The organism is Arthrobacter sp. Y3221048 (genome assembly GCF_059092685.1).
Map to the genome: position 1 here is coordinate 460,093 of NZ_JBNHHX010000003.1, position 340,648 is coordinate 800,740.

Annotated in this window: 327 protein-coding genes, 2 tRNA genes, 1 rRNA gene, 2 pseudogenes and 6 riboswitches; of the genes and pseudogenes, 172 read left to right on the forward strand and 160 right to left on the reverse strand. The window is 66.7% G+C overall.

Translation table 11 applies throughout. The features are described from left to right. Positions 1-80 precede the first annotated feature (80 nt). From AC5RVS_RS10925 to AC5RVS_RS10950, 6 genes are read left to right on the forward strand one after another with little or no spacing between them, the layout of a single operon-like run. Positions 81-1,727 (forward strand): AAA family ATPase, encoded by a 1,647-nt coding sequence (locus AC5RVS_RS10925; protein WP_493987855.1) that lies wholly within the window; start codon positions 81-83, stop codon positions 1,725-1,727. A gap of 29 nt (positions 1,728-1,756) precedes the next feature. Further along, complete coding sequence (locus AC5RVS_RS10930) at positions 1,757-1,969, forward strand: DUF2997 domain-containing protein (protein WP_493987854.1); 213 nt, start codon at positions 1,757-1,759, stop codon at positions 1,967-1,969. Beyond that, positions 1,950-2,759, forward strand: coding sequence for a 4Fe-4S single cluster domain-containing protein (locus tag AC5RVS_RS10935; RefSeq protein ID WP_494108132.1), 810 nt, complete (start codon positions 1,950-1,952; stop codon positions 2,757-2,759). The genes AC5RVS_RS10930 and AC5RVS_RS10935 overlap by 20 nt, the downstream gene beginning before the upstream one ends. Further along, positions 2,756-3,238, forward strand: coding sequence for a hypothetical protein (locus AC5RVS_RS10940; RefSeq protein ID WP_494108133.1), 483 nt, complete (start codon positions 2,756-2,758; stop codon positions 3,236-3,238). The genes AC5RVS_RS10935 and AC5RVS_RS10940 overlap by 4 nt, the downstream gene beginning before the upstream one ends. Further along, positions 3,225-4,049 carry a ComEA family DNA-binding protein gene (locus AC5RVS_RS10945; RefSeq protein WP_494108134.1) on the forward strand — a complete coding sequence of 275 codons (825 nt, stop codon included), beginning with the start codon at positions 3,225-3,227 and terminating at the stop codon, positions 4,047-4,049. The genes AC5RVS_RS10940 and AC5RVS_RS10945 overlap by 14 nt, the downstream gene beginning before the upstream one ends. Next, entirely contained in the window at positions 4,049-4,882 is an 834-nt protein-coding gene (locus tag AC5RVS_RS10950; protein WP_494108135.1) for a ComEA family DNA-binding protein, read from the forward strand. The genes AC5RVS_RS10945 and AC5RVS_RS10950 overlap by 1 nt, the downstream gene beginning before the upstream one ends. A gap of 101 nt (positions 4,883-4,983) precedes the next feature. On the opposite strand, the gene AC5RVS_RS10955 is transcribed toward AC5RVS_RS10950, so the two are convergent. After that, entirely contained in the window at positions 4,984-5,361 is a 378-nt protein-coding gene (locus AC5RVS_RS10955) for a hypothetical protein (RefSeq protein ID WP_494108136.1), read from the reverse strand. 142 nt (positions 5,362-5,503) lie between these two features. Here AC5RVS_RS10955 and AC5RVS_RS10960 point away from each other — a divergent pair, with 142 nt between their 5' ends. Further along, positions 5,504-6,856 (forward strand): MFS transporter, encoded by a 1,353-nt coding sequence (locus AC5RVS_RS10960; protein ID WP_494108137.1) that lies wholly within the window; start codon positions 5,504-5,506, stop codon positions 6,854-6,856. 91 nt (positions 6,857-6,947) lie between these two features. Here AC5RVS_RS10960 and AC5RVS_RS10965 read toward each other — a convergent pair whose 3' ends face one another. From AC5RVS_RS10965 to purN, 5 genes and pseudogenes are all read right to left on the reverse strand, one after another. Next, positions 6,948-7,109: a hypothetical protein gene (locus AC5RVS_RS10965; RefSeq protein WP_494108402.1), complete on the reverse strand. Its 162-nt coding sequence runs from the start codon at positions 7,107-7,109 to the stop codon at positions 6,948-6,950. A 70-nt stretch (positions 7,110-7,179) separates the two neighbouring features. Further along, positions 7,180-7,530, reverse strand: a pseudogene (locus tag AC5RVS_RS10970) (DUF6318 family protein); the annotation flags it as partial. 163 nt (positions 7,531-7,693) lie between these two features. Next, positions 7,694-8,284 (reverse strand): hypothetical protein, encoded by a 591-nt coding sequence (locus tag AC5RVS_RS10975; RefSeq protein WP_494108138.1) that lies wholly within the window; start codon positions 8,282-8,284, stop codon positions 7,694-7,696. 299 nt (positions 8,285-8,583) lie between these two features. Beyond that, complete coding sequence (locus AC5RVS_RS10980) at positions 8,584-9,249, reverse strand: DUF6318 family protein (RefSeq protein ID WP_494108139.1); 666 nt, start codon at positions 9,247-9,249, stop codon at positions 8,584-8,586. 207 nt (positions 9,250-9,456) lie between these two features. Beyond that, a complete protein-coding gene (gene purN, locus AC5RVS_RS10985; protein WP_494108140.1) occupies positions 9,457-10,014 on the reverse strand; it encodes a phosphoribosylglycinamide formyltransferase in 558 nt (185 codons plus the stop codon). 41 nt (positions 10,015-10,055) lie between these two features. Between purN and AC5RVS_RS10990 the strand changes: the two genes are divergently transcribed. Continuing rightward, entirely contained in the window at positions 10,056-10,466 is a 411-nt protein-coding gene (locus tag AC5RVS_RS10990) for a hypothetical protein (protein WP_494108141.1), read from the forward strand. A gap of 1 nt (position 10,467) precedes the next feature. On the opposite strand, the gene AC5RVS_RS10995 is transcribed toward AC5RVS_RS10990, so the two are convergent. From AC5RVS_RS10995 to AC5RVS_RS11005, 3 genes are all read right to left on the reverse strand, one after another. Continuing rightward, positions 10,468-11,769 carry a cell division protein PerM gene (locus AC5RVS_RS10995; protein WP_494108142.1) on the reverse strand — a complete coding sequence of 434 codons (1,302 nt, stop codon included), beginning with the start codon at positions 11,767-11,769 and terminating at the stop codon, positions 10,468-10,470. Positions 11,770-12,217: 448 nt separating this feature from the next. After that, a complete protein-coding gene (locus AC5RVS_RS11000; RefSeq protein ID WP_493978854.1) occupies positions 12,218-12,346 on the reverse strand; it encodes a hypothetical protein in 129 nt (42 codons plus the stop codon). A 106-nt stretch (positions 12,347-12,452) separates the two neighbouring features. Next, positions 12,453-13,199 carry a sulfite exporter TauE/SafE family protein gene (locus AC5RVS_RS11005; RefSeq protein WP_494108392.1) on the reverse strand — a complete coding sequence of 249 codons (747 nt, stop codon included), beginning with the start codon at positions 13,197-13,199 and terminating at the stop codon, positions 12,453-12,455. 100 nt (positions 13,200-13,299) lie between these two features. Between AC5RVS_RS11005 and AC5RVS_RS11010 the strand changes: the two genes are divergently transcribed. The 4 genes from AC5RVS_RS11010 (at position 13,300) to AC5RVS_RS11025 (ending at position 19,179) form a co-directional block, all read left to right on the forward strand. Further along, entirely contained in the window at positions 13,300-14,469 is a 1,170-nt protein-coding gene (locus tag AC5RVS_RS11010; RefSeq protein WP_494108143.1) for a glycosyltransferase family 4 protein, read from the forward strand. A gap of 59 nt (positions 14,470-14,528) precedes the next feature. Beyond that, positions 14,529-14,924, forward strand: coding sequence for a hypothetical protein (locus AC5RVS_RS11015; RefSeq protein WP_494108144.1), 396 nt, complete (start codon positions 14,529-14,531; stop codon positions 14,922-14,924). A gap of 206 nt (positions 14,925-15,130) precedes the next feature. Continuing rightward, complete coding sequence (locus AC5RVS_RS11020) at positions 15,131-15,559, forward strand: DoxX family protein (RefSeq protein WP_494108145.1); 429 nt, start codon at positions 15,131-15,133, stop codon at positions 15,557-15,559. A gap of 131 nt (positions 15,560-15,690) precedes the next feature. Continuing rightward, positions 15,691-19,179 (forward strand): DEAD/DEAH box helicase, encoded by a 3,489-nt coding sequence (locus tag AC5RVS_RS11025; RefSeq protein WP_494108146.1) that lies wholly within the window; start codon positions 15,691-15,693, stop codon positions 19,177-19,179. A 50-nt stretch (positions 19,180-19,229) separates the two neighbouring features. Here the strand turns inward: AC5RVS_RS11025 and AC5RVS_RS11030 are convergent, their stop codons facing one another. The 3 genes from AC5RVS_RS11030 to AC5RVS_RS11040 all read right to left on the reverse strand — a co-directional run bounded on the left by AC5RVS_RS11030 (position 19,230) and on the right by AC5RVS_RS11040 (position 22,479). Beyond that, complete coding sequence (locus AC5RVS_RS11030; protein ID WP_493987837.1) at positions 19,230-19,370, reverse strand: hypothetical protein; 141 nt, start codon at positions 19,368-19,370, stop codon at positions 19,230-19,232. Positions 19,371-19,525: 155 nt separating this feature from the next. Continuing rightward, positions 19,526-21,316 carry an ABC transporter transmembrane domain-containing protein gene (locus AC5RVS_RS11035; protein ID WP_494108147.1) on the reverse strand — a complete coding sequence of 597 codons (1,791 nt, stop codon included), beginning with the start codon at positions 21,314-21,316 and terminating at the stop codon, positions 19,526-19,528. Between the two features lie 2 nt (positions 21,317-21,318). Beyond that, complete coding sequence (locus AC5RVS_RS11040) at positions 21,319-22,479, reverse strand: P-loop NTPase family protein (protein ID WP_494108148.1); 1,161 nt, start codon at positions 22,477-22,479, stop codon at positions 21,319-21,321. Between the two features lie 263 nt (positions 22,480-22,742). Between AC5RVS_RS11040 and AC5RVS_RS11045 the strand changes: the two genes are divergently transcribed. Beyond that, positions 22,743-23,300, forward strand: coding sequence for a histidine phosphatase family protein (locus AC5RVS_RS11045; protein ID WP_494108149.1), 558 nt, complete (start codon positions 22,743-22,745; stop codon positions 23,298-23,300). A 77-nt stretch (positions 23,301-23,377) separates the two neighbouring features. On the opposite strand, the gene AC5RVS_RS11050 is transcribed toward AC5RVS_RS11045, so the two are convergent. After that, positions 23,378-24,652, reverse strand: coding sequence for a hypothetical protein (locus tag AC5RVS_RS11050; RefSeq protein WP_494108150.1), 1,275 nt, complete (start codon positions 24,650-24,652; stop codon positions 23,378-23,380). A gap of 135 nt (positions 24,653-24,787) precedes the next feature. Here AC5RVS_RS11050 and AC5RVS_RS11055 point away from each other — a divergent pair, with 135 nt between their 5' ends. From AC5RVS_RS11055 to AC5RVS_RS11065, 3 genes are all read left to right on the forward strand, one after another. After that, a complete protein-coding gene (locus tag AC5RVS_RS11055; RefSeq protein WP_494108151.1) occupies positions 24,788-25,549 on the forward strand; it encodes a DUF1353 domain-containing protein in 762 nt (253 codons plus the stop codon). Positions 25,550-25,661: 112 nt separating this feature from the next. Beyond that, a complete protein-coding gene (locus AC5RVS_RS11060) occupies positions 25,662-26,183 on the forward strand; it encodes a MarR family winged helix-turn-helix transcriptional regulator (RefSeq protein ID WP_493987831.1) in 522 nt (173 codons plus the stop codon). A gap of 58 nt (positions 26,184-26,241) precedes the next feature. Then, a complete protein-coding gene (locus AC5RVS_RS11065) occupies positions 26,242-26,868 on the forward strand; it encodes a hypothetical protein (RefSeq protein ID WP_494108152.1) in 627 nt (208 codons plus the stop codon). A 98-nt stretch (positions 26,869-26,966) separates the two neighbouring features. On the opposite strand, the gene AC5RVS_RS11070 is transcribed toward AC5RVS_RS11065, so the two are convergent. The 4 genes from AC5RVS_RS11070 to AC5RVS_RS11085 form a co-directional block, all read right to left on the reverse strand. Continuing rightward, entirely contained in the window at positions 26,967-27,872 is a 906-nt protein-coding gene (locus AC5RVS_RS11070; protein ID WP_494108153.1) for a macrolide 2'-phosphotransferase, read from the reverse strand. 182 nt (positions 27,873-28,054) lie between these two features. Continuing rightward, the gene (locus tag AC5RVS_RS11075; RefSeq protein ID WP_494108154.1) at positions 28,055-29,602 is read right to left on the reverse strand and encodes an APC family permease; all 1,548 of its coding nucleotides are present in this window, start codon (positions 29,600-29,602) and stop codon (positions 28,055-28,057) included. After that, entirely contained in the window at positions 29,599-30,522 is a 924-nt protein-coding gene (locus AC5RVS_RS11080; protein ID WP_494108155.1) for a universal stress protein, read from the reverse strand. Before AC5RVS_RS11080 ends, AC5RVS_RS11075 begins: the two co-directional genes overlap by 4 nt. Before the next feature lie 2 nt (positions 30,523-30,524). Continuing rightward, the gene (locus AC5RVS_RS11085; RefSeq protein WP_494108156.1) at positions 30,525-31,922 is read right to left on the reverse strand and encodes a flavin monoamine oxidase family protein; all 1,398 of its coding nucleotides are present in this window, start codon (positions 31,920-31,922) and stop codon (positions 30,525-30,527) included. A 187-nt stretch (positions 31,923-32,109) separates the two neighbouring features. Here AC5RVS_RS11085 and AC5RVS_RS11090 point away from each other — a divergent pair, with 187 nt between their 5' ends. The 10 genes from AC5RVS_RS11090 (at position 32,110) to AC5RVS_RS11135 (ending at position 40,819) form a co-directional block, all read left to right on the forward strand. Further along, the gene (locus AC5RVS_RS11090; protein WP_494108157.1) at positions 32,110-32,808 is read left to right on the forward strand and encodes a TetR/AcrR family transcriptional regulator C-terminal domain-containing protein; all 699 of its coding nucleotides are present in this window, start codon (positions 32,110-32,112) and stop codon (positions 32,806-32,808) included. A gap of 363 nt (positions 32,809-33,171) precedes the next feature. Beyond that, positions 33,172-33,399: a Flp family type IVb pilin gene (locus AC5RVS_RS11095; protein ID WP_494108158.1), complete on the forward strand. Its 228-nt coding sequence runs from the start codon at positions 33,172-33,174 to the stop codon at positions 33,397-33,399. Positions 33,400-33,488: 89 nt separating this feature from the next. Beyond that, positions 33,489-33,893 (forward strand): TadE/TadG family type IV pilus assembly protein, encoded by a 405-nt coding sequence (locus AC5RVS_RS11100; RefSeq protein WP_494108159.1) that lies wholly within the window; start codon positions 33,489-33,491, stop codon positions 33,891-33,893. Then, complete coding sequence (locus AC5RVS_RS11105; RefSeq protein ID WP_494108160.1) at positions 33,881-34,906, forward strand: pilus assembly protein TadG-related protein; 1,026 nt, start codon at positions 33,881-33,883, stop codon at positions 34,904-34,906. Before AC5RVS_RS11100 ends, AC5RVS_RS11105 begins: the two co-directional genes overlap by 13 nt. 11 nt (positions 34,907-34,917) lie before the next feature. Further along, positions 34,918-35,640: a Flp pilus assembly protein CpaB gene (cpaB, locus tag AC5RVS_RS11110; RefSeq protein ID WP_494108161.1), complete on the forward strand. Its 723-nt coding sequence runs from the start codon at positions 34,918-34,920 to the stop codon at positions 35,638-35,640. After that, positions 35,637-36,830: a CpaE/TadZ family protein gene (locus AC5RVS_RS11115; RefSeq protein WP_494108162.1), complete on the forward strand. Its 1,194-nt coding sequence runs from the start codon at positions 35,637-35,639 to the stop codon at positions 36,828-36,830. The genes cpaB and AC5RVS_RS11115 overlap by 4 nt, the downstream gene beginning before the upstream one ends. A 2-nt stretch (positions 36,831-36,832) precedes the next feature. After that, positions 36,833-38,368, forward strand: coding sequence for a TadA family conjugal transfer-associated ATPase (locus AC5RVS_RS11120; RefSeq protein WP_494108163.1), 1,536 nt, complete (start codon positions 36,833-36,835; stop codon positions 38,366-38,368). After that, a complete protein-coding gene (locus AC5RVS_RS11125; protein ID WP_494108164.1) occupies positions 38,365-39,300 on the forward strand; it encodes a type II secretion system F family protein in 936 nt (311 codons plus the stop codon). Before AC5RVS_RS11120 ends, AC5RVS_RS11125 begins: the two co-directional genes overlap by 4 nt. Positions 39,301-39,330: 30 nt before the next feature. Further along, the gene (locus tag AC5RVS_RS11130) at positions 39,331-40,212 is read left to right on the forward strand and encodes a type II secretion system F family protein (protein WP_494108165.1); all 882 of its coding nucleotides are present in this window, start codon (positions 39,331-39,333) and stop codon (positions 40,210-40,212) included. 175 nt (positions 40,213-40,387) lie between these two features. Continuing rightward, the gene (locus tag AC5RVS_RS11135; RefSeq protein WP_493987816.1) at positions 40,388-40,819 is read left to right on the forward strand and encodes an Hpt domain-containing protein; all 432 of its coding nucleotides are present in this window, start codon (positions 40,388-40,390) and stop codon (positions 40,817-40,819) included. Here AC5RVS_RS11135 and AC5RVS_RS11140 read toward each other — a convergent pair. Continuing rightward, positions 40,770-41,540 (reverse strand): response regulator transcription factor, encoded by a 771-nt coding sequence (locus AC5RVS_RS11140; RefSeq protein ID WP_493987815.1) that lies wholly within the window; start codon positions 41,538-41,540, stop codon positions 40,770-40,772. The genes AC5RVS_RS11135 and AC5RVS_RS11140 overlap by 50 nt on opposite strands. A gap of 218 nt (positions 41,541-41,758) precedes the next feature. Between AC5RVS_RS11140 and AC5RVS_RS11145 the strand changes: the two genes are divergently transcribed. Continuing rightward, positions 41,759-42,388, forward strand: coding sequence for a prepilin peptidase (locus tag AC5RVS_RS11145; RefSeq protein WP_494108393.1), 630 nt, complete (start codon positions 41,759-41,761; stop codon positions 42,386-42,388). Between the two features lie 6 nt (positions 42,389-42,394). Here AC5RVS_RS11145 and AC5RVS_RS11150 read toward each other — a convergent pair whose 3' ends face one another. The 4 genes from AC5RVS_RS11150 to AC5RVS_RS11165 all read right to left on the reverse strand — a co-directional run bounded on the left by AC5RVS_RS11150 (position 42,395) and on the right by AC5RVS_RS11165 (position 46,967). Continuing rightward, a complete protein-coding gene (locus tag AC5RVS_RS11150; RefSeq protein ID WP_494108166.1) occupies positions 42,395-43,645 on the reverse strand; it encodes a galactokinase in 1,251 nt (416 codons plus the stop codon). Then, positions 43,642-44,820 carry a galactose-1-phosphate uridylyltransferase gene (gene galT / locus AC5RVS_RS11155; RefSeq protein ID WP_494108394.1) on the reverse strand — a complete coding sequence of 393 codons (1,179 nt, stop codon included), beginning with the start codon at positions 44,818-44,820 and terminating at the stop codon, positions 43,642-43,644. The genes AC5RVS_RS11150 and galT overlap by 4 nt, the downstream gene beginning before the upstream one ends. A gap of 76 nt (positions 44,821-44,896) precedes the next feature. After that, positions 44,897-45,274, reverse strand: a complete 378-nt coding sequence (locus tag AC5RVS_RS11160) for a TraR/DksA family transcriptional regulator (RefSeq protein WP_494108167.1) — start codon at positions 45,272-45,274, stop codon at positions 44,897-44,899. 175 nt (positions 45,275-45,449) lie between these two features. Continuing rightward, positions 45,450-46,967, reverse strand: a complete 1,518-nt coding sequence (locus AC5RVS_RS11165) for a SulP family inorganic anion transporter (RefSeq protein WP_493987811.1) — start codon at positions 46,965-46,967, stop codon at positions 45,450-45,452. A gap of 171 nt (positions 46,968-47,138) precedes the next feature. On the opposite strand from AC5RVS_RS11165, the gene AC5RVS_RS11170 reads away from it, so the two are divergent. The 3 genes from AC5RVS_RS11170 (at position 47,139) to AC5RVS_RS11180 (ending at position 49,583) form a co-directional block, all read left to right on the forward strand. Further along, complete coding sequence (locus tag AC5RVS_RS11170; protein WP_494108168.1) at positions 47,139-47,534, forward strand: MerR family transcriptional regulator; 396 nt, start codon at positions 47,139-47,141, stop codon at positions 47,532-47,534. Between the two features lie 84 nt (positions 47,535-47,618). After that, entirely contained in the window at positions 47,619-49,190 is a 1,572-nt protein-coding gene (locus tag AC5RVS_RS11175) for an FAD-dependent monooxygenase (RefSeq protein WP_494108169.1), read from the forward strand. Positions 49,191-49,244: 54 nt separating this feature from the next. Further along, entirely contained in the window at positions 49,245-49,583 is a 339-nt protein-coding gene (locus AC5RVS_RS11180) for a GYD domain-containing protein (RefSeq protein ID WP_493987808.1), read from the forward strand. On the opposite strand, the gene AC5RVS_RS11185 is transcribed toward AC5RVS_RS11180, so the two are convergent. The 3 genes from AC5RVS_RS11185 to AC5RVS_RS11195 all read right to left on the reverse strand — a co-directional run bounded on the left by AC5RVS_RS11185 (position 49,567) and on the right by AC5RVS_RS11195 (position 52,538). Further along, positions 49,567-50,571, reverse strand: coding sequence for a universal stress protein (locus tag AC5RVS_RS11185; protein ID WP_494108170.1), 1,005 nt, complete (start codon positions 50,569-50,571; stop codon positions 49,567-49,569). The genes AC5RVS_RS11180 and AC5RVS_RS11185 overlap by 17 nt on opposite strands. Positions 50,572-50,684: 113 nt before the next feature. Continuing rightward, a complete protein-coding gene (gene nhaA / locus AC5RVS_RS11190) occupies positions 50,685-52,028 on the reverse strand; it encodes a Na+/H+ antiporter NhaA (RefSeq protein ID WP_494108171.1) in 1,344 nt (447 codons plus the stop codon). A gap of 102 nt (positions 52,029-52,130) precedes the next feature. Continuing rightward, positions 52,131-52,538: a hypothetical protein gene (locus AC5RVS_RS11195; protein WP_493987805.1), complete on the reverse strand. Its 408-nt coding sequence runs from the start codon at positions 52,536-52,538 to the stop codon at positions 52,131-52,133. A 329-nt stretch (positions 52,539-52,867) separates the two neighbouring features. On the opposite strand from AC5RVS_RS11195, the gene AC5RVS_RS11200 reads away from it, so the two are divergent. Next, entirely contained in the window at positions 52,868-54,472 is a 1,605-nt protein-coding gene (locus tag AC5RVS_RS11200) for a stealth conserved region 3 domain-containing protein (RefSeq protein ID WP_493987804.1), read from the forward strand. 8 nt (positions 54,473-54,480) lie between these two features. On the opposite strand, the gene AC5RVS_RS11205 is transcribed toward AC5RVS_RS11200, so the two are convergent. Together AC5RVS_RS11205 and AC5RVS_RS11210 are read right to left on the reverse strand one after the other, a co-directional pair. Continuing rightward, the gene (locus AC5RVS_RS11205; RefSeq protein WP_493988235.1) at positions 54,481-55,395 is read right to left on the reverse strand and encodes a phosphodiesterase; all 915 of its coding nucleotides are present in this window, start codon (positions 55,393-55,395) and stop codon (positions 54,481-54,483) included. A gap of 113 nt (positions 55,396-55,508) precedes the next feature. Continuing rightward, the gene (locus AC5RVS_RS11210; RefSeq protein ID WP_494108172.1) at positions 55,509-56,168 is read right to left on the reverse strand and encodes a pentapeptide repeat-containing protein; all 660 of its coding nucleotides are present in this window, start codon (positions 56,166-56,168) and stop codon (positions 55,509-55,511) included. A 136-nt stretch (positions 56,169-56,304) separates the two neighbouring features. On the opposite strand from AC5RVS_RS11210, the gene AC5RVS_RS11215 reads away from it, so the two are divergent. Beyond that, a complete protein-coding gene (locus tag AC5RVS_RS11215; protein ID WP_494108173.1) occupies positions 56,305-57,312 on the forward strand; it encodes an NAD-dependent epimerase/dehydratase family protein in 1,008 nt (335 codons plus the stop codon). A 462-nt stretch (positions 57,313-57,774) separates the two neighbouring features. Then, the gene (locus tag AC5RVS_RS11220) at positions 57,775-58,536 is read left to right on the forward strand and encodes a FadR/GntR family transcriptional regulator (protein ID WP_494108174.1); all 762 of its coding nucleotides are present in this window, start codon (positions 57,775-57,777) and stop codon (positions 58,534-58,536) included. Here the strand turns inward: AC5RVS_RS11220 and AC5RVS_RS11225 are convergent. The 4 genes from AC5RVS_RS11225 to AC5RVS_RS11240 all read right to left on the reverse strand — a co-directional run bounded on the left by AC5RVS_RS11225 (position 58,520) and on the right by AC5RVS_RS11240 (position 62,544). Further along, positions 58,520-59,575, reverse strand: coding sequence for an L-idonate 5-dehydrogenase (locus AC5RVS_RS11225; protein ID WP_494108175.1), 1,056 nt, complete (start codon positions 59,573-59,575; stop codon positions 58,520-58,522). The genes AC5RVS_RS11220 and AC5RVS_RS11225 overlap by 17 nt on opposite strands. A 110-nt stretch (positions 59,576-59,685) precedes the next feature. Next, positions 59,686-60,459 (reverse strand): SDR family oxidoreductase, encoded by a 774-nt coding sequence (locus AC5RVS_RS11230; protein WP_494108176.1) that lies wholly within the window; start codon positions 60,457-60,459, stop codon positions 59,686-59,688. A 61-nt stretch (positions 60,460-60,520) separates the two neighbouring features. Further along, on the reverse strand, positions 60,521-61,927 hold the full coding sequence (locus tag AC5RVS_RS11235; protein WP_494108177.1) for a GntP family permease: 1,407 nt from the start codon (positions 61,925-61,927) through the stop codon (positions 60,521-60,523). A gap of 86 nt (positions 61,928-62,013) precedes the next feature. Then, complete coding sequence (locus AC5RVS_RS11240; RefSeq protein ID WP_494108178.1) at positions 62,014-62,544, reverse strand: gluconokinase; 531 nt, start codon at positions 62,542-62,544, stop codon at positions 62,014-62,016. 258 nt (positions 62,545-62,802) lie between these two features. On the opposite strand from AC5RVS_RS11240, the gene AC5RVS_RS11245 reads away from it, so the two are divergent. The 11 genes from AC5RVS_RS11245 to AC5RVS_RS11295 all read left to right on the forward strand — a co-directional run bounded on the left by AC5RVS_RS11245 (position 62,803) and on the right by AC5RVS_RS11295 (position 74,812). Further along, a complete protein-coding gene (locus tag AC5RVS_RS11245) occupies positions 62,803-63,081 on the forward strand; it encodes a DUF3040 domain-containing protein (RefSeq protein WP_493987796.1) in 279 nt (92 codons plus the stop codon). Positions 63,082-63,378: 297 nt separating this feature from the next. Beyond that, positions 63,379-65,049, forward strand: a complete 1,671-nt coding sequence (locus AC5RVS_RS11250) for a thiamine pyrophosphate-dependent enzyme (RefSeq protein WP_493988234.1) — start codon at positions 63,379-63,381, stop codon at positions 65,047-65,049. A gap of 188 nt (positions 65,050-65,237) precedes the next feature. Then, positions 65,238-65,810 (forward strand): hypothetical protein, encoded by a 573-nt coding sequence (locus tag AC5RVS_RS11255; protein ID WP_493987795.1) that lies wholly within the window; start codon positions 65,238-65,240, stop codon positions 65,808-65,810. Positions 65,811-65,884: 74 nt separating this feature from the next. Then, entirely contained in the window at positions 65,885-66,436 is a 552-nt protein-coding gene (locus AC5RVS_RS11260; protein WP_494108179.1) for an RNA polymerase sigma factor, read from the forward strand. After that, positions 66,433-67,215, forward strand: a complete 783-nt coding sequence (locus AC5RVS_RS11265; protein ID WP_494108180.1) for a hypothetical protein — start codon at positions 66,433-66,435, stop codon at positions 67,213-67,215. Before AC5RVS_RS11260 ends, AC5RVS_RS11265 begins: the two co-directional genes overlap by 4 nt. 145 nt (positions 67,216-67,360) lie before the next feature. Further along, positions 67,361-69,133 (forward strand): alkaline phosphatase D family protein, encoded by a 1,773-nt coding sequence (locus tag AC5RVS_RS11270; RefSeq protein WP_494108181.1) that lies wholly within the window; start codon positions 67,361-67,363, stop codon positions 69,131-69,133. A 77-nt stretch (positions 69,134-69,210) separates the two neighbouring features. After that, entirely contained in the window at positions 69,211-71,025 is a 1,815-nt protein-coding gene (gene glsA, locus AC5RVS_RS11275) for a glutaminase A (protein WP_494108182.1), read from the forward strand. A 161-nt stretch (positions 71,026-71,186) separates the two neighbouring features. Then, the gene (locus AC5RVS_RS11280; protein WP_493987790.1) at positions 71,187-71,831 is read left to right on the forward strand and encodes an ABC transporter permease; all 645 of its coding nucleotides are present in this window, start codon (positions 71,187-71,189) and stop codon (positions 71,829-71,831) included. Further along, positions 71,828-73,045, forward strand: a complete 1,218-nt coding sequence (locus tag AC5RVS_RS11285; protein ID WP_493987789.1) for an ABC transporter ATP-binding protein — start codon at positions 71,828-71,830, stop codon at positions 73,043-73,045. Before AC5RVS_RS11280 ends, AC5RVS_RS11285 begins: the two co-directional genes overlap by 4 nt. A gap of 1 nt (position 73,046) precedes the next feature. Next, positions 73,047-73,844, forward strand: a complete 798-nt coding sequence (locus tag AC5RVS_RS11290) for an ABC transporter permease (protein WP_494108183.1) — start codon at positions 73,047-73,049, stop codon at positions 73,842-73,844. A 26-nt stretch (positions 73,845-73,870) separates the two neighbouring features. Beyond that, a complete protein-coding gene (locus AC5RVS_RS11295) occupies positions 73,871-74,812 on the forward strand; it encodes a glycine betaine ABC transporter substrate-binding protein (protein ID WP_494108184.1) in 942 nt (313 codons plus the stop codon). 98 nt (positions 74,813-74,910) lie between these two features. Here the strand turns inward: AC5RVS_RS11295 and asnB are convergent, their stop codons facing one another. Then, positions 74,911-76,431, reverse strand: coding sequence for an asparagine synthase (glutamine-hydrolyzing) (gene asnB, locus AC5RVS_RS11300; RefSeq protein WP_494108185.1), 1,521 nt, complete (start codon positions 76,429-76,431; stop codon positions 74,911-74,913). 214 nt (positions 76,432-76,645) lie between these two features. On the opposite strand from asnB, the gene AC5RVS_RS11305 reads away from it, so the two are divergent. Then, positions 76,646-78,283, forward strand: a complete 1,638-nt coding sequence (locus AC5RVS_RS11305; RefSeq protein ID WP_494108186.1) for an ABC-F family ATP-binding cassette domain-containing protein — start codon at positions 76,646-76,648, stop codon at positions 78,281-78,283. 30 nt (positions 78,284-78,313) lie between these two features. On the opposite strand, the gene AC5RVS_RS11310 is transcribed toward AC5RVS_RS11305, so the two are convergent. The 3 genes from AC5RVS_RS11310 to AC5RVS_RS11320 form a co-directional block, all read right to left on the reverse strand. Next, the gene (locus AC5RVS_RS11310; protein WP_494108187.1) at positions 78,314-78,946 is read right to left on the reverse strand and encodes a hypothetical protein; all 633 of its coding nucleotides are present in this window, start codon (positions 78,944-78,946) and stop codon (positions 78,314-78,316) included. A 47-nt stretch (positions 78,947-78,993) separates the two neighbouring features. Beyond that, positions 78,994-79,485, reverse strand: coding sequence for a sortase domain-containing protein (locus tag AC5RVS_RS11315; protein WP_494108188.1), 492 nt, complete (start codon positions 79,483-79,485; stop codon positions 78,994-78,996). A 235-nt stretch (positions 79,486-79,720) separates the two neighbouring features. Continuing rightward, the gene (locus AC5RVS_RS11320; protein ID WP_494108189.1) at positions 79,721-80,494 is read right to left on the reverse strand and encodes a hypothetical protein; all 774 of its coding nucleotides are present in this window, start codon (positions 80,492-80,494) and stop codon (positions 79,721-79,723) included. 240 nt (positions 80,495-80,734) lie between these two features. Here AC5RVS_RS11320 and AC5RVS_RS11325 point away from each other — a divergent pair, with 240 nt between their 5' ends. The 5 genes from AC5RVS_RS11325 to AC5RVS_RS11345 all read left to right on the forward strand — a co-directional run bounded on the left by AC5RVS_RS11325 (position 80,735) and on the right by AC5RVS_RS11345 (position 85,371). Then, entirely contained in the window at positions 80,735-81,037 is a 303-nt protein-coding gene (locus tag AC5RVS_RS11325; RefSeq protein ID WP_494108395.1) for an ArsR/SmtB family transcription factor, read from the forward strand. Beyond that, the gene (locus AC5RVS_RS11330; protein ID WP_493987782.1) at positions 81,034-81,519 is read left to right on the forward strand and encodes an SRPBCC family protein; all 486 of its coding nucleotides are present in this window, start codon (positions 81,034-81,036) and stop codon (positions 81,517-81,519) included. The genes AC5RVS_RS11325 and AC5RVS_RS11330 overlap by 4 nt, the downstream gene beginning before the upstream one ends. 160 nt (positions 81,520-81,679) lie before the next feature. Beyond that, positions 81,680-82,168 (forward strand): pyridoxamine 5'-phosphate oxidase family protein, encoded by a 489-nt coding sequence (locus AC5RVS_RS11335; RefSeq protein WP_494108190.1) that lies wholly within the window; start codon positions 81,680-81,682, stop codon positions 82,166-82,168. A 50-nt stretch (positions 82,169-82,218) separates the two neighbouring features. Next, positions 82,219-82,758, forward strand: coding sequence for a hypothetical protein (locus tag AC5RVS_RS11340; RefSeq protein ID WP_494108191.1), 540 nt, complete (start codon positions 82,219-82,221; stop codon positions 82,756-82,758). Between the two features lie 246 nt (positions 82,759-83,004). Further along, positions 83,005-85,371 (forward strand): putative bifunctional diguanylate cyclase/phosphodiesterase, encoded by a 2,367-nt coding sequence (locus AC5RVS_RS11345; protein ID WP_494108192.1) that lies wholly within the window; start codon positions 83,005-83,007, stop codon positions 85,369-85,371. A 25-nt stretch (positions 85,372-85,396) separates the two neighbouring features. On the opposite strand, the gene idi is transcribed toward AC5RVS_RS11345, so the two are convergent. Further along, entirely contained in the window at positions 85,397-85,927 is a 531-nt protein-coding gene (gene idi, locus AC5RVS_RS11350; protein WP_493987778.1) for an isopentenyl-diphosphate Delta-isomerase, read from the reverse strand. A 255-nt stretch (positions 85,928-86,182) separates the two neighbouring features. Between idi and AC5RVS_RS11355 the strand changes: the two genes are divergently transcribed. Continuing rightward, the gene (locus tag AC5RVS_RS11355; RefSeq protein ID WP_494108193.1) at positions 86,183-87,370 is read left to right on the forward strand and encodes a CaiB/BaiF CoA transferase family protein; all 1,188 of its coding nucleotides are present in this window, start codon (positions 86,183-86,185) and stop codon (positions 87,368-87,370) included. 2 nt (positions 87,371-87,372) lie between these two features. Here the strand turns inward: AC5RVS_RS11355 and AC5RVS_RS11360 are convergent, their stop codons facing one another. After that, positions 87,373-88,959 (reverse strand): PucR family transcriptional regulator ligand-binding domain-containing protein, encoded by a 1,587-nt coding sequence (locus AC5RVS_RS11360; protein ID WP_494108194.1) that lies wholly within the window; start codon positions 88,957-88,959, stop codon positions 87,373-87,375. 186 nt (positions 88,960-89,145) lie between these two features. Between AC5RVS_RS11360 and AC5RVS_RS11365 the strand changes: the two genes are divergently transcribed. Next, complete coding sequence (locus AC5RVS_RS11365) at positions 89,146-90,306, forward strand: acyl-CoA dehydrogenase family protein (protein ID WP_493987775.1); 1,161 nt, start codon at positions 89,146-89,148, stop codon at positions 90,304-90,306. Between the two features lie 31 nt (positions 90,307-90,337). Here the strand turns inward: AC5RVS_RS11365 and AC5RVS_RS11370 are convergent, their stop codons facing one another. After that, the gene (locus tag AC5RVS_RS11370; RefSeq protein WP_494108195.1) at positions 90,338-91,252 is read right to left on the reverse strand and encodes a LysR family transcriptional regulator; all 915 of its coding nucleotides are present in this window, start codon (positions 91,250-91,252) and stop codon (positions 90,338-90,340) included. 109 nt (positions 91,253-91,361) lie between these two features. On the opposite strand from AC5RVS_RS11370, the gene AC5RVS_RS11375 reads away from it, so the two are divergent. Both AC5RVS_RS11375 and AC5RVS_RS11380 read left to right on the forward strand, forming a co-directional pair. Beyond that, positions 91,362-92,732, forward strand: coding sequence for a cytochrome P450 (locus AC5RVS_RS11375; protein WP_494108196.1), 1,371 nt, complete (start codon positions 91,362-91,364; stop codon positions 92,730-92,732). A gap of 12 nt (positions 92,733-92,744) precedes the next feature. Beyond that, the gene (locus AC5RVS_RS11380) at positions 92,745-93,071 is read left to right on the forward strand and encodes a 2Fe-2S iron-sulfur cluster-binding protein (RefSeq protein WP_494108197.1); all 327 of its coding nucleotides are present in this window, start codon (positions 92,745-92,747) and stop codon (positions 93,069-93,071) included. 116 nt (positions 93,072-93,187) lie between these two features. Here AC5RVS_RS11380 and AC5RVS_RS11385 read toward each other — a convergent pair whose 3' ends face one another. Further along, positions 93,188-93,955, reverse strand: coding sequence for a VOC family protein (locus AC5RVS_RS11385; protein WP_494108198.1), 768 nt, complete (start codon positions 93,953-93,955; stop codon positions 93,188-93,190). 31 nt (positions 93,956-93,986) lie between these two features. Beyond that, positions 93,987-94,922, reverse strand: a complete 936-nt coding sequence (locus AC5RVS_RS11390) for a VOC family protein (RefSeq protein WP_494108199.1) — start codon at positions 94,920-94,922, stop codon at positions 93,987-93,989. A 161-nt stretch (positions 94,923-95,083) separates the two neighbouring features. Between AC5RVS_RS11390 and AC5RVS_RS11395 the strand changes: the two genes are divergently transcribed. Together AC5RVS_RS11395 and purU (AC5RVS_RS11400) are read left to right on the forward strand one after the other, a co-directional pair. Further along, complete coding sequence (locus tag AC5RVS_RS11395; protein WP_494108200.1) at positions 95,084-96,406, forward strand: glutamine synthetase family protein; 1,323 nt, start codon at positions 95,084-95,086, stop codon at positions 96,404-96,406. 142 nt (positions 96,407-96,548) lie between these two features. Beyond that, the gene (gene purU / locus AC5RVS_RS11400) at positions 96,549-97,415 is read left to right on the forward strand and encodes a formyltetrahydrofolate deformylase (RefSeq protein WP_494108396.1); all 867 of its coding nucleotides are present in this window, start codon (positions 96,549-96,551) and stop codon (positions 97,413-97,415) included. A gap of 258 nt (positions 97,416-97,673) precedes the next feature. Here purU (AC5RVS_RS11400) and AC5RVS_RS11405 read toward each other — a convergent pair whose 3' ends face one another. Continuing rightward, a complete protein-coding gene (locus tag AC5RVS_RS11405) occupies positions 97,674-98,249 on the reverse strand; it encodes a helix-turn-helix domain-containing protein (RefSeq protein WP_494014514.1) in 576 nt (191 codons plus the stop codon). Positions 98,250-98,672: 423 nt separating this feature from the next. Between AC5RVS_RS11405 and AC5RVS_RS11410 the strand changes: the two genes are divergently transcribed. From AC5RVS_RS11410 to AC5RVS_RS11435, 6 genes are all read left to right on the forward strand, one after another. Then, the gene (locus tag AC5RVS_RS11410; RefSeq protein ID WP_494108201.1) at positions 98,673-99,506 is read left to right on the forward strand and encodes a fumarylacetoacetate hydrolase family protein; all 834 of its coding nucleotides are present in this window, start codon (positions 98,673-98,675) and stop codon (positions 99,504-99,506) included. Between the two features lie 4 nt (positions 99,507-99,510). Then, a complete protein-coding gene (locus AC5RVS_RS11415) occupies positions 99,511-99,897 on the forward strand; it encodes a cupin domain-containing protein (protein ID WP_494108202.1) in 387 nt (128 codons plus the stop codon). Then, a complete protein-coding gene (locus AC5RVS_RS11420) occupies positions 99,894-100,661 on the forward strand; it encodes a gamma-glutamyl-gamma-aminobutyrate hydrolase family protein (protein WP_494108203.1) in 768 nt (255 codons plus the stop codon). Before AC5RVS_RS11415 ends, AC5RVS_RS11420 begins: the two co-directional genes overlap by 4 nt. 67 nt (positions 100,662-100,728) lie before the next feature. Continuing rightward, on the forward strand, positions 100,729-102,123 hold the full coding sequence (locus tag AC5RVS_RS11425; RefSeq protein WP_494108204.1) for an NAD-dependent succinate-semialdehyde dehydrogenase: 1,395 nt from the start codon (positions 100,729-100,731) through the stop codon (positions 102,121-102,123). Positions 102,124-102,281: 158 nt separating this feature from the next. Further along, complete coding sequence (locus AC5RVS_RS11430; protein ID WP_494108205.1) at positions 102,282-102,836, forward strand: helix-turn-helix domain-containing protein; 555 nt, start codon at positions 102,282-102,284, stop codon at positions 102,834-102,836. 119 nt (positions 102,837-102,955) lie between these two features. Beyond that, positions 102,956-105,145 carry a cytochrome P450/oxidoreductase gene (locus tag AC5RVS_RS11435; protein ID WP_494108206.1) on the forward strand — a complete coding sequence of 730 codons (2,190 nt, stop codon included), beginning with the start codon at positions 102,956-102,958 and terminating at the stop codon, positions 105,143-105,145. Between the two features lie 254 nt (positions 105,146-105,399). Here the strand turns inward: AC5RVS_RS11435 and AC5RVS_RS11440 are convergent, their stop codons facing one another. Then, positions 105,400-105,915, reverse strand: coding sequence for a flavin reductase family protein (locus tag AC5RVS_RS11440; protein WP_494108207.1), 516 nt, complete (start codon positions 105,913-105,915; stop codon positions 105,400-105,402). 222 nt (positions 105,916-106,137) lie between these two features. Continuing rightward, a complete protein-coding gene (locus tag AC5RVS_RS11445; RefSeq protein ID WP_494108208.1) occupies positions 106,138-107,469 on the reverse strand; it encodes an acyl-CoA dehydrogenase family protein in 1,332 nt (443 codons plus the stop codon). Between the two features lie 639 nt (positions 107,470-108,108). Here AC5RVS_RS11445 and AC5RVS_RS11450 point away from each other — a divergent pair. Continuing rightward, the gene (locus AC5RVS_RS11450) at positions 108,109-108,822 is read left to right on the forward strand and encodes a PucR family transcriptional regulator (RefSeq protein ID WP_494108397.1); all 714 of its coding nucleotides are present in this window, start codon (positions 108,109-108,111) and stop codon (positions 108,820-108,822) included. A gap of 3 nt (positions 108,823-108,825) precedes the next feature. Here the strand turns inward: AC5RVS_RS11450 and AC5RVS_RS11455 are convergent, their stop codons facing one another. From AC5RVS_RS11455 to AC5RVS_RS11470, 4 genes are all read right to left on the reverse strand, one after another. Further along, positions 108,826-109,641 (reverse strand): VOC family protein, encoded by an 816-nt coding sequence (locus tag AC5RVS_RS11455; RefSeq protein WP_494108209.1) that lies wholly within the window; start codon positions 109,639-109,641, stop codon positions 108,826-108,828. A 177-nt stretch (positions 109,642-109,818) separates the two neighbouring features. Further along, on the reverse strand, positions 109,819-111,096 hold the full coding sequence (locus AC5RVS_RS11460) for a multidrug effflux MFS transporter (RefSeq protein ID WP_494108210.1): 1,278 nt from the start codon (positions 111,094-111,096) through the stop codon (positions 109,819-109,821). Positions 111,097-111,228: 132 nt separating this feature from the next. Further along, entirely contained in the window at positions 111,229-112,800 is a 1,572-nt protein-coding gene (locus AC5RVS_RS11465; protein ID WP_493978755.1) for a 4-hydroxyphenylacetate 3-hydroxylase N-terminal domain-containing protein, read from the reverse strand. Further along, positions 112,797-113,309 carry a flavin reductase family protein gene (locus AC5RVS_RS11470; protein WP_494108211.1) on the reverse strand — a complete coding sequence of 171 codons (513 nt, stop codon included), beginning with the start codon at positions 113,307-113,309 and terminating at the stop codon, positions 112,797-112,799. Before AC5RVS_RS11470 ends, AC5RVS_RS11465 begins: the two co-directional genes overlap by 4 nt. Before the next feature lie 204 nt (positions 113,310-113,513). On the opposite strand from AC5RVS_RS11470, the gene AC5RVS_RS11475 reads away from it, so the two are divergent. Next, on the forward strand, positions 113,514-114,074 hold the full coding sequence (locus tag AC5RVS_RS11475; protein ID WP_494108212.1) for a TetR/AcrR family transcriptional regulator: 561 nt from the start codon (positions 113,514-113,516) through the stop codon (positions 114,072-114,074). A gap of 72 nt (positions 114,075-114,146) precedes the next feature. Here the strand turns inward: AC5RVS_RS11475 and AC5RVS_RS11480 are convergent, their stop codons facing one another. Continuing rightward, on the reverse strand, positions 114,147-114,974 hold the full coding sequence (locus AC5RVS_RS11480; RefSeq protein ID WP_494108213.1) for a hypothetical protein: 828 nt from the start codon (positions 114,972-114,974) through the stop codon (positions 114,147-114,149). 551 nt (positions 114,975-115,525) lie between these two features. Between AC5RVS_RS11480 and AC5RVS_RS11485 the strand changes: the two genes are divergently transcribed. From AC5RVS_RS11485 to AC5RVS_RS11505, 5 genes are all read left to right on the forward strand, one after another. Beyond that, the gene (locus AC5RVS_RS11485) at positions 115,526-116,638 is read left to right on the forward strand and encodes an aminomethyl transferase family protein (RefSeq protein ID WP_494108214.1); all 1,113 of its coding nucleotides are present in this window, start codon (positions 115,526-115,528) and stop codon (positions 116,636-116,638) included. 74 nt (positions 116,639-116,712) lie between these two features. Continuing rightward, entirely contained in the window at positions 116,713-118,248 is a 1,536-nt protein-coding gene (locus AC5RVS_RS11490) for an APC family permease (protein WP_494108215.1), read from the forward strand. A 163-nt stretch (positions 118,249-118,411) separates the two neighbouring features. Then, a complete protein-coding gene (locus AC5RVS_RS11495; protein ID WP_494108216.1) occupies positions 118,412-118,819 on the forward strand; it encodes an ArsR/SmtB family transcription factor in 408 nt (135 codons plus the stop codon). Continuing rightward, positions 118,816-119,727, forward strand: a complete 912-nt coding sequence (locus AC5RVS_RS11500; protein ID WP_494108217.1) for a cation diffusion facilitator family transporter — start codon at positions 118,816-118,818, stop codon at positions 119,725-119,727. The genes AC5RVS_RS11495 and AC5RVS_RS11500 overlap by 4 nt, the downstream gene beginning before the upstream one ends. Positions 119,728-120,102: 375 nt before the next feature. Continuing rightward, positions 120,103-121,491, forward strand: coding sequence for a trimethylamine monooxygenase (locus AC5RVS_RS11505; RefSeq protein WP_494108398.1), 1,389 nt, complete (start codon positions 120,103-120,105; stop codon positions 121,489-121,491). 126 nt (positions 121,492-121,617) lie between these two features. On the opposite strand, the gene AC5RVS_RS11510 is transcribed toward AC5RVS_RS11505, so the two are convergent. From AC5RVS_RS11510 to AC5RVS_RS11520, 3 genes are all read right to left on the reverse strand, one after another. Beyond that, a complete protein-coding gene (locus AC5RVS_RS11510; protein WP_494108218.1) occupies positions 121,618-122,016 on the reverse strand; it encodes a hypothetical protein in 399 nt (132 codons plus the stop codon). 11 nt (positions 122,017-122,027) lie between these two features. Beyond that, a complete protein-coding gene (locus tag AC5RVS_RS11515) occupies positions 122,028-122,468 on the reverse strand; it encodes a J domain-containing protein (RefSeq protein WP_494108219.1) in 441 nt (146 codons plus the stop codon). Between the two features lie 97 nt (positions 122,469-122,565). Beyond that, positions 122,566-122,988, reverse strand: coding sequence for an Hsp20/alpha crystallin family protein (locus AC5RVS_RS11520; RefSeq protein ID WP_493987766.1), 423 nt, complete (start codon positions 122,986-122,988; stop codon positions 122,566-122,568). A 108-nt stretch (positions 122,989-123,096) separates the two neighbouring features. Between AC5RVS_RS11520 and AC5RVS_RS11525 the strand changes: the two genes are divergently transcribed. Beyond that, a complete protein-coding gene (locus tag AC5RVS_RS11525; RefSeq protein WP_494108220.1) occupies positions 123,097-123,447 on the forward strand; it encodes a MerR family transcriptional regulator in 351 nt (116 codons plus the stop codon). 78 nt (positions 123,448-123,525) lie between these two features. Then, entirely contained in the window at positions 123,526-124,149 is a 624-nt protein-coding gene (locus tag AC5RVS_RS11530; RefSeq protein ID WP_494108221.1) for a class I SAM-dependent methyltransferase, read from the forward strand. Positions 124,150-124,199: 50 nt separating this feature from the next. Here the strand turns inward: AC5RVS_RS11530 and AC5RVS_RS11535 are convergent, their stop codons facing one another. Then, on the reverse strand, positions 124,200-124,424 hold the full coding sequence (locus AC5RVS_RS11535) for a hypothetical protein (protein WP_494023528.1): 225 nt from the start codon (positions 124,422-124,424) through the stop codon (positions 124,200-124,202). A 151-nt stretch (positions 124,425-124,575) separates the two neighbouring features. Here AC5RVS_RS11535 and AC5RVS_RS11540 point away from each other — a divergent pair, with 151 nt between their 5' ends. Continuing rightward, positions 124,576-124,773 (forward strand): YegP family protein, encoded by a 198-nt coding sequence (locus tag AC5RVS_RS11540; protein ID WP_494108222.1) that lies wholly within the window; start codon positions 124,576-124,578, stop codon positions 124,771-124,773. A 192-nt stretch (positions 124,774-124,965) separates the two neighbouring features. Here the strand turns inward: AC5RVS_RS11540 and AC5RVS_RS11545 are convergent, their stop codons facing one another. Continuing rightward, a complete protein-coding gene (locus tag AC5RVS_RS11545; protein ID WP_494108223.1) occupies positions 124,966-125,481 on the reverse strand; it encodes a hypothetical protein in 516 nt (171 codons plus the stop codon). 161 nt (positions 125,482-125,642) lie between these two features. Next, the gene (locus tag AC5RVS_RS11550) at positions 125,643-128,807 is read right to left on the reverse strand and encodes a DEAD/DEAH box helicase (RefSeq protein WP_494108224.1); all 3,165 of its coding nucleotides are present in this window, start codon (positions 128,805-128,807) and stop codon (positions 125,643-125,645) included. A 277-nt stretch (positions 128,808-129,084) separates the two neighbouring features. On the opposite strand from AC5RVS_RS11550, the gene AC5RVS_RS11555 reads away from it, so the two are divergent. Beyond that, entirely contained in the window at positions 129,085-129,666 is a 582-nt protein-coding gene (locus tag AC5RVS_RS11555; RefSeq protein ID WP_494108225.1) for a sce7726 family protein, read from the forward strand. Here AC5RVS_RS11555 and AC5RVS_RS11560 read toward each other — a convergent pair. After that, entirely contained in the window at positions 129,635-130,717 is a 1,083-nt protein-coding gene (locus AC5RVS_RS11560) for a beta family protein (RefSeq protein ID WP_494108226.1), read from the reverse strand. The genes AC5RVS_RS11555 and AC5RVS_RS11560 overlap by 32 nt on opposite strands. A 329-nt stretch (positions 130,718-131,046) precedes the next feature. Beyond that, entirely contained in the window at positions 131,047-131,778 is a 732-nt protein-coding gene (locus tag AC5RVS_RS11565) for a DUF2306 domain-containing protein (RefSeq protein WP_494108227.1), read from the reverse strand. Positions 131,779-131,887: 109 nt separating this feature from the next. Between AC5RVS_RS11565 and AC5RVS_RS11570 the strand changes: the two genes are divergently transcribed. From AC5RVS_RS11570 to AC5RVS_RS11585, 4 genes are all read left to right on the forward strand, one after another. Beyond that, positions 131,888-132,583 (forward strand): TetR/AcrR family transcriptional regulator C-terminal domain-containing protein, encoded by a 696-nt coding sequence (locus AC5RVS_RS11570; protein ID WP_494108228.1) that lies wholly within the window; start codon positions 131,888-131,890, stop codon positions 132,581-132,583. Between the two features lie 131 nt (positions 132,584-132,714). Continuing rightward, positions 132,715-134,448: a serine hydrolase domain-containing protein gene (locus AC5RVS_RS11575; protein ID WP_494108229.1), complete on the forward strand. Its 1,734-nt coding sequence runs from the start codon at positions 132,715-132,717 to the stop codon at positions 134,446-134,448. 102 nt (positions 134,449-134,550) lie between these two features. Further along, on the forward strand, positions 134,551-135,492 hold the full coding sequence (locus tag AC5RVS_RS11580) for a DMT family transporter (RefSeq protein WP_494108230.1): 942 nt from the start codon (positions 134,551-134,553) through the stop codon (positions 135,490-135,492). Between the two features lie 132 nt (positions 135,493-135,624). Further along, positions 135,625-137,025, forward strand: a complete 1,401-nt coding sequence (locus AC5RVS_RS11585; RefSeq protein WP_494108231.1) for a dihydrolipoyl dehydrogenase family protein — start codon at positions 135,625-135,627, stop codon at positions 137,023-137,025. Here AC5RVS_RS11585 and AC5RVS_RS11590 read toward each other — a convergent pair. From AC5RVS_RS11590 to AC5RVS_RS11605, 4 genes are all read right to left on the reverse strand, one after another. Continuing rightward, on the reverse strand, positions 137,022-137,246 hold the full coding sequence (locus AC5RVS_RS11590; RefSeq protein ID WP_494108232.1) for a hypothetical protein: 225 nt from the start codon (positions 137,244-137,246) through the stop codon (positions 137,022-137,024). The genes AC5RVS_RS11585 and AC5RVS_RS11590 overlap by 4 nt on opposite strands. Continuing rightward, complete coding sequence (locus AC5RVS_RS11595; RefSeq protein WP_494108233.1) at positions 137,243-137,467, reverse strand: hypothetical protein; 225 nt, start codon at positions 137,465-137,467, stop codon at positions 137,243-137,245. The genes AC5RVS_RS11590 and AC5RVS_RS11595 overlap by 4 nt, the downstream gene beginning before the upstream one ends. 224 nt (positions 137,468-137,691) lie before the next feature. Continuing rightward, entirely contained in the window at positions 137,692-138,435 is a 744-nt protein-coding gene (locus tag AC5RVS_RS11600) for an ANTAR domain-containing protein (protein ID WP_494108234.1), read from the reverse strand. Positions 138,436-138,682: 247 nt separating this feature from the next. Further along, entirely contained in the window at positions 138,683-139,135 is a 453-nt protein-coding gene (locus AC5RVS_RS11605; RefSeq protein ID WP_494108235.1) for a YkvA family protein, read from the reverse strand. Positions 139,136-139,305: 170 nt separating this feature from the next. On the opposite strand from AC5RVS_RS11605, the gene AC5RVS_RS11610 reads away from it, so the two are divergent. Continuing rightward, entirely contained in the window at positions 139,306-139,698 is a 393-nt protein-coding gene (locus AC5RVS_RS11610; protein ID WP_494108236.1) for a VOC family protein, read from the forward strand. Here the strand turns inward: AC5RVS_RS11610 and AC5RVS_RS11615 are convergent. The 7 genes from AC5RVS_RS11615 to AC5RVS_RS11645 are packed head-to-tail and all read right to left on the reverse strand — an operon-like array spanning position 139,643 to position 145,819. Beyond that, on the reverse strand, positions 139,643-140,512 hold the full coding sequence (locus tag AC5RVS_RS11615) for a glycosyltransferase (RefSeq protein ID WP_494108237.1): 870 nt from the start codon (positions 140,510-140,512) through the stop codon (positions 139,643-139,645). The two genes, AC5RVS_RS11610 and AC5RVS_RS11615, sit on opposite strands and share 56 nt — an antisense overlap. Continuing rightward, a complete protein-coding gene (locus AC5RVS_RS11620; protein ID WP_494108238.1) occupies positions 140,509-141,366 on the reverse strand; it encodes a prenyltransferase in 858 nt (285 codons plus the stop codon). Before AC5RVS_RS11620 ends, AC5RVS_RS11615 begins: the two co-directional genes overlap by 4 nt. Continuing rightward, on the reverse strand, positions 141,363-141,782 hold the full coding sequence (locus AC5RVS_RS11625) for a lycopene cyclase domain-containing protein (RefSeq protein WP_494108239.1): 420 nt from the start codon (positions 141,780-141,782) through the stop codon (positions 141,363-141,365). Before AC5RVS_RS11625 ends, AC5RVS_RS11620 begins: the two co-directional genes overlap by 4 nt. Next, on the reverse strand, positions 141,779-142,159 hold the full coding sequence (locus tag AC5RVS_RS11630; protein ID WP_494108240.1) for a lycopene cyclase domain-containing protein: 381 nt from the start codon (positions 142,157-142,159) through the stop codon (positions 141,779-141,781). The genes AC5RVS_RS11625 and AC5RVS_RS11630 overlap by 4 nt, the downstream gene beginning before the upstream one ends. Next, complete coding sequence (gene crtI / locus AC5RVS_RS11635; protein WP_494108241.1) at positions 142,156-143,838, reverse strand: phytoene desaturase family protein; 1,683 nt, start codon at positions 143,836-143,838, stop codon at positions 142,156-142,158. The genes AC5RVS_RS11630 and crtI overlap by 4 nt, the downstream gene beginning before the upstream one ends. Further along, entirely contained in the window at positions 143,838-144,722 is an 885-nt protein-coding gene (locus AC5RVS_RS11640) for a phytoene/squalene synthase family protein (protein WP_494108242.1), read from the reverse strand. Before AC5RVS_RS11640 ends, crtI begins: the two co-directional genes overlap by 1 nt. A 5-nt stretch (positions 144,723-144,727) precedes the next feature. Further along, the gene (locus tag AC5RVS_RS11645; RefSeq protein WP_494108243.1) at positions 144,728-145,819 is read right to left on the reverse strand and encodes a polyprenyl synthetase family protein; all 1,092 of its coding nucleotides are present in this window, start codon (positions 145,817-145,819) and stop codon (positions 144,728-144,730) included. A gap of 299 nt (positions 145,820-146,118) precedes the next feature. Here AC5RVS_RS11645 and AC5RVS_RS11650 point away from each other — a divergent pair, with 299 nt between their 5' ends. Together AC5RVS_RS11650 and AC5RVS_RS11655 are read left to right on the forward strand one after the other, a co-directional pair. Further along, the gene (locus tag AC5RVS_RS11650) at positions 146,119-146,394 is read left to right on the forward strand and encodes a hypothetical protein (protein ID WP_494108244.1); all 276 of its coding nucleotides are present in this window, start codon (positions 146,119-146,121) and stop codon (positions 146,392-146,394) included. A 77-nt stretch (positions 146,395-146,471) separates the two neighbouring features. Continuing rightward, on the forward strand, positions 146,472-147,290 hold the full coding sequence (locus AC5RVS_RS11655; protein ID WP_493987740.1) for a CPBP family intramembrane glutamic endopeptidase: 819 nt from the start codon (positions 146,472-146,474) through the stop codon (positions 147,288-147,290). Between the two features lie 111 nt (positions 147,291-147,401). Here AC5RVS_RS11655 and AC5RVS_RS11660 read toward each other — a convergent pair whose 3' ends face one another. From AC5RVS_RS11660 to AC5RVS_RS11685, 6 genes are all read right to left on the reverse strand, one after another. Continuing rightward, positions 147,402-147,962, reverse strand: a complete 561-nt coding sequence (locus AC5RVS_RS11660) for a Dps family protein (protein ID WP_493987739.1) — start codon at positions 147,960-147,962, stop codon at positions 147,402-147,404. Between the two features lie 125 nt (positions 147,963-148,087). Then, positions 148,088-148,891 carry a TspO-related membrane protein gene (locus tag AC5RVS_RS11665; protein ID WP_494108245.1) on the reverse strand — a complete coding sequence of 268 codons (804 nt, stop codon included), beginning with the start codon at positions 148,889-148,891 and terminating at the stop codon, positions 148,088-148,090. A gap of 67 nt (positions 148,892-148,958) precedes the next feature. Beyond that, on the reverse strand, positions 148,959-149,747 hold the full coding sequence (locus AC5RVS_RS11670; RefSeq protein ID WP_494108246.1) for an anti-sigma factor: 789 nt from the start codon (positions 149,745-149,747) through the stop codon (positions 148,959-148,961). Then, a complete protein-coding gene (locus AC5RVS_RS11675; protein WP_494108247.1) occupies positions 149,734-150,306 on the reverse strand; it encodes an RNA polymerase sigma factor in 573 nt (190 codons plus the stop codon). Before AC5RVS_RS11675 ends, AC5RVS_RS11670 begins: the two co-directional genes overlap by 14 nt. Before the next feature lie 64 nt (positions 150,307-150,370). After that, complete coding sequence (locus AC5RVS_RS11680) at positions 150,371-151,063, reverse strand: class F sortase (RefSeq protein ID WP_494108248.1); 693 nt, start codon at positions 151,061-151,063, stop codon at positions 150,371-150,373. A gap of 94 nt (positions 151,064-151,157) precedes the next feature. Then, a complete protein-coding gene (locus AC5RVS_RS11685) occupies positions 151,158-151,979 on the reverse strand; it encodes a DUF4397 domain-containing protein (protein WP_494108249.1) in 822 nt (273 codons plus the stop codon). A gap of 181 nt (positions 151,980-152,160) precedes the next feature. On the opposite strand from AC5RVS_RS11685, the gene AC5RVS_RS11690 reads away from it, so the two are divergent. The 3 genes from AC5RVS_RS11690 to AC5RVS_RS11700 all read left to right on the forward strand — a co-directional run bounded on the left by AC5RVS_RS11690 (position 152,161) and on the right by AC5RVS_RS11700 (position 154,781). Next, complete coding sequence (locus AC5RVS_RS11690; protein WP_493987733.1) at positions 152,161-152,676, forward strand: DUF6328 family protein; 516 nt, start codon at positions 152,161-152,163, stop codon at positions 152,674-152,676. A gap of 67 nt (positions 152,677-152,743) precedes the next feature. Further along, positions 152,744-154,306 carry an SDR family oxidoreductase gene (locus tag AC5RVS_RS11695; RefSeq protein ID WP_494108250.1) on the forward strand — a complete coding sequence of 521 codons (1,563 nt, stop codon included), beginning with the start codon at positions 152,744-152,746 and terminating at the stop codon, positions 154,304-154,306. 10 nt (positions 154,307-154,316) lie between these two features. After that, positions 154,317-154,781, forward strand: a complete 465-nt coding sequence (locus AC5RVS_RS11700; protein WP_494108251.1) for a hypothetical protein — start codon at positions 154,317-154,319, stop codon at positions 154,779-154,781. Between the two features lie 105 nt (positions 154,782-154,886). On the opposite strand, the gene AC5RVS_RS11705 is transcribed toward AC5RVS_RS11700, so the two are convergent. Beyond that, complete coding sequence (locus AC5RVS_RS11705; protein WP_494108252.1) at positions 154,887-155,696, reverse strand: PDC sensor domain-containing protein; 810 nt, start codon at positions 155,694-155,696, stop codon at positions 154,887-154,889. Continuing rightward, positions 155,693-156,478, reverse strand: a complete 786-nt coding sequence (locus tag AC5RVS_RS11710) for a winged helix-turn-helix domain-containing protein (protein ID WP_494108253.1) — start codon at positions 156,476-156,478, stop codon at positions 155,693-155,695. Before AC5RVS_RS11710 ends, AC5RVS_RS11705 begins: the two co-directional genes overlap by 4 nt. Positions 156,479-156,660: 182 nt before the next feature. On the opposite strand from AC5RVS_RS11710, the gene AC5RVS_RS11715 reads away from it, so the two are divergent. The 4 genes from AC5RVS_RS11715 (at position 156,661) to AC5RVS_RS11730 (ending at position 160,895) form a co-directional block, all read left to right on the forward strand. Next, positions 156,661-157,728 (forward strand): ABC transporter ATP-binding protein, encoded by a 1,068-nt coding sequence (locus tag AC5RVS_RS11715; RefSeq protein ID WP_494108254.1) that lies wholly within the window; start codon positions 156,661-156,663, stop codon positions 157,726-157,728. Positions 157,729-157,773: 45 nt separating this feature from the next. Beyond that, the gene (locus tag AC5RVS_RS11720) at positions 157,774-158,970 is read left to right on the forward strand and encodes an ABC transporter substrate-binding protein (RefSeq protein ID WP_493987727.1); all 1,197 of its coding nucleotides are present in this window, start codon (positions 157,774-157,776) and stop codon (positions 158,968-158,970) included. Between the two features lie 181 nt (positions 158,971-159,151). Then, on the forward strand, positions 159,152-160,081 hold the full coding sequence (locus AC5RVS_RS11725; protein WP_494108255.1) for an ABC transporter permease: 930 nt from the start codon (positions 159,152-159,154) through the stop codon (positions 160,079-160,081). Between the two features lie 10 nt (positions 160,082-160,091). After that, positions 160,092-160,895 carry an ABC transporter permease gene (locus AC5RVS_RS11730; RefSeq protein WP_494108256.1) on the forward strand — a complete coding sequence of 268 codons (804 nt, stop codon included), beginning with the start codon at positions 160,092-160,094 and terminating at the stop codon, positions 160,893-160,895. A 52-nt stretch (positions 160,896-160,947) separates the two neighbouring features. On the opposite strand, the gene AC5RVS_RS11735 is transcribed toward AC5RVS_RS11730, so the two are convergent. Then, positions 160,948-162,015, reverse strand: coding sequence for an enoyl-CoA hydratase/isomerase family protein (locus AC5RVS_RS11735; protein ID WP_494108257.1), 1,068 nt, complete (start codon positions 162,013-162,015; stop codon positions 160,948-160,950). A gap of 151 nt (positions 162,016-162,166) precedes the next feature. On the opposite strand from AC5RVS_RS11735, the gene AC5RVS_RS11740 reads away from it, so the two are divergent. Beyond that, positions 162,167-163,306 (forward strand): copper resistance D family protein, encoded by a 1,140-nt coding sequence (locus AC5RVS_RS11740; protein ID WP_494108258.1) that lies wholly within the window; start codon positions 162,167-162,169, stop codon positions 163,304-163,306. A 56-nt stretch (positions 163,307-163,362) separates the two neighbouring features. Here the strand turns inward: AC5RVS_RS11740 and AC5RVS_RS11745 are convergent, their stop codons facing one another. Both AC5RVS_RS11745 and AC5RVS_RS11750 read right to left on the reverse strand, forming a co-directional pair. Then, entirely contained in the window at positions 163,363-165,105 is a 1,743-nt protein-coding gene (locus tag AC5RVS_RS11745; RefSeq protein WP_494108259.1) for a DUF4389 domain-containing protein, read from the reverse strand. A gap of 389 nt (positions 165,106-165,494) precedes the next feature. Then, on the reverse strand, positions 165,495-165,938 hold the full coding sequence (locus tag AC5RVS_RS11750) for a glutaredoxin domain-containing protein (RefSeq protein ID WP_494108260.1): 444 nt from the start codon (positions 165,936-165,938) through the stop codon (positions 165,495-165,497). Positions 165,939-166,080: 142 nt separating this feature from the next. On the opposite strand from AC5RVS_RS11750, the gene AC5RVS_RS11755 reads away from it, so the two are divergent. Then, complete coding sequence (locus AC5RVS_RS11755; protein ID WP_494108261.1) at positions 166,081-166,848, forward strand: SurA N-terminal domain-containing protein; 768 nt, start codon at positions 166,081-166,083, stop codon at positions 166,846-166,848. Between the two features lie 87 nt (positions 166,849-166,935). Here AC5RVS_RS11755 and AC5RVS_RS11760 read toward each other — a convergent pair whose 3' ends face one another. From AC5RVS_RS11760 to AC5RVS_RS11770, 3 genes are all read right to left on the reverse strand, one after another. Then, entirely contained in the window at positions 166,936-167,370 is a 435-nt protein-coding gene (locus AC5RVS_RS11760) for an Hsp20/alpha crystallin family protein (RefSeq protein ID WP_493987719.1), read from the reverse strand. Positions 167,371-167,550: 180 nt separating this feature from the next. After that, a complete protein-coding gene (locus tag AC5RVS_RS11765) occupies positions 167,551-168,111 on the reverse strand; it encodes a GNAT family N-acetyltransferase (RefSeq protein WP_494108262.1) in 561 nt (186 codons plus the stop codon). Between the two features lie 80 nt (positions 168,112-168,191). Next, positions 168,192-168,752, reverse strand: a complete 561-nt coding sequence (locus AC5RVS_RS11770; RefSeq protein WP_493979604.1) for a type 1 glutamine amidotransferase domain-containing protein — start codon at positions 168,750-168,752, stop codon at positions 168,192-168,194. Between the two features lie 200 nt (positions 168,753-168,952). On the opposite strand from AC5RVS_RS11770, the gene AC5RVS_RS11775 reads away from it, so the two are divergent. Genes AC5RVS_RS11775 through AC5RVS_RS11790 form a run of 4 tightly spaced genes read left to right on the forward strand, consistent with a single transcriptional unit; the run spans position 168,953 to position 172,104 of the window. Further along, a complete protein-coding gene (locus AC5RVS_RS11775; protein WP_494108263.1) occupies positions 168,953-170,011 on the forward strand; it encodes an iron-containing redox enzyme family protein in 1,059 nt (352 codons plus the stop codon). After that, positions 170,008-171,042: a glycosyltransferase family 2 protein gene (locus AC5RVS_RS11780; protein ID WP_494108264.1), complete on the forward strand. Its 1,035-nt coding sequence runs from the start codon at positions 170,008-170,010 to the stop codon at positions 171,040-171,042. Before AC5RVS_RS11775 ends, AC5RVS_RS11780 begins: the two co-directional genes overlap by 4 nt. Next, positions 170,978-171,187 (forward strand): CDGSH iron-sulfur domain-containing protein, encoded by a 210-nt coding sequence (locus tag AC5RVS_RS11785; RefSeq protein WP_493987714.1) that lies wholly within the window; start codon positions 170,978-170,980, stop codon positions 171,185-171,187. The genes AC5RVS_RS11780 and AC5RVS_RS11785 overlap by 65 nt, the downstream gene beginning before the upstream one ends. A 56-nt stretch (positions 171,188-171,243) precedes the next feature. Continuing rightward, the gene (locus AC5RVS_RS11790) at positions 171,244-172,104 is read left to right on the forward strand and encodes a phosphatase PAP2 family protein (RefSeq protein WP_494108265.1); all 861 of its coding nucleotides are present in this window, start codon (positions 171,244-171,246) and stop codon (positions 172,102-172,104) included. A gap of 14 nt (positions 172,105-172,118) precedes the next feature. Here AC5RVS_RS11790 and AC5RVS_RS11795 read toward each other — a convergent pair whose 3' ends face one another. Further along, a complete protein-coding gene (locus tag AC5RVS_RS11795) occupies positions 172,119-172,484 on the reverse strand; it encodes an ArsR/SmtB family transcription factor (RefSeq protein ID WP_493987712.1) in 366 nt (121 codons plus the stop codon). Between the two features lie 122 nt (positions 172,485-172,606). On the opposite strand from AC5RVS_RS11795, the gene arsB reads away from it, so the two are divergent. The 4 genes from arsB to AC5RVS_RS11815 all read left to right on the forward strand — a co-directional run bounded on the left by arsB (position 172,607) and on the right by AC5RVS_RS11815 (position 176,092). Further along, entirely contained in the window at positions 172,607-173,710 is a 1,104-nt protein-coding gene (arsB, locus tag AC5RVS_RS11800) for an ACR3 family arsenite efflux transporter (RefSeq protein WP_494108266.1), read from the forward strand. 105 nt (positions 173,711-173,815) lie between these two features. Next, positions 173,816-174,247: an arsenate reductase ArsC gene (locus tag AC5RVS_RS11805; protein ID WP_494108267.1), complete on the forward strand. Its 432-nt coding sequence runs from the start codon at positions 173,816-173,818 to the stop codon at positions 174,245-174,247. 29 nt (positions 174,248-174,276) lie between these two features. Beyond that, positions 174,277-175,761: an FAD-dependent oxidoreductase gene (locus tag AC5RVS_RS11810; RefSeq protein ID WP_494108268.1), complete on the forward strand. Its 1,485-nt coding sequence runs from the start codon at positions 174,277-174,279 to the stop codon at positions 175,759-175,761. A 31-nt stretch (positions 175,762-175,792) separates the two neighbouring features. Beyond that, a complete protein-coding gene (locus tag AC5RVS_RS11815; protein WP_494108269.1) occupies positions 175,793-176,092 on the forward strand; it encodes a hypothetical protein in 300 nt (99 codons plus the stop codon). A 172-nt stretch (positions 176,093-176,264) separates the two neighbouring features. On the opposite strand, the gene AC5RVS_RS11820 is transcribed toward AC5RVS_RS11815, so the two are convergent. The 3 genes from AC5RVS_RS11820 to AC5RVS_RS11830 all read right to left on the reverse strand — a co-directional run bounded on the left by AC5RVS_RS11820 (position 176,265) and on the right by AC5RVS_RS11830 (position 178,170). After that, complete coding sequence (locus tag AC5RVS_RS11820; RefSeq protein ID WP_493987707.1) at positions 176,265-176,813, reverse strand: DUF488 domain-containing protein; 549 nt, start codon at positions 176,811-176,813, stop codon at positions 176,265-176,267. Positions 176,814-176,826: 13 nt separating this feature from the next. Continuing rightward, positions 176,827-177,258 (reverse strand): LapA family protein, encoded by a 432-nt coding sequence (locus AC5RVS_RS11825; protein WP_494108270.1) that lies wholly within the window; start codon positions 177,256-177,258, stop codon positions 176,827-176,829. Positions 177,259-177,375: 117 nt separating this feature from the next. After that, entirely contained in the window at positions 177,376-178,170 is a 795-nt protein-coding gene (locus AC5RVS_RS11830) for a hypothetical protein (protein WP_494108271.1), read from the reverse strand. 132 nt (positions 178,171-178,302) lie between these two features. Between AC5RVS_RS11830 and glsA (AC5RVS_RS11835) the strand changes: the two genes are divergently transcribed. Then, positions 178,303-180,117, forward strand: coding sequence for a glutaminase A (glsA, locus tag AC5RVS_RS11835; protein ID WP_494108272.1), 1,815 nt, complete (start codon positions 178,303-178,305; stop codon positions 180,115-180,117). 94 nt (positions 180,118-180,211) lie between these two features. On the opposite strand, the gene AC5RVS_RS11840 is transcribed toward glsA (AC5RVS_RS11835), so the two are convergent. Then, complete coding sequence (locus AC5RVS_RS11840) at positions 180,212-180,685, reverse strand: DUF3237 domain-containing protein (RefSeq protein WP_494108273.1); 474 nt, start codon at positions 180,683-180,685, stop codon at positions 180,212-180,214. Between the two features lie 233 nt (positions 180,686-180,918). Here AC5RVS_RS11840 and AC5RVS_RS11845 point away from each other — a divergent pair, with 233 nt between their 5' ends. The 3 genes from AC5RVS_RS11845 to AC5RVS_RS11855 are packed head-to-tail and all read left to right on the forward strand — an operon-like array spanning position 180,919 to position 183,947. After that, positions 180,919-181,890, forward strand: a complete 972-nt coding sequence (locus AC5RVS_RS11845; protein ID WP_494108274.1) for a tripartite tricarboxylate transporter substrate binding protein — start codon at positions 180,919-180,921, stop codon at positions 181,888-181,890. A gap of 1 nt (position 181,891) precedes the next feature. After that, a complete protein-coding gene (locus tag AC5RVS_RS11850) occupies positions 181,892-182,383 on the forward strand; it encodes a tripartite tricarboxylate transporter TctB family protein (protein WP_494108275.1) in 492 nt (163 codons plus the stop codon). A gap of 19 nt (positions 182,384-182,402) precedes the next feature. Next, positions 182,403-183,947, forward strand: coding sequence for a tripartite tricarboxylate transporter permease (locus tag AC5RVS_RS11855; protein WP_494108276.1), 1,545 nt, complete (start codon positions 182,403-182,405; stop codon positions 183,945-183,947). A 45-nt stretch (positions 183,948-183,992) separates the two neighbouring features. Here AC5RVS_RS11855 and AC5RVS_RS11860 read toward each other — a convergent pair whose 3' ends face one another. Then, on the reverse strand, positions 183,993-184,931 hold the full coding sequence (locus AC5RVS_RS11860) for a LysR family transcriptional regulator (protein ID WP_494108277.1): 939 nt from the start codon (positions 184,929-184,931) through the stop codon (positions 183,993-183,995). 83 nt (positions 184,932-185,014) lie between these two features. On the opposite strand from AC5RVS_RS11860, the gene AC5RVS_RS11865 reads away from it, so the two are divergent. After that, positions 185,015-186,025 carry an MBL fold metallo-hydrolase gene (locus tag AC5RVS_RS11865; RefSeq protein WP_494108278.1) on the forward strand — a complete coding sequence of 337 codons (1,011 nt, stop codon included), beginning with the start codon at positions 185,015-185,017 and terminating at the stop codon, positions 186,023-186,025. A gap of 109 nt (positions 186,026-186,134) precedes the next feature. Here the strand turns inward: AC5RVS_RS11865 and AC5RVS_RS11870 are convergent, their stop codons facing one another. Continuing rightward, positions 186,135-187,598 (reverse strand): aldehyde dehydrogenase family protein, encoded by a 1,464-nt coding sequence (locus AC5RVS_RS11870; RefSeq protein WP_494108279.1) that lies wholly within the window; start codon positions 187,596-187,598, stop codon positions 186,135-186,137. A 423-nt stretch (positions 187,599-188,021) separates the two neighbouring features. Then, positions 188,022-188,186, forward strand: a riboswitch (cyclic di-AMP (ydaO/yuaA leader). Between the two features lie 3 nt (positions 188,187-188,189). Here AC5RVS_RS11870 and AC5RVS_RS11875 point away from each other — a divergent pair. From AC5RVS_RS11875 to AC5RVS_RS11885, 3 genes are all read left to right on the forward strand, one after another. Then, positions 188,190-189,086, forward strand: coding sequence for a C40 family peptidase (locus tag AC5RVS_RS11875; protein ID WP_494108280.1), 897 nt, complete (start codon positions 188,190-188,192; stop codon positions 189,084-189,086). Positions 189,087-189,460: 374 nt separating this feature from the next. Beyond that, a complete protein-coding gene (locus tag AC5RVS_RS11880) occupies positions 189,461-190,993 on the forward strand; it encodes an MDR family MFS transporter (protein WP_494108281.1) in 1,533 nt (510 codons plus the stop codon). A gap of 563 nt (positions 190,994-191,556) precedes the next feature. Further along, complete coding sequence (locus tag AC5RVS_RS11885; protein ID WP_494108282.1) at positions 191,557-193,140, forward strand: HNH endonuclease signature motif containing protein; 1,584 nt, start codon at positions 191,557-191,559, stop codon at positions 193,138-193,140. Between the two features lie 96 nt (positions 193,141-193,236). Here the strand turns inward: AC5RVS_RS11885 and AC5RVS_RS11890 are convergent, their stop codons facing one another. Then, complete coding sequence (locus AC5RVS_RS11890; protein WP_494108283.1) at positions 193,237-193,620, reverse strand: hypothetical protein; 384 nt, start codon at positions 193,618-193,620, stop codon at positions 193,237-193,239. 356 nt (positions 193,621-193,976) lie between these two features. Between AC5RVS_RS11890 and AC5RVS_RS11895 the strand changes: the two genes are divergently transcribed. From AC5RVS_RS11895 to AC5RVS_RS11905, 3 genes are all read left to right on the forward strand, one after another. Beyond that, positions 193,977-194,444, forward strand: coding sequence for a ferritin family protein (locus AC5RVS_RS11895; protein WP_493987699.1), 468 nt, complete (start codon positions 193,977-193,979; stop codon positions 194,442-194,444). Continuing rightward, a complete protein-coding gene (locus AC5RVS_RS11900; protein ID WP_494108284.1) occupies positions 194,441-195,262 on the forward strand; it encodes a family 1 encapsulin nanocompartment shell protein in 822 nt (273 codons plus the stop codon). Before AC5RVS_RS11895 ends, AC5RVS_RS11900 begins: the two co-directional genes overlap by 4 nt. A gap of 259 nt (positions 195,263-195,521) precedes the next feature. Then, positions 195,522-196,172, forward strand: coding sequence for an SDR family oxidoreductase (locus tag AC5RVS_RS11905; RefSeq protein ID WP_493987697.1), 651 nt, complete (start codon positions 195,522-195,524; stop codon positions 196,170-196,172). Between the two features lie 54 nt (positions 196,173-196,226). Here the strand turns inward: AC5RVS_RS11905 and AC5RVS_RS11910 are convergent, their stop codons facing one another. Next, positions 196,227-196,529 (reverse strand): DUF4193 domain-containing protein, encoded by a 303-nt coding sequence (locus AC5RVS_RS11910; RefSeq protein WP_493979582.1) that lies wholly within the window; start codon positions 196,527-196,529, stop codon positions 196,227-196,229. A 343-nt stretch (positions 196,530-196,872) separates the two neighbouring features. Then, complete coding sequence (locus AC5RVS_RS11915) at positions 196,873-197,622, reverse strand: M50 family metallopeptidase (RefSeq protein WP_494108285.1); 750 nt, start codon at positions 197,620-197,622, stop codon at positions 196,873-196,875. A gap of 69 nt (positions 197,623-197,691) precedes the next feature. On the opposite strand from AC5RVS_RS11915, the gene AC5RVS_RS11920 reads away from it, so the two are divergent. Further along, a complete protein-coding gene (locus AC5RVS_RS11920) occupies positions 197,692-198,306 on the forward strand; it encodes a GyrI-like domain-containing protein (protein ID WP_494108286.1) in 615 nt (204 codons plus the stop codon). Positions 198,307-198,546: 240 nt separating this feature from the next. After that, entirely contained in the window at positions 198,547-198,975 is a 429-nt protein-coding gene (locus AC5RVS_RS11925) for a DoxX family protein (protein ID WP_494108287.1), read from the forward strand. A 262-nt stretch (positions 198,976-199,237) separates the two neighbouring features. On the opposite strand, the gene AC5RVS_RS11930 is transcribed toward AC5RVS_RS11925, so the two are convergent. Continuing rightward, entirely contained in the window at positions 199,238-199,837 is a 600-nt protein-coding gene (locus tag AC5RVS_RS11930; protein ID WP_493987693.1) for a helix-turn-helix domain-containing protein, read from the reverse strand. 358 nt (positions 199,838-200,195) lie between these two features. Here AC5RVS_RS11930 and AC5RVS_RS11935 point away from each other — a divergent pair, with 358 nt between their 5' ends. After that, positions 200,196-200,615, forward strand: coding sequence for a MarR family winged helix-turn-helix transcriptional regulator (locus AC5RVS_RS11935; RefSeq protein WP_494108288.1), 420 nt, complete (start codon positions 200,196-200,198; stop codon positions 200,613-200,615). A 217-nt stretch (positions 200,616-200,832) separates the two neighbouring features. On the opposite strand, the gene AC5RVS_RS11940 is transcribed toward AC5RVS_RS11935, so the two are convergent. After that, positions 200,833-201,309 carry an acyl-CoA thioesterase gene (locus AC5RVS_RS11940; protein ID WP_494108289.1) on the reverse strand — a complete coding sequence of 159 codons (477 nt, stop codon included), beginning with the start codon at positions 201,307-201,309 and terminating at the stop codon, positions 200,833-200,835. A 110-nt stretch (positions 201,310-201,419) separates the two neighbouring features. Between AC5RVS_RS11940 and AC5RVS_RS11945 the strand changes: the two genes are divergently transcribed. The 3 genes from AC5RVS_RS11945 (at position 201,420) to AC5RVS_RS11955 (ending at position 202,604) form a co-directional block, all read left to right on the forward strand. After that, entirely contained in the window at positions 201,420-201,737 is a 318-nt protein-coding gene (locus AC5RVS_RS11945; RefSeq protein WP_494108290.1) for a hypothetical protein, read from the forward strand. Positions 201,738-201,867: 130 nt separating this feature from the next. Then, on the forward strand, positions 201,868-202,266 hold the full coding sequence (locus AC5RVS_RS11950) for a YidH family protein (RefSeq protein ID WP_493987689.1): 399 nt from the start codon (positions 201,868-201,870) through the stop codon (positions 202,264-202,266). Then, on the forward strand, positions 202,266-202,604 hold the full coding sequence (locus AC5RVS_RS11955) for a DUF202 domain-containing protein (RefSeq protein ID WP_493987688.1): 339 nt from the start codon (positions 202,266-202,268) through the stop codon (positions 202,602-202,604). The genes AC5RVS_RS11950 and AC5RVS_RS11955 overlap by 1 nt, the downstream gene beginning before the upstream one ends. A 100-nt stretch (positions 202,605-202,704) precedes the next feature. On the opposite strand, the gene AC5RVS_RS11960 is transcribed toward AC5RVS_RS11955, so the two are convergent. Together AC5RVS_RS11960 and AC5RVS_RS11965 are read right to left on the reverse strand one after the other, a co-directional pair. Beyond that, on the reverse strand, positions 202,705-203,127 hold the full coding sequence (locus AC5RVS_RS11960) for a YchJ family protein (RefSeq protein ID WP_494108291.1): 423 nt from the start codon (positions 203,125-203,127) through the stop codon (positions 202,705-202,707). Between the two features lie 2 nt (positions 203,128-203,129). Further along, on the reverse strand, positions 203,130-203,879 hold the full coding sequence (locus tag AC5RVS_RS11965) for a TetR family transcriptional regulator (protein ID WP_494108292.1): 750 nt from the start codon (positions 203,877-203,879) through the stop codon (positions 203,130-203,132). Positions 203,880-203,881: 2 nt separating this feature from the next. On the opposite strand from AC5RVS_RS11965, the gene AC5RVS_RS11970 reads away from it, so the two are divergent. Next, positions 203,882-204,379, forward strand: a complete 498-nt coding sequence (locus AC5RVS_RS11970; RefSeq protein ID WP_493987686.1) for a CarD family transcriptional regulator — start codon at positions 203,882-203,884, stop codon at positions 204,377-204,379. Between the two features lie 89 nt (positions 204,380-204,468). On the opposite strand, the gene AC5RVS_RS11975 is transcribed toward AC5RVS_RS11970, so the two are convergent. After that, positions 204,469-205,527, reverse strand: a complete 1,059-nt coding sequence (locus tag AC5RVS_RS11975; protein ID WP_494108293.1) for an App1 family protein phosphatidate phosphatase — start codon at positions 205,525-205,527, stop codon at positions 204,469-204,471. Positions 205,528-205,775: 248 nt separating this feature from the next. Here AC5RVS_RS11975 and AC5RVS_RS11980 point away from each other — a divergent pair, with 248 nt between their 5' ends. The 3 genes from AC5RVS_RS11980 (at position 205,776) to AC5RVS_RS11990 (ending at position 208,069) form a co-directional block, all read left to right on the forward strand. Continuing rightward, entirely contained in the window at positions 205,776-206,171 is a 396-nt protein-coding gene (locus tag AC5RVS_RS11980) for an SRPBCC family protein (protein ID WP_493987684.1), read from the forward strand. Between the two features lie 266 nt (positions 206,172-206,437). Continuing rightward, entirely contained in the window at positions 206,438-206,842 is a 405-nt protein-coding gene (locus AC5RVS_RS11985; protein WP_493987683.1) for a DUF4383 domain-containing protein, read from the forward strand. A 102-nt stretch (positions 206,843-206,944) separates the two neighbouring features. Continuing rightward, a complete protein-coding gene (locus AC5RVS_RS11990) occupies positions 206,945-208,069 on the forward strand; it encodes a hypothetical protein (RefSeq protein ID WP_494108294.1) in 1,125 nt (374 codons plus the stop codon). A 188-nt stretch (positions 208,070-208,257) separates the two neighbouring features. Here AC5RVS_RS11990 and AC5RVS_RS11995 read toward each other — a convergent pair whose 3' ends face one another. Then, positions 208,258-208,974, reverse strand: coding sequence for an NADPH-dependent FMN reductase (locus AC5RVS_RS11995; RefSeq protein ID WP_494108295.1), 717 nt, complete (start codon positions 208,972-208,974; stop codon positions 208,258-208,260). Positions 208,975-209,118: 144 nt separating this feature from the next. Beyond that, a complete protein-coding gene (locus AC5RVS_RS12000) occupies positions 209,119-209,628 on the reverse strand; it encodes an Lrp/AsnC family transcriptional regulator (protein WP_494108296.1) in 510 nt (169 codons plus the stop codon). Between the two features lie 133 nt (positions 209,629-209,761). Here AC5RVS_RS12000 and AC5RVS_RS12005 point away from each other — a divergent pair, with 133 nt between their 5' ends. Beyond that, positions 209,762-211,009 carry an NAD(P)/FAD-dependent oxidoreductase gene (locus AC5RVS_RS12005; RefSeq protein ID WP_494108297.1) on the forward strand — a complete coding sequence of 416 codons (1,248 nt, stop codon included), beginning with the start codon at positions 209,762-209,764 and terminating at the stop codon, positions 211,007-211,009. Positions 211,010-211,090: 81 nt separating this feature from the next. Continuing rightward, a complete protein-coding gene (locus AC5RVS_RS12010; RefSeq protein WP_494108298.1) occupies positions 211,091-211,303 on the forward strand; it encodes a FitA-like ribbon-helix-helix domain-containing protein in 213 nt (70 codons plus the stop codon). 183 nt (positions 211,304-211,486) lie between these two features. On the opposite strand, the gene AC5RVS_RS12015 is transcribed toward AC5RVS_RS12010, so the two are convergent. The 3 genes from AC5RVS_RS12015 to AC5RVS_RS12025 form a co-directional block, all read right to left on the reverse strand. Continuing rightward, positions 211,487-212,797, reverse strand: coding sequence for an Nramp family divalent metal transporter (locus tag AC5RVS_RS12015; RefSeq protein WP_493987677.1), 1,311 nt, complete (start codon positions 212,795-212,797; stop codon positions 211,487-211,489). Positions 212,798-213,160: 363 nt separating this feature from the next. Next, positions 213,161-213,787, reverse strand: coding sequence for a PIN domain-containing protein (locus AC5RVS_RS12020; protein WP_494108299.1), 627 nt, complete (start codon positions 213,785-213,787; stop codon positions 213,161-213,163). Then, positions 213,784-213,933 (reverse strand): hypothetical protein, encoded by a 150-nt coding sequence (locus tag AC5RVS_RS12025; protein WP_493987675.1) that lies wholly within the window; start codon positions 213,931-213,933, stop codon positions 213,784-213,786. The genes AC5RVS_RS12020 and AC5RVS_RS12025 overlap by 4 nt, the downstream gene beginning before the upstream one ends. Before the next feature lie 29 nt (positions 213,934-213,962). Continuing rightward, positions 213,963-214,085, reverse strand: a riboswitch (SAM riboswitch). Between the two features lie 220 nt (positions 214,086-214,305). Here AC5RVS_RS12025 and AC5RVS_RS12030 point away from each other — a divergent pair. Both AC5RVS_RS12030 and AC5RVS_RS12035 read left to right on the forward strand, forming a co-directional pair. Beyond that, on the forward strand, positions 214,306-217,908 hold the full coding sequence (locus AC5RVS_RS12030) for a TM0106 family RecB-like putative nuclease (RefSeq protein ID WP_494108300.1): 3,603 nt from the start codon (positions 214,306-214,308) through the stop codon (positions 217,906-217,908). Positions 217,909-218,044: 136 nt separating this feature from the next. Continuing rightward, positions 218,045-218,674, forward strand: a complete 630-nt coding sequence (locus tag AC5RVS_RS12035; RefSeq protein WP_493979557.1) for a superoxide dismutase — start codon at positions 218,045-218,047, stop codon at positions 218,672-218,674. Between the two features lie 254 nt (positions 218,675-218,928). Here the strand turns inward: AC5RVS_RS12035 and AC5RVS_RS12040 are convergent, their stop codons facing one another. Next, entirely contained in the window at positions 218,929-219,552 is a 624-nt protein-coding gene (locus AC5RVS_RS12040; RefSeq protein ID WP_494108301.1) for an FMN reductase, read from the reverse strand. Between the two features lie 63 nt (positions 219,553-219,615). Next, positions 219,616-219,765, reverse strand: a complete 150-nt coding sequence (locus tag AC5RVS_RS12045; protein WP_494108302.1) for a hypothetical protein — start codon at positions 219,763-219,765, stop codon at positions 219,616-219,618. A gap of 209 nt (positions 219,766-219,974) precedes the next feature. Here AC5RVS_RS12045 and AC5RVS_RS12050 point away from each other — a divergent pair. The 3 genes and pseudogenes from AC5RVS_RS12050 to AC5RVS_RS12060 form a co-directional block, all read left to right on the forward strand. Next, positions 219,975-220,277: pseudogene (locus tag AC5RVS_RS12050) on the forward strand (formaldehyde dehydrogenase, glutathione-independent); the annotation flags it as partial. A 34-nt stretch (positions 220,278-220,311) separates the two neighbouring features. Beyond that, positions 220,312-220,713 (forward strand): GlcG/HbpS family heme-binding protein, encoded by a 402-nt coding sequence (locus AC5RVS_RS12055; RefSeq protein ID WP_493987671.1) that lies wholly within the window; start codon positions 220,312-220,314, stop codon positions 220,711-220,713. Positions 220,714-221,321: 608 nt separating this feature from the next. After that, positions 221,322-221,493, forward strand: a riboswitch (cyclic di-AMP (ydaO/yuaA leader). A gap of 2 nt (positions 221,494-221,495) precedes the next feature. Next, complete coding sequence (locus AC5RVS_RS12060) at positions 221,496-222,446, forward strand: M23 family metallopeptidase (RefSeq protein WP_494108303.1); 951 nt, start codon at positions 221,496-221,498, stop codon at positions 222,444-222,446. A 79-nt stretch (positions 222,447-222,525) separates the two neighbouring features. Here the strand turns inward: AC5RVS_RS12060 and AC5RVS_RS12065 are convergent, their stop codons facing one another. Next, the gene (locus AC5RVS_RS12065; RefSeq protein WP_494108304.1) at positions 222,526-223,470 is read right to left on the reverse strand and encodes an aldo/keto reductase; all 945 of its coding nucleotides are present in this window, start codon (positions 223,468-223,470) and stop codon (positions 222,526-222,528) included. Between the two features lie 149 nt (positions 223,471-223,619). On the opposite strand from AC5RVS_RS12065, the gene AC5RVS_RS12070 reads away from it, so the two are divergent. Continuing rightward, positions 223,620-224,048 (forward strand): very short patch repair endonuclease, encoded by a 429-nt coding sequence (locus tag AC5RVS_RS12070; RefSeq protein WP_493987668.1) that lies wholly within the window; start codon positions 223,620-223,622, stop codon positions 224,046-224,048. Between the two features lie 239 nt (positions 224,049-224,287). Here AC5RVS_RS12070 and AC5RVS_RS12075 read toward each other — a convergent pair whose 3' ends face one another. From AC5RVS_RS12075 to AC5RVS_RS12085, 3 genes are all read right to left on the reverse strand, one after another. Beyond that, positions 224,288-225,412 carry a purine-cytosine permease family protein gene (locus AC5RVS_RS12075; protein WP_494108399.1) on the reverse strand — a complete coding sequence of 375 codons (1,125 nt, stop codon included), beginning with the start codon at positions 225,410-225,412 and terminating at the stop codon, positions 224,288-224,290. Continuing rightward, positions 225,370-225,744 (reverse strand): cytosine permease, encoded by a 375-nt coding sequence (locus AC5RVS_RS12080; protein ID WP_494108305.1) that lies wholly within the window; start codon positions 225,742-225,744, stop codon positions 225,370-225,372. The genes AC5RVS_RS12075 and AC5RVS_RS12080 overlap by 43 nt, the downstream gene beginning before the upstream one ends. Positions 225,745-225,818: 74 nt before the next feature. Continuing rightward, entirely contained in the window at positions 225,819-227,372 is a 1,554-nt protein-coding gene (locus tag AC5RVS_RS12085) for an aldehyde dehydrogenase family protein (protein WP_494108306.1), read from the reverse strand. A 323-nt stretch (positions 227,373-227,695) separates the two neighbouring features. Between AC5RVS_RS12085 and AC5RVS_RS12090 the strand changes: the two genes are divergently transcribed. Next, positions 227,696-229,111, forward strand: a complete 1,416-nt coding sequence (locus AC5RVS_RS12090) for a PucR family transcriptional regulator (protein WP_494108307.1) — start codon at positions 227,696-227,698, stop codon at positions 229,109-229,111. Between the two features lie 233 nt (positions 229,112-229,344). Then, on the forward strand, positions 229,345-230,751 hold the full coding sequence (locus tag AC5RVS_RS12095) for an NAD(P)/FAD-dependent oxidoreductase (RefSeq protein ID WP_494108308.1): 1,407 nt from the start codon (positions 229,345-229,347) through the stop codon (positions 230,749-230,751). A gap of 144 nt (positions 230,752-230,895) precedes the next feature. Here AC5RVS_RS12095 and AC5RVS_RS12100 read toward each other — a convergent pair whose 3' ends face one another. The 3 genes from AC5RVS_RS12100 to AC5RVS_RS12110 all read right to left on the reverse strand — a co-directional run bounded on the left by AC5RVS_RS12100 (position 230,896) and on the right by AC5RVS_RS12110 (position 234,391). Further along, entirely contained in the window at positions 230,896-232,596 is a 1,701-nt protein-coding gene (locus AC5RVS_RS12100; RefSeq protein WP_494108309.1) for a thiamine pyrophosphate-binding protein, read from the reverse strand. Continuing rightward, positions 232,593-233,657 carry an agmatinase gene (gene speB / locus AC5RVS_RS12105; protein ID WP_493987666.1) on the reverse strand — a complete coding sequence of 355 codons (1,065 nt, stop codon included), beginning with the start codon at positions 233,655-233,657 and terminating at the stop codon, positions 232,593-232,595. Before speB ends, AC5RVS_RS12100 begins: the two co-directional genes overlap by 4 nt. 158 nt (positions 233,658-233,815) lie before the next feature. Next, the gene (locus AC5RVS_RS12110; protein ID WP_494108310.1) at positions 233,816-234,391 is read right to left on the reverse strand and encodes a helix-turn-helix domain-containing protein; all 576 of its coding nucleotides are present in this window, start codon (positions 234,389-234,391) and stop codon (positions 233,816-233,818) included. Positions 234,392-234,574: 183 nt separating this feature from the next. Here AC5RVS_RS12110 and AC5RVS_RS12115 point away from each other — a divergent pair, with 183 nt between their 5' ends. The 3 genes from AC5RVS_RS12115 to AC5RVS_RS12125 all read left to right on the forward strand — a co-directional run bounded on the left by AC5RVS_RS12115 (position 234,575) and on the right by AC5RVS_RS12125 (position 238,750). Beyond that, positions 234,575-236,095 carry a sodium:solute symporter family protein gene (locus AC5RVS_RS12115; RefSeq protein ID WP_494108311.1) on the forward strand — a complete coding sequence of 507 codons (1,521 nt, stop codon included), beginning with the start codon at positions 234,575-234,577 and terminating at the stop codon, positions 236,093-236,095. Between the two features lie 331 nt (positions 236,096-236,426). After that, complete coding sequence (locus AC5RVS_RS12120) at positions 236,427-237,530, forward strand: VIT1/CCC1 transporter family protein (protein WP_494108400.1); 1,104 nt, start codon at positions 236,427-236,429, stop codon at positions 237,528-237,530. Positions 237,531-237,658: 128 nt separating this feature from the next. Further along, a complete protein-coding gene (locus tag AC5RVS_RS12125; protein ID WP_494108312.1) occupies positions 237,659-238,750 on the forward strand; it encodes a matrixin family metalloprotease in 1,092 nt (363 codons plus the stop codon). On the opposite strand, the gene AC5RVS_RS12130 is transcribed toward AC5RVS_RS12125, so the two are convergent. The 10 genes from AC5RVS_RS12130 to glyA all read right to left on the reverse strand — a co-directional run bounded on the left by AC5RVS_RS12130 (position 238,745) and on the right by glyA (position 251,374). Then, on the reverse strand, positions 238,745-239,953 hold the full coding sequence (locus AC5RVS_RS12130) for an LOG family protein (RefSeq protein WP_494108313.1): 1,209 nt from the start codon (positions 239,951-239,953) through the stop codon (positions 238,745-238,747). The genes AC5RVS_RS12125 and AC5RVS_RS12130 overlap by 6 nt on opposite strands. Positions 239,954-240,073: 120 nt before the next feature. Next, positions 240,074-241,741, reverse strand: coding sequence for an MDR family MFS transporter (locus AC5RVS_RS12135; RefSeq protein ID WP_494108314.1), 1,668 nt, complete (start codon positions 241,739-241,741; stop codon positions 240,074-240,076). Then, positions 241,738-242,382 (reverse strand): TetR family transcriptional regulator, encoded by a 645-nt coding sequence (locus AC5RVS_RS12140; RefSeq protein WP_494108315.1) that lies wholly within the window; start codon positions 242,380-242,382, stop codon positions 241,738-241,740. Before AC5RVS_RS12140 ends, AC5RVS_RS12135 begins: the two co-directional genes overlap by 4 nt. Positions 242,383-242,530: 148 nt before the next feature. Continuing rightward, positions 242,531-243,394: a formyltetrahydrofolate deformylase gene (gene purU / locus AC5RVS_RS12145; RefSeq protein WP_493987659.1), complete on the reverse strand. Its 864-nt coding sequence runs from the start codon at positions 243,392-243,394 to the stop codon at positions 242,531-242,533. Between the two features lie 97 nt (positions 243,395-243,491). Beyond that, positions 243,492-244,967 carry an L-serine ammonia-lyase gene (locus AC5RVS_RS12150; RefSeq protein WP_494108316.1) on the reverse strand — a complete coding sequence of 492 codons (1,476 nt, stop codon included), beginning with the start codon at positions 244,965-244,967 and terminating at the stop codon, positions 243,492-243,494. 1 nt (position 244,968) lies between these two features. Next, positions 244,969-245,598, reverse strand: a complete 630-nt coding sequence (locus AC5RVS_RS12155) for a sarcosine oxidase subunit gamma (RefSeq protein ID WP_494108317.1) — start codon at positions 245,596-245,598, stop codon at positions 244,969-244,971. Next, positions 245,591-248,524 carry a sarcosine oxidase subunit alpha family protein gene (locus AC5RVS_RS12160; RefSeq protein ID WP_494108318.1) on the reverse strand — a complete coding sequence of 978 codons (2,934 nt, stop codon included), beginning with the start codon at positions 248,522-248,524 and terminating at the stop codon, positions 245,591-245,593. The genes AC5RVS_RS12155 and AC5RVS_RS12160 overlap by 8 nt, the downstream gene beginning before the upstream one ends. Then, on the reverse strand, positions 248,521-248,847 hold the full coding sequence (locus tag AC5RVS_RS12165; protein WP_494108319.1) for a sarcosine oxidase subunit delta: 327 nt from the start codon (positions 248,845-248,847) through the stop codon (positions 248,521-248,523). Before AC5RVS_RS12165 ends, AC5RVS_RS12160 begins: the two co-directional genes overlap by 4 nt. A gap of 14 nt (positions 248,848-248,861) precedes the next feature. Continuing rightward, the gene (locus AC5RVS_RS12170; protein WP_493987654.1) at positions 248,862-250,079 is read right to left on the reverse strand and encodes a sarcosine oxidase subunit beta family protein; all 1,218 of its coding nucleotides are present in this window, start codon (positions 250,077-250,079) and stop codon (positions 248,862-248,864) included. Then, positions 250,079-251,374 (reverse strand): serine hydroxymethyltransferase, encoded by a 1,296-nt coding sequence (gene glyA, locus AC5RVS_RS12175; protein WP_493987653.1) that lies wholly within the window; start codon positions 251,372-251,374, stop codon positions 250,079-250,081. The genes AC5RVS_RS12170 and glyA overlap by 1 nt, the downstream gene beginning before the upstream one ends. Before the next feature lie 167 nt (positions 251,375-251,541). Between glyA and AC5RVS_RS12180 the strand changes: the two genes are divergently transcribed. From AC5RVS_RS12180 to AC5RVS_RS12220, 9 genes are all read left to right on the forward strand, one after another. Beyond that, entirely contained in the window at positions 251,542-252,210 is a 669-nt protein-coding gene (locus AC5RVS_RS12180) for a GntR family transcriptional regulator (protein WP_494108320.1), read from the forward strand. Between the two features lie 254 nt (positions 252,211-252,464). Further along, positions 252,465-253,772: an MFS transporter gene (locus AC5RVS_RS12185; RefSeq protein ID WP_494108321.1), complete on the forward strand. Its 1,308-nt coding sequence runs from the start codon at positions 252,465-252,467 to the stop codon at positions 253,770-253,772. 461 nt (positions 253,773-254,233) lie between these two features. Next, complete coding sequence (locus AC5RVS_RS12190; RefSeq protein ID WP_494108322.1) at positions 254,234-255,865, forward strand: BCCT family transporter; 1,632 nt, start codon at positions 254,234-254,236, stop codon at positions 255,863-255,865. A 109-nt stretch (positions 255,866-255,974) separates the two neighbouring features. Next, positions 255,975-256,742 (forward strand): creatininase, encoded by a 768-nt coding sequence (locus AC5RVS_RS12195; protein ID WP_494108323.1) that lies wholly within the window; start codon positions 255,975-255,977, stop codon positions 256,740-256,742. A 181-nt stretch (positions 256,743-256,923) separates the two neighbouring features. After that, complete coding sequence (locus AC5RVS_RS12200) at positions 256,924-258,177, forward strand: M24 family metallopeptidase (RefSeq protein WP_493987648.1); 1,254 nt, start codon at positions 256,924-256,926, stop codon at positions 258,175-258,177. 87 nt (positions 258,178-258,264) lie between these two features. Further along, positions 258,265-259,104, forward strand: a complete 840-nt coding sequence (locus AC5RVS_RS12205; RefSeq protein WP_494108324.1) for an IclR family transcriptional regulator — start codon at positions 258,265-258,267, stop codon at positions 259,102-259,104. Position 259,105: 1 nt separating this feature from the next. Next, a complete protein-coding gene (locus AC5RVS_RS12210; protein WP_494108325.1) occupies positions 259,106-259,297 on the forward strand; it encodes a hypothetical protein in 192 nt (63 codons plus the stop codon). 6 nt (positions 259,298-259,303) lie between these two features. Further along, entirely contained in the window at positions 259,304-259,528 is a 225-nt protein-coding gene (locus tag AC5RVS_RS12215) for a cupin domain-containing protein (protein ID WP_494108401.1), read from the forward strand. A 65-nt stretch (positions 259,529-259,593) separates the two neighbouring features. Next, positions 259,594-260,403 (forward strand): IclR family transcriptional regulator, encoded by an 810-nt coding sequence (locus tag AC5RVS_RS12220; protein WP_494108326.1) that lies wholly within the window; start codon positions 259,594-259,596, stop codon positions 260,401-260,403. Between the two features lie 24 nt (positions 260,404-260,427). Here AC5RVS_RS12220 and AC5RVS_RS12225 read toward each other — a convergent pair whose 3' ends face one another. Next, positions 260,428-261,576 carry an aromatic ring-hydroxylating oxygenase subunit alpha gene (locus AC5RVS_RS12225; protein ID WP_494108327.1) on the reverse strand — a complete coding sequence of 383 codons (1,149 nt, stop codon included), beginning with the start codon at positions 261,574-261,576 and terminating at the stop codon, positions 260,428-260,430. 48 nt (positions 261,577-261,624) lie between these two features. Then, positions 261,625-262,830 (reverse strand): NAD(P)/FAD-dependent oxidoreductase, encoded by a 1,206-nt coding sequence (locus AC5RVS_RS12230; RefSeq protein ID WP_494108328.1) that lies wholly within the window; start codon positions 262,828-262,830, stop codon positions 261,625-261,627. A 250-nt stretch (positions 262,831-263,080) separates the two neighbouring features. Here AC5RVS_RS12230 and AC5RVS_RS12235 point away from each other — a divergent pair, with 250 nt between their 5' ends. From AC5RVS_RS12235 to AC5RVS_RS12245, 3 genes are all read left to right on the forward strand, one after another. Further along, a complete protein-coding gene (locus AC5RVS_RS12235; RefSeq protein WP_494108329.1) occupies positions 263,081-263,431 on the forward strand; it encodes a bifunctional 3-phenylpropionate/cinnamic acid dioxygenase ferredoxin subunit in 351 nt (116 codons plus the stop codon). Between the two features lie 32 nt (positions 263,432-263,463). Then, the gene (locus tag AC5RVS_RS12240; RefSeq protein WP_494108330.1) at positions 263,464-265,374 is read left to right on the forward strand and encodes a BCCT family transporter; all 1,911 of its coding nucleotides are present in this window, start codon (positions 263,464-263,466) and stop codon (positions 265,372-265,374) included. 108 nt (positions 265,375-265,482) lie between these two features. Further along, positions 265,483-267,966 carry a GcvT family protein gene (locus AC5RVS_RS12245; RefSeq protein ID WP_494108331.1) on the forward strand — a complete coding sequence of 828 codons (2,484 nt, stop codon included), beginning with the start codon at positions 265,483-265,485 and terminating at the stop codon, positions 267,964-267,966. A 31-nt stretch (positions 267,967-267,997) separates the two neighbouring features. Here the strand turns inward: AC5RVS_RS12245 and AC5RVS_RS12250 are convergent, their stop codons facing one another. The 5 genes from AC5RVS_RS12250 to pcrA all read right to left on the reverse strand — a co-directional run bounded on the left by AC5RVS_RS12250 (position 267,998) and on the right by pcrA (position 275,092). Continuing rightward, positions 267,998-269,053 carry a zinc-dependent alcohol dehydrogenase family protein gene (locus tag AC5RVS_RS12250; RefSeq protein WP_494108332.1) on the reverse strand — a complete coding sequence of 352 codons (1,056 nt, stop codon included), beginning with the start codon at positions 269,051-269,053 and terminating at the stop codon, positions 267,998-268,000. A 196-nt stretch (positions 269,054-269,249) separates the two neighbouring features. Next, a complete protein-coding gene (gene sucD / locus AC5RVS_RS12255; protein WP_494108333.1) occupies positions 269,250-270,170 on the reverse strand; it encodes a succinate--CoA ligase subunit alpha in 921 nt (306 codons plus the stop codon). An 18-nt stretch (positions 270,171-270,188) separates the two neighbouring features. Beyond that, a complete protein-coding gene (gene sucC / locus AC5RVS_RS12260; protein ID WP_494108334.1) occupies positions 270,189-271,352 on the reverse strand; it encodes an ADP-forming succinate--CoA ligase subunit beta in 1,164 nt (387 codons plus the stop codon). Positions 271,353-271,572: 220 nt separating this feature from the next. Then, positions 271,573-272,619: a mechanosensitive ion channel family protein gene (locus tag AC5RVS_RS12265; RefSeq protein ID WP_494108335.1), complete on the reverse strand. Its 1,047-nt coding sequence runs from the start codon at positions 272,617-272,619 to the stop codon at positions 271,573-271,575. A gap of 76 nt (positions 272,620-272,695) precedes the next feature. After that, positions 272,696-275,092: a DNA helicase PcrA gene (gene pcrA / locus AC5RVS_RS12270; RefSeq protein WP_494108336.1), complete on the reverse strand. Its 2,397-nt coding sequence runs from the start codon at positions 275,090-275,092 to the stop codon at positions 272,696-272,698. Between the two features lie 97 nt (positions 275,093-275,189). Between pcrA and AC5RVS_RS12275 the strand changes: the two genes are divergently transcribed. Beyond that, entirely contained in the window at positions 275,190-275,843 is a 654-nt protein-coding gene (locus AC5RVS_RS12275) for a hypothetical protein (protein ID WP_494108337.1), read from the forward strand. A gap of 17 nt (positions 275,844-275,860) precedes the next feature. Continuing rightward, a tRNA-Arg gene (locus tag AC5RVS_RS12280) sits at positions 275,861-275,933 on the forward strand. Positions 275,934-276,371: 438 nt separating this feature from the next. Here the strand turns inward: AC5RVS_RS12280 and AC5RVS_RS12285 are convergent. The 12 genes from AC5RVS_RS12285 to AC5RVS_RS12340 all read right to left on the reverse strand — a co-directional run bounded on the left by AC5RVS_RS12285 (position 276,372) and on the right by AC5RVS_RS12340 (position 290,349). After that, positions 276,372-277,601 (reverse strand): ROK family transcriptional regulator, encoded by a 1,230-nt coding sequence (locus AC5RVS_RS12285; protein ID WP_494108338.1) that lies wholly within the window; start codon positions 277,599-277,601, stop codon positions 276,372-276,374. A 114-nt stretch (positions 277,602-277,715) separates the two neighbouring features. Beyond that, a complete protein-coding gene (locus AC5RVS_RS12290; protein WP_494108339.1) occupies positions 277,716-279,596 on the reverse strand; it encodes an ABC transporter ATP-binding protein in 1,881 nt (626 codons plus the stop codon). A gap of 439 nt (positions 279,597-280,035) precedes the next feature. Beyond that, positions 280,036-282,345 (reverse strand): FdhF/YdeP family oxidoreductase, encoded by a 2,310-nt coding sequence (locus tag AC5RVS_RS12295; protein ID WP_494108340.1) that lies wholly within the window; start codon positions 282,343-282,345, stop codon positions 280,036-280,038. Between the two features lie 51 nt (positions 282,346-282,396). Further along, entirely contained in the window at positions 282,397-283,281 is an 885-nt protein-coding gene (fdhD, locus tag AC5RVS_RS12300; RefSeq protein WP_494108341.1) for a formate dehydrogenase accessory sulfurtransferase FdhD, read from the reverse strand. A gap of 42 nt (positions 283,282-283,323) precedes the next feature. After that, on the reverse strand, positions 283,324-284,493 hold the full coding sequence (locus AC5RVS_RS12305) for a molybdopterin molybdotransferase MoeA (protein WP_494108342.1): 1,170 nt from the start codon (positions 284,491-284,493) through the stop codon (positions 283,324-283,326). Further along, positions 284,490-284,768 (reverse strand): DUF6457 domain-containing protein, encoded by a 279-nt coding sequence (locus AC5RVS_RS12310; protein ID WP_493987628.1) that lies wholly within the window; start codon positions 284,766-284,768, stop codon positions 284,490-284,492. The genes AC5RVS_RS12305 and AC5RVS_RS12310 overlap by 4 nt, the downstream gene beginning before the upstream one ends. A gap of 51 nt (positions 284,769-284,819) precedes the next feature. Beyond that, the gene (gene mobA, locus AC5RVS_RS12315; RefSeq protein ID WP_494108343.1) at positions 284,820-285,521 is read right to left on the reverse strand and encodes a molybdenum cofactor guanylyltransferase; all 702 of its coding nucleotides are present in this window, start codon (positions 285,519-285,521) and stop codon (positions 284,820-284,822) included. Then, the gene (locus AC5RVS_RS12320) at positions 285,518-286,018 is read right to left on the reverse strand and encodes an HNH endonuclease (RefSeq protein ID WP_493987626.1); all 501 of its coding nucleotides are present in this window, start codon (positions 286,016-286,018) and stop codon (positions 285,518-285,520) included. The genes mobA and AC5RVS_RS12320 overlap by 4 nt, the downstream gene beginning before the upstream one ends. 210 nt (positions 286,019-286,228) lie before the next feature. Further along, positions 286,229-287,023 (reverse strand): NlpC/P60 family protein, encoded by a 795-nt coding sequence (locus AC5RVS_RS12325; protein ID WP_493987625.1) that lies wholly within the window; start codon positions 287,021-287,023, stop codon positions 286,229-286,231. A gap of 4 nt (positions 287,024-287,027) precedes the next feature. Continuing rightward, a riboswitch (cyclic di-AMP (ydaO/yuaA leader) is annotated at positions 287,028-287,202 on the reverse strand. A gap of 346 nt (positions 287,203-287,548) precedes the next feature. Next, on the reverse strand, positions 287,549-288,172 hold the full coding sequence (locus tag AC5RVS_RS12330; RefSeq protein WP_494108344.1) for an NlpC/P60 family protein: 624 nt from the start codon (positions 288,170-288,172) through the stop codon (positions 287,549-287,551). A 103-nt stretch (positions 288,173-288,275) separates the two neighbouring features. Beyond that, a riboswitch (cyclic di-AMP (ydaO/yuaA leader) is annotated at positions 288,276-288,449 on the reverse strand. 117 nt (positions 288,450-288,566) lie between these two features. Further along, positions 288,567-289,337, reverse strand: a complete 771-nt coding sequence (locus AC5RVS_RS12335) for a M23 family metallopeptidase (protein WP_494108345.1) — start codon at positions 289,335-289,337, stop codon at positions 288,567-288,569. Between the two features lie 5 nt (positions 289,338-289,342). Next, positions 289,343-289,555, reverse strand: a riboswitch (cyclic di-AMP (ydaO/yuaA leader). 98 nt (positions 289,556-289,653) lie between these two features. Then, positions 289,654-290,349, reverse strand: coding sequence for an iron-dependent transcriptional repressor DtxR (locus AC5RVS_RS12340; RefSeq protein WP_494108346.1), 696 nt, complete (start codon positions 290,347-290,349; stop codon positions 289,654-289,656). 247 nt (positions 290,350-290,596) lie between these two features. On the opposite strand from AC5RVS_RS12340, the gene serC reads away from it, so the two are divergent. Continuing rightward, entirely contained in the window at positions 290,597-291,730 is a 1,134-nt protein-coding gene (gene serC / locus AC5RVS_RS12345) for a phosphoserine transaminase (RefSeq protein WP_494108347.1), read from the forward strand. A 299-nt stretch (positions 291,731-292,029) separates the two neighbouring features. After that, positions 292,030-294,090: an HNH endonuclease signature motif containing protein gene (locus AC5RVS_RS12350; protein WP_494108348.1), complete on the forward strand. Its 2,061-nt coding sequence runs from the start codon at positions 292,030-292,032 to the stop codon at positions 294,088-294,090. A gap of 78 nt (positions 294,091-294,168) precedes the next feature. Here the strand turns inward: AC5RVS_RS12350 and AC5RVS_RS12355 are convergent, their stop codons facing one another. Genes AC5RVS_RS12355 through AC5RVS_RS12365 form a run of 3 tightly spaced genes read right to left on the reverse strand, consistent with a single transcriptional unit; the run spans position 294,169 to position 296,682 of the window. Then, positions 294,169-295,434, reverse strand: coding sequence for an MFS transporter (locus tag AC5RVS_RS12355; protein WP_494108349.1), 1,266 nt, complete (start codon positions 295,432-295,434; stop codon positions 294,169-294,171). Positions 295,435-295,482: 48 nt separating this feature from the next. Then, positions 295,483-296,289 carry a DUF3027 domain-containing protein gene (locus tag AC5RVS_RS12360; protein WP_494108350.1) on the reverse strand — a complete coding sequence of 269 codons (807 nt, stop codon included), beginning with the start codon at positions 296,287-296,289 and terminating at the stop codon, positions 295,483-295,485. A gap of 9 nt (positions 296,290-296,298) precedes the next feature. Continuing rightward, entirely contained in the window at positions 296,299-296,682 is a 384-nt protein-coding gene (locus tag AC5RVS_RS12365) for a cold-shock protein (RefSeq protein WP_493988228.1), read from the reverse strand. 229 nt (positions 296,683-296,911) lie between these two features. On the opposite strand from AC5RVS_RS12365, the gene AC5RVS_RS12370 reads away from it, so the two are divergent. From AC5RVS_RS12370 to AC5RVS_RS12380, 3 genes are all read left to right on the forward strand, one after another. Continuing rightward, the gene (locus tag AC5RVS_RS12370; RefSeq protein WP_494108351.1) at positions 296,912-297,166 is read left to right on the forward strand and encodes a hypothetical protein; all 255 of its coding nucleotides are present in this window, start codon (positions 296,912-296,914) and stop codon (positions 297,164-297,166) included. A 74-nt stretch (positions 297,167-297,240) separates the two neighbouring features. Next, a complete protein-coding gene (locus tag AC5RVS_RS12375) occupies positions 297,241-299,823 on the forward strand; it encodes a helicase-associated domain-containing protein (RefSeq protein WP_494108352.1) in 2,583 nt (860 codons plus the stop codon). Further along, positions 299,824-301,479, forward strand: coding sequence for a DNA repair helicase XPB (locus AC5RVS_RS12380; protein ID WP_494108353.1), 1,656 nt, complete (start codon positions 299,824-299,826; stop codon positions 301,477-301,479). Between the two features lie 160 nt (positions 301,480-301,639). On the opposite strand, the gene AC5RVS_RS12385 is transcribed toward AC5RVS_RS12380, so the two are convergent. Continuing rightward, positions 301,640-301,903 (reverse strand): hypothetical protein, encoded by a 264-nt coding sequence (locus AC5RVS_RS12385; protein ID WP_494108354.1) that lies wholly within the window; start codon positions 301,901-301,903, stop codon positions 301,640-301,642. Between the two features lie 177 nt (positions 301,904-302,080). Here AC5RVS_RS12385 and AC5RVS_RS12390 point away from each other — a divergent pair, with 177 nt between their 5' ends. The 3 genes from AC5RVS_RS12390 to AC5RVS_RS12400 all read left to right on the forward strand — a co-directional run bounded on the left by AC5RVS_RS12390 (position 302,081) and on the right by AC5RVS_RS12400 (position 304,663). Then, positions 302,081-302,791, forward strand: a complete 711-nt coding sequence (locus AC5RVS_RS12390) for a response regulator transcription factor (RefSeq protein WP_494108355.1) — start codon at positions 302,081-302,083, stop codon at positions 302,789-302,791. A 3-nt stretch (positions 302,792-302,794) separates the two neighbouring features. Further along, on the forward strand, positions 302,795-304,252 hold the full coding sequence (locus AC5RVS_RS12395; RefSeq protein ID WP_494108356.1) for a sensor histidine kinase: 1,458 nt from the start codon (positions 302,795-302,797) through the stop codon (positions 304,250-304,252). Positions 304,253-304,372: 120 nt separating this feature from the next. Beyond that, positions 304,373-304,663, forward strand: coding sequence for a WXG100 family type VII secretion target (locus AC5RVS_RS12400; RefSeq protein ID WP_494108357.1), 291 nt, complete (start codon positions 304,373-304,375; stop codon positions 304,661-304,663). A gap of 111 nt (positions 304,664-304,774) precedes the next feature. Here the strand turns inward: AC5RVS_RS12400 and AC5RVS_RS12405 are convergent, their stop codons facing one another. Continuing rightward, positions 304,775-305,782, reverse strand: a complete 1,008-nt coding sequence (locus AC5RVS_RS12405) for an RNase H family protein (protein WP_494108358.1) — start codon at positions 305,780-305,782, stop codon at positions 304,775-304,777. Positions 305,783-305,865: 83 nt separating this feature from the next. On the opposite strand from AC5RVS_RS12405, the gene AC5RVS_RS12410 reads away from it, so the two are divergent. After that, positions 305,866-306,789: a DUF4031 domain-containing protein gene (locus tag AC5RVS_RS12410; protein ID WP_494108359.1), complete on the forward strand. Its 924-nt coding sequence runs from the start codon at positions 305,866-305,868 to the stop codon at positions 306,787-306,789. A 97-nt stretch (positions 306,790-306,886) separates the two neighbouring features. Here the strand turns inward: AC5RVS_RS12410 and groL are convergent, their stop codons facing one another. After that, positions 306,887-308,515, reverse strand: coding sequence for a chaperonin GroEL (gene groL, locus AC5RVS_RS12415; protein ID WP_493987608.1), 1,629 nt, complete (start codon positions 308,513-308,515; stop codon positions 306,887-306,889). 396 nt (positions 308,516-308,911) lie between these two features. On the opposite strand from groL, the gene AC5RVS_RS12420 reads away from it, so the two are divergent. Then, positions 308,912-309,421: a TM2 domain-containing protein gene (locus AC5RVS_RS12420; protein WP_494108360.1), complete on the forward strand. Its 510-nt coding sequence runs from the start codon at positions 308,912-308,914 to the stop codon at positions 309,419-309,421. A 68-nt stretch (positions 309,422-309,489) separates the two neighbouring features. Here AC5RVS_RS12420 and AC5RVS_RS12425 read toward each other — a convergent pair whose 3' ends face one another. The 3 genes from AC5RVS_RS12425 to AC5RVS_RS12435 form a co-directional block, all read right to left on the reverse strand. Beyond that, the gene (locus tag AC5RVS_RS12425) at positions 309,490-309,696 is read right to left on the reverse strand and encodes a cold-shock protein (protein WP_127515201.1); all 207 of its coding nucleotides are present in this window, start codon (positions 309,694-309,696) and stop codon (positions 309,490-309,492) included. Positions 309,697-309,904: 208 nt separating this feature from the next. Continuing rightward, positions 309,905-310,555 carry a LytR C-terminal domain-containing protein gene (locus AC5RVS_RS12430; protein WP_494108361.1) on the reverse strand — a complete coding sequence of 217 codons (651 nt, stop codon included), beginning with the start codon at positions 310,553-310,555 and terminating at the stop codon, positions 309,905-309,907. Between the two features lie 61 nt (positions 310,556-310,616). Beyond that, a complete protein-coding gene (locus AC5RVS_RS12435; protein ID WP_127515197.1) occupies positions 310,617-310,925 on the reverse strand; it encodes a DUF3263 domain-containing protein in 309 nt (102 codons plus the stop codon). Positions 310,926-311,223: 298 nt separating this feature from the next. On the opposite strand from AC5RVS_RS12435, the gene AC5RVS_RS12440 reads away from it, so the two are divergent. Continuing rightward, a complete protein-coding gene (locus AC5RVS_RS12440; RefSeq protein ID WP_493987605.1) occupies positions 311,224-311,979 on the forward strand; it encodes a uracil-DNA glycosylase in 756 nt (251 codons plus the stop codon). A 295-nt stretch (positions 311,980-312,274) separates the two neighbouring features. Then, entirely contained in the window at positions 312,275-313,162 is an 888-nt protein-coding gene (locus AC5RVS_RS12445) for a siderophore-interacting protein (RefSeq protein ID WP_493987604.1), read from the forward strand. Positions 313,163-313,220: 58 nt separating this feature from the next. Here the strand turns inward: AC5RVS_RS12445 and AC5RVS_RS12450 are convergent, their stop codons facing one another. Together AC5RVS_RS12450 and AC5RVS_RS12455 are read right to left on the reverse strand one after the other, a co-directional pair. Beyond that, positions 313,221-314,849, reverse strand: a complete 1,629-nt coding sequence (locus tag AC5RVS_RS12450; RefSeq protein ID WP_494108362.1) for a threonine/serine exporter family protein — start codon at positions 314,847-314,849, stop codon at positions 313,221-313,223. Positions 314,850-314,988: 139 nt separating this feature from the next. Beyond that, positions 314,989-316,518, reverse strand: coding sequence for a sialidase family protein (locus tag AC5RVS_RS12455; protein WP_493987602.1), 1,530 nt, complete (start codon positions 316,516-316,518; stop codon positions 314,989-314,991). A gap of 155 nt (positions 316,519-316,673) precedes the next feature. Between AC5RVS_RS12455 and AC5RVS_RS12460 the strand changes: the two genes are divergently transcribed. The 5 genes from AC5RVS_RS12460 to AC5RVS_RS12480 all read left to right on the forward strand — a co-directional run bounded on the left by AC5RVS_RS12460 (position 316,674) and on the right by AC5RVS_RS12480 (position 322,406). Then, complete coding sequence (locus AC5RVS_RS12460; protein ID WP_494108363.1) at positions 316,674-318,074, forward strand: OFA family MFS transporter; 1,401 nt, start codon at positions 316,674-316,676, stop codon at positions 318,072-318,074. A gap of 1 nt (position 318,075) precedes the next feature. Continuing rightward, positions 318,076-318,177 (forward strand): MFS transporter small subunit, encoded by a 102-nt coding sequence (locus AC5RVS_RS12465; protein ID WP_493968694.1) that lies wholly within the window; start codon positions 318,076-318,078, stop codon positions 318,175-318,177. Between the two features lie 117 nt (positions 318,178-318,294). Further along, positions 318,295-319,713: a lipase maturation factor family protein gene (locus tag AC5RVS_RS12470; RefSeq protein ID WP_494108364.1), complete on the forward strand. Its 1,419-nt coding sequence runs from the start codon at positions 318,295-318,297 to the stop codon at positions 319,711-319,713. A 78-nt stretch (positions 319,714-319,791) separates the two neighbouring features. Beyond that, a complete protein-coding gene (locus AC5RVS_RS12475; protein ID WP_494108365.1) occupies positions 319,792-320,829 on the forward strand; it encodes an LLM class flavin-dependent oxidoreductase in 1,038 nt (345 codons plus the stop codon). 299 nt (positions 320,830-321,128) lie between these two features. Beyond that, positions 321,129-322,406, forward strand: coding sequence for a CAP domain-containing protein (locus AC5RVS_RS12480; RefSeq protein WP_494108366.1), 1,278 nt, complete (start codon positions 321,129-321,131; stop codon positions 322,404-322,406). 79 nt (positions 322,407-322,485) lie between these two features. Here the strand turns inward: AC5RVS_RS12480 and AC5RVS_RS12485 are convergent, their stop codons facing one another. Then, complete coding sequence (locus AC5RVS_RS12485) at positions 322,486-322,650, reverse strand: hypothetical protein (protein ID WP_493987597.1); 165 nt, start codon at positions 322,648-322,650, stop codon at positions 322,486-322,488. Between the two features lie 40 nt (positions 322,651-322,690). Further along, positions 322,691-323,209, reverse strand: coding sequence for a hemerythrin domain-containing protein (locus tag AC5RVS_RS12490; RefSeq protein WP_494108367.1), 519 nt, complete (start codon positions 323,207-323,209; stop codon positions 322,691-322,693). 316 nt (positions 323,210-323,525) lie between these two features. On the opposite strand from AC5RVS_RS12490, the gene AC5RVS_RS12495 reads away from it, so the two are divergent. Both AC5RVS_RS12495 and AC5RVS_RS12500 read left to right on the forward strand, forming a co-directional pair. Continuing rightward, the gene (locus tag AC5RVS_RS12495; RefSeq protein WP_494108368.1) at positions 323,526-324,128 is read left to right on the forward strand and encodes an NADPH-dependent FMN reductase; all 603 of its coding nucleotides are present in this window, start codon (positions 323,526-323,528) and stop codon (positions 324,126-324,128) included. Positions 324,129-324,310: 182 nt separating this feature from the next. Beyond that, positions 324,311-325,915 (forward strand): phospholipase D family protein, encoded by a 1,605-nt coding sequence (locus AC5RVS_RS12500; RefSeq protein ID WP_494108369.1) that lies wholly within the window; start codon positions 324,311-324,313, stop codon positions 325,913-325,915. 9 nt (positions 325,916-325,924) lie between these two features. Here AC5RVS_RS12500 and AC5RVS_RS12505 read toward each other — a convergent pair whose 3' ends face one another. Continuing rightward, entirely contained in the window at positions 325,925-326,950 is a 1,026-nt protein-coding gene (locus AC5RVS_RS12505; protein WP_494108370.1) for a GmrSD restriction endonuclease domain-containing protein, read from the reverse strand. A gap of 849 nt (positions 326,951-327,799) precedes the next feature. Between AC5RVS_RS12505 and AC5RVS_RS12510 the strand changes: the two genes are divergently transcribed. Then, positions 327,800-327,988 carry a hypothetical protein gene (locus AC5RVS_RS12510; RefSeq protein WP_493987592.1) on the forward strand — a complete coding sequence of 63 codons (189 nt, stop codon included), beginning with the start codon at positions 327,800-327,802 and terminating at the stop codon, positions 327,986-327,988. Between the two features lie 102 nt (positions 327,989-328,090). Here the strand turns inward: AC5RVS_RS12510 and AC5RVS_RS12515 are convergent, their stop codons facing one another. Beyond that, complete coding sequence (locus tag AC5RVS_RS12515) at positions 328,091-328,396, reverse strand: hypothetical protein (protein ID WP_494108371.1); 306 nt, start codon at positions 328,394-328,396, stop codon at positions 328,091-328,093. Positions 328,397-329,091: 695 nt separating this feature from the next. On the opposite strand from AC5RVS_RS12515, the gene AC5RVS_RS12520 reads away from it, so the two are divergent. From AC5RVS_RS12520 to AC5RVS_RS12530, 3 genes are all read left to right on the forward strand, one after another. Beyond that, a complete protein-coding gene (locus AC5RVS_RS12520) occupies positions 329,092-329,727 on the forward strand; it encodes a nucleoside/nucleotide kinase family protein (RefSeq protein ID WP_494108372.1) in 636 nt (211 codons plus the stop codon). Positions 329,728-329,906: 179 nt separating this feature from the next. Further along, positions 329,907-330,143 carry a hypothetical protein gene (locus AC5RVS_RS12525; RefSeq protein WP_494108373.1) on the forward strand — a complete coding sequence of 79 codons (237 nt, stop codon included), beginning with the start codon at positions 329,907-329,909 and terminating at the stop codon, positions 330,141-330,143. Positions 330,144-330,462: 319 nt separating this feature from the next. Beyond that, positions 330,463-331,002, forward strand: coding sequence for a hypothetical protein (locus tag AC5RVS_RS12530; RefSeq protein ID WP_494108374.1), 540 nt, complete (start codon positions 330,463-330,465; stop codon positions 331,000-331,002). Between the two features lie 284 nt (positions 331,003-331,286). Here the strand turns inward: AC5RVS_RS12530 and AC5RVS_RS12535 are convergent. Further along, positions 331,287-331,360 (reverse strand) — tRNA-Thr (locus AC5RVS_RS12535). Between the two features lie 105 nt (positions 331,361-331,465). Next, on the reverse strand, positions 331,466-332,338 hold the full coding sequence (locus AC5RVS_RS12540) for a DsbA family protein (RefSeq protein ID WP_494108375.1): 873 nt from the start codon (positions 332,336-332,338) through the stop codon (positions 331,466-331,468). A gap of 210 nt (positions 332,339-332,548) precedes the next feature. Between AC5RVS_RS12540 and otsA the strand changes: the two genes are divergently transcribed. The 4 genes from otsA (at position 332,549) to AC5RVS_RS12560 (ending at position 337,545) form a co-directional block, all read left to right on the forward strand. Then, the gene (gene otsA / locus AC5RVS_RS12545) at positions 332,549-333,991 is read left to right on the forward strand and encodes an alpha,alpha-trehalose-phosphate synthase (UDP-forming) (RefSeq protein WP_493988227.1); all 1,443 of its coding nucleotides are present in this window, start codon (positions 332,549-332,551) and stop codon (positions 333,989-333,991) included. Further along, a complete protein-coding gene (otsB, locus tag AC5RVS_RS12550; RefSeq protein ID WP_494108376.1) occupies positions 333,984-334,874 on the forward strand; it encodes a trehalose-phosphatase in 891 nt (296 codons plus the stop codon). The genes otsA and otsB overlap by 8 nt, the downstream gene beginning before the upstream one ends. Before the next feature lie 155 nt (positions 334,875-335,029). Then, the gene (locus tag AC5RVS_RS12555; RefSeq protein WP_494108377.1) at positions 335,030-336,184 is read left to right on the forward strand and encodes an ABC transporter ATP-binding protein; all 1,155 of its coding nucleotides are present in this window, start codon (positions 335,030-335,032) and stop codon (positions 336,182-336,184) included. 26 nt (positions 336,185-336,210) lie between these two features. Further along, positions 336,211-337,545, forward strand: a complete 1,335-nt coding sequence (locus tag AC5RVS_RS12560; protein WP_494108378.1) for a DUF4032 domain-containing protein — start codon at positions 336,211-336,213, stop codon at positions 337,543-337,545. A gap of 6 nt (positions 337,546-337,551) precedes the next feature. On the opposite strand, the gene AC5RVS_RS12565 is transcribed toward AC5RVS_RS12560, so the two are convergent. The 4 genes from AC5RVS_RS12565 to rrf form a co-directional block, all read right to left on the reverse strand. Then, positions 337,552-338,184, reverse strand: a complete 633-nt coding sequence (locus AC5RVS_RS12565) for a class I SAM-dependent methyltransferase (protein WP_494108379.1) — start codon at positions 338,182-338,184, stop codon at positions 337,552-337,554. Positions 338,185-338,244: 60 nt separating this feature from the next. Further along, the gene (locus AC5RVS_RS12570; protein WP_494108380.1) at positions 338,245-339,681 is read right to left on the reverse strand and encodes an FAD-binding oxidoreductase; all 1,437 of its coding nucleotides are present in this window, start codon (positions 339,679-339,681) and stop codon (positions 338,245-338,247) included. Continuing rightward, positions 339,678-340,163: an SRPBCC domain-containing protein gene (locus AC5RVS_RS12575; RefSeq protein ID WP_494108381.1), complete on the reverse strand. Its 486-nt coding sequence runs from the start codon at positions 340,161-340,163 to the stop codon at positions 339,678-339,680. The genes AC5RVS_RS12570 and AC5RVS_RS12575 overlap by 4 nt, the downstream gene beginning before the upstream one ends. Before the next feature lie 94 nt (positions 340,164-340,257). Then, positions 340,258-340,374, reverse strand: a 5S ribosomal RNA gene (gene rrf / locus AC5RVS_RS12580). Positions 340,375-340,648 lie beyond the last annotated feature (274 nt).

Here is a 340,648-nt window from a genome sequence, read left to right on the forward strand (position 1 = left end):
GCGGCCAAAGCGCTCAGGTGCCTCCTACTATGCCTAAAGTAGAGCCAGATCCCGATTCTGTTCCTTAGGGGGCGAGACCCATGTCTTTTGCTGAAACGCTTGACCAAGCGTTCAAGGCCCGCATCCCCGTGCTGTACGTCGAAAGCCATGAAGAAGCACGCGTGCACGCCGAGGTGCTCAAGTGCGCCGCCGCGCTGCGCACGCCGCGCCCCGTCTGGACGTGGAACGCCAGCAGCGGGCTCCTCTCCCCCAGCGACGGCCAGCAGTCCAACACCACGGCCCCGGCACGCGCCCTGGACCGGGTGCTCGGCGCGCACGATCCCGGCGTCTTCATCTTCTTCGACCTGCACGCCTACTTCGGCACCGACCAGCGCCCGGCCGACCCCGAGGTGGTCCGGAAAGTCCGCGAGGTCTCTGCCGCCTTCCGGCAAGGCAGCACCGGACGGGTGCTGATCATCGTCGCCCCGGTGCTGCGTATTCCGCCCGAGCTGGACAAGGCCGTCACGCTGGTCGACTTTCCGCTGCCCAGCCATGACGAGATCAAGGCCATGCTGGCGCACATGATCAGCCAGAATTCCGACGGCGGACGGATCAAGGTCACGCTGAGCGAAGCCGACCAGGAGAACATGGTCCAGGCGGCACTTGGCCTGACCATGGCCGAAGCCGAGAACGCCTTCGCGCGCGCCATGGTCGACGACGGCGAACTGACCGCGCACGACGTCCACGTGGTGCTGGACGAGAAGCGCCAGACCATCCGCAAGTCCGGACTGCTGGACTATGTGGACGTGAACATCAGCCTGGACGAGGTCGGCGGGCTGAACAACCTTAAGCGGTGGCTGGCCAAGCGCCAGGGGTCGTGGCTGGATGCCGCTGCCGACTTTGGCCTCCCCGCGCCCAAGGGCGTGCTGATCACCGGCGTGCCCGGCTGCGGCAAGTCCCTGACGGCCAAGGCGATGGCGTCGGCCTGGGGGCTGCCGTTGCTGCGGATGGATATCGGCCGGGTCTTCTCCGGCCTGGTCGGATCCAGCGAACAGAACATGCGCAACGCCATCGCCACCGCCGAAGCCATCTCGCCGGCGATCCTGTGGATCGACGAAATCGAAAAGGGTTTCTCCGGCACCAGCGGCGAGGGTGATTCGGGAACCTCCGCACGCGTCTTCGCCTCGTTCCTGACCTGGATGCAGGAGAAGCGCCATCCGGTCTTTGTGGTCGCCACCGCCAACAACATCGACCGGCTGCCCCCGGAGTTCATGCGCAAGGGCCGTTTCGACGAAATCTTTTTCGTCGATCTGCCCAGCGACGCCGAACGCCGGGTGATTTGGCAGATCCAGATGGCCGGTAAGAGCACCGCCGCCAACCAGCTGGGCGCCGTCGCCAACGATCCGGCCGCCGTCGAGCTCCTCACCGCTGCCTCGGAAAACTATTCCGGCGCAGAGATCGAACAGGCTGTCGTCGCCGCACTCTTCGACGCCTACGCCGAAGACCGCCCAATCCGCCTGGACGACCTGCAGCGGGCCGTCTCCAACATGATTCCGTTGGCCATCACGCAGGCAGAGGAAGTCGGTGCCATCCGTCAGTGGGCTGCCTTGCGGGCCGTCGGTGCCACCGGCAGCGAGGATCTGGACGCCGGCTCCGGACAGCCGGTCGGTCCGGCGCAAACCGCCGGGGCCGTGCCCGCCGCGGCCTCCGGGCACCCGGCACGCGGCGGCCGCACCGTGGACTTCTAGACAACACCCGACTCCTCGAAGGAAAAGCTATGGACCAGCAACAACTGATTGTCACGGTCAGGCCCGATGGCGCGGTATCGGCCGAGACGCGCAACATCTTCGGCGCCGAGTGCCTGGACTACATCACGGTTTTGGAGGATCTCCTGGAGGCCGAGAGCGTCTCCAGTTCCTACACCGAGGACTTTAACCGCACCGCCGCCACCACCAGCGACTACGTCCACAATGAGTCAGCCGAGCGGTAGCCCCGGAGCGCCCGGGCAGCCGGGCGGCCCGGTCCTGGAGCCCCGCCTTAACAACGGCTCCGCTCCGGCGCCGGCCGATGCCGGACTCATCCGTCACGCGCGGTTCCTCCCGGCCACCGAGGCCGAGGGACCGGGCCGGCGCGCCGCGCTCTGGCTGCAAGGCTGTTCCATCCGGTGCCCCGGGTGCTTCAATCCCCACCTCTGGGCCGCCCGCGGCGCCGAGCTCGTCCCGACCCGGCAATTCGCCGCCGACCTCGTCGAGCAGGCGGTGGCCGCGGGCGCCGAAGGCCTGACCCTGCTGGGAGGCGAACCCTTCGAACAGGCGGCGGCCAGCGCCGTCGTCGCGCGCGCCTTCCAAGCGGCCGGCCTGTCCGTGATGACGTTCACGGGCTACCTGCACCGTGACCTGCGGAGGTGGGCCACGGACCGCGAAGACATCGCCGGCCTGCTGGCTGCCACCGACCTGCTCGCCGACGGACCGTACCTGCGGGACCGGCCGGAACTGCACCGGCCCTGGATCGGTTCCACCAACCAGGGCCTGACCGCGCTGACCGAACGCTACCGCGACCTGCTGGAGGACATCGCGGCCCAACCGGACCGGATCGAGATCCGGGTCGCGGCCGACGGCACCGTCGGACTGAACGGCTGGGCCACCGACGACCAACTGGACGCCCTGCTGGCGGACCTCGGCGCCCGGGCCGACCGCCCGGGTGCCGACCGCCGCCCGCTCGCCCCCGCCACCATGCCCCGTCCGGTTCCGGCCGGCGCTCAACTAGGAGAAACCCCATGAGTGTTTCCGTTCTGCTCATCCCCGCGGCCATCGCCGCCGTCGCCACGGTCAATGCCGCCTTCGAGGGCAGGGCCAAGAGCCGCGCCTCGGACACAATGCCGGAGGTCGAAGCCGTGCCCCAGGTCCAGGTGGGCACCCGGATGCGGGACCTAAACCTGCTGCAGGCCGCCCTGGAAGATACGCAGGCCAAGGTCGCGCGTGTCACCGAGGTTTCCATCGACGCCGCCTGGGCAGACGTGGCGGCGGTCTTCGAACGCGACGCCGACGGCATCTGGCAGGTCCACTTCAGCGGCGAGGACATCGACCGGCGCCGCGCGGCCGAGATTGTCCAGGCCATCGACGCGGCCTACGCCCGGCGGGTCCAGCAGGCGGTCGTGGAGAAGCTGCGGGAGCGCGCGCACACCGCCGGTTTGCAACTCGCATCGGAGACGGTCGAGGAAGACCAGAGCGTCACCATGGTCCTGAATGTCCGCCGCTGAGCATCCCGCCGCGCTCACGGGCCGGACCGGAACGCCACCGGTCCTCTGGCTGGGCGTCGCCAGCCTGTGGCTGCTGCTGCCGCTGTTCGGCGTCGGGGTCATGGGTTGGGCCGGGTTCTTGATCATGGGCCTGCTGGCGCGCCGCGCTGCCTGGATGTCCGCCGGCGGCCTCTACCTGGTCGCGCTGCTGGTTTCGCTGTTCATGAACGAAGAAGCCGGCCCCACGGCCCGCCTCCTGCTCTGGGCCATCAGCTCGCTGCATGCGCTGGGCATCAATCCGGCCTGGCTGCGCAACCGCTGGGCCCAGGCGTCCCGCTCCTCCGGCAGCGCGTGGACTGCCCTCGTCCGCCGGACCCCAGCGGACAGCGCCATGGACAGCACGACGGCGATGCCCACCGTCCGGGCACTGTTCCGCCGTCGACCCCGCACCGCCGCGCCGCTCCCTGCAGGAACAACCCCCGCCCCTGTGGGTGCCGCCGCCGAACTCCTCAACGATCCCCGGCTCGACGCCGCCAGTTATTACGCGGGCACGACCAATTTGGGAGCCGGTACGTTTTCCGCGCCGCCGGCCGAGCCCGTGGACGTGAACACTGCGCCGGCGGCAGCCCTGCAGAAGCTGCCCGGGATCAGCAGGCACAAGGCGCGCAAGGCCGTGCGGTTGCGCCAGGAGCGCGGCCCCTTTCGAACCGTGGCGGACTTCGCCGCCGCGCTGGACGTGCCCAGACCAGAGCAGGCAAGGCTGAACCGGCTGGTGGTCTGCAAACTTCCGCCGGCCAAACCAGTTCCTTTCGGAAGGTCGGTGGATTACTGATGTCATCGGCCCAACCGAGCCTGAAGTGGAATCTGCGCCAGAGCCTCTGGCTGCTGGTCCCCTTGGGAACCTTCGGGTTCCTGGGCGGGGCTGCCCTGCTGGTGGTCGGTTCACGGGCGGGGCGGCCGCTGTGGTGGATCCTCGGCCTGGTCCACCTCACCCTCACCGGCGTGGCCATGGCCCTGGTCGACGGCACCGGAGTGCAGGAAGAAATCGCAACGTGGCTGCTCCTGACATGCTGGCTGGCCGGCAGCAGCTTCGCCGTGGCCATCAATCCCGAGTATCTGCGGTTCAAGTGGGACCGCGACCGCGGCGCGGCCCGTCCTTCGCGCACCACGGGGGCAACTACACGGTCGCGCTCCGGTAGCCAACTTAACTCCCGCGGACGGTCGCGCAACCGGTCCGGCCCGAGCAGCCCCAGGTCGGCGCCCCGTAGCCGTGCCGGTACCCGCAACGGCGCCTCGGCCCCCAGAGCGGGTACTTCCGGGGAGTCCCGTGCGGCTGGCCGGGGCCAGACAGCCCCTGCCGGAGCACCAGCCCCGCAGGCTGCGGCTCCGGCGGTTGCATCACAGCCGAAGGCCGATGCCACGATCGAACCGGTTGATGTGAATGCGGCCACCCCCCGCGAGCTCGAAACGCTGCCCGGATTCTCGCGTGCGCTCGCGAAGAAGGCCGTCCAGGTCAGGGAGGAGCGCGGCGGGTTCACCTCCGAACAGGACTTCGCCGCCGCCCTTGACCTGCCACCGCACGTGTTCCAGCCGCTCCGCAGCCGCATCTCCTGCGGCCGCCTGCCGCAGGCACCGCCGTCATTCGGGCGGGTGGTGGACTACTGAGGCCGGCCAGCCACCTCACGGCCCTGGTACGTGCGGCTTGCTGCGCCAGGACCCGGCGCTTGGGAAACCTCGGGGACCCGACGCGCTTTTGGTTCTCCCAGTCAGTCAGCACTCTGAGCGCTCGGGGCCGAAGCTGCGGACTGCGCCGACACGGGTGAGGGAGCGCTCTGGGCCGAGACCGGGCTGGCGGGTGACTGGGCGGATACCGGTGACGGCGCGCTCTGGGCGGACACCGGGCTGGCCGGGCTCTGGGCAGTAACGGCGGACGTCGCGGTCTTCACATCCTGCTGGTCCAGATTCACCGCCGCCGGGGACACGCTGGTGTTCACGACGGGGGCAACAGCCGGTGCTTGCGCGGTCTGGACGATGCCCGGTCCCAGATCCTGGCTCCCGAAGCCGGAGTCCGCGACGGCGGCGCCGGCACCGATTGCCATGACGCCCAGAGTTCCGGTTGCGATCCACAGAGTGCGCTTGTTCATGTTGCTGCCTTCCATCGTGCGGTGGGGTGCTGATGACTCAACAATGCACGTCCAACGTGAGAGGTTCAGGAGAACTCAATGAGAACGTTCTCATCTGCCGCGCGACTAAAGTATCCATAGCAACTCCCCAGGAAGGCCACGAATGACGCAGACCGCTCACCTGCCCACCGGCGACCAGATCGTGCAGGAACTCCCCTGGCGCTGGCGGGTGCAGGGCAAGATCTTTCTGCTTGGCGGCCTCGGCTTCATGTTCGACGCGTGGGACGTCACGCTTAACGGCGTCCTGATCCCGCTGCTGTCCGACCATTGGGACCTCGTTCCGGCGCAGGCCGCCTGGATCGGCACCGCCAACCTGATCGGCATGGCTCTGGGCGCCTTCATCTGGGGATCGATTGCGGACATCATCGGCCGTAAAACGGCGTTTGCTGCCACGTTGCTGGTCTTCTCAATCTTCACGGTCCTCGGAGCCTTCGCCCCGGACATTGTCTGGTTCTGCGTTTTCCGGTTCATTGCGGGGTTCGGACTTGGGGGTTGCGTTCCCGTGGACTATGCGCTGGTCGGCGAATTCACACCGCGGCGCCTTCGCGGGCGCGTCCTCACAGCCATGGACGGCTGGTGGCCGGTCGGGGCTGCACTCTGCGGTGTCGTCTCGGCCCTCATCATGGCCACCGTGGCCGATTGGCGCTTCACCATGCTGATCATGGTTTTGCCTGCGCTGCTGGTCTTCTGGGTCCGCCGGTCGGTGCCTGAATCCCCGCTCTATCTGGTAAGCCGGGGCCGAACGGCGGAGGCCGAGCAGGTCATCAACAGCATGATCCAGCGAACCGGCGCGACCGTTCGTGAATGGCGGCTGCCTGAACCGAGCGAAGCGCCGCGGTTGTCTGCCGTCAACGTCTTGGCGCAGTTCCGCGCAGTCTGGAAATTCAACTGGAAAATTACGACGGCGGCGTGGGCCTTGTTTTTCAGCATCCTGCTCGTCTACTACCTTGCCCTGACCTGGATGCCGGTCATCCTGATCGACGCCGGATTCGCAGCGGCGCGGGCGTTCCTAACTACAGCCGGCATGGCCGCGGTCGGTCTGGTGGGCGTCGTCATCGCCGCCTACTTCGTCGAGAAGACCGGGCGGAAGTGGATCCTCGCCATCACCGGGCCGTTGTCCGCACTGACGCTGGTCGTCGTCGCACTCATGATCGATGTCCCCCCGGCGGTCGTTACGCTGCTGCTGGCCTACGGCATGATCGTGCAGATTGCTATCCCGGTGCTGTATACCTACGTCTCCGAGCTCTACCCCACCGAGCTGCGCGGGTCAGGCTTCGGCTGGGCGTCGACGTTCTCCCGCGTTGGCGCGGGCTTCGGCCCGCTCATCTTCGCCTCGGTCATGTGGCCCTATCTGGGGCTGGCTTGGTCGTTCGCCATCGCCGGAGTCCTGGTGCTGCTCGCCGTGTTGTGGATGGCGCGCTTCTCCCCCGAGACCAAGGGCGCCGAGCTTCTTTAGTGCCGACGTTTGCCGACCCAGTGCCGCAGACGCAAAGCGCCCTCCCGTCAGCAGGCGGAAGGGCGCACGCGCATTGGACGTGTCCGGGTGTTTACTCGGGGATCTCGGCGTCCGGCGTCTCTTCGACCGACACCATCGACCACGCGCCGTCGGCGTAGTTGGCAGTCACCGTCAGAGTGGTTCCGTCCGAGTCCCATTTCTTGGTCTCGACGGTCTGGCCGTCCTTGTCCAAGGTGGTGCGGGCATCTTCCATTAAACGGAACCACGGCGCTCAGGTTGCCCGCCTCGTCCTTGGCCTCATCCAACGCCACGACGTTCAGCGCCTTCGGCTGCCCGCCGGCAATCCAGCCACCGCCCGCGTAAACGGCCTCGAGGGCGTCAGCCTCGGCCATGCAGCTTGCGCAATCCGCGGCAACTTCACGCATCAGGTCTGCTTCACCGGTCTGGACCGCGTAATTCTTGGCGTCAAAGTAGTAGTACGTGAAGGACGCCAGGCCTTCGGCGGTGTCCTCGGCCATCCGATCGTTCTTTTCCGGAGTCCGCACGTTCTGCGCCGGCGCTTCGGTGGTAGCCGCCACCGGTTTGTTGCTATCGGCTGGCTTGTCGGAACCGGCTTCGCTGCCGCAGCCGACAAGTGCAATTGCTGCCGCGGCCAACACAGCACCCGACATCATCAAACTTCTTCATGGTCTCCCCCTGGGATTACGGTGTGATGGTGCCGACTGCTGCGCGTCTCGGCGGCGACAGCACCGTCACATACCCTATCGCCGGGCCGACCCGAAAATCTGAAAAAAGTGCTTCAGGTGTTGCAGCTCACAGCGCAAAAATGATTCTCAACTAACAGCCCGCGCCCTCGGTATTCTCGAGGCAGTTATCCGCATAGTTATTGACCACAGAGCGCCAGACGCTGATCGCCACAGGAGCGGAACCGAAATCAGCAGTGTTGGGAATCGGAATCTCTTGGCCCCCATTCACAGAGTAGTAGCCCCTGAAAGTGGTAGTCAGGAGGATCTGAAAGTCTCCCGTGTGTTGGTAGACGTGACTCGTGGCCGTCTGCTCACCCCAGCGTTCGGGTGGCACCGGCCCGCCTGGGTCTGAGACGGGGCCAAAACCACTACCGTCCCCATAAGTCCAGGCATAACCCACGGGCTCAACCCGAATCACGACTTCTTGGCCGAGCATATTGAGTTCGAAGACCTGCTCATTAGCCACGGCGTAAATGTTTGTGTGAGCTCCCCTGAGTGTGTGTTCATTCGGCTGAAGTAAGACCTCTCCCGCCACCACCGGACGTTGCTCAAACTGATGCTGAATACGCGAGGCGATTTCTTCAAGAACATCGACAGGATCCTCTGAATAGATACATGCAGGGTTACCGAGAGGCATCCAACTGGACCGGTCAGTTCCTATAAGGCCGGTGTACCACTGCACCAGTCGCGGCCTTTCCCCCTCAGTGCATCGGTCTCGTTGCTCCAAGCAAGGGGCGCTTTGGTGGCTCTTGTCCTCCAAACAAAGCGGCTCGAACCGATATTCATTCGGGTCCGTTGGCAGGGCACTGAAGGATCGGTGCCACATGCCGGATGCTGGGTCCCGCAGCCACGATTCTGCAGTAGCGTAGTCGTCCAGGTAAATGCCGTCGATACGATCAGCCATGGATGGCGCTGAGATCAGTGTCAGGGACATGCACAACACAGCCGTACTCAGAAGCTGCGTGACGCGCCCGATCATCCTCAACCAATTTTCTCGACGTTTTTTGCCACCCAATGCCCATCTTCGTATATTGCAATCATTATCAGCACTGACGAATCAACCGGTTCGCCGTTGAGCATGCTACTACCGTCAGAACTGTAAACGTCGATTGCCTCTTGCGCATGCTGGAATAGGATCTGGTATTCGCCATCTGACGTAGGCTTGAAGTTCGTTTGTGCTGTTGCGGGAGTTAGCGCACCGCCAACAACCCATCCGCCCCCCGCGTAAATATCGGGAATGCCACTCGCTGCATTTTGGCAGGCGGTGCAATTGTCGCCGCTGATGGCCTTCATTGGCCCCAAATCGCCTGTTGCATACGCGTAGGTCATCGTTTCTAGCCAGTAAGCCGAGAACGCTGTTAATCCCTGTTCAGTCTTTTCTGTGGCGGCCTCTGGGAGTTCTGGCACTGGCACATTTTCCGCGGGGCCTTCCTCGGTTGCCGGTTTGTAGGTCGGCGCGGCTGACGCCGTTGGAGCCGGCGTCGGAGTCTCGCTGGATGCCGTAGAAGTAGCGGGTTGAGGCGCACCGGAGGGCTCGGCTCCGGCAGGGCCGGTGCAGCCTGATAGGGCGAGGGCCGCCGCTGCGATGAGCGGGGCGATGATTCTGGCGGCGCGCGTTGTTACTGAGAGTGGTAGCTGCTGGCTCACTCAGACCCCCGTGCTGGTCGGGCTAGACGCTAGGTGCGTGCCAGTCTAACCAGACGCCTCAGCGGATGCGGGGTTTTCCACAGGTTTGGTCTGCAGCAGGTCAAAACCTCCGGCTTCCCTTGACAGCGGCAGGCCATGCGGCGGTGTGCAAGGGAAAAGCGAGCCAGCGCGTCGTGGCGAGGCACCGGCGTCGTTGTTCAGCTGAGGCTAGGCCAGCTTGGCGAGGGTCTGCACCAGAAGTTGGCGTTCCTCCACCTTGATCCGCTCGTGGAGGGATTCTTCGGTGTCGTCGTCGAGCACCGGCACTGCCGCCTGGGCGAGGATGGGTCCGGTGTCGACACCGGAATCGACCAAATGCACCGTCACGCCGGTGATCTTGACGCCGTGGGCCAGGGCATCGCGCACGCCGTGGGCGCCGGGGAACGAGGGCAACAGCGCCGGGTGGGTATTGACCAGCCGGCCCTCAAAGCGGGCGACAAATCCGGCGTCGAGGATCCGCATGAACCCTGCCAGCAGCACCACATCCGGCTGGAAGGCCGCGGCGGCCTCTTCCAAGGCCCGGTTCCATTCCGGCCGGGTGGCGAAGTCCCCGGGAGCCACGGTGAACGTCTCAATGCCCGCCGCGGCGGCACGTTCCAGGCCGCGGCAGCCGGGCACGTCGCTGCCCACTGCAACGATCTCGGCATCCAGGCGGCCGTCGCCGATAGCGTCGATAACGGCCTGAAGATTGGTGCCGGAACCGGAAACGAGGACCACGATGCGCATGGAAGCAACTTTATGCGTCTCTCTCGCCTAGGCTTAAACCCATGTTGCAGAACACGCGCCCGGCGCCGACCGAGGAACAGACCAAGTCGGCGGGGCTTTTCATCCGTGTTTTGCTGCTGTTACTGGCTTCCACCTTCCTGGCAACGGCGCTCCCGCTCCCCTGGAAGGCCGTGGCTCCCGTGCTGGCCGTGGCAAGCGTCGTGGTGGCCGTGGTCGGATTGGTCAAAGCGGTGCGCGCCGGTCTGCCGGGCTCGCTCCGGCTTACCTATGTACTGGGCATCGGCGCGAGCGGATTCTTCCTGCTGACCACGCTGGCGCAGGTGCTCTTCTGGCCGCTGACGGCCGATTTCGAGGCTTGCAACCAGATGGCTGTCACGCAGTCCGCACGCGAAGAATGCCTGGCCGCCTATGAGGACAAGCTGCTGAACCTGAACGATCTGCTGAACCCGTAGGTTATTTCCGGCTGCGGGACTTGGCCGGTTCGCGTTCCAGCCAGGGGGCCACCGCGTAGCCGAGCATCGTTCCCACGGCGACCTCGCCCGCTACCCAGAGGGCGGTCCAGACCGGATCCGGTCCGATCTCCGTCAACCGCCCGATGCCCAGCGAACCGTTGGACAGCCACACCAACCCGGCGGCCGCGGCCCCGGCAACAGACCCAACGAACAGCCCCAGGACCACCGTGGATCCGGATGCGGTGAACCAGCGGGCTTGGATCTTGATGGAGAGCCACTCGTCGAAATGGTTCTCGCCCTCGCGCAGGAACCACCATCCGGCCAACACCCCGGCAAGCACGGGCAAGGCCAGAGCCGCGAGTCCGTAGGTCAGCTCGCCGGTAGGCAGCGCGCCCAGCACCGGAAACGCCGGCATCGGGCCCACCGTGGTGGCCAGCGGCCCGATGGAACTGCCGGATCCGATAGCGAAGCCGGCCCCCGAGGACCATGCCAGCGTCCACACCACGAAATTCGGGACCAGCCCAAGCTGCGCCACCGTCAGCACGGCACCGCCGATAATGCCCGCGCCGAGCTGTTCGTAAATCTCCACGATTTCAGCCCAGTGCAGGCCGAGATCCACGGCGAGCAGCAGTGCCGAGAGTGACACCGCGGCCGTCACCGCCAGCAGTCCCGCGCGGACGGCTGCCCAGACGTAAGACCCGGCCCAGCGTGAGTGCTGGCTGGTACGTGCCACCCATGCTGCCGCATCCACGCCGATCAACCGCCCCCACGATCCCGCCTCCCGGTACGCGCCGACGATCAGCCCGGCACCGGCGGGCAAAAGCGGGATGAGCGCGCCGGCCAGAGTGGAGATATTCACTTCGTCGGTGCGCACCATATAGGCGGTTGCGCCTCCCGCCGCAGCGTAGGTTCCCAGCGCGCCGATCAGCGCCTGCCAGAGCTGGTCGGTGTAGGACGCCCGTGCAAGGCGCCGTCCGGCGCGCCAAGACAGAAAGAACGGGACGAGCATGAGTCCCAGCGGCACCAGCGATATCGTGCCGCGCAGCGTTTCCGCCGAACTTGAGCCGGTCTGGATGGCCAACTCCAGTGGGACGCCGTGGATCAGCAGCCACGCCTGGCCACCGAGCCGGGCGAGCGAATCGAAACTGCGGTCGTCGAAACCGTCCGCGAACCACACACCCACCAGCGGCAGCAACACCAGGATGGCCGAGAGCAGGGCGCACTGAAAGAACTCGAAGACACCCTGCAGCCACAGGGGCATCGGCAGTCCGGCCTGACCGTCCGGTCGCGACGTGAGTTTCATTGCTTCTATGGTGCCAGTCCGGCCGCCCTTGCCCGTTCAGCGACTCGGTGCCGTGGCCATCGGCACACCGCCAGCGGCCGCCGACGTTGCCGACGCAACGGGCGCCGGCCCTATTGGCGGCGGGCGTTGCTTGGCAGGGGGCGCCGACGTCGCTAGAGCCAGCGAGGCCTCGATTGCAACGCGATACCCGGGCTGCTTTTCGTACAATGCTGGAAAAATAGAATGGGCGGCCGGATGACATTTGACATCAATCCGGCCGCCCCGCAGGCGGATATTCGCTCAACGGAAATTCAACGCAGGAAAACAAATTCCGCGGACTCTTTCCGTGGCTCCGCCAGTCTGCAAGAACCGTGTTCCCGCGGTTCTTCCGGACCCGCTGGTCCGCGCCCCTCGAACTGCAGCCCCGCATCGCGCTGCCGTTTGCGCGGACCCCGGCGGTTCCGGCGTGCTAGCGCTTGCGGCGCTTGGGAACGGTTTCGTTCTCCAAGACCGCCTTTTCGCGCTTTTCGGCACGCTTTTCTTTAATGCTTCTGCCCTGTTTTTTGGCACTCTCGCGTGACGGCGTTTTACCTGACATTCGTGCTCCTCTTTCTCAAGCGGGATGTCTTGCTAAAGACCATACCCGCTTTGGGAAATAAAGCCAGCCCCGATTTCCGGCCGCATAAAATATCGGAAAAGTGCCTTCAGGCCAGCAGGTCCGCCAGTCCCTTGGCCAGCGCACCGGCCGCACCCAGAAAGGCGAGCACGACAACTGCGGTCCTGGCGTGCTCGTCCCGCAGCCGCCGGCCGAGCCGTTCGCCGGCAACGATGCCCATGATGATCGAGAGCACAATCACCGCCCACATCCACCACTGCAAGTGCGGCACGCTGCCCGGATCCACCGCCAGCTTGGCGCCGACGGTGATGAGGCACAGCTGAAGGAAGAATGGCTGCAGCGTCGCCGCGAACCGGCGCGGCGGCCAGTGGGACAAAATGGCGTACGCGCTGACGGTCGGGCCGCCCACGCCCGCGAGCGCGTTGGTCAACCCGGAGCCAAAACCAGCGAGCACCTTAGGCAGCTGCCCGGAAACGGTGACTTGGGCGCGGCCCAAAGCCACAGCGACGGCCAGCCCGGCCATCACCACGCCGCCCACGACGGCGGACAGCACTGCGGGCGGGACCTGCACCGCGAACCAGGAACCCAGAACCGTGCCGGCGGCGGCAGGGACGGACAGCCAGAGCAGCAGGGTCCAGTCGATCTCCTGCCAGACCCGGGGCACAATCAGTCCGCAGGAGACGACGGCGCAGATGTTGATCATCATGATGCCCTCGTGCGGCCCGAGCAGGATCGCCAGGATCGGTGCCACCAGCAGCGCGAACCCGATGCCCGCGATGCGCTGGGCCACCGAACCGAAGAAGATTGCGCCGGTGATCAGCGCCAGGAGTCCCATGGTCACCCGACCACCCTCCCAGAGTGGAGTTAGGCCGCCGTTCACCGACACGATCACACCTGCTTGCCTGCCGGTCGCCGGCCGCGGGCAGGCTGGAGGCGTGAGGATAGCTATCGTTGCCGAATCGTTCCTTCCGCACATGAACGGGGTCACCCAGTCGCTGTTGCAGGTGATCGCCCACTTGCGGCGCCGCGGCGACGACGTCCTGGTGATCGCACCGGCGTCGTCTTGGCTGGAAGACACCGCCCCGGCCACGGTGGACGGCTACCCTGTGCACCGTCTGCCGTCCATCCCGCTGCGCGGCTATCCCAACGTGCGGGTGGCGGCCGGAACCGTAACCCGCATCCGCCGGGTGCTGGCTGACTTCCGTCCGGACGTGGTCCACGTGGCGTCGCCCTTCATCCTGGGCTGGCGTGCGGTGCAGGCCGCCCAGCAGCTCGGCCTGCCGACGGTCTCCATCTACCAGACCGAGGTGCCCGCCTACGCAGCCCGCTACGGTGCGCCGTGGTTGCAGGAGCTGCTGTGGCAGCGAGTGGAGAACATCCACAAGGCCTCCACCCTGACGCTGGCGCCGTCGTCGTTCGCCATGGAGCAGTTGCGCAGCCGCGGCATCCGCGTCCACCTGTGGCGCCGCGGCGTGGACACCAGCCGTTTCCATCCGGATAAGCACGACGCCGGCTGGCGGGCATCCGTGGCGCCGCACGGTGAGCGGATCATCGGTTACGTGGGCCGCCTGGCGGCGGAGAAGCAGGTGGAGGACCTGGCCGTGCTGGCCGACCTCCCCGGCACCCGGCTGGTGGTGGTCGGCTCCGGTCCGCTGAAGGAGGAGCTGCAGGAGATATTGCCCGGCGCACACTTTGCCGGTTTCCAGAGCGGCGAAGACTTGGCCCGGCATGTGGCTTCCTTCGACCTCTTTGTACACCCGGGCGAATCGGAAACGTTCTGCCAGACCATCCAGGAGGCCATGGCCAGCGGCGTGCCCGTGGTGGCGGTGGGCCGCGGCGGTCCGGTGGACCTGGTGGACCCCTCGCGGACCGGCTGGATCTACGAGCCCGGGAAGTTGGACCAGCTGCGCGGGTACGTCCAGGATTTGGTGGGCGATGACACCAAGCGCCGGGCGCTGGGCAGGGCAGCTTTCGACTCGGTGCAAGGGCGCACCTGGCCGGTGCTCTGCGAGCAGCTGGTGGACTATTACCGGCTGGCCATCAGAGTCAAGCGCCGCGCCCTTAATCTCGAAGCCCGCGGCGTGCTTGGCTTTCTGGCCGGGTGAAAGCTTCAGCCCGAGCCAGGACCGGTGGACGCCCTCCCTGCTTCCACTAGGATGTGGCCATGCCCACAGAAACTGGTTCCTTCCCGTCCGACAATGGATCCTCCCTGGCGCAGGGGCAGCGCGCGCCGGCCGGGCAGTCCGTACCGGAGCGGCTGGCTGAGCAGCTCAAGTCCCTGGGCGTTGCCCGGACCTACGGAGAACCGCTGCAGGTGGGCGGCGACACCGTGGTGCCCGTGGCCATGGTCTACTACGGATTCGGCGGCGGCGGCGACTCCGAGGGCGCAGCCGGCGGTGGCGGCGGCGGTGGCGCTGTTCCGCTCGGCGCCTACATCGGCCACGGCAGCGGACCCGCCACGTTCCGGCCGAATACCGTCGCGTTGTACGCCGTGCTGATCCCCTTGGTCTGGATGGCAGGGCGGGCGGTGGCACGCGTGATCCGGGCCGCCAAGAAGTAGTAGGGAAGCGCCGGTTGCGGAGCGGGCCAGTGGCACGCGTGGTCCGGGCCGCCAAGAGCTAGGGGCAGCGACGGTTTAGGGAGCCAGCGTGCCATAAATACCGGGCCCGGCGATCTTCCCCCAGCGTGCGTGCTCCCGCCCTAGCGGACACTGCGGCAGGACCGTAGGCTCGAACATGACAGCCACCTACCGGAGAAGGACATCCGATGAAACTGAGCCATATCCCCCTGCGCCTGTCCACCGGCGCGTTCATCTTCAACTCCGGCCTGGGCAAGCGGAAGCTGGACAGGGACAGTGCCGCGGCCATGCAGGAGATGGGCAGCCGCGCGATCCCCCAGTTGAAGGAAATGGACCCCGAGAAGTTCGGCAAACTGCTCGCGTACGGCGAGATCGCCCTCGGCGCGGCCCTGCTGCTGCCGTTCGTGCCCAGCCGGCTGGCCGGCCTGGGCCTGGCCGCCTTCTCCGGTTCAATGCTGGCCATGTACTTTAACACCCCCCACATGACCACCGAAGGCGGCGTCCGCCCCAGCTCCGAGGGCACTCCCTTGGCCAAGGACCTCTGGCTGCTCGGCATCGCGCTGGCGCTGATCCTCGACACCAAGGACAAGAAGCCGAAGGTCCTCAGGACGCTGTAGCTTTCACGGCAGGACGGCGGCGGAGCCTGCCCTCCGCCGCCGTCCTCCCCCGTCCACAGCGCCAGCGGCCCGTGCCGGACGACGGTTCCAGCGTGACCGGCCGCCGGTTCCAGCGTGAGATGATGGAAGCCATGGCCGCTCTCACTTTTCCGCTGGTTGACGTCAGCGAAATCATCCGGTTGGTGGGCGGCGCCGCCTTTGCCCGCGGCAAGATTTACGCCTCCGACGGCTCTGTCGCAGAACCCGCCTGGGATCCCTCAGTCCGGCTGCTGACTGCCAAAGTCATCGGCACCGCCGCCTTGCCGTACCGCTGCCGGATCTATTTGGAAACCGGCAAGGGCGGGCAGTGGCGCCCGGCATCGTCCTCCTGCAGTTGCCCGGTGGGCGACGACTGCAAACACGTGGCCGCCGTGCTCTTGGCCAGCAACAGCCGGCACGTCATCTCCAGCCAGGCCTTTGCGCGCGAGCCGGAACCGGAACCGGCCGGCTGGCAGGATTCGTTGGAGGGACTGATTGGCGGCAAGCCGGACTCCACCCGGCAGGACACCGGCAAGCCGTCAAAGGCCAAGGCGAAAAGCACGTCCCCGCTCGGGCTGCAGTTCGAGCTCATGGAGCCGGGTCGCCGGGAGGACCGCCAGTACCGTCCCTCGGGTCTCTCCCTGCCGCAAGCCTCCGCGGCGGGTCAGAGCTGGACCCGCAAGGCCGGCAACCGGCTCCGCGTCGGGGTCCGTCCCGTGCTGCAGAACGAGACCGGCCGATGGATCCGCAGCAAGCTGCGCTGGAACACCATCAGCTACAAGACGTACGGCCTGCCGCTGGACCCCGAACAGCACCGCTGGTTCAGCCAGTTCGCGCCGTTGCACCGGGCCACCGGCCTCACCTACTTCGGCGAAGACAACGACTGGCTCTTCCTGGACGAGTTCAGCAGCCCGCTGTTGTGGGAACTCTTCACCGAGGCCAAGCGGCTGGGCATTGCCCTGATCGGCGCCAAGGCGGACACCGTCGTCGAGGTCCGGGAACAGGCCGTCATCGGTTTGGACGCCCACCGCGACGGCGTGGCGGCAGCCTCGGTGGCCGAAGCCGCCGAACCTCCAGCTGACGCCGCCGCGGAAGCCCCCGAACCTCCAGCTGAAAGCGCCGCGGAGCCTCCAGCCGAAGCCCCCGCCCCGGAATCCGCCGGAGAAACCCGGCCGGTGACCGACGACTTGGTCCTTACGCCGTCGCTGCGGATCGACGGGCGGGAACTGCCCACCGAGACGGCGGGCATCGTCGGAACGCATGGCGTCTACCACTACGCCGTCGATGGACAGACCGTCATCACGCTGGCTCCGACCGGGCATCCGGTGACCGAGCAGGAAGCGAACCTGCTGCTCTCCGGCACGCCGCTGACCGTGCCGGCCGCCGACGTCGAGCAGTTCATGGAGCGCTACTACCCCGTGCTCAGCCAGCGCATCGCTGTGGTCAGCAGCGACGACTCGGTGAGCTTCCCGGAGATCGTACCCCCGGCGCTGGTGCTGACCGCGTCCTACCGCAAGGGCAACGTGCTGCAGCTCGGCTGGCACCTCGAGTACCGCCACGGGGACAAACCGCTGCGCCTGCCGGTCGATGAGGAACCCGACGGCAGCCACTACCGCGATCTGCCGGCCGAGCAGGACCTGCTGGAGGCGGCCGCAGCCGTGCCGGGCGTGGGCACGACGGCGGCGCGCACCCTGCGGGACATGGCCACCGTGGATTTCACCCGCTACGCGCTGCCGGCGCTCGAACAGCTCGACGGCGTGCGCGTGGATATTGTCGGCGACAAGCCCGAGTACGAGGAGCTCACCGAGGCACCCGAGCTGACCATCAGCACGGTGGAGACGGATGAGAGCGACTGGTTCGACCTGGGCGTCATGGTCCGCGTGGCCGGCCGCACCGTCCCGTTCGGGAACATCTTCAAGGCCCTGGCCCGCGGGCAGACCAGGCTGTTGTTGGTGGACAAGTCCTACCTGTCGCTGGAGCAGCCGGTCTTTGACCGGCTCCGCCAACTCGTGGACGAAGCCCGCCACATGCAGGACCGGGAATCCGGCGAACTGCTGCAGATCAGCCGCTACCAGGCGTCCCTCTGGGAGGACCTGGAGGAAGTCGCCACCGAAACGGTGCAGGCGCGCACCTGGCGCGAATCGGTGCAGGGCCTGCTGGAACTGGAAGCGGTGGAACAGACCCCGCTGCCGGCCGGGCTGGACGCCGACCTCCGCCCCTACCAGGCCGAAGGCTTCAACTGGCTCGCCTTCCTCTGGAAGCACCGGCTGGGCGGCGTGCTGGCCGACGACATGGGACTGGGCAAGACGCTGCAGACCCTGGCCCTGCTGCTGCACGCCAAACAGCAGGGCGAACCGGCCAGCGCCAGGCCGTTCCTGGTCGTGGCACCCACCTCGGTGGTGTCCAACTGGGTCCACGAGAGCCGGCGCTTCGCCCCCGACCTCCGGATCGAGAGCATCACCGACACCCAAAGCCGCGGCCGGCCGCTGTCCGAGATCGCCGCGGACACCGACGTCATCGTCACTTCCTACACGCTGTTCCGGCTGGATTTCGACACCTACAAGGAGATGAACTGGGCCGGGCTGATCCTGGATGAGGCCCAGTTCGTCAAGAACCGCGCCACCAAGGTCCACCAGTGCGCCCGCGATCTGCACGCGCCCTTCAAGATGGCGATCACCGGCACGCCCATGGAGAACAACCTCATGGAACTCTGGTCCATCTTCTCCATCGTCGCGCCCGGGCTCTTCCCGTCCGCGGTCCGGTTTGTGGACCAGTACCAGCGGCCGATCGAACGCAGCCAGGACAAGGAGCTGCTGCAGAAACTGCGCCGCCGGATCAAACCGCTGATGATGCGCCGCAGCAAGGAGGCCGTCGCCGACGACCTGCCGGCGAAGCAGGAGCAAATCCTCGAGGTGGAGCTGACGCCCAAGCACCGGCGGATCTACGACACGCACCTGCAGCGAGAGCGGCAGAAGGTGCTGCGGCTGGTCGAGGACATGGACAAGAACCGGTTCACGATCTTCCAGTCGCTGACCCTGTTGCGGCTCTTGAGCCTGGACCCCTCGCTGGTGGATCCGAAATACTCGTCGGTCCCCTCCAGCAAGCTTGGCGTCCTGTTCGAGCAACTGGAAGACGTCCTCGGCGAGGGGCATCGGGCGCTGATCTTCAGCCAGTTCACCAGCTACCTGAAGAAGACCGCCCAGCAGTTGGACGCGGCCGGCATCGAGTACTGCTATCTGGACGGCTCCACCCGCCGCCGCGCCGAGGTCATTGAGAAGTTCAAGAGCGGCAACGCGCCGGTGTTCCTGATTAGCCTCAAGGCCGGCGGGTTCGGCCTGAACCTCACCGAAGCCGACTACTGCTTCCTGCTGGACCCCTGGTGGAACCCGGCGACCGAGGCGCAGGCCGTGGACCGCACGCACCGGATCGGCCAGACCAAGAACGTGATGGTCTACCGGATGGTGGCCCGCGGGACGATCGAAGAGAAGGTCATGGCCCTGAAGGAACGCAAGGCCAAACTGATCGCCTCGGTGCTCGAAGACGATGCGATGTTCTCCTCCAAGCTCACCGCCACCGACATCCGCGGGCTGTTCGGCGAGTAGCCGGCATCGGCAGTTCCTCAGCGCACCCGGCGCCCGGCCGCCGCCGGCGCCTACTGCGTCATGATCTGCAGCAGCCGCCAGCCTTCGGGCACCTGCGCTTCGATCGCGGCCTTGGCGTCGGCATAGGTATCGCCCTCGGCCGACAACTCCTTGGTTTCCACCGGCTGAATGATTCCCACAACTTTGACCACGGACTAAAGATATCCCCGCCCGGCCAGGCTCCCCGGGATGCGGCGTCGTGCTTCCGCTCACGCCCGCGGCCGGCAGGGCGTAGTCCCGGCTCCGCCGGCCGGGGGCGCGGGTCCCTCCGGCGCATCGCTTCCATCATGTGTTCCTTCACCGGCAGTTATGTGCCTTCCGCGTGCCGGCGCCAGACCAGGTCCAGGCCGGCGTGGGCGCAGTCAATGTTCCATTCCGTGTAGTCCACGCCGAGCGAGTCCGGATGCTCGGAGGCGAACAACACCACTCCCGGGTAGTCCCGGATGAATTCCGCCAACATGGCGGTGCCCTGCCGGTCCAAATCGGCGTCGAGCCGGTTCAAGACCAGCAGCGGCGGATCACCCAGCGACGCCCTCGCCAGCATCAGCCGGGCCAGCTCGGAGGTGGTCAACGGTTCGCCGCCGCGCTTGAGCTGCGTCTCCTCGCCCCGCTCCAGTTGCCCGATCCGGCCGGCGAGGCCGACGCGTTCCAGGGCCGCCGATCCGTCGTTCGGCGAGAGGTCGGGCCGACGGTACCGCACGCTGCGGGCGATGGAGCCGCGCTCCACGTACATGCCGGCGGCGGCGTACCCCACCAGCTTCCGGCGGGTGCGGCCGCCGCTTTCCAGCAGATGCCGGCCGCCCACCATGACCACCGCGTGCGGGTCGCTGCGGATGCCGACCAGTGTCTCAAGTGCCCGGGTCTCGGCCGCCGGGTCGGCGGAGTGGATCCGGACCCGCGCGCCTGGGCCGGCGGACAAGGGCGGCACCGGGCAGTTGCGGCACGCGGCCAGGCCGTCCACCAGCACGGCCCCGTCGGGGTGGGAATCCGCCGGGGTGGAAGCCTCCGCCGGTGTGCCGGACTCCCCCGCTGTCCCGGTCGCCGTCGCCGGACGGGTCCCGGACCGGGCGGCCGATCGACGCCGTCGATCATCCCGCGCCGCAGCGGCTACCGCGAGGGCCGGACCGAGAATGCGCCGCGCGGCCCGGAAGTTTTGCCGGTATTCCACCACCCGGCCCATGTCCGTGACGGGCGCGGAGATCATCCCCACGATGGTCAGCGCGGCGGCGATGCTGGCGGTGGGCACCGCCTGCCAGGTTCCGACGGCGGCCACGGCGGCGCTGCCGAGCGAGGCGGCCGCTGCCGCCGCCCCACGGATGTGACCGGCGGCCGCGGCGCGGTGCACGGCCGCATCCACCACCTTCCGCCCGGCCTTGTCGATCTGCTTGACCTCCCGGTCCTCGCCGCCGGCGGCACGGATGGTGCCGGCGGCAATCACCGTGTCCGCGAGCCGGGCGGCCAGCCGTCCCCGTTGGCGGCGCAATTCGCGGGCGCGGTGGAATGCCGGCCGGGACAGCAGCGCCAGCCCGGCGGCCAGCAGCACAAGCGGCACGACGACGGCGAACGCCAGCACCGGGGACAGGAACCACAGTGCCGCAGCGGTTCCCACAATCAGCGGGATGCCGACGGCCAGCGGCGCGATGCCCAGCGCGATCCAGTTCCGGACGCTGGAGAGGTCGTTGGTGCTGCGCGCGATCGTCACGCCCGGCGACGGTCCGCGGTCGGTGGCCAGGGCGGAGGCCACCAGGCCCTTGCGGATCTCGTGGATGTAGTCCTGTCCGAGCTTCTCCGCCAGGACGCGCTCGACAGCCCGCAGGCCGCCCAGCCCCAGCGCCGCGGCGGCCAGGCCGAGGGCGGGAGGCAGGATCCCGGCCGCATCCGGCGCGGTGCCGCCCAGCAGCCGGGCCATCAGCAGCGCGCTCGCCCCGGCGGCCGCGGCCATCAACAGGCCGGTCCCCAGCAGGGCCGCCATCAACCAGCGGCGCCGGCCGCGCAGCAGCTTGGGCAGCGGCCCGTCGGGCGGCCGCGGAACTTTCCCCGGTGAGTCCGCCCGATCCCATGCCGCCGGCGCGGCCTTCGCCGCCTGGCCTGCCGTCACTGTTACTTCCGCTCCGGCAGCAGCGGCAGGGCCGTGGCCGGGTCGCACAGGTCGTAGGTGTTGATCACCGGGGCATCAATGACGCCGGCGGCTTCCCGGGCGGCCAGCGGCGAGGCGGTCAGCAGGCCGGAGACGGCGGGCACGCTGACGCCGGCGTCGCGCAGGACCGCGATGCCGGCGGTAGCGCCCAGCGCGTCCGCCGCGGAGAACACCACGTGGTCCACGGCGGCATGGAACACCGGGTCCGCCAGCAGCCGGGCGGTTTCGCCCTGGTAGACGCCGTCGGCGATTTCCACCACCACCACGTCGGTCTCGGAAGTGGTCAGCGCGTCGATCAGGCTGGTGAGCAGGCCGCGCACGCGCTCGTAGTCCAGCAGGTAGGTGGTGGGGAAGCCGAAGTCGGTGAAGTCGAGCACCTTCGCCGCTCCGGCATCGGCGAACAGCAGCGGATCGTTGCCGGCGCCCGTGCCGGTGGCCTTGCCCGCGGACACGGTCAGGCCGGCCGAGGTCAGGCCCTTGACCAGGCAGCCAAGCGTGGTGGACTTGCCGGAGTTCATCGACGTGCCGAGCACCGCAATCACCGGCGGCCGTCCCGGCAGCACGGTGTTGGCGCTGATCGTGTGCGGCGCCAGATCGGCCAGGTTGACCACCCGCCCGTCCCGCGCCAGCAGGCCGATGGGTTGGATGCGGGTGGCCATGTCGATGTCGGCGTGCTGCTCCAGCACCCGCGCCGCCAGGCCGCCGCCGGCCACCAGCGAGCACTCGGACAGGTCGCCGGGTACCACCGCCAGGAACTGGTCCGGCGCGTACCGGTTGCCGTAAGCCACCAGTATCTCGTCGCCGACGAACATGGCCTGGCGGCGCGAGGCCGGGCTCTCCAAGCGGGTGTGCTTGCCGATTTCCACCACCCGGGCCAGCACCACGTCGCCTGCGGCCGGCGCGGCATCGAGCAATTCGTAGCCGGCGGCGTCGAGGCAGAGGCGTTCGGCCAGGAACCTGGTGGTGTACGCCTTCTTGGCCCGGCGCAGCCGCTGCGGGTCTGCCGGAGCGGCTGCCGTGGGGAAGACCTCCAGCGTCCCCCCTGCCGCCGATGCGGCAGGGGTTCCGAGTGCTTCGAGTCCTGTCGTTCCGGCGGTGCCTACTGGGAAATCCGTGATGGTCATGGCCTGCTCCTTCGTTGGTGGGTGCGTCAGGATTGAGTCAACACACCCGCGATGAAACGAACATGACAGCCGCATGAGGACTTTCTCATGAAACGTTTACCTTTTGGTCGCCGGGATCCCCACGCCGTTCAGGCCGGTGCGCACGGGAGGTCCTCCGTCTTCAGAAGCCGCATCCGGGCCGCCCTGCACCGCCGCCGGGCTAAGGTTGATGAGGGGACAAATCGCTGTGGAAACCATCCCGTTCACCGGGCAAAAGGGGAAAAGTGCTGGCACTGGTACGTCACGGACAGACCGACTGGAATGCCGAAGGCCGGCTGCAGGGGCGTACGGATGTGCCGCTCAACAACGTGGGCCGACGGCAGGCGCTGGACGCCGGAGCCTCGCTCTCCGTGAGTGATTGGGACGTCCTCGTGTCCTCGCCTTTGCGGCGCGCGATGGAGACCGCCCGGATTATCGGCAGCCAGGTAGGCCTGGAGCTGGCGGAGACCGTTCCTGGTCTTTCGGAACGTGATTACCGCGGAATCGAAGGCACCGTGCTGCGCGGCCTGGAACGGCAGGAGATCGACCAGCTCATGCGGCAGGCCGAGCCGGAGCCGGAGGTTGCAGCCCGCGGCATCGCCGGCCTGCAGGAAGTGCTCCGCGCCTACCGGGGCCGCAACATCGTCGTGGTGGCCCACGGCACTATCCTGCGGCTCACGTTGAGCCTTCTCCATGGATCGCCCCGGGGCTACATCGCCAACGGTGAGACGGTGGAAGTGGATGCCGACCTGGTGCTCGGCTACCGGACGGACCCGGACCCGCTGGCCGCCGCGCGCTCCTGACCGCACCCGCTCCGGTTCATGCCCCCGCAAGAGTTACGGGGGCAGGGGCCTTCGGCGGCCGTGGAGCGGCCCGGTTCCTAGCCCCCGTCCAGGTGGCGGTGCAGGAAGGCCACCGCATGCGCGGACAGTTCCTCCCGCGGTGCGCACCAGTCCACCCACCGGTGCAGGAAGGCGGTCACCTCGCTCAAATCCACCGGCTCCAGCCCGCCCTCGGCCAGCACGGTTTCGCTGATCAGGTCCAGCTTGACCGGGCTCACCCGGGTGAGGCGTCCGCCGTCGTAATCCCAGCCGTAGCCAAGGACCAGGTTCACCATGCCGAGTTCGGCGGACGAATCGCGCCCGGTCTCCCGCGCGTAACGGGCTGCCATCTCATCGATTTCCTCCTGCCGGATCGCCTGGATTTCTTCTTCCCGGGCGGCGGGCCCTGATTCAGGGTCACCGGGCGGCAGCGTGCCGGTGGCTGGCGCGGCCTCGGTCCCCGGCTCCGCCACGGCCCCGGTCGCCGCCCCTGCCTCGGCATCGTCGAGCTCGGCGTAGTCCTCGTCGGAGAGCCAGTCTTCGCTCTCGTCCTCCGTGTCGTCCGCGAGCTCGATGATGGTGCGCAGCCACGCCTGGGCCACCCAGCGGCGGGCACCGAAGTCTTCGTCCACCATGTGCTCCGGCAGGTCCATCGAGGCGTCCAGGCCTTCCCAGGCGTCCAGCGCCGTGCCGGTCAGGTCTGCGTCGGCGTCGAGCACCAGCCCTGCATCCTGGGCGTCCGCGTTCAGGTCCTTGAGCGCCGCGGCGGGATTGTCCACGAGTCCGGTTTCCATCACCGTACCGCCGAAGGTGTTGCCGTCCAGCAGCACCAGCAGCCCCACCTTCTCGGTGCCGGTGGTGAACTCGAAGAGCATGTTGGCTTCGTCGCCGTAGGCATCGGCATAACGGTGCAGGGCCGTCACGGCCACCGGATGCTTGGCCCATTCCGGTTCGGTGAACCCGTCGGCCACCAACCGGTCGGCCAGGGTTTCGGCGTCGCGGCGCATGTCCGGACGATCGATCAGGAAGGCCAGCGCGCGCAGCATCGGCACGGCGCCGGGGCCGGTCCGGTCCTCGGCCAGGTCCAGCCAGGCGTAGAACAGCTCGTGACGGCGCTGCTGGCCCGACGCGTCGGCCGTGTCCCACAGGTCCAGCAGGTAACCGCCCAGGGAATGGGCTTCGATCGGGCTGGGCGAGTCCAGAGTGTCCGCAAATGGCCCTTCCAACTCGCGGTACAGGTCCAGCAGCGGGTCGCTGGCGGGCCCGCCCTGCCGGCCACCAAACCGGCTGGTCTTCAGCTTCTTCGGCTTGCGCTTGCGACTCACGGGGCTCATGGCACGAGTGTGCCACGCCCATCGCTGCGAAGGTAACCACCGGGCGGGACCCGCGGCGCGGCAGGAGCGGCCTACCTGCCGCAGATTCCGCGGTGGGCCCGTGCGAACGTCGGCGCCGGATGTAAGACTGGCGGCATGCCGTTTTACCAGGACGCCTCCGCCACCGAACCGCTGACGGCCATTCACCTGGTCCAGCGCACCAAGAGATGCTTCCAACTGGCGGCGCCGATTTATTACCAGGCGGAAACAACCTCCGCCATCGTCCGGATCGAAGCGCACCACCTCTCCGCCGGGCTAAAGCACAACTCCACGGATCTGGCCTCGGTGCCGACCTGGATGTGGGGACTTATTGCCAGCTACGGCCGGCAGACGGCTCCGGCCCTGTTGCACGACCACCGCACGACGATGTGCGCCCGCTTGCCAAGCGACCAGGCGCTGGAGTTGCGCCGCATCTACGACGAGGAATTCCGCCGCGCACTGCTGGACACCGGTGTGGCCGCGTTGCGTGCCCGGCTGATGTGGGCGGTGGTGACGGTCCAGGCTTACCTCGAGCATGCCGGCGCCCGCGGCCGGCTGCTGACCGCGTCCGTGAGCGCCGGAGCCATCGGGCTGCTGGCCGGCGTCGTGCTCGCCGCAACCGGCGCCGGCCTGGTGCCCCTGGCCGCAGCTGTCTTCCTGACCGGCGCGCTCAGCCTAACCTGGAACCGTGACTGGGCGGTGGTTGCCGTCCTGGCTCCGGCCTTCGCCCTGTTCTCCCCCGTGCTGGCGGCAGCGGCGGTGGGAGCCCTGCTGCTCTGGCTCTGCGAAACCGCCTGGTGGGCCGCCACCAAACCCTTCGCAAAGCGCCCCGATCCACCACCCGTCGTCGGACCCTTGGCCAGGACCACGCAACCGTGAGTCCCGGCGGTATTTCCAGGATCCCGGCGTTGGGACCCGGTGCCGGAAAACGCCCGAAAGCGCCTGATTGGTTTGATTGGCAAAACCAAACGGAAACGGGTAAACTTGGAGCATGCCCCCCAGCTCCCGCAGACAGCCCGATCCGGGCGTCATGATCCGTGACGCCGTGGCTCAAGTGGTGCGCTGGGCGTCCCATGCGGAGACCCGAAAACAGCTGTTCGATCCGCGCGAGGTGGGCCTGACGCCCACCGACGTGGCCTTGCTCGAGTACATCGATGACAACGGCCCCGTGCGGGTCTCGGAACTGGCCACGCAGCAGGGCGTGGACAAGTCCACCATGACGCCCCAGGTCCGCCGCTTGGAGGACAAAGGGCTGGTGGACAAGCAGGCCGATCCGGACGACGGCCGGGCCACCCTGCTGACGGCTTCCACGGCCGGACGGCGGATGCACCGCAACATCGGCAAGGCCGGCGCCGCCGTCGTCGATGAAATCCTGGCGGATTGGTCCGCCGAAGACCGCGAAACTTTCGCCCAACTCTTTACCCGCTTCGCCGAGCAACTGCTGCGCGGCGAAGCATCCCCCCGAAGCGACTCAGAAAGGAACACGACCGGCGATGTCATCGAAGGCTCTTGAGCAAGGTGGCAAACACGATCTGCACACGCTTTCTACACGGTTGACCGCCACTCGGCAGATGCTGACACAGAAAGTACGTACCGCCGGTTTGCTGTTCCCGCTGCTGACCCTGGCCGGCACTGCGGTGTTCTGGTCCATCGTCTGGCTGCTGGACACCGCACCCGTCCACGCCCTCTCTCCGGTCAACGCGCTGCTGCGGATCTACGGCACTGGCATCGCGGTCATCGCCACGATGGTCATCGTTGGCGCCTCCGTCTGGTTGATCGCCAAGCGGCTGGGTTACGCCGACAGGTTCACCGAGGTTCTGTTCGAGTATCCCGAAGACATCGGGCCGGTTCCGGCCGTGCCCGGCAGCCCGGCACGGAACGCGACTCCCCCTGCGGTCGGCAGCGGGCTTGCGCCGGCGGCCGGCAGCGGCCTTGCTGCGCTGCCCGCAGCGACTCCCCGGCTGCAGCTTGAAGCCGCAAACAACGACGGCGGGGCGCGGCCGATGTCCGCACTCGCTGCGCCGGCGCCAGGCAACGCCCCCGCCATGCACAGCGCCCGAACTGCGACGGCACCGCGCGGTGAAAAGCCCAACGTCGCCGAATTCCGGGCGGCAGGCGCCGCAGCGACCACGACCTGCACCGCCCCGCCGCTGGCCAAGGGCAACCCGCTCAAGAAGGGCAAAGGCCGCAAGAAGTAGCGGCCCACACATCCAATGGCCGGCGTCAGCGAACGGGCGCCGGCCATTATTCTTGCCCGACGGGCAGCTCTGCCCGGGCGCAGCTCTGCCGTTGCCGCTCAGCCCCCGGACGGATCCAACTGGGCGGCAGCTGCTGCCTGGTGGTCCGGGTCGCCGGTGGCAATCGCATACAACCCGTAGTTGATCGGACCGGCCGACACCAGTTCGGCACAGTGCTCGGCCAGCCGCGGCGGTACCCGGCCGCCCTCGTCCCGGAAAGCCCGCACGGTCAGTTCGAACGCCTCGGGCGTGGACATCATGCAGTGCAGGCTGAAGTCCAGCGCCGGGTCCCCCACCTTGGCCGTCGTCCAGTCCAGCACCGACCGGATCTCCGCGTTCTCGTCCAGCAGCAGGTGGGCCGGGTACAGCTCACCGTGGCTGAAAGCGGTGAAGTCCGGCCAATAGCTGTCGTCGTCCAGCCAGGCATCCCATCGCCGCATCAGGTCCGCCGCCACCCGGAACTCCGAGCTCACTTTGTCCAGGTTGGTTCGCATCTCCTGCCGCACCTCGGCGGCGGTGAACGCCGGGATACCGGCCTGGCGCGCCTCGTCCGGGCTGATGCGCTGCAGGTGGGCGATCAACCGCCCCAACGACGCGCAGTAGGCCGGCGACTCGCGGTCGAAGTGCCAGACGGGCTCTCCGTCCTCAAGCGTCAGTCCCGGCTCGCCCGGCAGTTCCGGATAGGCAATCAGGCTGCGGTTCCGAATCCGCCAGTCCGGCACGGCGGCGGAAATCCTGTTCTTGACCAGGTTCAGGATCTTGGCCTCGTCAGCCATCTTCGATGAGACGTCGGACCGCCGGGGGATCCTGAGCACCCATCTCTTGCCGTCGTCGGCGGTTGCATAGGCCACCAGGTAGTCCAGCCCTGCCTCGTTGAACCTGACGGACTTTGGATCGATGGTCAGCCCGTTTTGTGAGGCGAGGTCGGCGACGGAGTCCGGTGTGTAGTCGTTCGCTGCGCTCATGGGTACCTCCAGTCGACTTTGTGCCACTGTAGCCACAAGCCCGTGCCGAGGCCACGACAGCCGCAGCGCCTGCCGCGCCCTCGCTTCCGCAAGCGCTGCGGAAAGCACGACGGCGGTGCCCCGCCCCGCCGTGGGGGAGGCACCGCCGTCGACGGTTCCTACAGGATGGCTGTGCTCTTCGCTTAGCCGCGGTCCGCCAGGTCGTCGGCTGCCACTCCCCTGCGCAGGGTCGCGCCGCGGAAGAACTCCGGGTTGCGCCGATACATGAGCACCATCAGCACCGCCCCGAGCAGGATCACGCCGCAGCCGAGCACGAACACCAGACCCAGGCCGCCGATCGACGAACCGGAACCGTAGGCAGGGTCCATCGAGTCCACGGCCGTCTGCACGAACATCACCAGCAGGATGACGCCTCCCAGCAGCGGCGCCAGGAACTTGAGCCCGAATCCGCGCAGCGAGGTAAAGGCATCGGCCCGGAAGTACCAGACGCACGCCAAAGCGGTGACGCCGTAGTAGAAGCAGATCATCATGCCCAGCGCGGTGATGGTGTCCCACAACGCGTTCTCGGACATCACCCGGGTGACCGTGTAGAAGCCGCCGGCCGCCACGGCTGCGGCGACGGTGGCGTAGCTGGGCGACTTGTACTTCGGGCTGATCGTGCCGTATCCGGCCGGCAGCGCCCGGTAGTGGCCCATGGCGAGCATGGTCCGGGCGGGCGAGACGAAGGTGGACTGCAGCGACGCCGCCGAACTGCTCAGCACGGCCAGGGACATCAGGATGGCGAACGGTCCCATCACCGGGCCGGCGAGCGTGGCGAAGATGCTCTCCTGATTCTCCGGATTGCCGGCGCCCAGGCCTTCGGTACCCACGCCCGCGTAGGCCAGCACGGCCAGTGCCACGGTCATGTAGATCACGACGATGACCATGATGGTTGCCGCGGCGGCACGGCCCGGAGTCTTCTCCGGGTCCTTCGTCTCCTCGTTCATGGTGAGGGTGACGTCCCAGCCCCAGAAGATGAAGATGGACAGCGAGATGCCGGCGGCGAAGGCCGAGAAGGACTCGACGCCGAACGGGTTGAACCAGTCGGCGGAGATCTCCAGCGCGTCGAACGCCGTGCCGCCCGCCACGTGGCCGAAGGCTGCCACGGCGAACCAAACGAGCACCACCACCTGGAACGCCACCAGCACATACTGGAAGGTCTTGGTGGTTTCCATGCCGCGGTACGAGATCCAGCAGGCCAGCCCGATGAAGATCCAGGTCGTGGCGATGTTCAGCGGCAGGTTGTTGGTCAGGTCGGCGAGCGCTGCGTTGCCGGTGAGCTGGGCGAGCATCAGGTAGAAAAAGTCGACCGCCACCGCCGCCAGGTTGGAGAGCACGATCACCGTTGCGGCGATCAGCCCCCAGCCGCCCATCCAGCCTACCCAGGGACCGAAGGCACGGGTGGCCCAGGTGAAGGACGTGCCGGAATCAGGCATGGCGTTGTTCAGCTCGCGGTAGCCGAGGGCCACCAGCAGCATCGGAATGAAGCCCACCAGGAAAATCGCGGGCAGGTGCACGCCGACCTCGGCGATGGTGGGGCCGAGCGCCCCGGTCAGCGTATACGCCGGGGCAATGCAGGAGACGCCGATGACCACGGCGCCGAGCAGGCCGACCGAACCCGATTTCAGGCCCTTCCGGCTCAGGCCGCCCGCGGTGCTCCCGGCCTTGGTGATGGTACTGGTCATGGTCATGCCTCCTTGCGGCCGGCGCCGTCGGAATGTTCAGGGCCCTTGGGCTGACCCGGATCTTCGGTAAGTTGTGCGGCGCCCGCGTAGCCGCGCGGGACCACCAGCATGGGAACCGGCAGCGCCCGCAGCACCTTGCTGGCCGTCGCCCCGAGGAACATACGGTTGTGCGGCGCCAGCCGGCTGGAGCCGATCAGCATCACTTCGCCTTCGTCCCACTCCAGCGCGTCGATGGCGTCTTCGATCGAACGGCCTTCAGCGACGCCGGCGGTCACCCGACCGGGCAGCACAGCTTCTGCCTGTGCCAGCCGTTCCTTCACGTGCGCTTCGGCACGGACTATCGCGTCCGCGTCGGAGGAATCCAGCGGCACCAGCGAGAGCAGCCGCAGGTCCAGGCCCCGCCGATGGCCGGCGTTCACGGCAACCTGCATGACCTCGTCCGCCCCCGCCCGGTTGCCGATGCCCACCGTCATCCGCGAGACGGGTTCGGTGCGCCGGTAGCCGCGCGGCGCCAACGCCACGGGGACCGTGGACGCGTGGAGCAGTCCGCTGGCGACGGTGCCGACGCTGAAGCGGCGGAAAACACTGTTGCGCCCGGCACCGATCACGATCAGCGCCGCGCCGAATTCCTCGGCGGCGGCAATCAGGCCCTCGGCGTTGGAATCGGCGGGGCGAACATGGGCGCGGGCCGGAACGTCGTCGGGCACCATCTCGAGCCCCTTGGCCAGCCACTGCTGGATCTGTTCGGAGAGGATCCCGCCGAAGCCGGATTCCGGCCGCGGATAGGCGCCCGAGTAAGGCGAGGATTCGGGCAGCACCATGACCAGGTCGAGGCTGCCGCCCTGCCGGCGGGCCAGCGCCGTCGCGAGGTTGACCGCTTCGCGTCCGCTGTCCGTGGCGGTGTAGGCAACAACATAGCGTCGCATGCCTAGCCCTCCCGGCCGGCGGCAGGGAGGAGTTCACCGGCGTCGGCCGCGTGTGCTTCGAGGATGCGGGCCGCAGTCGCGCGGCCCATCCGCACTGCGCCGTCCACGTGCTGGTAGCCGGCGCCGGCCAGGTCGGAACAGGACCAATAAATCGGTCCCACCGGAGTCGACTGGTCCTTGCCGTAGCGGGACAGGCCGCCCAGATCGTAGCTGGAGGCGTAGGCGCCGCGGGTCCATTCCTCGGATCCCCAGTCCGACTCGTAGTACACCACCGGATCCAGCGCAGCCGGGCCCAGGTAGTCGGCGATGGAGGAGAGGATCGCGGCCTTCCGCTCCCCCGCGCTGAGTTCGAACATCGCATCGGCCTTCTCATCGCTCACGAAGCCGACCAGGGTTCCGCGGGAGTCGCCATGGTTGGTGTTGTCGTACACCTCCTGGACCACAGAGTTGGCGCCGAAGCACGTTCCCGAGAGGCCGTCGGCCCGCCAGAACGGCGTCTCATAGACGGCGTGGACCTTGATCACCAGGCCCAGCGACTGGTGCTGGTGCATCTGGTGCTGCCGGCGCGGCAGCGGCGGTTCGTAGGAGACGCGCGAATACAGGTTCGGCGGCACGGCCATCACGGCGTAGCGGGCCTCGACGGTGACGCCGTCCGCGGTGGCGGTCACGCCGTCGTCGTTCCAGCGCAGCCCGCGGACGGGTGCGTTGAGCACAACGTCGTCGCCCAGCTCTGCCGCCAGGCGCACGGAGACCTCCTGCATGCCGCCCACCACGCGTTTGTCCAGGATGAACTCGTCGTCGACGAGGTTGCTGAACGAGCCGGCGGACGCGGCCATCAGCACCGCCTGCAGCACCGAGAACGAGTGCGCCGGCTTGGTCAGCATGCCGCCGGCCACGAACAGGCCGATGTTGTTGCAGGCTTCCTCGTCCGCGGACTGCTGGCGCAGCCACTGGTCGAAGGAGATGGTGTCCAACTCGCGGGCCTTCGGGTGGGCCCACGGTTCCTCGGCGCCGACCTCCGCGGCCAAGGCGTCCAGCAGCCCGATCAGCCGGTTCATCTCGGACTCCGTGGAGGCGCTGACCGGGAACATGGCGCCGGTGTAGCGCTTGGCTTCGCCCGTCGCGTCCAGGTAGATGCTCTCCCCGTCGCGGTAGCGGCTGTAAGTCTCCAGCCCCAGCTCCTCGAGCAGCTCCAGCAGGGCCGTCTGGTCGGGCGAGACCCACTGCCCGCCGATCTCGAGCATGGCTCCGTCCACCACATCGGTCCAGGTGCGGCCGCCCACGCGGTCACGCGCCTCCAACACGGCCACGGACATTCCGGCCCGCTTCAAGTCCCGCGCCGCGGTCAGCCCGGAGGGCCCGGCGCCGATGACTACTACGTCCCGCTTCAACTTGCTCACTGTGTTCAACTCCCATTCGTGCCGTGGCGGGCCAGCCGCATGAGTGCCTGGCCGCCGCCGCTAAATGAATGTCATTCATTTAGCCACAACACTGTAACCCGTGCCACAGCCTTTTGAAAACCGTTGCGTAGGATGGCTCTACAGGCCGCACCGCCGCGGCCCGCACGGCCGAGGGAAGAAGGAGCCCGTGGTAACAGCACGCCCAGCGGGCGAGGACGCCTCCGTCCGCAACGGGAACCGCCCCGCCGGCCGCCCCGTGCAGAAACTGCTGTCCAAGGAACTGATGACGACGGCGGCGCTCGGACTGATCGAATCGCGCGGCTATGAAGGGCTCACCATGTCGGCCCTGGCGCGCAGCCTCGGCGTGGCACCCTCCGCGCTTTACAACCACGTGGCGTCGAAGCACGACGTCCTGCTGCTCCTTCAGGACCACGTGATGGCCGGCGTGGACGTGAGCGTGTTTTCAGACCGGGCGTGGCCGGACGCGGTGCGCCGCTGGGCCTGGTCCTACCGCGACGCTTTCACCCACCACGCCCCGCTGATTCCCGTGATCGCGGTGCTGCCGGTCACCGGTGCCCCGCACACGCTGGCCATGTACGAGGCCGTCACTGCCGGCTTCCTGAAGGCCGGCTGGCCGGAGCCGCAGGTGGTGCCGGCGATCGTGGCCCTGGAGTCCTTCATTTTCGGTTCGGCCTTCGACGTGACCGCGCCGGCGGACATCTTCGAATCGGGCGAGCTCGCCGCGGCCAACCCGGCCTTCACGTCCGCCGTGCGGTCGCAGGATGCCGGCCCCGCAGGGTCGGCGGCCGACGCGGCCTTCCGGCTGGGCCTCGAGGCCCTGATAGCCGGCCTGGAGATGCAGCTCGAGGCCGCCCGGTCCGCCTGACCCCTGATTCGATCCCCCGCTGCTGTTGGAAGGCGCCTGGGCCTGTTCGCCGGCCCTGGGCTCTTCGCCGGCCGGCGTGGGCCTTTCGACGGGCGAAAGCGGGTCTTCCGCGCAGGCGGAGCGGGTCTTCCGCGCAGGCGGAGCGGGTTTTTTGGTACCCGCCTTTTCCGCAGGAAAAACCATTAAACCGCAGCTAAAGTGCATCGTTTACCCACGCAGGGAAGCATTGCCCTGCAGGTGTCGCAGGATTGGCAAAAGCCGGCCGTTTCCGGGCTTTCGGCTTGCTAATTTTCTTGAAGAGCTGGCGAGGTGCCAGCCGGCCGCTGGCCAGGATGCCAGCGATTCAATCGCACAGGAGTTCTCATGCTTTCCATCATCGCCACCCTTCAGACCCTCGGTTTCTCCGTGAAGAACCGCCTCCAGCGCGAGGAGACCGGCGCCACCGCCGTCGAATACGCCCTCATGGTCGGCCTCATCGCCGTCGTCCTCATCGGTGGCCTGACCATCTTCGGCCCGCAGCTCAGCGGATTCTTCGGCGGCCTCGCCGGCCAGCTGAACATCACCGGCGGCACCGCTCCGGTCACAAAGTAATCCCGGTCGACGGAATCCACCCTGTTGGTGGCTGGGACGGCGGCACTGGTTGCTCCCGTCTCAGCCACCGAACTGTGAAAGAGCAACACATGAAGCGCATGACATCGGAACGCGGAGCGGCAGCCGTCGAATTCGCCCTGGTCTTGCCGGTTCTGTTGTTGCTGCTGCTGGGGATCGTCGAGTTCGGACGTGTCTACAACGCCCAAATGCAGCTCACCGCAGCGGCACGGGACGGGGCGCGCGTGATGACCATCAACAGCACGGCGTCCAGCACAGCGGAATCCCGGGCGGCAGTGATCGCCTCGGCCCCTGCGCTGGCGCCGGCCATCACGGCCGACCAGATCACTATCGCGGTCAGCCCCGGCAACACCGGCGCCTGCGCGCCGGGATCGGTCGCCACCGTCACCGTGGCCTACCCCATGAATTTTCTGTCCGGCCTCTTCGGGGCCAGCATTACCTTGACCGGCAAAGGAGTCATGCAGTGCAGCGTCTGAGCGACGAACGCGGCGCGACCGCCGTCACCACCGCCCTTTTCATGGTGGTCCTGCTCGGCATGGCTGCCGTCGTCCTAGACATCGGGGCCCTGTACTTCGAGCGCGCCCAGTTGAAGAACGGCGCCGACGCCGGCGCGCTGGCCGTCGCCCAGAACTGCGCGGCAGGCCACTGCGATGCGGACTTCACGGCCCTCGCCACGTCGCTCGCCAGCCAGAACGCGAACGACGGCCTGGCCAACGCCAGCGTCCAATTGGACCCTGCCGCTGCCACCGCCACCGTCACCACCACCACGCGGTCTTCCGACGGTCACTTCCTGGCCCAACACTTCGCGCCCATCCTCGGCCTGGACGACTCCGCCTCCATCACCACCGAATCCCGGGCCCGCTGGGGAGCCCCCGTCGCGGGCAAATCCGTCCTCCCCATCGCCATTTCCTACTGCCAATTCGTGGGCATGCTCGATGGCGGCCTGCAGCGGGTGGAATTCAACCCGAACGGGCAAACACCAGCTGGATGTTCCAGCTCAACGGTGCCGGGCAGCACCGGGGCGGCCTACACTATTCCGGGCGGCTTCGGCTGGCTGAAGCAAGATCCGGCCCGTCCGTGCCAAGCCAAGATTAACCTCGGCGCGACCGGCCTTCCAGGCTTCCCCATCGATCCTGAAGTAGCCAGCGATTCGGGTAACGATGTGCCGTCCTCCTGCAAGCAGACCAACATGCTGCAGCAGATTGCCGGCACCACCGTCCTGCTGCCGCTGTATGACAAGGTCGGCGGCCAGGGGACGAATGGCTGGTACCACATCATCGGGTTCGCGGCCTTCAAGGTCACCGGCTGGAACTTCAGCAGCACGTCCCACAACAACCTCAGCCCGGCCTCGGTGCAGTGCACCGGCAACTGCCGGGCACTCATCGGCGAGTTCGAAACTTTCGTGACGCTCGACGCCGGCGAACAAGACTTCATCTTCGGCGGCGCCAACAACACCTTCGGCGCCTCCCTCGTCACGCTTGTCCATTAGGAGCACCGTCGGTGAAAAAGAGAATCATAGGCGCACTGGCGGCGCTGCTGATGGCCGTCGTCGGAACCATGATGGTCCTTGCCTACATTGGCAGCGCCGATCAGCGCGCCCTGGCCGGCACCGAGACGGTGGAGGTCCTGGTGGTCGCCGAGAACGTACCGGCCGGCACACCCGGCGAAGAGCTCGGCGCGTACGTTGCGGCCGAGCTGGTTCCGGCCAAGGTCGCCGCGGACGGGGTGGTAACGGACGTGGAGAAGCTGGCCGGAAAGGTCGCCACTGTCGACCTGCTCGCTGGCGAACAGCTGCTGGCCGCCCGCTTTGCCCCGCCCGCGGACCTGCAGGAAGCGGGAACAGTCGCCGTCCCGAAGGGCATGCAAGAGCTCTCCATCTCCCTTGAGCCGGCTCGCGTGGTTGGCGGGCAGTTGAAGGCCGGCGACACCGTCGGCGTCTTCATCTCGATGGTAGGCCCGGGCGACACCAAAAGCGTCACCCACCTGGAGCTGCACAAAGTCCTGGTCACCCGCGTCCAGGGGGTGGCCGTTGCCCCGGAGGCATCGGAGGGTTCGGCCATGGTCCCCGCCAACAACGTGCTGGTCACCCTGGCGGTCATGGCACCGGACGCCGAAAAGATCGTGTATGCCCAGGAGTACGCAAGCACCTGGCTCTCGAAGGAACCGGCCGATGCCAGCGAAAAGGGAACGCGCCTGGTGGACAGGGATGAGGTCTACAAATGAGCCGCTACGTACTGGTGGGCACCGACCCCGACTTCGAACAACGCTTCGCGGCCGCCGCGGTAGGCTCCCTGGCCGGCCAAACCCAGCTGTGGAACGGGGCGGGCCTCCCCACCGAACCCAATGATGTCTTCGCCGTGCTGTCCAATCCGCAGCTCCTGGATGCCGTGGTGCTTGGCCCCTCGATGGCCCCCGGGCAGGCGCTTGCCTTGGCAGCGGAGTTCGAATCCCAGCGGCCCGAGGTTTCGGTGCTGCTGGTCGCGGGGCCGAGCCCCGACGTCGTGCTGGCCGCCATGCGCGCCGGCATCCGCGACGTCGTGGATCCCAGCGCCGATGTCCGAGACATCGCCGCGCTGCTGCACCGCGCGGTACGCAGCGCCAACCACCGCCGGCACAGCGTTCCCTCCTCCGGCGGCCAGGGCGCGAACGGCCGAATGATCGCCGTCGTCTCGCCCAAGGGCGGCGCCGGAAAGACCACGGTGGCGACCAACCTCGCCGTCGGGCTGGCTGCCGCCTCGGAGCAGCAGACCGTCATCGTCGACCTCGACCTGCAGTTCGGCGACGTGGCCAGCGCGCTCTGCCTGGAGCCGGAGCATTCGCTGGTCGACGCCGTGCAGCCGAACGCGCAGAAAGACAGCATTGTGCTCAAGTCCTTCCTGGCCCGCCACCCCAGCGGGCTGTATGCGCTGTGCGCGCCGCCGTCGCCGGCCGATGCCGATCAGGTCACCGGCGAGCAGGTATCGCTGCTGCTGGACCAACTGGCCGCGCAGTACGCACACGTCATCATCGACACGTCCCCGGGGCTGTCGGAGCACACGCTGGCGGCGCTGGATCGTGCCACGGACTACATCTTCGTGGGCGGCATGGACGTTCCCAGCATCCGCGGACTCCGAAAGGAGCTCGAAATCCTGCGCGAGCTGGGCATGGAACCGCTCACGCGCCACATCGTGTTGAACGGGGCGGATCCGCGCGACGGGCTCACCCGCCGCGATGCGGAGACCACCCTCGGCTGCAAAGTCGACGACGTCATCCCGGACACCCGCGCGGTCCGGATTTCCACCAACCAAGGCGTGCCGGTGCTCGAAAGCGCCCCGCGCGATCCTGCGGCCCGCGCCTTGCACAAGGTGGTGGACCGCTTTGCCCCCGCCCCGGCCGGCCTGCTCAAGCGCCGCGGCCGCCACCGAAGAGGATAGCCATGAACCTTGCCCAACGGCTTCAGGCAGTGCACGGCACCGCCCCAACAGCTCCCCCCGCCCGTAGCCATGCCGCCGCGCCGGCTGCGCCCGCCATCACCGCGCCGGCACCGGCTGCTTCCGCTTCCGCTGCTACAGCGACGGCGACAACTGCGGCGACGGCCTCCTCCACCGCAGCCGCGGCGCAGCCAGCCGCTGCCGGCCGCACGGCTCCCCCGGCCGTCCTTCCCCCGGCGCAGGATGCCCTGTCCAAGATGAAGGAACGTGCCAGCACGGTCCTCTTCGAACGCATGGGATCGCGGCTGCTGGATTCCTCCCTGAATGAAGACAAGCTGCATCTCGTGGTGCAGCAGGAGTTGGCCAAGGTGGTCGAGGAAGAAGAGAACCCGCTCAGCCACCAGGAACGCCAGCGCCTGATCCGTGAAGTCAGCGACGACGTGCTCGGCTACGGTCCGCTGCAGCCGCTGCTGGAGGATCCGGACGTCTCCGAAATCATGGTGAACGGACCCGACATGATTTACGTGGAGCATAAGGGCAAGCTGTCGCGCAGTTCGGCCCGGTTCCTGTCCGAGGAACAGCTGCGCCGCGTCATTGAACGCATCGTGTCCCGGGTCGGCCGCCGGATCGACGAATCGTCGCCACTCGTTGACGCACGTTTGGCTGACGGCTCCCGCGTGAATGCCGTCATCCCGCCGCTTGCAGTCAACGGGTCCTCGCTGACCATCCGGAAGTTCGCCGCCGACCCGTTCCAGGTCCAGGACCTCATTGGTTTCGGCACCCTCTCACCGGAGATGGCCGCGTTGTTGGACGCCTGCGTCCGGTCACGGCTGAACATCATCGTCTCCGGCGGCACCGGCACCGGAAAGACGACCCTGCTCAATGTGCTCTCCTCCTTCATTCCGGCCGGCGAGCGCATTGTCACCATCGAAGACGCCGTGGAACTCCAGCTGCAGCAGGACCACGTGGTGCGGCTGGAAAGCCGCCCGACCAACATCGAAGGCAAGGGCGCGATCACCATCCGCGACCTCGTCCGCAACTCGCTGCGCATGCGCCCGGACCGGATCGTCGTGGGCGAGGTCCGCGGCGGAGAAACCCTGGACATGCTCCAAGCCATGAACACCGGCCACGACGGATCGCTGTCCACCGTGCATTCGAACTCCCCCAGGGACGCCATCGCGCGCCTGGAAACCTTGGTGCTGATGGCCGGGATGGATCTGCCCCTGCGGGCGATCCGGGAACAGATCGCCTCCGCGGTGGACGTCATCGTTCAATTGACCCGCCTGCGCGACGGTACTCGCCGAGTGACGCATGTGACCGAGGTACAGGGCATGGAAGGCGAAATCGTGACGCTGCAGGACGCGTTCGTCTTCGACTACAGCGCCGGTGTGGATGCCAGCGGAAGGTTCCTGGGCAAACCCGTTCCAACCGGAGTTCGTCCCCGGTTTACCGACCGGTTCCGGGAACTGGGCATCGACCTGCCGGCCGACATCTTCGAGCCGGCCGCCGGCCCGTTGCGGCCCCAGGCGGCGACGCGATGACCCCGGCGGTCCTGGTTGTAGGGATGCTGTTCTGCTACGGCTCGCTGGCCCTGCTGGTGTCAGCCGGCTTCGGCACGCGGTCCCTGAAGCTTTCGGCGTCCCGCCGTGGTGCCCCGGAACATGGCTCCCGGCTCAGTGACGTGGCCGCCCGCTCCACCGCTGCCATCGAACGGCTCCTGGCCCGCCGCCGACAAGCCCCGGCGATGGCCGGCGCCCTCGAAGCCGCCGGGCTGAGGCTCAGCCCCGCGGAACTGGTGGTGCTGGTTCTGTCCGGTGCCGCGGTCGGCGCGGCCCTCGGGCTCATGCTCGCCGGACCCGCCGCCGGCCTGCTCCTGGCTCTTGCGGCCCCGGCCGCCGCCAAAGCGTTCCTGGCTTTCCGGGCCGGCCGGCGCCGGACGGCCTTCGCCGACCAGCTCGACGACACGCTCCAATTGCTGGCCAGCGGCCTGCGTGCCGGCCACAGCCTGCTGCGCGCCGTAGACGCGGTCTCGGCCGAATCGGCGGCACCGACGTCCGAAGAGCTCCGGCGGGTGGTCAACGAAACGCGGCTGGGCCGGGACCTCGGCGGATCGCTGCACGATACCGCCGACAGGATGGGCAGCGAAGACTTTCACTGGGTCGCCCAGGCCATAGACATCCACCGCGAGGTAGGTGGCAACCTGGCAGAGGTCCTGGACCAGGTGGGCCAGACGATCAGGGAGCGCTCCCAGATCCGGGGCCAGGTCAAGGCGCTCAGCGCCGAAGGACGGATCTCCGCCTTGGTCCTGATGGTCCTGCCCTTTGGCCTCAGCGGGTTCCTGTTCGTGTCCAGCCCCGGCTACCTGGACAGTTTCACCCAGAGCCCGCTCGGTTTCTCCCTGCTGTTCGTGGCCGGCGCCTTGCTCGTCGCGGGCGGGCTGTGGATGCGCAAAGTCGTCAGCTTCAAGTTCTAAGTTCAGCACCGTAAGTAAAGGAGTCCGCCGATGCCGCTGAGTATCATGGTGGCTGCCGCAGCCCTGGTGCTGTCGCTCCCGCTGTTTGTCTGGTCCCTGCTGGGCGGCAAGCATCCCCAGCACGAGGCCATCCGGGCCAATTTGTCCCGTGGCCTGGCCGGACCGCGCGCGGTCAAACGCAAACGCCGGCGCCGGTTCGAGGCGCTGGCCAGCCGGTTCACGCCGGCGACCTTTGCCCAGCGCTTGGAACGTCAACTGGCGCTGGCCGGACGTCCGGAGGCCTGGCCGCTGAAGCGGCTCATGGCGGCGAAGATCGTACTTGCCGTGGCAGGCATCGTACTCGGGCTCCTGTACGTGGCCGCCACATCCGCAGGGTCCAGCGTCCTGCTGGCCATCGTCGTCGCCGTCGTCGCCTACTGCCTCCCCGATCTTCTGCTGCACAGCGCGGGGCAGAAACGCCAGGCAAAGATCAGCGAGGAACTGCCGGACACGCTGGACCAAATGACCATCGCCGTGGAGGCCGGCCTGGGCTTCGACGCGGCGGTCGCCCGGGTAGGAGCGAACGGTTCCGGCCCGCTGGCCGCCGAACTGATTCGCGTCCTGCAGGACATGCAGGTGGGCCGCTCCCGCCGCGAGGCCTACGACTCCCTGGCCGGCAGGACCACGTCGAAGGACCTGCAGCAGTTCGTTCGCGCAGTCATCCAGGCGGACGCCTATGGCGTGTCCGTCTCCGGCGTGCTCCGCACGCAGGCGGCCGAGATGCGCGTCAAGCGGCGCCAGCGCGCCGAGGAAAAGGCCATGCAGATCCCGGTCAAGGTAGTCTTCCCGCTGATGTTCTGCATTCTTCCGGTGCTTTTTATCGCGTTGCTCGGCCCTGCGGCATTGAACATCATCGCTACCCTGAGCGGCTGACCGAGGACCGGCACGCCGGCAACCACAGCAATACCGCAACATTAGCCAAAGAAACCGGAAAACCGGCAGACCCACCCGCCATCGGAAAGTAGTCTCGAACCATGCCCACCCCATCCACCCACTGTGCACTGGCCGGTCTGGCCCCGGCCGGGACCCGTCCCCCGCGGCGCGTGCCATGATGACCGCTGACCAGCACCAGGTCCTGCCGCTGGTTGACCCCGCGGTCGTGGAAGATCTTGGCGACGGTTTAGCCGACCACGGCATCGCCCGCGGTTTGGTCCAGGACTTTTCCGAAGCATGGCCGGAACGGTTCAGCTGCTTGGAGACCGCGTTGGAAAGCCAGGACCGGACCGATTCCCTGGACGCGGTCCTCAGCCTGAAGACCGCCTCGATCATGGTGGGTGCCAGTCGACTGGCGTGGCTGTCCGGCAAGGTCGAGGCTCATGTTCGGGCGGCGGATTTTGCGGAGGCAACCGCCCTGCTTGCTCTCATCCATCAATGCGGTACGGCCACAGTCAGCGAAATGCAGGGAATGAAGGCCGAAGGAGGAGCACCCGCTACACCGGGCGCTCCGGCGCCAGCCGATAACCGATTCCCCGCACCGTAACGAACCAGCGGGGGCGGTGCGGATCTTCCTTCAGTTTGCGCCGCAAATTGCCCACGTGGACTTCGATCGCCCGCTCATCGGCTTCACTGATATAGGCGTCCTCGGGGTAATAGTCCCCGCGCACTACCTTGACCAGCTCGGCCTTCGAGCGGACCGCCCCCGAACTGCGCAGCATCTCCTGGAGCACGTTAAACTCGCTCCTGGTCAGACGCAGATCCTCACCCTCGCGCGACGCCGTACGCCGGTCCGCATCAAGGACGAGCCCATTGTGCTCGAGGATTCTGCTGTCGGCGGGCGGGGCCGCCGGCAGCGGCGGTGCGTTTGCCGGGGTGGTTTCCAGCGGATGGGGAGTGCGGGGCCGGCGCATCATCGCCTGGATCCTGGCCCGCAGCTCGCGGGGACGGAATGGTTTGGTCATGTAGTCGTCCGCGCCAAGCTGCAACGCCGTAAGCGTGTCGAGTTCTTCGTTCCTGCTGGTGAGCATCACGATGTAGCAGTTGCTGAATTGACGGATCCGCCGGAGCACTTCGAAGCCGTCGATGTCCGGCAGCGAGATGTCCAGGGTGACAACGGTGGTGATCCGTTGCCGCACGGCATGGATACCTTCCCGCCCGCTCGCGGCTGCCTGCACGTCGAAGCCTGATTGCAGGAGGACGGCGCTCACAAGATTGCGGATGTCCACGTCGTCTTCTATCACTACGGCCGCACCCGGGTCACTCATCTTGCATCTCCTCCCTGCACGGTCCGCGTCGGGCTCATGCGCGAAGGCCCGTCCGGCCTCTGCAGAAGCCCGGATCTCTGATACTCCTAGAGGTTAATCGATTCGTTCTACTGTGAGCCTATGTTGGGCAGCAATGTGATGAAAGGGTGACCAACGATCCGAAGAGCCGAGGGACATGAAGGAACAAGGGCTGTGACCTGTGGGCGGAACCGGTGACCATGCTGCTGGCACTCGTGCTGACCGTTGCCGGAGCCTTCGCCGGATGGTGCGTCTTCGCGCTCGCCCACCGGAAGGATCGCACATCCCTGCCCGCCGGGTGGCGCGGGCCGATGGCCGCTGCCACCGGCGTCCTGTGCGGCCTCCTAGCCGCGGCCCGGGAAGCCGCTGAGTTGCCGGCCTTCGGCCTTCTGGCTGTCCTCGGCGTGCTGCTAGCCGCCATTGATCTGCGACACAAGTTGCTGCCGAATCGCGTGGTCCTCCCGTTCCTGGGAGCGGCATTGGCCCTGCTGCTCCTGCCCGCCTTCACCGACTCCGCGTGGCAGCCGGTTTTGGCCGGGGTGCTCGGCTCGTTGGCGATGTTTGCCGCCTATCTGCTGGCAGCTCTGATCAAGCCCGGCGGCATCGGCATGGGAGACGTGAAGCTTGCTGCCGTGGTGGGCCTGTTTGCCGGGTATGACGGCGTAACGGCGTGGGTGGCCGTCCTGCTGGGGGCGTTCCTGCTGAACGCCGCGGTCATCGTCCTGCTGATGCTGGCCCGCGTACTCAAGCGGGATTCGGACGTCCCTTTCGGTCCGTCCATGATTGCCGCCACGCTCGTGGTCTCGCTGGCCGGGCCGCTGGCCGGATAGTCCGGCCTACAGCAGGCGGCGTGCTCCGTCGGCCGGCAACACGGTGAACAGCTCGGGCCGGCGGAACCCCTGCGCGGCGAAGGCGTGCAGCACAGCCTCCTGCACCCGGGCTGCTTCGCCGGAGGGAACCAGGGCGATGGCTGAACCGCCGAAACCGCCGCCGGTCATGCGGGCGCCCAGGGCGCCGTTCGCCCGCGCAGTGTCCACGGCCAGGTCAAGCTCCGGGCAGGAGATTTCGAAGTCGTCGCGCATGGAGACGTGGCTGGCGTCCAGCAGCCGGCCGATGGTCGCGGGGCCGGCGGAGCGCAGCGCCTCCACGGTGGCCAGGACACGGTCGTTCTCGGTCACGATGTGCCGCGCGCGGCGAAAGGTCTCGTCGTCGAGCAACTGCTGTGCCTCCCCCAGCCGACTGGCTGGAAGGTCGCGGAGCAGCGGCACATCAAGCGTTTTCGCTGCGCGCACGCAGGAGTCGCGTCGGCTGGCGTAGCCCCCGGTAGCGTGTGCGTGGGAGACCTTGGTATCCATCACCAGGCACACCAGGCCCGCAGCCTCGAGGTCCAGCGGCACCAGTTCCACGGCTTCGCTGCGGCAGTCCAGAAACACCGCGGACCCGGCCGCCCCGAACAGGGAGGCGTACTGGTCCATGATGCCGGTGGGCGCACCGACCACCTCGTTCTCCGCGCGGCGGCCGGCCGCCGCCAGCCCGGCCCGATCCAGCCCGGTCCGATTCAGCCCGGCCCGATCCGGCCCGGCCCGGTCCAGCCCGGTCCGATCCAACCCGGCCGGATCCAGCCCCGAATCCGGCCACCGGTCTCCGGAAAGTTCGGCCAGGCCGAGGGCCACCGCGCATTCCAGCGCGGCAGATGAGGACAATCCGGCGCCCACCGGGACGTCCGAGTCCACCAGCAGGTCGAAACCGGGCAGGCGTACTCCCGCCTGCTCCAGCGCCCAGGCCACGCCCAGCGGGTACGCCGGCCAGCCGGAAACCGCGCCGGGGCCGACATCGTCCAGCCCGACCTCCACCGCCTCGGCGCCCGGCAGGGCGGAGGCCACCCGAATGGTGCGGTCGCCGCGGACGGCGAGCGCCGCCGTCGTGATCTTGTTGATGGCGAAGGGCAGCACGAAGCCGCCGTTGTAATCGGTGTGTTCGCCGATCAGATTGGCCCGGCCGGGCCCCGCCCACACCCCGTCCTGGCCGCGGCCGAACCGTGCGGCGAAGGCATCGGCGGTGCGTGCGGCCAATGCGTCGGCGGTCATGGGGTGTCCCCGCTGGCTGCCACGGCGTCCTCGGTGGCTTCACCCGCGGCGCGCGTCCCGTCCAACCCGTCACTGCCTGCTTCTGGGGTCCGGCCCGGATCCGCCTCCCGCAGCGCGGCGGCCACCTGCTCCGGCAGCGTGTCGTTGATGAAGGCGCCCATCGCGGCCTCGGAGCCCGCCAGGTACTTCAGCTTGTCGGCGGCCCGCCGCGGCGAGGTCAGCTGCAGGTGCAGGTAGCCCGCTTCCCGCAGCGCCCGGGCGACCGGCGCCTGGTGCCAGGCGGCGATGTACGGGGTGGGACTGTCGTAGAGCGCGTCGAACCGGCCCAGCAGCTGCGGGTACAGCTCCGCCAGTTCGTCCCGCTCCGCACCCGTGAGCCCGGCGAGGTCCGCGACCTGCCGGTGCGGCACCAGGTGCACCTCCAGCGGCCAGCGCGCCGCGAACGGCACGTAGGCGCTGAAATGCTCGCCTTCCAGCACCATCCGGGAGCCGGCCGAGCGCTCGCCGGCCAGCAGCGCCCCGGTGAGGGTCTGCCGCCCGCCGGTGGCCTCGAAGTGTTTCTGCGCGGCCGCCGCCATGACTGCCCCGCGCGGCGGCAGGTAGGAGTAGGCGTAGATCTGCCCGTGCGGATGGTGCAGCGTCACACCGATCTGCGCGCCGCGGTTCTCGAAGCAGAAGACCTGCGCAATCCCGTCCAACGCGCTGAGCGCCGCGGTCCGGTGCGCCCACGCGTCGATCACGGTGCGCACGCGGCGGGTGTCCAGCCTGGCGAAGGAACCGGTATGCGCCGAGGTGAAGGAGACCACCTCGCAGCGCCCGCCGGCGGTGTAGGCGCTGCCCCAGTCCGGGTCCTCGGGCGTTGCCAGCAGGTCCGGCCCGAGCGACGGAAACCGGTTCTCGAACACGGCCACGTCATAGTCGGCCGCCGGGATTTCGGAGGCGTAGTCCGGCGTGCTCGGGCACAGCGGGCAGGCGTCCGCCGGCGGCAGGTACGTCCGGGTCTGCCGGTGCGCGGCCAGCGCCACCCACTCCCCCGTCAGCACGTCGTAGCGCAGCTCCCCCACCGGCGGCCGCTCCGGCAGGTCCCGGGTGTCCCGCGAAGCCCGCGGGACCGGCCGCGCGCCGTCGTCGAAATACAGCAGTTCCCGGCCGTCCGCCAACCGGGTGCCGGTCACCGCGGTGACGGGGTCTCCGTCCGGAACAACGACGGCGGCGCCCGCCCCGTGCGTGGCACGATCCACTTTGGTTCGCTCAGGCACGGCGCTGCTTCGCGGCGCAGGTCACGCAATATTGTGCTTCCGGCCGGATCTCCAGGCGTTCGCGCGGGATGGGGTTGCCGCACGAGGCGCAGGTGCCATAGGTGCCGGCCGCGAGCCGGGCCCGGGCGGCGGCGATGTCTGCCAGCGCCTTTTCCGTGCTGGCCAGCAGCGCCACTTCGCGCGCCCGTTCCAGCGTGGCCGTCGACCCCTCGGGGTCGTGTTCGTCGTCGGCCGGGACGTCACGGGTCGCGGCGGTGACTTCGGCAATGTCGACCGTGAGGCGCTCCACCTGGGCGCGGTCCGACGCCTCGCGGGCGTCCAGCAGCGCGGCGAAGTGCTCCACATCCTCGTGGGTCAAGCTCTCGCTCATGTGTGCCTCCCGTCGGCTGGTCGGTCCGGCAGGTGCGGACCGGAGTGCCCCTAGACTACGCCGTTGCCGCGGTACATGGGGTGGACCGCCCACCACGGGAGACTGGCGACCACGGGAGGCTGCCGGCTGCGGCGGCGGGCGGGCCAGCCGGTGCGTCCGCGGCCGGGCGAACGGGTCAGCCGTTGAGCTTGCCCGCCATCCGCTCCCGCATGGCCACACTGGCCGAGTTCAGCCCGATGATCCGCACGTCCTTGCCGTGGCTGCGGTACTTCTCGGTAATCGCATCCAGTGCCGCCACGGTCGAGGCATCCCACAGGTGCGAGGCGTGCATGTCGATGATGACCTTGTCCGGGTCGTGTGCGTACTGGAACTGCGTGTAAAGGTCGTTCGAGGACGCGAAGAACAGCTCGCCGTCGACCACGTAGGTGGCCGTTTCCTCGCCGTTCAGTTCCAACACCGTCCGCTCCACGGTCACCAAATGCGACACCCGGTTGGCGAACAGCACCATGGCGGTCAGCACGCCGAGGCCAACGCCGATGGCCAGGTTGTTCGTGGCGACCGTGGCGACGACGGTGACCAGCATGACGGCGGTCTCGCTCTTCGGCATCATCTTCAGGGTTGAGGGCTTGATGCTGTGCCAGTCGAACGTCGCCCAGGACACGAAGATCATCACGGCCACCAGGGCCGCCATCGGGATCAGCGCCACAATATCCCCGAGGGCCACCACGAGGATGAGCAGGAACAGTCCCGCAAGGAAGGTGGAAATGCGGGTCCGGGCCCCGGAGGCTTTGACGTTGATCATGGTCTGGCCGATCATCGCGCAGCCGCCCATGCCGCCGAAGAAGCCGGTGATGATGTTCGCCGCGCCCTGGCCCCACGACTCGCGGGTCTTGTTGGAGCGGGTGTCCGTGACGTCGTCGACCAGCTTGGCCGTCATCAGCGATTCGAGCAACCCGACGAAGGCCATCGCCAGGGCATACGGGAAGATGATCTGGAAAGTCTCCAGATTGAGCGGGACATTGGGGAAGAAGAGCGCGGGCAGGGACTCCGGCAGCTCGCCCTTGTCGCCGACCGTGGGAACCGTGATCGAGGCAAGCACGGTGATCAGGGTCAGCACCACGATGGCCACCAGCGGCGCCGGCACGACGTTCGTGATCCTCGGCAAACCGAAGACGATGGCCAGGCCCAGGAGGGTCAGCGGATACACGAGCCAGGGGACGCCCAGCAGTTCCGGCACCTGGGACATGAAGATCAGGATGGCCAGCGCGTTCACAAAGCCCACCATGACCTGGCGGGGAATGAAGCGCATCAGCTTGGCCACTCCGAGGAGGGCGAGGACGATTTGGAAGATCCCGGCGAGGATCACTGCGGCGATAAAGTACTCCACGCCGTGGCTTGCCACCAGCGGCGCGATGACCAGGGCGATCGCGCCGGTCGCGGCCGAGATCATGGCCGGGCGTCCGCCGAGGAAGGCAATGGACACGGCCATCGTGAACGAGGCGAAGAGGCCGAGCCGCGGGTCGACGCCGGCGATGATGGAGAAGGCGATCGCCTCGGGGATCAGCGCGAGCGCGACGACGAGGCCGGCGAGCACTTCCGTCTTCAGCAGCCGCGGCGACTTGAGGGTGCGCAGCACGGACTGGCGCTCCTCGGGAGTCAGTTCCGGCCGGGCATCGGCGGTTGACGTTGGCATGGTGGTCTCCATTCACATCTGAAGGCAGGCACGCCTTCACTACAGCAAAAGTTTGGGGGCGCGACGCCGCGCGGGGAAGAACTCGACGAACAAGAATCGCCTCGATAATGGTTACAACCCTAACCTGACGTGAGGGTAGAGTTGTAATCGGGCGATCAGGGAGGTTGGACCATGGACAAGCACGAAGGTACCGCGTCCGGCACCCGTACGATGCACATCGGCGAACTAGCCGATGCCACGGGACTGTCGCTGCGGACCATCCGCCACTACGACGACATCGGGCTGCTGCCGGCCACCACGCGCACCGAGGGCGGCTTCCGGGTCTACACCCAGTCGGATCTGGACCGCTTATTGATCATCCGCTCCATGAAACCGCTGGGCTTCACCTTGGACGAGATGGCCGAGCTTTTGGAAATCATCGATGTCTTATCATCCGACGGTGCCGCTCATCCCGCCGAGCGCGGACTCTTGCAGGACTACATCCGGCGTGCGGACGAAAAGCGCACCAAGCTCGCCCTGAACCTGGCCCGGGCCGACGAGTTCATCAGCGACCTGCGCGGGCGGTAACTGCCGGCGGTCCCGTCCGTTCCGGCCGGCCTCCCCTGCCGCCGGAACTTCGCCAGCGGTAACCTCGGAGGAGGAGGTACCGCCATGGCAGCCGAACTCCAAACCGATGTGCTGATTGTCGGGGCAGGTCCCACCGGCCTGATGCTCGCCAACTGGCTGGCCAAGCTGGGCGTCGACCACATCATCGCGGACGGCAAGTCCGGCCCCACGAGGGAATCCCGGGCCCTCGGAGTGCAGGCCCGCAGCATGGAAATCTACGACCAGCTGGGCGTCGCCGGCACCGTCATGGCCGAAGGTGTCCTCGCCGAAGCGGTGGTCATCGGCTTCGGCACGAAGCCGCGCGGCAGGGTCCCGCTGGGCCGGATGGGCCGCGGGATCACACCGTTCCCGGGCATCATGTTCTACGAACAAAGCAAGAACGAGGAGTTGTTGCTGAAGAACCTGCACGCACTCGGCGGCGAGGTGCTGTGGGAGTGCCGGCTGGGCGCCCTGGACATCGCGGACGGCAGCCACCTTGACCACCCCGTCAGGGCGCAGCTGACGAGCCCTGGAGGCGAGGCATCGGTCCGCGCCCGCTACTGCGTGGGCACCGACGGTGCCTCGTCAACCGTGCGGACCAGCCGGGGTATCGGGTTTAAAGGCTCCACCAGTCCGCACACCTTCTTTGTTAATGACGCCACCGAGGTCCGCGGCCTGTTCGGCGATGCGGTCAATATCCGCGCGGGCGTGGACGAGTTCCTGCTGGCGTTTCCCATGAGCGGTCCCGGCCACCTCCGGCTGATCGGCGTGGTCCGCGACCCGGAGGGCGGCACGCCGGGGCTGGCCAACGACGGCGGTGCGGACGTCTCCGAGGAGCCTCTCCGGGAGCGCTTGGCCCAGAAGTTCGACGTCGGCTACGGCGCCTCGAACTGGTTCTCCACCTACCGCGTGCATCACCGGATCGCCGCCCAGTTCCGCAACGGCCCGGTCTTCCTCGCCGGGGACGCGGCACATGTCCATTCCCCCGTGGGTGCCCAAGGCATGAACACCGGCCTGCAGGACGCCCACAACCTGGCCTTCAAGTTCGCCGATGTCCTCGCCGGCCGGGCCGCGGACTCCTACCTCGACCGTTACGAGGCCGAACGGCGGCCGGTCGCGGTGCGGCTGCTGCAAAGCACGGACCGTGTATTCGCCTTCATCACATCGACGGCGCCCTGGGCACTGGCCGCCCGGAGGTCGGTGCTGCCGTTCCTCATTCCCGTAGTGGCGCGGGTGGTGCCCCGGTCCTCCGGTGCCTCTCGGTTGTTCGGCTATATATCGCAGACCCGGATCCATTACTGGATGGCCCCGGGTGCCAAGGAAGCGGCGCGGGGCCGGCGGGGCCGTGTCGTGGGACGGCGGCTGCCGTACACCGGCGGTAACTTCGACGTCCTGCGCAGCCTCCACTGGCAGGTGCATTCGTACGGAGATCCGGGCGCCGTCGTCGTCAATCATGTGGAGGCGGCGCTGGGGCTTTCGATGCACGTGCTGCCGCGGAACGAAAACAAGAAGCTCGATCCTGAGCAGCTGTACCTGGTGCGGCCTGACGGCTTCGTGGCAGCGCAGTCCCTGCCCAGCCACGCCGTTGCCACGTTCGCCCAGGCACTGAGGCGCGGACGCCGTTCTGCCAAGGTGTGAGCCAACGCCTGCTCCGCACCCATCCAGGGCCGGACACGTTCGAAAGGAAAGCCAATGGTGCTGTATCTATCGAAGTTCAGCTACACCCCGGAGACCTGGGCCAGAATGATCAACAACCCGGAGGACCGGGGGAAAGCGGCCAAGGCCTACATCGAATCCGTCGGCGGGAAACTGCACGGCTTCTGGTACGCCTTCGGCGCGCACGACGGCTACAGCGTGTGGGAGGCCCCGAACAACGTCTCCATGGCCGCCGTCGCGCTGGCCATCAGCGGGGGCGGTGCGCTGAGCTCCTTCGAAACAACCGTGCTGCTGACCATCGATGAAACCATCGACGCCCTGCGAATGGCCGGAGAGGTCCGCTACCGGGCTCCCGGCGTCACGGGGTCCGGCTGAACTCCACACCCTTGGGCACCACCATCATGGGGCAGAGGCCATGATGCAGTACCGCCTGGCTGACCGATCCCAGCAGCAGGCCCGGGAATCCGCCGTGGCCGCGCGTCCCCAGCACCATCAGTTGGGCCGTGCGGGTGGCGTGGACCAGGACTTCCGCGGGCTTGGCCAGATAGAAGTTCCAGCTCGCATCCAGGTCCGGGTAGCGGCCGCGGACCTCCCGCAGCAGGCCGTCCAGCTCGGCGGCGACTTCCTCGCGGAACCGGTGGGCCCCTTCGGCGTGGTCCAGCCAGACCGAATCGCGGTAGAAGGGCGCCCGGGACGAAAGCATTCGCAGCGGGACGGCACGCCGGCTGGCTATTTCGGCCGCCGCCCACAGGGCGGGGTTCGAGCTGCCCGACTGGTCGACGCCGACCACCACCTGCCCGGCGTAGCTGAACTGTTCGGAGGCATCCGGCGGATGCAGCCCCCGGTCCGCTCCCTCCCGCGGCGACGGCAGCAGCCAGGGCACCGGTCCGTCGGGCAGTTCGGCGGCGGCATCCCGGGAGACCTCTGCCGCCGTCGCGCCCGGTTTCCAGCGCTGCGGCACCACCACCGTGGGGCAGGCGCCGTGGGCCGCCAGTCCCGAGGAGACACTGCCCAGCAGCCGGCCCGCGAAGCCGCCGCGGCCGCGCTTGCCCACCACGGCCAGTCCGGCGGAAGCGGATTCGTCCACCAATACTTCGCTCGGGTCCCCGGCCATCACGTGCCCTTCGGCCTGGAGTCCCAGCGCTCCGGCGCGGTCAAGCGCTGCCTGCAGCACCCCTTCCCCGCCGCGCCGGGCGGAGGCCAGATACTGGTGGTCCACCTGCGGATCGTCCACGCCCGCGGTTGAAACGACGGTGACCAGCCGCACCGGCCAGCCGCGGGACTGGGCCTCGAACAACCCCCAGTCCAGTGCCCGGGCGCTGGATTCCGAGCCGTCGAACCCCACCAGGACGACCTCTTCCATGCCTCCACCCTAGGGGACGGCGGCGCGGGTGAGTAGGGGCAGCGCGGGCCGGTGGCCGTGCCGGCGCGGCAGCAGATGGGAAGCCGCGCCGGCGGTGCCGAAGCCCGGTGTGGCTATGCCGTGCCCTCTTGGTAGACGTCCGGAATGCCGTCGTGGTCCGCGTCGACCTGTTCTTCGGCATGGATGCGTCGGTAATGCCGGTTGCGGGCGCGCAATACCACCGCTGCCACCAACGCGGCCAGCAGGGACGCTGCGAGAATCGCCACCTTGGCGTGGTCGTTGGCCGGCGTGCCGAGTCCAAAGCTGAGCTCGGCCACCAGCAGGGAGACGGTAAAGCCGATGCCGGCCAGCATGGAGATGCCCAACAGGTCGACCCACTTCATCGCCTTGTCCAGCTCCGCACGGGTCACCTTGGTCATCAGCCACGTGGTGCCGACGATGCCGATCGGCTTGCCGAGCACCAGGCCGGCGATGACGCCAATCGCCACCGGATCGCCGAGGGCCGAGACAAACCCATCAACCCCACCCACGGCGACGCCGGCGGAGAAGAACGCGAAGACCGGGACCGCGAAGCCGGCGGAAACGGGCCGGACCCGGTGTTCGAAGATCTCGGCGAGCCCCGGTCCCGCTTCCGGTCCGCCGCTGGCCTTGCTGCGCAATACCGGGACGGTGAAGCCGAGCACCACGCCCGCGATGGTGGCGTGGATGCCGGAGGCATGGACCAGGGCCCAGGCCACGATGCCGATGGGCAACAGGACCGCCCACAAAGCCGCCTGATGCTTCCCGAAGAACCTGCGGAACTTCTGGGCCAGGAAGGCGTAGAGCGCGATGGGGATCAGGGCCAGCAGCAATGCCGGCACCTCGATCTCACTGGTGTAGACGAACGCAATGATGGCGATGGCGATGAGATCGTCCACGACGGCCAGCGTCAGCAGGAAAATCCGCAGCGCGCTGGGCAGGTGCGACCCGATGACGGCCAGGACCGCCACCGCAAAGGCGATGTCCGTCGCCGTCGGGATGGCCCAGCCGCGGATGGTCTCCGGACTGCCCCAGTTGATGGCTGCGTAGATGACAGCGGGAACAACCACACCGCCAATGGCGGCCGCTACCGGCACCATGGCCTTCCGCGGGCTGCTGAGGTCCCCCGCGACGAACTCGCGTTTGAGCTCCAGCCCCACCAGGAAGAAGAACACCGCCAGGAGCCCGTCGGCGGCCCACGCACCGAGGCTCAGCTCCAGGTGCCAGGGCTCGTAGCCGATGGTGAAGTCGCGCAGGGCGAAGTAGCTGTCTGCGGCGGGCGAGTTGGCCCAGATCAGGGCGATGACGGCGGCGGCCACCAAGAAGGCACCGCCCACGGTTTCCTTCCGCAGGATCTCGCCGATTCGCAGCGCTTCGGCATAACTTCCGCGCCCCAACACCTTGGGTTTGGCGGACGATTCAGGGGTCTTGGCTGCCACAGCGGCTCCTCACGGGTCGACAATAGAACTTGCCGACCAGACTTCCCGGCGCACCGGGTTTCACCCTACCCGCGCATGCAGCGAGAGCAAAAGCCGGCCCGGCTAGCCCCCGGCCAGGACCATGGCCAACAGCCCGACAACGGCGGACAGCACACCGACGGCGGTGAGGATCTTGCCCAGCAGCAAGACCGTCCGGCCCGGCCGCTCCGGTTCGGATACCTGCCAGCGGTCGGGCCGCCGTGCGTCGTAGAAGACCAGCACGTCCGACCCGGCGGCCACCTCGGCGCCCGTTCCGGTCGGAAAGACGCCCTCCAGGAAACCGTGCCGGGTGTCGAACCAGCGCACCCCGCGGCGCCGGCCGTCGTCGAACGCGACGCCTTCGGCGCTGTGCCAGCGGGTCCCGGCCAGGCGCAGCACAGCGGCCACGAACAGCAACAACAGGCCGGGGACCAGGGCAGCCCACGTCAGCACTTCGGACACCAGTCCGATCGACGCGGCAAGATCTGGCATGCACAGATCGTATGCCACCTTGGGCATGCAGCGGGGAAAATGCTGCTGAACTTTGCACGGCCGGGAGCGCCAAGACAACGACGGCGGAGCCGGCAGGCTCTGCCAGGGTGCCGTACCGGAACGTTTTTTGCCGACCGGTCGCGTCTTTGCGCCGCGGGCAGGCGCAACTGCATGTACCGTCAAAGGGTGGCCTGCCGCGGACGATCCGCGGCAGCCCTCATTTCGTTGCGGCAGCGCCTGTAACGCCCGACACCCACGTCCTACCATTGGTGACATCAGCCCTTTAACCGGCTGTCGCCACCATTCTCCGGAGGTTTTTTGTGACCAGCATGCCTGCTGTGCAGGACGCGTTCTACGCCGAGCCCGAACCCGACCTCGCACCCGAGTCGACGGTCGAGATAGCCTCGCCCGCCGCCGTCGTACGCCTCACGCAGCGCCCCGACGTGGTCATGGTCAAGGGCGGTTACGCACTGGTCAACACCACCCTGACGCCGCACCAGGCCATGGTGGAGGACCTGCTGTTTGTCCGCAGGGTGCTGGACGAGGCGCAGATTCCCTACCTGCTGGTGCGCGGCAACGATGCCCGCCCGGTGGTGGCGGTGAACTGGGAGAAGCGCGACGAACTGCGCGCGGCGCTGGTGGCCGCCTGCGCCGATGAGCCGTTCTATTCGCTGACCGTGGACGCGAAGAAAAAAACGGCGAGGCTGGTGGCCGACGGGGAGCTCGCCGATGGCGACCAGGCGCGCGCCTTCCGGCTGTACCGGCCCCGGATCGAGCCGACCGGCGGGCTGCGGTACGGCCAGGGCACGGGTGTGCAGGTGGAGCTGTGGCGGTGGGAGAACGATTTGATCCACTTGCCGATCGAAAACTCGCTGACGCGCCGCACCCTGCCGGCCGGGGAGGCAGTGCGCGGCGAAGTGGAGCGCTACGGGCACCGCTGGCCCACCATCGAGAACATGTTCGCCGACCACGCCACGGACATCGACTTCGAAATCGACATCGTCTTCTCCTGGGTGGACGGAAACAACGCGGAGTACCGGCGCTACCGGAACAGTTTCATGGAGCACGCCGTGGTTGGTGAGGGCGACGACGCCGATGCCCGGTTCCGCCAGATCGACGAATTGCGGTACGCGCTGCGCTCGGTCTACATGTTCGCGCCCTGGATCCGGCGCATCTTCATCTGCACGGACTCGCCGCTGCCGGCGTGGCTGGACGCGGAGCACCCGGACATCCAGGTGGTGCGCAGCGAGCAGCATTTCCGCGACCCGTCGGTGCTGCCGGTGTTCAACTCGCAGGCGATCGAGGCGCAGCTGCAGCACATCGAGGGACTGGGCGAGCACTTCCTGTACTCGAATGACGACATGTTCTTCGGCCGGCCGGTGGGTCCGGACATGTTCTTCTCTCCCGGCGGCATCACCAAGTTCGTGGAGGCAGACACCCGGATCGGGCTCGGCGACAACCACCTGGACCGTTCCGGTTTCGAGAACGCCGCCCGGGTAAACCGCATGCTGCTGCACGACCGCTTCGGCAGGATCACCACCCGGCACCTGGAACACTGCGCCGCGCCGCTGCGCAAATCCGTGTTGCTGGAGATGGAGGAAGAATTCGCCGAGGAGTTCAAGACGACGGCGGCCAGCCGCTTCCGGGCCAAGGACAACATCTCGGTGACCAACTCGCTCTACCACTACTATGCGCTGCTGACCGGCCGCGCGGTGACCAACCCCGGCGCCAAGGTCACGTACGTGGACACCACCATGTACTCGGGCCTGAAGCAGCTGGAGAAACTGCTGCAGAAACGGAACAGGGACTTCTTCTGCCTTAACGACGGCAGCTTCCCGGAGGTCCCGGCCGAGGAACGCCAGCGGGTGGTCACGGACTTCCTGGCCCGCTACTTCCCGCTCCGTGCGCCGTGGGAGAAACCCCCGGCGTCGTAATTTCCCGGTTAGTGGTGCGCCGGCACCCGGCCCGGCCGCACGGCATCGGGAATGCTGACGGCGGCGGCCTCGAGCAGCTGCCTGGTCTGCTCCGCGGTGACCTGGCGGCCCACCGGCAGGCCTCCGCGCGCCGGAACCACGGAATGGACCACGGTCTCCTCGTAGACGTGGACCATGTTGTAGGCCTGCGCGGCGTCGCGGCCGCGGGTGCTGCCCGCGTCGGCGGCTAGGTCCTGGGTGTAGCACGTGGCGGAGGCAACGGACACCGGGATGCCGGCAACCGTGGCCGTGGTGGAATAGTGCAGGTGGCCGGCGATGATCGACTTCACGTCGCTGCCCCGCAGCACCTCGGCCAGTTGGGCCTGGCCGCGCAGTTCCACCAGCACGGACAGGTCCTGCACGCTCGGCACCGGCGGGTGGTGCATGGCCAGGATGGTCCCGTGCGGCGCAGGTTCGGCCAACTCGTCGGCCAGCCACTGGAGCTGCTCGTCCTCCAGCCGGCCGTAGTGCGCCCCGGGCACGGTTGAGTCCAGGGTCATCACGCGCAGGCCGTTGACGTCGTAGACCCGGTCGAGCGGCTCGGAGCCGCCGGGCTCGTCCAAAAGCATGGTTTTCAGCCCGGCACGGTCGTCGTGGTTGCCCATGGCCCAGATCACCTGGGCTCCCAGCCGGACGGCTGCCGGCTCGACGATCCGGCGGAGCCTTCCGTAGGCTTCCGGTTCGCCCTTGTCGGCCAGATCGCCGGTAAATACCAGGGCTTCGGGCCGGGAGCCGGAGTCTTCCAGATCCTCGAAGATCTGCTCCAGCTTCGCTTCGCTGTCCACCGCCCCGTACAGCCGGCCGTCGCCGCCCACTAAATGGGTGTCGCTGATGTGAAGTAAGAAATGGTTTGGCCGTGGATGCTCGGCCTGACGGAAGTCCATCATCTACCTTCTGTTGTTCGCCGGACGCGTGCTGTCCAGTCCACTACAGACCATCCAAACAGAAAAAAGCTGAACTGTGGATTAATTCGGTGCGGCAATTCCGTATATTGCGGCTAAGTTTTTTCCACGATCCCAAAATGGGCGGCGAACAGCGGGGCGAGTTCACTGATCTGGGTGGGGGTCATTGCCGCCCCGCGCAGGCCTTCCAGCCCCGCCAGTTCCCGAATCTCCAGGCCGCGCAGGTCGACGTGCTTCAGCTTCGCCCCGGTCAGGTCGAGCCGGCCGACGCGGCTGTCTTCGAAGGCCACCCGGCGACCGGTCGCGCCGCCCAGATCCAGTTCGTCCAGGATGCAGCCGGCAAACACGACATCTTGAAGTTCGGCTCCGCGCAGGTTCACATACCCAAGTTTGCAGTTGCGGAATTCCACCGACTCCCACCCGGATTCGTAGACTTCGGCCGAGCCGAGCCGTGAACCGTCGATCACCACCCGACGGAAGCGCGAGCGCGGCGCACTGAACTCCGGGACATTCAACCGCTCGAATGTTACGTCCACGAAACCGGCAGAACGCAGATCCACCCTGTCCGCGGAAACATCCAGGAATTCGCACTCCGTGCAGGAGGCACCGGCCAGCCGGAGGCCGTCCGCTTCCGCCCCCGCAAACCGCTTCCCGGCCACGCGCACCTCGGGAACCAAGGCTGATGTCTGCCCGGGAGACAGATCCCCCAGGTCCGGTGCGTCGAGGCGCGGCGTGAAGTCGTCGGGTTTAGCCATCTACGGAGCATAGACACAGTTCCGGACACAGGGCGCCCCGGCCTATAGGGGGTTTGAGCACGAATCCGTGCGGTTCTCCCTGCTTTAGGCGAACAACCGGTGCGCGGAGTCCCTCGGACGGTGTTCCATGGGCAGCATGCATCTACTCGTCCTGGGCGGCACAGCCTGGTTGGGACACGAAACCGCCGCCGCGGCGCTGCGCCGCGGCCACCGGGTCACCTGCCTGGCCCGCGGAACATCGGGGTCCGCTCCGGCCGGGGCTCGACTGGTCGGCGCGGACCGGGATGCCCCGGACAGCTTGGACACGGTCGCGGGCCAGCACTGGGATGCCGTGCTCGACGTCTCCCGGCAGCCGGGCCAGGTTCGCCGCGCTGCGGCCGCGCTGGCCGGCACGGCGGAGCACTTTGTCTTCGTGTCCTCCTGCAGCGTCTACGCCGACCACGGCACCCCGGGCGCCGACGAAACCGCCGGGTTGCTGCCGCCTTTGGCCTCGGACGTGATGACGTCTCCGGACGTCTACGGCGAGGCGAAGGCCGCCTGCGAGCAGGCGGTGCGGCGGGCCTTCGGCCCCGACCGCAGCCTGATCGTCCGACCGGGCCTCATCGCCGGTCCGGGTGATATCACCGACCGCACCGGCTACTGGCCCCTGCGTTTCGCCCGGCCCGTGGCCGAGGACGGCGCCGTGCTGGTTCCCGACGCGCCGGAGTTGGGCGCCCAGGTCATCGACGTCCGGGACCTCGCCGCCTGGCTCATTGCCGCAGCCGAACAGCAACTGGCCGGCGAGTTCAACGCGGTGGGCGACGTGCTTCCGTTGGCCGAGCACCTTGAAACCGCGCGCCGGGTCGCGGGCCATACCGGGCCGGTCCTGTCCCTAAACCAAGAGGAACTGGCAGCGGCCGGCGTCAACCCCTGGGCCGGCGAGTGCTCCTTGCCGCTCTGGCTGCCGCTGCCCGAGTTCGCCGGCTTCGCCTCCCGCAGCAACGCCGCCGCCAAGGCAGCCGGCCTGGCTTTGCGCCCGCTGAAGGACACACTGGCCGACACCTTGGCGTGGGAGCTGGCGGCCGGCGCCGACCGTCCGCGTAAGTCCGGCCTGGCGCCGGACGACGAGCGCCGGCTGCTGGCCATCGCGCACCCCCGCTCCTGAGGGTCCGGGCCATGGACAGCGGGAACGATCCTTGAGACGCCCGGGACACAGTTGTAGCGTGGCAGGCAGCAGGCCTATCGCACCGCTGCCCAAGGAGGCACGCCGTGACAATTCCACCGCCGCCGGAGCCGGCACACGACCCGAACGAGCCGGGGCCCAGGCATCCGTTCCCGCCGGAGCCGAACCCGGATCCCTTCGCGCCGCCCACGCCCGAACGGCCGGAGCCGAGTCCGGATCCCTACGCGCCGCCAACGCCCGAACGGCCGGAGCCGCCGCCGGACCCGGGGCCACAGCCCCTTCCGCCGCAACCGCAGCCCGGCCCCTTCCCCGACCCGGGGCCGATCCTTCCTCCGCGAAGGCCCTAGCATCCTGCCTGTTGGCCTCGGCAACGTCCGCAACACAGCCGGGTTCGCTCGCCCGGCCACCATAGAATGAACGCGTGACCGCTACCCTTCTGCGCGCATGAGTTCGCGCCTGCACAGCCTCGTCATCGAGACGCTCGGCAAGCGCATCGTCTCCGGTGAACTGGCGGCGGGTGCCACCGCGCATGCCGAGCAGTTCGAGGTCGAGCTCGGCGTTTCCCGTTCCGTGATGCGCGAGGCCGTGCGCGTGCTGCAGTCCCTGGGGCTCGTTGAGTCGGTCAAGCGCATCGGCATCCGCGTCCTGCCGCCGGAGCATTGGAACAAGTTCGACCCCTCGGTGATCCGGTGGCGCCTGGCCGGGGACGGCAAGGGCGTCCAGCTCCGCTCGCTGACCGAGCTGCGCTCCGCCGTCGAACCGGCTGCCGCCGAGCTGGCCGCGCAGCATTCGCCGCAGGAAATATCGGCAGAGCTCATGGCCGTCGCGGCGAGGATGCGGGCGGTGGGACGCGCCGGCGACCTGCAGCAGTTCCTGGAACTGGACATCCACTACCACACCCTGGTGCTGGCAGCCTCCGGCAACGAGATGTTCGCGCAGATGCACTCGATGATCGCCGAGGTGCTGCGTGGCCGCACCCATTACGGGCTGATGCCCGCGCACCCGCACGAAGAAGCGCTGCAATTGCACGTCGACGTCGCGGACGCCATCCAGTCCGGCCGCCCGGAAGCGGCCCGGGCGGCCATGGACCAGATCATGCGGCGGACGGTCGAGGAAGTGCGCAGCGTCTGGGAGTCCGAGCCGCGACTGTTCGAAGCCGCCGGCGCCACCGTGGCCGCCGCCCCGGCGCCTACTCCGCGTCGCTGAACCGCAGCAGCACCTTGCCGCTCTGTGACGAGTCCCGCGCCATGCCGAACGCCTCCAGGGCCTCGGCCGCGGCGTATTCGTGCGTCATCACGGGGTCCGCGTAGAGGGAACCGTCGGCCAGCGCCGCGATCACTTCGTCGATCTCGTCGTTGAAGCGGAAGGAACCCACCAGCTCGAGCTCGCGGGTGATCGCCAGCGAGATCAGCGCAGGCTGCTCACCCGAGGGCAGCAGTCCCACCATCACCACGCGGCCGCCCCGGGCCGCACCGCGCACGGCCGACGCCAGCCCGTAATGGTTGCCCGACGACTCCAGGCAGATGTCTGCTTCGACCCCGGCGATCGCCTCGGCATCGGTCGCCAGCAGCGTGCGGCTGGCACCGACTTCACGGGCGATGTCCAGCGGCTTCTCGTGCATGTCGACGGCGACGATCTCGGCCGCGCCGGCCCGCTTCAGCACCGCGATAATCAGGGCGCCGATCGGGCCGCAGCCGATGACCAGCGCGCGCTTGCCGGCCACGTCTCCGGCGCGCGCGACGGCATGCCAGGCCACGCTGGCCGGCTCCACCAGGGCGGCCCGCCGCAGCGGCAGTTTGGCGGGCAGCTCCCGCAGCATCCGCGTGGGCAGGTTGACGTAGCGGGCGAACGCGCCTTCGGTGTGCGGGAAACGTGCGGCGCTGCCCAGGTACGTGCAGCCCGGCGAGAGGTTCGGGCGGTCCTCCGGATACCTGGATCCGTCACCCGGTCCGGGCGTCGCCGGATGCACGGCGACGGCGGTGCCCGCCGCCGGTCCGCTGCCATCGGCGGCCGCCGCCGCCACGGTACCCACCACTTCGTGGCCCAGCAGCATCGGTGCTTGCAAAATGGATTCGCCGGCAGCGCCGTGCTGCCAGTAGTGCAGATCGGACCCGCAGATGCCGCCGTAGGCAATCTCGACCACGGCTTCGTCGGGCCCGGCCGGCGCGAGCGCGACCGGTTCGACCCGCAGATCACCGGCCGCGTGGGCCACAACGCCGAGGGACTGTGCTGGGAGGGAAGTCATGGAAAATGCCTTTCAGTGGTGCTGCAAAACTACGACGGCGATGGTCCGCCTTGGGTGCCTGCGCCGGCCGGCCTGGGGACCGAGGCCAGCGGCGCAGACGGTCAGACGGGTCAGACGACGGTGGTCATGCCGCCGTCGATAAACACCACCTGGCCGTTCACGAAGTTGGAGGCGTCGGAGGCCAGCCAGATGGCCGGTCCCACGATGTCCTCCACGGTGCCCCAGCGGTGCGCCGGGGTGCGGCCCAGGATCCACGTGTTGAACGCCTCGTCGTCCACCAGCTTCTGGGTCATCTCGGTGTGGATGTAGCCCGGGGCGATCGCATTGATCTGCAGTCCCTGGCTGGCCCACTCGGCGGTCATCGCCCGGGTCAGGTTGCGGATGCCGCCCTTGGACGCCGTGTACGGGGCGATGGTCGGACGGGCCAGGTCGGCCTGGACGGACGCGATGTTGATGATCTTCCCGGCACCGCGTTCGATCATGTGCCGCGCGGCCTCGCGGCCCACCAGGAACGCGCTGGTCAGGTTGGTGCGCAGCACGCGCTCCCAGTCGTCCACGTCCAGGTCCAGCATCGGCACCCGGTGCTGGACGCCGGCATTGTTGACCAGCACCCACAGGGGGCCCACTTCGCGCTCGACCCAGGCCACGCCGTCGGCCGCCGCCTGGGCGTCGGTGACGTCGAAGGCCCCGGCAAAAATACGGTCCCCGCCGAACTCGGCGGCCAGTTCCGCGCGGGTGCCTTCCAGCCGTTCCTCGTCCAGCCCGTTGAGCACCACGACGGCGCCCGCGGCGGCGAGCCCGCGGGCGATCGCCTTGCCGATCCCGCGGCTGGAGCCGGTCACCAGCGCCACACGGGAGGAAATGTCGAACAGGTTCATAGTCATTTACTCTCCAAATGCGGACGGGACGGCCGCAGCCGCCCCGTCCATGTTGTCCAAGGTTGTACTAGAAGTTCGTGGCGACCAGGTAGATGGCCAGCGCCAAGACAAAGCCGACGATGCCCACCAGCGCCTGGCCCACGGTCCAGGTCTTCAGCGTGGTCTTGGTGTCCATCTGGAAGAACCGGCTGACCAGCCAGAAGCCCGAGTCGTTCACGTGGCCGGCGAACACCGAGCCAGCGGCCAGCGCCAGCACAATCGCAGCCAGTTCCACCGGGTTGAACTCGGGGTTGCCCATCACGACCGGCTGGACCAGCGCGGCCGCGGTGGTCAGCGCCACCGTTGCGGAGCCCTGCGCCACGCGGACGACGGCGGCGATTACGAAGCCGGCCACGATGATCGGCAGGCCGATGGCGTCCAGCGACTCCGCGATCGCGTTGCCGATGCCGCTCGAGCGCAGCACGCCGCCGAACATACCGCCGGCGCCGGTGATCAGGATGATCGAGCAGACCGGGCCCAGTGCGCTGTCCACCACGGTCTCGACGAGGCTGTGCTTCTTGCCCTGGCGGTGGCCCAGCAGCCACATGGCCAGGAGCACGGTGATCAGCAGCGCGACCGGGGTCTCACCCAGCGTGCGCAGGATCTGCACCCAGGTGTCCTCAAGCGAGACAACCTCGGCGGTAGCGAGCATGTTCAGGCCGGTGTTGAGGAAGATCAGCAGCAGCGGCAGCAGCAGCAGGAAGAAGATGGTGCCCAGCTTCGGGGAGGAGCGGAATTCGTTTTCCACCGAACCCTTCGGGGCATCGAGGATGTCCGGCACGGCGATGTTGAACCGGCGGCCCAGGAAGTGGCCGAACAGGTAGCCCACCAGGTACCAGGTGGGAATAGCCACCACGAGGCCGAGGATCAGGACCAGTCCGACGTCGGCGCCCAGCAGGCCGGTGGCGGCCACGGGACCCGGGTGCGGCGGCACGAAGATGTGCATGACGGAGAAGGCGGTGGCGGCGGGGAACGCATAGGTCAGCAGCGATCCGCCCAGGCGTCGTGCCACGGTGAAAATTATCGGCAGCATGACGACCAGGCCGGCGTCGAAGAAGATCGGGAAACCGAACAGCAGCGACGCCACGGAGAGCGCCAGCGGAGCACGCTTCTCGCCGAACTTGTTGATCAACGCCTGCGTCATGACGTCCGCGCCGCCGGAGACCTCCAGCATGCGGCCGAGCATGGCGCCCAGGCCGACCAGCAGGGCCACGCTGGCCAAGGTTCCGCCGAAGCCGCCCAAGAGGGTCGGCATAATGTCTGCGGCCGGAACGCCGGTCGCCACCGCGGTGAGCAGGCTGACAATAATCAGCGACAGGAAAGCGTGCACGCGGAACCGCATGATCAGCACCAGCAGCAGCGCGATGGCTGCTACGGCGACAAGCAGGAGGCCCGCCGTGCCCAACGTCCAGTTGAGCTCGAGTTCGGTCATCATTGTCCTTCGTTGTATCGGACGGTCGTCCGATGGGTTATCGGTTTAACCGTTTCAGTTGTGTTTCAGTTGCTTCCCGCCAGCCGGCGCTAACTGCCCGCCGAGCCCGCCGGGTCCCGCAGGTAGTTCTCCACCAGCACGGCGATCTCCTCGGGCGAATCGGTGACGGAGACCACAAGCCCCGCCTCGTCCTCGCCGAGCGGTTCCAGCGTCTGGAACTGCGAATCCAGCAGCGTCGGGGGCATGTATTCGTGGTCGCGCCCGCTGATCCGCTCGGCAATCAGTTCCTGGCTGCCGGTGAGGTGGATGAACCGGGCCTGCGGCGCGAAGGAGCGGATGAGGTCGCGGTAGCTGCGCTTCAGCGCCGAGCATGCGACAACGGCGGTGGTTCCGTCCGCCAGTTTGCCTGCCATGACGCGGCCGATGGCGCTCAGCCAGGGCTCGCGGTCGGCGTCGGTCAGCGGGTGGCCCGAGGCCATCTTTTCCTTGTTCGCCTCGCTGTGCAGGTCGTCGCCGTCGACGAACTCCACGCCCAGGTGCTTGGCGACCGCGCTGCCCACCGTAGACTTTCCGCATCCTTGGACGCCCATGACCACCAGCGGGGGATATTGCAGAGACATGGTCAGAACTCCTCAGACGCTCCATTACATCTGATTTGGTGACCAATCTCTCGTCAATAAATCAGATTTATCCGGATCAAGGTACCACTGGCCGAGAGGCTCCAGCAAAACCGCCCCGAACCGCCGCCCTGCCGGTAACAAATCGGCCTTCGCTTGGCCCCAGCCCATACCCCCGGCGGGCATCCCGAGGCTACATTTGTCTTATACGGTGTCCGGCGCGGCACCAGCTGCGGCGCCGCGGAGCCCGAGGAGGTCGGAATGTCCTTATCGGATGAAGAACGGCAGCGCCTGGACAGGCTGGGGCAGCAACTGGAGAATGACGACCCCCGCCTGGCCCGTTCCCTGTCTGCCCGTGGCGTGATGGTCTTCGGCCACATTGTCGGTGCGGCGACCCTGCTGGCCCTGGCCGGCGCACTCCTGCTGTTCATCGGCATAGCGGGAAATGCGCTGGTTCTGGCCATGCTGGGACTGATCTGCCTGGCGGCGGGCGCCATCCGCGGCTGCGCCGATTTCGTGTCCCGCCACCGCCACGTGTGAGAACGGTCGCGGCAGACACCCCTGGCCTGAAACAGGAACCCCCGCGCGGGTCCGCACAGCCGTGCCGGTGCTCCGGAGGGCGCTGCCGGAGGTCCGCTTAGATTGCACGCCCCGACCCGCAGATGCGAACCACGTCACTTTCGTTACCTCGCCATGTCACAGGGACGCTGCCATAACACACCTCATCATGTACTTTTGCTCAAGCGCGTTCATCGGGAACCGTGCACCCGCACGAGAAGAATGCCGCGGACGAGTTCGATTCAAAGGTGAAAGAGGTCTCCTGTGACACAGGATCAAATGGAAGCGGTCGCAGTCGCAGCGCAGCAGCAGCAGCCGGTCCGCAAATCGGCGGGGCATATCATTGTCGATTCATTGATGGCGCACGGGGTCGAACGAACGTACGTGGTTCCCGGCGAGAGCTACCTGGAAGTGCTGGACGGACTCCACAATTCCAGCATCGACACCATCGTCTGCCGCCATGAAGGCGGCGCGGCCTACATGGCCGAGACGGACGGAAAGATGAACCAGCGGCCCGGCATCGCCATGGTCACCCGCGGACCCGGCGCGGCCAACGCGCATGTTGGCCTCCACACCGCCTGGCAGGACGCCACGCCCATGGTGCTGTTCGTGGGCCTGATCCCCTTCGAGCACCGTGACCGCGAAGCATTCCAGGAATTCGACATCAAATCCTGGTTCGATACCGGCGCCAAGCGGGTCATGGTGCTGGACCACCCCGAGCGGGCATCCGAGATCGTGGCCGAGGCCATGTTTGCTGCCATGAGCGGCCGACCGGGACCCGTCGTCGTCGGTCTCCCCGAGGATGTCATCCGCGAAGAAGTAGACGCCGCGCTGCACCCGGTCATCCCCGTCGCGCAGGGCGGCATGACGGTCACGGACTGGAAGGCGCTGAAGTCCGCGCTCAAGGAAGCCGAGAAGCCGCTGTTCGTGGTCGGCGGCAATGACTGGACCCAGGAAGGGTCCAGCGCACTCACGACCTGGCTCGAAGAGCACCACATTGCGGCGGCCGTCGAATGGCGTTGCGAGGGCACCATCCCCTTCGATTCCCCCTCCTATGTGGGCCCGATCGGCTACGGCCGGCCGAAGCCCACCTACGACCTGCTCGAGGAAACCGACCTGCTGGTCTTCGTCGGCACGGTCCCGGGCGATGTCATCACCGACGGCTTCCTGGTCCGGCAGGATTGGTCCAAGAAGAACTTCCTGGTCACCATCGACCCGTCACTGCGGGGCCGCTCCGGCCCCGTCTCCTACCAGATCGTGGCCAAGCCCGACGTCTTCGTCCGCGACCTGGTCATGATGGACTTGCCGCTGAAGGACGAGTGGAAAGACTTCACCCAGCGCATGCGCGGCGAGCAGGTCAAGTTCGCCGCGCTGCCGCCGGCCGAGCCCACCGACGGGCCGGCGCGGATGGACACCATGATGGCCAACCTGGTCGCGGGCCTGCCGCGCGACGCCATGGTCACCCTCGGCGCCGGCGAGCACACTAACTGGGCGCACCGCTACTTCCCCACCCACGACTATGCCTCCATGCTGTCGGCACGCAACGGTTCCATGGGCTACTCCGTTCCCTCGGCCATCGCCGCCTCGCTGGCCCACCCGGGACGTCGCGTGGTGACCATCGCCGGCGACGGCGAGTTCCTCATGAACGGCCAGGAACTGGCGACCGCCGCCCAGTACGGTGCCACCCCGCTGGTCATCGTCATGGACAACCAGGAATACGGCACCATCCGCACCCACCAGGAACGCTGGTACCCCGAGCGCATCTCCGGCACCCAGCTGAAGAACCCCGACTTCGCCTTGATGGCCCAGGCCTTCGGCGGCTTCGGGGTGAAGGTGGAGCAGGACGCCGATGTACCTGCCGCGCTCGCGGCCGCGCTGAAGGCCATCGACGAGGACAAGACCTTTGCGCTGATCCATCTGGTGGTTGAACAGCGGGTCAAGGCCTACTGATTCCGATATCCGGTCGAAGCCGGTGGCCGGGGCGTGATGCCCCGGCCACCGGAATTTCCCGTGACAAAGTTTCTCCCGAAATATCACGAAAGCGTAACCTTTCACCCTCGTCCGTCGATTAGGCAGGTGTAAGGGCGCGCCGCGGTGGCAGCACCGCAGCCGTGCCGAGCAACCTTTTGAGGAGATCCATGTCGAACCGTTTCCGCACCCTGAGCCTGCCCGCCAAGGGAGCCGCCTTGGCCGCCGTCATCGCCGTCGGAGGCGCCGGAGCAGCCGTGGCAGCACCCGCCTTGACCGCCGTCGGCGGTTCGGAGACCGCCGTCACCACTGACGCAGTCCCGGCCACCCCGGCCGTCCCCGCCAACGAGGGTGAGATCGCAGTCCCGGCCATCCCTGCCACCCCCGCTGTGCCGGAAGTCCGGTCCGCAGCCGCAGGCGACGCCGAGGCCGACGTCACCGCCGGCGTAGACGGAGCAGAGGCTGACGCAGCGCTGGGTGCAGAGGCCGAGGCCGGCACCGAGGAGAACGGTGCAGCCGCCGAGCTGCGTTCGGGTGCCGCCGTGGCTCCGGCTGTCCCGGCGACCCCGGCCCTCCCGGGTGCCGACGGCGTGCCTGCTACACCGGCCGTCCCTGCCGTCCCGGAACTGCCCGTCACCGCCAACGCGGAGGCCCAGGCCGCCATCGACGCCCGCACGGAAGCCGCGGAAACCCGCGCCGAGCTCCGTGGTGCGGCTTCAGTCAAGGTAGAAGCCGGACAGTAATTCCCGCAGTACCGGGTGCGGCGCCTACACTGGTGGCGCCGCACCCGTCGCCCGCTGTCTGAAAGAACGTCGACTTGCCCCAATCACTCTCCGACGACATCGTGCTCGCGGCGCAGTCCGGAAATGCAGATGCGTTCAGCGAGATCTACGCCGCCTTGGCTCCCGGGCTGGATGGTTACCTGAAGGTTCGCGGCTTGGAAGACCACGAAGGCGCCGTGCAGGAGGTATTCCTCGCCCTCTTCTCCCGGATCCAGTCGGTGAAGGGCGGATTCCAGGGGCTGCGGACGCTGGCTTTCTCCATCGCCCATGCCCGCTACGTAGACGATGTCCGGCGCCGGGCCCGCCAGCCAGTGCTCTCGCCTTACGACCCGGATGCCGATGCCCGCGCGGTGGCCTCCGCCGAAACAACTGTCCTGGCTACGCTCGCCGAGAGCGATGTCGGACGCCAGCTCAAAGAGCTGAAACCGGAACAGCAGGAAGTGCTGTTGCTGCGCGTGGTTGCCGACCTGTCGATCGAACAGGTTGCCGAGATCATGGGCCGGACCACCGGCTCCATCAAACAATTGCAGCGGCGTGCCCTGCTCAAACTCAAATCCGTTCTGGAAAGGAAGGAGGCCCTGGTATGAACATCGCAGAGATGTCCGACGACGACGCCGTCCGCCAGCTGCTGGACGAATCCGGGCTGGCTCCTTCTGCCCCGCTGGAGTCCTCGTTGCTGGCCCTCCGGGCCGCCGGGGAAGCCCCCGTCCCGGCTCCATCGCCCGAGGTGTTGGCCTACTTGACGCCGGCTGCCGGCGTGCAGGCCGCGGGCGCGCAGGTCGTGCCGCTGCGGCGTCGCCGCACGGTACGCGGCGCCCTGGTCCTCACGGCCGCGGTGGCCGCTACCGGGCTGGGAATGTCCGGCGTCGCGGCCGCCAATCCTGACTTCCGGGCAGCCGCGGACCAGGCCGTCCGGCACGTCGTCGGCTTCCTCGCCCCGTCCGACACCGGCCGGCAAGGTCCCTTGGACCACGGCGTGCCCGGAGTCCCCGCCGATGTCCCCGCTGTTGGCGAGGTTTCGGTTGAACAAGGCGGCTCCGGCTCGGCCGACACCGGAACAGGCTCCCCTGCCGGTCCCGCCGTCCCGGCAAGTCCTGCCGCCCCCGGGCCGCAGCCTGGGCCCCGGGCGGAGAAAACCCAGGGCTCCGATGATGCCGGCAGGGAGGGTGAGAAACGACCGCCGGGCAAGCCGTCCCGTGACGGGGTCCCCGCGGTGCCGCCGCTGGAGGGCGGGCTGCCCGAGCCGTCCCTGGGCCAACGCGACGGCAAGCCCGGCAAGGGCACCCCGCGGGAAGGCCAGGACCTGCCCGTCCCCGGTACCGGCCACCTTCCGGCGCTGCCGGCCGTCCCGTCACCGGAGCGCTAACCGGCCGCCGCCCGGCCCGGGAATAACGACGGCGATGCTCGCGGCGGTAACGAATCCCCCCGACACAGCCTCTTTCCGCAATCGGGCGATAGTGGCAGAGTTGCGCCAAGGGGACACCGTTCTGTCGGGACGGGCAGGAGGACTCATGACCGCATCGCCGCTGGTACTTGGACCGATGCTGCGCTACGTGGACCAGACGTCGGCCAGCATCTGGGTGGAGACCCGCGAAGCCGCCACCGTCGCCGTCGTGGTTCAAGGACGCAGCTGGCAGGCGGGCACGTTCTCCGTGCGCGGCCACCACTACGCGCTGGTCGAGGCGGAGGGGCTGGAGCCCGGGAGCATTACGCCCTATCGGGTCGAGGTTGACGGCGTGCCGGCCTGGCCGGAGCCGGAGTCGCCGTACCCGGACCCCGTCATCCGCACCCTCACGCCCGGACGCCCGCTCCGGCTGGCCTTTGGTTCCTGCCGCACCAGCGTAGAGCATGACGCGACCGGCAACAGGCAGCACGGCGTGGACGCGCTGCGGGCGTACGCGCTGCACCGCGCCGACGGCACGGCCCGGCCCGGGGACAGGGCCGGGACCGGAGGCGGGGATGGGACCCGCGCTGGAGCCTCGGACGGGGCAGGACCCGGTGCCCGCGACGGGACCGGGACGGAACCCGGCTGGCCGGACCTGCTGCTCTTTCTGGGCGACCAGGTCTATGCGGACGCGACGTCCGAGGCGATGCAGGAGTTCATCGGCGCCCGCCGCAACATCAAGGAACCCCCGGGCGAAGAGCTGAAGGACTACGCCGAGTACGCCCACCTGTACATGCTCGCGTGGTCGGACGGCGCCAACCGATGGCTGCTGTCCACGCTGCCCAGTGCGATGATCTTCGACGACCATGACATCCGCGACGACTGGAACGCCTCGCTGACCTGGCGGCGGCAGATGGAGAAGAAGCCCTGGTGGCATGGCCGGATCGTCGCAGGCCTCGCGTCCTACTGGGTCTACCAGCATTTGGGCAACCTGTCCCCGGAGCAGCGCGCCGAGGACGAACTGTGGCAGCAGGTGGTGAACCACCCGGGCGGCGGAGAACCGGACCTCACCGACGCGCTGGAGGCTTTCGCGGAACGGGCGGACCGGCAGCCGGACACCTACCGGTGGAGCTTCACCCGCGACATCAGCGGTTCACGGCTGGTCGTGCTCGACTCCCGCGCGGCCCGTGACCTGCAGCCGGAACGGCGGACCCTGCTGGACGAGGAAGAAATGGCCTGGCTGGACAGCCAACTCCAGGGCGGCTTCAAGCACCTGCTGATCGGGACCTCGCTGCCGTTCCTGCTCCCCAAGGGCCTGCACCACATCGAGTCCTGGAACGAGGCGCTCAGCGAAGGCGCCTGGGGCAAGCTGCCGGCGGCCGCCGGCGAACTGCTGCGGCGTGCCGTGGACCTGGAGCACTGGGCAGCCTTCCAGCGCACCTTCCGCGAGGTGGCAGCCTTGGTGCAGGAGGTGGCCGACGGCAAGCGCGGACCGGCGCCGGAGACCGTCACGTTCCTCTCGGGTGACGTCCACTTCTCGTACGTGACGGAGGTGGTGCGCGACTCGGGCAGCCGGATCGTCCAGGTCGTCTGCTCCCCCGTCCGCAACCCGCTGCCCCGCTTCCTGCGCTATTTCACCGCAGCCTTGTCCTATGGCATCGCCGCTCCGGTCGGCGCGCTCGTGGCCCGCGGCGCGAAGGTACCCAATCCGCCGTTCACGTGGAAGGGCCTCAAGCGGCCATGGTTCGACAACAACCTGGCCAGCCTGGAGGACTCCCCCGACGGCCTGAGGATCTGGTGGGAAAAGGGCGTGGTGAACGACGGCGACGATCTGCACCCGGGTCTGGAAGAGGTTGCCTCGGTGACCATCGCGCCGCAAAAGAGTCCGATTGCGCGATAGTCCGATGGCGCGATGAGCGGTGCGGCCAGGCCCGGCGGCTGTCCGGGGCGCGCCGTCCGCCCAATTACGCTGGTCATATGGAATCGCCGATCGACAGCTACCTGCACGCCTTGCACGCCGAGATCTCAGAGTTCCGCGACGGCACGCCGTACCTGGTTGGTCCTGCCTCCGCGGTGGTCAACCCGGACGACTTCGGGATCTGCCTCGCTACGGTGGACGGCTACGTCTACGAAGTGGGCACCACGCGCAAGGAATTCACGCTGCAGTCAATCTCCAAGCCGTTCAGCTACGCGCTCGCGCTGGCCGAGCTCGGGTTCGACGCGGTGGACGAAAAAGTGGATGTGGAGCCCTCCGGGGATCCGTTCAACGAGATCTCCCTCGCCGCCGGCACCGGACGGCCCGCCAACGCGATGATCAATGCGGGTGCGCTGGCTGTCACCGGGATGATCAAGGGCTCCGGCGGCAGGTCCGCGATCAAGCGGATCCTGAACACGTATTCGGAGTTCGCCGGCCGGAAACTGAAGAGCAGTCCGCGCGTGTTCGAAGCCGAGCTGCGCAACAGCGACCGCAACCACGCACTGGCCTACCTGCTGAGCTCGTTTGGCGTCATCGAGGACAACCCCACCACCGCGTTGGAGAACTACCTGCGGCAGTGCTCGGTGCAGGTGACCTGCAGGGACCTGTCCATCATGGCCGCGACCTTGGCCAACGGCGGCACCAACCCGGTCACCGGCAACCACGTCATGGACATCGGGCCGGTGGAACGGGTGTTGTCGGTCATGATGACCTCGGGCATGTACGACGACGCCGGAGACTGGGTCACCAACGTGGGGATGCCGGCCAAGTCCGGGGTGGGAGGCGGCACCTTGGCGGTGCTTCCCGGCCAGGTAGGGCTGGCGGTGTTCTCCCCGCCACTGGACGACCACGGCGGGTCGGTCCGCGGGATCGCCGTGAGCCGGCGGCTCTCCGAGGACATGGAGATGCATTTTGTCCGCTCGGCGCGGGCGGGGCGTTCCGCGATCCGCGCAAGCTACGACATCACCGTCGTCCCCTCCGGTATCCGCCGCACGGATGAGTCGGCCGAGGTGCTGCGGGAGAACGGCCATCGCGCGCAGCTCATCGAGCTCAACGGCGACCTGCTGTTTGCCGGCACGGAATCAATGGTCCGCGAGATCAGCTCGCTCCCGGACGATGTTGAGCTGGTGGTCCTGGACCTGCGCCGCGTAGATGAAATGGGCGGCGTGGCCCTGCGCATGTTCGCCCGCCTGGAGGAGCACCTGGCCGCGGACAACCGTGAACTTTTGCTGATCGATCCGGAGGACACGCTCGCCGGCGTCTTCGTCGACACCGGGCGGCCCGTGCCGGTCTTCGATACCCGCACCGGTGCCGTCGAGTTCTCCGAGAACCGCCTCATTGCCCGCTACGGAGATCCGCTGGGCGTGCCCGCCTCGGTGCCGGTGGAGCAGTCGCTGGCCCTGGGCACCCTGCACCCGGATGAAATTGTGGCCCTGGTGGAACGCATGGAGCCCGCGAAGTACGAAGACGGCGAGATCGTTCGGCGGGTTGGCCAGCGGTTTGGCGGGGTGTACTTCATTGTCTCCGGCCGGATCAGCACCATCGCCGCCGACTCGGAGGGACGGCGGGTCAAGCTGAGCACGCTCAGCGCCGGCATGACGTTCGGCGAACTCGCGCTCGGCAGCGAAGACCGGCAGGAAACCACCGAGAAAGCGGACGGCCCGGTGGAACTCATGGTGCTTTCGTCGGAGGCGATCGAGGAACTGGAGGAGCAGGACCCCAAGCTGGCGATGCGCCTGTGGAAGGCGCTCACCCGCGATGCCTACACACGGGTGGATCAGTTCCTGCGCGAAACAGCCGTCCGGATCCGCGACTGACCGTCCGCGGCGGCCCGCTCCCGGCGGCCGGATGGGCATCCGCGCGCGGGCATCAACTATAGTTACGGGCAGTCGTAGCATCTGCCACATCGGCACCAGAAACCACACCAGCCGCGGTCTCTCTGTGTCTTGTTCCCGGCAGAGGCTGCAGAAAGGAACGTGTGAACTTTTTCGAGTTTCTCGCGAAACGGGCCGACGACATGCTGGAAATGGGCATCGAGCATGCCGTCCTCGTGGGCGTCTCGGTCATGCTCGCCACCGTGATCGGGGTCGGCCTGGGCATCGCGACCTATCGGCATGAACGACCGCGCGAAACAGTCCTCGCGGTCACCGGTGCTTTCCTGACCGTTCCCTCCTTCGCGTTGTTCATCCTCCTCATCGGCCCGCTGGGCCTTGGCGCCCTGCCCGTGGTCGTCGCCCTCACGATGTATGGCCTGCTGCCCATTGTCCGCAATACCATCACCGGCCTGCGCGAAGTGGATCCTGCCATCGTGGAATCGGCCAAGGGCATGGGCATGAGCCGTACCCAGCGGCTGCTGAAGATCGAACTGCCCCTGGCGTGGCCGGTGATCATCACCGGCATCCGCGTCACCACCCTGATCCTGCTTGGCATCGCTGCCATCGGCGCGATCGTACTGGGCCCAGGCTACGGAGAGCTGATCTTTACCGGCCTGGCCCGCGTGGGCACGCCGGTGGCCGTGAACATGGTCCTGGCCGGCACCCTCGGAGTGGTTGTCCTCGCCATCCTGTTCGATCTGCTCTTCCACACCGTCCGCAAGCTGACTACCTCCAAAGGAATCCGATGACCGTATCCGACCATCAGACCCCCCAGCCCAGGCCGGTCAAGATCCGCCTACAGAACCTGTCCAAGAGGTTTCCCGGGCAGAAGGACAACGCGGTCGACGACCTGACACTGGACATCTACGAGGGCGAGATCGTGGTGCTGGTCGGCCCGTCGGGATGCGGCAAGACCACCACCATGAAGATGATCAACCGGATCATCGAGCCCACCTCCGGCCGGATCATCCTGGACGGTGAGGACGTCACCACCACCGACCCGGACCAGCTTCGCCGCCGCATCGGCTACGTCATTCAGCAAGTCGGCCTGTTCCCGCACATGACCATCGGCGAAAACGTGGCCACCGTGCCCAAGCTGTTGGGCTGGGACAACAAACGGATTTCCGCCCGGGTCGACGAGTTGCTGGACATGGTCAACATGCCGCCGTCGACCTACCGCAACCGCTACCCCAAGGAACTCTCCGGCGGACAGCGGCAACGGGTAGGCGTGGCACGTGCTTTGGGCGCAGACCCGGAAGTGATGCTGATGGACGAACCGTTCGGGGCCATAGACCCGATCACCCGAGACCGGCTGCAGAACGAATTCCTGCGCCTGCAGTCGGAGGTGCGCAAAACCATCGTGTTCGTCACCCATGACATCGATGAAGCAATCAAGATGGGCGACCGGATCGCCATCCTGCAGGACCGCTCCACGATTGCCCAATACGACACCCCGGAGCAGATCCTGACCGCCCCCGCCAATGATTTCGTCTCCGACTTCATCGGCAACGGCGCCTCCTTGAAGCGGCTGAACCTCAGCCGCGTGGCCGATATCGAGCTGACCCAGTGGCCGACCGTCCGGCTGGACACCCCGGCCGAGGATGCGCTGGAGCAGTTGCGGCGCACCGATCGCTCGGCGCTCCTGGTTCTCGACTACGCCGGGCGGCCCCGCCGCTGGGTAGGTGCGGACGACCTGCACCGCGCAGGCAGCCGCGCGCTGGACGAGGTGGGACTGCCGCCGGAAGCAATCCTGGAACCAAGGGCTACGCTGTCCGATGCGCTGAACGAACTCATCACCGCCCGCTACAGCGTGACGATCGTGGTGGACTCGCACGGTGTCTACCAGGGCGTGGTGGATATCGAACAGATCAACGAGGCCATCCGGGCCATGCGGGACACGGCTGTCGCTCGAGCCCGGGCCGGGCTGGGCGAGGTGGCCGAAGCCGTACAGGCGGGTGGCTGACGTGGCCGCTGCCGCACCACAGCACACGGTGCACGACCAAGACGTTGCCGTCCAACCAGCGGCCAGGACGCGACGCCGGACCCTGACCGGTTACCTGCTGGTGCCGGCGATCCTGGCGCTGGCCTGCCTCTCGCTGTACCTGTATGTCGGCTCGCAGGAACTGGACAGCATCGAGGCGCGCGTCCTGGCCCCGGCCAATCTGGCCGCCGCCCTGGGGCGGCATCTGCAGTTGACCGTGGTCTCGACGCTGCTGACACTTGTCATCGCCGTGCCGTTGGGCATCCTGTTCACCCGTCCGGCCATGCGCCGGGTCCGCCCCTACCTGATCACCCTGCTGACCTTGGGACAGGCGGTTCCGACCATCGCCGTGCTGGTCCTGTTGGCCGTGGCTTTTCTGTTCCTGGGTTTCCAGGCCGCCATCGTGGGCTTGGTGCTTTACGCCATCATCCCGGTGCTGCTCAACACCATGGTGGGCCTGGAGCAGGTCGACGAATCCGTGCTGGAAGCCGGGCGAGGCATGGGCATCTCCAGGTTCGGTGTCCTGCGCCGGCTCGAACTGCCCCTCGCGGTGCCCATCATCCTGGCCGGCGTCCGCACCGCGCTGGTGATCAACGTGGGTACGGCCACCCTGGTGACCTACATCAACGCGGGCGGACTCGGGGACATCATCGTGGCCGGGCTCTCCACCAACCGCGTGCTGGTCCAGGTTGTCGGCGCCGCTCTCACAGCGGTGCTGGCATTGCTGATCGACTATCTGGCGAGCATCGCCGAAGACTTCCTGCGCCCGAAAGGGCTCTAGGCCATCCCCTGCATGACGAAAGAGGAATGATGAAAGCGAATAGTTTACGGAAGACGGCGTTCGCCGCGTTTGGCGCCGGAGTGGCCTTGCTGCTGACGGCCTGCGGCAGCGGCGACGCCGCCGAGGCGACAGGCGACGGCGAGCTCGCGGGCGCGCACTTCGCGGCGGGCTCCAAGGAATTCACTGAATCCATTTTGCTGGCCCAGATCGCGGCCGTCGCGCTCGAGGATGCCGGTGCCACCGTCGAGGACAAGACAGGCATCTCCGGCAGCGCCACCGTGCGCGAAGCCCTGCAGTCGAGCCAAGTGGACTTCTATTGGGACTACACCGGAACCGGCTGGGTCAATGTCCTCGGCCACACCACCGAGGACGTGCCGGAAGACCTCCACGCCGCCGTCGCGAAGGAAGACGCCGAGAACGGCGTCGCCTGGCTGGAGCCGGCGCCGTTCGAGAACACCTACCGCATCGCCGCAAAGAAGGAGTTTGCGGAGGCCGAAGGCATCACTAACATGACCGAAGCCGCCGCGTTCATCCAGAAGAACCCGGACCAGGGTGCCGTCTGTGCTGCCAGCGAGTTCATCAACCGCGACGACGGGCTCCCCGGCTTGGAGAAAGCGTACGGTTTTGACTTCAGCAAGGTGGTGGAGCTGGACCTGAACCTCATCTACACCCAGGTCGGCGGATCCTGCCAGTTCGGTGAAGTTTTCTCCACCGATGCCCGGGTCATCTCCAACGACCTGACCGTGTTGGAGGACGACAAGGATTTCTTCGTCCCGTACCAGGGCGCCATGACCCTGCGCCAGGAAACCCTGGACGAGTACCCGGCCATTGCGGAGATCATGGCACCGATCAGCGCCGCACTGACCAATGAAGTCATCACCGGGCTCAATGGCCGGGTGGATAACGACGGCGAGGATCCCCGCGATGTCGCCGAAGAGTGGCTGACGGAGCAGGGCTTGGTGGGTTAGCCACCGGACCTCCGCACCGCTCAACGGCCAGCGGCCGCCGGTCACCACGACCGGCGGCCGCTGGCCGTTTCATTCCTCCGTGAAGCGGTCCGGCCCTCTCAGGCCTCCGCGAATCGTCCCACCGTCTTCTGCGCATCGATCCCCGGCAGGGCGGCGGCGAAGATGCGGTAGTAAGCCAGTTCCTCGCGGGTGCGCACCGGCGGATCCAGGACACCGGCCTCGTGTTCCAGCTCCGCTTCGCTGACCGAAGCTTCAAAGTGTTCGCGGAGCACATCGTTCATGCCGGTGCCTTCGCCGAATTGCTCCTTCGGCCGCCAGAGCACCTCGTGGGGAACCATCCCGTCGAAGGCCCTGCGCAGCAGCCATTTGGCCGGCCGCTCCGGTCCCGTCAGTTTCCACGCCGGCGGCAACGCCAGGGCAAGTTCCACCACGTCCAGGTCCAAGAAGGGCAGCCGCGGTTCCAGCCCGTGGGCACCGGCCACCCGGTCCACGCGCTGCAGTCCGCCGATGGGCATGCCTTCGAGTGTCTCCAACAGATCCTCGTGCAGCGCCTCGCCGGTGTCATGGCGGCCGTAATGCGAATAGCCGGCGAACAGCTCGTCGGCGCCCTCGCCCACCAGCACGATCTTGACGTGTTCAGCAGCCAGCCGGGACACCAGGAAATTCGGCACCGCACTGTGCACCAGCGTCGGGTCAAAGGATTCAAGCTCCGCGATGACCTGCGGTACGAGCGCGATCGCGTCCTCGGCCGTGTAGACGAGCTCATGGTGATCGGTGCCGGCGGCGGACGCCATTACCCGGGCGGCCAGCAGGTCGGCGCTGCCTTCCAGCCCGACGGCGAACGTCTTCAAAACCTTCCCGCGCTCTGCGGCCTTGCGGGCCGCCACGGCCGTGACGATGCTGGAGTCCACCCCGCCGGACAACAGGACGCCCACCGGCACATCGGCGGTCATGCTGCGCTCCACCGCCCGGACCAAGGTGTCGCGCAGGGCATCAAAGACCCACTGCGGAGGATCCTCCTCCGGCCGCCGGCTCTTGAGCAGCACCGGGGCGCCCGCCGGGAAAACGGGTCCGGCGATCAAGCCATCCTCCGGTGTCCAGGCATGGCCCGGCGGGAAAGGCTGCACGAAAGGCCGCCACTCGTCGTCGAACGCCTTCATTTCAGAGGCAAACAGCACGGTTCCGTCGCGGCGTGCCCAGTACAACGGGGACAATCCGAGCATGTCCCTGGCCGCGACGAACCGCCCGTCATCGCCTGCCACCACCAAGGCAAACGGGCCCCAGAGCTTCTCGAAGGCGGCGACGCCGAGCTCCTCGTACAGCTGCAGCGCGGCCTCCAGATCGGAGCGGGTCCTGAACCCCTCGTGCCCGAGCCGGTCGCGGATCCGGCGGTAGTTGTAGATCTCCCCGTCGCCCACTAGCCAGGCGTCGCCGTCGCGGCCGGCCAGGGGTTGCTGCCCGTTCTCCGGATCGACGATGGCCAACTGCCGGCTGCCGAGCCAGGATTTGCCCACTCGGCGGGACCCCGACCCGTCCGGTCCACGGTGTGCCAACCGGTCCAGCATCCGTTCGCCTGCTGTCGCATCGAACTCCCCGTGGGCAGCCACTATCCCTGACATCTGCATCCCGCCTTCGCGCTTGTCCAACAAAATCCGGCGCCGCACGCGGCCGGGCTCCGTCCGTCCCAGGCGCTGCGACGCGACTTCTCCAGCATAGCCAGCCGACGCCCACGCCCTCGCCGCCGGCCGTGGGCCAGTCCGCCAGGCTCCGCGGTTCCTGGCCGGGTCCCGGCGCGGTCCAGACCACCCGCCGCCGCTCCTTAGACTTGTAGGCATGACTGCAACGCTGGTGGCCAAGGACCTCTCGGGCGGCCACGGCCACCGCACTCTGTTCTCCAACCTGAACCTGACCGTCGCGCCGGGCGACGTCGTCGGGGTGGTCGGCGCCAACGGTGCCGGCAAGACCACGCTGTTGCGGATCCTGGCCGGCGCGGACGCACCGCTGGCGGGGTCGGTGAGCACGGCGCCCTCGGACGCCTTTGTGGGCTGGCTGCCGCAGGAGCACGAACGGATTCCCGGTGAGACCATCGCCGCCTACATTGACCGCCGCACCGGTGCCGCGGCCGCCACCGCCGCCATGGAAGCCGCGGCCGAGGCGCTGGGCTCCGGCTCCAAGCAGGCCGGCGACGCCTACGCCGCCGCTCTGGACCACTGGATGGCCAGCGGGGCCGCGGACTTGGAGGACAGGATCCCGCCCATGCTGGCCGAACTCGGTTTGGACGTTGGTCCGGACGCCCCGATGACCGGGCTTTCCGGCGGCCAGGCCGCACGCGCTGCCTTGGCGGCCCTGCTGCTGAGCCGCTTCGACGTGGTCCTGCTGGACGAGCCCACCAACGATCTGGACCTGGCCGGACTGGCCCGGCTGGAGTCGTTCGTGCAGGGCCTGCGCGGCGGCGTGGTGCTGGTCTCCCACGACCGCGAATTCCTGGCCCGCTGCGTGACCACCGTGGTGGAGTTGGACCTGGCCCAGAACAAGGTGGCGGTGTACGACGGCGGCTACGATGCATTCCTGGAGGAGCGGGCCGTGGCGCGCCGCCACGCCCGCGATGCCTACGACGAGTTCGCCGAGAAGAAGGCGGACCTCGTGTCCCGGGCGCGGACCCAGCGCGAGTGGAGCTCCCAAGGCGTCCGCAACGCCATGAAAAAGAACCCGGACAACGACAAGATCCGCCGCAAGGCCAGCACGGAGTCCTCCGAAAAGCAGGCGCAGAAGGTGCGGCAAATGGAGTCCCGCATCGCCCGGCTGGACGAGGTGGAGGAGCCGCGCAAGGAGTGGCAGCTGCAGTTCAGCATCGGCGCCGCACCGCGCTCCAGCGCAGTGGTCGCCACCTTGAACCAGGCCACCGTCCGCCGCGACGGATTCACGCTCGGCCCGGTCTCGCTGCAGGTCAACGCCGGCGAGCGCATCGGCATCACCGGCCCCAACGGCGCGGGCAAGTCCACCCTGCTGCGCCTCCTGCTGGGACACCAGCAGCCCGACGACGGCGCCGCCGGGCTGGGCGCCAGCGTCGCCGTCGGCGAGATCGACCAGGCGCGCGGCCAGCTCCCGGAAGACCAGCCGCTCGGTACCGCCTTCGAGGAGCTGGTACCGGACTACAGCCAGGCCGAGGTCCGCACGCTGCTGGCAAAGTTCGGCCTCAAGGCCGACCAAGTGTCCAGCGCCGTCGGCGCCCTCTCCCCCGGCGAGCGCACCCGGGCTGCCCTCGCCCTGCTGCAGGCCCGCGGCGTGAACCTGCTGGTCCTCGATGAGCCCACCAACCACTTGGACCTGCCCGCCATCGAACAGCTGGAGCAGGCGCTGGACAGCTACGACGGCACGCTGCTGTTGGTCTCGCATGACCGTCGGCTGCTGGAAAACGTCCGGCTGGACACCCGGTGGGACGTCGACGCCGGCCAAGTCACCGTGACGTAACGCCGCACGGACGCCTGCCTTAGACACCTGTCAGGGGTGTTCGATCCAGCAGGCCAGGATGGTGGTGGAGAGCTGGTAGGCCAAAGCGTTCCTGGTGATGCTGTCCGGCCCCAGGGTTGCCGGCAGGCCGGAGGCTTTTACGTGGAGGACGAAGCTGTCTTTCTGGAACACGGCTGATCCGTCGGGCGTTTCATAGGCCGGGAAACCGAGGTTGGCGAGGCCCTCGATGGGGTGTGCATCCTTCGCACGAGCCTGCATCGCGTCGAAATATTGCAGTGCGGATGCTTTGTCCTCAGCTTCCCGAACGGAGATCTTCAAAGCCCCTTCGGCCAGGTGGTAGGTGCAGGTGAAGGTAGGGTCGGCCCAGTCGCTGATGGTGTGCGGGTCCTCGTCCAGGTCCAGGATGGCGGTGAGCCTGTCCACCGGCTGGTCCCCGCACACCATCAGGGCAGCGTCGCTGGGCCCGTCCGCCGTCGCTGCCGGCGCTTCCGGATCCTGACTGTGCTGCCCACCGCCGTGGCTGCCGGCATGCCCGGGCTCGGCCACCGTGGGCGGGTCCGAGGGAGAGCTTAACGGCGGTGACACGGTTGCGGCCGCGGTACAGCCGGAAAGCAGCAGAGCGGACAGGGCCACGGAGGCCAGTAAGGGCTGGGGGTGTTTCACAGCTTTTCCGTCCTGGCAGCCGTACTTCATCGGGTCGGCGGCCGTTCTCAGGCTTTGAGTTTTGCGTAGATGACGTAGTTGTCGTCGAAGAGCCCGGTGGACGGGTCATAGCCGTCGCAGGTGATCAGCCGCAGCTCAGCTCCGGGAGTGTTGCCGTAGACCTCGAGGGTGGGGAACTCGTTTTTGCTGTAGAGGGCGCCGCGGTCAACGGTGAACACGGCGATGCTGCCATCGGTGCGGGAGACGTTGATTTCGGTGCCGGGTGTGAGTTTCCGCAGGTCGGCGAAGACTCCCGTGTTGCCGCCGAGTGCGTTGACGTGGCCCAGCATGACCGAAGGACCGCGTTCCCCGGGCGTGGGAGAGCCGCTGTACCAGCCGGCGGGGGCGCCGCTGCCGGTGTCTTCGGGAACCTCCAGGGAGCCGTTTTCCCGCAAGCCCAGATGGAGGAGGTTTGTCCGGACCCCGATCGAGGCAATGCTCAGGGTGACCGGAGCGGCAGCACCCATCACCCGCGGAAGCTGTTCTGCCGGAGGGGTCACCGCCGGTGCGGAGGCTGACGGTGCGGCTGTAGCCGGCGATGGAGCCGCAGCCGTGCCGGGCACCGCCGGAGACGAGGGGGCGGCGGCCGGCGGGGAGTCGGGGGTTCCATTTCCTGCTGTGCCGCAGCCGGCCAGGGTCAGCAGGAGCAGAACCCCGGCCGCCGTGGAGGCCCCAAGACCCCCACGGCGGCCGGAATTGCTGATTCTCACAGTATTGGTCCGTTCAGCTATGGCTTTAGGCTGCCGCGCCGGCGGTGCGGCGGACCACGTAGGCTCCGCCGGCCAAGGCCAGGAGGACCAGGCCACCGCCGAGGACGAGGGCTTCGGTGTCGGTGCCGGTTTCCTGAACATTGCCGGTGTCTGCGCCGCCTGCGGGCATCTTCATCTGCCCGGCCGTTAGTGTTCCGCACAGGGCGGGAGAGGTGGCGGCCAGCGGCAGGTTGGGGGCAAGGTCGCTCTTCGCGGCTTGGCCTGCCGCGCTGAGGGTGGCGGGGTCAAGGCCGTGGACCACAACCACTGCGGTGCCTGCTTCCAGGGCGGCCTTGGTCTCGGCGTTCAGGTCGAACGTGCGGTCAATGGTGTAGGCGGCTCCCTGGCCCGCGACTTGGAGATCAAGGCCTGCTGCGGGGCTGGTGTCTCCGCCGGTGGACAGGGTGGTGAGGATTTCGCCGTAGGACGGCGCTCCTTCGGTGGTGGAGATGACCTGGTCGCCGTCCGCGTCGGCCGAAGGATCCGGGCAGACGCCTTGAGCGCCGCCGTGGATGTGCTGCACGTGCGGGTAGGGGGCGTCCATGAAGGTGGCAGCCAGGCCGGAGACGTTCAGGACTGCGTGGGCCTGGTTGCCGGTGACATCAACGGTGATGGTGCCGGAAGCGGAGCTGCCGTTGATCTGGCCCAAGGTTGACTGGTAGTGGTCGGCGCCGTCATTGGCCATGGCAGGGGAACTTTGCAGGGCAAGAGCGCCCAGGGCCAGTGTGGGGACAGCCAGAAGGCGAAGTGGCTTATTCATTGGAAAAATCTCCTCATACACGTCGGTGTGATGTTCGCGCCCCGAAAGAGGGGACACCAGTACTTCGGAACGGCACCGAAAACGGATTGGAGGAATTGTGGCCCGGGCCACAATTGCCAACTACCTCTTGACCTGCCCCTGCCGCAGGAGTAAGTTCTTATTCAACCGAAAGGTTGATCAAAGGAAGAGTTGAATAACGTGACTGGTAGCAGCGACGAGGCCCTCCTGGACAGGGCGTTCATGGCCCTGGCAGATCCGGCCCGCCGCCGCATCATCGCCCGGCTCAGCCGCGGACCGGCAACGGTCAACGAACTGGCCGAGCCCTTCGAAATCTCCAAGCAGGCGGTTTCGAAGCACATCCAGGTCCTCGAGCAGGCACATTTGGTCACCCGCACCAGGGATGCCCAGCGCCGGCCCGTTCACCTAAACGCTGCACGGCTCGAAGCGCTCACTGCGTGGATCGACCAGTACCGACTGGTGCGGGAGGCGCAGTACCGCGGACTGGACGCCGTGCTCGGCCAACTATCCAAGGACAATCCATGAGCAACTCACTTCAAGTCACCCTCCCGCAGGGCCTTCCGTTCATCGATACCGAACGCGAGTTCGACTATCCCGTCGCCGACGTTTTCGGCGCCCACAAGGACCCCGACCTCCTCAAGCAGTGGCTGGGCCCGCGCGGCATGAAGATGGACATTGATCATTACGACTTCCGCACCGGCGGCAGCTACCGCTACCTCCACACCGGCCCCGACGGCCAACAGTACGCCTTCACCGGCATTTTCCACACGGTCCGCGAGAACGAGTTCGCCATCCAGACGTTTGAGTTCGGCGGCTACCCGGACGTTGTCAGCATCGAGTTCATGACCTTCGAGGACCTCGGCAACGGACGCTGCAAACTGATCGGCCATTCCGTCTACCCCACACTGGAGGCACGCGACGGCATGGCCCAGTCCGGCATGGAAAGCGGCATGAGCGAAGGCTATGAGCGGCTTGACGAGCTGCTCGCCGGCGCCCGCACCACGTGAAGAGGGGGCCCTGCCGCGGCCTGGGGTCGGAGCCTGCCGGGCCCCGATCCCGGCCGCGCACTTCCCTGCCCAAAGGTCTCCCGCCCGCAACCACCATTGGCCTCCTCGGAATTAGAAAGTATGCTGAGGAATCCCTGAACCCTAGACGGAAGGTGGTTTCATGGCGAACGATGATGAAGGACGCAAGGAAGTAGCCAAGATCCTGAAGGACGCTGACATAGGCGTCCTCACCACGGTCAATGCCAGCGGCCAGCTGTTCAGTCGGCCGCTGGCGCTACAGGAAGCAGAGTTCGACGGCGACCTGTGGTTCGTGACGCACGATCCCTCGCCCAAGGCCAGCGAAATCCGCGCCAATCCGCACGTCAACGTGGCGGTCAGCGGTTCGGACGGCTACCTGTCCATCTCGGGCACCGCCACAATCGTCCGCGACCAGGCGAAGATCGACGAACTGTGGAGCCCCATGATGGAACCGTGGTTTGAAAACGGCAAGGACGACCCGACGGTGGCTTTGCTCCGGGTCGAGGCCCACACCGCCGAATACTGGAAGCCGGATTCCCCCAAGGTGGCCACGCTGTTCAAGCTGGCCAAGGGAATGGTCACCGGGAAGCAAGCAGACGACGTCGGCAAGAACGACGTCGTCAACCTCTAGCCGGAGGCATCTGCCGATCGGCAACACAGCACGCACTTAAGGAGTCAGCAATGTCCGGAAATCTTTTGGCCCGTTCTGTGCACGACCTCACTGCCGCCGCCTGGTTTGGCGGTTCCCTGATGGGCGCCATCGGCCTTAACGGTGCGGCCGCCGCCGCCCAGGATCCGCGCGAGCGGACTCGTTTGTCCAGCGTCGGCTGGATGAAATGGGCGCCGGTCCAGGCCGTGGCTTTCGTATCGCACCTTGCCTCCGGCTTGCCGCTGCTGGCGGGCAACAAGGGCAGGATGGCCAAGCAGGAAGGGGTTACGCGGAATACCGTCATCAAGACCGTCGTCACCCTGGCCGGCGCGGCCGTCACCCTCTACGCCGGCATGCTGGGCAAGAAGGTGGAGAAGATGGCTGAACAGGGGGCAGAGGGCGCCACCGAGCCGTCACCGATGGCTTCACCGGAGCTTAAGTCCGCGCAGAAGCAACTCAAGCTGCTGCAGTGGACCATCCCGGCCTTCGCCGGCACTGTCATCGTGCTCGGTGCCAAGCACGGCGAAATGCAGCGGCCCGCCACCTTCTTGGAGGGGCTGCTCAAGCACTGAAGGTGATGTCCACCCGGTGCGGCTCCGGTCAGCCGCGTCGTCGGGGCTGTCCGCTGAGGACGCCCCGACGCGCGTCGGCCCGGATTAACAGAATGACGCGGCCCGTCGCGGAGATTCTGCAACCCACCCCGTGTCGGCCGGGCCGGTCCACCACCGGCTGCACCGGCTGAGCGCGCTGCACGGTTACGATTGTTGAAACGTTAACATCAGACGGCAGAAGTGGGGAACGGGCATGCCGGCAGCATCATGACGGCGACCAAAGCGTCGGCCGCCTTGGCGTGGGCTGCCATCGCCGGCATTTCGGCCGCCGGGCTGCTGGTGTTGGGCCAGGTCATCGCGGCTTCAATCGTCGCTCCGCCACGGTTCGACCTGGTGGCCGTCCTCTCCGTGCTGATGCTGGTGCTGGCCTGGCACCTGCGCGTGGATACGCCGCTCATGCGGCGCCAGACCACCGCCGCGATGACCGCCGCCGTGATCGTCTGCAACGATCTCACCGCACCGCTGCACGAAACGGTGGCGGTGGTGGGAGTCGGACTGCTGGCCACCCGCGTAATTTTCCGGCGCTTCCGCTGGGGAGAGGTGTACTGGTTTATCAGCCGGCTGCTCGCCTCCGCCGTACTGGTAGCCGTGTTCCAAGTCCTCCACGCTGCCGGTACCGCGTGGCCGGTCGCCCTGCTGGCTGGCTGGCTGGCCTTCTTCCTGACGGCGATTGCCGTCGAGCGTGCCTTCGCCACCACGGCCACGCGGAGCAGCACCTTCCGCAACGGCATCGGGTGGCCGCCGGCACTGTGCACGCTGGCCATCAGCCTGCTCCTGTGCCTGGCCGCCCAGTATGCCGCCCTGCGGTTTAGTCACGACGGCGTCCAGTCGTTGCTCCTGGTCTTCGCGTCCGTGCTGGCGCTGGCAGTCACCGGCTGGCTGCGCAACCGCGAACTGCGCCGCCGCCTCACCGGCCTGGTCGACGCCTCGCTCGAGCTGCCGTGGAGCCCGGACGGGCTTGACAGGACCCTCCTCGCCGCCGCCAGCGCCTCGGTGCGCGCGGACCGCGTGTCCCTGCGTCCGGAAGCGCCGAAAGAAAGGGAAATCGGCGTCCGGATGCGTCGCTGGGACCACGGCGACAACTACCTGGTGGCTTCGCGAAACGGCGGCGCACAGTTCACCGAAGAAGACGAGCAGGTGCTGGACGCGCTGGCACACGTCGGCAGCATCATGGTCCGGCACGATGAGCTGGGGCACGAACTGCGGCTGCAGGCGGACACCGATGCCCTGACCGGGCTGGGCAACCGCCGCACCCTCTGGCATCGGCTGGCCGAGATCAATGCCGGCCGCCGCCCCGGCGAGGCCATCGCCGTCGTCTATCTTGACCTGGACGAATTCAAGGCCGTCAATGACAGGCACGGCCACGACGTCGGCGACCTGCTGCTGACCGCCACCGCGCAGCGGATACGCTCGGAAATCCGCGAGGACGACGTGGCCGCTCGCATCGGCGGCGACGAATTCGTCGTCGTCCTCCGCGATGTCACCAGCGAAGCCGACGCCCGCGCCGCCGCCGACCGCATAGCCGCCGCGATCGCGCGCCCGCTCAGCGCCCGCGGCAACACGCTGCGGGTGCGGGCCAGCACTGGCGTGGCGTACTCCGACCACCCGGCACCCAACATCGAGGAGCTGCTGCGCAACGCCGATTCCGGCATGTACGGCTCCAAGCGGCTGCAGCAGCGCCTGCGCGACGCACAGCGCGACGGCTCCGAGGCCGAAGCCTGCCTGGCTGTTGCGGTTGAACGCGGCATCCGCCGGCACCTACTGCGTGTGGCGCTGCAGCCCATCGTTTCCCTGGACCTGGATGCGATCGTCGGGTTCGAGGCCCTGGCCCGCTACGAGGACGACGAACTCGGTAACATCCCGGCGGACCGGCTGGTCACCGAAGCGAACCGGCTGGGCCTGCTCACCGAGCTGACCATCCAGGTGATCGACGGAGCGGCGGCGGCGATGGCCCGAATCAGCGAAGTCACCAGTGTCCGCTCCATCTCCGTCAACGTGGAGCTGGGCCAGCTCGCCGCCGGATCTCCCGTCGTGGACCGGCTGCGGCGGATGCGCGCCGAAGGGCCGGAGCTGAACATCATCGTGGAGCTGACCGAAAACTCGTTGGACAAGATGTCCGAGCAGTCCCGGGCAGCCCTCGTGCAGTTGCGCAGCGAGGGCTTCAGGATCGCCATCGACGACTTCGGCTCCGGCTACTCATCCATGAACTCGCTGACCGAGTTCCCCTTCGACATCGTCAAGGTGGACCGCTCGCTGGTCAGCGGCAACGACGGAAGCGCCCGGAACGACGACGAAAACGCCCGGAACATCGTGGTCAGCCATTTGATCGCCATGTTCACCGCGCTGAAGGCGGACGTGGTGATCGAGGGCATCGAGACCGCCGAGACCGTGGAGTGGCTGGCCGGCTGCCCGGATCTGAACGCCCAGGGCTTCTACTTCGGCCGGCCCATGTGGCCTGAGGAACTCATCGCCCGGCTGGTCACCTCCGGCACGGCGGCGCTGCCGGCTCCCGCCCACCGCGATTCCCGCCGACCCATGACCCAGCGGACGCCCGAACATTCGTCTGCCACCTGAGGCGCCGGATCTATCTCTGCGGCGGCTAGGCCAGGCGGTCCAAGGCTTGGAGCTGCAGCACGATCCACGGGCTGAAGGCCCACGGCGCGGCGGTCGCCGCGGTCCGCAGGTCGGAGGGGCGCACCCAACGGTACTCGGCCACCTCGTCATCGCGCGGCGACAGTTCGCCGGCAGCCAGCGCCGTGTAGACGGGGCAGAACTCGTTCTCCACAATGCCGGAGGCGTCCACCGCGCGGTAACGGAAGTCCGGCAGCACCAGCTTCAGGTCTTCCAGCCCAAGCCCCAGCTCGTAGCGCACCCGTCGCCGCACCGCGTCGGCCATCTCCTCCCCCGGGGCCGGATGGCCGCACGCGGAGTTGGTCCAGACACCCGGCCAGGTCAGCTTGTTCAGTGCGCGCCTGGTCACCAGCACGCGGCCCTCGGCGTCGGAAATATGGCAGGAAAACGCCAGGTGCAGCGGCGTCTCGCCCGTGTGGATGTCGGCCTTGTCGGCAACGCCGGCGGGCTTCAGGTTCTCGTCCAGCAGCACTACCTGCTCGGGTGACTCTGCCGTCATGTCGGCCCGGACCCGGGCAGCTGCCGTTGCCGGGAGCGCGCCCAGCGGTCAGTCGTGTTCATACCAGCCATTGTATGGGCGGGTGGGAGAGGACCGTTTTGTCTGCTGGCGAGGCTGCACGCCTCGGCACAAGGGAAGGCCAACGGGGTCTCCCCTTGGACGAAACGACCACCCCATGGCCAAGACATCCGATCCCGTGCCGGCCGCCCTGCCGTAGACTCGACGCCACTTCATGCTTGTTCGGAAGGACGGATCGTGCCTGACTCTCCCACCGCCGCTGCCCCGGCTCCAGCAACAAGACCCTTGGAAGGCCTGCTGGTGGCCGACTTCTCCAGGGTGCTCGCCGGCCCGCTGGCCACCATGACGCTGGCCGATCTGGGTGCACGGGTCATCAAGGTGGAGCGCCCGGGCACGGGGGACGACACCCGCAGCTGGGGTCCGCCGTATTCCGCTACCGGAGCCACCTACTTCGAGAGCGTGAACCGCAACAAGGAATCGATCTGCCTGGACCTGGCGGATCCCGGCGACCGGCGGTTGGCCCGGACGCTGGCGCTGACTGCCGATGTCGTCGTGGAGAATTTCAAACCCGGCGGGATGGACAGGCTCGGGCTCGGGTATGCGGAGCTCTCGGCCGGGAATCCGGGCCTGGTCTACGCCTCGATTTCCGGTTTCGGTTCAGCCGAAGGTGCGTCCCTGCCCGGCTACGACTTCATCGTGCAGGCGGTCGGCGGCCTGATGAGCATCACCGGCGAGGCGGACGGTTCCCCCTACAAGGCGGGTGTCGCCCTGGTGGACGTGCTGACCGCGAAGGACGCGACCATTGGGATCCTCGCCGCGCTCAACGCGCGCGCCGCCACCGGCCGGGGCAGCCGGCTCGAGGTCAACCTGCTGTCCAGCCTGCAGGGCGCCCTGGCCAACCAGGCCCAGGCCTATCTGGGAGCAGGCAAGGTCCCCCAACGGATGGGCAACGAGCACCCGTCCATCGTTCCCTATCAGCTGCTGGAATGCTCCGATGGACCGCTGGCCGTCGCCTGCGGCAACGACGGGCAGTTCCGACAGCTGGCCACCGTCCTGGGAGAGCCGCAGCTCGCGGACGACGAACGTTTCGCCACCAACAGCGCCCGGGTGCAGCACCGCCACGAGCTCATCCCGCTGCTGGAGGAGGCCCTGTCCGCCGCCTCCGCCTCGGTGTGGCAGGGCAAGCTCACCGGCGTCGGCGTTCCCGCCGGCCCCGTGGCGGGCATCGACGAGGGCATCAGGTATGCCGAATCACTGGGGCTGGCCCCGACCATCGAGGTCCGCGATGCCGTCGGGGAGCCCGCCGGCCGCCAGGTTCGCCACCCGATCTCCTGGAGCCCGGCGTTCGAACCCCGCACCGCTGCCCCGCCCGCGCTCGGCGAACACACCACATCGGTGCTGGAGTGGCTGCGCACCCTGGACTGACGTCAGAGGCCGCGTCGGCGGAAGGCCAGCCACAGATGCGCGGCGACGTCCGGATCGTCGACGCTGACCCCGAGCAGCCGCTCGGCCACCGCCATTCGATGTCGCAGCGAATTCCGGTGGACGTTGAGTTGGCGGGCCGTGTCCTCCCAGTGGCCCCGGTGGCGCAGGTAGGCGGCCACGGTCTCCAGCAGCTCGGCGCGGCGATACCCCGCCAGCGCCTCGACCCACGCATCGGCGCGGGCTGCATCGTCGGCCGCCAGTTCCACGAGCTTGCCCGCAGGCGCCGCGACCGCGGCACGGTGCACAGCTGCCATCGCCCCCGCCACCTCCGCCAACGAGAGGGATTCCGTCCAGGCAGCACCTGTCTCCGCGGCGCCGGAGGCAGCTGCTGGCGTTGACGTTGACGCAACCTTGACTGCCTCGGTGCCCGCGTCGACTCCCGTCCAGGCCAGAAGTTCCGCGTCAGCTTCCCCGTCTGCCGGCCGGTCTGCCGCTGCCTGTTCCGCGAGCCCGGCATCCAGCAGGAAGTAGGCCACCCCGTCGTCGGCAAAGCGCAGCGCACAACTGGCCAGCGCCGTCGCCGGCGAGCCGTCGCCCTCGGCCGGTCGGAGCCGGGACACCGCGCCGGCGAGCGCCGCGAGGGAATCCGCCGTCCCCATCTTGGCGGCCAGCACGCGGACCCGTTCCGGCAGCTGTCCCAGGTTTCCGTCGGCGGCTACCAATCCGGCGGCCTCCACCTGGCCGCGGGCTATCAGCTTGGCGACGACGGAGCCCAGCACCGTCGTCGTCCCCAGCAGCTCCTCGCGCTGCTGGGCCTTCAGAGCGAGGAGGACGCAGACCGTCGTGATGATCTGCCGATCGGCCTTGGTCAGGGTCCGGCCCGGGCCGATGGCCAGGAAGCCGTCGATCCGCCGTCCGACGAGGATCGGATACTCGACGACTGGAGCGCCGTGCAGCCAGAAGGTAGCGGCGGAATGGGTGCCGGCATCGTTGAGTCGTGTGGTTTCCAGTCTGAGGTGCGGCAGCAACGGCAGCGCACTGGCCGGCCACACGGTGGCCTTCGTCCCGTCGTCCGCGGGCAGGTAGGCCGCCCAGCCACCCAGCGCTTGGGCCAGCCCCTGCACGACCGATGGCAGGGCATCCGGACGCATCGTCGCCCGGGCCAAAGCTGTCTGCGTTCCAAGGTTCGCTATCAGGTCTGCCTGATCACTCCGCGAGGCCAATTCCCAGAACATCCGCGAGACGTCCAGGAACGGGACGCCGTCGGGGACCACCAGCAGCTCCACGCCCTCGGCGGAGCAGGCCCGGACCAGCTCCGGCGGCACGCTGTCCAGCCCTTCCCCCAGCCCCAGGCCAAGGGCAGCGACCCCTTTGGCCGCCAGCCGCCGCACGTACCCGTCCACGGCAGCGGCACTTCCGCTCAGCGGGATGCCGGTGGTCAGCAGCAGCTCGCCGCCCTCCAGGTAGGCACCCGGGTCTGCCAGCTCGGAAACATGGACACCGGAGAGCTGGATCCCCGGCACCGGTCCGGGAACCGCCGGCCTGAGCGAATCTCCGAGTTCATGGCTGAGCTGGGCGAGGGAAACCATGGACTGATTATCCAACACGGCCGGAGCTTTTAGGCAGAACATCCGATGACCTCGTGCCCATCGCGCGGATAGCGTTGCCCTATGACCGATGTGCCCACCTCCGCGACCGGCGCGGCGGGCACGAGCCGCATCCCCACAGCCATCCCAACTTCAACACCCTCCCCGTAGCTCAGCAGAAGGAAAGCCATGTCTTTGGACCACGACCTGATTTCGTTCGAATCCCTGCTCACCGAGGAGGAACGGCAACTGCAGAAGAACGTCCGCTCCTTTGTGGACAGCGCAATCAAGCCGAACATCGCCGGCTGGTACGAAAATGCAGCGTTCCCGCTGGAGATCGTGCCCGAGCTGGCCAAGCTCGGCCTGCTCGGCATGCACCTTGACGGGTACGGCTGCGCCGGCCGCTCCGCCGTCGAATATGGGCTCGCCGGCGCCGAGCTGGAAGCCGGCGATTCCGGCCTGCGCACCTTCGTCTCCGTGCAGGGCTCGCTGGCCATGAGCGCGATCCACAAGCACGGCTCCGAGGAACAGAAACAAGAGTGGCTGCCGCAGATGGCGGCCGGCGAAGCCATCGGTTGCTTCGGCCTGACCGAACCCAGCGCCGGTTCCGACCCGGCCAGCATGAAGACCTTCGCCCGCCGCGTCGGAGATGACTGGGTGCTCAACGGTTCCAAGCGCTGGATCGGTCTAGCCTCGGTCGCGAAGGTCGCCGTGATCTGGGCCCAGACCGACGACGGCGTCCGCGGGTTCGTGGTGCCGACCGACACCGCCGGTTTCAAGGCCACCCCGATCGAAGCCAAGCTCTCCATGCGCGCCTCCATCCAGTGCGACATCGAACTCACCGACGTCCGCCTGCCTGCCGCGGCACTGCTGCCGAAGGCCAAGGGACTGCGCGGCCCGTTCGAATGCTTGAACGAAGCTCGCTACGGCATCATCTGGGGTGCCATGGGAGCCGCCCGCGATGCCTGGCAGGCCGCGGTCGACTATTCCAAGGAGCGGATGCAGTTCGACAAGCCGCTGGCCGGTTACCAGCTCACCCAGGAAAAGCTGGTCAACATGGCACTGGAGATCAACAAGGGCTTCCTGCTCGCCCTGCACCTGGGCCGCCTCAAGGACGCCGGGCAGTTGCAGCCCCACCAAATCTCCGTCGGCAAGCTCAACAACTGCCGCGAAGCCATCGAGATCGCCCGCGAATGCCGCACCATCCTCGGCGGCAACGGCATCACCCTGGACTACTCGCCGCTGCGCCACGCCAACAACCTCGAATCCGTGCGCACCTACGAGGGCACCGACGAGGTCCACACCCTGATCCTCGGCCAGAAGATCACCGGCGTTCCCGCCTTTCGCTGACCGACAAAAGGTGCGCAAGGAGGCGTCCCGCTCAGACGGTTTCGACCCCGTGCAGCACCTCGGAGGCGTAATCCATCACGGCGCGTGCCCGTGCGCTCAGGGCCACGCCCTCGGGCCAAACGGCCACCACCGAGGTCCCGCCGGCCCGGGGCACCAGGGGCCTCGAGACGATCGGCAAACCTTCGGTGGTGACGGGAATCTGGTTGGGTCGCGACATCAGCAGGCTGTAGCCGAGGCCGCGTCCCACCAACGCCCTGACCAGATCGATTTGCGGCACCTGGGCCGCCAGCGTCGGCGTGAGGCCTCGTTCGCTGAACATCAGCTGCGTATACCCACTGCTGGGAACCGATTCGAGCATGATCAGCGGCTCCGGAGCGAGTTCGGCGAGATCCAGTTCGGCCTTGCCAGCCAGCGGGTGGGACTGAGCTAAAACGGCCATGACCTCGGTGCGATAAATGACCTTCCGTTGCAGTCCCGCGGGCAGGCCGATGTCATAGACGATTGCGGCGTCCAAGGCGCCGGTCGTCAGCGACGGCAACAGGTCGCCGTGATCGCCCACCGTAATGCCGATCTCCACTCCCGGATGCTGCTTGCCGAAGCCCTCCAGCACCGAGGGCAGTACGTTGCTGGCCAGTCCGATGTAGCAGCCGAGCGCGACCGGTCCCCGCAGCTGTCCGTCGACGCCGGCCAGTTCGCTGACCAGCCCATCGGTTTCCTTCAGGATGCTCCGGGCCCGGCCTGCGAGGTATTGCCCCGCAGGCGTGAGCCACATGCCCTTGGCCTTCCGGCGCACGCACAGCTGCTCGCCCACCGCTGCCTCCAGTTCGCTCAATGCGTGCGAGAGCGCCGACTCCGAAATATGCAGGGCGGCCGCCGCGGAGCTGAGCGTCGGGTGATCGGGCAGGGCCGCAAAGAGTTCCAGCTGGCGCAGGGTGAACTTGGGCAAGAAACCGTATTCCTAAACGATCGAAGAAGTTGTGCTGATATCCGCAGTTTACTAGCAGATACCCGAGAGGTGACACTGGACACATCCACTGAGTTCAAAGGAGCAAGCCATGACTACCGGCGTCGGACAGTGCCCGTTCGGGTTTGGCACCAGCACATCGGAAGGGGTCCAGCCCTCTCCCGTTGCCGTTGCGGCAACACCGAGTGCTCCCGCCCCACCTTCCGTTCCCGCCGCAGCACCCTTTGCCGCGACACCGGCCGCCCCCGGAGCCGTCCGCGCAGGGACGTCGGCTCCTGAAAACCGGGGGTACACCTCGGCGGACTGGGTGCGGCCGGCGGACCTGATGGCGGATCCCTACCCCACGTACCGCCGCCTCCGGGAAGAGGCACCAGTTGCGTGGGTGCCGTCGCTCAACCGGTTCCTGGTGACGAGCTACGCCGGATGCCATGCGGTGGAGATGGACCAGGAGATTTTCAGCGCCAACGTCAGCGGCGCCACCATGAACCGCGCCCTCGGCGGCCAGCCGATGCTGCGCAAAGACGATCCGGAACATGCCGCCGACAGGGCCGCGATCAATCCGGTGCTGCGCCCCAAGAACATCAAGGATGCGTGGGCGCCGGTCTTCGAACGCAACGCCCGCCTGTTCCTGGACCAGGTAGAGGAAGCCGGCCCCGACCGTGCCGACCTCAACCGGGACTACGCGGCGCCGGTCGCCTCGAAAAACCTCATCGACCTGCTCGGCCTCAAGGATGTGGCGGTTGACCAGATGCGCCGCTGGTCGCACGATTTCATCGCGGGAGCCGGGAACGTCCTCGACGACCAGAGCATCTGGGACCGGTGCGAGGCTTCGCGAGCCGAACTGGACAAAATCCTCGACGAGCACATCCCGTTTTACCAGCGGCATCCCGACGCCTCGATGACGTCCGCGCTGGCCAACAGCGGACTGCCGTTCGAGAACGTCGCCGCCAACGTCAAGCTCACGATCTCCGGCGGGATGAACGAGCCGCAGCACATGGTGACCAACATGGTGTGGGCGCTGAGCCGGCATCCCGAGCAGCGGCAGGCCGTACTGCAGGATTCATCGCTGTGGCCCGCCGTCTTCGACGAAGCCGTCCGGTGGCTCTCCCCCATCGGCATGTACCCGCGCCAAACCACCCGGGACACGAGCCTGTGCGGTGTCGAGCTGCCCGCCGGCGCCGGCATCGGCGTCGTCGTGGCCTCCGCCAACCGCGACACGGCGCATTTCGGTCCCAGCGCCGGAGACTTCGACATTTTCCGGCCGAAGACCTCCCACCTGGCTTTCGGCAGCGGGGTTCACCTGTGTGCCGGACACTGGGCCGCGAAGTCCGCCATCGGACAACTCGCCGTGCCCCTGGCCTATGAGCGCTTCCCCGGTCTCCGCACCGACGAAAGCCGCGCCGAGACCTGGGACGGCTGGGTGTTCCGCGGCCTGACCAGCCTTCCCGTCACTTGGAACTAGGAAAGAAGGACCATGGCAAAGATCAGCTTCCACCACTCCGACGGCAACGTTGACGTGCTCGACGTCGACCCCGGCACCTCGCTGATGCGCGCCGCCGTCACCAACGGCGTCGACGGCATCGTCGGCGAATGCGGCGGCCAGGCCATGTGCGCCACCTGCCACGTCTACGTCCGCCCCGAATACCTCGACGGTCTGCCCGAAATCGGCGACGACGAGGACGAAATGCTCGACTGCACCGCTGGCCCCCGCGACGAAACCCGCAGCCGGCTCGGCTGCCAGATCACCGTCGGCGCAGGGCTCGAACAGATCGAGGTCGACGTCCCCGACGACCAGATCTAAACCTTCCGGCAGCGGCGCTGCAGGGCTACCCGGCTCGCGCGCGAAAGGGCCCGCTCCATCCCCGATGTACGGGATGAAGCGGGCCCTTCGGCGCTCCGGCGGCCGGTAGGCGTCCGTCAGATATCGCGATCCAGCTGCAACGCCTTGAACGCGGCACCCGATGGGTCCGTCACCACGGCCCACCGGCCGAAAGCGATCGGCTGGTCCTGCACGTTGACGCCGCCACCGGCCGCCGTGGCGGCAGCCGCTGCCGCAGCTTGGTCAGCCACCACGAACCAAGCCAGCCAGTGCGGGGGCAGGAAGTCTTTCGCTTCCGCAGGGATGGCGTTGATCGCGCGCAGCGCGCGCCCCTCGGCGTCGCGGTAGACGCTCAGTTCGTCCTCAACATGTTCCAGCACGTTCTCCGGGAAGAGCGCAGTCTGGAAAGACTCGGCCGCTGCGAGATCATGGCTCATCACATCGACCAGTGCCAATCGGCCGAGCTCGGAGGACGGCCCGGATACTGCTCCGCCGTCCATGGCGGCGATGCCGAACAAAGGCCCTTCCGGATCACGGAGCACGACGCCGTTGCTTCCCCCTGCCAACAGGTTCACCTCTTCCTCAACAACCGAGGCGCCGGCTGCAACTGCCCGGTCGACAGCTGCGGCTACGTCATCGCTTCCGAGGAAGACTTTCCAGCCGAGTTCTACCGGACCGGCCGCAGAATCTACGCGCAGCCCGGCGATCGGCACGCCGTGAAGGGTGAAGAGGCCTGCATCGCCTTCCAGGTCGAGTTCCCAGCCCAGCACGTCGCGATAGAAATCAGCCAATCCTGCGGCGCTCCCCGCAGTCAGCTCCTGCCAGACACTGGCGCCCGGCGAGTAGGTAGTGGTGGTGATAGTCACGAACAGCTCCTTAGAACTTAGAGGGTTGGTCCTATTCGCCCAGCAGCGCCGGCTCTTTTTCCCAGATGGACTGCAGGGACTCGCGCTCGGCTTCGATCGACTCCTTATCGAAGCGGAAGTAGGAGCGCGGCGGCAGCATGCCCCACACATTGGAGGAGTGGCGGTCGTCCGGATACTCACGCGGAACATGGGTTTCGTCCAGCTGCTCGATGTCGCAGTACAACTCGATGAAGCAGTCAGCCTCCGGAAGCCGGACGTAGCCGGCCAGGTTGCCGCCAATACCGTGGCGAACGGGACCCCACGGCATGACCCGGCCGTACTGGGCGAGGTGGTCGAAGGACTGGCGGATCTGCCCCCAGTCGAGCATGTCGAATGCGATGTGGTGGAAGTGTGCCTGGCCGGTGTTCACGAAGGCCATCACATGGTGGTCGGCGCCGATATGCAGGAAGGCACCGGCATCCGGCCCCAGCTTGTCGGCCAGCTTCATGCCCACCACGTTGAGGTAGAAATCCACCTGCTCGCCGATGTTCGCGGTCAGGTAGTTCACGTGACCGAGCTTGCGCGGGGCGCCGATGCGGTGATTGCGGGTGGTCTGCCGCCACTCGCGCGGGTAGCGGTCCTGCCCCTGCTTCGGCCGGTATTCGACGAACTGGATGCCGTTACCTTCCAGGTCGGCAAAGGAGGCTCCCTCGTCCGAGCGCGTGTATTCGACCCGGTGCTCCTTCAAGTGCTTCTCGGCGTCGTCCAATGTCAGTTCCGGCGCCAACTGGTAGGCGGCGTGAACGATGCCGGCCTCGGGGGCCTTCTGCAGGATCAGCGACGGCTTCTCGTAGTTGCACGCGAGGAAAGTCTGCTTGCCCTCGCGGCCAACCTCGGTCAGGCCGAACTCGTCCTGCCATTGCTGCGTGGAAGCATCGAGGTCCTCGACGCCCATGACCACATGGTCGATGTCATGCAGCTTGATCATTGTCGCTCCTTATTAACGGTTCCGGTGATGGCCGGCAGCCCGCCGGGCCCTTTTCAGACCGGAGTGTTTCTTTTGCTGAACACGTACATTACTATAATAACCACGACGCCGAACGGCAAGACTTTGATCTGCAGAGCAGTACCAACCTGAGGAAGGCAACCATGACAAGCCCCATGCTGGACCGAGAACCGGTCCTTCCGGCCTTTGACCCGGATTATCTGGACCAGTTGCTGGCCCGCGGCATACAAGTCATTCGGGTCATCCATTCCGATTTGTTCGGGCGCCAGCGAGGTAAGCAATATCCCGTGGCTTCCCTCCTCAACCTGGCCTCGGGGGTTGCGTATTCAAAGATGGCCAACGCCGAAGACCTGCTAGGTGTACCGGTCGACGACAAGGAATTCCCCGCCCTGGCCAATCATCCCGACCAGCACGCGTTCCTGGACCTGTCGACGGCGTTCGTTCCCCCGTGGGAACCGGATTCCCTGTGGGTCCTCACGCGTCTGAGCGAGCACGGCCAGCCGTCAGCGCTGTGCCCGCGCAGCCAACTGGCTGTAGCCGCCGAACGGTTGCAGGAAGAGCTTGGCCTCTCCGCCATTGCAGCCGGCGAGCCCGAGTTCTATCTCTTCCGGAACGACAATGACGGCCGGACTCCTTATGCGCTGAACGGCGTCTCCTACACCATGGACCGGATTACCGACCCCGACGGAGCCGTGGGCCGCATGCATCGGCAGCTGATCGGCATGAATATCGGCGTGACAGTCGTGAACCGTGAGTTCTCCCCCGGTCAGTTCGAAGTAAACCTCCAGCACGACGATGTACTCGTCGCAGCCGACGCCGCCTTCCTGCTGAAGACCGGGGTCAAGGAACTGGCCATCACAGAGGGCCTGGAAGCCAACTTCATGGCCAAGCCGGTCAGCGGCGAGGAAGGCAGCAGCCTGCACGTGCATCTTTCCCTCTGGCGGGATGCAGACAACGTGTTTGCCGCCCCCGAGGGCACCCTCAGCCCGACGGCGCTGGCCGCCATAGCCGGCATCCAACTCCACGCCCCCGCGATCATGGCGTTCGCGGCCCCCACCGTGAACTCCTACAAGCGGTTGACCGGCGAAGGCCTGAGCCCGCGCACCAGCAACTGGGGCGAAGACAACCGCTTCACCTTCGTTCGCGTTCCGGCCGAACGGGCGGGCGCCACGCGCCTGGAACTGCGCGCCGGCGACGCCAGCGCTTCCCCGCATCTGCTGATGGCGGCCATGCTCCATGCTGCCTCCGACGGCATTCGGCGCGAGCTGACCCCGGATCCCATCGGCCAGCCGCTGCCACGCAGCCTGGCCGAGTCCATCGATGCCCTGGATAAGAACGAGGTCATGCGCGCGGGATTCGGCGACGAGTTCACGTCCATCTACGCCGCCCTCAAGCGCCGCGAAGTACAGGCGTTTGAGTCCCACGTGACCGACTGGGAATGGAATCTCTACCGCCACCACGTCTAACCCGTACTCACACGCGCCGGAGCCTCTTGACCCGGCGCGAGCATACTCTCCCGGGAGCCTCACGAGCTCCTGGCCCGCCTTGCCCATGAACCGAGAGGTGATCGCTTTGCCAACGCCTGCTTCCACCCTGCCCGCCAGACTGATGTCCCCGACCGATACCGCGGACGTCGGGCGGCTCACTATCAAGTGCCCGGACAAACCAGGGATCGTCGCCAATGTCGCCGATCTGCTCAGGAGGCACGGGGCCAACATCGTGTCTCTGGACCAATTCACGACGGGCGTCGAGGACGGCACCCTGTATCAGCGAACGGTTTTTCACCTGCCGGGCTTCGAAGCCAAACGGGATCGGCTTGGCGCGGAAATCGAGGCTGAACTGGCCGTTCCGTGGGGAATGGAATGGCAGTTGACCGCTGCCGGAATACGCAAGCGGGTGGCCATCTTTGCGTCCAAGACCGATCATTGCCTGCTGGACCTGTTGTGGCGTCACCGCCGGGGCGAAATCCCCATGGATATCGTCATGGTCGTCTCAAACCACGCCGATCTCGCCCACCAAGTCCGCCCCTTCGACATACCGTACTTCCACGTTCCCATTGCGGGTGACAAGAAGGATGCCGAGCAACGGCACCTGGAGTTGCTGCGGGGGAACGTGGACTTGATGGTACTCGCCCGCTACATGCAGATCATCTCCGCCGAATTTCTCGACGAGGTCGGCGTTCCCGTCATCAACATTCACCATTCATTCCTCCCTGCCTTCATCGGCGCCGGCCCCTATCAAAAGGCCAAGGACCGGGGCGTGAAGCTGATTGGGGCGACGGCGCACTACGTGACCAAGGACCTGGACGAGGGCCCCATCATTGAACAGGACGTCATCCGGGTTTCCCACCGGGACAGCACCGCGCAGCTCATGCGCTTTGGGGCCGATGTCGAACGGAGCGTGCTCTCGCGCGCGGTCACGTGGCACTGCGAAGACCGCGTGATGCGCGACGGCAACACCACGGTCGTCTTTTGATGAGCAAGGGCCCGCATTAGAGGGCATTTGCTGCAGGGGATGGCGGCCCCCAATCCATGAGAAGAGTAGAGCGGCCCCGGCTGATCCAGCCAGGGCCGCTCTGCCCTTGTGGCTACGGCTTCCCCAGATCAGGGCACGGTCAACGGAACCCGCTCAACGGTGCGGAACATGTCCGTGTGGTTGGTTTCGACGTCGCCGTCGGGACCGACACGGTCGAAGGACGTGAGCACTGCGGTCAAGACTGCGTCGGCCTGGCACCTATTGGCGTTCGTTAAAAGCTGCCGCCCGGGGGAAGGTATGGACGATCCACACAGAAGCATCGCCGCCCTCCGCTTGCCATCGGTGCGTTCTGTCCGCAGCGTAGGTCGCGTAGTCCCCCTCGCCCAGGAGGACCTCATGGCCGACTGGCCCCAACCGGATCTTGCCGGAGCGCACGAAGACATGCTCGCGGGCACCGGCGCCGTGCGAAGGGGACACCTCATCGGCACCCTGCTTGAAGGATTGGGCGTGGATTTCCAACGTGCCGGCTCCGATAACTTGGCTTCGCAGAATGTGCCCCAACGAAGCCGAGTCCGAAATATCTTCGCCCTCGCCATCGTGAACCACCTCGACCGGAGCGCGCTCGGGCAGCGCGATCAGGTCGGGCAGCGGCACGTCAAAGGTGCGGGCAATAGCCAGCATGGTTTCCAGCGTCGGATTGGTCTGCCCCCGCTCGACCTTGAACAGGGTTGCCTTTGCCACTCCGGAGCGTTCGCCTAGCTCGGTCAGCGAAAGACCATGGGTTTCCCGCAGGCGCCGCACGTTGGCCGAAAGCGCCTCTATATGGTCGTTCATCTGTCCATCCTCGATCCCGCTGGGTTTCGTTGCCGCACTATCAAGCTCGTATGAGAGTAACTTTATCCTCCTAAAGTGGCCGGTATTTCGGACTTTTGAGCAGAAACGAGTAGTGCTTCCCCCGAGCTTGACTCGGCGAGGGGCCATGAGCACGCTCACGGCCGACGTCATGGAAATAACACGCCATGCTTCGCCTGGTGGCGGATTGCAAGAAGGCACCTGAGCTACCCCGTCCCGTGGGCCGGAGCAGCGTTGCCCGGGACCTGCTCTGAATCAGCCCTGAGACGTGTACGCGAGTAAACCCATGCCGTTGCCCATGCATTCCTACGGCCTGCCACTCGGGAGCCCGCCCCCTTGTCTTTTTTAGAAGGCTTTATATACTCTTAAAGTAACCACCCGCTCCACATCTACCGGAGGTCTCCCATGACTCAGGCAATCCGTTTTGCAACAAGCGCCGGCGAAGTCCGGCTTGGACGCCTGGACGGCGAAACCATTGTTGACGCAGGCGCCGCACTGGCCGTCGGCTTCGACGGCTCGGCTGAAGCTTGGAACACCATCAACAATGCGTCCGGGGCGAAGTACTCGCTGACGGATGTCAAGGTTCTCGCGCCGACCAACCCCGGCAAGCTGATCGCCATTGGCTTGAACTACCAGTCGCACGTCGAGGAAACCAACCTCAAGCACCCGGATGCACCCGTGGTCTTCGCCAAGTTCCCTTCTTCCATCACCGGACCCAACGACACCATCGTGATTCCTCGCGAGGAAACCCGCCCCGACTTTGAAGGCGAAGTCGGCATCGTCATTTCCAAGCGCGGCTACCGCGTGGCGAAGGAGGACGCCTGGGACTACGTCGGCGGCTTCACCGCCCTGAACGATGTGTCCGGCCGCCGTGCCCAGCTCGAGACCCCCATGAAGCAGTTCACCTTGGGCAAGAGCTTTGACACGTTCACTCCCCTCGGCCCGGTTGTGGCGAGCGTGGACTCTGTGGACAAGGACGCCCTGGACGTGCAGACCGTCATCAACGGCGAGACCATGCAAAAGGGCAACTCCCGGGACCTGATCTTCGACATCCCGACCCTGATCGAGTACCTGTCCCGCGGGATGACCCTGGAGCCGGGCGACGTCATCGCTACCGGCACCCCCGGCGGAGTCGGCGACGAGCGCAAGCCTCCGCGTTACCTGCGCGACGGCGACGTCGTCGAGGTGACCGTTGCCGGCGTCGGCACGATCAGCAACCTTGTACGCGCCGAGGCATAACGCCATGAAACTCATCGCCTCAGGAAACAAGGACTACGTCTATGGCGGGAAGTTCACCGGGCCGGTGCAGCTGGAGATGATCCTCGAAGCCGCCCAAGACGGTGATCCCGACATTGCCCGCGTGCATTTCAACGACGGTGCGGTGACAAACTGGCATTCCCACCCCGGCGGGCAGCTGCTCTATCTGGTCAGCGGCACCGGCAGGGTGGGAAACAACGACGGCGAACACACCGGCATCGCCCCGGGAACCCTGGTTGAAACCCCGGTCGATGAGAACCACTGGCACGGGGCGGACGAAGGCGCCGACGCCGTCTGGCTGGCAACCACCTGGGGAGTCACCTGCTGGCACGACCTTTCCCCGCTGGAGCATGCCACGCTGGGGGCATCGTGAACGGCACACCTCCGGTGATCCTGGTCGTGGCGGACCGCAAGTCCGTCACGTCGGGGGCCTGGTCGGACATCCCGAACGATGCCCTGCCGCACACGTATATCCATGCTGTGGAGCAGTCGGGCGGCATGCCGCTGCTGCTGCCGCCCACCGAGGTGCTGCGGGACAACGCCGAACGGCTGCTGGATTTGGCCGACGGCGTCTTCCTCGCCGGCGGCCGGGATCTCGACGCCGGCCTGTACGGTCGCTCGAACCACCCGCTCAACGACAAGCCGCTGCGGGTCCGTGACGAACTCGAAATCGCGTTGGTCCGCGGAGCACGCCGGCGAGGCATACCGGTGCTTGGCGCCTGCCGCGGCATGCAGGTGTTGAATGTCGCCTGCGGCGGCACGCTGGAACAGCATCTGGCAGACCGGCTGGACATGACCCCGCACCGCAACGTCGTAGGCGAATTCACTTCCCACTCGGTGTCCGTGGTCCCCGGCACCCTGCTGGAGAATGTCCTGGATTCGGCTACCTTCGACATTGCCTCGCACCACCACCAGGCGGTGGAAACTCTCGGAGACGGACTCGTCGCCTCGGCACATTTCGGCGACGGCGTCATCGAGGCCATCGAGGCTCCCGGCGATGCCTTCACACTGGGGGTGCAATGGCACCCCGAGGAACGTCTCGACCCGGAAGGCCTCAAGCTGCTCACGGCTCTTGTCCGAGCGGCCAACCGCTTCCGGCAACACCGCCAGGAACCAGCTACCGTACTTCAACGCTGACAGATCCGCGGCCGGTGCGTCCGGCGATGCCCATCCGCCAAACGGCTCTCGAATCGAAAAGGATCCCATGACCCACACAGCTACCGCTGCCACGAAGAACGGTTTCGCAGTAACCAACCCGGCCACGGGAGAGGTATTGCAGAGCGTGCCTACCGCATCGGACGCGGAAGTGGTGGCGGCAATTGCGGCGGCTCATGAGGCATACCTGCAGTGGCGGCACGTGCCGGTTGCCGAAAGGGCACGCAGGGTGAAGCGCGCGGGCGAACTCTTTGCCGAGCGCACCGACGAACTGGCAGCCATCATCACCCAAGAGATGGGCAAGCGCCTGGCAGAGGCGAAGGGCGAGTTGTCCATTGTCGCCAGCATCTTCGACTACTACGGAACTGAAGGCCCGGCGCTGCTGGCTGACCAAGAGTTCGTACCCCGCAGCGGGGGCCGGGCGCTGATTAAGAAGCGGCCGGTAGGTGCCTTGCTGGGCATCATGCCGTGGAACTACCCCCTGTACCAGGTGGCGCGCTTCGCGGCGCCGAACCTGGTGCTCGGCAACACCCTGCTGGTCAAACACGCGTCCAACTGCCCCGCCTCCGCGCGGGCGATTGAAGAAGTCCTGCTGGATGCGGGGCTTCCCGTCGGCGTGTACGGCAATATCTACGCCGCCACGACCCAAACCGAACTGATCGTCGCCGACGACAGGATCCAGGGCGTCTCGTTGACCGGCAGCGAACGCGCCGGCGCCGCCGTCGCCGAAATCGCCGGACGCCACCTGAAGAAAGTGGTGCTGGAACTCGGCGGATCAGATCCACTGATTGTGCTGGACAGCGACGACGTGGCGGCCACCGCCCGCAAAGCGTTCCGCGCCAGACTCAGCAACGCCGGCCAGGCCTGTAACTCCCCCAAACGAATGATCGTCGCGGAGGGCATCTTCGACGATTTCGTGCGCGAGATCTCGGCCCTGGCCGGTGGTCTCGTACCCGGGGACCCCTCCGATCCCGCGACGACGATCGCGCCGATGTCCTCGTCGGCAGCGGCAGACGAGCTGGCCGAACAGGTTGCCGATGCGGTGGCGCAAGGAGCCACCCTGCACACCGGCGGACGGCGACTGGAGGGTCCGGGGGCCTTCCTGGCGCCCGCCGTGCTGACCGGCGTCGTCGAAGGCATGCGTGCTTTCCGTGAGGAACTCTTCGGCCCGGCCATCGTGGTCTATTCGGTGCGGGACGAAGACGAAGCCGTCGCCCTCGCCAACGACTCCCCCTACGGGTTAGGGGCCTCCATCTTCACCACGGATGAACAGCGGGCGCTGGACCTCGCGGAGCGGTTGGAGTGCGGCATGGTGTTCATCAACCAAGCCCCGGACTCCGAACCGGACCTGCCCTTCGGCGGGGTGAAGAAGTCCGGTTTCGGCCGTGAGCTGGGTCCGTGGGGCATGGACGAATTTGCCAACCTGAAACTGGTTCGTCTCTGACATTTCCCCAGGCCAGCGGGAAAACACGCACCATGACCCTGGGGCTCCGGCAGCACCATTGATCGCGCCGACTGCTATTCGATAAGAATGGCAGCCGGCGCCGTCGTTGGTGCAATACTTCATTCCGACACATCTTCTGCCTGGGACAACAAGGAGCCATGAAACCCGACCTGAGCGCCAACCTCGCCCGCAACGTCCGCCAATTGCGCGAGCGGCGCACTCTGACACTGAATCAGCTGTCGGAGCGTTCGGGCGTCGGGAAGGCCACGCTGTCGCAGATAGAGTCAGGCTCCGGCAACCCGACCCTGAGTACGCTCCGGGATCTGGCCGCGGCTTTGTCCACCGATGTGGACAGGCTGCTTGCTGGCGGGGAACTCGACGGCGTGGTGGTAGTTCGCAGAGGTGCAGGCGTAGACGTTGGGGACGACGCCGTCGGTGCCCTTCTGGTCCACACGGCTGGCACGGACGCGGCGAAACTGGAGGTCCATGCACTGACCGTTAGTGGGGGACGCCGTGAAGTGTCGGCCAGCCACGGGGTCAATTCCCGCGAGCTGGTAGTGGTTGCTCAGGGCAGCGTCCGAGCGGGTCCGGTGGGGGAAGAACAACTGTTGCACGAGGGAGACTTCGCCAGTTATCGCGCAGACGGCCCTCACGTATGGGAAGCGCCGGACGAAGACGCCGTCGTCTGGATCACACTGATCCAGCCCATGTAGACAGCGAACTGCTACACCTTCGCCCGGCGCCACTATATGTCCTGCTTCACACCCTCGCCTCTGTTCGTTATAGTGCTTATAACACCTATTACATCGAACACCCGGCTGTGGAGGCCCTCATGGCAGACATCGATTCGTACCTGAGCTCCATCACCATCGACCAGCTCGAGGATGACCCGTACCCGGTCTGGCAGCGGCTCCGCAACGAGTCGCCCGTGGCGTACATCCCCGCGGCGGAATCCTGGGTCATCACCCTTTTCGACGACGTCGCGACTGTACTTCGCGGAGACCACGGTTTCGGCGGCGCCACCAAGCATCTGACCATGAACCAGGTTTTCGGGCAGCCGAATATCCTGACAAGTACGGGTAAGGAGCACGACGAGATCCGCGACGGGGTCGACCGTTCGCTGCAGCCTGATCCTGTGCTGAGCATGATCGACGAAATTGTCCGTCCGGTGGCGCGCCATTACCTGGACCGCCTCAGCGGACGTGGCGACGCGGAGCTGGTCACCGAGTTCTTCGAACCCATCAGCGTCGAGGCGCTGCGTCGAGTGATGGGTTTGGACGCCGTTGCAGATACGGAAACCATCCGCCGCTGGTTTACGCAGCTCAACCTTGGCGTTTCCAATTTCGGACAGGAACCGGATCTGTACGCCGTATCCGAACAAGCCTCCAGCGAGTTCGAGGCCGCAGTTGCACCACTGCTGGAGCTCCTTTCGCACCACCCGGATCATTCGATGATTTCGCACATGCTGTGGGCAGGCCGCGAAGGCACCACTCCCCGGCCGGCCAGCCAGATCCTGCCCTCACTGAAAGTCATCCTCCTCGGCGGCATGCAGGAGCCCGGCCACGCCGCCGCCAGCAGCCTGCACGGCCTCTTTTCCCGCCCGGACCAGTGGAAGATGCTGGTGAAAGATCCCGAGGAGTGGATTCCGCTGGCCGTCCAAGAGGGCCTGCGCTGGATCGCCCCGATCGGCTGCACCGACCGGCAGACTACCCGGGAAACCAGGCTGCGCGGCAAGACCCTGCCTGCCGACGTTCCCGTCATAGTGGCACTGTCGTCGGCCAATCGGGACGAACGGAAGTTTGAGGACCCGGATGTGTTCGACATCAATCGCAGCAACCGGACACATCAGGCCTTTGGCGGCGGGGAGCACTTTTGTGCGGGGCATTTCTTCGGTCGTCACGTGGAGCGCATCATGTTCGAAGAACTCGTCAAGACTATGCCGGACGTCGCTGCTTCCCCGACCGAAGCCCCGGAGGTCACCGGTTGGGTCTTCCGCGCCCCGAAGAAGCTTCCGGTGGTCTTCACACCGACCATGTCGCGGGAACGGATCAGCCTGCCGGAGGCGGGTTCCGGGCGCGAGCAGCAGGACAGCGCCGAGTTGGTCGTCTCCTCCATCCGGTTGGAGGCCGAGGGGGTGTTGTCCGTGGAGTTCCGCGAACCCAACGGCCTCCCGCTGCCCGAGTGGAGGGCAGGGGCACACATTGACTTCTGGTCCTCGCCGGACCGCTCCACCAAGTACTCGCTATGTTCGGATCCGGCCGCCCCGAACGTGTGGCGCATCGGGGTGGTCAGGGAGGACGAAAGCCGCGGGACATCCAAGTTCATCCATGAAACCCTTCGTCCTGGCATGCCGATCCGGGTCGGGAAGCCGGCCAACAACTTCGCCCTGCGGCCGGCCAAGTCCTACGTCTTCATCGCAGGCGGAATAGGCATTACCCCGCTGCTACCTATGATGACCGAGGCTGCCCGGAATGGCATCAGCTACACGCTCCTTTACTGCGGCAAAGACCGACGGCGCATGCCGTTCCTGTCCGAACTGGACGAACACGGAGATCGGGTGAAGCTGTTCATCGCTTCCGAAGGCTCCCGGCTCGACGTGGCGGATGCAGTGGCCCGTGCAGTCGCAGACGAGGCATCGATCTACTGCTGCGGCCCCGATCGCCTCATGGACGAGGCGCAGCGGGTGGCTGAAGATCTTGGGGGCGAGGTGTTTTGCGAGCGCTTCACGGGTGTCCGAGCTCTCCGCGAAGGCGACGAGCCGTTTCACATCCAGTTGGGCCGCGGCGGGAAGATGCTTACGGTGCCGGCGGACAAGACTGCCCTGCAGACACTGCAGGAGGAAGGCATGGACGTGCTGACCTCCTGTGGCGCGGGAAACTGCGGGTCCTGCGAAACCCGCGTACTGCAAGGCACCCCGGAACACCGGGACGTGTATCTGACCAAGGGACAAAAAGCGCGCAACGACCGCATGATGATCTGCGTTTCGCGGGGCGGCAGCGACCCAATCGTTTTGGACGTGTAGCCAGCCGTCGCCGCGGAGCAACAATGAACTATCCAATGACAAGTTCTGCAGACACCCTAGTTCGAGTCACACGTCCCGTCGGAACCGGTTGTCGTAAGAGCCTGAGGTGCCCGACGGAATTATCGATTAAACGGCTTGGTCCCGACAGCTCATGTGCTGACGGGACCAAACCGTATCCGATCGCCCTTGACCACAGCAGGGAAGCGAGAGCGTGAGCAGGCAGTTCCCGCCCGTGGGAGTCCCTCCCGTGGCAGTCAGGCCGCCACGATGCGTCCGATGGACTGCCGGTGGTAGACCATGGGCGTCTGGTCGGCGGTGCCCAGGTGATGCACCGAAAACAAGACGAGCGTGTGGTCTCCAGCCGGAATCTCTTGATGGATGGAACACTCCATCCATGCGGTTGCGCCATCGATAAACAGTGCCCTGCCCGAAGAAGCCCGGGTCTGCACTCCGTCGAAGCGGTCCCGGCTCCGTGACGACAACTGCCAAGCCAGCGGACCCTGGTCTTCTGACAGGATGGAAATTCCGATCCGTTCACTGGACCGCAAAGCATTCCAGGTGTTGTTGTCGTTCTGGACGCAAATGGAAACCAAGGCCGGGTCCCAGGACACCGCCTGGAAGGATGAAGCGGCGAAGCCTGCGTTGCCCCCCTCGAGGACCGCGCAGACGGCCACCACGCCGCTGGGGAACTGGGCAAAGACCTGCTTCGCGTCCGCCCTCAAGGCATCCTGTAGGAAGTCAATGCTCTGATCGGTCATGCTAGCTGTCATGGTTTACTCCTGCTCCTCTGACTGAGGGACGTGCTTGCTTGTTATCTCAAGTTTGAAGTCGACGGCTGTGCCAAGCGATGTAGCCGTCGACAGATAAACCCGCGTTCGTTGTGCCGCATGCACAAGCTCAGAAACCCGGGATGACCGTCAGTAAGCCCGTTAAATGCGCCTTGTCCCGCCCATGGAACATGGGCGGGACAAGGCAAAAGTTGGCTGGGCTGGTCAGGCTCGGAGGTGGGAGGTGCCCGTGTTGACGGAGAACAACTCGAAGGTGTCGGTGCGGGTTCGGGTGGTCAGTATGTCCCGGAAGTAGCGCTGCAACGGGGCACCATCCGCGCTGTTCTGACTGCCGGCATTGCGCAACATCAGTTCAACGGCCTTCCAGACCAACTCCTCAACCACGAAGTAGACGCCGTTCAGCCTCATCGAACGTGATTCATCAAATGCTTCGATGCCGGCGGCCGACCGTGCCGCATATTCCTCGTATAGCCGGGAGCTGTTGACCAGAATGGACTGTGCCCCGTCGACGTACGAGATGGCCATACCCAGAACCCGCTGCCATTCCTCATAATCTCCGCGTATGGACCCATCCTTGATCCACGGATGCCGGGTCTTCATGATGATTTTTTCGAATTCGTCGACCGCCGCGTAGCCCAGCCCGACGGACGTGGAGGCAACCTCACCCTCGGCGAACCCGAAGAACGTCCCGGCATAGACCGGGTTGTTGTGCAGCTTCGACCCGACGGTTTCGCCTAGATTGGAGGCGGTCCACTTTTCCTCGGAGATGCAGTAATCGGGGACGAAGGCTTTCTCCGCCTTGATGCTGTTCGATCCCGAGCCGCGCATTCCGATGACTCGGCCCCAGTCGTCCTGGACTTCGTAGTCCTCTCTCCGCAGAATCATCCAGACCCGGCATTCGGGGTCGTCAGGCTGCAAGCCGGGGAGGAAGGCCGTGGCCATGAAGTGGGTGGAGTACGGTGCCCCGGAGCAGTACCGCCAGAACCCGGTGACTTCCCAACCGCCGGCAACGCGCTCAACTGTTGTGTTCTGACTGTTGCCGCTGGCCGGACAGATGATGTGGCCGTGGGCGCCGAACACCTCTCGCTGAGCCCGCTCTTCGAAGAATGATCCCAAAGTCAGAGCATGGCCCGAGGACAACGAGAGGCACCAAGCAGTTGAAGGGCAGCCACGCGCCACCTCGGCGATGACCTGATAGAAGGCTGAAACCCCCAGCTCCAAGCCCCCGAACATTTGCGGCTGGAGCATCCGATAGAAACCATGCTCCAGGAAGTACTCATGCACTTCCTGCGAGTATTGTCCATCGACTTCCGTCTGGGCCTGTGCTTCCCGGAGCTTTGCGCGAATCTCACGGGCGCGTTCAAGGAGCCGTTCGAGCTCGTACCGGATCCGCGGGTCTTTCTCTGTTGGAACTTGAAGGCTAAATGGGCCGGCCAAGCCCGGCTCGACCGACGCTCCGGTGGCCACTGCTGGTTTGGCGGCGGTTTGCTCCGATGCCGACTGGGCGGGGGCTGTGGCGACAAATGCTCGTGTCATAGGAATCTCCTTGCGCATCACGGGATGTGACTTTCCCTCAAGTCTGGGAGTGCCCGACGTCACAAACAATGTCTGGCACTGACAATCATTGACTCCGAGATGGTGCCTGACGCACAATTTGTCCGACGAGGTGCTGCCCTGGCAGTGCGTGGAACACAGAAGATGGATGCGCTGGTGTCTGGAAAAACTGAAGACTCTCCTGCTGACCTAGGCCAACATGCCGTGCGGCCTGCCCAACAGGCCGGTACTCCTTTGGACCAAGGCGCGGGCGAATCCGGCGTCTGGACTCTGATCCGCGCCGCGCGTCAGGGCGGACTGCAAAGCATCGTCGCGGCGCTGCGGCAGGCCTTGGGTGCCGATAGCGCGCTGTTCGATATCAACGGCAACACCTTGGCTGCTTCACCGTCGCGTACCATCTGGAACTACCCCCTGGTGTTGGAGGCGAGCCTCGGTGCCGATTCCGCGCTGCCGGTCGCGGCGGCGCGTGTCTTCGTGGACAATGAGGCCGTCGCGATTCTTGCCGTCCACGAGCCGACACCCCCGAGACGACTCCTGGCAGCGGCCGTGGACCTGGTGACCCTGGAGATTGGCCGGTTGCGCGCCCGCCAGGACGGGAAACGCGAACTCACGCAGCATGTCATGGACGACCTGATCCATCACCGCGTCTCGGAAGCGGAAGCCCGGAGCCGGCTGCGCAGCATTGGTTTTGATCCCGAGTCCCGTTACCGCGTGCTGCTGGGCCAGGCGAACATGCGCCGCGAACGACTGCTCTCCGTGCCCTGGAACATACATACTCTGCTGAGCAACCAGCATGAGCCCTTTGTGCGGGTCGTCGTCGACGGTCGCATCCTCATGCTCGTACCCGAAGACCCAATGGTGGACCGGATTGCCGCGTCATTACTAAACCACATGCAGGAGGTGGGCTCCGACGGGTCCGTGGGGGTCAGTTCTGTCCATACCGGCGCGGCAGGCATCCGGGCAGGCTACTTCGAGGCTTTGTCGGCAGCCTCCGGTGGCACGGGAGTCCGGCGGCCGGAGATCGTGGACCTTGGCCAACTGCTCGTGCTGACCAACACCACGCTGCCGTTGTCGGATTTAGCCGCGGCCTCGCTAAAACCATTGATCGACTACGACAGCGGTCATGGAACGCAGCTGGTGGCCACACTGCAGGCCTTCCTGTCCTCGAACCGCTCCTTTGCGGAGACTGCTGAGGCGTTATTCATACACCGCAACACACTTCGGTATCGCTTGAGGCAGATCCATGACCTGCTGGGTTACGACGTCGCGTCGACTCGCCACATCACCAACCTGTGGCTTGCGCTTCAGGCCCTGACCGGCCTGCAGGAACTGTAGTCCCTAGCCAAGCCCGCCCAGGTCGACGAAGTCGTCAAGCAAACCCCTGATACCCCCAGCTTCCACCGTCACCGGGATCCTGTCATCGGGCTCGTAGTAGCGGCTGAGCCCGAACGTCTGGCCAAAGGGATCGCGGAGCACCGCATAGCGGTTCATCGTGCTGTTGTTGGCGGGCACAATAATCCGGGCACCTGCCTCAACCGCCCTTGCGACGGCGAGGTCCACGTCGGCAACATCGAAGTAGACGAGCCAGCCTGATTCGCCCGCCTCCATGAAGTAGCCGCCGAACTGTACGAAACCTGCCACGATCCGGCGGTCATCGTAAAGCAGGCGGAAGTCGTAAGGATCGTCTACCACGTCCAACCGGTCCACACCCAGAACAGACTGGTAGTAGTCGGCAGCTGCCCGTGTGTCTTTCGTCGAATAATCCACGTTCGTTTGGCCGACGCCCGACCCGCTCACTGAACCGGCGTCTGCAATACCCGTCCACACCTGCTGGCCGTCCACCACATAGGTACGCTCATCGCCGCCGGGAAGAACGATGCTTCGCACCGCTCCCCCGGCTGCGGCGGAGCGGCTTCCTGCCGCTCCGGCGTCAACCAAGTGAAAGAACGGGATCCAACCGGAGTTCGGTCCGTCCGCATGCTGCTCCGTCACAGCGAAGATGCCACGCCCCCGCAGCATTGCGGCGGCGTCCCAGGTACCGGCATCGACGTCCGTTGAACCGATCAGCCAGGCATAGAAATCAGAACTGGCGGCCGGGTCGGAGCTGACCAACTCCATCCCCGCCAATCGGCAGGTTGAGATCTTTGTGTGCACAGTTCGAGTATGCCGCATCTTGATCCGGCTGCGCAGAAGTGGGCCTGGACTAGGAAACGGCATCGAAGTTTGGGCAAGGACCGCATGTTGTCTGCGCCCCTGTTGCGGCGTCGGAAGGACCGCGTGATGGTCTGCGCCTCCCGTGGCGGCATCGGAAGGACCGTACTGGACGCTTGGTCAGGGGCGTCGCCGACCGGCGGCCCAGCCTCCAGCAGCAGCGATGAGCGTGCAGGCGAGCATGCCGACACCCAGCGAAATCTGCAAGTCGTCTCCGCCGAGGCCCACGAGCGGAGCAGCAGCCGCGCCAATTGAGTATTCCGCTGCTCCGATGACCGCCATCGCCGTGCCGGCCGCGTGCGGGATCTGTTCGACCGCGAGCGCCGTGGCGTTGCCCAGAACAAGTCCCAGGCTGCTCACGATGAGGAAGAACAGCAGCACCGTGGCCCAAAGACCCGGGCCGCCGGTGGAAGTCAGGAGGACATAGATCATCGAGCCTCCCAGCATGAGCGCCAGCCCCAGCAGCATAACCGTGGCAGGGCTGAACCGGCTGACAAGTTTGGCACTTAAGAGGCTAGCCAGGGCAAGACCACCGGAATTCACGGCGAAAATGATGGAGAACCAGCCCGGGCCCAGCCCGAACGTCTCCTGGAGTATGAACGGCGAGGCGGCGATGTAGCAGAACAAGGCGCCCAGGCCACAGCCCACGGCAAGACAATACCCCATGTAGGCGCGGTTCAGCATGACTGTTTTGATCAGCGACACCAACTCGCTTACGCCTCCGGCCCGCCGCTGCTCGAGCGGCAGGCTCTCCCGGATGAACAGCAATGCCAGCAGCCACAGCACCACGCTGAGGATGGTCAGCACCCAGAACACTCCACGCCAACCAAGGACCGGGACTACCGCTCCCCCAGCCAAAGGAGCGAGGATCGGGGCGAGGCCCTGGATGGCCATCATCAGCGAAAACAGGCGCGCGGCGTGGCGTCCCGACGCACGATCGGCCAGCACAGCCCGGGCCAAAACGACCCCAGCCGCGCCGGAGGCCCCTTGCAGGAAGCGGGCGGCGATCAGGGCCTCCACAGTTGGGGCCATAGCGCACAGCGCCGTGGCAAGAGCGCAGAGCGCTGAGCCGGCCAGCAGCAACTTACGGCGACCGAACTGGTCCGACAACGGTCCAATGACCAACTGCCCGCCGGCAAGCCCGATCAGGAAGGCCGTCAGGGTCAGCTGCACGGCAAAGGGCGCAGCATCCAGCTCCCGGGCCAGCTCGGGAAACCCGGGAAGGTACATGTCGATCGCCAGCTGGGGCACGGCGGAGACTGCGGCCAACACGACCACGAGGAACGGGGTCGGCGGAACCGCGTGGAACCCGGCGACGTTTCCTCCAGCTTCCGGAAGACGGGGCGTCACGTCGCCCGCAAGCTCGTTGATCGCAGGAAGCTGCGGGTCTTTGGCCATGACTAGCCGTCCTTTCTGGGTTGTACAGACACCGACGGCGGTGCCGCGGCCGGAGTTGATTCCCCGGGCGGCACCGCCGTCGTCGCAACCGCTGACATGCCTCGTGCGGTCGGGCCGGAAGAGGCAGCCGGCTCAGCGCTTGCTGATGAAGTTCACATCATCGGGCGAGAAGAGCTTGTCGCTGGTCCAACCATTGAGGTCGTACTGGTCCATGCACTTTTCCACGAGCGACCGCGCATGATCGAGCGTGCCGTCCTGCTGTGCCGACTCGTTGAGCGTCAGGTGGCAGAGCTCGGGCTGGCCCCAGTAGTTGTGCTCATACAGCTCGTGCCGGGCGCCAAACTCCGAGCCGATCGAGTCCCACAGCAGCTTCATGGTCTTGGAACGGTCCAAGGCGGTCTTCCCGTTGGAGCCGCGCAGGTAGCGGTCCAAATACGGGCGCATCTCGGGGGTCTGGAAGTCCACGGCGTTTGAGTTCAGGTAAATCAGCCCGGAGGCCACCACCGTCTCGATGATTTCGCGGATGCGCCGGTTCATGGAGGACGCCATGGAGGCGTAGGCCCATCCGTACGCCCGGTTGGGCACCAGGTCATCGCCCCAGCCCTGGGTGGCGTTCTCGATCATTCCATCGCGCAGGGCGTTGACGGCGTGGCGGTAGCCGATCACTTCACCCAGGGCTGCCTGCACGCCCCGGAACTGCCCGGCACCGGTGATTTCCAGCGCCTTGCTCAGCGCGCCCACGAAGAAGTCGAGTTTGACGCCGAAGCGGGTGGAGGCCTGAAGGACGGCCCGGCCTTCCCAGCCGGAGACGGTGTCGAACTCGGCCATCCGCTGCGTGTCGTAAATCAACACGTTCTCCCAAGGGATCAGCGCCTGGTCAAAGATGAGTACGGCGTCGTTCTCATCCAGCCGGGAGGACAGCGGGTAGTCGAAGGGGCTCGCGGCGCGGGCCGCCGTTGATTCGTAGGAGGCGCGGGAGAACATCTTGATCCCCTTGCCGTTTGTCGGTGCCAGGAAGGTGATGGCGAGGGATTTGTCCTTCAGCGGGGCACCGGCGTGGGAGACGTAGACATACTGCGTGGTCGGGGATCCGGTAGCCACCACCTTGGCCCCGCTGACAATGATGCCTTGGTCGGTTTCCCGCTCCACGTGGACGTAAACGTCCTTGACTTCCTCGGCGGGGCGGGAGCGGTCCACCGGCGGATTCACAATGGCGTGGCCGATGTGCAGCACGCGTTCCTGGGTTTCCTTGTACCAGTAGCGGGCGTTGTCGGCGAACTCGCCGAAGTACTCAGGGTTGGCACCCAGCCCGGTGATCAGCGAGGCTTTGTAGTCCGGGGTGCGGCCCATCCAGCCAAACACCAGTTCCTGCCAGGTCCTGATGGCCTCGCGGCTGGCGCGCAGGTCATCCTTGGTGCGGGCGTACTTGAAGAAGGGGTGCGTTAGTCCCCCGCTTCCGGTGTCTGTCGGCGCGGTGGTGCGGTCGCGGGTCTCGGGGTCATGCAGCGCATCGAACAGTGAAGCCAGCGACCGTGCCGAGTTCCGGAATGCCGGGTGGGTGGTGACGTCGTCGACACGCTCGCCGTAGATCCAGACCTCGCGTCCGTCGCGGAGGCTTTCCAGGAACTCGTCGCCCGTCTGCATCCGTCCTGTCGAGGCCGGAGCGACGGGGGCGGTTTCGGTGGATTCGTTGACGATGGTCATGAAGTGGGTCCTTTCGCGAGGGCGCCGAACTGGCCGGCATGGAAGGTGAGGGGGGCGCCGCCGGTGTGGCTGTGTTGATGGACGTGCCCGATGAACAGGGTGTGGTCGCCGGCTCTGTGGCGGTCCACGATGCTGCAGGACAAGTAGCCAACGGCTCCGTCGACCAGGGCCATGCCGTCTTCCCACGTGAACTGCGGCAGAGTCTTCCCTGGTTTGCCGGCGAAGTGGGAGGCAATATCCAGCTGGTCTTCCGCCAGCACGCTGATGCCGTAGCGCGGGCGGTTGTTAAGATGCCCATGCATCTTGGCTCTTTCTCCCACTGACACCAGCACCAGTGGTGGGTCGAGTGAAACCGACACGAAGCCGTTGGCGGTCATACCGTGGACTTCACCGTCCTCAGTGACCGTGGTGACGACTACAACACCACTGGCGAAGCTCCCCAGCGTGCGGCGGAATTCCATCGGGTCCAAGGCTTTTTCCCTGATCAGCGTTTGCGTACCTTTGTACATACTTAAGGATGTTAGGCACCTCACAGAGTTAATACAAGAGGTTTGAGATTTATTTTAAGGAACGCGGAATGTGTGCACTTAGCTTGGGCAGGATGGTCAGCAAGAACCCGCACAGATGTCGCCATCCCCGCCAGTTACTTGTACACACTTTCCCGAATACGTATGTTCTGCGAGGTAGGGGCCGCAGGTATGTACAGTTACTATGTGACCGTTTCTTCGACCACCGGGCGACGCCGCCCCAATGACCCCGCGCGACGGCAGCGCATCATAGAAGCGGCGGCCCGGGTCGTCGCCGAGCACGGCGTGGACGCACTGACCTTCCGAGCGGTTGCCGATACAGCAAAAGTCCCTCTGGGGTCCACTACGTATTACTTCACCGATAAGGACGACCTGCTGGTCTCGACCATCCGGGTGATCCGCGAGCGCAACGAGCGGTCTTTCCACGAGATCCTCAAACCCCTGGTCGAGGCGCATGGACTCGCAGGCGGGTTGGCTCGCCTCGTAGAGGAAGTCACCGTCCGGCAGCATCAGCAGCTGGTGCTGGAGTACGGGCTGTATCTGAGCACGCTGCACCGTGCGGCACTGCGGCCGGAGATCAGGGAGTGGCGGATGGACCAGGTCGTTGCCCCGTACTGCGACCGACAGACGGCGGCACTGCTGGGTTACACACTGGAAGGCATCCTGCTGCAGTCGGTCATGGAGGACGCCATGTTCTTTGCCTCTGACGTGGAGCCACTTCTGCGCCGGATCATCGCCCCGGCTTAGGCGGCAAGCACCGCCGGAAGCCGCGCAGACGCACTCCCGGCGGTGCCGGCCGCCCGACTTAGGACGGCCGCTCTACTGACCGGCGACCGCTTGGAAGGCGAGCGGGGCCCGGAACCTGAGGTTCGGCAACTTCTCCGCGCGCAGATATCCAGCCGGAGCGGAAAGGACGTCAGGGACCCGGCTTAGCGCAATGCCTGCAGTGCATGCCACTCCGGGCAGTGGGCTGATTCGGAGCGCGATGGGCTCGGCCAGCAAGGGAGCGTGTACGGTGGCCAGCGCATACTCCTCGTCTCCCGCTTCGAATACCTTCCCGATTAAGCGGACTTCGATGTCAACACCGGCAACAGTGGCGACGATTGTCTTTTCCAGTGATCCACTGACCACCCCGGCCGGGAAGTCGCCCCCCAGCGCTGCTACCCTCATCGGCGAAGCCGCAACTGTAGGTTCCACGGAGATACTCTCGGTCACCACCTCCGTACCGATGACGCCGGCAATCATGCGGGCACACTGTCGGGAAATGACATCTTGGCCGTCACCGGTCCCCGGCTTGAAGTCAGCCGGGTCGACTCCGATCTGCAGGAAGGACAGCAGTTCAGCCCCGAAGGCCCCGAAGTCGCCTACGCACTCGACTTCTATCCGGTTTACGCCCGGCACGATGCCCGCCAACATCGCCGGCACCTGCGCCATCACCACTTCGTTGACACCAGTGCCGACCAAGGTGGCGTTTCCAGCGATGGCCGCGGCATCGAGCTCGGCGGCCGTGGCTGCGTCAAAGTCCCACGGGTACATTGCATCTTCAGCGATGGTCAGCACATTGATGCCGCTGGCCAGACACTCTTTCGCCGGGCCGAGCAGGTCGGTGAGCGCCGTCGTCGTAAAGAACAACGCGATGTCAGCCATGCCGGGCACTGCCCGGAAGTCCCCCGCCGCTTGCACCCGCACGCCGCAGGGCGGCAGCCCAAGGACTTCGGCCAGGTCCTCCCCCACATGGCTGGCGCGCGTGAAGGCACCAACGATTTCGGCCCCATCTAGAAGCAGTGAGTTCACCGCTTCTGTACCGACGGCCCCGAGGCCGAAAACGAGATAGCGAGGATTGTGCACTGCGTCCATCCAATCGGTCGATGTTCATTCGGTCGTACTCAGCGCTGGACCAGGACGTCTCACATCTCGAAGGATGCATCAGCTGCCGAGCACAACCGTGCTGAGGGTTGCAAGCACTTTAGGCAATCGGTGCGGGACGCCATATGTCCATCGGAGCCAGAGATCGCCGATTCTTCTGTGCTCGGTGCACTAGTACTTCAGGCCCGGACGAGGAGCAGACTAAAGCGTGCGGCTTGCCCCTATACACTTTACGAGCACCTGTGTCATATTAAAACGAAGGACGACGCCTGGTCATTGGATTGGGTTGATCGAAAGCAGCCGCAGCAACCTTCTGAAAAGGAACGTAAGCCATGATGACCTACAACCTCCGCCGCACGGCATTCAGCCCGCTGTACGAAGAGGACGTGACCGAGTGGGAAGAGGTTATGGGCTACCGGATGCCGACGGCGGTCGCCGGCCTGGATATCGAGTACCGTGCGCTCCGGAACACCGTCGTCGCGCAGGACTACTCCATGCTTTACAAGTGGTTCGTCGAGGGTCCCGAGGCGCGTACCGTGGTCGACTCGCTCTTTTCCCGCGATGCACACGCTATCGGCGTGGGCCGGATTGCCTACGGCGTCATCGTGGCGGATGACGGCGGCATGGTGGATGACGTAACTGTGAGCGTGCTTGACGCTGACAGAGTCGTGGTGATGGGCGGCAACCCGGACGTCACTCACGCACTCCGGGCTGCGGCACCGGCGGGGACCACGGTGCGGGAACGCAGGGAGGACTTCGCCGTTCTCTCGGTCCAGGGGCCCAACAGCCGTACGCTGCTCCAGCGGCTTACCGACTCTGCCCTGAGCAACGAGGCGCTGCCTTACTACTCCCTGTTGTCGGACGCTAAGGTGGCAGGCGTTCCGGTTGACATCTTCCGCTTGGGTTTCACCGCCGAACTTGGCTATGAAGTGATGGTCTCCGCCGATAACGCGGAAACGCTGTATGAGGCTGTGTTTGCCCAGACAGATTTGGGGGTTGTGCCTTTTGCCGGCGGGACGCTCATGGTGGCCCGAATCGAGGCCGGCCTGATGCTGGCCGGCGTCGACTATAACCCGGACATCACACCGTTCGAGTGCCGCTTGGGATGGACGGTCGACCTGGAGAAGTCGCCTTTCCGTGGCCAGGAAGCATTGCGGGAGCGGAAGAAGACTGCACCCCTGCGCGTGGTGAGCGTGGTGTCCGATGCCGCGCCGGAGGAATTGGACGGCGCAATCCTGTACGCCGAGGAACAAGCCATCGGCAGCGTAAACATGGCGGTCTCTTCTCCTGCCTTGGGCGGAACCACGCTCGGCCTCGCCCGGCTGCCAAAGGACTTCGCAAAGGTCGGCACCCGCCTCACCATACGTGTCGGTGAGCGCAGGGTTGCCGTGGAAGTCCGCCCCACCCCCGTGCACGACCCGGAACGTGTGCGAGTCAGAAGCTAAGTGGAGATAAAGGCCTTCGCTCCCGGTCAGTCACATCCATAACCCGTTTCCAACCCGTTCAAAGGAGGACAACGATGTCCATTCCCACCCACTCGGGCGAAGTGCCGCAAACAACGCACTCCGCAAAGCGGACGTTAACGTCCACGAAGATCATCGTCCTTATCGTCGCAGCCCTCACACCGTTGTCCGTCGTCGTCGGCACGCTCCCGCTGGGCTTGGCCTTCGGCGGACCCTCAACGGCGCTTTTGTACGTTGTCGCCGGACTGATCATCGGACTGTTCTGTGTGGGCTACGTCCAGATGGTCCGCAGGATCACGCGTCCTGGAGCGTTCTATAACTACATCGCCCGGGGGCTCGGCCGGCCTACAGGTGTGGGATCCGCGATGATTGCCGTCGTCACGTATTCGACCTTGCTCATCGGCATCTACGCGGTGACCTCCGTTGTGAACCAGGAGATCCTGGCTGGCTTTGGCATCAATGCCCCGTGGCAGGTTTGGTTCGTTGCCCAACTTTTGGTTGTCACCGTGTTGGCATACCGGAAGATCGACCTGAGCGCACAGGTTACTTTTGTGATCGTGGGCCTCGAACTGCTGATTCTGGCCGCCCTGGTGATTGCCATCGTCGCCAAGGAGGGCTTGCCCGGGGCGTTCCCGGCGGAAGCATTCTCCCCGAATGTCCTAAGCGTCGGGCAGTGGACGATCGCGTTCGTGTTTGCCATGCTCTGCTTCCAGGCTTTTGAAGCAGGGGCACTCTATGCGCCCGAAGCGAAGAATCCCGAACGCACCGTTCCCCGCGCTCTCTACGGGGCGCTGATCATCCTGGTCGCCTCATTCGCGCTCGTAGCCTGGGCACTGACCGGTGTGACAGGCGTCGACGGATTGCAGGAGGCGGTGGGGGCCGACCTGGCCGGCTTCGTTTTCGCCACGACGGCTGCGTACCTGGGCGAGGCGGGCGTGTGGGCGCTGAGCCTGCTGGCCCTGCTGGCACAACTGGCCTGCGCCCTGGCGACCACGAACTTTGTGGCCCGCTATCTCAACAGCCTGGCCCGCGAGGAACTGCTGCCGGCTATTCTTGGCCGGAAGAACCGCCACAATTCACCCGGTTCGGCCATCCTCATCCTCGCAGCCCTTGCTGTTGTGATCATCCTTGGCTTCTCCGTCGTGGGAATCGACCCATACACGGAGATTGCCCCCATTGGGTTTGGGTTGGGAGCGGTCGGAGCAACTACCTTGCAAGCCCTTGCGTCCGGCTCCGCCGTAGGTTTCTTCCTCCGGCAGCCAGCCTCCGAGCGCCATTGGTGGAAAACGACCGTCGCCCCGATACTCGCCACTGTCTTGCTGGTGGCCGCCCTGATCATCGAGCTGAGCGCGTTCAGCTACATCACGGGTAAGGACTCTCCGGAGATGCTCGCCGTGCCTTGGATCATCCCCGTGGCGGGCGCGGCTGGACTGGCCTTCGGTTTCTGGCTGCGCAAGAACCGGCCGCTCCACTACCGCAGCCTCGCCGCCGGAGACACTGCGGAAGAAGCAGAAGAACTGCAGGAGCTGCGTGACCAAGAGCAGTCCCTGAGCTCGAAATCCGCAACGATGGAGATTGCCGGGGAGAAGTAGCACCGGAACTTCCTCCCACTCGTAGGAGGAGCGGTCGATCGTCGAGCTCAGCGCGACAATCGACCGCTCCTCCTGTTAATACTCGAGTCGCGCGGAAACCGTCAGGCAGGCGGTTCTTCGTATCTGCTGAGACAAATTCGCACCATACCGATATCATCGCCACATGACGATGCAACGGGAACGGACTGCCGGCCGCACAGGCGATCTGGCGCCGGCGGCCGCTTTGTTCCACAGCCTTTCGGACCCCACCCGGCTGACCATCCTGCAGCACCTGACCACGGGTGAGCACAAGGTCCGGGAGCTGACGGAGCACCTCGGCCTTGCCCAGTCCACGGTCAGCGCCCACCTGTCGTGCCTGAGCGACTGCGGCCTGGTCAACTCACGGCCGGTGGGACGGGCGTCGATGTACTCGCTGACCACCGAACCCGAGCTGCTCGCCGCCCTTGCCGCGGCCGAGCAACTGTTGAAGGCCACCGGCTACGCCGTCGAGCTGTGCCCGACGGTTGCCGGGAGCCGGGCTGCCGCGGAGGCGCTGCCCGGTGCGGCACCCTCAGCCGAGGCGTCGGCGTGAGCGGACACCACCACCATGCCGTGCCGACGCACCGCGGCCGGCTGGCCATAGGCTTCGCCATCACCGCCTCCATCCTGGTCGCCATGGTGGTCGGCGCCTTCGTGACCGGGAGCCTTGCACTGCTGGTGGACGCCGGGCATATGCTCACCGATGCCGGCGGGCTGCTGATCGCCCTGATCGCTGCTTCGCTCATGGTCCGGCCGCACACCCCGCGCCGAACCTGGGGATACCTCCGGATGGAAGTCCTGGCCGCGGGGGCCCAGGCCGCGGTCCTGCTCGCGGTCGGAATCTACGCGCTGGTCGAAGGTGTCCAGCGGCTGTTCCACCCACCCGAAGTCAGTTCGGGTGGCCTGCTGGTCTTCGGCATCATCGGCCTCCTGGGGAACATCGCCTCCATGCTGGTGCTCAGCGCCGGCCGGAACGCGAACCTCAACTTGCGGGCGGCTTTCCTTGAGGTGGTCAATGACGCCCTCGGCTCCGTCTCCGTCATCGCCAGCGCCGTCGTCATCGCCACCACCGGGTGGACCCAGGCCGATGCGCTGGCCGCCATGCTGATCGCTATCCTGATCGTCCCGCGCACCATCAAGATCCTCCGCGAGGCCGGCAGCATTCTGCTGGAAACCGTGCCGAAGGGCCTGGATCTCGAGGACGTCCGCCAACACATATTGGAAGTGCCGCACGTGCTGTCGGTCCACGACCTGCACGCCTCCCGGATCTCCTCCAACATCCCGGTACTGAGCGCGCACGTGGTCATCGAGGATTCCTGCTTTGTGGACGGTCACGCCCCGCAGGTTCTGGACCATCTCCAGCAGTGCGTGGCCGAACACTTCGAGCTGAGCGTGGAACACTCCACCTTCCAACTGGAGCCCGCAGGCCACATGGCGCACGAGCACCCGGGCCATGACTGAGTGAATGATTCCCGCCCGCCGACCGCGCGGCGGTCGTCACGAGAAACGTGACGGATCTCTCCGCTTTTGACTTGCCACACCCAACCTGATGCTATTGAGGAAGGCCAACCGGTGTTATTGGATCTTCGGTGGCCGCTCCGAATCGCTCGCGCAGGCCTCCTCGCCTGCCCGCGGACACGGTGCCCGTCTCCCTCTCGGGATTGATTATTCAGGGCCCGGCGCCTTCCTGCGCCGCCAGTGTCATACCGCTGCGCACCTAGCGCCTTGTTCACCGCCACCGGTGCGCCGATACGGCCGTTCTGCGGATTCGGAGCGTCGAGCCTGACGGAGAGATCCAATGAATGAGGAGATGCATTTAATACGCGAGTCGGAATCATTGGTGCAGGACCCAGCGGCATGGCCCAACTGCGCGCGTTCGAATCAGCCCGTAAACTCGGAGCCGAAATCCCGGACATAGTGTGCTTCGAAAAGCAGTCCGATTGGGGCGGACAGTGGAACAGCAGCTGGCGCACCGGCCTGGATGCCGCCGGCGAGCCCGTGCACAGCAGCATGTACCGGCACCTGTGGTCGAACGGGCCCAAGGAAGTCCTCGAGTTCTCCGACTACACCTTCGACGAGCACTTCGGCCGCCCCATATCCTCTTTCCCGCCGCGCGAAGACCTGTTCGATTACATCGCCGGACGCGTGGAGAAATCCGACGTCCGCAAGTACGTCCGGTTCAACACCGTGGCCCGCTGGGTTTCCTACGACGAGGAGTCCAGGGAATTCACCGTCACCGTCGAGGACCTCGCGGCGCAGCGCACCGAAACGCACGTTTTCGACAAGCTCGTAGTCTCTACCGGCCACTTCTCCTACCCGAATGTGCCGGCGTTCGACGGCATCAACAGCTTCCCGGGCGAGGTGCTCCACGCCCACGACTTCCGCGGCGCCGAGCGGTTCGCCGGCAAGAACCTGCTCATGATCGGCAGCAGCTACTCCGCCGAGGACATCGGCATGCAGGCCCACAAGATGGGCGCCAAGTCCGTCACCTTTAGCTACCGCAGCGGCCCCATGGGCTTCGACTGGCCGGAGTCGGCCGTTGAACGCCCGCTGGTGACCCGCTTCGAGGGCCGGACCGCGCACTTCAGCGACGGCACTACCGGCGGGTTCGACGCAGTAATCCTGTGCACCGGCTACCTGCACAAGTACCCGTTCCTCCCCACCGAACTGTCGCTGCAGTCGCCGAACCTGCTCTACCCCGGCGACCTCTACAAGGGCGTGGTCTGGCAGCAGAACACCAACCTGTTCTATCTGGGCGCGCAGGACCAGTACTACACGTTCAACATGTTCGACGGGCAGGCCTGGTTCGCCCGCGACGTGATGCTCGGCCGGATTGAACTGCCCTCGCTGCAGGAACGCGCCGCGGACATCCAGGCTTGGCTGGACCGCCAGGACGCCCTTGCCGACCATGACGCCGAGGCTGATTTCCAGACGGATTACCTGCGCGACCTGATTGCGCTGACGGACTACCCGGAGTTCGATCTGGATGCCGTGGCCGCCCTGCTCAAGCAGTGGATGAAGGACAAAGAAGAGAACATCCTCGGCTACCGGGACACGATCCACCGTTCCGTCATGACCGGCACCATGGCCGCCCGGCACCACACCCGCTGGATCAACGCCATGGACGACAGCATGGCACGCTACCTTAGCGGCCCCTCCGAGGACATGGACACCGGAGCGCTGGCAGCCCTGACCGGGGACACCAAGCAAGCTGCCGGCAGGTAAGACCAGCCAAGAATCACGTACGACGGCGGGTGGCCTGGGAGCGTTTCCTCCTCGCCACCCGCCGTCGTCACCCTTCAGCGTTCCTAGTCCCGACGGAGGCTCTCTTCCCGACCTGCCGCCAAAGAGTCAGGTCCCAGTCCCGCCAGTCCCGTAGATGAACTCTTCGGCGTGGGCCACGGCCTTCTTGAACGAGTCGTTGCGCAAAGCCGCCTGTTCCGGGCCGCCGTTGACGCTCTCCGTGTAGTTTGTGAAGCCCGGTCGCAGCGCCCAGATGCCGCCGCCCGGCGGCAGGTAGAACACGGCGAAAGACCGGTGTTCGCCGTCGTCGTCCTCCCACACCGGAACGACGGCGACGGCGGCGCCGGTATCGACGTTGATCCACTGCGCACGCGGCCGCGGCTGGCCTTCTTCGAAAACGCTCGGGTCCAAGAACGGCGCGGTCCCCGGCCCCCAGCGCTCCTCGAACCGTTCATGGAAAACGGGAAACAGGTGATGGTCGTACCGGCGCCAGCTGGAAACAGGCATTGATCCTCGCTTCATCGAAAGGGAAATAGCAGCCACTCAGGCCACACGGTATCCTCGGGCTCCGGTCGTGGGAAGCCGAGGTAGACCGGATCCGCCACCGGCATGGCCGGGCGCACTCCGGGCGCAGGGCGCGGGCGCGTCTTGGGCGCCGCGGGCCGTCCCGGCGAAGCCGTCTGCCCGCCGCCGGGCGAAGCGGCCGCCGTCTGGCCGCGCCTGCTGCCCACCCGGCGTCCGCGGTCGTAATCTGCCCGGCGGCCCACGTCTCCCAGGACGGAGTAGGCCTGCAGGATGGCACCCATCGCCAGGCCGTCGGCACGCGACCGCGGCGCATCGCCGTCGTGGTTCAGATCCGGGTGATGCGTTCGCAGCAAGGACCGATAGGCGCGCCTGATGTCAGCATCGCTGGCATCGGGCGACACGCCCAGGATGGCATAGAAGTCGGCGTCACCCATGCTGGCCTCCCTCCTGCTGCCGGAAGCTTACGCCGCTCATGGCCAGCCGGTGGTTCCGCCCGCGCCCGGGCGTAACCACCGGCTGCGATCCCACAGGTCAGGCGTCGATCATCTGCTTGGTGTCTCCGCCTTTGATCTCGATCTTGCGCGGCTTGGCCTGCTCGCGGATGGGGATCCGGAGGGCCAGCACGCCGGCCTCGTAGTTCGCCGTGACCTTGTCCGTATCCAGCGTGTCGCCCAGGATCAGCTGGCGGCTAAACGTGCCACTGGGCCGTTCGGCGGCAACGACTTCCTTGCCGTCCTCGATCTTGGACTTGCGCTCCGCAGCAACCGTGAGGACATTGCGTTCCACGTCCAGGTCGATGGTGGACGGATCGACGCCGGGCAGGTCGAGTTCGACGACGAACTCCTCGCCTTCGCGCCACGCATCCATCGGCATCGCCACCGGGCGCGCCTGGTTTCCGAAGACCTGCTGGGTCAGGCGGTCCAGCTCACGGAAGGGATCAGTTCTCATCAACATGGCAGCCTCCTTCAGTTCTTCTCCTTGACGCTCACCTAATCTGTGTCCGAGCGCATAGATATTATGACTCTGCGCTACTATGTTTGCAAGTCGGTTTTTGGAGGAATTTTGGCAAGCGAGAAGAAGCGGCCGCGGACGGACAAGGGTGTCTACGGCATCTCCGTGGTCTCCGACATCGTGGGCGTCGGCGAGCAGACCCTGCGCTTGTACGAACGCCGCGGCCTGCTGGAACCGGAGCGCACGGCGGGCGGCACGCGGCGGTACAGCCAGGACGACGTCGACCGCCTCCGCCGCATCGGCGAGCTGGTGGACGACGGCGTGAACCTGGCCGGCGTCGGTAAGGTCCTGGAGCTTGAAGAGGACAACGCTTTGCTGCACAGGCAGCTCAAGGCTGCCAAGGAACGTGCGGCCGGACATGAGCAGCACGAAGAACCGAAGGAAACCACGCGGCCGGCCTGAACGCCCTCCCTCCCCCGGGCACCCGGAGTATGGTCGACACCGGGGCCCTACTCCGGAGCCGAACAAAGGACCACGCTCATGGGACTGCGAAGCGCGCTGTTCGCCGCGCAATATGATGCTGCCATTCGCCGCGAACCGGGGGTGCTCGCGTCGCACCGCACGGCCTTGCTGTCCGGGTTGAGCGGAATTGTGTACGACGTCGGTGCCGGCACCGGCGCGAATCTGCCCTACTTCCCGTCGGGGTGCTCCGTCACGTTGGTCGAGCCGGACCCGAACATGCGGAAGCGACTGGAGTCCAGGGTGGGGACCCACTCCGCAACGGTGCGCGTCGTGGATGCGGTAGCCGAGGACTTGCCGGCCGAGGACGCCAGCGTGGACGCCGTGGTGTTCACACTGGTGCTGTGCAGCGTCCCCGACCAGGCGGCCGCGCTGGCCGAGACCAAGCGCGTGCTCAAGCCCGACGGCAAGCTTCTCTTCCTGGAGCACGTCCGCGGCCCTGGCGCGCACGGCAAAGTGCAGGACCTGCTGCGGCCCGTGTGGTCGTTCGCGGCACAGGGCTGCGAGCCCAACCGGAACACGGCCGCGGCGATAGCCGCCGCCGGCTTCAGCGTGGCGATGCAAGATGAGTTCGCCGTAGGCCCGGCATGGCTGCCAATAAATCCCATGGTGGCAGGCACGGCAACGCCCGGAGCCAACCGCTAGGTTGTCACCGGGCGCTGCGCGGCGCGGCCGCTTTTAGGCGGAAGCGTTGGTTACCCAAATCCCCCGAGCTTGTCCTTCATGCCGCCCAGCTTCTCGCCCAATCCTCCGGGGAGCTTGCCGAGCAGCGCGTCGACGTCGATGCCCAGCTTGGACAACAGCCCTGAGTCGCGCTCGGTGTCCACCTTCTGCGGCAGTTCCGCATCTGCCGCAACTGCCTGGTCCTCTTTTCCCTGCTGCTTGAGGAAATCGATGATCTGCTGCTTGTCGATCTGCATGGGTTTTTCCCTTCGCTAGCGTGTCAGCGTACTGTCCACTGTCCTCGCGGCGGGCACGTGTGGCAAGGGCTCAAGACGGCAGCAAACGCCGGATGGCATACTGTTTGGACTCCACCGCGCCGTGGAAACCTCGTGGACAGGAACGCATGACATGGCTGGGCATTTCGAAGTGATCAAGGCGCCCGACGGCGGCTACCGGGTCAGAATGCTGGACGGTAAGGGGAATCTCATGGCCGAATCGGTCACGTATCCGTCCCTCCAGGAGGCCAAGGACGGCATCGAGCTCGCACGGGAAATCGCCGGCACCGGCCGCGTGATCGACCGGACGAACGGCGACGCAGCGACCTGACCGCCGGTAGATAGTCCACCTCGATGACGTCGGATCAACCCCGACGACGGCGACGAATGAGCCGTCTCCGGGAGAGATTTGTCTAGTGGTGGTTACCCCGTAGGTTGCCAGTTGCACGAAAGCTGCGACGCGTTCCACCCATGAGCCTCCCCCACTCTGCCCGGCCGCGCTGCTACCTCCACTCGGCACATCTCAGTTGACGCGGTTAGCAAAAGGGAGACTACCGAACTTCTCAACAAAGGCTTGGATCATTGAGCCTTCTATCATTTTTGCTGTCTCGCCGCTCGTTACTCTCCACCCGACCAGGAGATCACGGGCGTCAGCCAGCTGCCATATGAATTCTCCGCCGGCATGACCGTGGCTTTTGCCCCGACCCGCGTTGCGAAATTCGCGAATCCGCGCCCAGAGGTTTGATGCCTTGCCAATGTAAACTACCGAGGCTCCATCAACCCACTTCGATTCCAAGATAGAGACTTGAACGTTCGGATCTTTGGCCTTGTGAGTGCCACCGAAGCCTCTTTCTCGAAAGACTGGAAAGGCGCTCGAAGGTCGCAAGACAACGTAAACACCCGGAGATGGTGGCACGCCCCCGTCCCCTTTGTACTGCCGCTGAGTGAGGTCTTCGAAGGGACGGAAGCCCTCGAATCCTGCGTTGACCAATTCCGAGTAGTTGAAGTGCTTTAACTTCGCCATCATTTCCTTCATCATTTGGCTTCGCTGACAGAGCTGGGCTGCCACTTAAGTTGCGCTTGGATGATCTGGGTTTTTGACAACTACAGTCTTGTACAGTTCCAGGCAGTCTGGGGAACATTTCTTCTGCCCAAAGATAAGATTTTCCGCTAATGCAGGGCAGTTGACTGCTTCGTTGCTCACCGTGCCACCGCCCTGCCTGCCGCGTAAACGTCCGCCGGCATCGGCCTCTGCAGCTTCCAAGTGATCGCGATCGGCTTCTCCCCCGAGTGCTGCACGTAATCGACCTGGCCCAGACATGTGTAGGGCATGGTCATTCCGGCATCATCTTTTGCATGCTCTCTTGTAAACAGAACAATCTGTGACCCGTGCGCTTTGCGGTCAAGGTACCGCCGCCCGACCGGGCTCGTGGTGGACGCCGAGTTCTGTGATTCCCAGTGGAACAAGTCCTCACTCAGCGCATAGTCCTTGTACATGGTGGTGGCCGAGTGATTCTTTTCGTCCTTGTTCAAGGTGATAAAAAAGGCGTCGGTAGCTATTTCCTGGCTCCAGGCAACACCCTCCCTGTGCTGCGCGTTCCGCCCGCCGAGATTGGCGATGCCGAGGGCTGCCAGCACTTCTTCACGGCGGTATGTGGCGTGGGAGTACATGGGTAGGTGTTGTAGGCCTAGTCCGAGCCCCTTAGGCATGTGGCGGGCAGCCTCGACGCCGAGCTTCATCAATTGGCTAATCTCCGAGCAAGCGTAACGATAGGCCCGCAACTGCTCGAAGCCGTCGTCGTACTTTTCGAAGTCTCCACCATCAGGCCAGAGGGTAAAGAAAAGCATCCGGGCCAGGGTTTTCTCTCGCTCCCCCAGGTCTTCGTAAGGCACGCCGGCTGGGGAAACGAGTGCAGTGTATGTCTCAGCCCGTTCAGGATCATCGACATGCATCAGCGCGGTCATCTTTTTGAGTACAAGTTGCTCCTCGAAAAGTGACCGGCCCTCGCGGTGAACGGGCGGCTGCACGCCGGCTTCGATCAGCCCGGCCTCACGGATCAGCGACGTCCAGGAGTCACCGGTTTTCCGGTATACCTCCGACGCGTCCCTGCCGGACTCGCGCAGGTAGTCCTCCAGCAGGACCTCGGCATGTGACCGTACGTCGGCGACCAGCTGGTTGCGGTTGAACCTCAGCTGGGATCTGATGTTATCCAGCACGATCCGCTGCGCCACCCGATCCAAGATGATCTGGCAGCCTGAAGGCAAGAGCGGAAACTCCTCCTCGATCTGTTTCACGAGGCCTGCCCGACTGGTTCCGGTCAGCGCCCGGAACTTGGGGGCAAATCGGAATTCGCGGCGCTGCTGGCCGATGAAGTCCAGAACTGTCAGGACGGCCTTATCTTCGGCTCGCCGGAGGCCGCGGCCGAGCTGCTGGAGGAAGATGGTCGAGCTTTGCGTCGGACGCAGCAGCAGGATCGTGTCAACTTCCGGCACGTCCAGGCCTTCGTTAAAGAGGTCGACGGCGAAAATGCAGTTGATCTCCTTGCTCCGAAGATTGGCGAGGGCTGCGGCCCTGTCCTCGCTGGTCGTGTCGCCTGAGACTGCCACAGAAGTGATGCCGGCGCCGTTAAAAACCTTGGACATGTAACGTGCATGCTGGACGGAGACGCAGAATCCTATGGCTCGCATCTCCGTGGTGCTGAGCACTTTATCGCGCAGTTCCTTAATGACCTTGGCCGCACGGGCGTCGTTGCCCGTGTACAGGACGCTCAGTGCCTGGAGATCGTAGTTGCCCCGCTTCCATTCCACCTGGCTCAGGTCGACGTCGTCCGCCAGTCCGAAATAATGGAATGGAACCAACAGGTCGGCATCCAATGCGTCCCACAGGCGAAGTTCGCTTGCTGTGCGGCCGCCAAAGAACGCCTCCGCGACGTTGACGCCGTCGCCGCGCTCCGGGGTGGCGGTCAGCCCAAGCAGTTCCTGCGGGCGAAGGTGGTCAATGATCCGCCGGTACGTCGGTGCCTCTGCGTGGTGAAACTCGTCGATGACAACGACGTCAAAATGCTGGGGAGAGATCTGTTCGATACCTTTGGACCCCAGAGACTGAACGCTGGCAAAGACGTGTTTCCATTGGGTCGGCTTATCATCCCCGACGTAGAGTTCGCCAAATGAGCCGCTCTGCGTAACGGCTCGGTACGTGCGCAGGGCTTGCTCCAGGATTTCCTTCCGATGGGCGACGAACAGCAGAGTAAGCTGGCGGCCGGCTTGGTTGCAAAGCTGCTGGTAGTCCAGGGCAGCGACAACCGTCTTGCCGGTACCCGTAGCTGCCACTACCAGGTTTCGATGGTGGCCGTGGATTCCGCGGGACGTTTCAAGCTCCTCCAACATCTCAACCTGATGCAGATGTGGCTGGACCTCCAGCCCAGTGGCTCCCATGGGCTGCATCGCGGTGGTGCCGCCGTTCCGCAGCAGGGCGGCGTCGAGCCTTTCGGCGTCGGCATCCGGGTCATAGGGGACGAAAGCCCGCTGCTCCCAATAGCTGTCAAACGTGACTTCGAACTTGTTCAGCAGCGCAGGCGTTGTGACAGACGACAAACGGACGTTCCATTCCAGTCCGTCCAGGAGGGCCGGTCTGCTCAGATTGGAACTGCCCACGTAGGCCGTATCGAATCCAGTGTTGCGGCGGAAAAGCCATGCCTTGGCGTGGAGCCTAGTGGCTTGGGTTTCGTAGCTGATCCGCACTTCTGCCCCGTGTCTGCGGACCAGCTCATCAACCGCACGGCGTTCGGTGGCGCCCATATAGGTGGTGGTGATAACGCGGAGGGGGACACCGCGTTCTACGAGCTCATCGAGTGCCGCCTCCAGAAGACGCAGACCACTCCACTTGATGAAGGCGCTGAGCAGGTAGACGGCATTGGCCGAGGCCATTTCGGCACGGAGTTCTGCTGCCAGGTTCGGATCGTCCTTGCCATTCGTTAGAAGAGCAGAATCCGATAATGCGGTAAGTGGACGACGAAGGTTTCGACGTCGCAGTTTCTCCGGTGCATGAAGCGAAAGAAGTTGCCGCGGGCCGTCCTTGATCGAGTCTTCTGCCTGGATAACTTCTAACATCCCGTTGGCAAGTGCCAGCCGGTCCTCGGGCTTCGCCGCCGCCAATGCATTCCTGGCGGCCTCACCAATATGTCTTGAAAGGATCTCTGTGGAGTCAGCAGCGTCTACCAATTCGAAGTTCGTCTGGTAGTTCGGCAAGTGCTCTAAACGGCGGGACAGCGATTCGGTGTGGAGGACCTCATACAGACCTTCTTGTAGGGGGACTGCTTCCCCTCCCCCAATAAATGCATTCACTAGGCCAGGGTAATTCAGCATAAGGACATTTGTAGCCAAGGATGCGCACGAACAGTGAAGTAACAAGTACTTAGCGACCCGATTTGCGCAAGCAACGCGCCGAGCATCGAGGTCGAGCCTGATTACCGAAGGCCGGTGCGGGTCATCGGAGAAGTTTACGATGCTTCCCTCCGGCCTCGTGAAGATGTTCCATTGGTCGTCGACATTCGCAGACCGGGCACACCACAAGTCGACGGAGCAGGCAGTTCAGAAGAAGAGCCCACCAGCGATGAGCGCCACCAGATGCTAGTCTTTCGCTGTGCGCGATAAAGATGTGAGAGAGGCCCTGCACTGTGCCCTGATCAGCATCCATGAGCATGACTTGGAGCACACGCGTTTCGTGGACGAGTTAGATCTCTGTGGAGAAGTGCGGGTAGACGTCGCGGTTATCAACGGAAGTCTTTCGGGCTATGAGCTAAAGAGTGCGAAGGACAACCTACGGCGTTTGCCAAAGCAGGTCGAGCTCTATTCGAAAATGCTCGATTATGCTGTTCTCGTGGTGGCTGAGAACCATCATGAAGCCGCACTGAAAATCGTTCCAGATTGGTGGGGAGTGACGATGGCTGTGGCCGAAGGTGACGGCCCTGTCACTCTCGACGATATCCGGCCGCCCTCCTTCAATCCCGGGATCGATCCCCGTTACCTGACTCGGCTGCTTTGGCGAGATGAACTGCTGGACGAACTAACCCGCCTGGGCTTTGACAAGGGATTCCGGTCAAAACCCAGACGGGCACTTTGGGAGCATCTCTCGACATCCATCCCTCTGGACGATATCCGGGAGATCGTACGGCGGCGTTTGAAAGGCCGAGCTAACTGGAGAGCTGATTTAGTACTGTCTTGATGTGATGGTACGTTGCCCACCGACGCCACACAGTCGCGTTACCTCCCGATGTGTTCTGGTCGATGACACTATCGATCCACTCGTTCGCCAGGTCTCGCTCAGTGTCAGCGTAGCGCGGATGCTGCCGGAGCCTGTCGAGCATGGGACCAACAGCAGCCGCTCCCAAACCTCGCCCACCGTTGCCCCTAAAAAGATCACCGCGGGCAAAAAGCCACGACTCGGGCGTTGTATACCTGAAACTAGCGCTTATATTGAGGAACCGCGGATTGATTTCCAGGGTGGGGTCATACGCAGCAACGCCATAATCGGAGTAGTCAATCCCAGCTGTACCGTCGGCTGCTACCAACCTACGTATGCTTTTGAACGTTACCCAATCCGTACGTTCGATTTCATGGACGTCCCTTCCGCTTGGCAGTTCCTTCGGCATACCTGCACCGGCAACCGTCACTGAACGCCAAGGGCCATGGGCCGTGGTCCACCGAACCTCAGGTGCAAGAGCTCGGAGCGTCAGATCGCTAGCTGTATCTTCGCCCAGATCCAACACAAGATCGATATCGTTCGGCTGCAACCCTAAGTCAGACAAAAGGGAGTAGAACACGTCGGGCGCAGCCGAAGGCCACTCCGAGGGAAGAAGTCTCACAGCAGCTCCTGTCCCTGCGTCGGCAGCCAGGTCACGGGCTGCCTTGATGAGCTCGACTGGGCTGGTTGACGACACGACGGGAATTAGAGTGAGCCCCTCCTCCAGGGACTTTTCAAACAACACCTGAAGAGGCTGCGCGGCCTCGGCACTTGCGAGCTCGTCCGCGAGGAATACCAGATCTATGTAGGCCGAGTGACCGCTGCGGGCCGAGGCTAATTCCGAGGGAACCTTTTCCAAGTGCTGCTCGAGACTCTTGTCGAATTCCTCAGTGTCATAATTCCAAGCCCGGGGAGGGACCACGAAGATCGGGGTGAACTGCGAATGCTCCTCCGGCGTCAAATCCTTAAGCGCCCGACGCTCCCCTTGCCGGGACAACAACACTGGTCGGTAGTGAACAGGCGATTTTTCCATGCTTCCCGCTCCTTGTATGTGAGACTACGCACAGGTTATACGTTTTTGCGGCTCCAGTCATCAGAGGCGCATTAAAATGTGGCCCCTCGATTCCTGACGACGGCCCCGCCGAACCGGCCATTCTCTTCCGCCCACCGAAGAAAAGGGCTGCTACTTGCTCCAAGAGCATGCTGCGGGCTTGGCGGCGGTGGCGGTGCTTTGGGGCAGGCATAGTCAGCGTGGGCGGCAATCTTCCCACCGAGCACCCTGACCACTTCATCGCAGGGTTCCTGAGGCACCTCGACCACGCTCACGACATGTGGAGGAGCCACTTCCGGTAGACTGCGGCCCTATCGCGCAGCACCTGTCGAGAGTGCCGTGGCACTGCCGGACATGCGCTTTGAACGCGTGGCCCTTTGCGCGCGCCGGCGGATGAAGTACTCGGCGACCGCAAGGTTGAGCAGCCAGGCTGCCCCCATGAGCACCGCACGGCTCAGTTCGTTGGTCGGGCCGACCAGGAGGATCCAGGGGATGGTCACCAGGGCTTGCGTTCCCGCCGCGATTCCGATGGCGTAGCCGCGGGCCATCCAGGCGCCGTGTGCGGCGAAGTTGCGCCGCCGGATCGCGAGGATGCCCAGGACAATGCTCGCCGTCATGGCCGTGCCGAACACCAGCCGGAGGACGAGCAGGATGACGCCGTCGTCGGGCGGGAGGTCGTAGAAGACGGACATCCAGAGGCCGGAGAGGGCAGCGAGCAGGCCGGCCGGGATGAGGACAACCCCGGCGATGCGGTGCCAGCTGCGCCGGCTTCGCTTGCCGCGGCGCAGCGAGGGCAGAAACTGGAAGGCCCCTACCAGGCTGTAGACGATGGCCGCGGGGATGTGGATCAGCACGGGAACGGGCGAGTCGAAGAACCGCTCGTTGGCCGGCGTCACCGGTGCTCCCCCGGTCAGCTCGGCCACGCGTATGGATCCGAAGATGACCGGGATGAGGCTGATAAAGATCAAGCCGGCGGGTATGAGCCAGCGGCCGCGGGGCTGGCGCCCGGAGGCCTTGGTGACGGCGATGGTTTCTGCAGCCATTGTTGATTCCCCCAAGTCTTGGGTGTACGGCGTACACCTTGTGATCTAAAACTAGGTGTACGTTGTACACTTGTCAAGAGATATCTGCCCGTCAGAAAGGGTGATCCTGATGGCTCAGCAGGTGGAGTCGGCACGCCGCACCCCGCTGAACAGGGAGCGGGTGTTAAGCGCCGCCGTCGTACTTGCCGACGAAGCGGGCGTCGACGCGCTCAGCATGCGCAAGCTGGCCCAAAAGCTGGGCGTGGTGCCGATGGCGCTGTACAAGCACGTCGCCAACAAGGAAGAACTGCTGGACGGCATGGTCGACGTCATCGTCGGCGAGATCGAGACGCGGCCCGGCGCGACGGACTGGCGGAACGCCGTCCGTCAGCGGGTGTTGTCGGCCCGGGAGGTCCTGCTGCGCCACCCCTGGGCGCGCCAGGTTCTTGAGTCGCGCACGAACAAGACGCCGCTTGTCCTGGAGTACATGGACTCGGTGATCGGCATGTTCCGCGCCGGCGGATTCTCGGTCGACCTCACCCACCATGTGATGCACGCCCTGGGCAGCCGCATGTGGGGGTTTACCCAGGAGCTGTTCGACGACTCGCAAAGCGCGCCCGCCGACGTCCCGCCGGAGATGCTGCGCGCGATGGCCGAGCGGTATCCGCATATCGCCGAAATCGCCATGGCGGGCGCCCACGACGAGGGATCCGTGGTGGGCCAGGGCTGCGACGACCAGTTCGAGTTCGAGTTCGCGCTGGACCTCCTCCTCGACGGTTTCGAAAAACTTCACCAGCAGGGATGGACGTCGGCCCGGCGGTCATGAGGCTCGCGTCCTGAGCGCGTGACTCCTCCACGCCCGGCCTAGGGGGGAGCAGCTGGTCTTGTCGGTCCATTGTGCTCCCATGCGCCAGCCTCTACGGTGAATGAACCGCAATCCGAACCGCAGGAGCGGGAATGGGCAAAAACCGCGGACGGATGGGGCGGACGCCGTTGCAGTTCCGGACCGCCTTCACCCTCGCCTGTGCGGCCGCTTGCCTCCTCTCCGTCGGAACCTGCTTGGCAGCCTTGGGGACCTGGCCTGCGGCGTCTGTGGACGGCGGCGCGGCAGCCGCCGCGACAGCGGCACCTGCGCCCCCGGTCCCGGGCCGCGGTGCGCCCGACCCGGCCTTTGCGGCGGTCGACGCCTACTTGCAAGACCAGATTGATGCCCTCGGGATTCCGGGAGTCTCCGTCGCCATCATCAGACACGGCGGACTAGTACACCAGGCGGCGTTCGGCAGCGCCGATGACTCGGGGCGCCCCATGACCGCCCAGACGCCGGTTCTTCTGGCGTCGACCAGCAAATCCCTGACCGCCATCGCCGTGATGCAGCAGGTGGAGGCCGGCCTGCTGGAGCTGGACGAACCCGTGCGGACCTACCTGCCGTGGTTCAGCATGCGTGACCACCGCGCGGCCGCCATCACGGTCCGCCACCTGCTCCATCAGACCAGCGGGCTGTCCACGGCAGACGGCTCGGCTTACGCAGCATCGGATACCCAGGATCCTGCAGCGCTGGAACAGGGCGTGCGGGATCTGTCCGACGCCAGCCTGGCCAACCCGCCGGGGGCAACGTTCGCCTACTCCGATGCCAACTACAACGTCCTCGGCCTCTTGGTGCAGACCGTTTCCGGCCAACCCTTCGGGGACTACATGCAGGACCAGGTGTTCACGCCGCTCGAGATGGCCAACACCCACACCACGCGGGCAGCTGCGCGCGCGGATGGCCTGGCGTCGGGCTACTCACTGTGGTTCGGCACCTGGTGGCGGGAGACGGACGTGCCGGCCGCGGTAACGGGGATGCCCTCGACCGTTATGTACTCATCGGCCCAGGATCTCGGCCACGAGTTGATCGCCCTGCTGCACGGCGGCGCCTACCTGGACCGCCAAATCCTCCGGCCGGAAAGCGTGGAGACGCTGCTGACGCCCCGGGTCCGTGTGGACGAATCCAAAAGGTATGCCATGGCATGGTTTGCGCGCCCCCTGCTGGAATCCACACACCCGGACGCCTCGCCCGCAGCGGACGGCGACCTGCCGTTGCTGCTGGAACATCAAGGCGAATGGGGCAACACGCACACCTATCAGGCCATGGTTCCGTCCTCCGGGCTGGGCCTTGCCCTGCTGATCAACGGGAACGACACGTCCGCGCCGTCCCGGCTGCAGGCGCTGGACAGCAATGTCCTGCGGATTCTCCACGGACAGCCTCCCGAACCCCTGGACGCGGACGAGGACTGGCTGCAGCAGTACGGCTGGGCCGTCGCCCTGGCGCTGCTGCTCGCCGAGCTGGCGAGCCTGGCGCTGGCGCTCCACGTCCTGGGGCGGAAACGCCTCGGCCCGCGCCGCGGCGGCCCTGCCACCACAGCCGGAGCCAGCTCCGCAGGCACGCGCGGAAACGACCCGGTCGGCATGGCCCGGTACCGTGGAGTGATTGTGCTCTGGGCCGCCGGGGCCCTGGCCCTCGACGCGTTCCTCGTCTGGTTGGGATTCGTTTACGCACCCGCCCGGTTCGAAACCTACCTGGCCGTCATCATCCGCCAGCTTCCCGACGTCGGTGCCGCCCTTGTACCGGCACTGACGCTGGCCATCGTCTGCTCCCTCCCCCGGACGGTTTGGCTGCTGTCCCGGCTCCGGACGCCCCGGCACGCCTCTTGACTAAGCCAAAGACCCCCCGGGCGCCACCAGGCTGCGGCCCGGCGCAGTGTTTAGCACGTAGGGTGTGTGAAACGAGCGCCGGAAACCGACCCTAGGAGGAGAATGCGCGCCTACTTCCTCCTCCTGCTGGTGGTCATCTTCTATGCCGGCAATATCCTGACCGGCAAAGCGCTCAGCGACCTGCCGCCTTTGACCATCGCGTTCTTCCGGGTCTTCATTGCCTTCCTGGTGCTGCTCCCGCTGGGATACCGCAGCGCCTGGCAGTCCCGTCGACTGTTCCTCCAGCATCGCAAACCGCTGCTGCTGCTGACGCTCACGGGAGTCGCCCTCTTTAATACGCTGATCTACAGCGCCCTCCAATTCACCTCGGCCACCAACGTTTCCGTGCTGGAGGCATCGGTTCCGGCGGCAACGGTGGCCCTGAGCTTCTGGCTGCTGCGCGAACGGCTAAGGGCGATCCAGTGGTTCGGCGTCGTGCTCTCCATGTGCGGGGCGCTGTGGGTGGTGACCAACGGGCAGCTGATGAGCCTCGCGGACCTGTCCTGGAACATCGGCGATGCCATCATGGCAGCGGCCGCGGTGTCCTGGGCAGTGTATTCGATCGCGGTGAAAAAGTATCTGCACCTGTTCCCGTCCTACGGGGCGGTCCTGGTCATGACCGGACTGTCGGTCATGATCCTGCTGCCCGTCATGGTGGCGGAGTGGCTGATCGTGGGAGTCCCGCAGATCGGCGGAGGCCACTGGTCGGGGCTGGTGTACCTCGGCGTCTTTCCCTCGGTGATTGCCCTGATGCTGTACAACCGGGCCGTTGCCGTCCTCGGGGCGTCCCAGACGTCCGTGTTCCTGAACTTCGTGCCGGTCTTCACCATGCTCGGTGCGTATCTGCTGCTGGACGAGAGCATTAGCGGCATGCAGCTGCTCGGCGCGGCCCTGGTGATGTGCGGCGTGTTCTTCACCACCCGGGACAAGACAACCGCCGGGCTCAAAGACTCGCGGCACACCCTCGAACCTCGCAAAGATTCGGCCGCCGAGGAGATTCCCTGAGCCCACATTCCGGCGGAAGCGCCCGCCGCCCATCGGCGTAGGGTGGTTTTAAGGCGGCATGATGCGCTGTAAGGCGGCGCGTGCGGTGAGTGTGCGCAGGAGCCTTGACGGTTAACCGAGGGAAGGATGGATATGGAACCCGAGGAATTCGACCTGCTGGTGATCGGCGGCGGGAAGGCCGGCAAGTCGCTGGCAATGGACCTGGCCAAGTCCGGCCAGAAGGTGGCGATGGTGGAGCGTGCGATGGTCGGCGGCACCTGCATCAACGTGGCGTGCATTCCCACCAAGACCCTCATCCAGTCCGGGCGGGTGCTGGACACCGTGCGCCGGGCGGCCGAGTTCGGCGTGGCGGGCGCGGAGCAGCCACGGATGGACCTTGAGCTGCTGCGCCACCGCAAGGAGGACGTGGTGGACACCATGGTCGCCGGGCAGCAAAAGCTGTTCACGGGGTCGGGCATGGACTTTATCCTGGGCGAGGCAAAGTTCGTAGCCGAAAAAACCGTGGAAGTCGCACTGAACGACGGCGGCACCCGGCTCCTGCGCGGCACCGACGTCGTTCTCAATCTGGGCACCGAGCCGGCCCTGCCCAACATCGACGGCTTGGCCGAATCCAGTGTGCAGACCAGCAACACCCTGCTGCACCTGGAGCAGCTGCCGGCGAGCATGGTGATCCTGGGCGGCGGCTACATCGGCTGCGAGTTCGCCGACCTGCTGAACACCATCGGCGTGCAGGTCACGGTTATCCAGCGCGCATGGCAGTTGCTGCCTCGGGAGGACGCCGACGTGGCCGAGCTGGTGGCCCGGAACTTCACCGACGCCGGGATCACGCTGAAGCTCGAGGCGTCCGCGGAGAAGATCGAGCGCGCCGCCGACGGGAGCGTGACCGTGACGCTGTCCACCGGGGAGACCGTCACGGCTGGCGACGTGCTGGTGGCGCTGGGACGCCGGCCGATGACGGACGGGATGGGGCTGGAAAAGGTTGGCGTAGAGCTGACGGACAAGGGCTTCGTCCAGGTGGACAAGCAGCTGCGCACCACGGCCGACGGCGTCTGGGCCGCCGGCGACGCCGCCGGCTCGCCGCAGTTCACCCACGCTTCCTACGACGACTACCGGATCCTAAAAACCAACCTGGCTGCCACCCGGGGCGAGGGAGAGCCGCGGTCCACCCAGGGACGGCTGATCCCCTACACCGTCTTTACGACGCCGGAGCTCGCCCGGGTGGGGATGACGGAGGCGCAGGCCCGGGACGCCGGCCATGAGGTGCGGATCGCCAGGATGCCCGTGAGCGCGATCCCCCGCGCCCGGACCCTCGGTCAGCTGGACGGCGAATGGAAGGCCGTGCTGGACCGGAAGACCGGCAAGATCCTTGGTGCCGCGCTGCTGGGAACTGGGGCCAGCGAGGCGATCGCGGTGCTGCAGATGGCGATGATCGGCGGAATGGACTTCACCGCGGTGCGCGATGCCATCATCACGCACCCCACCGTCTCCGAGGGGTTGAACCTGCTGTTCACACCTGCGTGGCTGGAGGACTAGGCGCCAAGGCGGCTTCCCCTGTCACCGTCTTCCACGGCCGCGTCCCGGACCTCAAGCTCCGCGGTGAGTACGTAGTACTGGACCAGCGCGTCCCGTGCCGGATGTTCGCAGTCCAGCTGTTCGAAGCATTGGTTGCTGAGCGTCAGCAGCTGGTCCATGGAAAGGACCGACAGGTCACGCGGAAACGGCGAAGGCCCGGACGTTGGCGTCATGCGGTTCATGCCGCTCCCTGGAGTCGTGGCCGGTCAAAGGGCAGGGCGGGGCACTCCGGAAGATCCGCGGGAACGGCGATCGCCAAGGTGCCGGTGAAGGGCGCGGCCTGCGTCGCATTAACTGCTTCTCCGGCGCTGAACCGTTCGAGCATTTCCAGGCCGCGGCGCTCAATGTGCTGCGCGTCGGCCAGATCGACCGTGACCACCATTCCGTGGGCCAGGCGATCCATGCGTTGGACAAGAGGTAAAAGCGCTGTGCAGCTGTCGGCGGTCAGGCATCCGCCCACCTCGATGGCCGCTGAGACACGGTCGATATCAAGCCTGACAAGTACACGCAGTTTGTGAACCAATGATCGGCGCTCCAATGAGTGGATCGATGGCCAACTGCTTAACCGGACCCAACGGTACAAGAACATCACCCGCTGCTCAAGGGCTTGGGCGATGCGGTCGCCGACTATTTATCGAAGTGGGTTTCGGCGGAGGGGGCTCCGGTAGAGGCTACGATGTCGGACGCCAGATCACGGAGTTTGATGTTGCGGGTATTGGAGGCAGACTTCAGCATCGCGAACGCCTCGTCCTGACTGCAGCGGCTTTGGCCCATGATGATCCCGACGGCCACGGCAATGGTCGTTCGGGATTCCAGCGCCGCTTTCAGGTCCGCTTCGGTCTCCCGGTGGCGGGCCAGCCGGACGGCCAGGGACAGCGCCTGGGAGGCCTGGTGCGCGTACTGCTCGGCGGCCTTGAGGGCGTCCGCATCGAATCTCCGCGGCAGGTCGGAGTAGAGGTTCAACCCCGCGCTGTCCCCGGTTTCGAGCGGGATCGGGACAGCCAGGATGGACCGGATGCCCTGGGCCAAAACGACCTTGGTGTACGCAGGCCAAGTGGTCTCCACCTGCAGGTCGGCGATATGGACAACCGTGTGCTCACGGGCCGCGCGCAGGCAGGGCCCGTCCGAATAGGCGTACTGGATTTCGTCCATCTTCTGCGCACGGTCGCTGCTGCTGGCAACCGTGCCGGCCTTCTTGTGGCGCAGCAGCGTGATACCGCTCAGGAGCTCCTCGCCGGGTCGGGACAGATTGTGCACCGCCAAGCGGGCGACTGCGTTCAGGAACGCCTCGATGTCCGCACTGTCGGCAGCCAGTCCGTGAAGAAAATCCTTGACCGTCGTCTCGGAATCATCATAAATTTCGCGTGCCATGATGCCCTCCACTGATGCTCCGGCGTACGCTCCACGCTACACCTCGTGAGGTGGGTCACAGCTAGGGCAATTCAGGATTCGGCTGCTGCTCAAGAGGGTCGCCGGCGGACTCAGCTTACCCAGCCTCGGGCCTTGCTCGAAGCGGCCGCCGGCACCTGGCAGGCCTTCCCCGCTCCCTGCCGATAACGATTCGGACTACCGATCGCTTGCCGGACCACGAACCGTAACGCCTGGAAGCTGTCGCGTGCTAGGGGTTCATGGCGCCGTTTTGGCTGGCCCGGAGCCCGTCGCCCGGAAGCCCGGCCAAGCGTTCGATCACGCGAAGTCCTGCCGGGGTACCGGGCCACTGCCGGCGCAGCGCCTCCGGGCCGGCGGTACGGATCAGCAGCCGCAGCCCCCAGGCCACGATCAGGACGTCGTCGGCATAACCGACGACGGGCAGGAAATCGGGCACCAGGTCGAGGGGGCTGGCCAGGTAGGCCAGCAGCAACACGAGCAGCATCCGGACCCGGGCCGGTACCGCGCGGTCCGCCGCCAGCCGGCGCATCAGGCGCAGCAGATCCGGCAGCAGGCGCAGGGCGTCGCGCATTCCCACGGTCTCCGGGTGCTGGCGGGCGTACCACCACAGGCTGGCCAGCAGCACCAAACAGACCAGGACGAGGCCACCCGCCACACCAACCAGGAGGTCAGCCCAGTCCATTTCTGCTCCGTTCCCGGCACGGCCGCGCCGTCGTACTTTGCCTTGGCCGCGCTACGGCAACTGTAGGGCAGACACGGACGTCGATGTGCGGTAGCGTCCAACCATCACAGCGGTCCGGGCGTCTGGGGCGGCGTCGGTAATCCTTCGGAGGGAGACTCATGCTGCGGGGAATGAGTACGGTCAGCTACTACACCCCCGACCTGCCGGCGGCGGTCGAGTGGTACTCCGACCTGCTGGGCAAGAAGCCCTACTTTGAGCAGCCGGGTTATGCGGAGTTCCGGGTCGGCGACTACGAGCATGAGTTGGGGCTGATCGACACCCTGCATGCTCCCCCGGGACACGCCATCGACCCGGGCGGTGCGATCCTCTACTGGCATGTGGACGATGTGAGGGCCGTGCGGCAGCGCCTGCTGGAGAAGGGCGCGAAGGAATTGGAGCCCGTCACGGAACGCGGCCACGGATTTGTCACGGCCTCGGTCGTGGATCCGTTCGGCAACGTGCTCGGCATCATGCAGAACCCGCACTATCTGGAGATGCTGCGCTCCTCCGCTCCGGAGGCCTGAAGCGTAGGCGCTGCAGCCACCGCTGCCCGGGTGGCTGCACCGCCCAGTTCACCGTCAGGGTGGTGAAGGCCCACCGGAAGCGCTTGGTAAACGCGGCCCTGCCGGCGAAGATCCGGCCGGCGGCACCGACGCTCAGCCGCCGGTCAAACCGGATCCGCGCCCACGGAGCCAGTTGGAAGCTGAGGTCCAGGTCGTCGTGGATGTCCGGCCGGTCGCGGTGGATGCCTGCCTTAACCCGTTCCCAGGCAGTCCGTCGCATGGCGAAGTTCGATCCCCATACCGGCAGGGCCGCCATCGCGAGGCAGGCGCCGAACCGATAGCCGGAGCCATAGGCGGCGGAGGCGAGCCGGGCCACCGGCCGCGGCAGGTCGTAGAACACGCCCGGCCCGGTCAGCGCGTCGAGGCCGGGATCGGCGTCGAAGGCGGCACCGATCCGTGCCAGCCAGTCGGCGTGGGGACGGGTGTCGGCGTCACAGCGGACGATGACGCCAGCGCGGGCGGCATCGAAGCCCGGGACGTCGGCGTCGAAACCGGCAGCGGCGGCGTCGTACCCCGCAGCCGATGCCGCCGGGATGCCGGGCCGTGGTTCGACGACGACGCGCGCCCCGGCGGCCCGTGCCACGTGGGCCGAGGAATCGGTGCAGTTGTTGTCCACGACGACGACCTCGAAGGCGGGACGAGTCTGCCGCCCCAGCAGCGCGAGGCATTCGGCGAGCGCCGCGGCGTCGTCGAGCACCGGGATCACCACGGTCATGATGGTTTGATGGCGGCCTTCGCGACGGTCCGCCGCGGCGCCGTCGCCCCGCGGTCTCACCGGACTCCCGCGTACCAGATCAGCAGCATGGTGACCAGGAAACCGACCACATAGTTCAGCCACAGGAACCGTCTCCACCCCGCGTTCGCGGCGGCCGAGCCGGCGTCGTCAATCCCGGCGAAGCGCAGCACGTTGGCCAGGTAGGGCAGGGCCAGGAGCCCGGCCAGCGGCCCCGGCCAATCGGTGGCCAGCATCAGCAGCCCGGCCGCGGCATAGGCAACGGCGGAGACCAGCACGGTACGGCGGGCACCCAGCACCGTGCCGATCGACCCGAGCCCGGCCTCGCGGTCCGGGACCACATCCTGCACCGCGCCGAAGGCATGGCTGGCCACGCCCCACAGGAAGTACGCGGCCAACAGCACCCACAGCCCCGGGGTGAAGTCGGCGCCGGCCAGGACCAGCCCGTAGACCGCGGGCGAGACGAAGTGCGTGCTGGAGGTCAGCGAGTCCAGGAACGGCCGTTCCTTGAACCGCAGCCCCGGCGCACTGTAGGCGTAGACCGCGGCCAGCGAGACCAGCAGCACCAGGTTGGATGCCATGCTGCCGGTTACCGCCAGGACCGCGATGAACGGCATCGTGGCCACGGCACTGGCCTGCAGGATCGCGCGGTGACGGGTTTTGTCCACCACCGCGCCCTCGGCCCCGCCCTTGCGCGGGTTGAGCAGGTCCGATTCGTAGTCGAAGACGTCGTTGATGCCGTACATGGCGAGGTTGTACGGGACCAGGAAGAAGATGGTGCCCACCAACAGCAGCCAGTCGATGCCGCCGGAAGCCAGCAGGTACCCGGCGGCGAAGGGGTAGGCGGTGTTGACCCAGGACACCGGCCGGGAGGTGATGACCAGTTCGCGGATCACGGCGACTCTCCTCCCCCTTCGGCTCGGCCTGCTGCGCCGCCGGGACCGTGGCGGGTATCGAGACCGGCAGTTCGGTCGGCGCGGCCGCTGGCCCCGTCATCGGCACGACGGCGGCGATCCCCTCCCGCGAGCATCAGCCACAGCGCGGGCAGCAGCAGCGCGGCGCCCAGCGGGTAGGCAAAGTCCTCGATCGGCGCCAGGCCGATCCGGAGTCCGGCCAGTGCGTGCCCGCCGTAGTCGAACAGCCCGGAGGCGATCATGACGTTGTCGAACACGGCGGTGAGCACCCACAGCGCCGCGACGGACAGGCCGGCCGCCGCCGCGGCCCCGCGGGGCACCCGCCTGGCCAGGACCGCGGCCAGGGCCGCGGCACCTGCGACGCCGAGGAAAACGGCATTCAGCTCCAGGAAACTCACGCCGGACCACCGCCCGCCGTCGCGCCGTCGTCGTGGCTGACCAACTGCGCTCCGGCCGTGCCGACACCCCGCCGGTGCCGGCCCCACGCCAGCAGACCGGTGAACAGGACCATGGTTTGGTAGCAGAGGAAGGCCAGGAAGAAGGCCTCCTCCAGCGGCAACTCCGGCCCCAGCATGATGCCGGTCATCAGCGGCGAGTCGCGGTGCACGAAGATTCCCAGCGCGATTGCCCACACGTCCCAGGCCAGGAAGTAGGCCAGTCCGATGGCCAGGGTGACGGCGGCCGCGACCGGCCGGGCGAAGAAGAACAGCCGGTAGCGCGCGTCCAGCAGGGCCATGCAGCCCAGCAGCGCCACCAGCACGGCCAGGTAGATCATGCGCCCCTCCCCGCACCATCCGACGACGGCGCCTGGCCGGCCGCCGGGTCCGGTTCCGGCAGGGCCCCGGGCGTCCCGATCCCCTGCACGGCCTTGAGCACCAGCTCGGCACTGATCACGCACATGGGCACGCCGATGCCCGGCCGGACCGAGCTGCCGGCGTAGTGCAGCCCGCCCACCCGGCGGCTCCGGTTGCCCGGGCGCAGGAAAGCGCTCTGCCGCAGGGTATGCGCCGGACCCAGCGCGCTGCCGCGCCAGGCGTTGAAGCCGTCCGCGAAGTCCGCCGGGCCGTAGGTGCGGCGGACGGCGATCCGGCCGCGCAGGCCAGCCGCGCCAGTCCAGGCGGCCAGCTGGTCGATGGCAGCATCCGCGACCGCTTCCACGACGGCCGCCCCGGAACCGTCGTCACCGCCCGAGCCCCAGGCCGGCGCCGCCGGTGCGGGGACCAGGATGAACAGGTTCTCGTGCCCGGCCGGCGCCACGCCGGCGTCGGTGGCACTGGGTTTGCAGACATAGATGGAGGTCTCCCGTGCCAACGCCCGTCCGGAGCGGATTCGGCTGAAGTTCTCCCTCCAGTCCCGGGTAAAGAGCAGGTTGTGGTGGGCCAGCTGCGGCAGCGTCCCGCGCACGCCCAGGCAGACCAGCACGGCGCTGGGTCCGGGGTCGCGGCGCCGCCACACCCGTTCCGGGTGGCTGCGCACGGGCGCCGGCAGCAGTACGGTCTCCACGTGGTGCAGGTCCGCCGCGGCGACGACGACGCCCGCCGCCGTGCGGTGTTCGGCACCGTCGGCATCCGACCAGAGCACCGCCTCGCAGCGGGCCTTCGCGCCGGACTGCCCGGTGACGATCCGCCGGGCGGTGGCCCGGGTTTCGATCCGGACGCCGGCCTCCCGCGCCAGCCGCTCCATCGCATCGACCAAGGCGGCGAACCCGCCCATCGGGTAGTACACGCCGTCGTCCAGGTCCAGGTGGCTCATCAGGTGGTACATCGCCGGCGCACGGTACGGACTGGTTCCCAGAAAAACCGCCGGGTACCCCAGCACCTGATGCAGCCGCGGGTCCGTGAACCGTTCGCGGACGTAGCGGTCAAGGCTCCAGCCGAGCAGCTTGGCCAACCGGGGCGCCCGGCGCAGCACGTGCGGGTGGGCCAGGTTGCGCAGGCTGGCGAAGTCGTCGTACAGGAAGTGCTCCTTGGCCAGCCGGTACGTTTCCGCTGCCTCATCAAGGTAGCGGTGCAAGGCCGGCCCGGACCCCGGCTGCAGGCCTTCAAAGAGGCCCGCCGCATTTTCGCGGCCCGAGCGCACTTCGGTGGCCTCCAGATACCCCTCAAACCAGATGCGGTAGCCGGGGTCCAGCCTCACCAGCTCCAACTGGTCCGCGGCGCTGGTGCCCATCAGCTTGAACCAGTGGTCGATCACCTCCGGCATCAGGTACCAGGACGGGCCGGTGTCGAAGCGGAAGCCGTCGCGCTCGTGCCGTCCCGCCCGGCCGCCCAGCCCGGAACGTTGCTCCAGCAGTGTGACGCGGTGCCCGGCCCGGGCCAGCAGCCCAGCCGTTGCCAGTCCCGAGACCCCGCCGCCGATCACCACCACCGGTTGGCCTGCGGAGCCGCCGGCGTGAGCCGTTCCCGCTGCCCGCCGGCGAGGGGACAGCCTGTCCGTGAACGACGTCGGGCCCATCAGGCGGCGATCCTTCCGCGCAGCCGCTGGCGGGCAAGGATCCGCAGGGCGATCGCCGCCTTCTGCGGCGTGCCGACCCGCACCCGGCGGGAGAGCAACTCGTCCGCCGGTATCCGCTCCAGCCGGTCCGCCAGCGCGCTGAACAAGGCATGGGCCAGTGCGACGGCGGTGCAGGCGCCGGGCGGGAGCAGCCCGATGCCCCGCTGCGCGGCGGCAAGATCCGCGCGGATGTCGGCCACCAGCGCGAGCTTCCGTTCCTCGTTTAACGCCTCGGCGCCCGACTGCTGGAAGTAGCTGCGGCCCAGTTCGGCCCGGTCGGCGGCGAGGTCGCGCAGGAAGTTGACCTTCTGGAAGGCGGAGCCGAGCCGGCGGGCGGCGGCGGTGAGCTCGTCGTCCCGGCCGGGCATCGCGCCGGGCATCGTTTGGAACACCCGCAGGCACATCAACCCCACCACTTCGGCGGAGCCGTAGATGTAGTCCACCAGCGAATCGGAAGTGTGTTCGGCCACCGTAATGTCCGCGCGCATCGAGGCGAAGAACGGCCGGGTCAGGTCGACGCCGATGCCGCACGCGCGCGCGGTCCCCGCGAACGCGTGCACCACCATGTTGGTGCTGTAGCCGGTCAGCAGCGCGGTTTCGGTCTCGTGTTCCAACCGGTTCAGCTGGTCGCGCACGGCCACGGCGTCGAGCCCCGCCGCCGCAGCCGCGCCGTCCACCGCTTCGTCGGCCACCCGAACCAGCGCATAGACGTTGGCTATGTGCCGGCGCTCCTCCGGCCCGAGCAGCCGGCACGCCAGGCCGAAGGACGTGGAATAGCGGGCAATCACGACGCCGGCACTCCGGCCGGCGGCGTCGGTATATCGGAGCAGCGGGTTCGGTTCCATGGCCGCTAGTTCCCCCTCGTCAGCACGTGATTGCAAACCCGTTCCAGTTCGCTCCACGCGCCGGCGTCCAGCGGCAGGCTGCGGGACTCCTCGAGCGCTTCGTCCACCAGGCGGCGGGCCAGCCCCATTGCCTGCGTGTCCGCCCCGCAGTCCTTGAGCGCTGCGCGGACCTCGCCGACCCCCGCGGCGCCGCGCCGAAACGCAGCCAGCAGGCCATCGAATCCGTCCGCCTCTGCCGCGTACGCGGTCAGCACGGTGCGTTTACCCTCGCGCAGGTCGGATTCGGCAGACTTGCCCGTGGTACCGGGCTCCCCGAAAGTCCCCAGAACGTCGTCCACGATCTGGTAGGCCAGGCCGATGCGGCGACCCACCGCAGCGAGCGCTTCTGCCGGCTGCCGGTCGGCACCGGCCAACAGCGCCCCGGCTTTCAGCGGCGCCTCGAACGAGTAGGCCGCCGTCTTCAAACTTTCCATGCCGAGGACGTCACCCAGGAGCGGGCTCTCCGTCGAGGCGGACAGCAGGACATCGTCGAGTTCGCCCGCCGTCGAGGCAAAGACGGCGTCGTGGACCGTATCCATCAAAACGTCGGCGCACGGCAGCCCCGCTCCGGAGCTGCCGGCCATCCGCAGGGCACCGGTCAGCAAGAGGTCGCCGGCAATGATCGACGCCGAGTGGCCCAAGTGTTCGGCCTCGGGGCGGGACGACCCCAGACCCACGGCGTCGTCCCGGTAACGGGCTCCGATGGTCGGCAAGCCGCGGCGGAGGAAGTCCCTGTCTATGACGTCGTCGTGCACTACCAGCGCCGTGTGCAGCAGCTCGAACGCCGCCGCAAGCCTGGCACAGCGGCGCGGATCCTCGCCGCCGAAGGATCTATAGGCGAGGTGCACCATCCTGGGCCGCATCCGCTTGCCGCCACCCAGCGCAGCATCAATGCGGTCCCACAGCACGGGGAAGGAACGCGAGAGCGTGCCGGCCCGGGCGCGATTCCCTGCCGCGAAACGCTGAAGTTCCGACTCGACGAGGGGACCTAGGCGTTGCCAGTCACAGGAGTCCGACGCTGCCCCGGCGCTCGCGCGGCTTTCGGCGTCCAGAGTCATGACTGACCTTCTCCCCAAGGTGGGGACGCGATGGCTGCCCCCGTCAAATCTGCAAATTCGTTGTTCCATAGTGTGCGTCACTCCGCCCCAGTACGCGACCATTGCCACCGGTTGGCGGGGCCCGGATCCCCAAGTAGCTGGTCGTTTTGGCGGGCCCGGCGCCAATGTCGGCCAAAGGCTTGCCAGCGGCTGTCCCATCATGGAAAGTGGTAAGCACACTTAGCATCGTTGGGGTATATCGTCCGGACCCCGGCGCCATGTGAGGCCGGTCAAGGCTTCCTCGCGAAAAGGAAAAAACCATGACACCGACACCCCAACAACCTGTCACCGACGACAGCATCAAGGTCCGCCAGCTCAGCCATTACCAGTTCACCTGGGTGGCCGGCGAGCCAGGCGCCCCGGGCACCTGGACCCTGCAACTGGTCCTCGACCAAGGCGCGTGGGAAGAGGTGCTGACGCTGGACGCCGACGACGCCGACAACCTTCAGGACCTCCTCTCCACCGCGGAGACCGTGTACTACGACATCAAGCGCCGCACGCTGATGTTCGGCACCGCCAAGGCCGGCCACCACTAGCCGTCGCTGGTGGAACCAGCCGGGCACTAAGCAGACAACGGTTTCCGCGCGGGCGGCTGTGCTGCCATGCTGGTTGCGTGACAACAATCTCGACCGAACCGCCCCGGACCGCACTGAGCTGGAAACTGGTGCCGGCGGTGTTCCTCTCGGCGTCTGGCGTGCTGCTGTTTGCCGTCGAGAACGGCCCCCTTGGCTACAGCCTGCTCGCGCTAAGCATTGCTACGGCGGCGCTGGTCGACCTGGAGTTTGTGCGGCACCTCGGGCTGATCGCCGCGGGAATGCTGATCATCAGCCTGGTCCCGCTGAACGCCGACCTGAGCATCGGGCACATGGCCCTGATGGGCGGCGCCCTCGCGTTGGCCGTCCTGGTGCCGTGGCTGGTGTCGAGGTTCGTCTACCGCGAGAAGATCATCAGGTTCCCGGTCAACACCGGCCGCAAATGGCCGCTGTCTGCCAAGCTGTACCTCATCGGCGTCGTGGCGCTCGGCTATTTCATCCTGCCGGTGTACCTCGTCAGCACGGGCGTTTACCAAAACTGGCCGGATGCCTCCGACCCCACGATCTTCTGGCGGCTCTTCCTCGGCGTGAACGCCGTGGGCATCTGGGACGAACTGTTCTTCATCTGCACCACGTTCACGCTGCTGCGCCGGCACTTTCCCGACTGGCTGGCCAACATCCTGCAGGCCGTCGTGTTCTCGTCCTTCCTGTGGGAAATCGGATACCAGGCCTGGGGGCCGCTGCTGACCTTCCCGTTCGCGCTGCTGCAGGGCTACACCTTCAAGCTGACGAAGTCGTTCACCTATGTCGTGTCCGTGCACCTGATCTTCGACTTCGTGCTGTTCCTGGCGCTGGTCCACGCGCACAACCGCGACTGGCTGCCGATCTTCCTGTACTAACCCCTCTGCTCCCGCCCGCACCCAGGATGCAACGGGCCCGGCGACACTCCCTGCAGTGGGAGTGTCGCCGGGCCCTGGTGCGGCTTGGCGCGCGGGAAGGCCGCCGCCGGGCTACTTCGTCTTCTTGGCCGCACCCTTTTCGGTCTTGGCGCCTTCGGTAGCCAGTTCACCGGCGCTGTTTTCCAAGTGTGCGCGCATGAACCACTGGAAAAGCTCCAGCTCGGCGGTCTGGCCGATCAGCATATCCTCCGTGACCGGATCGATCTCGCCGACGGTTTCGATGGCCTCGCGGTGGTCGGAGATCACGCCGTTGTACACGACGTCCAGGGCGGCCAGATGCTCGGCGGTCCCGGCACGGTGGATGTCGTAGTCATCCCAGCTGCGTTCCTTGACCAACGCGCCGGGCAAACCGTTCGGCGAGACGCCCAAGGTGGCGATGCGCTCGGCGGTCTCGTCGATCATGGCGCGGACCTTTTCAATCTGCGGGTCCAGCATTTCGTGGACGCCGATGAAGTCGCGGCCCACCACGTTCCAATGTGCGTGCTTGAGCGTCAGCTGCAGGTCGTTGAGGGCGTGAAGCCGCATCTGCAAGAGGTCCGCGACCTTGACACCCTCTTCAATTTCGAGCCCCGGTACGGTGTAGCTTGCCTTCGATCGGTTCGTTTCCGCCATGAGAAACCTCCTTGTGTAGGTGCTGCCGCTTGTCGGCGTGCTGCTATTTCCAACCTAGCCATGGCCGGCGGTTTCGTCCCGTCGGCGCCGCTTCCGTCAGCCAAGGGCGAAATTCAGCACCCTTACTAATCTCCCGGGGCTCCCCTCGCGACGAACCGAATGACGACGGCGGAGACCAGCACCACCGCCGCGCAGATGCCGGCAGCAATCGCGGTGCCCTCGTCGACCAGCCCGCCATCCAGTCGTCCGACGGCGATCCACGCCAGCCCCCAGGTGGTGGCCAGGGCCGGCGCCATCCGGCCGCGGCTGTACAGGGCGGTCCCGACGCCGATCGCCGCCGCCACGGCGAGCACGATGGAAGACAGCAAGGTCACCGGGAGTCCAATGCCGTCCAGCCCGGACGCGGCGAGGACGGCGGAGGTGTTGGCGACCGTGGCCACCGTGACCCAGCCCAGGTACAGCCCGAAGGTGCCGTCGGTGATCAGGGTGTCCTGCCACGCGCCGGAAGTCGACCAGACCAGCAGCACGAGGATGCGCGCCAGCACCGCCAGCAGGACAACAATCACCGTCAGGCTGAACACCAACAGGCCCGCCTGCACCACCCAGATCCAGGCCGCGTTCAGGAGCATGGCCGCCACGGCCCAGGGCCGCAAGGCCGCGTGCCGTTCCGACTGCCGCTGCGCCGGCAGCAGTTGCCACACCGCGTAGGCCAGCAGGCCCAGGTAAATGACCGACCAGATACGGAAGGCCGCCGAGGCAGGGGCCAGCGGCGTCGAGTCTTCGTTCAACCAACCCCCTGCCGCCTCCTGAATCGGCGTCCCCAGGAGCACCCCGCTGCCCAGGAAGGCGGCGGCTATGGCCACCAGGGAACTGACCAACACCAGGATCGGCACGGCCGGTCCGGTCCTCGTCTCCGTTTGCTGCTGCATGATTCCTCCGGCTGTCGACGGATGTTAGGTGCGCTGCGAGACTTTCCTGTCTTGACCGGAGGGACAGCTAGGTGTCGAGGGTGCCGCGGACGATGCTGACGCTGGAGTGCTCGGGGTTACCGTCCAACGGTTCGTCCGAAACATCGACGATGGGGAACTGCGACAGGTCCAGCCCTTCCGGGATGGCGAACCTACCGGTGTCCGACTCCATCACGCCGAGGCTGACCAGGGCGGACAAATCCGGCGCTATGAGCCACACCTCCTGATATCCCTGCGCCTCGTTCTCACTCAGCCGGATCTCAAGTTCCCTCGTGCCGTTGGCTTCCACCACCCGGGCCGTTCCGGTGGCCGCGTATTGCTCCAGCGGCTCCAGCGCCGCCTGCGCCAGGGTGGCGGCGTCGCGGGTGACGCCCCAGGAGATGCCGATGGCGGCAATGATCGCCACCGCCGCCGCGGCGGCCAGCCAGGCGGGCAGGTGCCGGGAGGGCAGGCGCCGGGAGGAGGGAGGTCCGGCCGGGAGGCGTCGGGCAGCCTGGGGCTTGGCAGGCACCCCCCGGGATGACGGGGTCCGGAACGGCCGGCGCCCCGCCGGGGCGGTCTCTGCACGGCCCTGCAAAGGGTCCGCGGCCAGTTCGGGGGAAAGCGCCAGCTCCCGGTGAATGGTTTCCCAGACCGCCGGGCCGGGTGAGTCCAGGGTCGGTTCGGGGTCGGCCCTCACTGCCTCCACCGCCCGGCGGAGCGCCTGGTACTCGTCCGAGCACTGGCTGCAGTGGCGCAGATGGTCCCTGTCGGACTGGTTGCCGACGGCGTCGTCCAGCGCCAGCAGGCTGATCAGTTCCGGATCAAGATGCTGCATGGCCGACCTCCAAACGGCTCCTCAGGTGGTGCAAACTGCGATGAATATGGCTCTTGACGGTACCAACGGGAAGGTCCAGCCGGTGGGAGATCTGCTCGTGGGTCAGATCCTCGTAGAACGCCAAGCGCATGATGGAGCCCTTGGGTTCGCCCAGCCGCTCCAGCTCGTCGTCCAGCAGCAGGCGGTCTGCGAGGACTTCCGGCGACTGTGCGTCCCGGGCGAATTCGGGGTCGGGCATTACCGCCGAAACGGCCCGGAGTTTGTGCTGCTCCCGGGCGGCGGAGGAATACGCATCAGCGATGGCGCGGCGGGTGATTCCCACGATCCACGCCGGCAACCGGCCGAGCGCGGGATCAAATCCTTCCCGGGCTCGCCAGGCCCGGATAAATACTTCCTGCGTGATGTCGTCCGCCGCGGACTTGTCCCGCAGTGCCCTGGCGGCCAGCGTGTGGACGAGCGGGGCCAGGTGCCGGTAAGCATCGGCGATGGCAGACTCCTCGCCGGCAGCAAAGGCCGCATCGATGTCCGTGTCCCACGCATCGAAAGGATGAGGTACCAAGCCTGCGTCCTTCCGGTTGGTGGGAGGAAACGCCACGCTAACAGGTGTTGAAGGACCGGAGAAGTCAGTCAGGAACTGCCGTGACAACCACATTGTGGCTGTAATCCTCTCGTGCGTCCAGCCATTGGCCACCGCAGGTGACCAGCTTGAGCAGCGGTTTTCCATCACGGCGAAAGATCCCCTGTCCGTCGAAATCGTCCTTGTCCATCAGCGCCACCTCGGTGACACGGTAGGTGACGGGCTCGGCCGCCTCCCGTTCGACCGTGATGAGGGTGCCCGGCTCGAGCTGCCTCAGTTCGGAGAAGGGAGCCATGCCCGTCAGGGTGTCGACGTGGGCCGCCAGCACCGCGGTCCCCGTCCGGTCACCCGGCGCGGCACCGTAGCGGTACCAACCCGCCCGCTTAACCGACTTGGGGATTTCCATGGCGTTGTCAGTGTTGACGCCGACGTCGACGACGCTCACATCGATTGACGTACCGGCCACGAGCAGCCGGGTGGGCGGTGTCTCGTCGCTGGCGGTGGTCGGTGGTGCGGCGGGCTGCACCGGGATATCCGCAGGATCCGGGATCTTGTCGACCATCGATACCGCGGTATCCACGGGCCCGGCTGGGGTTTTTTCAGCTGCCGGGGAAGCGGCCGGTACCACCTGCCGGCTCGCGGCCGGCTGCATCGGTGCGGCACAGCCGGTAGCGGCGATCAAGACACCGCAGCACAGGAGCCCTGCGCGGGTGCCCATCGTCGTCGTCAGTACGGTCATGATTCTTTCCTCAAGGGGTGGTTGCCGGTGCCGGAGCGATGGAAGCCGGCGGCGCCCCGGGCTGGCGCCGCCGGCTTCTTCAGACCCGTCGCAGTTAGTCGGTGGTGCGAACCGCTTGCCTGCGACGGGCGACTGCGCCGGTGCCGAGGAGCAGCAGCACTGCTCCGCCGGCAACCGCGGCGATGGTGTAGTCCGGGCCGGACTCCGCGGCCGCGCCCGACATGCCGCCCGGCACTGCACCGGGTGCGGAATGCAGTCCTTCTATGTTCTGCACCGCCAGAGCCAGGTTGCCGTCCTCCAGGCTGCCCCAGGCGTAGACGACCGTGTGGGTGCCCTCCGCCACCGGCACGTCGGCCGGCCCGATCACCGGCTCGGTGGTGCCCGCCGCAGCCACAGCCGCGGAGATCGTGCTCGGGTCCAGGGTGAGGGTCTGTTCGTTCGGGTTGGACAGGCCTTCGATCACCGGTGATCCGCCCGCCAGCACATCGACGGCGGGGGCGGCGGCCGTGTGACGCACAGTCAGCTTGCCCTTGCCGGCGTCGATGGCCGAGACGTCGTTGGCGAACAGGTTGGCGGTGGGATTGCCCTCGGCGTCCAGGTTGGCCACGGCCGTGTAGTTGCCGCCGCCCTCCAGTTGGACATCCACCGGGCCGATGGCGGGGCTGTCGGCGTTCTCGGCGTCCGAGGCGGTGATGGCCAGCGAGTACGCGCCGGCAGGCAGGGCCAGCGGGCCGGCCAGGTCGCCGGGAGCGAAATCATCCAGCGTCCGCTCGCCGTTGACCCACACGTCCACGGTCAAATCCGGGACGCCGTGCAGGACCGAAAGCTGGGCTTCCTGTTCCGCTGCTTGGGCGGGACTTGCCGCGCCGAGTGCCAGAAGCCCCAGGGCTGAAACGGTAACGATGCTCTTGCGCATTTCCTTCTCCTTCAACGGCCCGGATGCTCCGGGCTGATCGGTGCTTACATCCCTACTACTGTCCGGGCGGGGTATTTGGATGCACTTTCATGAAAGTTTTTTTCAGCCATCGCCAGGGGTGGCGAGCACCGCCGTCGTCGTCCGTTCCATGCAGAGCCGCGGAAGACGCTAAGTTTTTCCTATGGCTACGGAAGATCGCGTTAACGAACACTCAAAAGGCCGGACCGAGACCTTCGAGGAGAAGCTGGACCGGAACTGGAACGAACTGCTGCAGGAACTGCGGGTGATGCAGACCGGCGCGCAGATCATCACGGCGTTCCTGATGACGCTTCCGTTCCAGAGCCGCTTCAGCGATCTGGCCCCGTACCAGGTGGGTCTGTACATTGCGCTGCTGGTGCTCGCGGCGCTCATGACCGGGGTGATCCTGACGCCGGTGGCGATCCACCGCAAGCTGTTCGGGCTGCACCTCAAAGACGCGACCGTGGCGCACGGGCACCGGATCGTGAAGGTCGCGGTGCTGGGCATCGGGCTGCTGGCCACCGGCTGCGTGGCGTTCATCGTGGACGTGGTCGCCGGGGACGTCCCTGCCCTGGCGGTGGGCGGCAGCGTCCTGGTGGCGATGTTCTTCCTGCTGTGGATCCTGCCGTACCTGCTGCAGCGCGGGCTGCGGGGTTCAGAGGCGCGCTCCAGCGACTGACGTGTTGCGGCGCTTTCCGGGCCATTGACCCCGTGACAGGGTCCGGCGCGAGTGGAAGCATGGCGGCATGGCCACTGAACCGGAACCGACGCCGCAGCTGGTGCTGGTCACCGGTGCCACCGGCTACATTGGCGGGCGGCTGGTTCCGCGCCTGCTGGCCCGCGGCTACGCCGTCCGCGTCCTGGTCCGCTCACCGGGCAAGCTCGCGGCGGTTCCGTGGCACGACGACGTGGACATCGTTGCCGGCGACCTCGCCGACCCCGACGATGCCAAGCGGGCCTGCGCCGGCGTGCAGACCGTGTTCTACCTGGTGCACTCCATGGCCTCCGGAACGGACTTCGAAGGACGCGAACTGGCCATAGCCCGCACGGTCGCCGCCGCCGCTGCGGCGGCCGGGGCGCAACGGGTCGTCTATCTGGGCGGGCTGCATCCGGAAAACGTCGAACTCTCCCGCCACATGCGCTCGCGGGCTGCCGTGGGCCGGGCGCTGCTGGAAGGCGAGGTGCCGGCGGCGGTCTTCCAGGCCGGCGTCGTGATCGGCTCCGGTTCCGCCTCCTTCGAGATGATCCGGCATCTGGCGGAGAACCTGCCGGTGATGCCGGCGCCCAGCTGGGTGGAGCGCATCGTGGAGCCGATCGCCATCAGCGACGTGCTGCACTACCTGGAACGGGCGCCGGAGCTGCCGGCCGGACTGAACCGCACGTTCGACATCGGCTCCCGGGAGCGGATCACCTACGCGGGACTGATGTACGGGTACGCGCGCGAGGCCGGACTGGCGCGGCGGCTGATTTATGCACTGCCGATTCCGGCTCCCGCGCTGGCCGGCTGGTGGGTGGCGCTGACGACTCCGATCCCGCACGCCATGGCCGTGCCGCTGGTGCAGTCCCTGCAGCACGACGCCGTCTCCGCCGAGCACGACATCGACCGCTACATCCCGCCGCCCGAGGGCGGGCTGACCGGCTATCGCCGCGCGGTGCAGCTTGCGCTGGGCAAGATGGCCAGCGGCGAGGTGGAGACCAGCTGGACCAATGCTTCCAACAGCCCGCCGTCGGACCCGCTGCCCAGCGACCCTGAATGGGCCGGCCGGACCGTGTTCGTGGACGCGCGGGAACGCGGATCCACGGTTCCGGCCGAGGACGTGTGGCGGGTGATCCAGGGGATCGGCGGGGACAGCGGCTGGTACTCGTGGCCGGCGGCCTGGGCCATCCGGGGCGTACTGGACAAGCTGGTGGGCGGCGCCGGGCTCAACCGCGGCCGCCGGCATGCCGACCGGCTCAGCGTCGGCGACGCGGTGGACTGGTGGCGGGTGGAGGCCATCGAGGACGCACCGGAGCGCCGGCTGCTGCGGCTGCACGCGGAGATGAAGGTGCCGGGCCAGGCCTGGCTGGAGCTGTCGGTGGTTCCCGAGGACGGCGGCAGCGTGTACCGGCAGCGGGCCATCTACTTCCCTACCGGCCTTTCCGGCAAGCTCTACTGGTGGCTGGTGCTCCCCTTCCACGGACTGATCTTCCCGTCCATGGCCCGCAACATCATCCGGCGGGCCGCCGGGCTCCGGACGGCCGGTGACGCGACCGTCGGTGAGGCTGCCGGGCGCGGGGCTGCCGGTGACGCGATGGCCGGCAAGGGCTAGAGTGCCCAGCATGAACGAGCGACCGGACGACGGGCCCGCGGAAAAGTATCGACGCCCCGAGGGCCTCGACGACGCCACCCTCGAGGCCCTGGGCAAGATCTCCGAGGCGCTGGAAGCGGTGGAACACGCCCGCGGCCTGCTGTACGGCTTTCACCGGCTCACCGGTACGGCCGACCTGGCGCTGGGCGAGGCGGTGGAGCTGCTGCGCAAGGCCGGACACCATCAACTGGCCGAGCGGGTCGACCGGGAGATCGTGGGCCGCAACGTCATCGAGGGACATTGGACGTTCCAGATCATCGACGAGTACGACGAGATCTACTACGGCCCCTTCAAGGAGCTGGAGCGGCAAGCACGCGAGGCGCTGGCTGGCGGCCGCAAGCACCTGTTCGAGGCCGGGATGAAAGAGGACCGGCGCACTCACGGGCTCCGGAACCACGAGGCAAACGCCCCCGGCCAGCGGGACCCCGGCGGCTGACCTTGGCCGGCGCGGTCGCGTCGCCTGATCCCGGCAAGCACGCCCCCGGACCAGGCCTTTCCCGGGAAGGCCTTTGAGCCAGGACCGCCGGCGGCGGTTCCGGGCCTAAGCCTGTGGGTAGACAACCGCCAGCGGCAGCCGGCCGCAGGCCAGCACAACGAGCTCCCGGCCGGCGTACCGGTCGCCGCGGGGCGCCACGGTCCGGGGCCGGGCCGGACGACCGGCCGGGCTTCCCGGCTCGCCGCCATCCCCTTCCTCCGGACCGGACGCTGACACGGCACCCGGTGCCAGCAGCGTGCCGGCGGCCAGCTGGGGGTCGGCGGAGACCACCACGCGGCCGGCACGGTTGACCAGGGCCGCGGCAGGGTGCAGGCTCTTCAGCGCCGGCAGCAGCAGCGGTTCCAGCGATTCGACAAAGACGTCGGCCCCCGCCACGCCGACGCGCCGCTCCCCCGCTGCCACCGGGACCGTCATGGTCATGGTGTATTCGTCGGTGCAGAGGAAGTCCACGTAGGGTCCGGTGACATGCGGCAGGCCTGTTTCCATCGGCCGGGTGAACCACTCACGCCGCATGTAGGCGTCGGACGCCGATGCCAGGGCGGGCAAGACCAGCCGCTCCATGCTTTCGCCCTGCCACCACGCCATGTGCCAGGAAGCGTCGGCCACGGCGTGGGCGGCGGCCACAAAGCCGGCGCCGACCACGGGCCATTCCGCCCTCCTCACCAGCTCAGCGGCCAGCGGCTGCATGGTCGTGGTCACCTGCTTGCCGCCCGGCGGCCTCGCCGGGTCCCCAAACAGCCCGGCCAGGGCCGGTACCCAGGCGTTGACTGCGGCCAGGATGTCTTCGAAGAATCCGGTGACCTCGGCGAGCGGATCCGCGGCACGTGTCGCTGCCGGTTCGGTCATGGAACTCATCCCGTCCTCCTTTGGGCGGTAGCGGGCGTCGGACCGGCGGGCCGGTCGGTCAGCCGGGCATGTTCATCGATCAGCGCCGCCAATCCGGCCTGGATCTGCGCGGTCACTGTTTCACGCGCCGTCGCGGCATCGGCTGCGGCAACCGCATCGGCGATGCGGTCGCACAACTGCACCATTGTGGCGTCGAACTCCGCGTCCTCGTGCAGCAGCGACATCAACGGACCAAAGTCCTTGTAGAGCCGGACGAACTCACGCGTCAGCCGCGCCGACTGGCTCAACGCTGCCAGCTCCAGCAGGAAATCACCGACGACGGCCCCGCCGGTGCTTGTCGGACGGGAGCCATGCAGGATCCGGCGCAGCATTTCGGCGTCGTCGGGGTCCGCAAAATCCGCCGCCAGTTCGGCGGCGGTCGCGGCAATGGCACGGTAATGGATGGCCAGGTCGCGCAGCTCCACCCGGCTCATCCGGCCCAAGCGGTCACGGACCAGTTCCGCACGCCGTCCGGTGGGGACGGTGACGAAGGTACCTCCTTCGCGGCCCCGCCGGGTGGCCACCAGCCCGCGGGAACGCAGGCCGACCAAGGCTTCCCGGGCCGTCACCGTAGCCACCCCCATCGAGGAAGCCAGCTCGGCCTCGCTGGGCAGCCGGTCGCCGTCGGCCAGCACACCCGCGGCAATCCCTTCCAGAATCCGGTCCTCCACGCGCTGCGCCTTGCCGCCCTCACCCAGCGGGGCGAAGACCGCGGCGAGCAAGCGCTGGCGAGGCGGGGAATCCGTGGGCATGCGTCGATCCTTCCAGACGGACCGCCCGCAGGACGGCAGGACGCGGCGGAGGGCCGCCGCCGGAACAGCCCGTAACAAAAAATCTACACGATGTGACCCGCTTTACATTTAACCTCTGGTTTCATAGGTTAACGCAAGACGATGTAGTCCACGCCACATCAGCCTCTTGAAAGGACCCAGCCGTGCACGCCACAGCCACCTCCGCATCCACTGCCCCGGACAGCACGGCGGCCGCCGCTACGCCTGCCATCTCCCTGCAGCAGGTCGTGAAGACCTTCGGCGACTTCACCGCCGTGAAAGGCCTGGACCTGGACATCCGCCAGGGCGAGTTCTTCTCGCTGCTCGGCCCCTCCGGCTCCGGCAAGACCACCGTGCTGCGGATGATCGCGGGCTTCGAGCTGCCCAGCTCCGGCCGCATCGACCTGGCCGGCCGCGACGTCACGTCCAAGGCACCGTTCGAACGCGACGTCAACACCGTTTTCCAGGACTACGCCCTCTTCCCGCACCTCAGCGTGGCGCAGAACGTGGAGTATGGGCTCAAGCTGCGCAAGACGCCGCGGACCGAGCGCCGCAAGCTCGTGAACGAGGCACTGGAGATGATCCGCCTGCCCCAGGTGGCCGACCGGCTGCCCTCCCAGCTCTCCGGCGGCCAGCGCCAGCGCGTTGCCCTGGCCCGGGCGCTGGTATTGCGTCCGCAGGTGCTGCTCCTGGACGAACCCCTCGGCGCACTGGACAAGCAGCTGCGCGAACAGATGCAGGTGGAGCTGAAGCAGATCCAGCGCACCGTGGGAATCACGTTCGTCTTCGTCACCCACGACCAGGAAGAAGCGCTCACGCTCTCGGACCGCGTCGCCGTGTTCAACGAAGGAGTGGTGGAGCAGGTGGGCACGCCGGAGGATCTGTACGAACGCCCCGGCAGCCGGTTCGTTGCGTCCTTCCTCGGCAACACCAACCTGGTGGAGGGCGCACTGGCCCAACAGCTCACCGGTTCCGAGGCGCTGCTGAGCATTCGGCCGGAGCGAATCCACATCCGCCCCGCGGACGAGCCCGCGGCGGCCGATGGCCTCTCCACCGTGGATGCGGTGATCGAGGAGGTCATCTACACCGGTCCCGCCACCCGCTTCGTGGCGCGCACCGCCGTCGGCCAGACCCTGATTGTCCAGGAGCCGAACGATTCCCGTGCCTCCGGCGCCCGGCGCGGCGACCGGGTCCGGCTGCAGTGGTCCTCGCGCTTCAACTACACCGTCTAGTCCCGCACCAACTACATCACTACGCACCCGAAGGAAAGGCACCCCATGAAGATCACCAAGGCACTGCCGCTGGCGGCACTCGCCTCGCTCTCGCTGGTCCTGGCCGGCTGCGGCGGCTCCGCTCCCGCTTCGTCCGCCGGCGGCATCCAAGTCCCGGACTTACCTGTGGCCACCGAGGTGGGCGACTCCGAGGGCGAAGTCAACATCATCGCCTGGGCCGGCTTCGTCGAGGACGGCTCCACCAATCCCGACGCCGACTGGGTCACCGAGTTTGAAAAAGAGACCCAGTGCAAGGTCAACCGCAAGGTCGGCGCCACCAGCGACGAGATGGTCCAGCTGATGCGCACCGGCGAGTACGACCTGGTCTCGGCCTCCGGCGACGCCTCGCTGCGCCTGATTGCCGGCGGCGACGTGGCCCCGATCAACACCGACCTGATCCCGAACTTCGGCCACATCGTGGACGGCCTGAAGGGCCAGATCTACGACACGCTCAACGGCAAGACCTACGGCGTTCCCATCGGCCGCGGCGCCAACGTCCTGATGTACAACACCGAGGCGGTGCCCGAAGCCCCGGACTCGTGGGAAGCCACCTGGGACCCGAACAGCGAATACGCCGGCGAGATCATGGCCTACGATTCGCCGATCTTCATTGCCGACGCGGCCCTCTACCTGATGGCCACGCAGCCGGATCTGGGGATCACCAACCCCTACGCGCTGGATCAGGAGCAGCTTGCCGCAGCGGTGGAACTGCTCAAGGCCCAGAACGACATCGCCGGCGAGTACTGGAACGATGCGCTGAAGGCCGTCTCCTCCATCTCCTCCGGGACCGCGTCCCTGGGCACCGGCTGGCAGGTCATCGTGAACATCGCCCAGGCCGACGGCGGAAAGGTCGAGTCCGTGCTGCCGAAGGAAGGCGCCACCGGCTGGTCCGACACGTGGATGCTCTCCGCGCAGTCCAAGAACCCCAACTGCGCCTACCAGTGGATGGACTGGGCCTCCTCCGCCGAGGTGAACGCCAAGATGGCCCAGAACTTCGGCATGGCCCCGGCCAACGCGCTGGCGTGCGAAGGCTCCAAGGAGAACGAGGAGCACTGCGCCACCTACCACGCCACGGACGAGGATTACTACAAGCAGGTGTGGATGTGGACCACCCCGGTGGAGCAGTGCATTGACGGCCGCACGGATGCCACCTGCACCAACTACCAGGAGTGGACCAAGGCCTGGACCGAGGTCAAGGGCTAACCCCTCCCTCCAGCACCCCTCCCCAGGCAGGGGTGCGGCGCGCGGTGAGCACCGTCGTCGTACCCCTGCCATGGAGGCACTCCCCCAGCACGACGCCGGTGCCCCGCCGGCCGTGCGCACCGCATCTTGATCAGCACCGCATCTGAAGGAGGAACGGCGGGCAAGCCCGCCGGAAACCACCATGGCAGCACCAACGATTGAACCGGAGGCCGCGGCCGGCACCGCCCCGGCGCCGGGCAGCCAGCGCGGCGGACTGGGCGACCGGATCTCCCGACTGCTGTACGGCCGCCCGAAACTGCGCTTGGCCGCACTCCTGACCCTGCCGCTGGCGTGGCTGGGCGTGCTGTACATCGGATCGCTGATCCTGTTGTTCATCACCGCGTTCTGGACCACCGACACCTTCACCTCCAAAGTGATCCCGGCGTTCACCGTGGAGAACTTCGTGGAGATCCTCACCGTGCCGGCCTACCAACTGACCGCGTTGCGGACCATCGGCATCGCACTGTCCGTGACGGTGCTGTGCGCCGTGCTGGCGCTGCCGCTGGGCCTCTACATGGCCAAGGTCGCCTCGCCGCGGATGCGGGCCGTGCTGGCCATCGGCATCACCTTGCCGCTGTGGGCCGGCTACCTGGTGAAGGTGTTCTCCTGGCGCATCACGTTCATGAGCGGCGGGCCGCTGGACTGGCTGCTGGCGCCGCTGGGCATGACCGGGCCGGGCTACGGCACCGCGACACTGATCATCACCCTGGCCTACCTGTGGTTCCCCTACATGGCCGTGCCGGTGTACTCGGCCTTCCGCCAAATCCCGGACAACCTGTTCGATGCCTCCTCGGACCTGGGCGCGAAGGCGTGGTCCACCGTGCGCACCGTGGCCGTCCCGCTGCTGAAGCCGGCGTTCATTGCCGGGTCCATCTTCACGTTCTCGCTGAGCCTGGGCGACTACATCGCCGCGCAGTTCGTGGGCGGCAAGACGCAGGTGATCGGCACCGTGATCGCCTCCAACATCAACCTCAATCCGCCGCTGGCCGCCGCATTCGGCACCGTGCCCATCGTGGTGGTTGTCCTGTATCTCTTCCTGGCCCGCAAGTCCGGCGCCCTCAAGCAGCTTTAGGAACAGACCGATGAGACTTTCCTCCTCCGCCAGGTTCACGCTGCGGCTTTTCGCCGGGCTGGTGATGGCCGCGATCTACCTGCCGTTGCTGCTGGTGATCCTCAACTCGTTCAACGCCACCACCTCCGGCGCCTTCCCCATCACGGAACTCACCACCCGCTGGTGGGAGGCCGCCTTCCACAATGAAGGCGTCCGCGAGGCCCTCTGGACGTCGCTTCGCGTGGCCGCGGTAGCCACGGTGATTGCGCTGCTGCTGGGCACGATGATCGCGTTCGCGCTTTCCCGGTACGACTTCTTCGGCAAGAACACCGTCAACCTGCTGGTGGTGCTGCCCATCGCCCTGCCCGGCATCGTCACCGGCGTGGCACTGAACAACACGTTCAAGACAGTGTTGGAGCCGCTCGGCATCGGCCTCGGGCTGTTCTCCGTGATCGTGGGTCACGCAACGTTCTGCATCGTCATGGTGTTCAACAACGTGCAGGCCAGGCTGGGCCGGATGAACAAGGGCCTGGAGGAGGCCGCGATGGACATGGGCGCCAACGTGGTCAGGACCTTCTTCCAGGTCACGTTCCCGGGTTTCCGCTCGGCGTTCGTGGCCGGCGGCCTACTGGCCTTCGCGTTGAGCTTCGACGAGATCGTGGTGACCACGTTCACGGCACCGCCCGGAACGGAGACCCTGCCCATCTGGATTTTCAACAACATGGCCCGGCCCAACCAGGCACCGGTGGTAAACGTGATCGCTGCCGTGCTGATCATCGTGTCGATGATCCCTGTCTACCTCAGCCAGCGGATGACCGGAGACGACAAGAAATAGGCAACAGCAGGAACGGCGCGGGTTCCCGGTTTCCGGGGTCCGCGCCGTTCGTCTAGCTTCCCGCGGCGGGTTGTGCTTCCACGGAGGCGGCCAGGCCCAGTTCGTCCTCGCCGAGGTCCGCGAAGTAGGCCTCGACGGCGGCGCGGTCCACCTCCGCGAGCGTGGCCGGGTTCCAGCGCGGATTGCGGTCCTTGTCGATCACCTGGGCGCGCACGCCCTCGGCGAAGTCCGGAGCGGCGACCAGCCGGATGCCCAGGCGGTAGTCCTGGTCGAGCACCTCCTCCAGCGTCTCCATCCTGCCCGCCCGGCGGAGGGCCTCGAGCGTAAGCTTCACGGCCGTGGGCGACTTCATGGCAATCTCCTCGGCGGCGGCCTGCGCGGCCGGGACCGGGGAGTTCCGCAGGGCGGCGAGGATCTGCTCAGCGTCGTCGTGCGCGTAGCACTCATCGATCCAGTGGTGTTCCTTTTCCAGGTCCGACGCCGGGATGTCCGTGTGGGAGAAGGCCGCCATGGCTTCGATGGCCGGGGCTTCGGCGAGCGCGGCCGCCAGGGCCGGAAGCTCCGCGCTGTCCACGAAATAGTCGGCCAGGCCCATCGCGATGGCATCGGCTCCGGTCCCGGTGCCTGCGGTCAGCGCGAGGTGGGTGCCCAGCTCGCCCGGTGCCCTGGAGTACAGGAAGCAGCCCCCGACGTCGGGGATGAACCCGATCCGGGTCTCCGGCATGCCCACCTTGGTCCGCTCGGTCACCACGCGGTAGGAGGCGTGTGCCGACACTCCGACGCCGCCACCGAGCACCACGCCGTCCATGAACGCCACGATCGGCTTGGGGTAGCGGGAGATCAGCGAATTCATCCGGTACTCGTCTTCCCAGAAGACCTGGTCGCCGCCGTCCTTCATATGCCGGTAGATGGCCACGATATCGCCGCCGGCGCACAGTCCACGTTCCCCGGCGCCGGAAATCAGGACGGTCTCCACGGCGTCGTCCTCGGCCCACTCGCGGAGGGCCGCCGTGATCGCCGTGATCATTGAGTCGTTGAGGGCGTTGATGGCCTTGGGGCGGTTCAGGACAATATGGCCCAGGCGGCCGGTGCGCTGCAGCAGTATCTCGTTGGTATTCATCGCAGGCCAGCCTACCCGGCGGCGGCCGCCGCGTCAGCGGGCTTGGGTGCCGTTCGTCGGCGACAAACCGGCCGGAGGCGGCAACCGTTAAAGGGCGGCCGCCCGTGTTCGGCCTCTCGACGCCGGGAGGTGGGCGGCCTATCCTGCACGAATGACCCATCCCGACGCGGAACCGGGCACGCAACCGGCATCAGGATCTCCGGAACCGCGCACGCAGCCGGCATGCGGACCTCCGGGACCGCCGCTGCGCCGGCGGCCCGTCTGGGCCGTTGCGGCCTCGTGCCTGCTGCTGGGGGCCGGGCTGTTGGTCCTGGGGCTTGCCGCGGGAGGCGCGGCGGCGCCGCCCTTGCCGGGTCTGCCCACGGCGGGAGCGGTGACAGCTTGGGGACTGCCGGCTGCCACGCTGCTGGCCACCGTCAGCCTGGTCCTGGGCGCCGGCTTCGCCTGCGTGGCGCTGCTTAGCCTGCCTGCCGGGACGCAAGAGCTCTCGGTCGCCGGCCGGGGGCTGGTCGGCGTGGCGGCGGTCCTGGGAGCCGCCGCAGTGCCGGCCGTGTTGTTCCGCCTCTGGTTTACCGGGAGCGAACTGCTCGGCGTTCCCGTCGCCCAGTTGGACCCCGCGGAGTTGGTGCGGGTCGTTTTAGAGGTCAGGCCCGGCAGGGTCCTGCTCTTTCAGGCTGTACTGACGGTCGTGGCGGCGCTGACCGCATGGTTCTCGCGCACGGCCACGGGCGCGGGACTGGCGCTGATCCTCCTGGTGGCGGCCCTCGCCATGCCGCCGCTGACGGGCCACGCCTCCAGCCACGACGAACACTTCCTGGCGGTTGCCAGCCTGGGCATCCATGTGTCGGCCGCGGGCCTCTGGGCGGGCGGATTGGCGGGCGTGGCGTATCTGGCCCTGCAGGCGCCCGACGACTTCCTGCGGACCATGCGGCGCTACAGCACGCTGGCGCTGGCCTGCGCCACAGCGGTGGCTGCCAGCGGCCTGGTCAATGCCCTGCTCCAGGTGCAGGCCCCGGCCGCGCTGTTCTCCGGCTACGGGCTCCTGGTGTTGGGCAAGGCGGCGGCGTTTGCGCTGTTGATCGTGTGTGGCTGGCTGCACCGCCGCACGACGCTGCGCGCCTTTGCTGCCCAGGGACGTGCTCCCGCCGGCCGCCAGGCCGCGGCGGGTCCCCGGCTGCCGGCCGAGCCCGCACCGCTGCGGCCGTTCCTCCGGCTGGCCGCCGCCGAGCTCATGGTGATGGCGGCGGCCTACGGCCTGGCGATAGCGCTGGCGCGGACGCCCCTGCCCTAGCCGGTTCCGCCGCGCGGTCACGCGATGCGCGGGTGAGGGCTGGGAGCATACTTGGCTTAGGTCGTCCCGGGCGGGCGGGTCCACGGCTCCGGTCCCCCGTTGCCCGGCGGCGGTGTTCCCGGTGTCCCGGGTTCTTGCGGCCGGGCTGGCCGCGCCTGCGGGTTGACGGGCCCTTGCCCCGGGGGTGCGGCCTCCGGGTTGACGGGCCCCTGCGCCGCGGCCGGGGCGGAAGGGTCGACCGGCCCCTGGTCCAGGCGGAAGGGCGGGTACTCGTCGCGCATCAGCAAGACGTAGGCCCCGACCCGGTAGGCCCAGCGGTTGATGCCGATGATCAGGGCGAACAGCTCCTGCCGGTATCGGCCGCTGAACAGCAGGATCACCGCGGTGATCAGCACGAGCAGGCCCAGCAACGAGGGGCCCCACGTGGCGGGGGACGCATAGGCGTCCTCGCCCCAGCCTCTGCCCCAACCGCGGTCCCAGAGTGCACCGGTGCCGCTGGTGAAGATGCCGACGATGAGCAGGTGCGGGATGGCCAGCAGCCACCACTTCACCAGCACGAGCCAGTGCGAGAGGCGCTGCGGGTAAGCCACGTCCAAGTCGGCCGGGTAGTCGGCGGTGGCCAGTGTGAACGGCGGATATCGATCGGTGCCCAGCGCGGAATACCCGTAGAAACCCACGCGCCAGGACCAGCGCAGTACACCGACGTTGTAGCGGAACCAGGACCTCGGATAGCGCCCGGTGAACAGGATCACGATCCCGGCCGCGATCGTGGTTACCAGCACGGCGAACCACAGCACGGCCAGGACGATGTAGTGCGGAATCGCCAACAACCACTTGACGAGCCACAGCCACCGGGACAGCCGGCCGTCCAGGAAGCCGGTCACCAGCACCGGGTATACCTGCGTCGTCCTTCCCCACCCGGCATTCCCGGCCGGCACGGCTCCCGGGCCTTGGCCTGGGCGCCGGTACGGCTCCAGGCCGTCGGTCCCCGGACCCTGACCCTGGCCCGGACGGGAACGATCCTGATCGATGTCGCGGCCCAGGCCTGCGGAACCGAGCAACAGGAGGGGAATACCGATGACCAGGCCGATCAGCCCGGCGATCAAAAGGCCGTTCCCGGCCGGTCCCAGCACATCGGATCGTGCCCCTGCCTGCGCATCCACCCACACCGGGCGGGAAGCGTCCGCGTTCATCACGACCAATGACCACCGGCCGGGTTGCAACTCCCAGGCAAGTTGCTGCGGGCCGCTGCCGGAGGTCGATTCGGTCCAGAAGTCCTGCTCCCCGGGCGGGGCCGGAACGCGGTCCCCTTCCGAGGTCACCTCATCGTCGTCATTGAACCACGACGAGCGCCCCGGCCGGTCCCCGGGGTCGGACCGTAAGGCGTCACCGAGCGAGGTGTAGGAAACGCCTTCCAGGTAGGCCGCGGCGTCCGAGGCCTCGGCGATGCCCACGAACACCTCTTGGTCCGGAACCACCGGGGTGACGCGCACCTGGAAACTGGCCAGGTCCCCGAGCGCAGGAATATTGGGCATTCCGGCAGCCCCGGGGTCGACGTCCACGGAAGGGCCTACGAGGGCATACCCCGTGCTCTGGTACTGCTCCGTCGGCCCGGTCAGGTAGCGGCCGCCACCCTGCACGGCGCTGGCACCAAGAATGACGGCGGCGCTGATGGTCAAGGCCAGCCCGGCGACGGTCAGCAGCACGCCGAGGACCAGCAGCACCCAGTGTCCGGGCTTCATGCGGGCCGCTGGAGGCGCCGGACCGGGCGCAGGAGGTGGGGCAGGTTGGGCGGTCATGACGGTCCTTTCGCGGCGCGTGCCGGAACCGTGCCCGGGCTAAGCGCCTACGGCTGGGTTGGCAGGATCCGGGCAGCCGCATCGGTGCCCAGCTACCGGGTTCTCTTGCGTCGGCGCGTCAGCAATCCGCTGAGCGGTCTCCGACGTCGCACCGTGGGGACTGGCAGAGGCAATCGAAACCCGCATCGTGCCACCTCCCCCTTGGTGTGCTTCCCCGTCACAGTGCACCTACCGTGCCCGGCCCTCGCTTCATACAGCAGGAACGAGGCCCGTCTGGACGCCAGCGCACTTCAGGCAGCCCCAGTCCGTTAAATGCCCGGCCGCGCTGGGCGCGTGGGGCTGCAGGCAACATGGTACTCAGCCCTCCCGACCGGCGATAGAGTCGCCGCTCACCTGCCGGCCAAGGCCCGGCCGACAAGGCTTGGTTCGGGGTTCGTCAGGACCTCGCCGCCCAGCAGCACCGTGGGGACGGTTTCGTTTCCGTGGTTGTGCTGCCGGACGTACGCGGCGCCTTCCGGGTCCTGCCAGATGTTCACCCAGTGGGCGGCCCGGCCGCTGCGGCGCAGGCTCGCCCTGAGCCACAGACAGTAGACGCAGCCGGGCCGCCAGAAGATGACCACCCGGCCAGGGTCGTCGCCCTGGTCCCTTAGCGTGGTCCACGGGGTGGCCCGCCGGCTGCCAAAGAAAGGACTCACCGCCCACGCGCCGGCCAGCAGCAACGCGGCGTAGATGCTGCCGGGCAGCCAGTCGCCGTCCTGCCCCTTGAAGACCAGGGCAGCCACGGCCAGAGCGGCCAAGGCTGCTGCGGGAAACCAGCGCTCGAAGCGTTTCATGGACATAGCGTACGCGCGCCGTCCCCGCCGTCCGCCGCGGCCTCCCTCCGCTTTCGCCTAGGATTCTCCCAGCTTTCGCCACGGCAACACACATGGTTTCCCAGTAGTGTCGCTGACTTGTGCACCGAGATGGGAGAACAGTGTGACTAAGAAGTGGTTATTGAGCCTGGCCGTTGCCGGCTCCATCGCCGTCCTCACCGCCTGCGGAGGGGCGCCTGCGGAGAGCGGTTCGAGTCCGGCCGCTTCGGCGGAATCCAGCGCGGGCGCCGAAGGACAGGCCCAGCTGCCGGAGCCGGATCTCGAAGGCATCCCGGATGTGGTGGCCGAGGTCAACGGGACGGAGATCCCGAAGGACAAGTTCACCGCCGCGTACGAAGGGCAGTTCCAGCAGATGGCCATGCAGTCCCAGATGACGGGGCAGGAAGTGGACCAGGACGCGCTGAAGAAGCAGACGGCCGAGGCCATGGTCGGCACGCAGCTGCTGATCCAGGAAGCGGACAACCGCGGGATCAAGGCATCCGACAAGGACGTGCAGGCTTCACTGGAGGAGATGGCGAAGGCCAACCAGTTCAAGACCGTGGACGAGCTCATGGCCGCCATCAAGGAACAGGGCATGACCGAGGACGAGGTCAATGCCGAGATGGAGACCCAGGTCCGGGTGGATAAGCTGATTGCCGAGGAGACCGGCGACGCCAAGCCCACCGAGGACGAGCTGAAGGCCGCTTACGAGCAGGCCAAGAAGCAGCAGGAGCAGATGGGCCAACAGACCGGCCAGAAGGCCGAGGTCCCCTCGATGGAGGAAATGCGGCCGAACCTGGAACAGCAGATCCAGGCGCAGAAGGAGTCGGAAGCGACGCAGGCCCTGGTCACCGACCTGCGTGAGAAGGCGGACGTCAAGATCCACCTCTGATTTTCGCTGTCTTAAAACTACGACGACGGTGCCCGCCTCAGCGGGCACCGTCGTCGTTGTTGTGGGGCGGCTTACGAGACCGCCGCGCTACCCGCGCCTGACCTGTATTTTCTGCCGCGGCGTTTCCGTCCCTGACTGCGGAACCGGGGCCTTGATCTCAAGCACCCCGTCCCTGTAGGTGGCGGTGATGTCCTCGTCCTTGACGCCCTGGGGCAGCGGCACGCTGCGGGAGAAGGATCCGTAGCGGAACTCCGAGCGGTAGGTGCCCTTCTCCTTCTCCTCCTTCCGCTCGTGCCGCTCGGCGTGGATATGCAACTGCCCCTCGGAGACGGAAATTTCCGCATCCCTTTCCGGGTCGATGCCCGGCAGTTCAGCACGGATTGTCAGGACGTTGTCCTTGATCTCCTCCTCCACCCGGATCATGGATTTTTCGTGTTCACCTTCGAAGAAGCGGCGGAAAGGCTCCGCCAGTTCAAAGGGTGAGCGGCGCTCGAACGGCGACCACCTCGACACATCACTCATGGCTCACACTCCTGTGACAGAAACGGCAGGCTGGCGGCCAAGGGCCCCCGGCCCCAAATACCCTTCAGTTTTCCCAGGTGCAGGTCCTGGCATAACGCACCCGGTGCGTTCGGCACGGCAACATGGTATAGCTGCCAGGTATAAACAGGAATGGCTGCGAACCGCGGTCCGGGTATCCGGTTAGGTCCTTGGGCGGATCGCCGCATAGAGCAGCATGTCCCGGCGCACGCCACCAATGGTTTGATAGCTGCGCAGCAGGCCCTCGCGGCTGAAACCTGCGGACTCGGCGGTCCGGATCGAGGCGTTGTTCCAGGGCTCGATGTAAAGCTCCAGCCGGTGCAGTTCCGGGATGGTCCAAGCGAAGGCTGCGAGCGCCGCGAGCGCATCCGCTGCCCGGCCCTGCCCCCGGTGTGCCGGGGCCATCAGGTAGCCGGCGGTGGCCCGGCCTTCCGGCAGGTAGGTCAGCCACAGCCCGATCTGGCCGACCGCCCGGTCCGATTCGGCGTCCGCCACCGCGAAGGAGTACCCCGCGCCGGAGGTGAAACGCCCGTTCTGGCGCAGGATCCACTCCACCGCATCGTCCTCCCGGCACGGCGCGGGAATGGAACTGATCAGCGGGATGTACGGATCCTGGGCCAGCTCGAGGGCCAGGTGGGCGTCTTCGCTGCGGAATTGGCGCAGCACGACGCTGCCCTGCGCCGGCGTGACTTCCGGCCATGCCAGCGGCAGGCGTGCATCCATGTCTGCGATTGTGCCAGTTGTCGTCCGCGTGGCCAGCACGGGCGGCGCCGAAGGGGGCTGCACCGGCGAAAAGTCCGGGCTCAAGTGGTTTCGGCCAGAACGTCCATGATGCCGGTGACGAACTGGTCCAGATCGCCCGGGTTGCGGGAAGTGACCAGGGTCCAGCCGTGTTCGCGGTCGATCACCACGGGCTCGTCGTCCCACTGGCCGCCGGAATTCATGATGTCCGCCTTGAGCGAGATGTAGGAGGTGAGGGTCTTGCCGCGGGTGCGCCCGGTTTCCACCAGGAGCCATGGGCCGTGGCAGATGGCGGCGATCGGCCGGCCGGATTCCGAGAAGGACCGCACTATGCCCTGGGCGTCCGGGTCCAGTCGCAGCTGGTCTGCGTTCAGCGTCCCGCCCGGCAGGACCAGCAGGTCATAGTCGCCGTCGGAAACATCCGGGAGCGATTTGTCCACCGGAATTTTTTCGCCGCGGTCCCAGTCCCCGACCATGGTTTCCACGTCACCGGCTTCGGGCGCCGCGATCGTGACGTCGACGCCGGCCGCGCGCAGTTTTTCGACCGGGACCTTCAGCTCGTCCTGTTCAACACCGCGGTTGCTCACCGCTACCAAGACCTTTTTGCCTGCGATTTCGGGCATGCTTTTTCCGTCCTTCCAGTGGAGATGTTCGGACAACTTCCACCTTGCCATTGCTGGGAAGCGAAGCCAAGGCGCTACCGGGCGGGGGTCCCCGCCGCCGGGCGCCTTGCGCTGCACCGACTCTTGACGTGTCCCGGGGGCCGGGGTCAACTGGAGATCACGAACCGGTGCGCCGTGCGCCGACCCAGTAAGGAGACGCCGTGAAGCTCCCCCACCCCCGGGGCCTTGTCAGCGAGACGTTGTTGGCCGCCCTGCAAAGCAGCCAGATTCCCGACGCGCTGCCGGAGCTGCAGGCCGCAGCCGAGAACAGGCTGGCAGTCACCGAGGACGTCCTGTTCGACGACGATCTGCAGCTTGCGCTGTTTTCCTTGTACGAACTTCACTACGGCGGGCTGGACGGCGTGGACGACCGGTGGGAGTGGAACCTGCCCCTCCTTCGGGTCCGCGCCCTGATCGAGCAGCGGATGGAGGCCCGGCTGCGGGATTCCGTCTCCGTTCCGGTCCCGCAACAGCTTTCGCAGCAGGCGGTGGCGGACCGGCTCTTCGAGCTGGCGGCTGACGACGACGGGCCCAGCCTCTCCGCGTTCATGGCCCGCGAGGCCTCGCTGGAACAGGCCAAGGAATTTCTGGTCCTTCGCTCGGTGTACCAGCTGAAGGAAGCGGATCCGCACACCTGGGCCATCCCCCGGCTGGACGGCCGGGCCAAGTCGGCCATGGTCGAGATCCAGGCCGACGAATACGGCGGCGGAAAGCCCGGCCGGATGCACTCGGAGCTCTTCGCCCGCACCATGCGCGGACTGGGGCTGGACCCCTCATTCGGAGCCTATGTGGAATCGGTCCCGGCTATCACGCTGGCGTCGGTCAACAGCATGTCGCTGTTCGGGCTGCAGCGGCGGCTGCGCGGAGCGATCTGCGGCCACCTGGCCATCTACGAGATGACCTCTTCGATTCCCAACGGCAAATACGCGCGCGGTTTCCGCCGGCTGGGGTTTGCCGGCGAGGTGACGGAGTACTTCGAGGAACACGTGGAGGCCGATGCTGTCCACGAACAGATCGCCGGACGGGACCTGGCCGGCGGACTGATCGCCGGGGATCCGACCTTGGCCGCCGATGTGTTCTTCGGTGCCGGCAGTGCGCTCTACCTGGACGGACTGGCCGGGGGCTGGCAGCTGGACGCCTGGACCTCCGGCCGTTCCGCGCTCCGCCAGCCCCTGGATGCGGGCCGGCAGGCACCGGTTGCCGCCGGCGCCTCGGTGTGAGGATCGAGTACGTCCTGCCGCTGAAGTGGCAGGACAACGGCGGCGACGCCGAACTCACCCGCTATCTGCTGTCCCTGCCGGAGTGGGTGGACGTCACTGTGGTGGACGGCTCCGCGGAGACTGTCTTCGCCGAGCATCACCGGCTCTGGCAGCGGCGCGTGCAGCATCTGCGCCCGGACGGACCGCCCACGCCCAACGGGAAGGTGCAGGGGGTGCTGACCGGATTGCGGCACGCGCGGCATGACCGGGTCATCATTGCCGACGACGACGTCCGTTACACCCCGGAGAACCTGTCCGCCGTGGCGGAATTGCTGGGGCATGCCGAACTGGTGCGCCCGCAGAACTACTTCGACCCGTTGCCGTGGCATGCCCGCTGGGACACCGCGCGGTCCCTGCTGAACCGGGCGTTCGCGTCCGACTACCCCGGCACGATCGGCGTCCGCCGCTCGCTGCTGCTGAAGACCGGCGGTTACCGCGGCGACGTGTTGTTCGAGAACCTGGAACTGATCCGCACGGTCCGGGCCGCGGGCGGACGCCAAGTCCGGGCCGATGGCATCTACGTCCGCCGGCTGCCGCCGACCTTCCGGCACTTCGTGGGCCAGCGGATTCGGCAGGCTTACGATTCACAAACCCAGCCCGCGCGCTTGGCCGTCGAGCTGCTGCTGGCCCCGCTCCTGCTGCTGCAGGCGCGCCGGCCAGCAGGCTACGGCGCGTGGGCCGGTGCCGCCGTCGTCCTTGCGGAAGCGGGGCGGCGGCGTGCCGGCGGTGCCCGGGTGTTCGGCGCGCGGGCCGCGCTGTGGGCACCGCTGTGGGTGCTGGAGCGGGCCGTGACCTCATGGCTCGCCGTGGGCTGGCGCTGTACGGGCGGCGTGCCGTATTCCGGCCGTCGCCTGCGGAGCGCGGCCAGCCGTCCGGCGTCACTGCGGCGGCGATTCAGCCACCTTAACGTCACGATAGGAGAAATTAATGACGAGCCAGGAACCGACCGAGATCGTTGTCTGCCCCGACGGGCCGCTGCTGGTACGCGGTGACTTTGACCTCGTGGACGGCGACGGCGAGGCGGTGCCCCGGACGCGGGAGACCGTCGCCCTGTGCCGCTGCGGCGGATCGGGCATCAAACCGTACTGCGACGGAACGCACAAGCTGCTCGCGGCGAGGCGGAAGGCGGCGCAGTAGCGCGGCCGTGCGACGCCAGTAGCGCGGCCGTGCGGCGCTGATGTTGAGGGGGCGCGGTGCCTGATGAATTGAACGACGACGACGCGCCGTTCCGGCCGGGCGAGGGGACGAGTGAAGAGCGTTTCCTAGGCGGGCGGGACCTGACCCGGTGGAGCACGCCACCGGGCAAATTCCTGGCGCGGTGCATGCACCGCCTCAGCAACATCCTGGGTCCACACGCCGCATTGATCCTCACCCTGGCCGCCGGAGCACTGGTCGCGGTGTTGCTCACCGTCGCGTCGGCGGAGATCTATGAGGCGGTGACCGACGAAGACGGCGTAGCCGAATTCGATCAGCCGGTCCTGGACGCGGCGCAAACCGTCCGGTCCCCCTGGCTCAATACAACAGTTACCGCGTTTACGAACCTCGGCGGGCCCATCGGCATGCCGACCCTCGCGTTGCTGGTCATGGGTATCCTGACGTTTCGCCGGCGGTCCTGGACACCGGCCATTCTCATCACCACCGCGGCTGCCGGGTCGCTGTTGATGACGGTTGCCGCCAAGCAGTTCATTGGACGGGCTCGCCCGGCGCTGCGGGAGGCAGTGCCGCCCTTCGAATATTCGGCGTCTTTTCCCAGCGGGCATTCCCTTAACGCGGTCGTCATCGCCGGTGTGGTGGCGTACCTGCTCATCCTCCGCCAGGCCAGGCGGCGATCCAAGATCCTCACGGTCGCCGCCGCCACCCTGTTTGCCGTGGCCATGGGATTAAGCAGGGTCTTCCTGGGCCATCACTGGTTCACCGATGTCCTGGTTGCCTGGACGCTCGGGGTCGCGTGGCTGGCGCTGGTCATCACCGCCCACCGCCTGTACCTGACCGTCTGGCACCGCGGGGCCGGCCGGGTTCCCACCGAGAGGAGATCCCCGCCGGCGGCACCCTAGGCAGGCAGATGGTCTCAGGCGGGCTCGACCAGGACGCCGGCCAAGTTGTCCAGTGCCCCGGGGACCAACGAAAAGTACGCCCACACGCCGCGCTTTTCCCGGTGCAGGATCCCGGCGTCGACCAGGACCTTCAGGTGGTGCGAGACGGTGGGCTGTCCCAACCCCAGCGGCTCGGTCAGATCGCAGACGCAGGCCTCAGATCCTTCGCTAGCGGAAATCATGGAGACCAGGCGCAGCCGGTTCGGGTCCGCCAGGGCCTTGAACTGGCCGGCCAGCGCGGCGGCTCGGTCGGCACTCATGGGCGGCGCACCGCTGGGCGTGCAGCACGAAACGAGATCACCGTCGAGGTTGGTCGGCGCGAGGTCGGTAACGGACGTCATGTCATCCATTATGCCCAGAGATTGACAGTTGTCGATATGTCCACCCATACTCGGTATCGACGAACATCGATACGACTTCCGGCGGCGAAATCCCGCGCCAACGTCCCGTCACGAGGAGCCACGTGAGCACGCCCGTTGCAACACCCGACACCAGCCCGGTAGCCGCCCGGATGTCCACCCTCGACCGTTTCCTCCCGGTGTGGATTATCGCTGCCATGGTCGCCGGACTGCTGCTCGGGCGGTTCGTCCCGGGTATTGGGCCGGCGCTGGACTCGGTGCAGGTCGCCGACGTCTCGCTGCCCATCGCCGTCGGGCTCTTGGTGATGATGTACCCGGTGCTGGCCAAGGTCCGCTACGACGAGACCCACCGGGTGGTGGCGGACAAGAAGCTGATGGTCAGCTCGCTGGTGATCAACTGGCTGGCGGCGCCGGCGTTCATGTTCGCGCTGGCGTGGATCTTCCTGCCTGACCTGCCCGAATACCGGACGGGCTTGATCATCGTGGGGCTTGCCCGCTGCATCGCCATGGTGATGATCTGGAACGATCTGGCCTGCGGCGACCGCGAAGCCGCGGCGGTGCTGGTGGCCACCAACTCCGTGTTCCAGGTGATCGCGTTCGGCGCGCTGGGCTGGTTCTACCTGCAGCTGCTGCCGTCCATGCTCGGCCTGCCGACCACCAGCGCCGAGTTCTCCTTCTGGGCGATCACGGTCTCCGTGCTGGTGTTCCTCGGCATCCCGCTGCTGGCCGGATTCCTCACCCGCACACTCGGCGAGAAGGCCAAGGGGCGCGCCTGGTACGAGGGCAAGTTCCTGCCCAAGCTGGGGCCGTGGGCGCTGTACGGCCTGCTGTTCACCATCGTGCTGTTGTTCGCACTGCAGGGCGACGAAATTACCTCCAATCCTCTGGACGTGGCCCGCATTGCGCTGCCGCTGCTGATCTACTTCGTGGTGGTGTTCGTCGCCGGCATGGTGGTCGGCAAGCTGCTGCAGCTGGGCTACGAGCGCACCACCACGCTGGCGTTCACCGCCGCCGGCAACAACTTTGAACTGGCCATCGCCGTGGCGATCGGCACGTACGGCGTGACGTCGGGGCAGGCGCTGGCCGGCGTCGTCGGGCCTCTGATCGAGGTTCCGGTGCTCGTGGCCCTGGTCTACGTGGCCCTGTGGGCACGGCGGCGGTTCTTCACCGACCCCGCGGAGGCGTCGCCGTCCGTCGTCTTCCGCTGATCCATCCCCGTCGGCACGCCGGCCCGACCCCACGGACAGGCCGACCCGACACCTAACCGACCCGGCCGCACCGACTCTCCCAACCAGCCCAGGAGCATTCCGCGCATGAGTACCGAAACCGCCAAGAAACCCTCCGTCCTGTTCGTCTGCGTCCACAACGCCGGACGCTCGCAGATGGCCGCCGCCTTCCTCACAAACCTGGCGAACGGCGCCATCGAGGTCCGCTCCGCCGGTTCCCAGCCCGCCGACCAGGTCAACCCGGCAGCCGTGGAGGCGATGCGGGAGGAGGGCATCGACATCTCCGCCGAGATGCCCAAGGTCCTCACCACCGAGGCCGTCAAGGATTCGGACGTGGTGGTGACCATGGGCTGCGGCGACGAGTGCCCGTTCTTCCCCGGCAAGCGCTACGAGGACTGGGTGCTGGAGGACCCGGCCGGCAAGGGCGTGGAGTCGGTCCGACCGATCCGCGATGAGATCAAGGGCCGCATCCAGCAGTTGATCGCCGAACTGCTGCCCGCGCAGCCCGGCGCGAACTGACCCGCCCTACTACCGCAAGGAAGCCGACCATGAGCCAGGACAGGAACAGTGCGGGACTCCCCGTCGTCGTCATCGGTGCAGGGCCGGTCGGGCTGGCCGCGGCGGCCCACTTGCTGGAGCGCGGACTGACCCCGCTGGTCTTCGAAGCCGGAGAGGCGGCCGGTGCCGCGGTCGCCGACTGGGGCCACATCCGACTGTTCTCCCCCTGGCGCTACAACATCGACGCCGCGTCCCGCCGGCTGCTGGAGGCTGCCGGCTGGGAAGAGCCACGGCCGAGCGCACTCCCCTACGGCTCCGAACTGGTGGAGCGCTACATCCAGCCGCTGGCCGCCGTGCCGGCCCTCCGCAATGCCCTGCGCACCTCTTCACGGGTAGTGGCCGTCAGCCGCGCCGGCATGGACAAGACCCGTTCGCTGGGCCGGGACGAGACGCCGTTCCTGGTCCGGGTGCAGGACGCTTCGGGGACGGTCACCGACCACCTAGCGCGCGCCGTGGTCGATGCTTCCGGTACGTGGAGCCGGCCGAATCCGTTGGGCCAGGCCGGGCTGCCCGCTCCCGGTGAGGCCGACGCCCTGGCCGCCGGCTTCATCACCGGGCCGCTGCCCGACGTCGTCGGCCGCGCCCGCGCGCGCTTTGCCGGCAAGCACATCCTGGTGGTCGGCGCCGGCCACTCGGCCGCCAACACCTTGCTCAACCTTGGCCAGCTGGCCAAGAACGAACCGGGCACGCGGGTCAGCTGGGCGGTCCGCGGTTCCAGTGTCACGCGGCTCTACGGCGGCGGGGAGCTGGACGGGCTGCCGGCGCGCGGCCAGCTGGGGACGCGGCTGCGCCGGCTGGTCGAGGACGGCCACGTGGACCTGCACACCTCGTTCACCATCACCGGCTTCAAGTGCGCGGACAGCCTCGCCGTCAGCGGCAGCACTCCCGACGGTGACGTGCAGCTCGACGTGGACCTGCTGGTTCCGGCCACCGGCTTCCGGCCCGACCTGGACATGCTGCGCGAGGTCCGGCTCGAGCTTGATCCGGCCGTGGAGGCGCCCCGCGCGCTTGGCCCTCTGATCGATCCGGAGTTCCACAGTTGCGGCACCGTTCCCCCGCACGGCGCCAGGCTGCTGGCCCACCCGGACCGCGACTTCTACCTTGCCGGCATGAAATCCTACGGCCGGGCGCCGACCTTCCTGTTGGCCACCGGCTATGAGCAGGTTCGCTCGATCGCCGCCGCGTTGGCCGGGGACAGGGCGGCCGCCGACAACGTGGAACTCAACCTGCCGGAGACAGGCGTCTGCTCCACCGACATCGGCGCCAGCTGCGATGTCCCCGCGGCGGGAGCTGCGGGTGGGGTGGCGGCCGGTGAGGAGTCCGCCGGTCGGCAAATGTCCGCACCCGAAGAAGCAGCCGAACCGGAGCCAGCAGCCGCGAGCTGCTGTTCCGCGCCGGAGCCGGTACAGCTGGGATTCCCCACCGGGTTCCGGCACGGCCGCTCGGGCGAGACCCTGGCGACGGGGCGGGGATAGGCTGGGAGTCCCGACGTCCAAGGAGATGCCCATGAGTTCCGTCCTCCCCACCCTGCTCACCAGCACCGGCCTGCTGGGCGGTTTTAAGACCGGCCAAGCGACCAAGAACCGTCCGCTGGCAGGCGCCGTGCTGGCCGCCGCGGGAGCCGGAGCCTTCGCGATGTGGCAGCGCAACGCCGGGACAGGCCGGGCGGCAGCGCTGACCGGTGGGTATCTGGCGGCCTTCGGCGTGTCCCATCCGCTGGCGAAGAAGATCGGCGCCTGGCCGGCGGTCTATACGGTGACGGCGGCGACGGCGCTGGCTTCGCTGATTTTCGGCCGCAAGCGCTGACCGCTGACTGGGCGGCCGCGGCGCCGCGGGCTTATTGCCGGGCGCCGCGGTTCGGTTCCCCCGGCGCCGCGGTCTATGCGCGGCGACCCGCCGCGGCTCGGTTTCCCGCGCCGCGGTCTATTGCGCGGCGACCCGGCTTGGTTCCCTGACGCTCCGGTTTACTTCGCGGGCGTCATGCCGCCGGCAGGTCCCAATACAACCGGCCGGCTTCCGTTCTGGCACCTGCCGACGGCTCGTGCAATGATTTTTTGCCGCCGGGCAGCAGATGCACCACCTCAAAGGCGTGCAGCAACACCAGGACGTCCGAGATGAGCCGGCGGTGGCAGCGCCACCACACGCTCTCGCTGCACATGATCGCCACGTCGGCGGCCTCGGCGTCGGTCAGCAGGCGTCCCAGCCCGTTGGCGAATTCCGGGGTGCGCGTGTAGGCGGCATAGGCCCGGAACGCAGCGACTTGCCACCAGCTGTCGGGCTCGGGCTCGCCGGCGGGAATCCGCCGTCGTCCGCCCAGGTCTTCTTCCCAGCGGTAGCCGAGGCCGGCGGCGGGAAGCCATTCCGTGAGCGCATCGCGGCCCATGTCCGGGTGTTTGCGGCTGCCCGGGAAGCGGCGGACATCGACGACCTTCTGCACCCCGGCGCCGTTGAGCAGTTCGGCCAACTCTTCGGTCGTGCTGGTGCCGTGGCCGACGGTGAACAGCCGCCGGTCTACGTCCTGTGCCATCTGCGAACCCGAACTAACGCGGCGTCGAGCCGTTCTTGCGGCTTACCCGTCCGCGGTAGCGCAACTGGATGATGCGGGCGGCCCCGGCGGCGGCGACGAAGATGCCGCCGGCGACCGACGCCACGAACAGCGCCAGCCCCAGTGCGACCTGCCCCTCGAAACCGAAATAGCGCAGCAGCACCTGGTCCTGGTTCTGCGCAATGAACACAATCAGCAGCACCAACAGGAGCAGCGCAACGACCACCGACGTCCAGATCATCCCCAGTCGGGTGCCTTGTTGCCTCGCCTCGTGCCCTTCTTGCGGGCCTGCCCCACCGGTTTTGGGTCCAAGGTCGTCGGATGCGCCCTGCCCGGACTTACCGGACGGCCCGGCTCCCGATCGGCCGGTGTTCGTGCCCCCGGTCTCGGCTCCGTCCCGTCCCGTGCCCTGCGGATTGGAAGTCATTGCTGTCCTGCCTTTCGCCGCTGCGCCGTTTCCCTCAGCGTAGACGATGCATCAGCGCAGGCATACCGGTGCGCGGGCGGTCTGGTCGACGTCGTGCGCTACGACGTCATGCCTGAATCAGTCCGCGAGGTTGCTGCGCAGCAGCTTGAAGAAGCGCTTCTGGTATTCCGGCCATTCGTCGCTCGCCAAGACCCGTTCGATCCCCTGCCGGACCCACTCGGCGTCCCAGTAGCCCAGTTTGACCAGTTGGGGCAGCAGAACCGCCAGCTTGCGGTTCTCCCGGGGATTGCCCTCGTCGAACTGCATGGCGCTGGCGCCCTTGATCCCGGGTACGTGGAACAGTTCTTTCAGCGTCACGTCGATCAATCCCGGCCGCTGCCGCACGAACTTCAGGAAGTCGATGCTTCCAACCTGCGTCTGGCTCAGCAACAGGAGCATGGCGCCGCGATGCGCCGGGGCGGGCACCAGACCGTCGCGGACCCAGTCAAACATCGCGTCAGTGCCGCGGTTCCGGTCCCAGCCTTTGGGATTGCGCAGATAGCGTTCCGACCAGGACTCGACGAACAGCTCCAAGTGGCCGGGAAACAGCACCGGCGGCGCGTCGCGCGCGACCTTGAAATCCGTGTAGGACAGGGCGGCGGACCGTTCCGCGCCGATGCAGGCCATGTGGGCGATGTCCGCGGCGGCCCAGTGGTCGGGTTTCAAGGGGCCCCGCCACCACCCGTCCGGCGAGCGCTCGCCGGTCGGCTCTGCCGAAACCACCATCCGGAACCGCCGGACCATCGACTTCTCGCGCCGCTTTTCGTTGTCCGGCATGGCAGCCGCATAGGCAAGAACTCCGGCGCGATCACCGGCCGCCAGCAACGCGAACAGCGGATTGTCGGCGGCAGGCACCGGCCCGGGATCGGTCATACCGCCAATCTAACCCGCCGGGTTCCATCGGCTCGGCTTTCCGGCATGATCGACGTCTCGGCGACCCGGTCGCCGGGCGGTGCCTCTGGCCCCCGCTGGTTGTACGTTCCAGCCACCCCATAGGCTGGCATCATGGACTCCCCTATCCAAACCTATCTGCGCACCTTGCACGCCGAGCTCGCCGGCCTCAAGGACGGCAAGCCGTACGGCGGTATTCCCGCGATGGCCGGCGCGGACCCGGACAAGTTCGCCATCTGCCTGGCCACCGTGGACGGCTACGTGTACGAGGTCGGCGACTCAAGCGAAGAATTCACCATCCAGTCCATTTCCAAGCCCTTCACCTACGGGCTCGCGCTCTCCGACCTGGGGCTCGACGCCGTGGACCAAAAGGTAGACGTGGAGCCATCGGGCAACGCCTTCAACGAAATTTCGCTGGCTCCGGGCACCGGCCGACCGGCCAACGCGATGATCAATGCCGGGGCGCTGACCGCCACCTCCCTGATCAAGGGCAGCGGCGGCAAGACCGGGTTCCGGCGCATCCTCGAGCACTATTCCGCCTTCGCTGGCCGCGACCTGTCGGTCAGCGAACGCACGTTCCAGTCGGAGGCGCGGCACGGGTACCGCAACCGGGCGCTGGCCCACCTGCTGCGCTCCTTCGAGATCATCGAGCAGGATCCGGACCCGGTGGCCGAGGATTACTTCCGGCAATGCTCCGTGCTGGTCACCTGCCGCGACCTGTCGGTCATGGCGGCCACCCTGGCAAACGGCGGCACCAACCCGCTCACCGGAAAGCAGGTGCTGGACCTGGAGGTGGAGGAACGGGTCCTCTCCGTGATGGCTACCTGCGGAATGTACGACGACGCCGGCGCGTGGCTCTCGGACGTGGGCATGCCGGCAAAGTCCGGGGTGGGCGGCGGCCTGCTCGCGGTGTTGCCGGGTCAGTTGGGGCTGGCAGTTTATTCGCCGCCGCTGGACGACCACGGCAGCAGCGTGCGGGGGGTGGCGGCCAGCCGGCGGATCTCCCACGACATGGGGCTGCACTTCGTCCGGGCCGCGCGCACCGGCCGGAACGCCATCCGCGCCAGCTACGACATCACCGATGCCCCGTCCGGGATCCGCCGCAACGACGAGGCCGCAGAGGTGCTGCGCGCCAACGGGCACCGCGCCCGCGTGATCGAGCTGAACGGGGACCTGTTGTTCGCCGGCACGGAATCCATGGTGCGCGAGGTCAGCGACCTGGACGAGTCGGTGGAACTTGTCATCCTGGACATGCGCCGGGTGGATGAAACCGCCCCGGTCGCCCTGGACATGCTGGAGCAGCTTCGGGCCTCGCTCGCGGACGCCGGGCGCGAACTGGTGATGATCGACGGCGAGGGCGCCCTGGCGCAGCGGTTCGAAGACTCCGGGCGGCCGGTGCCGTCGTTCGCCACCCGCAGCACCGCCGTCGAATTCGCCGAAAACCGGTTGATCGCCGCCTATGGCGACGAGCTCTGCAGGCCCGCCACGGTGGACGTGGCCGATTCCCCTGCGCTCAGCCCGCTGGACCCCGAGGACTCCGCCGCGCTCGCGGAGTTGATGGAAGAACGCAGCTATGACGACGGCGAGCTCATTCGCCGGGTCGGCCAGCGCTTCGCCGGGGTCTATTTCATCCTGTCCGGCCGCGTCACCACCACCTCCACCGGGCCGGGGAACACCAGGGTCAAACTCACCACCCTCAGCGCCGGCATGACGTTCGGCGAAATGGCGCTGGGCAGCGCGGACCGGCAGGAAACCACCGTGCGCGCCGATGGTCCGGTTCGGGTCAGGCTCCTCCCGGCCGAAACCATGAGCCGCCTGGAGAGCGAAAACCCGCGCCTCGCAGTCGAACTCTGGAAAGCCCTGACCCGCGACGCCTACGCGCACGTGGACCGCTACATGCGCGAAACGGCCGTGCGCATCCGCGACTAAACAAAGTCAAGGGCAACGAACGCCACCTGTGGAGTTCAAAAAGTTAATGTGACGCGGTCATGCGTGAAACTGTTTCGCCCTTCATCGATCTCCTTCACTCGACGGCAAAGAATTCCAAGCGTACGGAATCAGGCGTGCGAACGCCGGCCCCGATGAACAGCTTCGAATTGACCCAGGCGAAAGACCCGTCGATTGCTGCTGTGAGCCGCGGAGTGAACCGGAAGTAAATCAAAGCAGGGTCAACAGTTTCCCCGGTTACCAACCGAGCCAGGTTCTCCGGAGAGCCGGTCCGGATGGCCTCGTTATCGACGAAAATCCGGCTGCCGTCATCGGCCTGAATCACATACATTGCCTTCAGGTAGGCGGTATCCGCGGAAGGGTACACCTGGAAGTCAGCACCCGCGTTAAGTACTTTTCCGCCCCATCCGTCACCGCGAACAATTCCGCCGAGGATCGGAATGACGCGGCGCCTCCCGTCTATGGTTTCACCGATATCAATTGCTTCGCCTACCTCTACGGAGACGGAGGCGAAAAAAGTCAGCTCCGGCTTCATGAACGTCTCAATCATGCGCCCAATCTAGCAACGGTCTTCCGGCGCCGAAAGAAAGAAGGACAAGCCTGACGTCCCCGGCGGTCGAGGCTTCAGGACCGCGTGACCGAAAAGCGCTCCCGAGGCACGGCAATCAAGAAAAATGATGAGGGTCTTCAAAAAGTATCATTTTTGCTTCCCTGTGATCTGGTGCACAGTATTGAGTGTCCTCCTCGGCAAATGGGCCGGGAGGTGCCCAAGAGGAGAACATTTTGAAAATCAAGGCCTTCGCCACTGCCGGACTTCTGGCAGCAACGCTCGCCGGATGCGGCGCCGCCGGAGCCTCGTCCGGCTCTGCGGGTGATTACCCAACCAAGAACGTAGAGATGCTCGTCGGATTCGCCCCGGGGGGTCACAACGACACCACCGCCCGGAAGTTTGCTGCCTCACTTGAGAATGAGCTCGGAAAGAAGATTATGGTCGTCAACCGTCCCGGCGGTGGTGGCGTTCTCGCGTCCACCGAAGCGGCCAACGCCAAGCCTGACGGATACACCCTCCTCTTTGCTCCGACCGGAGCGTTCACATCGGGCATGTTGCAGCAGGCGGTCACCTACGACTTTGATGATTTCCGCTCTATCCAGCCCACCTCCGACAACGGCTTCGTTGTGGCAGTGCCGGCTGACTCTCCCTTCAAGGCCCTGGATGACCTGGCGGCAGCAAAGGAGAGGCTGACGTACTCAAGCTTCGGTGAGGGGCACCCCACGCACCTCATTGGGGCGGAGATTGCGGCGGTTAAGGGTTTCCAAGGCGAAAATGTCGCCTACGACGGTTCCCCCACCGCCCTCCAGGCGATCGTCAATGGCGATGTTGACTACGGCATTCAGGATGTCACAAGTGCACAGCCGCGCTTGAAATCCGGAGAAATCCGCGCCCTCGCCATCAGCACCACAGAGCGCATCCCGGCGCTTCCCGACGTTCCGACCGTTGTGGAGGAAGGCGTTGAAAAGGCTGTCTTCTCAGGCTCCCAAGCGCTCGTGGTCCAAGCGGATGCGCCTGAAAACGTCATTGCCACGCTTGAAAAAGCCGCCTCAAATGCTGCAGCCGACCCGGAGTTTGTCGAGTTCGTCGAGGCTAATGCGGGCACCGTTCCGAGTGTCGAGGGTGAAAAGTGGTTCACCGAGGTCATCCCCGCGGAACGTGACCGCTTCGTGGAAATGTACGAACGTCTTGGAATCGGCAAGTAGCGTGGTCGGCACCGCTGGGTCTGAACCGCACGATGGTCTGGATGAAGATGAGCGTCCTTCTCCGGACGACTCCGGAGCGGCCGATCGGTACTCACCGTTGTTGGTGGCCGTGATCGCAGTCATGGCCATCGTCGGCTCGATCCAGCTGGGTCTAGGCGACATCTCCCGCCCCGGACCCGGCCTGTGGCCCATGTCGGTGGCCATCCTGGCCTTGGTCCTGACACCCGTCATCGCCATGTCCGGGCATCGCTTTCAAGTACCCTGCCGCTCGGGCTTGCGCCGCATCCTTTGGCTGCTGGTCGGATTGTGCCTGTTTCTCATCACCTACCCCTTCATTGGGTTCGTCGGAGCAGGCTTTGCGATGGTTTTGGCGGTGGTTCGATTCTCCGCTGCGGAGAAATGGGTTACTGCCTTGGTCACTGCTGCCGTCACCCCTGTGGTTGCCTATGTGGTCTTTGCCACCGCGCTCGGCGTGAATCTCCGGCTCTTCTAATCGCAAAGGACATCTCGTTGTGAATATCCTCGAGGGTCTAGGCACCGGCTTCCAGGTCGCGCTAGACCCCATGAACTTGTTGTTCGTGTTCATCGGCGTAACCGTGGGCACGCTCATCGGCCTCTTGCCAGGCCTCGGCCCGGTAGCGACCATCGCCTTGCTGCTGCCTCTGACCTTCAACTTGGAACCCGCAACAGCCATCATGATGCTCGCCGGAATCTACTACGGCTCGATGTACGGCGGGCGCATCCCCGCCATACTCCTGCGCCTCCCGGGAGACGCCTCGGCGGTCGTCACGACTTTTGACGGTTATCCGCTGGCGCAGCAAGGCAAAGCCGGGTCGGCGCTGGCCATCACCGGTATCGGCTCATTCCTCGGCGGCACCGTTGCCATCGTTGGCTTGACGCTGTTGGCTCCCACGATGGCTTCAGTAGCAGGTGGAATCAGCGCCCCGGATATGTTCGCGCTGGCAGGCCTCGGACTGCTGATGGTCGTCTTCATCGGTTCCGGGTCAAAGCTGAAGGCTTTGGCGGCTGCCGCACTGGGGATCCTCATCGCGTCCATTGGGCTCGACCCGGTCACCGCTGCCCCAAGGTTCACCTTCGGCAGCACGGACCTTATCGCCGGGGTCCACGTCGTCGCTGTCGCCGTAGGCATGTTCGGCATTGGGGAAATACTGCACAACGCGGAAACCGGGTACTACAAGGCCTTGGGCAACCCTAAGCTCAAGCGCATTCTGCCCGAGAGGGCGGATTGGCTACTGAGCCGGTTCGCAATCCTACGCGCCTCGATCATCGGGTTCTTCATCGGAATCATCCCCGGCGGGGGCGGAACGATCTCCTCGGTCATTGCCTACGGGGTTGAGCGGCGCTTTTCAAAGCAGCCCGAAAAGTTCGGGAAGGGTGCCATTGATGGGCTTGCCGCTACGGAAACCGCCGACAATGCATCTTCCAATTCAGCATTCGTACCGCTGCTAACTCTGGGTATCCCGCCGAACCCGGTACTGGCTCTGATTTTCGGTGCACTGCTGCTTCAGAACATCACGCCCGGACCGCAACTGGTCAACGAGCATCCCGATGTGTTCTGGGGTGTCATCGCGTCGATGTACATCGGCAATATCATTTTGCTGGTCCTGAACCTCCCGCTCATCGGAGTCTTTGTCCAGTTGTTGAGGATCCGCGGGGCAATCATGGCACCGATCATCCTCGTCGTCGCCGTGGCGGGCGTCTACAGCGTACGGAACAGCATGTTCGACGTCATGATGACTGTCGCCTTCGGTGTGCTCGGGTACATCCTGCGCAAATTCAACTATGACCTCGGCCCGTTCATCCTGGGCTTCATCCTGGGGCCGATCCTGGAAGACAACTTCCGCCGCACCATGGCGCTGTCCGACGGCAGTTTCTCAATTTTCATTGAGCGTCCGCTGCCTATAGCCGTCGTCGCCGTCGTCGTAGCAGCAGGCCTATGGTTCCTCGTGGACAGGCGCCGCAGACGCCGTCCGATTCTTGCAGGGCATCCCGAGGCTGTCGGGGTTCGTCTTCAGCGGCAGGAAAAGAAGCCGTAAGCCGTGAAAATCAGCCACCCACCGCATGCGAAACGCGCAGCCCGATTAAGCGGCACCGCTTCCCGGGATTTTGCTGTCACCTGCGTGCACGGCCAAGTGCCCGCGGAGGAAGTCCAAGGCGGCATGCACGCGGCGCGGTGGCGTCGTGGCCGGTGCCAAGACCGCACTGATCGGATTTACTGGCAGTTTGTCGGCTATAGGAACGTAGCTGACAGGAAGGTCATCGGATGTAGTGCGGATCGTCGGGACGGTGTTGACGAACGAATAGCAAAGTCCCCGCGCGACCATGGAACGTATGGTCTCCATGCTGGCGCTGGTCCAGCGCACTCGCGGCTCCAAGCCAACCGACTGGATGAGGGCCACCACACGGTCCACGGTCGGCGGGATATTCACCAGTACCAGCGGTTCCTCGATGACGTCTTTGAGCCACACCTGGTCTGCGTTCGCGTATCGATGATTGGCGGCGAACATCAAGTGCTGACGCGTCCCGCCGAGAGTTACCTTTCTCAGGTGCGGACCCGCCTGCATCGCATAGATCAAACCGAAGTCCAGCGTGCCGTGGGCGACTGCCTGCTGCAGTTCGTCCGGGTACAGCTCGGAAAAGTCGACCTCGACCAGGGGGTAGTTCTCGACGAAGTACTCCAGCAGGGGGGGAATCGTCCGGGGCGAGATCGTGCCTGTTACGCCGATGCGCAGGGGCCCGCGCATCTCCTCAACACCACCGCGGACAGCATCTGCCAATTGACTGGACAGAAGCATGAGGTGCCGGCCGCGGGCGATGAGCTCCTCGCCGGCGGCGGTGGGAACGACCCGCTTGGAACGCGTACGAAGCAGCAATTCGACTCCGAGTGCTTTCTCCAGTTGCGCGATCGCCATCGACACAGCCCCTTGGCTGACGTGTCGGGCCTCTGCAGCAGCGGTAACAGAGCCGTGATCGGCGATGGCAACAAAGTATTCAAGCTGGCGAAGTGTGAATTCGGACATTTATTTCCCTGATGGATGAATTCGTAGTCCCTAAGTATGGGTGATGGAGCAGAGTGCCGTCACCGGATTGGAAGAAAAAATACATGTATAAGACACAGATCGTCGCACTGGGAACCGCCGGAGGACCGCGATGGTGGAAGGTTGATGGAAAGGCGACCGAACGCACCGGAATTTCGACCGCAATCGTTGTAGAGGACGGCTTCTATCTAGTGGATTGCGGCCATGGTGTAGGACGACGACTGAGCGAGGCCAATCTGGAGCTTTCCCGGTTAAAGGGCATCTTCATCACGCACCTTCATTCCGACCATACGGTCGACCTGGCTTCGCTGGGGATATTCGGACTGTACGAGCTCGCACACCGGGCCGGGAACCCCGTGCCCATTATTGGACCGGGGAACCGCTCGGTGCTGCCGCCGGTCTCGCCTCGGGCGCAGGTGCCGCCGACTCCCATCGCCCCCCACTCGCCCACCCCCGGGACACGTGAAATGTTCGAGCAGCTAATGTTCGCGCACGCCACCGACCTCAATGACAGGATCCTAGACAGTTTGCGCCCCTCGCCGCTGGATCTGTTCGATGCACAAGACATCGAGATTCCGGTTGCCAGCGGTTACCACCCCAACGACAACCCGACACCTGACATGGAACCGTTCAAGGTCTTCGAAGACGGTGCAGTTAAAGTCATGGCAACGCTCGTACAGCACCCACCTGTCGCCCCTGCGTTTGGATTCCGTTTCGAGACCGCTAACGGTTCGGTTGCGTTCTCGGGCGACACGACGTACACACCGAATATGGTGAGGCTTGCCCGGGACGTCGACCTGCTCATGCATGAAGCCCTGGATTTTGACTACATTGACATGCTCTATGCCGGCCGGACGGATGAGGTATCCGTCGCTTCCCGCGACCATCATTACAAGTCTCATACGTCCGTTCAGGACGCTGCCCGTATTGCCGAGAAGGCAGGAGCAAAGCAACTGGCTCTGCACCATTTGGTGCCTGGGATGGGTTGGGAAGGGGTGACGGACCAGGCAAGGGAGTATTACTCCGGCACCTTTCATGTACCGGCTGATCTCGACGTGATTACCTTGCGCCCGTAACCCGCCTACCCAGGCGGGTCACCGCCGTCGTCCGCTCACTGGTTCGTCCTGTCGCTGGCTGTTCAGGGCCTTCTGCCCCAACGTGGAGTGTGGGAGGCCCTGAACATCCCTAGAACGGGTACTGCGCGTGCCCGTTCTGCTGGATGGTGATCCAGCGCTCCTCGGTGAACGAATTGATGCCGGCTTGCCCGCCGAACTTGCCGTAGCCCGACTCCTGGATGCCGCCGAACGGGGCCATCGGTTCATCCAGCACCGGTTGGTCGTTGACGTGGCCAATGCCGGTCTTGAGCCGCTGCGCCACCTCGATGCCCTCGGCCAGGTTCTCCGTGATGACACCGGAGGTCAGGCCGTAGTTCGTGTCGTTCGCCAGCTTCACCGCCTGTTCCGGGCCGTCCACCTCCATGATGGTGGTCGCCGAACCGAAGATCTCCTCGTCGTAGATCCGCATCTCCTCGGTGATCCCGGAGAGCACCGTCGCGGGCACCACGGCTTGGGCCGCCTTCCCGCCGCCGGCCAGCACCGTCGCGCCCTTGGACACGGCGTCGTCGATCAGTGCGTACTGCCGGTCCGCCGAGGCCTGGGTGACCTGCGGTCCGATCACCGTGTCCTGCTTCATCGGGTCCCCGGTGGGCAGCGTGGCGACTTTCTCCGCGAACCGGCTCGAGAACTCCTCGGAAATGCTGCGGTCCACGATCACGCGGTCCACCGACATGCAGATCTGCCCGGCGTTCATGAACGCGCCGAAGGTCGCCGCCTGCACGGCGTAGTCGACGTCCGCGTCTTTGAGCACCATCAGGGAGTTCTTGCCGCCGAGCTCAAGCACCGCAGGCTTCAGGTTCTGCGCCGCGAGCGTGCCGATGATGCGTCCCACCTTGGTGGAACCGGTGAAGTTCACGTTGCGCACGCGGGGGTCGGAGATCAGGGTGCTCACCACATCGTTCGCGTCCGCCCGGTCATTCGTGATGACGTTCAGCACCCCAGCGGGCAGGCCCGCGTCCAGCAATGCGTCCGCCAGGAACAGGCCGCAGGCCAGCGGCGCGTCCTCGCTGGGCTTGAGCACCACGGTGTTTCCGACGGCCATCGGGATGGCCATGGCCCGCATGCCCAGGATGAACGGCGCGTTCCACGGAGACAGCGCCGCTACCACGCCGTAGGGCTGCCGGACGGAGAACGAGAACTTGCCGGGCAGGTCGGTGGCCAGCACGTCGCCACGAGGTGCGGTGGTGGCTGCCGCTGCCGCGCGCAGGATGTTGGCGGCCAGCTGGACGTTGAAACCGGCCCAGACCGCCACACCACCCACTTCGCCGGCCATCAACTCGATGCCCTGCTGCATCCGGTCTTCAAACAGGTCGGCAGCTTTCAGGAAAATCTTCGCCCGCTGGGTGGGAGGCGTCGCGGCCCACGCGTCGAAGGCCGCCGACGCCGCGTCGACCGCTCGCGTGACATCTTCCGGTCCGGCGGCCGCGACAGTGGCGAAGGCTTCGCCCGTGTAGGGGTTGATGTCCTCGGTGGTCTTGCCGGAGGCTGCCGGGACGTGCTCGCCGTTGATGATCAACTCACGTGTGATGGGCATGGCGCTCATTCCTTTCCGAAGTGGCTGGGCCACGCCGCCGGCCACAGCCGAAGCGCCGGCCGTCCCCGCGGCCCGGATAAGGCGGAGCCTACTCCCGCCGTCGTGCTCGGACAATGGCCGCCCTGTTGCAGGGGAGAACGGCCCGGATCAACGACGGCCGTGATGCTCCCCACTCTTCAAGGCGCCAAGGCACAGGAAAGCGGTGCGATCGAGGCCATTTTGTTCCTGCCGATGTACTCCCCACCGCCCTCGACTGCGCCTGAATCCGGAGCAGGAAGCCGGTGTCATTCGGTGACTCTCAGGTTATCCACAGGTAAATTTCAGGGCTTGGACAGTTATCGAACCGTTATGTACTGTTTTCAACACATCGGCGATCATCCGCTGATGTCCTCGGAGGGTATTGCCTAGCTCTGCCAGCCTTTCCGGGTTCGTTCGCTAGACATCTGGCAGAGGCGGGGGACCCACTTTCCGGGCCCCTCTTGGGGCTCTTGGGGTTAAGCCGTACGGAGTGCATACCGCGCTGCCGCACGGCCGGGTGACTCCCACCCGAACCCGACAGCTTACCTCGCAGGCATTGGGAGAGGTATCTTCTTGCTGCTCAAAAACAATCGCGCACGCCACCGTGCCACCCCGGTCCGCAACACCACCGTGGCCGGTCTGTCCCACGCCGTCTCATCCCGCGCCGGCACCGTCGGCCGCGGCGCCGCCGTGGTCACGGCCGCCGGTGGCCTGATGCTGGGTGCCGGCCTGCCGGCCAACGCTGCCGCCGATGTCACCGTCCCGACCTACGGTGCCGCCGACGTAACCGGCACCGTTGCCGCTCCGGCCAACGCCGGCTTCGAGGTGGAGCGCGCTTCGGTTACCAGCTCCACTGCCGACGCCGGTGCCACCACGCACACTGTGGTCGCAGGCGACACCGTCGGCACGATTGCCGCCCAGTACGGCAAAAATGTGCAGGACGTGCTGGCCATCAACGGCCTTGGCGCTTACTCCATCATTTACCCGGGCGACCAGATCGCGCTGACCGGATCCGCGCAGTCCGGTGGCGGCCAGGCAGCCCAGGGCAACGGCGGAGCCGCTACGACCCTGGCTGCGTCGACAGACGCCGCGACGGTCTCGCTGGCCAGCGCCGACATCAAGCCCGCCTCCACCAGCGGAAACCAGAGCATCGTGGACATCGCCATGTCCGGTCAGGGCACGCCGTACGTCTGGGGCGGCACCTCCACCGCCGGCTGGGACTGCTCCGGCTTCACTCAGTGGGTCTACGCCCAGGCTGGCGTCGACCTGCCCCGCCTCAGCCAGCACCAGGGCAGCGCCCTGACCCCGACCAGCAACCCGAAGCCGGGCGACCTGGTGGTGCAGAACGGCGGCGGCCACACGGGCATCTACTTGGGCGACGGCAAAATGATCAGCGCCCTGAACCCGAGCCAGGGCACCATGGTGCACGACGTGAACGCCATGCCCGTTACCGGTTACTACACGATGTAACCACCCCTCATGCCCCTGGAACGGCCATTCCCCCCAACGGCAGTTCCAGGATCACAGGGAAGCCTCGTCGGCCATGCGCCGGCGGGGCTTCTCCTCTTTTAACGCGCCGCAGGACTTCGCCTCCTCGTATCACGCGGCGGGCTTCTCCTCTTTAAGGGGACCCGATTGGGAACTCTTCACGCTGCGCCCTCCCCCGCCGGTCGGAGGTTTTCTCCCGGCGGCGAGCATCGGCGTCGTTGTTTATTTGCGGTTGCCGCGCTCTGGGAATAGGAGTCAGCGGGGGCAGGTTAAGCTACTACTCTGCCGTAGGCTCGGCGTTCTAGGGCTATTTCCGGCCGCCCGCAACAGCACGAACTCCACCCGAGGATTCTCCCGTGAATAAAGAACCGTCGACGAAAAGAGCCTCGGCGCAACCCGGATCAGCCAACGGCGGAGGGTTGACGGCTGACGAATCGCGCCGAAACCGCCGCGTGATTGGCATCCTGTTGGTCTCTGCGTTCGTGGTGATCTTGAACGAGACCATCATGTCTGTGGCGCTGACCGAGTTGATGGATGACCTGGGCATCAGCGCCCGCGCGGCCCAGTGGCTGACCACGGCGTTTATGCTGACGATGGCGGTGGTCATTCCGGTGACCGGTTTCCTTTTGCAGCGTTTCACCACGCGTCAGGTTTTCACTGCTTCGATGGCGCTGTTCTCCGCGGGCACCCTGCTGGCCGCGCTGGCTCCGGGGTTCGAGGTGCTGCTGGTGGCCCGCGTGGTCCAGGCATCGGGCACGGCGATCATGATGCCGCTGCTGATGACCACGCTGATGAACCTCGTACCGGCCGAAGACCGCGGCAAGACCATGGGCAACGTCTCGATTGTCATTTCGGTGGCGCCGGCCATCGGCCCGACCATTTCCGGCATCATCCTCAACACCCTGTCCTGGCGCTGGATGTTCTGGTTGGTCCTGCCGATCGCACTGGGCATGCTGGCGGTCGGCAACCGGCGGATCCAGAACGTGACCGAGCCCCGGCCGGTGCCGCTGGACCTGCCGTCCGTGGCGCTCTCAGCCATCGGTTTCGGCGGGCTGATCTACGGCCTCAGCCAGGTCGGCTCCGGGCACGGAACAACGACGGCGGGGCCCGCTTCGGGTGCCGCCATGTGGGCTGCGTTCGCAGTCGGCGGTGTGGGACTGCTGGTATTCCTGCTGCGCCAGGTTCGCCTGCAGCGCTCGGACAGGGCGTTGCTGGACCTGCGGACGTTCCGCTCCGGCAACTTCTCCGTGTCCGTTGGGCTGATGGCTGTCAGCATGGCCGCACTGTTCGGCACCATCATTTTGCTCCCTATATATATGCAGCAGGTCCTGGGGCTCGAGCCGCTGCAGGTCGGGTTGATGCTGCTGCCGGGCGGGCTGTTGATGGGCCTGCTGGCCCCGCCCGTTGGACGGCTCTATGACAGGTTCGGCCCCAGGGTGCTGCTGGTGCCGGGGACGACGGTGGTCAGCGCCGTGCTCTGGTTCTTGTCCACGGTCAGCGAGAACACCGCCCCGCTGACACTGCTGGCGGCGCACATCGTGCTCAGTGTGGGCCTGGCGCTGCTGTTCACGCCGCTGTTTTCCGCAGGTCTCGGCTCGGTGCGGCGGCAGCTGTACTCGCACGGAAGCGCCGTCATCGGCACCGTGCAGCAAGTGGCCGGGGCAGCGGGCACCGCCATGTTCGTCACCGTCATGTCCATGCAGGCAGGTGTTCTTTCCGCCGAAGGTGCGGCATCGACGACGGCGGTGGCGGGCGGAGTGCGGATGGCTTTCCTGACTGGCGCCCTCATCTCGATCATTGCCGTGGTAGCCGCGTTCTTCATCCGGAAACCGGTGGAGGAGCCCGCCGAGGATGCGGCGGCCCTGGAAGGCGCGCCCGTCGCCGGCTGAAAGCGGAGGTTCTTCGCCCGGGATCTGAAGCGGGAGGCCCGCCGCGCTGGAGCGTGAGGCCCGGCCGGAGCTGGAGCGTGAGGCCCGGCCGCACCTTGCCGGGTCGAGGTCCCTCTGGAGCTCGAGGTCTGGCGGCACGAGGCCTGGCGGCATGAGCCGCCCGAGGTCCGGCCGCACCTTGCCGGGTCGAGGTCCGGTCGCACTCAGTCGGTCGAGGTCTGACTGGACGCAATGAGAACGCCTGATCTCGACCCCCTTGCCCGACTATCATCCACTTCTTCTCCACAGAAAGCCCCACGAACTCTTCATCCACATACCAGCCCTTGCTTCTCCCACCCTGTTCGGGGGCTTCATAGGCTGTATCTATGGCCATTGAGGTGCTGGATGAGGCTCCGGGAGCAGGGCAGGATGATTCCGCCCTGCTGGGCCGGATCCGTGCGGAGGTCATTGAACTGAATAATCGCCTTCGGAACGACGGGCTGACACGCAGTACCAAGTCGGTGGCCCAGACGGCGGCACAGGTTGAAGAACTGGCCAGCATCGTTGGCCAAACGCAGCTGATCGTGGCCGGCATCATCAAGGCGCAGAACATAGCCGCCGTCGGAGAAACGGACAAGCCGCATGACCCCGAGGAACCGAATCGCCGTATGCGCGGCGCCTACAAAACGAACGAAGACTATCTGCGGGCGAAGCTGGGCATTCCGCGGCAGGAGGCCGCTCGACGGTTCCAACTCGCGGAAGCCACCGAAGCCCGGCCGGCGCCTCAGGGCAAGCCTGTTGCGCCGCCCAGGCTGCCGGTGCTCGCACGTGCAATGGATGAAGGAATGGTCTCCGGCCAGGCCGCAACTCTGATCCGGAAGGCTGTCGACAGGCTGCGTCGCACCGCCGACCCCGGACAGCTCCGCGAGATGGAAGAGGCACTGGTTCAGCATGCCTCCGATTACGACACCGATTCGTTGAGGCTGCTGATCCGGCACTGGGAGGGCGGCCTCAACCCAGCCGGTGCCGACCTCGGGCCTGCCGAGCTCAAAGCACGCCAGGGCCTGTTCTACCGCGGGCGGCGCAACGGCCTGCACTGCTACGAAATTAACGCCACCGATGAGCAGAACGAGGTACTTGCAACCGTTTACAACACCGCCACAAACCCCCGCTTGAGGGAAGGGACGGCCACAGCCGGGACAGTAGGGTTTGAAGCGGTTGACGCACCCGGCACAGACTCTCAGTTGAACGGCGCCACCGATAACGCCGATGACTTCGTCACCACAGACGCTCAGGACAACGGACCGGACGCTTTAGTTAGCCAGACGGCAGAGGACGGGCGTACCCGCCAGCAGAAGCAGCTCGACGGACTCATTGGTGCCTGCAAAGTCGCTCTCACCACGGACCTGCTGCCAGCCGCTGGCGGTCGCCGCCCACAGCTTCTGGTCACCATCGACTACAAGGACCTGGCAGCCGAAGTTGGACGTCCGGGCACCAGCACCTTCTCCGGACCGCTGAGCGCCAAGACCATTAGGCGGATAGCCTGCGATGCCGACATCATCCCGGTGATCCTCTCCGGCACGGGTGCGATTTTGGATGTTGGCCAATCCCAGCGGCTGTTTCCGAAGTACATGCGGCTGGCGATCACTGCCAGGGACGGAGGTTGTGCCTTCCCCGGCTGTACAGCGCCCTCTCCTTGGACGGAAGTGCATCACATCCAGTGGTTTGAGAAGGGTGGTCCGACCTCTGTCGATAATGGCGTCTTGGTCTGCGGGTACCACCATCATCTGCTGCATCAAGGAGATTGGCGGGTCGAGGTGAGCAAGGGCGTGGCTTGGTTCGTACCGCCGCTCAGTGTCGACCCGGCTCAAAAGCCGCTCCGCAACCACGTGTGGTTGAAGGACGCGCGGCTGCCCGAACGCCTGCCGGAGCCGGCGGCGGTGGGCTCAGGCTCCGGTCAGTGCGGCGGCCCTTCACCTGGTGGAGGCCTATTAGACTCTGACGCGGCGGTCCTCAGGACGCCGGTCCGCCCTTCGGGTTCGCTGGAGGTCCCGGTGCAGTCGGAACTCGATATCGGGATGGACAGCACCGCGGGAGCCATTGCGCCCGGCAGAAGTTCCAGTCCATTTGACGGTTGGCCGGCCCAGCCTGAAACTCCCCCGTTCTGACAGCTGGCGTTGTCGCCGGCCCCCCGCGCCGCAGTCGGCCTAAAGGCTTTCCCATTCCGCGCAAGAGCGGTTGGGAGTAGCCCGGCGGTTGCCTAACTACCCAGCGCCGTTGTTGTCGCAGGCTTGCTGCATGGAGGCCATGGCGTCTGCCGGGATCTGGTCGCCGGATTCGGCGATCTGCGACATCGGGCCGGTGATCTCGGCGGGAACGCCGGCTGCTCCTGCTGCGGAAACCAGGCCCGCGAGCATCTCCTGTTCCTCTGCACCGATGCTGCCGTCCTGAATCGGGGCGCACACCTGCTTTACTGCTTCCCCGACCGCTGCGTTGGCCATGTTGGACGCGGCTTGATTCACGGCCTCGGAAGCAGAGCTGGCGGCTTGGTCGACGGCGTCGGAGGCGGCCTGTTCGACCTGTGCACACCCGGTAGCAAGCAGAGCGACCAGTGGCAGCATGAGCAGTGCGGAGTTTCGACGAATCACCCTGCAACTTTACTATGCCGCGGTTGGGTTCCTGTGCGGGGTCAGGGCTGGGGGGTAGCCCCGTGCGGACAACACCGGGCGCAAACTTGGCGCGGGCAAGAGCGGGCGTGACGACCGAGCACATAGCGTGGACTGCAGATCTGGCTCGTGCGTCGACGACGCGGTCGGCGTCGCCGGGTTGCCCCTAGGGTCCGCCGTGTACTTGCCGGCGTGCTTCAACACCTCCGCCGATCCGTGCCCAACCCGAGCGGTCATCCGCGGCGAGACCGCACTCACCGGGGCCTGCGTCAAGGGTAGTCAGCCAGCGGGGCCGTGGCTACGCTGGCAAAGAGGCACAACCTCACGGAGGAATCCAGATGGGCTTTGACCAGTATCACGAACCTGCCGCTGAGCTCTCCGCCGAGACGCGGACCTTTGCGCGGATGTGCGCCAACCTGACAGAGGAAGCCGAGGCCATCGGCTGGTACGAACAACGGATGTCGCTGGAGAAAGACCCGGAATCTGTCGCCATCATGGAGGATTCCCTGGCCGAGGAGTTCAAACATTTCAGCATGGACTTGGAGTTCCTGCTTCGGCGGAAGCCTAAATGGCGGCAAATTGCCCGGGGCACCTTGTTCCAAGGCGGCGATATCGTGGCCAACGGCGGAGCGGCCGAGGCGGCAGCGGCGGCCGGTACAGGCCCGGAGCTGCCGATTCCAGTCTCTGCCCATGGGCCCGCTGGCTGCTCTCCGTCGGGGGCGGAAACTCGTACGTACCCTCGCCGCGGGCCGGCCGGTTCTGATTCGTCGCTGGGAATCGGCAGCCTCAAGGAGGACTTCTCATGACCATGAATCACCTGCTGCGCGAGCATGCCCCAATTTCCGACGGTGGGTGGACGCTGTTGGACCGGGAAGCCAAGGAGCGACTCACCGTTGCCCTCGGCGCCCGCAAGATGGTGGATTTCGCTGGTCCATTCGGCTGGGAGTATTCGGCCACAAACCTTGGACGCACCGAAAGCATCACGGGCCCGGCACTGGCCGACGGCGTGACGACGCGACGGCGCGGGGTGCTTCCCTTGGTAGAGGTGCGGGCACCTTTCAAGGTTTCCCGGTTGGAACTGCTTGACCATGACCGCGGTGCGGCCGATGTGGACCTGACGGACTTGGCCGAGGCGGCAATGCAAATTGCCATCGCAGAGAACGCGGCCGTATTTCACGGCTGGAGACAGGTGGGCATTGAGGGGGTCACGAGCGCCACCCCGCATTCGCCGGTGCCTCGCGTGGCTGACTTCAATGACTACCCCAAGCGCATTGCCAAGGCTGTCTCGGCCCTGCTCCAGGCCGGCATTGGAGGTCCGTTCGGCCTGGCACTCGGCCCCGGGCATTACACCGCCGTAGTAGAGGCGACCGAGCGCGGTGGCTATCTGCTGTCCGAGCACCTGCGCAAGTTGCTGGGTGGTCCGATTGTCTGGGCGCCCGGAGTCCGCGGGGCCATAGTGATGAGCCTGCGCGGCGGGGACTTCCTGTTTGAATCCGGCCAGGACCTCTCGGTTGGCTACGACCGGCACGATGAGGAGTTCGTCTACCTGTACATCGAGCAGTCCTTCAGTTTCCGGGTGGCCACGCCGGAAGCCGGGATCCATCTCACCGGCAGTGACGGCTAGGGCAGCGGAACCGGACCGCATTCCGCCGAGGCCTGAACGGGTGCACCCGCCCGACGGAACCGGGGGCAAGGCCCTGCGGAGACCAGACCATCGCACGAGCCCTGCGGAAGGGCGTCCACAGGAGTCAGCGCAGCGACAAGCGGTCACCGAACAAGCGCGCAGCCAGCCGATGGGTTACCGCGGCCGTTGAAGATGCCGGCCATTGGCCGTCACCCGACTCCATGCCTAGATTGGGATGGACCACACCGAAAGGAACCCCATGTCACGCATTGCCATTTTCGGAGGCCACGGCAGGGTCGCGCTGCACCTGTCCCGCATCCTCACCGCGCAGGGCCACGAAGTCAGCTCCATCATCCGCAACCCGGACCACGTCTCCGATGTCCGGGACACCGGAGCCGGGCCGGTGATCGCCGACGTCGAGAAGACGACCACCGACGATCTAACAGACCTGCTGCGCGGCCACGACGCCGTCGTCTGGTCGGCGGGCGCAGGCGGAGGCAATCCTGCCCGGACCTATGCGGTGGACCGGGACGCGGCCATCCGGTCGATGGACGCAGCCGTGGCGGCCGGGGTGCAGCGCTACATCATGGTGTCTTATCTGGGGGCCGGCAAGAACCACGGAGTGCCGGAGGACCACGCGTTTTTCCCGTACGCAGATGCCAAGGCCGCCGCGGACGACTACCTGAAGTCCACGTCGCTGGACTGGACGATCCTGGGTCCGAGCTCGTTGACGTTGCAGCCCGCGACCGGGAAGATCCAAGCCGGCCCGGGCACTCCTGGCGGTGAAGTGAGCCGCGAAGACGTGGCAAGGGTGGCGGCCGAAGTACTCGCGGTGCCTGCGACGGCAGGCAAGGTAATCGAGTTCATTAACGGCGGCACGCCGATCAGCGAGGCCGTCCGAAGCGTGTGAATTAACCACAGAACCCCGCGCCGGTCTCGGCGCGGGGTTCGGAAGGTTGAGGATTTAGCCTTCGCAGTCGCGGCAGTACTTCTCGCCGTTCTTTTCGCGGGCTACTTGACTGCGGTGACGGACGAGGAAGCAGGAGCCACAGGTGAATTCGTCCTCACGGGGAGGAACAACCTGGACCACCAGTTCTTCACCGGAGAGGTCGGCACCGGGCAGATCGATGCCCTCGGCGGTGTCCGAATCTTCGACGTCGATCAGCGCCGTCTTCGCACCGCCGGAGCGCTGAGCCTGAAGGGCTTCGAGCGACTCATTATTGTTGTCGTCGTCCTTGTTGCGCGGTGCGTCGTAATCGGTTGCCATGCGGGTTTAAAACTCCTGAAGCTCTCGTTGTTTTGACCTATCTGCGAGCGCCCATCATAGCCGCTCTTCCAAAGATTTCAACATCGATCAACAACGTCTCACACACGGCCATAATTCCCGTTCCCCCGCGCCGTTGCTCGCGGGCCCCGAGCCGAATGACACCGTTGTGAGCAAGGCCACTGCCTGAGGTCGAGGGGCGCCAATTGCGAGGGGATTAACCAGTCACAACCGAGGGGCCGACCAGCCACCGGCAGTAGTCCGCTCAGTTACTGCCAGCAAGCCGCCCGCAAGGGGCAATCAGCCGGTGCCACAGATCCCTCATCAGGGACTGTCAAGGACTCCGTTAGAGAACCGCCAGCGGGCCAACAGCGGCCACGGTCGCCACGGCAGCCGCCCAGCAAAGCAGGATGACCACAGCGAACCCGGCCAGCCAGAGCGCGGCCGGCACGCCGGTCCGCCGCGCCATGATGAACGCGTCGGAATTGGCCAGTTGGTGCCGGCGCCGGGTGTGCACGCTCAGCAGATTCAGCCAGTCCCGCACAGCTCCCACCAGAAGCCCGACACCGATGGCGAGCGTCAGGTGCCCGAGCAATTCCACCGGCGCGAACCACACCAGCAACTGAGCGCCCACCGCCAAGCCCACGGCGATGACGACACCCTCGAGGTTCCGGATGAACAAGACCGTGGCCAGCAGCAGCAGCGCACTGACGGACAGGGCGGCACCGGACCAGCCGACGAACGCGGTCCACACCAACACCGCCCCGACCAGCGCGGGCACCGGGTATCCCCAGAAGCCGGTCCAGGCAGCCGATGCCCTGCCCGCCCCGCGGCTGATCATGGCGCCGGATTGGTCGAACCGCAAATGGATGCCGCGCACCAGCCGCCCCGTGGCCAGCGCCGCGAACGCGTGCCCCAACTCGTGGACCGCTGTGACAAACAACCCGAAATAGCGCCAGCTGGCCCGGGGCACTGACAACAGCAGCGCCACACCAAGGATGAGCGACAACTCCAGCACTCCGGTTTCGAGTGGTTCACCGCGCATGAAGCCGGCGGTGATCCGCGTCCACCATTCGGCGGCGAATTGCTGCAGCAAGGTTCCTCGTTTCATCCGTGACTACGCGATATAACTAGACCACATCGCCGACCACCGGAGAGCTCCCGCATGGACAAGCTGGATTTCAAGAACTACCAGAAGGAGCTGTACGCCCCGGGCAAGGATTTCCAGCTGGTCACCGTGCCACCCATGCGGTTCCTGCAGGCGGACGGTCACGGCGATCCAAACACGACAGACGGGTACGCCCAGGCGGTCGAGGCCTTGTACGCAGTCTCCTACACGCTGAAGTTTGCCAGCAAGAAGCAGGTCGGTCGCGACTTCGTTGTGGGTCCGCTGGAAGGCCTTTGGTGGGCGGAGGATATGACCGCCTTCACCCGACGGGCCAAGGACGAGTGGTCCTGGACACTGATGATCCGCCAGCCTGACTGGCTGGAACCGGAACACATTGAAGACGCAAGGCGCCAGGCGGCAGCCAAAAAGGGTCTTCCGGCGGTGGAATCGCTCCGGCACGGGTGGCTGGACGAAGGGCTGAGCGTCCAGGTCATGCATGTTGGTTCGTACGACGACGAAGGACCGGTTTTGGCCCGGCTGAGGGATGAATTCCTGCCGGCCAACAAGTTGGAACCAAACGGGCACCACCACGAAATCTATCTCGGCGACCCACGCAAGACCGAACCGGCCAAGCTCAAGACAATCCTGCGCCAACCGGTGCGGGGTACCTGAGCGGCCGCCAATCGGCATGCCCTGTGCGATCTGGGCTGGGGACGGACCGGACGGATTGCGCGGTTCCGGCCACCTAAATGGATCGCCATGGTACTGCCCGCCTGCTGCCCTCAACCCGAGAGCCGAAAGTTGACACTTCAACATAATTGCTGGCAATATTTGATTGAAGCGTCAAGTTATTGATGCTTATCGCTCGTTCCAGACGGCCGATCCAATGACCATCGAAACGGTGAAAACATCATGACTAATTCCGCTTTGACCACCACTGCACGCACAGTTCTTCGCGTCGTCCTGGGCTTCCTCTTCGTCGCCCACGGCTGGCAGAAGTTCAACGAATGGACCATCGCCGGCACCCAGGCCTCCTTCGGCCAGATGGGCGTCCCGGCCGCCGACGTCGCCGCACCGATCGTGGCCGGCCTGGAGCTCGGCGGCGGCATCGCCCTGATCCTCGGCCTGCTGACGCGGCTCGTGGCAGCCCTGTTGACGCTGGACATGCTCGGCGCCCTGGTGCTCGTCCACGCTCCCGCCGGCGTCTTCGTGGACGGCGGCGGCTACGAACTGGTGCTGCTGCTCGGCGCCGCATCGCTGGCGCTGGCGCTGGTTGGCCCCGGCCGGATCTCGGTGGACCGCGCCGTTTTCGGCAAGACCAAGCTGGCTCCCCTGGCCTAACCTCTCAGGTGGCCCGGCGTCAGCTCGCCGGGCAACCGCCGAAACGGGCGGACACCGAAACGGGCAGGCGCAACCGAAAGGCTGCACCTGCCCGTTTCGCTGCCCCCGGCCGCAACCGTTCGCAGCACACCTCCCGCAAGTGCGGTGTGCGGCGAGCAGCGGCGGTGTTTTCGTTGGCCGAACAAATCCGGCCCCGTGGCCCACATGGCACGGCGGCTGGATGCCCTCAGCCCGTCCGCGCCGGGCACGCAGCGGTGTAACGTCAGGCGGCCATCAGAATGGGCGGCGGCCCGCCTTGAGCGCCCCCGCCCAGTTGCCTGCCCGCGTCCATCGGGGCATGCGGCACCAGATCCCGGTCGGCCAGGCCTACCGAACGCAGGCCGGCGTGGTCAGCACACAGCAGGCCCCGGTCGCTTAGGCCTACAGAACGCAGGCCGGTGGGGTCTGTACGTTGCAGGCGCCGGTCGGCGAGGTCTCCAGGGGTCATTTCCAGTGCCAGGGGTGGCAGCGCGGTCGCACTGTCTACAGAGCCGGAATTGCCTGGGTGGGACGGTGCCGTTTCCCGGCGGTTCGATTCCTGCTGCGCCTCTGCAGAGGGCCGCAGGGCCGGTGGCCTGGCCAGCACGGTCCTTCCTTCGAGCGCCGCCAGTTCACGATGCACTGCTGCCAGGAAGGCGGCCAGTCCCGAGCCCAGCGACGCACAGACCGCCGCAAGGATCTCGGAGGAGGCCTCCTTGCGTCCTCGTTCTATCTCCGACAGGTACTGAAGGGACACGCCGGCCCGGCTGGCCACGTCGTCGAGGGTGCGCTGCTGACGACGGCGCTCCTTGCGCAGGACCGCCCCGTAGATGTCGCGGAGCAATGGTGGTGGCCCTGAACCTGGCCCACGGTGAAGCTTTTGAAGTTCGAGCACGACGCGACTCCCTTCTGGCTGCTTCCATCGTAGGAAGCTGCTTGGCCGGCGTCAGCAGGGTCTGCTCAGGGCAGAAAGCGCCAACGTTGTGCTTGCTGGGCGCCGCCGCGCGTACCGGTCAGGAGGGCATCATGCTCCCCTAGGGTGGTAGTGGTCTTGGATCGGCGGCGTGCTCGCAGATTCAGCCGATCGGCGGCGTGTTCTGCAGCTCCGGCCGATCAGCGGGCTGTTGGGCAGTTCCAGTCGATCGGCGGCGTGTTCGCAAGTTTCAGTCGATCAGCCGCGCGGACCCTTGTAGGGTGGCGGCATGGCACCTCTACGACCCATCGGTTATTGGCTGAAGCTCGTTGACCGGCTGCTCGACGAGCAGTTTGTCGAGACCATGGAGGAACACGGCATCACCCGCCGGCAGTGGCAGATGATGAACCTGCTGGCGGACAAGCCGTCTACGGCCGCTGAACTCGCGGAAGCTCTGGGGCCTTTCATTCCCGAGGCCGAGGGCGAAGGACCCCAGGAACCGGTCGAAGAACTTGTGGAAAGCGGCTGGGTCAGCGCCGAGGACGGGCACTATGCGCTGACCGATACCGGGCGGGCAAGCCTTGCCTCACTCGGCGAGGTGGTCGACCGCACGCGCGCCCGCATGGCCGAGGGCATCAGTGAAGAAGAATATGCGGCCGCCCTTGACGTGCTGGAACGGATCGCCCGCAACCTCGGTTGGGAGGGTTAGGGAAGACGACGACGGCGGCCCGCTGGCACCGTCAAGGAGGACGACGCGGCCCGGCCGCAGAGCCACGGCAGACGACGGCAGTCCGGCCGTACCGCCAGGGAAGACGACGGCGGCAGCCCGGCTGCAAGCGGTTTGGGCGCTCCCCGCCCGCGGTCGCGGGACTCCCCGAGCCGACCGGCCGCTCCGCGGGATTAGCCAGCCCATCGCCGTCGTCGTTTCAGCGGAAGTTCGACTCGCCCAGGTAGGGCTTCAGGATCGCTCGCTGGCGCTCATTCAGGCGCAGCAGCCGGCCAGTGTCCGTGTGGAAGAAGGCGAGCGTGGTTTCCGCCAGCACGCATTGCTCGGTGGTTACCGGGTCCATGATCCGGTACGCGATGGTCAGGCTGGCGCCCTTGATCGCGCTGATCCAGACCTCCACGTGCGCCGGGATGTTGCGGTAACTGAGCGGCCGGACGTACTTCACCCGGTGTTCCGCCACCAGAGCCTGGGTGGATTCGGGCAGGTCGGAGAAGACCGGCAGGTCCACCTCGAGCCCGGGGCCGCCGGTGCCGGCGGGAGGCCCGAACGCGTGGATGCGCGCTTCCTCCAGGATCCGCAGGATTTCCACATTGTTGATGTGCCCGTAGGCATCCATGTCGCCCCAGCGCATCGGCACGTTGCAGGTGAGGCGCTGGTCGGAAGGTGTCTGAGTCATCGCCCGATTTACTTTACCGGCCGTTTACGCGGGGGAAACTGTTTGGCATTCCGGATCGTGGACCCTATAGTGGGAGGGCGCCACAGGGTGTGATGCGCAACACAGGTCTCATGATGAACACATACAAAACAGAAGATACAGCCAGCAACACTGTGGGATTCGACGTTTGGGTGGACGTCGAACTGCACGTAGATACCCAGCTGGGACTCATCCAGTTCTGCCTCGAGGGTGAACGCGTCCTGGGTTGGTCCGACGACATTGACGCCATCGCTGCGGCTGCCGCGGATTCCGGCGGCGCCGCCCAGTGGTGCGAAAAATACTCCAAGCTCCTGGTGCCGAGTTCGCGCAAGGGGGCGGGCAACCGCTTCTTCACCGTGGCCCGCATGGATCAGGAGAACGACGACGACGAGGACCGGCCGGCAGCCTGACGCCTGGCCCGCATCGGGTTCATTTGCCTGCGCGTGGACATCAGGCCGTTCGGGGACGCATGCGCCACCCCCGCTTGCCATGTGACGTCGCCGTCGCCGCGCCGACTGCGGACATGGTTACCATGAAGCCGTGCCTACTTCTTCACCCTCGCCCCGCCCGGAACGCAGCAAACTCGCCAGTAAACTGCTGCGCGGCGGCACCGAGCCCGACCCGCGGTTCACGCTGGCCAACGAGCGCACGTTCCTGGCGTGGATCCGCACGTCGCTGGCCCTCCTGGCGGGCGGCATCGCGGTTGAGGTTTTCACCGGCGGCGTCCTCGTCCCGGAAATCCGCAAGACCATCGCCATCATCCTCCTGGTCTTGGCCATGGCGATAGGCGGCGGCTCGTTCTTCCGCTGGCTCAACGTGGAGCGGGCCATGCGGCATAAGACTCCCCTGCCGCTGCCGCTGATTGCCCCGATCCTGGCCATTGGCGGCGGTGTGGTGGCGGCACTGCTGGTGGTCTTCGTCGTCCTGCGGCCGTCCTGATGCGACGCGCCCGTTCCGAGCCAGAACACCACGACGCCGGCCTGCAGCCCGAACGCACCTCCCTGGCCTGGAGCCGGACCACCCTGGCCATGATCGTGGCAACAGCCATGTTCCTGCGCTGGATGCCGGAATACGGCGGGTTCACCGGGACTCTTGTGGCCGTGGCGTTGTGCACGGCGTTCGGCATCTACATCACGCAGAAGCTCCGGTACCGGCGTGCGGTCTCCGGCGTGGCCGACGAGAGGATCCACGCCGACGCCGCCGCTGCCGCCTGGGTTGCCGGCAGCGTGGTGGTGCTCGGCGCGCTCGGCATCTATGCCGTCCTGTTTTTGGACTGAACCACGACGACGTTGCACGCGCGGCGTGACGTCTGGGGCGGCACTGGCGACTGTCGGCAAAGTGAGCCGCGGCGGTGAGCAGCGGGCGGCTGCGCCGGATTCAGGCCAAAGCGTCGCGGTAGACCCAGCGGCCGTCCTCGCGCACAAACGTGCTCTTTTCCTGTTGCGCCCGGTTCTGGCCGCCATCGCGGTAGGTGGCGCGGAACTCCACGGTGCCCGCGCGGTCGGATTCGCCGCCGCGGACGGTCTTGAGAATCTCCAGTCCGGTCCAGTGCAGGGCGGGGTCCAGCTCAAGCTGGGCGGGCCGCGTTTCCGGATGCCAGGTTCGCAGCAGATAGTCGGCGTCGCCGGCGACGAAAGCCGTGTAGCGCGACCGCATCAGGGCTTCCGCTGTCGGCGGCTCGGCATCGCCGCGGTGGAACGGCCCGCAGCATTCGCCGTACGGCCGGCCGCTCCGGCAGGGACAAGGCGTCGTCGTCGTCAGGGCGGGCTGCGCGCCACCCCGGGTTCGTGTGTGCCGCATGGTCAGTGGGACAGCTGCAGGGCAGCCGCGTAAATGTCCGGCAGGTTGTCATTTCGGCCGGCCTCGCGCCGGGCCACCCAGACCTCGAACGCAACCCGGACCACCGCCGCGCAGGTCTCGAACGCGAGCCTGATCTGAAGGTCGCTGACCCCGTCACGGCCGAACCGGTCCGTCAGGGCGTCCACCAGCCCGGTTGTCCGGGTGGCGTTGTGCTTGAGCATGGCCGCTTTAAGCAGGGGCTCCTTGCGGATGAGCTGGTTGACCAGCAACATGCGGCGCGCTGCGGGAGCGTCGTTGTCCGCATACGCCTGCATCACCTCTTGGTAGACGCGCTCAAGCTCTTCGCGCGGGTTGCCGGCCGGATCGATCGTGAGCAGCCCGGCCTCGAGCGCGGCGTCGAAATCCTGGTGTGCCGGCAGCGCGGCTTCTTCCTTGCTGGTGAAGTACCGGAAGAACGTGCGCTGGGAGATCCCGGCGGCGTGGGCGATGCCGTCCACAGTTGTGGCATCCACGCCGTGTTCCTGGAACAAATGCAGCGCAGCCTCGCTGATTTCCGTCCGGGTCTGGCGCCGCCGTCGCTCCCTCAATCCGGGTGCAGCGACAGGGAGCTCAGCCGTGGTCGGGCCGGGCACATCGGTTCTGGAAGCGCCGCTGGTCGGCGTTTTCTGTGGCATAGCAGCTTCCAAGATACCCCATATTTGAGTATTCGCTGCCAATGTGGCAGTATCTGCCATAATGGCATGAAAGGGCATCAATGAACATTAAAGTTGGCGACACCCTCGTCTACCCCCCACACGGCGCTGTTACCGTGACCGATCTCCGGACCCGTCCGTTCAAGGACTGCCAGACCAAGTTCGTGCAGTTCCGCGCACACCATGACGGACTGCTCATCGAACTGCCGCTGGGCAACGCGGAAACGGTCGGCGTACGCAAGGCCATCAGCAAAAAAGGCGTCAAGGATGTCTTTGCGATCCTGAAGGCGAAGGTGCCGGAGGATCAGGAAAACTGGTCACGCCGGTTCAAGGCCAACCAGGAAAAGATCAACAGCGGCGACATCTACCGGGTCAGCGAAGTGGTCCGCGATCTCTCGCTCCGGGCAATCGAACGCGGCTCCTCGGCGGGTGAAAAGCACCAGCTTGAACAGGCCATGCGGATCCTGTCCTCGGAGCTTGCCCTGGCCGAAAAGACTGACAACGAAACGGCGCGGGCCATGATCGAAGCCGTTTTCGGTCCGCTTGAGGCCACCGTATAACAGGCGGCCTCAAGCGGAATAACGTTCGGGCGCTGCCCAGTGACGAAACGACGGCGCCCCACTCCACCAGGAGTGGGGCGCCGTCAGTGTTACAGGATTCCCAGCTGCTGAAGCTGGTTCGCCAGGCCTTTCCCGTCGGAAGCGTAGATCCAGGGGATGCTGCGCGCGGGTCCCACCGGGCCGTCCTGTGAACGGCCACCGGCCAGCACCGCCTCGCTGACCGACAGTTGGCGGATGGCGATGGCCGCCACATGGTCGGGATAACGCAGCGCAAAGCCGGCGTAGATGGCTTCGTCGTGCTGGCCGTCGTCGCCGATCAGCAGCCACTTGATGTTCGGGAATTCTTCGGCCAGCCGCCGTAACTGGTCCACCTTGTGCATCTGGCCGCTGCGGAACCAGCGGTCCTTCGTCGGCCCCCAGTCGGTGAGCAGCAGCGCGCCGTCCGGGTACATGTTCCGGGACAGGAACCGCGTCAGCGTCTGCGCAACGTTCCAGGCGCCGGTGGACAGGTACAACACCGGGCTGCCCGGATGCTCACGTGTCACCCGCTCCAGCATCACGGCCATGCCCGGCGTGGCGTTGCGCGCATGTTCATCCAGCACGAACGTGTTCCACGCCGCGAGCATCGGACGGGGCAGCGCCGTGACCATGACCGTGTCATCGACGTCGGACACCACGCCGAAGCGCGCCTCCGGCGGCACCACATAGACCGCCGCTTCCACGGGTTCCGAGTCCTCGCAGCGCAGCGTGACGGTGTGCCAGCCGGGAGCCAGGTGCACGGAAACCTTGGCGTCCACCACGCCGCCGCGGTCCGCCACCACCTGGTGCTCGGTGCCGTCGGCGTGGATCGTGACCCGCGCATTGGCCACGGGCGGGCTGATGAAATTCCGCCAGCCGCGGATGCCGTCGGCCACCAGCTTGGAGGGCATGCGGCCGTTGGCGAACGCACCTGGCCGCGCCATCACTACCCGGGCCAGCACGCGGATCCAGCCGTCGGTGCCGTAGCCGGTAAAGGGCATCACGGTGGCTACGTCACCGCGCTGCCGTGCCCGCCGTTCCCGGACCGCCTGCCAGCGGTCTTCAAGGCGCATGCCGATGTGGGCTGCCTTCTCCTGGAGATCGTCGCCGTTGCCGATAATGGATGCCATGGTCCAAGTCTGTCATGCACACGCTTTCCGGCCCGAACCGGCACCAGCGCGCCGCCTCGGCGTCAACCACGGGCACGCCCGACGGCGCGGCTTCCACGCGGACTCTTCCGACCGGCGCCCGCTTCCCCGACGGCGCTGACTTCCCCGCGCGGCCCTCGCGACAGCATCGATATCCCGCGGATCCTCTCGACGACGCCGACCGCTCCGCAGGTCTTGCCCGCGTCGAAGTGAACCTGAAGACTGGCCACATGACGTTTGCATCGCGGCACATCAGCATCGCCATCAACCGCCCAGTTCGGGAGGTCTACGAGTTCGCCGCCAAACCCGAGAACATGCCGCAATGGGCCGCCGGACTCAGCTCCTCCATCGGTGTGGTCGACGACGCCTGGGTCGCCGAGACCGACAACGGACCGGTGCGGGTCACGTTTACCGAGCGCAATGAGTTCGGCGTGCTGGACCATTACGTGACCTTGCCGTCGGGCGAATCGGTCTACAACCCGCTGCGTGTGCTCGGCAACGGCGACGGGACAGAGGTGGTGTTCACCCTGTACCACCGTGACGGCATGGACGAGGCCGCGTTCGAAGCCGATGCCGCCGCCGTGGACCGGGACCTGCGCACGCTCAAGAGGCTGCTCGAGGCCTAACCGGCCCCCGGTTTGGGAGGAGCTACGCCAGCCCTGCCACCGCCGCGCCGTCGGCCTAACCGGACCACCGCCGTTTACCCTGCCGCAGCGGGCCAGGCGGACGTAAACTGAAAGCGCTGGTTCTGACGTCAGATGCGCCCCTACCAACAGCCGAGTTGCTACTCGACGAAGTTTCGAAACTCACTTGTATGGGAGGAGAAATGACGACCGCATCACCGCATGCCCATCACGCACACGTCTCGCGCGGGAACGTGCGTAATGCCGCGATGACTTCGGGAATTGTTCTCTTTGTGATCGGTGTCCTGGGCTTCATTCCCGGCATCACCATGGACTACGGAGAAATGGCTTTCGCCAGCGGCTCCGGCGCCATGTTGATTAACGCGTTCCAAGTGTCCATGCTGCTCAACATCGTCTACCTGGTGGTAGGCGTGGTGGGCTACATCATGAGCCGCACCGCCAGTGGTGCCCGGGACTTCCTCATGGGAGCGGGCATCCTGTACCTGGTGATGTGGCTGTACGGCCTGATTGTCGGCCCCGGCGAATCCGCGGCCAACTTCCTGTCCACCAATACAGCCACCAACTGGCTCAACTTCGTCCTTGGCGCCGTGATGCTGGCCCTGGCCATCGCCTACATGGTGCGCCACCGGGACGAGGCGCGCGAAGCACGCTAAATACAGCCGTCCCGCCGGGTTATCGGCGGGACGGTTCGCTGCCGGACCCCAGTCGAAATGACTGGGGTTCGCTGGCTTCCGGGCCCGTCGGATACTGGCTCCGTGATACTCATGATCCTGTGCGGCCTGCTGGTGGCCGCCGGGCTGGCCGCGGTGGCCTTCCGGGGCGGAGAGCGGTTCCAGCCTCCGCCGGGCCGTGACGAGGACCTGCGTCAGGACGACGGCGGCTCTCACGGGAACGACGACGGCGCCGGGAACGGCGACGGTGCGCTCGTACTGGACGACGGCACCCGCGCCAATGATGACGGAGCCCTCGTGCACTACGGCGGCACAGTCGTGGACGACGACGGTGTGCTCGTGCTCGACGGCGGCACCCACGGGAACGAAAACGGAGCGCTTCTGCGCGGCGGAAGCGCCCTGCCGGATGACGGCGGCGCGCTCCTGCCGCACGTTGCACGCCGGGTGCTGTGGTGGGCGACGGTGATGCTGGTCGGCGGCGGGGTGGCCGGGCTGTGCATGGCGGGCGCCGGCGGCCGGTTGATCATGCGCCTGCTGGCGGTGACGTCGCCGGAAGACGACGGGAGGCTGACGGATAACAACCAAACCATCGGGGAGATCAGCTTGGAAGGGACCGCCGGCTTCGTCTTGTTCGGCGTTGCCATCGGCTGCGGGACGGCGCTCCTTTACGGCTTGGTGCGGCGGTGGCTGCCGGCCGGCCGAACCGGCGGAGCGGCTTTCGGACTGCTGTTGTTGCTGGGACTCGGCACAGTGTTTGGCCCGTTGCAGCCGGACAGCCGGGACTTTCAGGTCGTGGGCCCGGGCTGGCTCTCGATCGCGGCCTTCTCCGCGCTGGCCATTGCCCACGGCATGCTCATCGCGGTGGCCACCGCTTGGCTGTCCCGTCGCGTCCCGCTGCTTCGGACGGCCAAGGACCTGCAGTGGTACCTTCCGCTGCTGCTCCTAGCGGTCCCGCTGGGCGGTGCCAGCGTGGTGGTCGCGGCCTGGATTGTTGCCGCCATCGGCGTGGGCTGGGCACTGGCGGCTCTCAGGTTGAAGTACTTCGCAGACCGGCCGGCTGGGCTGCATGCGGAATCGGGGCCGCGGGGTGAGCTGTTGCAGCGGCGGGTAATGCTGGGCGGACGCGTTGCTTTGGTCGTGCTGGCGGTAGCCTGCGCGCCCGGTTTCGCCATGTCCATGGCCACCATTCTGGCGGCCGACGGCGGGTAGCCCACTGACGACCTCGGCGGGATCAGCCTACGGAATCGTGCCGTGGTCCCTTAATATCGTGCCGCAGTCCCATAAGACAACACCGCCCCCGCCGGATGGGAAACGGCGGGGGCGGTGCTGGCCGGCCGGAATGCCGGCGGCAGGACAGCCCGCCGAACGGAGACGGCGGGCGGACCGGGCTTGGGGTTCTAAGCGGCGGCGTCCTGCGGAGTGCGGATGGTGGCGAAGCCTTGTGCCCACAGCACGAGCTGGTCGATCATCGGGGCGAGCGTTCCGGCATTCTGCTCGGTCGGCTTGAACTCGGAGAAGTTTTCGAAGTCGGTGAACAGCGAGAACATCACCTGGTTGCGGACCACGGCCACCTGCAGCTCGGCCAGCATGTTGCGCAGGTGTTCGGCAGCGCGGACGCCGCCCATCGAGCCGTAGGAAACGATGCCGGCAGCCTTGTTGTTGAACTCAACGTTCAGGTAGGACAGCGCGTTGGCCAGTGCGGACGAGACCGTGTGGTTGTATTCGTTGGCCACGAAGATGTAGCCGTCAAACTCGCTGATCTTGGCCGACCAGGCCTTGGTGTGGTCGGCCTGGTAGTTCTGGTACGCGGCCGGGTAGGCCTCGTCCAGCAGCGGCAGGTTGAAATCGGCGATGTCGACGACCTCAAAGGTGGCGTCCGTCCGAGCGGCCAGTTCGGCGGCGACCCAGTTGGCGACGGAGTCATTGACCCGGCCCGGGCGCGTGCTGCCGGTGATGATGGCGATCTTGGGGAGAACGGCGCGGGCTTCGCTGCCAGCGGCCTCGACCGGCTGGGTGACGGTTGCATCCGTGAACGACTCGGCCGCGGCGGCCGCAGGGTTGGCGGCAGACCGGCGGGCGCTGGACTTGCTGAAAAGATTCTTAAACCAGGACATTGCAGCCTTCGATTGATTGCTTGAGCTTTCAACTATCCTAGCGGCACGAATAATGACATGTCAACAAAGGGTCGGGCCGCCGGCTCCCAGGCATGGGAGAGGGCGGACTCCGGGCTGGAGCCGGGCAGGCGCACCCCGCTCCCATCACGGAGCGAGCGAACTGCCGGGCGGGCGGACGTGTTCGAAGATGACGGTGGTATTGGTGCCGGCGACCTCCGGGCGGACGCTGAGGTTGTTCGCGACCAGGTCACGCAGCGCATTGGAGTCCGCCACAGCTACATGGATCAGGAAGTCGCGGTCACCGGTCACGAAGAAGATCCCCTCTACCGCCGGCAGGCCCGACAGAAAGTCCTTGAACTGGCTCAGGTTCGACCGTGCGTGCGCCTGCAGGCGGATGGAGATCAACGCCTGCAGGCCGCGGCCCACGGCCGCAGGGTCCACGTCGGCGTGGAAGCCGCGGATGACGCCGCGTTCGCGCAGGGAGCGGATCCGGCTCAAGCACGTCGAGGGGGCAATGCCGGCGGCCGCCGCAATCGCGTTATTGGGGGTTCGGGCGTCGGCTTGGAGCATCTCGACGATCAACCGGTCGATGCGGTCCAGCCCCGATCCCGCGGGAGCTCCGAACGGGCGTCGAAGATCATTCGATTCGGCCATGTGATCGTCACCACTTTCTGAACTTATTGTCACCGTTCCTCACTCTCACAGAATCTTCTCCTAATCGCTTGAGAAACGGGTAAACATTCTTCAGGATGGGTGCCGAGAGCAGAGTCGACCCGAGGAGCATACGATGTACTCTCGTGCGCACGCCCCGAGCACCGCCGTCGTCGTAGGCGCCGGCATGGTGGGCCTGGCCACCGCTTGGCATCTGCAGGAACGCGGCGTGGAAGTCACCGTACTGGACCGATCGGGCGTCGCCGCTGGTGCCTCTTGGGGCAATGCCGGCTGGCTCACGCCCGGCATGGCCATGCCGTTGTCGGACCCGACCGTCTGGACCTACGGGCCCAAGGCGCTGATGGACCCGACGGCGCCGCTGCACATTCCGGCCCGCTTGGACCCGCAGCTCTGGAAGTTCCTGGCCCGCTTCGCGCTGCACGGCACGCAGAAGGCCTGGGACCGGACCATGGCGGCGTTGACGCCGATCGACAAGATGGCGCTGGAGAGCTTCGATGAGCTGACCGACAACGGCGTGGAGTCGTGGACCCGCAAGGGACCCTTCATCGTCGGTTTCGAGGAGGAGAAGGAAAGCCGCCACTTTGTCCACGAGCTGGCCAGCGTGGAGAAGGCCGGCCAGTCCGTCCCGCTGAACCGCCTGGACAACCCCCAGGCCAAGGTGCCGCAGCTGTCCGCGGGCGTCTCCACGGTGTTCGAGCTTGAAGGGCAGCGGTTCCTTGAGCCCGGCCCTTTCGTGGAGGCCCTCGCTGCCTCCGTGGTGGCACGCGGCGGGCAAATCATTTCCGGCGCCGAGGTCCGCTCCCTGCGCCACGGCCCCACCGGGATCTCGGTGGAGACCTACGCGCAGGAGCCGTTCCACGCCGACGTCGTTGTCCTGGCCACCGGCGCCTGGCTGCCCGATTTGGCCAAGCCGCTGGGTGTTCGCACCATGGTGCAGGCCGGGCGGGGCTATTCCTTCAGTGTGGCCACCGACCAGCCCGCCGAGTTCCCCATCTACTTCCCCGCCCGCCGCGTCGCCTGCACTCCGTACCAGGGACGGCTGCGCATCGCCGGAACCATGGAGTTCCGCGGCCCCGACGAACCGCTGCAGACCGGGCGGATCGACGCCATCCTCGCCGCCGTGCGGCCGTTGTTCACCAACATGGATCTGGAGAACCTCGAGGACATCTGGGTTGGCCCGCGCCCGGTCACGCCCGACGGGCTGCCGCTCATCGGCGCCACCCGCTCCCCCGGCGTTTACGTTGCCGGCGGGCACGGGATGTGGGGCATCGTGCTGGGCCCGGCGACCGGCAAGCTGCTGGCCGAACAGATCGTCACCGGCCGCGTGCCCGAGGCGATCCGGCCGTTCGACCCGCTGCGCTGACGACCCGCTGACAGCTCGTCGGGGCGGGACTATCATGGGCGGCATTCGGGGCGCAGCGCACCCCAAGGGAAGAAGGCTGCCATGGAATCACTCACGGTGCCGGATCTGGATTCGCGGACCATGGAAGGACTCCGGATCCTCGCCGATACGCACCACCGCTCACCCGAAGCTGAAGCCCGGGCGATCCTCGTCAAAGCAGTCCGCGGGCTGGGCGAGGCCGACGAACTCCTGGCCTCGATCGTCGGCGACGACGATTCAGCAGAGGACGGGAAACGCCGGACCGGCCGGCAGTAAGCGGGCGGTCGTGCCGGACCGGCCCGCAGTAGGCGGGTCGTGCCGGACCGGCCTGCAGTAGGCGTGGCGCCCGGCACCGCCGCCGGGCGGTTTGGCCCGCGCCGCCGCGCGCCGCCGTCGTCGTTTGTTAAACAGCGCTGCCCCGCACCGAAAACGGTACGGGGCAGCAGAGCGTGCAGGAAATCAGCCGCCGAAGAGCGGCGAGATGGAGTTCCACAGCTGGTAGACACCGAGGACCACAAACAGCAGGGCGCAGAAGCCCAGCGCGATGTTCGTGTGCAGGCGGTTGGCCCATTCCTTCGGGATCCGCTTGCCATTGAGCAGGCCCAGCAACGTCAGTGCCAGGAACGGCATGAACAACGATCCCAACGCGCCGTACAGCAGGATCAGCGCGATCGGCTTGCCCAGCATGAACAGCAGCATGGGCGGGAACGTCAGCCAGAGGACGTAGAACTTGAAGTACTTGCCGCCCACGCGGGTGTCCGGGTGGCCGGACTCCTTCTTGCGCATGTTGCCCCAGAAGTCGGCGAACATCAGGGACACGCCGTTCCAGACGCCGATGATGGAGGAGAACGAGGCGGCCCAGAAACCGACCAGGAAGCCGGTGCCGACCACGTCTCCGTACTCATCCTTGAGTACCTCGTACAGATCCAGCAGTCCTTCGTCGCCAGCGCTCAGGGATACGCCCGCGGTGCGGACCACCTCGGCGCCGACAATCAGCATGGCGATCACGAAGATGCCGGTCATGACGTAGGCCACGGAGTTGTCGATCCGCATCACGCGCATCCACTTGGGCGTGTGCCAGCCCTTCTCGCGCAGCCAGTAGCCGTAGGCCGCCAGCGTGATGGTGCCGCCCACGCCGCCCGCGAGCGCCAGGGTGTAGAACACCGCGCCCTCTTCCTGCGGGATCATCGGCACCAGGCCGCCGATCATCTCCGGGACGTTGGGCACGGCGATGATGGCCAGCCCGACGACGGTGACGAACATCAGCCCGACGAACACGGCCGTGATCTTCTCGAAGGTGGCGTACTTGCCAAACCAGACCATGACGAATCCGGCCAGACCCATCAGGATCGCCCAGGCCCACAGCGGCAGCACCGGGAACATCGCGGCCAACGGCAGCGCTGCCGATGACATTGCCGTGGCACCGTAGACGAAGCCCCAAATCATGATGTACGGACCGAAGTACCAGGTGGTCCAGCGGCCCAGCGAGCGCCAGCCCTCGAAGATCGTCTTGCCGGTCGCCAGGGAGAACCGTCCGGCGCCTTCAACCAGGATGATCTTCAGGATGACGCCGACGATCACCGCCCAGAACAGCCCGTAGCCGTAGCGTGACCCGGCGACCAAGGTGGCCACCATGTCCGCGGCGCCGACGCCTGTGGCGGCGACGACGAGACCGGGACCGACGATCTTCCACTTGGCGGGAGCGCCGCCGTCGTTATCCACCCGTGCGGCGGCATCGAGCGCGCCCGGGGCATTGTTCTCAGTGGCCATGAGCCATGTATTCCTTACCGTGATGGGGCTTGTCCGCAAAAAAGCGGGCGGCAAGAGTGCCGCCCGTCACCGGACCCCGTCTAGTTTCTCACGCGTTCCGAACGCCCGGTCGGTAAATAGGCGAATGGGCCACCCGCAGTACCGTTCGGCGCAGCGCGGGCACCCTTCGGCGGGAAAGTCGCCGGCGAGTGTGTCCGTTCGCATAGGCCCCTGCGGCTGGTCCCAGAGGTTGGTGCTCGCGCCACGGTGTGCTCCCCGGCGCGCTGCCGCATGCCCGACGGCGAACCCGACGGCGCCTGTGCCTGGCCTTCCATCACACGGGTCTTCCCGCACCGCGAACCGTCCTGCACCGCGGCGCGCGACTTAGCGGTCCCGGGCCGGCGCCCAGGGGTCGCAGGCTTCTACCGCCAACCGCCGGTACCCCTCGGCATTGCCGGACACCACGGTCAGGCAGTGCCGGGAGGCCGTTGCGGCGATCAGCGACTCGACGGCCGGCACGTCCTGGATGGCCAGCGGCGCCCAAGCCTCGGCCACCTGCTGATCCACCGGCAGGATAAATGCCGAGAACCGCGCTGTCAGCTCGACCAGCCACGCGTCGGCCTGCCCGGTCAGCGCCTCGTCCTGTGTGCTCAGCGCGCGCAGCTCCCCCAGCGTCAGCGCGGAGATGTAGACCCGGGAGCGGCGGCGCCGCTGCAGGAAGTCGACGACGGCGGGGTCCGGGCTTTCGCGTCTGAGCTCGACCACGACGTCGGTGTCCAACAGCAGCCCACGGGCGCGCCGCGGTTTGGAAGCCGCGGCAGGCGCCTGCGCAGGGGCCGTCGGTGTGGGCCCGATCGGTGTGCTTCCGGGGTTGTTCGGTGTGGGCCCGATCGGCGTGCTTCCGGGGGTGTTCGGTGTGGGCCCGATCGGCGTGCTTGCGGGGGTGTTCGGTGTGGGCCCGGTCCGCGTGCTTGCGGGGGTGTTCGGTGTGGGCCCGGTCCGCGTGGTCATTGTGCCGCGGCGATGTCGCTCTGCTGCCCGCGGGCTTGCCGCGCGGCATCCAGCAGGAAGTCCACGAAGGCCTCCCGTGCTGCGGAGACCTGTTCATAGTCGGCCAGGCTCAAGACCTGGAGTTGCGGGGAGTGAGGGATGTCCATGGCAGCCGGCGCCGGGCGCCGCGTCCTTTCGCGTGCTCTTGCCCGCACCGGTAGCCAAGGGCTGATGCGGGCCGCTTCGTCATCCGAACCACCCAACGAGCGTGGGGTTGGTATGTGGCCAAGTCGGAGCTTGGCGGCCACAGTTCTTGAAGCTTTTGGAAGTATAACCAGAGCGGCCGCCGGGCCGCCGGAGACCGCGGTCACATCGCGTAACAGGAACCGAGTGCCGGACGGCGATGCCCTTTCGCGAAAATGTCGGTGCCGGACGGTAGACCTTTAAGTGCCGGCAGGCACCGGCTGGCGGCGGGTTATCGTTGGGGGGACCCGCCGCCGGCCGGGTTGGCACCTGCGCACCTGCTTGAAGGAGGCACCGTGTTTCTGCTCGACTCCGAAGTCGACGGGGCTGACCGCGACCTGGTCTACACAGCCAGCGACCTCGTCATCGCTGCGCAGTGCGAGTACCAACTGCTGCGCAAGCTGGACGAGAAGCTGGGGCGCTCCCCCGTGGCGGATTTTGGCCGCGACGAGATGCTCGAGCGCACGGCGGAGTTGGGCGATCTGCACGAACACCGGGTACTGCAGCACTTCCGTGACACCTTCGGCGCCGGCGTGGTGGAGATCGCCGAGACCCGTAGCTACACCCGGAAGGACCTGCAGGCCAAGCACGCCGAGTCGATCGCGGCGCTGCGCTCCGGCGCAGACGTGGTGTTCCAGGCCTCCTTCTTCGACGGCCGGTTCCATGGGCGTTCGGATTTCCTGGTTAAGACCCATGACGACGGCGGAGCTGCCGCCTACGCCGTCTATGACACGAAGCTCGCTCGCCACGCCAAGGTCACCGCGCTGCTGCAGCTGGCCGCGTACGGCGACCAACTCCTCCAGGCCGGCATCGCGGCGGCTCCCACCGTGACGCTGGTGCTGGGCGACCGGCGGCACAGCGACCACAGCCTCACCGACCTGCTGCCGGTCTTCCGCGAACGCCGCGCCAGGTTCCTGGACCTGGTCGCCACGCACCGCGAACAGCCGGAACCGGTCCGTTGGGGAGACGAAAGGGTCGGCGCCTGCGGCCGCTGCAACTACTGTTCCGAACAGGTTCAGCTGCACCGGGACCTGCTGCTGGTGGCGAATATGAGCACGCTGCGCCGCCGTAAGCTCCGCGCGGCCGGAATCTTCACCATCGACCAGTTGGCCGCCCTGGAACTTCCCGCGGGCGAAGCGCCCGACGGCGCGCTGGCCCGGCTCCGCGACCAGGCGCGGATGCAGACCGGCTCCATCGAGCCGGACGGCCGGGTGACTTACCGGAAGGACGGCGTAGAACACGAGGTTTCGTACCGCGTGCTGAAACAGCACACGTTGGCCCGCCTGCCTGCCCCGAACCCCGGCGACATCTTCTTCGATTTCGAGGGCGACCCGCTCTGGCAGGACGAGGACGGCGTGTGGGGGCTGGAGTACCTTTTCGGCGTGGTGGAGAATCCGCCGGCTGCCGGCGCGGCCGCGCCGTTCAAACCCTTCTGGGCGCACAGCCGCTCCGGCGAACGGCAGGCGCTGGCGGACTTCCTGGATTATGTCGCCGATCGGCGACGCCGGTATCCGGGGATGCACATCTACCACTACGCCAACTACGAGAAGGCCGCGTTGCGCCGGCTGTCGCTGCAGCACCTGGTGGGCGAGGAAACCGTGGATGACCTGCTGCGCGAGGGCATCCTGGTAGACCTGTACGACACGGTCCGGCACAGCCTGCGGATCTCGGAAAACTCCTACAGCATCAAAAAGCTCGAGCCCTTGTATATGGGGGACAACCTGCGCTCCGGCGACGTCAAAGACGCCGGAGCCTCGGTGGTCGCGTACGCCCGCTACTGTGCGGCCAGGGACGCCGGCAACGACGCCGAGGCAGACACGGTCCTGAAAAGCATTGCCGACTACAACGAATACGACTGCCTCTCCACGCTGGAACTGCGCAACTGGCTCCTGCGGCTGGCGGCCGAGCGCGGCGTTGTGCCGGGACGCATGGCCGCCCCCGCGGCGGTTGCTGCGTCCTCGGCGAGTGGGACGTCGGCTGCTGACGAGGAGCCGTTGCCGCCAGAGGAACGGCGGCTGCAGGACTACGTCGCGGCGGCGGCCGAAAGCGCCGCCCGACGAAACCAAACGCTGTCCGCCGACGAACAGGCCGTTGCCATGGTCGCTGCCGCGGTCGGCTACCACCGGCGGGAAGACAAGCAGTACTGGTGGGCGCATTTCGACCGGCTCGATGCCCCGGTCGAGGACTGGGCGGATACCCGCGACGTCTTCACCGTGGATTCGGCCCGCGTGGTTTCGGAGTGGGAGAAGCCGACGTCGCGCAGCAACCCGGTCCGCGTGCTGCGGCTCACCGGCAGGCTGGCCCCGGGATCCACCATCAAAGAAGGCAGCCTGCTCTGCCGGCTCTACGACCAGCCCTTCCCGGCGTTTCTCTGCGACCAGAACGACGGCGTCAATCACCGTGCGTTCTGCTTCGGCGCCGAAGTGCTGGAACTGGGTGCGGACGGCGAAAAGGACACGCTCCTGGTGAAGGAGCGGCTGCCGCGCGGCGCCCCCGAGTACACCGAGCCGCCGGTGGCGCTCACGCCGGACCAGCCGCTGCGCACCACCTCCATCCGCCAGGCCCTCGCGGACCTCGCCGCCGCGGTCGCCGGCACGCTGCCCGGCTTCCCGTCCGAACCGGCGCTGGACCTGCTGCGCCGGCGGCCGCCGCGACTGGCCACCCTGCCACGGCTGCCCGAGGTCCAGGACCATCCGGACGGCTATGTTGACGCGATCACTGCCGCCGTCGCAGATCTCAACGATTCGTACCTGGCGGTCCAGGGGCCGCCGGGTACCGGCAAGACGTACGTCGGGTCCCACGCCGTGGCCCGGTTGGTGGCCCGGGGGTGGAAGGTCGGCGTCGTGGGCCAGTCACATGCCGTGGTGGACAACATGCTGCGCGCCGCCATCGAAAAGGCCGGCGTGCCGCCGGAGGTCGTGGCCAAGAAACCCAACGGTGACCACGACCTTCCGTGGCCCAACCGGAGTACTGACGATGTGGCCCGGTTGCTCGCGTCCCCGGGAGGCGCGCTGGTCGGCGGCACGGCATGGACCATGACAGGCTCTGCTGTCCCGCCGAAGTCGCTGGATCTGTTGGTCATCGACGAAGCCGGCCAGTTCTCGCTGGCGAACACACTGGCGGTTTCCCGTGCCGCCAAGCGCCTGCTGCTGTTGGGTGATCCGCAGCAACTGCCCCAGGTGACCCAGGGCACGCATCCCGAACCGGTCGACGAGTCGGCACTCGGATGGCTCTCTGACGGCCATGCCACGCTGCCGCCCGAGCTGGGCTATTTCCTCGCCCTGAGTTGGCGCATGCACCCGGACCTATGCCGGGCCGTCTCGGTCCTGGCCTACGAGGGGCGGCTCAAGTCGGCGCCGGCCGCTGCCCTGCGGCAGCTGGAAGGCGCGCCGCCCGGGGTGGAATGTGTTTACGTGGACCACCACGGCAACGCCACGTCGTCGCCCGAAGAAGCCGCCGAAGTACTGGCCCAGGTCCGCCGGCATATAGGCCTGCCCTGGCGCGAAGACGGCACGGCCCGCCCCCGCCCCCTGGGCGGATCGGACATTCTCGTGGTGGCACCCTACAACGCCCAGGTCCAGCTGATCCGTTCCGTGCTGGACCGCGCCGGGCTGGCGGAGGTCCGGGTGGGCACGGTCGACAAGTTCCAGGGCCAGGAAGCCCCGGTCGTGATCGTGTCCACCGCCGTGTCCGCCGCGGCAGAGGCGCCGCGCGGCATGGAATTCGTGCTGAACCGGAACCGCAACAACGTCGCCGTCTCGCGCGGACAATGGCGGGCCGTCATCGTGCGCTCGCGCGCCCTGACCGACTATTTGCCCGCCCGGCCCGCCGGCCTGGAGGAGCTTGGGGCCTTCGCGGGGCTTTGCGGCTGCGCGGATGGGCCTCGCTTAAGCTCCTAGCGATGGTCCGGCTACAGTGCCGGGCGCAGACATGTTTGAATGTGAAGAGGCAGCCCCGCGGGCCACCCCGGCCCGCGCCGGGCGGAAGTGTGCACTGAGTAGTTTTCCGCACAGTAATTCCGACGAGAGGAAGAACATGAGCAAGTACGAACTGCCCCAGCTCGACTACGATTACGCGGCCCTGGAGCCGCACATTTCGGCGAGGATCATGGAGCTGCACCACTCCAAGCACCACGCCACCTACGTGGCCGGCGCGAACACCGCGCTGGAGCAGCTGGCCGAGGCCCGCTCCAAGGGCGAATTCGGCAACGTGCCGAAGCTGTCCAAGGACCTGGCCTTCCACCTGGGCGGCCACACCAACCACTCGATCTTCTGGAAGAACCTCTCCCCGGAAGGCGGCGACAAGCCCACCGGCGAGCTGGCCTCCGCCATCGATGAGTACTTCGGCTCGTTCGACGCGTTCCGCGGCCACTTCGGCGCTGCCGCGCTGAGCCTGCAGGGCTCGGGCTGGGCCGTGCTGGCCTACGAACCCCTCGGCGGCAACCTGGTCATCGAGCAGCTCTACGACCAGCAGGGCAACATTCCGGTGGGCACCATCCCGCTGCTCATGCTGGACATGTGGGAGCACGCCTTCTACCTTGACTACGTCAACGTCAAGGCCGACTACGTCAAGGCGTTCTGGAACATCGTCAACTGGGCCGACGTCGCCGCCCGCTTCGACGCCGCCCGCGCCGGCGCCTCCGCGCTGATCACCCCGGCCAAGTAACACCGGCCAGCCGTGCCCGGGCACGGAACTTGACCCAGGCACCGCCGTTGCGCCGGACAACCGGCCCAACGGCGGTGCCTGGTCGTTAAGAATTCCTCGGCGAGGCACCGCGGGGGCAGCCCATGCCCGGGGACAAAGATCCCGAACGCTTTTAGCCACGGCAAAGGCCCGGTCCGGGTGGTTGCGCTGCGCTGGTGCGCAGCGCTAAGCCACTCCCGACCGGGCCTTCGTCATGCTCAGCGGTGGACGTTCATTCAGTGACCGACGCTGGCGAGGATCTCCTCGAAGCTTTTGGATTCGACGCCGCCACGGCCGCGCTCGGTCACCGGAGCGCCCTCCACCAGGTCGACCAGTTCTGCGGCCGCCCGGTCCGCGCGCTCGGACAACCCGCCGGTTCCGGCCTCGCCGGCACCCCAGTCCTCCGGTGCGGCAAAGACTGTGGTCTGCACCGTGCGGGCCCTGAGGTAGCTGAACAGCGGACGGACGGCGTAGTCCAGCGCCAGCGAGTGGCGGGCGCTGCCGCCGGTGGCGCCCATCAGCACCGGTTTGCCGGCGAGCGCGCGTGGCTCGACCACATCGAAGAAGGACTTGAACAGCCCGCTGTAGGAGGCGCTGAAGACCGGGGTCACCACGATCAGCGCATCGGCTGCCACCGTTGCCTTGAGGACTTTGTCCAGCTTCGGCGCGGCGTAGCCGGTCACCATGTTGTTGGCGATATCAACAGCGTAATCACGCAGTTCCACGATTCGGACCTCGGCCTCGATGCCCTTCAGTCGGAACTGGTCCACGGCAGAGGCAGCCAGTTGGTCGGCCAGCATCCGGCTGGAGGACGGTACGCCTAGTCCGGCGGATATAACAACGATCTTGCGCTCTGACACTGAGGCCCTCCTTGTTTGTTCATGCAATCGCATCTACATAGGCAAACGAACGCACCGCCAAGATTATTCCGAGGGCGTGACGACGGCGGACCGCGCGCGGTACTCCGGGACATGCCGGCGGCGGACGGCGAGGTATGCCGGGACAGGCCGACGGCGGACGGCGAGGTCACCACGCTTGGCGCGGCCGGCGTCGTGCATCGATGGAAGATCCACACTGGCCGCATTCTGTTTCCACCGCCGAGCCTTTGCCCGGACGACTTGCTGAGCGCACGCCGGGCCACAAAAGGTGCGGGGCGGCAGGGGCAAGAGGCCCCGACCCTAGCCAGCCCCCGGCCAAGAGGGCTACCGTGGCACCCACCACCCTTGACTCCGGATCAGAGAGAATCCCCATGAGCAGCAACGGAGCAGTGGCTTACAAGGAAGCGCTGGGCATCCCGGGGCTGTACGTCACGGGTGACCCGGGCGGGATCGATGAGGCCGCGCAGAAGGGCTCGCTCTCGCTGGGCACCGGCTGGGCCAAGTCGCTCTCCTTCACCACCGGACAGTGCCCGGTGATGAAGTGCCACCGCGGCCTGATGATGGCAATCCTGCATGACAAGGTGCAGATCGCGAAGGCCGTGAACGCCACGGCCATCCCATTGGAGGACGCGCCCAAGGGCTATGCGGAGTTCGACGCCGGTGCCGCCACCAAATACGTGCTCAATCCCAACGGTTACATCTACTAGGCTCCGCAACGGGGCCATGGATCTAGGAGCAAACATGGACACCGTCACTCTGGAAGACGCCCGCCGGGTCATTGCCGCCGCGGAAGCCAAGGCCGCCGACATCGGCCAGCCGATGAACATCGCCGTGGCCGACGCCGGCGGAAACCTGGTCTCCCATGTGCGGATGGACGGGGCGTGGCTGGGCAGCGTCGACATCTCGATCAACAAGGCGTTTACCTCCCGGGCGTTCGACATCCAGACCAAGGACCTGGGCGACAACTCGCAACCGGGCAGCCAGTTCTACGGTATCCATGCCAGCAACCACGGCCGGATCATGATCTTCGCCGGCGGCATCCCGCTCTCCCGCGACGGCCAGGTGATCGGTTCGATCGGCGTCAGCGGCGGCTCCGGGGAGCAGGACCAGTCCGTGGCGGAGGCCGGAGCGGCCGCGCTCTAGCTTGGGATTTTCGGTCCGGTCTGCCTTGGATCGTCGGCACCGGGGTCGCCGGCCTGGATCGGCACCTGCTCGCCGGGCGCGGCCTGCTGCGCCAGCGGGCCTAACCGGTGCGGGGCTGGAACGGGCCGCCTGCCCTGCTTGTTACGTTCATCACGGCAGTCCTTCACCGCTCCCGCGGTGAAGGACTGCCGTGATCCACTGCGTCATTTTCCAGGGAGCAGGGTCGTGAAGGCTTGGTGCCCGCCGGGCGGCTAATGCTAACTGGAGGTTGCCCGGCGGCGCGGTTACTTCCCGGCAGGGTTCCAGTAACGGCCCGGCAGCGCCATGAGGTCTCCGGTTACTTCCCGGCCCCCGGCTCTGGATTCCGGTAACGGCCCGGGAACGCCACGAGGCCTCCGATCACTTCCCGGCCGGGGTTCCGGTAACGGTCGGGGAGCGCCCTGCCTGGTTGAAGGAATTACCTTGCCCCGACGCGCTTCTGGTGATGAGGAACACGGATAACGAATTTGTAACGCCGCGTGTCGTTCCGGTAATTTTGAATTTGTTCTTATCTATCTAGGTAGGCACCTGGTCCCGCCCGTCGAACCCTGCCAGCGGGCCAGAAGTATTCGAGCTTTACATCGAAGGCAGGGGCGGAGGAACCACTTACGGTGCTTGGGGGCACCTTGGGGTGAAGTCCTCACCGGCACAGTCCGACGCTGAAATCCGACTGCCGGCAGGACCGAGTGAACTCTCGCTCGAATCCGACAGCTAACTTCGCAGACGCAAGAGAGGAAACCCCTGTGAAAAACCCTGTGCGCGGTCGTCGCCGTTCCGACACCCCCACGAAGTCCCTGTCCAAGATCTACCGTTCTACCCTGGCGAAGATCACCCGTTCCAACGAGGGCGCCCCTGCCCGCCGCGAAGGGGAAGCATCCCCGGCGGCATACTCCCTCGCCCGCAAGACCGGCCTGGCTGCGGTTGCCGCCGGCATCCTGGCCGCGGCAGTGGTACCGGTGGCCCAGGCCGGCGGCACCGCCGGTGTGGGCTCCGACCGAGCCTCGGAGCAAAGCCCCGTGCAGATTCAGGCCGCCCAGGAGGCCGAACTCAGGTTTGACCGGGCCAAGGTAGCCAGCAAGGCTGCCCAGGAGGAAGCCCAGGTTGCCGCCGCATCCGCCGAAAAGAAGAAGGCCGACGAAAAGGCAGCGGCCGCCAAGAAGGCCGAGGCGGAGAAGAAGGCCAAGGCCGAAGCTGCGGCCAAGGAAGCTGCCGCCAAGAAGGCCGCGGCGGAGAAGAAGGCGAAGGCCGCAGCCGCGGCCAAGAAGGCCGCCGAAGCCAAGGCGAAGACCGCCGGCTTTGCGACCGGCAAGCTGGCCGCTCCGATCCCAAACATGAACCAGACCTCCGGCTTCGGCTACCGCCAGAACCCGATCACCGGGGCTGCCGGCGAGTTGCACACCGGCATTGACTACGCGATGGCCTGCGGGACCCCGGTCCATGCGGCCGACGGCGGCAAGGTCGTTGAGGCCGGCTGGCAGGTGGGCGGCGGCGGAAACCGCATTGTCGTTGAGCACAGCAGCGGCCTGAAGACCACCTACAACCACCTGCAGTCGATCGGCGTTTCGCTGGGCCAGAAGGTCGCCCAGGGCCAGGCCATCGGCCAGCTGGGCACCACCGGCAACTCCACCGGCTGCCACCTGCACTTTGAGGTTGTCAAGGACGGTCAGCTCGTGGATCCGGCCGGCTGGCTGTAACCCACCCTTGACCACGGCGGAGCTTCCGCCACCGACGACGGCGATGCCCACGGGCGTCGCCGTCGTCGTTAAACGCCGGTCAGGCGAAGGGGCGCGACGCCTGGTCCAAGGCGGCAACTTCCTCGGCGGTCAGCTCCACATCCAAGGCGGCCATCAGGTCCGGCAGCTGTTCGGGCGTGCGTGCGCTGGCCAGCGGGGCGGTAATGCCGGGCTTGGTCAGCAGCCAGGCGAGCGCCGTCGTCGTGAGGGAAATGCCGCGTGACTGGGCGACCGTCTCCAAGGCGTCCACCACCGCGAAGCCCTCGGCCGTGAGGTAATCACGGAGCATGCCGCCGCGCTCGCTGCTGTCGGCGTCGTCCGCCGAGTGGTACTTGCCGGCCAGGAAACCCGCTGCCAGCGAGAGATACGGGAACACCGAGAGGTTGTGTTCCCGGGCCAACGGAGCATAGCCCTGTTCGTAGTCTTTGCGGGCCACCAGGTTGTAGTGCGGCTGCAGCGCCACCGGCAGCGCAAAGCCGTTCTGCTGTGCGATGTTCATCCACTCGGCGATCCGCTCCGGGGACAGGTTGGACAACCCGATCTGGCGGACCTTGCCCTCCCGCACCAGGGCGTCGAAGGCGGCGGCCGCCTCAATCAACGGGGTGCCCTCGTCGTCGTAATGGGCGTAGTACAAGTCGATGTAATCGGTGCCCAGCCGCTGCAGCGAAGCCTCGGCGGCAGAGGCCACGTTCACCGCCGACAGTCCCTGGAGCTCCGGATGCCCGCCGACCTTCGTGGCTATGACCACCGATTCGCGGTTTTTCCGGTCCGCCATCCAGCGGCCGATGATCTCCTCGGACTCGCCCCCACGGTTTCCCGAAACCCATGCGGAGTAGCTGTCCGCAGTGTCGATGAAGTTGCCGCCGGCCTCGGTGAAGGCATCCAGCACCTGCTGCGAACCGGACTCGTCGGAGGTCCAGCCGAAGGTGTTGCCGCCCAGAGCGAGCGGGAAGATCTTGATGTCCGAAGTGCCGATCAAGCGCATCGAAGGTCCTTTCGAAGGTAAGGGGCGGCCTTCGCATGCCGCTTACGTTTAACCTAGCAGCGGCAGCCGCGTTCCCAGGACGCGGGAACGGCGTAGCCTGGCGGCCGGCGGCCCGCCGGGCAGCACGTCCGTTCCCCTAAACTTTAGGTATGGCCGACTCGCTGACCCCGCAGCAGCGCAGCGCCAACATGGCCAAGATCCGCGGCAAAAACACCAAACCCGAACTGGTGGTCCGCAAACTGCTGCATGCCAAGGGATACCGCTACCGCCTGCATGGCAGCTCGGGCGGCGCTAAGCTGCCGGGCAAACCGGATCTGGTCTTCGCCGGACGGCGGAAAGTAATCTTCGTCAACGGCTGCTTCTGGCATGCCCATGACTGCAAGGTCGGCCGGCATGCGCCGAAGTCCAACGCCGGGTTCTGGGAAGCCAAACGGTCGCGGACGGCTGCCCGCGACGAAGCCCAGCGGTCGGCGCTGCAGGCGGCGGGCTGGCAGGTCCTCACGGTCTGGGAGTGCGAGTTCAAGAAGACCGGCGATCTGGCTGCGCTCGAGGACAAGCTGGTCGCTTTCCTGGCCTGAGCCGGCCCGCTGATGACTAGCCGAGGAATCGGGCAGTCGCCGGCTCGGCACCGCGACGGCCGACGACCCCGATCACGGACAGGATCCGTCGGCCGTGTCCGAACTTCTCAGGCGCGGGCCAATATTCCCACCTCGGCGTGGACGCGGATGCCCGTCCGACCCGAGACTTGGAGTCGAGGACACAGATTCAGCCTGGTTCCGGACTATTCGGCCCCGTGTGTAGTTGAGTGCCGAGTCCCCTATTCGACGGGGCGCCCGAGCGACTCCAGGTCGTGGTCTGACCTGGAAACCACTGCGCGCTCTTTTTCGAAGTCCTGGCTTCGGCAGAGAAGCCAGTAGATCAGGCAGCCGACCGGAATGCCAACGAAGAAGGCGATATCGACGCCGCCAAGGGCCTCAGCCACTGGCCCCTGGTAAAAGCCGACGTTCATGAAAGGCACCATGATTAGCAAGGTCACGAGGTACGCGCTGATCCCCCGCCAGTTCCACAGTCCATACACGCCGTCCTGCTTGAACATTTCGGTCACAGAGTAGAACCCGCGCCTTACTACGAAGAAATCCGTCAGGTTTACCGAAGTCCACGGGGCCATCAGGTACCCGACTACCATCAGGACCGTCGCGAAACTGGTGTTGAGGAAGTCCTCCGGAATCAGGATGGCGGCGAACGTGCCGGTCACACCGATGACGAGGATCGTGACCACCCGCAGCTTGCGCGTCAGACGGATCCGGCGAATGCTATCCAGAGCCGTGATGAGCGTGAGCGAGCCGCCGTAAGCACACATGGCCATCAGCCCGAGAAGGCCGAGCCCTCCGCTGATGAGCATGAGCTCGCCGAGCCCGGGGAACACGTATCCGCCGGTGATCACGAGGCCGCTGACGATTCCCTCCGCGGGAAGGAGGGCTGCGCACACCGCTCCGACGCTCATGAAGGCGAACAGACCAAAGAAGAGTCCCGTCGACGTGACCGCGATGATGGCCGGTTTGCTCGTCGACGCCGGCATGTAGCGCGAGTAGTCGGAGACAAAGAACGCCCAGGTCAGCTGGTACCCGGTGGCGGCGGAAACCACGACCAGGAAGGGCCCGACGGTGAAGGACTGGGAAAGGTCGAACAGCTCAGCCGGGATACTCCCGCTCGCTGCCAGCCCGATGACGTAGACAAGGATGACCGCGACCAGGAACCACGTGATGACCCGCTGGGCTGTATGAAGCCAGTGGTAGCCGAAGACGGCCAAAAGAATCGCGGCGAGGCACACGATAACGGCCCAGAACTGCGGAACGCCGCCGGCGAGCTGAGCGGCGGTGGCGCCGAGCAGGTTGCCACCTAGTACGATGTACCCCAGTAGACGATGATCGCCATTACCCAGATGAGTAGCGCTCCATAGCGCCCGAACTGCGGGCGGGACTGGATCATCTGCGGCAACCCGAGATGAGGGCCCTGTGTCGCGTGGGCCGATACCGGGATGGTGCCCAGGAACGTACCGATAGCCAGGGCAATGAGCGTCCATCCCAGATTCAAGCCAAGTGCGATGCCGATGGCGCCCGTGGCCAGGGACAGCAGTTGGGCGCTGCCCGCAAACCAGATTGTCGCTTGGTCGGACAGCCGCCCCCGTCGTTCGCCCAGCGGGACGTAGTCGATCGACCTCGTCTCGACCCGGGAGAGGACGCTTGGCTGCCTATTGGAAGTAGTATCGATCATTTCTGCAACTCCTTTGTTGTTTTGTTGACGGGTCGGGCCCGTCGGACCTGCTACCGATCCAATTGGCTGCGTGTTCAACTCGCTCGGGCATCGGGGTATGGGAACCACCAGAAGTCCTGTTCGGAAGAGTTCGGATCAACCATGACGAGCTTGGCGTGTCGGAAGGTGTCCAAGCCTTCGGCGCCGAGTTGCCGACCGATACCCGAGAGCTTCCGCCCTCCGAAGGGGCCGGCGTCGTTGTCTAGTAGCGGGGCATTAACCCAGACCATGCCGGTTACGAGCTCCCGTTGTGCGCGATGAATTTCCGCGATGTCGGTTGAGTAGAGCGTCGCTCCTAAACCAAAAGGTGAAGCATTAGTCAGGTTGAGCGCCTCGTCGAAGCTCGAGACCTTATAGACGGGCGCGATTGGGCCGAACACTTCCTGCCCATACAGGTCCATGTCGGAGCTGCAGTTCTCGATGATTGTGGGGGTGAAGAAGAAGCCGCCCGCGAGGGCAGGATCCATCTGCGGCCGAGCGCCGCCCGTGACTAAGTGAGCTCCCTGCTCGATGGCTCTCGCCAGCAGACGCTCGACTCGGTCCCGCTCCCGAGCGTTCTCCATGGGGCCGATATCGACATGATCGAGGCCATGGCCTACCCGAAGCTCCTTGACGTTGCGGACGAACGCCTCCATAAACTCGTCATAGACTTCCTGGTGCACAAGGATCTTCTCCGCCGAGGTGCAGACCTGACCGCAGTTAATGAACGCTGCGAAAGCGGCTGCACGAGCAGCCACGTCAACTGGTGCCGATGGCATGACGATAAAGGAGTCGCTACCGGAAGCTTCGATCAAAAAAGGCTTGAATTTGTCAGCGCAGGTCTTCGCCACGGTCCGGCCGGTTGCGACACTCCCGGTAAACGCGACCATGTGCGTTTCAGGGTGCGCCACCAACTGTTGCGCGGCGGCCGGTCCACCAGGCACACATTGCACGAGCCCCGGATCGAGATTTTCGAAGACCTCCATGAACGTCAGCGTGGTCAGAGACGCGTTCTCCGAAGGCTTGATGATGACTGCGTTCCCTGCCGCAAGGGCAGCGGCCGCAGACCACATCATCAGCAGGACAGGGAAGTTCGCGGGAAGAATGATGACGGCCGTTCCCATAGCCTCCTTGACGGTGAAATGTGACTGCCCGTCAACGGTGCTGCCATGGATCGAACCGATCGAATTGCGGCCTATCTCGGCGTAATAGCTGAGCGCCGACGCACCCCAACCCATCTCATCAAGGGACTCCTTGAACGGTTTGCCCGTCTCAACGGTCATAACCTCGGCGACGAGTTCGGAGCGCTCGCGGATCCTTGCGGCCGTCTCATGCAGCATCTCAGCGCGGACGAGCGCCGTGCGCGCGTTCCAGCTCCTCTGGGCCGCATTGGCAGCAACGACAACTGACTCGACCTGTTCCTCCGTCGGGTCTGTGAAGCTGCCGATCTGACGTGCCGTCGCAGGATCGAGAACCCGCTCGCGGCGCCCACCTTGAGCCGGGAGCAGACCTTGGGCCCCGAAGATCTGGTCAGAAACGCGGTGAAGAGTCTGAGTTGCTTCAGCAGAGGGAGTCCTCTGGGGCGCGATGACCGGATTAGCGGACGTCATGTGTCGTCTCCTTGAGTTGCACTGCATGTGTCCTAACTCATGCAACTCGAGGGAGGTGCGGCCACTCAACTGTACTTCAAGCCAAAATCATGCTTCCGGCTGTTCGGGAGGCTAGTTCCGGAGGTGGAGCACACGGTTCTCGCCAACGCGTGCCGGTGGATGAAGCAGTCGGGCATCGAGACGAGCGGCCCTGAGACCTGCGGCCTCGTTTCATGGATAGTCCACCAGCGCCGGCTAGACCGGCTTTGAGCGCAGGGCGCGCGTGAAGGCTTTTCGTCCAATGATCTAAAACAGATCCTGTGGCTGTATTAGGATCCAGTGCTATGGCTGCGACAGAGACCGTCCTGAAAGTTCAAGACCTGGTATCGACCACCAGCCTGGGGATCAATGTCCTGGCGGGTGAAACAGGCTTGGACCGGGAAGTGCTTTGGGCGCACAGTTGCGAAATGCAGGCTCCGGAGCAATGGCTCGGTCCGCACGAACTTCTCATGACCGTCGGCCTCTGCATTCCCGTCGACCCGGGCAATCAGGTCGACTTCATCGGGCGACTCGACGATGCTGGCCTCGCCGGCCTCATGATCGGTGACCATGAGACTGCACCAGTCGTGTCAGAAGCGATGCTTGAGGAAGCAAATCAGAGGAAATTTCCCGTCCTGCTTGCCGCCGCGCAAACGCCCTACGCTGTCGTTGCGCGCCATGTCGCAGCTGCGACTTCCTCATCACAGATTCTGCAGGTACTCAAGCTCAGCAAGCTCTACCAGATCGCCGCGACGGCTGATGATGATGCAAGCAAGTTAGTACAAGACCTGGCATCCTTCCTGCGCATCGGCCTCCGCGTCAACGATGGCCTCACCGGGATGACCGTTCTTGAAGCGGACGTGGCACAAAATATGGAAGTGGACCGGTCGCAGCGGAAGTATCCGCTGCGTGGCACCCACGCGGCCGAACTCCTGATATTCGAGTATCCACGAGAGGCGCTGGAGAGTTTCATCCTGGTACATCTCATGAAGGTCCTCGAAATCAGCGTTGATCGGGTCCTCACCGCAGTTAACCATCGTGCTGAAGCATCTTCGCGCGCCTTGGGTCAGTTACTGACTGGTGCGTTCACTTCCGAGGTTGAGGCTTTTTTGGGCGAGCACCAAGCACTAAGCGGATTTCAAGTGGCAGCCTTTTCCTCCGGAGAAGGAGAGCGCATCGCTCGGGGAGTAGCACTGCGGCAACTACCAGTTCTTGTGGGGGCCGGGCCAACGGATCACCTTGCCCTCATTCCCTATGAGAACGTCGAGGACTTTCAGCGATTTGTGGAGCCGACGCACGTTCGCTTCGGTGTGTCTTCGACTTTTACGGATCATCGGGACGTCAGGACGTTTGCAGACGAAGCGATTCGAGTGCTTGCCGCCGCTCAGTACAGCGACCGGCTGTGGATCGAATTCGAAGGGACTACTATCGCAGTTCTCTCCAGGTCGCGCCGCGAAGCGGATGAGATTATCGCCGGTGTACTGGGCTCACTTGCCGAATCATCTGCCACTGCCACCAAGCTCAGAGACACGCTTTTTGCTTATCTGCGGAACGACCGGCATTGGCAGAAAACCGCCGATGAACTTGATATTCATCGGCAAACCCTCGCCTACCGACTTAACCGCATCGAGCAAGAATCCGGACTGAGTGTGACCCGTTCGGCTGACCTATCCGCGTTTTGGATTGCTTACCAGGCGTGGGAGGCAACCAGGGACCGCTAGTGGTTGTGTCGTCCTGCGCAGTGGTTGGACGCCCGATATGTGCGGGGATCCCGGTCACGGAGCAGACCGTTTTATTCCGGGTGCACCGCTGAGGCGCGGGTTTCAGGTCGTCTTGTGTTGGACGTGGGAATAGTTTCGCGCGCGCATTCATACAATAAACGGATCCGGCTGGCCACGGAGCGGGACTAGGCTCGGCTGAAATACCACCGTTACAGCGAGGAGATGGGCCAGATATGGTGCTGCAGGCCGACTACAATCCAGGTTTTGTCAACGGAGAGGTCTCATTCTGGATGCGGAGCATCGGCCTCCCGGAGAGACGGCCCTCACTCGACGGGGATACGGCGGTCGACGTGGCGGTCATCGGTGGAGGCCTCACCGGCCTCTGGACCGCCTACTACCTCAAGAAAGCACAACCGGAGCTGGAAATCGCCATCCTCGAACGGGAATTCGTCGGTTTCGGAGCTTCCGGACGCAACGGTGGCTGGATGAGCGCTGAGCCTGCCGGGCAATTTAGGCGCTATGCGAAATCAGGCGGCGTTGAGGCCGCTCATAGCTTGCAACAAGAGATGTTTGGTGCGGTGCGGGAATCGGTCAAGGTCGCCCAAGACGAGGGATTTTCCGCTGACCTGGTGCACGACGGGCTGATCCATGTCGCAACTAACGCCGCCCAGCTGTCCCGGGCACGCCACCACATCGACGAGATGAGAACGCAGGGGTGGGGTAACGAGGACGTCTTCGAACTCGGCCCCAACGAACTTGATGGGCGAGTCGGGGTGTCCGGCGCGCGAGGCGGGTACTGGACGCCTCATTGTGCGCGCGTCCATCCTGCTAAGTACACCCGTGGACTCGCCAATGTCGTCGAATCGCTGGGAGTCCGGATCTACGAGTCGACGACGGCTCTCAGCACTGGGGCGCACCGTGTACAGACAAACTGCGGAGTGGTGAACGCAAAGTTCATTGTCGAGGCGCTGGAGGGTTACACCCTGTCGCTGAAGGGCAAGGCGCGGAAACTGTTGCCGATGAACAGCAGCATGGTCGTCACGGAGCCGCTCGACGCGCAACAGCTTGAAGCGATTAACTGGGCTGGCGGAGAACTCGTTGGTGACGTCGCCCATAGCTTCACCTACATGCACCGGACCCAAGACGGGCGTATCGCCATCGGTGGCCGGGGCGTACCGTACAACTTCCAATCGAGCTTCGACCGAAACGGGCGAACAGCCGATGCGGCGGTAGCCCAGCTGAGGCACAGGCTCATGGAGCTTTTCCCCGCGCTGGCGAACGTCCGCCTCGAGCAGTCATGGTCTGGCGTCTTGGGCGCGCCCCGGGACTGGTGCGCTTCCGTGAACTTCGACCGCGCTACAGGCATCCTCTCCGCCGGAGGGTACGTGGGGCATGGTCTCAGCGGCACTAACCTCGCAGCGAGGACACTCCGCGACCTCATCCTCGGCGAAGACACGAAACTGACCAGGCTTCCCTGGGTGGGCCGGCAAGCTCGCAACTGGGAGGTCGAACCGATCCGTTGGATCGGCGCGACGGCGCTCTACGCGGCCTACAGGCATGCGGACCGTCGTGAATACGCCACTGACGCTCCCACCACCCACTGGCTCGCACGTACCGCGAACCTCGTCAGTGGCCGCTAAAATCGTCCACTTCCCCCGCCGGGCGGCCCCCTCTGCTGGGCGGAGGCGAGAAGGCGGAGGTCCGCCGGCGACGGTCACGCAGCATCTTGCTGAAGACCGTCGCCGCCGCCGATTTGACCAGACGGTTGGACGCCGTTTTAAGAGTCAGCCGACCAGGTGCGTGGGTGCGAACATCTTGAGCAGGGTCTCCACGACGACGACGTTCGGTCCCTCGGCGGCAAAGCTTTCCCGGAGCGCGGGGCCGACATCCTCCGCTGCCACCCGGCGTGCGGGCACGCCAAAGGCCTGCGCCAGGGCCACAAAATCCGGCCGGGCCAGTTCCGTGGCCGTCGCCCGGCCGAACGCGCCTTCCATATATTCGCGAAGGATGCCGTAGCCGCCGTCGTCCACAATCAGCCAGGTGACCGGCAGGTTGTGCTGGCGGACGGTGGCCAGCTCGCTGATCGAATACATCGCCGAGCCGTCGCCGGAGACGGCCAGCACACGCGCCGGCTTTCCTTGGCTGGCCAGGCCAACGCTGCCGCCGATGGCACCGGGAAAACCGTAGCCCAGGCCGCCCGCGCCCTGGGCCGAGTGGAACTCCCCGTCCCGGGAGTCCCAGCAGCTCCAGGCCCAGTAGGCGGAGATGGTCATGTCCCAGAAGGTTTGCATGTCGTCCGGCACGGCCTCGCGGATATCGGCCATGAAGGTCCGCTCCTTGGCCAGATCCTGGCTGTCCAGGCGGGCCTGCACCTTGGCCAGCGTGTCCTTGACCAGCTGCTCGGGCGTTTGGCCGTGCCAGTCGGGTCCGTTGCCCGGATCGCCGGAAAGGGCTGCGTCCAGCGCCTGCAGGGCCTGGCCGGCATCTGCGCGGATGCCCAGGGCGGGGCCGTTGGATTCGAGGACCCGGGGTTCGGCGTCGATCTGGATGATCCGTCCCCGCGGTTCCATCGTGAAATAGTTGCTCGTCACTTCGCCCAGCGACGAGCCCACGACCACCAGGACGTCGGCATCTTCGAGGACGTCGGTGACGTATCGGTCCTCGACCCAGGACTGCAGCGAGAGCTCGTGGTTCCACGGGAACGCGCCGTTGCCGCCCGGCGAACAGACCACCGGGGCACGCAGCTTTTCCGCGATGGAGCGCAGCCACGGTTCGGCCTTGCCCCGGCGGGCTCCGCCGCCGGCGATGATGGCCGGACGCTTGGCCTCGGAGAGCCAGTGGACGGCTTCCTTGACCAGCTCGGTCCGCGGCGGATTGTCGAACGCCTCGGCCAGCGCGTCCTCCACCGGCGGCACCATGATCGGGTCCAGCAGCACGTTCTGCGGCACCTCCACCCAGACCGGACCCTGCGGCGACGAGATCGCTTCGGTCCACGCGTCCTGAATGGCCGACGGAATGCCGGAAGCGTGCTGGATCAACCGCTGGCTCTTCGTGACGTTGGCCGCCGAGGCCTTCTGGTCGTCAAGCTGGTGCAGCATGCCCTTGCGGCGCGCGCCCAAGCCTTCCAGCGGAATCTGGCTGGCAATGACCACCATCGGCACGCCGGTGGCGTAGGCCTCCTGCAGCCCGGCCAAAGAGGTCAGGGCGCCTGGGCCGGTAGAGAGGAACAGCACGCCGACCTCGCCGGTGGCACGCGAGAACCCGTCCGCCGCGAACGCGGAGTTGTTCTCCACCCGGGAGGAGACGAAGCGCAACGACGACCGGGACAAGGCGTCGAACAAGCCCAAGGCATGCTGTCCCGGGATACCGAACACCGTGGTCGCACCCAAGGCGCTGAGGGTTTCGACCACGAGGTCCCCGCCATTGCGGACGGTCGGTCCGGCTGAGGCCGCTTCGGTGGAGGGGGCTTTCCCTGCTGCTGTCATTCGAAGGACTCCTGATCCAATCCGTTGCCGCTGCCTACGGCGGCGCCCGCGCCCTTGAGCGCCTGGGCACTGTAGCCGTTGCCGGACCCGCCGCCGGACGCGTTGTCGGCCATCAACGAAACGAGTTCGTAGGCCACATGGCTGCCGGCCACCCCTGTCATCTCCGCGTGGTCGTAGGCCGGGGCCACTTCCACCACGTCGGCGCCGACGAGGTTCATGCCGCGGAACCCGCGGATGATTTCCAGCAGCTCCCGGCTGGTGATGCCGCCGGCCTCCGGGGTTCCGGTGCCGGGTGCGTGGGCCGGATCCAGCACGTCGATGTCGACCGAAATGTAGAGCGGGGTGTTGCCGATCCGGTCGCGCAGCTTGGCCACCACGTCACGGACGCCTTCGTAGTAGACGTCGGAGCTGGTGACAATGCCGAAACCGAAACGATGGTCGTCGTCGAGGTCCTTCTTGCCGTAGAGCGGGCCGCGGGTGCCCACGTGGCAAATGGCCTCGGTGTCCAGGATGCCTTCCTCCACCGCGCGACGGAATGGAGTGCCGTGCGTGTACTCGGCGCCGAAGTAGGTGTCCCAGGTATCGAGGTGCGCGTCGAAATGCAGCATGGCGACCGGGCCGCCGGCACGCTCGGCGGCCGCGCGGAGCAGCGGCAGCGCGATGGTGTGGTCGCCGCCGAGGGTGACCAGCTTGGTGCCGGAGGCGGTCAGGTCGAGGGCGTTCTGCTGGATGGTCTCGATGGCTTCGTTGATGTTGAACGGGTTCACCGCCATGTCGCCGGCGTCGGCCACCTGGACCTCTTCGAACGGGCTGAGGTCCCAGGCGGGATTGTACGGTCGCAGCAGCCGCGAGGCCTCGCGCACGTGGTTGGCGCCGAAGCGGGCGCCGGGACGGTAGGAAACCCCGGAATCGAAGGGGACTCCGACGACGGCGATGTCCGCCTGCTGCACCTGGTCCAAGCGGGGCAGCCGGGCGAAGGTGGCGGCTCCGGCGTAACGCGGGATGCGGGACGAATCGATCGGGCCAAGATGGCCGTTGGCTTCCACACGAAGCTCTTCCATGGTTCTCCTCTGAGGGGCGCGGGCGGGCGGGTCAGTTGCGCGACCGACGCGGCATGGTTGCCTTATGTGCAACATCTGTTGCCTGTGATGTTATTTGTGGTGGGGGTAACAGTCAAGACCGCGGGGTGCGGCACGAGCTCTCGCGCGGCCCGGGCACACTAGCGCGCGGCCGCCGGGACCAGCGTCCAGGTGACGATGGCCTCTTCGTCGCTCTCGTTAATCCAGGTGTGCGGCTCCCGCCCGGAGAAGGAAATGGTGTCGCCGGCGCCGAGTTCATAGCGTTCGGAGGTGAAGACCAGGGTGATGCTGCCGGCGATCACATGCAGGACATCCACGTCGCAGTCCACCGAGTAGAGATCGGCTTCCCCGCGGCCGTGCGGTTCGATCACGGCACGGATGATCTGCAACCGGCGCTCGTGCCGGGCGGTCAGCAACTCCTCCTTGATGCCTTCGCCGCCCAGGTTGATCCGCGGCCCCTTCCCCGCGCGCGAGACGTGTGTTTCCGGCATCGAGAAGAGGTCACCGATGGAGATGGACAGCACCTGGCACAGGGTGACCAGCGACGCCACCGACGGCGAGGTCAAGTCACGCTCCACGCGGCTTAGGAATCCCTTGGTGAGCCCCGTCGAATCCGCCACCTGTTCGATGGTCATGCGCTGACCCTGGCGTGCGGCGCGGATCCGCGAGCCTATGGCCACCGGGGCATTGCTGGGTTCGACTGGCAGTGCCTTCACTAATCATCCTTCTCGGTGCAGAGTTGACGGAAGCGGCGTGCAGGCACTGCTCCCGTCGAGACCCCGGCAGCCTGGCCGAGTTGACGTGTGCCCCGTGCCACATTTAGCTTAACACTCAACACTTGTTGCCTCACAGGCAATTTCCGGCATGTCGTCCCGCGCTATTCTCGCTTGGAGTCCCCCATGGACAGTCAAATCGTCAACGTCGTGATTGTGGTGGCCTATCTGGCCGCCATGCTGCTCTTCGGGTGGTGGGGCAAAACCCGCACCAAGAACACCAGCGACTATCTGGTGGCCGGCCGCCGCCTCGGCCCCGTCCTCTACACCGGCACGATGGCCGCCGTCGTCCTGGGTGGAGCCTCCACCGTCGGCGGGGTGGGCCTGGGCTACAAGTGGGGCATCTCCGGAATGTGGCTGGTGGTCGCGATCGGCTCCGGCGTGCTGCTGCTGAGCCTGCTCTTTGCCCCGACCCTGCAGAAGCTGAAGATCTACACCGTGGCACAGATGCTCACGCTGCGGTACGGCGTGCACGCCACGAAGGTGTCGGGCATCGTCATGCTGGCCTACACGCTCATGCTCTGCGCCACGTCCACCGGGGCGTACGCCACCATCATGGTGGTGCTCTTCGGCTGGGAGCGCTGGCTGTCCATCGCCGTCGGCGGCGCCATTGTGCTGATTTACTCCACGGTCGGCGGCATGTGGTCCATCACGCTGGCCGACATGGCCCAGTTCATCATCAAGACCGTCGGCGTCTTCCTGCTGATGCTGCCGTTCACCTGGTCGGCCGCCGGCGGGCTGGACGGCATCCGCGGGCGCGTTGATGCGGAATTCTTCTCGCTGACCGGCATCGGCGTGCAGACCATCATCACCTACTTCGTGGTCTACACACTGGGCCTGCTGATCGGCCAGGACATCTGGCAGCGCGTCTTCACCGCCCGCAATCCCGGCGTCGCCCGCTGGGGCGGCGCAACGGCCGGCGTCTACTGCATCCTCTACGGAGCCGCCGGCGCCCTGATCGGCATGGCAGCCTCCGTGGCGCTGCCCGCCATCGAAGTCGAGGACGACGTCTACGCGGACGTGGCCATGAACCTGCTGCCCATCGGCATCGGCGGCATTGTGCTGGCCGCGGCCGTGGCGGCGATGATGTCGACGGCGTCCGGCTGCCTGATTGCCGCGGCGACCGTGGCACGCGCCGACGTGGTGCCGTTCGTCGCTTCCTGGTTCGGCAAGCACGTCCACTACGACCACGAGAACACCGAACACGACGTGGCCGGCAACCGGTGGTGGGTCTTCGGATTGGGTGCGGTCTCGATCCTGCTGGCCATCGTGGTGCAGGACGTGGTCGCTGCGCTGACCATCGCCTACGACATCCTGGTGGGCGGCCTGCTGGTCGCAATCTTGGGCGGGCTCGTCTGGAAGCGCGGCACCGGCCTGGGCGCCGCGTGGTCCATGGCGGCCGGCACCATCGTCACGCTGACCACCATGATCGTGCTGGAAGTCAACGCCGAGGAACAATATGCCGGTGTTTACGCCAACGAACCCATCTACTACGGCCTGATCGCCTCCGCGCTGGTTTACGTGGGAGTGTCGCTGCTCACCAAGCCCACCGATGCCGCCGTGCGCGAGGCGTGGGACCGCCGGGTGTCGGGGCAGGCAACGGAGGAAGTCCCGGTCGAGGGCCCCGACGAGGTCATCACGCGCTGAGGCTCCTGCCCGAGTCGGGTTAGGAGACGCTGACGGCGGGGCGGTCCTCAAGGGATCGCCCCGACCGGCTACAATGGAGGTTGCGAAGGGGAGTAGCTCCACCGCCGCGCGCGTAACGCGCACCGGGCGTGGAGGCCTGTCGACATACTGGCCAGCGTGTGCGGCCCGGCAGTCCACCTGAGCGCAGGGCAGGTACCGCCTGATCCGCTGCGCCCGGGCGAGCGAGACCTTCGGTCAGTTGATGGTTAACTGACCGGAGATCGTCGAATCGTCTCCGGTCCGACTCAGGAGCAGCGTGACAACGAGCCCCGATCCAGCCGGCCCCGACCCTATGGACTCCCAACCCGACGGCAAAGCATCGCCGTCAAAATCCGACATCCGGCTGTGGCGCCGTTATCTGGCCGACGAACGCGCCGAAGCCGCCATCTACCGTGACCTGGCAAGGCGCCGCGACGGCGAGGAACGCGAGATCCTGCTGGCCCTGGCCGATGCTGAGGGCCGGCACGAAAAACACTGGCGCGACCTGCTGGGCGAGCACGCCGGGCAAGGGCTGCGGCCGTCCTTGCGCCGCACCGTGCTGCGGTTCCTGGCCCGCAGCTTCGGCTCGGTGTTCGTACTGGCTTTGGCGCAGCGGGCCGAAAGCCGCTCCCCCTACGGCAGTGAGCCTGCGGCCACCGAGGCGATGGCCGCCGATGAACTGATTCACGAAGAGGTCATCCGCGGCTTGGCCACCCGCGGCCGCGCCCGGCTCTCCGGCAACTTCCGCGCGGCGGTCTTCGGCGCGAACGACGGGCTGGTCTCGAACCTGGCCCTGATCATGGGCATCGGTGCCACCGGGGTCTCCAGCGGATTCATCCTGTTCGCCGGCTTTGCCGGCCTCCTCGCCGGGGCACTGTCCATGGGCGCCGGCGAGTATGTTTCCGTGCGCTCCCAGCGCGAATTGCTCTCTGCCACCCGCCCCACCCAGATCACCCTGCGGGCAGCACCGGACCTGGACCTGAACGCGAACGAACTGGTGCTTGTATACCGCGCGCGGGGCATGACCCCGGAAGCTGCCGAACACCGTGCCGCCGAACGGATGGGCTACCTGGACTGCGACTGCGATCCGAGCCTGTCCCTGCAGCCGCCGGAAACGTACATCAACGACTACCAGGAGATCGGCACCGGTTGGAACGCCGCCCTCTCCAGTTTCCTGTTCTTCTCCAGCGGAGCGCTGATCCCGATCCTGCCCTACATCTTCGGCATGCAGGGCGCCGCGGCCGTCGTGGTCGCACTGGTGCTGGTCGGCTTGGCGCTGCTGGTGACCGGCGGAATCGTGGGGCTGCTGTCCGGGGCCTCGCCGCTCAAGCGTGCCCTGCGGCAGCTGGCGATCGGCTTCGGTGCGGCCCTGGCCACCTACCTGTTGGGTTCCTTGTTCGGCACCACGGCGGTCTGATCCCGCGTCGGTGGCCGGCTTGTTCACCTGCCGGCATCGGGCAGACATCTACCGTTTGTCTCACGCTTTGGTTACTCTGAGGCAAGCGGGGCAAGGGTGCACCGCCGTCCGCCACGCCTAGGGGGACCATGAGTTGGCCACCGACCGAGGGCCCGGGCCATGCACCGGGCGGGGGCCGGCTTGTGCCGGGGTCCGGGACGGGCCAGGCACCGCAGGTGGTCCCGGCCGGCTCCGCCGAGCGCCCGCGTGCGCACCCGGGCCAGGGGCAGGTCTGGATCAACCCGACGGCGCGGCAGGGGCGCGTTCCCGGGCAGCAGCCCATACCGGTTTGGCAAGCCCCGGCCCCCGGGGCCGAACCGAACCTGCGCGGCGGCCCGTCACCGTTTGGCAAGTTCCTCCTGCTGGCCGCCGCTGCGGCGCTGGCCGCGTGGGCCTTCGTCTGGATGGCACAACCACGGCTCGCCTCAGGGGTGCCACCCGGCGGGGCCGCCGCCCTTGAGGGTGTTCCGTTCGACGCCGGATCCGCTGTCAAGGGTCCGGGCCACGGCGGGTTTCCGCCGTCGGGAGTCGACGTCGCGGACGAACCGCTGGGGGTGCCCGCGCCGGTCTACGAGGAGAACGACTCCTACCGTTTCCTGGCCTCGCCGTCCAACAGGCAGGACTACATCGCCTACGACCCGTGCCGCCCGGTCCGCTATGTGGTCCGTACGGCAGGCTCCCCCGCGGGCAGCACCGAGTTGGTCCATGAGGCGGTGGAACACGTCTCGGAGGCCACCGGGCTGCAGTTCATTTACGAAGGGACCACCACCGAACAGCCCGCCGAGCGGCGCCGGTCCTACCAGCCCGAACGCTACGGCGAGCGCTGGGCACCGGTGCTGATCGCCTGGTCCGACCCGGAGCAAAGCCCCTCCTTGGCCGGCCCGACCATCGGCTTGGGCGGCAGCGGCTGGGCATCACGCGGCGGGGTTTCCGCTTACGTGTCAGGTCAGGTCGAACTGGACACCCCGCAGTTCCGCCAGCTGCTCGGTTCGCCCGGGGGCAACGACGCCGCGCGGGCCATCATCATGCACGAGCTGGGCCACCTGCTCGGCCTGGACCACGTTGATGATCCCACCCAGCTGATGTACGCCCAGGCCTCGCGCGACATCCTCACCTTTGCCGACGGCGACCTCACCGGCTTGTCGTTACTGGGCCAAGGCGAGTGCGTGCCCGAGCTATAGAACGTCCAGGGCCTGCTCCACGGTATCCACCAGATGCACCGCGCCCTCCATGGACCGCCCGCGCGCCAGCGCCTGGAGCAACGGCCAGGCCGGCAGCTCCTCGGTCCAGTACGTGCGCCCGACCAAGACCATCGGCGAGAGCGCTTCCGGGGTGGCGTAGTAGTTTTCGCAGGCGTCCTGGAAAATCTCCTGCACCGTGCCGCCGGCGCCGGGCAGGAACACGATGCCGCCGTCGCAGCGCTGCAGCAACACCGCCTCGCGCAGGGCGTTGCCGAAGTACTTGGCAATGTGGGTGGCAAACAGGTTCGGCGGCTCGTGCCCGTAGTGCCAGGTGGGAATGCCCAGATTTGCGACGCCGGGTCCGGCATCGGCGAGCACGTCGGCCGCGGCGCGGGCCCAGTCGGTGATGGACGGCCGGAAGCCGGGGACGCCGGCCAGCCGTTCCAGCGCGCCGGCAAACTCGTCATCGCCGGCCGCGGAGAGGCGGGCGCCCAGGTTGGCGGCCTCCATGGCGCCCGGGCCGCCGCCGGTCGCCACGGCATACCCCTCCCTGGCGAGAAGCCTGCCCAGCCGGGCGGCGCCGTCGTAAATTATGCTGCCCCGCGCGGCGGCGTGCCCGCCCATCACCCCCACCATCCTCCGACCCGCGAACACGGTGGGGAACAGCGCCTCCATGGCGTCGCCGATGGCATGGTCGTGCAGGCTTGCCGCCAGGGTGGAGTCCAGGTCGTGGCGGGTGGCGGAGCGCGACGACCAGGCGTAGACCTGCGCGTCCAGCGTCCCCTCGTATGGTCCGGTGTCCAGCCCGCTGTAGAGCTCGGCGGCGGTGTAGACCTGGCCGCGGTACGGGTCGAACGGGACGCCGGGCAGCGTGGGGAAGATCAGCGCACCGTTGCGGTGCAGCCACGCCTCGGTGGCGGCTTCGAACGCGCAGCCCAGGAACATCGCGCCTGCCGGGTCCATGCTGCGCAGGGCCTCGGTGCGGCCGGTGAGATCCACCGACTGGAAGTGCCAGCCGTTCATCGACGGCGGTTCCCCGCCGGGCACCGGTGCCCCGGTTGGCTGCGGACCGCCGGATGGCCGCCGCTCGCCGTCCTCCGTTGCCCTGGCCCGCGGCGCCCGCGCGACGAGCCGGTCGAAGTGCTCGAGCGACTCAATCTCGATGACACGCGGTTCCTTGTGCAGTGCCGCTGACGCTCCCATGCAGCCAGCATAACCGCGGGCTCCGGGCTGCCCGCCAGCGCTGCCGGACCGGCTTCGCACCCCCGGTTGCCCCGAGCTACCGCCGCCCAAGCGGCCTCGTAAGCGGTGCGGGCGGGCGCGCTACCTGTTGCTGGCTTCGGCCTGGCGCAGGTCCGTGTTTGCCGGCCGGTTGCCCTCGGTCGCGGAGGTGATTGCGATATTCCCCTCCGAGGCTGCCTCGGCCAGGACGTCCGGCTCCAGCGCGGTGGCCAACGGCTTTTCCACCACGAACATGCACAGCACGGTGGCGACAACGGCCATCGGCACCATGAACAGGAAGAGCGGCATCAGGGCTTCGTTGTAGGACTCGACGATGACATCGTGCACCGGTGCGGGCAGGCCTGCGACCATGTCCGGCGTCAGCGAGTTGCCGCCTCCGGTGGCCGCGACGGCGGCGGCCGGCAGGCGGTCGTTGAGGAGGTCGACCAGGCGGTGGGCGAACAGGCTTCCCACGACGGCCGAGCCGAGCGTGGCACCGATCTGGCGGAAGAAGTTGTTGGCCGCCGTCGCCGTGCCCACCTGCCGCAGCGGGAAGGAGTTCTGCACGATCAGCACCAGGATCTGCATGTTCAGGCCCAGGCCGAGGCCCAGCAGGCCCAGGTAAACGCAGAGCACCCAGACGGGCGTGTCCGCGCGCACAAAGTACATCAGCAGCAGGGCTACCGCCATGACCGCCGAACCGGCCACCGGCATCCATTTGTAACGGCCGGTCCTGGAGACCAGGATTCCGGAGATCATTGACGACGCGAGCAGCGCGGCCATCATGGGAATCATCAGCATCCCGGCGGCCGTGGCCGATACTCCGGTAGCCATCTGGAAGTAGGTGGGCATGTAGCCGAGGGCGCCGAACATGGCCACCGAGATCAACAGGCCCGCAATGGTGGTCATGATGAAGTTGCGGTCGCGGAACATGGACATGGGGATGATGGGTTCGGCGGTCTTTCGCTCCACCAGCACGAACCCGACGGCGGCCAGCACGGTGCCCGCTATGAGGGCGATGAGCACCGGATCGGACCAGGCGAAGGTGCTGCCGCCCCAGCTGCTCACCAGGACCAGGCCGGTGGTCGCGACCGCCATCAGCAGCATGCCCCAGAGATCGAGCTTCGGCCGCACCTTGACCGGCCGGGACTTCAGGAAGAACAGCGCGCCGATCAAGGCCAAGACGCCCACCGGAATGTTAAACCAGAAGGCCCAGCGCCAGCCCGGTCCCTCGGTAAACCAGCCGCCCAGCAGCGGTCCGACCACGGAGGAGAACGCAAAGACTCCGCCCATGGCGCCCATATACTTGCCGCGTTCCCGGGCGGGAACCACATCGGCAATGATGGCCTGCGACAGGATCATCAGTCCGCCGCCGCCCAGCCCCTGCACCACACGGGAGGCAATGAGCCAGCCCATGTCCGGTGCCAGGGCGCCGATGACCGAGCCGATCAAGAACATGATGATCGCGGCGACCAGCAGGTATTTGCGGCCGATCTGGTCGCCCAGCTTGCCGTAGATGGGCATCATGACCGTTGCGGCCAGGATATAGGCGGTGATCACCCAGAGCATCAGGTTGGCGCCGTTGAGCTCGCCCACGATGGTGGGCAGTGCGGTCGCCAGGATGGTCTGGTTCAGGGCGGCCAGCAACATGGCCATCATCAGCGCAACGAACACCAGCAGCAGGTTGCCATGGCTGTGGCCATGCTGCCCCGGCCGGGACGTCGCGGATGCCGGTGGGCGCTGTAGCGCCGGTCGGCTTTCGTTCTTCATTCGGATTCCTTCAGAACTGCACGCAGCAAGGCCAGGCTGTGCTCAAGGGCCTCGGTCTGCGATTCCAGGGTGGGTTGGGACATGGTTTTTTGCATGGCAAAGCGGAGTGCTGCGCCTGCCGTCATGACCAGCATGCGGGCGGCGTCTTCGGCGGTGTACTGCCCGCCGACAGGATGTGTGGCCAGGATTCGTTCAGCGTCCGCGAGCCGGTCGGAGCCGGCGAGCAGTTCGGAGACCGCTGCGGTGACCAACTGCTCCACCTTGATGACGTACTGGACGCGGCGGTGCAGCAGGTACGGGTACTTGCGCAGGATCCGGTGGCGGGTGGCGTCGTCTCCGCCTTGGATGGAACGGGTGACCGCCAGCATCAATTTGCCGACTTCATCCAGCAGATTGGCATGGACGTCGAATTTGGCCAGCATGGCATCGTCAAGCACCGGTTCGCGCAGGCCCAGCACCGCGTCTTCCTTGCACGTGAAGTAGTTGAAGAAGGTGCGCGGGGAGACCCCGGCGGAGAGCGCGACCGCATCCACCGTGACGGCCTCGATTCCCTCTTCCAGAGCCGCTTCCGCCGCGGCATCGTGCAGGGCTGCCCAGCACTCGGCGCGCTTGCGCTCACGCAGGGAATTTAGTTGACTCACCGAACCAGTGTGTCAGCCCCGCCGCTCTTTGCACAAGTGCAAACATTCATTCCTGCAAGAATTTGAGGAACGTCACACCGGCGGATGACGCCGGGACCAGAGGGATCGGAGGCCGCTGTCCGCGCGGAAACCACCCAACCCGCCGCTCTTAGCGCAGCACCACGGTGCGGTTTCCGTGCAGGATGACCCGGCCTTCGCAGTGCCACTTGACCGCGTTGGTGAGGGCCTTGCACTCGGTGTCGCGGCCGGCGGCGACCAGGTCCTCCGGCCCGAAGGTGTGGTCGACTTCCACCGTCTGCTGGGCGATGATCGGGCCTTCATCGAGCTCGGCGTTGACGTAGTGAGCGGTGGCCCCCACGGTTTTCACGCCCTTTTCGTAGGCCTGGTGATAGGGCTTGGCCCCCTTGAAGCTGGGCAGGAAGGAGTGGTGGATGTTGATGGTGCGGCCGGTCAGCTCCCGGCTCAGGTGGTCACTGAGGACCTGCATGTAGCGGGCCAGCACTACCAGCTCCACGTTGTGGGCGTCGATCAGTTGCAGCAGCTCGGCTTCGGCGGCCGGTTTCGTCTCCGGCGTGACCGGCACGTGATAGTACGGGACCTCATGCCATTCCACCAACCCCTTGTGGTCCAGATGGTTGGACACGACCGCGACGATCTCCACCGGCAGCTCCCCCATCCGGGAGCGGAAGAGCAGGTCGTTCAAGCAGTGTCCGAACTTGGACACCATCACAAGCACCCGCCGCCGGCGGCCCTTGGGTTCCAGCTGCCACGCCATGCCGTACTGCTCGGCCAACGGCGCAAACGCCTCCCGCAGCCGCTCCGTGGAGTTGGTTCCGCCGTTCTCCCCGGCGAAGTCCGTGCGCATGAAAAAATGCCCGTCCCGCCGGTCGTCGAACTGCTTGAGCTCCTGGATGCTCTGGCGGTGCTCCACCAGGAAACCGGAGACCGCGTGGACAATCCCCAACCGCTCCGGGCAGTCGAGGGTCAGGATGTGCTCGTGGTGGATCGGCATGTTGCTACCCCGTTTTCGGTCTAACTTTTCGTGTGGCAGTCTTGGCGGGACTGCCGTCCGGCTGGAGGTTCAGCGCTGGCTGTTCAGCGCTGGCTGTTCAGCATTCGACGACGTTGACGGCCAGTCCGCCGCGTGACGTCTCCTTGTACTTGGACATCATGTCCGCGCCGGTATCCCGCATGGTTTTGATGGCCATATCCAGGGACACCCGGTGGTCGCCGTCGCCGGCCAGCGCCAGCCGGGCGGCGTTGATCGCCTTGACGCTGGCAATGGCGTTGCGTTCGATGCAGGGAATCTGCACCAGGCCGCCCACTGGATCACAGGTCAGCCCCAAATTGTGCTCGATTCCGACCTCGGCGGCGTTTTCCACCTGCTCCGGTGTCCCGCCGAGCACCGCGCACAATGCACCGGCCGCCATCGAACAGGCTGATCCGACCTCGCCCTGGCAGCCGACCTCGGCCCCGGAGATCGAGGCGTTGGTCTTGAACAGGATGCCTATGGCTGCCGCGGTGAGCAGAAAATCCACCACCGCATCGTCGTCCGCGCCGGGCACGAACCTCGTGTAGTAGTGCAGCACGGCGGGCAGGATTCCGGCCGCGCCGTTGGTGGGCGCCGTGACAATCCGCCCGCCGGAGGCGTTCTCCTCGTTAACCGCCAACGCGTACAGGTTCACCCACTCCATCGCCCACAGCGGGTCGGCGTTTGGCGTGCCTTCCGCTGCAAGCGCCGCCTCGGCGGCGCGCAGCCTGCGCCGCAGCCCCGGGGCACGACGGCGGACCAGCAGTGAACCGGGCAGGGTCTCCTCGGTGCGGGTACAGCCGTTTTCCACACACTCCTGCATCACGGCCCAGATCCGCAGGAGGTCCGCCCGCAGTTCGGCTTCGCTGCGCCAGGTGAGCTCGTTGGCCAGCATCACGCCGGCTATCGACGTTTCGGCCTCCCGGCAGCGGGAGAGCAGTTCCGCGGCGGTGGAAAACGGGTACGGTAGCCGCTCCGCCTCCGCGGGAGAGCCCGCGCGCCCGGTGTCGCGCTCCCCCGCGCCCGCGTCGCGTGCGGCGGCATCGCTCCCGTGCGCAGCCTCTTCCGCCGCGCCCTCGGCCTCTTCGGCAGTGACCACGAACCCGCCGCCCACCGAGTAATAGGAGGATGCGCGCAGCGGTGAGCCACCGGCGTCGTACGCGGTGAAGGTCATCCCGTTGGGGTGCGCCGGCAGCGAACGGCGGCGGTGCAGCACCACGTCGGCCGCCCGGTCGAACCCCACCGAATGCGTGCCGGCCAGGCGCAGCTTCCGCCCGGCCGCTGCCTCCTCCACCTGCGCGTCCGCTGCATCCGGATCAACGGTTTCCGGGTCCTCGCCCTGCAGGCCCAGGATCACGGCCTTGTCCGATCCGTGGCCGGCCCCGGTGGCACCGAGCGAGCCGAACAGCTCCGACTTCACCCGGGCCACCGCCTCCAGCAGCCCGTCGGCCGCCAGCGACTCGGCGAACTGCCGGGCGGCCCGCATGGGCCCCACCGTGTGCGACGACGACGGTCCGATGCCGATCGAGAACAGGTCCAGCGCGCTCAGTGCCATCTCAATCGACCTCGGGCGATGCGAACTCCGTCATGGCGTCCAGCAACCAGCGGGCGGTGTAGTCGGCGAACGAGGCCCGCGGCATGATCCGGTAGACCTGGCCGCCGTCCTGCTCCCCGGTCTGCCACAGCAAGACCGGCACCGGGCCCAGCTGCGTGGTGATCGCCGTGCCGGGACGGAACATCCGCGGGTGCAGGTCCGCGTGGCAGCCCTTCTCCAGCACCAGCCGGGCCGAGGGTCCGGAGAGTTCCAGCGTGGTGCGGTTGGCGGACAGATCGACGACGGCGCCCGGTTCTCCCCCGAGGGCGGCGGTCAGGTCCGCCGTGACATCCGTACCCTCGGGCCCGACGAGCAGGAACTCGTCCGGACCCAGCCACAGGATGGCGGTCGAGTCCGCGCCGCCGGAAACCTGGCCGTGGGCGGACGGCAGCGGCAGCCCGGCGGCGGCCTCCAGCGCCTTGGCGCCGGCCGATCCCGGCTCGGCCCGCAGGCCGACCATGTTCAGGAACGGGATTTCACGCAGGCTGACGCCACGTTCGCCGGCCACGGCGCCCTGGCTGATTGCCTCGGTCAAGTGCGCCAGCGGGCTGCGGCGCAGTGCTGCAATGTTGGTCATGACCTGTTCAGCCATCACGACGGCTCCCTTCGGGGTCGTAAAGTACGGGTTCTGCGATGACGACGTCCACCAGCTGCCCGTTGACGGGTGCCTGCAGCGTCTCGCCGATGCGGTTGCGGCCGTTCCTGATCAGGGCCAGGCCGAAGCTGCGGCCCAGCGCGGCGCTGTGGTAGCTGGAGGTCACGTGCCCCTCCATCGGCACCGGCGCCTCGGCCGGCGCGATCCGGGTTCCGTGGTTGACCAGCTGCGCGCCCTCGGGCAGGCGGAACGACTTGTCCACCGGCAGGACCCCGACCAGCTGCTTGCGGTCCTCGCGCAGGTTATCGGCGCGGGTGTAGGAGCGCTTGCCCACGAAGTCCTTGGCCTTGGACACCACCCATTCCATGCCTGCGTCCTGCGGCGTTACCGTGCCGTCAGTGTCCTGGCCGACGATGATGAAGCCCTTCTCGGCGCGCAGCACGTGCATGGTCTCGGTGCCGTACGGGGTGATGTTGAACTCCGCACCGGCCTCGGCGACGTCTTCCCAGACCTTCAGTCCGTACCAGGAGGACACGTTGATCTCGAACGCCAGTTCGCCGGAGAACGAGATTCGGCAGACTCGGGCCGGGATGCCGGAGGCGAGCGTGGTTTCCTTGAACGCCATGAAGGGGAAGGCGTCGTTGTCCAGGTCCAGCTCGGGCGCCAGCTTGGCGATGACCGCGCGGGACTTCGGGCCCACGACGGCGACCGTGGTGTACTGCTCCGTGACCGAGTTGCACACGACGTCCAGCTCCGGCCATTCGGTCTGCAGCCATTCCTCCAGCCAGTCCAGCACCTTGGCCGCACCGCCGGTCGTGGTCGTCATGAAGTACCGGTCTTCGTCCAGGCGCAGCGTCACGCCGTCGTCGAAAATCATGCCGTCCGGGGTGCACATCAGCCCGTAGCGGGCCAGGCCCGGCTTCAGCTTCTTGAACGCGTTGGTGTACATCCGGTTCAAGAATTCGCCGGCGTCCTTGCCGCGGATCTCGATCTTGCCCAGCGTGGTCGCATCCATGAAGCCGACAGATTCGCGGACGGCGGCGCATTCGCGCAGCACCGCGGCGTCCATGTCCTCGCCCGGCTGCGGGAAGTACCACGGCCGCTTCCACTGTCCGACGTCCTCGAACAGCGCACCGTGGGCTACGTGCCACGGGTGGATCGAGGTCAGCCGCGCCGGGTCGAAAAGCTCCCCGCGCTGCCGGCCGGCCAGGGCGGCGAACGCCACCGGAGTGTAGGGCGCGCGGTAGGCGGTGGTGCCGATGCTTCCGACGTCGGGATTGTTCAGCGCCGCGGCGATGACGCCGATGGCGTTGACCCCGGAGGTCTTGCCCTGGTCGTTCGCGGTGCTGATCGACGTGTAGCGCTTCACATGCTCCACGCTGCGCATTCCGGCCCCGGTCGAACGCAGCACGTCCGCAACCGTCTGGTCGCGCTGGAAGTCCACGAAGTGGTTCTTCCAGCCGGCGGCCTCGCCGTCGGGGGCGGGAACCAGCCAGAGCGGCCGGATCGGGGAGACGGTTTCGGCGGCGGCCGCGGGAACCTCCGGGTCCACGTTGAAGCCGGTGCGGGTGGCCGCCGCGGCGCCGGCGGCGGCGCCCTCCTGCAGGCTGCCGGCCAGATCCAGGGTTCCGTTGCAGGCGCCGGCCGTCTGCTGGTCCTTGACCGCAGGGCCGGGCACGAAGGCAGCCAGCTCGTCGTTCCAGGCCAGGCGGCGCTCGCGCTGGCTGTGCAGGTGCACCACCGGGTTCCAACCGCCGGAGACCGCCAGCAGGTCCGCCTCTATGGTTTCCGGTTCCCCGGTCAACTGACCTTCGGCATCCAGACCGCTGACGACGACGGCGCTGATCCTTCCGTCGTCCTTCTGGCCGTGGGTGTCCGCCACGGCACTGCCGGTGATCAGGCGGGTGCCGGCCGCGCGGACCGTCTCGGCGGCGTCGCCGCTGACTTCGGTACGCGCCTCCACCACGGCGGCGACCTTGATGCCCGCCGCGGACAGGTCGGCGACCAGTTTGTAGGCCGAGTCGTTGTTGGTGGCGACGACCACTCGCTTGCCGGCGGCCACCGCGTACCGGTTGAGGTAGCTGCGGACGGCGGAGGCCAGCATGATGCCGGGGCGGTCGTTGTTCGCGAAGACGATGGGACGTTCGTGCGCACCGGTGGCGAGCACCACCTGCTGGGCCCGGACGTGCCAGATGCGTTCGCGGGAGACACCGGCTCCCAGCTCGCCGGCCAGGTGGTCGGTGCGGCGCTGAACGGCCACGATGAAGTTGCTGTCGTAGCTGCCGAACGCCGTCGTGCGGGGCAGATAGGTCAGCTCGTCGGCGGCGGACAACTCGGCGACGGTCCGGTCGACCCACTCCTGCGCGGGGCGGCCGTCGACCATCTCGCCGCGGCCCGACAGCAGGGAGCCGCCGGCCTCCGGCTGCTCGTCCATCAGGATCACGCGCGCACCGCTCTTGGCTGCCTCGCGGGCTGCGGCGAGACCGGCCGGGCCGGCGCCGACCACCAGCACGTCGGTGTGCACGTATTTGCGGTCGTAGACGGCCTCGTCCGTCCGGGGGTCCAACTGGCCCAGGCCGCTCAGCAGCTTGGCGTCCATACCGTCCGTCAGCTCCAGTGCGGTCGCCGGCAGCATGGACTCGTCGACGTGCCCGGCGTAACGGGCACTGACCTTGACCAGGGCGTTGGGCTCTTCCACGCCGGCTGACATGATGCCGCGCGGACGGCTCAGGTAAAGCGAGTCGCCCGCCGTGACCTTCCCGGCCGCGAGCAGCGCGGAGGCCAGCGTGTCCCCGGCGTAGCCTGTGTAGGTGTGGCCGTCGAGCGTGAAGTTCAGCGGCTTGGTCCGGTCGATCCGGGCAGCGGCGCCGGCGGGTGCGGCAAGCCGCTGCGACTGGTCGGCGAGGTTGCTGGGGGCGGTCATTTCGCTCCTCCTTCGGCTGGCTGGGCCTTGACACCCACGAGGCTGCCGAGGTCGATCGGTGGTTTCTCGCCGGGCTTGTACACGGCCTTGAATTCATAGCTGACGGTGTCGCGCACCGCGTTGAACCAGCGCCTGCAGCCGGTGCTGTGCACCCAGCGTTCGGCGAAGAGGCCTTTTGGGTTGGCGCGGTAGAAGAGGAACTTGGCCCATTCCGCGTCGCTCAGCTGGTTCGGATCTGCCGGGTAGGCCACGTGGGCCTGGCCGCCGTAGTGGTACTCGGTCTCGTCGCGCGGCCCGCACCAGGGGCATTCGATCAGAAGCATCTCGGTCGTCCTTCCTAGTGGGCCACGGCGGCGGCGCCGTGTTCGTCGATGAGGTGTCCGGTTTCGAACCGGTCCAGAGCAAACGGGGCGTTCAGCGGGTGCGGCTCGTCCGTGGCAATGGTGTGGGCGAAGGTGTAGCCGGCGCCCGGCGTCCCCTTGAAGCCGCCGGTTCCCCAGCCGCAGTTCACGTAGAGCTGGTCGATCGGCGTCTTGGACACGATCGGCGAGGCGTCCATGGTGGTGTCGACGATGCCGCCCCAGGTCCGCAGCACGTGGGCGCGGGCGAAGATCGGGAAGAGCTCGACGGCGGCGGCCATCTGTTCCTCGATGACGTGGAAGGCGCCGCGCTGGCCGTAGCCGTTGTAGGTGTCGATGCCCGCGCCCATGACCAGTTCGCCCTTGTGCGCCTGGGAGACGTAGACGTGGACATGGTTGGACATGACCACCGTGGGGTGGACCGGCTCGTGCAGCTCGGAGACCAGCGCCTGCAGCGGGTGCGACTGGATGGGCAGCTCGAAGCCGGCCAGTTCGGCCAGCACCGAGCTGTGTCCCGCACCGGCCAGGCCGACCTTGCCCGCGTTGATCCGGCCTCGGCTGGTTTCGACGCCGACAACCCGGTCGCCGTCCTTGATGAATCCGGTGACCTCGCAGTTCTGGATGATGTCCACGCCCATCTCGTCGCACTTGCGGGCGAAGGCCCAGGCCACGTGGTCGTGCTTGGCGATGCCGGCGCGGGGCTGGTAGGTCGCCCCCATCACCGGGTAGCGGATGTCGTCCCCGGTGTTGATGATGGGGCACAGTTCCTTGATCTGGTCCGGGGTGATCCACTCGGCGTCCACGCCGTTGAGCTGGTTGGCGTTCACCCGGCGGATGCTCTCGCGCACGTCCTGCAGGGTGTGCGCCAGGTTCATCACGCCGCGCTGGGAGAAGAGGAAATCGTATTCGAGTTCCTCCGGCAGCTGCTCCCAGAGCTTGAGCGAGTGCTCGTAGATTCCCGCGCTCTCGTCCCAGAGGTAGTTGGAGCGGATGATCGTGGTGTTGCGGGCCATGTTGCCGCCGGCCAGCCAGCCGCGCTCCAGCACCGCGATGTTGGTCATGCCGTGGTTCTTGGCCAGATAGTAGGCGGTGGCCAGGCCGTGGCCGCCGCCGCCGACGATCACGGCGTCGTAAGAGGATTTCGGCTCCGGATTCCGCCAGAGGAAGTCCGGGTGCTCGGGCAGCAGATCGGCCATTATTCGGCTCCGTTCGGCTCGGCGTTCAGGTTGGGGTACAGCGGGAACTTCTCCGCCAGCAGGGCCACGCGGCCGCGCAGCTCGGTGAGCAGCTCCGCGTCTGGTGCACGGGTCAGTGCGGCGGCAATGATGTCTGCCACCTCGGTGAATTCGGCGGCGCCGAAGCCGCGGGTGGCCAAGGCAGGGGTTCCGATCCGCAGGCCGGAGGAGACCATCGGCGGGCGCGGATCGAACGGCACGGCGTTGCGATTGACGGTGATGCCGATGGAGTGCAGCCGGTCCTCGGCCTGCTGGCCGTCCAGTTCCGAGTTGCGCAGGTCCACCAAGACCAGGTGCACGTCGGTGCCGCCGCTGACCAGGCTGATGCCGGCGGCCGCAACGTCGTCGGCCAGCAGCCGTTGGGCCAGCGTTTGCGAGCCCTCGAGGGTGCGTTGCTGGCGGTCCGCGAACTCGTCGGAGGCGGCAAACTTGAAGGCCACCGCCTTGGCGGCCACCACGTGTTCCAGCGGGCCGCCCTGCTGGCCGGGGAACACCGCGGAGTTGATCTTCTTGGCCAGCTCCTGCTTGGACAGGATCACGCCACCGCGCGGACCGCCCAGCGTCTTGTGCGTGGTGGTGGTGACGACGTCGGCGTACGGCACCGGGTTCGGGTGCAGCCCGGCGGCCACCAGGCCGGCGAAGTGCGCCATGTCCACCATCAGGTAGGCGCCGACCTTGTCCGCGATGCGGCGGAACTCCGCAAAGTCCAGCTGGCGGGTGTAGGCGGACCAGCCGGCCACGATCAACTTGGGCTTGTGCTCGACGGCGAGGCGTTCCACCTCTGCCATGTCGATCCTGTGGTCGGACTCGGAGACCCCGTAGGGCACGACGTTGTAGAGCTTGCCGGAGAAGTTGATCTTCATGCCGTGGGTCAGGTGCCCGCCGTGCGCCAGGTTCAGACCCAGAATGGTGTCGCCCGGGGACAGCAGCGCGAACATGGCCGCGGCATTGGCCTGCGCACCCGAGTGCGGCTGAACGTTGGCGGCTTCCGCGCCGAACAGTGCCTTGACCCGGTCGATGGCCAGCTGCTCGATCACGTCCACGTGTTCGCAGCCGCCGTAGTAGCGCCGGCCGGGGTAGCCCTCGGCATACTTGTTCGTCAGCACCGAGCCCTGGGCCTCCATCACCGCGGTGGGGGCGAAATTCTCCGACGCGATCATCTCCAGCGTGGACTGCTGGCGCTCCAGCTCCCGGGCAATGGCGCCGGCGACCTCGGGATCCGCTGCGGACAATCCGGTTGTCAGGGTGTTCACCATCCGACTTCTCCTTCTAAGAACCTGACCAAACAAACTAATATTTGACTGATATATCAGAACTGATTGCAATAGTATGATGGGGATCACAGGACGTCAAGAGAACCCTTCCAACAGCGCATTTCGAGCTGGCGGGATCCCGAAAAGGCCACGGACGAGTCAGGAGCATCATGAGCATCACCGCGGAACCCGATGCCGGAACCGAGCCGCTGTCGCTGGCCGAGCAGGCCTACCGCGCGGTGCGGGACAAGCTGATCATGTTGGATATCCGCCCCGGCGCCCCGATCAATGACGGACAGCTGGCGGCGGAACTGGGCTTCGGGCGCACCCCGGTGCGCGAGGCCCTGAAGAAGCTGGAGATCGACCACCTGGTCATCTCCTATCCGCGCCGCGGCACCTTCGCGACCATCGTGGACATCACCGAACTGGCCGCCGTCTCGGAGCTGCGCCGGGTGCTGGAACCGCTGGCCGCCCGGAAGGCCGCCGAGTCTGCCGGTGAGGCCATGCGAGGCGAGCTTTCGCGGCTGGCCCGGGACATCGGGAAGCTCGAAGACCGCCCCCCAAACAAGCACGACCTGATGCGTTACGACCTCAGCGTGCATCGGGCCATCTACCGCGCCGCCGGCAATCCCTACCTTGAGGACACGCTGATCCGGCTGGACAACCTGGCCACCCGGATCTGGTGCCTGGTGCTGGATAAGGTGCCGTCCGTTGCCGGCCACATCACAGAGCACGTGGAACTACTGGACTCAATTGTCGACGGCGATGCCGACCACGCTGCCCGCCTCGCCCTCGAGCACATCACAGGCTTCGAACAGGCCATCCGCGCGGTGCTGTAGGCGTTTGAACAACCCCCAAGAGGTGGACAGGCAGGCGCCGCGCCCCTCAGCGTCCGGCGTTTGCCTTTGGAACAAGCAGCCGTGCACACCAGCACCAGCGCAGAAACACCTTGACAGTGACACACCTCACACTTAGTGTAGTGCAACATTGTTGCATTGCATGCAACTCAGCTGACTAATTGGCGGTAAATCCCATGACACACAGCGATAAACTTCCTTCTGTCCCGTCCAATGAAGCTGGACTCGGCCCAACATTGAGCGGACAGCACCGCCCGGCCCCTGTCGGCGTCGGGAAACAAACCCGCCGGAAAGTCGTTGCCGCAAGTTTCATCGGCAATTTCGTCGAATGGTTCGACTACGCGGTCTACGGGTATCTGGCAGTGAACATCTCCGCTGTCTTCTTTCCGGAATCGGACCCCCAGACAGGGCTGCTGCTGACTTTCGCTTTGTTCGCCATCTCCTTCTTGGTCCGTCCGGTCGGCGGGTTCATATGGGGCCACATCGGTGACCGAATCGGACGCCGTTCCGCCCTTTCGTGGTCGATCCTCATCATGTCTGCCGCCACATTTTGCATCGCGTTGATCCCCGGCTACGACACCATCGGCATCTGGGCGCCGGTGCTGCTCCTGCTCATCCGCGTCATTCAAGGCTTCTCGGCCTCTGGCGAGTATGCCGGCGCTTCCGCCTTCCTCGTTGAATATGCCCCGGCGAACCGACGAGGCCTCTACGCAGCCGTCGTTCCCGCCAGCACGGCCACCGGCCTGCTGCTGGGCTCACTGCTGGCAGCTCTCCTGACCGGCCTGCTCAGCACCGAGGCGATGAACGATTGGGGATGGCGCCTGCCGTTCCTCTTGGCCGCACCCATGGGCCTCATCGGCCGCTACATCCGCACCCGTTTGGAAGACACTCCCGCTTTCCGCGAGCTAGCCCTAGAGGACCAGGCCATCAAGGCCCCGGTGAAGAGTATGTTTCAGGAACACTGGCGCCAACTGCTGCAGGCCGTCGGTGCCGTGCTCCTTAACGCCGTCGGGTTCTACGTCATCCTCAGCTACATGCCCACGTACTTGTCCGAGGAAATCGGCATGGACGCAACTGCTTCATACATCGCCACCACGGTGGCTCTTCTGACCTACATTGGATTCATTTTCCTCACCGGCATGTTGTCAGACCGGTTTGGCAGAAAGAAGGTCCTAATCACGGCGTCCGTGCTGTTCATTGTCCTGACCGTGCCGGCGTTCGCGGCCCTCGGCACCGGGGACTTCATGACGATCTTGCTCGTGCAGATCCTGCTGGGCGGAATGCTTACGCTCAACGACGGCACGCTCCCCAGCTTCCTGGCCGAGAAGTTCCCCACCAGGGTGCGGTTCAGCGGGTTCGCCGTCAGCTTCAATCTGTCGAACGCCATTTTCGGCGGCACTGCCCCGTTCATGGCCACCCTGCTGATCGCTTCCACCGGAAGCGACCTGGCTCCGGCGTGGTACTTGATCGCCGCCGCCGCTGTCTCTTTGGTCGCCGTCGCGCTTTCACGCGAGACAAGCCGCGAGCCGCTTCGCCATCAGTAACGATTTCCCGGCCTACTCCCCATTTAGACTTTGGTGCCGGTCGCTATAGCGATCACGGCATCCTCACGATCGGACGCCGACCACGCTGTCCGCCTCGCCCTCGAGCACATCACCGGCTTCAAAAAGGCCAACCGCGCGGGGCTCCAGCTGACCGAAAGACCTTCATCCCCCATCAGAAAGACACTCCCCTTGACTGTGACGCCCCTCACTGTAGACTTTGCTGCAACCGTGTTGCCTGTATTGCAACAACACGTTCCCGGCATTGTGCTCCTCACCCATAAACACCATCGCAGCCGACCAGCCACTGGTCGCCCATTGAAAGGGACGCTGGCATGTCCGTTCATGAGCAAGAGAAACCCAAAGGAACCACCACTCCTCTCGGAGTCGGGGAGGACGATGCAGTCACCCCCGACCGAGCCGAGGACCTAACCGCGGCGGGAGACAGGGCAGCGCCTTCCACAGTGGATCTCCCGCGATTCCGGGGTCGCTTGATCCCGCCGCTTGATCGGGCGATCATCAAGATCCTGCCGCCCGTTCTGATCATCGCCCTCATTGTCGCCGTCACCACCAATCCCAGCGGCGCAGCGGATGTGATCGGCCAACTGCGCACGTTCGTTACCTCGGGCTTCACCTGGCTCTTCGTCCTGTATTCGCTCGTTGCCGTGGTCGTTTGTGTTTGGCTAACGGTCAGCAGGGTGGGCAGGATCCGCCTGGGCGGCCCCAAGGCCAAGCCTGAACACAGCAAGTTCGCGTGGTACTCCATGCTGTTCGCCTGCGGGCAGGGCATCGGGTTGATCTTCTGGTCCGTCGCCGAACCGATCATGCTCCGTGATGAAACCCCTGTTATCCCTGCCGCCGCCGGCGAGGGCGGCATGGTGTGGACGTACTTCCACTGGGGGCTGACCGCCTGGGCCATGTACTGCGTTGTAGCAGTTTGCCTGGCATACTCGCACCATAATCTGGGCAAGACCCTTACCTTCCGGGAAGCCACGGTTGATATTCTGCCCAAGCGCGCCCAGCGTGGCGCGGGGGTCGTAGTAGAGCTCCTGGCCATCATGGCCACGGTCCTCGGGCTGGCTACCTCCTTCGGATTCGCCGCCCTGCAGTTCACGTCGGGCCTCTCCTCGTTTACCGGCCTAACATCCGGGCCCGGCCTCTGGATCGGCGTCATCGTCGCCCTCGGCGGCCTGACGGCGCTGTCCGCCTTCCTCGGCGTCAACAAGGGCATGAAGCGCATCAGCGAGGCGAACTCGGTGTTGAGCATTGTCCTCATGGCAGCCGTCTTCATCTTCGGGCCGGCGGCCTTCATCATCTCCAACATGTCGCAGACCTTCGGCTCGTTCTTCTACAACTTCATTCCGATGAGCTTCTGGACGGATGCGCCGACTTCTGCCGCCCCCTTGGAATCCTGGCAGGACAGCTGGAACGGATGGTGGACTGTCTTCATCTGGTGCTGGGTCATCGCCTTCTCACCATTCGTCGCCGGCTTCATCGCACGAATCTCGCGCGGCCGGACCATCCGCGAGTTCGTCATAGGCGTGACCGTCATCCCCTCCCTGATCGTGATGGTCTGGGTCGGGATCCTCGGCTCGGCCGCCATCCACTACGACAACACCTCGGACCGCTCCATCTCGTCCGACGTTGCGGCAGACACCTCCAGCGGCCTGTTCTCCATGCTGAACATGATTCCCGTCGTGGGCGGACTGCTCCTCGTCATCGCCACCATTCTCGTCGCGACCTACTACGTCACGAGCCTTGATTCCGGGGCCTATGCGCTGGCGGAATTCGTGTCGGCGCCTAAGAAGTCGGGCCCCTGGTTCCGGGTGGTACTGGTCGCCAGCATTGCCTCTGTGGCACTGATCCTGTTGTCCCTCGGCGGAACTTCGGTCGTCGACACAGTACAAACAGGCACGATTATCGGCGGCTTCCCCTTCGCCTTCGTCATTCTCCTCATGATCGCCAACCTGATCCGGCGGCTGAGACTGCGGAACAAGGAAGTCAAACGCCTTGAGAAAGAAATCAACGACCCGAATCACCGCGTCGAAGACGACTTTGTCGACGAAGACGGGCTGCCCACGCGGCAGATCGACTAGCCCCACCACCGTCGGCTCGGCGGGGCCGCCGCCCCGCCGAGCCCACCCCTTCAGGAGAAGCATCATGGATCCAAACCTGCCCACCCCCGCTCGCCCATCCAGTATCCACATGTCAGAAACCGACGCCCACACCTTCAATGAATGGCTGAACGCCGGTCCCGGCGGAGTCGTGCTGGTCCCGGTCGGAGCCCTGGAGCAGCACGGGCCGCACCTGCCTCTGGGGACGGATGCCTTCCTATCGACCCGCATCGCCGCGGCGGTTGCGGAAACCGCCGGGGCGCTGGTCGCGCAGCCCATTACCTACGGCTACAAGTCGCAGCAAAAATCCGGCGGCGGAAACCATCTTGCGGGCACCACCAGCCTCGATGCTGCAACGATGATCGGCCTTACAAGAAGCCTGACAGTTTCGCTATTTAGGCAGGGCGTGCGGAACATCGTCTTCGTCAACGGCCACTTCGAGAACTACCAGTTCCTCTACGAAGGCATAGACCTCGCGCTCGGCGAGTTGGGCATCGGCCCAGGGGACGACCGCAGCGTGCTGCTGCTGTCCTATTGGGACTACGTTTCACAGGAGACGCTCCAGACCGTCTATCCGAACGGCTTCCCCGGATGGGAGATCGAACACGGCGGAGTGTTGGAGACATCGCTCATGCTCCATTTGGAGCCGAGTCTGGTGAATCTGGACCGAAGCGTTGACCACCCACCCGCAGACCTACCCAGGTTCGACCGCCTGCCAGTCGTTGCCTCACGTACGCCTGCCACCGGATGCCTCTCCTCTCCCACTGGCTCAGACGCCGTCAAAGGCAAGATTCTGTTCGACCAGGTCGTTGATGCTCTGGCCAAGGACATCGTGCGGGAGCTTCAGCTCGCGCGATAGCTCGCAACCTGCGCTGCAACTCTTGACGTGGGGCGCATCACACGACATACTCAATGCAACACCGTTGCAGGGAACGCAACAGGTCAACACATTCTCTAGCTTCCATCTACCCCCGCCGGCATCCCCGCGGACGGGCCGGTACCTCCAGGCCGCTTGGCACACACACCCAGAAGGAGTCATCATGTCCATCGAAGCATCGACCGCGAATTCGGTTTCCGAGCTCGAACGCCTGAAAGTTCTGCACAACGGAGAAAAGCAGCAGTTGACCTTCTCCGACGCCGAGTTCGAGCGCCGCCTGGCCGGGCTGCGGCAGATTATGGCTGCCAAGGAACTCGACGCGGTCATCCTGACCAGCTACCACGGCATCAAGTACTACTCGGACTTCCTGTACACGACGTTCGGCCGCAACTACGCGCTGGTCGTCACCGCCGACGACTCCGTCACCGTCACCGCTAACATCGACGCCGGCATGCCGTGGCGCACCAGCTATGGCGAGAACATCGTCTACACGGACTGGAAGCGCGACAACTTCTACTTCGGGCTGCAGGAGGCCCTGCGCCAGCGCGGCGTCAGCGCCCGTCGCCTCGGTGTGGAGGACGACGCCCTGCCGCTGATGACCCGCCAGCGCATCCAGGCCGCGTTCGACGGTGCCGAATTGCTCGACGTCTCCCAGGACGCGATGCGCCAGCGGATGATCAAGTCGGCCGAGGAAATCGAGGTCATTAAGCACGGCGCCCGCATCGGCGACCTGGGCGGCGAGGCCATCAAGGCCGCCATCCGGGAGGGCATCAGCGAATACGAAGTGGCCCTGATCGGCACCGAAGCGATGGTCCACGAAATCGCCCGCACCTTCCCCCACCGGGAGGTCCGCGACACCTGGGTCTGGTTCCAGTCCGGCATCAACACCGACGGCGCGCACAACTGGGCCACCACCCGCAAGCTCCAGCGCGGCGACATCCTGTCCCTGAACTGCTTCCCGATGACCTCCGGCTACTACACGGCGCTGGAACGCACCCTGTTCCTGGGCGAGCCGGACGAACGCTCGCTCGAACTGTGGAACATCAACGTGGAGGTCCACCGCCGCGGGCTGGAACTGATCAAGCCCGGCGCCGTCTGCAAGGACATCGCCGCCGAGCTGAACGAGATCTACATCGGCCACGGGCTGCTCGCGAACCGCACCTTCGGGTACGGCCACTCCTTCGGCGTCCTCTCGCACTACTACGGACGCGAAGCCGGCCTGGAGCTGCGCGAGGACATCGACACCGTCCTGGAGCCGGGCATGGTCGTCTCCATGGAACCCATGATCACCGTCGCCGACGGCGAACCCGGCGCCGGCGGCTACCGCGAACACGACATCCTCGTCATCGGCGAAAACGGCGCCGAGAACATCACCAAGTTCGGCTTCGGACCGGAGCACAACATCATCGACGCCTGACCCGTATCGGGACTGCTGAAACGCTGTGCGGCGCAACTGGAATGGTTGCGCCGCACAGCGTCTTAATCGGCCAGAATGGAACGCACTATGAATAAAGCTGCAGATGACACCAACAAGAAGGGTGCTGCCGGTTCCTCGGATGCACGCGGGGCCTCCGTCATCCTTAACGCGATCGAGGTCATGCGCTGCTTCAGTGTCGAAACGCCGCTGCTGGGCGTCACCGAAATTGCCTCTCGCGTGGGACTGCACAAGAGCACTGTCTCCCGCATCCTGGCCACACTGGAGCAGGAGGATCTTGTCGAGCGGGATCCGTCGACGCGCCGGTTCAAGCTCGGCCTCGGCCTGATCGCCGTGACCGGCCCCCTGCTGGCCGATCTCGATGTGCGCCGGGCGGCGTATCCGGTGCTGCAGGAACTCACGGACCGCACCGGCGAGACCAGCGCGCTGATGGTCTGGAACGGCAGCGAGTCGGTCTGCGTCGAACAAATTGCGAGCCCACAGCAGGTCAAACACACGACCCCTTTGGGCACCAGGTACAACACAGCTCTCAGCTCGTCCGTGCAGGTCTTCCTGGCCCAAGTCAGCTCGGACACGGTCCGCAGCCTGATCGCCCAAGGGGACGTGATCCTCCCCGACAGCGGGGTCGGCGCCCTGGATGCCTACGCCGTCCGGCTCCAAGAGGTCGCAGCCAAGGGCCTGGCCACCAACTACGGCGAGACGTCACCGGAGGAAGTCGGCGTTGCTGCCCCTGTCTTCGATCACCGAGGAAACCTTGCCGGGTGCGTCATGCTTGCGGCGCCCCGATTCCGGATTTCCGAAGACGTGTTGGGCACAATATCCGAAGCCTGCCGCCAAGCTGCTCGCCGGGTTTCGGTCCGGATGGGGGGCCACCCCGCCGCAGCACTTCCTGCCGGCGAGGGGACTTAACGTGCTGGAACGCCGCGGCGAGTTCGCCTTTGCCTACAACCTCCACGACGGCAGCGCCCCGGTGAAGATGCAGTGGCTGTTTCAGGATCGGTCCCGCCTGCCCGTGGCGGTTCAGACGTGGGAGTTGCCGCCGGGCGGGACCGAAGGCATGCATTCTCATCCCAGGGGCATCCGCGCTCTCGAAGAACTCTAAGTGGTGATGGAAGGAACGGCCCGGATGACCGTGGACGGCCAGGTCCACCAGTTGCACCCGGGTGATGCAGTGCTCGCCCCGGTGGGGTCTGAGCACGATCTGGCGAACACCGGCGGCGGACCGCTGCGGGTGCTCGTGGTCTGGGGAGAGCCCGGGTCGGCCGACTACTCGTCCTTCGGCTCACACCGTGCCGCCCGGGCCGCCCGCTCCCCCGGGGCAACGTCGGACTGACGGCGCTCCGGGTCATTCCCTCTGCCGCGGCGCCACGTCCCCGCCGGCAATGAGATTATGGTCCTATGGCCAATCCTGAAGAGCTCGACGACGAGGCGTCGCCGGAGAACTTGAACCGCGGCGTGCAGTCTGTGGACCGCGCCATCACCGTGCTCGAGATCCTGGCCCGCCGTGGCGCAGCCGGTGTCAGCGACATCGCCGAGGAAATGGGCGTGCACAAGTCCACCGCGTCGCGGCTGCTGGCATCGCTGGACCAGCGCGGCATGGTGCAGCAGAACAGCGAGCGCGGCAAATACCAGCTCGGCTTTAGCATACTGCGGCTCGCGAACTCGATCCCGGGGAACCTGAGCCTGGTGCGCGAGGCCCGCCCCGTGCTGGAACGACTGGCGGAACAGTACAAGGAAACCGTGAACTTGGCAGTCCTGCGTTCCAACTATGCCGTCAACGTGGACCAGGCGCGGGGCACCTCCACTCTGGCGATGTCCGACTGGATCGGCAGCCTGACGCCCCTGCACGCCACGTCCAGCGGTAAAGTCCTGCTGGCGGGGCTCACCTCCGAAGACCGACTGAAGATCGTGAAGCAAACCCGGTTGCCGGCGCAGACCGCGAACACGATCACCTCCCGGCAGAAACTGGAAAAGGAACTGCTCCAGGTCTCGGCCAAGGGCTACGCCGTCGTTGAGGAAGAATTCGAGATCGGCCTGAATTCCATTGCTGTTCCGGTATGGGACCACCTGGGAACCGTTATCGGGTCCGTCAGCATTTCCGGCCCGGCCTTCCGGTTCAAGCCCGAGCAGATTGACGGGCTGGTCGAGGACCTCAAGCAGGCCGGGCAGGACATCAGCGCCCGGATGGGCCATTCCCCGGATATCTGACGCCCCCGCCGTCGCAGGCCGCTCTCACTCGACGACGGCAGCGGCGGCTGGCTCTCCGGCCAGGCGGGCCGTGACCCACGCGTGGAACGCGCTGATGTGGTGTTCGCTGGGAACCAGCACGCCGCCGTTTGCGTAGATCTTGGAGCCCATCGCCGGCTGGCAGCGTTCGCAGGCATCGAAGTCCTGCTGGTTCACCCGGTGAAAGAGTTCCACGGAGGCCGTGAGGTCCTTTCCGGATTCCACCACGCTGGGCATATACAACCAGTCGCACTCCACCACGGTCCGGTCCGCTGCCAGCGGGAACATCCGATGGATGATCACGTGGTCCGGGACCAGGTTCAGGAAGACCGTGGGTCTGATCGTGACGGCGTAATATCGCCGGTCCTGGTCTTCGGCGATGCCCGGAATCCGTTCCAGGCCTTCCGACCCGTCCACCGTGAAGCCCTTGACGTCCTCACCGAATTCGGCGCCGTGGCCCACGAAGTACTGAGCGGCCAGTCCGTCGGCGAACTCCGGCAGCACCTCCGTCAACTCCGGATGAATGGTGGCACAGTGATAGCACTCCATGAAGTTCTCAATAATGAGCTTCCAATTGGCCTTCACGTCGTAGGTGATCCGCCGGCCCAGGCTGAGGTTGGCGATGTCGTACCCGTCGATCGCGCCGGCGTCGCCCAACCGCTCTTCGATTGCCCCGACCACATCGTCGTCGAACGACGGCGGTTCGTCCGCGAGGCACAACCACACGTAGCCCAGGTATTCGCGTACCGGGACGTCCACCAACCCGTACTTCTGCCGGTCTATGTCCGGCATCTTGGTCAAGTTGGGCGCAGCGATGAGCTTGCCGTCGAAATCGTACGTCCAGGCATGGTACGGGCACTGGAAAGAACGTCCCGCCTCTCCCTTCTCCTCCACGCAGAGTTTGACGCCGCGGTGCCGGCAGATGTTGTAATACGCCCGAACCGCACCCTTGCGGTTGCGGGTGACAATGACCGATTCGCGCCCGATCTGCACGGTTTGGTAGGCGCCGGGCTTGTCCAGATCGGCCGACCTGACCGCGCAGAACCACATCGCTTCGAGAATGTGTTCCTGCTCAGCACGGAAGACATCGTCGTCGACGTAAGTCCGGCCAGGCAACGTGGCGATCAAGCTATCCGAAACCATCTCGGCGGTCATGCGAACTCCTTTGGACAGAACTGGCAGGGAGGGAACGGGTGATTTGGGTCAGGAAGCGGTGGCGAACTCGCCCGACCGTACGTCTAGGGAGCGCTCGGCTTCCCGGTTGAGGAATTTGCGCCATCTGGTGAACTGGCGGATCTGGTTGACGCCCAGCACGGCTACAGGGTCGGCTCCGGCATAGTAGACGGCCAGGAAACTGTTGTCTTCGACGCAGCCGTGCTCAATCTCAACCCGATCGTGTCCGTGCACATGGCCGGCAAACTGAATTCGTGAGCCGTATTGGTCGGACCAGAAATAGGGCGGATTGACCGGCGCGGCGGCCGCTGTGTCGTTCAACAGCGCTGCCACGGCCACGGCTGGTTGCTCAAGGGCTCCGGTCCAGTGCTCAACCCGTTCGTGTGCCCCTGCCCGCGGGTTCCACCAGGCGGCGCAGTCGCCGACGGCCACCACCGAGGGGTGATTGGTGCGGCCCATCGAATCGCAGAGCACGCCGTTGCCCAACCGGATTCCGGAGCCGAGCAACCAATCGGTGTTCGGCTGCCCACCAACGCCCACCAGCACGATGTCCGCGGGAAGTTCCCGTCCGTCGTCGAGCACCACGTGGCTGACGTTTCCGCCGCTGGTCCGGAAGGACCGGATAGATCTGCCGCAGAGTATCTCCACCCCGCCGGCCGAATGCAGTCCGGCGACGGCCGCCCCCATCTCGGCGCCCAGGGCTCCGGACAAAGGAGCAGCGGACCGCTCAACGACAGTGACGTCGAGGCCCGCGGCCCGGGCCGTCGAAGCGGTTTCGGCGCCGATGAAACCTGCCCCGATCACCACCATTTTCCGACCTGGCAGCAGGTGCCCGCGCAGCGCCCGGGCGTCGTCCAGCGTACGGAGGGTGAACACGTTCTTGCAGCCATCGACTTCGGGCAGCACCCTGGCGGAGGAGCCGGTGGCCACGACAAATCCGTCCGCGGAGAGACTGCGTCCGTCGCTGAGGGATACGGTCATCGACTCAAGTTCGAGTCCTACGGCCTTCACACCGAGGATCCATTCGGCGTCCAACCCATCGTCCCCGCCGACCAGCGCCAAGTCCGCCTCCGACATCCGGCCGGCCAGGAAGTCCTTGGACAGCGGCGGGCGGTCGTAGGGCGGATGAATTTCCTCTCCAACGACGATCAGGCGGCCGGCAAAACCTTGGGCACGTGCTGCCCGGGCGGCAGAGAGCCCGGACAGCGAAGCTCCAATGATGACGAGGGTCTGCATGGGTAGGGCCTTTCACGGCAGGAGGATCGACGGCAGTTCCAACAAGCAGCACGCTGCGCAACTCGATGCGCTATGTGAAACAGCGTGAAGAAAGATTGCCCGTGTGTCAAGGGGTTCCGACGTCAAGCGGATAAAGATTTTCCCAAGACCCTTGACAACGGATTGTGACCCGGCACACTGTTGCCTATCGTGGACAACGTTGTTCATGACGGAACTTGCCACGCCGTGGCGTTGCGAAAGAAGCCGCTCCATGCACAAAGCCTGCCCGTTGAACCAACTAGCCCCCGGCGACGCCATCCGGCTGGATACCTCGCCTCCCATCGCGGTCTTCCACACGGAAGAGGGCGAACTCTTTGCCATCGACGACACCTGCACGCACCAAGACGCCTCGCTTGCGGACGGCTGGGTGGAGGGCTGCGAAGTCGAGTGCCCGCTGCACGCGTCGAAGTTTGATCTGCGCACCGGCGTAGTGGACGCGCCGCCGGCCAAACTCCCGGTTCGCGTCCACGGTGTCTCCGTCGTGGACGGCATCATCATGGTCTGGGAATCAGAAGAGGTCCCGAATCTCCCGCCCGGCCTGCAGGTCGACGGGCACGTGTAGCCGGTCCTTCGTCATCCAACAAAGGAATCTAGATGTCAGTGAACAAAGATCTTGCAGTTGATGATGGCCCGCCCGACCACGAGGTCCGGCAGGTGCTTGCACCGGAGCCGACGGGCGGACCGCTTGACGCGCCGCCGCGGCGGGAGGACACCGAGGACGACGCCCGGATCCTGGCCGAGCTTCGTGCGAGCGAGAACGAGCAGGCGGTCGCGGGCCGGCAGCGGACGAGCGGTGGCTTGGACAAGACGGTTTTCGCCGTGGCCGGCGTCCTCGCCGTCGCGTTCGTAGCCTGGGGCTTCCTGGCCACCGAGCATCTCGGCACCACCTCGGTCACCGTCCTGAACTGGGTGATGGAGAATACCGGTTGGCTGTTCATTCTGCTGGCCTCGCTCTTCGTGGTTTTTGTGCTGTGGCTGGCGATCGGCCGGTTCGGCAACATCCCGCTGTCCAAGGACGGCGAAAAGCCGGAGTTCCGCACCATCTCCTGGATTTCCATGATGTTCGCCGCCGGCATGGGCATCGGACTGATGTTCTACGGCGTGGCGGAGCCGATGTACCACTACATCTCCCCGCCGCCCGGCACCGTCGACGGGCAGACTCCCGAGGCCATCCAGACGGCGATGGCCACCTCGCTGTTCCACTGGACACTGCATCCGTGGGCGATGTACGCCGTCGTCGGCATTGCCATGGCCTACGGCACCTACCGGCTGGGCCGCAAACAGCTGATCTCGGCAATCTTCACCTCCCTGTTCGGCAGCAAGACGGTGGAGGGACCGGCAGGAAAGTTCATCAACATCCTGGCCATCTTCGCCACCCTCTTCGGCACCGCCGCGTCGCTCGGCCTTGGTGCCCTGCAAATCGGCAGCGGCCTGGCCTTCAACGGCTGGGTTGGCGAGCTGGCAACGGGAGTGCTCGTGGTCATCATCGCCGTGCTCACGGCATGCTTCATCGCCTCGGCCGTCTCCGGCATCCGCCGGGGCATCCAGTGGCTGGCCAACATCAACATGGTGCTCGCCGTGGTCCTGGCGCTGATTGTGTTCCTGGCAGGGCCCACACTGTTCATCCTGAACCTGGTGCCGGCCGCCGTCGGGGATTATGCCCGCGACCTGGCCGAGATGGCCTCCCGCACCGAAGCGGTGGGGGACGAGGCGCTGCGCAGCTGGATGTCCGGCTGGACGGTGTTCTACTGGGCCTGGTGGGTGTCCTGGACGCCGTTCGTGGGCATGTTCATCGCGCGCATCAGCCGCGGCCGCACCATCCGCCAGTTCGTCACCGGCGTGCTGCTGGTGCCAAGCGTGGTGAGCGTCGCCTGGTTCGCGATCTTCGGCGGGGCCAGCTTCGGCGTGCAGGCCGCAGCAGATGCCACACCGAATCCCGGCGACGGGCTGGTGGACATGGTGGACGGCGAGCCGACCATCTCCTTCGACGGTGCCCTATTCGATCTGCTGCAAAACCTGCCCTTGCCGAACATTCTGGCCGGCGCGGTGGCGATCCTGGCGATGGTGCTGGTGGGGATTTTCTTCGTCACCGGCGCCGACTCGGCCTCGCTGGTGATGGCTTCCCTCAGTTCCAACGGGGCCGAAGAGCCGTCCCGCGGCGTCGTGATCTTCTGGGGTGCGTTGACCGGCGGGGTGGCTGCGGTGATGTTGCTGGCCGGCGGGGACCAGCCGGCCGAAGCCCTGAACGGACTCAAGAACATCACCATCGTGGTGGCGTTGCCGTTCGTCCTGGTGATGCTGCTGATGTGCATTGCGCTGGCCAAGGACCTGCGCCGTGATCCGTTGGCGCTGCGCCGACGGCTGGCCGACTCCGTGGTGGAGCGCGCCATCCGTTCCGGGGTGGGCCAGCACCGCGGAACCAGGTTCGATCTGGTCACCAAGCACGAATGCGACGACACCTGTCCCGAAGGGAAGTGCCCGGCAGCTTCGCCGCCGCCGGCCTAGGCCGCCCTGCGGCGGGCGGACCCGTGCAACCGGGGCGCCCGCCGCACCGCACAAACGCCTGACCCTTCATCCCTTGCACCGCCCTGCTACCTCAAGGAGCATTACCGCATGAGTACTACCCCGCGCATCGTCATCATCGGAGCAGGGATCGTCGGCGCCAACCTGGCGGACGAACTGGCCACCCGCGGCTGGACGAACGTGACCGTCCTGGAGCAGGGCCCGCTGCATCTGGCCGGTGGGTCGAGTTCGCACGCCCCCGGCCTGGTGTTCCAGACCAATCCGTCCAAGACCATGACCGAATTCGCCGGCTACACCGTGGGCAAAATGCGCTCACTCACGGCCGACGGCATCTCCTGCTTCAACCAGGTGGGCGGTCTGGAGGTGGCCACCACGCCCGCGCGGTTCGAAGACCTCAAGCGCAAGGCCGGCTTCGCCGCGTCCTGGGGCGTCGAGGCGCGGCTGATCGATCCGGATGAATGCGAGAAGCAGCATCCGCTGCTGCCGGCCGGGAACGTGCTGGGCGGCCTGCACATCCCTTCCGACGGGTTGGCCCTCGCGGCCCGCGCCGTCCGGCTGTTGATTGCCCGCGCCTCCGCCGCCGGCGTCGAGTTCCGCGGTTCCACCACCGTGACAGGCATTGAGCACGACGGCGGACGGGTCACCGCGGTGGCGACCGACGCCGGGAGGGTGTCCGCCGACGTCGTGGTCTGCTGTGCCGGGTTCTGGGGGCCGAAGATCGGCGCCATGGTGGGCATGACGGTGCCGCTGCTCCCGCTGGCGCACCAATATGTCAAGACCTCGGCGTTGCCGGTGCTGGCCGGCCGGAACGAGCTGCCCAACGGCGCCCGGCTACCGATCCTGCGCCATCAGGACGCGGACCTGTACTTCCGCGAGCACGGCGACCGGCTGGGCATCGGTTCCTACGCGCACCGGCCCATGCCGGTGAACCTGGACGAGCTGTCCGCCGTCCCGCCGGCGGACGTGTCCGAAGACCGCATGCCGTCGCGGCTGGACTTCACGCCGGAGGACTTCGAATCGTCCTGGCGGGAAAGCCAGCGGCTGCTGCCGGCACTCCACGGCGCGCACATCGCCGACGGCTTCAACGGCGTCTTTTCCTTCACCCCCGACGGCGGCCCGCTGATCGGCGAGTCCCCGGACGTCGCCGGCTTCTACCTGGCCGAAGCCGTCTGGGTCACCCATTCGGCGGGCGTGGCCAAGGCTGTGGCAGAGCTGCTGGTGGACGGACGGTCGCGGACGGACCTGCATGAATGCGATGTGCGCCGATTCGAAGATGTCCAGCTGGCGCCGGAGTACATCAGCCAGACGTCGCAGCAGAACTTCGTGGAGATCTACGACGTGCTGCATCCGCTGCAGCCGCGCGAATCCCCGCGGAACCTGCGCACCAGCCCGTTTTTCGGCCGCCAGCAAGAGCTCGGCGCGGTCTTCCTGGAATCCGGCGGCTGGGAGCGGCCGCACTGGTACGAGGCCAACGCGGCGTTGCTGTCGGTGCTGCCGCAGGACTGGCGGGAACCGGAGCGCGACGCCTGGGCGGCCCGCTACCACTCCCCCATCGCCGCGGCCGAAGCCTGGAAGACGCGCACCGCCGTCGCCATGTATGACATGACGCCGCTCAAGCGGGTGGAGGTGTCCGGGCCGGGCGCCCTGACCTTGCTGCAGCGGCTGGGCACCGGGCAGCTCAACAAGAAACCCGGGGCGGTGACCTACTGCCTGTTGCTGGATTCCGGCGGCGGCATCCGCAGCGACATCACGGTGGCCCGGCTGGCGCCGGAACGGTTCCAGGCAGGAATCAACAACAACGCCGACTACGAGTACCTGCGCGGCGAGGCGTCCGCACAGTCGCACGCCGACCCGGCCCAGTGGGTCCGGGTCGAGGACATCACCGCCGGCACCTGCTGCATCGGACTCTGGGGGCCCTTGGCGCGCAGCGTGATGGCCAAGGTCAGCGGCGACGACTTCAGCAACGACTCGCTCAAGTACTTCCGCACAGCCCAGGTGCGCATTGCCGGCCTGACCGTCACCGCGATGCGGCTCTCCTATGTGGGCGAGCTGGGCTGGGAACTGTACACCACGGCCGACCAGGGGCTCAGGCTCTGGGACGCGCTGTTCGAGGCCGGGCAGGAGCACGGGATCATCGCCGCCGGCCGGGCCGCGTTCAACAGCCTTCGGCTGGAAAAGGGCTACCGGCTCTTTGGCACCGACATGACCACCGAGCACACGCCGGAGGAGGCCGGCCTCGGGTTTGCGGTCAAGGCGGACAAGGGCGGATTCGTCGGCGATGCCGCGCTGGCCGCCGCGGGCGCACCGGCCCGCCGGTTGCGCTGCCTGACCATCGACGACGGCCGGTCGGTCGTGCTGGGCAAGGAGCCGGTGTACGTGGACGACGTCCCGTCCGGCTACGTCACCAGCGCGGCCTTCGGCTACACGGTGGGCCGGCCGATCGCGTACGCGTGGCTTCCTGCCCAAACCGTGGAGGGAGACGGCGTCGAGATCGAGTACTTCGGCCGCCGCATTCAGGCCACCGTCGCCGCCGAACCGCTCGTCGACCCCGGCATGGAACGCCTGCGCGGCTGACCGTCCGCGCTGGCGGGGAGACTGGCCGCGGCTAGGGCCGCAGCAGCACCTTGATGGCGCGGCGTTCGTCCATGGCCCGGTAAGCTTCAGCGGCCTCGGCGAGGGGCATGACCGCGTCGAAGACCCTGCCGGGGTTGATCTTCCCGGCCAGGACGTCCTCGAGGAGTTCCGGAAGGTATTCGCGGGTGGGCGCGGCGCCGCCGGCGACGGCAATGTTCTTGGAGAACAACACCCCGATGGGCAGTTCGGCGCCACCGGCGGGGACACCCACGAAGCCGACTGATCCGCCGGGCCTGGTGCAGCGCAGCGCCTGGTCCATCGACTCCGCCGTGCCCACGCATTCGAGCACCGAATCGGCCAGCACGCCGCCGAGCAGCTCTTTGACCCTTTCGGCGGCGGCCTTGCCGCGTTCCGCCACGACGTCGGTCGCGCCGAATTCGCGCGCCAGTGCCGCCCGGTCGTCGTGGCGGGACATCGCGATGATCCGCTCGGCGCCCAGCCGCTTGGCTGCCAGCACTCCGCACAGTCCGACGGCGCCGTCACCCACGACGACGACGGTGCGTCCCGGACCAACCTTGGCGCTGATGGCCGCGTGGTGTCCCGTGCCCATCACGTCGGAGAGCGTGAGCAGGCTCTTGGCCAGTTCCTCCCCGGGATCGGTCACGCCCGGCACCGCCACCAAGGTGGCGTCGGCGTGGGGCACCCGCACGGCTTCGCCCTGGCCGCCGTCGACCGGGAGGCCATGCTCGTCGCGGCCTCCCCAACTGGCCCGGTGTTCGCAGGAGGTTTGCACGCCGTTGCGGCAGGGCGGGCACTCGCCGCAGCTGATGGCCCACGGGGCTACCACGAAGTCGCCGGCCGACAGCGTCCGCACCGCGTCGCCGGTGGCCGCGACGACGCCGATGAGTTCGTGGCCGATGGGATGCGGTTTGCCCGGCTCGCGGATGCCGCGGTAGGGCCACAGGTCGGAACCGCAGACGCAGGTGGCAGTCACCCGCACGATCGCGTCGGTGGGGGCAAGGATTTCCGGGTCGGGGCGTTCCTCGACCCGGATGTCGCCCGGTCCGTGGATGATGGCAGCGCGCATGTAACCTCCTGTGCAGTGGGTGTGCTTTCCAGCCTAGCCCGGTCCCGGTGGCCGCCGGGAACAGGCGGAGCCCGCCACCTTCGCCGGTGGCCGCCGGGAACAGGCGGAGCCCGCCACCTTGGCCGGTGGCCGCAGGGAACAAGCGAAGCCCGCCACCTTGCGCAGGTGGCGGGCTTCGGTGCTGTTGGCGAGGGGCCTAGAGGTTGGAGGCTTCCTCGCGGTCCGGGTAGACCTCGCGCAGCAGGTGCGCGGTCTCGGAAGGCGTCTTGCCGACCTTCACGCCCGCCGCCTCGAGGGCTTCCTTCTTGGCCTGGGCCGTGCCCGAGGAGCCGGAGACGATGGCGCCGGCGTGGCCCATGGTCTTGCCCTCCGGCGCGGTGAAGCCGGCCACGTAGCCGACAACCGGCTTGGTGACGTTGGCCTTGATGTACTCGGCGGCACGCTCCTCGGCGTCGCCGCCGATTTCGCCGATCATCACGATCGCCTTGGTTTCCGGATCGGCCTCGAACGCAGCCAGGGCGTCGATGTGGGTGGTGCCGATGACCGGGTCGCCGCCGATGCCGATGGCGGTGGAGAAGCCAAGGTCGCGCAGCTCGTACATCATCTGGTAGGTCAGCGTGCCGGACTTGGAGACCAGGCCCACGCCGCCCTTGCCGGTGATGTTCGCCGGGGTGATGCCCACCAGCGACTCGCCCGGCGTGATGATGCCCGGGCAGTTCGGGCCGATAATGCGGGTGATCTGGTTGCCGTCGGCGTCCTTCTTGGACTGTGCCAGCGCCCAGAACTCGGCCGAGTCCTGAACCGGCACGCCCTCGGTGATTACCACGACCAGGCCGATTTCGGCCTCGATGGCCTCGACCACGGCGTCCTTGGTGAAGGCCGGCGGGACGAAGACGATGGAGACGTCGGCACCGGTTTCGGCGACGGCTTCCTTGACCGTGCCGAACACCGGCAGGGTCTTCTCGCCGTGGGTGACGGTGGTGCCGGCCTTGCGCGCGTTCACGCCGCCAACGATGTTGGTGCCGGCGTGCAGCATGCGCGCCGTGTGCTTGGAGCCTTCGCCACCGGTGATGCCCTGGACGATGACCTTCGAGTCCTTGTTGATGAAGATAGACATGTTTTAGTTCCTCGGTCCTTAGGCGTTGGCCAGCTCGGCGGCCTTGTCGGCGCCCTGGTCCATGGTCAGGGCCAGGGTGACCAGCGGGTGGTTGGCGTTGAGCAGGATCTGCCGGCCTTCGTCGACGTTGTTGCCGTCCAGGCGGACAACCAGCGGCTTGGTGGCCTTCTCGCCCAGGATTTCCAGGGCCTTGACGATGCCGTTGGCGACCGCGTCGCACGCGGTGATGCCGCCGAAAACGTTCACGAACACGCTCTTGACCTGCTCGTCGTTGAGGATGACGTCCAGGCCGGCGGCCATGACCTCGGCCGAGGCGCCGCCGCCGATGTCCAGGAAGTTGGCGGGCTTGACGTTGTTGTGCTTCTCGCCGGCATAGGCGACGACATCCAGGGTGGACATGACCAGCCCTGCGCCGTTGCCGATGATGCCGACCTGTCCGTCGAGCTTGACGTAGTTCAGGTCCAGTTCCTTGGCCTTGGACTCGAGCGGATTTGCGGCGTCCTTGTCCTCGAGCTCCTCGTGGCCGGGCTGGCGGAAGGAGGCGTTCTCGTCCAGCGAGACCTTGCCGTCCAGGGCGACGATGTCGCCGGCGCCGGTCTTGACCAGCGGGTTGACCTCAACCAGGGTGGCGTCTTCCTTGATGAACACGTCCCAGAGCTTGACGATGACCTCGGCGACCTTGGGGCGAAGGTCCTCGGCGAAGCCGGCCTCGGCGACGATTTCGTCGGCCTTGGCCTGGTCGATGCCCACGGCCGGGTCGATGGCAACCTTTGCCAGGGCGTCCGGGCGCTCCACGGCGAGCTGCTCGATCTCCATGCCGCCCTCCACCGAGCACATGGCCAGGTAGTTGCGGTTCGCGCGGTCCAGCAGCACGGAGAAGTAGTACTCCTCGGCGATGTCGGCGCCCTGCGCGATCATGACCTTGTTGACGGTGTGGCCCTTGATATCCATGCCGAGGATGTTGGAGGCGTGTTCAAACGCCTCGTCGGGGGTCTTGGCGACCTTGACGCCACCGGCCTTGCCGCGGCCTCCGACCTTCACCTGAGCCTTGACGACAACTACGCCGCCAATTTTCTCAGCAGCTGCCTTGGCTTCTTCTGGGGTGTACGCAACGATTCCAGCCAGCACGGGTACTCCGTGTGCCTCGAAGAGATCGCGCGCCTGGTATTCATACAGGTCCACGGGTTGTGTCCTTCTACGTCGAAGTCGTTTCTGACTCGGAGCGGCATCCGCGGTTGGCCGTGGCGATGACCACGGACGGCGGCGGATGCCTGCAGTGCTCCATGGGGAACTCTAGCCCCTTTGGCCTCGGGAGCCGGTCCCAGAGTACCGCTTTAGTGGCCAAGGGCACACTTCTACAACTTGTAGAATCGTCACGGCTTGGGGTAACGGGGCGGCACGGCTAACGCTTGCCGCTGTTTTCCCGAGGGTCGACGGCGGTGTCCCCGCCTTGCGCTGGGGCGTCCCCGCCCTGCGCTGCGGCGTCCGCGTCCTGCGCGGCGGCGGCTGCCGGCGCGCCGCCCCGGATGACGGTCTGGTTCAGCAGCGGGATCCGCAGGCCTTCCTGGGCCAGTGCGCTCTTCAGCCGGGCCCGCATCACGCGCGCGATGCCCCACTGTTCCAGCGGCTTGGTCCGGATTGCCAGCCGGATCACCACGGATTCGCCGGTGAGCGCTTCGACGCCCCAGACCTCCGGGTCGTCCAGGATCAGCCTGCGGTAGTCCTCGTCCATGCGCAGTTCCATGGCGGTCTGGAGGATCAGATCGGAAACCTTTTCCACGTCGGAGTCGTAGGGAACCGGGATGTCCAGCACGGCCCGCGCCCAGCCCTGCGAGGAGTTACCCACCCGCAGGATCTCCCCGTTGCGAACGTGCCACAGCGTGCCGTCCACGGCGCGCACCTGGGTGACCCGCAGACCGACCGACTCCACTGTGCCGGATGCCTCGCCCAAGTCGACCACGTCGCCGATGCCGTACTGGTCTTCGGCCACCATGAACAGCCCGGACAGGTAGTCCTTGACCAGGGTCTGGGCGCCAAAACCAATAGCGACGCCGGCAATGCCGGCACTGGCCAGTACCGGGCCAAGGTTGAAGTCCAGCTCCGTGAGCACCATCAGCACGGTGATGCTGGCCAGCACGATGGTGGTGATCGAACGCAGCACCGATCCGATCGTCTTCGAGCGCTGGGCCCGGCGAACCGCGGCGATCGGCGAGTCCTGAATCAGCCAGTAGCGCGGGTCTTTTGTGTTCTTGGGCGCCGCAGGGTCGAATTTGTCCAGCTTGGCGGTCTCGCCGTCGGCGATCTTTCCGGTGACGCGTTTGATCACCATCCGCAGCACCATGTTCAGCATGAATCCACCCAGCAGGATCAGCGAAACGCGCAGCGGCTTGTCAAGCCAAAACTCGGGGGTTGCCAGCCGTTCCAAAGTCCTAATGTCCACGTGGTCCATGGATATGAACGGTAAGCGCCGCGTCCGGCCGCTGCCAAATGCGCGGGCGCGAACGTGGCGAATCTCCCAGCGGAGGTCAGCCCATCTTGGTCAGCGGCGCATAGCGCAGCAGCAGCCGCTTCTCGCCGGCGTCGAATTTCACCTTGGCCACCGTCTTGTCGCCGGCACCCTCGAGGCCCAAAACCGTCCCGTTGCCGAAGCTGGCGTGGTTGACCTTGTCGCCGATGGACAGCGCGATGACTTCCTTCTGCGGCTGCACACGTCCGGCCCGGGTCTTGGCACTGGTGATCGAGGGCGCCGATCCGCGCATATTGCTGATGTCCTGACTGCCGGAGGCCCCTGCACCCCAGTGCGATCCCCCGTAGCGGCTGGACCCGAAGCTGCCCGCGGAGGCAAACGTCGGGCGGGCCGTGCCTTCACGCTTCCAGTCGATGAGTTCGGCCGGGACCTCTTCGATGAACTGGCTGGCCGGATTGAACTGGCTTTGGCCCCACATGCTGCGGGACTCGGACCGGGTCAGGTACAGCCGCTGGCGGGCGCGCGTCAGGCCCACATAGGCCAACCGCCGCTCTTCGGCCAGCTCCGCCGGGTCGGTCATGGAGCGCTGGTGCGGGAAGATTCCGTGTTCCATGCCGGTGAGGAACACCACCGGGAACTCCAGCCCCTTGGCGGTGTGCAGGGTCATCAGCGTCACCACGCCCTGGTCCTTGGCCAACTGCGCCGCCTTGGCGTCCGGGGCGTCCGGAATCTGGTCCGCGTCGGCCACCAGCGCCACCTGCTCCAGGAACTCGGACAGCGACCCTTCCGGATTGTCCCGTTCGTATTCGCGCACCACGGCCACGAGCTCGGCCAGGTTCTCCACCCGGGATTCATCCTGCGGGTCGCTGCTCTGGCGCAGCATCGCCAGGTAGCCGGTCTGCTCCAGCACGGCCTCCAGCGCGGCGGCCGCACCGGATCCGGCGGCGACTTCGGCCAGGTCGTCGATGAGCTTCACGAAGCCAGCGACCGCGTTCACCGACCGGGTGGCCATGCCGGGTGCCTCCTCGGCACGGCGCAGCGCGTCCATGAACGAGATCCGGTCCCGTTCCGCCAGCGCGGCGACGGCGTACTCGGCACGGTCGCCGATCCCGCGCTTCGGTTCGTTGAGGATGCGGCGCAGGTTCACGACGTCGTCCGGGTTCGCCAAGACCCGCAGGTAGGCCAGCGCGTCCTTGATTTCCTTGCGCTCGTAGAAGCGGGTGCCGCCGACCACCTTGTAGGGCAGCCCCACCCGGACCAGCAAGTCCTCGATGGAACGGGACTGGGCGTTGGTGCGGTAGAAAATGGCGATGTCGCCGGGGCGGATCCCTTCGGAGTCCTGCAGCCGGTCGATCTCGCCGGTGATGAAGCGGGCCTCGTCGTGCTCGTTTTCGCCCACGTAGCCGATGATCTTCTCGCCGTCGCCCTCAGCGGTCCAGAGCCGCTTGGCCGGGCGGTCCGGGTTCCGGGAGATCACCGAGTTGGCAGCGGTCAGGATGGTTTGCGTCGACCGGTAGTTCTGTTCCAGCAGGATGGTGCGCGCGCTGGCGTAGTCCTTCTCGAAATCGACGATGTTGCGCACGTCCGCCCCGCGGAAGGCGTAGATGGACTGGTCCGAGTCGCCCACCACGGTCAGCTCACCGGCGGGTACCGACCCGTCTTCGGACTCCTTCGCCAGCTCGCGCACCAGCCGGTACTGGGCATGGTTGGTGTCCTGGTATTCATCCACCAGGACATGGCGGAAGCGGCGGCGGTAGGAGTCGGCAATCGCCGGGAACGCTTGGAAAATGAAGACAACCTGCGCGATCAGGTCGTCGAAGTCCATGGCGTTGGCCTGGCGCATCCGCTGGGTGTAACCGGTGTAGACCGAGGCCACCGCCTGCTCGAACGGATCCGAATAGTTGGCGCTGGAGGCGTAGGACTCGTCGTCGATCAGTTCATTCTTCAGCGCCGAGATCTTGTGCTGAATGGACTTGGGCGGGAAGCGCTTCGGGTCCAGGTCCAGCCCCTTGGCCACCTGGCTGACCATCCGCAGCGTGTCGGCCGAATCGTAGATGGAGAAGTTCGAGTTCAGCCCCACGTGCTTGGCTTCGCGGCGCAGGATCTTCACACAGGACGAGTGGAACGTGGAAATCCACATTCGCTTGGCCGGGTCCCCCACCAGCGACTCGATCCGCTCCCGCATCTCCGCCGCGGCTTTGTTGGTGAAGGTAATGGCGAGGATTTCCCCCGGCCGCGCGCGGCGGGTGGCCAGCAGGTACGCGATGCGGTGGCTGAGCACCCGGGTCTTGCCGGATCCGGCACCGGCGACGATCAGCAGCGGGGAACCGGCATGCTTGACCGCCTCTTCCTGCTGCGGGTTCAGCCCCGAGAGCAGCTCTTCGGCGCCGGGCAGATGCGGAGCGGGCGGAGAGGCAACATGCGGGTCGAAGTCCGGGTCGGTGAGGAAATCCATGGTTCCCTAAGTCTATTAGCCGCCACCGACACTGCGGGACGCCGGCGGCGACTTCCGCCAACGGCCGACGCAGGACCTCCAGCGGCATAATGGTTGTATGTCCAAAACCCCCGCACAGCGCGCGAAGAAACACGGTGCGGCGGCGGCCCCGGCCCCAGGCGGCGCCGCAGCCAAGCCTGCCGTTCCCGGCAGCACCCGGTCTCCCCAGCGCGCTGCCGGCAACGCGAACCTGATCGTCATCGCCGGAGCCGCGGTCTCGGCCTTGCTGTTCGGCTACTCGTTCCTGCTCGTGATGCCGCAGTTCTCCCAGCTGACCGGAGGGCTGGCCATGCCGGACACGCTCATCGGCGGATATTCCACCGAGTACGTCCAGCAGGTGCGCACCGCGTTCGGCGAAGACGGCGCCGGGCAATACAACTACTGGCACAAGACCGCAGACACCATCTTCCCGTTGCTGTTCGGCTTCACCTGGCTGATCCTGCTGGGGCAGCAAATCCGCCGCCTCAGCTGGCGCTGGCTCGCCTGGTCCGTCGTCGTGCTTTATGTGGCAGCGGACCTGGGTGAAAACACCGCCCTCGACGCCGTGCTGGCCACGGACCCGGTGGGCGACGCCTCGCTGGCGAGCTTCCTCACTGTCGCCAAGTCCATCCTGTTCGGGCTGAGCCTGGTCGCCGCCGTCGTCGCGGTCTTCACGCGTAACCCCAAGCGGGCCGGAGAATCGGCCGCCGCTCCAGCCGGCAGCGCCACTTAAGCTAAGCTTTTGGCGTTGCCCCCGTAGCTCAGGGGATAGAGCACCGCTCTCCTAAAGCGGGTGTCGGCAGTTCGAATCTGCCCGGGGGCACTTCCTGCCGGACCTGCCGGCGAAACGCCAGGCGTCCTTGAGGGCGGCATGCGGGCGACCGAGAGCCGCCGTTAAAAGGGCAGCCGACCGCCGCCTGTGCAACCCCCCACGGAAGCACAGACGGTAGCCGGCTGTAGTGCCTTCCACCGAAGCGGCCAGGAATCCCTGTCAGCTGGGACCGCTGGTTCCGGTTCTTCCCGTTCGCCGGAGCCAGCAGCATCTTCCCGCCGCTTGTTGGCCGACGGCCGCGCCGTTCCCCTGAAGCACGTAAGCCGCTCCGGGACCGTTCCTTCCCGGAGCGTACGCACCGCAGGCACTGCCGTCACCATATATCTAAATCGATTGGATTTAATAAAGCAACTCCGGGGACCGTTTATGGCACGAGGACGCGCCCATTCACGCCGGGGTCGCGTGGTAAAACACGGGCCTGCGTCCCGGCTAGTTGCCCAGGAGCAGCCCGCTGGCCTTGGGTGAGAGGGCGTCGTCCAGCACCAGGCAGGCGCCGCCGACGGCTCCCACCTCGAATCCCAGCGAGGACGACACCACGTCGACCCCGTGGATTGCCCGCGAGACGAAGCGCTTGTTGATCTCCTCGCGCAGGATCGGCAGCGCCAGTTCGTCCAGGCCGTCCCACAGCGGGCCGCCAAAGATGACGCGGTCCACGTCCAGGATATTGGCCACCTGCGCGACGGTTCCGCCCAGCAACCGGGCCGCCCGGGCGATGATGGCCGCGGCCGCCGGCTCGCCCTCGCTGGCCATGCGGAAGAGCGCGAGGATCCTTTCCGTGGCCTGGTGACGGTCCCCCAGCTCGGCATCGGCCGGGAACAGCCCGGCCTCCACGGCCTGTTGGAACAGCGTGCCGAAGTTCAGCGCCATGCCAACGCAGGTGCGTTTTCCGCAGTCACACGGCGGGACCTCCGCCTCCACCGGGAAATGGCCGATCTCGCCGATGTTGTCGGAGGCGCCGCGCAGCACCTGGCCTTCGAGCACCACGCCGGCGCCCAGGCCCGTGCCCAGGTAAACGAACACGAAGTTCTCGGGCTCCGGCCGTCCACTGGCCCATAGTTCCGCCACCGCCGCGGTTGTCGTGTCCTTGTCCATCAGCACCGGCAGGCCCGTCAGGGCACGCAGGGGTTCGCGCAACGGCACCGACGTCCACTCGCGCATCATCGGCGGATCCACCACCGTCCCTTCGGCCGCGTCGATCGGCCCGGGTGCAGCCAGCCCGATGCCCAGGATGCGGTTGCGCTTGATGCCGGAGGCGGTGATCAGCGCCTCCGTTGCGGCGGCCATGGCAGCGGCTATGCCGTCCGGTTGGCCGGCAGTGGGAACGTCGTGCCGGGCACGCGCCACCACCTCGCCGTCGAGGTTCAGCACGACCAGGGTCATGACCACTGGGTCGAGGTGGATGCCGATGGCCAGCCGGCTGGAAACCTCCAACTGCAGCACGGTGCGCGGCTTGCCGGGCCCGCTGACGGTCTTGCGGTCTTCGCGCACCAGGCCTTCGTCCACCAGCCGGCGCACCACATTGGAGATCGTTTGCGGGGACAGTCCGGTGCTCTCCACCAGTTCCACCCGGGCGATTCCCTCGCGGGCACGGCGGATGGCGTTAAGGATCACGGCCTGGTTATAGCCGCCCAGGCGGCCAAGGTTGGTTCCGCGCTGCATCGCACCCGCTTTCCACTCATTCGATGTGTGGGACCCAGAGCAACTCTAGCCATTGAGCGGGCTGACCACACCCGCGGCGCGGCCGCCTTTCTCGCGCAGTCCGGACCGCCGCCCTCAGGCCAAGCCGGCCACCCGGGTATCGCTGAGGAACTGGGTCCGGTACAGCTCGGCGTAGCGGCCCTCCAAGGCCAGCAGCTGGGCGTGCGTGCCCTGCTCCACAATCCGGCCGCCCTCAATCACGAGGATCCGGTCAGCGGAGCGCACGGTGGATAGCCGGTGGGCAATAACGACGGCGGTGCGCCCCTCGAGCGCCTCGGTGAGCGCCGCCTGCACGGCCGCTTCGTTGGTGGAGTCCAACGCGGCTGTCGCCTCGTCCAGGATGACCACCCGGGGATGGCCCAGCAGCAAGCGGGCGATGGTCATCCGCTGCCGTTCGCCGCCGGAGAGCCGGTAGCCTCGCTCCCCCACCATGGTGTCCAGGCCATCCGGCAAGGACCGGATCAGGTCCTCCAGCCGGGCACGGCGGAGCACGTCCCAGATCTCGTCATCGCTGGCCTCCGGCCGGGCCAACAGCAGGTTGGACCGGATGGTTTCGTGGAACAGGTGCCCGTCCTGGGTCACCATGCCGATTGTTCCGCGCAGTGCCTCGAAGCTCAGGTCACGGACATCGGTGCCCGAAAGCTTAACGGAACCGGAATCTACGTCGTACAGGCGGGCCAGCAACTGGGCCATGGTGGACTTCCCGGCCCCCGAGGACCCCACCAGCGCCACCGTCTGGCCCGGTTCCACCCGGAAGCTGATCCCGTGCAGCACCTCCTCGCCGCCGCGGGCGTCGAGGGTCGCTACCTCCTCCAGCGAGGCCAGCGACACCTTCTCGGCGGACGGGTAGGCGAACCGCACGTCCTTGAACTCGACGGAGACCGGGCCCGGCGGCACGGCGCCGGCGTCGTCCTTTTCCGTAATCAGGGGCTTCAGGTCCAGCACTTCGAAGACGCGCTCGAAGCTGACCAGCGCACTGGAGATCTCCACCCGGGCGTTCGCCAAGGCAGTCAGCGGCGCATACAGGCGGGTGAGCAGGAGCGCCAGCGTCACCACGTCGCCCGGATCCAACCGGCCGATGATCGCGTAGAAGCCGCCGAGCCCGTAGACCAGGGCCAGGGCCAGGGCGGAAACCAGGGTGAGCGCCGTGACGAACACCCACTGCATCACCGCGGTCTTGATGCCGATGTCGCGCACCCGCTGGGCCCGGAGCTTGAACTCGCGGGATTCGTCGGCGGGCCGGCCGAACAGCTTGACCAGCGTGGCTCCGGGCGCGGAGAACCGTTCGGTCATCTGCGTGCTCATGGCGGCGTTGTGGTTGGCGGTCTCGCGGCGCAGTTCCGCGAGCCTGCTGCCCATCCGGCGGGCCGGCAGCAGGAACACCGGCAGCAACAACAGCGCCAGCACGGTGACCTGCCAGGAGGTGTTCAGCATGACGATCAGCGTCAGGATCAGCGCCACGAGGTTGCTCACCACCCCGGAGAGCGTTCCCGCGAAGGCCCGCTGCGCCCCGATCACGTCGTTGTTCAGCCGGCTGACCAGCGCGCCCGTGCGGGTGCGCATGAAGAAGGCGATCGGCATCTTTTGGACGTGGTCGAACACGGCGGTGCGCAGGTCCAGGATGATGTCCTCGCCCAGCCCGGAGGAAATCCACCGGGTCACCATGCTGAGTCCGGCGTCGGCGATGGCCACCAGGGCGATGACCACGGCCAGCCAGGCCACTACCTCGACGCCGGTCCTGGCCACGATGGCGTCCACCACCTGGCCGGCGAGCACCGGCGTGGCAACGGCCAACGTGGCGGTCACCACGGAGAGCAGCACGAAGATCACAATCTTGCCCTTGTAGGGCGCGGCGAACGCAAAGGTCCGGCGGACTGTCTCCCGCGAGAAGGACTTCTGGTCCTTCGAGTGCGAAAGCCGGTACAGCGAACTCCAGGCTGCCCCTTCCATGGACATGATGGCTCCTAACGGCTGATGGTGCTACTGCAACCCTAGAACCATTCCGGGCGCCCTGGTGTTCCTGCCGTTGGCCATGCGGCCGAAAGCTGTCCTGGATGGCCGGGCCGGGACAGGCGCGGGATGCCACCCGGTTTTGCAGCCGGTTCGGCGAGTACAGGGTTTAGCGCCGAGATCGCCCGCAATAGGCCCCGATCTGGACGCCAAAGGGAGACCTCGCCGCGAGCTCAGGGGCGGCAACCGGTGATCTGGACGCCAACCCCTGAGCCCGACGGAACGCTGTCATCCACGGCGTCTCCCGCCGGCGGCCGCTGCCCGGGTGCCGCGCCAGCCGCCTTCGCGCCACACCCCCCGCCGGCGGCCGCTGCCCGGGTGCCGCGCCAGCCGCCGTCGCGCCACCGCCCGGTGCCGCGCCAGCCGCAGTCGTGCCAGCCCGGCGTCAGCTGAGCTGCTTCTCCTCGTGCGGGACGAAGCGCACCGTCATGGCCTTGAACCCGGGCGTGTTGGACTCCCGGGCCACGAGGTCCCGGTGGACCAGCACGTTGGCCTCCGGGAAGTAGGCGGCCGCACAGCCGCGCGCCGTCGGGTAGGACACCAGGCGGAACTCGTCCGCGCGACGCTCGTTGCCCTTGAACGTACTGATCACATCCACCAGGTCGCGGTCCGCGAAGCCCAGTTCGGCCAAATCGTCCGGATGCACCAGGATGACCCGCCGCCCGTTGGAGATGCCCCGGTAGCGGTCATCCAAGCCGTAGAACGTGGTGTTGTACTGGTCGTGGCTGCGGATGGTCTGCAGGATCAGGTGCCCCTCGGGCGCCTCAAGGTACTCCAGCGGGCTGACCGTGAAGCGGGCCTTGCCGATGTCGGTGGCGAAGGACCGGGTGTCGCGCGGCGGGTTGGGCAGCACGAAGCCGCTCTTGTTCCGGATCCGCGTGTTGAAGTCCTCGAATCCGGGCAGCACCCGGGAAATGTGGTCCCTGATCACGTCGTAGTCCTCGGCCATCGCCCGCCAGTCCACCGGGTGGTCGTCCCCGAAGGTGGCCTGGGCCATCCGGGCGATGATCACCGGTTCGGCCAGCAGGTGCTCGCTGACCGGTTCCAGCCGGCCCTGCGTGGACCGGACGACGGACATGGAGTCTTCCACGGAGAGGAACTGCGCGCCCTTGGGGTGCTTGTCGTCCCGGTCGGTGCGGCCCAGCGTCGGCAGGATCAGCGAGGTCTTGCCGTGCACCACGTGCGAGCGGTTGGGCTTGGTCGACACGTGCACCGTCAGGCCGGCCTTCTTCATGCCTTCTTCCAGCGCCTCGGTCTCCGAGTTCGCCAGGGCGAAGTTGCCGCCCATGGATACGAAGACATCCACCTTGCCGTCGGCGAAGGCGTCGAGCGCCTCGGTGGAGTCGACGCCGTGCTCCCGGGGCGAGGTGATGCCGAATTCCTTGTCCAGCGCGGCCAGCAGCCATTCCTTCGGCTTTTCCCAGATGCCCATGGTGCGGTCGCCCTGGACGTTGGAGTGGCCGCGGACCGGGCAGGCGCCCGCGCCGGGCTTGCCGAAGTTGCCCTGGAGCAGCAGCAGGTTGATGATCTCGCGCAGGGTGTCCACCGAGTGCGGCTGCTGGGTCAGGCCCAGCGCCCAGCAAATGATGGTGGCCTTGGACTTGGCCAGCAGCCCTGCCACCTTGGCGATCTCCAGCCGGGACAACCCGGTCGCCTTCTCGGTTTCGGCCCAGTCGATGTGCCGACGGGCTTCGACGTACTCCTCGAAGCCTTCGGTATTCGCCGCGATGAAAGCCTTGTCGACGACGGTGCCCGGGGCACGGTCTTCTTCTTCCAGCAGCAGGTGACCCAGCGCCTGGAACAGGGCGAGGTCGCCGCCCACCTTGATCTGCAGGAATTCGTCGGCCAACGCGGTTCCGCCGCGCAGCAGCCCGTCCACCGACTGCGGGTCCTTGAACGCCATGAGTCCGGTTTCGGGCAGCGGATTTACCGCCACGATGGTGCCGCCGTTGTCCTTGCATTCCTTGAGCGCCGAGAGCATGCGCGGGTGGTTTGTCCCCGGGTTCTGTCCGACCACGAAGATCAGCTCCGAGTGGTGGATGTCCTCCAGCGACACGGTGCCCTTGCCGATACCGATGGTCGGGTTCAGTGCGCTGCCGGAGGATTCGTGGCACATGTTGGAGCAGTCCGGCAGGTTGTTGGTGCCGAGCGAGCGCGCGAAGAGCTGGTACATGAACGCGGTCTCGTTAGCGGTGCGGCCCGAGGTGTAGAACACGCAGCGGTCCGGCGTCGTGGCGTTAATGCGTTCGCCGATCAGGCTGAACGCGTCCGCCCACGAGATCGGCGAGTAGTGCGTCTCGCCCTCGCGGATGATGACCGGTTCTGTGATCCGGCCCTGCTGGCCCAGCCAGTACTCGGTCTTCGTGGAGAGCTCTTCGATGGAGTGGCGCGCCCAAAACTCGGGCGTGACGGTGCGCTTGGTGTTCTCCTCCGCCACGGCCTTGGCGCCGTTTTCGCAGAACTCGGCCGGCTTGCGCGGCCCGGTGATGGATTCGGGCCAGGCGCAGCCCGGGCAGTCGAAGCCGCCACGATGGTTGATCCTGAGCAGGGACCGGGCGGTGCGGACGACGCCGGCCTGCTCAATGCCGCGCTCCAGCGCAACCTTCACAGCCGAAAGACCGGCGGCGGCCTTCTTCGGTTCCTTGACCTTCAGGGTGCTTTCATCAATGTCATTCACGGGTCCGGGACGAGTCATGCCCCTAATGTATCCCGGCTCACACCGGTTCTCCGACACGCTCGGCGCGTCTTACACGAAATGTCCGACGGCGGCGCCGACCCGCCCGGGGTGCGCATACACGTTAATACTGCGTCCGCGGCTGAAACCGGCCAGCGTCAGCCCCACCTTTTCCGCCAGTTCGACGGCGAGCGAGGACGGCGCGCTCACGGCCGACAGGACGGGGATACCCGCGAGATAGGCCTTCTGGACGAGTTCGAACGAGGCCCGCCCGGAGACCTGCAGCACCGTGTTCCGCAGCGGCAGCCGGCCCTCGCGCAGCGCCCAACCCACGACCTTGTCCACCGCGTTGTGGCGGCCCACGTCTTCCCGCAGGCAGAGCAGGTCGCCCTCGACGCTGAACAGGCCGGCGGCGTGGACGCCACCGGTGCGCTCGAACACCTGCTGCTGTTCGCGCAGCCGGTCCGGCAGCTGCAGCAGGATGTCCAGCGGCACTTCGCCGCCCAGGCCGGCGCCGTCCGGGCCCGGGGAGGCTCCGCCGTCGTCATTCTGGAGCGGGAAACGGGAGCGCTTGGTCACGGCGTCAATCGAGGCGGTGCCGCAGATGCCGCACGCGCTGCTGGTGACCACCTGCCGGTCCAGCCGCGGATCCGGCAGCGCCACCCCTGGCGCCAACTGGGCCTCCACCACGTTGAAGGTCTGCCGGCCGTCCTCGTCCTCGCCGGCGCAGAAGCGCATCGAGACGAGGTGTTCGGGCGACCAGACGATGCCCTCGGAGACCAGGAAGCCGGCCACCAGGTCGAAGTCGTCACCCGGGGTGCGCATGGTAATCGAGAACGCGCGGCCGGCCAGCCGGATTTCCAGCGGCTCTTCCACCGCCATCACGTCCTCGCGGCGGCGCGCCGGCGCATCGAGACTGAGTTTGAGCACCTTGCGGCGCTGCGTCAAGCGGCCCATGAAGTTCTCCTCTACTGCCTTGTAACAAGGGTAAGGCACCCATTACCAGGGCAGGTCGAGGGCAGGCAGCTGTTCGCCGGGCTCGGCGCCGGCGGCGGGCACCACCATCACGCCGTCCGCGGCCGCCAGTCCCCGCATCATGGCCGAACCGATGCGGTCCGCGGGGACGGCGCCCCCGTCCGGTGACAGGCCGTAGGGCAGCAGCCGGTCTTGGTCGTGCAGCGGCGGCATGGCAGTTCCGGCGGGCACGGTGCGCAACCGGGCCAGCGGCCGGCCGGTCATGCCCGCCAGCAGCGGAGCCGCCAGGGTCAGCAGCGCCATCATGGCGGCCAGCGGATTGCCCGGCAGCCCCACCAGCAGCCGGCCGTCGGCCAGCCGGGCCAGCAGTGCCGGATGCCCCGGGCGCATCCGGATGGACGGGACCAGGATCGTGGCGCCGTCCGCGTCCAGCACCCGGCGCAGGTGGTCGGCGGAGGAGTGGCCGGTTCCGCCGGTGGTGATGACGACGTCGCCGGCGCAGCCGGCGATGGCTTCCTCGGTGGCAGCGAAGTCGTCGGGCAGCCGCCGGCTGTCCATCACCCGGCCGCCGAGCCGGGCGATGATCGCCGGCAGCGTGGGTCCGAACGTGTCCCGGACCCGGCCCGGTGCCGGTATGCCGGAGGTGACGACCTCGTCGCCGGTCAACAGCAGGGAAACCTGCGGCACGGGGGCAACGGGGAGCACATCGTGGCCGCACACCGCCGCGACGGCCAGATGCGCAGGGGTCAGCACGGTGCCGGCGGAGACCACGACGGCGCCGGCGGCGGTCTCCTCGCCGGCCGGACGGATGTGCCGCCCGGGGGCCAGTTCCCGCCCGTCCGTGCCCGCACACAGCTCCAGCCGGTCCGTCGCCGCGGCCCCGCATTCACTGCGCAGCACGCTGTCCGTGCCCTCGGGGATCAGCCCTCCGGTGACGACCGGGGCGGCCAGCCCGGGCCGCAAGGCGCTGCCGGTCGGCACCAGCCGCCAGGGCCCGGTGCCGGCGACGGCCCAGCCGTCCATGGCGGAGGACGCGTAATGCGGGACCGGCACCAGCGCCGTCAGATCGCGGGCCAGCGTGCGGCCGGCGCAGGCGGCCAACTCTACGTCTGCGGGGTGCGGCCGCCCCGCTTCTTTGCCGGCGGTGTAGGCTGCGCCCCGGGCATCGTCCCAGCGAAGGCCGGAGCCGCTCACTCCTGCACTGCGCCGTGCCGGCGCGCCACTTCGTCGGCCACGCGGGAGGCCGCACGCATGGCCACCTCGGGTGTGGCCTGTCCGGTGGCCGCGGCCAGGCCGGCGGCGTACCCCACCACGAAGGTCGTCAGTGGCGCCGCCGGGCGGACCACACTGTGCGCCGCGACGCCGGCCAGTCCCAGCACGGCGTCGATGTCAACCGGCGTGTCCTCGATTTCCAGCGCCTGGAGCAGTTCGCTGACATACGGGGAGAGCTTTTCGGCCGCTCCGGACACAATGGCCTCCGATCCGCCCGTGCGCGGGCTTTGTACAACGTTTGTTTCAGGCTACGGGGCGGGCCGGGCAATGCCAAAGCGGCCCGCGTCCTGCCAAGTGTCGACGTCGGAGGTGTGGTCCCCTGACGGACCCTCGAGCCGGATCTCGGCAGCCGGCAGGCCGCCGAGCAGCCGCCGGACCGGCTGGCCGGCCAGCCCGGCGGCTCCCCCGGCGTTCCGCACCGCCGCCTCCAACGCGGCGCTGTCCGCGCAGCAAGCCAGCGGCTGCTGTCTGCCGTCGGCGTCCACCGGGATCCAGAGCCTGGCCTCCGGCCGAAGGACGGCGTGGCGCAGCAGCAGTTCCGGCAGCCCGGCCAGCATCGGCATGTCGCAGGCAAAGAGCAGCGTGAACGGCGCCCGCACGGAGGCACCGCCGTCGCCGTCCTGGACCCGCCCGGAGGCACCGCCGTCGTCGTCCTTGACCAGCGCCTGGATTCCCGCAGCAATGCCCGCCGCCGGTCCGGAGAACGGCGGGTCTTCCCGGGTGAGCTTCAGCCGAAGCGGCTGCGGGGCGGCCGTGCGGCGGAAAGCTTCCACTTCCTCCGACAGGTCATCGGGGCCGACGACGGAGATCCGCTGGGCCCCGCGGACAGCCTCCAGCGTGCGGCGCAACAAGGTAACTCCGTCGAGCTGCAACAGCGCCTTGGGGCTGCCTCCCAAGCGCGAGGAACGGCCGCCGGCCAGCACGACTGCGTCGAAAACCGGAGCCGTCACGCGGCGGTATGGGTGTCGAGGAACTGGCTCCAGGCCGGGGCAGGACGGTCCAGGTCGCGGATCCGCCAGCGGGCGCCGCTGGGCGGCCGGGGTGTGAAGCGCAGGCTCCAGCCCATTTGGGCCAGCGTGCGGTCACCCTTGGCATTGTTGCAGCGCAGGCAGCAGGCCACCAGGTTCTCCCAACTGTCTTCTCCCCCGCGCGACCGGGGCTTGACGTGGTCCACCGTGGTGGCCGTCTTGCCGCAGTAAGCGCAGAGATGGTTGTCGCGGCGCAGGACGCCGCGGCGGGTCACCGCGGTGTTCTTGTTGTACGGCATCTTAATGTAGCGGTTGAGCAGGATGACCGAGGGACGGCCCAGGATGTCGTTGGGGCCGACGACGGGGTCTCCGTCTTCGGCAATCACGCTGGCTTTTCCGGTGAGCACAAGAAGCAGCGCCCGGCGGAAGGTGACAACCGCCAGGGGTTCGTAACCAGCATTCAGAACGAGTGTGCGCATGCACATTCCTCTAGGCCTGACCAACCCGACCGGTGCTTCAGATCCCGGTCCGGGACTGGATTTTCTGCACTGACAGTCAAAGAGTATGACGGCGGGTGCGTTCTGCGCTAACTTTTTTACCGTCTGTGGGCACAACGCCGCCGGCCCCGGTGCACGCTGTGGGCGTGTACCGGGGCCGGGGTCGGTCCTGGGGACCGGGAAGGCTGATGCCTAGTTGACGCGGATGGCTACATAGCCGGATCCGACGTCCGCACTGGCCAGTGCGGTGGTGTAGCCGGTCCAGCCGCCGTGGATGGCCTGGCCGTTGCCCACGTAGATGGCGATGTGCGCGACGCCGGCACCGCCGTCGGAGTAGTACAGCAGATCGCCCGGCTGCGGGGTGGAAACCTGGGTGCCGTAGCTGAAGAACTGCGCGGGGGCGAGGTCGCCCACCGAGAAACCGGCGGCGCGCAGGGCCTTCTCCACCATGGCGGTGCAGTCCTGCGAGATGCCGATCTGGCCGTACGCGGAGGACACCAGGGTGGAGGCTACTCCGCTAGCGGAAGCTTCGGCCTTGGCCGGCTCCGCCTTGGCCGCGGGGGCGGCGGCGGCGGCCTTGACCTCGACCGCGGGAGCGGCGGCCTGGACGGCGCCCTGGGCTGCGCCTGCGGCCTCCTCGACGACCGGGGCCACTTCTTCGGCCACGGCTTCGACAACAGGCTCAGGCTCCGGGGCCGGAGTGGACTTGATGGCGGGACGCGAGAAGGTCAGCTCGACGGCACTCGAAGCCTGGACGGTGTCCACCTGCACGCGGCTGGGAACGGACACGGTGGATGCGGTGCGTTCGATGGTGGTTGACTGCGCGGGAACCGCGGCGGTCAGGGCCAGTCCGGACGCGGCAGCGATGACGGCTGCCGAGCGACCCATGGATCCGGCATTGGACGAGACGGCTTTGGAAATCGTCTCCAGCGGGTTGGTGCGGACGGAAACGGCGCGGTGGCGCCCCGTAGCGGTGTCATTGAACACGTTAAAGGCCTCTCCCAATGCCTGCGAGGTGAGCTGTCGGATTCGGATGGGAGTGCATCCGGCCGCAGCCCTCTCCGGCAAGACCTGAGAGTGCTAGCGACTTAACCCCAAGGGTTTCTGTACGAAACCCGGAATTGGTTCCCCCGCCTCTGCCCGCGAAGTTTTTGCGAACGGACTCCGGACGGTGGCAGAGCTCGGCAATCCACCCGGAGGTCCCAGCCGTTTGGCAACTGGCACGCGTTAGAGCGTATACGATCAATCACGCATTGTCACATTCTGATCACGGCGCGGTGATGTTTTGATTACGGGAGGCCCGCGGGCCGTGCTTCCGGACGGTTCCGGGATGGTGCTGGTACGAAGGGTGCCGCGTGGGGCCTCGCGGCTCCGGACGGTTCGGGGACGGCACTTGCGCGAAAGGCGCCGCTGTGGATCTCGCGAGCTCCGCTCAGTCTTCCGCGGGGCGCCGCTTAACGGCCGCAGCGCGCCCCGAAGGACGCGCCGCGAGAAGACCGTGGAAGGAAGGGATTAGCCTGCCGGACGGATGAAAACCGGGCCGGAGCCGATGTAGGCGCTGCCCAGGACGGTGTTGTAGCCGGCCCAGCCGCCGTGGATGGCCTGGCCGTTGCCGACGTAAATGGCCACGTGAGCCACACCGGCACCGCCGTTGGCGTAGTAAATGATGTCGCCCGGCTGCGGGGTGGACACCTGCGTGCCGTAGGCAAAGAACTGTGCGGGGGCAAGGTCGCCCACCGCGAAGCCTGCCGCGCGCAGGGCGTTCTCGACCAGGGCGGTGCAGTCCTGGCCGACACCGATCTGGCCGTATGCGGCCGCGACGATGGCGCCGGCGGCTCCGCTGGCGGCAGCTTCGTCGGCCTTCTTGACGGTTTTGGTTTCGTTCGACCCGGCGTCGTTGCCGGTCGTGGGGGTGATCTCGTTGGAGACGGCCTGGACAACTGCCTCCGGCGCGGGGGTGGAGGTGATCCCCGCACGTTCGAAGGTCAGCTTCACGGCTGCGGAGGCCTGCACGGCTTCCACCTGCACGCGGGCCGGGGCGTCGACCCCTCGGTCAGCGCTGACAGCCTGGGCCGGGATGGTACCGGTCAAAACCAGGCCGGTAGCGGCGGCGATCACGGCACCCTGACGTCCCATGGTTCCCGCATTCGCGGACACAGCCTTGGAAATCGTCTCAAGCGGGCTCGTGCGGACGGGGGTCGCACGATGGCGGCCCGCAGTAATGCTCTTGGACACGGTCTGTACCTCTCCCAAATGCCTGCGAGGTGAGCTGTCGGGTTCGGATGGGAGTTCATCCGGCCGGCCGGCGTGCGGGCTGGTGGCCCGGGCCTGATCGGCTTTACCCCAAGGACACCGTGCGATGTCCGGGAAGTGGTTCCCCCGCCTCTGCCATGCGAATCGGTGCGAACGAACTTCGGGCGACGGCAGAGTTCGGCATTCCGCCCGAAGGTGCCAGGCTGTGGGCGACTGGCACGGGTGAAACCTTATAACAGTTTGCGGGTTGTGTCACGTTCCGGTTACGGCGTGTTGGTCACAGCCAGCCGGTGGGGTCCACCAGCTTGTCGTTGACCATCACTTCGAAGTGAAGGTGGCATCCGGTTGAGGCTCCGGTCGTGCCGCTTTGGCCCACCATCTCCCCGCGCTGCACGGTGGCGCCGACCGACGTGTCGATGGTGCTCAGGTGGTTGTAGGTGGTCTTCAGGCCGTTGCCGTGGTCCACCACGATCCGGTTGCCGCCGCCGCCGACCTGGAAGCCTGCCTCGACGACGGTTCCGCCGGCTGCCGCGTGGACCGGAGTGCCACAGGCTGCTCCATAGTCCTGGCCGGTGTGCAACTCCCCGGCATAGCCGGTGATCGGACTGACGCGGTAGCCGAACGGCGACGTCATGGTCATCTCGTCCATCGGCTGCGAGAGGGAACCTTCGCTGCTGACAACCTTGGCGTTGCTGCCGGAAGCGACCATGACCTGCTTCAGCTTCGTGTCCGGGTCGAACTTGCTGGTCAGCCCGGCACGCTCAAACGTCAGGCGCGCTTCGGTGGCGGCGGAGATGCTGCTGCTGGCGGCCGGAGCCTCCTGCGGGGCGTCGGCCGTGGCGCCGGCCGTCGTCGGGAGCATCACTGTCAGGGCCATCCCGGACGCGGCTGCGACGATCGCGGTTTTATGCCCGACGTCGCGTGCGGCTGCTGCTACCGGCGACGGCGCCGGCTGGGCGCGGCGGCGGCCGGGTGTCGCGGCACGTGGGCGTGAGTGTTCGACCGGGGCGGATGAACGGCGCCGTCCCGAGGCTTTGTGACCTGCCAAAATTCTTTACCTCTCCAAAGCGCCTGCGAAGTTAGCTGTCGGATTCGAGTCAAGAGAAAACTCGGCCGCACCGCACACAGCGTGAGTGGAACGATTCACCTACGCTTTGCCCGCTGCGGCTTCACCCCAAGGCAGCGTACAAACTGCCGCTTGGTGGGTCCTCCGCCCCTGTCTCACGGATACACGCCTCCGCCGACAGGGTTCGGCTTGCGGAGGGTGTGGGATCGATGTCTCGATACCCCGGTCAACTATACGTAAAACTCCCCGAAAGTAATAAATCCGTTATCCGTGGTGCGTGTATTTAGGGGACAACGTTTCATCGCATTGATACAAAGATGTGCGCGGCAACTTCCGGAGGCAGTTCCAAGGCACCGTCGATCCCCGGCACGCGCACGGAAATGTACTCGCCGGCGGTCTCCAGTTGAAGGCTTGCGCCGGGCTTCAAGCCGCCCTCTTCCAGCTGGAGCAACAGTTCCGGTTCCACCTGGATGGGCTCCGCCAGCCTGACTATGCTCACCTGTTTATCGGCCGTGTAGCTGCCCATGGCCTGTGCCAGATTGAGCACGCCGGAGGTGAACTCTTCGGCCGGCTGGCCCCCGAGCGCTTCCAAACCGGGGATGGGATTGCCATACGGCGAAACCGTTGGCCTGCCCAGCAGTTCGTAGAGCCGCTGCTCGACCCGCTCGCTCATCACGTGTTCCCAGCGGCAGGCCTCGTCATGCACGTAGGCCCAGTCCAGTCCGATGACGTCGGAGAGCAACCGCTCGGCCAGCCGGTGCTTGCGCATCACTTCGGTCGCTTTTCGCCGGCCCAGTTCGGTCAGCTCGAGATGCCTGTCGCCGGTGACGACCACGAGTCCGTCCCGCTCCATCCGCCCGATCGTCTGCGAAACCGTCGGGCCAGAGTGGCGCAGCCGCTCGGCGATCCTGGCGCGCAGCGCAACGATGTTCTCTTCTTCGAGCTCGAGGATAGTGCGCAGGTACATCTCGGTAGTGTCGATGAGATCAGTCAATGGCTTCTTGCTCCTCGGCGCGGTTAAAGGCTGCTCCAGCAGCATGCATGAGGGTGTTCTCCCCTCACCAGCCTAGCCTGTTTTCCGTGCCCGACCGGCAGCTACGCCGCGGGCTGACGCGCCATGCGGCCAACGCAACAATGCCGGGTTCAACTAACGGCGGCCCTTGGCGTTGGGGCAGAATGAAACGGGCGTTCAACGGCGAACCGCCATCGAGATCATTGCCCCCACGCCAGGAAAGGTATTCATGAGCGATACCCAGTCCATCAGCATTCCCGCCGACCTGCTCCCCAAGGACGGGCGCTTTGGCGCGGGACCGTCCAAGGTCCGTCCGGAACAGGTCGACGCCCTGGTCGCCGCCGGCCAGAACCTGCTGGGCACGTCGCACCGCCAGGCACCGGTGAAGAACCTCGTGGGCAGCGTCCGCGAGGGGCTTAAGTCGTTCTTTAAGGCGCCGGAGGGTTACGAGGTCATCCTGGGGGTTGGCGGCTCGACGGCGTTCTGGGACGTTGCATCCTTCGGACTGGTGGAGCAGAAGGCGCAGCACCTGTCCTTCGGCGAGTTCAGTTCCAAGTTCGCCGCGGCCACCAACAAGGCCCCGTTCCTGGCCGAGTCGAGCATCATCACTTCGGAACCCGGCTCCCGGCCGGAGCCGCGGGCAGAGGCCGGCGTGGACGTCTATGCCTGGGCGCAGAACGAAACCTCCACCGGTGTGGCCGCGCCGGTGCAGCGCGTGAATGGTGCCGACGACGGCGCGTTGGTCCTCATCGACGCCACCTCCGCAGCGGGCGGGCTGGACGTCGATGTCACCCAGAGCGACGTCTACTACTTCGCGCCCCAGAAGAACTTCGCCTCCGACGGCGGCCTGTGGCTGGGCGTCTTCTCCCCCGCAGCGGTGGAACGGGCGGCCCGGATCGGTGCCACCGATCGTTGGATTCCCGACTTCCTCAATCTAGAAACGGCCATCGACAACTCGCTGAAGAACCAGACCTACAACACGCCCGCGCTGGCCACCTTGGTCACGCTCAATGCGCAGATCGAGTGGCTAAACGGCAACGGGGGCCTGGACTTCGCTTCCGGCCGCACCGCCGATTCGGCAGGACGGGTGTACCAGTGGGCGGAGGCTTCCGCGGTGGCGACCCCGTACGTGGCGAACCCGGAGCACCGTTCGAACGTCATTGCGACGGTGGACTTCGACGAGTCAATTGATGCCGCTGCGGTCGCCAAGGTGCTGCGTGCGAACGGAGTGGTGGATGTGGAGCCGTACCGCAAGCTCGGCCGCAACCAGCTGCGCATCGCCACCTTTGTCGCCGTGGAGCCTGAGGACGTCAGCGCACTGCTGGCCTGCATCGACTACGTGGTGGACCGGCTGCAGGGCTGACTCCACCGACGACGCGTCGATTCGCTAAGGTCCGGCTTCCGTTCGCGGCGGCCGGACCTTTTTGGTTGGCAGTTGGGTGCAGCCCTGGCAGCGTTACGCAGCAGCGTTACGCAGCAGCGATGCGTCAGCCGCGCGGCGTCACCAGCGATGCGTCAGCAGCGCTTCATTGGGATCTTTGCAGGCAGCATTGCGTCACCCGCGATGCCTCAGCAGCGAAGCGTCACCAGCGTTACACCGCCCCTCCAGCAAGCGTGAGGTTCCACCTCAAAACTGTCCGAAGCAGCCGGTAGCGTGAGGATATGGACGGCGAGGGCGGCGAGCTTCGGTTCCCGGTTCCGGGACAGGGACTGGTGATGGACCTTGGTGTGCCCTCGCGTCCGGACAGTTCCCTGCTGGAAGCGCTGCTGCAACAGGTGGTGGCAGCGGCGCTGCTGCGACGTTATGGCATCAGGCCTGATGGCGCCGGATTCTTTCCGGCGGCAGCTGACCTGGGCGCGTCTGCCGCCGTCGACTCCGCCCACCCTCTAGGGATTTCTTCCCCAAACGAAGCTACGGGCGCCGGGCAGGTATCCCTGCCCGAGGACGCCGGATCAGCTCAGAGATTGGGCGCCGGGCAGGTATCCCTGCCCGAGGACGCCGGATCAGCTCAGAGATTGGGCGCCGGGCTGCAATCGGCCGGGAACGGGGAGGACGACGGCGTAGGCCTGCCCGTGGTGCCGGAGGGCACCGGGGGCGAGCCGGTGGTCCCCGAGGGTGGCGTGGGCGTGCCTGCCGTGCTGGCTGGCCTGTTGGCGGTGGTGGAGCCGGCGGATCTGGATGACGCGCAGACCATGGACTATCTTTTGGCCGCGGCGCGGGTGGAGGCGTGGGTGCAGTCCTGCCAGGTCAAGGCGTTGGGCCGCTTCGCCCGGCTTCGTCCCGGCGTTGGCGCCGACTGCGACCCGGAAGGCTTTTCCCGGTTCGCGCCGCAGGAGATTTCGGCGCATCTGTGCACGGGGGATGCCGCGGCGCGGGCCATGCTGGCCGATGCCCGGCACATCTGCTCGCACCTGCCGGGCACTCTCGAGGCGATGGGCCGCGGTGACCTGGACTTGCCGCGCGCGAAAGCGCTGGCCCGCGGCTCCGCCGACCTGCCGGCGGAATGCCTGCAGGACTTCGAAGCCGCTGTGCTGCCCGGCGCCGGGGACGTCACGCTGGATTCAGTGAGATCGCGGGTCCGGCGGATGCGGGACAGGCTGCACCCGGAATCCTTGGCGGAGCGGCACCGGCGGGCGAACGAGTCCCGGGACGTGCAACTGATGGACCAGGACGACGGGATGGCCGAACTGTGGATCCGGACCAGCGCGGATAAGGCGCACCTGGTCTTCGACCGGATCCAGGCCACGGCCCGCTCCCTCCAAGGCCCCGGCGAGGCCAGGACCCTGCCCCAGCTGCGAGCCGACGTGTTCACCGACCTGCTGCTGGCCGACGGCACTGGCCTGGCTGGCCCCGCGGATACTGCGGCAGTGGACGACACGGTACCGGCAGCGCCGGCAGCTGCACAGGTATCCGCCGGCAGCGGAAGCTTCGCTGGAGGCCCGTCCGGGGACGGCACTGTTGCGGTTCCAAGGCCGGCACCGGCCGGCGGCGGTGGTCGGTCCGCACCTACCTGCGGCGGCGGTGGCCGAGCCGCTCCTGTCTGCGGCGGCGGTGCGGGGCCGGGGATGCTGGTCACGATGCCCTTGACTACGCTGCTGGGACTGAGCGAGGAGCCCGGGGACTTGGCCGGGCACGGACCGATCCCGGCAGACATGGGACGGCAACTCGCCGAGCTGGCCAGGTCCTGGTTGCTGGTGCTCACCGACGACCATGGTCAGGCGATCGCGGCCGCCCGGAGACTGCGGATTCCGCCCGAATGGCTCAAGCGGCTGGTCCGTGTCCGCGACCGGCACTGCCGTTTCCCCGGGTGCCGCCGGGCGGCCAGGTATTGCGAGATCGACCATGTCCTCGCGTGGGACGACGGCGGGCCGACCGTGCTGGAGAACCTGCAGTGCCTGTGCAGTGCGCATCATGCGGCGAAGACCGGCGGGCACGTCCGGGCCGCTGCCGGGCCACACGGCGAGATCACATGGACCACGCGCACCGGCCACCGCAAGACCACCCATCCGGACGAGGGCTGGGACACCATCCTGCACCGGCCGAAGGAGACAGATCCCGCCGCCAACGGCGGCAGCGGATACACCACCGACGGCACCGGAGAAGACGTCGTCAGCGGCACCATTGACCCAATTGACCGCGGTGACCAAACGCCTAAACGTACTCTCGGCGGCATCGAGCTGCCCGACGACACCACCGACCCCGACGCACCACCGCCTTTCTGAGCTTCCCGCGGCAAGAGAAGATGTGGGGGGCGCCAGCAGAAGATGCCGAGGGCGGGTTGCCTGCGGTCTCGGCAGCTCTTAGGCGGGCCGGTCCGGCACGCCGTAGGTGATGCTCAGTTTCCGCTCGGCAGAGCGGTCGAAGCGAAGGCGCATGTGGTGCGCACGCCAGGCCCATATGATCCCGATGGCGGCGGCGGCCACGCCCGACAGCGCGGCAACGCCCAGCCCCCAGCGCGGGCCGAAGCTGTTGGCCACCAAGCCGACCAGCGGCGCACCGATCGGGGTCCCGCCCATCAGGATGGCCATGTACAAGGACATGACGCGCCCGCGCATCATGGGAGCAGTCGTGGTCTGCACATAGGCGTTGGCGCTGGTCATGATCGTGATGGCCGCAGCGCCGACCGGCACCAGCGCCAGCCCGAAGAGCCAGACCGTCGGGGCCAGCCCTGCCACGGTGCAGGCGATGCCGAAGGCCACCGACGCGCCAAAGATATAGCGCAGCCGGGGCCGGTCCCGCCGCGCGCTAAGCAGCGAACCGGTGACCGAACCCGCTGCCATCACCGAGGAAAGTATGCCGAAATCACCGGCGTGCCCGCCGAATTCCGTGCGCGCCATGGAGGCGACAAAGACGGAAAAGTTCAGGCCGAAGGTACCGATGATGAAAATGGCGGCCAGCACCACCACCAGGTCGGGCCGCTGCTTCACATACCGGAAGCCTTCGAGGATCTGGCCGCGCCCCTTGGCGGCCTTCTCCCGCAGGTGAAGCTCCTGCCGTCGGATGGCGAGCAGCGCCGCGATCATCGCCGCGAAGGTGGCGGTGTTGATGAGGAACACCGGGCCGGGCCCGATGGCGACGGTGAGCACACCGGCAATGGCCGGCCCGACCATCCTGGCCAGGTTGAACGAGGTGCTGTTCAGCGCCACCGCATTGGGCAGGTAATCGTCGCGCACCACGTCCGAGACGAACGTCTGCCGTGCGGGCGCGTCCACCGCTGTCACCATCCCAAGTGCCAGGGCGAAGGCGTAGACATGCCACAGCTCGGCGACGTCGGCGATCACCATCAGCCCCAACGCCAGACCCAGCACGGCCATCGAAATCTGGGTGGCCATCAGCAGCTTTTGCCGGTCAAACCGGTCGGCAACCAGCCCCGCCCAGGGAGCCATGACCAGTTGCGGTCCCATCTGCAGAGCCATCACGATGCCCATGGCAGCGGCGTCCTGCTCGGTCAGGATGTCGTAGACCAGCCAGTCCTGCGCCGTGCGCTGCATCCACGTGCCGATATTGGAGACCAACGCTCCAATGAACCAGATCCGGTAGTTGAACAACCTCAGTGAACGAAACACGCTTTACCGCCCTTTCCGGCTGCATACCTGCCTCGTCGATGGGTCGCGTCAGGACGTAGTTTCGGCGCCGTCCTCGGTCGCGGTGATGTCGGACGTCTCGGTCGCGGCGATGTCGGAGGCCTCGGCGCCGTTCCCTTCGGATACGTCCTCGGTAGCCGGACGGAGGTCCTCGGCTGCAGCCACGCCGTCCGCGGCTACTCCGGCGTCGTCGGAGACCGCACCCGTATCGGCGGCTGCACCGCCGTCGTCGGAGGCCGCACCCGTATCGGGAGCTGCACCGGCGTCCTCTGCCTCATCCGTATCGGGAGCTGCACCGGCGACGTCTGCCGCATCGGCCGCAGCAGCTGCCTCGGTGCGGTCCGCCGCATCTGCCGCATCCGCCGCAGCAGCTGCCTCGGCTGCCTCGGTGCGGTCCGCCGCCTCTGCCTCCGCCGCGGCCGCGGCTTCTTCAGGCCTAACCCGGTCGGCCCACGGCACCCACTCGGGAGCCAGGAGCGACTTCTCCGAGGGAAGCAGGCCTACTTCGCAGACCGTGGCATCCTTGCCGCGCGGCACCCGGGCAAGCGTGGCGTACCACTGCCAGCCCACGTAGCCTGCCAGTCGTGCCTCGAACCGGTGGGTGACCAGGCGGTCGCCGTCGGCAAAGCTGCCGACGTGTGCACCGATTTGCTCGGACGGGGCGATCTCCAGCACACCGTTGCGCGCACGGTCCACCGCGGCGGCCAGCACAGCATCCAGCTTGGGAGCGCGCTTCGCGGGACGACGCCGGGGAGCGGCCTCGGCCTGCGGCTCGCCGGCGGCCGCCGCCTCCGCCTCAACCGTTTCAGCGCTGGCGTCGGTCATGTTTTCAGTCATCAAGGCCGCTTACGCGTCCAGGTCGTCGGCCACGCGGCGGAGCACCGCTGCGACCTTCGACGCGTGGGAGCGCTCCGGGTAGCGGCCCTTGCGCAGGCCGTTGGAAATTTCGTCCAGCAGCTTGATCAGGTCCTCGGTGATCACGGCCATGTCCTCGGCCGGCTTGCGCGTTGCCCGGACCACCGAGGGAGCGGCGTCGAGGATGCGCGCTGAGAGGGCAGATGGGCCACGCCGGCCATCGGCTATGCCGAATTCCATCCGCGTGCCTGGCTTGACGTCCTTGACGCCTGCCGGCAGCGCCGACGCGTGCAGGAATACTTCCTGTCCGTCTTCGCTGGCCAGGAATCCAAACCCTTTATCCGTGTCAAACCACTTGACTTTGCCGATGGGCACTTTGCTTACCTCGTTCTGCTTCATGATGCAGCGGTACCGCACGCTGCTGCGTTCTTACCATGGGCCCCGCCGGTAGCACAGCGGCCGCACACGCGACCGCGCCGAATCGGGGAAAGTCTGTCTCTAGGTTATCGTGTTCCGCCGACGGCCGAGCCCGCTGCCCACAGCTTTCCGCTCGTGGCGTGAGCGTCGGGAATCGGGCCACGGCAGGCCGCTGTAATCTGGTGTCATGCCCGGAACCGTCCCCGCCCAGAATGCGTCCCGACCCGCCGAGTCCGGTGCGTTGCACCGAGCGCTGGTCGTTGCCGCCGTCGTCGTGCTGTTGGTTGGGCTGGGCAGCCTGGGCGTGATTCTGGCCGGCGCCATGGCCGGCACCGAGGTGTGGACGGGCTTCCTGGGACTGGCCTGGTTCTGCTTTCCCATCGCCTTCGTGCTGATGGTGCTGCTGGTGGCCGGCAGCGTCCGGCGCCGCCGCCGCAGCTAGCGGCAGCAGCCGCTCCCGAGACCGGCCCGCCCCGGCACCGTTGCGCCGCAGAGGCGCGGGGTAACGTTAATCCGGTGTCCTCCATCCGCGCCTTGGCTGGCCAGCTGGCCGCCCGCAGCGACACAGAGCTGCGGCAGTTGTTCAGCACCCGTCCGGATCTGTGCCTGCCGGCCGTGCCGGACTTTTCCGCCCTGGCGGCGCGCGCGTGCACCCGGATCAGCCTGCAGCGGGTGCTGGAACAGCTGTCCCGGCCCGAACTGGACGTGCTCGAAGCCGTAGTGCTCAGCACCGATGTGGATGCCGGGCGCGCCACCGATGCCCGCTCCCTGCGGCCGCTGCTCGTGCCGCCGGAAGGCACCGCGACGCTTCACGAACTGGACTCCTGCCTGGCTCGGCTGCATGGACTTGCCTTGCTGCTGTCCGCGGAACTGCCCTCCCACGACGACGGCGGTGCCACCCCTCCTTCCCCGGCCTACCTTCCGGTGGCGAGCCTGGCGGAAGCACTGGGACCGTACCCCTCCGGCCTCGGCCGCAGCTACGCAGCCCTGGCCGCCGCCAGCCCCGTGGCCGCCGACCATCTGGTCGGTACGGTGCGGCTGCTGCGGGAGGCCGGTTACGCCCTCCCGGCAGATTTTCCGGAGCCGGGCACGGACGAAGGCCCCGGCGCGCCGTCCCCGGGCGTCCGGGCAGCCGCCGTGCTTGAGAGCTGGCTTGCCGACCCGCGGACCTGGCAGGCGCTGATGGCCAAGGCGCCGGAGCATACGGGCGAGCTGCTCGGGAAGTTCCGCCGCTCCCCGCTCGGGGCGCTGCCGCACCGGCTGGCCGGCACGGGCCCGCGCGACGCCGCCTCACCGATCGACTGGCTGGCAGCCCATGCACTCCTGGTGCCCATCGACGCGTCGCACGTGGAACTCCCCCGGCCGGCGGGCCTGGCGGTGCGCGGCGGCGCCGTGGCAGATCCCTGGCACACGCATCCGCCGGCAATTGCTGACCGGCAGGTCCGAAATTCCCTGCGTGACAACGCGGCGTTCTCCGCCGCGGCCGAGACGCTGCGGCTGGTGGCCGAGCTGCTGGAACAGATACGCCGGGTACCGGTGGCCACCCTGCGGGCAGGCGGTGTGGGCGTCCGCGAAGTACGGCGGCTGGCCGAGGCGCTGCGGATCGAACCGGGCGTGACCAGCTGGCTGCTGGAGCTGTCCGCCGCGGCCGGACTGGTCATCCTGGACGTGGATACCTCCCGCTGGGTGGTCCATGCGAACGCCAGGTTCGGTTCCCTGGAGCGCCGGGACCAATGGCACCTGCTGGTCTCGTCCTGGCTGCAGCTGGACCGGGCGCCGTCGCTGGTGGGCGGGCGGACGCCGTCGGACACCGCCATTAATGCGCTGGCGGCCGAAGCGTCCCGGCCCGACGCCCCGGCAGTCCGGCGCCAGGTGCTCGAGGCGCTGGAGGAGCTTTGCGGGGCGGCTGATTCCACCGGCGGCAGCACGCCGGCGCCCTCGCCGGAAGAGGTTACCGCCTATCTGGTCTGGCGGCGGCCCCGGCAGCAGCGCCGGTTCAAGCGGCTGGTTCCGGGCATCCTGGCCGAGGCCGCGCGGCTGGGTCTCGTGGGCTCCGGCGCGCTGACCGGGCTGGGTCGGGCGACGGCGCAGGGCCGGCTGGCCGAGGCCGCCGCGCTGCTGGCCGAGCAGCTGCCGGAACCGCTGGACAAATTCATGCTGCAGGCGGACCTGACGGCCGTTGCTCCCGGTTATCTGGCCCCGGATATCGCCGCCGAGCTGTCCTTGCTGTCCGATGCTGAAGGCCAGGGCCCGGCAGCCATCTACCGGTTCTCGGCCGACAGCATCCGGCGCGCCCTCGACGCCGGCCGGGACGCCGCCGGGATCCTCGGCTTCCTGACCCGCCATTCGGCCACCGGCGTGCCGCAGCCGCTGCAGTATCTGGTGGAGGACACCGCTTCCCGGCACGGTGCGCTGCGGGTCGGAGCGGCCGCCAGCTTCCTGCGCAGCGATGACGAAGATGCCTTGACGGACCTGCTCGCCGACCCGCGCGCGGCCCGGCTGGGCCTGCGCCGGCTGGCGCCTACGGTGCTGGTGTCGCGTACCGGAGCCCGCGATCTGCTCGCCTCCCTGCGCCAGCTCGGTTACGCGCCGGCTCCGGAGGCCGACGACGGCGTGGCGCTGGGCGGCGGGGCCGGCGCCGGCGGGGCCGGCACCGGCTGGCCGGGCACCGTCGGGGCGGGGGCCGTCGGGGCGGGGACCGTCGGGCGTCCTGCTGCGGACGGCACCCCGGCGGATGGTTCCGCAGCTGCGCAGGCGGGCCGCGCGCCGTCGTCGTTTCCGGTGAGGACGAATCCCTGGGAACTCACCGCCGAAGATGCCGATGCCCAGCTGGCAATGCTCCGGAGCAGCGGCGTTCCCTCCCTCCCGGCCGCCGAGGCCGGGCCGCTGCTGGCGCTGGAAACGCTGCGCACCGCGGTCCGGTTGAAACAAAAGGTGCGGATCGGCATCGTGGACCCGGACGGCAACCACCGGCGCCAGGTGATGCTCCCGCTGTCCGTCAGCGGCGGGCGGGTGCGCGTCTTCGACCCCGACCGTGACAGCGAGCGCACCGTCTCCATCCACCGCGTGATGGACATCGAACTAGTGGAGGGCAGCTGAATGGCCAACGGACCCCTGATCGTCCAAAGCGACAAGACGATCCTGCTGGAGGTGGACCACGAACAGGCCACCGAGGCCCGGCACGCCATCGCCGCGTTCGCCGAACTGGAGCGCGCACCGGAGCACATGCATTCCTACCGGATCACTCCGCTGGGGCTGTGGAACGCCCGCGCCGCCGGGCTGGACGCCGAACAGGTGCTGGACACGCTGCTGAACTACTCGCGCTTCCCGGTGCCGCACGCGCTGCTGGTGGATATCGAGGACACCATGTCCCGGTACGGGCGGCTGCGGCTGGAGAAGGACCCACAGCATGGCCTGGTGCTGCGCACCAGCGACTACCCGGTGCTCGAAGAGGTCATGCACGCCAAGAAGATCCAGCCGCTGCTGGGTCCGCGGATCGATGCCGAGACCACCGTGGTGCACTCCTCGCAGCGCGGCCAGCTCAAGCAATTGCTGCTCAAGCTGGGTTGGCCCGCGGAGGACCTGGCGGGCTACGTCGACGGCACGCCGCATCCGATTGCGCTGGCCGAATCCGCGGAACCGGGCGGCTGGCAGTTGCGGCCGTACCAGCGCCTGGCCGTGGAGAATTTCTGGGCCGGTGGTTCCGGCGTCGTCGTCCTGCCCTGCGGGGCCGGCAAGACGCTGGTCGGCGCCGCCGCGATGGCCACCAGCTCCACCACCACCCTGGTGCTGGTGACCAACACCGTCTCCGCACGGCAGTGGAAGGACGAACTCGTCCGCCGGACCTCCCTGACCGCGGAGGAGGTGGGCGAATACTCCGGCTCGGTCAAGGAAATCCGGCCGGTCACCATCGCCACCTACCAGGTGCTGACCATGCGCCGCGGCGGACTGTATCCGCACCTGGAACTATTGGACGCCAACGACTGGGGCCTGATCATCTACGACGAGGTGCATCTGCTGCCGGCCCCGATGTTCCGGATGACCGCGGACCTGCAGGCGCGGCGGCGGCTGGGGCTGACCGCCACGCTGGTGCGCGAGGACGGCCGCGAGGGCGAAGTGTTCTCGCTGATCGGCCCGAAGCGCTATGACGCGCCGTGGAAGGACATCGAGGCGCAGGGCTACATCGCGCCCGCCGACTGCGTCGAAGTCCGGGTGGACCTGCCGCGGGACGAGCGGGTGGCGTACGCCATGGCCGACGACGGCGACAAGTACCGGCTGTGCGCAACGTCCCCGATCAAGACCCCGGTCGTCGACGCCTTGGTGCGGGCCCACCGGGGCGAGCAACTGCTGGTGATCGGTCAGTACATCGACCAACTGGACGAGATCGCCGCGCACCTGGACGCGCCCGTGATCAAGGGCGAGACGTCGGTGAAGGAACGGCAGCGGCTGTTCGACGCTTTCCGCCGCGGTGAACTGCAGACGCTGGTGGTCTCCAAGGTAGCCAACTTCTCCATCGACCTGCCCGAAGCCACCGTGGCCATCCAGGTGTCCGGCTCGTTCGGCTCACGGCAGGAAGAAGCCCAGCGCCTGGGCCGGCTCCTGCGCCCAAAGGCGGATGGCCGGGCCGCCCGGTTCTACACGCTGGTCGCGCGGGACACGCTGGACCAGGACTTCGCGGCCAAACGCCAGCGTTTCCTGGCCGAGCAGGGCTACGCCTACACCATCAAGGACGCCAACGACGTGCTGCAGCCGTAGGTCGGCCCGCGCCCCGGGGACCCTCGCGGCACCGCGACCGTTGTGGCGGGCGCCTGGACATCGAGATCGGCGTCACCGACCGCTGCCGGCGCCCGGAAGGGCAGCTCATCAAGGGCTGTAACGCCTGATGATCATGCCCCTCCGGGGGTTGCCGCCAGCCTCAGCGCAGGCCGCCGTTTCGGTACAGCTGGCGGAAGGCCTCTTCGCGGACCTCCTCCAGACGCTGGTAATCAACCGCCCAGCGGCGCCGGTCCATGCGGCGACGGGCAAGGCTGCGGCGTATGCTGGCCGCCGCCGCGCTCAGCGCGCTTGCCGTGTCGTGGAGCAGCTGCCGGAGGTCCAAGGTTCGGGAGCCCTCGAACTCCTCAACCGTTTCGTAGATATTGGCTGCTTCGGATTCGCTGGCCACTACTGCTGACTGCATGATTTCCCTTTCGGCTTTGCCGGACTTTCGCCGACCACTCAAGAATCCGCCTCCGACAGGTGGGGCAGCATCGGGCAAACGCCCCATTTGCCCTGGCCCGGAATGGGTCATCAGGGCCGCCGTGCGCGCGCAGCATTCTTTCAGCAAACTCCCAGAAACCGGGCGCACACTGGAAGAGTGAAAAAGCCTGAGCCCGAAGCCAAACTGCTGGTCGTCGACGACGAGCCGAACATCCGGGAACTGCTGTCGACCTCGCTGCGGTTCGCAGGATTCGAGGTAGTGGCTGCCGCCAACGGCCGCGAGGCGCTGGACGCCGCCGAAGAGCATTCACCCGATCTGGCGGTGCTGGACGTGATGCTTCCGGACATGGACGGCTTCACCGTCACCCGCAAGCTCCGCGCCTCCGGCCGTCATTTCCCGGTGGTCTTCCTCACCGCGCGCGACGATACCGAAGACAAGGTCACCGGCCTGACGGTCGGCGGCGACGACTACGTGACCAAGCCCTTCAGCCTGGACGAAGTGGTGGCCCGGATCCGCGCCGTGCTCCGCCGCACCCGCCCGCTGCTGGCGGACGACGCGATCATCCAGGTGGACGACCTGGAGCTCGACGACGACGCGCACGAGGTGCGCCGGGGCGGCGACGTCATCGACCTCTCCCCTACCGAGTTCAAGTTGTTGCGCTACCTGATGCTGAACCCGAACCGGGTGCTCTCCAAGGCGCAGATTCTGGACCACGTCTGGGAATACGACTTCAACGGCGACGCCTCAATCGTCGAGTCCTACATTTCCTACCTGCGCCGGAAGATCGACACGAATCCGGACACTCCGCCGCTGATCCAGACCAAGCGCGGCGTGGGGTACCTGCTGCGCACGGCCGACCGCCGCTGATCCATGCTGGATCGATGGAAGTCAGCATCCCTGCGGTCGCAGCTGGTGCTGATCATGGGCGTGCTCATGGTCGCCACCCTGACCCTGACCTCGGCGCTGATCCTGACCCAGCTTCACGACACGCTGGTGAGGCAACTCGACGAGGACCTGCTCAATAACCGCCAGTCCATCTCGTCCTTCCTGGTCCGTGAAGCGACCGCCCCCAGCGGGATGTCCTACTCGTCGAGGTATTACGGCGCCTTGTTCACCCGGGACGGCGAGCTCACGATTGACACCAACCCCGCCGGTGACCGCCCGGCTCTGAAGGACATCACTCCGGACAGGGCCCAAGCACTCGAGGGCCGGGGTTTCCACGTGCCCGGCACCGAACGGGACAGCCAGGGCTGGCGCGTGTGGGTCACGCCCCTCCAGAACGATTCCGGCTCGGTCGCCGTGGCAGTGAGCTACAACGAGGTGAACAGCACCTTCGACAAGGTCGCGGCGAGCACGCTTCTCATCGCCGTCTCGGCCACGGTCGCCGCCATCGGCATCGTGTGGCTGGCCGTCACCCGGTCCTTCCGGCCGTTGGCCCGGGTGGAGAAAACGGCCGCGGCCATTGCCGCCGGGGACCTCTCGCGCCGCGTCGACGTGCTGAACCCGGCGACCGAAGTGGGCCGGCTCTCCAGTTCGCTGAACGCCATGCTCGCCCACATCGAAACCGCCTTCGCGTCCCGGACCGCATCCGAACAGCGAATGCGGCGTTTCGTCCAGGATGCCTCGCACGAACTGCGCACCCCGCTGGTCACCATCCGCGGCTTCTCCGAGCTGTACCGGCACGGCGCACTGCAGACGCCGGACGACGTCGGTGCCGCCATGGGCCGGATCGAGAGCGAAGCCAAGCGCATGGGCCAACTCGTGGAGGACCTGCTGACCCTGGCACGGGTGGATGAACAGCGTCCGCTCGAAACCAAGCCGCTGGATCTCCTCATGCTCGGCAACGATGCGGCTTTGGATGCCCGCGCCAGCGCCCCGGACCGCGCCATCACCGTCGTGGGGCTCGACGGCGGAGCGCCGCGGCCGGCGCCGATCGTGGGCGACGAGGCCCGACTGCGCCAGGTGGTGGCCAACTTGGTCACCAACGCCCTGCGCTACACGCCTGAAGGCTCACCGCTGGAGATCGCCGTCGGCGTTCAGCCGGTGATCGACGACCGCTTGGATTCTGTCCTGGAAATCCGCGACCACGGACCGGGCATCTCCGAAGACGAGGCCTCCCGTGTGTTCGAACGTTTCTACCGGGCGGACACCTCCCGGTATCGCGAGACCGGAGGCACCGGGCTGGGCCTGGCCATCGTCGCGGCCCTGGTGGCCCAGCATGACGGCACCGTCAGGTTGACCGAGACCCCGGGCGGCGGCGCAACCATGTCCATCCGGATCCCGTATCATCCGCCCGCGGACGAGGACGGCGCCTTCAACCTCGAGTGACCGCAGGGGCATTCCGCGCCGGGCTTTTCCACAGCCGGCGGCTTGGGCCTCGCGGCACCTTTGGCCGCTGCCTAGTCTGAACCGTGTCGGATAGATTCACCCCCAAGAGCGGAGGACACCATGGCCGTATTCCAGGTAGACAGCGAGGCTCTTGCCGCCAAGAGCATGGCCGTGCAGGGCACCATCGGACGGCTGCAGGCGGAGGTGAACACCATGCAGTCCGGGTTGCGCGAATTGGAGTCGCTGTGGACCGGTTCGGCGGCGGCCAACTTCCAGCAGCTCATCACGGACTGGCGGGCCACGCAGCTGAAGGTGGAGGAATCCCTGGCCAGCATCAACGCGGCGTTGTCCCACGCCTCGCAGCAGTACTCGCAGGCCGAGGAGGCCAACGCCCGGATGTTCCTGGCCTGACCATCGTCGGACCGGGTGAGGGCGCACGGCCGCGGGGTGCGGACGCGGGAACTGGTGTGCGGGCGCGGGTGCCGGCGCGCGGGTGCACGTCGTCGGGCGCGCGGTCTCCGTTCAGGCCTGCTCGGGTGTGCCCTGGTGGAAGCGCAGGCGCCACCGCCCGCCATCGCGCAGCCAGAGCGAACTGCGCAGTGCCGAAGCGTCGCGGCGGGTGCTGCGGTATGTCAGCAGGATGCTGTCTTCGCCGAGCCGTTCGACGGCGAAGACCTCCATCGAGGCGTCCAGCTCAGGGCTTTCCTGGAGTTCGCTGATCATAGCGTCCCGCGTCCACATCCGGCCGGCTTCCCCAATCTCGGCGAAGTCGGGGTGCAGCAGCACGGCCAAGCGCCCGTAGTCCGCCCGGACGGCGGGACTGAGCAGCTCCTGCTCCAGCCGCACCACCAGCTCTTCCGCGGCGTCCCCTCCTGCGGCGGCATCCGCGAAGTCTTCCAGCTCGGAGAACAGGTCGGGCTCCGGCACGACTGCGGCTGCCGGCCGCCCTGCTCCGTTTCCGGGAGAACCCGGCTCCGCTGCCGCCCGGGCCGTCGGTGCGTTTCCTCGGCGGGCGGCAGCAGCCGGCGCCGATTCGAAGACGGCGCTGCCGGAGGTTCCCGGTCCGCCGGGAAAGCCCGGGCCGGCCGATGCGCCGGTGCCGTTCTGGAAGGCGAGGGCCACCGCGCGGGCGCGTTCGTCGGCGGCTTCGTTCAGCTTGTGTCCGGCGTGGCCCTTCACCCACTCGAACTCGTAGCTGCGCCCCTTGATCGCGGCGTCGATGTCCTTGAGCATGTCGACGTTCAGCACCGGCTTGCCGTCGGCCTTTTTCCAGCCCCGCCGCTTCCAGCCCGGCATCCACTTGGTCACGCAGTTGATCACGTACTGGCTGTCGCACAACACGCGCAGGTGTTCCTGCGGCAGGTGAGCCGTGGCCCGGAACAAGTCCAGCACGGCCATCAGCTCGCCCTGGTTGTTGGTGCCGTGCGGCCAGCCGCCGGCAGCCCACGCGGTGTCGTCGATGTACCAGGCCCAGCCGGCCGGACCGGGATTGCCGAGCGCAGAGCCATCGGCGGCAGCAGTGATAGTCATGATCTCCATCTTTTCAGATCCGGCCAACATTCCTGGCCCTGGGCGGGCACATGGCAAACATTCCTGGCCCTAGGCTGGGGCACGTGGCAATACTCATCGATCCTCCGCTCTGGCCGGCGCACGGCACCCACTTTTCCCACCTGGTCTCTGACACCTCGCTGGCCGAACTGCACCGCTTCGCCGCGGCCGCCGGTATCCGCGAGCGGGCCTTCGACCGGGATCACTACGACGTGCCGGCCAGCCGCTACGGCGAGCTGGTCCAGTTGGGTGCCGTCGAGGTCAGCGCCGGCGACCTGACCCGCCGGCTGCAGGCGAGCGGGCTGCGCGTACCGGCCCGTCAACGCCCGGAAAAACTGCGCCGAGTACTGCTGCGCCGGTGGAACGAACTGCTGCCCGGGCAGCAGGACCTCGGCCGCGACCTGCTGGACCGCTGGGCAGAACCACACCGCCACTACCATGGCCCCGGCCACCTGCTGGCAGTCCTGGAGGCGCTGGAACAGCTCACTTCCCCCGCCGCGTCCGGTCCCCGGCCGCGGCCGGTGTGGTTGGCGGCCTGGTTCCACGACGCCGTCTACAACGGCCGGCCCGGCGTGGATGAACAGGAATCGGCAGACCTGGCGGCTGCCTGCCTGCCGGCGGCCGGCTGCAGCGGTGACGAGACGGCCGAAGTGGTCCGGCTGGTCCTGCTCACAGCCAGCCACTCGCCCAGCCCGCAGGATGAGTCCGGCGCCCTGCTGTGCGACGCCGACCTGTCCATCCTCGGCGCACCACCGGCGGAGTACCGCAGCTATGTCCGGGACGTCCGCAAAGACTATGCGCACGTGCCCGACGCCGACTTCGCCGCCGGGCGCACCGCCGTCGTCCGCCGTCTGCTGACGCTGGATCCGCTGTACCGGACACCGGCGGCCCGGGAGAAGTGGCTGGAGCGTGCAAGGCAGAACCTCTCCGCGGAGCTAGAAGCCTGGCGGTACGAGGGGCGGGCCTGGCTCCGCCCGGAGAGGCGGTAAGGCGAGGGGTTAAGGCCGCGAGGCGCGGCTCCCGTGACGGGAACCGCGCCTCGCTAAACCGTGGCCTGTTATTGGGCCGAGGTGGTGGCGGGAAAGCTTAGAAGCCGCCCATGCCGCCCATCTCGTCGCCGCCCGGCATGGCCGGAGCGGCCTTCTCCGGCTTGTCGGCGACAACGGCTTCGGTGGTCAGGAACAGGCCGGCGATTGACGCCGCGTTCTGCAGGGCAGAGCGGGTGACCTTGACCGGATCGTTCACGCCCGCAGCCAGCAGGTCCTCGTAGACACCGGTGGCAGCGTTCAGGCCGTGGCCGTCGGCCAGCCCGCGCACCTTGTCGGCCACGACGCCCGGCTCCAGGCCGGCGTTGAGGGCGATCTGCTTCAGCGGAGCGTCGATGGCAACCTTGACGATGTTGGCGCCGGTTGCTTCGTCGCCTTCGAGGGTGAGGTTGGCGAACGCCTTGGCGCCGGCCTGGATCAAGGCCACGCCGCCACCGGCGACGATGCCTTCCTCAACGGCAGCCTTCGCGTTGCGGACGGCGTCCTCGATGCGGTGCTTGCGTTCCTTGAGCTCGACCTCGGTTGCGGCACCGGCCTTGATGACTGCAACGCCGCCGGCCAGCTTGGCCAGGCGCTCCTGCAGCTTCTCGCGGTCGTAGTCCGAATCGGAGTTCTCGATCTCGGCGCGGATCTGGTTGACGCGGCCGGCGATGGCGTCGGCTTCGCCGGCACCTTCGACGATGGTGGTCTCGTCCTTGGTGACAACCACCTTGCGGGCCTGGCCCAGCAGGTCCAGGGTGGCGTTCTCCAGCTTGAGGCCGACTTCTTCGGCGATGACCTGGCCGCCGGTCAGGATGGCGATGTCGGCCAGCATGGCCTTGCGGCGGTCGCCGAAGCCCGGAGCCTTAACCGCAACGGACTTGAAGGTGCCGCGCATCTTGTTCACGATCAGGGTGGCCAGGGCCTCGGCCTCGACGTCCTCGGCGATGATCAGCAGCGGCTTGCCGGACTGCATGACCTTCTCCAGGATGCCAACCAGGTCCTTCACGTTGGAGATCTTGGAGTTGACGATCAGGATGTACGGATCCTCAAGGACCGTCTCCTGGCGCTCGGCGTCGGTAACGAAGTACGCGGACAGGTAGCCCTTGTCAAAGCGCATGCCTTCGGTGAGCTCCAGCTCCAGGCCGAAGGTGTTGGACTCCTCGACCGTGACGACGCCTTCCTTGCCCACCTTGTCCAGAGCCTCGGCGATCAGCTCGCCGATCTGCGGATCTCCGGCGGAGATGGACGCGGTGGCGGCGATCTGTTCCTTGGTCTCGATTTCCTTGGCGGAAGCGATGAGCTCGGCGGTGACGGCGTCAACGGCCTTCTCGATGCCGCGCTTCAGGCTCAGCGGGTCGGCGCCGGCAGCAACGTTGCGCAGGCCTTCCTTGACCAGGGCCTGGGCCAGGACGGTCGCGGTGGTGGTACCGTCACCGGCGACGTCGTCCGTCTTCTTGGCGACTTCCTTGACCAGCTCGGCGCCGATCTTCTCGTACGGGTCGTCCAGCTCGATCTCCTTGGCGATGGATACACCATCGTTGGTGATCGTGGGGGCGCCCCACTTCTTCTCGAGCACGACGTTGCGGCCACGCGGGCCGAGGGTCACCTTCACGGCGTCAGCGAGGATGTTCAATCCGCGCTCGAGGCCGCGGCGGGCCTCTTCGTCAAATGCAATGATCTTTGCCATAGCGGCTTACGTCCCTTCTGGACAATAGACACTGGACGCAGCTTTTGACGGCTGCTGGCCACCTGCGGTGCCCGCGACGGACGGCTCACGACGACGGCGGTTTCTGTACGCCGCGCCGCTCACCTCACCGAGGTGGCGGGTTTCACTCCCTACGGGCTTTCTTAGCAGTCAGCCCGCGAGAGTGCTAACTCAATAATTAGCACTCGCAGGTGTCGAGTGCAAGCTGTTGGGGGGCGGCCGGCCGGACCGCTTCGCGGATCGCGCTACCCCTGAGCGCCCCCGGGCCAACAATCAGGGTGGACCCCCATGGAAACGGCCGCTCGCTCCCGCGTAGATTGGCAGGTAAGACAGCGCAAGCGAACTATCGGCCCGGCACCGGGCAAAGGTCGGAGAACCATGTCTGAAACACCGGACGAAAAGAACATCAGCAACCCCACCGAACCCCTGGCGCCGGGCCCCAACCCGACGAGGCCGCTCGGCGGCCAACCGCCGTACGGCGCATCCGGCCAGCGGCCTTCCGGGCAGCCCGGTTACGGGGTTCCGGGGCAGCAGCAGCCCGCCCCCGGGCAGCAGCCCTTCGGCCAGCAACCTTACGGCGCCCCGGGACAGCAGTACCCGCAGCCGGGACAGCCCTACGGCCAGCAGCAGTACTACGGGGCTCCCCAGGGCTACTACTACCCCGAGCAGAAGTCGCGGCTGATCGGCGGCCTGCTGGGCATCCTGCTGGGCGGCCTGGGCGTGCACCGGTTCTATCTGGGCCACGTCGCCATCGGCGTGGTGCAGATTGTGGTCACCTTCCTGACGTTTGGCCTCGGCGCCGTCTGGGGCTTCGTCGAGGGCATCATGATCCTGGTCGGGGCGGAACCGTTCAAGCGCGATGCCCGCGGAGTCCCGCTGAAGGAGTAGGCCCCATCGGCGCGACGAACCGGCGGCGGGGCACCCCGGCCTCCGCCGCCGTCGTCGTTGCGGGTCTGCTACGGCGCGACCCGGACCTCTTCGGCCTGCGGACCCTTCTGGCCCTGGCCGATCTGGAACTCTACGCGCTGCCCCTCATCCAGGGAACGGTAACCATCCATTTGAATAGCGGACCAGTGGACAAAAACATCGGAATTTTCTTCGTCCACGGTGATAAAGCCGTAGCCCTTTTCCGCGTTGAACCATTTGACGGTTCCCAGCGCCATAGCGTTCTCCATACTCAGTAGTTCCAGCCTGCCGCCGACGGTTCGGCGGCAGAGTGGTTTTACCCTAAACCAAGCAGGGGCGGAAAAGTGAGCTGCGGCACACTTAAGTTATTGAGGCGTAACCGAATTCCGCACGGGCGGGCGCTTCCTACGGGTACTGCGAATCCGGCGCCAGGCCTATCGGCGGCCCGGCCGGCGGCGGCTGCGTCTATTGGTAGCCGGGACCGAGCGCCACGGTGACGTACTGCGAGACGTTGCCGTTTGCCTGCAAAGCGCTGATGCCCAGCAATTCACCGAGCGCCCGCGCATTGGCTTCCTGGCCCGGGTTGTAGAAGATTACCGAACCGGCCAGCGGCGCGCCGCCCCAGTTGTCCACGACCGCGATCGACCAACCGTCCGCCTGCACCCTCTGCGATACCGTTCCGGCCAATCCGGTCACGCCGGTGCCGTTGAGGATCATCACCGGATCCTGCTTGTTGACCGCGGCGGCCTCTTCCGTGGGCTCCTCGGTTGCTTCCTCGGTGGGCTCATCCGTGGGCTCGCTGGTCGCCTCTTCGGTGGCTTTCGGAGTGGCTGTATCCTTTGGTTCCGGGGTTTTGGTTTGCTGTGCCGTCGCCGACGGTGAAGCCGAGGCAGTTGCGGCGCTGGACTGCGCGGCCACCGGGGTCGGAGATCCCCCGCTCCCCAGCAGCGGGAGCACGAAGAACGACAAGGCCCCCACCGCCAGTGCAAGTACCGCAGCCAGGACGATCAGGCCCAGGCCGTTGGACTTCGGCGTCGCCATGCGGGCGCGGTGCACACCGTGGCGGTCTGAAGTTTCAGGGACCTGGTCGAACTCATCCCGGGGGTACTTGGTCATCGCTTACAGTGCATCCTTGGTGGTGGAGAAACGGAAACCGGCCTACCAGGCCGTCCCGGATCTAGGCGTCGGTGCCCAGCCTGCGAGCAGTGCGCGCGCGCTGGCGGGACGTACGTAGTCTACGCAATCTCTTCACCAGCATCGGATCGTGCGCCAGCGCATCCTCGGTGTCGATCAGCGCATTCAGGATCTGGTAGTAGTGCGTGGCGGACATGTCGAACAGTTCGCGGATGGCCTGTTCCTTGGCTCCGGCATACTTCCACCACTGCCGCTCCAGGGCCAGCATCCGCTGGTCGCGTTCGCTCAGGGGGCTGGCGTCGTCAACCTCGGCCTCGAGGGAAAAGGCACTGGCCTCGGCCGAACCTGCCACAACACACCTGCGCTTCCTAGTACTTGCTGACAGCAATCAATACCGCCTCCCATAATAAGTGCGAATCACAAGCGTGTCATTCACCCCGCCTGCCGGGTCCGGGTCGGCCGCTGGCCGGCAGCGCCCGCTGCCTGGCTGGCCGCTGCCGGGAGTGCCCGCGGTGCCGCCGGCGCCAGCTACCGGCAGTGCCCGCCGCGCCTGATTGAGGCAGTGCCGGTGGCGCGTGCTTGTTCGCTGGCCGGCAGTGCCCGCGGTCCCCGATTGCCTGCCGGCGGGTGGTTTCCGCAAAGATAGAACGGTGAACTACGACGACGGTGCCCTCTTTCCGCTGCCAGCCCACCCGCCTGCCGCGGACTTTGGCGCCCCGTACCCGTTTGCCTCCCCGCAGGAGCTTTCCGCCGTTATTCATCCCGAGTGGGCCGAGGTGCTCGCTCCGGCCGAACCGCTGCTCTGGGACCTGGCCTCCTATCTGGACGGGGAGCGCGCCGCCGGCAAGACCTTGCTGCCCGCGCCGGCCAACGTGTTGCGGGCGTTCCAGCGGCCGCTGTCCAAGGTCAAGGTGCTGATCGTCGGCCAGGACCCCTATCCCACGCCCGGACACTCGATCGGACTGGCCTTCGCCGTCGAACGGCACGTGCGTCCGCTGCCGCGCAGCCTGGCCAACATCTACCGGGAACTGCAGATGGATCTGGGTATCCGGCCGCCGCAGCACGGAGATTTGAGCGCCTGGAGCGACCAGGGCGTGCTGTTGCTTAACCGGGCGCTGACCGTGGAGGCCGGCAAGGCCGGCTCGCACCGCAACAAGGGGTGGGAGCAGATCACCGAACTCGCGGTCCGGGCGCTGGCCCAGCGCGGCGGCCCGCTGGTGGCACTGCTCTGGGGCCGCGAAGCCCAGCAGCTGGCTCCGGTACTGGAGCAGGTGCCGCGGATCGAGACGGTGCACCCCAGCCCCTTGTCGGCGTCCCGCGGGTTTTTCGGGTCGCGGCCGTTCAGCCGGGTGAACGAACTGCTGGCCGCACAGGGCGCAGACCCCGTGCACTGGGAACTGCGCTAGCCGGGGCTGGGCGACGTGGGCTTCCGGCTGGCCGCCAAGACGTTTTTGTCCATGTTTAGCGCAAGGGTCCGGCGTCGCCGCAGGTCAAGGGCTTAACGGTTTCCAAGACATGGACAGTTTCGGCCAAACGTGGACAGCGGGGACCGTGCGCGGACCGCTGAGGCCAAGCGGTTCGCGGTGAGGGTTCGCGCGTTCCTGGGCGCGTGTGACCTTCCCCATCCGCAAATTGGGATTACCTGACCGGTGGATTAGGTTGTCCTAAGTAGCAGTTTCCCTTCGTCAGGAGTAGTGCAGGATGCAGACACAACCGGCAGCAGCCCCCGCCCGTGCGGGACGGAGCGCTCGGCCGCCGAAGGTGCAGACCAACCTCCAGGTGACGCGCACCGAGTGGATTTCACAGCACATGGTCCGGGTCTACGCGGGCGGCGAGGCGTTCGATTCGTTCGCCGAAAGGTTCGCGGCCAAGGACGCCACGGATCAGTACATCAAGATCTTCTTCCTGGACCCCGCGCTGGACGTGGAGCTTCCGGTCAACGTCGCGGAGCTGAAGGAAACGCTTCCGGCCGACAAGCTGCCGGTCACCCGCACCTACACCGTGCGCCGTTTGGACCGCGACACCCGCGAAGTGGTGGTCGACTTTGTGGTCCACGGCGACGAAGGCCTCGCCGGGCCCTGGGCCGCGCAGGCCAAGCCCGGCGACTGGATGATGTTCAACGGACCCGGTGGCGCGTACCGGCCCGATCCCGACGCCGACTGGTACCTATTGGCCGGCGACGATGCGGCACTGCCGGCAGTTGCTGCCGCCATGGAGGCACTGGCCCCGGACGCCCGCGGCCATGCTTTCCTGGAAGTGGATTCCGAGGCGGACGTGCAGGAACTGGACGCTCCGGCCAACCTGGAGATCCATTGGCTGTTCCGGCGCGGCCAAACGCCCGGGACCGCAACCCTGCTGCGCGACGCCATAGCCGGCCTGAACTGGCCCGACGGCCGGGTGGATGCATTCGTCCACGGCGAGCGCGGCGAGGTGAAGTCCCTGCGCGATGTCCTGTTCAAGGACCACGGGTTGTCCCGGGACCAGGTCTCGATATCGGGCTATTGGGCCTACGGCCGGGCCGAAGACGCCTTCCAAGCGGAGAAGCGTACGGCGGCGGGCCAGATCTTCCCGGAGAATTACCCGGCCTGATCCGACCAGGCGCCAACCGATCGCCAGGCCCATCCCGCACCCGGCGGTTCCGGCGTCCTTAACGGCGCCGGGCCCGCCGGTTTTCGTTCGAGCCCAGCCCCTTGGTGAACGGCCGGGCCAGGTTGTCGCCGAGCACAGTACCGCCGGCGATCGCCAAAATCACCGTCAGCGCACTGAACAGCCCCAGGATGCCGTTGAAAGGCGCCTCGGTGTTGACGGTCAGCTCGAAGATGGACCGGAACACGGACAGGCCGGGCAGCAGGAACAGCACCGCCGGGACCGCCACCACCAGCTGCGGCGAGCCCATCCGCAGGCCCACAATGCGCCCGAGGAACCCGATCACCACGGCTCCGACGGCCGGTCCGATCCGGTCCCCGATCCCCGCCCACACCACGAGGTCGTAGATCAACAGCCCGACCAGCCCGACGGCGGCCGTGGGCAGCAGCATGTTCAGCTTGGTCTGCTCGGTCATGCAGAGAGCAATGGTTGCCACGACGAGCAGCAGCGCCCGGACCACGTAGGGGTACTGGCCTTGGCCATCCACAAAGACTTCGGGCAGGCTGACGCCGAGCATCGAGCCGCCTACCAGCCCCACGGCGACCCCGGCGGCAATCGCGGCGAAGGTAAAGAAGGCCGAGAGATAACGCCCCGACGCGGTGACCGGGAAGCCGTTGATGGCGTCCTGGGTGGCGGAGACCAGCCGACCGGTCGGCAGGAGGAACAGGATGCCGCCGGCGATCACCAGCGACGGACTCATCGGCACGTGCAGCGCCCAGAACAGCAGCGCCATGACGGTGGCCAGGCAGGCGCCGATGCCGGTGATGAAGAAGTCCGGCATCCGCCATTTGCTCAGCTTCCGTCCCACCAAACCCATCAGCACGGTGGAGATGCCGCCCACGAGGGCCGCGAAGATGCTGCCGCCGAGGAAGGCAATGATGAAGCCGGAGAACACGCCGCCGGCCGCGATGGCCATCCACCGGGCGAAGGGCTTGGGACGCGAGGTAATCTCCTGCAGCCGTTCCTTGGCTTCGCTGCGGCCCACCCCGCCGTTGACGATGTCGGTGACCAGTTCGTGCACTAGGGACAGGCCGGCGTAGTTGTTGGTCCAGGACCGCACCACCCGCATCACGGTGATGGGAATCGTGTCCGGTTTGGCGTAGTTGATCACCACGGACTGGTTGGTGATGTCCACGTCGATGTCGCTGAGCCCGAAGGCCGCGGTGACGGCGATGATGCTGGTTTCCACCTCCAGCGCGCCGGCCCCGTAGCGGAACATGGTTTCCGCCACGTCCAGGGCAAAATCCAGGGTGATGCGGGCGGAGGCATCGACCCCGCCCGTCTGGATCATCGGGTTCGCGTAGGGGCTGCCGGCCAGCCTCTCGACGATGCTCATCGGCGCAGTGGGCGGCGCCTCGCCCTGCACGAGCTTGCGCAGCATCCGGCGGGCTGCCGCGTTGGAGCGCGAGGCTGCCGCGGAGGCGGGCAGCGGCGCGGTGCCGCTGGGGACGGGCTTGACCTGCTTGGCTACCGGCCGGTCCGTCGGACGTGGCACCGGAGGGTGGGTGGGCTGGGGTCCTGCGACCGAACCGGCGCGGCCGGCACCGGAGCCGCTGCCGGCATCGTTGGCCGGAATGTTCTTCGGCTTGATGATCGGCAGCATCCCCGCCTGCGGAGTCGTGGGTGACATGGATTCCTGGTCTGGGTCCTTGTCCTGCAATCCCTCTCCGTTCTGCGTCACCGCCACCGTCACGGCGGCGCTCGTTGATCCCGGGTTAAATCCTTGCACACCTCGCTGGCAGGTCACCGGCATGGCGCCGAGGCGCACGTCACGCCTCGCGGATTTCACCGCTGACGACGTCGATGCTGAACTTCCGCGTCAGGCTCGCCACCGGGGCGCCACCGGAAGGGCTGTCCCCCGGGACAGCGGTGCAGGTGAAGGAAACGGTCAAGCCTCCGGCCGCAACGTCCGCGCGGGTCACCGTGCGGACAGGATGGAGGAAGCGGGCTTCCCCGCCGGGACCCAGGTCCTGCGGCGGGAAATCCGCGGAGTTGTCGAACCCACCGGATAACCGCACCCTCAGGTGCTGCGGTCCCAGCATCTTTGCCCGTCCGGCAAAGACGAGCACGTCCCCGGCACGGTAGCCCGGCCCCGGCTGGCCCTCGGGCGTGCTGCGGACCGCGTGCAGCACCATGTCGAAGCGCAGCGGGTAGTCCCCCGGCACCGGCAGCGGTCCGGTCACGGGCCTCGGCCCTCCCGCGCCGCCGTCGGCCCGGGACGTGACTGCCCCGCGCGGCCACGCCGCCAGCAGCAGCCCCGGATCTGCCGTGGCATAGACGATCTCGCGGCCGCCGTGCCGCTGGTACAGCACTCCGATGCGGCCGTCCGGCAGCCGCACGGCGGCCGGCCCGGTGGCACCGCTCCCGTGAACCGTGAGCTTGTGCGGCCAGGAGTGACCGTTGTCCCGCGACAGGCTTAGCACAACATTGCGGTGCAGCAGCGGGTCCTGGCAGTTGGCGGCCAGCAGCCAGCGGTTGCTCGCCGGTGCGGCCAGCCCGCCCAGGGCCGGCAGCCCGTCGAATCGGACCAGGGTGCCACTGCTCCCGGGATCCGGCAGTTCGTCGACCGGCTGCAGCGGCCCATAGCTGTGCCCGCCGTCGTCCGAGACCGCCGCCCACCGCCGGGGCGCAGCCCAGGTATGCAGCAGCACCCGGCCGTCGGTCAGGCAGACGGCGGCACTACCGCCGTCCTCCGCGGCCACCGGGCCGGAGGCCCGTGCCGGCAGCGGCTCTCCCATGGTCCATGTGTCCCCGTGGTCGTCGCTGTAGCAGGAGGCCGCCCTCGCCCGCGCACCCTCCCCCATCACCGCGAACTGCACCAGCAACCGCCCGGCAAACCGGCCGGCATGCAGGCCCGTGCCGGGGCCGGCACCTGCCAGCGCTGTGATCGTGTCCGAAGCCCGCCGCGGGGCGACCGACCGATGCTGCCACGTGCCGCCGTCGTCGTCGGAAGAAAGGAGTTCGAAGCGGCGTCCCTTGGCCGCGGGCTCCGGGCCTGCGTCACCGCCGCCGGCCCCGGCGACAAAGGCCAGGAAAATCCGCCCGGTTGCGGCGTCGGAGAACAGTCCCGGTTCGCCGGCCGCGTGCCCGGAGGTGTCCGCCCACGCCACCTGCTGCGGTTCCCACGTGGCTCCGCCGTCGAAACTGCGGCGCAGCAGCAGGTCCCCGGCGGGCCGCCGGCCCTGCCTGCCCAGGCCTGCATAGGCAACCACGGCGCTGCCTGCCGGAGTCACGGCGAGCGCCGGAGCCCGGTACTGGCGGTAGCCCTCCACGCCACGAACGGCGAGGACCTGTTCCATTCCTCAACCGTACCTTTCACCGTGCCCGGAGGGCAGGTCTGCACGACACGCCGGTCGAATCCGGTTGCCTGGCCCAACCATCGGTCAGGATGTGAACTGAAACACAAGTTGCAGTTTTGCCTCGCACCCCAAACTTTTTGAAAGGACGCCCAACGATGAGTTGGTTGGACCGATCGCATACGATCGCCCCTCCGGGCTTCAACCGCTGGCTGATTCCGCCGGCGGCGCTGGCCGTGCATTTGTGTATCGGCCAGGCCTACGCGACCAGCGTGTACAAGAACGCCCTGGTCGCCCACTTCGACGTGAGCCTGACCGAGATCGGCATCATCTTCTCCATCGCCATGGTGATGCTCGGGCTCTCCGCGGCCGTCATGGGCACCTGGGTGGACCGCAACGGTCCGCGCATGGCGATGTTCACGTCCGCCTTGTTCTGGAGCTCCGGGTTCCTGGTCGGCTCGCTGGGCATCTTCACCGAACAGCTCTGGCTGGTCTACCTCGGCTACGGCGTGATCGGCGGCATCGGCCTGGGCATTGGCTACATCTCCCCGGTATCCACCCTGATTAAGTGGTTCCCGGACCGCCCGGGCCTGGCCACCGGCATGGCGATCATGGGCTTTGGCGGCGGCGCGCTGATCGCGAGCCCGGTTTCAACCGCACTGCTGCAGTTCTACGACCCCAGTTTCGACGGGACCCCGGGCTGGGTAGCCAGCGGCGACGCCGTCGGCAAGCTGTTCCTGACCCTGGCCGTGGTGTACCTGGCCTACATGCTGTTCGGTGCCTTCACCATCAAGGTTCCGGCGGCCGACTGGAAGCCGGAAGGCTTCGACGCCTCCAAGGTCAAGGCCAAGGCCCTGGTCACCACGGCAAATGTCTCGGCGAAAAATGCCATCAAGACCCGCCAGTTCTGGCTGGTCTGGATCGCCCTGTTCTGCAACGTCACGGCAGGCATCGGCATCCTGGAGCAGGCCTCCCCGATGATCCAGGACTTCTTCCGCCAGCCCGACGGCGTTTCGCTGGTGTCGGCGGGCGTTGCGGCCGGGTTCGTGGGGCTGCTCTCGATTGCGAACATGGGCGGCCGGTTTGTCTGGTCCACCACCTCCGACTACCTGGGCCGCAAGAACAACTACATGCTGTACCTGGGCGTCGGCGCCGCCCTGTATGTGGTGCTCGCGCTGTTCGGCTACACCTCCACCGGGCTGTACGTGCTGCTGGCAGCCGTGATCATCAGCTTCTACGGCGGCGGTTTCGCCACCGTTCCGGCTTACCTGCGCGACCTGTTCGGCACCTTCCAAGTAGGCGCCATCCACGGCCGCCTGCTCACGGCATGGTCCGCCGCCGGCATCGCCGGGCCGTTGATCGTGAACGCCTTCCTGGACGCCCAGGGCAAGCCGGGCGAGCTGACGGCGCAGGCCTACCAGCCGGCCCTGCTCACCATGGTGGGCCTGCTGGTCATCGGCTTCATTGCCAACCTGATGGTCAAGCCGGTGGACAGCAAGTACCACGAGGCACCGGCAAGGGATGCCGGCGAAGCCGCGATGGCCGGGAAGGAGGCCTGACATGAAGAAAGCCCAAGTAGCCCTCGGCTGGGTGCTGGTCGGCGTGCCGCTGCTCTACGGCGTCAGCCAGACGCTGCTGAAGGTCTCCGCACTCTTCGGCTGATCCCTCAACACGCTTCGCCGGCCGCCCCGGCGAAGCGCAACCCCCGGCAGGCCCGGCTCCTTCGAGCCGGGCCTGCTGCTTGACAGCCAACCGGCCGGACGTAGCGTTGGACATGCCATGGATTGGTTCAGCGCCGAGGGGTTCGAGTTGGCGCGGCAGGTGCTGCAACGGGGCATCGCCGCGGTGTTCCTGATCGCCTTCGCCTCCGCCCTGGCCCAGTTCCCGGCCCTGCTGGGCGAACACGGGCTGCTGCCCGTGCCCCGGTTGCTGGAGCGAAGAACCCCGCGCGGTTTCACCCTCTTCCGCTGGGGGTACACGGACCGCCGGCTGCGCGCGGTGGCATGGTCCGGCGTCGTCATCGCGGCCCTGTTGGTGGCCGGCCTGCCGCAGCTGGGGCCGCCGTGGGTGCCGCTGATCGCGTTCCTGGCCCTGTGGTTCCTGTACATGTCCATCGTGAATGTGGGCCAGACCTTCTACGGCTTCGGCTGGGAGACACTGCTGCTGGAGGCCGGCTTCCTCGCCGCCTTTTTGGGCTCGGATCGGGTAGCACCCCCGGCCCCGGTGCTGTGGCTGTTCATCTGGCTGGTGTTCCGCCTGGAGTTCGGCGCCGGCATGATCAAGATGCGCGGCGACCCGGTCTGGCGGGACCTGACCGCCCTGTACTACCACCACGAGACCCAGCCGATGCCCAATCCGGCCAGCTGGTTTTTCCACCACCTGCCCAAACCGCTGCACAAGGTGGAGGTGGCCGGCAACCACTTCGCCCAGCTGGTGGTGCCGTTCTTCCTGTTCTTCCCGCAGCCGGTGGGCAGCATGGCGGCCGCGGTCGTGATCATCACGCAGCTGTGGCTCGTGGTGTCCGGCAACTTCGCCTGGTTGAACACCCTGACCATCCTGCTCGCCTTCTCGGCGGTGTCCGACGACGCGGTGCAGGCCATCCTGCCGGTGGGTGACTTCACGCCGGAGTACCAGCAGGAACCTGTGTGGTTCACCGTGGTGGTGCTCGCGGTCTGCGCCCTGCTGGTGTACCTGAGCTACTGGCCGCTGAAGAACCTGTTCAGCCGGCACCAGCTGATGAACGCCAGTTTCAACAGCTGGCATCTGGCCAACGCCTACGGCGCCTTCGGGTCCATCACCCGGGAGCGCTACGAAGTGGCGGTGGAAGGGTCCGCCGACGGCGTCCACTGGCGCGAGTACGGGTTCAAGGGCAAGCCCGGAGACCCGGGGCGGATGCCGCGGCAATTCGCGCCGTACCACCTGAGGCTGGACTGGTTGATGTGGTTCCTGGCGTTGGGCTCCCGCGGCGAAAACTGGTTCATCCCGCTGCTGCGGCGGCTGCTGGAGGCCGACAAGGCCACGCTGAAGCTGCTCCGGCACGATCCGTTCGGCGGAGTACCACCGGCCTTTGTGCGGGCAACGCTCTACCACTACCGGTTTTCCACCTGGGCGGAAAAACGCAGCACCGGCCAGTGGTGGATCCGGCGCGAGTCCGGGCAGCTGGTGCCGCCGCTCTCCCGCCCGCGCGCCGCGGAATAACCACGGACTGTCCGCGGTTGCCGCAGTACAACATGCATACGCATATATGCCTCGACACCAACGAAAGGCGGCCACCGCGTGGCACAAACAATCGAACTCGGGCTGGACACCTTCGGGGACGTCACCACCGGGGCCGACGGGCGGCTCCTGGCGCACGATGAGGTCATCCGGAACGTCATCGCCGAAGCCAAGCTGGCCGACGAGGTGGGCCTGGACTTCATCGGCATCGGTGAACACCACCGCGAGGACTTCGCCGTGTCCGCTCCGGACGTGGTGCTGGCCGCGATCGCCGGCCAGACCAGCCGTATCCGCCTGGGCTCGGCCGTGACCGTGCTCAGCTCCGACGACCCCGTCCGGGTGTTCCAGCGCTTCTCCACCCTGGACGCCGCCTCGAACGGCCGCGCCGAAGTCATCCTGGGCCGCGGCTCCTTCACGGAGTCCTTCCCGCTGTTCGGCCTGGACCTGGCCGACTACGACGTCCTCTTCGACGAGAAGCTCCACCTCTTCACCGAACTGCTCAAGGAAGAGCCCGTCACCTGGGCCGGCCGCACCCGGCCGCGGCTGGACAACAAGCGGATCTACCCGCCCACGGCGTCCGGCAGCCTGAAAACCTGGATCGCCGTCGGCGGCACCCCGCAGTCGGTGGTCCGCGCGGCCCACTACGGCCTGCCGCTGATGCTGGCCATCATCGGCGGGGCACCGATGAACTTCGCCCCGTTCACCGAGCTCTACCAGCGGGCGCTGGACCAGTTCGAAAAGCCGGCGCTGCCCATCGGGGCGCACTCCCCCGGCTACATCGCGGACACGGATGAGCAGGCCCGCGAGGAGATGTGGCTGCCTTATGCGGACATGCAGGAACGGATCGGCCGCGAGCGCGGTTGGAGCCGGATGACCCGCGGCCAGTTCGAAGCCGAGGCTGGCCCGGACGGCGCCCTGTTTGTCGGCTCCCCGGAGACCGTGGCCACCAAGATCGTGAAGGTCGCCAAGGGCCTGGGCCTGTCCCGCTGGGACATGAAGTACAGCCTGGGCACCCTCCCGCACGAGAAGCTGATGAACTCCATCGAGCTCTACGGCACCAAGGTGGCCCCGCTGGTGCGGGAGCAGCTGGCGGAGTAGGCGCCGGCGGGGCAAGCGCCAAAGCCGGCGCCAAAGCCGGCGCGGGCAGGCGCGCAATCCGGCGAGGCAGGCGCCAAAGCCGGCCGAGCCGGGCCACAGCTGGCGGAACAAACCCTAAGGCTGCCGGGATCGGAACGAGATACCGGCTCGGCATGCCTTAGCGTCCGACGGCGGGAGGCTTCGCGGGAAAGCCTCCCGCCGTCGTCGTCCTCGCCCTTGGTAGTGTTTTTTGGGGCGGGCGGGCCATTGCCGGGGTCCCACCGTCGTGCATTTAACGTTCAACCCGTACCCTGAAGGATGTGCGCCTTCTTGTTAAACCATTCATCGCAACCGTCCTGCTGCTCGCCCTCGCTTTCGCCGGACTTTCGCCGGCTGCGGCGGTAACCCGTACCGCCCAGGATCCCTTCGTTGCCGAGGTGCTGCGGCTGACCAACCTTTACCGCGCGCAGAACGGCTTGTCGCCGGTGGTCTGGAACCAGAACGTCGGCAATGTCGCCCAGCAATGGTCCGAGGAACTGAACACGCGGATCAACAAGAACACGCTGGACATGAACAAGATCCATCGCCCGGGCTACGGAAGCATGCAAATCCCGCGCGGTTTCGACTGGTACACCGAGAACATCGCGATCAACAACAACGCCCGGCAGGTTGTGGACTGGTGGATGAACTCCCCCGCCCACCGGGCCGGCCTGCTCAGCCCCAATGCCACCGACATCGGCATCGGGTACATGAAGACCACGCACAAGGACTGGTACGGGATGTACGTGGCCGTCGCGAACATCGCCGGCTACGCGACCACCCGGGCAACACTGCCGCCGCATCCGGGCATGGTCCGGGCCAGCTTCCAGCACGGCGATGTCGCAGCCGTCGACTCCGCAGGGAACCTCTACGCCTACGACTCGGCCAAGGGGCACGACCTCTATAAGCGCCGGTATGTCGCGGGCGGGTTCAAGGGTGTGGCACAGGTGCAGGTGGCCGACTGGAACGCCGACGGCGTGCTCGATGTGGTGGTGCGTTGGAAGTCCGGCAAACTGACGGCGCACTTCGGCAAGCCGGACGGCGGGCTGGAAAATGCAGCCACCATCGGGGCTTCTGGCTGGGGCAGCTACGACGTCACCGTCACCGCGTGGAAACAGGCCGACCCCTACCCTGCACTGCTGGCCCGCCACACGGACACCGGCCGACTCTACTATTACCCGAACCCGGCCGGGCTCAAGCACGGCAGCCGCACGCTACTGGGCACCGGCTGGAAGTCCCTGCCGATCTTCACGGCCGACATCGACGGCGACGCCAAGATGGACGTGGTCGCCAAGACGCCCCAGGGCCAGCTCAAGCTGTACCGCTCCAACGGCGCTGGCAAATTCATCTCCGAGACCCGGCGGATCATCAGTTCCTCCGGTTGGAACGCGATGACCCACCTGTCCCTGATCCGGGACCATCTGGGCGACGGAAAGCAAGGTGTGCTGGCACGCGACACCCGCGGCAACCTGTACCACTACCCGGTGTTGACCAACAAGCTTGGCTCGCGGGCGGTCATCGGCGTCGGCGGCTGGCAGACCCTGATCATCGGCAGCTGACCCGCGAGCGCCGGAGGCCCGAAGCCCGCGGCGTCCAGCCGTGCTCCTGGCCGGCGAGCGCGGGGCTGGTCCTGTCGGGCTAGTCTTCCTGGCCCTCGGGCTGCTCCCCTTCCGGTCCCGCGCCGTCCCTGTCCGCCGGCAGTTTGGCTTCGAGGTCCCGGTCGATTTCCGATCCGGGTTCGATGACGATGCCGTCTTCGTTCTGCGGGATGTCCGGATCCAGTTCGGGGCGGTCTTCGCTCACAGCATTGCTCCCTTCCGTGACGCTTACTGCCTGCAGGCCCTCAGCCGTGGGCGTGCTTGCTCTCGTCCGGCGCATGCACATGGGCCTCGCCGACGAGTTCCACCAGGCCTTCCACCGCAGTGGACAGGGACAAGTCCGGAGTCCGGGCGATGAAAGGCACCAGTAGCCTGTTCTCCTTTTCGATGTGCAGGGCGAACACGCTGCGCATCGACGCGGCAACCGTGGCCGCCTCAAGTCCTTCGGCTCCCCGCAGCTCATCCAGCAGCGAGGACAGCGCCTTGTGGTCAGTCAGCAGCGACTCCACCAGGAGCCGGGCTTCCCCGGTCGCACCGGCCGGCCCGAACAGTTTGGCTTCTTCCAACTCGTTGTGCGGCAACATTTCCCGTTCGCCCCACTCCAGCAGGATGCCGTGCGCGTTGTAGACGGTGTCTTCGTCGCCGGTGTCGAGGCCCCGGGTGAGCTCCGCAGTCGTTGCCTGCAGCCGGGCCAGCATCTCGGTGTGGTGGTGAACGACGGCGGCCGCGGCCGTAGTCTCTGCCTCGACATTGCTTTCGGTCACCGCGTGCTCCTCCGATCGAGGTGTGCCCGCCTGCAGGCGGGCCGGGTCTGTCCATTCTCGACGGGGCCAGCCGGGCTGTCGAGGGTCCGGCCAGCACCCGTGCATTCGTCCCCCGAGGGCTGCCGCTCAGCTGTGCTCCTCTCCGGAAAAACGCAGAGGATCTTTCCGATCGCCGGACCCTGCTCCCGAAGGCTGGTCTGGTGGTGCACGGCACGTCGTGCTAGTACGGGAGTGGCCTGACATAAGCCGGGCCCGGGTCCTTGCGGCCACAGGAAGAAAGCCGGTTCCGGCTGGCTGACTGGAAGGAAAAATCGTCATGCCCAATTATCGGATCGGATACTTTGTCGGGAGCCTGGCCAGCGGCTCCATCAACCGCACCCTCTCGAAGGCGTTGATCAAGCTCGCCCCGGAGGGTCTGGAATTCAACGAGATCCCCATCCGGGACCTCCCCCTCTACAACTCGGATTACGACGCGGACTACCCCGCCGAGGGCCGGGCGCTGAAGGAAGCGGTAGAGGCCTCGGACGGCATCCTTTTCATCTCGCCCGAATACAACCGGTCCATCCCCGGCGCCTTGAAGAACGCCATCGACTGGGGATCCCGCCCGTGGGGCACCAACTCCTTCGCCCGCAAACCCACCGGCATCATCGGCGCTTCCCCGGGCGGCATCGGAACCGCCGTCATGCAGTCGAACATGCGCAGTGTTCTCAGCTTCCTCGACGCCCCGCAGCTCAACGCGCCCGAGGCCTACATCAGCTTCAATCCGGACGTTTACGGCGACGACGGCGACGTCAGGGATGAGTCCACGCAGGCCTTCCTGCGCCACTACATGGAGGAGTACTCCGCGTTCGTCCAGCGCGTCCTGGACGCCAACGCCGCCGGACACATCGGCGACGAGGACCCCGAATCCCGCAAATGACACCACAACCGTAGATGCGGTCGTCTCCGCTGGCCGTTGCGGCAATAACTTTGGGCGGCATTGTCGATGGGAGCACTTATCGGACTCATTGGAGCAGCTGAGCCGAGCCTGGGTCGGATATCACGGACCTGTCCGCAGGACTGTGCATTGCCCGGTGCCGGACGGGCGGGCATGATGCTGGGATGAGACTGGCGGGAGGAGCCAACGACCCGTGCTTCGACCAATGGCTGCTGTCGCGAACCGAGCGGGGCAACGACGCTACGCGGTTGCTCCCGTGGTCAGCCGGTAACGAGGTGCGCGTGCTGCTGCACGGCCGAGAGTATTTCCCGCTCCTGGCCGCCGAGCTGGATGGGACAGGGCCAGGGGACCTAATCCTCGTGGCCGGGTGGCGCATGGACGCCGACGAGCTCCTCACCGCCGACCTGACCGTGGCGGAAGCGCTGAGCCGCAGCGCGCGGCGCGGAGCACAGGTGAAGGGGCTGCTCTGGCGATCCCATCACTCCTGGGTAGTGGGCACGTTGAGACAGAACCGGGCGTTGGCCACCCACATCAACGCATCGGGCGCCGAGATGCTGCTGGACCACCGCGTTCGCCGGTTCGGCAGCCACCACCAAAAATTCGTGGTCATCCGGCACGCGGCCCATCCCGGCACGGACGTCGCCTTCATGGGTGGGATGGATTTAGCCCGTTCCCGCGGCGACGACGAGACGCATCAGGGGGACCCGCAGCCCCGCAACTTCGCCAGCGCCTACGGACCAACTCCAGCTTGGCACGACGTCCAGCTGCTGCTGCGCGGACCGGTCGTCCTCGAAGTAGAAAAGGTGTTTCGAGAGCGCTGGGACGATCCCGCACCGACGACGCCCTTGCCCTGGCACCGGCTGCCAGACGTGATCCGCGGCCTACCGCAGAAGGCCTCCCCCTTGCCTCCAGAGCGGCCGGCACCGCCGGCCGCGGGCCACTGCCACGTGCAGTTGCTGCGCACCTACCCCACGCGCTCCCCGGGGTACCCGTTCGCGCCCGATGGGGAGCGCAGCGTGGCCCGCGATTACGCGAAGGCGCTGCAACGAGCACGACAGCTGGTGTACGTGGAGGACCAGTATCTGTGGTCGGCCGACGTCGGCCGGGTCTTCGCGGAAGCCCTGCGCCGCAATCCCGGCCTCCATGTCATCGCCGTCTGCCCCCGGTTCCCGGACCAGGAGGGCAGGCTTAAGGTTCCACCGGCGCTGTTCGGCCAGGGTTTGTCCTGGCGCATGGTCCGCGATGCCGGAGGCGACCGGCTATTGATGCTGGACATCGAAAACGGGAGCGGCTGGCCGATCTACGTCCACTCAAAAGTCTGCGTGGTCGACGACGTCTGGGCCGCCGTGGGCAGCGCCAACCTGAACCGGCGATCCTGGAGCCACGATTCCGAACTCACGGCCGCCGTGCTGGACGAACAGCGAGACCCAAGGCACCCGGCAGACCCGGCCCAACTTGGCGACGGCGCCCGCCCGTTCGCCCGCGACCTGCGCCTGCGGCTGCTCTGCGAACATCTGGGACGCGTTCCCGGCAATAACGCCGACCTCCTCGATCCCCGCGAGGCGGTCCGCGCCGTCCGCTCAAGCGCCGACGAGCTCGACGCTTGGTATCGTGCGGGCCGCTTGCTCCCGCGGCCGCAGGGACGGCTGCGCTGCCATATCCCGGCAAAGGGATCCCCCTGGCAGCGCCGGTTCGCAGCCCCGGCCTACCGACTCCTCTTCGACCCCGACGGCCGCCCCCTCCGGATGCGACTGCGACGCCGCTACTGAGCGCCCGCCTCAGCTCTCGCAGCCGACTCCATCGCCGTCGCGGTCGAATCTGGTGTCCCAGCCGGGGTCGCCGGCCCGGATCGGGGCCGCACCGGCTTCCTTCACGGCGGTGCAGTTCTTGTAGAAAACGTTCCCGCCGGCCGGCGCCTCCTGGACGGGTGCCGGTACAGGCTGTTGCTCTGGCGCTGGGGCCGGCTTGGGTGCCGCCGGCGCGGCCGCCGCGGGCACGGCCACTCCCCCGTCTGCCGGGGCCGGCTGGTCCGGGCAGGAGCTGGAAAGGATGTTCTTGATGGCGTCGTGCTCTGCCTGGGTCATCCAGAGTCCATACTTGGCTTTGACGGCAGTCTGCAGGGCCACGTACTCACAGCGGAACGACTTGTTCGGAGGCAGCCAGGTCGCGGCATCGCCGTCGGACTTGGAGCCGTTGGTGGGCCCGTCGACCGCAAGCAGGTTCAGCGGGTCGTTGGCGAAGACTTCACGCTGGTTCTTGGCCAACTGCTGGGCACCCTTCTGCCAGGCGTCCGAGAGGGAGACAACGTGGTCGATCTGGACGGCGGTGCTGGTCTTATTGCCGCGGACGAAGTCAATGGTCGTGGCTGTGAAAGGATCGGCCAGCACCCCTGAGGTGACCACACAGCCGCCGGCCTTGAGAACCGTGTATTCCAGATCGCGTTGGAGGATGTCATTGCGCGCGTCGCAGCCGTTACGGTCCGGATCCAGCCAGCCGTCACCGAACTGATCCCGTGAGTATCCGGTCTTCGGGGCGCGGCCCTTGATGGCGATGCCGTCCAGTTGTTCCAAGGCGGTGCCAACGGCGGCAGGCTCCTCTGCGGGTTCCTTGGATTGTGGGGCCTTGGGCTCCTCCGTCTTTTTGGCCGGTTCCGTGGTTTCGGGAACCAGGGTCGGTTCGGGGCTGCCGGTCACCTCGATGGTGGGGCCGGCCAGGCGCTGATCCGCTTCAGCGGGCGAGGTACAGGCGGATAACAGAACGGCCAGCGCCAGTCCGGCCAGTGCGAGGGGCTTCTTCTTCTCCATGTCCCTTCATGTCTACGGCAGATGCCTCACCGCGTCCCGGCTGACACGCCGGAGGGTCAAGCATATGAAGGTGGACGAGAACGGAAGGGAATCGCTAATTCACGGATCAATAGTCTTCGCGGTCATGGAAGAGGCCGCCGACAGGGATCGGTTCCGCGGGTTCAGGGGCGTAGCGGGCTGGGAAGGCACACAAGGCGAGCACAATGGCAGGTGTTCAGCACAACGGCACCATGCTTCCGTTCATCGCGGTCCCCGGGCGTGCCGTCCTGGGCCTCGGCGGAACCTCGGTCGGGTGGGCCGCCGGGTTGGCCGCAGTTGCACTGTCGCCGCGGTTCCTCCACCGACACCCGACGGCGCCGGGAGGAGTGGATTCCCGGTCCCTTCCGGGGCTACCTTCTTCCTGGCCCGTCGGGAAGCTGCCAAACCGGAAGGGGAGCGACGGTGCGGTGCCGTGGGTCTGCCTTCGCGTCGATTCGGCACGAGCACCAGCACCATAAAAGGGGCAAAGGCGAGTACGACGTCGATAACGAAAAGGGTGACTTCCATGGCCAACTCCTACCCTTGGCTTTTAGGGTAGGCGCCGATTGGCGGGCACACAATGGGTTGAGCTGCCAGCCCAGGGATCGGTGACGGCGGTGCCTCGCGCCGCCTCAATTTAGAGCCAGTCCGGCGACGGCGGAGGGTTACCGTGACGCCCTTCCTAACCCACAAGGGCGCCCTAGGATAAGTCGCTCTGCCTTCGGTGCCCCGCATCCCGGCCGGTCCCGACAACGCCGGTTGAAATCTCCGATCCTGTCAGAGGCCGGTGTTAGGTTGGCAGCAACTTCAGATGGAGAAAAGGAGGACGAGATGGCCAAGACACATTCCCGCGGCATCGGAATCGACTTTATGGATTCAAACTCGTGCGGCCGCTGCGATGCCTGCGACGAACTACCCGCACCGGTGATCTGCGAGGACTGCTGCTATGACGAGGATGGCAACTTCGTCCGGCTCGTTGAATGGCCCTGCCCAGAGGTGCAAGCCGCCAAGGCAGCCTAGGGACAGTCCGTTGGCGGCGCACGGCAATCCGTTGGAGCCCCTAAGGCGTCACCGTCGACTTCCTCTGCGCACAAAGAAGCCCCGCTCGGTGCGGGGCTTGTGCTAAAGGAAGGAAACGCTGGAGAGCGCCATCCACACGAGCCCACCAAAGACGGCCGCCGCGAGAATCGGCAGCATGGCGATGACGATTGCCCAGACTCCCGGTTTCCTGCCCGCATTCTTCGAGAGCGCCAAGAGGCCTGCGATCAGGCCTGCCAGCAACGGCAGCAACGACGCCCACATGAGCGCCCAGGCCGTCGGCAGCAGCAGGCCGGCCAGGAAGAGTGCCAGGCCCAGGAGAGATAGTCCCAAGGCAAGCTTGCCCGTCTTCTGTTCCGCTGCTTGTGCGTGAAGTCGTTCAGTCTGCACGACTGTTCCAATCTGTCGGGAGGGTCAAGCTCAGAAGAAGGCTATACCAATCTGCTGGTAGGCCAGCAGCGGCCCACACCAAGCACCAGCCAACCAGATCATCGGTTTATTCAGAGAGCCGACAATGATCGGGCCCGGGCCTGAAAATCACTACATTGCAGCGCTCTACTTCATTCGCTACACAGAAATCCGCGGTGGCGCCGCCGTAAACATTTTCGGCGAGCGCCTCTCGCGTTCGGTACACCGTGCCATGCCAGTCGTGCTGCTGGCCATAGCCCTGGTAGTCACCGCCCCCGGTTTCCATAGGACCGGCCTGCGTACCTGAGCGACAAACGGGGATCGTGACCAACAGGCTACTCCCGCAGGAACGAGCGCACTAGAGATGTTGCTCCGATAATTCCCATTATCACCGCCACGGTGAAAACTACATCGCTGCAGGGACCGTGCGTATCTACCCGCAGCAGAGACAACAGCGCATCAGGTGCCGGTGGGGACGACTCAGCGGCACTATCCGTTGTAGTAATGGGTGCACTCCTGCGGGCCTGCAGGCTTGGGGCAGTCCGGTGTTGATAAGCGTCGCCCCACCTCCCGGGGCGTATGGGTGTCGTGGCGCCTTCCCAATGACGGACTTCGCCGCAGTTGTGAGCGTCGGACCCGGGTGCCGCTGGAACGAATTATGAGGAGGAGGAGGTATCGTGCTGGTTGTTTTGACGGGGATTGATGGCTCGGGAAAAACAACGGCCGGGCGGGCGATGGTTGCTGCCGCACGGCGAGACGGCAAGGACGCACTCCTGCTCGGGAATTACGCCGGCCGCCGCAGGTTAGCACTGCTTAGCACTCGGTGCGGGGTCCGGATTCCTCCGCGGTTTGCGGATGCGGTGGAGACAATAATCCGCACTGGCAATGTGCTGATCTCCCATGCCCGGATCCGCAACTATCCGGGCTTAGTGATCATGGACCGTCACCTGCACTGCCAGTTGGCGTTGCGGCAGGCGCGGGGCCTTCCCCGGGGAAGCCTTCTTCCCTTCCTCCTCAGGAAGCTCCCAAAACCTGACCTGATCATCCACCTCGTGATCGACCCTGAACAGGCGCATCGCCGAGTCTTGGCACGCGGAACGGACAAGGAAACTCTGTACGACCTCAACTCGTTCCGCGCCGCCTACCGTTCGCTTCCTGAATACGGGCACTTCACCGAGCTGGCCTCCGATGGTACGCCGGCGGAGGTACTCTCCAGGCTGACCATTGCCATAGCCAACGCAGGAAGGGGCAGAAGCAAAGAACTCTGGGAAAGAGCGGTCACACCAAGCCAAGAGCAGCTTTGCGGGCACTGAGTGTTTCGGCGCGGACACGTTCAGACATCTCAGGTAATACGCAGAACGCCCCTAGGGATGGACAGGATAACCGCGGGCTGGACTCATCTTCCGGAGAACGACCTACGGGCAGGAGGTGGACAGCACCGGATTAGTCCTTGCAACAGCGTCCCCTTGCAGCTAGAGAGAGGAAAAACTTCTTGATTTCCGAGACCGATCCGCTTGAGCCTACCCCCGGTCCTGCCCGCTTGGATGACGTCTCCGCTCTTCGTCGCGGGGACCGGATTGAAGCCACTAGCCCCGACGGAGTACGTTACCGCGGCCGGGTGGAAGAGACTGCCCCGGAAATGGGAGTCGTTTGGATCAAGGACGAACCGTTCGGCAACCGCAGCATGCTGGACAGTGTCGACTACAGCATCCGAGTCATCCGCAGTTGAGACGCCAAATGCCCGATTTCACAACAAGAACAAGACCCACGCAACCGCCCAAGTGTGTGATCCTGTGCCACAGCCAGATTAGGCAGGACGACTAAACGCGAGATGCGCTTTCGGTCCGGCGTCAGCACTCCTCCACCCACGGACAGGATGCACAAGGACCAACCAAAGATTTCAAAGCTGACGTGCCGCCAGGGGTGGTCGGTCCTCGTAGTGAGCCATCAAGGTAGCAGCACGAGCGAAGCAGGCAGGAAGGCCTATGGCCGTGCAGTCAGTCCTGACCGGAAATCAGTGCGGCTTTGCACCTGAATAGGCTATTCACATGACCAACCGCGAACCATTTTTCATTCGGGGTTTGCGCCGCCGGACCGACGGACAGGTGAATCGCCCAAGAGCAGTAAGCCGGATCTCCGCCTACGTCTACGGCAATGTCCTGGTGCTGGCGGCCATTGTCGCCTCCACTCCGTCCGCGGTCCGCACGGGTGAAGCTCTCATCTACATCCTGGGAACAGCGCTGACCACCTTTTGCGCTCACATCCTCGCGAACGGTTTCAGTGCATCAGCAGTGGGCGGCAAACTCTCCCGAACCGAAATGCTTCGATTAGTCATGGATGCCGGCCCGATCCTGACATCGGGGCTGATGCCAGCGGCTATGGTCAGCCTTTCTGCGGTGGGGAGGTTTGACGATCGGCTTGGACTTGCGGCGGCAGCTGCGCTGATCCTGGTCCGACTTGCCTCCATCGGCCTTGTCGTCCAAAGACTGACCGGCAGGTCCGCCAAGGGAGGGGCACTGTGGGGCGGTATCGCTCTTGCCATCGTCGCCAGCGTTATCGTCGCAGTAAAACTTCTAATCGCCCACTGAGATAAGTCGGCCCAAGGCCAACCAAGATTGCAACGCTTCGAGCCTTGTCCTCCGTCCACGGACCCTATTCCCCAGACGGCCCGTTATTCGTTGTCATGGCGCAGCCCTAACGAGTCGACTGATCCAGATACCAAGTAACACGATGGTGCCCACCCAAGACACCAACCATATGACCGCGCGACCTGCCGTGTTTCTGATGCCGCCGCCACCCTTGGATTTCGCTATCCCAGACACAAGAAACCCCTCTCGACTGGCGTTTTGCCTAGTCAGAGAGGGGTTCGCGGAGCCCCCTGCCGGATTCGAACCGGCGACCCCCTGTTTACAAGACAGGTGCTCTGGCCAACTGAGCTAAGGAGGCGTACCGGACAAAACCGGCTAGATAAGGTTAGCCCAGGCGGCGGCCCTGCGTGAAACCGCAGCAGCCGCCGCCTGGATGCCGGCCGGGACCGGCCCGGCGGATGGCTTAGGCGCGGGCGTCGATGATGCCCTGGGCGAACTCCTGGAAGTTGCCGGAGTTCGTCCACTTCTGGCCGTCAACGAAGACCGCCGGGGTGCCGCCGACCTGGTATTCGTTGAACGTCTGGTTCACGAACGCGGTCCAGGGGCGGAATTCGCCGTCGTCAATGCAGGAGGCAACGTCGGTGGCTCCCGCGGATTCGGCGATGCTCGCCAAGGTGGCGTTGTCCAGTCCGGCCCCGCCTTCCGTCGGCTGCTGCGCGAAGAGCTGGGTCAGGTAACCGTTAAAGGCCTCGGGGTGGGAGTCGGCCACGCAGGCCACGGCGTTCGCTGCACGGGATGAGTAGTTGGTGGTGGACACGCGGTCGAGGAAGGTCGCCACGCGGTACTCCACCGTGGCCTCGCCGGAGGAGGTGAGGTCGGTCAGGTACCCGCCGTACTGCCCTTCGAAGTCCTTGCAGACCGGGCAACCCATGTCCACGTACACCACGATGTTGGCCGGTTCGCCCTCAGGCGCAGCAGCAACGCCCGGCGGCACGATGGTATCGCCCTCGGTGGCGGCCGGTTCCGGGATGTTGTTCACGTCGACCTGGATGGGCTCGGTGTCCGCCAGCCCGTCCTGGGTGATGGTGTACCCGCCGAACTCATTGCCGTGGGCCGGCGCAGCACCGGTGTCGGCGACCTGCCCGCGCTGGTTGGTGATGACAACCCCCGCAATCACGGCGATGATCACGAGGACAGCGACGACCACCCCGCCCTTGACCAGCAGCGAGTTCCGCTTTTCGCGCTTCTGCTGCTCTTCGCGTATCTGGCGGGCCTTCTCGCGGGCCGCAGCAGTGCGCTCGGCCTTGGTCGGCTTAGGGCTGTGTTGGGTAGCCATGGATCCTCGCGTCTTCTTGGTCTGCTTCGCCCAGGCAGGGCACTACAGACCTAGTTTAGTTGCAACTTCAATGTTCAGGCGGAACGAGTGGCCGCGTTCACGTTTACTGCCTCAGTGCGCCCCCGGGGAAGCCTCAGGTTGCCATTCCTTATAAAGTCATGAACAGGACGGTATACACAAAGGAGAGGTCAATTGGCGAATTCCGCAGAGATGAACGGTCAGGAAGCAGAAGGACCTCAGTTCGGGGAGTACGACCTGATCGTCGTCTCCAACCGCCTTCCGGTGGACCGCGCCCCCGAGGACGACGGCCAGGGCCCCTGGCGGCGCTCGCCCGGCGGACTGGTTACGGCGCTGGCTCCGGTGATGGCGAAGACCGACGGAGCCTGGGTGGGCTGGCCGGGGGTGCCGGACGAGAAAGTTGACCCGTTCGACCACGACAACATGCATCTGGTCCCGGTGACCCTGAGCGCCGACGACGTCGAGTTGTATTACGAAGGCTTCTCCAACGCCACGCTCTGGCCGCTCTACCATGACGTGATTGCCCCGCCGGAGTTCCACCGCGCCTGGTGGGAGTGCTACAAAACGGTCAACCGGCGCTTCGCCGAGGCAACCGCGGAGATCGCCGCCGAGGGTGCGACGATCTGGGTGCAGGACTACCAGTTGCAGCTGGTTCCCAAGCTGTTGCGCGAGATGCGCCCGGACCTGAAGATCGGTTTCTTCAACCACATCCCGTTCCCCCCGCTGGAGATCTTCGCCCAGCTGCCATGGCGCCGGCAGGTGATTGAGGGCCTGCTCGGCGCGGACCTGGTGGGCTTCCAGCGCCCCAGCGACACCAGCAACTTCCTGCGCTGCGTGCGGCGCTTCAGCGGTCTGAATGTGCGCCAGCAGCAGGTGCACGTGGTTGACAACGACGGCGGTGCCCGCCTCTGCAGGGCCGGCGCCTTCCCGATCTCGATCGACGTGGCCCATATCAGCGAGTTGGCCAATCGGCCGGATGTGATCGCCCGGTCCGAGCAGATCCGGCAGGAGCTGGGCAACCCCGACACCGTCTTGCTGGGCGTGGACCGGCTGGACTACACCAAGGGCATCCGGCACCGGGTCAAGGCGTATGGCGAACTGTTGGAGGACGGCAAGGTGGACGTGGAGAACGCCGTGCTGATCCAGGTGGCCTCGCCCAGCCGCGAGCGCGTCGAGTCCTACCGGCTGCTGCGTGAGGAAATCGAAGGTTCGGTGGGCAGGATCAACGGCACGTTCGACACCCTGGAAAACACCGCCATCCGCTACCTGCACCACAGCTACCCGGTGGAGGAGATGGTGGCGCTCTACCTGGCCGCGGACGTGATGCTGGTGACCGCGCTGCGCGACGGCATGAACCTGGTGGCCAAGGAGTACGTTGCCTCCCGCAAGGGCGTGGACGGCGCGCTCGTGCTCAGCGAATTCGCTGGTGCCGCCGACCAGCTCAAGCAGGCCATCCTGGTCAACCCGCATGACATCGACGGGCTTAAGGATGCCATCGTCCGGGCGATCAATATCCCGCCGGCCGAGGCAACCCGCCGGATGCGGGCCATGCGCCGGCAGATCCTGCAGAACGACGTCGAGCACTGGTCGCGCGCGTTCCTGAAGGCGCTCCAACAGCCGCAGGCCGATGACTGAGCGCCGCGACGCGGGACAGCCGCGCGTGCCCGCAGTCCCCGACGCCGGTGCCCCCAACGCCGGTGTCCCCGACGCCGCAGTCCCCGACGCCGGTGCCGGCCGGGACCTGGTGCCGCTGGAGCTGCGGGAGGCGCTGGAGCAGCTCGCCCGCACCGAGACGCTGCTCGTGGCGCTGGACTTCGACGGCGTGCTCGCGCCGATCGTGCCGCGGGCGGAGGACGCCCGTCCCCTGCCGGCCTCGGCGGCCGCCGTTGCCGCGTTGGCGGCCCTACCGGGGACGTCCACCGCCTTCATCTCCGGCCGGGCGCTGGCGAGCCTGCGCACCGTCGCCTCCCCGGACGACCGGACGCTGCTCATCGGCTCGCACGGCGGCGAGGTCTTCACCGGACCGGACAGCCCTCCCCTGGTGCTGGACGAAGTGCAGCAGCAGGCGCTGGCGGCGGCGACCGCCGTCGTCGAAAAAGTCGTGGCCGCCCACCCGGGCACCCGGCTGGAAGCCAAGCCGGCCGGCGTCGTACTCCATACCCGCACGGCCGCCGACGACGTGGCGGCGGCGGCCACGGAGCGGGCCCGCGCCGCGCTCCGGGAAGTCCCCGGGCTGCACATCAGCGACGGCAAGCGCGTGCTGGAGACGTCGGTGCTGAGTGCCGACAAGGGCCAGGGCCTCGGACTGCTGCGCTCTTTCACCGGCGCGACCGCCGTCTTCTTCGCCGGCGACGACGTCACCGACGAACATGCCTTCGCCGTGCTGCGGGACTCCGACGTCGGCGTCAAGGTGGGGCCGGGCGACACCGCCGCGGCCTACCGGGTGGACTCGCCGCAGACGTTCGCCGCCGCGCTGGCCCTGCTGGCCGAGCTGCGGGCCGCTGCCCGGCCGGCCTAGCGCGGCATACGCACGGCCGGCCCGGGGCGCGTTGACAGCCGTGGCATACTGAGGGCGTGAGCCGCCTCACACCGTTGTGCGGCGGGCTCGGAAACTGAATACGCACCCATCACTACGGATCGTCGGGCACGTACCTGCCCGTGAAGGGAAACGACATGGCAACGGTAACGTTCGACAATGCCACGCGCTTATACCCGGGCACCGAAAAGCCTGCGGTGGACAGCCTCAAGCTGGAGATCGCCGACGGCGAGTTCCTGGTCCTCGTAGGACCGTCGGGCTGCGGCAAGTCCACCTCGCTGCGAATGCTGGCCGGCCTGGAAGACGTCAACTCGGGACGGATCCTGATCGGCGACCGCGACGTCACCGACGTACCGCCGAAAGACCGCGACATCGCCATGGTGTTCCAGAACTACGCGCTGTACCCGCATATGTCCGTTGCCGACAACATGGGTTTCGCCCTGAAGATCGCCGGCGTGTCCAAGGAAGAACGCATCGAGCGGGTCCGCGAGGCAGCCAAGCTGCTGGACCTGGAGGAGTACCTGGACCGCAAGCCCAAGGCGCTCTCCGGCGGCCAGCGCCAGCGCGTGGCGATGGGCCGGGCGATCGTGCGGAACCCGCAGGTGTTCCTGATGGATGAACCGCTGTCCAACCTGGACGCCAAGCTGCGCGTGCAGACCCGCACGCAGATCGCCTCCCTGACCCGCCGGCTGGGCGTCACCACCGTCTACGTCACCCACGACCAGGTCGAAGCCATGACCATGGGCGACCGCGTGGCGGTGCTCAAGGACGGCATCCTGCAGCAGGTGGACACCCCGCGCGCCCTCTACGACCGGCCGGCAAACGTCTTCGTGGCCGGCTTCATCGGTTCGCCGGCCATGAACCTGCTGGAACTTCCGGTGACCGACGGCGGTGTGCAGTTCGGCGGCCTGACATACCCGGTGCCGCGCAACCTGCTGGACGCCGCGCACGGCAACACCGTGACGTTGGGAGTCCGGCCGGAGGACCTGGAGCGCGCCGAGGACGGCCAGGGGCTCGCGGTGTTCGTGGACGTCGTCGAGGAACTGGGCGCCGATGCATACGTCTACGGGCACACCGAGCTGGACGGAAAGCGCTACGACATCACCGGCCGCGTGGACGGACGCACCCCGCCGCCGGCCGGCAGCACCACGTATGTGCGGCCCAAGGAGGGCCACGTGCACCTGTTCGACACCCAGAACGGGCTGCGGCTGGGCGAGCATGCCCCCGACACGCCGCCGGCGTCGGTGGCGGACCTCAATACCCCGATCGAAGCCGGCAAGACGGCCGACTAGGTCTCCGCGCCTAGGATGTAGTCATCATGGCTGACCATCCCGGCACCGGCGGCCCCGTCCAGGGGGCCGCGGACACGGCCCTGTCCGGCGGGGCCGCGTCGATAGCGTCCCTGAGCATCACCGCGGCTACCACCGACGAGCGGCTGCTGGATCTGCCGTGGCATTTGGCCCTCGAAGACTGGCCGCCGGAGAACCTGGCCGCGTTGCCCCGCGGGCTGTCCCGGCACGTGGTCCGGTTCGCTCCGCTGGGCGCGGGCGTGGTGGCGATCAAGGAGACCGGCGAAGACGCCGCCCGGCACGAATACCAGATGCTGCGCAAGCTGCAGCGGCTGGCTATCCCCTGTGTGGAACCGGTGGCCGTGATGACCGGGCGGCTGCGCACCGACGGCACTCCCCTGCAACCGGTGCTGGTCACCCGGCATCTCCGTTTCTCGCTGCCGTACCGCGCCCTGTTTTCCCAGACGCTGCGGCGGGAGACCCTGACCCGCCTGATCGACGCGCAGGCGCTGCTGCTGGTGCGCCTTCATCTGGTGGGGTTCTTCTGGGGCGATGTCTCCCTGTCCAACACGCTCTTCCGGCGGGATGCCGGAGCGTTCGCTGCCTATCTGGTGGACGCCGAAACCGGCGAACTGCACCAGCGGCTCTCGGACGGCCAGCGCGAGCACGACCTCGAGATCGCCCGGGTGAATATCGCCGGCGAGATGATGGACCTCGTCGAGGGCGGGCTGCTCGAGGAAAGAGTGGATCCGGTGGCCACCAGCGAGCGGATCATGGACAGCTACCGCAAGCTGTGGGTGGAATTGACGGCGCAGGAATCGTTCGACCTGGGTGAGCGGTGGCGGGTCAACGCCCGCATCCGCCGCCTGAACGACCTGGGGTTCGATGTGGAGGAGTTCTCCATCAATACCACCGCCGACGGAGCCACCATCCAACTCCAGCCCAAGGTGGTGGACGCCGGACACCACCAGCGCCGGCTGCTGCGGCTCACGGGCCTCGATGTGCAGGCGAACCAGGCGCGCCGGCTGCTCAACGACCTGGATGCCTACCGGGCGGACAACCAGCCGGAGCAGAGCGAGGAGATCAGCGCCCACAGCTGGGTCCGTCATGTCTTCGAACCGATTGTCCGGGCCATACCGCGCGAGCTGGCGGGCAAGCTGGAACCGGCCGAGGTGGTCCACCAGGTTCTTGAGCACCGCTGGTATATCTCCGAGGCGCAGGACCGGAACGTGCCGCTGGCGGAGGCAGTGCAGTCGTATGTCGATACGGTGCTGCGGCACCGCCGCGACGAGGCCGCCATCATGCTCAATCCGGATGCGCGAACCGCCGCCGCCCTGGACGCGGCCGAGACCGACGAAGGCTGACTGCGCTCAGGCGGGTCCGGGCTGCTGCTGCCCTCCGGTCTTGCTGAAGATTGCCACGAGGAAGTCCGACGAGGGAGTGAACGGCCGCAGGTCCCAGGTGGCCAACCGCAGGTCGGCCGCCAGGCCCGCCGCCGCGGCGTCGGAGAAGAACTCGTCGAAGTCGTAACCCCGGCCGGCGCCGAACCCGGCCACGAGCCGGCCCGCCGGAGCCAGGTGGCCGGCCAGGTTGCGCAGCACTTCGCCCGAGGTGCCCGGGGCGAGGAAGGTCAGCACGTTGCCGGCGCTGACAATCACGTCGAACGGCTCGGCGATGCCCTGGGCGGGCAGGTCCAGCTCCGCCAGGTCGCCGACCAGCCAGGTGCAGTCCGGATGGTCCGTGCGGGCCGCTTCGATCAGCTCGGGATCGATGTCGACGCCGACCACCGTGTGTCCGCGGCGCGCCAGTTCGCCGCCCAGCCGCCCCGGTCCGCAGCCGGCGTCGAGGATCCGGCTGCCGCGCGGCACCATCGCGTCCACCAGCCGGGCCTCACCGTGCAGGTCGGTGCCTTCGGCGCGCATCTGCTCGAAGCGCTGGATGTACCAGGCCGAATGGCCCGGATTCCGGCGCTTCATTTCTTCCCACAACGTCTCTTTCCTCATGCCACCAGCCTACGCGTGGCGGGCGCGCGGCCGGCCCGCATGTCGCGCGACCGGACCGGCTCAGGCCGACGTGGGCTCGGAGATCCGCGCCGGCAACGCCTTGCCCGGATTGAGCAACCCCCGCGGGTCGAACACATCCCTCAGCCGGCGCTGCAGTTCCAACACCTCTTCGCGCTGCTCCCGCCCCAGCCACCGCACCTTGAACTGCCCGATGCCGTGCTCGCCGGTAATCGTGCCGCCCAGCGCGAGCCCGACGTCGATGGACTCGTCCAGCGCCTCGTTGAGCGCTGCCACCTTGGCCACGGCCCCGCGTCCGACCCAGAAGGTCGGATGCAGGTTGCCGTCGCCGGCGTGCGCCACCACTTTGAGTCCGACGCGGTGGCGCTCGGCGATTTTCTGCAGTTCGTTGATGTAGTGCACCAGCTGGGACCGGGGGACCGCGACGTCCTCCCCCACCCGGTAATCATCGTCCACCTCGGCGCCGCGGCTGTGCCGGCGCAGATCCATCAACCGGACCGCTTCGGCGGTGTCCGCCGCCTTGATCTCGCCGCCGAGCCCGGTGAGGACCCCGCGGATGATGCCGGCTTCCATCTCCGCCGCATAGCCGTCCGTCTGAATCAGCAACAGCGCCCCGCCGCGGCTGCGCAGGTTGGAACCTTGCTCCCGGTCCAGCTGCGCCATGGTGTTTCCGTCCAGCAGTTCCATGATCGCCGGCTGGACCCGCGCCCGCCCCACCGCCAAAACCCCGGCCGCGGCAGTTGCCACGTCGGGGAAGAACGCCGCCACCGTCTCCAGGGCGGCAGGCAGATAGCGCAGCCGCAGCGTCGCTCCGACCACCACGCCCAAGGTCCCCTCGGAGCCAACGAACAGTCCGGTCAGGTCGTAACCGGCGACGCCCTTGAACGTCCTGTGGCCGGTGTGGATCAGCGTCCCGTCGGCGAGCACAACGTCCAGCGCCAGCACGGATTCGCGCGTCACCCCGTACTTGGCACAGCGCAGCCCGCCGGCGTTCGTCGCAATGTTCCCGCCAATCGTCGAGCTGCGATAGCTGGCCGGGTCCGGCGCGTACATCAGCCCATACTCGGCGACGGCGGCGTTCAGGTCGGCGTTGATCACGCCCGGTTCCACGCGGGCGATCTCGTCCTCCGGATGTATCTCCAGGATCCGGTTCATGGCCGCCAGGCTCAGCACCAGGCAGCCTTTGGACGCGTGCGCGCCGCCGGACACCCCCGTGCCGGCCCCGCGGCACACTACCGGCACTCCCGCCGCATGCGCGGCGCACATCACGGCCTGCACGTCCTCCACACTCTGCGCGCGGACGACGGCGATGGGCAGCTGGTGGTCGAGGACCGGGCCTTGGTCGATGGCACAGGCAGCCAAATCCGCCGGTTCCGTGCTGACCAACCCTGCGGGCAACGCACGCTGAAGGTCCTCAAGAAAAGAGTCAGTCACGCGCTCGATGCCGCCGGGGGCAGTTCCGTGATGCTTGCTGCTCACGCGGTGCCTCCCATGAACCGGACGTAGCGGTCGAGCACCTGCGGCCAACCCGCGGCATAGGCGGCCCGCTCCCGCCCGTGCTCGGGCATGTTCTCCCACCCGGAGTGGGTCAGCCGCACCTCCGTGCGGGTGTCGCCGACGGCCACGAAGTCGACGTCGACTTGGCCCGAGGACCCGGGACCCGTGCCCGGGTGCCAGGTGCAGCGCAAGTGGCTGCCGGGAGCCCATTCCAAAATCTCGCCCCAGACATGGACCTCATCGTCCAGGGTCGTTTCTGTCAGCACGTGGTCTTCGAACTCCACGTGGCTGCCCTCACCGCCCACGCTTTGGCTGTCTACCGGCCACCACAAATGAATGAGATCGGTGAAGCCACTGAAAGCCTCCCGGCTGTCCCGCGGAACGGTGACGCGGCAGTGGATTGGATCTGCGCTCTTGGATGGTTCCGGCTCGCGCGGCGCGTGGGAGAACAAGGACGAATTCATAGCCCCAGCCTAGTCCCGGTTGGGTGGGGCGGTTGGTGGTTAAACGCGGGAAGGCCCCGCCATCGTTGGCGGGGCCTTCCCGTGTTCAAAGAATGTCCGGCGGCGACCTACTCTCCCACACCCTCCCGAGTGCAGTACCATCGGCGCTGTGGGCCTTAGCTTCCGGGTTCGGAATGGGACCGGGCGTTTCCCCCACGCTATGACCGCCGTAACCCTTCGTGCGCGCCAACCCCGTGGGGGGCGGCGGCAAACCTGTCGGTTACAAGCATGTGCTTGGAACTGTATTCAATTATCTGTTCCCGGGACAACGGTTGTTGTCTGGGAACCACATAGCGGACGCGTAGCATGTTTTGATCACCCACCCCAAGGGGTGGTGTGGTGTAAGTTATCGGACTATTAGTACCGGTCAGCTCCACGAGTCTTTTGTCCTCGCTTCCACATCCGGCCTATCAACCCAGTGGTCTGGCTGGGGTCCTCTCCCCCCG

Bases quoted from the DNA above. Each gene is read 5' to 3' on its own strand.
- AC5RVS_RS11650 (WP_494108244.1), top strand. From the start codon at position 146,119: ATGACACCGACACCCCAACAACCTGTCACCGACGACAGCATCAAGGTC.
- AC5RVS_RS12290 (WP_494108339.1), bottom strand. From the start codon at position 279,596: ATGTCCATGGAAGGGGCAGCCTGGAGTTCGCTGTACCGGCTTTCGCAC.
- AC5RVS_RS12295 (WP_494108340.1), bottom strand. From the start codon at position 282,345: ATGACTCGTCCCGGACCCGTGAATGACATTGATGAAAGCACCCTGAAG.
- AC5RVS_RS11740 (WP_494108258.1), top strand. From the start codon at position 162,167: ATGACCCATCCCGACGCGGAACCGGGCACGCAACCGGCATCAGGATCT.
- AC5RVS_RS11375 (WP_494108196.1), top strand. From the start codon at position 91,362: ATGACTACCGGCGTCGGACAGTGCCCGTTCGGGTTTGGCACCAGCACA.
- pcrA (WP_494108336.1), bottom strand. From the start codon at position 275,092: ATGGATTTCCTCACCGACCCGGACTTCGACCCGCATGTTGCCTCTCCG.
- AC5RVS_RS11695 (WP_494108250.1), top strand. From the start codon at position 152,744: ATGGCCACTGAACCGGAACCGACGCCGCAGCTGGTGCTGGTCACCGGT.
- AC5RVS_RS11095 (WP_494108158.1), top strand. From the start codon at position 33,172: ATGCTTTCCATCATCGCCACCCTTCAGACCCTCGGTTTCTCCGTGAAG.
- AC5RVS_RS12500 (WP_494108369.1), top strand. From the start codon at position 324,311: ATGAGACTGGCGGGAGGAGCCAACGACCCGTGCTTCGACCAATGGCTG.
- AC5RVS_RS11630 (WP_494108240.1), bottom strand. From the start codon at position 142,159: ATGATCTACCTGGCCGTGCTGGTGGCGCTGCTGGGCTGCATGGCCCTG.
- AC5RVS_RS11395 (WP_494108200.1), top strand. From the start codon at position 95,084: ATGACAAGCCCCATGCTGGACCGAGAACCGGTCCTTCCGGCCTTTGAC.
- AC5RVS_RS12470 (WP_494108364.1), top strand. From the start codon at position 318,295: ATGGATTGGTTCAGCGCCGAGGGGTTCGAGTTGGCGCGGCAGGTGCTG.
- AC5RVS_RS12195 (WP_494108323.1), top strand. From the start codon at position 255,975: ATGTCAGAAACCGACGCCCACACCTTCAATGAATGGCTGAACGCCGGT.
- AC5RVS_RS11580 (WP_494108230.1), top strand. From the start codon at position 134,551: ATGCGCGCCTACTTCCTCCTCCTGCTGGTGGTCATCTTCTATGCCGGC.
- AC5RVS_RS11320 (WP_494108189.1), bottom strand. From the start codon at position 80,494: ATGAATAAGCCACTTCGCCTTCTGGCTGTCCCCACACTGGCCCTGGGC.
- AC5RVS_RS12430 (WP_494108361.1), bottom strand. From the start codon at position 310,555: ATGACCAAGTACCCCCGGGATGAGTTCGACCAGGTCCCTGAAACTTCA.
- AC5RVS_RS12170 (WP_493987654.1), bottom strand. From the start codon at position 250,079: ATGGCCGATCTGCTGCCCGAGCACCCGGACTTCCTCTGGCGGAATCCG.
- AC5RVS_RS11760 (WP_493987719.1), bottom strand. From the start codon at position 167,370: ATGAGTGATGTGTCGAGGTGGTCGCCGTTCGAGCGCCGCTCACCCTTT.
- AC5RVS_RS12395 (WP_494108356.1), top strand. From the start codon at position 302,795: ATGCTGGATCGATGGAAGTCAGCATCCCTGCGGTCGCAGCTGGTGCTG.
- AC5RVS_RS11250 (WP_493988234.1), top strand. From the start codon at position 63,379: ATGGAAGCGGTCGCAGTCGCAGCGCAGCAGCAGCAGCCGGTCCGCAAA.
- AC5RVS_RS12085 (WP_494108306.1), bottom strand. From the start codon at position 227,372: ATGACGTCCGCTAATCCGGTCATCGCGCCCCAGAGGACTCCCTCTGCT.
- AC5RVS_RS11925 (WP_494108287.1), top strand. From the start codon at position 198,547: ATGACTAATTCCGCTTTGACCACCACTGCACGCACAGTTCTTCGCGTC.
- AC5RVS_RS11535 (WP_494023528.1), bottom strand. From the start codon at position 124,424: ATGCAGATCGACAAGCAGCAGATCATCGATTTCCTCAAGCAGCAGGGA.
- otsB (WP_494108376.1), top strand. From the start codon at position 333,984: ATGACTGAGCGCCGCGACGCGGGACAGCCGCGCGTGCCCGCAGTCCCC.
- AC5RVS_RS11480 (WP_494108213.1), bottom strand. From the start codon at position 114,974: ATGGCTGACATCGCGTTGTTCTTTACGACGACGGCGCTCACCGACCTG.
- AC5RVS_RS11705 (WP_494108252.1), bottom strand. From the start codon at position 155,696: ATGAGTTCCATGACCGAACCGGCAGCGACACGTGCCGCGGATCCGCTC.
- AC5RVS_RS12565 (WP_494108379.1), bottom strand. From the start codon at position 338,184: ATGAGGAAAGAGACGTTGTGGGAAGAAATGAAGCGCCGGAATCCGGGC.
- AC5RVS_RS11265 (WP_494108180.1), top strand. From the start codon at position 66,433: ATGAACATCGCAGAGATGTCCGACGACGACGCCGTCCGCCAGCTGCTG.
- AC5RVS_RS12495 (WP_494108368.1), top strand. From the start codon at position 323,526: ATGCCCAATTATCGGATCGGATACTTTGTCGGGAGCCTGGCCAGCGGC.
- AC5RVS_RS11435 (WP_494108206.1), top strand. From the start codon at position 102,956: ATGGCAGACATCGATTCGTACCTGAGCTCCATCACCATCGACCAGCTC.
- crtI (WP_494108241.1), bottom strand. From the start codon at position 143,838: ATGGGCCCGACGTCGTTCACGGACAGGCTGTCCCCTCGCCGGCGGGCA.
- AC5RVS_RS10965 (WP_494108402.1), bottom strand. From the start codon at position 7,109: ATGGAAGATGCCCGCACCACCTTGGACAAGGACGGCCAGACCGTCGAG.
- AC5RVS_RS12165 (WP_494108319.1), bottom strand. From the start codon at position 248,847: ATGCTTCTGATCGAATGCCCCTGGTGCGGGCCGCGCGACGAGACCGAG.
- AC5RVS_RS12360 (WP_494108350.1), bottom strand. From the start codon at position 296,289: ATGACTGAAAACATGACCGACGCCAGCGCTGAAACGGTTGAGGCGGAG.
- AC5RVS_RS12320 (WP_493987626.1), bottom strand. From the start codon at position 286,018: ATGCGCACACTCGTTCTGAATGCTGGTTACGAACCCCTGGCGGTTGTC.
- AC5RVS_RS12205 (WP_494108324.1), top strand. From the start codon at position 258,265: ATGAATAAAGCTGCAGATGACACCAACAAGAAGGGTGCTGCCGGTTCC.
- AC5RVS_RS11575 (WP_494108229.1), top strand. From the start codon at position 132,715: ATGGGCAAAAACCGCGGACGGATGGGGCGGACGCCGTTGCAGTTCCGG.
- glyA (WP_493987653.1), bottom strand. From the start codon at position 251,374: ATGGTGAACACCCTGACAACCGGATTGTCCGCAGCGGATCCCGAGGTC.
- AC5RVS_RS12400 (WP_494108357.1), top strand. From the start codon at position 304,373: ATGGCCGTATTCCAGGTAGACAGCGAGGCTCTTGCCGCCAAGAGCATG.
- AC5RVS_RS11325 (WP_494108395.1), top strand. From the start codon at position 80,735: ATGGCCCTGGCAGATCCGGCCCGCCGCCGCATCATCGCCCGGCTCAGC.
- AC5RVS_RS11970 (WP_493987686.1), top strand. From the start codon at position 203,882: ATGAACATTAAAGTTGGCGACACCCTCGTCTACCCCCCACACGGCGCT.
- AC5RVS_RS12090 (WP_494108307.1), top strand. From the start codon at position 227,696: ATGGCTGCGACAGAGACCGTCCTGAAAGTTCAAGACCTGGTATCGACC.
- AC5RVS_RS12405 (WP_494108358.1), bottom strand. From the start codon at position 305,782: ATGACTATCACTGCTGCCGCCGATGGCTCTGCGCTCGGCAATCCCGGT.
- AC5RVS_RS12235 (WP_494108329.1), top strand. From the start codon at position 263,081: ATGCACAAAGCCTGCCCGTTGAACCAACTAGCCCCCGGCGACGCCATC.
- AC5RVS_RS11725 (WP_494108255.1), top strand. From the start codon at position 159,152: ATGGCAGCACCAACGATTGAACCGGAGGCCGCGGCCGGCACCGCCCCG.
- AC5RVS_RS11465 (WP_493978755.1), bottom strand. From the start codon at position 112,800: ATGACCATCGTCAACGAATCCACCGAAACCGCCCCCGTCGCTCCGGCC.
- AC5RVS_RS11585 (WP_494108231.1), top strand. From the start codon at position 135,625: ATGGAACCCGAGGAATTCGACCTGCTGGTGATCGGCGGCGGGAAGGCC.
- AC5RVS_RS11640 (WP_494108242.1), bottom strand. From the start codon at position 144,722: ATGGAACCGAACCCGCTGCTCCGATATACCGACGCCGCCGGCCGGAGT.
- AC5RVS_RS11975 (WP_494108293.1), bottom strand. From the start codon at position 205,527: ATGGCATCCATTATCGGCAACGGCGACGATCTCCAGGAGAAGGCAGCC.
- AC5RVS_RS11610 (WP_494108236.1), top strand. From the start codon at position 139,306: ATGAGTACGGTCAGCTACTACACCCCCGACCTGCCGGCGGCGGTCGAG.
- AC5RVS_RS11145 (WP_494108393.1), top strand. From the start codon at position 41,759: ATGCTGCTGGCACTCGTGCTGACCGTTGCCGGAGCCTTCGCCGGATGG.
- AC5RVS_RS11015 (WP_494108144.1), top strand. From the start codon at position 14,529: ATGCCCACAGAAACTGGTTCCTTCCCGTCCGACAATGGATCCTCCCTG.
- AC5RVS_RS11140 (WP_493987815.1), bottom strand. From the start codon at position 41,540: ATGAGTGACCCGGGTGCGGCCGTAGTGATAGAAGACGACGTGGACATC.
- AC5RVS_RS11460 (WP_494108210.1), bottom strand. From the start codon at position 111,096: ATGGCCAAAGACCCGCAGCTTCCTGCGATCAACGAGCTTGCGGGCGAC.
- AC5RVS_RS11335 (WP_494108190.1), top strand. From the start codon at position 81,680: ATGGCGAACGATGATGAAGGACGCAAGGAAGTAGCCAAGATCCTGAAG.
- AC5RVS_RS11230 (WP_494108176.1), bottom strand. From the start codon at position 60,459: ATGACTATGAACCTGTTCGACATTTCCTCCCGTGTGGCGCTGGTGACC.
- AC5RVS_RS11410 (WP_494108201.1), top strand. From the start codon at position 98,673: ATGACTCAGGCAATCCGTTTTGCAACAAGCGCCGGCGAAGTCCGGCTT.
- AC5RVS_RS11270 (WP_494108181.1), top strand. From the start codon at position 67,361: ATGACCGCATCGCCGCTGGTACTTGGACCGATGCTGCGCTACGTGGAC.
- AC5RVS_RS11060 (WP_493987831.1), top strand. From the start codon at position 25,662: ATGCCCCCCAGCTCCCGCAGACAGCCCGATCCGGGCGTCATGATCCGT.
- AC5RVS_RS11120 (WP_494108163.1), top strand. From the start codon at position 36,833: ATGAACCTTGCCCAACGGCTTCAGGCAGTGCACGGCACCGCCCCAACA.
- AC5RVS_RS11365 (WP_493987775.1), top strand. From the start codon at position 89,146: ATGTCTTTGGACCACGACCTGATTTCGTTCGAATCCCTGCTCACCGAG.
- AC5RVS_RS12010 (WP_494108298.1), top strand. From the start codon at position 211,091: ATGGAATCACTCACGGTGCCGGATCTGGATTCGCGGACCATGGAAGGA.
- AC5RVS_RS12000 (WP_494108296.1), bottom strand. From the start codon at position 209,628: ATGGCCGAATCGAATGATCTTCGACGCCCGTTCGGAGCTCCCGCGGGA.
- AC5RVS_RS10945 (WP_494108134.1), top strand. From the start codon at position 3,225: ATGTCCGCCGCTGAGCATCCCGCCGCGCTCACGGGCCGGACCGGAACG.
- AC5RVS_RS12035 (WP_493979557.1), top strand. From the start codon at position 218,045: ATGAGCAAGTACGAACTGCCCCAGCTCGACTACGATTACGCGGCCCTG.
- AC5RVS_RS11450 (WP_494108397.1), top strand. From the start codon at position 108,109: ATGGACGACCTGATCCATCACCGCGTCTCGGAAGCGGAAGCCCGGAGC.
- AC5RVS_RS12350 (WP_494108348.1), top strand. From the start codon at position 292,030: ATGGACGGCGAGGGCGGCGAGCTTCGGTTCCCGGTTCCGGGACAGGGA.
- AC5RVS_RS10930 (WP_493987854.1), top strand. From the start codon at position 1,757: ATGGACCAGCAACAACTGATTGTCACGGTCAGGCCCGATGGCGCGGTA.
- AC5RVS_RS10955 (WP_494108136.1), bottom strand. From the start codon at position 5,361: ATGAACAAGCGCACTCTGTGGATCGCAACCGGAACTCTGGGCGTCATG.
- AC5RVS_RS11470 (WP_494108211.1), bottom strand. From the start codon at position 113,309: ATGTACAAAGGTACGCAAACGCTGATCAGGGAAAAAGCCTTGGACCCG.
- AC5RVS_RS11670 (WP_494108246.1), bottom strand. From the start codon at position 149,747: ATGCAGCATCTTGATCCGGAACTGATCAGCCTGCTGGCGCTGGACGAC.
- purU (WP_494108396.1), top strand. From the start codon at position 96,549: ATGTCCCCGACCGATACCGCGGACGTCGGGCGGCTCACTATCAAGTGC.
- AC5RVS_RS11115 (WP_494108162.1), top strand. From the start codon at position 35,637: ATGAGCCGCTACGTACTGGTGGGCACCGACCCCGACTTCGAACAACGC.
- AC5RVS_RS11700 (WP_494108251.1), top strand. From the start codon at position 154,317: ATGAACGAGCGACCGGACGACGGGCCCGCGGAAAAGTATCGACGCCCC.
- AC5RVS_RS11225 (WP_494108175.1), bottom strand. From the start codon at position 59,575: ATGACTTCCCTCCCAGCACAGTCCCTCGGCGTTGTGGCCCACGCGGCC.
- AC5RVS_RS11570 (WP_494108228.1), top strand. From the start codon at position 131,888: ATGGCTCAGCAGGTGGAGTCGGCACGCCGCACCCCGCTGAACAGGGAG.
- AC5RVS_RS11510 (WP_494108218.1), bottom strand. From the start codon at position 122,016: ATGCCTGTTTCCAGCTGGCGCCGGTACGACCATCACCTGTTTCCCGTT.
- AC5RVS_RS12200 (WP_493987648.1), top strand. From the start codon at position 256,924: ATGTCCATCGAAGCATCGACCGCGAATTCGGTTTCCGAGCTCGAACGC.
- AC5RVS_RS11860 (WP_494108277.1), bottom strand. From the start codon at position 184,931: ATGTCCGAATTCACACTTCGCCAGCTTGAATACTTTGTTGCCATCGCC.
- AC5RVS_RS11810 (WP_494108268.1), top strand. From the start codon at position 174,277: ATGAGCCAGGACAGGAACAGTGCGGGACTCCCCGTCGTCGTCATCGGT.
- AC5RVS_RS11430 (WP_494108205.1), top strand. From the start codon at position 102,282: ATGAAACCCGACCTGAGCGCCAACCTCGCCCGCAACGTCCGCCAATTG.
- AC5RVS_RS11025 (WP_494108146.1), top strand. From the start codon at position 15,691: ATGGCCGCTCTCACTTTTCCGCTGGTTGACGTCAGCGAAATCATCCGG.
- AC5RVS_RS12125 (WP_494108312.1), top strand. From the start codon at position 237,659: ATGAGTTGGCCACCGACCGAGGGCCCGGGCCATGCACCGGGCGGGGGC.
- AC5RVS_RS12275 (WP_494108337.1), top strand. From the start codon at position 275,190: ATGTCCAAAACCCCCGCACAGCGCGCGAAGAAACACGGTGCGGCGGCG.
- AC5RVS_RS11080 (WP_494108155.1), bottom strand. From the start codon at position 30,522: ATGCGACGCTATGTTGTTGCCTACACCGCCACGGACAGCGGACGCGAA.
- AC5RVS_RS11550 (WP_494108224.1), bottom strand. From the start codon at position 128,807: ATGCTGAATTACCCTGGCCTAGTGAATGCATTTATTGGGGGAGGGGAA.
- AC5RVS_RS11935 (WP_494108288.1), top strand. From the start codon at position 200,196: ATGGCACCTCTACGACCCATCGGTTATTGGCTGAAGCTCGTTGACCGG.
- AC5RVS_RS11530 (WP_494108221.1), top strand. From the start codon at position 123,526: ATGGGACTGCGAAGCGCGCTGTTCGCCGCGCAATATGATGCTGCCATT.
- AC5RVS_RS11215 (WP_494108173.1), top strand. From the start codon at position 56,305: ATGCATCTACTCGTCCTGGGCGGCACAGCCTGGTTGGGACACGAAACC.
- AC5RVS_RS11485 (WP_494108214.1), top strand. From the start codon at position 115,526: ATGATGACCTACAACCTCCGCCGCACGGCATTCAGCCCGCTGTACGAA.
- AC5RVS_RS11825 (WP_494108270.1), bottom strand. From the start codon at position 177,258: ATGACTTCCAATCCGCAGGGCACGGGACGGGACGGAGCCGAGACCGGG.
- AC5RVS_RS10995 (WP_494108142.1), bottom strand. From the start codon at position 11,769: ATGAAACTCACGTCGCGACCGGACGGTCAGGCCGGACTGCCGATGCCC.
- AC5RVS_RS12095 (WP_494108308.1), top strand. From the start codon at position 229,345: ATGGTGCTGCAGGCCGACTACAATCCAGGTTTTGTCAACGGAGAGGTC.
- fdhD (WP_494108341.1), bottom strand. From the start codon at position 283,281: ATGGGCCGCTTGACGCAGCGCCGCAAGGTGCTCAAACTCAGTCTCGAT.
- AC5RVS_RS11100 (WP_494108159.1), top strand. From the start codon at position 33,489: ATGAAGCGCATGACATCGGAACGCGGAGCGGCAGCCGTCGAATTCGCC.
- AC5RVS_RS12540 (WP_494108375.1), bottom strand. From the start codon at position 332,338: ATGGCTACCCAACACAGCCCTAAGCCGACCAAGGCCGAGCGCACTGCT.
- AC5RVS_RS11195 (WP_493987805.1), bottom strand. From the start codon at position 52,538: ATGCCAGATCTTGCCGCGTCGATCGGACTGGTGTCCGAAGTGCTGACG.
- AC5RVS_RS11205 (WP_493988235.1), bottom strand. From the start codon at position 55,395: ATGGACTTCCGTCAGGCCGAGCATCCACGGCCAAACCATTTCTTACTT.
- AC5RVS_RS11540 (WP_494108222.1), top strand. From the start codon at position 124,576: ATGGCTGGGCATTTCGAAGTGATCAAGGCGCCCGACGGCGGCTACCGG.
- AC5RVS_RS12465 (WP_493968694.1), top strand. From the start codon at position 318,076: ATGAAGAAAGCCCAAGTAGCCCTCGGCTGGGTGCTGGTCGGCGTGCCG.
- AC5RVS_RS12510 (WP_493987592.1), top strand. From the start codon at position 327,800: ATGGCCAAGACACATTCCCGCGGCATCGGAATCGACTTTATGGATTCA.
- AC5RVS_RS11605 (WP_494108235.1), bottom strand. From the start codon at position 139,135: ATGGACTGGGCTGACCTCCTGGTTGGTGTGGCGGGTGGCCTCGTCCTG.
- AC5RVS_RS12245 (WP_494108331.1), top strand. From the start codon at position 265,483: ATGAGTACTACCCCGCGCATCGTCATCATCGGAGCAGGGATCGTCGGC.
- AC5RVS_RS12225 (WP_494108327.1), bottom strand. From the start codon at position 261,576: ATGACCGCCGAGATGGTTTCGGATAGCTTGATCGCCACGTTGCCTGGC.
- AC5RVS_RS12155 (WP_494108317.1), bottom strand. From the start codon at position 245,598: ATGGCTGAACAGGTCATGACCAACATTGCAGCACTGCGCCGCAGCCCG.
- AC5RVS_RS11405 (WP_494014514.1), bottom strand. From the start codon at position 98,249: ATGAACGACCATATAGAGGCGCTTTCGGCCAACGTGCGGCGCCTGCGG.
- AC5RVS_RS11240 (WP_494108178.1), bottom strand. From the start codon at position 62,544: ATGTCTCTGCAATATCCCCCGCTGGTGGTCATGGGCGTCCAAGGATGC.
- idi (WP_493987778.1), bottom strand. From the start codon at position 85,927: ATGACGGCAGAGTCACCCGAGCAGGTAGTGCTGCTGGACGAGAACCTG.
- AC5RVS_RS12115 (WP_494108311.1), top strand. From the start codon at position 234,575: ATGGACAGTCAAATCGTCAACGTCGTGATTGTGGTGGCCTATCTGGCC.
- AC5RVS_RS11785 (WP_493987714.1), top strand. From the start codon at position 170,978: ATGACGAGCCAGGAACCGACCGAGATCGTTGTCTGCCCCGACGGGCCG.
- AC5RVS_RS12120 (WP_494108400.1), top strand. From the start codon at position 236,427: ATGGACTCCCAACCCGACGGCAAAGCATCGCCGTCAAAATCCGACATC.
- AC5RVS_RS12220 (WP_494108326.1), top strand. From the start codon at position 259,594: ATGGCCAATCCTGAAGAGCTCGACGACGAGGCGTCGCCGGAGAACTTG.
- AC5RVS_RS12015 (WP_493987677.1), bottom strand. From the start codon at position 212,797: ATGGCCACTGAGAACAATGCCCCGGGCGCGCTCGATGCCGCCGCACGG.
- AC5RVS_RS11285 (WP_493987789.1), top strand. From the start codon at position 71,828: ATGACCGTATCCGACCATCAGACCCCCCAGCCCAGGCCGGTCAAGATC.
- AC5RVS_RS11235 (WP_494108177.1), bottom strand. From the start codon at position 61,927: ATGATGACCGAACTCGAGCTCAACTGGACGTTGGGCACGGCGGGCCTC.
- AC5RVS_RS12285 (WP_494108338.1), bottom strand. From the start codon at position 277,601: ATGCAGCGCGGAACCAACCTTGGCCGCCTGGGCGGCTATAACCAGGCC.
- AC5RVS_RS11055 (WP_494108151.1), top strand. From the start codon at position 24,788: ATGCCGTTTTACCAGGACGCCTCCGCCACCGAACCGCTGACGGCCATT.
- AC5RVS_RS12505 (WP_494108370.1), bottom strand. From the start codon at position 326,950: ATGGAGAAGAAGAAGCCCCTCGCACTGGCCGGACTGGCGCTGGCCGTT.
- AC5RVS_RS11900 (WP_494108284.1), top strand. From the start codon at position 194,441: ATGACCATGAATCACCTGCTGCGCGAGCATGCCCCAATTTCCGACGGT.
- AC5RVS_RS12330 (WP_494108344.1), bottom strand. From the start codon at position 288,172: ATGGGACGTCAGGGTGCCGTGATCGCCGCCGCTACCGGCCTGGTTTTG.
- AC5RVS_RS11495 (WP_494108216.1), top strand. From the start codon at position 118,412: ATGACGATGCAACGGGAACGGACTGCCGGCCGCACAGGCGATCTGGCG.
- AC5RVS_RS12065 (WP_494108304.1), bottom strand. From the start codon at position 223,470: ATGCGCTTGATCGGCACTTCGGACATCAAGATCTTCCCGCTCGCTCTG.
- AC5RVS_RS12250 (WP_494108332.1), bottom strand. From the start codon at position 269,053: ATGCGCGCTGCCATCATCCACGGACCGGGCGACATCCGGGTCGAGGAA.
- AC5RVS_RS11515 (WP_494108219.1), bottom strand. From the start codon at position 122,468: ATGGGTGACGCCGACTTCTATGCCATCCTGGGCGTGTCGCCCGATGCC.
- AC5RVS_RS12025 (WP_493987675.1), bottom strand. From the start codon at position 213,933: ATGGACATCCCTCACTCCCCGCAACTCCAGGTCTTGAGCCTGGCCGAC.
- AC5RVS_RS10990 (WP_494108141.1), top strand. From the start codon at position 10,056: ATGTTGCAGAACACGCGCCCGGCGCCGACCGAGGAACAGACCAAGTCG.
- otsA (WP_493988227.1), top strand. From the start codon at position 332,549: ATGAACGGTCAGGAAGCAGAAGGACCTCAGTTCGGGGAGTACGACCTG.
- AC5RVS_RS11770 (WP_493979604.1), bottom strand. From the start codon at position 168,752: ATGCCCGAAATCGCAGGCAAAAAGGTCTTGGTAGCGGTGAGCAACCGC.
- AC5RVS_RS11220 (WP_494108174.1), top strand. From the start codon at position 57,775: ATGAGTTCGCGCCTGCACAGCCTCGTCATCGAGACGCTCGGCAAGCGC.
- AC5RVS_RS11565 (WP_494108227.1), bottom strand. From the start codon at position 131,778: ATGGCTGCAGAAACCATCGCCGTCACCAAGGCCTCCGGGCGCCAGCCC.
- AC5RVS_RS12150 (WP_494108316.1), bottom strand. From the start codon at position 244,967: ATGGCACTGAGCGCGCTGGACCTGTTCTCGATCGGCATCGGACCGTCG.
- AC5RVS_RS11980 (WP_493987684.1), top strand. From the start codon at position 205,776: ATGACGTTTGCATCGCGGCACATCAGCATCGCCATCAACCGCCCAGTT.
- AC5RVS_RS10950 (WP_494108135.1), top strand. From the start codon at position 4,049: ATGTCATCGGCCCAACCGAGCCTGAAGTGGAATCTGCGCCAGAGCCTC.
- AC5RVS_RS11945 (WP_494108290.1), top strand. From the start codon at position 201,420: ATGATGAACACATACAAAACAGAAGATACAGCCAGCAACACTGTGGGA.
- AC5RVS_RS12530 (WP_494108374.1), top strand. From the start codon at position 330,463: ATGACCAACCGCGAACCATTTTTCATTCGGGGTTTGCGCCGCCGGACC.
- AC5RVS_RS11820 (WP_493987707.1), bottom strand. From the start codon at position 176,813: ATGGCACAGGACGTAGACCGGCGGCTGTTCACCGTCGGCCACGGCACC.
- purN (WP_494108140.1), bottom strand. From the start codon at position 10,014: ATGCGCATCGTGGTCCTCGTTTCCGGTTCCGGCACCAATCTTCAGGCC.
- AC5RVS_RS11710 (WP_494108253.1), bottom strand. From the start codon at position 156,478: ATGCCCACGGATTCCCCGCCTCGCCAGCGCTTGCTCGCCGCGGTCTTC.
- AC5RVS_RS11690 (WP_493987733.1), top strand. From the start codon at position 152,161: ATGGCTACGGAAGATCGCGTTAACGAACACTCAAAAGGCCGGACCGAG.
- AC5RVS_RS11940 (WP_494108289.1), bottom strand. From the start codon at position 201,309: ATGACTCAGACACCTTCCGACCAGCGCCTCACCTGCAACGTGCCGATG.
- AC5RVS_RS11255 (WP_493987795.1), top strand. From the start codon at position 65,238: ATGTCGAACCGTTTCCGCACCCTGAGCCTGCCCGCCAAGGGAGCCGCC.
- AC5RVS_RS11840 (WP_494108273.1), bottom strand. From the start codon at position 180,685: ATGATTGAGACGTTCATGAAGCCGGAGCTGACTTTTTTCGCCTCCGTC.
- AC5RVS_RS11910 (WP_493979582.1), bottom strand. From the start codon at position 196,529: ATGGCAACCGATTACGACGCACCGCGCAACAAGGACGACGACAACAAT.
- AC5RVS_RS11870 (WP_494108279.1), bottom strand. From the start codon at position 187,598: ATGCCCATCACACGTGAGTTGATCATCAACGGCGAGCACGTCCCGGCA.
- AC5RVS_RS12460 (WP_494108363.1), top strand. From the start codon at position 316,674: ATGAGTTGGTTGGACCGATCGCATACGATCGCCCCTCCGGGCTTCAAC.
- AC5RVS_RS11955 (WP_493987688.1), top strand. From the start codon at position 202,266: ATGCGACGCGCCCGTTCCGAGCCAGAACACCACGACGCCGGCCTGCAG.
- AC5RVS_RS12555 (WP_494108377.1), top strand. From the start codon at position 335,030: ATGGCAACGGTAACGTTCGACAATGCCACGCGCTTATACCCGGGCACC.
- AC5RVS_RS11040 (WP_494108148.1), bottom strand. From the start codon at position 22,479: ATGACCATCACGGATTTCCCAGTAGGCACCGCCGGAACGACAGGACTC.
- AC5RVS_RS12380 (WP_494108353.1), top strand. From the start codon at position 299,824: ATGGCCAACGGACCCCTGATCGTCCAAAGCGACAAGACGATCCTGCTG.
- AC5RVS_RS11245 (WP_493987796.1), top strand. From the start codon at position 62,803: ATGTCCTTATCGGATGAAGAACGGCAGCGCCTGGACAGGCTGGGGCAG.
- AC5RVS_RS11005 (WP_494108392.1), bottom strand. From the start codon at position 13,199: ATGGGACTCCTGGCGCTGATCACCGGCGCAATCTTCTTCGGTTCGGTG.
- AC5RVS_RS11520 (WP_493987766.1), bottom strand. From the start codon at position 122,988: ATGTTGATGAGAACTGATCCCTTCCGTGAGCTGGACCGCCTGACCCAG.
- AC5RVS_RS11125 (WP_494108164.1), top strand. From the start codon at position 38,365: ATGACCCCGGCGGTCCTGGTTGTAGGGATGCTGTTCTGCTACGGCTCG.
- AC5RVS_RS12130 (WP_494108313.1), bottom strand. From the start codon at position 239,953: ATGGGAGCGTCAGCGGCACTGCACAAGGAACCGCGTGTCATCGAGATT.
- AC5RVS_RS11135 (WP_493987816.1), top strand. From the start codon at position 40,388: ATGATGACCGCTGACCAGCACCAGGTCCTGCCGCTGGTTGACCCCGCG.
- AC5RVS_RS11645 (WP_494108243.1), bottom strand. From the start codon at position 145,819: ATGACTCTGGACGCCGAAAGCCGCGCGAGCGCCGGGGCAGCGTCGGAC.
- AC5RVS_RS11295 (WP_494108184.1), top strand. From the start codon at position 73,871: ATGATGAAAGCGAATAGTTTACGGAAGACGGCGTTCGCCGCGTTTGGC.
- AC5RVS_RS12020 (WP_494108299.1), bottom strand. From the start codon at position 213,787: ATGACCACGCGGACCGGGCCCACACCGAACACCCCCGCAAGCACGCGG.
- AC5RVS_RS11445 (WP_494108208.1), bottom strand. From the start codon at position 107,469: ATGACACGAGCATTTGTCGCCACAGCCCCCGCCCAGTCGGCATCGGAG.
- AC5RVS_RS11425 (WP_494108204.1), top strand. From the start codon at position 100,729: ATGACCCACACAGCTACCGCTGCCACGAAGAACGGTTTCGCAGTAACC.
- AC5RVS_RS11065 (WP_494108152.1), top strand. From the start codon at position 26,242: ATGCTGACACAGAAAGTACGTACCGCCGGTTTGCTGTTCCCGCTGCTG.
- glsA (WP_494108182.1), top strand. From the start codon at position 69,211: ATGGAATCGCCGATCGACAGCTACCTGCACGCCTTGCACGCCGAGATC.
- AC5RVS_RS11985 (WP_493987683.1), top strand. From the start codon at position 206,438: ATGACTTCGGGAATTGTTCTCTTTGTGATCGGTGTCCTGGGCTTCATT.
- AC5RVS_RS11895 (WP_493987699.1), top strand. From the start codon at position 193,977: ATGGGCTTTGACCAGTATCACGAACCTGCCGCTGAGCTCTCCGCCGAG.
- AC5RVS_RS12070 (WP_493987668.1), top strand. From the start codon at position 223,620: ATGGCCGACTCGCTGACCCCGCAGCAGCGCAGCGCCAACATGGCCAAG.
- AC5RVS_RS11805 (WP_494108267.1), top strand. From the start codon at position 173,816: ATGAGTACCGAAACCGCCAAGAAACCCTCCGTCCTGTTCGTCTGCGTC.
- AC5RVS_RS10940 (WP_494108133.1), top strand. From the start codon at position 2,756: ATGAGTGTTTCCGTTCTGCTCATCCCCGCGGCCATCGCCGCCGTCGCC.
- AC5RVS_RS11730 (WP_494108256.1), top strand. From the start codon at position 160,092: ATGAGACTTTCCTCCTCCGCCAGGTTCACGCTGCGGCTTTTCGCCGGG.
- AC5RVS_RS11380 (WP_494108197.1), top strand. From the start codon at position 92,745: ATGGCAAAGATCAGCTTCCACCACTCCGACGGCAACGTTGACGTGCTC.
- AC5RVS_RS11170 (WP_494108168.1), top strand. From the start codon at position 47,139: ATGGACAAGCACGAAGGTACCGCGTCCGGCACCCGTACGATGCACATC.
- AC5RVS_RS10960 (WP_494108137.1), top strand. From the start codon at position 5,504: ATGACGCAGACCGCTCACCTGCCCACCGGCGACCAGATCGTGCAGGAA.
- AC5RVS_RS11795 (WP_493987712.1), bottom strand. From the start codon at position 172,484: ATGACGTCCGTTACCGACCTCGCGCCGACCAACCTCGACGGTGATCTC.
- AC5RVS_RS11000 (WP_493978854.1), bottom strand. From the start codon at position 12,346: ATGTCAGGTAAAACGCCGTCACGCGAGAGTGCCAAAAAACAGGGCAGA.
- AC5RVS_RS11210 (WP_494108172.1), bottom strand. From the start codon at position 56,168: ATGGCTAAACCCGACGACTTCACGCCGCGCCTCGACGCACCGGACCTG.
- AC5RVS_RS12265 (WP_494108335.1), bottom strand. From the start codon at position 272,619: ATGGACCACGTGGACATTAGGACTTTGGAACGGCTGGCAACCCCCGAG.
- AC5RVS_RS11150 (WP_494108166.1), bottom strand. From the start codon at position 43,645: ATGACCGCCGACGCATTGGCCGCACGCACCGCCGATGCCTTCGCCGCA.
- AC5RVS_RS12135 (WP_494108314.1), bottom strand. From the start codon at position 241,741: ATGAAGAACGAAAGCCGACCGGCGCTACAGCGCCCACCGGCATCCGCG.
- AC5RVS_RS11185 (WP_494108170.1), bottom strand. From the start codon at position 50,571: ATGGAAGAGGTCGTCCTGGTGGGGTTCGACGGCTCGGAATCCAGCGCC.
- AC5RVS_RS11330 (WP_493987782.1), top strand. From the start codon at position 81,034: ATGAGCAACTCACTTCAAGTCACCCTCCCGCAGGGCCTTCCGTTCATC.
- AC5RVS_RS11745 (WP_494108259.1), bottom strand. From the start codon at position 165,105: ATGACCGCCCAACCTGCCCCACCTCCTGCGCCCGGTCCGGCGCCTCCA.
- AC5RVS_RS11200 (WP_493987804.1), top strand. From the start codon at position 52,868: ATGCCTGCTGTGCAGGACGCGTTCTACGCCGAGCCCGAACCCGACCTC.
- AC5RVS_RS11180 (WP_493987808.1), top strand. From the start codon at position 49,245: ATGGTGCTGTATCTATCGAAGTTCAGCTACACCCCGGAGACCTGGGCC.
- AC5RVS_RS11960 (WP_494108291.1), bottom strand. From the start codon at position 203,127: ATGCGGCACACACGAACCCGGGGTGGCGCGCAGCCCGCCCTGACGACG.
- AC5RVS_RS11965 (WP_494108292.1), bottom strand. From the start codon at position 203,879: ATGCCCTTTCATGCCATTATGGCAGATACTGCCACATTGGCAGCGAAT.
- AC5RVS_RS11595 (WP_494108233.1), bottom strand. From the start codon at position 137,467: ATGGATCGCCTGGCCCACGGAATGGTGGTCACGGTCGATCTGGCCGAC.
- AC5RVS_RS11020 (WP_494108145.1), top strand. From the start codon at position 15,131: ATGAAACTGAGCCATATCCCCCTGCGCCTGTCCACCGGCGCGTTCATC.
- AC5RVS_RS12160 (WP_494108318.1), bottom strand. From the start codon at position 248,524: ATGACCGCCCCCAGCAACCTCGCCGACCAGTCGCAGCGGCTTGCCGCA.
- AC5RVS_RS11600 (WP_494108234.1), bottom strand. From the start codon at position 138,435: ATGGCACGCGAAATTTATGATGATTCCGAGACGACGGTCAAGGATTTT.
- AC5RVS_RS11735 (WP_494108257.1), bottom strand. From the start codon at position 162,015: ATGAATACCAACGAGATACTGCTGCAGCGCACCGGCCGCCTGGGCCAT.
- AC5RVS_RS12370 (WP_494108351.1), top strand. From the start codon at position 296,912: ATGCCCGGAACCGTCCCCGCCCAGAATGCGTCCCGACCCGCCGAGTCC.
- AC5RVS_RS12575 (WP_494108381.1), bottom strand. From the start codon at position 340,163: ATGAATTCGTCCTTGTTCTCCCACGCGCCGCGCGAGCCGGAACCATCC.
- AC5RVS_RS12450 (WP_494108362.1), bottom strand. From the start codon at position 314,849: ATGTCACCCACGACTCCGCAGGCGGGGATGCTGCCGATCATCAAGCCG.
- AC5RVS_RS11175 (WP_494108169.1), top strand. From the start codon at position 47,619: ATGGCAGCCGAACTCCAAACCGATGTGCTGATTGTCGGGGCAGGTCCC.
- AC5RVS_RS11440 (WP_494108207.1), bottom strand. From the start codon at position 105,915: ATGACAGCTAGCATGACCGATCAGAGCATTGACTTCCTACAGGATGCC.
- AC5RVS_RS11340 (WP_494108191.1), top strand. From the start codon at position 82,219: ATGTCCGGAAATCTTTTGGCCCGTTCTGTGCACGACCTCACTGCCGCC.
- AC5RVS_RS12055 (WP_493987671.1), top strand. From the start codon at position 220,312: ATGGACACCGTCACTCTGGAAGACGCCCGCCGGGTCATTGCCGCCGCG.
- AC5RVS_RS12385 (WP_494108354.1), bottom strand. From the start codon at position 301,903: ATGCAGTCAGCAGTAGTGGCCAGCGAATCCGAAGCAGCCAATATCTAC.
- AC5RVS_RS11765 (WP_494108262.1), bottom strand. From the start codon at position 168,111: ATGGATGCACGCCTGCCGCTGGCATGGCCGGAAGTCACGCCGGCGCAG.
- AC5RVS_RS11905 (WP_493987697.1), top strand. From the start codon at position 195,522: ATGTCACGCATTGCCATTTTCGGAGGCCACGGCAGGGTCGCGCTGCAC.
- AC5RVS_RS12100 (WP_494108309.1), bottom strand. From the start codon at position 232,596: ATGACAGCAGCAGGGAAAGCCCCCTCCACCGAAGCGGCCTCAGCCGGA.
- AC5RVS_RS11830 (WP_494108271.1), bottom strand. From the start codon at position 178,170: ATGACCGATCCCGGGCCGGTGCCTGCCGCCGACAATCCGCTGTTCGCG.
- AC5RVS_RS12180 (WP_494108320.1), top strand. From the start codon at position 251,542: ATGAGCATCACCGCGGAACCCGATGCCGGAACCGAGCCGCTGTCGCTG.
- AC5RVS_RS12420 (WP_494108360.1), top strand. From the start codon at position 308,912: ATGTCTGAAACACCGGACGAAAAGAACATCAGCAACCCCACCGAACCC.
- AC5RVS_RS11660 (WP_493987739.1), bottom strand. From the start codon at position 147,962: ATGGCGGAAACGAACCGATCGAAGGCAAGCTACACCGTACCGGGGCTC.
- AC5RVS_RS11360 (WP_494108194.1), bottom strand. From the start codon at position 88,959: ATGGTTTCCCTCGCCCAGCTCAGCCATGAACTCGGAGATTCGCTCAGG.
- AC5RVS_RS11590 (WP_494108232.1), bottom strand. From the start codon at position 137,246: ATGAACCGCATGACGCCAACGTCCGGGCCTTCGCCGTTTCCGCGTGAC.
- AC5RVS_RS11070 (WP_494108153.1), bottom strand. From the start codon at position 27,872: ATGAGCGCAGCGAACGACTACACACCGGACTCCGTCGCCGACCTCGCC.
- AC5RVS_RS11390 (WP_494108199.1), bottom strand. From the start codon at position 94,922: ATGATCAAGCTGCATGACATCGACCATGTGGTCATGGGCGTCGAGGAC.
- AC5RVS_RS12240 (WP_494108330.1), top strand. From the start codon at position 263,464: ATGTCAGTGAACAAAGATCTTGCAGTTGATGATGGCCCGCCCGACCAC.
- AC5RVS_RS11560 (WP_494108226.1), bottom strand. From the start codon at position 130,717: ATGGAAAAATCGCCTGTTCACTACCGACCAGTGTTGTTGTCCCGGCAA.
- AC5RVS_RS11345 (WP_494108192.1), top strand. From the start codon at position 83,005: ATGACGGCGACCAAAGCGTCGGCCGCCTTGGCGTGGGCTGCCATCGCC.
- AC5RVS_RS10935 (WP_494108132.1), top strand. From the start codon at position 1,950: ATGAGTCAGCCGAGCGGTAGCCCCGGAGCGCCCGGGCAGCCGGGCGGC.
- serC (WP_494108347.1), top strand. From the start codon at position 290,597: ATGAGCGATACCCAGTCCATCAGCATTCCCGCCGACCTGCTCCCCAAG.
- AC5RVS_RS12425 (WP_127515201.1), bottom strand. From the start codon at position 309,696: ATGGCGCTGGGAACCGTCAAATGGTTCAACGCGGAAAAGGGCTACGGC.
- asnB (WP_494108185.1), bottom strand. From the start codon at position 76,431: ATGTCAGGGATAGTGGCTGCCCACGGGGAGTTCGATGCGACAGCAGGC.
- AC5RVS_RS11490 (WP_494108215.1), top strand. From the start codon at position 116,713: ATGTCCATTCCCACCCACTCGGGCGAAGTGCCGCAAACAACGCACTCC.
- AC5RVS_RS11130 (WP_494108165.1), top strand. From the start codon at position 39,331: ATGCCGCTGAGTATCATGGTGGCTGCCGCAGCCCTGGTGCTGTCGCTC.
- AC5RVS_RS11305 (WP_494108186.1), top strand. From the start codon at position 76,646: ATGACTGCAACGCTGGTGGCCAAGGACCTCTCGGGCGGCCACGGCCAC.
- AC5RVS_RS12230 (WP_494108328.1), bottom strand. From the start codon at position 262,830: ATGCAGACCCTCGTCATCATTGGAGCTTCGCTGTCCGGGCTCTCTGCC.
- AC5RVS_RS11075 (WP_494108154.1), bottom strand. From the start codon at position 29,602: ATGACCATGACCAGTACCATCACCAAGGCCGGGAGCACCGCGGGCGGC.
- AC5RVS_RS12560 (WP_494108378.1), top strand. From the start codon at position 336,211: ATGGCTGACCATCCCGGCACCGGCGGCCCCGTCCAGGGGGCCGCGGAC.
- AC5RVS_RS11750 (WP_494108260.1), bottom strand. From the start codon at position 165,938: ATGAAACGCTTCGAGCGCTGGTTTCCCGCAGCAGCCTTGGCCGCTCTG.
- sucD (WP_494108333.1), bottom strand. From the start codon at position 270,170: ATGTCTATCTTCATCAACAAGGACTCGAAGGTCATCGTCCAGGGCATC.
- AC5RVS_RS12005 (WP_494108297.1), top strand. From the start codon at position 209,762: ATGTACTCTCGTGCGCACGCCCCGAGCACCGCCGTCGTCGTAGGCGCC.
- speB (WP_493987666.1), bottom strand. From the start codon at position 233,657: ATGGAAGAGCTTCGTGTGGAAGCCAACGGCCATCTTGGCCCGATCGAT.
- AC5RVS_RS11920 (WP_494108286.1), top strand. From the start codon at position 197,692: ATGGACAAGCTGGATTTCAAGAACTACCAGAAGGAGCTGTACGCCCCG.
- AC5RVS_RS11685 (WP_494108249.1), bottom strand. From the start codon at position 151,979: ATGCGCAAGAGCATCGTTACCGTTTCAGCCCTGGGGCTTCTGGCACTC.
- AC5RVS_RS11815 (WP_494108269.1), top strand. From the start codon at position 175,793: ATGAGTTCCGTCCTCCCCACCCTGCTCACCAGCACCGGCCTGCTGGGC.
- purU (WP_493987659.1), bottom strand. From the start codon at position 243,394: ATGCCGATCCACCACGAGCACATCCTGACCCTCGACTGCCCGGAGCGG.
- AC5RVS_RS11545 (WP_494108223.1), bottom strand. From the start codon at position 125,481: ATGATGAAGGAAATGATGGCGAAGTTAAAGCACTTCAACTACTCGGAA.
- AC5RVS_RS12215 (WP_494108401.1), top strand. From the start codon at position 259,304: ATGGAAGGAACGGCCCGGATGACCGTGGACGGCCAGGTCCACCAGTTG.
- AC5RVS_RS11720 (WP_493987727.1), top strand. From the start codon at position 157,774: ATGAAGATCACCAAGGCACTGCCGCTGGCGGCACTCGCCTCGCTCTCG.
- groL (WP_493987608.1), bottom strand. From the start codon at position 308,515: ATGGCAAAGATCATTGCATTTGACGAAGAGGCCCGCCGCGGCCTCGAG.
- glsA (WP_494108272.1), top strand. From the start codon at position 178,303: ATGGACTCCCCTATCCAAACCTATCTGCGCACCTTGCACGCCGAGCTC.
- AC5RVS_RS12445 (WP_493987604.1), top strand. From the start codon at position 312,275: ATGCAGACACAACCGGCAGCAGCCCCCGCCCGTGCGGGACGGAGCGCT.
- AC5RVS_RS12080 (WP_494108305.1), bottom strand. From the start codon at position 225,744: ATGATCGATACTACTTCCAATAGGCAGCCAAGCGTCCTCTCCCGGGTC.
- AC5RVS_RS11995 (WP_494108295.1), bottom strand. From the start codon at position 208,974: ATGTCCTGGTTTAAGAATCTTTTCAGCAAGTCCAGCGCCCGCCGGTCT.
- AC5RVS_RS11165 (WP_493987811.1), bottom strand. From the start codon at position 46,967: ATGCCAACGTCAACCGCCGATGCCCGGCCGGAACTGACTCCCGAGGAG.
- AC5RVS_RS11160 (WP_494108167.1), bottom strand. From the start codon at position 45,274: ATGAGCGAGAGCTTGACCCACGAGGATGTGGAGCACTTCGCCGCGCTG.
- AC5RVS_RS11050 (WP_494108150.1), bottom strand. From the start codon at position 24,652: ATGAGCCCCGTGAGTCGCAAGCGCAAGCCGAAGAAGCTGAAGACCAGC.
- AC5RVS_RS12455 (WP_493987602.1), bottom strand. From the start codon at position 316,518: ATGGAACAGGTCCTCGCCGTTCGTGGCGTGGAGGGCTACCGCCAGTAC.
- AC5RVS_RS11865 (WP_494108278.1), top strand. From the start codon at position 185,015: ATGTATAAGACACAGATCGTCGCACTGGGAACCGCCGGAGGACCGCGA.
- AC5RVS_RS11415 (WP_494108202.1), top strand. From the start codon at position 99,511: ATGAAACTCATCGCCTCAGGAAACAAGGACTACGTCTATGGCGGGAAG.
- AC5RVS_RS11680 (WP_494108248.1), bottom strand. From the start codon at position 151,063: ATGACCGTACTGACGACGACGATGGGCACCCGCGCAGGGCTCCTGTGC.
- AC5RVS_RS10925 (WP_493987855.1), top strand. From the start codon at position 81: ATGTCTTTTGCTGAAACGCTTGACCAAGCGTTCAAGGCCCGCATCCCC.
- AC5RVS_RS11665 (WP_494108245.1), bottom strand. From the start codon at position 148,891: ATGCAGCAGCAAACGGAGACGAGGACCGGACCGGCCGTGCCGATCCTG.